Source organism: Streptomyces sp. PSU-S4-23 (genome assembly GCF_055632315.1).
In genome coordinates, this window is record NZ_JBVMUU010000002.1 from 5,860,153 (window position 1) to 6,321,525 (window position 461,373).

At 71.9% G+C, this 461,373-nt stretch carries 388 protein-coding genes, 6 tRNA genes, 8 pseudogenes and 2 riboswitches (2 of these 404 cut by a window edge); of the genes and pseudogenes, 259 read left to right on the forward strand and 143 right to left on the reverse strand.

The features are described from left to right. Positions 1-362, forward strand: the 3' portion of a protein-coding gene (locus ACZ79I_RS26875) for a glycoside hydrolase family 3 protein (protein WP_471500203.1). 1,132 nt of this gene lie to the left of the window's left edge; only the last 362 of its 1,494 coding nucleotides appear in the window; its start codon lies off the left edge, out of view; its stop codon occupies positions 360-362. Positions 363-387: 25 nt separating this feature from the next. Here the strand turns inward: ACZ79I_RS26875 and nagB are convergent, their stop codons facing one another. Further along, entirely contained in the window at positions 388-1,173 is a 786-nt protein-coding gene (gene nagB / locus ACZ79I_RS26880; RefSeq protein ID WP_471500205.1) for a glucosamine-6-phosphate deaminase, read from the reverse strand. 277 nt (positions 1,174-1,450) lie between these two features. Here nagB and ACZ79I_RS26885 point away from each other — a divergent pair. Further along, positions 1,451-2,059, forward strand: a pseudogene (locus tag ACZ79I_RS26885) (TetR/AcrR family transcriptional regulator); the annotation flags it as partial. A gap of 510 nt (positions 2,060-2,569) precedes the next feature. Next, positions 2,570-4,036, forward strand: a complete 1,467-nt coding sequence (locus ACZ79I_RS26890; protein ID WP_471505235.1) for a sensor histidine kinase — start codon at positions 2,570-2,572, stop codon at positions 4,034-4,036. Between the two features lie 192 nt (positions 4,037-4,228). Here the strand turns inward: ACZ79I_RS26890 and ACZ79I_RS26895 are convergent, their stop codons facing one another. Both ACZ79I_RS26895 and ACZ79I_RS26900 read right to left on the reverse strand, forming a co-directional pair. Further along, on the reverse strand, positions 4,229-4,486 hold the full coding sequence (locus ACZ79I_RS26895; protein WP_003992873.1) for a WhiB family transcriptional regulator: 258 nt from the start codon (positions 4,484-4,486) through the stop codon (positions 4,229-4,231). Between the two features lie 319 nt (positions 4,487-4,805). Next, a complete protein-coding gene (locus tag ACZ79I_RS26900; protein WP_471500207.1) occupies positions 4,806-5,774 on the reverse strand; it encodes a diacylglycerol/lipid kinase family protein in 969 nt (322 codons plus the stop codon). Positions 5,775-5,911: 137 nt separating this feature from the next. Here ACZ79I_RS26900 and ACZ79I_RS26905 point away from each other — a divergent pair, with 137 nt between their 5' ends. Further along, positions 5,912-6,361, forward strand: coding sequence for a hypothetical protein (locus ACZ79I_RS26905; protein WP_471500209.1), 450 nt, complete (start codon positions 5,912-5,914; stop codon positions 6,359-6,361). A 65-nt stretch (positions 6,362-6,426) separates the two neighbouring features. On the opposite strand, the gene ACZ79I_RS26910 is transcribed toward ACZ79I_RS26905, so the two are convergent. The 3 genes from ACZ79I_RS26910 to ACZ79I_RS26920 form a co-directional block, all read right to left on the reverse strand. Next, positions 6,427-7,548 carry an RNA polymerase sigma factor SigF gene (locus tag ACZ79I_RS26910; protein WP_471505237.1) on the reverse strand — a complete coding sequence of 374 codons (1,122 nt, stop codon included), beginning with the start codon at positions 7,546-7,548 and terminating at the stop codon, positions 6,427-6,429. A 17-nt stretch (positions 7,549-7,565) separates the two neighbouring features. Next, complete coding sequence (locus ACZ79I_RS26915; protein WP_055492491.1) at positions 7,566-7,979, reverse strand: ATP-binding protein; 414 nt, start codon at positions 7,977-7,979, stop codon at positions 7,566-7,568. 270 nt (positions 7,980-8,249) lie between these two features. Continuing rightward, positions 8,250-8,510, reverse strand: coding sequence for a UBP-type zinc finger domain-containing protein (locus tag ACZ79I_RS26920; RefSeq protein WP_471500211.1), 261 nt, complete (start codon positions 8,508-8,510; stop codon positions 8,250-8,252). A gap of 62 nt (positions 8,511-8,572) precedes the next feature. Here ACZ79I_RS26920 and ACZ79I_RS26925 point away from each other — a divergent pair, with 62 nt between their 5' ends. Further along, complete coding sequence (locus tag ACZ79I_RS26925) at positions 8,573-10,165, forward strand: Na+/H+ antiporter (RefSeq protein WP_471500213.1); 1,593 nt, start codon at positions 8,573-8,575, stop codon at positions 10,163-10,165. 18 nt (positions 10,166-10,183) lie between these two features. Here the strand turns inward: ACZ79I_RS26925 and ACZ79I_RS26930 are convergent, their stop codons facing one another. Next, entirely contained in the window at positions 10,184-11,107 is a 924-nt protein-coding gene (locus ACZ79I_RS26930) for a 1-aminocyclopropane-1-carboxylate deaminase/D-cysteine desulfhydrase (protein WP_471500215.1), read from the reverse strand. A gap of 375 nt (positions 11,108-11,482) precedes the next feature. On the opposite strand from ACZ79I_RS26930, the gene ACZ79I_RS26935 reads away from it, so the two are divergent. The 3 genes from ACZ79I_RS26935 to ACZ79I_RS26945 all read left to right on the forward strand — a co-directional run bounded on the left by ACZ79I_RS26935 (position 11,483) and on the right by ACZ79I_RS26945 (position 14,943). Continuing rightward, complete coding sequence (locus tag ACZ79I_RS26935; protein ID WP_471500217.1) at positions 11,483-12,889, forward strand: family 2B encapsulin nanocompartment shell protein; 1,407 nt, start codon at positions 11,483-11,485, stop codon at positions 12,887-12,889. Positions 12,890-13,015: 126 nt separating this feature from the next. Then, positions 13,016-14,140: a family 2 encapsulin nanocompartment cargo protein polyprenyl transferase gene (locus tag ACZ79I_RS26940; protein WP_471500219.1), complete on the forward strand. Its 1,125-nt coding sequence runs from the start codon at positions 13,016-13,018 to the stop codon at positions 14,138-14,140. A gap of 203 nt (positions 14,141-14,343) precedes the next feature. After that, positions 14,344-14,943: a GNAT family N-acetyltransferase gene (locus tag ACZ79I_RS26945; RefSeq protein ID WP_471500221.1), complete on the forward strand. Its 600-nt coding sequence runs from the start codon at positions 14,344-14,346 to the stop codon at positions 14,941-14,943. Positions 14,944-15,481: 538 nt separating this feature from the next. On the opposite strand, the gene ACZ79I_RS26950 is transcribed toward ACZ79I_RS26945, so the two are convergent. The 4 genes from ACZ79I_RS26950 to sodN all read right to left on the reverse strand — a co-directional run bounded on the left by ACZ79I_RS26950 (position 15,482) and on the right by sodN (position 17,804). Next, entirely contained in the window at positions 15,482-16,231 is a 750-nt protein-coding gene (locus ACZ79I_RS26950; RefSeq protein ID WP_471500223.1) for a VOC family protein, read from the reverse strand. Positions 16,232-16,330: 99 nt separating this feature from the next. Next, positions 16,331-16,747, reverse strand: a complete 417-nt coding sequence (locus tag ACZ79I_RS26955) for a VOC family protein (RefSeq protein ID WP_471500225.1) — start codon at positions 16,745-16,747, stop codon at positions 16,331-16,333. Positions 16,748-16,756: 9 nt separating this feature from the next. Further along, positions 16,757-17,188 carry a helix-turn-helix transcriptional regulator gene (locus ACZ79I_RS26960; RefSeq protein ID WP_471500227.1) on the reverse strand — a complete coding sequence of 144 codons (432 nt, stop codon included), beginning with the start codon at positions 17,186-17,188 and terminating at the stop codon, positions 16,757-16,759. A 220-nt stretch (positions 17,189-17,408) separates the two neighbouring features. Beyond that, complete coding sequence (gene sodN, locus ACZ79I_RS26965; RefSeq protein ID WP_471500229.1) at positions 17,409-17,804, reverse strand: superoxide dismutase, Ni; 396 nt, start codon at positions 17,802-17,804, stop codon at positions 17,409-17,411. Positions 17,805-17,949: 145 nt separating this feature from the next. On the opposite strand from sodN, the gene sodX reads away from it, so the two are divergent. Further along, on the forward strand, positions 17,950-18,384 hold the full coding sequence (gene sodX / locus ACZ79I_RS26970) for a nickel-type superoxide dismutase maturation protease (RefSeq protein ID WP_471505240.1): 435 nt from the start codon (positions 17,950-17,952) through the stop codon (positions 18,382-18,384). Here the strand turns inward: sodX and ACZ79I_RS26975 are convergent. Further along, a complete protein-coding gene (locus tag ACZ79I_RS26975; RefSeq protein WP_471500231.1) occupies positions 18,267-18,917 on the reverse strand; it encodes a CGNR zinc finger domain-containing protein in 651 nt (216 codons plus the stop codon). The two genes, sodX and ACZ79I_RS26975, sit on opposite strands and share 118 nt — an antisense overlap. A gap of 101 nt (positions 18,918-19,018) precedes the next feature. On the opposite strand from ACZ79I_RS26975, the gene ACZ79I_RS26980 reads away from it, so the two are divergent. After that, on the forward strand, positions 19,019-19,786 hold the full coding sequence (locus ACZ79I_RS26980; protein ID WP_471500233.1) for a class I SAM-dependent methyltransferase: 768 nt from the start codon (positions 19,019-19,021) through the stop codon (positions 19,784-19,786). 88 nt (positions 19,787-19,874) lie between these two features. Here ACZ79I_RS26980 and ACZ79I_RS26985 read toward each other — a convergent pair whose 3' ends face one another. Genes ACZ79I_RS26985 through ACZ79I_RS26995 form a run of 3 tightly spaced genes read right to left on the reverse strand, consistent with a single transcriptional unit; the run spans position 19,875 to position 22,608 of the window. Then, positions 19,875-20,627 carry an amino acid ABC transporter ATP-binding protein gene (locus ACZ79I_RS26985; protein WP_471505243.1) on the reverse strand — a complete coding sequence of 251 codons (753 nt, stop codon included), beginning with the start codon at positions 20,625-20,627 and terminating at the stop codon, positions 19,875-19,877. Positions 20,628-20,677: 50 nt separating this feature from the next. Continuing rightward, on the reverse strand, positions 20,678-21,616 hold the full coding sequence (locus ACZ79I_RS26990) for an amino acid ABC transporter permease (protein ID WP_471500235.1): 939 nt from the start codon (positions 21,614-21,616) through the stop codon (positions 20,678-20,680). A 32-nt stretch (positions 21,617-21,648) separates the two neighbouring features. Further along, a complete protein-coding gene (locus ACZ79I_RS26995; RefSeq protein WP_471500237.1) occupies positions 21,649-22,608 on the reverse strand; it encodes an ABC transporter substrate-binding protein in 960 nt (319 codons plus the stop codon). Positions 22,609-23,170: 562 nt separating this feature from the next. Between ACZ79I_RS26995 and ACZ79I_RS27000 the strand changes: the two genes are divergently transcribed. From ACZ79I_RS27000 to ACZ79I_RS27015, 4 genes are all read left to right on the forward strand, one after another. Further along, positions 23,171-24,394: an NAD(P)-dependent malic enzyme gene (locus tag ACZ79I_RS27000; protein ID WP_471500239.1), complete on the forward strand. Its 1,224-nt coding sequence runs from the start codon at positions 23,171-23,173 to the stop codon at positions 24,392-24,394. A 183-nt stretch (positions 24,395-24,577) separates the two neighbouring features. Continuing rightward, positions 24,578-25,543 carry a zinc-binding dehydrogenase gene (locus ACZ79I_RS27005; RefSeq protein ID WP_471500241.1) on the forward strand — a complete coding sequence of 322 codons (966 nt, stop codon included), beginning with the start codon at positions 24,578-24,580 and terminating at the stop codon, positions 25,541-25,543. Positions 25,544-25,686: 143 nt separating this feature from the next. Next, on the forward strand, positions 25,687-25,896 hold the full coding sequence (locus ACZ79I_RS27010) for a helix-turn-helix domain-containing protein (RefSeq protein WP_018571396.1): 210 nt from the start codon (positions 25,687-25,689) through the stop codon (positions 25,894-25,896). Beyond that, positions 25,896-26,459, forward strand: coding sequence for a Clp protease N-terminal domain-containing protein (locus ACZ79I_RS27015; protein ID WP_471500243.1), 564 nt, complete (start codon positions 25,896-25,898; stop codon positions 26,457-26,459). The genes ACZ79I_RS27010 and ACZ79I_RS27015 overlap by 1 nt, the downstream gene beginning before the upstream one ends. A gap of 22 nt (positions 26,460-26,481) precedes the next feature. Here the strand turns inward: ACZ79I_RS27015 and ACZ79I_RS27020 are convergent, their stop codons facing one another. Together ACZ79I_RS27020 and ACZ79I_RS27025 are read right to left on the reverse strand one after the other, a co-directional pair. Beyond that, positions 26,482-27,549 carry a helix-turn-helix transcriptional regulator gene (locus ACZ79I_RS27020; RefSeq protein ID WP_471500245.1) on the reverse strand — a complete coding sequence of 356 codons (1,068 nt, stop codon included), beginning with the start codon at positions 27,547-27,549 and terminating at the stop codon, positions 26,482-26,484. 1 nt (position 27,550) lies between these two features. Further along, the gene (locus tag ACZ79I_RS27025; protein WP_471500247.1) at positions 27,551-28,513 is read right to left on the reverse strand and encodes a DUF4097 family beta strand repeat-containing protein; all 963 of its coding nucleotides are present in this window, start codon (positions 28,511-28,513) and stop codon (positions 27,551-27,553) included. 232 nt (positions 28,514-28,745) lie between these two features. Here ACZ79I_RS27025 and ACZ79I_RS27030 point away from each other — a divergent pair, with 232 nt between their 5' ends. Then, positions 28,746-29,582 carry a hypothetical protein gene (locus ACZ79I_RS27030; RefSeq protein WP_471500249.1) on the forward strand — a complete coding sequence of 279 codons (837 nt, stop codon included), beginning with the start codon at positions 28,746-28,748 and terminating at the stop codon, positions 29,580-29,582. Between the two features lie 47 nt (positions 29,583-29,629). Here the strand turns inward: ACZ79I_RS27030 and ACZ79I_RS27035 are convergent, their stop codons facing one another. Next, the gene (locus ACZ79I_RS27035; RefSeq protein WP_381079421.1) at positions 29,630-29,809 is read right to left on the reverse strand and encodes a DUF6104 family protein; all 180 of its coding nucleotides are present in this window, start codon (positions 29,807-29,809) and stop codon (positions 29,630-29,632) included. A gap of 177 nt (positions 29,810-29,986) precedes the next feature. Between ACZ79I_RS27035 and ACZ79I_RS27040 the strand changes: the two genes are divergently transcribed. The 13 genes from ACZ79I_RS27040 (at position 29,987) to fxsT (ACZ79I_RS27100) (ending at position 52,149) form a co-directional block, all read left to right on the forward strand. Next, the gene (locus ACZ79I_RS27040) at positions 29,987-30,490 is read left to right on the forward strand and encodes a CU044_2847 family protein (protein ID WP_471500251.1); all 504 of its coding nucleotides are present in this window, start codon (positions 29,987-29,989) and stop codon (positions 30,488-30,490) included. Beyond that, positions 30,487-32,751 (forward strand): VMAP-C domain-containing protein, encoded by a 2,265-nt coding sequence (locus ACZ79I_RS27045; RefSeq protein ID WP_471500253.1) that lies wholly within the window; start codon positions 30,487-30,489, stop codon positions 32,749-32,751. The genes ACZ79I_RS27040 and ACZ79I_RS27045 overlap by 4 nt, the downstream gene beginning before the upstream one ends. 303 nt (positions 32,752-33,054) lie before the next feature. Continuing rightward, complete coding sequence (locus tag ACZ79I_RS27050) at positions 33,055-34,080, forward strand: AAA family ATPase (RefSeq protein WP_471500255.1); 1,026 nt, start codon at positions 33,055-33,057, stop codon at positions 34,078-34,080. A 7-nt stretch (positions 34,081-34,087) separates the two neighbouring features. Further along, complete coding sequence (locus ACZ79I_RS27055) at positions 34,088-37,531, forward strand: SAV_2336 N-terminal domain-related protein (protein WP_471500257.1); 3,444 nt, start codon at positions 34,088-34,090, stop codon at positions 37,529-37,531. A gap of 30 nt (positions 37,532-37,561) precedes the next feature. Then, positions 37,562-37,756: an FxSxx-COOH cyclophane-containing RiPP peptide gene (gene fxsA, locus ACZ79I_RS27060; protein ID WP_471500259.1), complete on the forward strand. Its 195-nt coding sequence runs from the start codon at positions 37,562-37,564 to the stop codon at positions 37,754-37,756. 180 nt (positions 37,757-37,936) lie between these two features. Next, positions 37,937-39,133: an FxsB family cyclophane-forming radical SAM/SPASM peptide maturase gene (locus tag ACZ79I_RS27065; protein WP_471500261.1), complete on the forward strand. Its 1,197-nt coding sequence runs from the start codon at positions 37,937-37,939 to the stop codon at positions 39,131-39,133. Next, positions 39,130-40,782 (forward strand): aKG-HExxH-type peptide beta-hydroxylase, encoded by a 1,653-nt coding sequence (locus tag ACZ79I_RS27070; protein WP_471500263.1) that lies wholly within the window; start codon positions 39,130-39,132, stop codon positions 40,780-40,782. Before ACZ79I_RS27065 ends, ACZ79I_RS27070 begins: the two co-directional genes overlap by 4 nt. Before the next feature lie 136 nt (positions 40,783-40,918). Then, positions 40,919-43,930, forward strand: coding sequence for an FxSxx-COOH system tetratricopeptide repeat protein (fxsT, locus tag ACZ79I_RS27075; protein ID WP_471500265.1), 3,012 nt, complete (start codon positions 40,919-40,921; stop codon positions 43,928-43,930). A 105-nt stretch (positions 43,931-44,035) separates the two neighbouring features. Beyond that, the gene (locus tag ACZ79I_RS27080; protein ID WP_471500267.1) at positions 44,036-44,446 is read left to right on the forward strand and encodes a CU044_2847 family protein; all 411 of its coding nucleotides are present in this window, start codon (positions 44,036-44,038) and stop codon (positions 44,444-44,446) included. Next, on the forward strand, positions 44,443-45,387 hold the full coding sequence (locus ACZ79I_RS27085) for an AAA family ATPase (protein WP_471500269.1): 945 nt from the start codon (positions 44,443-44,445) through the stop codon (positions 45,385-45,387). The genes ACZ79I_RS27080 and ACZ79I_RS27085 overlap by 4 nt, the downstream gene beginning before the upstream one ends. An 18-nt stretch (positions 45,388-45,405) precedes the next feature. Next, positions 45,406-47,322: a magnesium chelatase gene (locus tag ACZ79I_RS27090; RefSeq protein WP_471500271.1), complete on the forward strand. Its 1,917-nt coding sequence runs from the start codon at positions 45,406-45,408 to the stop codon at positions 47,320-47,322. Beyond that, complete coding sequence (locus tag ACZ79I_RS27095; protein ID WP_471500273.1) at positions 47,312-48,628, forward strand: CHAT domain-containing protein; 1,317 nt, start codon at positions 47,312-47,314, stop codon at positions 48,626-48,628. The genes ACZ79I_RS27090 and ACZ79I_RS27095 overlap by 11 nt, the downstream gene beginning before the upstream one ends. Positions 48,629-48,648: 20 nt before the next feature. Next, on the forward strand, positions 48,649-52,149 hold the full coding sequence (gene fxsT / locus ACZ79I_RS27100; protein ID WP_471505245.1) for an FxSxx-COOH system tetratricopeptide repeat protein: 3,501 nt from the start codon (positions 48,649-48,651) through the stop codon (positions 52,147-52,149). A gap of 109 nt (positions 52,150-52,258) precedes the next feature. Here the strand turns inward: fxsT (ACZ79I_RS27100) and ACZ79I_RS27105 are convergent, their stop codons facing one another. The 4 genes from ACZ79I_RS27105 to ACZ79I_RS27120 all read right to left on the reverse strand — a co-directional run bounded on the left by ACZ79I_RS27105 (position 52,259) and on the right by ACZ79I_RS27120 (position 59,010). Then, positions 52,259-56,086, reverse strand: coding sequence for a multifunctional oxoglutarate decarboxylase/oxoglutarate dehydrogenase thiamine pyrophosphate-binding subunit/dihydrolipoyllysine-residue succinyltransferase subunit (locus ACZ79I_RS27105; protein WP_471500275.1), 3,828 nt, complete (start codon positions 56,084-56,086; stop codon positions 52,259-52,261). Between the two features lie 291 nt (positions 56,087-56,377). Next, complete coding sequence (locus ACZ79I_RS27110) at positions 56,378-57,478, reverse strand: HAMP domain-containing sensor histidine kinase (protein ID WP_471500277.1); 1,101 nt, start codon at positions 57,476-57,478, stop codon at positions 56,378-56,380. After that, positions 57,475-58,212 carry a response regulator transcription factor gene (locus tag ACZ79I_RS27115; protein ID WP_055492513.1) on the reverse strand — a complete coding sequence of 246 codons (738 nt, stop codon included), beginning with the start codon at positions 58,210-58,212 and terminating at the stop codon, positions 57,475-57,477. The genes ACZ79I_RS27110 and ACZ79I_RS27115 overlap by 4 nt, the downstream gene beginning before the upstream one ends. A gap of 111 nt (positions 58,213-58,323) precedes the next feature. After that, positions 58,324-59,010 carry a spermine/spermidine synthase domain-containing protein gene (locus tag ACZ79I_RS27120; RefSeq protein ID WP_471500280.1) on the reverse strand — a complete coding sequence of 229 codons (687 nt, stop codon included), beginning with the start codon at positions 59,008-59,010 and terminating at the stop codon, positions 58,324-58,326. 699 nt (positions 59,011-59,709) lie between these two features. Here ACZ79I_RS27120 and ACZ79I_RS27125 point away from each other — a divergent pair. After that, on the forward strand, positions 59,710-60,489 hold the full coding sequence (locus ACZ79I_RS27125) for a rhomboid-like protein (protein ID WP_471500282.1): 780 nt from the start codon (positions 59,710-59,712) through the stop codon (positions 60,487-60,489). A gap of 242 nt (positions 60,490-60,731) precedes the next feature. Beyond that, complete coding sequence (lon, locus tag ACZ79I_RS27130) at positions 60,732-63,149, forward strand: endopeptidase La (RefSeq protein ID WP_471500284.1); 2,418 nt, start codon at positions 60,732-60,734, stop codon at positions 63,147-63,149. A 179-nt stretch (positions 63,150-63,328) separates the two neighbouring features. Here the strand turns inward: lon and ACZ79I_RS27135 are convergent, their stop codons facing one another. Beyond that, positions 63,329-64,147 carry a lysozyme gene (locus ACZ79I_RS27135; protein WP_471500286.1) on the reverse strand — a complete coding sequence of 273 codons (819 nt, stop codon included), beginning with the start codon at positions 64,145-64,147 and terminating at the stop codon, positions 63,329-63,331. A gap of 260 nt (positions 64,148-64,407) precedes the next feature. On the opposite strand from ACZ79I_RS27135, the gene ACZ79I_RS27140 reads away from it, so the two are divergent. Beyond that, positions 64,408-64,959 (forward strand): MarR family winged helix-turn-helix transcriptional regulator, encoded by a 552-nt coding sequence (locus ACZ79I_RS27140; RefSeq protein WP_471500288.1) that lies wholly within the window; start codon positions 64,408-64,410, stop codon positions 64,957-64,959. 46 nt (positions 64,960-65,005) lie between these two features. Here the strand turns inward: ACZ79I_RS27140 and ACZ79I_RS27145 are convergent, their stop codons facing one another. Beyond that, positions 65,006-65,794: a protein phosphatase 2C domain-containing protein gene (locus ACZ79I_RS27145; RefSeq protein ID WP_471500290.1), complete on the reverse strand. Its 789-nt coding sequence runs from the start codon at positions 65,792-65,794 to the stop codon at positions 65,006-65,008. A 370-nt stretch (positions 65,795-66,164) separates the two neighbouring features. Here ACZ79I_RS27145 and ACZ79I_RS27150 point away from each other — a divergent pair, with 370 nt between their 5' ends. Genes ACZ79I_RS27150 through ACZ79I_RS27170 form a run of 5 tightly spaced genes read left to right on the forward strand, consistent with a single transcriptional unit; the run spans position 66,165 to position 72,019 of the window. Continuing rightward, positions 66,165-69,209 (forward strand): sensor histidine kinase, encoded by a 3,045-nt coding sequence (locus tag ACZ79I_RS27150; RefSeq protein WP_471500292.1) that lies wholly within the window; start codon positions 66,165-66,167, stop codon positions 69,207-69,209. Continuing rightward, on the forward strand, positions 69,206-69,721 hold the full coding sequence (locus tag ACZ79I_RS27155) for a roadblock/LC7 domain-containing protein (protein WP_471500294.1): 516 nt from the start codon (positions 69,206-69,208) through the stop codon (positions 69,719-69,721). Before ACZ79I_RS27150 ends, ACZ79I_RS27155 begins: the two co-directional genes overlap by 4 nt. Then, positions 69,718-70,152: a DUF742 domain-containing protein gene (locus ACZ79I_RS27160; protein ID WP_471500296.1), complete on the forward strand. Its 435-nt coding sequence runs from the start codon at positions 69,718-69,720 to the stop codon at positions 70,150-70,152. Before ACZ79I_RS27155 ends, ACZ79I_RS27160 begins: the two co-directional genes overlap by 4 nt. Continuing rightward, complete coding sequence (locus ACZ79I_RS27165; protein WP_381091206.1) at positions 70,133-70,771, forward strand: GTP-binding protein; 639 nt, start codon at positions 70,133-70,135, stop codon at positions 70,769-70,771. Before ACZ79I_RS27160 ends, ACZ79I_RS27165 begins: the two co-directional genes overlap by 20 nt. A gap of 12 nt (positions 70,772-70,783) precedes the next feature. After that, positions 70,784-72,019 (forward strand): styrene monooxygenase/indole monooxygenase family protein, encoded by a 1,236-nt coding sequence (locus ACZ79I_RS27170; protein ID WP_471500298.1) that lies wholly within the window; start codon positions 70,784-70,786, stop codon positions 72,017-72,019. A gap of 75 nt (positions 72,020-72,094) precedes the next feature. Here ACZ79I_RS27170 and ACZ79I_RS27175 read toward each other — a convergent pair whose 3' ends face one another. The 5 genes from ACZ79I_RS27175 to ACZ79I_RS27195 all read right to left on the reverse strand — a co-directional run bounded on the left by ACZ79I_RS27175 (position 72,095) and on the right by ACZ79I_RS27195 (position 76,382). Continuing rightward, positions 72,095-72,796 (reverse strand): hypothetical protein, encoded by a 702-nt coding sequence (locus ACZ79I_RS27175; RefSeq protein ID WP_471500300.1) that lies wholly within the window; start codon positions 72,794-72,796, stop codon positions 72,095-72,097. Between the two features lie 202 nt (positions 72,797-72,998). Next, positions 72,999-74,108: a C40 family peptidase gene (locus tag ACZ79I_RS27180; RefSeq protein ID WP_471500302.1), complete on the reverse strand. Its 1,110-nt coding sequence runs from the start codon at positions 74,106-74,108 to the stop codon at positions 72,999-73,001. Between the two features lie 115 nt (positions 74,109-74,223). Then, entirely contained in the window at positions 74,224-74,535 is a 312-nt protein-coding gene (locus ACZ79I_RS27185) for a hypothetical protein (RefSeq protein ID WP_471500304.1), read from the reverse strand. A 49-nt stretch (positions 74,536-74,584) separates the two neighbouring features. After that, positions 74,585-75,310, reverse strand: coding sequence for a TetR/AcrR family transcriptional regulator (locus ACZ79I_RS27190; RefSeq protein WP_471500306.1), 726 nt, complete (start codon positions 75,308-75,310; stop codon positions 74,585-74,587). 142 nt (positions 75,311-75,452) lie between these two features. Then, on the reverse strand, positions 75,453-76,382 hold the full coding sequence (locus ACZ79I_RS27195) for an AurF N-oxygenase family protein (protein WP_471500308.1): 930 nt from the start codon (positions 76,380-76,382) through the stop codon (positions 75,453-75,455). A 131-nt stretch (positions 76,383-76,513) separates the two neighbouring features. Between ACZ79I_RS27195 and ACZ79I_RS27200 the strand changes: the two genes are divergently transcribed. Together ACZ79I_RS27200 and ACZ79I_RS27205 are read left to right on the forward strand one after the other, a co-directional pair. Next, the gene (locus ACZ79I_RS27200; protein WP_471500310.1) at positions 76,514-77,620 is read left to right on the forward strand and encodes a ferritin-like domain-containing protein; all 1,107 of its coding nucleotides are present in this window, start codon (positions 76,514-76,516) and stop codon (positions 77,618-77,620) included. Positions 77,621-77,728: 108 nt separating this feature from the next. Then, complete coding sequence (locus tag ACZ79I_RS27205; protein WP_471500312.1) at positions 77,729-78,367, forward strand: Uma2 family endonuclease; 639 nt, start codon at positions 77,729-77,731, stop codon at positions 78,365-78,367. Here the strand turns inward: ACZ79I_RS27205 and ACZ79I_RS27210 are convergent. The 7 genes and pseudogenes from ACZ79I_RS27210 to ACZ79I_RS27240 all read right to left on the reverse strand — a co-directional run. Further along, positions 78,312-78,479: pseudogene (locus ACZ79I_RS27210) on the reverse strand (DUF3291 domain-containing protein); the annotation flags it as partial. The gene ACZ79I_RS27205 and the pseudogene ACZ79I_RS27210 sit on opposite strands and share 56 nt — an antisense overlap. Before the next feature lie 57 nt (positions 78,480-78,536). After that, the gene (locus ACZ79I_RS27215) at positions 78,537-79,241 is read right to left on the reverse strand and encodes a hypothetical protein (RefSeq protein ID WP_471498353.1); all 705 of its coding nucleotides are present in this window, start codon (positions 79,239-79,241) and stop codon (positions 78,537-78,539) included. A gap of 62 nt (positions 79,242-79,303) precedes the next feature. Continuing rightward, positions 79,304-80,360: pseudogene (locus tag ACZ79I_RS27220) on the reverse strand (IS481 family transposase); the annotation flags it as partial. Between the two features lie 173 nt (positions 80,361-80,533). Next, positions 80,534-80,839 (reverse strand): annotated as a pseudogene (locus ACZ79I_RS27225) (DUF3291 domain-containing protein); the annotation flags it as partial. Positions 80,840-80,900: 61 nt separating this feature from the next. After that, positions 80,901-82,376, reverse strand: coding sequence for a penicillin-binding transpeptidase domain-containing protein (locus ACZ79I_RS27230; protein ID WP_471500314.1), 1,476 nt, complete (start codon positions 82,374-82,376; stop codon positions 80,901-80,903). Then, positions 82,373-83,740 (reverse strand): FtsW/RodA/SpoVE family cell cycle protein, encoded by a 1,368-nt coding sequence (locus ACZ79I_RS27235; protein ID WP_471500316.1) that lies wholly within the window; start codon positions 83,738-83,740, stop codon positions 82,373-82,375. Before ACZ79I_RS27235 ends, ACZ79I_RS27230 begins: the two co-directional genes overlap by 4 nt. A gap of 142 nt (positions 83,741-83,882) precedes the next feature. Then, positions 83,883-84,389 (reverse strand): protein-tyrosine phosphatase family protein, encoded by a 507-nt coding sequence (locus ACZ79I_RS27240; protein WP_471500318.1) that lies wholly within the window; start codon positions 84,387-84,389, stop codon positions 83,883-83,885. Positions 84,390-84,486: 97 nt separating this feature from the next. On the opposite strand from ACZ79I_RS27240, the gene ACZ79I_RS27245 reads away from it, so the two are divergent. Continuing rightward, positions 84,487-85,290 carry a nuclease-related domain-containing protein gene (locus tag ACZ79I_RS27245; protein ID WP_471500319.1) on the forward strand — a complete coding sequence of 268 codons (804 nt, stop codon included), beginning with the start codon at positions 84,487-84,489 and terminating at the stop codon, positions 85,288-85,290. A 78-nt stretch (positions 85,291-85,368) separates the two neighbouring features. On the opposite strand, the gene ligD is transcribed toward ACZ79I_RS27245, so the two are convergent. Then, on the reverse strand, positions 85,369-86,250 hold the full coding sequence (ligD, locus tag ACZ79I_RS27250; RefSeq protein ID WP_471500321.1) for a non-homologous end-joining DNA ligase: 882 nt from the start codon (positions 86,248-86,250) through the stop codon (positions 85,369-85,371). A gap of 72 nt (positions 86,251-86,322) precedes the next feature. On the opposite strand from ligD, the gene ku reads away from it, so the two are divergent. After that, positions 86,323-87,585 (forward strand): non-homologous end joining protein Ku, encoded by a 1,263-nt coding sequence (ku, locus tag ACZ79I_RS27255; RefSeq protein ID WP_471500323.1) that lies wholly within the window; start codon positions 86,323-86,325, stop codon positions 87,583-87,585. 30 nt (positions 87,586-87,615) lie between these two features. Here ku and ACZ79I_RS27260 read toward each other — a convergent pair whose 3' ends face one another. Beyond that, a complete protein-coding gene (locus ACZ79I_RS27260) occupies positions 87,616-89,376 on the reverse strand; it encodes a beta-ketoacyl-[acyl-carrier-protein] synthase family protein (protein WP_471500325.1) in 1,761 nt (586 codons plus the stop codon). A gap of 500 nt (positions 89,377-89,876) precedes the next feature. On the opposite strand from ACZ79I_RS27260, the gene grpE reads away from it, so the two are divergent. From grpE to ACZ79I_RS27290, 6 genes are all read left to right on the forward strand, one after another. Next, complete coding sequence (grpE, locus tag ACZ79I_RS27265; protein ID WP_471500327.1) at positions 89,877-90,371, forward strand: nucleotide exchange factor GrpE; 495 nt, start codon at positions 89,877-89,879, stop codon at positions 90,369-90,371. Between the two features lie 108 nt (positions 90,372-90,479). Further along, positions 90,480-92,054: an Hsp70 family protein gene (locus ACZ79I_RS27270; RefSeq protein ID WP_471500329.1), complete on the forward strand. Its 1,575-nt coding sequence runs from the start codon at positions 90,480-90,482 to the stop codon at positions 92,052-92,054. A 56-nt stretch (positions 92,055-92,110) separates the two neighbouring features. Then, on the forward strand, positions 92,111-94,741 hold the full coding sequence (locus ACZ79I_RS27275) for a fibronectin type III domain-containing protein (protein ID WP_471500331.1): 2,631 nt from the start codon (positions 92,111-92,113) through the stop codon (positions 94,739-94,741). Positions 94,742-94,928: 187 nt separating this feature from the next. Continuing rightward, positions 94,929-96,020, forward strand: coding sequence for a TRAFAC clade GTPase domain-containing protein (locus tag ACZ79I_RS27280; protein WP_471500333.1), 1,092 nt, complete (start codon positions 94,929-94,931; stop codon positions 96,018-96,020). Between the two features lie 5 nt (positions 96,021-96,025). After that, positions 96,026-97,507, forward strand: coding sequence for a GAP1-N2 domain-containing protein (locus tag ACZ79I_RS27285; protein WP_471500335.1), 1,482 nt, complete (start codon positions 96,026-96,028; stop codon positions 97,505-97,507). Positions 97,508-97,510: 3 nt separating this feature from the next. Next, positions 97,511-99,769, forward strand: a complete 2,259-nt coding sequence (locus tag ACZ79I_RS27290; RefSeq protein WP_471500337.1) for a hypothetical protein — start codon at positions 97,511-97,513, stop codon at positions 99,767-99,769. A gap of 9 nt (positions 99,770-99,778) precedes the next feature. Here ACZ79I_RS27290 and ACZ79I_RS27295 read toward each other — a convergent pair whose 3' ends face one another. Continuing rightward, on the reverse strand, positions 99,779-102,397 hold the full coding sequence (locus ACZ79I_RS27295) for an NACHT domain-containing protein (RefSeq protein WP_471500339.1): 2,619 nt from the start codon (positions 102,395-102,397) through the stop codon (positions 99,779-99,781). A 299-nt stretch (positions 102,398-102,696) separates the two neighbouring features. Here ACZ79I_RS27295 and ACZ79I_RS27300 point away from each other — a divergent pair, with 299 nt between their 5' ends. Beyond that, positions 102,697-105,963 carry a SpoIIE family protein phosphatase gene (locus tag ACZ79I_RS27300; RefSeq protein ID WP_471500341.1) on the forward strand — a complete coding sequence of 1,089 codons (3,267 nt, stop codon included), beginning with the start codon at positions 102,697-102,699 and terminating at the stop codon, positions 105,961-105,963. 145 nt (positions 105,964-106,108) lie between these two features. Here ACZ79I_RS27300 and ACZ79I_RS27305 read toward each other — a convergent pair whose 3' ends face one another. Continuing rightward, positions 106,109-109,084 carry a SpoIIE family protein phosphatase gene (locus ACZ79I_RS27305; RefSeq protein ID WP_471500343.1) on the reverse strand — a complete coding sequence of 992 codons (2,976 nt, stop codon included), beginning with the start codon at positions 109,082-109,084 and terminating at the stop codon, positions 106,109-106,111. Positions 109,085-109,250: 166 nt separating this feature from the next. Next, positions 109,251-110,855, reverse strand: coding sequence for a hypothetical protein (locus tag ACZ79I_RS27310; protein ID WP_471500345.1), 1,605 nt, complete (start codon positions 110,853-110,855; stop codon positions 109,251-109,253). Positions 110,856-111,142: 287 nt separating this feature from the next. On the opposite strand from ACZ79I_RS27310, the gene ACZ79I_RS27315 reads away from it, so the two are divergent. Then, entirely contained in the window at positions 111,143-111,787 is a 645-nt protein-coding gene (locus ACZ79I_RS27315) for a dihydrofolate reductase family protein (RefSeq protein WP_471500347.1), read from the forward strand. A 115-nt stretch (positions 111,788-111,902) separates the two neighbouring features. On the opposite strand, the pseudogene ACZ79I_RS27320 reads toward ACZ79I_RS27315, so the two are convergent. The 4 genes and pseudogenes from ACZ79I_RS27320 to ACZ79I_RS27335 all read right to left on the reverse strand — a co-directional run. Next, positions 111,903-112,013: pseudogene (locus ACZ79I_RS27320) on the reverse strand (NAD(P)H-binding protein); the annotation flags it as partial. 145 nt (positions 112,014-112,158) lie between these two features. Further along, positions 112,159-112,701 (reverse strand): annotated as a pseudogene (locus tag ACZ79I_RS27325) (NAD(P)-dependent oxidoreductase); the annotation flags it as partial. A gap of 378 nt (positions 112,702-113,079) precedes the next feature. After that, entirely contained in the window at positions 113,080-114,249 is a 1,170-nt protein-coding gene (locus ACZ79I_RS27330) for an RNA polymerase sigma factor (protein WP_471505248.1), read from the reverse strand. Positions 114,250-114,257: 8 nt separating this feature from the next. Then, positions 114,258-114,665 carry a YciI family protein gene (locus ACZ79I_RS27335; protein ID WP_471500349.1) on the reverse strand — a complete coding sequence of 136 codons (408 nt, stop codon included), beginning with the start codon at positions 114,663-114,665 and terminating at the stop codon, positions 114,258-114,260. 530 nt (positions 114,666-115,195) lie between these two features. On the opposite strand from ACZ79I_RS27335, the gene ACZ79I_RS27340 reads away from it, so the two are divergent. Both ACZ79I_RS27340 and ACZ79I_RS27345 read left to right on the forward strand, forming a co-directional pair. Beyond that, positions 115,196-117,703 (forward strand): DUF4132 domain-containing protein, encoded by a 2,508-nt coding sequence (locus ACZ79I_RS27340; protein WP_471500351.1) that lies wholly within the window; start codon positions 115,196-115,198, stop codon positions 117,701-117,703. After that, entirely contained in the window at positions 117,703-118,095 is a 393-nt protein-coding gene (locus tag ACZ79I_RS27345) for a hypothetical protein (RefSeq protein ID WP_471500353.1), read from the forward strand. Before ACZ79I_RS27340 ends, ACZ79I_RS27345 begins: the two co-directional genes overlap by 1 nt. A 274-nt stretch (positions 118,096-118,369) precedes the next feature. Here ACZ79I_RS27345 and ACZ79I_RS27350 read toward each other — a convergent pair whose 3' ends face one another. From ACZ79I_RS27350 to ACZ79I_RS27365, 4 genes are all read right to left on the reverse strand, one after another. Beyond that, positions 118,370-119,806, reverse strand: coding sequence for a DUF6177 family protein (locus ACZ79I_RS27350; RefSeq protein WP_471500355.1), 1,437 nt, complete (start codon positions 119,804-119,806; stop codon positions 118,370-118,372). 212 nt (positions 119,807-120,018) lie between these two features. After that, on the reverse strand, positions 120,019-120,879 hold the full coding sequence (locus ACZ79I_RS27355; protein ID WP_471500357.1) for an immunity 49 family protein: 861 nt from the start codon (positions 120,877-120,879) through the stop codon (positions 120,019-120,021). Between the two features lie 11 nt (positions 120,880-120,890). Continuing rightward, a complete protein-coding gene (locus ACZ79I_RS27360; RefSeq protein ID WP_471500359.1) occupies positions 120,891-123,353 on the reverse strand; it encodes a hypothetical protein in 2,463 nt (820 codons plus the stop codon). Continuing rightward, positions 123,350-123,760 carry a DUF6507 family protein gene (locus tag ACZ79I_RS27365; RefSeq protein ID WP_471500361.1) on the reverse strand — a complete coding sequence of 137 codons (411 nt, stop codon included), beginning with the start codon at positions 123,758-123,760 and terminating at the stop codon, positions 123,350-123,352. The genes ACZ79I_RS27360 and ACZ79I_RS27365 overlap by 4 nt, the downstream gene beginning before the upstream one ends. Positions 123,761-124,497: 737 nt before the next feature. On the opposite strand from ACZ79I_RS27365, the gene ACZ79I_RS27370 reads away from it, so the two are divergent. The 8 genes from ACZ79I_RS27370 to ACZ79I_RS27405 all read left to right on the forward strand — a co-directional run bounded on the left by ACZ79I_RS27370 (position 124,498) and on the right by ACZ79I_RS27405 (position 132,678). After that, complete coding sequence (locus ACZ79I_RS27370; RefSeq protein WP_471500363.1) at positions 124,498-125,175, forward strand: DUF429 domain-containing protein; 678 nt, start codon at positions 124,498-124,500, stop codon at positions 125,173-125,175. 48 nt (positions 125,176-125,223) lie between these two features. Beyond that, positions 125,224-126,372, forward strand: coding sequence for a PD-(D/E)XK nuclease family protein (locus tag ACZ79I_RS27375; RefSeq protein ID WP_471500365.1), 1,149 nt, complete (start codon positions 125,224-125,226; stop codon positions 126,370-126,372). 209 nt (positions 126,373-126,581) lie between these two features. Then, positions 126,582-128,255, forward strand: coding sequence for a DUF262 domain-containing protein (locus tag ACZ79I_RS27380; RefSeq protein ID WP_471500367.1), 1,674 nt, complete (start codon positions 126,582-126,584; stop codon positions 128,253-128,255). A gap of 219 nt (positions 128,256-128,474) precedes the next feature. Then, positions 128,475-130,898 (forward strand): AAA family ATPase, encoded by a 2,424-nt coding sequence (locus ACZ79I_RS27385; protein WP_471500369.1) that lies wholly within the window; start codon positions 128,475-128,477, stop codon positions 130,896-130,898. Then, positions 130,895-131,344: a hypothetical protein gene (locus ACZ79I_RS27390; RefSeq protein WP_471500371.1), complete on the forward strand. Its 450-nt coding sequence runs from the start codon at positions 130,895-130,897 to the stop codon at positions 131,342-131,344. The genes ACZ79I_RS27385 and ACZ79I_RS27390 overlap by 4 nt, the downstream gene beginning before the upstream one ends. A 205-nt stretch (positions 131,345-131,549) precedes the next feature. Continuing rightward, positions 131,550-131,927 carry a type II toxin-antitoxin system RelE/ParE family toxin gene (locus ACZ79I_RS27395; protein WP_471500373.1) on the forward strand — a complete coding sequence of 126 codons (378 nt, stop codon included), beginning with the start codon at positions 131,550-131,552 and terminating at the stop codon, positions 131,925-131,927. A gap of 3 nt (positions 131,928-131,930) precedes the next feature. Further along, the gene (locus ACZ79I_RS27400; RefSeq protein ID WP_381091279.1) at positions 131,931-132,251 is read left to right on the forward strand and encodes a helix-turn-helix domain-containing protein; all 321 of its coding nucleotides are present in this window, start codon (positions 131,931-131,933) and stop codon (positions 132,249-132,251) included. A gap of 169 nt (positions 132,252-132,420) precedes the next feature. Then, complete coding sequence (locus ACZ79I_RS27405; protein ID WP_471500375.1) at positions 132,421-132,678, forward strand: hypothetical protein; 258 nt, start codon at positions 132,421-132,423, stop codon at positions 132,676-132,678. A 10-nt stretch (positions 132,679-132,688) separates the two neighbouring features. Here ACZ79I_RS27405 and ACZ79I_RS27410 read toward each other — a convergent pair. Continuing rightward, positions 132,689-133,163: pseudogene (locus ACZ79I_RS27410) on the reverse strand (ATP-binding protein). Between the two features lie 167 nt (positions 133,164-133,330). On the opposite strand from ACZ79I_RS27410, the gene ACZ79I_RS27415 reads away from it, so the two are divergent. From ACZ79I_RS27415 to ACZ79I_RS27425, 3 genes are all read left to right on the forward strand, one after another. After that, on the forward strand, positions 133,331-134,203 hold the full coding sequence (locus ACZ79I_RS27415; protein ID WP_471500377.1) for a helix-turn-helix domain-containing protein: 873 nt from the start codon (positions 133,331-133,333) through the stop codon (positions 134,201-134,203). Then, positions 134,200-134,385, forward strand: a complete 186-nt coding sequence (locus ACZ79I_RS27420; protein WP_471500379.1) for a DUF397 domain-containing protein — start codon at positions 134,200-134,202, stop codon at positions 134,383-134,385. Before ACZ79I_RS27415 ends, ACZ79I_RS27420 begins: the two co-directional genes overlap by 4 nt. Before the next feature lie 241 nt (positions 134,386-134,626). Further along, a complete protein-coding gene (locus ACZ79I_RS27425; protein ID WP_471500381.1) occupies positions 134,627-135,751 on the forward strand; it encodes a hypothetical protein in 1,125 nt (374 codons plus the stop codon). A gap of 122 nt (positions 135,752-135,873) precedes the next feature. On the opposite strand, the gene ACZ79I_RS27430 is transcribed toward ACZ79I_RS27425, so the two are convergent. From ACZ79I_RS27430 to ACZ79I_RS27445, 4 genes are all read right to left on the reverse strand, one after another. Beyond that, a complete protein-coding gene (locus ACZ79I_RS27430) occupies positions 135,874-137,235 on the reverse strand; it encodes an AAA family ATPase (RefSeq protein ID WP_471500383.1) in 1,362 nt (453 codons plus the stop codon). After that, positions 137,232-138,743, reverse strand: a complete 1,512-nt coding sequence (locus ACZ79I_RS27435) for a hypothetical protein (RefSeq protein WP_471500385.1) — start codon at positions 138,741-138,743, stop codon at positions 137,232-137,234. Before ACZ79I_RS27435 ends, ACZ79I_RS27430 begins: the two co-directional genes overlap by 4 nt. After that, on the reverse strand, positions 138,740-139,858 hold the full coding sequence (locus tag ACZ79I_RS27440; RefSeq protein ID WP_471500387.1) for a hypothetical protein: 1,119 nt from the start codon (positions 139,856-139,858) through the stop codon (positions 138,740-138,742). The genes ACZ79I_RS27435 and ACZ79I_RS27440 overlap by 4 nt, the downstream gene beginning before the upstream one ends. A gap of 78 nt (positions 139,859-139,936) precedes the next feature. Then, positions 139,937-140,812 (reverse strand): hypothetical protein, encoded by an 876-nt coding sequence (locus ACZ79I_RS27445; RefSeq protein ID WP_471500389.1) that lies wholly within the window; start codon positions 140,810-140,812, stop codon positions 139,937-139,939. A gap of 45 nt (positions 140,813-140,857) precedes the next feature. Here ACZ79I_RS27445 and ACZ79I_RS27450 point away from each other — a divergent pair, with 45 nt between their 5' ends. Continuing rightward, positions 140,858-141,109, forward strand: a complete 252-nt coding sequence (locus ACZ79I_RS27450) for a hypothetical protein (RefSeq protein WP_471500391.1) — start codon at positions 140,858-140,860, stop codon at positions 141,107-141,109. Between the two features lie 162 nt (positions 141,110-141,271). Here ACZ79I_RS27450 and ACZ79I_RS27455 read toward each other — a convergent pair. Then, a tRNA-Arg gene (locus ACZ79I_RS27455) sits at positions 141,272-141,343 on the reverse strand. 57 nt (positions 141,344-141,400) lie between these two features. On the opposite strand from ACZ79I_RS27455, the gene ACZ79I_RS27460 reads away from it, so the two are divergent. The 26 genes from ACZ79I_RS27460 to ACZ79I_RS27585 all read left to right on the forward strand — a co-directional run bounded on the left by ACZ79I_RS27460 (position 141,401) and on the right by ACZ79I_RS27585 (position 168,785). Continuing rightward, positions 141,401-141,985 carry a response regulator gene (locus ACZ79I_RS27460; RefSeq protein ID WP_471500393.1) on the forward strand — a complete coding sequence of 195 codons (585 nt, stop codon included), beginning with the start codon at positions 141,401-141,403 and terminating at the stop codon, positions 141,983-141,985. Positions 141,986-142,270: 285 nt separating this feature from the next. Next, a complete protein-coding gene (gene nrtL / locus ACZ79I_RS27465; RefSeq protein WP_471500395.1) occupies positions 142,271-143,515 on the forward strand; it encodes an ArgS-related anticodon-binding protein NrtL in 1,245 nt (414 codons plus the stop codon). Between the two features lie 25 nt (positions 143,516-143,540). Then, on the forward strand, positions 143,541-144,932 hold the full coding sequence (gene lysA / locus ACZ79I_RS27470) for a diaminopimelate decarboxylase (protein WP_471500397.1): 1,392 nt from the start codon (positions 143,541-143,543) through the stop codon (positions 144,930-144,932). Positions 144,933-145,121: 189 nt separating this feature from the next. Next, a complete protein-coding gene (locus tag ACZ79I_RS27475) occupies positions 145,122-146,411 on the forward strand; it encodes a homoserine dehydrogenase (protein WP_471505252.1) in 1,290 nt (429 codons plus the stop codon). 6 nt (positions 146,412-146,417) lie between these two features. Continuing rightward, complete coding sequence (gene thrC / locus ACZ79I_RS27480) at positions 146,418-147,476, forward strand: threonine synthase (protein WP_471500399.1); 1,059 nt, start codon at positions 146,418-146,420, stop codon at positions 147,474-147,476. Positions 147,477-147,716: 240 nt separating this feature from the next. After that, a complete protein-coding gene (thrB, locus tag ACZ79I_RS27485; RefSeq protein WP_471500401.1) occupies positions 147,717-148,634 on the forward strand; it encodes a homoserine kinase in 918 nt (305 codons plus the stop codon). A 407-nt stretch (positions 148,635-149,041) separates the two neighbouring features. After that, complete coding sequence (gene rho, locus ACZ79I_RS27490; RefSeq protein ID WP_471500403.1) at positions 149,042-151,042, forward strand: transcription termination factor Rho; 2,001 nt, start codon at positions 149,042-149,044, stop codon at positions 151,040-151,042. 71 nt (positions 151,043-151,113) lie between these two features. Then, the gene (locus ACZ79I_RS27495; RefSeq protein ID WP_471500405.1) at positions 151,114-151,875 is read left to right on the forward strand and encodes an FG-GAP repeat domain-containing protein; all 762 of its coding nucleotides are present in this window, start codon (positions 151,114-151,116) and stop codon (positions 151,873-151,875) included. 380 nt (positions 151,876-152,255) lie between these two features. After that, complete coding sequence (locus ACZ79I_RS27500; protein WP_471500407.1) at positions 152,256-153,389, forward strand: LCP family protein; 1,134 nt, start codon at positions 152,256-152,258, stop codon at positions 153,387-153,389. 147 nt (positions 153,390-153,536) lie between these two features. Next, on the forward strand, positions 153,537-153,758 hold the full coding sequence (rpmE, locus tag ACZ79I_RS27505) for a 50S ribosomal protein L31 (protein WP_252422387.1): 222 nt from the start codon (positions 153,537-153,539) through the stop codon (positions 153,756-153,758). Between the two features lie 141 nt (positions 153,759-153,899). Beyond that, the gene (gene prfA / locus ACZ79I_RS27510) at positions 153,900-154,967 is read left to right on the forward strand and encodes a peptide chain release factor 1 (protein WP_471505256.1); all 1,068 of its coding nucleotides are present in this window, start codon (positions 153,900-153,902) and stop codon (positions 154,965-154,967) included. Between the two features lie 79 nt (positions 154,968-155,046). Then, a complete protein-coding gene (prmC, locus tag ACZ79I_RS27515) occupies positions 155,047-155,886 on the forward strand; it encodes a peptide chain release factor N(5)-glutamine methyltransferase (RefSeq protein ID WP_471505259.1) in 840 nt (279 codons plus the stop codon). Between the two features lie 82 nt (positions 155,887-155,968). Then, positions 155,969-156,616 carry an L-threonylcarbamoyladenylate synthase gene (locus ACZ79I_RS27520; RefSeq protein WP_381090428.1) on the forward strand — a complete coding sequence of 216 codons (648 nt, stop codon included), beginning with the start codon at positions 155,969-155,971 and terminating at the stop codon, positions 156,614-156,616. A 43-nt stretch (positions 156,617-156,659) separates the two neighbouring features. After that, the gene (locus ACZ79I_RS27525; protein ID WP_471500409.1) at positions 156,660-157,319 is read left to right on the forward strand and encodes an arsenate reductase/protein-tyrosine-phosphatase family protein; all 660 of its coding nucleotides are present in this window, start codon (positions 156,660-156,662) and stop codon (positions 157,317-157,319) included. 67 nt (positions 157,320-157,386) lie between these two features. After that, positions 157,387-158,628 (forward strand): serine hydroxymethyltransferase, encoded by a 1,242-nt coding sequence (locus tag ACZ79I_RS27530; protein WP_471500411.1) that lies wholly within the window; start codon positions 157,387-157,389, stop codon positions 158,626-158,628. A 127-nt stretch (positions 158,629-158,755) separates the two neighbouring features. Then, on the forward strand, positions 158,756-160,084 hold the full coding sequence (locus tag ACZ79I_RS27535; protein WP_471500413.1) for an MraY family glycosyltransferase: 1,329 nt from the start codon (positions 158,756-158,758) through the stop codon (positions 160,082-160,084). Positions 160,085-160,382: 298 nt separating this feature from the next. Beyond that, positions 160,383-160,820, forward strand: a complete 438-nt coding sequence (locus tag ACZ79I_RS27540) for a hypothetical protein (protein WP_471500415.1) — start codon at positions 160,383-160,385, stop codon at positions 160,818-160,820. 273 nt (positions 160,821-161,093) lie between these two features. After that, the gene (atpB, locus tag ACZ79I_RS27545; protein ID WP_471505262.1) at positions 161,094-161,864 is read left to right on the forward strand and encodes a F0F1 ATP synthase subunit A; all 771 of its coding nucleotides are present in this window, start codon (positions 161,094-161,096) and stop codon (positions 161,862-161,864) included. A 77-nt stretch (positions 161,865-161,941) separates the two neighbouring features. Next, on the forward strand, positions 161,942-162,181 hold the full coding sequence (locus tag ACZ79I_RS27550) for an ATP synthase subunit c family protein (protein ID WP_030928653.1): 240 nt from the start codon (positions 161,942-161,944) through the stop codon (positions 162,179-162,181). Positions 162,182-162,220: 39 nt separating this feature from the next. Further along, the gene (locus ACZ79I_RS27555; RefSeq protein WP_471500417.1) at positions 162,221-162,778 is read left to right on the forward strand and encodes a F0F1 ATP synthase subunit B; all 558 of its coding nucleotides are present in this window, start codon (positions 162,221-162,223) and stop codon (positions 162,776-162,778) included. Continuing rightward, complete coding sequence (locus tag ACZ79I_RS27560) at positions 162,775-163,590, forward strand: F0F1 ATP synthase subunit delta (RefSeq protein ID WP_471500419.1); 816 nt, start codon at positions 162,775-162,777, stop codon at positions 163,588-163,590. Before ACZ79I_RS27555 ends, ACZ79I_RS27560 begins: the two co-directional genes overlap by 4 nt. Positions 163,591-163,705: 115 nt before the next feature. Further along, the gene (gene atpA, locus ACZ79I_RS27565) at positions 163,706-165,298 is read left to right on the forward strand and encodes a F0F1 ATP synthase subunit alpha (protein WP_471500421.1); all 1,593 of its coding nucleotides are present in this window, start codon (positions 163,706-163,708) and stop codon (positions 165,296-165,298) included. Between the two features lie 21 nt (positions 165,299-165,319). Continuing rightward, on the forward strand, positions 165,320-166,237 hold the full coding sequence (locus tag ACZ79I_RS27570; protein WP_471500423.1) for a F0F1 ATP synthase subunit gamma: 918 nt from the start codon (positions 165,320-165,322) through the stop codon (positions 166,235-166,237). Then, complete coding sequence (gene atpD, locus ACZ79I_RS27575; protein ID WP_471500425.1) at positions 166,237-167,673, forward strand: F0F1 ATP synthase subunit beta; 1,437 nt, start codon at positions 166,237-166,239, stop codon at positions 167,671-167,673. The genes ACZ79I_RS27570 and atpD overlap by 1 nt, the downstream gene beginning before the upstream one ends. 131 nt (positions 167,674-167,804) lie before the next feature. Continuing rightward, positions 167,805-168,179 (forward strand): F0F1 ATP synthase subunit epsilon, encoded by a 375-nt coding sequence (locus ACZ79I_RS27580; RefSeq protein WP_471500427.1) that lies wholly within the window; start codon positions 167,805-167,807, stop codon positions 168,177-168,179. 159 nt (positions 168,180-168,338) lie between these two features. Next, positions 168,339-168,785 carry a DUF2550 domain-containing protein gene (locus ACZ79I_RS27585; protein WP_471500429.1) on the forward strand — a complete coding sequence of 149 codons (447 nt, stop codon included), beginning with the start codon at positions 168,339-168,341 and terminating at the stop codon, positions 168,783-168,785. A gap of 37 nt (positions 168,786-168,822) precedes the next feature. On the opposite strand, the gene ACZ79I_RS27590 is transcribed toward ACZ79I_RS27585, so the two are convergent. From ACZ79I_RS27590 to ACZ79I_RS27600, 3 genes are all read right to left on the reverse strand, one after another. Further along, positions 168,823-170,652 (reverse strand): glycosyl hydrolase family 18 protein, encoded by a 1,830-nt coding sequence (locus tag ACZ79I_RS27590; RefSeq protein ID WP_471500431.1) that lies wholly within the window; start codon positions 170,650-170,652, stop codon positions 168,823-168,825. Between the two features lie 116 nt (positions 170,653-170,768). Then, the gene (locus tag ACZ79I_RS27595) at positions 170,769-171,410 is read right to left on the reverse strand and encodes a response regulator (RefSeq protein WP_471500433.1); all 642 of its coding nucleotides are present in this window, start codon (positions 171,408-171,410) and stop codon (positions 170,769-170,771) included. Beyond that, the gene (locus ACZ79I_RS27600) at positions 171,407-172,588 is read right to left on the reverse strand and encodes a sensor histidine kinase (protein ID WP_471500435.1); all 1,182 of its coding nucleotides are present in this window, start codon (positions 172,586-172,588) and stop codon (positions 171,407-171,409) included. The genes ACZ79I_RS27595 and ACZ79I_RS27600 overlap by 4 nt, the downstream gene beginning before the upstream one ends. A gap of 155 nt (positions 172,589-172,743) precedes the next feature. On the opposite strand from ACZ79I_RS27600, the gene ACZ79I_RS27605 reads away from it, so the two are divergent. From ACZ79I_RS27605 to ACZ79I_RS27625, 5 genes are all read left to right on the forward strand, one after another. Further along, a complete protein-coding gene (locus ACZ79I_RS27605; RefSeq protein ID WP_471500437.1) occupies positions 172,744-173,316 on the forward strand; it encodes a hypothetical protein in 573 nt (190 codons plus the stop codon). A gap of 18 nt (positions 173,317-173,334) precedes the next feature. Further along, a complete protein-coding gene (locus ACZ79I_RS27610; protein WP_471500439.1) occupies positions 173,335-174,033 on the forward strand; it encodes a response regulator transcription factor in 699 nt (232 codons plus the stop codon). Between the two features lie 64 nt (positions 174,034-174,097). Then, complete coding sequence (locus tag ACZ79I_RS27615; protein ID WP_471500441.1) at positions 174,098-175,564, forward strand: sensor histidine kinase; 1,467 nt, start codon at positions 174,098-174,100, stop codon at positions 175,562-175,564. Positions 175,565-175,616: 52 nt separating this feature from the next. Beyond that, positions 175,617-176,018 (forward strand): hypothetical protein, encoded by a 402-nt coding sequence (locus ACZ79I_RS27620; protein ID WP_471500443.1) that lies wholly within the window; start codon positions 175,617-175,619, stop codon positions 176,016-176,018. Next, the gene (locus ACZ79I_RS27625) at positions 176,018-176,230 is read left to right on the forward strand and encodes a hypothetical protein (RefSeq protein ID WP_471500445.1); all 213 of its coding nucleotides are present in this window, start codon (positions 176,018-176,020) and stop codon (positions 176,228-176,230) included. The genes ACZ79I_RS27620 and ACZ79I_RS27625 overlap by 1 nt, the downstream gene beginning before the upstream one ends. Before the next feature lie 5 nt (positions 176,231-176,235). Here the strand turns inward: ACZ79I_RS27625 and ACZ79I_RS27630 are convergent, their stop codons facing one another. Further along, positions 176,236-176,823, reverse strand: coding sequence for a cob(I)yrinic acid a,c-diamide adenosyltransferase (locus ACZ79I_RS27630; RefSeq protein WP_471500447.1), 588 nt, complete (start codon positions 176,821-176,823; stop codon positions 176,236-176,238). A gap of 992 nt (positions 176,824-177,815) precedes the next feature. On the opposite strand from ACZ79I_RS27630, the gene ACZ79I_RS27635 reads away from it, so the two are divergent. The 3 genes from ACZ79I_RS27635 (at position 177,816) to ACZ79I_RS27645 (ending at position 181,859) form a co-directional block, all read left to right on the forward strand. Then, positions 177,816-178,664: a 3-hydroxyacyl-CoA dehydrogenase family protein gene (locus ACZ79I_RS27635; protein ID WP_471500449.1), complete on the forward strand. Its 849-nt coding sequence runs from the start codon at positions 177,816-177,818 to the stop codon at positions 178,662-178,664. A gap of 144 nt (positions 178,665-178,808) precedes the next feature. Next, entirely contained in the window at positions 178,809-179,132 is a 324-nt protein-coding gene (locus tag ACZ79I_RS27640) for an STAS domain-containing protein (RefSeq protein WP_471500451.1), read from the forward strand. A gap of 246 nt (positions 179,133-179,378) precedes the next feature. Next, entirely contained in the window at positions 179,379-181,859 is a 2,481-nt protein-coding gene (locus ACZ79I_RS27645; RefSeq protein ID WP_471500453.1) for an ATP-binding protein, read from the forward strand. Between the two features lie 76 nt (positions 181,860-181,935). Here ACZ79I_RS27645 and nucS read toward each other — a convergent pair whose 3' ends face one another. Further along, complete coding sequence (gene nucS, locus ACZ79I_RS27650) at positions 181,936-182,607, reverse strand: endonuclease NucS (protein ID WP_471500455.1); 672 nt, start codon at positions 182,605-182,607, stop codon at positions 181,936-181,938. Positions 182,608-182,911: 304 nt separating this feature from the next. Between nucS and ACZ79I_RS27655 the strand changes: the two genes are divergently transcribed. Further along, complete coding sequence (locus ACZ79I_RS27655) at positions 182,912-183,304, forward strand: SCO5389 family protein (protein WP_471500457.1); 393 nt, start codon at positions 182,912-182,914, stop codon at positions 183,302-183,304. A 77-nt stretch (positions 183,305-183,381) separates the two neighbouring features. Here the strand turns inward: ACZ79I_RS27655 and ACZ79I_RS27660 are convergent, their stop codons facing one another. Beyond that, complete coding sequence (locus tag ACZ79I_RS27660; protein WP_471500459.1) at positions 183,382-184,410, reverse strand: LLM class flavin-dependent oxidoreductase; 1,029 nt, start codon at positions 184,408-184,410, stop codon at positions 183,382-183,384. Positions 184,411-184,629: 219 nt separating this feature from the next. Here ACZ79I_RS27660 and ACZ79I_RS27665 point away from each other — a divergent pair, with 219 nt between their 5' ends. Next, on the forward strand, positions 184,630-184,956 hold the full coding sequence (locus ACZ79I_RS27665) for an ATP/GTP-binding protein (protein WP_471500461.1): 327 nt from the start codon (positions 184,630-184,632) through the stop codon (positions 184,954-184,956). Positions 184,957-184,961: 5 nt separating this feature from the next. On the opposite strand, the gene ACZ79I_RS27670 is transcribed toward ACZ79I_RS27665, so the two are convergent. The 7 genes from ACZ79I_RS27670 to mce form a co-directional block, all read right to left on the reverse strand. After that, complete coding sequence (locus tag ACZ79I_RS27670) at positions 184,962-185,831, reverse strand: ABC transporter permease (protein WP_471500463.1); 870 nt, start codon at positions 185,829-185,831, stop codon at positions 184,962-184,964. Continuing rightward, positions 185,828-187,102 carry an ABC transporter ATP-binding protein gene (locus ACZ79I_RS27675; protein WP_471500465.1) on the reverse strand — a complete coding sequence of 425 codons (1,275 nt, stop codon included), beginning with the start codon at positions 187,100-187,102 and terminating at the stop codon, positions 185,828-185,830. The genes ACZ79I_RS27670 and ACZ79I_RS27675 overlap by 4 nt, the downstream gene beginning before the upstream one ends. A 112-nt stretch (positions 187,103-187,214) precedes the next feature. Beyond that, positions 187,215-187,985, reverse strand: coding sequence for an ABC transporter permease (locus ACZ79I_RS27680; RefSeq protein ID WP_471500467.1), 771 nt, complete (start codon positions 187,983-187,985; stop codon positions 187,215-187,217). A 3-nt stretch (positions 187,986-187,988) separates the two neighbouring features. Continuing rightward, positions 187,989-188,966 (reverse strand): ATP-binding cassette domain-containing protein, encoded by a 978-nt coding sequence (locus tag ACZ79I_RS27685; RefSeq protein ID WP_471500469.1) that lies wholly within the window; start codon positions 188,964-188,966, stop codon positions 187,989-187,991. A 109-nt stretch (positions 188,967-189,075) separates the two neighbouring features. Next, positions 189,076-190,014, reverse strand: coding sequence for a cellulose-binding protein (locus ACZ79I_RS27690; protein WP_471500471.1), 939 nt, complete (start codon positions 190,012-190,014; stop codon positions 189,076-189,078). A gap of 182 nt (positions 190,015-190,196) precedes the next feature. After that, positions 190,197-193,979: a polarized growth protein Scy gene (gene scy, locus ACZ79I_RS27695; protein ID WP_471500473.1), complete on the reverse strand. Its 3,783-nt coding sequence runs from the start codon at positions 193,977-193,979 to the stop codon at positions 190,197-190,199. 232 nt (positions 193,980-194,211) lie between these two features. Beyond that, on the reverse strand, positions 194,212-194,652 hold the full coding sequence (gene mce / locus ACZ79I_RS27700; RefSeq protein ID WP_381090516.1) for a methylmalonyl-CoA epimerase: 441 nt from the start codon (positions 194,650-194,652) through the stop codon (positions 194,212-194,214). 148 nt (positions 194,653-194,800) lie between these two features. Between mce and ACZ79I_RS27705 the strand changes: the two genes are divergently transcribed. From ACZ79I_RS27705 to ACZ79I_RS27715, 3 genes are all read left to right on the forward strand, one after another. Continuing rightward, complete coding sequence (locus ACZ79I_RS27705) at positions 194,801-196,003, forward strand: acetyl-CoA C-acetyltransferase (protein ID WP_471500475.1); 1,203 nt, start codon at positions 194,801-194,803, stop codon at positions 196,001-196,003. Positions 196,004-196,037: 34 nt separating this feature from the next. Continuing rightward, entirely contained in the window at positions 196,038-196,994 is a 957-nt protein-coding gene (meaB, locus tag ACZ79I_RS27710) for a methylmalonyl Co-A mutase-associated GTPase MeaB (RefSeq protein WP_471500477.1), read from the forward strand. Positions 196,995-197,180: 186 nt separating this feature from the next. Then, on the forward strand, positions 197,181-198,389 hold the full coding sequence (locus tag ACZ79I_RS27715; RefSeq protein ID WP_471500479.1) for an MFS transporter: 1,209 nt from the start codon (positions 197,181-197,183) through the stop codon (positions 198,387-198,389). Positions 198,390-198,739: 350 nt separating this feature from the next. Here the strand turns inward: ACZ79I_RS27715 and ACZ79I_RS27720 are convergent, their stop codons facing one another. From ACZ79I_RS27720 to ACZ79I_RS27735, 4 genes are all read right to left on the reverse strand, one after another. Next, positions 198,740-199,216, reverse strand: a complete 477-nt coding sequence (locus tag ACZ79I_RS27720) for a MarR family winged helix-turn-helix transcriptional regulator (RefSeq protein WP_471500481.1) — start codon at positions 199,214-199,216, stop codon at positions 198,740-198,742. Positions 199,217-199,308: 92 nt separating this feature from the next. After that, complete coding sequence (locus ACZ79I_RS27725) at positions 199,309-200,106, reverse strand: AIM24 family protein (RefSeq protein ID WP_471500483.1); 798 nt, start codon at positions 200,104-200,106, stop codon at positions 199,309-199,311. After that, the gene (locus ACZ79I_RS27730) at positions 200,103-200,753 is read right to left on the reverse strand and encodes an AIM24 family protein (RefSeq protein ID WP_471500485.1); all 651 of its coding nucleotides are present in this window, start codon (positions 200,751-200,753) and stop codon (positions 200,103-200,105) included. Before ACZ79I_RS27730 ends, ACZ79I_RS27725 begins: the two co-directional genes overlap by 4 nt. A 1-nt stretch (position 200,754) precedes the next feature. Beyond that, positions 200,755-201,387 (reverse strand): AIM24 family protein, encoded by a 633-nt coding sequence (locus ACZ79I_RS27735; protein WP_471505265.1) that lies wholly within the window; start codon positions 201,385-201,387, stop codon positions 200,755-200,757. A gap of 214 nt (positions 201,388-201,601) precedes the next feature. Between ACZ79I_RS27735 and ACZ79I_RS27740 the strand changes: the two genes are divergently transcribed. The 8 genes from ACZ79I_RS27740 to ACZ79I_RS27775 all read left to right on the forward strand — a co-directional run bounded on the left by ACZ79I_RS27740 (position 201,602) and on the right by ACZ79I_RS27775 (position 207,469). Further along, positions 201,602-201,946 (forward strand): DUF3817 domain-containing protein, encoded by a 345-nt coding sequence (locus ACZ79I_RS27740; protein WP_381090533.1) that lies wholly within the window; start codon positions 201,602-201,604, stop codon positions 201,944-201,946. After that, positions 201,943-202,236, forward strand: coding sequence for an MTH1187 family thiamine-binding protein (locus tag ACZ79I_RS27745; RefSeq protein ID WP_381090536.1), 294 nt, complete (start codon positions 201,943-201,945; stop codon positions 202,234-202,236). Before ACZ79I_RS27740 ends, ACZ79I_RS27745 begins: the two co-directional genes overlap by 4 nt. A gap of 299 nt (positions 202,237-202,535) precedes the next feature. Continuing rightward, positions 202,536-203,291 (forward strand): hypothetical protein, encoded by a 756-nt coding sequence (locus tag ACZ79I_RS27750; RefSeq protein WP_471500487.1) that lies wholly within the window; start codon positions 202,536-202,538, stop codon positions 203,289-203,291. Then, positions 203,288-203,968 (forward strand): DUF4166 domain-containing protein, encoded by a 681-nt coding sequence (locus ACZ79I_RS27755; protein ID WP_471500489.1) that lies wholly within the window; start codon positions 203,288-203,290, stop codon positions 203,966-203,968. The genes ACZ79I_RS27750 and ACZ79I_RS27755 overlap by 4 nt, the downstream gene beginning before the upstream one ends. Next, positions 203,965-204,600, forward strand: a complete 636-nt coding sequence (locus ACZ79I_RS27760) for a TetR/AcrR family transcriptional regulator (RefSeq protein WP_471500491.1) — start codon at positions 203,965-203,967, stop codon at positions 204,598-204,600. Before ACZ79I_RS27755 ends, ACZ79I_RS27760 begins: the two co-directional genes overlap by 4 nt. A gap of 173 nt (positions 204,601-204,773) precedes the next feature. Continuing rightward, the gene (locus tag ACZ79I_RS27765) at positions 204,774-205,283 is read left to right on the forward strand and encodes a MarR family winged helix-turn-helix transcriptional regulator (protein ID WP_471500493.1); all 510 of its coding nucleotides are present in this window, start codon (positions 204,774-204,776) and stop codon (positions 205,281-205,283) included. A gap of 64 nt (positions 205,284-205,347) precedes the next feature. Continuing rightward, a complete protein-coding gene (locus tag ACZ79I_RS27770) occupies positions 205,348-205,686 on the forward strand; it encodes a DUF3817 domain-containing protein (protein WP_471500495.1) in 339 nt (112 codons plus the stop codon). 82 nt (positions 205,687-205,768) lie between these two features. Then, the gene (locus tag ACZ79I_RS27775; protein ID WP_471500497.1) at positions 205,769-207,469 is read left to right on the forward strand and encodes an acyl-CoA mutase large subunit family protein; all 1,701 of its coding nucleotides are present in this window, start codon (positions 205,769-205,771) and stop codon (positions 207,467-207,469) included. A gap of 80 nt (positions 207,470-207,549) precedes the next feature. Here ACZ79I_RS27775 and ACZ79I_RS27780 read toward each other — a convergent pair whose 3' ends face one another. Both ACZ79I_RS27780 and ACZ79I_RS27785 read right to left on the reverse strand, forming a co-directional pair. Continuing rightward, entirely contained in the window at positions 207,550-208,710 is a 1,161-nt protein-coding gene (locus tag ACZ79I_RS27780; RefSeq protein WP_471500499.1) for a DUF3103 family protein, read from the reverse strand. 168 nt (positions 208,711-208,878) lie between these two features. Beyond that, positions 208,879-209,499 carry a TetR/AcrR family transcriptional regulator gene (locus ACZ79I_RS27785; RefSeq protein WP_471500501.1) on the reverse strand — a complete coding sequence of 207 codons (621 nt, stop codon included), beginning with the start codon at positions 209,497-209,499 and terminating at the stop codon, positions 208,879-208,881. Between the two features lie 267 nt (positions 209,500-209,766). Here ACZ79I_RS27785 and ACZ79I_RS27790 point away from each other — a divergent pair, with 267 nt between their 5' ends. From ACZ79I_RS27790 to ACZ79I_RS27805, 4 genes are all read left to right on the forward strand, one after another. After that, on the forward strand, positions 209,767-210,741 hold the full coding sequence (locus ACZ79I_RS27790; RefSeq protein ID WP_471500504.1) for a tetratricopeptide repeat protein: 975 nt from the start codon (positions 209,767-209,769) through the stop codon (positions 210,739-210,741). A 621-nt stretch (positions 210,742-211,362) separates the two neighbouring features. Further along, complete coding sequence (locus ACZ79I_RS27795; protein ID WP_471500506.1) at positions 211,363-211,998, forward strand: DUF6230 family protein; 636 nt, start codon at positions 211,363-211,365, stop codon at positions 211,996-211,998. A gap of 114 nt (positions 211,999-212,112) precedes the next feature. Beyond that, a complete protein-coding gene (locus ACZ79I_RS27800) occupies positions 212,113-212,661 on the forward strand; it encodes a DUF6114 domain-containing protein (RefSeq protein WP_471500508.1) in 549 nt (182 codons plus the stop codon). Beyond that, positions 212,651-213,934, forward strand: coding sequence for a hypothetical protein (locus tag ACZ79I_RS27805; RefSeq protein ID WP_471500510.1), 1,284 nt, complete (start codon positions 212,651-212,653; stop codon positions 213,932-213,934). Before ACZ79I_RS27800 ends, ACZ79I_RS27805 begins: the two co-directional genes overlap by 11 nt. An 80-nt stretch (positions 213,935-214,014) precedes the next feature. On the opposite strand, the gene pyk is transcribed toward ACZ79I_RS27805, so the two are convergent. The 3 genes from pyk to pta form a co-directional block, all read right to left on the reverse strand. Then, complete coding sequence (pyk, locus tag ACZ79I_RS27810; RefSeq protein ID WP_471500512.1) at positions 214,015-215,445, reverse strand: pyruvate kinase; 1,431 nt, start codon at positions 215,443-215,445, stop codon at positions 214,015-214,017. Positions 215,446-215,518: 73 nt separating this feature from the next. Then, positions 215,519-216,730, reverse strand: a complete 1,212-nt coding sequence (locus ACZ79I_RS27815) for an acetate kinase (RefSeq protein ID WP_471500514.1) — start codon at positions 216,728-216,730, stop codon at positions 215,519-215,521. Continuing rightward, positions 216,727-218,817 carry a phosphate acetyltransferase gene (gene pta, locus ACZ79I_RS27820; protein ID WP_471500516.1) on the reverse strand — a complete coding sequence of 697 codons (2,091 nt, stop codon included), beginning with the start codon at positions 218,815-218,817 and terminating at the stop codon, positions 216,727-216,729. Before pta ends, ACZ79I_RS27815 begins: the two co-directional genes overlap by 4 nt. Before the next feature lie 334 nt (positions 218,818-219,151). Between pta and ACZ79I_RS27825 the strand changes: the two genes are divergently transcribed. Further along, positions 219,152-220,177 (forward strand): ATP-dependent 6-phosphofructokinase, encoded by a 1,026-nt coding sequence (locus ACZ79I_RS27825; protein ID WP_471500518.1) that lies wholly within the window; start codon positions 219,152-219,154, stop codon positions 220,175-220,177. 104 nt (positions 220,178-220,281) lie between these two features. Here ACZ79I_RS27825 and ACZ79I_RS27830 read toward each other — a convergent pair whose 3' ends face one another. From ACZ79I_RS27830 to ACZ79I_RS27855, 6 genes are all read right to left on the reverse strand, one after another. Beyond that, on the reverse strand, positions 220,282-220,989 hold the full coding sequence (locus ACZ79I_RS27830; RefSeq protein ID WP_471500520.1) for a helix-turn-helix domain-containing protein: 708 nt from the start codon (positions 220,987-220,989) through the stop codon (positions 220,282-220,284). A 333-nt stretch (positions 220,990-221,322) separates the two neighbouring features. Then, entirely contained in the window at positions 221,323-222,162 is an 840-nt protein-coding gene (locus ACZ79I_RS27835) for a carbohydrate ABC transporter permease (protein WP_471500522.1), read from the reverse strand. 1 nt (position 222,163) lies between these two features. Continuing rightward, a complete protein-coding gene (locus ACZ79I_RS27840; RefSeq protein WP_471505269.1) occupies positions 222,164-223,039 on the reverse strand; it encodes a carbohydrate ABC transporter permease in 876 nt (291 codons plus the stop codon). A gap of 62 nt (positions 223,040-223,101) precedes the next feature. Further along, positions 223,102-224,496, reverse strand: coding sequence for an extracellular solute-binding protein (locus ACZ79I_RS27845; protein ID WP_471500524.1), 1,395 nt, complete (start codon positions 224,494-224,496; stop codon positions 223,102-223,104). A 100-nt stretch (positions 224,497-224,596) separates the two neighbouring features. Beyond that, a complete protein-coding gene (locus ACZ79I_RS27850; RefSeq protein ID WP_471500526.1) occupies positions 224,597-225,301 on the reverse strand; it encodes a response regulator in 705 nt (234 codons plus the stop codon). Then, positions 225,298-226,947, reverse strand: coding sequence for an ATP-binding protein (locus tag ACZ79I_RS27855; RefSeq protein WP_471500528.1), 1,650 nt, complete (start codon positions 226,945-226,947; stop codon positions 225,298-225,300). Before ACZ79I_RS27855 ends, ACZ79I_RS27850 begins: the two co-directional genes overlap by 4 nt. 142 nt (positions 226,948-227,089) lie before the next feature. Here ACZ79I_RS27855 and ACZ79I_RS27860 point away from each other — a divergent pair, with 142 nt between their 5' ends. Together ACZ79I_RS27860 and ACZ79I_RS27865 are read left to right on the forward strand one after the other, a co-directional pair. Beyond that, positions 227,090-228,466, forward strand: a complete 1,377-nt coding sequence (locus ACZ79I_RS27860; RefSeq protein ID WP_471500530.1) for a cation:dicarboxylate symporter family transporter — start codon at positions 227,090-227,092, stop codon at positions 228,464-228,466. A 247-nt stretch (positions 228,467-228,713) separates the two neighbouring features. Continuing rightward, entirely contained in the window at positions 228,714-229,484 is a 771-nt protein-coding gene (locus tag ACZ79I_RS27865; RefSeq protein WP_471500532.1) for a DUF2127 domain-containing protein, read from the forward strand. Positions 229,485-229,524: 40 nt separating this feature from the next. On the opposite strand, the gene ACZ79I_RS27870 is transcribed toward ACZ79I_RS27865, so the two are convergent. Next, positions 229,525-230,676 carry a serine hydrolase domain-containing protein gene (locus ACZ79I_RS27870; protein WP_471500534.1) on the reverse strand — a complete coding sequence of 384 codons (1,152 nt, stop codon included), beginning with the start codon at positions 230,674-230,676 and terminating at the stop codon, positions 229,525-229,527. Positions 230,677-230,866: 190 nt separating this feature from the next. On the opposite strand from ACZ79I_RS27870, the gene ACZ79I_RS27875 reads away from it, so the two are divergent. The 4 genes from ACZ79I_RS27875 to ACZ79I_RS27890 all read left to right on the forward strand — a co-directional run bounded on the left by ACZ79I_RS27875 (position 230,867) and on the right by ACZ79I_RS27890 (position 235,549). Next, positions 230,867-231,307: a MerR family transcriptional regulator gene (locus ACZ79I_RS27875; RefSeq protein WP_471500536.1), complete on the forward strand. Its 441-nt coding sequence runs from the start codon at positions 230,867-230,869 to the stop codon at positions 231,305-231,307. A 14-nt stretch (positions 231,308-231,321) separates the two neighbouring features. After that, positions 231,322-231,636 carry a thioredoxin family protein gene (locus ACZ79I_RS27880; RefSeq protein WP_471500538.1) on the forward strand — a complete coding sequence of 105 codons (315 nt, stop codon included), beginning with the start codon at positions 231,322-231,324 and terminating at the stop codon, positions 231,634-231,636. A gap of 198 nt (positions 231,637-231,834) precedes the next feature. Continuing rightward, positions 231,835-234,072 (forward strand): HelD family protein, encoded by a 2,238-nt coding sequence (locus ACZ79I_RS27885; protein WP_471500540.1) that lies wholly within the window; start codon positions 231,835-231,837, stop codon positions 234,070-234,072. A 79-nt stretch (positions 234,073-234,151) separates the two neighbouring features. After that, positions 234,152-235,549, forward strand: coding sequence for a cytochrome P450 family protein (locus tag ACZ79I_RS27890; RefSeq protein WP_471500542.1), 1,398 nt, complete (start codon positions 234,152-234,154; stop codon positions 235,547-235,549). 50 nt (positions 235,550-235,599) lie between these two features. On the opposite strand, the gene ACZ79I_RS27895 is transcribed toward ACZ79I_RS27890, so the two are convergent. Next, complete coding sequence (locus ACZ79I_RS27895) at positions 235,600-236,289, reverse strand: GntR family transcriptional regulator (RefSeq protein WP_471500544.1); 690 nt, start codon at positions 236,287-236,289, stop codon at positions 235,600-235,602. 435 nt (positions 236,290-236,724) lie between these two features. Here ACZ79I_RS27895 and ACZ79I_RS27900 point away from each other — a divergent pair, with 435 nt between their 5' ends. From ACZ79I_RS27900 to ACZ79I_RS27915, 4 genes are all read left to right on the forward strand, one after another. Continuing rightward, positions 236,725-237,687: an ABC transporter substrate-binding protein gene (locus tag ACZ79I_RS27900; protein WP_471500546.1), complete on the forward strand. Its 963-nt coding sequence runs from the start codon at positions 236,725-236,727 to the stop codon at positions 237,685-237,687. A gap of 149 nt (positions 237,688-237,836) precedes the next feature. Then, the gene (locus ACZ79I_RS27905; RefSeq protein WP_471505273.1) at positions 237,837-238,544 is read left to right on the forward strand and encodes an ABC transporter permease; all 708 of its coding nucleotides are present in this window, start codon (positions 237,837-237,839) and stop codon (positions 238,542-238,544) included. Beyond that, a complete protein-coding gene (locus tag ACZ79I_RS27910) occupies positions 238,541-239,317 on the forward strand; it encodes an ABC transporter permease (RefSeq protein WP_471500548.1) in 777 nt (258 codons plus the stop codon). The genes ACZ79I_RS27905 and ACZ79I_RS27910 overlap by 4 nt, the downstream gene beginning before the upstream one ends. 32 nt (positions 239,318-239,349) lie before the next feature. Next, the gene (locus ACZ79I_RS27915; RefSeq protein ID WP_471500550.1) at positions 239,350-240,189 is read left to right on the forward strand and encodes an ABC transporter ATP-binding protein; all 840 of its coding nucleotides are present in this window, start codon (positions 239,350-239,352) and stop codon (positions 240,187-240,189) included. 77 nt (positions 240,190-240,266) lie between these two features. On the opposite strand, the gene glgB is transcribed toward ACZ79I_RS27915, so the two are convergent. From glgB to ACZ79I_RS27940, 5 genes are all read right to left on the reverse strand, one after another. Beyond that, positions 240,267-243,200: a 1,4-alpha-glucan branching enzyme gene (gene glgB / locus ACZ79I_RS27920; RefSeq protein ID WP_471500552.1), complete on the reverse strand. Its 2,934-nt coding sequence runs from the start codon at positions 243,198-243,200 to the stop codon at positions 240,267-240,269. A 29-nt stretch (positions 243,201-243,229) separates the two neighbouring features. Next, complete coding sequence (locus tag ACZ79I_RS27925; RefSeq protein ID WP_471500554.1) at positions 243,230-244,630, reverse strand: maltokinase N-terminal cap-like domain-containing protein; 1,401 nt, start codon at positions 244,628-244,630, stop codon at positions 243,230-243,232. Between the two features lie 80 nt (positions 244,631-244,710). Further along, a complete protein-coding gene (treS, locus tag ACZ79I_RS27930) occupies positions 244,711-246,411 on the reverse strand; it encodes a maltose alpha-D-glucosyltransferase (RefSeq protein WP_471500556.1) in 1,701 nt (566 codons plus the stop codon). Further along, positions 246,408-248,528 carry an alpha-1,4-glucan--maltose-1-phosphate maltosyltransferase gene (locus ACZ79I_RS27935; protein ID WP_471500558.1) on the reverse strand — a complete coding sequence of 707 codons (2,121 nt, stop codon included), beginning with the start codon at positions 248,526-248,528 and terminating at the stop codon, positions 246,408-246,410. Before ACZ79I_RS27935 ends, treS begins: the two co-directional genes overlap by 4 nt. A 229-nt stretch (positions 248,529-248,757) precedes the next feature. Continuing rightward, entirely contained in the window at positions 248,758-249,960 is a 1,203-nt protein-coding gene (locus ACZ79I_RS27940; protein WP_471500560.1) for a S8 family peptidase, read from the reverse strand. Positions 249,961-250,348: 388 nt separating this feature from the next. On the opposite strand from ACZ79I_RS27940, the gene ACZ79I_RS27945 reads away from it, so the two are divergent. Then, positions 250,349-252,973, forward strand: coding sequence for a glycosyltransferase family 1 protein (locus ACZ79I_RS27945; protein ID WP_471500562.1), 2,625 nt, complete (start codon positions 250,349-250,351; stop codon positions 252,971-252,973). A gap of 42 nt (positions 252,974-253,015) precedes the next feature. Here ACZ79I_RS27945 and ACZ79I_RS27950 read toward each other — a convergent pair whose 3' ends face one another. From ACZ79I_RS27950 to glgX, 8 genes are all read right to left on the reverse strand, one after another. Further along, complete coding sequence (locus ACZ79I_RS27950) at positions 253,016-253,525, reverse strand: DUF1990 family protein (RefSeq protein WP_471500564.1); 510 nt, start codon at positions 253,523-253,525, stop codon at positions 253,016-253,018. A 66-nt stretch (positions 253,526-253,591) separates the two neighbouring features. After that, positions 253,592-255,262, reverse strand: a complete 1,671-nt coding sequence (locus tag ACZ79I_RS27955) for a M4 family metallopeptidase (RefSeq protein ID WP_471500566.1) — start codon at positions 255,260-255,262, stop codon at positions 253,592-253,594. 308 nt (positions 255,263-255,570) lie between these two features. Continuing rightward, complete coding sequence (locus tag ACZ79I_RS27960; RefSeq protein WP_471500568.1) at positions 255,571-257,607, reverse strand: M4 family metallopeptidase; 2,037 nt, start codon at positions 257,605-257,607, stop codon at positions 255,571-255,573. A gap of 323 nt (positions 257,608-257,930) precedes the next feature. Then, positions 257,931-259,697 carry an ABC transporter ATP-binding protein gene (locus ACZ79I_RS27965; protein WP_471500570.1) on the reverse strand — a complete coding sequence of 589 codons (1,767 nt, stop codon included), beginning with the start codon at positions 259,695-259,697 and terminating at the stop codon, positions 257,931-257,933. Then, on the reverse strand, positions 259,694-261,415 hold the full coding sequence (locus ACZ79I_RS27970; RefSeq protein WP_471500572.1) for an ABC transporter ATP-binding protein: 1,722 nt from the start codon (positions 261,413-261,415) through the stop codon (positions 259,694-259,696). Before ACZ79I_RS27970 ends, ACZ79I_RS27965 begins: the two co-directional genes overlap by 4 nt. A gap of 22 nt (positions 261,416-261,437) precedes the next feature. Then, the gene (locus ACZ79I_RS27975) at positions 261,438-263,303 is read right to left on the reverse strand and encodes an ABC transporter ATP-binding protein (protein WP_471500574.1); all 1,866 of its coding nucleotides are present in this window, start codon (positions 263,301-263,303) and stop codon (positions 261,438-261,440) included. Beyond that, positions 263,300-265,084: an ABC transporter ATP-binding protein gene (locus ACZ79I_RS27980; protein ID WP_471500576.1), complete on the reverse strand. Its 1,785-nt coding sequence runs from the start codon at positions 265,082-265,084 to the stop codon at positions 263,300-263,302. The genes ACZ79I_RS27975 and ACZ79I_RS27980 overlap by 4 nt, the downstream gene beginning before the upstream one ends. Before the next feature lie 149 nt (positions 265,085-265,233). Next, positions 265,234-267,495, reverse strand: coding sequence for a glycogen debranching protein GlgX (gene glgX, locus ACZ79I_RS27985; RefSeq protein ID WP_471500578.1), 2,262 nt, complete (start codon positions 267,493-267,495; stop codon positions 265,234-265,236). Between the two features lie 211 nt (positions 267,496-267,706). On the opposite strand from glgX, the gene ACZ79I_RS27990 reads away from it, so the two are divergent. The 6 genes from ACZ79I_RS27990 to ACZ79I_RS28015 all read left to right on the forward strand — a co-directional run bounded on the left by ACZ79I_RS27990 (position 267,707) and on the right by ACZ79I_RS28015 (position 274,338). Then, positions 267,707-268,912, forward strand: coding sequence for a L,D-transpeptidase (locus ACZ79I_RS27990; protein ID WP_471500580.1), 1,206 nt, complete (start codon positions 267,707-267,709; stop codon positions 268,910-268,912). 229 nt (positions 268,913-269,141) lie between these two features. Continuing rightward, complete coding sequence (locus ACZ79I_RS27995) at positions 269,142-270,380, forward strand: L,D-transpeptidase (RefSeq protein ID WP_471500582.1); 1,239 nt, start codon at positions 269,142-269,144, stop codon at positions 270,378-270,380. Positions 270,381-270,462: 82 nt separating this feature from the next. Beyond that, positions 270,463-271,230, forward strand: a complete 768-nt coding sequence (locus ACZ79I_RS28000) for an enoyl-CoA hydratase/isomerase family protein (RefSeq protein ID WP_471500584.1) — start codon at positions 270,463-270,465, stop codon at positions 271,228-271,230. A 298-nt stretch (positions 271,231-271,528) separates the two neighbouring features. Beyond that, entirely contained in the window at positions 271,529-272,032 is a 504-nt protein-coding gene (locus tag ACZ79I_RS28005; RefSeq protein WP_471500586.1) for an ATP-binding protein, read from the forward strand. Positions 272,033-272,323: 291 nt separating this feature from the next. Beyond that, complete coding sequence (locus tag ACZ79I_RS28010) at positions 272,324-273,160, forward strand: polysaccharide deacetylase family protein (protein WP_471500588.1); 837 nt, start codon at positions 272,324-272,326, stop codon at positions 273,158-273,160. Then, positions 273,160-274,338 carry a YncE family protein gene (locus ACZ79I_RS28015; protein WP_471500590.1) on the forward strand — a complete coding sequence of 393 codons (1,179 nt, stop codon included), beginning with the start codon at positions 273,160-273,162 and terminating at the stop codon, positions 274,336-274,338. Before ACZ79I_RS28010 ends, ACZ79I_RS28015 begins: the two co-directional genes overlap by 1 nt. An 80-nt stretch (positions 274,339-274,418) precedes the next feature. On the opposite strand, the gene ACZ79I_RS28020 is transcribed toward ACZ79I_RS28015, so the two are convergent. After that, a complete protein-coding gene (locus tag ACZ79I_RS28020; RefSeq protein ID WP_471500592.1) occupies positions 274,419-275,054 on the reverse strand; it encodes a GNAT family N-acetyltransferase in 636 nt (211 codons plus the stop codon). A gap of 59 nt (positions 275,055-275,113) precedes the next feature. Between ACZ79I_RS28020 and ACZ79I_RS28025 the strand changes: the two genes are divergently transcribed. From ACZ79I_RS28025 to ACZ79I_RS28040, 4 genes are all read left to right on the forward strand, one after another. Further along, entirely contained in the window at positions 275,114-276,025 is a 912-nt protein-coding gene (locus ACZ79I_RS28025; protein ID WP_471500594.1) for a helix-turn-helix domain-containing protein, read from the forward strand. A gap of 59 nt (positions 276,026-276,084) precedes the next feature. Next, entirely contained in the window at positions 276,085-276,297 is a 213-nt protein-coding gene (locus tag ACZ79I_RS28030; RefSeq protein ID WP_471500596.1) for an EF-hand domain-containing protein, read from the forward strand. A gap of 84 nt (positions 276,298-276,381) precedes the next feature. After that, entirely contained in the window at positions 276,382-277,020 is a 639-nt protein-coding gene (locus ACZ79I_RS28035; protein WP_471500598.1) for a TetR/AcrR family transcriptional regulator, read from the forward strand. A gap of 60 nt (positions 277,021-277,080) precedes the next feature. Next, positions 277,081-277,773, forward strand: a complete 693-nt coding sequence (locus ACZ79I_RS28040; protein WP_471505275.1) for an NADPH-dependent F420 reductase — start codon at positions 277,081-277,083, stop codon at positions 277,771-277,773. 95 nt (positions 277,774-277,868) lie between these two features. On the opposite strand, the gene ACZ79I_RS28045 is transcribed toward ACZ79I_RS28040, so the two are convergent. Then, on the reverse strand, positions 277,869-278,453 hold the full coding sequence (locus ACZ79I_RS28045; RefSeq protein WP_471500600.1) for a TetR/AcrR family transcriptional regulator: 585 nt from the start codon (positions 278,451-278,453) through the stop codon (positions 277,869-277,871). A 103-nt stretch (positions 278,454-278,556) separates the two neighbouring features. Between ACZ79I_RS28045 and ACZ79I_RS28050 the strand changes: the two genes are divergently transcribed. Genes ACZ79I_RS28050 through ACZ79I_RS28065 form a run of 4 tightly spaced genes read left to right on the forward strand, consistent with a single transcriptional unit; the run spans position 278,557 to position 281,312 of the window. Beyond that, a complete protein-coding gene (locus ACZ79I_RS28050) occupies positions 278,557-279,735 on the forward strand; it encodes an alkane 1-monooxygenase (RefSeq protein WP_471500602.1) in 1,179 nt (392 codons plus the stop codon). Continuing rightward, positions 279,732-279,896, forward strand: coding sequence for a rubredoxin (locus ACZ79I_RS28055; RefSeq protein WP_471500604.1), 165 nt, complete (start codon positions 279,732-279,734; stop codon positions 279,894-279,896). The genes ACZ79I_RS28050 and ACZ79I_RS28055 overlap by 4 nt, the downstream gene beginning before the upstream one ends. Next, positions 279,893-280,066, forward strand: coding sequence for a rubredoxin (locus ACZ79I_RS28060; RefSeq protein WP_381090344.1), 174 nt, complete (start codon positions 279,893-279,895; stop codon positions 280,064-280,066). The genes ACZ79I_RS28055 and ACZ79I_RS28060 overlap by 4 nt, the downstream gene beginning before the upstream one ends. After that, complete coding sequence (locus ACZ79I_RS28065) at positions 280,059-281,312, forward strand: NAD(P)/FAD-dependent oxidoreductase (protein WP_471500606.1); 1,254 nt, start codon at positions 280,059-280,061, stop codon at positions 281,310-281,312. Before ACZ79I_RS28060 ends, ACZ79I_RS28065 begins: the two co-directional genes overlap by 8 nt. Before the next feature lie 193 nt (positions 281,313-281,505). On the opposite strand, the gene ACZ79I_RS28070 is transcribed toward ACZ79I_RS28065, so the two are convergent. Beyond that, a complete protein-coding gene (locus tag ACZ79I_RS28070; RefSeq protein ID WP_471505278.1) occupies positions 281,506-282,528 on the reverse strand; it encodes a phosphatidylinositol-specific phospholipase C domain-containing protein in 1,023 nt (340 codons plus the stop codon). A gap of 179 nt (positions 282,529-282,707) precedes the next feature. Between ACZ79I_RS28070 and ACZ79I_RS28075 the strand changes: the two genes are divergently transcribed. The 5 genes from ACZ79I_RS28075 (at position 282,708) to ACZ79I_RS28095 (ending at position 291,267) form a co-directional block, all read left to right on the forward strand. After that, positions 282,708-283,961, forward strand: a complete 1,254-nt coding sequence (locus tag ACZ79I_RS28075) for a hypothetical protein (protein ID WP_471500608.1) — start codon at positions 282,708-282,710, stop codon at positions 283,959-283,961. A 70-nt stretch (positions 283,962-284,031) separates the two neighbouring features. After that, entirely contained in the window at positions 284,032-285,297 is a 1,266-nt protein-coding gene (locus ACZ79I_RS28080; RefSeq protein WP_471500610.1) for a toll/interleukin-1 receptor domain-containing protein, read from the forward strand. An 8-nt stretch (positions 285,298-285,305) separates the two neighbouring features. Beyond that, entirely contained in the window at positions 285,306-286,229 is a 924-nt protein-coding gene (locus tag ACZ79I_RS28085) for an AAA family ATPase (protein ID WP_471500612.1), read from the forward strand. Between the two features lie 2 nt (positions 286,230-286,231). After that, positions 286,232-287,239 (forward strand): hypothetical protein, encoded by a 1,008-nt coding sequence (locus tag ACZ79I_RS28090; protein ID WP_471500614.1) that lies wholly within the window; start codon positions 286,232-286,234, stop codon positions 287,237-287,239. After that, entirely contained in the window at positions 287,236-291,267 is a 4,032-nt protein-coding gene (locus ACZ79I_RS28095) for a CHAT domain-containing protein (protein ID WP_471500616.1), read from the forward strand. The genes ACZ79I_RS28090 and ACZ79I_RS28095 overlap by 4 nt, the downstream gene beginning before the upstream one ends. A 76-nt stretch (positions 291,268-291,343) precedes the next feature. On the opposite strand, the gene ACZ79I_RS28100 is transcribed toward ACZ79I_RS28095, so the two are convergent. The 4 genes from ACZ79I_RS28100 to gcvT all read right to left on the reverse strand — a co-directional run bounded on the left by ACZ79I_RS28100 (position 291,344) and on the right by gcvT (position 295,766). Next, positions 291,344-292,711: an L-serine ammonia-lyase gene (locus ACZ79I_RS28100; RefSeq protein WP_471500618.1), complete on the reverse strand. Its 1,368-nt coding sequence runs from the start codon at positions 292,709-292,711 to the stop codon at positions 291,344-291,346. Between the two features lie 174 nt (positions 292,712-292,885). Then, positions 292,886-294,145, reverse strand: a complete 1,260-nt coding sequence (gene glyA / locus ACZ79I_RS28105) for a serine hydroxymethyltransferase (protein ID WP_471500620.1) — start codon at positions 294,143-294,145, stop codon at positions 292,886-292,888. Between the two features lie 15 nt (positions 294,146-294,160). After that, positions 294,161-294,538 carry a glycine cleavage system protein GcvH gene (gene gcvH, locus ACZ79I_RS28110; protein WP_471500622.1) on the reverse strand — a complete coding sequence of 126 codons (378 nt, stop codon included), beginning with the start codon at positions 294,536-294,538 and terminating at the stop codon, positions 294,161-294,163. A 109-nt stretch (positions 294,539-294,647) separates the two neighbouring features. Then, positions 294,648-295,766, reverse strand: coding sequence for a glycine cleavage system aminomethyltransferase GcvT (gene gcvT, locus ACZ79I_RS28115; RefSeq protein WP_471500624.1), 1,119 nt, complete (start codon positions 295,764-295,766; stop codon positions 294,648-294,650). A 67-nt stretch (positions 295,767-295,833) separates the two neighbouring features. Then, positions 295,834-295,946, reverse strand: a riboswitch (glycine riboswitch). After that, positions 295,947-296,046, reverse strand: a riboswitch (glycine riboswitch). A 170-nt stretch (positions 296,047-296,216) separates the two neighbouring features. Between gcvT and ACZ79I_RS28120 the strand changes: the two genes are divergently transcribed. From ACZ79I_RS28120 to ACZ79I_RS28155, 8 genes are all read left to right on the forward strand, one after another. Then, the gene (locus ACZ79I_RS28120) at positions 296,217-296,891 is read left to right on the forward strand and encodes an AAA family ATPase (protein ID WP_471505282.1); all 675 of its coding nucleotides are present in this window, start codon (positions 296,217-296,219) and stop codon (positions 296,889-296,891) included. Between the two features lie 67 nt (positions 296,892-296,958). After that, complete coding sequence (locus ACZ79I_RS28125; RefSeq protein WP_471500626.1) at positions 296,959-297,750, forward strand: enhanced serine sensitivity protein SseB; 792 nt, start codon at positions 296,959-296,961, stop codon at positions 297,748-297,750. A 288-nt stretch (positions 297,751-298,038) separates the two neighbouring features. After that, positions 298,039-298,839: an enhanced serine sensitivity protein SseB C-terminal domain-containing protein gene (locus ACZ79I_RS28130; protein ID WP_471500628.1), complete on the forward strand. Its 801-nt coding sequence runs from the start codon at positions 298,039-298,041 to the stop codon at positions 298,837-298,839. A gap of 320 nt (positions 298,840-299,159) precedes the next feature. Next, on the forward strand, positions 299,160-300,167 hold the full coding sequence (locus ACZ79I_RS28135) for an ABC transporter permease (protein ID WP_471500630.1): 1,008 nt from the start codon (positions 299,160-299,162) through the stop codon (positions 300,165-300,167). A 67-nt stretch (positions 300,168-300,234) separates the two neighbouring features. Next, on the forward strand, positions 300,235-302,028 hold the full coding sequence (locus tag ACZ79I_RS28140; RefSeq protein ID WP_471500632.1) for an ABC transporter substrate-binding protein: 1,794 nt from the start codon (positions 300,235-300,237) through the stop codon (positions 302,026-302,028). Between the two features lie 110 nt (positions 302,029-302,138). After that, positions 302,139-303,137 (forward strand): ABC transporter permease, encoded by a 999-nt coding sequence (locus tag ACZ79I_RS28145; RefSeq protein ID WP_471500634.1) that lies wholly within the window; start codon positions 302,139-302,141, stop codon positions 303,135-303,137. Then, a complete protein-coding gene (locus tag ACZ79I_RS28150; RefSeq protein ID WP_471500636.1) occupies positions 303,134-304,231 on the forward strand; it encodes an ABC transporter ATP-binding protein in 1,098 nt (365 codons plus the stop codon). The genes ACZ79I_RS28145 and ACZ79I_RS28150 overlap by 4 nt, the downstream gene beginning before the upstream one ends. Positions 304,232-304,254: 23 nt before the next feature. Next, complete coding sequence (locus tag ACZ79I_RS28155; protein ID WP_471500638.1) at positions 304,255-305,577, forward strand: ABC transporter ATP-binding protein; 1,323 nt, start codon at positions 304,255-304,257, stop codon at positions 305,575-305,577. Positions 305,578-305,757: 180 nt separating this feature from the next. On the opposite strand, the gene ACZ79I_RS28160 is transcribed toward ACZ79I_RS28155, so the two are convergent. Both ACZ79I_RS28160 and ACZ79I_RS28165 read right to left on the reverse strand, forming a co-directional pair. Continuing rightward, the gene (locus ACZ79I_RS28160; RefSeq protein ID WP_471500640.1) at positions 305,758-307,563 is read right to left on the reverse strand and encodes a serine hydrolase domain-containing protein; all 1,806 of its coding nucleotides are present in this window, start codon (positions 307,561-307,563) and stop codon (positions 305,758-305,760) included. A gap of 128 nt (positions 307,564-307,691) precedes the next feature. Further along, entirely contained in the window at positions 307,692-308,576 is an 885-nt protein-coding gene (locus ACZ79I_RS28165; protein ID WP_471500642.1) for a LysR family transcriptional regulator, read from the reverse strand. Positions 308,577-308,709: 133 nt separating this feature from the next. Between ACZ79I_RS28165 and ACZ79I_RS28170 the strand changes: the two genes are divergently transcribed. From ACZ79I_RS28170 to ACZ79I_RS28200, 7 genes are all read left to right on the forward strand, one after another. Then, positions 308,710-310,314, forward strand: a complete 1,605-nt coding sequence (locus ACZ79I_RS28170; RefSeq protein ID WP_471500644.1) for an ABC transporter substrate-binding protein — start codon at positions 308,710-308,712, stop codon at positions 310,312-310,314. Positions 310,315-310,384: 70 nt separating this feature from the next. Then, positions 310,385-311,401, forward strand: coding sequence for an ABC transporter permease (locus ACZ79I_RS28175; protein WP_471500646.1), 1,017 nt, complete (start codon positions 310,385-310,387; stop codon positions 311,399-311,401). After that, entirely contained in the window at positions 311,398-312,309 is a 912-nt protein-coding gene (locus ACZ79I_RS28180; protein WP_471500648.1) for an ABC transporter permease, read from the forward strand. The genes ACZ79I_RS28175 and ACZ79I_RS28180 overlap by 4 nt, the downstream gene beginning before the upstream one ends. Beyond that, on the forward strand, positions 312,306-313,274 hold the full coding sequence (locus ACZ79I_RS28185) for an ABC transporter ATP-binding protein (RefSeq protein WP_471500650.1): 969 nt from the start codon (positions 312,306-312,308) through the stop codon (positions 313,272-313,274). The genes ACZ79I_RS28180 and ACZ79I_RS28185 overlap by 4 nt, the downstream gene beginning before the upstream one ends. Then, the gene (locus ACZ79I_RS28190; RefSeq protein ID WP_471500652.1) at positions 313,250-314,278 is read left to right on the forward strand and encodes an oligopeptide/dipeptide ABC transporter ATP-binding protein; all 1,029 of its coding nucleotides are present in this window, start codon (positions 313,250-313,252) and stop codon (positions 314,276-314,278) included. Before ACZ79I_RS28185 ends, ACZ79I_RS28190 begins: the two co-directional genes overlap by 25 nt. Then, positions 314,275-315,498, forward strand: coding sequence for a serine hydrolase domain-containing protein (locus ACZ79I_RS28195; RefSeq protein WP_471500654.1), 1,224 nt, complete (start codon positions 314,275-314,277; stop codon positions 315,496-315,498). Before ACZ79I_RS28190 ends, ACZ79I_RS28195 begins: the two co-directional genes overlap by 4 nt. A 91-nt stretch (positions 315,499-315,589) precedes the next feature. Next, complete coding sequence (locus ACZ79I_RS28200; RefSeq protein ID WP_471500656.1) at positions 315,590-316,246, forward strand: trimeric intracellular cation channel family protein; 657 nt, start codon at positions 315,590-315,592, stop codon at positions 316,244-316,246. On the opposite strand, the gene ACZ79I_RS28205 is transcribed toward ACZ79I_RS28200, so the two are convergent. Then, the gene (locus ACZ79I_RS28205) at positions 316,155-317,381 is read right to left on the reverse strand and encodes an alpha/beta hydrolase (RefSeq protein ID WP_471500658.1); all 1,227 of its coding nucleotides are present in this window, start codon (positions 317,379-317,381) and stop codon (positions 316,155-316,157) included. The two genes, ACZ79I_RS28200 and ACZ79I_RS28205, sit on opposite strands and share 92 nt — an antisense overlap. A 221-nt stretch (positions 317,382-317,602) precedes the next feature. Between ACZ79I_RS28205 and ACZ79I_RS28210 the strand changes: the two genes are divergently transcribed. Next, a complete protein-coding gene (locus ACZ79I_RS28210) occupies positions 317,603-318,463 on the forward strand; it encodes a thioesterase family protein (RefSeq protein ID WP_471500660.1) in 861 nt (286 codons plus the stop codon). 131 nt (positions 318,464-318,594) lie between these two features. Here the strand turns inward: ACZ79I_RS28210 and ACZ79I_RS28215 are convergent, their stop codons facing one another. After that, positions 318,595-319,152: a TIGR03086 family metal-binding protein gene (locus ACZ79I_RS28215; RefSeq protein WP_471505284.1), complete on the reverse strand. Its 558-nt coding sequence runs from the start codon at positions 319,150-319,152 to the stop codon at positions 318,595-318,597. Between ACZ79I_RS28215 and ACZ79I_RS28220 the strand changes: the two genes are divergently transcribed. Beyond that, complete coding sequence (locus tag ACZ79I_RS28220) at positions 319,042-319,275, forward strand: WCX domain-containing protein (RefSeq protein ID WP_471505287.1); 234 nt, start codon at positions 319,042-319,044, stop codon at positions 319,273-319,275. The two genes, ACZ79I_RS28215 and ACZ79I_RS28220, sit on opposite strands and share 111 nt — an antisense overlap. Positions 319,276-319,293: 18 nt before the next feature. On the opposite strand, the gene ACZ79I_RS28225 is transcribed toward ACZ79I_RS28220, so the two are convergent. Beyond that, positions 319,294-319,920, reverse strand: coding sequence for a TetR family transcriptional regulator (locus ACZ79I_RS28225; protein ID WP_471500662.1), 627 nt, complete (start codon positions 319,918-319,920; stop codon positions 319,294-319,296). Between the two features lie 145 nt (positions 319,921-320,065). On the opposite strand from ACZ79I_RS28225, the gene ACZ79I_RS28230 reads away from it, so the two are divergent. The 6 genes from ACZ79I_RS28230 (at position 320,066) to ACZ79I_RS28255 (ending at position 324,954) form a co-directional block, all read left to right on the forward strand. Continuing rightward, on the forward strand, positions 320,066-320,233 hold the full coding sequence (locus ACZ79I_RS28230; protein WP_471500664.1) for a hypothetical protein: 168 nt from the start codon (positions 320,066-320,068) through the stop codon (positions 320,231-320,233). A 39-nt stretch (positions 320,234-320,272) separates the two neighbouring features. After that, positions 320,273-320,560 (forward strand): DUF4190 domain-containing protein, encoded by a 288-nt coding sequence (locus ACZ79I_RS28235; RefSeq protein ID WP_471500666.1) that lies wholly within the window; start codon positions 320,273-320,275, stop codon positions 320,558-320,560. Between the two features lie 120 nt (positions 320,561-320,680). Then, positions 320,681-321,844 (forward strand): cysteine desulfurase family protein, encoded by a 1,164-nt coding sequence (locus tag ACZ79I_RS28240; RefSeq protein ID WP_471500668.1) that lies wholly within the window; start codon positions 320,681-320,683, stop codon positions 321,842-321,844. A 90-nt stretch (positions 321,845-321,934) separates the two neighbouring features. Beyond that, positions 321,935-323,062, forward strand: coding sequence for a tRNA 2-thiouridine(34) synthase MnmA (mnmA, locus tag ACZ79I_RS28245; protein WP_471500670.1), 1,128 nt, complete (start codon positions 321,935-321,937; stop codon positions 323,060-323,062). A 240-nt stretch (positions 323,063-323,302) separates the two neighbouring features. Then, on the forward strand, positions 323,303-323,572 hold the full coding sequence (locus ACZ79I_RS28250) for a hypothetical protein (protein WP_471500672.1): 270 nt from the start codon (positions 323,303-323,305) through the stop codon (positions 323,570-323,572). Continuing rightward, positions 323,572-324,954: a globin domain-containing protein gene (locus ACZ79I_RS28255; protein ID WP_471500674.1), complete on the forward strand. Its 1,383-nt coding sequence runs from the start codon at positions 323,572-323,574 to the stop codon at positions 324,952-324,954. Before ACZ79I_RS28250 ends, ACZ79I_RS28255 begins: the two co-directional genes overlap by 1 nt. Before the next feature lie 320 nt (positions 324,955-325,274). Here the strand turns inward: ACZ79I_RS28255 and ACZ79I_RS28260 are convergent, their stop codons facing one another. Together ACZ79I_RS28260 and ACZ79I_RS28265 are read right to left on the reverse strand one after the other, a co-directional pair. Then, entirely contained in the window at positions 325,275-326,054 is a 780-nt protein-coding gene (locus tag ACZ79I_RS28260) for an alpha/beta fold hydrolase (RefSeq protein ID WP_471500676.1), read from the reverse strand. Positions 326,055-326,091: 37 nt separating this feature from the next. Next, entirely contained in the window at positions 326,092-326,415 is a 324-nt protein-coding gene (locus ACZ79I_RS28265) for a DUF427 domain-containing protein (protein WP_471500678.1), read from the reverse strand. A 50-nt stretch (positions 326,416-326,465) separates the two neighbouring features. Between ACZ79I_RS28265 and ACZ79I_RS28270 the strand changes: the two genes are divergently transcribed. The 16 genes from ACZ79I_RS28270 to ACZ79I_RS28345 all read left to right on the forward strand — a co-directional run bounded on the left by ACZ79I_RS28270 (position 326,466) and on the right by ACZ79I_RS28345 (position 345,400). Beyond that, the gene (locus ACZ79I_RS28270) at positions 326,466-327,005 is read left to right on the forward strand and encodes an LOG family protein (RefSeq protein WP_471500680.1); all 540 of its coding nucleotides are present in this window, start codon (positions 326,466-326,468) and stop codon (positions 327,003-327,005) included. 15 nt (positions 327,006-327,020) lie between these two features. Next, entirely contained in the window at positions 327,021-327,719 is a 699-nt protein-coding gene (locus tag ACZ79I_RS28275; RefSeq protein WP_471500682.1) for an SDR family oxidoreductase, read from the forward strand. 31 nt (positions 327,720-327,750) lie between these two features. After that, positions 327,751-328,758 carry a methionine synthase gene (locus ACZ79I_RS28280; RefSeq protein ID WP_471500684.1) on the forward strand — a complete coding sequence of 336 codons (1,008 nt, stop codon included), beginning with the start codon at positions 327,751-327,753 and terminating at the stop codon, positions 328,756-328,758. Positions 328,759-328,773: 15 nt separating this feature from the next. Beyond that, complete coding sequence (gene ligA, locus ACZ79I_RS28285; protein WP_471500686.1) at positions 328,774-330,966, forward strand: NAD-dependent DNA ligase LigA; 2,193 nt, start codon at positions 328,774-328,776, stop codon at positions 330,964-330,966. 227 nt (positions 330,967-331,193) lie between these two features. Next, complete coding sequence (locus tag ACZ79I_RS28290; RefSeq protein WP_471500688.1) at positions 331,194-333,539, forward strand: putative bifunctional diguanylate cyclase/phosphodiesterase; 2,346 nt, start codon at positions 331,194-331,196, stop codon at positions 333,537-333,539. A gap of 161 nt (positions 333,540-333,700) precedes the next feature. Continuing rightward, positions 333,701-334,192, forward strand: a complete 492-nt coding sequence (locus ACZ79I_RS28295) for a cupin domain-containing protein (protein WP_471500690.1) — start codon at positions 333,701-333,703, stop codon at positions 334,190-334,192. Positions 334,193-334,284: 92 nt separating this feature from the next. After that, positions 334,285-334,581, forward strand: a complete 297-nt coding sequence (gene gatC, locus ACZ79I_RS28300) for an Asp-tRNA(Asn)/Glu-tRNA(Gln) amidotransferase subunit GatC (RefSeq protein WP_004925108.1) — start codon at positions 334,285-334,287, stop codon at positions 334,579-334,581. Between the two features lie 6 nt (positions 334,582-334,587). Beyond that, entirely contained in the window at positions 334,588-336,090 is a 1,503-nt protein-coding gene (gene gatA / locus ACZ79I_RS28305; protein ID WP_471500692.1) for an Asp-tRNA(Asn)/Glu-tRNA(Gln) amidotransferase subunit GatA, read from the forward strand. Beyond that, positions 336,087-336,329: a hypothetical protein gene (locus tag ACZ79I_RS28310; RefSeq protein ID WP_471500694.1), complete on the forward strand. Its 243-nt coding sequence runs from the start codon at positions 336,087-336,089 to the stop codon at positions 336,327-336,329. Before gatA ends, ACZ79I_RS28310 begins: the two co-directional genes overlap by 4 nt. Positions 336,330-336,344: 15 nt before the next feature. After that, the gene (gatB, locus tag ACZ79I_RS28315; RefSeq protein WP_471500696.1) at positions 336,345-337,859 is read left to right on the forward strand and encodes an Asp-tRNA(Asn)/Glu-tRNA(Gln) amidotransferase subunit GatB; all 1,515 of its coding nucleotides are present in this window, start codon (positions 336,345-336,347) and stop codon (positions 337,857-337,859) included. Positions 337,860-338,132: 273 nt separating this feature from the next. Next, positions 338,133-340,373, forward strand: a complete 2,241-nt coding sequence (locus tag ACZ79I_RS28320) for an MMPL family transporter (RefSeq protein WP_471500698.1) — start codon at positions 338,133-338,135, stop codon at positions 340,371-340,373. Then, the gene (locus ACZ79I_RS28325) at positions 340,351-340,926 is read left to right on the forward strand and encodes a GNAT family N-acetyltransferase (protein WP_471500700.1); all 576 of its coding nucleotides are present in this window, start codon (positions 340,351-340,353) and stop codon (positions 340,924-340,926) included. The genes ACZ79I_RS28320 and ACZ79I_RS28325 overlap by 23 nt, the downstream gene beginning before the upstream one ends. 35 nt (positions 340,927-340,961) lie before the next feature. After that, positions 340,962-341,522, forward strand: coding sequence for a hypothetical protein (locus ACZ79I_RS28330; RefSeq protein ID WP_471500702.1), 561 nt, complete (start codon positions 340,962-340,964; stop codon positions 341,520-341,522). 195 nt (positions 341,523-341,717) lie between these two features. Next, complete coding sequence (locus tag ACZ79I_RS28335; protein WP_471500704.1) at positions 341,718-341,894, forward strand: hypothetical protein; 177 nt, start codon at positions 341,718-341,720, stop codon at positions 341,892-341,894. 197 nt (positions 341,895-342,091) lie between these two features. Next, positions 342,092-345,169 (forward strand): helix-turn-helix transcriptional regulator, encoded by a 3,078-nt coding sequence (locus ACZ79I_RS28340; RefSeq protein WP_471505290.1) that lies wholly within the window; start codon positions 342,092-342,094, stop codon positions 345,167-345,169. Between the two features lie 36 nt (positions 345,170-345,205). After that, entirely contained in the window at positions 345,206-345,400 is a 195-nt protein-coding gene (locus ACZ79I_RS28345; RefSeq protein WP_471500706.1) for a DUF6191 domain-containing protein, read from the forward strand. 15 nt (positions 345,401-345,415) lie between these two features. Here ACZ79I_RS28345 and ACZ79I_RS28350 read toward each other — a convergent pair whose 3' ends face one another. Continuing rightward, positions 345,416-346,579, reverse strand: a complete 1,164-nt coding sequence (locus tag ACZ79I_RS28350; RefSeq protein ID WP_471500708.1) for a PQQ-dependent sugar dehydrogenase — start codon at positions 346,577-346,579, stop codon at positions 345,416-345,418. Between the two features lie 107 nt (positions 346,580-346,686). Beyond that, positions 346,687-347,685, reverse strand: coding sequence for an aldo/keto reductase (locus ACZ79I_RS28355; protein WP_471500710.1), 999 nt, complete (start codon positions 347,683-347,685; stop codon positions 346,687-346,689). 75 nt (positions 347,686-347,760) lie between these two features. On the opposite strand from ACZ79I_RS28355, the gene ACZ79I_RS28360 reads away from it, so the two are divergent. From ACZ79I_RS28360 to serA, 6 genes are all read left to right on the forward strand, one after another. Then, a complete protein-coding gene (locus ACZ79I_RS28360; RefSeq protein ID WP_471500712.1) occupies positions 347,761-348,702 on the forward strand; it encodes a 2-hydroxyacid dehydrogenase in 942 nt (313 codons plus the stop codon). Positions 348,703-349,046: 344 nt separating this feature from the next. Then, complete coding sequence (locus ACZ79I_RS28365; RefSeq protein WP_471500714.1) at positions 349,047-352,220, forward strand: putative bifunctional diguanylate cyclase/phosphodiesterase; 3,174 nt, start codon at positions 349,047-349,049, stop codon at positions 352,218-352,220. 224 nt (positions 352,221-352,444) lie between these two features. After that, positions 352,445-354,301: an acetolactate synthase large subunit gene (locus ACZ79I_RS28370; protein WP_471500716.1), complete on the forward strand. Its 1,857-nt coding sequence runs from the start codon at positions 352,445-352,447 to the stop codon at positions 354,299-354,301. Between the two features lie 20 nt (positions 354,302-354,321). Continuing rightward, a complete protein-coding gene (ilvN, locus tag ACZ79I_RS28375; RefSeq protein WP_471500718.1) occupies positions 354,322-354,846 on the forward strand; it encodes an acetolactate synthase small subunit in 525 nt (174 codons plus the stop codon). Between the two features lie 144 nt (positions 354,847-354,990). After that, positions 354,991-355,989 carry a ketol-acid reductoisomerase gene (ilvC, locus tag ACZ79I_RS28380; protein ID WP_381087114.1) on the forward strand — a complete coding sequence of 333 codons (999 nt, stop codon included), beginning with the start codon at positions 354,991-354,993 and terminating at the stop codon, positions 355,987-355,989. A gap of 311 nt (positions 355,990-356,300) precedes the next feature. Next, positions 356,301-357,890 carry a phosphoglycerate dehydrogenase gene (serA, locus tag ACZ79I_RS28385; RefSeq protein WP_471500720.1) on the forward strand — a complete coding sequence of 530 codons (1,590 nt, stop codon included), beginning with the start codon at positions 356,301-356,303 and terminating at the stop codon, positions 357,888-357,890. 155 nt (positions 357,891-358,045) lie between these two features. Here serA and ACZ79I_RS28390 read toward each other — a convergent pair whose 3' ends face one another. After that, a complete protein-coding gene (locus ACZ79I_RS28390; RefSeq protein WP_471500722.1) occupies positions 358,046-359,590 on the reverse strand; it encodes an MFS transporter in 1,545 nt (514 codons plus the stop codon). Between the two features lie 108 nt (positions 359,591-359,698). Here ACZ79I_RS28390 and ACZ79I_RS28395 point away from each other — a divergent pair, with 108 nt between their 5' ends. Beyond that, the gene (locus ACZ79I_RS28395) at positions 359,699-360,301 is read left to right on the forward strand and encodes a TetR/AcrR family transcriptional regulator (RefSeq protein WP_471500724.1); all 603 of its coding nucleotides are present in this window, start codon (positions 359,699-359,701) and stop codon (positions 360,299-360,301) included. A 2-nt stretch (positions 360,302-360,303) separates the two neighbouring features. Here the strand turns inward: ACZ79I_RS28395 and ACZ79I_RS28400 are convergent, their stop codons facing one another. Beyond that, positions 360,304-361,557 carry a PucR family transcriptional regulator gene (locus ACZ79I_RS28400; protein ID WP_471500726.1) on the reverse strand — a complete coding sequence of 418 codons (1,254 nt, stop codon included), beginning with the start codon at positions 361,555-361,557 and terminating at the stop codon, positions 360,304-360,306. Between the two features lie 161 nt (positions 361,558-361,718). Here ACZ79I_RS28400 and ACZ79I_RS28405 point away from each other — a divergent pair, with 161 nt between their 5' ends. From ACZ79I_RS28405 to cimA, 7 genes are all read left to right on the forward strand, one after another. Further along, positions 361,719-362,645: a proline dehydrogenase family protein gene (locus ACZ79I_RS28405; protein WP_471500728.1), complete on the forward strand. Its 927-nt coding sequence runs from the start codon at positions 361,719-361,721 to the stop codon at positions 362,643-362,645. A 237-nt stretch (positions 362,646-362,882) separates the two neighbouring features. Further along, positions 362,883-364,514 (forward strand): L-glutamate gamma-semialdehyde dehydrogenase, encoded by a 1,632-nt coding sequence (pruA, locus tag ACZ79I_RS28410; RefSeq protein WP_471500730.1) that lies wholly within the window; start codon positions 362,883-362,885, stop codon positions 364,512-364,514. A gap of 105 nt (positions 364,515-364,619) precedes the next feature. Next, a complete protein-coding gene (locus ACZ79I_RS28415; RefSeq protein WP_471500732.1) occupies positions 364,620-365,159 on the forward strand; it encodes a GNAT family N-acetyltransferase in 540 nt (179 codons plus the stop codon). 259 nt (positions 365,160-365,418) lie between these two features. Beyond that, entirely contained in the window at positions 365,419-365,550 is a 132-nt protein-coding gene (locus tag ACZ79I_RS28420) for a hypothetical protein (RefSeq protein ID WP_267971215.1), read from the forward strand. A gap of 85 nt (positions 365,551-365,635) precedes the next feature. After that, complete coding sequence (locus tag ACZ79I_RS28425) at positions 365,636-366,679, forward strand: 3-isopropylmalate dehydrogenase (protein ID WP_471500734.1); 1,044 nt, start codon at positions 365,636-365,638, stop codon at positions 366,677-366,679. Between the two features lie 264 nt (positions 366,680-366,943). Further along, positions 366,944-368,032 carry a branched-chain amino acid aminotransferase gene (locus ACZ79I_RS28430; RefSeq protein WP_471500736.1) on the forward strand — a complete coding sequence of 363 codons (1,089 nt, stop codon included), beginning with the start codon at positions 366,944-366,946 and terminating at the stop codon, positions 368,030-368,032. A gap of 381 nt (positions 368,033-368,413) precedes the next feature. After that, positions 368,414-370,018 carry a citramalate synthase gene (gene cimA, locus ACZ79I_RS28435; RefSeq protein ID WP_471500738.1) on the forward strand — a complete coding sequence of 535 codons (1,605 nt, stop codon included), beginning with the start codon at positions 368,414-368,416 and terminating at the stop codon, positions 370,016-370,018. A 79-nt stretch (positions 370,019-370,097) separates the two neighbouring features. Here cimA and ACZ79I_RS28440 read toward each other — a convergent pair whose 3' ends face one another. Next, the gene (locus ACZ79I_RS28440) at positions 370,098-371,966 is read right to left on the reverse strand and encodes a lectin (protein ID WP_471500740.1); all 1,869 of its coding nucleotides are present in this window, start codon (positions 371,964-371,966) and stop codon (positions 370,098-370,100) included. Between the two features lie 249 nt (positions 371,967-372,215). Between ACZ79I_RS28440 and ACZ79I_RS28445 the strand changes: the two genes are divergently transcribed. From ACZ79I_RS28445 to ACZ79I_RS28465, 5 genes are all read left to right on the forward strand, one after another. Beyond that, entirely contained in the window at positions 372,216-375,242 is a 3,027-nt protein-coding gene (locus tag ACZ79I_RS28445; protein WP_471500742.1) for a glycoside hydrolase family 3 protein, read from the forward strand. A 125-nt stretch (positions 375,243-375,367) separates the two neighbouring features. Next, the gene (locus ACZ79I_RS28450) at positions 375,368-376,705 is read left to right on the forward strand and encodes a hypothetical protein (protein ID WP_471500744.1); all 1,338 of its coding nucleotides are present in this window, start codon (positions 375,368-375,370) and stop codon (positions 376,703-376,705) included. Between the two features lie 175 nt (positions 376,706-376,880). Continuing rightward, positions 376,881-377,342 (forward strand): amino acid ABC transporter permease, encoded by a 462-nt coding sequence (locus tag ACZ79I_RS28455; RefSeq protein WP_471500746.1) that lies wholly within the window; start codon positions 376,881-376,883, stop codon positions 377,340-377,342. A gap of 7 nt (positions 377,343-377,349) precedes the next feature. Then, a complete protein-coding gene (locus ACZ79I_RS28460; RefSeq protein WP_471500748.1) occupies positions 377,350-379,128 on the forward strand; it encodes an alpha/beta hydrolase in 1,779 nt (592 codons plus the stop codon). Between the two features lies 1 nt (position 379,129). Then, entirely contained in the window at positions 379,130-379,744 is a 615-nt protein-coding gene (locus ACZ79I_RS28465; protein WP_471500750.1) for a hypothetical protein, read from the forward strand. Here the strand turns inward: ACZ79I_RS28465 and ACZ79I_RS28470 are convergent. From ACZ79I_RS28470 to ACZ79I_RS28480, 3 genes and pseudogenes are all read right to left on the reverse strand, one after another. After that, on the reverse strand, positions 379,728-379,979 hold the full coding sequence (locus ACZ79I_RS28470) for a hypothetical protein (protein ID WP_471500751.1): 252 nt from the start codon (positions 379,977-379,979) through the stop codon (positions 379,728-379,730). The genes ACZ79I_RS28465 and ACZ79I_RS28470 overlap by 17 nt on opposite strands. A gap of 103 nt (positions 379,980-380,082) precedes the next feature. Next, positions 380,083-380,289, reverse strand: a complete 207-nt coding sequence (locus ACZ79I_RS28475; RefSeq protein ID WP_471500753.1) for a DUF397 domain-containing protein — start codon at positions 380,287-380,289, stop codon at positions 380,083-380,085. Further along, positions 380,286-380,797: pseudogene (locus tag ACZ79I_RS28480) on the reverse strand (Scr1 family TA system antitoxin-like transcriptional regulator). Before ACZ79I_RS28480 ends, ACZ79I_RS28475 begins: the two are co-directional and overlap by 4 nt. 112 nt (positions 380,798-380,909) lie before the next feature. On the opposite strand from ACZ79I_RS28480, the gene ACZ79I_RS28485 reads away from it, so the two are divergent. Further along, on the forward strand, positions 380,910-381,371 hold the full coding sequence (locus tag ACZ79I_RS28485) for an ATP-binding protein (RefSeq protein WP_471500755.1): 462 nt from the start codon (positions 380,910-380,912) through the stop codon (positions 381,369-381,371). Here ACZ79I_RS28485 and ACZ79I_RS28490 read toward each other — a convergent pair. Beyond that, the gene (locus ACZ79I_RS28490; RefSeq protein ID WP_471500757.1) at positions 381,358-381,960 is read right to left on the reverse strand and encodes a YceI family protein; all 603 of its coding nucleotides are present in this window, start codon (positions 381,958-381,960) and stop codon (positions 381,358-381,360) included. The genes ACZ79I_RS28485 and ACZ79I_RS28490 overlap by 14 nt on opposite strands. A gap of 202 nt (positions 381,961-382,162) precedes the next feature. Here ACZ79I_RS28490 and ACZ79I_RS28495 point away from each other — a divergent pair, with 202 nt between their 5' ends. The 3 genes from ACZ79I_RS28495 (at position 382,163) to ACZ79I_RS28505 (ending at position 386,494) form a co-directional block, all read left to right on the forward strand. Next, positions 382,163-384,493: a polysaccharide lyase 8 family protein gene (locus ACZ79I_RS28495; protein WP_471500759.1), complete on the forward strand. Its 2,331-nt coding sequence runs from the start codon at positions 382,163-382,165 to the stop codon at positions 384,491-384,493. Positions 384,494-384,647: 154 nt separating this feature from the next. After that, positions 384,648-386,240, forward strand: a complete 1,593-nt coding sequence (locus tag ACZ79I_RS28500) for an acyl-CoA carboxylase subunit beta (RefSeq protein WP_471500761.1) — start codon at positions 384,648-384,650, stop codon at positions 386,238-386,240. Positions 386,241-386,296: 56 nt separating this feature from the next. Further along, positions 386,297-386,494, forward strand: coding sequence for an acyl-CoA carboxylase subunit epsilon (locus ACZ79I_RS28505; protein WP_471500763.1), 198 nt, complete (start codon positions 386,297-386,299; stop codon positions 386,492-386,494). A 143-nt stretch (positions 386,495-386,637) separates the two neighbouring features. Here ACZ79I_RS28505 and ACZ79I_RS28510 read toward each other — a convergent pair whose 3' ends face one another. The 8 genes from ACZ79I_RS28510 to ACZ79I_RS28545 form a co-directional block, all read right to left on the reverse strand. Further along, positions 386,638-387,219: a GTP-binding protein gene (locus ACZ79I_RS28510; protein ID WP_471500765.1), complete on the reverse strand. Its 582-nt coding sequence runs from the start codon at positions 387,217-387,219 to the stop codon at positions 386,638-386,640. Further along, entirely contained in the window at positions 387,200-387,763 is a 564-nt protein-coding gene (locus tag ACZ79I_RS28515) for a DUF742 domain-containing protein (protein WP_471500767.1), read from the reverse strand. The genes ACZ79I_RS28510 and ACZ79I_RS28515 overlap by 20 nt, the downstream gene beginning before the upstream one ends. A gap of 94 nt (positions 387,764-387,857) precedes the next feature. Then, complete coding sequence (locus tag ACZ79I_RS28520; protein WP_004983065.1) at positions 387,858-388,271, reverse strand: roadblock/LC7 domain-containing protein; 414 nt, start codon at positions 388,269-388,271, stop codon at positions 387,858-387,860. Between the two features lie 10 nt (positions 388,272-388,281). Beyond that, positions 388,282-391,569 (reverse strand): nitrate- and nitrite sensing domain-containing protein, encoded by a 3,288-nt coding sequence (locus ACZ79I_RS28525; RefSeq protein ID WP_471500769.1) that lies wholly within the window; start codon positions 391,567-391,569, stop codon positions 388,282-388,284. Positions 391,570-391,935: 366 nt separating this feature from the next. Beyond that, positions 391,936-392,511: a GTP-binding protein gene (locus ACZ79I_RS28530; RefSeq protein ID WP_055614002.1), complete on the reverse strand. Its 576-nt coding sequence runs from the start codon at positions 392,509-392,511 to the stop codon at positions 391,936-391,938. Beyond that, a complete protein-coding gene (locus ACZ79I_RS28535; protein WP_381087049.1) occupies positions 392,492-392,890 on the reverse strand; it encodes a DUF742 domain-containing protein in 399 nt (132 codons plus the stop codon). The genes ACZ79I_RS28530 and ACZ79I_RS28535 overlap by 20 nt, the downstream gene beginning before the upstream one ends. 111 nt (positions 392,891-393,001) lie before the next feature. After that, a complete protein-coding gene (locus ACZ79I_RS28540) occupies positions 393,002-393,415 on the reverse strand; it encodes a roadblock/LC7 domain-containing protein (protein WP_121890767.1) in 414 nt (137 codons plus the stop codon). A gap of 9 nt (positions 393,416-393,424) precedes the next feature. Beyond that, the gene (locus ACZ79I_RS28545; RefSeq protein WP_471500771.1) at positions 393,425-397,294 is read right to left on the reverse strand and encodes a sensor histidine kinase; all 3,870 of its coding nucleotides are present in this window, start codon (positions 397,292-397,294) and stop codon (positions 393,425-393,427) included. A gap of 601 nt (positions 397,295-397,895) precedes the next feature. Here ACZ79I_RS28545 and ACZ79I_RS28550 point away from each other — a divergent pair. The 9 genes from ACZ79I_RS28550 (at position 397,896) to ACZ79I_RS28590 (ending at position 401,970) form a co-directional block, all read left to right on the forward strand. Beyond that, the gene (locus ACZ79I_RS28550) at positions 397,896-398,078 is read left to right on the forward strand and encodes a hypothetical protein (protein ID WP_471500773.1); all 183 of its coding nucleotides are present in this window, start codon (positions 397,896-397,898) and stop codon (positions 398,076-398,078) included. A gap of 192 nt (positions 398,079-398,270) precedes the next feature. After that, the gene (locus ACZ79I_RS28555) at positions 398,271-399,047 is read left to right on the forward strand and encodes a fumarylacetoacetate hydrolase family protein (protein ID WP_471500775.1); all 777 of its coding nucleotides are present in this window, start codon (positions 398,271-398,273) and stop codon (positions 399,045-399,047) included. Then, positions 399,040-400,515 (forward strand): glutamate--tRNA ligase, encoded by a 1,476-nt coding sequence (gltX, locus tag ACZ79I_RS28560; protein ID WP_471500777.1) that lies wholly within the window; start codon positions 399,040-399,042, stop codon positions 400,513-400,515. The genes ACZ79I_RS28555 and gltX overlap by 8 nt, the downstream gene beginning before the upstream one ends. Before the next feature lie 71 nt (positions 400,516-400,586). Continuing rightward, complete coding sequence (locus ACZ79I_RS28565) at positions 400,587-401,342, forward strand: HAD family hydrolase (RefSeq protein WP_471500779.1); 756 nt, start codon at positions 400,587-400,589, stop codon at positions 401,340-401,342. 90 nt (positions 401,343-401,432) lie between these two features. Further along, a tRNA-Gln gene (locus ACZ79I_RS28570) sits at positions 401,433-401,504 on the forward strand. Positions 401,505-401,543: 39 nt separating this feature from the next. Next, positions 401,544-401,616, forward strand: a tRNA-Glu gene (locus tag ACZ79I_RS28575). A gap of 87 nt (positions 401,617-401,703) precedes the next feature. Next, positions 401,704-401,776, forward strand: a tRNA-Glu gene (locus ACZ79I_RS28580). 21 nt (positions 401,777-401,797) lie between these two features. After that, positions 401,798-401,869, forward strand: a tRNA-Gln gene (locus ACZ79I_RS28585). 28 nt (positions 401,870-401,897) lie between these two features. Continuing rightward, positions 401,898-401,970 (forward strand) — tRNA-Glu (locus tag ACZ79I_RS28590). Positions 401,971-402,033: 63 nt separating this feature from the next. Here the strand turns inward: ACZ79I_RS28590 and ACZ79I_RS28595 are convergent. Beyond that, positions 402,034-402,678, reverse strand: coding sequence for a MerR family transcriptional regulator (locus tag ACZ79I_RS28595; protein ID WP_471500781.1), 645 nt, complete (start codon positions 402,676-402,678; stop codon positions 402,034-402,036). 86 nt (positions 402,679-402,764) lie between these two features. Here ACZ79I_RS28595 and ACZ79I_RS28600 point away from each other — a divergent pair, with 86 nt between their 5' ends. Next, on the forward strand, positions 402,765-403,283 hold the full coding sequence (locus tag ACZ79I_RS28600; protein WP_471500783.1) for a DUF4188 domain-containing protein: 519 nt from the start codon (positions 402,765-402,767) through the stop codon (positions 403,281-403,283). A 93-nt stretch (positions 403,284-403,376) separates the two neighbouring features. On the opposite strand, the gene ndgR is transcribed toward ACZ79I_RS28600, so the two are convergent. Next, positions 403,377-404,093: an IclR family transcriptional regulator NdgR gene (gene ndgR, locus ACZ79I_RS28605; RefSeq protein WP_023546516.1), complete on the reverse strand. Its 717-nt coding sequence runs from the start codon at positions 404,091-404,093 to the stop codon at positions 403,377-403,379. Between the two features lie 189 nt (positions 404,094-404,282). Between ndgR and leuC the strand changes: the two genes are divergently transcribed. The 4 genes from leuC to ACZ79I_RS28625 all read left to right on the forward strand — a co-directional run bounded on the left by leuC (position 404,283) and on the right by ACZ79I_RS28625 (position 407,559). Continuing rightward, positions 404,283-405,707, forward strand: a complete 1,425-nt coding sequence (gene leuC / locus ACZ79I_RS28610; RefSeq protein WP_471500785.1) for a 3-isopropylmalate dehydratase large subunit — start codon at positions 404,283-404,285, stop codon at positions 405,705-405,707. Positions 405,708-405,712: 5 nt separating this feature from the next. Beyond that, complete coding sequence (gene leuD / locus ACZ79I_RS28615) at positions 405,713-406,306, forward strand: 3-isopropylmalate dehydratase small subunit (RefSeq protein ID WP_471500787.1); 594 nt, start codon at positions 405,713-405,715, stop codon at positions 406,304-406,306. Positions 406,307-406,571: 265 nt separating this feature from the next. Further along, positions 406,572-406,802 (forward strand): SCO5555 family protein, encoded by a 231-nt coding sequence (locus ACZ79I_RS28620; protein WP_471500789.1) that lies wholly within the window; start codon positions 406,572-406,574, stop codon positions 406,800-406,802. Between the two features lie 127 nt (positions 406,803-406,929). Continuing rightward, a complete protein-coding gene (locus ACZ79I_RS28625; protein ID WP_471500791.1) occupies positions 406,930-407,559 on the forward strand; it encodes an HU family DNA-binding protein in 630 nt (209 codons plus the stop codon). A 76-nt stretch (positions 407,560-407,635) separates the two neighbouring features. On the opposite strand, the gene ACZ79I_RS28630 is transcribed toward ACZ79I_RS28625, so the two are convergent. Next, positions 407,636-407,839 (reverse strand): hypothetical protein, encoded by a 204-nt coding sequence (locus ACZ79I_RS28630; protein ID WP_381080367.1) that lies wholly within the window; start codon positions 407,837-407,839, stop codon positions 407,636-407,638. A gap of 144 nt (positions 407,840-407,983) precedes the next feature. Next, the gene (gene cofC, locus ACZ79I_RS28635) at positions 407,984-408,631 is read right to left on the reverse strand and encodes a 2-phospho-L-lactate guanylyltransferase (RefSeq protein WP_471500794.1); all 648 of its coding nucleotides are present in this window, start codon (positions 408,629-408,631) and stop codon (positions 407,984-407,986) included. 235 nt (positions 408,632-408,866) lie between these two features. Here cofC and ACZ79I_RS28640 point away from each other — a divergent pair, with 235 nt between their 5' ends. The 3 genes from ACZ79I_RS28640 to ACZ79I_RS28650 all read left to right on the forward strand — a co-directional run bounded on the left by ACZ79I_RS28640 (position 408,867) and on the right by ACZ79I_RS28650 (position 411,912). After that, entirely contained in the window at positions 408,867-409,637 is a 771-nt protein-coding gene (locus tag ACZ79I_RS28640; protein ID WP_471500796.1) for a lysophospholipid acyltransferase family protein, read from the forward strand. After that, positions 409,634-410,644 (forward strand): NAD(P)H-dependent glycerol-3-phosphate dehydrogenase, encoded by a 1,011-nt coding sequence (locus tag ACZ79I_RS28645; protein ID WP_471500798.1) that lies wholly within the window; start codon positions 409,634-409,636, stop codon positions 410,642-410,644. Before ACZ79I_RS28640 ends, ACZ79I_RS28645 begins: the two co-directional genes overlap by 4 nt. Before the next feature lie 110 nt (positions 410,645-410,754). Continuing rightward, positions 410,755-411,912 carry a D-alanine--D-alanine ligase family protein gene (locus tag ACZ79I_RS28650; RefSeq protein WP_471500800.1) on the forward strand — a complete coding sequence of 386 codons (1,158 nt, stop codon included), beginning with the start codon at positions 410,755-410,757 and terminating at the stop codon, positions 411,910-411,912. A 12-nt stretch (positions 411,913-411,924) separates the two neighbouring features. Here the strand turns inward: ACZ79I_RS28650 and ACZ79I_RS28655 are convergent, their stop codons facing one another. Both ACZ79I_RS28655 and ACZ79I_RS28660 read right to left on the reverse strand, forming a co-directional pair. Then, positions 411,925-412,407 carry a DUF3515 domain-containing protein gene (locus tag ACZ79I_RS28655; RefSeq protein ID WP_471500802.1) on the reverse strand — a complete coding sequence of 161 codons (483 nt, stop codon included), beginning with the start codon at positions 412,405-412,407 and terminating at the stop codon, positions 411,925-411,927. 20 nt (positions 412,408-412,427) lie between these two features. Further along, positions 412,428-412,661 (reverse strand): Lrp/AsnC family transcriptional regulator, encoded by a 234-nt coding sequence (locus ACZ79I_RS28660; protein ID WP_037654619.1) that lies wholly within the window; start codon positions 412,659-412,661, stop codon positions 412,428-412,430. A 206-nt stretch (positions 412,662-412,867) separates the two neighbouring features. Between ACZ79I_RS28660 and ACZ79I_RS28665 the strand changes: the two genes are divergently transcribed. Continuing rightward, entirely contained in the window at positions 412,868-413,833 is a 966-nt protein-coding gene (locus ACZ79I_RS28665; RefSeq protein ID WP_471500804.1) for a thiamine-phosphate kinase, read from the forward strand. Positions 413,834-414,017: 184 nt separating this feature from the next. Here the strand turns inward: ACZ79I_RS28665 and rpmB are convergent, their stop codons facing one another. Then, the gene (gene rpmB, locus ACZ79I_RS28670; protein WP_003993230.1) at positions 414,018-414,203 is read right to left on the reverse strand and encodes a 50S ribosomal protein L28; all 186 of its coding nucleotides are present in this window, start codon (positions 414,201-414,203) and stop codon (positions 414,018-414,020) included. Positions 414,204-414,497: 294 nt separating this feature from the next. Between rpmB and ACZ79I_RS28675 the strand changes: the two genes are divergently transcribed. Further along, positions 414,498-416,183 carry a DAK2 domain-containing protein gene (locus ACZ79I_RS28675; RefSeq protein WP_471500807.1) on the forward strand — a complete coding sequence of 562 codons (1,686 nt, stop codon included), beginning with the start codon at positions 414,498-414,500 and terminating at the stop codon, positions 416,181-416,183. A 152-nt stretch (positions 416,184-416,335) separates the two neighbouring features. On the opposite strand, the gene ACZ79I_RS28680 is transcribed toward ACZ79I_RS28675, so the two are convergent. Both ACZ79I_RS28680 and ACZ79I_RS28685 read right to left on the reverse strand, forming a co-directional pair. Continuing rightward, the gene (locus ACZ79I_RS28680) at positions 416,336-419,266 is read right to left on the reverse strand and encodes a tetratricopeptide repeat protein (RefSeq protein WP_471500809.1); all 2,931 of its coding nucleotides are present in this window, start codon (positions 419,264-419,266) and stop codon (positions 416,336-416,338) included. Next, complete coding sequence (locus tag ACZ79I_RS28685) at positions 419,263-421,119, reverse strand: HSP90 family protein (RefSeq protein ID WP_471505294.1); 1,857 nt, start codon at positions 421,117-421,119, stop codon at positions 419,263-419,265. The genes ACZ79I_RS28680 and ACZ79I_RS28685 overlap by 4 nt, the downstream gene beginning before the upstream one ends. A 167-nt stretch (positions 421,120-421,286) precedes the next feature. Here ACZ79I_RS28685 and recG point away from each other — a divergent pair, with 167 nt between their 5' ends. From recG to mutM, 8 genes are all read left to right on the forward strand, one after another. Continuing rightward, positions 421,287-423,500, forward strand: a complete 2,214-nt coding sequence (gene recG / locus ACZ79I_RS28690; protein ID WP_471500811.1) for an ATP-dependent DNA helicase RecG — start codon at positions 421,287-421,289, stop codon at positions 423,498-423,500. 88 nt (positions 423,501-423,588) lie between these two features. Beyond that, a complete protein-coding gene (gene rsmD / locus ACZ79I_RS28695; protein ID WP_471500813.1) occupies positions 423,589-424,176 on the forward strand; it encodes a 16S rRNA (guanine(966)-N(2))-methyltransferase RsmD in 588 nt (195 codons plus the stop codon). 26 nt (positions 424,177-424,202) lie between these two features. Further along, positions 424,203-424,682 (forward strand): pantetheine-phosphate adenylyltransferase, encoded by a 480-nt coding sequence (coaD, locus tag ACZ79I_RS28700; protein ID WP_471500815.1) that lies wholly within the window; start codon positions 424,203-424,205, stop codon positions 424,680-424,682. Between the two features lie 124 nt (positions 424,683-424,806). Continuing rightward, the gene (locus ACZ79I_RS28705) at positions 424,807-425,916 is read left to right on the forward strand and encodes a cell division initiation protein (protein WP_471500817.1); all 1,110 of its coding nucleotides are present in this window, start codon (positions 424,807-424,809) and stop codon (positions 425,914-425,916) included. A gap of 212 nt (positions 425,917-426,128) precedes the next feature. Next, positions 426,129-426,776, forward strand: a complete 648-nt coding sequence (locus ACZ79I_RS28710) for a YceD family protein (RefSeq protein WP_471505297.1) — start codon at positions 426,129-426,131, stop codon at positions 426,774-426,776. Between the two features lie 2 nt (positions 426,777-426,778). After that, on the forward strand, positions 426,779-426,952 hold the full coding sequence (rpmF, locus tag ACZ79I_RS28715) for a 50S ribosomal protein L32 (RefSeq protein ID WP_007493396.1): 174 nt from the start codon (positions 426,779-426,781) through the stop codon (positions 426,950-426,952). Between the two features lie 19 nt (positions 426,953-426,971). After that, a complete protein-coding gene (gene rnc, locus ACZ79I_RS28720; protein WP_471500820.1) occupies positions 426,972-427,805 on the forward strand; it encodes a ribonuclease III in 834 nt (277 codons plus the stop codon). A gap of 77 nt (positions 427,806-427,882) precedes the next feature. Continuing rightward, entirely contained in the window at positions 427,883-428,743 is an 861-nt protein-coding gene (gene mutM / locus ACZ79I_RS28725; protein WP_471500822.1) for a bifunctional DNA-formamidopyrimidine glycosylase/DNA-(apurinic or apyrimidinic site) lyase, read from the forward strand. Here the strand turns inward: mutM and ACZ79I_RS28730 are convergent. After that, entirely contained in the window at positions 428,733-429,137 is a 405-nt protein-coding gene (locus ACZ79I_RS28730; RefSeq protein WP_471500824.1) for a winged helix-turn-helix transcriptional regulator, read from the reverse strand. The genes mutM and ACZ79I_RS28730 overlap by 11 nt on opposite strands. Before the next feature lie 30 nt (positions 429,138-429,167). Continuing rightward, positions 429,168-430,109 carry a CAP domain-containing protein gene (locus tag ACZ79I_RS28735; RefSeq protein ID WP_471500826.1) on the reverse strand — a complete coding sequence of 314 codons (942 nt, stop codon included), beginning with the start codon at positions 430,107-430,109 and terminating at the stop codon, positions 429,168-429,170. A gap of 141 nt (positions 430,110-430,250) precedes the next feature. Between ACZ79I_RS28735 and ACZ79I_RS28740 the strand changes: the two genes are divergently transcribed. The 4 genes from ACZ79I_RS28740 to ACZ79I_RS28755 all read left to right on the forward strand — a co-directional run bounded on the left by ACZ79I_RS28740 (position 430,251) and on the right by ACZ79I_RS28755 (position 436,530). Continuing rightward, positions 430,251-430,532: an acylphosphatase gene (locus ACZ79I_RS28740; RefSeq protein ID WP_471500828.1), complete on the forward strand. Its 282-nt coding sequence runs from the start codon at positions 430,251-430,253 to the stop codon at positions 430,530-430,532. Positions 430,533-430,910: 378 nt separating this feature from the next. Next, the gene (locus ACZ79I_RS28745; RefSeq protein ID WP_043444185.1) at positions 430,911-431,114 is read left to right on the forward strand and encodes a hypothetical protein; all 204 of its coding nucleotides are present in this window, start codon (positions 430,911-430,913) and stop codon (positions 431,112-431,114) included. A 222-nt stretch (positions 431,115-431,336) separates the two neighbouring features. After that, positions 431,337-434,891, forward strand: coding sequence for a chromosome segregation protein SMC (gene smc / locus ACZ79I_RS28750; RefSeq protein ID WP_471500830.1), 3,555 nt, complete (start codon positions 431,337-431,339; stop codon positions 434,889-434,891). 220 nt (positions 434,892-435,111) lie between these two features. Next, positions 435,112-436,530, forward strand: a complete 1,419-nt coding sequence (locus tag ACZ79I_RS28755) for a sugar porter family MFS transporter (RefSeq protein WP_471500832.1) — start codon at positions 435,112-435,114, stop codon at positions 436,528-436,530. A 180-nt stretch (positions 436,531-436,710) separates the two neighbouring features. Here ACZ79I_RS28755 and ACZ79I_RS28760 read toward each other — a convergent pair whose 3' ends face one another. After that, on the reverse strand, positions 436,711-437,739 hold the full coding sequence (locus tag ACZ79I_RS28760) for an LLM class flavin-dependent oxidoreductase (protein WP_471500834.1): 1,029 nt from the start codon (positions 437,737-437,739) through the stop codon (positions 436,711-436,713). Between the two features lie 135 nt (positions 437,740-437,874). Between ACZ79I_RS28760 and ftsY the strand changes: the two genes are divergently transcribed. Then, positions 437,875-439,077 (forward strand): signal recognition particle-docking protein FtsY, encoded by a 1,203-nt coding sequence (gene ftsY, locus ACZ79I_RS28765; protein ID WP_471500836.1) that lies wholly within the window; start codon positions 437,875-437,877, stop codon positions 439,075-439,077. Positions 439,078-439,176: 99 nt separating this feature from the next. On the opposite strand, the gene ACZ79I_RS28770 is transcribed toward ftsY, so the two are convergent. Continuing rightward, entirely contained in the window at positions 439,177-439,839 is a 663-nt protein-coding gene (locus tag ACZ79I_RS28770; protein WP_471500838.1) for a bifunctional DNA primase/polymerase, read from the reverse strand. Positions 439,840-440,288: 449 nt separating this feature from the next. Here ACZ79I_RS28770 and nsdA point away from each other — a divergent pair, with 449 nt between their 5' ends. The 5 genes from nsdA to ffh all read left to right on the forward strand — a co-directional run bounded on the left by nsdA (position 440,289) and on the right by ffh (position 448,049). Further along, the gene (nsdA, locus tag ACZ79I_RS28775; protein WP_471500840.1) at positions 440,289-441,764 is read left to right on the forward strand and encodes a transcriptional repressor NsdA; all 1,476 of its coding nucleotides are present in this window, start codon (positions 440,289-440,291) and stop codon (positions 441,762-441,764) included. Between the two features lie 426 nt (positions 441,765-442,190). Further along, positions 442,191-443,528, forward strand: a complete 1,338-nt coding sequence (locus tag ACZ79I_RS28780; protein WP_471500842.1) for an ammonium transporter — start codon at positions 442,191-442,193, stop codon at positions 443,526-443,528. Further along, a complete protein-coding gene (locus ACZ79I_RS28785) occupies positions 443,525-443,863 on the forward strand; it encodes a P-II family nitrogen regulator (protein WP_381080415.1) in 339 nt (112 codons plus the stop codon). Before ACZ79I_RS28780 ends, ACZ79I_RS28785 begins: the two co-directional genes overlap by 4 nt. Before the next feature lie 28 nt (positions 443,864-443,891). Beyond that, positions 443,892-446,339, forward strand: coding sequence for a [protein-PII] uridylyltransferase (locus ACZ79I_RS28790; protein ID WP_471500844.1), 2,448 nt, complete (start codon positions 443,892-443,894; stop codon positions 446,337-446,339). Positions 446,340-446,498: 159 nt separating this feature from the next. Beyond that, positions 446,499-448,049, forward strand: coding sequence for a signal recognition particle protein (gene ffh / locus ACZ79I_RS28795; RefSeq protein ID WP_471500846.1), 1,551 nt, complete (start codon positions 446,499-446,501; stop codon positions 448,047-448,049). Positions 448,050-448,144: 95 nt separating this feature from the next. Here the strand turns inward: ffh and ACZ79I_RS28800 are convergent, their stop codons facing one another. Next, the gene (locus tag ACZ79I_RS28800) at positions 448,145-449,011 is read right to left on the reverse strand and encodes an SAM-dependent methyltransferase (RefSeq protein WP_471500848.1); all 867 of its coding nucleotides are present in this window, start codon (positions 449,009-449,011) and stop codon (positions 448,145-448,147) included. 223 nt (positions 449,012-449,234) lie between these two features. Here ACZ79I_RS28800 and proS point away from each other — a divergent pair, with 223 nt between their 5' ends. The 16 genes from proS to dprA form a co-directional block, all read left to right on the forward strand. Then, positions 449,235-450,650, forward strand: a complete 1,416-nt coding sequence (proS, locus tag ACZ79I_RS28805; protein ID WP_471500850.1) for a proline--tRNA ligase — start codon at positions 449,235-449,237, stop codon at positions 450,648-450,650. A 239-nt stretch (positions 450,651-450,889) separates the two neighbouring features. Continuing rightward, complete coding sequence (locus tag ACZ79I_RS28810) at positions 450,890-451,492, forward strand: hypothetical protein (protein ID WP_471500852.1); 603 nt, start codon at positions 450,890-450,892, stop codon at positions 451,490-451,492. Between the two features lie 303 nt (positions 451,493-451,795). Beyond that, positions 451,796-452,215 (forward strand): 30S ribosomal protein S16, encoded by a 420-nt coding sequence (gene rpsP / locus ACZ79I_RS28815; protein ID WP_471500854.1) that lies wholly within the window; start codon positions 451,796-451,798, stop codon positions 452,213-452,215. 2 nt (positions 452,216-452,217) lie between these two features. Beyond that, entirely contained in the window at positions 452,218-452,457 is a 240-nt protein-coding gene (locus ACZ79I_RS28820) for an RNA-binding protein (protein ID WP_381080427.1), read from the forward strand. 110 nt (positions 452,458-452,567) lie between these two features. Beyond that, positions 452,568-453,110: a ribosome maturation factor RimM gene (gene rimM / locus ACZ79I_RS28825; RefSeq protein WP_471500856.1), complete on the forward strand. Its 543-nt coding sequence runs from the start codon at positions 452,568-452,570 to the stop codon at positions 453,108-453,110. After that, complete coding sequence (gene trmD / locus ACZ79I_RS28830) at positions 453,110-453,943, forward strand: tRNA (guanosine(37)-N1)-methyltransferase TrmD (RefSeq protein ID WP_471500858.1); 834 nt, start codon at positions 453,110-453,112, stop codon at positions 453,941-453,943. Before rimM ends, trmD begins: the two co-directional genes overlap by 1 nt. A gap of 136 nt (positions 453,944-454,079) precedes the next feature. Further along, positions 454,080-454,430, forward strand: a complete 351-nt coding sequence (gene rplS / locus ACZ79I_RS28835; protein WP_059252839.1) for a 50S ribosomal protein L19 — start codon at positions 454,080-454,082, stop codon at positions 454,428-454,430. 48 nt (positions 454,431-454,478) lie between these two features. Beyond that, complete coding sequence (lepB, locus tag ACZ79I_RS28840) at positions 454,479-455,195, forward strand: signal peptidase I (protein WP_471500861.1); 717 nt, start codon at positions 454,479-454,481, stop codon at positions 455,193-455,195. Then, the gene (lepB, locus tag ACZ79I_RS28845; protein ID WP_471500863.1) at positions 455,188-456,273 is read left to right on the forward strand and encodes a signal peptidase I; all 1,086 of its coding nucleotides are present in this window, start codon (positions 455,188-455,190) and stop codon (positions 456,271-456,273) included. Before lepB (ACZ79I_RS28840) ends, lepB (ACZ79I_RS28845) begins: the two co-directional genes overlap by 8 nt. Next, entirely contained in the window at positions 456,161-457,111 is a 951-nt protein-coding gene (gene lepB / locus ACZ79I_RS28850; RefSeq protein ID WP_471500865.1) for a signal peptidase I, read from the forward strand. The genes lepB (ACZ79I_RS28845) and lepB (ACZ79I_RS28850) overlap by 113 nt, the downstream gene beginning before the upstream one ends. 77 nt (positions 457,112-457,188) lie before the next feature. Next, entirely contained in the window at positions 457,189-457,941 is a 753-nt protein-coding gene (gene lepB / locus ACZ79I_RS28855) for a signal peptidase I (protein ID WP_471500867.1), read from the forward strand. Beyond that, positions 457,931-458,449, forward strand: a complete 519-nt coding sequence (locus ACZ79I_RS28860) for an NUDIX hydrolase (protein WP_471500869.1) — start codon at positions 457,931-457,933, stop codon at positions 458,447-458,449. The genes lepB (ACZ79I_RS28855) and ACZ79I_RS28860 overlap by 11 nt, the downstream gene beginning before the upstream one ends. 56 nt (positions 458,450-458,505) lie before the next feature. Continuing rightward, on the forward strand, positions 458,506-458,814 hold the full coding sequence (locus ACZ79I_RS28865; RefSeq protein ID WP_008745401.1) for a DUF2469 domain-containing protein: 309 nt from the start codon (positions 458,506-458,508) through the stop codon (positions 458,812-458,814). Positions 458,815-458,890: 76 nt separating this feature from the next. Next, positions 458,891-459,292: a YraN family protein gene (locus ACZ79I_RS28870; protein ID WP_471500871.1), complete on the forward strand. Its 402-nt coding sequence runs from the start codon at positions 458,891-458,893 to the stop codon at positions 459,290-459,292. Next, positions 459,292-460,923, forward strand: a complete 1,632-nt coding sequence (locus ACZ79I_RS28875) for a YifB family Mg chelatase-like AAA ATPase (protein ID WP_471500873.1) — start codon at positions 459,292-459,294, stop codon at positions 460,921-460,923. The genes ACZ79I_RS28870 and ACZ79I_RS28875 overlap by 1 nt, the downstream gene beginning before the upstream one ends. Then, positions 460,920-461,373, forward strand: partial view of a DNA-processing protein DprA gene (dprA, locus tag ACZ79I_RS28880; RefSeq protein ID WP_471500875.1) — the 5' portion only. Its footprint extends 707 nt past the window's final position; 454 of the gene's 1,161 nt are visible here — the first part of the coding sequence; it begins with the start codon at positions 460,920-460,922; its stop codon lies beyond the right edge, outside the window. Before ACZ79I_RS28875 ends, dprA begins: the two co-directional genes overlap by 4 nt.

Consider the following 461,373-nt stretch of genomic DNA (forward strand, 5'->3'; position numbering starts at 1 on the left):
ACGTCGCCGCCCTCACCCCCGTCGCGAACATCGCGGTGGGCGACGAGACCCCCTGGGGCGTCGCCGCGGAACTGCTCCGCCTGCTGCCCGGCACGGAGACGGGCAGCTTCGCGGGGCAGGAGGCCGGACGGGCCGCGCTGGACGCCGCGGGCGGGCGGCGGATCGTCGCGGTGGTCCGGGACGAGCACCGCCACTCCTGGATGGCCTCGGCCCTCGACACGCTCCTCGCGGAACGCCCCGACACGATCGTGGTCGAGATGGGTGTTCCACAGTCCGCACCCCGCGGCGCCCTGCACATCGCCACGCACGGCGCGGCGCGGGTGTGCGGGCGGGCGGCAGCCGAGGTCCTCGCGGGCGGGTAGCCGACCGCGAGGAGCCGGGCGGACCCTAGATGCCCTGCCAGTCGGGCTTGTGGGCGTAGGTGTGCCGGAAGTAGTCGGCGAGCTTCAGCTTGGTGGCGGCGGCCTCGTCGGCGACGACCGTGGCGTGCGGGTGGAGCTGCAGCGCGGAGGCCGGGCACACCGCCGCGACGGGGCCCTCGACCGTCGCGGCGACCGCGTCCGCCTTGCCCTCGCCGGTCGCCAGGAGCACGAGGTGCCGGGCCTCCAGGATGGTTCCGATGCCCTGCGTGATCACATGGTGGGGCACCTGGTCGACGTCGCCGCCGAAGAAGCGCGCATTGTCGATCCGGGTCTGCTCGGTCAGCGTCTTGATCCGCGTCCGCGAGGCGAGCGAGGAGCACGGCTCGTTGAACCCGATATGGCCGTCGGTCCCGATCCCGAGCAGCTGGAGGTCCACGCCGCCGGCCGCGGCCAGCGCCCTGTCGTACGCCTCGCAGGCGGCCGGCACGTCCCGCGCGGTGCCGTCGGGGCCCATGAACGCGTCCATGCCGATGCCGAGCGGCTCCAGCACCTGGCGCCTGAGCACCGAGCGGTACGACTCCGGATGGTCGGCCGGCAGCCCCACGTATTCGTCGAGCTGAGCGATCCGTGCCCGCGAGGTGTCCACGGCACCGGAGCGCGCCTTGGCCGCCAGCGCCTCGTACACGGGCAGCGGGGTCGAGCCGGTGGCCACCCCGAGCAGGGCGTCGGGCGTGCGCCGGAGCAGGTGCGCCATGGCCTCGGCTATGAGCTCGCCACCCGCCGTGGCGTCCGGAACGATGACAACTTCCACGCTGGGCCTGCCGATCTGAAGAGGGGCTCGCCTGGGAACCGAACGAGAACATGTGGTATAGACCAATCTAGCAGAGGCGGCCCTCCCTGTGGAGTACCGGGCAGGTGGGCGAACCGCCCGTCGTGTCCGCCTGCTCGCGTCCGCCCGGTCGCGTCGTCCTGCCCGTGAGCGCACCCATGACGATGTCCCCCTCCGGAATTCTCTATCGATCGATACAGAAAAAGAGCGTAGTGCAGGAGAGGGCGTTTTCTCTAGCAGCCGCTATAAAATCCACCCCATGGTGAACCGCCAGGGGAAGGAGGCCCGGCCACGGGGCCGGCCCCGATCCTTCGACCGTGCGACCGCGCTGGAGAAGGCCGTCCTCGCGTTCTGGGAGCACGGCTACGAGGCCACGTCCGTCTCCGACCTCACCCATGCGATGGGTATCGGCGCCCCCAGCCTGTACGCGGCCTTCGGCGACAAGCGGTCGCTGTTCGAGGAGGCCGTCCGCGTCTACGGCGACCGGTACGGCTCCTTCAGCGACCGTGCCCTCGCCGAGGAGCCCACGGCGCGCGGCGCGGTCGAACGCATACTGCGCGAGGCGGCCGACGTCTACACCGCCCCCGGTCATCCGCACGGCTGCCTCGTCCTCCACGCCGCGACCAACTGCGCGACCCCCGAAGTCGAGGAGTCCCTGCGCGCCCGGCGCAACGCCACCATCGCGGCCTTCGAGGGCCGTATCAGGGCCGGCATCGCTGCGGGAGAGCTGTCCGGGGACGCCGACGCCGGCGCGCTCGCCCGGTGCGTCGGCGCGGTCCTCCAGGGGATGTCCCAGCAGGCGCGCGACGGCGCGAGCCGGGAGGAACTGGAGGCACTCGCGGGCATCGCGATGGCATTCTGGCCACGCGCCGGAGCCGAAGCGGGCTACGCTTCTGCGGGCGGGCCGTCCGTGGCATCCGGTGAAGAGCGGACAACAAACATCCGCCGACACATGGACACATGCGGCCGGACGCTGGAACATGGTCCACGAGGTGTGGTCTAGTCCATCACGCTCGACAGCTCGACAGACAGGTACATCAAGCAAGGCGTCCGTCTCGCGACGACGAGGAGGACGCGACATACGAGCCTCCGCCTTCCCCGCACAGGAGGGCGGACCGAGGAACCGGTGCTCTCTGCCCTGACTGCCCCGGCTCCTCGACCTTCGGCCGACCGGGACCGCACACCCCACGGCCGTTGCTGCTCCGGGCTGCGGTGCCGGGAGGGTTGAGGGTCCCTCCCAGGCGCCGCGGCCCGCGGGTGTTTCCGGGCCCGGTGCGGGGTGCCGGGCGAAGCCGCCCGAGGTCCCGGGCGACGGCCCCGTTCCGGCTGTTTTCGAGCGTTGTCCGAACGCCCGGGTACCCTCGCAGACGTGCCCTCCATGAACGAACTGGTCCACCAGCACACCGCCCTCAGCGACTCCGACCTGGAGTGGCTGCACCTGCTGGTGTCGGAGTGGCAGCTGCTCTCCGACCTCTCCTTCGCCGACCTGGTCCTGTGGGTGCCCACGCGCGACGGCACGCGGTATGTGTCGGTGGCCCAGATGCGCCCCAACACCGGCCCCACCTCGTACCAGGACGACATGGTCGGCCACCTCGTCCCGCGCGGCCGCCGCCCGATGCTGGACGTGGCCCTGGACGAGGGCCGGATCGTGCGGGAGGGAGACCCCGAGTGGCGCGAGGAGGTCCCCGTCCGGGTCGAGTCCATCCCCGTGCGGCGCGAGGGGCGCGTGCTCGGCGTCATCGCGCGCAACACCAACCTGCTGACCGTGCGGACCCCGAGCCGCCTGGAGCTGACCTACCTCCAGAGCGCCTCCGACCTCGCCCAGATGATCGCGGCGGGCGCCTTCCCCTTCCCCGACCAGCAGGTCGACATGGACGCCCTGCCGCGCGTCGGCGACGGGCTGATCCGGCTGGACGCGGACGGCATCGTCCAGTACGCCTCGCCGAACGCGCTGTCGGCCTACCACCGCCTGGGCCTCGCCGCAGACCTCGTCGGTCAGCACCTGGGCAGGACCACCGCGGAACTGGCGCCGTCCCGGGGGCCGGTCGACGAGGCGCTCGCCAAGGTCGCCAGCGGCTGGGCCCCGCGTGAGTTCGAGATCGAGGCCGAGGACGGGGTGATCCAGTTCCGCGCGATCCCGCTCAAGCCCAAGGGCACGCGCATCGGTTCGCTCGTCCTGCTCCGGGACGTCACCGAACTGCGGCGCCGCGAGCGTGAGTTGATGACCAAGGACGCGACCATCCGGGAGATCCACCACCGGGTGAAGAACAACCTCCAGACGGTCGCCGCCCTGCTCAGGCTGCAGGCCCGGCGCATCGGGTCCGAGCGGGGACGGGAGGCGCTCGAAGAGGCGGTGCGGCGGGTCGGCTCGATCGCCATCGTCCATGAGACGCTGTCCCAGAACCTGGACGAACGGGTGGAGTTCGACGAGATCGCCGACCGGGTGCTCGCGATGGTCGCCGAGATCTCGCCCGGCAAGGTCACCGGCCGGCGCAGCGGCCGCTTCGGCATCCTCGACGCCGAGGTGGCGACCCCGCTGTCCATGGTCCTGACCGAGGTCCTGCAGAACGCCCTCGAACACGGCTTCCGCCCGGGGGACACCGGGACGGTCGAGGTCTCGGCGGTCCGCGGCGGCACCACCAAGGAGGCCCGGCTCCTGGTCACCGTCCAAGACGACGGGGTGGGCCTGCCCGAGGGCTTCGACCCGCGCACCTCGGGCAATCTCGGGCTGCAGATCGTGCGGACCCTGGTGGAGGGCGAGTTGGGCGGCACCTTCGACATGGTCCCGGCCGCGGAGGGCGGAACGCGGGTGATCCTGGACATTCCGGTGCAGTCCCACAAGTGAGGCCCGGGGCCCGTGGGAAGGAGCGCGGGCGCACCGCACAGCAATGAGCCCCGGACCACAAGTGGTCCGGGGCTAAAGCTCGTTGCCAGCTGTTGCCAGCGCGGCGGGGGTACTGCGCGCTGCGGCTCGGGGGCGGGAGATGCGTACTCGCTGTACGCGCCGCCAAGCTCAGGCTCGTACGGGGCGGGTGTGTCAGGCGGAGGCCTGACGGGCCCGGTTGCGAGCGGCGCGGCGCTTCATGGCGCGGCGCTCGTCCTCGCTGAGGCCACCCCAGACGCCGGAGTCCTGGCCGGACTCGAGCGCCCACTGCAGGCACTGCTCGATAACGGGGCAGCGACGGCAGACGGCCTTGGCTTCCTCGATCTGCAGCAGCGCAGGACCGGTGTTGCCGATGGGGAAGAAGAGCTCAGGGTCTTCCTCGCGGCAAACGGCGTTGTGACGCCAGTCCATGGCTGCTACCTCTCCTTGATATTACGTGCAGATTGCTTGTGAATGTGAACGCTTTCACGAATCCCCCGACAAGTGAAGGGCCGATCGTCAGGCTCGCCGACGTGGTCCTGTGAATTGAGGAGGGGTTCGGGCTCTCTGCGGGGGCCAGTGGTGCGGGCTGTCCCGAGCGCCACGTAGAGACTCGCAAACCTCAGCGGCGGATACAACCCCTTCAAGAAAGTTTTTTTTGATTCCTTGGTGTCGACTAGGTCACAGCCGTACTTCCAAGGGGTGGATCCTGGCCTAAACGTTCGACTGAAAGGACTTTGGCGCCTTCCACTCACACAATCACACGCAGTGCACGGCGTACGCCTGTGAACGTCACGCTTGTGCGCAGTCCGAGGTGGTCGCCGTCCATCTGCAGGGGCAGTCGCACCTTCGAATGCAAGGTGAACCCGGCCAGGTCATGGAGTGAGACCACATGCTTGCCGTGGGGGCCGCGCTCGGGGGACGAAGTGAGCAACTGTGTGGCATACCGGGCGATCGAGGCCGTCGACATACGGCTCAGCGCCATGACGTCCAGTCCGGTGTCGAACGAGGCCGTGGGCGACGCGTACACCGGACGGTTCCCGAGGAACGTCCATGGGGCCGTGTTGCAGATTATGGACAGCACGAGACCGGTGATCGGCTCCTCGCCGGGCCGGTCCAGGGTGATCGTGCCGTGTCTGCGGTGAGGTTCGTCCAGGAACTGGCGTACCACCTGGCGCAGATACAGCGCATGGGTCGAGCGCTTGCCCTGCTCCCGCTGCTGCTCCACCCGGCCCACGACCCCCGCGTCGAAGCCGAGCCCGGCGGTGAAGGTGAACCAGCGGGAGGGCACCGCCTCGTCCTCCGTGCCCGGGGTGCCGGCGGCGAGACCGAGGCCGACCGTGCGCTCGCGGTTCTCGCGCAGGGCGTCGAGGATCACGCCGGTGGCCTCCACGGCGTCGTTGGGCAGGCCGAGGGCGCGCGCGAAGACGTTGGTGGAGCCGCCGGGGACGACGGCGAGGCGGGGCAGCCGGTCGGGGTCGGGGCCGCGGTGCAGCAGGCCGTTCACGACCTCGTTGACCGTACCGTCGCCGCCGAGGGCCACGACCAGGTCGATGTCCTCGCTGTCCGCGGCCTGGCGGCCGAGGTCCCGGGCGTGTCCGCGGTACTCCGTGGTCACCGCATCTAGCTTCATCTCGCTCGCCAGCGCGTGGGTCAAGACGTCACGGGTACGTGCGCTTGTGGTGGTTGCCGCCGGATTGACCACGAGAAGTCCACGCATGGGGTGCAGCGTACCTACTGAGGGGTACCTGACCCAGACCGAGGTAGGGATCGGGTAAGAGATCGGACGGCGGTGTCGGCCGCGGGGACGGTGCCGGGGTCCGCGGCGGCCGCCGGGGCGGGGGCTACCCTTCAGGGGTGAGCGCTGAGCAGAACCCCCTCCCCGAGACCTCCGACGCCGAGCCCCGTCCCGCGCGGCTGACCGCCGCGGCGGCGCTGGCCGGCCTGGAGGGGCTCGCCCTGGTCGTGGGCGGCGTCTGGATGTGCGCCCTGGGCCTCACGGGATCCCCGGACGACCGCGGCCAGGCCGTCACCGGCGGCATCACCCTGATCGTGCTCGCGCTGCTGCCCCTGCTGGCCGCGCGCGGCCTGCTGCGGAGGCGCGGCTGGAGCCGGGGGCCCGCCGTGATCACCCAGATTCTGGCCCTGCCGGTGGCCTACAACCTGCTGCAGGCCGACAGCCTGGCGATCCCGGGCGGCATCGCGCTGGCGGTCGTCGCGGTGGCGGCCCTGGTGCTCCTGGTGAATCCGGCGACGACGCGGGCGCTCGGCATCCGGGGCCCCGGGGGCGTACAGGACCAGAAGTAGGCGTGCCGCACGCCGGCGGGGCGTCCGGCCGGGGCGACCGGCATCCCGGCCGCCCGTTGCCGCTCCTACTCCTCGACCAGCAGCTTCTCCCGCAACTGCGCCAGCGTCCGGGCCAGCAGACGCGACACGTGCATCTGTGAGATGCCGACCTCCTGCGCGATCTGGGACTGGGTCATGTTGCCGAAGAAGCGCAGGAGCAGAATCCGCTTCTCCCGCGGGGGGAGGTCCTCCAGCAGCGGCTTGAGCGACTCCCGGTACTCCACGCCCTCCAGCGCCTCGTCCTCGGCGCCGAGCGTGTCGGCGACGGCCGGGGACTCGTCGTCCGTGTCGGGGACGTCCAGGGACAGCGTCGAGTACGCGTTGGCGGACTCCAGGCCCTCCAGGACCTCCTCCTCCGAGATCGCCAGTTTCTGGGCCAGCTCGTGGACCGTCGGGGAGCGGCCGTGCTGCTGGGACAGCTCGGCCGTGGCCGTCGTCAGGGCCAGGCGCAGTTCCTGCAGCCGCCGCGGCACCCGTACGGCCCAGCCCTTGTCGCGGAAGTGGCGCTTGATCTCGCCGACGACCGTCGGAGTCGCGTACGTGGAGAACTCGACACCGCGATCGGGGTCGAAGCGGTCGACCGACTTGATCAGCCCGATGGTGGCGACCTGCGTCAGATCGTCCAGCGGCTCACCCCGGTTGCGGAAGCGGCGCGCGAGGTGCTCGACGAGCGGCAGGTGCATACGGACCAGCTGGTTGCGCAGCTCCGCGTACTCCGGGCTGCCCTCCCTCAGCTTGCGCAGCTCGACGAACATGGACCGCGCCCCGCTGCGGTCCTGTGGGTCGTGCTGTGCGCCGGCCGGCACACTCTGCTCAGCGTTTCGCTCGTGCTCGCTCATCGTCCCGCCCGTCACCCTTCCCCGCTCGCTCGGCTCCGCTCGAGCGGGGGAGGCCCCACTTCCTCCGGAGGACGTGCTCCGCGAGGCACCGTCCGCATTCCCTCGTCCCCCGTCCCGGACGCAGACCGTCTCGTCCGTGCCGGGCGGTCCCGCCTGCGCGGACGCCACGATCGCCGAAGCGTCGTCCTCCGGATGCGGACGGGCCTGCTCGGGGATGCCGTCCATGCCGTCGGCCATGCGCCGCGACCCGCCCGGTCCGACGGCGTTCCCGCCGGAAAGTTCCCGTGTGCCGCGCTCTTCGTCCCGCACCGGCCCGTCCCCGTTCGTCACGCCGGCCCGGGTCCCGCGCCGCGCTGTTTGTAGAGACTGATGGACACGGTCTTGTCGTCGGCGACCGCGGAGGAGACCTTGCCGGCCAGGGCCGACAGGACGGTCCAGGCGAAGGTGTCCCGGGAAGGGGCGTGACCGTCCGTGGTCGGCGCCGCGACCGTGACCTCCAGCGAGTCGTCGATGAGCCGGAAGACGCAGCTGAGCACCGAGCCGGGCACGGCCTGCTGCAGCAGGATCGCGCACGCCTCGTCCACCGCGATACGCAGGTCCTCGATCTCGTCGAGGGTGAAGTCCAAACGGGCCGCGAGACCGGCCGTGGCCGTACGCAGCACCGACAGGTAGGCACCCGCTGCCGGCAGCCGGACTTCCACGAAGTCCTGGGTCGCGGGCTCGCCTGCGATCTGGGACACCCTCACCTCCAAGGTGGTACAAGCTCGTTCGGGGCCGGGGGTCGCCCCCGGGGTAACGCCCTACGTGGTTCAGCGGTGACGCTATCGCGCTCCCTCGTGTCCTGTCCCCGGGACCCCGCCCCTTGCTGTCACTCATAGTAAACCTATGGATACGCACAGTGGCTAGAGGTCTGCGGGCCCAATTGGGAAGAGCGCGCGCCGCTTTGACGTACCCAGGCCCCGGACCGTCGAACCGTGCGGATCCAGGGTCACACGCGTACGGGTCCAGGGTCACACGAGTACATGGTCGACGAAGCACCAGCGCCAGTTCTCCCCCGGCTCGAAAGTACGCATCACCGGGTGGCCGCTCTCCTTGTGGTGCGCCGTCGCATGGCGCAGGGGCGAGGAGTCGCAGCAGCCCACGTGCCCGCACTCCAGGCACAGCCGCAGCTGCACCGGGTGCGCGCCGACGGCGAGGCACTCCAGGCACGTCTCGCTCCGGGGCTCGGGCTCCGGGTGCGGGAGCACCTCGACGTGCGTGCACTGTTTCATGATTGCCAGGTTACGACGGGTCCGCGGGAAGCTGCGCGAGGACGAGGGGCGGGCGGAAGAGGATGACCATACTGCCACTGTTGTTGCTGGTCGCGGGCAGCGCCGCGGTCGCCGGTGCCGCGCGGCGCACCCCCGTGCCCGCGCCGCTGCTGCTCGTCGCGGCGGGACTCGCGGTCTCGTACCTGCCCGGGGTGCCCGAGTACGCCCTGGACCCCGAGGTCGTCCTGCCGCTGGTACTGCCCCCGCTGCTGTACACGGCGGCCACCGACAGCTCGTACCTCGACCTGCGGGCGCAGCTGCGCCCCGTGGCCCTGCTGTCCGTCGGGTACGTGCTGTTCGCGACGCTGGCCGTGGGGTGGGCGGTCTACCTGCTCGTGCCGGGGCTGCCGCTGACCGCGGCGCTGGTGCTGGGCGCGGTGGTCGCGCCGCCGGACGCCGTCGCGGCGACGGCGGTCGCCCGGCGGGTGGGGCTGCCGTCGCGGATCACCACGATCCTTCAGGGGGAGTCGCTGGTGAACGACGCGACCGCGATCACCGCCTACAAGGTCGCGCTGGCGGCGGCGGTCGGTGAGGGCGCGACCTGGGTGGGCGGGGTGCGGGAGTTCCTGCTCGCGGCGGTCGGCGGGGTGGTCGTGGGCCTGCTGCTGATGGTGCCGATCCACTGGTTGCGCACCCATCTGAAGGAGGCGCTGCTGCAGAACACCCTCTCCCTGCTGATCCCGTTCGCCGCGTACGGGATCGCGGAGTGGGCGCACGCCACCGGGGTGCTCGCCGTGGTCGTCGTCGCCCTCTACCTCGGCCACCACAACTGGCAGGTGGACTTCGCGACCCGGCTCCAGGAGGAGGCGGTGTGGAAGATGGTGGCGTTCCTGCTGGAGTCCGCGGTGTTCGCCCTCATCGGGCTGCAGCTGCCGGTCGTCCTGAAGGGGCTGGGGGAGTACGAGGGCCCACGCGCGGCCTGGTACGCGATGGCCGTGTTCCTCGTGGTCGTCGCGTCGCGGTTCGTCTGGGTGTACCCGGCGGCCTTCCTGCCGCGCCTGCTGTCGGCACGCATCCGGGAGCGGGAGGAAGCCACCTGGAAGGGGCCGTTCGTCATCGGCTGGGCGGGCATGCGGGGTGTGGTCTCGCTCGCGATCGCCTTCTCGATCCCGCGGACCGTGCACGGCGGCGGTGCCTTCCCGCACCGCAACCTGATCCTCTTCCTGACCTTCACCACGGTGATCGGCACGCTGGTCGTGCAGGGACTGAGCCTGCCCCCGCTGATCCGGCTGCTGCGCCTGCCGGGGCGTGACGCCCAGGCCGAGACCCTCGCGGAGGCGAACGCCCAGGCACAGGCGTCCCGGGCCGCCGAGCGCCGCCTCGACGAGCTCCTCGACGACGAGCGCAACACACTGCCGCCCCCGCTGGCGGACCGTCTGCGCACGGTCCTCGAACGCCGCCGCAACGCGGTCTGGGAACGCCTGGGCGCGGTGAACCCGGTGACCGGCGAGACGGCCGACGACACCTACCGCCGGTTGTCCCGCGAGATGATCGGCGCCGAACGGGAGGTGTTCGTGAGACTGCGCGACCACCGGTACATCGACGACGAGATGCTCCGCACGCTGCTGAGACGGCTGGACCTGGAGGAGGCGGCGGCCTACCGGGAGACTGCGTGAGGCCGAGCGGGGCGGCCGTCAGGGGAACGGCCTCCCGGTGACCACGGCGGCCACTGCCGTTCCCGGAGGGAACGCCCCCTCCTCGGTCAGGGCGACAAGTCCGTACAGCAGCTTGGCGACATAGAGACGTTCCACCGGCAGGCCGTGGCGGGACTCGAAGTCGGACGCGAAGGCGTCGAGCTCGGGCGTCGTACGGGCGTAGCCGCCGAAGTGGAAGCGGGTGTCCAGGCTCCACTCGCCCCGGCGGCCGCCGAAGGCCCGGGCCTGCAGGGCGGCCGTGTCGCGGGCCAGGAAGTCGCCCTTGAGGACCGGGATGCCCAGGGCCCGCTGGTCCGGGGCCAGGCCCGCCGCCAGGCCCGCCAGCGTGCCCCCGGTGCCGCAGGCCACGGCGACCACGTCCGCCCGGCCGCGCAGTTCCTCACCGAGCGCGCGGCAGCCGCGTACGGCGTCGGCGTTGCTGCCGCCCTCCGGCACCACATACGCCTCCTCGGCGTCGGCCGCGCGCCGGACGGCGGCCACGGTCGCCGGATCCGACCTGCGGCGGTACGTCGACCTGTCGACGAAGTGCAGCCGCATCCCGTCGGCGGCGCACCGGGCCAGGGACGGGTTGAGCGGGCGGCCGGCCAGTTCCTGGCCGCGGACCACGCCGATGGTGTCCAGGCCCAGGAGCCGGCCCGCCGCGGCCGTCGCCCGCAGATGGTTGGAGTACGCGCCGCCGAAGGTGAGCAGCGGGCGGCCGGCCGCGGCGCGCAGGTTCGGGACGAGCTTGCGCCACTTGTTGCCGACCAGGTCCGGATGGATCAGGTCGTCGCGCTTGAGCAGCAGCCGTACACCGTGCCGCGCGAAGCGCCCGTCCTCGACGGCCCGCAACGGCGACGGCAGGCGCGGCGCCAGCGCGGCCGGGTCGAACGCTTCGGGGCGCGGCACATCGGGACGGGTCACGCCCTCATTGTCGGACACCGCGGCGGCGCGCACGCCGGCGGCGGGTCACTTCAGGCGGTCCCGGACCCGGCCCACTCGGCCGTCAGCCGCCGGCCCGGGCCACGGCCGCCTCCCCGACGGTTTGCACCGGCGTCCGGTTCGCCCGAACCCCCGTTCGCACGGTGTGCGAGCGGATCCGGCCGAGGGGCGATGGTCCGACGATCGGTGCGGCGGCAGGACGGTGGTGATCCGCTCCGGTCCGGCCGCTCGGCGAGCGCCCCAGTCTGCCCGGACCGGCCTTGATCCATTCCCGCTCTTTTGGGTAATGGCACCGGCACGTTCTGTGATGGAAGGCTTTTCCGTGCAGGTCAACGCATGATCGGGAGGGGAATGCCGATGTCGGTAGGCGAAGACGTCCGCGCGGAGGACAACAGGCCGCAGCAGAGCCTCGGCACCGCGGCCGCGCGGAAGCTGGCCACCACCACCAAGTCCGCGCCCCAGATGCAGGAGATCAGCTCGCGCTGGCTGCTGCGCATGCTGCCGTGGGTGGACGTGCAGGGCGGTACGTACCGCGTGAACCGCCGCCTGACCTACACGGTGGGCGACGGCCGGGTCACCTTCGTGAAGACCGGCGACCAGGTCGCGGTCGTCCCGGCGGAGCTGGCCGAGCTGCCCGCCCTGCGCGCCTACGACGACCACGAGGTGCTGGAGGAGCTCGCCCGGCGGTGCCAGCAGCGCAGGTTCGCGCCCGGGGACGTGCTCGCCGAGTTCGGCAGCCGGGCCGACGAGGTGTTCCTGCTCGCGCACGGCAAGGTCGAGAAGATCGGCACGGGCCCCTACGGGGACGACGCGGTGCTCGGCGTCCTGGCCGACGGCGCCTACTTCGGCGACCGGGCCCTGCTCGACCCGGACGCCATCTGGGAGTACACGGCGCGCGCGGTCACCGCCTGTACGGTGCTCACCCTTCCCCGCCGGGAAGTCGACCAGGTCGCGGCACGGGCCGGGTCCCTGGGCGAACACCTCCACAGCCGGCGCTCCGTCCCGGCACAGCCGGCCAACCGATACGGCGAGAAGGCGATCGAGCTGGCCGCGGGCCACACCGGCGAGCCGGACGTCCCGCACACCTTCGTCGACTACGAGGCCGCGCCCCGCGAGTACGAACTGAGCATCGCCCAGACCGTCCTGCGCATCCACACACGCGTGGCCGACCTCTACAACCAGCCGATGAACCAGACCGAGCACCAGCTCAGGCTCACGACGGAGGCACTGAAGGAACGTCAGGAGCACGAGCTCGTCAACCACCCCGAGTTCGGACTGCTCCACAACTGCGAGTACGACCAGCGGCTCCAGCCGCACGACGGCGTACCGGGCCCGGACGACATGGACGAACTGCTCAGCAGGCGGCGCGGCACCAAGCTGTTCCTCGCGCATCCCCGCGCGATCGCCGCCTTCGGCCGTGAGCTCAACAGGCGCGGACTCGTCCCGGAGACCGTCGACATCGGGGGCAACCGCATCCCCACCTGGCGCGGAGTCCCCATCTTCCCCTGCAACAAGATCCCGGTCAGCGAGGCCCGTACGAGCTCGATCATCGCCATGCGGACCGGAGAGGAGGACCAGGGTGTCGTCGGACTCAGGCAGTCCGGCATCCCGGACGAGATCGAGCCGAGCCTGTCCGTGCGCTTCATGGGCATCAACGAGCAGGCCGTCATCAGCTACCTGGTGACGGCCTACTACTCGGCCGCCGTCCTGGTGCCCGACGCGCTGGGGGTCCTGGAGAACGTCGAGATCGGCCGCTGGAGGTGACCCCGCACAGCGGCACGCCGTGTTCCCGCCCGCCGGCGCGGGTACACCTTGGGGGTACGCGCCCAACGGCAGCGGAAGCGTCACCGTCCGCAGACTCTTCGTCCGCAGACTCTTCGAGGCGGTCCCATGGGTGAGTTCACGGCAGAACCGAAGCAGGGCCCGATCCTGGAGGGGCCCAGACCGGCAGTCCCAGGCAGACGCCGGGGCCGGGTCCCCGGTCGTGCGGCACCGCTCGACGGGCACGAGGCCGCGGCGATCCTGGAGCGCACCCGTGCCGCGGTCGACCCGGAGTTGCGCCGGGCCGTCGACTCGCTGCCCGGCTCGATGCGCCGGATCGCGCGGTACCACTTCGGCTGGGAGCACGCGGACGGCACACCGGCCGTCGGCAACGCGGGCAAGGCGATACGCCCCGCGCTCGTCCTGACCGCGGCCCGAGCGCTCGGCGGACGGGGGGCCGCCGCCGTACGGGCCGCCGTGGCCGTCGAACTCGTCCACAACTTCACCCTGCTGCACGACGACGTGATGGACCGGGACACCACCCGCAGACACCGGCCCACCGCCTGGACCGTGTTCGGCGACACCGACGCGATCCTCGCGGGGGACGCGCTGCAGGCCCTGGCCCAGCGGCTGCTCGCCGAGGACCCGCACCCGGCGTCGGGTGCGGCCGCCGCCCGGCTCGCGGGCTGTGTGGTCGAACTGTGCGCCGGGCAGCACGCGGACACGGCCATGGAGCGGCGCGGCCCGCACGAGGTCACCCTGGACGAGGTGCTCGCCATGGCCGAGGCGAAGACCGGCGCACTGCTCGGCTGCGCCTGCGCCCTCGGCGCGCTGTACGCGGGAGCGGACGAGGCGGACGTCGAGGCACTGGACGCGTTCGGCCGCGAGCTGGGGCTCGCCTTCCAGCTCATCGACGATGTGATCGGGATCTGGGGCGACCCGCGCCGCACCGGCAAGCCGGCCGGGGCGGACCTCATGGCCCGCAAGAAGTCGCTGCCCGTGGTCGCCGCGCTCGCCGCCGGCACTCCGGCGGCCGCCGACCTGGCCGAGCTGTACCGGAGTCCGTACGACGAAGGGGACCTGGAGCGCACGGTCCTCGCCGTGGAGCGGGCGGGCGGCCGGGCCTGGGCGCAGTCCCAGGCAGACGGCCGGATCGGCCGGGCGATGCGGGAGCTGTTCCGTGCGGTCTCCGACCCCGAGGCGGCGGGCGGTCTGCTGGCCCTGGCCCAGTTCGTGACCCGGCGCAGCACCTGACCGGGCGACAGACCCCGGAGCCCCGGGCCCGCGCGGCTCCTGACCCCGCACGGGCCCGGCGGCTCCGGCCGGGCGGGCCCCGCACATCCCCACCATGTGCGGGTCCCGCCCCTTCCGCACCCGTACCGTCCCCGGCAGGGCGCGTTCCGGTTAGGCTGCAACCGGCTTACCCGGCACATCGGTTGACGCGAAGGGGCAGGCGGATGGGCGTGGCGATCCGGGCGGCGGACGAGGGCGACCGCGAGCTGGTCGTGCGGCTGCTGGACGAGGCGTTCCAGGACGACCCGGTCAGCAGCTGGATCTTTCCGGGCGAGGAGCACCGGCGCACGACTCACCACCGGCTGATGGCCGCGTTCACCGACACCGTGCTCGCCGAGGGACGCATCGACGTGACGCGGGACGGCACGGCCTGCGCGCTGTGGCTGTCCGTGCCCGCCGCCGGGCAGTCCCCGGAGGAGGACGGGGACGAGGAGGCGGTGCGGCTGCGCGAGGAGGTCGACCCGGCGAACGAACGCGTGGAGCGGATCGTCCGGCTGCTCGCGGAGTCCCACCCCGTGGACCGCGCCCACGAATACCTCTGGATGATCGGCGTGGCACCGCGCCACCAGGGCGGCGGTCTGGGCACCACGCTCATCCGGCACGTCCTCGACCGCTGCGACCGCGAGCGCCTGCCCGCCTACCTGGACGCGAGCAGCGCCCGCAGCGTCAGGCTCTACGAACGCCTCGGCTTCGCCTCCACGGGCCGCACCCTCGACCTCCCGGACGGCCCCAGGATGTGGCCGATGTGGCGCGAGCCGCGCTGACCCCGCCGCCCGGGGCGCGCCGGACCCCGCACCGCCCTACCCTGAGGGCATGGGCGGCAAGGAGCATCTCTGCCCGTCGTGCGGGAGGCCCGTCGGCACGGTCGTGCGGCGCCACAAGACGCTGGGCGCCTTCGTCCCCGTATGGCGCCCAGGACCCTGCCGGGACCCCCGGTGCCCGAGGTACCGGGAGCAGGCGCGTGAGCAGACGCCCGGGAACGCTCGTGGGCGGGAACGCGCCACGGCGTCCGGTACGGCTTCCCCCGCCGCGGCCGACGCCGCAGCCGACGCCGGGGAGAGGCGTGAAGAGCCCTGACACGGCGGCCGCCGGGACCGTAGGCCGACGGCATGCCCGAACCTCTTCAGGGCCGGGTGTGGCGGCGGAGCCCGCGCCGATTCCGCTGACCGCGGAGGTGCGCGGGACGTCCTGCGTGACGCGCGACCCCGCCGAGGGGCCGGCGGCCGTGTACTGCGCGGACCTGTCCCGGCAGGGTGTCTCGGGAAGCCTGCGGCGGGCCGGGCCGACCGGGGCCCCGGCCGTCTAGCCGGGCAGGCCCCCCGTCCACGGGTCGCGGCCCGTCAGGCAGTACGTGCCGCCCGCCGGGTCGCTCATCACCGTCCAGTGGGCGCCCCGAGCGACGAAGGAGGCACCCAGCCGCTCATGACGGGCCCGGGTCGCCTCGATGTCCGCGCACGCGACGTCGAGGTGCGCGGAGGAGGGGCGGCCGGCGCCGAGGCGTTGCAGCAGGATGCGTACGGGAAGGGCGGTGGGCGGCCTGACCACATGGAACTCCGGGAGGGAGCCGGGGTGCGACTCCCACCCGGTGAGGGCGCTCCAGAAGGCCACTTCGGCGTCGAACACCTCGGGCGCCAGGTCGAGGCACACCTGGTCGAGCCGCCCGGCCGCGCCACCGGGCTCCTCCACCACCGGCGGCCGCACCGACTCGCCGTTCCAGGGCACCGCGCAGAACAACGCGCCGCCCGGGGAACGGAGGACCGCCCACCCGGGGTGGCCGGCGACGAGGCCCGCGCCGAGCCGCCGCGCCACCGCCACGAGCGCGGGCACGTCCTCGACGACGAGATCGAGATGAGCGCCGCCGCCTGCGCGGACGGCCTGCGCCTTCAGGCAGGCGTCCCCCGCCTCCGGTGCGAGCGTCACGAACTCGTTCCGCTCGCCCCTGGGCGGGGACGGACTGGTCCGGGTGACGGCGGCCCAGAAGTCGAGGGCCGGGCCGAACCCCTCGACGGGCCGGTCGATGAAGGCGTACGTCCAGCGGATCGGCTGGCTCATCAGGCACTCCTCGGCAGACGGTGCACGGCGCCCGTACCGTCTCCCGCCCCGGGCGGATCATGCAACGGTGTTTCCGCCCCGGGCGCCCGCGCCCGCCCGTCAGGTGCCGTGGCGCTCCGTGAAGCGCAGCAGGTTGCCCGCGGGGTCGCGGAAGGCGCAGTCCCGCAGTCCGTACGGCTGGTCCATGGGCTCCTGCACGACGTCCGCGCCGGACGCCTGGACGCGGGCGAAGAGGGCGTCGCAGTCCTCGGTCGAGAAGATGACGCCCCTCAGCATGCCCTTGGCGAGCAGCTCCGCCATCGCCCGGCGGTCGGCGGGGGAGGCGTCCGGGTGTGCCGCCGGGGGTTCCAGGACGATCTCCACGTCCGGCTGGAGCGGTGAGCCGACCGTCACCCAGCGCATCCCCTCGAAGCCGACGTCGTTGCGGACCTCCAGGCCCAGGACGTCCCGGTAGAACGCGAGCGCCTTGTCGTGGTCGTCCACGGCGATGAAGCACTGCGAGAGTTTCAGGTCCATGGCGCCACGCTATAGCTGAGCCCGCGGATCCGTCCGGGTATCGCCCGGCCGGCCGCGCCGGGGCCGTGTCAGGCCCTTCGCCACGCACGGCGGTATCGCCGCCCCCTGCTCGTGCGACCGCGCCCGGTACGCGCTCGGCGTCTCGCCCACCAGCTCCGTGAAGCGCGAGCTGAACGACCCGAGCGAGGCGAACCCGACGGCCATGCAGACCTCCGTCACCGTCAGATCGCCGCGCCGCAGCAGCGCCTTGGCGCGCTCGATGCGGCGGGTCATGAGATAGCCGTACGGTGTCTCCCCGTAGGCCGCGCGGAAGCTGCGCTGGAAGTGCCCGGGCGACATCAGCGCGGTGCGCGCCAGCGCCGGCACGTCCAGCGGCTGCGCGTACTCACGGTCCATCCGGTCACGGGCCCGCCGCAGCCGTGCGAGGTCCTCCAGGTCCATGCCCTCAGCATCGCACGGGCAACCGACAACGGACCTGAGCCGGCGCCCGCTGCACCTGCGCCGGAGGATCCGGTGGAGGGAGCCGGTCGGTTCCTCCGGGACATCGAAGAAGACCGCACCCGGACCGTCAGGGACGCCGTTCTCGGCGGCCTGCGGGCCGGGTGCGGCCGGGGAGACACTGCGAGCAAGGCGACTGCAGGTCAAAGGGCATGACGCAAGATCAGGCCTTCTTGGTCTCCCAGAAGATCTTGTCGATCTGGGCGATGTAGTCCAGCGCCTTCTGGCCCGTCGCCGGGTCCTTCGACGCCTTGGCGGCCGACAGCGCCTTGAGGGTGTCGTTGACGAGCTGGTGCAGCTCCGGGTACTTCTCGAAGTGCGGGGCCTTGAAGTAGTCGCTCCACAGCACCGAGACGTGGTGCTTGGCGAGCTCGGCGCGCTGCTCCTTGATGACGGTGGCCCGAGCCTGGTAGTGCGCGTCGTCGTTGGCGGCCATCTTCTCCTGGATGGCCTTCACCGACTCCGCCTCGATGCGAGCCTGGGCAGGGTCGTACACACCGCAGGGAAGGTCGCAGTGCGCGCTGACCTTGACCTTGGGGGCAAACAGGCGGGAGAGCATGAAGCTGTCCTTCCTCGTGATCGTCTTCTCAGGTGGGACATTACTCCGTAGGGGACGGGTTTTCGCGAGTGCCCCCATGGGCTTACGACAAAAGTCCAGGGTGAGACTGGGACTGGTGGAGGATCGGACCGGGGAGGTGCCGGTGATGCCGGAGCTGTCGCAGGAGACCGAGCGCACGAGGGCCCTGCTGCCCTTCGGGGCGGCCGAGGTGACGGGACCGTCCATGGTGCCCACGCTGCAGCACGGGGACCGGCTCCTCGTCCAGTACGGGGCGCGTGTCCGGCCGGGCGACGTGATCGTCCTGCGGCATCCCTTCCAGCAGGATCTGCTCGTCGTCAAGCGCGCCGTGGAGCTGCGCGAGGGCGGCTGGTGGGTGCTCGGCGACAATCCGTACGCGGGCGGGGACAGCACCGACTACGGAACCGTTCCCGAGGAGCTTGTCCTCGGGAAGGTGCGGCTGCGCTACCGGCCGTTGGGGAGCGGCCGGCGCTCCGCGTTCGCGCTGGTGCGCTGGGCGCTGTCCGCCGCCCGGCCGGTGCTGCCCGACCGGTCGGCCTCCAGGCGCTTGCGCGCTCGGTAGGCGGCCACGTTCGCCCGCGTGGCACAGCGGTCCGAGCAGTAGCGCCGGGAGCGGTTGGTCGAGGTGTCGAGGAAGGCGTTGCGGCAGGGAGCGGCCTCGCACAGGCCCAGGCGGTCCACGCCGTATTCGGTGAGGTGGAACGCGAGCCCCATCGCGGCGATCGCCGCGTAGCCCGCGGTCGCGTTCGACGGGTGGTCCGCCAGGTGCATGTGCCACAGCGGGCGGCCGTCGCCGTCCCGGTAGTCGTGCCCGGAGATCTGCGGGCTCACCGGGAACTCCAGGAGCAGCGAGTTCAGCAGGTCCACCGCGAGCGTCTCGTCGCCCTTGTCCGCCGCCTCGAAGACCGCCCGCAGCCGGGCGCGGACCGAGCGGAACCGGGTCACGTCCGCGTCGGTGGCCCGGCGGGCCGCCGACTGGTTGCCCCCGAAGAGGCCGCGGACGGCATCCACCGAGGTGAGCGAGTCCTTGCCCCGGGCCGGTTCCTCGCTGTTCACGAGGCGCACGGCGTAGTCCGAGTAATAGGCCAGTTCCACTTGTAGTCCTTACTGGGGCGCTCTATGGTCGGAGGTGCGGTCGCGTAACGGCTGATCGTGCTTCCAGGGTATTACGTGGCGTACGTGAGGGAGGGGCGGCGATGACGGACACGCGCACCACGAGGGGGACCGACTGGCGGGCCTGGCAGGAGAGCTGGGACCGCCAGCAGGAGTGGTACATGCCCGACCGCGAGGAACGCTTCCGGATCATGCTCGACATGGTGGAGGCGTTCGCGGGCACCGAACCCCGCGTGCTCGACCTCGCCTGCGGCACGGGCAGCATCACCGCCCGGCTGCTCGCCCGCTTCCCGAACGCCACCAGCACCGGCGTCGATCTCGACCCCGCCCTGCTCGCCATCGCGCGCGGCACGTTCGAGGGCGACGACCGCGTCACGTTCGTCGAGGCCGACCTCAAGGACCCCGATTGGCCCGCACGCCTGCCGTACGGCGTGTACGACGCGGTGCTCACCGCCACGGCCCTGCACTGGCTGCGCACCGGCCCCCTCGAGGCCCTCTACGGTCGGGTCGCGGACCTGGTCCGCCACGGCGGCGTCTTCATGAACGCCGACCACATGATCGACGACACCACTCCCCGGATCAACGCGGCCGAGAGCACCCTGCGGCATTCCCGTATGGACCAGGCCATGCGCAAGGGCGCCCTCGACTGGGCCGAGTGGTGGCAGCTGGCCGCCCAGGACCCCGTCCTCGCCGCGCCGACCGCCCGCCGCTTCGAGATCTACGGTGCCCACGCCGACGGCGAGATGCCCTCCGCCGCCTGGCACGCGCGCGTGCTGCGCGCGAAGGGCTTCGCCGAGGCCCGCCCGGTGTGGTGCTCGCCGTCCGACACGCTGCTGCTCGCCCTCAAGTGAGGCCCCGGACACGGGGAGGGGCGGTACGAGGATCCCGTACCGCCCCCTGTCCGTGCCACGGCACCCGTGGCCGGCCGGTGACCTGCCCCTACAGCACCTTGGACAGGAAGGACTGCGTCCGCTCGTGCTGCGGGTTCGTCAGCACGTCCCGCGGGTGGCCGGACTCGACCACCACACCGCCGTCCATGAAGACGAGCGAGTCGCCCACCTCACGGGCGAAGCCCATCTCGTGGGTGACGACGACCATCGTCATGCCGGACTCGGCGAGGTCGCGCATGACGTCGAGGACGTCACCGACCAGCTCCGGGTCGAGGGCCGAGGTCGGCTCGTCGAACAGCATCAGCTTCGGGTCCATCGCCAGGGCCCGGGCGATGGCCACGCGCTGCTGCTGGCCGCCGGAGAGCTGCGAGGGGTAGTGCCCGGCCCGGTCGGCCAGGCCCACGCGCTGAAGGAGCTGCATCGCGCGCTCCCTGGCCTGCGTCTTGCCCGCGCCCTTGACCTGCACCGGCGCCTCGATGACGTTCTCCAGCGCGGTCATGTGCGGGAACAGGTTGAAGCGCTGGAAGACCATGCCGATGTCCCGGCGCTTCATCGCGACCTCGCGGTCGCGCAGCTCGTACAGCTTGTCGCCGTGCTGCCGGTAGCCGACCAGCTCGCCGTCCACGTACAGCCGTCCGGCGTTGATCTTCTCCAGGTGGTTGATGCACCGCAGGAAGGTCGACTTGCCGGAGCCGGAGGGGCCGATGAGACAGAACACCTCGCCGGGCTTCACCTCCAGGTCGATGCCCTTGAGGACCTCGACGGAGCCGAAGGACTTGTGGACGCCCTCCGCCTTGACCATCGCAACGGACGTGTCCTTCGCGACGGCGTCGCCCTTGGTGGTCTTCCCGGTCATGCCGTGCCTCCCTTCGGGCGGCCGAAGGAGAACATGGTGGCCTTCACCTTCTGCCACGGGGTGGGCGGCAGCTGGCGGCTGGAGCCGCGCGCGTAGTACCGCTCGATGTAGTACTGGCCGACGCTGAGGACCGACGTCATGATCAGGTACCAGGCGGCCGCCAGGAAGTACATCTCCACCGGCGCGCCGGAGTTCTGGCCGATGTCCTGGGCGTAGCGGAAGAGTTCGGAGAACTGGACGGCCGCCACGAGTGAGGTCGTCTTCAGCATGTTGATCACTTCATTGCCCGTCGGCGGCACGATCACGCGCATCGCCTGCGGAATGACGATCCGGCGCAGCGTCTTGCCGTGGCTCATGCCCAGCGCGTGGGCCGCCTCGGTCTGCCCCTCGTCGACGGCGAGCAGGCCGGCCCGGCAGATCTCCGCCATGTACGCGGCCTCGTTCAGGCCGAGTCCGAGCAGCGCCGTCAGCAGCGGCGTCATGAAGTCGGACCAGTAGTCCTTGTAGATCGGCCCGAGGTCGATGTACTCGAAGACCAGGCCCAGGTTGAACCAGAGGAAGAGCTGGACCAGGACCGGGGTGCCGCGGAAGAACCAGATGTAGAACCAGGCGATGGACGAGGTCACCGGGTTCTTCGACAGCCGCATCACCGCGAGGACGATGCCGCCGACGATGCCGATCAGCATGGACAGGACCGTCAGCAGGAGGGTCTTGCCCACGCCCGTCATGATGCGGTCGTCGAAGAAGTAGTCCGGCACGGCATGCCAGTTGATCTTGCCCTGGCCGAACGCGTAGACGATCGCGACCAGGACTGCGATCGCGATGACGGCGGACACGTACCGCCCGTAGTGCCGGACCGGAATGGCCCTGATGGCCTCCGATCCGGCCGGGGGAGTGTTCTGCGGGTCCGCCGACTTGTCGATGTCAACAGTCACGGGTGTTGCCTTTCAGCGGCCGCCGGGAACGGTCACTTGCCGCCGTTGACGACGGATTCCTTCACGGCGCCGTCCGCGGCACCCCACTTGGCGAGGATCTTCTGGTACTCACCGCTCTTGATCACGGCGTTCAGCGCGGCCTGCAGCGCGTCCCGCAGCTGGGTGTTCTGCTTGGCGACCGCGATGCCGTACGGCGCGGCCTCGACCTGCTCGCCGACGAGCTGGAAGTCCTTGCCGCCGCCCGACGTCTTCACCGCGTACGCGGCCACCGGGAAGTCGGAGGACGCCGCGTCGGCGCCGCCGGAGCGCAGACGGGTCTGGGCCTGCTGGTCGTCGTCGAACGCCTCGATGGTGAGCTTCTTGCCGCTCGGGCACTTCTTGGCCTCGGCCTTGGCGAGGTCCTCGGAGACCGTGCCGCGCTCGACCGCGATCTTCTTGCCGCACAGGTCCGACCAGGTCGCGATGCCACTGGTGTCACCCTTGCGGGTGTAGATCGAGACACCCGCGGTGAGGTAGTCGACGAAGTCGACGCCCTCGCCGACCTTCTTGCCGGTGTCGGGGTCGACACCGTCCTGGCGGCTCTTGTTGTCGGTCATCGCGGACATGGCGATGTCGTAGCGCTTCGAGCGCAGACCCGTCAGCAGCGCGTCGAACGTGCCGTTCTCGAACTGGAACTTCACGCCGAGCTGCTTGCCCATGGCGTCCGCCAGGTCGGGGTCCAGGCCGACCGTCTTGCCGGAGCTGTCCTTGAACTCGACGGGGGCGTAGGCGATGTCCGAGCCGACCTTGACGACGCCGGCCTTGCGGATCGAGTCGGGGAGCTTGTCCGCCAGCGGGGCGGACGCCGTCGACGCGCCGCCCGAGCCGTTGTCCTTGTCCTTCGTCTGGTCCCCGCAACCGGTGAGCAGCAGGGTGCCTGCGACCGCGATGGCGCCGACCGCAGCTATACGGGACTGCGTGGCGGTCGTACGACGGATGGAGCGTGCGGTCATGGTGGGTTCCTCCGGCAGGATGGGTGGAGTGCCGTACAGGTCGACGAGAACACTCGCCTTCGGGTGTCGCGACCTCGTGTGATTCACGCATCTTGCCATCCGAATTCAAGTATTCAGGGGTGCCCCCATGTCAAAATCGGATAACGGGTGACCCCCGAACCGCCTCCGGTCGGCCGAACAAGGCCGGATCTTGTGCGGTGATCCCTCCTTCCAACCGGAAGATCTTCGACGCGTCTCACGATGTGAGCGATCCCCTCCTGGGATGAGCGGCCCTCCTGGGGCGAGCGATCCCCTAGGTCGTTTCCGGGATTTGTCCACATTTTCGGCCATGAGTCATCTCACCGGCGTGTGACCTTCACGTTATGGACTCGTCCCGGACAGCATCCGTCCGGTATGAAGGTTCCTTACACCCCTCATCCGGGGCTCAGGGCGCGTGTGCGGCGCGCCCGTCGCGTATGCACCCGTACACGCATCAGTCATCTGGGTCATACGCGGTCCCGCCCACGCCTCAACCAGGAGTGGTCACCCTCACACCAAATGAAGACCTAAGGGGTAGAAGACAGTGGCAGCGGAGATCGTCAATCCTCGCAGCGACAGCAGTACGGATCAGGACGGCGGGGCAGAGCCCCTTGATGCCTTCGACCCGGTGTTCGCGCTGCACCGCGGCGGCAAGATGGCCGTGCAGGCCACCGTGCCGGTCCGCGACAAGGACGACCTGTCCCTTGCATACACGCCGGGCGTCGCCCGGGTGTGCACGGCCATCGCCGAACGGCCGGAACTGGTCCACGACTACACGTGGAAGTCGTCCGTGGTCGCCGTCGTGACCGACGGCACCGCGGTGCTCGGCCTCGGGGACATCGGCCCCGAGGCGTCCCTCCCGGTGATGGAGGGCAAGGCGATCCTGTTCAAGCAGTTCGGCGGGGTGGACGCGGTCCCCATCGCCCTGGACTGCACGGGCGTGGACGAGATCGTCGAGACCGTGGTCCGGCTCGCGCCCTCCTTCGGGGGCGTGAACCTGGAGGACATCTCGGCGCCGAGGTGCTTCGAGATCGAGCGCAGACTCCAGGAGCGCCTGGACATCCCGGTCTTCCACGACGACCAGCACGGTACGGCCGTGGTGACGCTGGCGGCCCTGCGCAACGCGGCCAAGCTGACCGGGCGGACCCTGGGTGATCTGCGCGCGGTCGTCTCCGGCGCGGGTGCGGCCGGCGTCGCCATCACGAAGATGCTTGTCGAGGCGGGGATCGGCGACGTGGCGGTCGCCGACCGCAAGGGTGTCGTGTCCCTCGACCGGGACGATCTGACGCAGGTCAAGCGCGAGCTCGCCGGGTTCACGAACAAGGCGGGCCTCACGGGCTCCCTGGAGCAGGCCCTCGCGGGTGCCGACGTCTTCATCGGCGTCTCCGGCGGTACGGTCGCGGAGGAGGCTGTGGCGTCCATGGCCAAGGACGCCTTCGTCTTCGCGATGGCCAACCCGAACCCCGAGGTGCAGCCGGACGTCGCACACAAGTACGCCGCCGTGGTGGCGACGGGGCGGTCCGACTACCCGAACCAGATCAACAACGTGCTGGCCTTCCCCGGGATCTTCGCGGGGGCGCTGCAGGTGCGGGCCTCCCGGATCACCGAGGGGATGAAGCTCGCGGCGGCCGACGCGCTGGCCGCGGTCGTCGGGGACGACCTGGCGGCCGATTATGTGATCCCCTCGCCCTTCGACGAGCGGGTCGCGCCGGCGGTGACGGCCGCGGTGGCCGCCGCGGCGCGGGCCGAGGGCGTCGCACGGCAGTAATCGCGCCACGGGGCGGGCGGGTGGCCTTCACCCGCCCGTCTGTGCCGGTGGCCGTCAGGCGTCGGTCCGGGCTGCGGCGCGCTGGTGCCTCCGGGGCAATGGGGGCCGGGTGCCGCCGAGCGGGACGCGTGTCACAGCGGGCTCCGGTTCCGTCCACCGGGCGCGGAGCCTATCGTCAAGGTCATGTTCGCTGCCTACGCCGCCCGCATCGACCGCGACCAGCCCCTCACCGGCCTCGAGTTGGGGGAGCGCCCGGCCCCCGAGCGGAGGCCCGGCTGGACGACCGTGAACGTCAGGGCCGCCTCCCTCAACCACCATGACCTCTGGTCCCTCCGGGGCGTCGGTCTCTCCGAGGACAAGCTCCCCATGATCCTCGGCTGCGACGCGGCCGGTGTCGACGAGGACGGCAACGAGGTCGTCCTCCACTCCGTCATCGGCCAGACCGGCCATGGCGTCGGCCCGGACGAGCCCCGCTCGATCCTCACCGAGCGCTACCAGGGGACCTTCGCCGAACAGGTCTCCGTGCCCACGTGGAACCTCCTGCCCAAGCCCAAGGAGCTGTCCTTCGAGGAGGCGGCCTGTCTGCCGACCGCCTGGCTGACCGCGTACCGCATGCTCTTCACCAACGCCGGCGTACGCCCCGGCGACTCCGTCCTCGTCCAGGGCGCCGGCGGCGGTGTCGCGACGGCCGCGATCGTGCTCGGCAAGGCGGCCGGCCTGCGGGTCTTCGCCACCAGCCGCGACGAGGCCAAGCGGAAGCGGGCGCTGGAACTGGGCGCCGTGGAGGCCCTGGAGTCCGGGGCGCGGCTGCCGCAGCGGGTGGACGCCGTGATCGAGACCGTCGGGGCCGCCACCTGGTCCCACTCCGTGAAGTCCCTGCGGCCCGGCGGCACGGTCGTGATCTCGGGCGCGACCAGCGGTGACCGTCCCTCCCATGCGGAACTCACCCGCATCTTCTTCCTGGAGCTGAAGGTCGTCGGCTCCACCATGGGCTCCAAGGACGAGCTGGAGGACCTGCTCTCCTTCTGCGCCGCGGCCGGCGTGCGTCCCGTCATCGACGAGGTCCTTCCCCTGGACCGGGCCCGTGAGGGCTTCGAGAGGCTGGAGGCCGGTGACCAGTTCGGCAAGATCGTGCTGACCGCGGGCTGACGTCCCCTCGTACCGGCGTCACCCTCGCCCTGACGGCGGGCTCGGCAACCTCGTCGAGCCCGCCGTTCGCATGTCCGCGGGGATCCGCAACCGGCTTGTCAACCATAGTTGACGTCCGGGTGATGTCAATGTAAGTTGACGGCATGACGGAAGCAACGGATCTCGCCGAACGGGCGGGCGATCGCGATCCACGGGTCGGGCTGCGGGCCGTCGCCGCGCTGCGAAGGCTGCTGGAGCAGCTGGAGGCGGTGCAGGTGCGCAGCGCGCGCAACCAGGGCTGGTCGTGGCAGGAGATCGCCGCGGAACTCGGCGTCAGCAGGCAGGCCGTGCACAAGAAGTACGGGAGGCAGTGATGTTCGAACGGTTCACCAAGGACGCCCGCGCGGTGGTCACCGGCGCGGTCGAGCACTGCAAACGGACGGGCGACGAGCGCGTCGACGAGCCCCATCTGCTGCTCGCCCTCCTCGACCGCGAGGGCAGCCGCGCCGCGTTCGCGCTGGCGTCCCTCGGACTGACGGGGCGGCGCGAGGCGGTCGCACGGGACCTGGCCGAAGTCCGCCGCCGCGGCGGCCTCTCCCACGCAGACGCGGACGCCCTGGCCGGGCTGGGCATCGACCTCACCGAGATCGTCTCCCGGGTCGAGGAGACGCACGGCGAGGGGGCGCTGGCGGGGAGCCGTGGGGGCGGTGCGCGCCGGTACGGGCACCGCCCGTTCACCCGCGGCGCCAAGAACCTCCTCGTCGGGTCCCTGCGCACGGCCGTCGCCCACGGGGACCGGCACATCGGCGACGAACATCTGCTCCTCGCCCTGACCGCCCGCCCCGGTGTCCCCTCCGAGGTCCTCGCCGACCACGGCGTCACCTACACGGCGGTGGAGCGTGTGCTGTGGGGCGGCGGAGAGGCGAGGGCCGGCTGACCCTCACGGCGGGCCGCCGATGTCACTCCTTCCGTGACCGCAGTGTCGCCCCGATGTGCGCCGCCGCCGTGGACAGGTGGCGGCGGGCGTCGCGGAGCTGGTCCTCCGTCACCCCGTGGTCCCGGGCCGCGTCGCGGATGTCGTCGCGGAAGCGGTCCAGAAGCCGGTCGAGGGCGCGGGCCGGGTCGCCCGGGAACTCCTCGTGCGCCCAGGAGGGTTCGTACGTCCCGGGAAAGTCCTCAGGCGTCGAGGCGTACTCGGGCGCCGCCGTCGTCTTCGCGGTCTTCGTCGTGTCCGCCGTGTCCGCCGCCCCCGCGCGCCCGAAGCCGAAGTCCTTCCCGAACTCCTTGCCGAAGTCCCCGAACTCCTTGGCCAGTTCGGTCAGCCCTTCCCGTACGCCCGTCGGCCAGTCGCCGCGCGCGAAGTGGTCCTGCACCTGCTCCTGAACCCGTCGCGCCATGCGCTGCAGCTCCTCCTGCGCCTGGGCGCGGACCCGCTCCTGGGTCTCCCTGGCCTGGCGGCGCGCCCGCTGGGCCTCCTCGCGGGCCCGCCGGCTCTCGTCCTTGGCGCGCCGGGCCTGCTCCTTCCACTCCTGCTTGACGCGGCGCATCTCCTCCTTGGCGACGCGCCATGCCTCCTTCTCGGACTGGTCGCCGTGCTGCGCGTACTCCGCGTGCCCGCCGTCGTGGTCCTTGGCGCCGCGCCGGGCCTCGGAGACCGCGGCCCGCATCTCGCGGCGCAGGTCGCCCGCCGCGCCGCGGACGTCCGCACGGATCTCGGCGGCCAGTTCGGCGACCGATTCACGGATCTCCAGCTCCAGGTCGGCCAGTTCACCGCTGCGGTCGGCCAGTTCGGCGCGGCCGGCGTCGGTGATCGCATAGACCTTCCGGCCGCCTTCGGTGGTGTGCGTGACCAGGCCCTCGGCCTCCAGCTTGGCCAGCCGCGGGTAGACGGTGCCGGCGGACGGTGCGTACAGCCCCTGGAAACGCTCCTCCAGCAGCCTTATCACCTCGTAGCCGTGACGCGGCGCCTCGTCGAGCAGCTTCAGCAGGTAGAGCCGCAGTCGTCCATGGGCGAAGACGGGAGGCATGTCAGAGCCCCTTCTGCTCGGTCGGACCGCCGGTCGTGCCATCGGGGGAACGGTCTGACGGTATTGCGGTGCCGGGTGACGCGTGCGCGGGCGCCGCGTCCTCGACCGTCGGTGGCGCCGCGTCCCGTCGGCCGGCCGCCTCCCACGGCCCGTCCTCCGCGGGCGGGCGGCGGAGCAGGACGATCGAGCCGGACACCGTGGTCGCCTTCACCCGGCCGTTGCCCCCGCCGAGGCGGCCCGTGACCTTCTTGGCGCCCCACTGGCCGGTCACCCGGAGGTCGTCGAAGGCGTTGGACACCGTACCGCTCGCCGTGTTCGCCTCGACCTCGGCGTCCGCCGGCTGGGGGAGGCGGATGGCGATCTCGCCCGAGACGTTCGTCAGACGGGCGTCGGTGGGGCCGCACGCGGGGTCGAGGTCCAGGATGATCGAGCCGCTCACCGAGTCGGCCTTCACGAAGGGGCAGGCGCCCTCGATGACCGTGAGGTCCCCGGAGACGGAGTTGAGCCGCAGCTCTCCGGCGACGCGCTGAGTCTCCACGTTCCCCGACACCGTGGTGACGTGGACCCGGCCGGAGAGGCCGACCAGGGTCGTCTCGCCGGTGACGCCCTTCACCTCGGCGCCGCCGTCGATCCCGGAGACCACGGCGTTCGCGCCGACCACCCCCACCTCCACGCGGGCGGACGACGGCACGGCCAGCGAGACCACCGCGCTGCGGCGCCAGCCCTTGCGGTCGAGCCACTTGAAGAAGCCCTTCCAGGGGAGGTCGTCGTACACCACGGTGAGGGTGCCGTCCTCGTGCGTCACGGTCAGTGGCGGACCCTCGATCTCCGAGATCTCCAGGCGTGCGGAACCCTCGTCGGTGCCCACGACGTTCACCGTCCCGTTGACGGTGCGTACGTGGAGTGCCGTCACGGGGGCGTCGAAGGTGAGCTTCCCCGGTTCTGCGACGGACCACTCGGACATCGTGCTGACCTCCTCGGCCGGTGCGGACGCGGCGTACGCGACGGACGACACCGCAGGCGGACGCGAGGGCGGGCGTGGTGGGTACGACGGTGCCGGCGGGCTCCGAGGGGATCACCGACGCGCCATATCGCGTCTTCTGTCTTTCACGATATATCGCGGCTACGGAAAGTCAAGACACCCATTCTGGGGAGCCCGCGAGGGAAAAGCCGACAAAACCACCTAACGTGGGGCCATGTCGACGGAAGACCGCGTCACCGGACCCGCCCCCGGCGCGCTGCTGTTGTGCCGGTCGGATCCCGCTTCCGTCGCACCCGCCGCCCGGCTGCTCCGCGAACCGATGGTGCTCACCCCGGCGGGCCGCCCGTGGAGCGTGCTGGTACCCGAGGGCCGGCCCTGGCTGGACGGCGGCGAACCCGTCGACCGGGTCCTGACCGGCTGGGCCGCCGCGCTCGCGGTGGGCGCCCCGTGGCCCGTCCTCGCCCTGTGGTGGGACACGGACCGCGCCGGGTACACCCTCGCCGCCGGCTTCCGCCGCCCCGTGGGCTACGTATGGCTCGCCAACGGCACCCCGGCCGGCGAGGACGAGGCCATGCACACGTTCGCCACCCGCCTGGGCCTCGACCCCGTCCTGGACATGCAGGAACTCGAGCGCCTGACCGAACCCGCCGCGGAGGCCGACGCGCGGGCCCGCCTCCACGGACTCCTCGCCGTCCTCACGCGCGCCGGAGTCGCGCTGCCGACGGGCCTGACACCCGGCGAACCGGCGGACCGCCTGTGCGCGGCGGCCCGCACCCGGCCCGACGCCCAGGAGATCGAGTGGCCGGGCCGGCAGCCCGCGCCCCCCACGCGACGCGCCATGGCGGCGGGTGGGCACCACCCCGCCTCCTGGCTCCCGTGGGCCGGCACCGAGAAGGCCCGCATCCTGGCTCTGGCCCAGGTGGCGGCCGGCCTGCCGCTCACGGCGTGGGGCCTGCGCCGCCGCAGCGGCGGCTGGCTGGCGGCCGGGCTGCTGCTTCTCGCGCACGGCACGCTGGGCCTGCTGTACGACCTGGGCCGCCCGCGCGACTGACGGCGGGGCCGCCCCGGTCCGCCCGTCCGACGCCCGCCGCCACGCTGTTACTCCTCGTCCTCGTCGTCCAGCCGTGCCAGCCAGGTGGCCAGCCGCTCCACCGGCACCTCGAAGTCCGGATTGAGGTCGACGAACGTCCGAAGCTGGTCGGCGAGCCACTCGAAGGTGAACTCCTCCTCGCCGCGCCGCTTCTCCAGTTCCTCGATGCCGCGGTCGGTGAAGTACATCGGTGGTGCTCCGTCGGGTTGGTGAACGGGTAGGAGACGACAAGAAGAAGGATAGGCGTGAGCCCGGCGGTCCTGTGGGGCGCGCGGGACCCTCGCGCGGTCACCGCCACGCCCGCTAGCCTGCGCACCGTCGGGCAGGACCACGGGGGTCCGGGGGACGGGGGAACGGGGGATGCCATGACGCACGAGCCGACGCGGATCGCGCGCATCGAGATGCCGGACGGAACGCCGGTGTGGGCCCGGATATCCGGGGCGGAGGAGCTCGCCGTGCCGTCCGGGGAGCTGTCGTACACGGACACGGGATTCGCCGACCGGGTGGAGGCGCGGGTCGAGAGCCTCCACTCCGTGGTGACGAGCGTGGCGCGTTCCCTGGCGGGGCCGCTGCGCGCGGTGCGGCCCGACGAGGTCAGCGTCGAGTTCGGCATCGAGCTGACCGCGAAGGCGGGCAAGGTGGTCGGGCTGCTGGCGGACGGCGAGGCCAAGGCCGGCATCACGGTCACCCTCACCTGGCAGGGCGGCCCCCCGGTCCCCGGCACGCCCGGGGGCACCGCGTCCGACGCGACGGCCGAACCGCCGCGGCGGGCACCGCACGCCCCGGCGGGCGACCCTGGCGCGGGTGCGCCCCCGGGCGCTCGGGTGCACGGTGGCGCGGACGACGCCGACGGCGGGGGCGGGGCATGACGGACGGGCACGCCCGGGGCGCATCGAGTGCCGACGACGCGGCCCACCGTGCGCTGCGTGAACTCGTCATGGCGGCCACCGTGCGCATCCATCGCGCGGGGGTCGGGTATGCCCTCGACGAGCCGGGCACATTCCTCGGCAGCGGATTCTTCATCGCGCCGAACTGGGTCCTGACCTGCGCGCATGTGGCAGAGGGCGGGGAGGGGGGTGAGATTGTCGTGGTCTACGAGACCGGACCGGGGCGCGGGGGGTCCGCCGTGGCCGGGGCCGTCGCGGCCACGGTCCCGGAACACCCGGGCTCGGCCGTGCGCGGCACCTGGCCGGCCCCGGACCTCGCGCTCGTCCAGCTCCGTGAACCCGTCGCGCACGACTGTGTGTACGTCTCCGAGCGGCCCGCCGCCTACTTCGGCGAGGGACGGGTGTTCTACACCGGGTGGACCGTGATGGGCGGCCGGTTGCAGGTCCTCGACGGGCCCCTGTCCGTACAGGGCACCCTGGGCGGATGGTCCTCGGGCGTGCAGATGCGCCTCGGCCACAACGACCTCCCGCCCGGTGTCTCCGGCGGGCCCGTCATCGACCCGGTCCGCGGCGAGGTCATCGGCGTCCTGAAGTCGCGCTCGGACCAGGGCAGCGGCGGCACCTCCACGGGAATCGAGCAGTTACGGGCCCTGTCGGTGCCCCAGGGCGAGGTGCGCAGCGAGCACGGCGACCTGTACCAGGCCGTCTTCCACGCCCACGACCGCTACCACCGCGACCGGCAGCGCCATCCCGACTCCGACCGGCCCACCTGGGCCGATGTGCAGAGCCGGCTCGGGGCGCGGCCCGGCCGCGCGCTCAGCCCCGACGAGCGCATCCAGCTGCTGGGCCGGCTCGCGGACCTGCCGCCCCCGGCGAGCACCCGCAGCCTCCTCGACATCCTGGAGTCCCTGCCAGACCTGCGGGCCGCGCTCCCGCAGCCGGCACCGCGCGGCTGGCGCGACGGTCTGGGCGCGCTGTACGAGGGCGCGCGCCAGGACGGCGCGCTGGAACTCGTCCTCGACTACGCGATGCGGGTCATGTCCGCCGATCGCCCCTTCGACACGCCCGGCACCCGGGACGCGGAGCAGGCCCTGTGGGAGTGGGTGCGGCACAGCGCGGAGGGCCTGGGCCAGCGGTACCGCCGCAGCCTGGCCCAGCAGCGGATCGAGCTGCTGCGGCCACGGCACCGTTCCGGGCCGGGCAGGCCGCCTTCCGGCAGCGGCCGGCACGATCCGGTGGATCTCGTGCCCGGCGCGGCCTCCTGGACGCCCGCGGCGCCGGCCGGATCCGTCCTGACCGGTCCCCCGGACGGCCCTGCGCCCGGATCCGAACCGTCCCTGGTCCACGACCGCGTGCAGGGGGAGCACGCGAGGGCGCACACCACGGACGGTGCGCCCGGTCCGTCCGCGCTGCTCGAACTCGTGCTGCGGGGCTGGGAGCCGGACCGCTGCGACTGGCGGATCTCCGTGGCCCGTCCCGACGGCGAGGTCGTCCGCCTCGACGAGGCCGAGCGTCTGCCGCTGGCCGAGCTGCCCGTGCCGCTGGCCGGTCCGCTCGCGGAGGCGTTCCGCCAGTGCGACCGCCCCGGATGGCCCGCCGTGCTGCAGGTCGCGCTGCCCGGTGCGCTGCTCGGACTCGCCGTGGACGCATGGCAGTTGGTGCCGGACGGCGTTCCGCTCGGCGCGGAACGCCCGGTCGTCGTGCGCTGTGCCGACCGCGACCGGCCGCCCGGCGTGAACGAGTTCGGTTTTCCCGCCCTGGACGAGCTCGCGGCGGACGAGGAGCAGCGGGAGCGGCGGGCCCGCTGGCGCTGGGTCCACGCCCACGACGCGCAGGCCGAAGTCCTCGACTGCGACGACGGATTGCGGATACCCGTACCGCCGATGGACCGGCTGCGGGGCCTGCCGCACGGCGCGGTACCGATCCTGTGCCGCTACGGCGACCAGCGGTTCGAGGACGACGCCGTCGCCCTGGCGCGGATCGTGCACGGCGGCTTCGGCGTCGCGCTGTGGCGCCGCTGGCACGGCCGACGGGACGCCGTGTGCGGGGAGTTCCACCGCGGGGCGGGTGACACGGTCGCGGGGGCGGGCAGCGCCGAGCGGCTGCCGGAGCTGGTGCACGAGCTGCGGGCGGGGCTGCGCGCGGGCCGGGCGGAGACGTACTGGGCCGACGGCATCGCCTTGTTGTACGACGATCCGCACCGGCCCCTGCCGGGGAGCGGCGATCTGCTGGAGGCACCGTGAAGCGACCGGACCGAAGGCCGTTGCGGAGGCCGTTGCGAAGGCCGTTACGAAGGCCGTTGCGAAGGCGGAGTCGAAGGCTGAGCCGACGACCGGCTCAACGGCCGACTCAAGGGCTGGCTCAACGGCCGACTCAAGGGCCGACCCAAGGGCCGGTTCAGCGGCCGGTTCAGCGGCCGGCGCAACGGCCGTGTCGGGGCCCGTGCTCAAGGCCGTACCGCGCCCTTATCAGGCTTCCTGCGGATCGCTACCGTGATGCACGTTCGACGGCTGCCCTGGCGGACGAGTGACGACGAGGACCGGATCATGACCGAATCCAGCGAGTGGCTCATCTACCGAGGCGCCGGCGAACCCCACGACGGGATCGAGCGGCTGCCCGCCCCTCCGCCGTGGCGGGACTTCACGGGCCGTGACGCGGCGCCGGGCGGCGGCGACGGGTCCGAGGACCGCAGGCTGGGCGCGTACCGGCATCTAGCCGAGCTGCACCGGCCCGGTGCCGAGGAACTGGAGATGATCAACGCGGCCCTGTACCTGCGCCGCCCGCTGCTCGTCACCGGCAGCCCCGGTGCGGGCAAGAGCACCCTGGCCCACTCGGTCGCCTACGAACTGGGCCTGGGCAACGTACTGCGCTGGTCCATCGTCAGCCGCTCCACGCTCCAGGACGGTCTGTACCACTACGATGCCATCGCCCGGTTGCAGGACGTCCAGATCGCGGCTCAGGGTGGATACGGCAACGCGGCCGGCGCGCCCGGCGCGGTGGAGAGCATCGGCAGCTACATCCGGCTCGGTCCGCTCGGTACCGCTCTGCTGCCCTCCGGCACGCCCCGGGTGCTGCTCATCGACGAACTCGACAAGAGCGACATCGACCTGCCCAACGATCTGCTCAACGTGCTGGAGGAGGGCGAGTTCCCGATACCCGAGCTCGAACGCATCGCCGACCGGCTGCCGGACGGCGAGGCCGAGGTGCTGACCGCCGACGGCACCAAGGTGCGCGTGCGCGACGGAAGGGTGCGCTGCCGGGCGTTCCCCTTCGTGGTCCTGACGAGCAACGGGGAACGCGACTTCCCCGCCCCGCTGATGCGCCGGTGCATCCACCTCCAGTTGGACCGGCCCGACCACACGAGGCTCGCCACGTTCGTCCGCGCGCATCTGGGCGACGAGGCCGCCCGCGCGGGCGACGATCTGATCACCCGTTTCCTGGAGCGGTCGCGCAGCGAACTCCTCGCGGCCGACCAGTTGCTGAACGCCATCTACCTCACCGACGCGGCCGCTCCGCCGAGCCGCGACCGCCTGGCCGACCTGCTCATCCAGCGACTCGACCGCCCGAGGTGACGCGCTGATGCCCGACGCGACGGCGCGCCACGGTCCCGGCCTCCCCGGCGAGGGTCCCGGCCCTGCCCACCCCGGCGAAGGAACCGGTCCCGGCGGCCCGGTCCCGCCCGGCCCCCTCCCGCCCGGCCGCGACCCGATCGCCGAACTCGTGGTCCGGCTGCGGGAGATCGGGCTCGACCCGGGCGCCGAGGACCTGTGCGACGCCCTGTGGCTGGCCCACTGGACGCGTCCCGCCCCGTCCCGGGGGACCGGGGAGGACGAACCGCGGCAGCAGGTCCCGCCCGCCGTGCCGCCCGAACTCCGGGGCGGGCTGCCTGCGTCCGGCACCCCGGCGGCCGACCCGTCCCCCACCGAGCCGTCCCCTCCGGAGCCCTTGCCGAACGAGGCGGAGGGCGACCGGCGTGTCGCCCTGTACCCCGTGCCGCAGCACGGCGGGGAGGGGCCCGGGGGGCAGGGCAGGGCGGCGGCGCTGCCGGTCGGGGTGCCCGTCGCCCCCGCGCTCCCCGCGCCACTCGAACTCCAGCGCGCATTACGGCCGTTGCAGGGGTACCGGAGCGCCGCGCCCCCGCTCAGGTCGGTGCTCGACGAGACGGCGACGGCGGAGCTGAGCGCCCGGGCCGGGGGACTGGTGCTGCCCGTCTTCGTCGCCGTGACCCGGGCCGACGCACGCCTCCAACTCGTGATGGACGCCTCGTCGTCGATGCGGGTGTGGGACCGGATGTTCGCCGAACTGGAGCAGGTCTTCGCGCAGTTGGGAGCCTTCTGGGACATCCAGGTGAGCCATCTGCACCAGGGCCCCGACGGACGGCCGGCCGTCAGCCGCCGTCCCGAGCCCCACACCGCCCCGCTGCACTCCGCCGACCGGCTGAGCGATCCGACGGGACGCCGCATCACCCTGCTCGTCAGCGACTGCGCGGGCCCCTTGTGGCGCAGCGGCCACGCCCACCGGCTCCTGCACCATCTGTCCCGGCAGGCCCCCGCGGCCGTGCTGCAGCCGCTGCCGCAGCGCATGTGGAGCCGCACCCGGCTTCCGGTCACCTACGGGGAGCTGACCCGTGGCGAGACCCTGGGCGGCGCCGCCGCGCTCCGGGTGCGCACCACGGCCGGTCCGTCCCCCGAGGCCCGGCGCGGTGCCGTCCCGGTACCGGTGCTGCCGCCCGACCCGGTCGCCCTCGGCTCCTGGGCGCGGCTGCTGTCCGGGGCGGGCGCGGGCCCGGTGGCCGGCGCCGTCGGCTGGGTACGCGCCGACCAGCCGCCCGCGCCCGCCGCGCGCCCCGGCCGCCGCCCGTCCGCCCTCGAACTGGTCAGCCGGTTCCGCTCCACGGCATCCCCGGCCGCGGGCAGGCTCGCCGGCTACCTCGCCGCGGCGCCGCTGTGCCTGCCGGTGATGCAGCTGGTGCAGCGGACCATGCTGCCCGACTCCGGGCCCTCCGAACTCGCCGAGGTCCTGCTGAGCGGCCTGGTGTCGCGCGCCAGGGAGGACTACGGGAGCGACGGCCTCCAGTGGTTCGAGTTCGCGCCCGGTGTCCAGGAGTCACTGCTGTCACCGCTGGGCCGGGACGAGGCCATCCTGGTCCTCAAGTACTGCTCGGAGTACATCGAGCAGCGCTTCGGCAAGGGCGGCCCCAACTTCCCGGCCCTCGCCCTGGCGCAACTGGGCGACGGAGGCCAGGGGCACCCCCACGCGCCCGGTGCCGGCTACCCGGGGGACAACGGGGACAACGGGGACAACGGCGGCGCCACCCTCGTCCCGCAGCCCTTCGCCGAGGTCGCCGCGCGCGTCCTGGAGCGCTTCATGCCCCTGCCCCGGCAGTTCGCCCTCTACGGCCGCCGGGACGGCGCGGACCCCGGCACGGAGCAGCGCACGCATGCCGCGGTCGCGCGGGCCCGCTCCCTGGTCGAGCGGTTCGACGAGGAGGGCATGGTGCAGGACCTCATCGACGCCGTGCAGTTGCTGCGGGGTGCCACGGAGCACGAGCAGGCCGCCGGCGCCGATCCGGAACTGTGGGGCGAGTACGCGCACTGCGTGCTCAGGCTGTGGGAGGTGCTGGGCGGCGCGGAACTGCTCCGGGAGGCCGAGGCGGCCGCGGACCGGGCCGTGGCGCACCCCCGTGCGCTGCGCGAGCGGGCCGTGCTCGCACGGGTGCTGCGTGCCGCCGCCACCGACCGCAGGCGCCACGGCGACCAGCGCGGCGCACTGGAACTGCTGAGGCGCGCCGACCGCGAGTACGCCGTGGCCTGTGCGGCTCCCGGCCTGGACGAGAAGGAGGCCCTGAAGCTCACTCTGGAGCGTGTGGGCGCGCTGGAGTCGCAGTGGCGTCTCGGCGGCGACAGCGCGCTGCTGCAGGGGGCGGTCGGCATGCTGGAGGCTTTCGCCGACGTCTGGCCCGACCGGCGGCACCGGCCGCCCGAACTGCCGCTCGCCCACGGCCGGATCCTGCTGCGCCTGTCCGGCGCCACCGTGGACCCCGAGCAGGCCCGCCTGTACGCGGAACAGGGGGCGCAGTCGCTGCGGAACGCACTGGAGACCGCCGGGGAGGCGCACCCCGGGGCATCCGCGGAGAGCGCGCGTGACCGGGTCCGCGTGCTCCTCGACCTGGTCGACGCGCTGCTGCGGTCGGGAGGCGTCCTGGACGACGCCCAGGCGCGCGTGGACGAGGGGCTGGCCCTGACCAGGGAGCAGGGCCTGCGCGCCGCCCTTCTGGTGCGCGCCGGACGCATCAGCGAGGCCCGCTATGCCGAGACGGGCGACCCGCGTGAACTCCAGGCGGCGGCGGACCGGTTCGCGCAGGCGGCCCGGCGCATGTCGCGGGACGCGCCCGCGCACGCCGATGTGCTCGCCGAGTGGGGCGAGGTGCTGCTGCGCAGGGCGGTGCTGGAGACGGGCCCCCGCTCGCAGGAGCCGTTGTTCCGGGCGATCCGGGTGCTGCGGGAGTGCCGCACGGAGACCCCGGCCGGCAGCCCGCACCTGGCGCACCGCCTGCTGCTGCTGGGCCGGGCACTGATGCTGCGCTACCGGGCCCGGGGGGACCGGGTCGACCTGCGCGAGGCCGAACACCTCTTCGGACTCGCCGCGGCGGAGGCGGACGATCCGCTCCTGGCGGCCCGCTGCCGGCTGGAGGCCGGCCAGGTCCGGTTCGAGGCGTACCAGAGCCTGGGGCGCCCCTCGCGCCTGGACGAGGCCGTCGACGCGTTCCGGGCCGCCGCCGAGGCGGCCCGTGAGGCGGAGCAGGAGGCGGAAACGGACCGCCGTCGTCAGGAGGCCGTGGAACTGGGCGCGCAGGCGCACCACTGGCGGGGTATGTCCTACGAGGCGGCGATGCGTCCACGTGCCGCCCGTGAGGCGTACCGGGCCGCCCGGGCGGAGTGGTCGAGGCTGCCGGACGGCAGCGTGACCAGGGGCGAGCCGACGGCACGGCAGACGGCTCAGCGGCTGGCGGAGCTGGAGTAGCGGGGCGGATTCGGGAGAGAGGGATGTGGGATGGGCGTACGGGATGAGGCCGCTTCCGGGGTGGGTCCGGACCGGGCCGGGGAGCCGCTGCCGGACCTGCTGGGGCTGGACCTCGAGGAGCTGAGGACGATGCGGCATCCGGTGCTGCGCGAGGTGCTGGCCGACCTGCGGGAGCGGGCGGCACAGCCGAGCGAGATGCTGTGGGGGTTCAACAACGCCTTCTGAGCCGACAGGACCGTAGGCCAGGGATATCACTTTCGGTCGAATTCATTGCTCAACCGGTCAACTTCGAACGCCGCCCGTTTGTGTTCCCCCTTGGGCAGGCATGTGCTCCCCTACGGGTGGGGGCCGTGCCGCGGTGGTCGTACCACCGGAGCGCGAGCCGTACGGCATGGGGGTGCTGGAGTGTCGCCACAGGCCGCTCCCGGGCGGATCCCCGAAGGGCCCTTCCCCTTCCGGCAGTTCATCGTGAAGGTGCACGGCCGCTGCAACCTCGCCTGCCGGTACTGCTACCTGTACGAAGGCCCCGACCACGGCTGGCGCGACCGGCCCGCCGCCGCCACGGCCGACGTCCTCGACCGCACCGCGCACCGCATCGCCGAACACGCCCGCGGCCACGGCCTGACGGCGGTGTCCCTGGTCCTGCACGGCGGTGAACCGCTCCTGGCGGGCGCGGACACGCTGGGCCGCTTCACCGGCCTCGTACGCGACCGGGTCCCGGCCGGCTGCGCCGTCCACCCGACCGTGCAGACCAACGCCACCCTCCTCACGGGGAGGCGCATGTCCGCGCTCGCCCGGCACGGCATCCGTGTCGGCATCAGTCTCGACGGGGGACTCGCCGCCCACAACGCACGACGCGTGGACCGGTCCGGCCGCCCCTCCTGGCCGGCCGCCTCGCGCGGGGCGCGCCTGGTCGCGGACCGGTTCCCGCAGTCGTACGCCGGAATCCTCACGGTGGTCGACCCGGCACTCGACCCGCTGGAGACCTACGGCTCCCTGCTCGCCCTGCGTCCGCCGGCCCTGGACCTGCTGCTGCCGCACGGGAACTGGTCGGCCCCGCCACCACACCTGGACGGCACCGGCACCCCCTACGGCGACTGGCTGTGCGCCGTCTTCGACCGCTGGTGGGGGGCGGGGCGACGGGAGACCCGGGTCCGGCTCTTCGAGGAATGCCTCGCGCTGCTGCTGGGACTGCCCGCCGCCACGGAGTCACTGGGCCTCGCGCCCTTCGACGCGGTGGTGATCGAGACGGACGGGTCCATCGAACAGGTCGACTCCCTCAAGTCGGCGTACGCGGGGGCCGCGGAGACGGGCCTGGACGTCTTCCGGCACGGCTTCGACGAGGCCCTGCGCCATCCCGGCGTGGCGGCCCGGCAGGCGGGCGCCGCCGCGCTGGCGGCACAATGCCGGGCCTGCCCCTTGCTCACCGTCTGCGGTGGCGGCCACTACGCCCACCGCTACCGTGCCGGACACGGCTTCGTGAATCCCTCCGTGTACTGCGCCGACCTGCAACGACTCATCCGCCATGTGGCGAAGCGGCTCGCCGGCCAGGCAGTGCCGGCACCCCGGGCGCCCGCCCCATGGGAAGGGAGCACCCCGTGATACTTCCGGCGGTCCCCGACCGGGCCCTCGCCGAACTCGGCCGCACCGAAGGCGGCCCCGACACGCTGGCGCTCCTGGTACGCGACCAGGACACCCGGCGGCTGCTGATGCTGCGCGCCGTTCTCGACGCCGTCGACGGGGCGGACACGGCACTGTGCCCGGCCGCGGCTCGGCGGCGGGTGGTGGAGGACTGGGCGCTGCTGGCCGAGGCGGACCGGGCGGGGCCCCGGGAGAGCGACGGGCCGGGGCCGCACGGGAGCACGACCGGGGGCGCGACCCGGAGCACGACCCGGAGCACGACCGGGAGCACGGCCGGGGGCGCGACCCGGAGCACGACCGGGAGCACGACCGGGGGCGCGGGCGAGGGCATGGGCGTGGGCGCCGGGGGCGGGCGGTTTTCCGCGCCCGGCCCCGCGGATCTCCCCGGCGGGCCCGCGGACACCCGCCATCGCTCGCCCGCTCGCGCACGGCTCCTGCATCCGCTGGTCGGCCCCTGGGCCGCACGCTGCCTGCGCGGCCTGGACACGGAGACGGAGCCGCCGACGCGGGAGCGCACACGGGAACTGCGGCGCGACCTCGCCCACCTGAGCGCACTCGCGGCGGCGGCCGCGGCCCGCGCCGGGATCTCCTTCACGGTGCGGCTGACGGCGCGCGGCGGGGTGCTCACCCTGCCGTCCCTGGGGGCGCTGCACACGGTGGAGTCCGGGGACGCCCCGGTCGAGGTCCGCCACCGGCGCGGTCACCTGACGCTGTGCCAGCGGGGCGGCGCCGACGTCGTGGTCCACCTGGAAGGCGGCATCGGCGCCTGGTCGGGGGCCCCCTCCTGGACGCCCGCGTACGCGCTGCCCGGCCTGGTGCCGGGCAGCGCGCCGATGCCCCTGGACGACACCGATCCGTACCGCACCGTGCCCGGCGGGCCGCGCTACCGGGAGATGAGCCCGGCGGCGACACCGGACGACGGGGAACGCAAGCGGTGGGTGCAGGCGTGGACGGGAACCGCCGGGGCCCTGCTGCTGGGCGGAGAACAGCGGGTCATGGAGACCGCCGGCCTGCTTCGGTGCCTGGTGCCGCTGGCCGCGCCGCCCGCCTCGCCCGCGGGCAGCGACGGCGTCGGGTACTGCAGCGCCACCAGGCGTGAAGCGTTCGGCGCCGTGCTCAGCAGTCCCCCTCCGACGCCGCCCGCCTTCGCCGCGACCCTGGTCCACGAGATCCAGCACACCAAACTCGCGGCGCTCGCGGAGATGGTGACCCTGCATTACGCGGGCCCGGAGGAGCGGTATTTCGCTCCATGGCGCCCCGACCCACGCCCCTACGACGGCCTGCTGCAGGGCACGTACTCGCATCTGGCCCTGGCGGACTACTTCCAGCGCTGCGCCCGTTCCGCCCCCGGCCGGACCGAACAGGAGAGCGCATGGGCGCTGTACGCCCGCTACAAGGAGCAAGTGGGTGCCGCGCTGCCCACGCTGGTCGCATCGGCCGACCTGACCGACCGGGGGCGCGCCTTCGTGGACCAGATGGTCGCCACGTACGAGCGGATCGCCGCCTTCCCGGCCCCCCGGGGACACGCGGCGCGTGCGGCCGCCTACGTGAAGGCCGCCCGCACGCTGTGGCTGCAGCGGCACGGGCGGTTGCGCCGGACGCGTGAATGAGGTTGCCGGAACAGGTGATGCCCGCCGCGCCCGCGGGAAAGGATGCCAACCGCGGAGCGCAAGTATGGAGCAGACCAGTCCGTGCCTATGCGGCACCGCGCCCAGGTTCTACTATGACGCACGGGGAGGCCGCTGCATGTCTGGAGCTCGTACGCCGGTCGGATCAGCCGAGAAAGGGGCCGCGAGGCAGACCGTCACGATCAGCTTCGCCGGGTTCAACCGGGCCTGGGCGGCCTGGATCGGTGACCGGCTGGAGCGCCGTGGGCTCCGCGTCGTGTATCTGCGCTGGGACTCCCCGGCCGAGATCCCCCTGGAAGACCTCCTTCGCGACCTCAAACTCTCCGAGGGACGCATCCTCATCATCGTCAGCGAGTGGTACTTCCAGCTCGGGCCGCGCACCCACGACGAGTGGAACGCGGCCCTGCGCACGGTCGTGGCACCCGACCCCGCCCGGTTCGCCGCCGTCTCGGTCACCACGGCGCCGGTGCCCACGGCCGCCGCCGTGCTCGCCCCGACGGACGTGACCAACATGGGTGCCGACGAGGCCGAGCGGCGCCTGCTCGACCGGCTGGACCTGCCGACCGACCCGCTGCCCGAATCCGCGAACGGCGCACGGCGCGGGCCGCGTTTCCCCGCCGCCATGCCGGAGGTCTGGGGCGGCGTCCCGCGCCGCAACACACGCTTCACGGGCAGGGAGTCCCTGCTGAACGACGCCTACCACCTCCTCCAGGGCGCCGAGCCGGGCGCGGGCGTGGTGACGATGCACGGCATGTCGGGCGTGGGCAAGACACAACTCGCCGCCGAGTACGTGTACCGGTTCGGCTCCGAGTACGACGTGGTGTGGTGGGTCAACGCCGAGAACAGGGTCAGCTACCGCCGCCTCCTCGCCGAACTCGCCCCGAAACTGGGACTGGAGACGGGTCAGGAGTACGGCGAACGCCTGCGTGCCGTCCGTGACTCCCTGCGTCGCGGTGTCCCGTTCGCACGCTGGCTGCTGGTCCTGGACGGCGCGGACGAGCCGGACCAGATCTGGGACCTGGTGCCGACGGGCCCCGGCCACGTACTGATCACCTCACGGAACCCGGAGTGGAGCGAGCACAACAGCAGACTGCTGGAAGTGCCCGTCTACGAGCGCTACGAGTCCGTGGCCTTCATCCGCCGTCGCGCACCGCGGCTCACCGAGGCCGAGGCCGACCAGCTCGCGGAGGCCCTGGAGGACCTGCCGCTGCTGCTGGACCAGACGGCCGGCTGGCTCAACGACTCGGACCTCTCGGTCGAGGAGTACATCGGACTGCTGGAGGGCGGCATCGACCAGGATGTGGTCAAGGTATCGGCGGACTTCCCGCTCGCCTTCCAGACGGCGTGGTCGATACTGCTGAACAAGCTGCGTGAGACGGTCCCGGAGTCCGTGGACCTGCTGCGTCTGTGCACGTTCTTCGCGCCCGGCTTCATTCCCGTGCGGCTCCTGAAGGAGATGCCGCACGACGAACTGCCCGAACAGATCGCCGGACTGCTCAACGACCCACTGCTGTGGAACAAGGCGATCAACCAGCTGCGCCAGTACTCCGTGGTCCGCCTGGAGTCCCACGACACGACCTCCGACGACACGGCGGCCTCGGGCGAGTCGCTGTACCTGCACCGCATGGTGCACCAGATCGTCCGCAAGGACATGCCGGACGAGGACCGCGAGGAGTTCATCGAGGTCGTGCGCCGGGCGCTGGCGGCAGCGGACCCGCGCAGGCCGACGGACCCGGAGCTGTGGTCCGCGTACGCGGAGATCGTGCCGCACCTCGAGTACGCGGAGGTGCTCAACAGCACCGACCCGACCGTGCAGCGTCTGGTCTTCAACTGCCTTCGCTACATGTTCTTCTCGGGCGAGTACCAGGCCGGGATCAAGCTCGGTGAACGTGCCCTGGAGACCTGGCGGTCGCTGCTGGGGGAGACGCACCCGCGGATCTGGGAGCTGACCTACCACTACGCCAACCTGCTGCGCGCGGCCGGCGAATACGGTCGCACGGAGGCCATCGAACGCGTCGCGGTCGATCACCTGAGAGAGGAGCGCGGTCCGCAGGACCTGGAGCATCTTCGCGCGGCCGGAGGGCTCGCCGCCGACCTGCGCGGCCTGGGCCGCTACAACGAGGCGTTCGAACTGTCCCAGTGGATCCTGGCGGCGTATCGCGAACTCCTGGGCGAGCAGGATTCACGCACCCTCAACGCCCAGAACAACCTCGGCGCCACACTGGTGCTGCTGGGCCGCTACGAAGAGGCCCTCGACCTGGACAGGCAGACCATGGAAGCGCGGCGTCTTCTGCTGCGGGCACGCCATCCGTGGACCCTCTATTCGGAGTTCGCCTACGCGACCGATCTGCGCCTGCTGGGCCGCTACCCGGCAGCCGAGTCGATCCAGGCGAAGAACGTGAGAGAGTTTCTCAATGTGATGGGGTCCAACAACCCCTACACGCTGAAGGCCCAACACAACCTCGCGTTGTGTCACTACCGCGGTGGCGACCGTGAGAAGGCGGGCCCGCTCCTGGCCCGTGTGCTGGAGCGGGCGGAGCGCGTCTTCGGCGAAACCGATCCGAACACGCTCATCTTCGTCACCAGTCAGAGCTGCTTCGCCCGGGAGAACGGCGACATCGACCAGGCCCGTGAGCTCAGCGAGGCCGTCGTCGCCCGTTACGAGATGATGCTGGGCGATGGGCATCCCTTCGTCGCCGGTGTCCGGGCCAACCACGCTCTGGTCCTGCGCGGTGTGGGCGAACGCGAGCAGGCCCACGCCCTCATGGAGCAGTCCCTGGCCGACATGACCGCGGCCGTGGGCGAGAGCCATCCCTGGACCCTGGGCTGCGCCATCAACGCCTCGGCCCTGCGCAGCCTGGTCGGTGACCCCGAGTCGTCGGCCGAGCTGAGCAGGGCGACGGTCACGCGGGCGACCGAGGTCCTGGGCCGTACGCACCCCATGACGCTCTCCGCGCGCGTCGCCCATGCCGCCGATCTCCGGGCGCTGCGGGACCGGAGGCAGGCCGAGAAGGTCGAACAGGAGGCGCTGTCGGACCTGGCGGCGACGCTGGGCTCGCAGCATGTCCACACGGTCTCGGCCCGCGCCCGCAACCGCCCGTACTGGGACTTCGAACCCCAGACGGTCTGACCGAACCGCAGCCGGGCCCGGTGCGCATAACCCCCGACGCACCGGGGAAGGACCCATGTCTCTCAACATGGCTGCAACGCACGGGAGTTGACTCAAGGGGGACGTGTGGTGATCTTAGTGGGGCCCGTCCCGGCGGGAGCGGACGGGCCCATTCCCATCGAGGTGGCGGCGGACCTCGGGCCGGATTCCCCACCCGACGGCCTCGACCTCGTGTACGGAGACGAGGAGACCAGGGACACGGCCGCCCACCGCGTCGTCCAGGTCGCCCGGGACGCCTACACCGACGGGCTGGACCTCGCCCGGCGCTGCGCGGCCCAGGCGGTACGGCGTTTCGGGGAGCTCCAGGAGGGCGTCCGGCCGGACGAGATCGAGATGCAGCTCTCCATCAAGGTCGACGCCGGTGTGGCGGCCCTGGTCAAGAGCGGGGCGGAGGCACAGCTCCAGATCACCTTCAGGTGGCGGACGGCCGCCGCGCCGGGGGATCCGGCGCCGGGCCCGGAAGGCGCCGTCTCGTGAGCCGCGCCACCGGAGAGGTGCACATCCTGCCGTACAGCCGTGTCGTGGGCCAGGACGAGCTGAAGCTGGCGCTGGAACTCAACCATGTCGTGCCCCGCATCGGAGGCGTGCTCATGGCCGGCCCCCGCGGCACCGCCAAGTCCACCCTCGTACGGGCGTTCGCCCTGATGGCCCATGACGAGCTGCCCGTCACCCTTCCCATCAACGCCACCGACGACCGCGTCCTCGGCGGCTGGGAACTGGACGCCCTCATCCGGGGCGAGCCGCGTCCCCAGCCGGGCCTCCTGGAGGACGCCCACGAGAAGGGTCTGTTGTACATCGACGAGGTGAATCTGCTGGACGACCACCTCGTCAACATCATCCTCGACGTCGTCTCGACCGGAGTGCTGTCCGTGCAGCGTGAAGGTCTCGCCACCGCCAGGCACCTGTCCTTCGGGCTCGTCGGCACCATGAACCCCGAAGAGGGCGGTCTGCGGCCCCAGCTGCTCGACCGCTTCGGGCTGATGGTCACCGCCGGGCAGCTGGACGTCGAGGCGCGCCACCGCATGATCCGCACGGTGCTGGACTTCGAGGAGGAACTGGCCGGGGAGGAGTCCGGCTGGCTCGCCGCGGCCGCTCGGGAGGACCGCCGGACGCGTACGCGTCTGGAGACCGCCCGGGACCGTGTACCGCGGGTCCGTGTGCCCGACGAGGTCGTCCGGTTGTGCGCCGAGGCGGCCGAGCGGGTGGACGCCGTGGGCCAGCGCGGCGAGATCGTGGCCACGCTGGCGGCCCGGGCCCTCGCCGCACTGGAAGGCGCGGACCAGGTAGAGCGCGTCCACCTGCGGCGGGTGCTGCCCATGGCGCTTCGGCACCGGCGGCCGGAGACCGCCCACGGCGGCACCTTCGACTGGGGGCCGGACGAGCAGGCCCGTATCAAGGATCTCTTCGAACCCCTCTGACCCGCCCGGTCACGCATCATGGCATCCGATCTGCCGAAGGGCTTCGCCGTGTCCGAACCCAGCGCGCCCGAGGAACCCGACGACCTCGCCCGGCGGCTGGCCCGCGCCCTGGTCTGCGCAGCGGCCGAACCCGCCCTGTCCGGGGTGCTGCTCCTCGACCTCGATCCCCGGCTCATGGACTCCGTGGCACAGCTGTTCACCCGGATCGTCACCGGCGCGGGGGTCCTGGACCGCTCCGGGCCCGAGCAGGTCCCGCTCATGCTGGGCGCCGCCACCCGTGACGAGGATCTCTGGGTCCGGCCGCGGCTGCGGCGGGAACCCGACGGCATCGCGTTCCGCATCGAGCCGGGCCCGCTCGTCGGGGCGGACGGCCGTCCCGGTCCCCCGCCGGTGGTCGTGGTCCCCGACCTGGCCCGGCTGAGCGTCGCGGGGATGCGCGCGGCGGTCCAGCTCCTCGGCGCGGACGTCGCCGTGGTCGAGCACACCGGTCTGCGCCAGGTGGCCCGCCCCCGGGCCCGCTGGCTGGCGGCCTGCCGTTCGGCCGACGCGGGACGGCTCAGCCCGCACCTGCTGGACAGGTTCGCCGTCCGGCTGCCGGCCGCCGCCCTGCGGCTGCCCCCGGCCGACCACCTGCTGGCGACCCTGCCGGCCGGCTGGCGCACCGCCGCCGCGCGGGGCGTTCCGGCCGCCCGGGTCACCGACGAAGCCCTCACACGCATGCCGGAGTTCCTCGGGCCGGACGCCGGCGTCCGCAGGGAACTCGCGCTGGCGAGGCTGGCCCGCACCCTGGCGGCACTGGACGGCGCACCCGCGGCCCTGGCCCGCCACTGCGACGCCGCCGCCCTGCTCATGGGACTGACCACGGCGGACGCACCGCACCCCGGCGACGGGGACTCCGGTGCGGCGGATCCCTCGCCGTTGGCCCAGCACCCCCGCCCGGCATCCCGCCCCGTGCCACGGCGCGGGGACGGCGCACCGCCCGGCGACCGGCCGCGCCCCGAGGACGGCGAGCCGCTCCTGGAGAGCGAGCCGCCCGAAGGAATCGGCACGGGCGAGGGCCGGACCCCCGTGGTGCCGGCCACCCCGTACCCCGAGGACGAGGCGGAGGTGCTGCGTGACTTCGCCCCCTTGCGCAACCCCTGGCAGCGCAGGCGGGGAGCCGCCTCCGCGCGCGGAGTCGCGGTGGGGACCCGGCGGGCGAGGGACCTGCGCGACCTGGCCCATGTGCGCACCGTGCGGGAGGCCGCCGTACACCAACGCGTCCGGGGAAACCGGCGGTTCACGGTGTCGCCCGTCGACCTGCACAGCTACGTCCGTGTCGGCACCCCCGAACGCATGCTGGTCCTGGTCCTGGACCACACCTGCCGGGCCGACGACTGGGACTGGCAGGACGCGCTCACGCCGTTCCTCCAGTGGGCGTACACCGGGCGGGCCGCGGCCCAGGTCGTCGAGGTCGGCAGCGCTCAGGCCCGGGACGAACTGCGGGCCGAGTCCTTCGCCGTGCGCAGCGTTCTCGACCCCAGGGTGCTCGCCGCGCTCTACCGCCCGGCCGGCCGGGCCACACCGCTCGCGCACGGCATCGAACAGGCAGCCCAGGCGCTGCGCCGTGCCTTCCGGCAGCACGGGAGCGCCCTGGCGGAGGCATGGCTGGTCGTCGTCACGGACGGGCGCGGCAATGTCCCGCTGCGGGCCAGCCACACCGGCCGGCTGAGCGGCCCGGTGGCCGCGACGGGCGTCGAGGACACCTTCGAGGCCGCGGCACGCATCGGCGCCATCGACCGGACCAGGCTGCACGTCGCCGTCGTGGACGCGGCCCGGGAGCCCTACGGGGACCTGCCGTTCACGCTGGCCGAGACCTTGGGCGGGAGCGTCGTCGAGGGACGGCCCGTCCAGCGGACCCGAACCACCGACGAGGGGGCCGCCGGTGAACGGTGACCCGCAGCGCGCCGCCCGCTGGCTGACCGGGGCAGCCACCGTCATGCGTCGCGGTGCCCTGCCCGGCCTGAGGCCCGCCGCCCGCCGCGAACCCGCCTCCCTGGGGCAGCTGCGCCGCTCGCACGAACCGCCCTCCGGTCTCGGGGGCAGCGAGGCCCGCCCGGTGGCCCGCCTCGACGAGGGTTTCGCGGTGCTCCGCGTGGCGAGGGCCGAGTCGGGGGACGGGCAGGAGGCGTACGCGCTCCACGGCTGGTGCGGCGAGCTCGCCCTGACCTGCTCGGCCGGCCCCACCCGTCTCGTCGCACCGGCCGTCAGCCTCGGCAACGTCAGCGGCGACGGCGAGTACCCCTCGGAGATTCTGCGGGGCATCCAGCTCTGGTCCGGCAACCAGCCGGAACTCGCCCGCTGGATCAACCGGATCCGGGCCCGGCACGGTGACACGCTGCGGCTCGTGGTCTGGGACGACACGGGATACGAGCTTCCCTGGGAGCTGTTCTGGGTGCCGGCCGACACCGAACGCGGCCTGGAGGGCGGGCCGCTGGGCGCACGGCTGGTCCTGGTCCGCTGGACCACCGTGCACGACGCCGGCCAGGACCTGCCGCGCGAGAGAGGCGAGTGCCACGGGCGGGTGCTCAGCTACCTCCACAAGGACATGGCCGGCGACGGACGGGTCTTCGCGCGGTACGCCCACCAGTCGCACAAGGAGATGACGCCGTTCCTCGCGGCGCTCGACGCACCCGTCGACCACACCGGTCTCGTCTACATGGGCTGCCACGGCACCTACGGCCCGACCGTCCCGCGCCTGTCGCTCGGCGACCGCACCTGGGCCGAGTTCAACGGCCAGCCCATGGGGGTGCTGGACGTGGACCGCTCCCTCGTCTGCCTCAACGCCTGCCACTCGGGGCGCTTCGTGAGCAACAGGGCCCAGGGGGAGTACGCCCTGCGCGGTTTCGCCGAGCTGTTCCTGCGCAAGGGGGCGGGCGGCTGCATCGTCACCGCGGGGAAGGTCGGAGACCACGAGGCACGCAGGCTGGTGCGCCGCCTGGTGCACGAGGTGGCCACGCACCCCCGGCAGCCCGTCGCCGAGACCCTGCGGTCGTTCCGGGCCCGGGCGGTGGACGACTTCGGCCCCCTGACGGCCATCCCGACCACGCGCAACGACGACGGACAGGTCGACCGGGTGGGCCAGAAACGGGTGCTGCGCCTGCTGTACGCCTTCATGTTCCACTACTACGGGCATCCGCTCACCACGCTGCGCCTGGTGACGCAGGACGGACAGAGCGCCGGGGGAGGGGCCGGACGGTGAACGGAGACCAGCACCCCCTGATGATCGAACCCGAGGTGGCCTGGCCCCGCGAGGCCGAGACGGAGTGCGACTACCTGGTCACCGTCGACCTGCGCGGCCCTCTCCCGGGACCGGACGGCGCACCCGCGAACTGGCCGTACTCCGTCGAGGAGTTCACCTTCACCGTCGCGCTCGACGGGTCTCCCTCCTTCGTCTGCACGGCACTCGACGAACCGAGCGTCGTCCTGCACCGATTCGGCGGCACGTACGGGGCGGCGCGCTTCCGCGTGTCGACGACCGGGGAGACGGGCCCGGCATCCCTGTGGCTGACCATCAGCAACCAGTGGGGCGTGCCCGTGCGCAAGGCGGAACTGCGGTCCGAGATCCGGGGGCGGCAGCCGGGGCGGGCTCCCGCCGCGAAGCTGGTGGACGTCGTGCGGGAGCGGACGACCGCCGAGACGAGGCTGCCGGCACCGCCCGCTGCCCCCGTGCGCCCGCGGCCCCGGCCGCCCGGCGGGCGGAGCGGTCCGGAGCGAAGCGGTCCGGTGCGAAGCGGTCCGCCCGCCCCGCTCCCGGTGCGCCGGCCGCTGCGCACCGGCCCCCAGACGGTCACGATCAGCCACGCCGGATTCAACCGGGCCTGGGCGGCCTGGATCGGGGACCGCCTGAAGCGGCACGGTCATCGCGTCGTCGACCAGCGCTGGGATCCGCCCGGCGGGCCGCCCTTGGCGGACCTCCTCGGAGAACTGCTGCACGCGCCCGGCCCGGTACTGCTGGTGCTGAGTGAGCGGTACTTCGGGGCGGGGGCGAGGTCCCCCGAGGAGTGGAACGCGGCCCTGTACGAGGTGGCCGTCCCGAACCCGGACCGTTTCGCCGCCGTGTCGCTGACGCCTTCCGGGCTGCCGGAGGCCGCGGCGGTCCTGGGCCCGGCCGGTCTGTACGACCTGTCCGAGTCCGAGGCCGAGCAGCGGGTCCTGGAGGTTCTCGGGCTGCCCTTTGGCCCCCCGCGGGAGTCCGGCGACGGCGCCCACCAGGAGGGCCCCCGTTTCCCGGCGGAGGCCCCGCGGGTGTGGGGCGGCACACCGCGCCGCAATCCCGGCTTCATGGGCCGTGACGCGCTCCTGGGGGAGACCCGCCGCCTTCTGGAGCGCGAGCGGGGAACCGTGACCCTTCAGGGCATGCCGGGAGTGGGCAAGACCCAGCTCGCCGCCGAGTACGTGTACCGGTTCGGCTCCGAGTACGACGTGGTGTGGTGGGTGAGCGCGGACGACCGGACCTCCGCGCGGCAGCGGCTCGCCGAACTGGCCCCGGCGCTGGGGCTGTCCACGGGCGCGGAGTACGGGGAGCGGCTGCGGGCCGTGCGGGAGGCACTCGGCCGCGGGGAGCCCTACGCACGCTGGCTGCTGATCCTCGACGGCGCCGACGAGCCGGACGAGATCCAGGACCTGGTGCCGGAGGGAGAGGGCCACGTCCTGATCACGTCCCGCAATCCGGGGTGGCAGGGCCACGGCAGCGCACTGCTCGAAGTGCCGGTCTACGACCGTGCCGAGTCGGTCGCCTTCGTCCGCCGCCGGGCACCGCGGCTGACGGACGCCGAAGCCGGGCGGCTGGCCGAGGCACTGGAGGACCTGCCGCTCCTGCTGGACCAGAACGCGGCCTGGCTGCAGGACTCCGGCATGTCCGTCGACGAGTACCTGGAACTCCTGAGCGCCGGTCCGGGGCTGACGGGCACGACGGTGTCGGCCGACTTCCCGCTCACCTTCCGCACCGCCCTGTCCATCCTGGTGGACAGGCTGGGCGAGAGCTGCCCGGAGTCCGTCGTCCTGCTGCGCCTGTGCACCTTCTTCGCACCTGGCTCCGTGCCCGTGCACCTGCTCCGCGAGATGCCCGCCGACGACCTGCCCGAGTCCGTGTCGGGACTTCTGAGCGATCCCCGCGTGTGGGACAGGGCGATCGGCCAGTTGCGCCAGTACTCCGTGGCCCGCCTGGAATCCCACGAGTCGAGCCCCTCCACGGGGCACCTCTATCTGCACCGGATGGTGCACCAGGCCGTCCGCACCGACATGCCCGACGAGGAGCGAGGGGTGTTCGCGGGCGTGGTGCGCCGCGCTCTCGCCGCAGCCGATCCGCGGCGGCCCGCCGACCCGGACGCCTGGCCCCGCTACGGCGAGATCGTCCCGCACCTGGAGTACGCGGACGTGCTCGGCGGCACCGACCCGGCCGTCTCCACCCTGGTCCTGAACTGCCTGCGCCACCTGTACCTTTCGGGCGAGTACGGCACCGGTGTCCGGTTCGCCGAGCAGGCGCTGACCGCCTGGCAGGAGCGCTTGGGCGCCCACGCCGAACTGCTGTGGGACCTGGGCCACCACTACGCCAACCTCCTCAGGGCGTGCGGTGACTACGAGCACAGCGAAGCCGTCAGCCGTACGGCGGTGGAGCAGTACCTGGCGGTGAGCGGCCGCCGGAACCTCGGGTATCTCCGTGCGGTCGGCGGCCTCGCCGCGGACCTGAGGGCACTGGCCCGTTACGACGAGGCCCTCGCCCTCTCCCAGGAGGTCGTGGAGGGCTACGAGGAACTCCTCGGGGCGGCCGAGCCGCGCACACTGTCGGCCCGGAACAACATGGCGGTGTCGCTGCGGCTGCTCGGCCGGTACGGCGATGCCCTCACCACCGACCGGCGGACGCTGCAGGACCGCCGGCGGATACTGGGAGCCCGGGACGTGTGGGCTCTCTTCTCGGCGATCTACTGCGCCACGGACCTGCGCCTCCTGGGCCGCTACTCCGAGGCCGCACAGCTTCAGGAGCAGAACCTGGCCCTGCACCAGGAGGTGCTGGGCCCCAGCCACCCGCAGACCCTGCGGGCCGAGCACGACTTCGCCCTGTGCCTGTACCGCGGCGGCGACCGGGAACGGGCCGGGCCGCTCTTCGCCCGCGTGCTGCGCCGCGCGGAACGGGTCCTGGGCGACACGGACCCGCTCACCCTGCTCCTCGCCACCAGCCAGAGCTGCTTCGCCCGTGACCACGGCAGCCTCGACGAGGCCCGTCTGATCAGCGAGTCCGTCGGCACACGCTACGAACGGCTGCTGGGGCCGGCACACCCGTACACCGCCGGAGCCCGCGCCAACCACGCCCTCGTCCTGCTCCGGCTCGGCGCGCCGGAGCAGGCCCGCGCCCTTGCCGAACGCTCCCTGGCGGACCTGACGGCCGCGGTGGGGGAGGACCACCCCTGGACCCTCGGCTGCGCCGTCAACGCCTCGGCGCTGCGCACCGCCGTCGGCGACCCCGAATCCGGGGCCGCCCTCAGCCGGCGGACGGCCGCCGGCGCCGGCGGCCGGCTCGGTGGCCGGCATCCTCTGACGTTGTGCGCACGCATCGCGCTCGCCGCCGATCTCGGGGAGCTGCGCCGGCACCGGGAAGCGGAGCAGATCGAGTCGGAGGCCCTGGCCGCGCTGACCGCTGTTCTCGGAGCGCGGCACCCGCAGACCGTCGCGGCGCGGAAACGGCTGCGCCCGTACTGGGACTTCGAGCCGCAGACGACCTGAGACCCGGGCTGCCCCCGGACGCCCCGGGACGCCCCGGGTATGCCGAAGGGCCCGGCCCGGGAAAACCCCGGACCGGGCCCTTTCGGCTCTGCCGATCCTGCCCGGAGGCTTACGCCTCGAACACCTCGCGCACCAGCTGCTCCTGCTCCGCCTGGTGCCGCTTCGCGGAACCGACGGCCGGGGAGGAGCTGTGCGGGCGGGAGATCCGGCGCAGGCGCTCGCCCGCCGGGATGTCCGCGCCGACCGCCAGGTCCAGGTGGTCGATGAGGTTCAGGGCGATGAACGGCCAGGCGCCCTGGTTCGCCGGCTCCTCCTGGGCCCACAGGTACTTCTCGGCGTTCGGGTACTTCTTGATCTCCGCCTGGAGCTCGGCGCCCGCCAGCGGGTACAGGCGCTCGAGGCGGATGATCGCCGTCTCGGCAGCCGCAGCGTCCGTCACACCGCGCTTGCGGCGCTCGGCGTCGAGGTCGTAGTAGACCTTGCCCGCCGTGAAGACGACCTTGCGGACCGCGGCCGGGTCCACCGACGCGTCGCCGATGACCGGGCGGAACCGGCCCGTCGTGAACTCCTCCGCCTTCGACGCGGCGGCCTTCAGGCGCAGCATCGACTTCGGTGTGAAGACCACCAGCGGCTTGTGGTGCGGGTTGTGCACCTGCCACCGCAGGAGGTGGAAGTAGTTCGACGGGAGGGTCGGCATCGCGACCGTCATGTTGTTCTGGGCGCAGAGCTGGAGGAAGCGCTCCGGGCGCGCGGACGAGTGGTCCGGCCCCTGGCCCTCGTAGCCGTGCGGCAGCAGCAGCGTCACACCGCTCGTCTGGCCCCACTTCTGCTCCGCCGACGACACGAACTCGTCCACGACCGTCTGGGCGCCGTTGACGAAGTCGCCGAACTGGGCCTCCCACATCACGAGCGCGTTCGGGCGGGCCAGCGAGTAGCCGTACTCGAAGCCCATCGCCGCGTACTCGGACAGCAGCGAGTCGTAGACGTTGTAGCGGGCCTGCTCGTCGGAGAGGTACTGCAGCGGCGTGTAGTCCTCCCCGGTCTGGCGGTCGATGATGACCGCGTGGCGCTGGCCGAACGTGCCGCGGCGGGAGTCCTGGCCGGACAGCCGGACCGGGACGCCCTCCAGGAGCAGCGAACCGATCGCGAGGGTCTCGCCCATGCCCCAGTCGATCGTGCCGTCCTCGACCATCGCCGCCCGGCGCTGCAGCTGCGGCAGCAGGCGCGGGTGGACGGTGATGTGGTCGGGGACGTTGACCTGGGACTCGGCGATCCGCTTGACGACCTCGGCGGACACGGCGGTGTCGACCTGCACCGGGAAGCCGTCCTGCGGCTCCTGCGCCGCGGACGCGGCCGGCTGCGACGTGGCCTCGCGGACCTCCGTGAAGACCTTCTCCAGCTGGCCCTGGTAGTCCTGCAGCGCCTGCTCGGCCTCCTCCAGGGTGATGTCGCCCCGGCCGATCAGCGATTCGGTGTACAGCTTGCGCACCGAGCGCTTCTTGTCGATCAGGTCGTACATCAGCGGCTGGGTGAAGGCCGGGTTGTCCGACTCGTTGTGGCCGCGGCGGCGGTAGCAGATGAGGTCGATCACCACGTCCTTGTTGAACGCCTGGCGGAACTCGAAGGCCAGGCGCGCGACGCGCACCACCGCCTCCGGGTCGTCGCCGTTCACGTGGAAGATCGGCGCCTCGATCATGCGGGCCACGTCCGTGGCGTACATCGAGGAGCGGGACGACTCCGGGGCCGCCGTGAAACCGACCTGGTTGTTGATGACGATGTGGACCGAGCCGCCCGTGCGGTAGCCGCGCAGCTGCGACATGTTCAGGGTCTCGGCCACCACGCCCTGGCCCGCGAAGGCCGCGTCGCCGTGGATCGCCACCGGCAGCACCGTGAAGTCCGTGCCGCCCTTGTTGATGATGTCCTGCTTGGCGCGCGCCACGCCCTCCAGGACCGGGTCGACGGCCTCCAGGTGGGAGGGGTTCGCGACCAGGCTCACCTTGATCTGCTCGCCGTCCAGGCCCGTGAAGGTGCCCTCGGCGCCCAGGTGGTACTTCACGTCGCCGGAGCCGTGCATCGACTTCGGGTCGAGGTTGCCCTCGAACTCGCGGAAGATCTGCGCGTACGACTTGCCGACGATGTTGGCCAGCACGTTCAGGCGGCCGCGGTGGGCCATGCCGATGACGACCTCGTCCAGGCGGGACTCGGCCGCGCTGTCGATCACCGCGTCCAGCAGCGGGATGACGGACTCGCCGCCCTCCAGGGAGAAGCGCTTCTGGCCGACGTACTTCGTCTGCAGGAAGGTCTCGAACGCCTCCGCCGCGTTCAGCCGGCGCAGGATGCGCAGCTGCTCCTCGCGCTCCGGCTTGGAGTGCGGTCGCTCCACGCGGTCCTGGATCCACTTGCGCTGCTTGGGGTCCTGGATGTGCATGTACTCGATGCCGGTGGTGCGGCAGTACGAGTCGCGCAGCACGCCGAGGATGTCGCGCAGCCTCATCATCGCCTTGCCGGCGAAGCCGCCGACCGCGAACTCGCGCTCCAGGTCCCACAGGGTGAGGCCGTGCTCGACGATGTCCAGGTCGGGGTGCTTGCGCTGGCGGTACTCCAGCGGGTCGGTGTCGGCCATGACGTGGCCGCGGACCCGGTAGGAGTGGATCAGCTCGAAGACGCGGGCGGCCTTGGTGACGTCGTCGTCGTGCGAGGCGTCGATGTCCCTGAGCCAGCGGACCGGCTCGTACGGGATGCGCAGGGCCTCGAAGATGTCGTCGTAGAAGCGGTTCTCACCGAGAAGGAGGTTCGCGACGACGCGCAGGAACTCGCCGGAGGCGGCGCCCTGGATCACCCGGTGGTCGTAGGTCGACGTGAGCGTCATGACCTTCGAGACGCCGAGCTTGTTCAGCGTGTCCTGGGACGTGCCCTGGAACTCCGCCGGGTAGTCCATCGAGCCCACGCCCATGATCACCGACTGGCCGGGCATCAGGCGGGGGACCGAGTGGACCGTGCCGAGACCGCCGGGGTTGGTGAGGGAGACCGTCACCCCGGAGAAGTCGTCCATCGTCAGCTTGCCGTCGCGGGCGCGGCGGACGATGTCCTCGTAGGCCTGCCAGAACTCGAAGAAGTTGAGCGTCTCGGCCTTCTTGATCGCCGCGACGACGAGCTGGCGGTCGCCGTTCGGCTTCACCAGGTCGATCGCCAGGCCGAGGTTGACGTGCTCCGGCTTGACGAGGGTCGGCTTGCCGTCCTTCTCCGCGAACGACCAGTTCATCGACGGCATGGCCTTGATGGCCTGGACCATCGCGTAGCCGATCAGGTGCGTGAAGGAGATCTTCCCGCCCCGGGCGCGCTTGAGGTGGTTGTTGATGACGATGCGGTTGTCGAACAGCAGCTTCACCGGGACCGCGCGCACGGACGTGGCCGTGGGGATCTCCAGGGAGGCGTTCATGTTCTTCGCGACGGCGGCGGCGGGACCACGCAGCGTCACGGCCTCGGGACCCTTGGGGGCCTCGGCGGCGGGCTCGTCCTTCTTGGGCGCGGCGGGCGCCGCGGCGGGCTTCGCGGCGGCAGGTGCGACCGGGGCGGCCGCGGCGGCGGGCTGCGGGGCGGCGGGTGCCGGGGCGGCCGGTGCCTGCGGCGCTGCGGGAGCCGCAGGAGCGACGGCCGGCGCGGCGGGCGCCGCCGCGGGTGCGGCCGGGGCCGCCGTGGTGGCGCCTGCGGCCCCCGCGGCCGCAGTACCCGCCGGAGCCGGGGTGGCAGCGGCCCCCGGCTTGTAGTCGGCGAAGAAGTCCCACCAGGCGCGGTCTACCGAATTCGGGTCCTGGAGGTACTGCTGATAGATCTCGTCGACGAGCCACTCGTTGGCACCGAACGCGGCGGCGGGATTCTTCCCGGCCTGGGCGTCGGTCGTGGTGGAACTCGAGTTACTGGGGGACTGTGGCGACACGGCGGTAACCGCCCTCTTCCGCTTCACAAGGTGATTGGACAGCGGGAATAAAGGCTACGCCTCCGGGGCCGTGAAGGTCAGGTCAGGCCGGTTCATCGTCGTGTAAGTCACATCGGAAACTGTGTTTCGGGGCTGGAAATGGCGGGAAACAAGCGAGGTTCTGGTGTGGAAGGGATGCGGCGATCCCGGCCCGGCGCGCAGAGGGCGCGGGCCTGTGCCTGATCACACGTGTCCGTCTGCAGGAACACACGTTGATCTTGTGGCTCAGGTTCGAACTTTACGTCAACCCGGCTAGGACGGTTCTCCGGGAAGGGTGACCAGGATCCGGCAGCCGCGAGGGGATTCGGCCACGCCGATCCGGCCGCCGTGCAGATCCACCGCCCAGCGGGCGATCGCCAGGCCGAGGCCCGTGCCGCCGTCACTGCCGGGCCCGTGCGGGGCGCTCACGGCGCCGCGGTTGAAACGCTCGAAGACCCGGTGCCACTCCGACTGGGGGATACCGGGGCCCTCGTCCAGCACCTCCAGCTCCAGGGAGTCCGGAGCGGCACCGCCGCGGGCCTTGACCGTCACACGGCCGTGCGGAGGACTGTGCTTGACCGCGTTGTCGATCAGGTTGGCCACGACCTGGTGGATGCGCTCCGGGTCCGCGTGCGCGGTCAGCTCCGGCGGGGAGACGTCGAGGTGCAGATGGACGTCCGTACGGGTGTGACTGCCTGAGCCCGAGGCGATGCCCCCGCGCGTGGAGGACACCATCTGCGCCTCCTTGAGGACGCCCGAGAGGTACGGCCAGACCTCGAAGCGGCGCTTTCTCAGCGGGACGACGCCGTTGTCCAGGCGCGAGAGGTCCAGCAGGGTCTCCACCAGGCGGCCGAGCCGCTCCGTCTGCTTCAGGGCCGTGCGCATCGTCTCCGGGTCGGCGGCCGAGATGCCGTCGACGATGTTCTCCAGCACGGCGCGCAGGCCGGCGATCGGTGTGCGCAGCTCGTGCGAGACGTTCGCCACCAGCTCCTTGCGCTGGCGGTCCTGGGCCTCCAGCTCGTCGGCCATCAGGTTGATCGTGCCCGCCAGGTCGCCCAGCTCGTCCCGCCGGTTGGCGCGGACCCTGCGGGTGTAGTCGCCGTGCGAGATGGAGCGGGCCACCGTGTTCATCTCGTCCAGCGGCGCGGTGAGCGAGTGCGCCACGAACTGGGTGATCAGAAGCGTGGCGATCATCGAGAACACGGTGATGAACCGCAGCTCCGTCTTGGTGTGCACCGCGATCATCGACAGACCGGTGGTGATCAGGACCGAGACGACGACGAGGATGCCCAGCTTCGTCTTGATCGAGAACGGGCGCAGTCCGCCCCAGGACGACCCCGGGTCTCTCTGCGGTGCCGCCGGCCCGCCGCTCATGGCGTCGGCGTCTCCAGGGCGTAGCCGACGCCGTGCACGGTGCGGATCCGCTCCGCGCCGATCTTGCGCCGCAGCGCCTTGATGTGGCTGTCCACGGTGCGGGTGCCGGAGGCGTCCGCCCAGTCCCACACCTCCGCGAGCAGCTGCTCGCGGGAGAGCACGGCGCGGGGCGTGTTCGCCAGGCACACGAGCAGGTCGAACTCGGTGGGCGTCAGATGGACGTCCTCGCTGCGCACGCGGACCCGGCGCTGCGCGTGGTCGATCTCCAGTTCACCGAGGCGCAGGATGCCGCTGCGCGGCGTCGCGGCGGCCAGCGCGGCCCGCTCCACCCGGCGCAGCAGCACATGCACCCGCGCCGCCAGCTCACGCATCGAGAACGGCTTGGTCATGTAGTCGTCGGCGCCGACGCCGAGCCCGACCAGCATGTCCGTCTCGTCGTCGCGCGCGGTGAGCATCAGCACCGGCACCGGGCGCTGTGCCTGCACCCGACGGCAGACCTCCAGACCGTCGAAGCCGGGCAGCATGATGTCGAGGATCAGCAGGTCGGGCTGCCATGCCTCGGCCGTGTCGACCGCCGCCGGACCGTCGCCTGCCGTTTGCACGAGGAATCCCTCGGCGCGCAAGCGGGCGGCGATGGCGTCGACGATCGTCGGGTCGTCCTCGACCACCAGAACCCGCCGCTGTGCGCCGGGGGTCGCCGTCGTGCCGTTGTGGGAGGTGTGTGTCTGCTCCATCGCCCGCCCCTGGGTTGCTTTCCGGAATCCGTGGGGTGATCCCATGACTGCGCTTGACGCTTGAATGATCCGCGTCAGGGAAGCAGCGTACGGGGAGTTACCGCGAGTCGGCTATCCAGGTCGGACAGCGAGGTGCACGACGTCGGGTACGCCCCGGGCAACCGGGACCTCTTCGGTACGCACCTGCTGGAACCCGGCATTCCAGAGGGTTCCTTCAAATTCCGGAGAGGGCTGCGCCGACCACACCGCGAGCACTCCGCCGGGCCTCAACACCCTTGCGCAGCTTGCCAGTCCGGGCTTCGAGTACAGGCTGTCGTTGTCCTTTGTGACGGTCCAGCCGGGGCCGTTGTCGATGTCGAGGCACAGTGCGTCGTACGTGTCCGATGTCTCATTGACGTAGGCGACGAGATCCGCTGCCAGCACGCGGGTGCGCGGGTCGGCGAGGGCGTCCGCGGAGAGCGCGGACAGCGGGCCGTCCAGGTGCCAGTCGATGACGGCGCGCTCGCGCTCCACGACCGTGATGCCTCCCCAGCGGGGGTCCGCGGCGGCGTGTGCGAGCGAGAAGCCGACGCCGAGTCCGCCGATCAGCAGGCCCGGGCCGGGCCGGTCGTCCAGGGCGTCGCGGGCGGCGTCGACGAGCAGCCGTTCCGAGCGCCCGTCGGAGGTGTCCATCAGGAAGCAGCCGTTCGCGATGATCTGGAGTAACCCGCCGTGGCGCCGCAGCACGACCTCGCCGTGGGGGCCCTGGCGCCGGTCCAGGACCTGGGGTGCGTCGTGGATGTCGTACCGATGAGGCATGGGCTTCATTCTGGTGACGGGGAGGCGTCGGGACGAGGGGTTTTCCCGATGGGGCACCCCGCCGAACGCCTGTGGCCCCGCCGCACGCGTGCCGCGCACGGGCTGAGACCTCGGCGCGGGCCGCCGGCGACGGCCTCACCGACGCGACCGGCACCGACGCGACCGGCGTCGATGCCGGGTGGCGCGGCGGCGTGTCCGGCGGTGGTGACGCGACGGTCGGCGTCGGCCACGGTCTCGGCGGCGCGCACGCCGTCTTGCCGCCCGGGCGGCCGCCGACGCGGCCGGCACCGATGCGACCGGCGTCGATGCGACCGGCGTCGATGCCGGGGGGCGCGGCGGCGTGTCCGGCGGTGGTGACGCGACGGTCGGCGTCGGCCACGGTCTCGGCGGCGCGCACGCCGTCTTGCCGCCCGGGCGGCCGCCGGCCACGGGCGGGCGGCCCGCACTCTTCCGGACCCCGTCGGCGCGGGAGTGCCGCGACGGCACGTCGCGGGCGCGCGGGCCGGGTCCGTGGGCGACGTGGGCCCGCGCCGCACGCCCGACCGGGCGTCGCAGGCATGAACAGCCGTTCGAGCGCAGGCCCGCCGGACGCCCAGCTCAGGTGGGAAGTCGCTGTGAATCGCGTCTGGCGTGGCGTCGGTCATGGACAGTGACCCGTGGGGCGCCAAGGGTGGGGCGTGACGGAAGGAGCGACGCGCTGTGGAACGTACGGTCTCGGCGGCTGATGCCACGCTCACGCCCCCCGGAGCGGGGGCTCGGCTGCTGGACGGCATGCCGCGCCAGCGCGTGGCGCCACCCGCCCCGGCACCCGCCGTGGCGAAGGCCCCGCGCCCCGGGACGCTCCCACGCCCCTGGCGGCTCCTGCCGACGCCCACCGGCACGCCGTTCACCTTCGGATACGCCGTCGTGCTCGTCACGACGTCCCTGTTCGCCGAGTTCGCCGACCCGTCGCTCGTGCACACCCTGTACCAGGAGTCCAGCACCGACGTGGCCCATCTGACGCACAGCCCGTTGCGGGTGCTGATCGCCAGCGCGCTGTGGATCGCCGGCGGGATGACCTCGGCGTACGCGCTCGCCTTCCCGTTCGTCCTGACGGCGCTGGAACGGCGTACGGGAGGTGCGCGCACGGCCCTCGTCTTCCTGCTCGGCCATGTGCTGGCGACCCTGGCCACCGAGGTCCCGGTGGGTCTCGCGGTGCTGGCGGGCCACCTCCCCGACAGCTCGCTGCACCGCCTCGACTACGGCATCAGTTTCGGCGTCGCGGCCTGCCTCGGCGCTCTGACGGGTCTTCTGCGGCCCGGGCTGCGCTGGACGGTGCTCGTCGGGTACGGCGGGCTGCTGCTGGAGGACCTGGTCGTGTGCACGGATCCGCTGACCGACTGGGGCCATCTGCTGTCCCTGGCGATCGGGATCGCGACCTGGCCGCTGGTACGGCAGTGGCGGCGGACGGGCCCTCGGGCCGCCGCCGCGGCCGGCTGACCCCGGCCGGCGTACGAGCGGGCAACGGCTGCCTCCCCGGCGGCCGTTCGCCCGGCCGGGCGGCCCGGCCCCCGCGGCGGTGGGCCGGGACGGTCTCGATCCGGACGGGACCCGGGCCCGCAGGGCGGCCGCTCACGCGACTCGACGGAGCGATCGCTCCTGGCGAACACCTCTTGGGGAACAATCGAATCGCGTGCTGCATTGAGTCGGCATAGCTCAACTTGACTGCCGAAGGGGAGATCATGGCTTCGACGTCCACACCGCTCACCCTGCCCGTGCTGCCGCTCGACGGCGAGGTCGTACTGCCCGGGATGGTGGTTCCGCTGGACCTGAGCGACTCCGAGGTGCGCGCGGCGGTGGAGGCGGCGCAGGCCGCCGCTCGGTCCGAGCCCGGAAAGCCCAGGGTTCTCCTGGTCCCACGCATCGACGGGACGTACGCGAGCACCGGTGTGCTCGGCACCGTCGAGCAGGTCGGCCGGCTCGCCGACGGCGACCCGGGCGCCCTCGTCCGCGGCCGCGGACGGGTGAAGATCGGTGCGGGAACCACGGGGCCGGGTGCCGCGCTGTGGGTCGAGGGGACCCGGGCCGACGAGACCGTGCCCGAGCCCCTGCCGGGACACGTGGGCGAACTGGTCAAGGAGTACAAGGCCCTGGCCACCAGCTGGCTGAGGAAGCGCGGGGCCTGGCAGGTCGTGGACCGCGTCCAGGCGATCGACGACGTCTCCGCGCTCGCCGACAACTCGGGCTACTCGCCGTTCCTGACGACCGAGCAGAAGGTGGAGCTGCTGGAGACCGCCGACCCGGTCGCCCGGCTGAAGCTCGCCACCCAGCAGCTGCGCGACCACCTCGCCGAGCAGGACGTCGCCGAGTCCATCGCCAAGGACGTCCAGGAGGGCGTCGACAAGCAGCAGCGCGAGTTCCTGCTGCGCCGCCAGCTGGAAGCCGTCCGCAAGGAGCTGCGCGAGCTGAACGGCGACACCGAGGAGGGCGAGGAGTCCGACGACTACCGCGCGCGCGTCGAGGCCGCCGATCTCCCCGAGAAGGTCCGCGAGGCCGCTCTCAAGGAGGTCGACAAGCTGGAGCGGGCGAGCGAGCAGTCCCCGGAGGGATCGTGGATCCGCACATGGCTCGACACCGTGCTCGAACTGCCCTGGAACGAGCGCACCGAGGACAGCTACGACATCCGCGGGGCCAAGGCCGTCCTGGACGCCGAGCACGCGGGCCTGGAGGACGTCAAGGAGCGGATCACCGAGTACCTCGCGGTGCGCAAGCGGCGCGCCGACCGGGGCCTCGGGGTGATCGGCGGGCGGCGCGGAGGCGCCGTGCTCGCGCTCGTCGGCCCGCCCGGCGTGGGCAAGACGAGCCTCGGGGAGTCCGTCGCGCACGCCATGGGGCGGAAGTTCGTCCGGGTCGCGCTCGGCGGCGTGCGCGACGAGGCCGAGATCCGCGGCCACCGGCGCACCTACGTGGGCGCGCTGCCCGGCCGGATCGTCCGTGCCGTCAAGGAGGCCGGGTCCATGAACCCGGTGGTCCTGCTGGACGAGATCGACAAGGTGGGCTCCGACTTCCGCGGCGACCCGGCGGCCGCCCTGCTGGAGGTGCTGGACCCGGCCCAGAACCACACCTTCCGGGACCACTACCTGGAGGTCGAACTCGACCTGTCCGACGTCGTGTTCCTGGCGACCGCGAACGTCCTCGAAGCCATTCCGGAGGCACTCCTCGACCGTATGGAGCTGGTCCGCCTCGACGGCTACACGGAGGACGAGAAGATCGTCATCGCCCGCGACCACCTGCTGCCGCGCCAGCTGGAGCGGGCGGGGCTGGACAAGGACGAGATCACGATCGACGAGGGCGCGCTGCGCAAGCTCGCCGGTGAGTACACCCGCGAGGCGGGTGTGCGGAACCTGGAGCGCTCGATCGCGCGCCTGCTCCGCAAGGTCGCGGCCCAGCACGAACTGGGGGAGCGGGAGCTGCCGTTCACGGTCCGGGACGAGGATCTGCGCGGGCTGATCGGGCGTCCGCACCATGTGCCCGAGTCCGCCCAGGACCCGGCGGAGCGGCGTACGGCCGTCCCCGGAGTGGCCACCGGTCTCGCGGTCACCGGCGCGGGCGGTGACGTCCTCTACGTGGAGGCGTCGCTGGCCGACCCGGAGACGGGCGCGGCGGGGCTGACCCTCACCGGTCAGCTCGGCGACGTGATGAAGGAGTCGGCCCAGATCGCGCTGAGCTTCCTGCGCTCCCACGGTGCCGAACTGGAGCTGCCGGTCGGCGACCTGAAGGACCGGGGCGTGCACATCCACTTCCCGGCGGGCGCGGTCCCCAAGGACGGTCCGAGCGCGGGCATCACCATGACGACCGCGCTTGCCTCGCTCCTGTCGGGCCGTCTGGTCCGTACGGACGTGGCGATGACCGGCGAGGTCTCGCTGACCGGCCGGGTGCTGCCCATCGGCGGGGTGAAGCAGAAGCTGCTCGCCGCGCAGCGGGCGGGCGTCACGACCGTCATCATCCCGAAGCGCAACGAGCCGGACCTGGACGACGTCCCGGCCGAGGTGCTGGACCGGCTCGACGTCCACGCCGTCACGGACGTCCGCCAGGTCCTGGAGCTGGCGCTCGCGCCGGCCGCCGGTGAGGCGGCGCCGGAGGTTCCGGTGGCGGCGTGACGCCGTCCGTCCCCCACGGGCCCGGACCGCGGGCACCGGACGGGGAAGGCCCGGGTTCCGTGAGGGAGACCCGGGTCTTCCCGCGTGCCGGCCGTCGGCCCGTCAGCTGTCGGTCCGTGTCGGTCCGTCAGCTGTTGGCCCGTCGGCCGCCCGCGGTCGGCCGCCCGCCGTCGGTACCGTCAGCCGTTGGCCAGTGCCTGCACCCTGTCGTAGGCGCCGTTGAACTTGTCGTGGTCGCCGACCGTGGGGCCGGTGGACGTGTACTGCCACATCGTCTGGTACGACCAGCCGGCCGGCAGCGTGCCCGGGTCGGAGGCGTAGCGTGCGATCCACAGCGGGTTGGCCGAGGCGAAGCCGCCGTAGTTGCCGGTGCACTGGGTCCACCAGCTGGTGGCGGTGTAGATCACGGCGTCCCGGCCGGTGCGCGCCTTGTACCGGTTGAGGAAGTCGCCGATCCAGCCGACCATCGCGCTCTGCGACTTGCCGTAGCAGGCCGCCCCGTAAGGGTTCCACTCGATGTCCAGCGTGCCCGGCAGTGTCTTGCCGTCGCGGGACCAGCCGCCGCCGTGGTCCACGAAGTAGTCGGCCTGGGCGGCGCCGCTCGTGGTGTCGGGGGTCGCGAAGTGGTACGCGCCGCGGATCATGCCGACGTTGTACGCGCCGTCGTACTGCTGGGTGAAATAGGGGTTCGTGTAGTACGTCCCCTCGGTGGCCTTCGTGTAGGCCCACTTGACGCCGCTGTTCCACAGGGTCGACCAGGCGACGTTGCCCTGGTAGCTGGCGACGTCGACGCCCTCGGTCTGTGTGACGGCGGCGATGCCGGGCGTGCCGTCACGGCCGTCGTGCGCGAGGACGCCCATGCCCATGTGCGCGCTGCCGCGGGCGGGTGTGCCTGCGGCGTGGGCCGGGAGGGTGAACAGGAGGGAGAACGCGGCGAGCAGGATTCCGGCCGCGAACAGGCGCGGGCGCCGGACCGTGCCGGGTCTGTGCACGGGCATACGTGCCTCCGAAGGGCTCGGTGGAGCTCGGTGGGGGAATGGTCCGCCATGCCCGCGCCGGGGCGTGGGAAGTGCGCCCGTGTCGTTGGCGTGGGCATGCCATTACTTGCCTGACAAGGAAGCTACGCACGTAGACCGCGGGCTGGGAAGGGGGCCGGGGGCCGCCGTTGGTCTATGCCTGCGAAATACTGACGGAGCTGCGGCAACGGCCGTGCGTGGCGGAAACTTTCAGAATCGGGAAACCGGGTTGGGGTGCTGACGTGCACAACGGCGGAAAGCGCGAGGGCCGTCCGGTCGGATCCGGCACGCCGGGAAGCGGTGCGGACCGGACCGGAGCAGCCCCGGACGGCGCCGGGAGGACCGGCGCCGCGGCCGGCGACGCGGACCGGGACTTCCTGTCGCTGGAGCGCGAGCTGACGGTGTTCCTGCGGCGGGCCCGCGCCAGCCAGGGCGAGATGGCCCGCGAGGTGCACCCGGACCTGGAGTCGGCCGCGTACGGACTGCTCGCACGGCTCGACGAGGGCGGCCGCCAGCGCGCCACGGAACTCGCGGCCTACATCGGCGTCGGCAAGGCCACCATGTCCCGCCAGCTGCGGGCGCTGGAGGACCTCGGACTGGTCGCCCGGGAACCGGACCCCGCCGACGGCCGCGCCTGGCTCGTCCACCTCACCGACGAGGGCCGCGGCCGCGTCGGCCGGGTCCGCGAGGCCCGCCGGGCCCGCTATGTGCGTCAGCTCGCCCACTGGGATCGGCGCGAGGTGGCCGAGCTGGCGCGGCTGCTGCACCACTTGAACCTGAGCATGGAGAAGTAGCCCCGGGGGCTCGGGGTCCGGAGCCAGGGCCCGGCGTCCGGGCCCCTCACAGCTCCACGTAGACCGCCGTCGCGTCGTCGTGCGCCTTGCCGCGGACCGGGCGGCCCCCCTGCTCGCGGTCGGCGGTCTCCAGCTCCCGTACGCGCTCCACGAGCGCCGCCGCCCCCTCCTTGCGGACGAACGTGAACAGGTCCGCCCAGTCGCCCTCGTGGAACCTCTCCGTCCAGCGGGTGGCGCCGTCCGTCAGCGCGGTGAGGGCGCGCACGGCCGCCCGGGGCAGCTCGCCGGCCACCGCGCGCTCCGCCACCGACGGGTCCGCGGCCGCCGTGAAGAAGCCGCCCTCCTTGTTGCGGACCGTGGCGTCCACGATCGCGTCCGTGGCCAGACGGGCGCGCGGGAGGCGGGCCAGGCGGTCGTCCAGGAGGGCGGTGACCGTGCCGTCGTGGGCCTCGGCCAGGAGAGCCGAGTCCGAGAGGATCAGGTACTCCACCGCGCCCCGCGCCCAGCGGGCCAGGACCACGGTCGCCTGGGGTGTGCGCGGGTGAGAAAGGTCACAGGTCGTCGCGTGGGCCTCGGCGGTGCGAAGAATGGCGCGCGAAAGGACCTCCGGCAGCGTCATATCCTGGCGGGAAACGGACAGTTCGGTCAGTGCCCCGCCGAGCCGCGTGCAGAACCAGGGGACGGAGTGAAGACATCCGTATCCGTCCGGCGGGGGAGTCACCCCGTCCAGGACGACCAGCGTTCCGCCCTGTCCTGAGGCCGGAATCGCGAGTGCCGCGAAGTCCTCGTTGGGGCGGTCCGGGTCGCCGGGCTCGGAAATCAGTTCAGTCCGCATCCGGCCAGTCTGCACGAGCCCTTCACAAGGTCCACCAAAGGCCGACATCGGTCGCCGGATCGGTGGGACCCTCCGGATCAGGCGCCTGTTTTGGGATGGAATGATGGACTCCGGTGAACCGTGGTGGCGAATACTGCCAAAGCGCGCGGCCCACGTCCAACCAGGATGCCGCGCGGCCCGCCCGCACGCGCCGGAGGAACTTGCCCGCCAACTCCCTGCCGGGGTTCACTCCTTCGGGTGGCGGGTCAGGCGAAGCGGGACCTCAGCCCACCGGCACTGGGAGGGTCGGGAGGCGTCGTACCGGACGACACCCCAGTTGACGGAACGTCACCCGGGCCCATGGGTACACGAGTCAGGAATGTGAGCACCGGTGCAGAAGACGCGGCCTCGGCGCACAGGCAGGCAGACGGCGGCCCCCGACGGGGGCGCCTCGTCCGGGTCCACGGGCAGCGGCCGTCCCGCCCATGTGCGCAACCGGCTGATCGTCGCGGTGGCCGTGGTCGCCGCCGCGATCGCGGGCGCCGGGGCGCCGGGCGTCGTCGCCGCCTCGGGTGAGCTGAACGACTCCCAGAGCCTGGTGACGCTGGCCGAGCAGACCCAGGACGCCCTGGCTCTCGCCCACTCGCTGGCCGACGAGCGCGACGACGTCACCTCCTACGTGGCCGCCGGGCGGCCCAAGTCGAAGGCGCCGGCCGAGCGGCACAGCGCCCGCGTCGACCGGCAGATCGAGGACCTGCGCGCCACCCCGGACATCTCCGCCGCGCTCCGCAAGGACCTCGGCGACGTGGCCGCCGTGCGCAGAGCGGCGCTCACCGGCAAGAGCACCGCTCTCGAAGCGCACCAGGCGTACTCCGCCGCCATCACCGAGCTGCACGCCCTCGCCGAGCAGCTGGCGGACAAGATGCCGCCGCGCGCGGGCTCCGGCGCCCACTCCCTCGCCGAGCTCGACAGCGCCGTACAGCAGGCCGCCGCCGCCCGCGGGCTGTTCCTCGCGGCCCTGAACGTTCCGACCACCACCCGGACCACGTTCGACCCGGTCACCGGCCTGCCGACCACCACGACGAACTCCTCGGACGCCGACACCGAGCAGCGCGACGCGCTCAGCGCCGCCGCCCAGCAGGCCGCCGTCCGCTCCGACGCCGCCGTCGCCGACTTCCGCGACACCGCGCCCCCGGCGGCCAAGGACTCCTACGACTCCACGGTCACCGGCCCCGAGGTCACCTCCGCCGAGAAGTACCTCAAGGCCTTCGCCGACCGGCCCACCCTCTCCGACGAGGAACTCGGCTACAGCGCCCGCAAGGTCGACGCGGCGCTGTCCGCCCGCGTCGACCTGATGCGCGGCGTCGAGTCCTCCCTCTACGAGAGCCGCAGCAAGGACCTCGCGCAGCTGCGTGACGACGATGTCACCGCGCTGGAGATCCGTATCGCCGTCCTCGGGGCGCTGATGCTGCTGGCCGTCGGCATCGCCATGGCCATGGCCCGCAGCCTCACCCGCCCACTCGCCGTCCTCCGCCTCGGCTCGGCCCGGGTGGCCGCCGACCCGGCCGCCGAGGAACCGGTGAAGTTCACCGGGCGCAACGACGAGTTCGCCCAGGTCGTCCGCTCCGTCAACGCCCTGCACGCGCACGCCGTCGCCCTCCAGGAGCGCCTGTCCACCCTGGAGACCGACCGCAAGCACCTCGTCGGCCAGCGGCAGACCATGGCCGACGAGCGCGCCCAGCTGCGCACCGACCTCACCGAGGCGGCCTCCCACCTGGAGCAGGTCCGCCACAGCATCCACTCCACCTTCGTCAACCTCGCCCTGCGCACCCTCGGCCTGGTCGAGCGCCAGCTCACCGTCATCGAGGGCCTGGAGGAGCGGGAGCAGGACCCGGAGCGGCTGTCCACGCTCTTCAAGCTCGACCACCTCGCCACGGTCATGCGCCGCCACAGCGAGAACCTCCTCGTCCTGGCCGGCGCCGAGCACGTCCAGCAGCACGCCGGGCCCGTGCCGTTCGTCGACGTGGTGCGGGCCGCGGTCAGCGAGATCGAGCGCTACGAACGCGTCCGGATCGCCGCCCTGCCGCCGCACACCCACATCGCGGGCTTCGCCGCCGACGACCTGTCGCACCTGGTGGCCGAGCTCCTGGAGAACGCCACCTCGTCCTCGCCGCCGGACGTCCCCGTCGAGGTCTCGGGCTGGCTCCTGGAGAACGGCGAGGTGATGCTCTCCGTCCAGGACGAGGGCATCGGCATGTCGACGGAGCGGATGAGCCGGCTCAACACGCGGCTGGCCGAGTTCGACCCGGACGTCCCCTACGACCAGGAGGGCGGCGAGGGACTCGGGCTCGGCCTGTATGTGGTGTCCCGGCTCGCCCACCGGCACGGCGTGCGCGTCCAGATGCGCGAACAGAAGCAGGGCGGTGTCGCGGCGGTCGTCGTCCTGCCCGGCACCCTGCTCGCCGAGAGCCCGGCGGCCGCCGCACCCGCCGCACCCGCCGCGGCCCCGGTCCACGGCGGCGCGCCCTCCCCGTCCCTGCCCGGCGCCGACGCGGAGGTGAACGCGAACGTCCTGAGCGCTCGTGCGCGGATCACCGTCCCGGAGCCGACGGGTGACGAGGACCCGCTGATCGCGGCGGCGGAACAGGCCGTGCGCGAGCGCGACGGCGGCGACGACGGCGTTCACGGCGTCCACGGGGACGACGGCGTCCAGGGGGACGGGCCGGTACAGGCGACCGGGCCGGTACAGGCGACCGGGCCGGCGGGGGAGAGCGAGCCCGCCGGTGCCCAGGGCCTCGTACGCGGCGACACCGTACGGGGCGAGGGTCTCCTGCACACGGACGGGCGGACGGGGGACGCCGGCGTCCCGGCACACGAGGAGCCTTCCGGCCGGGCCACGCACCCGGCGCCGTCCACCGCCGAGCCCGAGCCCGAACCGGTGCCCGGCCCCGAGACCACGATGGAACTGCTGCTGCCGTCACCGCGGCCGGAGGAACCCGCTCCCGCTCCCGCCGTCGACATTCCCGCCCAGTCCACGGCCGACCCGTACGCCATCGGCCCCGACGTCCACGAACGCGCCCCCGACGAGGGCCGGCCGCGGTCGGCCCCTGACGGCGCGCACGCCGCCGAGGAGCCGGACGCCCCCCGGCTCACCGCCAAGGGCCTTCCCAAACGCACCCCCAGGATCACCGCGTCGGCCGAGGCCCCGCGGCCGCGTGCCCGCGGCGTGGACGCCGAGGCGCTGCGCCGCAGGCTCGGCGGGTTCCACCGCGGCGCCACGGAGGGCTACCGCCACGCCGAGGCGGAGACCGCCGAGCGGACGGGCGAGACGAGGGCGGGCGCGCACCGGTCCACGGCGGCGCCGGACACCGCACCACCCGGCACCGCACCGGACGTAGAAGCATCGGGGGGCACAGTCGAGGAGGCAAGCAGTTGACCGCGCCCAGCACCTTCGGACTGAGCAGTGAGGCTCGCAACCTGCACTGGCTGCTGACGAACCTCGTCGAGGAGGTGCCGGGGCTGCTGTCGGTCGCGGTGGTCTCCTCCGACGGTCTGCTCCTGCTCTCGTCGGACCCCGGCCTCCACCACGCCAGAACCGGCTCGGGCGGTGACACCGCCGCCGACAGGCCCAGCGGCCCCCGGGGGTCCTCCGCCGACCTCGCCACCATCGTCTCCGGCGTGGGCAGCCTCACCATCGGGGCCGCGAAGCTGATGGACTTCGGCGGGGTCAAGCACACGATGGTCGCGATGGAGGAGGGCAGCCTGTTCGTCATGTCGATCAGCGACGGCTCGCTGCTCGGCGTGCACGGCTCCGCGGACTGCGACATGAGCGTGGTGGCGTACCACATGGCGCTCTTCGTCGGCCGCGCCGGACACGTCCTGACGCCCGAACTCCGCAGCGAGCTACGCAGGTCCCTGGAGGCCGAGTCGGTGGGGAGCGCCCGATGAACGGCACACCGGGGAAGCTCCCCGTCCGCGGCGGCGACCGCAAGCCCGCCCGGGTGCGCCCCTACTCGCTCACCGGCGGCCGCACCCGCTTCGGCCACGTCCTGCTCGTCGAGACGTTCGTGGCGGCGCTGGAGGCCCCCGAGGAACGCCGCGAGCTGACGGGGGGCAACCCCCAGACGCTGAGTACCGGGGGAGGTTCGCTGGCCGCCCGGGTGATGCCGGAGATGCGGGCCATCGTCGAACTCTGCCGCCGCATGCGCACGGTGGCGGAGATCGCGGCACTGCTGAAGATGCCGCTCGGGGTGGTCCGCGTGCTCCTCAGCGATCTCGCGGACCAGGGAAAGATCCGTGTGTACGGAACCGGTCACGGCCCTGGACAGCCGGACCGCGCTCTGCTGGAAAGGGTGCTGAGTGGACTCCGTCGTCTCTGACGCCTCCCCGGGCGTCTCCCCGCTCCTCGACGAAGAGGAGCATCTGCAGGCCTGGCAGACGGACCGCACGCGCGCTCCGATCGCCACGAAGATCGTGGTGGCGGGCGGCTTCGGCGTCGGCAAGACCACCCTGGTGACCGCCGTTTCGGAGATCACGCCCCTCCAGACGGAGGCGCTGATGACCGAGGCCAGCCAGGAGACCGACGACCTCACCGGGACGCCGGAGAAGCTCACCACCACCGTGGCCATGGACTTCGGGCGCATCACGCTCGACGACGACCTGGTGCTCTACCTCTTCGGCACGCCGGGCCAGCAGCGGTTCTGGTTCATGTGGGACGACCTGGTGCGCGGCGCGATCGGCGCGGTCGTCCTGGCCGACACCCGGCGGCTCGCGGACTGCTTCCCGGCGCTCGACTACTTCGAGAGCAGCGGTCTGCCGTATGTGGTCGCGGTCAACCACTTCGACGACAGCGAGCGGTTCGAACCCGAGGACGTGCGCGAGGCCCTCACCATACCCGCACACATACCTGTCATGATCATGGACGCGCGCCGCCGGATCTCGGTGGTAGAGACCCTCCTGGCCCTCGTCGGCCACGCGCTGGACGTCACCCCCGAGTAGGAGAACCCCCGCATGCGGAAGATACTCGTCGTCGGAGCCGGCCAGTCCGGACTCCAGCTCGCCCTCGGCCTCCAGGCGAACGGGTACGAGGTCACCCTGATGTCCAACCGGACCGCGGACGAGATCCGCTCCGGCCGCGTCATGTCGACGCAGTGCATGTTCCACACGGCGCTGCAGCACGAGCGCGACCTGCAGCTCAACTTCTGGGAGTCCCAGGCCCCGGACATCGAGGGGCTCGGCGTCTCGGTGGCGGGTCCCGAGTCGCAGCGCGTGATCGACTGGGTGGGCAGCCTCGACGGATACGCGCAGTCCGTGGACCAGCGGCTGAAGATGGCCGGCTGGATGGAGACGTTCGCCCAGCGCGGCGGCCAGCTGGTGATCCACGGGGCGGCGGTCTCCGACCTCGACTACTTCTCCCGCGCCTACGACCTGGTGCTGGTGTCGGCGGGCAAGGGCGAGTTGGTGTCGATGTTCGGCCGCGACGCCTCGCGCTCCCCGTTCAGCGAGCCGCAGCGGGCCCTCGCGGTCGCCTACGTCCACGGCCTCGGCCCGCGCCCGGAACACCCGGAGTTCGACGCGGTCCGCTGCAACCTGGTCCCGGGTGTGGGTGAGCTGTTCGTGATGCCGACCCTCACCCTGTCCGGGCGCGCGGACATCCTCTTCTGGGAGGGCGTCCCCGGCGGCCCGATCGACGTCTTCAACGGGGTCAAGGACCCGGGCGAGCACCTGTCCCTGACCCTGGAGCTCATGGAGCGGTTCACGCCCTGGGAGTACGCGCGGGCCACCAAGGTGGAACTGACCGACGCGAACGGCACGCTGTCCGGGCGCTACGCCCCCACCGTGCGCAACCCCGTGGGCCGCCTTCCCGGCGGCGGCCTGGTGCTGGGCGTCGCGGACGTGGTGGTGGCGAACGACCCGGTCACCGGCCAGGGCGCCAACTCGGCCGCCAAGTGCGCCGCCGCGTACCTCGCCTCGATCCTGGAACACGGCGACAAGGAGTTCGACGAGGTCTGGATGCGGCAGACGTTCGACCGCTACTGGGACACGGCCCAGCATGTGACCAAGTGGACGAACGCGATGCTGGGCGTGCCGCCGGAGCACGTCCTGAACCTGATCGGCGCGGCGGGCGCCCTCCAGCCGGTCGCGGACCGTTTCGCCAACGGCTTCAACAACCCGGCCGACTTCGAGGACTACTTCTACGAGCCCGAGAAGGCGGAGGCGTACCTGGCGTCGGTCTCGGGGGCCTGACGGTCCCTCGCCGCGCACCGGAGCCACCGGCCCGATTCCGGCGGGCCGGGGTTCCGGACACTCCGGGCGGCACGGTCACCAGTCGTCGTGGTCGATCACCCGGAAGCTTCCCACGACGCCGTCGTCGCCGAAGATGCCGTTGTGGACGGTACGGGTCACGACGCCGTATCCCGTGCCGTGGGGGCCGACCGTGGCGACGGGAGCGCCGTTGTCGCAGGTGAAGCCGCGGAAGATCTCGATGACCATGCGGCTGTCGTTGTAGACGCTGAAGCTGCTGGAGCCCAGGCCGCTGGCCGCGGTGACGCAGCCGTCCGTGCGGGCGGAGTACGTCCGGTCGTTGAAGTAGATCCTTCCCCCGTCCTCGTGGCCGTGGCCGCCGCCGTATCCGCGCCCGCCGTCACGGTCGCCGTCACGGCCGTCTCCGTCGCGGCCCTCCCGGTCGCGGCCGTCCTGGCCGCCGTTCTCCTGGCCGCGGCCCTGCTGCGGGCGGCTTTCCTGGCTGTGGCCCTGCTGGCCCTGCTGGCCCTGACCCTGCTGGCTGTGGCCCTGCTGGCGGTGGTCGTCCCGTTGCCCGTGGGCGGTGCCGTCACCGCGGGGTGGGGAGGTGGGGGCCGGTCGCTGTGCCGACGGCGCCGACGGCTGGACCGACGCGGTCGACCGGTGGCCGGACGTGGCGCTCTCGCTGGGATCGGCGATCGAGGCGTAGGTGATGCCGGTGGTGGCTAGGGCCGCGGCGCCCACTACGGCGGCGGCCACAACGAAGGTACGCGTGGGCATGTCACTTCTCTCGGTCTTGAAGACGTCGGCCGGACAGCCGACCTTCGATGAACGTACTGAAGGCCACTTTTACTGTCATATCGGGCATGGCCGAGGAGTGATACGGCGGGGCCGGTCGGGTGCACTCGCGCGCGTGTCGCATGACGGGGGGATCTGATGCGGACTCAATCCGCCTGGTCCGCCTCGCCTTCGGGCGGCGGGCTCACAGCGGGAGCGGCGGCGGGGTGTAGTGCCGCAGGGGCTCCCCGCCGGGGTCCGGACGTACCGCTCCGAGCACGGGGTACGACGCGATCGGGGACACCTTGATCGTGGTTCCCGGCCGCGGCGCCTGGACGACCATGCCGTCCCCGAGGTACAGGGCGACGTGCGTGGCCTCGGGGAAGTAGACCACCAGGTCCCCGGGCCTCAGGTCCTTCAGCGGCACGTGCCGCAGCCGGGCCCACTGCTCCTGGCTGGTCCGCGGCACGGTCCGGCCCGCGTGCTCCCAGGCCCGCGAGGTCAGCCCCGAGCAGTCGTACGACCTCGGCCCCTCGGCGCCCCACTCGTACGGCTTGCCGATCTGCCCGACGGCGTACCGCAGCGCCCTGTGGCCCGCCTCCGTGGGCGCCCGCTCCCCGCTGAGCGCGCCGGAGGCCAGGAACCTCCGCTGTGCCGCCGCGGCTCCGCCGCGCTCGAAGTCGGCCAGCTCGGCGAGCCGTCCGGCGCTGAGCGAGGCGATCAGCTTCTCGATGTCCTTCAGCTGCCTGCGGACGGCGTCCCGCTCCGTCTTCTGCCGCTTGGCGAGGGCGAGCTGCTTGTCGAGTGCCGCGCGCGCCGTGCGGGCCAGCTCGCCGGCCTGCTTCTCGGCGCCCGCAAGCCGGCGCAGGGTCCCGGCCCGCCCCCGCGCCAACTGCCCGATCACATGCCCCTCGTCGAGCGCGTGCTGCGGATCGCGGGAGAGCAGCACGCGGACGTACCGGGAGATCTCCGTGCTGGTGCGGTACTGCTGCCGGGCGAGCCGGCCGATCTCGCCGCGGCCGCTCTGCACGGCGAGCCGGGCCCGGGTGAGCTGCCCGTCGAGCCGCGCGACCTCGGCCCGCTGCTTCTTCAGTTTCTCGGTGGTGGCGTTGTACGCCTCGGTGGCCCGCTCGGCCCGCCGGTACCTCTGCTGGAGGTCCGTCAGAAGCTCGGAGACCGAGCGGGTCTCCGGTCGCCGGCCGGAGTCGGAGCCGGTGCCCGGACCCGCGGCGGCCGTCGCGGGGACGGGGGCGAGCAGGGCCGCCGCGGCGGTCACCGCCGCCGTGCAGGCCGGGCGGAGCAGCCGTCCTGACATGACATCACCTCCGGTGCGCGGGGTGGGGGGTCCACCTCGCACCGGCAGGATCCGTCGTGTGCGTCCCGGGCGCCCGCCGCGTGGTCGGTTCGGCCCAGGGAGGTCACCCGGGAGGTCACTCGTCGGCGGCTTCCGCGGCGCCGCCCGGCGTGGCGCCTGGCTTCCGGCGCGGGTTCGGCCACCGCAGACGGGGGCGGCGGCCGCCGCCCCCGGGGTCGAACTCGTATCTCCAGCCCGGGTGGAGACGGAGGGTGCCGCCCCGGCCCGCCTCGACACGCCGGTAGACGAGCACGGTCGGCGGGCCGCCGTCCGGGTCCGGGACCGGGACGCGGTACGTCTTCGGCGGGTGGCCGGTCGGGCCGAGCAGGACCGGAAGGACGCGCCCGTCCAGCGGACCGCCCACGAAGGGGGTGTCTTGGCTCTTCACGGCACCAGTCTCCTCCGCGCGGGGGAGGGGTCCCCGGCGTGCCGCCGGGTCACAGCAGATGGCCGGCGTCGCCCACCACGGGCAGTACGCCCCGCACCAGCGCGCCGGCCGGTCCCTCCGCGCTCTCCAGGGCCAGGGCGTCCCGCACCACGGCGGCGGTCTGGGCGTCGCGCCCCGCCGTGGCCACCAGGCAGGCGACGAACTGCTCCACCAGCCAGTCCCGCAACTCGCCGACCGGGAGCTGTTTGTCCTCGTCGAGCCAGATGAGGGAGGCGGCCTCCACCGCCGTGATCCACATGCGCACGGTCATCCGCAGCCGCGCCCCGGGCTCCTCGACGCCGAGGTGGCCGAGGATGTGCTCGGCGGCGGCGCGCCGGACCCCGTCCACGATGGCGGTGGTGCGGGACGTCTCGGCCACGCTGCCGCCCTGCAGCAGGGCGCTGAAGCCGGCGTCGTGCTGGTCGACGAAGGCGAGGTAGCGGTCGAGGGCCCGGCTCAGCCGGGGCAGGAGGGGGCCGTCCCGCGGCTCGTCGAAGCACTTCTGCAGCTCCTCCGCCGCGGATCTCAGGGCGGCCTCGTACAGCTGCTGCTTGCCGCCCGGGAAGTAGCGGTAGACGAGCGGGCGCGAGACGCCGGCCGCCTCGGCCACGTCGTCCAGCGAGACCTCCTCGGGGGCGCGGTGCGCGAACAGGGACAGCGCGGCGCCGAGCAGCTGGCTGCGCCGCTCCTCGACGCTGAGCCGACGGTACGCGCGGGTGGGGGCCTCGGAGGTCATGTCCGCAGCGTAATCGCGCGGTCGCGGCGAGGGGGACCCGACAGGAGCCGCGACCGGCGCGGGAGCGCACGCTCCGGCCCCTTTCCGGCCCCTTTCCAGTCCCTTTCCGGCCGCGCCGGTGCGGCGCCGGACGGGCCCGCCGTCAGGCCAGCAGGCCCGAGGACCTCCACAGGCGCCGCCCCACGCCCCGCAGCACCCCGATGTCGTCCAGGAAGTCCGTCAGCCGCTTCGCGCCCGTCTGCATGACCTCCCGGCGATGCCCGCTCGCCTTCACCTGGGCCATGGCCTCCTGCTTGTCCAGGCCCACGTTGGTGTAGACCTCGGGGTTGACGAAGGCGACCGAGAAGACGCGGGCGAACTCTCCGGAGGAGACGCGCGTGAACTCCTGCGACCACCGCGGCGCCGTCAGCATCTGGCGGCGCAGCTCCTCGCGCGCGTAGCGGACGTGGCGGGCCTCCTCGACCACGTGGATGCGCGTGACCCCGCGGATCAGCGGCTGCACCCGCTCGTCGGGGAAGGTGAGCCGCTGCATCCAGTCCAGGACCTCCTCGCCGAGGAGGGTGGCGGTGAAGGACCCCGGCGTCGTCGAGATCGTCTTGAAGAGGCGGCCGAGGTTCCGGTGCACCCGGCTGACCGGGTACCAGGGCGTCCCGCCGTGCGCGATCAGCCGGGCGAACATCTTGGAGTGCCGGCACTCGTCCTCGATCTCGGTGAGCGCGTACCGCACGTGCGCGCTCGTCGCCGACTTGTCGTAGATGTGCCGGACCAGCAGCTGCATCAGGATGATCTCGAACCAGATGCCGAGCGAGGCGAGCGCCGCGGCCTCGTGCTGCGACAGCAGGATCCGCTGCTCCTCGCCCATCCGCTTCCACAGCGGCGTGTCGTACAGCGACACCAGTTCCGGCGGCCAGAACCACTTGCCGTCCTCGTAGGGAGCGTCCCAGTCCAGTTCCCTGTCCGGGTCGAAGGAGTGCTTGGCGGAGGAGTCGAGCAGCCGCTCGGCCACCTGCTCCCGGTCCTTGAGCAGGCCGAGAGCGTCGCGCAGCACATCGGCTTCCGTCACCGTCGTCATCGCTGTCCCACCTCGTCGTACGGGCCGCTGTTACCCGCGGTCACGACTTATAAGACTGCTTGTCAGCAAGGACGTCAATCCCTTGTGCGCGACTTGTTGACGCTGCGTCTACCGCGTGTGAGCGTGGCCTTATGCCGACGTATGAGATGTACACCAACGACCCGGGGGACCGCCTCTGGCAAGTGCCCGCGAGCGGTGAGGCGCGGTTCAGCTGGGAGTACGACGACGGCCGCGACCGGCTGCTCGCCCTGTACCAGAAGGGCAAGGACAAGCAGTGGGACGGCCAGAAGCGGATCGACTGGGACCTGGAGGTCGACCCGCACGACCCGCTCGGCACCCCCGATGAGGCGTTGGCGCTCTACGGGACGCCGTACTGGGCGAAGATGACCGACGACGACAAGGGCGAGCTGCGCAAGCACTTCGCCTCCTGGCAGTTCAGCCAGTTCCTGCACGGCGAGCAGGGCGCGATGGTGTGCGCGGCGCGGATCGTGGAGTCGGTCCCCGATCTGGACGCGAAGTTCTACTCCGCGACACAGACGATGGACGAGGCCCGGCACGCGGAGATCTACGCCCGGTTCCTGCACGAGAAGATCGGGATGCTGTACCCGATCAACGACAACCTGCAGTCGCTGCTCGGCGACACCCTCCGGGACAGCCGCTGGGACATGCCCTACCTCGGCATGCAGGTGCTGATCGAGGGCCTGGCGCTGGCGGCCTTCGGCCTGATCCGGGACACCACGGACAAGCCGCTGCCCAAGCAGATCCTGGCGTACGTCATGCAGGACGAGGCGCGGCACGTGGCGTTCGGCCGCATGGCCCTGCGCGACTACTACAAGCAGCTCACGGACGCGGAACTGCGCGAGCGCGAGGAGTTCGTCATCGAGGGCTGCTACCTGATGCGCGACCGCCTGCGCGGGGTGGAGGTGCTGGAGAACTTCGGCATCCCCAAGGCGGAGGCCGAGGAGCTCAGCGAGAGGTCCGAGTTCCTCCACCTCTTCCGCCGGCTGCTCTTCAGCAGGATCGTCCCGTGCGTGAAGGACATCGGCCTGTGGGGCAAGCGCCTCCAGCAGGCGTACGTCGACATGGGCGTCTTCGAACTGGGCGACTCGAACCTCGACCTGCTGATGGCCCAGGACGAGGAGATCGCCGAGAGGCTCGACGCGGAGCGCTTCGCCATGGAGGAGAAGGCCCGCGTCGCGGAGGTGGAGGAGGCGATCGAGGCGGGGGCGGAAGGCTGAAAGGGCAAGTCAACGGCATGTTCGATGATCACTCGAACGGCGGATGAATCGACATTCGCCCCGGGTACGCTGGTCGTACCAGGCAGACTCCGTCGCATGGGAGTGATCATGAGTGCCGCACGCGAGTACGGGCTGGACGAGGACTACGAGTGGCCCCGCCCGCCGGTCGGCGGGTGGACGGCGGACGACCTGGACCGGCTCCCGAATCTTCCTCCGCATACGGAGCTGATCGACGGGAGTCTGGTTTTCGTGAGTCCGCAGACCTCGTTCCACATGCGCACGATTCGACTGCTGGACATCGCTCTGCTTGACCAGGCGCCGGACGGGTTCGACGTCTACCGCGAGTTCACCGTCACGCTCGACCGCCACAACCGTCCGGAGCCCGACGTCCTGGTGGTCCGTGCCGGCGCTGACACCGGGCCCAGAGACACGCGGCTCCTCCCCGAGGACGTCATCCTCGCCGTCGAGGTCGTGTCGGAGGACTTCGTGCAGTGTGACCGAGAGGCGAAGCCCCACAAGTACGCGGCCGCGGGCATTCCGCACTTCTGGAGGGTCGAGGAGAACAACGGCCTTCCCGTTGTCTATGCCTACGAACTCGATCCCTCGGCCAAGGTGTATGTGCCCACCGGTATCCACCACGACAAGCTCAGCCTGACCGTTCCGTTTCCCCTCGACATCGACCTCACCGCGATCAACCGCCGGCCAACGGTAGCGCCTCCCCCGGAGGGAACGACGTCCGCAACGTGAACGCGTACTCCGTGGGCCCGTGGGCGCGCAGATGCAGCAGCCGCTGCTCGGCCTCCGCCACCGTCGGGCGGTGGCCGGCGGGTACCCACCACAGGGTCGTGACCGCCTCCTGTGTCTAGTCCCAGGTGATGTTTGACGTTCTGGTCCCAGCTGTTGCTTGACGGTGGGCCTAGACAACATCGGAAACCTTGTGGGGCTTGTTCGCCTTCACGTGGCGTACGGGTATGTCGGTCGTGCGCCGGATGACGCGGATCTGACCGTCCAGCTCGACGCTGATCGTCGCGTCCGACACGTGGACGGTCACGGTCTGGCCTGCGTAGGGGCGGCCGAGGGAGACGACCTGGCGGCAGACCATGACAGTGCCTACCGCGCTGACCCGCCGCTGGACCCGCACGGGCTCGACGCTCGGCCGCGGCGGCGGTCCGGCCGGACGCAGGCCCCGCAGCCTTCGGACTTCCTCGCTGGTCAGCGGGTTGGGCCGCACCCGCAGCAGTTCCCGCGAGGACAGGTCGAAGAACGACAGTGTCTCGTCGTCGATACGGACGCCCACCTGGCGGCCGCCCAGGATCTCCGCCGCCAGGACCTGGTGCCCGCCCAGACCGACCAGGCCGCTGTTGTTCACCACCCGGTCCACCTCGAACGCCGCCCCGTCACCGCCCGGCAGCGGGGCCGGCCCCGCCAGACGTCCGCCCCGGGCAGCCAGCCGTCCCAGATCCGCCACCGACAGGTGTGACCGCACGGTCTTGATCCGCGCCCCGGCGATCAGCAGATGGATCACCTGCGTGTCGGCCCAGAACGTCACCGTCAGCCCCGAGCGAGCCGGACCCAGCCAGAACTGCTTGCCCGCGACCTGCAGATTCCCACTCGCAGGCACCACCCGCTCGAACTCCACAGGCCCGCCCTGCTCGACTGGCACCACTGCAGGCACCTCAGGCAGGGCGGCAGGAACCTCGGAGGCTTCGGTCGAAGCCGGCTCCGGGTCTGCTGGGGGTGTCCGCTGCTGCGGCACCAGCGCCAGCACTCCAGGGATCTTCAGGCCCAGGACGTCCCGCTCCTCCTCGGCAACCGGGCCGAACCGGTCTCCCGGAGACTGCATCTCCAGCGCCTGATGCGGCCGCGAGGAGTTGTACTCCTCCACCCACGCATCCAGTGCCGCCTGAGCCGCCTCGATGCTCTCGAAAGCCCCGCAGTCGTCGAGGAGTTCGCGCCGCAGCGTCTGATGGAACCGCTCGACCTTGCCCGTGGTGGTCGGCGAGGCCGGCTGGGTAAGGCGGTGCGCGATCCCGTTCTCCCGGCAGATCCGGTCGAACAGCACCTCACCGCCCTGCCCGAACCGGTCGGTGAACTGCTTGCCGTTGTCGGTCAGCACCTCCTCCACCACCCCGAACCTCTGCAAGGCACGGACGAACGCCGTGCAGACCGCCCGCCCCGTCGCCCGCTCGACCACCGACGCGATCACGCAGTACCGGGAATGGTCGTCCACCCCGGTCACGACCTTCGCCTCGGTCAGCTCGCCCGTCACCGGGTCGACCAGCATCACGCCGCCGACGATGTCCATCTGCCACAACTGCATCGGACGGTCCCGCTGCCAGCGCTTGTAATCCGACCGCTTCCGGCGCCGCACCCCCGGCTCCACCAGCCCGTGACGGACCAGGATCCGATACACGGTCATCCGCGACGGCACCGGGCTCACCGCCCCGGACCGCTCCAGCACATGGGCGATCCGCCGCGGACCCCACCTCGGGTGCTTGCGCCGCAGCTCACACACGGCCGCTTCGACCTCCGCCGAGGCCTGATGCGGACACGACGCCGGCCTGCGCGAACGGTCCGCCAACCCCGCCAGGCCGGCAGCCTCATACCGTGACTTCCAGCCGCTGACCGTCTGCCGCGACACCCCAAGCGACGCGGCGACCTCCGTCACCGTCGCACCCGCCAGCACCGCAAGGACAGCCCGGTATCTCTGCTCGACAACCGACAACTCCACCAGCGCCAATCCCGGCCTCCCGCCACACGCCGCAACGACGCGCACAGAAAAGCCGAACACGGCCACTGTCAACCATCAGCTGGGACCGAAGTGTCAAGCATCTCCCGGGATCGGACACGTGACCGCCTCCTGAAGGTGCTCGAACCTCCCCCACTGCCTCAAGGGCGTGGGGGGACCCCCACGCGACGGCGCGCCAGCATCTCCCGGTGCTGCCCCTGGTACATGAACGCCGTCAGGGCGTTCGCGTCCCGCCACGTCGACATGTTGACGATCAGCCACTCGTCCCCGAAGACCGGCACGTCCGTCGCGTTCCCCGAGTCGCTCTGCAGACGCCAGACGAAACCGTCCGACACGTCGGCCACGGCGTTCACGGGGTCGAGCGCCTCCACGAAGTCCTTCAACTGGGGGGAGTCCAGAGGGGCCTTGAGGCGGGCGATGTTGACCTGGGCGAGTTCGTACGCGGCTGCGGGCCGGGTGGGTTCCGTCATGACCGAACGGTAGGTCGGCGGCCCGCCCGGGCGACAGACCCCGTCTCGGCAGGCGGACCCGTCACCGTCCCCTGCGCGGATGCGAGGCCAGCACCGCCTCCATCACCGCCTTCGCGATCGGCGCCGCGTTGCCGCCCCCGCTGATCTCACCGCGCTCGGCCGCCGCGTCCTCCACCACCACCGCCACCGCCACCGCCGGTTCCAGCGCGCCGTCCGCCTGCGCCCAGGAGATGAACCACGCATACGGCTTGCCGGAATTGCGGACACCGTGCTGCGCCGTGCCCGTCTTGCCGCCCACGGTGGCACCGGGGATCGCCGCGTTCCTGCCCGTCCCCTCCTCCACCGCGTCCGTCATCATCTCCCGCAGCTGCTCCGCCGTCGCCGGGGTCATCGCCCGGTGCAGGGTGCGCGGAGCGGTCCTCGAGACCGTCTTCCCGCTCCTCGTCGTCGTCCGCTCCACCAGGTACGGCGCCCGTACCCAGCCCCCGCCCGCCACCGCCGCCGCGACCATCGCCATCTGCAGGGGCGTCGCCCGGGTGTCGAACTGCCCGATCGAGGACATCGCCAGCTGTGCCCGGTCCAGCTTCCGGTCGAAGGTGCTCGGGGCCACCGCGAACGGGATGCCCAGCCTTCGGTCGTTGAAGCCGAAGTCCGCCGCGGTTCCGAGCATGTTCCGCAGCCCCACCTCGACGCCGAGCCCGGCGAACACCGTGTTGCACGACCATGCGAAGGCGTACCGCAGGGAGGCGTCCGCGCAGCCCTCCGACTCGTTCGTTAGCCGGGTCGTCGTGCCGGGCAGCCGGTAGGGGTCCGGGGACCGCGTCGGCGCGTCGAGGTCCGTGACCACCCCCGCCTCCAGCGCCGCCGCGGCCGTGACCACCTTGAACGTCGACCCGGGCGGATAGGTCTGCCGGACCGCGCGGTTGAGCATCGGCTGCGCCGCGTCGCCGTTCAGCCGCGTCCAGGCGCGGGCGGCCGCCTCCCCCGACCCCGACAGCTCCCCGGGGTCGTACGACGGCGTCGAGACCAGCGCCAGGACCCGCCCGGTGGACGGTTCGATCGCGGCGACCGCGCCGGTGCGCCCGGCCAGTCGCCGGTACGCCGCCCGCTGCGCCGCCCCGTTGAGGGTGGTGACGACCGTGCCACCCGGGTTGCGGGCCCGGACGACGTCGTTCCACAGGGGGAGCGGCGCGAGCAGCGGGTCCGTACCCGACAGCAGCGCGTCCTGCGCGTCCTCCAGCTGCGTCGTCCCGTACAGCTGCGAGGCGAAGCCGGTGACCGCCGCGTACAGCCGGCCGTCCCCGTACGTGCGCTCGTAGCGGAACATCCCGTCCGTGCTCCGGGAGCCGGTCACCGGACGGCCGTCTACCACGATGTCGCCGCGCGGCTGGGCGTACCGGGCGATCAGCTGCCGCCGGTTGGCGGGGTTGCCGTCGTAGCGCGAGGACTCGACGATCTGCACCCGGGTCGCGTTCACCAGCAGGGCGATCAGAAGCACCCCGCACAGGGCGGCCGCCCGGCGGATGTACCGGCTCACGGCGCCGGCGTCCCGTCGTACTGGCTGCGCGCCGAGTCGCTGATCCGGATCAGCAGCGCCACGATGATCCAGTTGGTGACGACCGAGGAGCCGCCCTGCGCCAGGAAGGGCATCGCCATGCCGGTGAGCGGGATCAGGCCCATGACCCCGCCCGCGATCACGAAGACCTGGAGGGCGACGATCGACGCGAGGCCGATCGCGAGCAGGCGCCCGAACGGGTCGCGCAGCGCCAGGCCCGCTCGGTAGCCGCGCTCCACCAGCAGGGCGTAGACCAGGAACAGCGCGGTCAGGCCCGCCAGCCCCAGCTCCTCACCCGCCGTCGCCAGGATGAAGTCCGACTTGACGGCGAAGCCGATCAGGATCGAGTGGCCGAGGCCGAGCCCCGTGCCGGACGCCCCGCCGGCCCCGAACGCGAAGAGCGACTGGGCCAGTTGACCGGCGCCCCGGCCCGCCTCGATCGACGCGAAGGGGTGCAGCCAGTCGTTCACCCGGGCGTGCACATGCGGCTCCAGCCGGCCGACCGGGAACGCGCCGAGGACCGTGAGCAGCAGACCGACGGCGATCCAGCCGGTGCGCCCCGTGGCCACGTACAGCAGCACCACGAACAGGCCGAAGAACAGCAGCGAGGTCCCGAGGTCGCGCTCCAGGACCAGCACCCCGACGCTCAGCAGCCAGACCGCCACCATCGGGCCGAGGACACGCCCGGTGGGCAGTTGCAGCCGCCACACGCGCCGGCCCGTGAACGCCAGCGCGTTGCGGTTGGCGGCCAGGTACCCGGCGAAGAAGACCGCGAGCAGCACCTTCGCGAACTCGCCCGGCTGGATGGAGAAACCGGCGATCCGCAGCCAGATCCGGGCACCGTTCACCGCCGGGAAGAAGATCGGCAGGGTGAGCAGCACCAGGGCGGCGGCCACGCAGACGTAGGTGTAGCGCTGGAGCACGCGGTGGTGGCGCAGCAGCGCCACGACCGCGATGAACAGCGCCACGCCCACCGTCGACCAGTACAGCTGGGCGGGTGCCGCGCGGTCGCCCGGGGTCTCCAGGTCGAGGCGGTAGATCAGCACCAGACCCACGCCGTTGAGCAGCACGGCGATGGGCAGCAGCAGCGGATCGGCGTACGGGGCCCGCAGCCGCACCACGGTGTGCGCGAGCAGCGCGAGCACGCCGAGCCCGGCGCCGTAGCGGGCGGCGCCGGGCGGCAGGGCGCCGTGCCGGGCCAGGCCGACGGCGCAGTAGCCGTACACGGAGACCAGGACGGCGAGGGCGATGAGGGCCGCCTCCGTACCGCGGCGCCGGGGCAGGCGCACGGCGGGAACGGGGGTGTCCGCCGTGGGCGTCGTTCCGGTCGTTCCGGGCTGGATCATGTGCGGAACGTAGCAAACGGGCGACCCCTATGTCCCGCTATATGGGTCAATCGGCCCGTTCCGGTGTACCTCGGCCCACACCGCACCGCACCCGCGCCCGCACCCCGCGGGCGTGTCCGTCACTTCGCCGGGCGCCGGCCGGTCACTCCGCGAGTTCCTCCAGGAGCCGGGCGGTGCCCAGTCCGGCCCGCAGGTACTCCACGAACAGTTCGTTGTGCAGCGCCCAGGGCCCGCGGCGGGAGCGGATCAGCCCGATCGCCTCGTCGGCGGTGTGACCGGCCCGGACCAGCGCGTGCGCGACGACCAGCCCGGAGCGGTTGTAGCCGTGGTAGCAGCGGACCAGGACCCGGCGGCCCTCCTCCATGGCGTCGTCGGCGGCCTGCGCGAGCCGCATCACGCCCGCGATCTGCGTCCCGTCGAGCGGTCCGTCCGGGATCGGCCACACATGGTGCTCGATTCCCTCGTCCGGGCCGTGCCCCGGCAGCCGCAGCAGGGTCAGTACGAGATCGAACTCATGGTGTACGACGGCGAACTCCCGCTCTCCGGAGCGCCCCCTGAACTCGTGCCCGCCCATCCACAGGCCGGGGACGATCTCGCTCCACGGGCTGTCCGGAGCGGGAACATCGGGTTGTTTTCCGCGGGTCCGCAACGGCGCCTCCCACCGACTCCCCAACTGCTCACAAAGGTAGCCGGGTTCTTGCCCCTGGAGCACCCCGCCTGTTCCCATGGTGCAGGGGTGATGGCGCATGAGCGCACTGCGCGTCATACCGGCCTGGCAGCAGGGCCGGGAACGGCTGTACGTGTGCCGCGCCGACGGCGGGCAGGTCGCCTGGTACGACCGCGAGACGGGCCGGGTCAACCTGCTCAGCGACGACCGGCGGAAGGACGTGCTCGACGCGCTCGGCCCGTATCTGGCCGGCCCGGTGACGGTGGGACCGCCGCCCGTTCCCACCCCCGCGGAACTGGCGCGGCTGACCCTCCACCCGGACGACGACCTGGCGCCGAACCGGCCCGGCGAGGCGCTGGTGATCGCCCTGGACCGCGATCCGGGGCCCGCGCACCGGCTGCGCCCGGACCCGCGGCGCCGCGCGCTCGCCGCCGAGCAGGCGGTCGGCGAGGCGCTGGACCGGATGGAGGGCGCGGGCTGGCACACCCTGCACTCGGTGCCGCTGCCGGGCGGCGACCGCATCCACCACCTGGTGATCGGCCCCGGCGGCCTCTTCGCCGTGCGCTCGCTGCCCGCCCGCAGACAGCGGGTCCTCGTCGCCGACCCGATGGTGACGGTGGGCAGGCACGAGCCGCTGCCGCTGCTGCGCCGGGTGCGGGCGGACGCGGACCGGGCGTCGTACGCCCTGACGGCGGAGGTCCGCCCGGTGCTGGCCCTGGCCGAGCCCGCCCGCCTGGAGATCACGGTCCCGCTCCGGGACGTCCGCGTCCTGAAGGACACGGACCTCTTCGGCCTCGCCCGCCGGGGCGGCGTGCTCAAGCCGGCGGACGTGGAGGCGCTGCACGCGATGGCACGGGACCGGCACACCTGGTCGAGGGTGTGACGGCCATGACCGCCTGAGCTTGCCCGGCGAGGTCCGGTGCGTCCGGCGGCGCTCCGAAGCGGCGCGGGGAACCAGTGCTCATGGCAGCGGCGCGGCCCGGGCGGGTTCGAGGAGCGGGGCCAGGAGGTCGCCGTGCGCCCTCAGGCGGGGACCGATGTCCGGTGCGCAGAACACGAGATCGCCGGGGGACGCGCAGTCCGCCACCTCCTGCCAGGTCACCGGCGCGGAGACGGTCGGCGTGGCCCGGGCGCGCAGCGTGTAGGGCGCCGCGGTCGTCTTGCGCGCCGCGTTCTGGCTCCAGTCCACGAAGACCTTCCCGGGCCGCAGGCTGCGGGTCATGCGGTGGACGACGAGGCGGGGCAGCGCCTTCTCCGCCGCCACGGCGAGCCGCCTGGCGTACTCGGTCGTCCGCCGCGACGGCGTCGGCTCCACCGCCGCGAGCAGATGCAGCCCCTTGGCGCCGGACGTCTTCGCGTACGCCTCGATCCCGTCCGCGGCGAGCCGCTCCCGCAGCCACCGGGCGACCTCGCAGCACTGGACGACGGTGGCCGGCGGCCCCGGGTCGAGGTCGAAGACCAGCCGGTCGGCCACGTCGGGCGCGCCGATGCGCCACTGGGGGGTGTGGAACTCGGTGACGAGGTTGGCCGCCCAGATGAGACTGGCCAGATCCTGGATCAGCACCATGCGGGCCGCGCCCTCGGAGCGCGGCACCTCGGCGGTGGTTACCCAGTCGGGCGTACCCGGCGGCACGTTCTTGGCGAAGAAGACCTGTCCGTCCGGGCCGTCCGGATAGCGCAGGAAGGACAGCGGCCGGTCGTGCAGATGGGGCAGCAGCGCGTCCGCGGTCGTCGCGTAGTAGTGCAGCATCTCGCCCTTGGTGAAGCCGGTCGCGGGATGGAGGACCTTCTCCAGGTTGCTGAGCGCGAGCCGTCGCCCCTCCACCTCTGTGATCGGCGTCATACGATGAGAATCCCACGAGAATCACATGAAATCGCCTGATTCGGAATGTTCAGGGCGGAAAGGTGGGGTCACGTGCGATCCATCTGGAACGGCGCCATCTCGTTCGGCCTGGTCAGCATCCCCGTCAAGCTGATGAACGCCACCGAGAGCCGTTCGATCTCCTTCCGCCAGGTCCATCTGGAGGACGGCGGCCGCATCCGCTACCGCAAGTTCTGCGAACTGGAGGACCGCGAGGTCACGCAGGCGGAGATCGGCAAGGGGTACGAGGACGCCGACGGCGCGGTCATCCCGGTCACGGACGAGGACCTGGCGCAGCTGCCCCTCCCGACCACCAGGACGATCGAGATCGTGGCCTTCGTGCCGGCGGACCGGATCGATCCGCTGCAGATGGACACGGCGTACTACCTCTCGGCGAACGGGGCCCCGGCCGCCAGGCCGTACACGCTGCTGCGGGAGGCGCTCAGGCGCAGCGGGAAGGTGGCCGTCGCCAAGTACGCGCTGCGCGGCCGGGAGCGCCTCGGGATGCTCCGTGTGTTCGACGACGTGATCGCCATGCACGGGCTGCTGTGGCCGGACGAGATCCGGGCCCCCGAAGGGGTGGTGCCGGACACCGGCGTCACCGTGCGGGACCGGGAGCTGGACCTGGCGGACACGCTGATGGACACGCTGGGGGAGGTGGACCTGGAGGAGCTGCACGACGAGTACCGCGAGGCGGTGGAGGAGTTGATCGCCGCGAAGGCGGAGGGCAGGGAGCTGCCGGCCGCCCCCGAGCCCGAGGGCGGCAAGGTCCTGGACCTGACGGCGGCCCTGGAGAGGAGCGTCCGTGCGGCGAAGGAGTCGCGGGGCGCGGCGGCGGGCACGACGGCCGCGGTCAGCCGCCTGCCGGCCCGGGCGCCGGGGCGCGCGGTACCGAAGGAGACCGGGGGCAAGAAGTCGGCGGCGGCCGGGAAGACGACGGAGGCGAAGGCCAGGGCGAGGAAGACGACCGCGGGGAAGACGACGGAGGCGAAGACCGCGGCGGGGAAGACGACGGCGAGGAAGACGACGGAGGCGAAGACCGCGGCGGGGAAGACCGCGGCGGGGAAGACGACGGCGAGGAAGACGACGGAGGCGAAGACCGCGGCGGGGAAGACCGCGGCGGGGAAGACCGCGGCGGGGAAGACGACGGCGAGGAAGACGACGGAGGCGAAGACCGCGGCGACGAAGTCCACGGCGACGAAGTCCACGACGAGGGCCGCTGCGAAGAAGACGGCGGCCGAGAAGGGGACGGCCAAGAAGACGGCGGCCGAGAAGGGGACGGCCAAGAAGACGGCGGCCCGCAGGCACACGGCGTGAGCCCGGGGCCGCCGTTCCCGCCCCGGCCCGTTACGCCACCCGGCGCAGCGCCAGCACCGCGTTGTGACCCCCGAACCCGAACGAGTTGCTCAGGGCCAGGTCGCCCACCGGGGCGAGCGGGCGGGGAGCGGCCCGGACCACGTCGAGGCCGATCTCCGGGTCCTCTTCCGTGCCGCCGATCGTCGGGGGGATCACCCCGCGGTGCAGGGTCAGCACCGTGGCCACCGCCTCCACGCCGCCCGCGGCTCCCTGCAGATGGCCCAGATGCCCCTTGAGGGCCGTCACGGGCACCCCGCCGCCCAGGACCGCCCGCACGGCGGCCGCCTCCGCGAGGTCCCCCTCGGCGGTGGCGGTGGCGTGGGCGTTGACGTGGACGACGTCCACGGCATGGGCGTCCGCGTCCTCCAGGGCGCGCCGCAGGGCCAGCGCGACCCCGTTGCCCGAGGGGTCGGGCGCCGCCATGTGGTGGGCGTCGGCGGACAGGCCCCAGCCCGCGGCCTCGCAGTAGACGCGCGCCCCACGGGCCCGCGCGTGCTCCTCCGCCTCCAGTACCAGGAACCCGGCGCCCTCGCCGTTCACGAAGCCGTCGCGGTCCCTGCCGAAGGGGCGGGACGGGGAGAGCTCGCCGACGCCATGGTTCGACAGGGCGCGCATCGAGGCGAACGCCGCCATGATCGCCGGGGTGACGACCGCCTCCGCGCCGCCCGCCAGGGCCACGTCCACGCGTCCGTACCGGATCCGGTCGATGGCCTGGCCGATGGCCTCCGTCCCCGACGCGCAGGCGCTCGTCACCGTGCGCGCCTCGCCCGTGATCCGCAGGTCGAGCGAGATCTGGGAGGCGGCCTGGGAGGGCACCGTCATGGGCGTCGTGAGGGGGGAGACGGTACGCGGGCCCTTGTCGCGCAGCGCCCGGTCGCCGCCGACCAGGACGGACGCGTCACCGAGGATCGCGCCCACCGAGACGCCGACGCGCTCTGGGGCGAGGCCGCTCCCGGTCGTTCCCGCCGCGTCGAACCCGGCGTCCTGCCAGGCCTCCCGCGCCGCGAGCACCCCGAACTGGGCCGCCCGGTTCATCCGGCGCGCCTGCGGCCGGGGCAGCAGCCCGACGGGATCCACGGGTACCGTGCCGGCCACCCGTACGGGCAGGTCGGCGAACTCCTCGCCCTCCAGCTCCCGTATCCCGCACCGACCCTCGACGAGTCCCTGCCACAGCTCGGTCACGCCGACACCCAGCGGGGTGATGGCCCCGAGCCCGGTGACCACGACCCGCCGCGGGGCCGCGGCCCGGGCCGGCTGCTGCGGCCGTGGGTGGTGCCGGACCAGGTGGTCCCGCGCCGCGGCCCGTTCGGCCAGCTCGCGCAACCCGGCGTCGGTCAGGGGTTGTTCCGCCGGGTTGTCCAGGTCGCGGTACCACCGGCCCCAGCGCCGGACGTACGTCTCCTCGACGGCGCGGGGGTCCACGGCGCGCAGGGCGGTGACCCGGTCCCCGTCGCGGAGGTCGGCCGCGCCGAGGTCGCTCGATGTGACGAGCGGCACAGCGGCCACGTCCATCCGGTGGCCGGCGACCGTCACCTCCTGGGAGCGGGCGAGGAACTCGTCGTGGTCGCCGCCGCCCAGGGGCGGGCGCACGATCATCCGGATGGTTTCCGGGTTCTCCGGCACGGTGTGCATCACGACGTACCAGGTGTTCTCCGCGGCGTCCTGCTCCGACAGGGCGAGCAGATCTCCCGGAATGACCTCGGCGGCGGTGACGGTGTGGGGCTGGAGCGAGATGTCGAAGGAGTGGCGCATTGTTCTTCTACTGCTTTCTGTGGCTGATCGAGTCCATGGCAGGAGGCACAACGGCGGAATTGAAGTGTGCCCGGTCGGCGATGTGACTCAGTTCGCAACCATGGAGCGGTAAAACTCAACTGCTCTTTTTCCAGGGCTGGTTAAGTCCCCAATGAGCCAACTCGTGTGCGGAACATCACGGGTCCGGGGGTAATGGATCAAGAATTCCGGCGCGACGGATCTTGAAAATGCGCCAACCTTGCCGAATTCTTACGAGGTAATTCGGTATTGATCGCGCCGGTGTGTTCCGGGCGGCCGCGGGCGGGTCGCGCGGTGCGCCCGGACACCCCGCCAAATTAGGACATATAGCTCATATCGATCCGTCACTCGCGCGGTCCGCCGAACCGCACGCGGCCCGCCGTGGTGCGCCGCCGAAGGGATCCGGCGAGCGGATAGCCCGAGCGAGTGATCACCGAACACCCTGCTGACGCCCCCGGCGCCTCTGGTCTACGGTGACCGGTGTGACGGAAAGTGCCGAACCCTGCACGCTCGCAAGCGAGTTCACCGCAGCGCTGGCGCGCCAGCAGGAACTCGCCCAGCGCCGCGAGGAGATCGTCACGCGGCTGCACGACGAGATAGAGCGGCTGCGCCGCGGTGAACTCGACACGGCGCTCGACCTCGTGCGCCACTCCCTGATCCGGCTGCACGACCAGATCCTGCGCCAGGCCGAGCACATCACCGAGCCGCTCGGCGTCGACGAACTGCGCGCCCTGCTGACCGCCCTCGCCGACGAGGCGGCGGACGCGGTGGCCGGGACCGGTGCCGAACGGTATGTGCCGCGGCCCGGCGAGGCGTTCGACCGCGCGCTGCAGCGCCCGGTGGGACGCGCCCCCGCCGCGGGGCCGGAGAAGGACCACACGGTGGCGCGTGTCGTCGCCGCCGGGTTCGTGCAGGGGGAGCGGGTGGTACGGAAGGCCGATGTCGTGGTGTCCCGCTGGGAACCGGACCCGGCCTGACCGGCTTCCTTCCTCACGGGCAACACCGGGCAACATCGGGCGACACCGGGCGACAACACATCGAGCGGGGGCACCCGGGCAGGTGCCGTCCCGACGGCGGGAGACCGTATGGCTGTGTACGGAATCGATCTCGGCACCACGTACTCGTGCGTCGCACGCATCGACGACGTGGGCAGACCGACCGTGCTGCGCAACCTCGAAGGGGCGGACACCACGCCGTCCGTCGTCTACTTCGAGAGCGCCGACAGCGTGGTCGTGGGACAGAGCGCGAAGGACGCCACGGTCCTCGACCCCGAGAACGTGGTGCAGCTCATCAAGCGGGACATGGGCGATGTGGTCCCGCGCACGTTCCACGGCACCGGCTACACACCCGAGGAGATCTCCGCCCGCATCCTGCGCAAGCTCGCCGACGACGCGCGGGTCAGCGGCGGCGCCGAGGTGCGCGACGTGGTGATCACCGTGCCCGCCTACTTCGGGCTCGCAGAGCGGGACGCCACCCGCAAGGCCGGGGAGATCGCCGGCCTCCGCGTCCTCGACGTGGTCGCCGAACCCGTCGCGGCCGCCCTGGACTACGGCGCCCTGGACGGCGAGGACGAGGAGCGCGAGCGGGCGATCCTCGTCTACGACCTGGGCGGCGGCACCTTCGACACCACCGTCCTCACCCTGCGCGGCCCCCGGCTGACCGTGCTGTGCACGGACGGCGCGAAGGAACTCGGCGGCAGCGACTTCGACGACCGCATCGTGATGCACCTGGTGGAGCGGTTCCGCGAGCGCTTCCCGGACGCCGGCGACCCCCTGTCCGACCCGCAGTCGGAGACCCAGCTGCGCAAGGACGCCGAGGACGCCAAGAAGGCGCTCTCCTTCCGCGAGCGCTACACCGTGCGCGTGATGCACCAGGGCCTGGTCGAGCCGGTGGAGCTGACCCGCGGGATGCTCCAGGAACTGACCGGCGACCTGCTCGACCGCACCGTCGACATCACCCGCCGCACCGTCGAACTGGCCGCCGAACGCGGCGTGTCGCACTTCGACGAGGTCCTCCTGGTCGGCGGCGCCACCAAGATGCCCGCCGTGGCGGCCGCGCTGCGCGACCAGTTCGGCTTCGAGCCCCGGCTGCACAACCCCGACCTCGCGGTGGCCCGCGGCGCCGCGATCTACGCCCTGGACCGGGCCGCGTACATCGTCTCCACCGGTGAACTCCCCGCGGATCAGGCGCCGGTCGTGCCGGAGACGGGGATCGCCCACCGTTCGTACGAGATCACCACGGTCGCCTCGCGCGGCTACGGCATCAAGGTCACGGACGTCGAGACGGGCCGGGAGTACGTCACCCACCTCGTGCACGCCAACGACGTGCTGCCAGCCTCCGTGACCGACGACTTCGCCACGCTCCGCGCCTACCAGCGGTCCGTGCTGATCGAGGTGATGGAACAGGCGGGCGCGGTCGAGTCGGACGAACTCGCGCACAACACCGTCGTCGCCGGGGGCACCCTGAAGATCCCCCCGGGCAAACCGGCGGGCTGGCCCTTCCAGTGCGTCTTCACCCTCGACACCTCGGGACTGCTCACCGTCGTCGCCACCGAGAAGGAGACCGGCGAACGGATCGAGATCACCGTACAGATCGGCGGGCTGTCCCAGCAGGACGTCGATGACGCACGTATCGCGCTGAGCCGCCAGCGGTTCACCTGACACGACGTCAAGAACCGGACGGCCGGCGAGGAGCGGGAAGGAGCGGGAAGCGGACCGTGGCGTTCGACGAGGCGCGCTACCGCCGCGAGGTGCTCGACGCCGGGCTGCCGGTCACCGAGGACCTGCGTACGCGCTATCAGCTGCCGCGGCGCCTGGACGGGCCCGCGGTCACCGAGGCGGTCACCGCGGTCCGCGCCTGCTGGCGCCGCAACCGCGCCCGCCTCAAGTACCGGGAGGTCATCGAGGAACTGGAGGCCGGGCACCTCGTCCACCGGCCGCTCTTCGACGCGGCGGCCGGCGGCGACCTCGGCCCGCTGCGCGCCGCCCTCGACGAGCACGGCCGGCGCGCCGAGTCCGGGCAGGCGGCGCTGCGGGCGGCCCTGGAGGAGGCGGCGGCCGGGCTCGGCATGCTCGCCGAGGGCACGGTGGCCGAGGCCGCCGCGGCCCACCGGGTCGGCGAGGCGCGGGTACGGGACCTGCTGCCGTCCCTCGGGCTGCGCGTCGCCGAACCGGACCCGCTGCCGCGGGAGGTACCCCACCCCGCGTACGCCCGCTGCCCCCGCCGGCTGGAGGTGCTGCGGCTGCGCCACCTCGACGACTTCCTCGCCGCCGACGCCCCCGGCGGACGCACCCCACGGCCGGTGCGCGTCTTCGACGCCCCGCCCGTGGAGGCGGAGGCCGTGGAGGAGGCGGCCCGGCGCTGGGGCAGGCTGCCGCACAGCGCCGCGCACACGGCCGCCCAGGCCGTGGTCGCCGCCGTCCGCCGGGTGCTGGCCGACCAGGGCCCCGGGGGCCTCGCCCGGGTGCGGCTCCACGAACTGGCGGTGCCGCTGCGCGCGCGCCTCGCCGCGCGCGCCACCCCCGCCACCCTGCTCGCCCACGCCACCGACGCGCTGTCGCTCGACGAACAGGACGCTCGGCGGCTGGTGTTCGCGGTGCTGCACGAGGAGGCCGGGGATCCGCTGACGGGGCGGCTGCGGAGGCTGGTCGCGGACGGACGGCTGGCGGGGGCGGCGGCCGTCGCCGACCGCGTGCCCCCCGCCGCGCTGCCCGAGGACGTCCGCGACCTGGCCGCCCATGTGCGCGCGAAGCTCGCCGAGGCCCGCCGCCTGGTCGAGCGGGCCCGCCGGCTGCCGCCGGGGGAGTCCGACCGGGCCTGGGAACTGCTGGAGGACGCGGAGGCGATCGCCCGCGACCTGCCGGGCGTCGACACCGTGCGCCGCCGCCTCACCGTCGAGCCGGCCTCCGGCCTGACCGCCACGCCCGACGGCACGGGCGTCGCCCTCGCCTGGCGGCCCACGCCGTCGACGGCGGGCGAGCCCGAGTACGCGGTGCTGCGCGCCGAGCACCGCCCGCCCCGCGACCCGGCGGACGGCACCGTGCTGCCCGCGGCATCCCCGCGCGCCACCTCGTGCGTGGACCGGGCGCCCCCGGCCTGCGTACCGCTGTACTACGCGGTCGCCGTGCGCCGGGCCGCGGAGCCCGACGGCCCGACCTCGCCGCTCGTGGTGTGCGGGCCCGTCGTGCACCGGCCGGAGGTCACCGATGTGCGACTGCGCCCCGGGGACCGCGAGATCACCGCCTCCTGGACATGCCCGCCGCAGGCCCGCTCGGTCGAGGCCGTACGCGTCTCGCCGGGCGGCGAGGAGGTACGGATCGCCGCCCGCCGCGACGGCTTCACCGACGGCGGCCTCGCCAACGACGTGACGTACCAGTACCGCGTCCGCGTCCGCTACGGCACGGACGGCGGCGGACCGCCCGTGCGCACCCGCGGCGTCCGGCTGACCGCCACACCGCTCGCGCCGCCCGAACCGGTCACGGACCTGGAGATCCGGCCCGCGCCGGACGGCCTCCTGGCGTGCTTCGCGCCGCCGCCGGGCGGCGAGGTGCGCCTGTACGGCCTCGACGGCCGGCCCCCCTGGCCCCCGGGCACCCGGCTGGGCGCGGACGAGCTGCCCGGACGGCCGCTCGCGGCCCGGCCCGCCCCGGAGGGACTGCGGTTCGCGCCGCCCGCCCGGCCGACCGTCGTGCTCGCGGTCACCGTCGCCGGCGAGCGTGCCGTCACCGGGGCGCACGCGGCCGCCGCCGTGCGCGCGCTCGGCACCCCGGCCCTGTCCCGGCACGGCGGCGCGGGCGTCACCGTCGTCTTCGACTGGCCCGCGGACGGCGGCGACGAGGCCGAGGTCCGCTGGCGGATCCCCGGAGAGCCGGACGGGCAGCGGCGTGCCGTCACCCGGGCCGCCTACCGGCACGAGGCGGGCGTACGGCTGCCGGTCGCGGACGGCGCCGCGGTGGAGGTCGAGGTGCGGCTGGTCACCCTGCTCGGCGGGCTGCGCGCCTACGGTCCGCCGAGCACGGCGGTGTTGCCCGCCCGCGCCGATGTCGCCTATCGGCTGGAGCGGCACGGCCTGCCCGGCCGTCGCGGGGTCACCGCCGTGTTCACCGCGTCCGCCGAGGTACGGGCGCGACGACTGCTGCTGGTGCGGTCGCACGGCCCCGTCTGGCCGCTGGAACCCGCCGACGGGGACGTCCTCGCGGAGGCCGCCGAGGTGGCGCTCGGCCCGGGCCGGGAGGTACGGCTGTCGGCGCGGCTGCCGCGCGGCCCGGGCGGCTGGCTGCGCTGCTTCGCCGTCGGGGAGGCGCTCGTGCTGCGCGACCCGCCGCACCACACGCTCAAGGCCCCATGAGACCCGGGGTCGCACAGGGCCCGGGGTCGCACAGGGCCCGGGGTCGCACAGGGCCCGGGATCGCACAGGCTCCGGGTCGCACAGGCTCCGGGTCGCACAGGGCCCGGGTCGCACAGGGCCCGGAGCGACGCAGGGCCCGGAGTGAGGCAGGACCCGAGGTCGCCGAGGTCGCACAGGGGGAGAGCACATGAGACTGCCGTGGCGCCGCACCTGGGTGTGCCCGCACTGCTTCCGGACCGTCACCGGCGCGCAGATCGCCTACGTCTGCGTCAGCGGCGACCCCGCCTGCGCGGACGGCCGGGGCCTCGCGCACGCCGCACCCCGGGCCGGCCGGGCGGTGTGCCGCACCTGCCGCCGCACCACCACCCGGCTGCGCTGCACCGCCTGCGGGAGCCGGCTGCCCGAGGGCTATCTGCGCACCCCCGGGCGGCTGGTGGCCCTCGCCGGGCCGGTCAGCTCCGGCAAGAGCACCTACATCGGCGTCCTCGTGCACGAGTTGCTGCACCGCCTCGGCGCCGAACTCGACGCGGCCCTGCTGCCCTGCGACGACGACACCATGGCCGACTACCACGAGCGCTACGAACGCCACCTGTACGAGGAGCGGCACACCGTGCCCAAGACCGCCGAACACGACGGCGGCCGGCCCCTGGTGCACCGCCTCAGCCGCACCCGGCGCGGCCGCTTCGGACGCGCCGGCGAGCGGGTGCTGACGCTGGTGTTCCTCGACACCGCGGGCGAGCACTTCACCTCGCAGGACCGCATGGAGACCCAGCTGCGCTACCTCACCGCGGCCGACGCGGTCGTCGTCCTCGTCGACCCGCAGGACCTGCCCGGCGCGCCGCTCGTCGGCGGGGACGGGGTGCCGGGCAGGTCGGGCGAGGTGCTCGCCCGGGTCCTGGGCCACCTGGGCGGCGGACGGAAGGTGACCGTGCCGGTCGCGGTCGCCCTCACCAAGGCCGACCTGCTGTGGCCGCACCTCCCGGACAACTCCGCGCTGCACCGCGCCCGCCGCCCCGGCCCCGTCTTCGACGCGGACGACCGCGCCGCCGTCCACACCGAACTGCAGGCCCTGCTGCACCGCTGGCAGGAACACCAACTGGAGGCGCGGCTGCGCAGGTTCTGCGCCGACCACCAGCTGTTCGCCCTCTCCACGCTCGGCACCGCGCCCCGGCGCGACGGCGGACTCGGCCACGGCGGCGTGGTACGGCCGCACCGCGTGGAGGACCCCCTGATGTGGCTGCTGCACCGCTTCGGCGCCCTCGACCGGGGCCGGGGGTGAACGGCGTGGTGGGACAGGCGCACTACACCTCCGCCCCGCCCTCCGCGGGCGGACGCCACGGCGGCTTCCGGTTCACCGCGCTCTCCCCGGCGGCCCGCCCCGCGCTCGACCTCCTGCGCCCGCTGACCGGGTACGCGCCACCGCCGGGCGCCGCACGGCCTGCCGACTGCCCCGTGGCGTTCGCCTATGACCGGCCGGGCCCCGCCGTGTTCACCCTCACCCGCTGCACCGGCCGGGACTACACCGGCCGCTGGGGCAACCACTTCTGCCACGCCCTGTGCGCCGGCCCCGACGACCTCGCGGGCCTGCGCCCGGTCGAGCTGTGGGACAGCCCCCAGTGGGCCGTGTCGGCCGCGCCGGACGACGGCCGCGCCCTGCCCGACCTGCCCGAACTCGTGCCCGGCAGCGCCGTGGGCCCCGGCCGTGTGCGCCGGCTGCTGGACGGCACCGGCGAGCGCGGCGTCCGCGTCCTGGAGCGGCTGCTCACGTTCGCCCTGCGGGCACTCGCCGAAGAGGCCCCGGGCGCGACCCTGGTCTGCGCCGACCCGGAACGCGTGGTCGACTGGATCGCCGCCGTCTCCTACGCCCTGCCCGCGGGCCTGGCCGCCCATCTGACGTTCACGACGTACACGGGGCGGCCGGAGCACGACCACCGGCATCTGACCGGGACACCGCCGTGGGCGGCGGAGCGGGCACGGGGCCCGGTGCTCCGTCTCGACCGGCCGGCCGGGGACGGGGGCCCGGGGTCCTGCGCGACGGCGCGGTTCCTCGCGGGCGCGTGGGGGAGCGGGCGCCTGGAGACGGTGGACGCCGTGGCCGAGCTGTGGGACGCCGTTCCCGGCGGGAGCGCGGCGGCGGGCGTGGAGCGGCTGCGGGCGGCGTGTGCGCTGCTCGCCCCGGACGGCGTGCTGCCGGAGCCGGCCGGGGCGGCGGGCGGGTCGCGGCTCGCGGGTTTTGCGCGCGCGGTGGCGCAACTGCGGCCGCAGGCGGCGGACATCGCGCCCGAACGCGTCCGGGACGCCGCCGCACGCCATCTCGCCGGGGAGCCGGCGCCCCTCGGCGACGTACGGGCCGCCCTCGCGCCGCTGCCCGAGCCGTACCGGGGCTCCGTCCTGGCGGGGCTGCTCGCCGCGCTCGAAGCCTCGGCCGAGCTGCGCGCCGCCGTCCTGGACCCCCAGGCGTGCGCCCAGCTTGCCGACCAGCCGCCGGACGTGCTCGCCACGGCGCCGCGCACCGCGCTGCACGTGCTGCGCGGAGCACCGGGGCCGCCGAGGCGGGCCGCGCTGCGGATCCTGCGGCTGTACCGGCGGGGGCTGTGGGAGGAGACGGAGACCTACGAGGCCGTACGGGACCTCGTCCGGGCACGGGAACCGGAGCGGACGACGGAGCGGACCACGGAACGGACCACGGAGCGGACGACGGAACGGACCACGGAGCGGACGACGCGGCCGCGGTGGCGGCGCGGGCCGGCCCGGGAGAAGGAGTGAGCCATGGCCAATCCCGTCGTCCTGCTCCTGCTGACCGCCGGACTGGTCGTGCTGACCGTCGGCTACTGCCTCGCGGTGACCCTGCCGCGGCTCGTGGTGACCCAACTGCGCCTCGTGTGGCGGACGTTCGGCCGGGACCCGGCCACCGCGCCGCCCGGCCCGCACGACGAGCCGGCCGTCCCCGTGTACGTCCGCGTCACGGCGCCGCGCGATCTGCGCGCGGCCTGGTGGGACGGGCTCGTCGAACACGCACGGCTGATGGGCGACGCCGAACGGTTCGTGATCGGCCGGGCCGCCGGCCCCCGCCGTCCGGACCCGGGGACCGGCGGGCGCGGCTGCCTGATGGTCTTCCTGCGCCCGGCGTTTCTGCTGGCGGCCGCCGCCGTCGTGCTGACCGCGACCGCGCTGTGCCTGCTTCCGCTGCTGTTCGCCCTGCTGGTCTGGGCGGTGTGCGGTGCGCTGTGGACCCTGTGGTGGGCGGTGTGGGCCACGGTCGCCCGGGCACGGCGCATCCCGCGCCGCCGGCCCGCGCCGTGCCCGTACACACGCTGTGGACGCGCCGTAGACCGCCCCGTGCGCCTGTGCCCGTCCTGCCACGCCCGCCACCGGCTGCTGGCGCCCAACCGCTACGGCGCGCTGTACCACCGCTGCCGCTGCGGCGCCCGCCTGCCCGCCGTCCTCGGCGTCCGCCGTCTTCAGGCGTGCTGCCCGCACTGCGGGAACCCGCTGCCCGCCGGATACGAGCGGGCGAGGGTCGTGGTGCTGGTCGGCGGCTCGGACACGCAGCGCGCGGGCGTGCACCGGCAGGGCCTGGCCGAGCTGGGTGCCGCGCCCGGCGGCGAACCGCCCCTGGTGCGCGGGGCAGGGCGGCCCGTCCTCTTCCATGACCCGGTGGGCGACGCGTACGGCAGCCAGGAGTCCACCGCCCGGCTGGACCTGCTGCGCCTCGCCGACGGACTGCTGCTGGCGGTCGACGACCCCGCCCCGCACAGCGCCGCCGTGCACGCCGTCACCCGGGTCCTGCACGTCGTGACCGCCCTGCCCGAGCGCCGTCGCCCCCGCCGTCTCGCGCTGCTGTACACCGGGGCCGCGCGTGGTGACGACGGCGCCGTGCGCGCCGGGCTGGAGGCGGCCGGCGGCGGCCATCTGCTGCGCGCCCTCGACTCCACCGGCATTCGCGTGCGCTGCGTGCCGGCCTCGGCCGACGCCTCCGCCCTCGCCGGGACTCTGCTGTGGCTGGCCGGCACGGGCGGCACCCCGGGCGCGGGGGAGAGCATCACACCCCCGCCCGCGCACCGCCCCGGGAACGTCTCCGCGCACGTCCCCCGCCACCGCCTCGCCCGCCGCGGCCTCCTGCTGAGCCACCTCGCCGGATACCTGGTGCTGCCGCTCGCCCTCGTCCTCCTGGAGACGGGAGTGCTGCCGCCGGGCGCCCTCTTCGGCGTGCCCGGCGCCTACGACAGGTGGCGCCACCCGCTCACCGGCACGGTCCACCAGGTCGACCTCGCCGCAGCCGCCACCCCCGACTGGCCGAGACTCAGCGCCAGTTACTCGGCTCCCGGCCACCCTCCCGCCGCCGTGCTGCCGGGCCACCCGGGCTACTGGTCCGTCAAGGGCGCCCCGGCCGACGGCAACTGGCTGCGCTTCGACTTCGGCATGCCGCTGCCCCTGAGCGAGGTCTCGGTGGACTTCGACCCGGCGACCATCGACGGCCCCTTCTCACTGAGTGTCGACCTGGAGGGGCAGCTCGGGGCCCGCACCCTCTGGGACGGCATCAGCGGCCGGCGCGCCCACCTGGAGGGAAAGGGCTTCCTCGGCAAGGTGTACGGCTACGACTACTCCTACCCCCACACCGTCGACTCCCTCCGCTTCGGCCTCGGCTCGCTGCTCGACAAGGGCCAGGAGAAGAAGCTCCGCCTGCGCGAGGTCGACATCCGCTGGACCAGCTCAAACGCCCTGCGCCTGCGCCCGGCGGACGGCGGCCGGCTCGGCATCGAGAACGCCACCGCCAGGGACCTCGCCATCGCCGTACGGCCGCCGCTGCTGCCCGCGGGCTGGCACGCCACCCTCGCCGAACGCCCGCCCCGGATGCTCGGGGCCCGTACGACGTACGTGGCGCACTGGCGCATCACGGCCCCGAAGGGCGCCACGGGCCGCGCCCCCGTCGCCTACGCCGTCGACGTCACCGAGCGGGGACACACGGTGACGTCACGCTGCCTGGGCCTGCTCACCGCCGTCGGGGACGTCGAGTCGCTGTGCTGACGGCCCGGGTCAGCGGGTGCCGGGGGGCGTGAAGCTCCGGCCGCCGAACTCGGCCAGCGCGGCGGCGAGCCCGGCGTCGATGTGCGCCGTGGTGCCGAGCGGCAGTACGAAGTACCAGCCCTCGCCCATGCGGGAGCGGCGCGGCGGGCGCGGGGTGCCGGCGTCGGACCGCAGCCGGACCTGGAGCGCGTAGAAGCGCGCGTCCCGGCCCCGGACGATCGCGCGGCGCACGGCGATCTCCTCGATGTGCCGCCACCGGTAGGAGCGGCGTCTGCGCCCGGTCACCGAGGTGACCCCGTCCCGGGTCAGCTCCAGCTCGATCCGTCTGCGGGGCATCAGATAGCCGGTCACGGTGATCAGGACGCCGAGGACGGGCCAGAAGAGCAGCACCAGCCAGCCGGTGGGGTCGCGCCACTGACCGCTCACGGTGAAGCGCACGAGGAAGACGCCCATGAGCGGCCCGAGGGCCGCCCAGTGGCCCAGCGGCAGCCTCCGGGACCGGCCGTGGAGCCGGTAGTGGTCCGCGCCGCGGTCCACGGTGAAGTCGCGGGAGTCCGCGAGGGAGGGAACGCGGGGCGGCTCCCGGGTGGCCGGTTCCCCTCCCCGGCGCCCCGCCAGATGCTCCTGGAGCCGGCGGTTGCGGAACCGGTAGGTGCCGCCCGACGGCTGCAGCAGGCCCGCCCTGCGCGCGTCCTTGAGGAACGTCATCAGCGGCCACGGCACCCGGCCGGTCGCCGCGAGGGAGCACTTGGCGAGGATCCAGCGGCTCCAGGGGCTGAGCAGCACGAACGCCGCCGAGGCGCCCGCCCAGGCCCCGACCGCCGGCCACCAGCTGCCCGCCCCGCGGTCGTCGAGCCAGAAGAACGACCCCGCGCCGATCCCGATGAGCGGTGCCACCAGCGTCAGGGTCGTGACGAGCGCCGACTGCTCGCCGCGCAGGAGTTCGTCGGGTGTGGCGGCGTCGACCGTGTCGGCGGGAGCCGCGTACACGATCATGAGCAGGACGGGCAGGACGCCGCCGACCGCGAGCGCGACCAGCGCGGGATCCGGCGACACGAAGACGTACAGGGCGAGGAGGAGGACGGCGAGGGCGGGGCCTCCCGCGAGCGCCGCGAGGCGGACCTGGGGCCCGACCCGCGCATGCCGGTCCACCAGGCGCAGGGCGTGCAGGAACAGCAGCGGGTTCGCGGCGCGCCGCGGCTCGGCGAGCCGCTGGCCGAACCACCCGGCGGTGACGGAGCGCGCGGTGCCCGCCAGGATGACCCCGGACATCACGTCGGTCGTCACGCTCAGGTAGCCCAGCGGGCTGCTGTGCGCGTATCCCGACATCCCCGCCCTGATCACGAAGGAGAGCAGGATGCCGGCCGTGAGGAGCGCCGGCAGCGCGAGCAGCCGGGGCAGCGGTGCCGCGTACAGCCGCCACCAGGCCAGCTCGGACTCCTCGCGGCGGCTCAGCAGCAGCGCGAGGTACGACAGCCAGGCGCGGGCCCGCTCGGGATCCCAGGCGCGGGGCGGGTGCAGCCGGGCGGGGTCCGGCGGACGCCCCGGAAAGGCGGCGGGCACGATCCGGTCGAGCAGGTGCGTCTCGACGGCCTCCCGGGTGGGGAAGCGCTCCCGGTCCGTCAGTTCGCCGGGATCGGCCGGGTGGCCCTCGTAGGAGCGGCGTACGAGCCACACCATCAACGGGCTGGTCAGGGCCCATGACAGCGGCGCCGAGGGCTGCCTCCTGAGGGTCTTCAGCACGGGTGCCCAGACGGCGGCGCGGGCGGGCGCAGGGGCCAGCCGGAGGTAGTCGGCCACCTCGCCGGGGCGCAGCGGCAGCGACTCGATCACCGTGGCGTGTCTGAGGCCCTTGCCCTGCCGGTCGAGGCGGGCGTACTCGGTCGTGCGGGAGACGAGCACGGCGTCCCCCTCGCCGCCCAGGCCCGCGTTGAGGGCGTCGAGCACCTCGGCGCGGCGGTGCTCGGGCAGTTCGTCGAGGCCGTCGAGGACGGGAAGCACCCCGCCGCGGCCGTTCACCCGTCGCTCCAGGACGAGCCGGCGGGCCGGGTGCTCGCCGTCCACGGGCGGCAGACCGGGATGGTCCTGGCGCAGCCGGTCCGTCAGCCACTCGTCGAGCGACTGACGGCGGGTGTCCCAGGACTCCAGGGACAGCACGAGCGGGATCGGCACGTCGGCCTCGCCCTGGGTGAGCCGGCGGCCGAGCAGTTCGAGGGCGAGCAGCACGGACAGCACGGTCTTGCCGGAGCCGGCGGTGCCCAGTACGACCAGCCGCCGGCGCGGGCGGAGGCTGAGGAAGGTCCCGGCGATGGTGTCGGTCCCGGAGCCGGCCGGCAGGTACTCGCCGGCGGACGCCACCCGCCTGCTGGGTGTCCAGCGCACCGGCAGCGGCTGGGGATCGGTCATGTCCCAGGCGTCGGCCTCGGCCCGCCACCGGTACAGGAGGCTGCGGGCGAGGGCCCGCTCGGCGGCGGCCGGTGGGGCGTCGTCACCCGGCGGGGGGTCGACGCGCAGGGTCAGATTCAGATCGCCTTCGAGGATCCCGATCTGGATCAGGTACTCGGCCGTGCAGTCGACCGCGGTGTTGGTGATCTGCGGCCCGCCGTCGGGCCCCGTCTGCTGTGCCATGCACCTCCGCCCCCGGGCGTCGCCGCTTCCACTGTACTTCGCGTCAACCGGCCCCACAGCCAAGGGAATTCGTCCGGGCGTACGAGTCGTCGACCGCGGGCGGCGGGACCGGACCGCGGGCGCGGCGCGGCCGCCGGGACACGGGCGGAGACAGGCGACCCATGCGGCGATATATCCACACGAGATCCTCGAACGTTATGATGTGCGGCATATCGGGTCTACTGTGAAAAACGCTTGGAGGTGTCCCCGCGGCGGGCCGGGCGGCGGTGCGTGCGACGAGGTACCTCCGGGCGTAGGGAGTGATCTCGTTGTCCGTCGCCTGGGACGACATCGGCGGACTTGTCGATGCCCATGAGCGTTTTCTGACCGGCGCCCTCGTCGACGCCGACGTCAGGGACGCCGTGCTCGACTCCTGGAAGCGGTGCAGATCCGTGGGGCTCGAGCCGGACCGGCTGCTGATCCCGCACGCGGAGCCCATGCTCGACGACCGGTTCCTGCGCGCGGCCGAACCCGTCCTCAAGGACCTGGTCGACTCCATCGCCCAGATGAGCATGACCGTCGTGCTCTGCGACGGCCAGGGCCGCATCGTCCAGCGCTTCGGCGGCAGCCGCCGGCTGCGCGAACGCCTCGACGCGGTCCGCTTCGCCCCCGGCTGCGACGCCTCGGAACAGTTCGCGGGCACCAACGGCGTGGGCACCGCGCTGGCCGGGCGGAGCCCCTTCTACGTCGTCGGCCGCGAGCACTTCGCCGACTGCCTGCAACCGTTCGCCTGCGCCGGCGCACCCGTCCGCAACCCCCTCAGCGGGCGCATCGAGGCCGTCCTCGACCTGACCACCCTGCGCTGCGACGGCGACCCCGCCATGCTGCACCTGGTCCGCGGGGTCGTGCGCGACATTGAGACGCGGCTGCTGGAACAGGCCACGGAACGGGAGCAGGCGCTCCTGGCCGCCTACCGCAGGGCCGGCGGCGGGACGACCGGCCCCGACGGCTGGCCCCACCAGCCCGACCACGACTCCCCGGCGGCCCCCGGGAGCACCGCCGACGGCGGCGAGCTCACCAGGATCGACCTGGCGGTGCTGCGGGAGAAGGCCGAGGAACTCATCGCCGCACCGCACCGCACCATGGACCAGGTGTCCCTGTCCGGCGGCCGGACCGCCACCCTCCTGCGCCGCCTGGTCACCGGAGCGGCCGGCGAGACGGGCGTGGCCGTGGAGGCACGCATACTCGGCGGCCCGCGTCTGCGTCCCCTGGACTTCGACACCGGCGCCGTGACGCTCGGCCCGGCGCCTTCGACCGGCGCGACCGTGCCACCGGCCACGGCCCCGCCCGGGCCGGCCGAGGCCGTGCCGCCGGCTCCCGTTCCCCCGGGGCCGGCCGAGGGCGTGCCACCGGCGCCGGCTCCCTCGGGCACCGTCGCGGGCGCGCCGCCGGCTCAGGCGCCGTGCGGCGAGGGCGCGCCGCCGGTCCCAGCGCCGTGCGGCGAGGGCGCGCCGCCGGTTCCGGCCGTGTTCGGCCCCGCGGAGCGCGGACTGCCCGCCCCGGCGCCGACCGGGCCGCCTCCCGCGGGGGCCGTCGCCCCGGCACCGCCGTCCCCCGGAGTGGCCGCCCCCACGCCTGCCCCCGCAGGAACGGCCGTGCCCACGGCCCCGGCCCCGATCCCGTCCCCGGCCCCGCCCACCGCCGGCCGGCCGTACACCCCACCCCCACCCCCACCCTCGCCGCAGCCCCAGGCGCAGCCCCCGCCCGGACCGGACGAGACCGGCAGCGCCCCCGGCTCCGCCGCGGCCCCCGTCCCGGAGCCCGCGGCCGACGACGACGGCTGGCTGCTGCTCGTCGGGGAGCCCGGCGTGGGCCGGCTGGCCGTCCTGGCCCGCAGACGCCTGGAGTTGCTGCACGACGCCGGCGTCCGCATCGGCAGCACCCTGGACGTCACCCGCACCGCCGAGGAACTGGCCGAGGTGACCGTGCCCCGGTTCGCGGACTTCACCGCCGTCGACCTGCCCGACTCCGTGCTGCGCGGCGAGGAGCCGGGCCCCCTGGCCCCCAACACCCCGCTGCGCCGCGTCGCGCTGGGGGCCGTACACGACGGGTCCCATCTGTACGGCGTCGGCGACACCGTCCGCTACGTCCCCTCCGCGCCCCAGGCCCGCAGCCTGGAGGGCCACCAGTCCGTGCTCGAACCCGTCCTCGCCGAGGCCGGCGGCTGGATGGCCCAGGACCCCGCACGGGTCGCACGGATACTCTCCGCCGGCATGCACTCCCTGATCACCGTGCCGCTGCGGGCCCGTGGCACCACCCTCGGAGTCGTGAGCTTCTACCGCTCCGAGAAGCCCGCCCCCTTCGAGGACGACGATCTGTCCCTGGCCCAGGAACTGGTCGGACGCGCCGCGATCTCCATCGACAACGCCCGCCGCTACACCCGCGAGCACAACACCGCTCTCGCCCTGCAGCGCAGCCTCCTGCCCCGGGGCAGGCCCGAGCAGAGCGCCGTCGAGGTCGCCTACCGCTACCTGCCCGCGCAGGCCGGCGTGGGCGGCGACTGGTTCGACGTCATCCCGCTGTCCGGGGCCCGGGTGGCGCTGGTGGTCGGAGACGTCGTCGGTCACGGCCTGCACGCGGCCGCCACCATGGGCCGGCTGCGCACCGCCGTGCACAACTTCTGCGCCCTGGACCTGCCGCCCGACGAACTCCTCACCCACCTCGACGACCTGGTCGCGCAGCTCGACCGGGCCGAGGGCTGGGCGGAGGAGGACACCGACTCCGAGATCGCCGGGGCCACCTGCCTGTACGCCGTCTACGACCCGGTGTCGCGGCACTGCACCCTCACCCGCGCCGGGCACCCCCTGCCCGCGGTGGTCGGGCCCGACGGCACGGTGGACTTCGTCGACCTCCCGTCCGGACCGCCGCTCGGCCTCGGCGGCACGCCCTTCGAGACCGTCGAGCTGGACCTGCCCGAGGGCAGCCAACTGGTGCTGTACACCAACGGTCTGATCGAGGACCGGCTCCGCGACCCCGACACCCGCCTGGAGAGCTTCCGCACCGTTCTGGCCTGCCCCGACCGCACGCCGGACGACACCTGCGAGGCGGTCCTCGACGCACTGCTCCCCGACCGGCCGCGCGACGACGTGGTCCTGCTGGTCGCCCGTACCCGCGCCCTGGGGCCGGAACAGGTCGCCCAGTGGGAGCTGCCCAGCGACCCGGCGGTCGTCCCCCGCATCCGCGCGGCCGTCACGGAGCAGCTGGCCGCCTGGCGCCTGGACGAACTGTCCTACACCAGCGAGCTGGTCGCCAGCGAACTGGTCACCAACGCCATCCGCCACGCGACCGGCCCGGTGCGGCTGCGGCTGCTCCGCGACCGCGCGCTGATCTGCGAGGTGTCCGACGGCAGCAGCACCTCGCCCAGGCTGCGCAGGGCCAGAAGCGAGGACGAGGGCGGCCGCGGGCTCTTCCTCGTCGCCCAGTTCACCGAACGCTGGGGCACCCGCTACACCTCCGACGGCAAGGTCATCTGGACGGAACAGCCACTGCCACCGGCACCCCCGCCGAACCGGCCCCCTCGTCCGTGAGCGCCCGCCGGCCGCCGCCGGGCAGCCGTGGGGTCGTCATGGTACGAGGCTGGGCTCGTCGTGGTACGAGGCTGCTCGTCGCGGTGCGAGGCTGGGCTCGTCGCGGTGCGAGGCTGGGCTCGTCGTGGTACGAGGCTGAACTGAATCAGACCGGGGCGGTGGGGAGGGGCTGTTCGGTCCAGATGGACTTGCCGGTGCGGGTGTGGCGGGTGCCCCAGCGCTGGGAGAGCGCGGAGATGAGCTGCAGTCCGCGGCCGCCCTCGTCGGTGGCGGAGGTGTGGCGGACGTGCGGCGTGGTCAGGCTGGCGTCGGAGACCTCGCAGATCAGTGCGCGACTGCGGAGCATGCGCAGCCGGATGGGGCCGCAGGCATGCCGGATCACATTCCCGACCAGCTCGCTGACCAGGAGCTCGGTGGTCGTGATCAGTTCCTCGTCGGCCAGCTCCCAGTCGGCGAGCTGGGCGCGGACCAGGTCCCGGGCCTGGCCGGCCGCCACCGGGTCTTCCGGCAACGGCCACTCGGCGACGTTCTTCGCCTCCAGCGGGTGGGTGCGGGCCAGCAGCAGGGCAGCGTCGTCGACCAGCGCGCCGTGGGCGGGCAGGAGGGCGGAGGTGATGGTGGCGCAGAGGGTGTCCAGCTCGGCCGCGTCCGCCGGTGAGGCCGGCACGGCGTTCACGGACTCTACGAGGAGCTCGGCGAGGCGGCTCATGCCGGTGGTGACATCCCTGTCCTTGCTCTCGACCAGGCCGTCGCTGTAGAGGGCGAGCAGGCTGTCGGCGGGCAGCAGGATCTCAAGGGTCTCGAAGGGTGGCGTGGCCACCCCCAGCGGCGGGTCCGGGGCCATGGGCAGGAAGGTGACGGTGCCGTCGGGGTGGGCCACCGCGGGCGGCGGCTGACCGGCGCTGGCGTACGACAGAAGACGGGTCACCGGGTCGTAGACGCCGTACAGACAGGTTGCGAGGGCATCGAAGCCCGGCTCGGCGACGATGTCGTTGAGGTGGTCGAGGATTTCGTCGGGCGGCAGCTCCAGCTCCGAGAGGGTGCGGACGGCCGTGCGGAGCCTGCCCATGGTGGCGGCCTCGGCCATGCCGTGGCCCATGACGTCGCCGATCACGAGCGCCACCCGGGCCGCGGAGAGCGGGATCACGTCGTACCAGTCGCCGCCGACGTCGGCTCCCTGCTTGGCCGGCTGGTAGCGTGCCGCCGCCGTCACCTCGGGCAGCTCGGGCAGTGCCTGCGGCAGCAGGCTGCGCTGAAGGGTACGGGCCCGGGTCTTCGCCTCGTCGTAGAGCCCGGCCCGCTCCAGGGCCTGCGCGATCAGTCCGCTGACCGCGGTCAGCAGTGTTCGCTCGTCATCGTCCAGCACCCGCGGCCGGCTGAAGCAGATCACCGCCGCGCCGATCCCGCGCCCCGATACCGCCAGCGGCAGAATCGCCCACGCCTGCTTGCCGCCCTCCCGGCTCAGGATCTCGGTGCCCGGGTAACGCCTCTGCATCTCCTCCGGGGAGGAGATGCAGAGGGGGGTGCGGGTGCGCAGGGCGTCCTCCACCGGGTTCGTGGTGTCCCTCACCGTCCACTGCCTGTCCAGCAGTCGGGTGAAGGGCTCCGAATACCCCCGCGAGCCGATCACCGTCAGCCGGTCGCCGACCACGCCGACCATGACGAGTGCGGTGGCCCCGAGGGGCGTCATCACGCCGTCGGCCACCGCCGCCATCACATCCTGGGCCGTGACGGCCTCGGCCAGCTCCCGGGTGATCCGCTGCACCAGGGCCGCCCGCTCCGCTGCCGCCCGTTCCGCGGCGGCCCGCTCGACCTCCCGCAGATGCCGCTCGGTGGTGTCGGTGATGTAGAGCGTGAGGCCCTCCGGCACCGGCACCAGCCGCAGGTGGTACCAGGACGTCCCGTCCGGCCACGGTACGTCGAATCCGGCCGGCTGGCCCTCGGCCGCCGTGGCCCGGCACTGCTGCTCCAGCCCCGGTACGGCACGCACCGCGGGGACGTTCCAGAACAGGGCTCCGGCCACATCTCCCGCGGCGCCGAAGAGCCGCTCGGCGGCATGATTGAGAAACCCGATGCGCCAGTCCCTGTCCAGGGAGACGAAGCCGTCGCTCATGTGCCGCAGCGCCCGCCCCACCGACTCGGCGGCGGTGTGCGTTTCGCTGCTGTCCCGGAGGGTGCCGATCACCTTCACCGGGGTGCCCTCTTCGTCCGTGATCGTCCGGGCACTGGCCTCGATCCAGAGGTATGTGCCGTCCCGGCGCCGGATCCGGTACTCGTCCTGGAAGCCGCCGCGCAGCAGGATGCCCGTGTCGAAGCCCGTCACCGCCCCGGGCAGGTCGTCCGGGTGGATCAGCGCCGCCCACGCCTCGATTCCGCCGCTCATCACCGCCGGATCGATGCCGTCCAGCACCTTCTCGACGGGCCGGTCGGCGGACAGCTCGCCGGTGCGCAGGTCCCAGGTGTACGTGAGGGACGGTCCCTCTTCCACGTCCCACGGGGAGACCCCCTCGCGCGGTCCCGGCCCGTTCTCCAGGGCGCGCAGCAGGGTGGGGGACGGATTGAGGATCCCGGACGACCTGAGCCTCCCGGACATCCAGGCCGCCACCTCGTTCAGGAACGCGCGCTCCGCCGCGCCCGGTTCGTCGCCCGGGGCGAAGAGGACGGAGAGCGCGCCGCGTCGCCGGCCACCGCCCGGAATGGGAACGGCCAGATGACCGATGCCGGCGGAGAGCCGGGAGGGCCACAGGGCGGCGGGGTCCCGGCCCGGCACCGGATCGGGCGGGGCCAGGAGAGGCTGCCAGGTGATGGTGTCGTTGCGGGCGGCCCTGCTGGGCGGCGCCGCGCCCCGGGCCGGGATGATCAGCCAGGGCCGGGTCATCGGTTCCGGCAGACCGCTGTCGGCGACCAGATAGAGGATGCCGCTCATGCCGCCGCCCGGAAGATGCACCATGCCGCCCAGGCCGTCCACCTCGGCCACCGCTTGCTGGAGCGCGGTCAGCAGCACCTCGACATCGCGCCGGTCCTCGTCCACGGCGTCGAGCAGCCGCATCCGGATGCGGTGTCGCTCCAAGGGCCCCGCCGGGCCGGTGTTGTCCGCATCGCCGCCTCTGGCATTCACCACGGCCGATCGTCGCCTCCGCTCACCGCGTGGGTATCAGCTGGGCCGTGTGCGATCGGGTGTGGACCTGCTGTGATCTACATCCGTCGCACCCACTCCAATGCGAACAATTTAGGCGATTTCATCTGTCCTGGGGAGTCGGTGTCCGCCCGATCAACGGCATGTAGCACTATCTCACTTTCCGTGACTGTTGTGACCGGGGCTGCCGCGCTCCCGGCGACGAGGAGGACGGGGAGGACGAGGAGGACGGGGACGACGGGGAGACGGGGGCGCCGGTGGGCGGCGAGGCGGCCGTGGTGGACGGGGCGGCCGTGGTGGACGGGGCGACCGGAGCGTCGCTCGTGCCGGCTGCCGGGGTGCTCGACGACGCGGACGGGGACGTACCGGTCGTGGGGGCGGCCGAGGGCGGCGTGTGGCCCAGCGGTGCCAGCACCGCGTCGGTCACCAGGCCGTCCGCGGTCGTCGTGAGGACCACGGGGTCGGCGGCGCCGAGGAGCCGATCGCAGCCGAGGTTGGTGAAGGTCTGGTTGGCCCGTGCGGCGAGGAAGGCGAAGAGGTTCGGCGCCGTGGCGGGATCCGGCGAGGGCGCCTTCTCGAAGAGCGCCCTGTCCCTGAAGGCACGCCGGACGCCGGCCGGGTCGCGGAAGAGGGTGGTGCAGAAGGCCGCTCCGTCACCTTCGGCGCCGGCACCGATCGCGGGCATGTCGACGCCCGCGCGGTACGCGTCGGTCTTCGCGACGCTGCCGTGGCCGTCGACGAGCGTCATCGGGTCGTTCTGCGGAACCAGCGCGATCGGAGCCTTCTGGCCGGCCGCGGCGGACAGTTCGTCCAGCGCAAGGGCGGACGTGGCGTGGCCGTCGCCGGACTGGTCGGGCGCGGTGAACGGCTTGCAGCCCAGAGCCGGGTCCATGAACTGGGTCAGCAGCAGGTTGTCGCTGCCGTTGGCCAGGTCCGCGGGGGTGCCGGCGGCCGCCGACCGGGCCTTGCCGTTGTGACGGTGGTGGCGGTCTCCGCGGTTGGCCAGCCGCGCCGCCCTCTTGAGGGCCGCCCTGCTCGCGGCGTTGTTCTGGGCGATGCGGCCGTGCGCGTCGGCGAGGTAGTGGGTCACCACGTTGTCGCTTCCGTCCTGGTCCACGACGGAGAAGTCCCTCGTGGTCGGACAGGGCAAGCCGTCCGCGGCGGTCCCGAGCGCCGGAACCCTGAGGTGCCCCTTGGCGATCTGGGCGTTGGCGGCCCTGAAGAAAGCCGGCGCGTTGCAGTACGCGAACTGGCCGAAGACCGATCTCCGCAGGCCGTTGACGCAGTTTCCCTGGGCGAGGCTGTCGGAGCGACCGCTCGTCCGCAAGACGAGATTCGCGTTGTTGAAACCGAACCAGATACCGACGGTCGAGCCCTTCGGCACCGAGGGGCGGGCGGTCCGCGCGGCCGGTCTCGTACCTTTGTCGATCACCAACGGGTCGTAGAGGGTCAGTTTGCCGTCCCGGGTGAGGATCGCCGCTTCCACGAACGCCGACTGATCGGGATTGGCCTCATGGCACGGTCCCTGCGCAGGATCGGTTGCGACGAGTCGGTACGGCGTGGCCAGGCCGCGGGCGGTGAGGGGTCTGTCGGGGACCAGCAGGGTGCAGTCCGGATCGGGTCTGCCCGCCGGCGCGGGCTGCGCCGAGGTCTGCCGGCCTTCCTGCCCGTTCCGCTGATCACGGCTTTCCGCGGCGAACACGGAACCCGCGACGACTGCCAGAAGCACCGGCCCGCCGATCAGAGCAAGCGACACCTTGGACCGCTTCCAGCGTCGGGCACGCTCCCGCCGCGAACTGCGTGACGCCTGCGCCAAGTCCTCACGGGGCACTGGGCCGCTCCTCACTGTCCTTTCCTCCGTCGGGAGGAACCCACCCGCCGTACGAGCCGGGCCCGCGGAATGTTCAACGGCCGCACCAGCCATTGCCGAGCCTTGAACGGGCCGTCGACGCCTGCGAAGCCGGCCGCCGTCGCAGCGATGAGTCCGCCGGCGCCGACAGGTCTACCTCCCGACGGGGACAACCGACTCATCGGGAGCAAGCCATGGGCCTCATCCACATCGAACTGTTCGCAACCCTCGACCTCGTCGGGCAGGCGCCCGGCGGCCCCGACGAGGACCCGGTGGGGTTCCCGTTCGGCGGCTGGCAGGCCCCGCTGCTGGACGAGGTCGCCGGGGCACAGGTCGGTGCCGCGTACGAGGGCACGGACGCCCTCCTGCTCGGCAGGCGGACGTATGACATCTTCGCCGCCTACTGGCCGCACCAGGAGGGCGGCGAGGACAAGGAGATCGCCACGCTCTTCAACAGCGTCCCGAAGTACGTGGCCTCCCGCGGCAGGCCCGACCTCTCGTGGGCCGGGTCCACGCAGCTCGGCCCGGATCTGGCCGGCGCGGTGCGGGAGATCCGTGACCGGCACGAGCACGTGAAGGTCGTCGGGAGCCTGAACCTGGTGCAGACCCTCCTGCGCGAGAAGCTCTTCGACCGTCTCGACCTCTGGGTGCACCCGATCGTGCTCGGCGTGGGGAAGAAGGTGTTCGACGGCGGCGCGGTGCCCACGAACGTCACCCTCCTCGAACCGCCGGCGGCCGGTCCGAAGGGCATCGTGTACCTGCGCTACGGGCTCGCCGACGGCACGCCCGGGACGGGGGACATGAGCGCCCCCGATCGCGGTGCCGGACGCCACGACTGAAGGCGCCTCCCGGGCGCCGGACCGCTACTCGTCTGCCGCTCCACCGCCGGTCCCCGGCCTGCGCCAGGAGGCAGGCGGCGAGGTCGGCCCGGCTGGTGAAGACGCCGTCCGCGTGGTCCTCCTGGAGGCGGTAGTCGCTCACCGTCTCGGCGTCGAAGAGTCCCGAGGGGCGCAGGACCGTCCAGTCGAGGCCGCTGTCCGCGAGGAGGGTCTCCATCGCGGTCATGTCGGTGTACGCCGTCCTGCCGATCGTCCGGGTGATCAGCGGCTGCAGCACCGGGTTGAGCACGATGCCGCCGTCCGCGTGCGGACGTGGGTTTACTGGAGCTGACGGCGACGATCCGGGTGACACCGTGTCGGCGCATCGCCGTGACGATGTTCGCGACGCCTGCGCTGTAGATGCCGATCGGGCCCCGGCTGAAGGGCACGCCGAGCGTCGAGAGCACTGCGTCGGCACCGTGGACGGCCTTCACGACGTCGTCCTCGTCGCAGACGTCGGCCCGGACCACGTCGAGACGCTCGTGGGCGAGCGGGAAGCCCTCGGGATGACGGGTGACGGCAGTCACCCGGTGCCCGGCTTCCAGGGCCTGGCGGGTGAGGTGAAGTCGGATCGGCCGCCGTCGATGTGACCGCGCCGGGCACGGCGCCTGCGGCCGCCCGGGCCGCGCCCGTGGAGATGGACGTGGGTGAGCACGACGAGCGGTTCTCCGCCGGACAGTCGCGGGACGTGCGCCTTGCAGTCCGGCCACGCCGGCCATGCCCAGGCCCGCGTCGACGACGACATCGCGGTCCGCTCCGCGCGGCTGCCGGAGGATCCGCTCCGGGCGGCTGCCGGAGGATCCGCTCCGGGCGGCTGCCGGAGGATCCGCTCCGGGCGGCTGCCGGAGGATCCGCTCCGGGCGGCAGAGCGACATCGACCGTCGGCTCGGTGATCCGGGCGACGCCGTCGTCCCGTTGCCCACGCCTGTACCGGCGGTTTGTCACGGCGGGTCGCCCGCCCGCACCACCGCTCGGGGGCGCTGCCGGTGGTTGCCGGTGGTCCTCAGATCGTCAGGCTGGAGAGCTTGGCCGCGTCCAGGACCAGGTTGATTTCGGCGATGCGGTCGGAGACGACGGTCAGCCCGACGACCGCGACCACGCCCGGCCGGGGTCCTGGCGATGATTCCGGCCGCGCCGTTGACCAGGCCCGGCAGCGCAACCGGTCCCGGCGGGCCTCCTCACGGTGAGGCGACCGCTCCGGCCGCGTGGCCGCACCGGGTGCCGCGGGAAACTACGAGCGCGACCCGCCGGCGTCACCGGCGGGAGTTGAGCCGGGCGGCCTGGCGGGTCAGGTGCTCGCGCTCGGCGAGGTTGGGTGCCATGTGGGCCGCCTCGGCGTACAGCCGTGCCGCCGTCGCCCGGTCGCCGTTGCGCTCGTGGAGGTACGCGGCCACCGCGGCGTGGCGGGGCATGGGGTATCCCCCGCTCGAAGGGCTTGGGGAGGAGTCGTCCAGCGCCGCGAGCGCCGCCAGCCCGGCGCGCGGTCCGTCGGCCTCGCCGACGGCCACCGCGCGGTTGAGCCGGACGACGGGGCTGTCGGTCAGGCGCAGCAGCTCGTCGTACCACTCGACGATCTGCACCCAGTCGGTCTCCTCGGCGGTGGGCGCGTCGGCGTGGAGGGCGGCGATGGCGGCCTGGGCCTGGAACTCGCCCAGGCGGTCGCGGGCGAGGGCCGCCTGCAGGATCTCCACGCCCTCGGCGATCAACCCGGTGTCCCACCGGCCGCGGTCCTGCTCGGCGAGCGGCACCAGGCTGCCGTCGGGCGCGGTCCGGGAGGCGCGCCGGGCGTGGTGGAGCAGCATGAGGGCGAGCAGCCCGGACACCTCGGGGTGGGCGGCCTGAGCCGCGAGCTGCCGGGTGAGCCGGATGGCCTCGGCGGCGAGGTCGACATCGCCGGAGTAGCCCTCGTTGAAGACCAGGTAGAGGACGCGCAGTACCGTGGCGACGTCGCCGGGCTGGTCGAACCGGACGCTGGAGACGGTGCGCTTGGCCCGGCTGATGCGCTGGGCCATGGTCGCCTCGGGCACCAGGTAGGCCTGGGCGATCTGGCGGGTGGTGAGCCCGCCGACGGCGCGCAGCGTGAGCGCGACCGCGGAGGCCGGCGTCAGCGACGGATGGGCGCACAGGAAGTAGAGCAGGAGCGTGTCGTCCACCGCGGACGCGGGCCCGGGCGCAGGCTCCTCCTCGACGAGATCCTCCCGCCGGCGGCGGGAGGCGTCCGCCCGGGCCGCGTCGAGGAACCGGCGCCAGGCCACGGTGACCAGCCAGCCCTTCGCGTCCCGCGGAGGATCGGCCGGCCAGACGCGGACCGCCTCGACCAGCGCGTCCTGCACGGCGTCCTCGGCCGCCGCGAAGTCGGCTCCGCGGCGGACGAGGATGGCGAGCACGCTCGGCGTGAGGCTGCGGAGCAGGGCCTCGTTCATCTGGGAGGTCACTCCGTGATGGTGGGCGGCGCGGTCAGGAACGGGCGCACCTCCAGCCATTCGTGGATCGGTTTCCCGCCGGCCCCGGGGGCGGCCGACAGTTCCCCGGCCAGCTCGACGGCGCGCTCGTGGCTGTCGACGTCGATCACCATCCAGCCGGCGATGAGGTCCTTGGTCTCGGCGAACGGGCCGTCGGTCACCGGCGGCCGCCCCTCACCGTCGTACCGGACCCACGTTCCCTCCGGGGCGAGCGCCTGAGCGTCGACGAATTCGCCGGTCCCCTCAAGCCGGGCCGCGAAGTCGCGCATGTACTGCATGTGCGCCGAGATCTCCTCCGGCGTCCACTGGTCCATGCACACGTCGTTGACCGGAGCAGGAGCGCCCCGGTAGTGCTTGAGCAGCAAGTACTTGGCCATCGTGTCTCTCCTCGGTGCTCGTGCGACCCATTGTGGTCGCCTTCACCGCGGGGACGGAGCCGGCCGCGGCTTCTCGACATCGCCGTCCGATTGTTTTTCGGGCTCTCGTGGCCGAGCCCGGTCGAGCCGCCTCGGGGTGTCCGGGTCCACGGCGGCGGCGCCGGCGGTGGGCAGGCGGTGATGCCGGATGTCGAATCCGACGCGCCGGCGATGAGTGCCCCTGGGCCCCGGTGGACAGCCACCGCAGGTTCCGCGTTGTCTGCGGCCCGGGCGAGCGCCGGCCCACGCCGTGTCCGCCCGAAGCACCCCGAGGGCTTCCGACTCGTCGATGCGGGAGAGGCGGGAGAGGCGGGAGAGGCGGGAGAGGCGGGCGAGGCCCTGCCAGAGAAAGACGCCCACACGGTGACCGACGCGTATGCACACGGGCTACGGGCCTCAGGAGCGGTGGACCTGGCGGTCCCGAAGCGTCAACAGACGCGACGGTCCTTCGAGCCGATGGCGTTGTCAGTCCCCCCTGCCATCATCCCGCCATGCTCTACGACGCCTTGGTGGCCGAATCCCGCAGGAACGACCCGCTCGACGACGTGAGGTCCGCCGCGCTCGCCCGCACCCGCTGGCTCGTCGACCTGCTGGAACGTCAGCGGACCGAGTTCCGGCGGTCCATGGGGCCCGGATACCGGCGATTCGAGGCGGCCGGCGCGGCGACCCGGGGCGAGATCGAGGAGCGGCTCGCGGCCTGCGCGGACGAGGAGGGCAGGGCCGCGGTCCTGTGCCTCATGCTGGCCTCCTGCCTCGACGACGCGAGCCTGTGGCAGTACCACACGGAGATCGGCTCCCTCGTCTCACGAGTGCGGGGCTGGACGGCCGACGAGGTCGCGGTGATGCTGCTCCGCGCCACCGAACACCACATGGGCCACTGGTTCGCCGGCTCGCTGGAACTCGTGCTCAACGCCGCCGACCAGCTCGACACCGACGGCCGCCGCGCGGTCATGCCCTGGCTGGGGCACGCCCACGCGGAGGTCATGGACACCACGGTCGACGCGCGCTCGCGGACGTTGCTCACCCAGCGCCTGCGCGCGCTGCTCGCGAGCGTGGACGAGGCGCACATCCCCGAGGGGCTGATCCCCGCCGACGCTCCCTGGGCCTCCCCGCTGAGGGACCGTGCGAAGACCTCGCCGACGCCGGAACTCGCGTCCTTCGTCAGGCACTTGGCGAGCCTGTCCAGCCCGCGCCCCTCGCAGAAGTGGCGGCGGACCTGCCTCGAACTCGCGGACGCGGCATCGGCGCGGGACCTCGTGGCCGACGTCCTTCGGGCGCTGGCCGAGGACGATCCGCTCTGCAGCAGGGGAAGCGGCGCGCACACCGGCTGGCTCCACGGCGATCACCACTACCACTACCTCGTCCACCAGAACGACGGGGACCTGACGCGCGGCGTCGTCTGGGCCGCGACGCTGACCGGCGGACCGGCAGCGGTGCGGCACCTCGACGCGCTCGCTCTGCGGACCGGCGGTCCGGGAACCGGCATGATGGAGGACCTCAAACTCGCGGGCGCGGCGATCAACGCGCTGGCCGAGTCCGGTGACCCGGCGTCTCTGGAATCACTGTGGCGGTTGCGGTCCCGGATCAAGCACCGGGCTCTGCGCAAGCAGCTCGACACCGCACTGGTGACGGCTGCCGGGAAGCAGGGCATCACGGCGGAGCAGCTCATCGAGCGCAGTGTGCCGGACCATGGCCTGGCGCCGGACGGCTCGCTGGAACGGGAGTTGGGCGGACATCGGGTACGAGTGGCGATCGAGGCCGCGACGACCGTACGGCTCACCTTCACCCACCCCGACGGGACGACGTCCCGCACGGCTCCGGCGGCAGTGAAGGACGGCTTCCCGGACGAGCTCCAGCAGTTGAAGGCCCTGGCCAAGGAGGTGCGGGCGACGCTGTCGGGTGAGCGGGCCCGGGTCGAGGCGCTGATGTCGGCCGGGCGCGAGTGGCCGTACGACGAGTGGTGCCGCTTCTACCGCGACCACCCGGTGACCGGGGTTCTCGTCCGCGGCCTGATCTGGGAGTTCCAGAACGCCGAGGACGCCGACGCCGAGTGGCGTGCGGTGGCACCCACGGCCGAGCCGCCAGGCCGGCCCGAGCGCGTCCGGCTGTGGCACCCGATCCGGGCGTCGACCCACGACATCAGGGCGTGGCGGGAGCGGCTCGTCGCCGGGCGGCTGCGGCAGCCGTTCAAACAGGCGTTCCGGGAGATCTACCTGCTCACCCCGGCGGAGGAGGAGACCGGCGTCTACTCCAACCGATTCGCCGCCCACATCGTCCACTACCCGCAGCTCTACGCGCTGTTCAAGGAACGCGGCTGGCAGGCCAACTTCCTCGGCCGGTACGACGGCGGCTACGACGGGAACGCCCGGGCCGAGTTCGGCGACGGCGCATGGCGAGCCTGCTTCCACCACGAGCCCGCCGCGGACGACGACGGCGGCGGCTACGCGCCGGATCACGCCGCGACGGACCAGGTCCGCTTCGAGCGGCGGGACGGCCGGCGCTGGCGGGAGGTTGCACTGGCGGAGGTGCCCCCGCTGGTGTTCAGCGAGGCGATGCGCGACGTGGACCTCTTCGTGGGCGTGACCTCGATCGCCGCCGATCCCGACTGGACCGACCGGGGAGAGGACCGCTATGCCGCGTACTGGCGGACGGCCACATTCGGTGCGCTGACGGCGAGCGCCGAGGTCCGCCGCGAGGCGCTGGAGCGGATCCTGCCGCGCCTGAAGATCGCCGACCGGTGCAGGCTCGACGGCCGCTTCCTGCTGGTCCACGGCGATCTGCGCACATACAAGATCCACCTGGGGTCGGCCAACATCCTGATGGAACCGGACGACAGCTACCTGTGCATCGTCCCGTCACGGCGCCCGGGCGACGCCAAGGTCTTCCTGCCGTTCGAGGACGACCGCCTCTCCCTGATCCTCAGCAAGGCATTCCTGCTCGCCGCCGACACCGAGATCACCGACGAGTCCATTCTCACGCAGATCAAGCGAGGTGCCTGATGGCCACCGTGACGTTCCGGGACGAGACCGCGACGGGCAAGCCGGTCACCGAGTGGGAAGTCGCCGGGCTGCCGGCCCGGATGACGGTACGGGAGCTGATCAGGCTCCGCGTCCGCGAGGAGGTCGCCCGGCACAACGCCCGCCCGAGCATCCGCTTCAACGGCCTCGTCCGCCCCCACGACGCCGAGACGGAGCTGAACGGCCACCGACTCCGCGAACCCCGCAGCATCGACTGGGAACGCCAGGCCGAGATCGCCGAGCGCGCCTTCCTGGCCAACGGCTTCTTCGTGCTGGCCGGCGATCGCCAGGTCGAGGAGCTCGACGAAGTCGTGGATCTCACCGCCGATTCCAGCCTGGTCTTCATCAAGCTCGTCGCCCTCGTCGGCGGCTGAGAGCCAGGCCTTGCAGAGCCACTGCCCCATCACCGGGCACGAGCGCATGAATTGGCCACTACGACCGGCGACGACGACAGCGGTCTCATGCCCTGGGTGGCCCGGGCGGGGGACACGGAGCACGGGCAGAGGGACGACCGCTGGTCGGGGGCGGGCAGCTGGTGGTCCAGACCGTGGTCCGGCTGAACCGATAGATCGTTGGCACACGGTCGTGGGTTGGCAGGACTCGGACGTGTACGCGGAATGCTGGGGCGGGGCGTCCATCGCCGCCGTGTTACCCGCGGCCGCGCGGCGGGGTGGCATTGACGTCCGCTGCCTGCTTCAGATGCCGGGCGAGTTGCTGGAAGGTGGACCATGCCTCGGGGTCGGTTCCGTCTCCCAGGAGGTAGTGGAGAGCGGGGCGGGCCGGGGGACCGAGGCGTCTGGGAGTGGGGCCGGCGGGCGGGTGCTCGGCGTGGGTGAGCCCCACGGTCTCGGTCTCGTCGGGGCCGAGGGTGAACGCTGTGGGGATGGGCAGGGGTTCGAGGCTCGGGGGGATGGTCAGGTCGCGGCGGGCGGCGCGGAGTGAGGTGAGCAGGGAGACGAGGCCGTGTTCGGCGGCGAGGGCTGCGGCGAGGGGTTCGATCGCGTCCAGGGGTGGCTCTTCGTCGCGGCCGTAGCCAAGGGCGAGGGTGATGTCCTCTTCGACGCCCGCCGGGGTGCGCAGGATGCCGACGGTGGCCAGGGCGGGGCGGTCGGGGTGGCCGACGGCGGTCAGCCAGGTGGGCTGGGGTGCGCGGGTGCGGGCGAACTCGGTAAGCCGGCGGGTGGACCAGGGCAGGCTGACCGGTTCGGCGGTGCTCCAGCCGGCGGGCGGGGCGCCGGTGAGGTGCTGGAAGGCGGTTTCGAGGGCGTTGCCGAGGACGAGTTGCTCATGGGCCGGGTGGCGGGTGTGCAGCGCAAGGAGGAGCTGCCGCTGGTGAGTCGGAGTGTCGGCTGTGAAGGTGGCGGCGACCGTGGGGGTGCCGTTCTCGTCGCGGACGGGGGCGAACGTGCCGTTCTTCCAGTGGAGTACGGCGCCGGACAGGCCGTCGTAGTAGCCGTGTTCGGGGTGTTGGACGACCCAGCGGTTGGGCAGGGCGCGCAGGGCGGCGCGGGTCGGCAGCGTGAGGCGGGCGGTCGGCGGGGTGACGATGTGCAGCGCGCGCTCGTCTTCCGCCGCCGCGCGGAGGGCGTCGGCGAGCCAGCTGGTCATGGTGACCAGGGGGCGGTCCTGGATGACGACGGCGGTGCTGGGGGTGAGGACGTCGACGGCGGGGACGGCGGTGGCGGGGACCGGGACGGCGGAGATGTCGGTGGTCAGGGGCACCACGTCGGTGGTGGCGGCTTCCGGCGGCCAGACGGTGCCGCCGAGCACGGTGGCCAGGCGGCCGGCGAAGGAGCCCGCGAGCCGACCGGCCTCGGCGACGGCGGTGGAGGCCCGTGCCTCGGTCCACCAAACGGGCCCGTCGGGGACGGGGCAGTCCAGCAGGCGGGCCACCTCGCCCGGGACGTGCACGGGTATCGGTGCCTCCACGGAGACGAGGGGGCGGCCGTCGGGGGCGCAGAGCTGGACGACGGCGCCGTCGGCCATGGTGCCGACGGCGAGGTCGGGGCCGCCGGCGTACAGACCTGCGAGGAGGGTGCGCAGGTCCGGCATCGTGGGGGTGAGGGCGATGACGTCCTTGGTCACGAAGTGTCTTCCGCTGTGAGGGCAGCATGGATGGGCTGGTGTCGGCGGCCGCTGCGGCCCACGATGCTGCGGCCGGGAGGCTGCGGGGAGGGCACAGGCTGGGAGAGAGCCGGCCTTCGACGCGTTCGCCGGTCATGACGAGGCTGCGGTGCCGTCTGGGCTGTCACGGCCTTCGGCCACCTGCCAAACCGGGAGGGCCTGCCGGGTCTGCGTCAGGGCCGCCCTTCGCCGAGCCTCGAGCCCAGGAGGAGGTGACGAGGGAGATACTCGGATTCGACCTCGATCGGGAAACCGGCGTCGTAGGCGAAGCAGGCCATGGCCAGCGGGCCCAGTGCGACGTAACCATCGGGGTTCGACAGCCGCTCCTCGTCGGCCGTCCAGTACTCCCGGTGAGCCCGGAGCGCATCGGTCAGCGCCGTGTTGAACTGCGCGTGGTCCTGCTGGATGTACCGGAAGAACAGGTTGAGCGGGGGGTAGAGGATCTTCAACATGAGGTCCGGGTCCGCTGCCCGAGCAGCCTCCGGCGCGGTGCCCTGAAACGCGGCGACCAGTCTGTCCCCGACGCCTGGCCGGCCCTGCCAGTACGACTGAAGTACATTGATCCAGTCGTAGATGTAGTCGTCGTAGTCCGCGCCGGCCTGCCTCAGCAGCGGGATCGGCACCTGGCACAGGGCGGACAGCCGATCCTTGTCGCGGCAGACGACGGCCAGAAAGAAAGTGGTCACCCAGCTGCCCGCGTCTGCGTAGTACACAGGGCCGCTCGCCGGAATGTTCCTGACCTTGTGCTCGACGCTGCACTCCACGGTGCCCTCCGTGGCCAGGGCCGCGGCGAACACCGCCGAACCGGACTGCATGGCAGTCACCCATGCGTCCCAGGTAGCGAGTTCACCGGCCGCGGGGTCCAGAGCGCAGGACGACTCCGCCAGCGTCAGGGAGACACTGAACGCGTCCTGGATCGCTCGGGGCACCTCTTCGAGATCCTCCACAGCCCAGGCCAGACTCTCCCTGAGCACCCCCAGCCCTTCCGCCACGTCGTCGGTGGGGAAGTCATGGCGCGGGACGGTCACGACCACTCGATCTCTCCTCAGAAAATCTTGAAGTGCTTGAGCACGGCACCAGCATACGTGCCATCGTTTTCGTTGGCCTTGACCAGGACGTACTCCAGTTTCTTGCGGCGCATAGCCCGGCGGATTTCAGCTGCGAGCCGTTTGTCTCGGGGGCCCCTTTTTTCCATTTCGGTGACGATGGTCTCGACATAGGGCAAAGTTCCCTGCTTGACTCTGAAGCCCTTTGCTGGTCCGGTTCCCTTTCGGCGTTCCAAATCCGCGTTAGGTGCCTTCTCTTCGACGATGATGATGTTGCCGTTCTTGCGACGGTACACATCGTCGAATTCATTCGCGCCGTTTCCGGTGCGCGGCAGGTCCTCGATCCTCGTGGCGTCAGGAAACTCATGGGGCATGACGTGAAGCCGAGCGGCACCCTCGCCGAGTTTCTCGCCGACCTTGCTGTTGTTCGCGCGGTCGACACCGAATGCTTCCTGCGCCTCCTGCAGTGCACGGGCGTGCTCAGGGCTTGGATCGTGTGTGAAGTCCTTCTCTGCCGCCGTCAAGTGCATGGAGTTCTTTCGGTCGGCAGCAAGTCTGTTCAGTTCGTCGAGGTTGTTGGGACGTACGGTGTCTTCTCCAAGACGCACCGGACCCAGTCGGTACTTCTCGCCCGGAGCCCACGGTAGATCGTCCGCAGGAACCAACTTGCCATCTTTTCCTTCGGTGAGCTTGACCAGTGGGTGGCCGTTCTCGTCAACGCCGTCGGCTTGGAGCCGTCGCCCAATGGCGTCGTAGTGTTTCTTGCGCCACGCTTCGTCGTGGTTGGCCTTCCACGCCTGTTCGAGGTCGATCTTGCGGCGTTCGGCGGGCGTCAGCTCGCCTCCACTGCCGCCCCCATGTGCGCCGCCCGTGCCACCGGAACCATGATCGCTGCCAGCCGGATGGCCGTCCCCGGTGGCATCCGTTCCAGAGTGGTGCAAGTCGGGGCTGCCCGGGGTGTCGTGGCTCGCAAGGGGGCCGTTGGTTTGACCATGGCCGTTGTTACGCGGCGAGTCGTGGTCGACTACCGAGCTGTGGCCACCTACGCCACCACTATGACTGCTGCCGGATTCGCTTGCATGTGCGGACACCTGTGAGGGCTGCGGCCCGCTGCCCACACCTGCAAGCTCCCGCTCATGCGCCGGCACCTGGTCCGTCCCGGCACTCGCAGTGACGGATCGTTCCTGCTTCGGCGTGTCGGAGATGACGTGGCCCTGCTTGTCGTAGGCGATGAACTCGCCGTCGCGGACGACGACCTTGGAGCCGTCGTCGAGTTCGATCACGCTGTGGAGGCGCCCGGCACCGGTCGACGCATCGACGCCGGTGAAGATCTTGGAGGTGACGTCGGAGAGCTTCGGCAGGGTGTTGATCGCCTTGCCGGTCGCCTTGAGGCCGGCGGAGACCGGGTCGATGAACTCGCCGACCCTGGCTGCGACCGACGCGCCCTTGGCCAGGGCGCCGGCCTCGCTGCCCTTCGCGGCGACGGCCAGGGGGCCGGCGCCGAGGGTGAGGACGTTGAAGACGACGGTGGCCGAGGCGCGCGCCGGGTTCTCGTCCCACTTGTCCCACGCGACGAGACTCTTGGCGAACTCCTTGGCCGCCTTCTTGGAGCGGATCTCGTCGGCGCTCTCCTTGTCGGGGCCGAAGGCCCAGTCCATGAAGGCGTCGTAGGGCGTGATGGTGTACAGGCCGATACCGGTGACGACGTCCTTCAAGCCGCTCCAGGCCTGCCCCGCCGCCTGGGAGCCATGCCCGCCGAACAGGGTGTACAGGCCGTCGAGACCGCCCTCGATGTTGTCCTTGACCAGGCCGTCCCAGACGAAGCTCTTGGCCCCGTGCCCGAACCAGTCGAGGCTCCACGCCTCGTAGGTCTGTTGCTCCGGCGTGCCCCAGGGCAGTTCCTTGGCGTGTCGGAGTGCGTCGAGGCCGTAGCCGTACATCACCGTCTTCTTGTCGACGGTGTGGCTGCCGTCGTCGGTGACGAACTTCGGCCCGCCCACGATCGAGGAGATCTTGGATGCGGCGCGGCGTTCCGCGTCCTGGAAGGCGGACTGCGCGGAGGTGACGCCGTTGAGGAGCTCCTGGTGCCGGTGCACCTTGTTCTCGTCCTGGGTCCAGTCGTCGTGGCCTTCGACGCCGGCCACGAAGTCGAGGGCGTCCGCCTTGAGCTGGGCCAGCCGCTTGGCGAGCGGGCGGGCCTCGGCGGAGTACGTGTCGAGCGCGTCGGCCACCGTCTCCAGTTTGGTGGCGAAGCCGTCGGCGTTGTCCATGACCGGCTGTGTGGTGGCGAAGAGTTTGTCCGCTTCGGGCGCGGTGTAGTAGGCCTCAAGCATCTGGAAGCGGGAGTGGACGTCCATGCCGCGGTTGCGGATGCCGATGGCGTCTGTGCGCAGCGCGGAGACGTCCTTGTCGAGCTGGCTGAGGTCGCCGGTGAACTGGGGTATGCCGGAGGGGTCGATCACCTTTCCCCGGCCCCCTTGCCCTTGCTCTCGGCCGTGTTGCCGCCCTGGCCGGGCAGGTCGATCTTCGGCGTGGCGAGCGCCTTGTGTTCGGCGGTGGCGGCCATGTGCAGATCCCCGGCGACGTAGTAGGCCGTGGCCTCGCGCGCGCCGTTGACCGATTTCGCGGCCCGGGCACCGAGGAACAGCACGTCCGGGGCGGTCTGGTCCACGAACAGCGCCAGTGCCGCGCCGACGGGTCCGGTCGGGGCGGGCCCGCAGTACGGTCCGCTGATCGTGCCGGCCGAACCGGCCGCGCTCTCCACGTTCTTGCCGTACGCCTTGACGTCCTTGGCCAGGTCGTCCATCGCGTCCTCGACGAGCGAGGTCACGAACTGCACGCCGGACGATGAGATGTCCCACTTCGTCATGCCGAACCCCCGTGGAAACGTTGCATACTTGCCGTGCAGGCCCCGGCGTCTCGCGCATCTCGCCCAGCCGACGGTGCTCTTGTCGAGCTCCGGACGGGCGGTGGCCCCATGCCAACTTCCTTCCCCCGTGCGCGCGTCTGCGCGGCTACTCGATCGCCTCTGAGCCACCGCGTCAGGCAGACCTCACACAGTTCGAACATCCTCTCGTAGCGAGCGTTGCAGGCGCAACGCGACAAGCGGCGAGGTGGCGTGATCTAGTTCATGCGCAGCCTGGAAGAATGCCGCCTCGCACACGCTCGCGTCTCGTACGAGAGCAGGCCGGCCATTCGACCGGTCAGTACAGAGGCGTCCTTGAGGGACAGCGCGCGACTCGAGTCAAGCGGGCCCCTCGGCCCCGCACCGGCTGCTGGAAGCATCAAGACGAGTGCCTGCCGCGTATACAACGCGGGAAAGCAGTCCTGCACCGCCAGGACCTATGAAACAACGCGGTTGTTGGGGCCAGGTTCGATTGCTGGGCGGGGGACTCGGGACATGGGCACAGGGAGGACCGCTGGGCGGGGGCGGGCAGCTGGTGATCGAGACTGTCGTCCGGCTGAACCGGTAGAACGTTGGCAGAGGCCGTAGGTGCGAGTCCCCGGCAGGGCACAGACAGATGAAGACGGCGGCTGGCGGTGGTTTCTGGGACTGCGGGTGCTGCTACGTTGCGGCTCGGGCTTGTGCGCGAGGGGTGGGGTGGGATGGACGTCCTTGGGGTCGACGCCTGTGGTAAGCAGGGGTGGGTGGGGATCAGGCTCACGGACGGCGCGTACGCGGGCAGCCTGGTGGATCCCCGGCTCGAGAGGCTGATCGAGCGCGCCGCCGAGGTGGATGCGATCGCGGTGGACATGCCGTTGGGCCTGGTCGAGAAGGGCTGGCGTGCCGCAGATCTCGCGGCCAGGGCGCTGCTCGGGATGCGGCGCAGCAGCGTTTTCCCCATAGCGCCGAGGATGGCGTGGCAGGAGCAGGACTACAGGGCGGCCGCCGACCGATGTCAGGAGCTCACCGGCAATCGGCTGAGCCGGCAGGCGTGGGCGCTGAGACCGAAGCTGCTTGAGGCGCGGGCGTGCTGGCTCGCCGATGAGCGGATCCACGAGGTCCACCCTGAGGTGTCCTTCTACGCCTTGGCCGGCGGAGTGCCGCCGGCTTACGCCAAGAAGACCTGGCGCGGCCAGAACCTGCGCCGCTCCCTGCTTGCCGAGGCCGGGTTCGTGCTCCCGGACGAGATTGGCGAGGCGGACCGCATTCCCGTGGACGACGTGCTCGACGCTGCTGTCGCGGCCTGGTCGGCGCACCGGATCGCGCTCGGGACAGCGGGCCGGGTTCCTGAAGTGCCCGAGCCGGACGCAGAAGGGCGCCTCGTCGAGATTCGATACTGATCAATTCATCAAGTATCGAATGTGTCCGCGGGGTACTGAGGAGGCAAGGTGTTGGACGACTCGTTCGCCCGGCTCGCGACGTTGGTGGAGTCGCTGACCGGCGATGTGGTGTTCGCGATGTCCAGAGGCAGCAAGGAACTGTTCCACAGCGACACCCTCGCCTGGTACCTCGACCGATGTCCAGTCGTCGGCGAGGCATTGCTGGACGCCTGGCAGGTACCCCGCACCGGCCATGCACGCGAGGCGCGGGTACGCCGGGAGTGGCGCAACCTCGATCTGGTCGTGGAGCATCCCGGGCACAGCCCGCTGGTGATCGAGAACAAGGTGTTCTCGCTCCCGGACACCGACCAGTTGAACGCGTACGCGGCGGGCAAGCTCCACGGCCTGGACCATCCCGTCCTGATACTGCTCAGCCTGGCCGCTCCCGGCTGGCAGGACGGCTCATGGAGGACCCCGAACGGTCTGACCTGGCGTTACCGCGGCTACGAGGACCTGTGTGCTGCGCTGCGGCCCTGTCTGCCCGATCTCCGGCGAACGGATGGGTTCGGCGCCGACGTGTTCGAGCGTTGGCTCGACTTGATCGACAAGCTCGTGCGACTGGCCGCCGAGGTCGGCACCCCCGCGGGGGCGGAGCCGTTGCTGCTGCCAGAGGAAGCGGTCGCGATCCTCAAGCGCGCCCGACTGGACGCGACCGTGCAGAAGATGCGTTGCCTGCACGTCTCGAGCCTCGTCCGGGCAGAGCTGGCGCGGGAGATCGAGCAGGACGGGGTCATCGTGCGGACGGCGATGAGCCGGGGCCAGGGCATCGTGGAGATGTTCACCGCGGAGACGGCCCCCTGCTTCGGGTGGCAGATCCAGGAAGGCCAGTTCCGGCTGGTCTGCCTGACCGGCCCGGGCCCCGGCCACGGGCCCGGCCCGACGCGGCGGGCGGCCCGCGAACAGGAGGCCCGCGCCTACGCCGACTACTTCTGCTTCGACCGGGCGCGCACCCTGCTGGGCGACACCGGTCCCGAGCGACCTGTAACCGCCCCGAATGCTCCGTTGGCCTTCAACGGGTTCGCGCCCGACTTCGTCTACCGGAGCATCCCCGCACCAGACCTGGCGATCGAGCAGGTCGTCCGGCTCGGTGTCACCTATGCGCGGCGGGCGTTGAGGTGGCACGCAGACGCGTGGGGCAAGGGAGACGGGCGCGGCTGAGCGCTGGCTGAGAGGGATGACGGACTTCCGGTCCCTGTTGAACCTTATGCCGGACGCGGCGGGTGCTCACGCTGTCGTCGATACAGCAGTGGACGGTGAAGCCCTCGTCCAGGCGTGGGATGGCCCTGCTGCCATGGAATCGCCGCTGGTGCAGAGTAGTTGCGTCGGATTAGGGCCGCGGAGCTCCATATTTCCGACATCATCGGGGCATGCAGAAGCTCGAGGCGCACGAGATGCCCTTGCACAAGGTGTTCAGCAGTGACTACGACTTCCAGATACCTGACTACCAGCGCCCCTATGCCTGGCAGGAGGAGCAGGCGGCTCAACTGCTGATGGACCTGCAGGAAGCCCTGGACCGTGGGACGGGTGAGCCGTACTTCCTCGGATCCGTTGTGCTCGTCAAGAACAGCGCGGTCCCCAAGGCGGATGTCATCGACGGCCAGCAGCGCCTCACGACCCTGACCATCCTCCTGTCGGTTCTACGCGACCTGACCGACGATCCGGAACTACGCGGCGACCTCGACCGGCTGGTAATGGAGCCCGGGGCCAAGATCCGTGGGCTCGCCCCGAGGCCGCGGCTCACTCTGCGAAGCCGTGACGCGGAGTTCTTCGAGAAGTACGTGCAGACGAAGGGCGCGGTGGGCACTCTGCTGACGCTCAAGGAGGAAGCCCTGCGGACCGACGCGCAGAAGGCCGTTCTCCGCAACGCGACAGTCCTTCACACCACCCTCACCGCGTTGACCGAGGAACGCCGGCTGGAACTGGCTCAGATGCTCGCCGAGCGGACGTTCCTGGTCGTCGTCAGCACTCCTGACCTCGATAGCGCACACCGGATCTTCAGCGTCATGAACTCCCGCGGCCTGGACCTGTCCCCCACCGACATCTTCAAGTCGCAGATCATCGGGGATCTCGGGGCGGAGGCGTCCGAGGCGTGCGCCACCACCTGGGAGGACGCCGAGGAGATGCTGGGGCGCGACGACTTCGCGGAACTCTTCCTCCACCTGCGGATGATCTTCGCCAAGAAGCGGGCGGAACAGGAGCTGCTCAAGGAGTTCCCGGAGCAGGTGCTCAGCCGCTACCTCCCCGGCAGAGCCGAGGCCTTCGTCCATGACGTCGTCCGGCCGTATGCCGAGGCCTATGCCCAGATCCGTGAAGCACGTTATGAGTCCGCTTCGGGTGCGGAGGCGGTCAACGCCTGGTTCAGGAGGCTCCAGCAGGTCGACAACTACGACTGGCGGCCCGCCGCCCTCTGGGCACTGCGCCACCACGAGGACGACCCGGCATGGCTCGACACGTTCATGCGGGCCTTGGAGCGGCTGTCGGCCAGCATGTTCGTCCGCCGCGTCTACACGACCCCTCGCGTCACACGCTACGCCGAGCTGCTTCGGCAGCTCGACGAAGGACAGGGCCTCGACTCCCCGGCCCTCGAACTGAGGGACGACGAGAAGGCCGAGACCCGGTCCAGGCTCGACGGCGATCTCTATCTGGTCGGCAAGATCCGCAAGTACGTGCTGCTGCGGCTCGACGAGGTGCTGGCCCGCGGGCAGGGAGTGACGTACGACCACCCGCTCATCACCGTGGAGCACGTGCTGCCGCAGACCCCGAAGGCCGATTCGCAGTGGGTCGGGCTGTTCGAAGAGGAGCAGCGTGCCCAGTGGACGCACCGTCTGGGAAACCTGGTGCTGCTGAACCGCGCCAAGAACTCGGCGGCCCAGAACTACGACTTCACCGCCAAGAAGGCCAAGTACTTCACCGGCCGCGGGGGAGTGGTCCCCTTCGCGCTGACCAGCCAGGTGCTCCAGCACGCCGAGTGGACCCCTGAGGTGCTGAAGGCCAGGCAGGAGGAGCTACTGGGGGTGCTCTTCGAGGAGTGGCGTCTGTGAGTACGGGTGCCGTGGTGTCACGCCCCGGCCCCGGGCCCAATGATCTCCATGAAGTTCCAAAGAGTTCCATTATTGGGTCTGTGTGGGCTATGGTCGTCCACAACTCACGGCACACGACCCCGCGTTGCACCGCTGCTTCCGTGCGCCCCCTGTCGTCCAGTTGCCGCCGGCCAGTCCGGCCCCTCGCTCCGCAGCCATCGCCTCCACGGGAGTCCCGTCATGCCCGTACCCGCCGATCCCGCCCCGGACCCGTCTCCCGCAGGGCCGCCCGCCCAGGAGCCGGCGGCCGGCACCCTCGCCCGTCTCATCACCGGGCGGCTCGCCGGCTCGGACCTCGACGAGGGCACCCGGGCCGTCCTGCTCACCGCCTTCCAGGACGACGGCCCGGTGCGCGGCCGGATGCCGGGCGCCTACCTGCAGTCCGTCACGGTCAGCGGCTTCCGCGGCATCGGCCGTACCGCGCGCCTCCCCCTCACCCCCGGCCCGGGGCTCACCCTGGTCACCGGCCGCAACGGCTCCGGCAAGTCGAGCTTCGCGGAAGCCGTCGAGATAACGCTGACCGGCGACAACGCCCGCTGGCGCGGCCGCAGCGACATCTGGCGCAAGAGCTGGCGCAACCTCCACCACGGCCAGGAACCCCAGGTCGCCGTGGAGTTGCGCATCGACGGCGATCCGGAACCGGCCACCGTGCTGCGCACCTGGCACGGGGACGACGTCGCCGACTCCACCGCCGAACTCGACCGGCCCGGCCACGCCCCCGTCCCCCTCCCCGACCTCGGCTGGCAGGAGGACCTGGCGACCTACCGCCCCTTCCTGTCGTACTCCGAACTCGGCCAGGTGATCGGAGGCAAGCCCAGCGAGATGTACGACGCCGTCGCCTCCATCCTCGGGCTGGAGCAACTCGCCGCCGCCGATAAGTGGTTGCGCGAGCCGGCCCGCGCGTACGAGGCGCCAGCCAAGGAAGCCAAGGCCGAACTGCCCGCCCTGCTCACCCTCCTGGACGGCACCGACGACCCCCGCGCCCGGGCCGCCCGCACCGCACTGAGCGGGCGGCGCCCGGACCTCGAACGAGCCGCCGAGCTGGCCGCCGGGACCGGCCCGGCGGACGAGTCGCTCCTGTTCGACCTGCGCCGCCGCTCCACCCTGACCGGACCCGACACCGAGGCGGTTGCCACGGCCGTGACCCGGCTGCGCGAAGCCATCGCCTCCACCGAGGACCTGCGGGGCACGTCCGCCGAGGACGCGCTGCGCCGCGCCGAGCTCCTCGCCCGCGCGCTCGCCCACCACCGCGCCCACCCCGCCCTCGACACCTGCCCGGTGTGCGGCGGCACGGCCCGCCTCGACGAGGAATGGGCACGGGACGCCGCCGAGCAGGAACGCCGGCTGCGCGCCGAGGCCGAGCAGGTCCTCACCGCCCGCAGGGAACTCGACGCGGCCGCGCAGGCCGTCCGCGACCTGGCCGCGGTGCCCCCCGACTGGCTGCCGCCCGAGATCGCCGCCGCCTGGGACCACTGGCTGCGGTGCCGTACCGTCTCCGACCCGGCCGCGCTGGCGTCCGCCGCCGAGAACGCCGCACGGATCGCCGCCGACGCCGCACGGGTCACCCGCCTGGAGGCCGCGGGACGCCTCGCCGACCAGGACGACACCTGGCGCGATGCCGCGCGGGCGCTCGCCGCCTGGCTGGACAAGGCCCACGCGGCCGAGCAGGCGGCCCCGCACCTGGCCCGCGTCAAGGCCGCCCAGAAGTGGCTCAAGGCCACCCATGACGAGATCCGAGCCGACCGGATGCGGCCCATCGCCGAGGACGCCCAGCGCATCTGGTCCAACCTGCGCCAGCAGAGCAACGTCGCCCTCGGCCCGGTCCGCCTGGGTGGCTCCGGAACCCAGCGCAAGGTCGCCCTCGACGTGACCGTCGACGACATCGACGCCCCCGCGCTCGGCGTCATGAGCCAGGGGGAACTCCACTCCCTCGCCCTGTCCCTCTTCCTCCCGCGCACCTTCCTCCCGGAGAATCCCTTCCGGTTCCTGGTCATCGACGACCCGGTGCAATCCATGGACCCCGCCAAGGTGGACGGCCTCGCCCGCGTCCTCGCCCTCCTCGCCGAACACCGCCAGGTCATCGTCTTCACCCACGACACCCGCCTGCCGCAGGCCCTGAAGTACCTGCGGCTGCCCGCCACCGTCCTCACCATCGACCGCCGCGAGCGCTCCGCCGTACGCGTCCGCTCCGGCGACGACCCCGTCAAACAGGCCCTCAACGACGCGAAGGCCCTCGCCAGGACCCGCGACCTGCCCGGCGACGTCGTAGCCCGCGTCCTGCCCGGCCTGTGCCGCACCGCCCTGGAGGCCGCCCTCCTCGAACCGGCCCGGCGCCGACTCCTCGGCACGGGCCTGCCGCACGCCGAGATCGAGCAGCGCATCGCCAAGGCCCACAAGCTCACCGAACTGGCCTCCCTCGCCCTCTACGGGGAGACCGACCGGGTGGCCGAGACCATGACCGACCTCACCCGGGCCTACGACCAGCAGGCCGCCGACCACATCCGGTGGTGCAACAAGGGCTCCCACGAAGCCGTGCCCGTCGACGACGTGGACGAGATCATCCGCCGCACCGCGGACCTCGCGAAGGCGGTGCGAATCCTGTGACCACGATCCGCCCGGCCACGCCCGTCCCGTCCGCGCGCCCGCCCCGGCTCCCCGCGACCCTCCCGCCTCCGCCGCCGTCCACCTCGACCCCGGAGGAACTGCTCGCGGGCGCGGACCGGTTGCTCGGCACGGCCACCGCCTCCACCACGGGCGTCTGGCCGCGCGCCGTGGCACTGCTGCTGCGCCACGCCCTCGAAGAGGCCCTGCGCCGCTACTGGCAGGCCCGCAAACCGCAGCTGTCCCGCTGCCCGCCGCACGCCCAGGCCCTGTGCCTGGAGTCCTACGCCGACCCCGACACGGCCCGCCGCTGGTCGGCGACCTGGGCCGGCCTCAGCCGGGCCTGCCATTACCACGGGTACGAGCTGGCTCCCACGCAGGGGGAGCTGCTTGCCTGGCGGGACGACGTCCAGCGGGTGCTGGACTCCCTGGGGAGGGGAACGGCGTAGCCGGCCGCCGGGCGTCCACGGCGGTCGTCGTGCCATGATCCGACGATGGTCACCGGTCGCGGGGCCGGGATCCACGCGACCGGTATCCCGTCCCTGAGGTACCGCACACCACTCTTTCGACGTACACCCCGGCATTCACCCGCGAAGCCTCGAACAGTATGCCAGCGTACTAGTATGGGTAGGTACTACGCGATGGTGTGGTGGCATGGCTTGGCATCTTGAGATGGCCGGGGAGGTACGTGATTGGCTGCACGAACTGAGGAAGGCTGACCGGGCCACCGCGCGGTTGGTGGGACAGGCAGTCCAAGCGCTGGTCGATGAGGGGCCCGATCTGGGAAGGCCGCTGGTGGACCGCGTCAAGGGATCGACTCTGCACAACCTCAAGGAACTACGCCCGGGCTCCAACGGAACCAGTGAGATCCGGATCCTGTTCGTCTTCGACCCCGAACGCAGCGCCGTTCTGCTGGTGGCCGGCGACAAGGCGGGGCAATGGTCGGAGTGGTACCGCCGGTCGATTCCTCTGGCCGAGGTGCGCTACAGGCAGTGGCTGGCTTACCTGGAACAACGGCGCGAAGGAGAGTGAGCAATGGACACGTTCCACCCCTGGGACGAGGTAAGGGACGAGATCTTCGACGAGGACGATCTCGACGAGATCAGGGCGGGCGCCCAACGGCTGGTTGCGCAGGCGCGCGCCCACCGGCTGGCCGAGGTGCGCCAGGAGCTCGGTCTCACCCAGAGCGAGGTTGCGGCGCGTATGCATGTCCGGCAGGAGCGGGTGTCCGCCATCGAACGCGGTAAGGCCGTCTCGACGGAGGTCGGCACCGTGGCGGCATACGTCGCCGCGCTCGGCGGCAAGCTGGAGATCGTCGCGAACTTCGGTGGCACCCGCGTCGTCATCGCCCGGTGACCCAGCCCGTGGCTCTCCGCGAGGGACTGCGCACGGTCCCGCACCGTGCGCTGGTGCTCCGCCCCGGTCCCTCGCCCAGGTGTGGTGCCCCCAGCCGGCGCTGGTGTACGCCCTGTCCGGCGTCCTGAAGGACTGCAACGTCCCTCAGGCCTGTACGTCCGAGCCGCCCATGCGTGAGGTGAAGGCGGGCCGTCCGGAGTGTCTGGCCTGTGCGACGGGCCCGGACCTCGCGGACTGGCGGCGCATCGGCACCGCTCTGGGGCGGGTGGCCCTGCTGGCGAAGAAGCGGCCGGACGCGGTGGACGCCTGGGTGGCCCTGGCAGCGGCCCGGCACAGCAGTGCGGTGGTCTTCACCACCGACCCGGGGGACATCCATGTCTACCTGACGGTCCTCGCGCCGTCAGATGTGCACGTGGTCGCCGTCTGACGGTCGACTGTCACGCGGGTGCGTTTGTCGCGCACGTCCGGGCCGAGGTCTCGCAGGCGCACTCGGCCCAGACCGTCTTGCCGCCGGGCGGGTACGGCTCGACGCCCCAGCGGTCGGCGAGGGCGGTTACCAGGAGCAGGCCGCGGCCGGACTCGGCGTCGAAGGGGCGTTCCGCATTCCGCCGGCGGCGACGGGAGGCGCTCGCCCCGGGCGTCGGTGACGGCGATGCGGAGCAGGCCGGCCGTGGCGTCGAGGCTGAGGGTGAGCCGGAAGTCGCGGCTTCGAACGCGACCGTGCAAGTAGGCGTTGGTGGCGAGTTCGGCCACGATCTGCTCGGCGCGCTCGGTGACCCTGGGTGACATGGGCCACGCGCGGAGCTGCTCGGCGGCGAGGAGACGGGCGAGCCGGGCTCCGCGGCGGGTGGACGACAGAAGCTGGGAGAACGTGTGTACGGGGGCGTTGAGTTGGGGTGTCGTTGCGCGCATGGGGCCACGGTGACGGGTGCGCGGGGCGCGTTCCAGAGGTGCGGTCCGTACGCTGTGTCAGCGTACGGGCACATTCCGTGGACGGTACGACGGTTCGTGCGTCACGCTGGGTGCGGTCGGGTGGGGGACGGCGAACTGCGCGGGTATGGAACCGGAGGTGGCCGCGGATGACCGGCGGCGGTGTGGTGGACGACGAGGACATGCCGGGCGGCGAGGCGGACCGGGAGCCCGATCCCTCGGACAGCCTGCGGACGTTCGGGGCCTTCCTGCAGGCACTGCGCGAGCACGCGGGGTACAGCAGGACCGAGTTCGCGAACCTGGTGAGCTTCTCCAAGCACACGGTGGAGTCGGTGGAGTTGGGACGACGGATGCCCGATGTGGCGTTGGTGGAGCGCTCCGAGGAGGCGCTGGGGAACACGGGGGCGCTGCGGAAGGCGTCGCAGTACGTGACACGGGGGCGCGGGGATGCCGGGCTCGCGGCGTGGTTCCGGCAGTGGGCCCGCCTGGAGCGGGTGGCGGTGAGCCTGTGCACGTACGAGTGTCGACTGGTGCCGGGGTTGTTGCAGTCGGAGGGATATGCGCGGGCCCTATTCGAGAACCGCATTCCGCTACTGACCGACGAGCAGTTGGAGGCTCAGGTGGCGGCGAGGCTGGATCGGCAGAGGATGCTGCCGGAGCGGCCAACTGTTCCCTTCCACTTCATTGTGGAGGAGGCGGTATTCCGGCGCAGGTTGGGCGGTCGTGACGTGCAGCGTCGCCAGCTGGACTACGTGCTGGACCGTACTGCGCCTCGCAATGTGACGCTGCAGGTCATGCCGTCAGATGCGGAGCTCCATGCCTGCATGGACGGTCCTGTACGCCTCTTGGAGACACCCAACGGGCGACGGCTGGCGTACTCCGAAGGGCAGGAGAACGGCCGGTTGATCTCTGACCCGAAAGAGGTGAGCCTCCTCTGTCAGCGCTATGACACACTGCGCTCGCAGGCCCTGAACCCCAAAGACTCCCGGGGTCTGCTGGAGCGACTCCGAGGAGAGCTATGAGCACGTCGGAACTGGCCTGGTTCAAGTCCAGCTACAGCGGCAGCTCGGGCGACGACTGCGTCGAGGTCGCCGTCACCGAACAGTCCGTGCGGGTAAGGGACTCCAAGGACTTGACGCGCCCTCACTTCGCCGTCGGCCACCAGGAGTGGTCGTGGTTCGTGGGGTACGTGACGGACGTGTAGCGGTGGTGCGGCAGCCCGGGCCCGCAGTGGTCGGAGGAGTTCTCGGAGCCGGCCAGCGTGCGGACGGGCGTCATTGGCGACGTTCCGCTCGTCCAGTGGCACCCCGAGCGGCCCGAAGTGCCTCTGGTGCAAGGGTCATGGACAACTCGCCTACGTGCACGGGGGATTGCCCGAGTAGGGAGTGCGGCTGGAAGAATGCGATAACTAGTATGATTAGCTGATCTACGGTTATGATCGCTGTGTGCATGCGGTTGACCTCACCCAGGGCGCGGCGGGCTCCGTGTCGGACGTCGACTTCGAAGCGCGAGTGCTCGTGTGTCCGGCATACGGGAGCAAGGAGTCGCGTAGACATTGGCGCGACACGCTTGAGCGGGAAGTGCCCTTCATCGGCGAGGCCTTGACGAGGCATCTGTCGTCTCGGCAACTTGAGCAGCTCAGCCGCTTCCATCCCACGGGCGTGGCCCGCTTCTGGGGTGCCACATCGACTCATGACAAGGCTATGTCCAGCGTTCGTATAGGCGACGTAGCTCTGTTCACCGGGGCGAAAAAGGTGCTGGCTGTAGGAGAAGTCGGCGTCATCTTCGTCAACCGTGAGGTCGCCGACATGCTGTGGCCGCCATCGCCCGGAGGCAAGAGCTGGCATACCGTATACAGCCTACGGGACTTCGTCCCAGCTGAGGTTCCATACGAGGAACTGGCTGAACTGATCGGATATTCCAAGAACTATGGCTTTCCTGGTCAGTTGGTGCTCGAAGGTGATAAAGCCCGCGCTGTCATCGAGGGTTTGCGCATAACCACCAGGACGGTGTTGGAGCAACTCGGGGTCGAGAGGCCGCCTGCCCGCGATCCGCTCCCGGTTCAGCGGGCTTCATTGGAACAGCAGCACACGCCGGTCGTCAGCTTCGAGCGCGCGGCGGCGACGACTCTCTACCGGCGTCAGGAACAGCCGTTGGTCATGGAGTTCTGCGCCACACTCGCCATCGCTGCTGAGCGCTTCCGCTCTCCGGCCGGACTTTGTGACATTTATATACCGGGGCCTGACAGTGTGGAGGTGATCGAAGCGAAGAGCCGAACCGGGCACGCGTACGTGCGTGAAGCCCTCTCCCAGTTGTTGGACTACGCCCCGCACAGTCCGCGTCCTGTGGACCGGCTTGCCGTGCTGCTCCCTGATTCGCCCGACGAGCGGGCACTTCAGTTGCTGCACCGGTATGGCGTCGATTGCATTCACCGGGTGTCTCCCGGCGTCTTTCGGAGAGTTCCGGCACCGGACGACAGGCGGCTTCTGATGAAGAAACTCTGGATGGAGAGCGAGTCCATCAGCCGCACTGAACCCGGCCACGAGCGCGGTGAGAGCCACACCGGCTGAGACGATGTGACGAGGAGCCGAACAACCGGCAGGAATACCGCCGTTCATCGGCAGCACCGACGATGGCAGAGGGCTGTCGTACATTCTCGGTGAAACCTGTGTCACGACGGAGCGCGTGCCGATCAGCCACGTGTTCTGTGCTCCCCCCGCTCCAGCCACCCCATAACCACCTGATGTGCCCGCCAGCCATCCGGAAACTTGGGCGGCACATCCAGGTACACCGGACTGCTCCGCGGATGTCGGTCCAGCAGGTCGCGGATGCCGGCGCGGGCCACCACGATGCAGGCGAAGCGGTGGCGGGAGAGCAGGACGCACAGACGGCCCGTCTCCAGGTGGAAGGCGGAGGCGTCCTGGCGGCCGGACAGCGGGTGCCAGACCAGGGTGACGTCGAACTCGCGGCCCTGGAGGCGGTTGGCGGTGTCCACGGTGATGCCGGTCAGGCCGCGGGTGGCGAGGCGGGAGCGGACCGCGTCCGCCTGGACGGTGCGTGCCGTGCCGATCGCGATGCGGTCCGCGGTCAGGGGCTCCCCGTTGACCAGCGCGCCGCGCTGAAGCAGCCGAGCCGCCGTCGCCGCGAGGGCCTCGGCCACCTCCGGGTCCTGGTCCAGGGTGTGGCGGGCAGGGAGTTCGAGGTGGCCCCAGCCGGAGGCGGCGGCCCGGGCGAGGACGTCGTCCAACGGGTCGGAGCCGTGGGGCATGGTGGCGTACGACAGCACGCGCTCCGGTGCCGTCGTGCCGGGGACGAACCGGTAGAAGGGGTAGAAGGCCTGCTCGACCAGGGGTGCCGCCGTCTCCGGGAGGCGCCAGGAGACGGGGAGCTGGTGGCGGACGAGGTCGGGGTTGTGGGCGAGGGTGACGTCGATCGCGTTGCGCAGGGGATCCCAGGTCAGGCCGTGCCAGCGGTCGGTCTCCACGGTGGCGAAGGGGTCGAGCTGGCCGGGGTCGCCGACGAAGAGGACCTGCGAGTCGTCCTGGGCGAACAGCGGGGCCGTCGCCAGGAGCCCGTCCGAGCGCATCTGGTACGCCTCGTCGACGATGACCCACCGCCATGGCGCGCACGTGGCCGGGGTGACGAACGACCACTTCTTCGCGGTGGACACCACGACGGGCAGGTCGCGCAGGTCCGTCACCTGGCTGCTCCCGGTGACGTTGGGGTGCCGGGTGACGCGGGGCGGGAGGACGTGGCCGCCGGCGTGGAGGCGGCCGAGCGCCAGGCCGGGATGCTCCCGCGCGATGCGGTTCACCAGGTCGTCGACCTGTTCGTTGGTCTGCGCGACGATCATGAGCTGGTGGCCCGCGGACGTCAGGTGCCCGGTGGCCTTCACCACCAGCGTGGACTTCCCGGCTCCGGGAGGCGAGTCCACCACGACGCCCCGGCCGGGCGCGGTGTCGAGACTGGTCAGGATCCCCGCGACCGCCCGGTCCGCGCGTTCGCCGGGGGTGAGGGCTTCGGGCTCCCCGGTGTCGGGAAGGAGGGCGGTCACTCCCAGGTCTCCTCTGCGTCCTCGTCGGTGGGTTCGTACGGTTGGGGCGGACCGCCGTGGGTCCAGGGGGTGTTCTCCTCGTCGGGCAGGGCGGACGGCATGGCGGTGGGGTTGAGCGTGGTGTACGTCAGCTCCTCGCCGGTCTCCGCGAGGGTGCCGGCCGGTGCCGGGGGTTTGCGCTTTCTCTCGAAGCCGCCCTCGAGCTGGAGCAGCACGGTGTGGCCGCCGTCGTCCTCCTGCCGTACCTCGAGGATCCGGGCTCCTTGGCCGGGCCGGGCGGGGGACTTCACCTCCGTGCCGACCGCGAGGCCGACGCGGGTGTCGGTGCGGAGGGTGATCGTCGGGCGCCACACCGGGGAGCCGGGACGGGCGCCGGGGATGAAGCGGTTCTCATCCCTGGCCGTCACCGTGCCCGTGAACGCCTCGCCGGTCAGCTCGTACTCCGCCATCACCAGCGGGTCGTCGTACGCGCGCTGCGCCTCGTAGCGGGCGAGGGCGTCCTCCAGCCGGGCCAGGCGGCGGGCGGCTCTGACGGCCTGGTCGCGGCGGGCCTGCGGGTGGCCGTCGGCGTCCAGGTACTCGGCGTACTCGGAGAACCAGCGCCGGTCGAGGGTCCAGCGGCCGGGGACGTGGGTGCCCTCCGGCAGCTCGCGGATCAGCTCCACGCCGCGCCACATCAGCCGCCAGGTGGGCAGCATCTGGCCGCTCAGCTCACGGTCGATCTGGCGGCCGACGGCCTCGCGTCCGCGGTCGTCGGACGCCTCGTCGTAGCGCGTCATCAACTCGTGCAGGGTTCGGTCGAAGACCGGGTCCGTGGACGGACCGGCCGGCGGCCACACGGCGGGGTCCTCCGCCTCCCGCGCCGCCCGCGCGCCGTCGCTGCCCTCCGGCGGATCGATCCACGCGAGCAGGGACGCGAGGTGGGAGTCCTCGGAAGGGCTCTGGCCCGTGGCCCAGTGCGCGGCAAGCAGCCGGGTCATCGCGAGCAGCACGCTGGAGTCCGGGAACTCGGCCAGGTCCGCGAACCAGGTCAGCCACTTGCCGAGGGCCGGCACGGACGGGTCGACCGCGTACGGCCCCTCGGTGGCGCGCAGTCTGGTCAGCCGGCCGAGTAGGCGCACGTACGCGATGCCCTCGCCGTTCGGCACGAGGAGTTGCGGAGCCCGCTGGAAGCGCAGGCGTTCCTCCTTCTCCTTGCCGCGGCGGACGGTGTAGGGCTCTGTCTCCGTCCGGCATCCGTCGACGTACGCGAGGAGGAGCGCGGCGAGGCGCTCGGCGAACCGGAAGCGTTCGGCGCGGTTGCGCGGCTGGCGGACGGTGAGGAGGGTCGGGTGCTCGGGGTCCGTACCCGCCAGCGCGGCCAGGGGCGCGCACGCCTCGCCGGCGAGGGTGAGCGGCACCAGGACGAACGGCTTGTCGTCCAGGTGCTGGTGGCGGACGGTCGTCAGCGGTTCGGCACGGCCGGTACGGGACGCCGTGAGCGCCGCGACGGTGGACAGGACGCTCATGCGGCCCCCCGGCGGAGCCGGCGCAGCCGGGCGGCGTCGCGCAGCCGGGCGGCGGCTTCCGCCTCTGCCTCACCCGGGGCGGCAACGCCGTCCAGGTAGTCGAGCGCAGTGCGGGTGGAGTCGATGCCCGGCAGGTCGTTGCGTACGCCATTGCCCAGGCGGGCCGGGGAGGCGCATCCGTCGGCCTCGTCGCGGCAGTAGCGAGCCATCTCGCAGAAGGACAGGCAGGAGGGCGTGTACGACGCGTCCAACGCCTCCAGAGAGGAGGAGAGTTCGTCCATGTCTCGGGTCGTGTCCAGGGTCGCCGTCTCCGGGAGTGCGGCCGCGAGGTCCTCCGCGCGCCGCAGCCGCGAGAGCTGGAACTGGAGGGCGTCGAGTTCCTGCCGGAGGTCGATCAGGCGGCCGTAGGGGCGGTTGGAGAAGTCCTTGGGGCAGACGAGCAGGAACTCGTGGGAGATCTGCTCGGTGGGCAGGCCGGCGGTGCCGAAGGCGCGGCGCAGGGCGAGGACGTACACCGCGGCCTGCTTGGCCGCCTCGGCGACGGCGGTCGGGTTGGCCTGGCCGTCGATCGCCGCGAACGAGCGGATGACGACGACGTGGAACTTCCCCCCGATGCGGTGGGTGAGCGCGTCCGGCTCCAAGTACGCCGTCTGACCGGCGACTTCGAGGGTGAGCACGGGGCGGTCGAGGATCAGCCGTACGTCCTGACCGGAGGCCACGTGCGCGAGGAGACGCCGGGTCTCCCCCTCGCGCATGTGCAGGGCCGTGTTGCCCCCCACCTCGTTGAGGTCGGTGACATGGGCCTCCTCGACGCGGACCGAGAGCTGCTCGCGCAGCAGCCGGACGAGTTCAGCGTAGCTGCCCCACTTTACGAGGTCGTGGAACGCCTGTTCGCGGGCGAGGGCGAAGGGTGACTGGCCGAAGCGCGGCTCGTATCCGACCCGCTGGGCGAGCAGTGCCTTGTCCACTCCGGCGGCGTCGAGGACGGCGCGTCGGGCGCAGGCGGGATTGGCGGTCAGGGCGGTGATCTTGCGGGCGGTGTACGGCTGAGGGGGCTGCGGTCCGCGTAGTCGCGTGAGTCGGTCGTCGGGAGGGTCGGACTGCTGCGAGGGCATCGTCTCTACTTCGGGAACGTCTTCGGGAGCTCACCGGCGTGCGAGGCGTCTGACGTCATCGCCGTCGGGAAGGGGGCGTCAGGACAGGGTCCCACCCGCGTCGCGCAGGGCGTCACGCATCGGCGCCGCACCGAACAACTGCTGTGTGTCGACGAGTTGGGTGCGGGCGCGCTGCGCGGCCGCTTGTCGCTGCTGGTCGTCCTCCTGCTGGTGGACGGCCGCTTCGGCGCGGGCGGCCGCGATCACGCGGGCGGGGTCGGGTTCCGGGGCCGCGGCGTCGTAGGCACCGGGGATCGTGAGGGCGAACCGGCGCAGCAGCCGCCAGGCGGCGTCCGGGGCCGGATGCCCGGCGGTGGTGAGTCGCTGGATCTGCTCGGCGGTTCCCACCGCGTGGGTGAGGAAGTCGGCGCGCGGGCTGAGCGGGCCGATGATCCGCCGTTCCACGGGCCAGGTGGACAGGGCCAGGAGTCCGCGTGCGGGGACGAGACGGTCGTGGGTCAGCGCCGCGCAGATGTAGTACGGGCGGGCATAGCCCTGTGCCGTGAAGGAGCGCTCCTCGTCGCGGCGGAGGGACGCGAGTTTGGTGGCGACCAGCGGCTCGGTGAAGAACGCCTCGTACGTGGACGAGATGACCTTCGGGGAGGCGGGGGCGCCCAGCAGGGTGAGTGCCTGGTGAACCTGTTCGCGGATCGGGATGGAGCCGTGCGTCGGGCGCTCCTTGCGGCGTGGTTCGCCTGTGGTTGCCGATGCCTCCGGGGTCGGGGATTCGGTCAGGAGTGCCTCGCCGTCCGGTCCCGCCTCGGACTCGAGGGCGTGCTCCCATGCGACCTCGGCCTCGCGCAACGCGCGACGGATGCGTGCGGTTTCGGCCTTGTCCCGTGCGCGCACGGCACCGCGCAGCTCGGTGCGCAGGTGGGACAGGCGCTGCTCGAGCTCCTCCAGTGATGCCGCCATGCGGGGCAGCTTAGCGCAGAAACCAACGTGTGCCAAGAATTTCCAATGAGTTCCAAGATTCCTGCTGCGGGCGTTGCTGTAGCTGCTGGTGCCACCGCCTTCGTTGTCGCGCTGCTGCCGGTCAGTTTCACAAGCGAGGTGGACGGAGGGACGTATTCATGCGGAGCGGCGGTCTCCGCGGCTTTCCACGAGTGGCCGGGGTGCCGGGACGCTGCTCCTCCATACCTGATCATTGCAGTCTTGATCGCTGCTGCGGGTGCGGTGGCTGCCATCGTCATGGCCAGCAAAGACGAGTGATTTGGGGTGCTGACCTGCTAGTTGACTCCCCAAGATCATTACGTCGTCATTACGTGATCACTGGCAAACGCCTGCTTCCGGCGGCGTCTGCCTGCACATGCAACAAGACCCCGGCCTCAGCGTTTCCGCTGGTGACGGGGTCTTTGGGCACCTCATGCTGGGTGCCCCCGGCAGGATTCGAACCTGCGCACACGGCTCCGGAGGCCGTTGCTCTATCCCCTGAGCTACGGGGGCGTGTCTCGCGGTGTTCGCGGCGACGGGTAGAACCCTACCAGCTCTGTCGGCCTCGTCATGAACGGTTTCCTGGGGGTCCCGCCGGGTGCGGCTCCCCCGGACGGGGTGGAAGTGGGGAAAACCCGGACGCGACCCCCGGTGCCCACCTACTCTCGAGTTGTGTCAGGCGCGTCCGGCCGGGTTCTTGTTGTGGACGACAACAAGGTCATCCGGCAGCTGATCAGGGTCAACCTCGAACTGGAGGGTCTCGAGGTCGTGACCGCGGCTGACGGTGCCGAGTGTCTGGACGTCGTGCATCAGGTGCGGCCCGATCTGATCACCCTGGACGTGGTCATGCCGCGGCTCGACGGGCTGCGGACCGCCGCGCGGCTTCGCGCCGACCCCCGTACGCGTGATCTGCCCCTCGCCATCATCAGCGCCTGCACGCAGCACGAGGTCGAGAGCGGTCTCGGTGTCGGCGTCGACGCGTTTCTCGCCAAGCCCTTCGAGCCGACTGAACTCGTACGGCTTGTGAGGGAACTGATGGAGCGTCGAGGGCCGGGCGATGTGGGTCCGTCCGCCGTCGGGGGCGCCTTCGAGGTGGAACCGGGCGCGTCCGGGCGCGCCGGGCGGGCAGGCCACGCCGGGTGTGCCGGCGGCTGAGGTCGGTCATCGGTCATCGGCCATCGGTTTCCGGGCAGCCCGTGGTCCCCGCTCCTCCGCGGCCTGCGGCCCCCGCCGTCCGCCCCCATGGCTCCGCAGCCGCCCTACGCAAGCCACCGCACCCCCATCCCAGTGCGCCCGTGCCACTGCCTTGTCCCGCATCCGCAGTGCCACACCGGCTCCCCGTCCCACATCCGCAGTCCCACGTCAGCCCCCCGTCCCACATCCCGGACCCAAGCCAAACCTGCTCGCATACCCACCCCCCTCCTCCCATACCCTTGTCCCGTGACTCCCGTCGAGCTCTCCCGTACCGTGCTGCGCGCGGTGCGTACTGCTGTGGACGGCGGGGAACTGAGCGTGCCCGTGCCCGCACGTGCCGTGGTCACTCCGCCCGGGCCCGGTGGCCGTGGCGACTACGCCACCAACATCGCCCTTCAGCTCTCCCGCCCGGCCGGACGGGCCCCTCTCGACGTCGCCGAGATTCTGCGGCCCCACATCCGAGGCACGGCCGGTATCGCCGACGTCGAGATCACCGGGCCCGGCTTCCTCAACATCCACCTCGAACGGGCCACCGCCACCAGCGCCCTCGTCCGCGAGATCCTCGACCGCCGCAGCGGGGGAGGCGGCCGTCCCGGCGGCAGCCCCGGCGGCCGGCACGGCCGTCCCGGCGGCGGAACCGGCGACCGCACCGCCGGCCCGCACGGCCACACCCCGACCCCGTACGGTCACACCCCCACCCTCACCCACCAGGTGATCCGACTCCGCATCCCCTACGACATCCGCGCCGAAGTGGTGGCCGACACCCTCGTCCGCGTCATCGCCACCCAGGGCGGCCGCGCCGAGGTCCACCACGCGCGCCCCGGAGAGCCCGTCGACCTCCGCCCCGTCCCCGCCCCGGAGGATCCCGCCCCGCTCGGCGCCGACGCCGCCCGCTGGGCCCTGCTCCACCCCGCCCTGCACGACCGGCCCCGGATCACCGCCGACCATCTGCTGCAGCGCGAGAGCAACCCCCTCTTCCGCGTCCGTTACGCCCATGCCCGCGCCCGTGCGCTCGCCCGCAACGCCGCCCGGCTGGGCTTCGACGCCGTCCCCGGCGATGTCTGCGACGGGACACTCGGACCCCACACGGCCGATGGGACACGCGGACCCCACACCACCGATGGGACACACGGACCCCACACCACCGATGGGACACACGGACCCCACACCACCGATGGGACACGCGGACCCCACCCGGCCGAAGGGACACGCGGACCACACCCGGCCGACGCCACGCCCCTACTCCAGACCCTCGCCGCCTACCCCCCCACCCTCACCCAGGCGGCCGCCCACCGCGCGCCCGATCGGCTCGCCCGGTATCTCGTCGGTGTCGCCGACGCCCTGCTCGCCTTCCAGCACACCGTGCTCCCGCTCGGCGACGAGAAACCCTCGGCCGCCCACCGGGCCCGGCTCGCCCTTGCCGAAGCCGCCGGGACGGTGCTGGCCGGCGGTCTGTCCCTGCTCGGCATCAGTGCCCCCGACTACCTTTGAGACCCGCGAGAAAGCACCGACCGTCATGAGCCGTTCAGCACACCCCGCCGGGCCCCGCCACGCCGATGTCCTGCCCGAGGGCCACTACTCCGCCCCGCCCGCCGACCTCAACGCCCTGGACGCCAAGGTGTGGGCCCAGACCGTCGGCCGCGGCGACGACGGCGTCGTGACCGTCGGGGGTCTCGACGTGAAGACGCTCGCCGAGCGGTTCGGGACTCCCGCCTACTTCGTCGACGAGGCCGACTTCCGGGCCCGGGCCCGGGCCTGGCGCTCCGCCTTCGGGGCCGACGCCGATGTCTTCTACGCCGGCAAGGCGTTCCTCTCCCGAGCCGTCGTGCGCTGGCTGTACGAGGAAGGGCTCAACCTCGACGTGTGCTCCGGCGGTGAGCTCGCCACCGCGCTCGCCGGCGGCATGCCCGCCGAGCGCATCGCGTTCCACGGCAACAACAAGTCCACCGAGGAGATCACCCGGGCGATCGAGAGCGGTGTCGGGCGCATCGTCCTCGACTCCTTCCAGGAGATCGTGCGCGTCGCCCACATCGCCGAGTCGCTCGGCAGGCGGCAGCGGGTGCAGATCAGGGTCACCGTCGGGGTGGAGGCCCATACGCACGAGTTCATCGCCACCGCCCACGAGGACCAGAAGTTCGGGATCCCGCTCGCCGGCGGGCAGGCCGCCGAGGCCGTGCGGCGTGCGCTGCGGCTCGACGGGCTCGAACTCGTCGGGATCCACAGCCACATCGGGTCGCAGATCTTCGACATGTCCGGGTTCGAGGTCGCCGCCCACCGCGTGGTGGGGCTCCTCAAGGACATCCGGGACGAGCACGGCGTCGAACTCCCCGAGATCGACCTCGGCGGCGGGCTCGGGATCGCGTACACCAGCGACGACGATCCCCGTGAGCCGCACGAGATCGCCAAGGCCCTCGGTGAGATCGTCTCCCGGGAGTGCGAGGCCGCGCGGCTGCGCACCCCGCGTATCTCCGTCGAGCCCGGGCGCGCCATCGTCGGGCCGACCGCCTTCACGCTGTACGAGGTCGGCACCATCAAGCCCCTCGACGGGCTGCGCACATACGTCTCCGTGGACGGCGGCATGTCCGACAACATCCGCACCGCGCTGTACGACGCCGAGTACAGCGTCGCCCTCGCCTCCCGCGCCTCCGACGCCGAGCCCATGCTGAGCCGCGTCGTCGGCAAGCACTGCGAGAGCGGGGACATCGTCGTACGCGACGCCTTCCTGCCCGCGGACCTGGCGCCCGGTGATCTCATCGCCGTGCCGGCCACGGGTGCGTACTGCCGGTCCATGGCCAGCAACTACAACCATGTGCTGCGTCCGCCCGTCGTCGCCGTGAGCGACGGCGAGGCCCGCGTGATCGTCCGTCGCGAGACGGAGGAGGACCTCCTGCGCCTCGACGTCGGGTGACGGCAGGAGCAGGAGCAGGAGCAGGAGCAGGAGCCGGGAGCAGGGGCCGGGGGCGGCGGAAGATCTTCCTGTTCACCGCCGCTGACAAAATGAAATAAACGTCTCACGATCCGGACGAAGGGCAGAAACTCCCGTCCGGTGAGTGAGACTGGTCAAACCGTAGACCGCATGAGGAAACGAGGTCGGATGATGCGTACGCGTCCGCTGAAGGTGGCGCTGCTGGGCTGTGGGGTTGTCGGCTCAGAGGTGGCGCGCATCATGACGACGCACGCCGACGACCTCGCGGCGCGGATCGGGGCGCCCGTGGAGCTGGCGGGGGTCGCGGTCCGCAGGCCCTCCAAGGTGCGTGAGGGCATCGACCCCGAGCTGATCACCACCGATGCCACCGCCCTCGTCAAACGCGGCGACATCGACGTCGTGGTCGAGGTCATCGGGGGGATCGAGCCCGCCCGTACGCTCATCACCACCGCCTTCGAGCACGGCGCGTCGGTCGTGTCCGCCAACAAGGCCCTCCTCGCCCAGGACGGGGCCGCGCTCCACGCGGTGGCCGAGGAGAACGGCAGGGACCTGTACTACGAGGCCGCCGTCGCCGGGGCCATCCCGCTGATCCGGCCGCTGCGCGAGTCCCTCGCCGGCGACAAGGTCAACCGGGTGCTCGGTATCGTCAACGGGACGACCAACTTCATTCTCGACAAGATGGACACCACGGGGGCCGGGTACCAGGAGGCCCTCGACGAGGCCACCGCCCTGGGATACGCGGAAGCCGACCCGACCGCCGACGTCGAGGGGTTCGACGCGGCCGCCAAGGCCGCCATCCTCGCCGGGATCGCCTTCCACACCCGTGTGCGCCTCGACGACGTCTACCGCGAGGGCATGACCGAGGTCACCGCGGCCGACTTCGCCTCGGCGAAGGAGATGGGCTGCACCATCAAGCTGCTCGCGATCTGCGAGCGCGCCGCCGACGGGGGCTCGGTCACCGCGCGCGTGCACCCCGCCATGATTCCGCTGACCCACCCGCTCGCCTCCGTGCGCGGTGCGTACAACGCCGTCTTCGTGGAGTCCGACGCCGCCGGTCAGCTCATGTTCTACGGGCCCGGCGCGGGGGGTGCGCCCACCGCGTCCGCCGTTCTGGGCGATCTCGTCGCCGTGTGCCGCAACCGGCTCAGCGGTGCCACCGGGCCCGGTGAGTCGGCGTACGCCGCCCTGCCCGTCTCGCCGATGGGGGACGTCGTCACGCGGTACCACATCAGCCTCGACGTCGCGGACAAACCGGGTGTTCTCGCCCAGGTCGCGACCGTGTTCGCCGAGCACGACGTCTCGATCGATACGGTTCGCCAGCAGGGCAAGGACGGGGAGGCATCCCTCGTCGTCGTCACCCACCGTGCGTCCGACGCGTCCCTGGACGGGACCGTCGAGGCGCTGCGCAGCCTCGACACCGTGCGGGGTGTCGCCAGCATCATGCGGGTTGAAGGAGAGTAACCAGCAATGACCCACCAGTGGCGCGGAATCATCGAGGAGTACCGGGACCGGCTGCCGGTGTCGGACGGTACGCCGGTCGTCACCCTCCGCGAGGGCGGTACGCCGCTCGTGCCCGCGCAGGTGCTCTCCGAGCGCACCGGCTGTGACGTCCATCTCAAGGTGGAGGGTGCCAACCCCACCGGGTCCTTCAAGGACCGCGGCATGACCATGGCCATCTCCAAGGCCAAGGAGGAGGGTGCGAAGGCCGTCATCTGCGCCTCCACCGGCAACACCTCCGCGAGCGCCGCCGCCTACGCGGTGCGCGCGGGCATGGTGTCCGCCGTCCTCGTGCCGCAGGGCAAGATCGCGCTCGGCAAGATGGGCCAGGCCCTCGTGCACGGCGCGAAGATCCTCCAGGTGGACGGCAACTTCGACGACTGCCTCACGCTCGCCCGGGCGCTGTCCGACAACTACCCGGTCGCGCTGGTCAATTCGGTCAACCCGGTGCGCATCGAGGGCCAGAAGACCGCGTCCTTCGAGATCGTGGACATGCTCGGCGAGGCGCCCGACATCCATGTCCTGCCGGTGGGCAACGCGGGCAACATCACCGCGTACTGGAGAGGCTACAAGGAGTACGCGGCCGACGGCATCGCCGGGCGGACCCCGCGGATGTGGGGCTACCAGGCGTCCGGTTCGGCACCCATCGTGCGCGGCGAGGTCGTCAAGGACCCGTCGACCATCGCCACCGCCATCCGCATCGGCAACCCGGCGTCCTGGAAGTACGCCCTGGCGGCGCGGGACGAGTCGGGCGGCCTCATCGACGAGGTGACGGACCGTGAGATCCTGCGCGCCTACCGGCTGTTGGCCGCGCAGGAGGGCGTCTTCGTGGAGCCCGCCTCCGCGGCGTCCGTGGCCGGTCTGCTGAAGGCCGCCGAGCAGGGCAAGGTCGACCCGGGCCAGACCATCGTCTGCACGGTCACCGGCAACGGCCTCAAGGACCCCGACTGGGCCGTCGCAGGCGCCCCGCGGCCGGTCACGGTCCCGGTGGACGCGGCGACCGCGGCCGAGCGGCTCGGACTCGCGTAACCGGGCCGTTTGCGGGGGATAACCCTGTTGGCACCCGACAGAGGGGGCACAGGGGGCTTACGACACGCATCGTGCGCCTCCTGTGCGCCCTATGTCGCCACAGAACCTTCCTTCGATAGGCTGTACTGAACCCGCCCGCCGCATATGCCGCGGTGCCGCGCCGTCCTTGCGGCCTTCGGGTCTTCCGCACGTATCGAATGTCATTCGACCATCACGCAGCTCAAGGAGAGTCATCGAGCGATGGCCGGTCCAGCCTTCCGCGCCGCCGCCGTCCGGGTGCGCGTCCCCGCCACCAGCGCCAACCTCGGCCCGGGCTTCGACGCCCTCGGCCTCGCGCTGGGGCTCTACGACGACGTGGTCGTCCGGGTTGCCGACTCCGGGCTGCACATCGACATCGCAGGTGAGGGCAGCGAGACGCTCCCGCGTGACGAGAGTCACCTCCTCGTGCGGTCCCTGCGTGCCGCCTTCGACGTCCTGGGCGGGCAGCCGCGCGGCCTGGAGATCGTCTGCGCCAACCGCATCCCGCACGGCCGTGGCCTCGGCTCCTCCTCCGCCGCCATCTGCGCCGGCATCGTCGCCGCCCGCGCGGTGACGATAGGCGGCGACAGCCGGCTCGACGACGCCGCGCTCCTGGAGCTCGCCACCGAGATCGAGGGCCATCCGGACAACGTCGCCGCCTGCCTGCTCGGCGGCTTCACCATCTCCTGGATGGAGCGCGGCGCCGCGCGGGCGATCCGCCTGGACCCCGCCGATTCCATCGTTCCGGTGGTTTTCGTACCCGGAAAGCCGGTCCTGACCGAAACGGCCCGCGGACTGCTCCCGCGCGCCGTGCCGCACGTCGACGCCGCCGCCAACGCCGGCCGCGCCGCCCTGCTGGTCGAGGCCCTCACCCGGCGCCCCGAGCTGCTGCTGTCCGCCACCGAGGACCGCCTCCACCAGGAGTACCGCGCCCCGGCCATGCCCGAGAGCGCGGCGCTCGTGGAGCGGCTGCGGGCGGACGGGATTCCCGCGGTGATCTCCGGCGCGGGCCCCACGGTCCTGGCGCTGGCCGACGGCGACAGCGCCGACAAGGTGGCCGACCTGGCGGGCGAGGGCTGGGCCGCCAACCGGCTGGAGCTGGACAGCCAGGGAGCGAGCGTGCTGCCGCTTGCGCCCTGACACACGGTTGCCGGATTTCGAGAGGGGGAATGTTTGTTGGATCCGGTAGTGTTAACCTCAAGTCTGCACCCGACCCCGCCATGGCGAGGTGCTTCGTGTCCCCGTCCGGGACAACCATTCTTCCGGGAGCCTCCCAAGTCGCCCTGTGTTCCGTATCTCGTACGCGCGCGGTACGTCGTACGCGGATGCTGAGCGGGTTGCCGAGCACGCTCCGGAATCGGCGTGACCGAGCCGCGTGACACAAAACCGGGTGCCACGGCTTCGGGAAGCGCCATCACCAGATATTTCCTCCGCCGCTTTGGCGGACCACCGCCCCGGCACGGTCCACCCAGACGGGACCGAAGCCGGACAGCACAACCGGTCGCCGAGCCAGACAGGCCGACGTCCGCTCCAGGGAAGGACCCTTCGTGAGCGACACCACCGATCTGATGGGCGCACGTGTCGAGGAGACCGCTGCCGCGCCCGCCACGGACGCCTCCGCGCCTGCCACCGGTGCCGGCTCCCGGCGGCGCCGCGGTACCGGCCTCGAGGGCATGGTGCTGGCCGAGCTGCAGCAGGTCGCATCGGGCCTCGGTATCAGGGGCACGGCGCGCATGCGCAAGAGCCAGCTGATCGAGGTCATCAAGGAGGCGCAGGCCGGGGGTGCCTCCCAGGCCGCTTCGGGCGCCGGGGGAGGAGGCGCGGCCAAGGCCGCGGACGCCACCGAGGCCAAGCCGAAGCGCCGGGCCACCTCCCGGACCCGTACCGGCGACGAGGCCGCCGCGGCGGCCGAGCCCAAGGCCGAGCAGGCCGTGGCCACGGCCACGCAGCAGATCGAGATCCCCGGCCAGGGAGCCGGCGACGACACAGGCGCGGAGCGCCGCCGTCGCCGCGCCACGGCCGAGGCCGGCAGCCCCGAGACCGTCACCGCCGAGGCGAAGGGCGAGCCGAAGGCCGAGACCCCGGCCCAGCCCCAGCAGGCGCAGCCGCAGGGCGACGCCGGTGAGGGCGGCGAGGGCCGTCGCCGCGACCGCCGCGAGCGCGGCCGTGACCGTGACCGCCGGGGCAAGGGCGACGACCAGCAGCCGGGCCAGGGCGGCCAGCCGGGCCGGCAGCAGGGCCAGCAGCAGGGCGGCGGCAGGCAGGACCGTCAGGACCGCCAGGACCGTCAGGACCGTCAGGACGACGACGACTTCGAGGGCGGCCGCCGGGGCCGCCGCGGCCGCTACCGCGACCGCCGGGGCCGCCGCGGCCGCGACGAGATCGCCGAGCCGCAGCTCGCCGAGGACGACGTCCTGATCCCCGTCGCGGGCATCCTGGACATCCTCGACAACTACGCCTTCATCCGCACGTCGGGCTATCTGCCGGGTCCCAACGACGTGTACGTCTCCCTCGCCCAGGTCCGCAAGAACGGCCTGCGCAAGGGCGACCACGTCACCGGCGCGGTCCGCCAGCCGAAGGAGGGCGAGCGCCGCGAGAAGTTCAACGCGCTGGTCCGCCTCGACTCCGTCAACGGCATGGCGCCCGAACACGGCCGCGGCCGCCCGGAGTTCAACAAGCTGACCCCGCTGTACCCGCAGGACCGGCTGCGCCTGGAGACCGACCCGGGCGTGCTGACCACCCGGATCATCGACCTGGTGTCGCCGATCGGCAAGGGCCAGCGCGGTCTGATCGTGGCCCCGCCGAAGACCGGCAAGACCATGATCATGCAGGCGGTCGCCAACGCGATCACCCACAACAACCCCGAGTGCCACCTGATGGTCGTCCTCGTCGACGAGCGTCCGGAAGAGGTCACCGACATGCAGCGGTCGGTCAAGGGCGAGGTCATCTCCTCGACCTTCGACCGCCCGGCCGAGGACCACACCACGGTCGCCGAGCTCGCCATCGAGCGCGCCAAGCGGCTGGTCGAGCTGGGCCACGACGTCGTCGTGCTGCTCGACTCGATCACGCGTCTGGGCCGTGCGTACAACCTTGCCGCCCCGGCGTCCGGCCGCATCCTGTCCGGTGGTGTCGACTCGACCGCGCTGTACCCGCCGAAGCGCTTCTTCGGCGCGGCCCGCAACATCGAGGACGGCGGCTCGCTGACCATCCTCGCCACCGCCCTGGTGGACACCGGGTCCCGCATGGACGAGGTGATCTTCGAGGAGTTCAAGGGCACCGGCAACATGGAGCTCAAGCTCGACCGGAAGCTCGCCGACAAGCGCATCTTCCCGGCGGTGGACGTGGACGCGTCCGGCACCCGTAAGGAAGAGATCCTGCTCGGCGCCGAGGAACTCGGCATCGTCTGGAAGCTGCGCCGGGTGCTGCACGCGCTCGACCAGCAGCAGGCGATCGAGTTGCTCCTCGACAAGATGAAGCAGACGAAGTCGAACGTCGAGTTCCTGATGCAGATTCAGAAGACGACGCCGGCTCCGGGCAACGGCGACTGAGCCGAGGCCGGCCGTCCGCGGTGCTGTGAAGTCCCGCTCTGTCACCTGGGTGACGGGGCGGGACTTCTGGCTTGTGCGATCAGCACATCTACTTCCCGAAGACCGCACCTGGCTCTTCCCGCGGCTGCCGCCGCACTCGCTCCGGGCAGAACGGTCCTCGCGGCCGCACCCGCCCAGGCGTCCGGCACGACCCCGCTCCCGCCCCGGCCGGCCGCCACCGAGAAGCCCAGCGCCTCTCAGGCCGACCTGCTGAAGCGGATCCGGCGGCCCGCACGCCCGCCGGTCAGGCCCACGAGTACTACTCGCTCGGCGACAAGGTGCCCTACCTGGGCAACCGCGTCTCGCTGGGCGACTGGAGCGGACTGAGCCTGGTGCGCCAGGCCGACCTGAACCGCGACTTCTACCAGGACTACCTGTACCGCACCTCGGACGGTGTCCTGTACGACTTCGCGTTCAACGGCAGCGACCGCTACGAGTCGATCCGCATCGGCGGCGGCTGGTCGAGCTACGCCATCACCGGCAAGGGCGACTACAACAACGACGGCAAGCCCGACCTGCTGGCGCGGGACGGCTACGGCGTCCTGTGGCTGTACCCGGGCACGGGCACCGCCTCGCGGGCGCTCGGTACGCGGATCAAGATCGGCAGCGGCTGGAACACGTACAACACCTTCGCCACCGCCGGTGACATCACCGGCGACGGCAGGCCCGGCCTGCTGGCGCGGGACGGTTCCGGTGTGCTGTGGCTGTACAAGGGCACCGGCACGGCCCCGGCCGTGTTCAAGAGCCGGGTCAAGGTCGGCAGCGGCTGGGGAGCCTTCAACCTCTTCGGCTGATCCCGCCGGCACCGCCGCAACAGTGCTCAGGGCCGCTCCCGCGACGGGGGCGGCCCTGAGCCGTACGAGCGCGGACCCGGGGACCCGGGCCGGCCGCGGGCGGGCCCAGGCGCGCTCCGGGGAGTGTCCAGGGTGCGTTCGGGGGCCCAGGTGCGCTCCGGGGAGCGTCCAGGCGCGTTCCGGGGCGGGTTCGGGCGCGTTCCGGGGAGGGTTCGGGCGCGCTCCGGGGAGGGTCGAGACCTCCGCGCGGGGCGCCGTGGCGGCGTGTGCCGGGGCATTGTGCAACCCTTCTCCCGGTTTCTCCGTCTGACCGGTCGGAGTGACCATGGAGCGATGGGGTCACTCGCCAGGTGACCGACCGGACCAGGACCGAGGAGCACATGCCCGCCGAGAGCACGCCGGACTCCGGCATACCCGAGGACGCCGCGAGCGGCCGGCCCCACCGGACCGGGGGCCGCCGAGGGGAGCGCGGCACACGGCGCAGGCCCCTCCTCGTCGCCGCCTGGATCGCGGCGGGGATCCTCGTGCTCGGCGGCACCGGCGTCGGCTACCTGTACGTCAAGCTCAGCGGCAACATCAAGAGCGTCGACATCGACCAGGCCCTGGGCAACGACCGGCCCGCGAAGATCGACAACGGCTCCGAGAACATCCTGGTCCTCGGCTCGGACAGCCGCTCCGGCGGCAACAGGGCGCTGGGCGGCGGCACCGACGACGGCAGCGCCCGCTCCGACACGGCGATGATCGTGCACGTCTACAAGGGACACAAGCGGGCCGGTGTGGTGTCCATCCCGCGCGACACCCTCGTGAACCGCCCCGAGTGCACCGACACCAAGGGCGTCACCCACGCTGCCGCCCCCGGCTCCATGTTCAACGAGGCGTACTCCGTCGGAGGCGCCGCCTGTGTCGTGAAGACCGTGGAGTCGATCAGCGGCATCCGCATGGACCACTACATCGAGGTCGACTTCACCGGCTTCCGGAAGCTGATCGACGACCTCGGCGGCGTCCGCGTGACCACCACCGAGGACATCGACGACAAGAGCAGCCACCTCGACCTCAAGGCCGGCACCCACACCCTCGACGGACGGCAGGCGCTCGGCCTGGTCCGCACCCGGCACGGCGTGGGCGACGGCTCCGACCTCGGCCGCATCCAGCTCCAGCAGGCATTCGTCAAGGCCCTCGTCGACCGGGTCGGGCACCTCGGCGCCCTGTCCGACCCGGCCAGGCTGGTGGAGCTCGCCGACACCGCGACCAAGGCCGTCACCACCGACTCCGGCCTGGCCTCCGTCAGGGATCTGGCGTCCTTCGCGGGCGGGCTGAAGGACATCGGCTCCTCGCACATGACCATGGTGACGATGCCGGTCCGGTACGACCCGGCGAACCCCAACCGCGTCATCATGGCGACGGCCGGGGCCGGGCTGGTGTGGGACGCCCTGAGGAACGACGCGCCGATCCCGGCGAGCGCGACGAGGGGAACGGCCACGGGCGAGGCCAAGGGCGTCGTGACCTCCTCGTGAGCGGTCGCGGGCGAGCGGGAATAGATCGCCTGTGCCCCCGGTTTTGGGGGATACGGCCAGTCCTGGCAGACTGGTGCGTCGGTTCCGGTTCACGCGTCCGCACCCCGCGGCCGCGACCCGGCGCCCTCCCGGAATCTAGGAGACACCTTGAAGCGCGACATCCACCCCGCGTACGTCGAGACGCAGGTCAGCTGCACCTGCGGCGCGTCGTTCACCACCCGCAGCACGATCGATTCCGGCACGATCCGGGCCGAGGTCTGCTCCGAGTGCCACCCGTTCTACACGGGCAAGCAGAAGATCCTCGACACCGGTGGCCGTGTGGCCCGCTTCGAGGCCCGCTTCGGCAAGGCTGCCGCTGCCAAGAAGTAGCGAGCCCACAGCGCCGGTCTCCGGTGCCCCCGCAGGATCCAGCGGGGGCGCCGGGACCGGCGCTTTGCGGTGCAGCCACTGTTCGTCGTACACACGTCCCAGACGCTCGCCCGGGCGGGGGACATCGCATGGGAGCCGGAGATGTTCGAGGCGGTCGAGGAACTGGTCGGAGAGCACGCCGACCTGGAGAAGAAGCTCGCCGATCCGTCGGTCCACGCCGACCAGGCCAACGCGCGCAGGCTCAACAAGCGCTACGCCGAGCTCACCCCGATCGTCGCCGCGTACCGCTCCTGGAGGCAGACCGGCGACGACATCGAGACCGCGCGTGAACTGGCCGCCGACGACCCGGAGTTCGCCGCCGAGGTCAAGGAGCTGGAGAAGCAGCGCGAGGAGCTGACGGAGAAGCTGCGCTTTCTGCTGGTCCCGCGCGACCCCAGCGACGACAAGGACGTCATCCTCGAGATCAAGGCGGGCGCGGGCGGTGACGAGTCCGCCCTGTTCGCCGGCGACCTGCTGCGCATGTACCTGCGGTACGCCGAGCGCGTCGGCTGGAAGACCGAGATCATCGACTCCACCGAGTCCGAGCTCGGCGGCTACAAGGACGTCCAGGTCTCCGTGAAGTCCCGCGGTCACACCGAGCCCGGCCAGGGCGTGTGGGCCCGCCTGAAGTACGAGGGCGGGGTGCACCGTGTGCAGCGTGTGCCCGCGACGGAGTCGCAGGGCCGTATCCACACCTCGGCGGCCGGTGTGCTCGTCACACCGGAGGCGGAGGAGGTCGACATCGAGATCAACCCCAGCGACCTGCGCATCGACGTCTACCGCTCCTCCGGCCCCGGCGGCCAGTCCGTCAACACGACCGACTCCGCCGTGCGCATCACCCACATCCCGACCGGGGTCGTCGCCTCCTGCCAGAACGAGAAGAGCCAGCTGCAGAACAAGCAGCAGGCGCTGCGCATCCTGCGTTCCAGGCTGCTCGCCATGGCGCAGGAGGAGGCCGAGAGGGAGGCCGCCGACGCCCGCCGCAGCCAGGTCCGCACCGTGGACCGCTCCGAGAAGATCCGCACCTACAACTTCCCGGAGAACCGCATCTCGGACCACCGCGTCGGCTTCAAGGCGTACAACCTGGACCAGGTCCTGGACGGCGACCTCGACGCCGTGATCCAGGCATGCGTCGACGCGGACTCGGCCGCCAAGCTCGCAGCCGCGTAAGGACCCGTACGTAAGGACCAAGCACCGGAGGACCAGCGTGCAGCAGAATCTTGGGGGGCGGCCCCCGGTCTCCCGCAGCGTGCTGCTCGCGGAGGTGGCCCAGGCCACCCAGCGGCTGGCCGACGCGGGCGTGCCCTCGCCGCGCAACGACGCGGAGGAGCTCGCCGCGTTCGTGCACGGCGTCAAGCGGGGCGAGCTGCACTCCGTGAAGGACGCGGACTTCGACGCCCGCTACTGGGAGGTCATCGCCCGCCGCGAGGCGCGCGAGCCGCTCCAGCACATCACGGGGCGCGCCTACTTCCGCTACCTGGAACTCCAGGTCGGGCCCGGGGTGTTCGTACCGCGCCCGGAGACCGAGTCGGTCGTCGGCTGGGCGATAGACGCCGTGCGCGCGATGGACGTCGTCGAGCCGCTGATCGTCGATCTGTGCACCGGCTCGGGCGCGATCGCGCTCGCCCTCGCCCAGGAGGTGCCGCGCTCGCGCGTGCACGCCGTGGAACTGTCCGAGGACGCCCTGGAGTGGACCCGCAGGAACATGGCGGGCTCCAGGGTCGACCTGCGCCAGGGCGACGCCCGGGACGCCTTCCACGACCTCGACGGGCAGGTCGACCTGGTCATCTCCAACCCGCCTTACATCCCGCTCACCGAGTGGGAGTACGTCGCGCCCGAGGCCCGTGACCACGACCCGGAGCTGGCCCTGTTCTCCGGCGAGGACGGACTGGACCTCATCCGCGGGCTGGAGCGCACCGCGCACCGGCTGCTGCGGCCCGGTGGCGTCGTCGTCATCGAGCACGCCGACACGCAGGGCGGCCAGGTGCCGTGGATCTTCACCGAGGAGCGGGGCTGGGCCGACGCGGCCGACCACCCCGACCTCAACAACCGACCCCGCTTCGCGACCGCCCGCAAGGCGCTGCCGTGAGCACGGCGCGCGGCATTGCGTGGGGCACGTCCGCTCCGAAGACTTCCATCCAGCAGTACGCGTACGAGGAGGCCCGCTAGACATGGCACGGCGATACGACACCAACGACGCGACCGACCGCGTGACCGGTCTGCGTGAGGCCGCGTCCGCCGTCCGCCGTGGCGAACTCGTGGTGCTGCCCACCGACACCGTGTACGGCGTGGGCGCCGACGCGTTCTCCTCGGAGGCCGTGGCCGACCTGCTGGACGCCAAGGGGCGGGGTCGCAACATGCCCACGCCCGTGCTCATCGGGTCCCCCAACACCCTGCACGGCCTCGTCACGGACTTCTCCGAGATGGCCTGGGAACTGGTCGACGCGTTCTGGCCGGGGGCCCTCACGCTCGTCGCCAGGCACCAGCCGTCCCTGCAGTGGGACCTGGGGGACACCCGGGGCACCGTGGCCGTGCGCATGCCGCTGCATCCGGTCGCCATCGAACTGCTGACGGAGGTCGGCCCGATGGCCGTCTCCTCCGCGAACCTGACCGGCCACCCGGCACCGGAGAACTGCGACGCCGCGCAGGACATGCTCGGCGACTCCGTCTCCGTCTACCTGGACGGCGGCCCGACTCCCGGCAACGTCCCCTCGTCGATCGTGGACGTCACGGGCAAGGTGCCGGTCCTGCTGCGCCAGGGCGCGCTGTCCCCCGAGGAGCTGCGCAAGGTCGTACCCGACCTCGAGGTGGCGAATTGACCGCCCCCGACCGGGAGCACCCCCATGAGCAGGGGGGACCCCCATGCGCGGCATAGGCCACGGGGGCGAGACGGGGAACGCGGTACCACCGGGACCTCCCCGCGACGCTTTCCGCATCCTCCACGTCAGCACCGGCAACGTGTGCCGCTCGCCGATCACCGAGCGGCTGACCCGGCACGCCCTTGCGGACCGGCTGGGGGACCCGCTGTGGGGAGGGCTGATCGTGGAGAGCGCGGGCACCTGGGGCCACGAGGGCGCGCCCATGGAGGCGAACGCCGAGGCGGTCCTCGCGGACTTCGGGGCGGACGCCTCCGGGTTCGTCGGCCGCGAGCTCCTGGACGAGCACGTCATCCGCGCCGACCTGGTCCTCACCGCGACCCGCGACCACCGTGCCCAGGTCATCTCCATGGGCCACTCCGCGGGGCTGCGCACCTTCACACTGAAGGAGTTCACCCGACTGGTGCGGGCGATAGACCCCGCGACGCTGCCTCCCCTGGAGGACGGCGTGGTGGCGCGGGCCCGCGCCCTGGTCCGCGCGGCGGCGGCGCTGCGCGGCTGGCTGCTGGCGCCCACGGCGGACGCGGACGAGGTGTACGACCCCTACGGGGCGCCGCTGCCGTTCTTCCGCTCGATCGGGGACGAGATCCAGCAGGCACTCGATCCGGTGGTGACGGCGCTGACCGGAGTACGCGCGCGGACCTGACGGCCGGGCGGCGCACGGACCACGGGCCTACAGTGGACCCACGTCCCCCCGACGTCCGGAGCCCACCATGGCCGTCACCCTCACCCCGGAGGCCGGCGCGCTGCGCCGGCAGGACCCCGAGATGGCCGACATCCTCCTCGGGGAGCTCGCCCGGCAGTCGACGACGCTGCAGCTCATCGCCGCCGAGAACTTCACCTCACCGGCGGTGCTCGCCGCCCTCGGCTCCCCGCTGGCCAACAAGTACGCCGAGGGCTATCCCGGCGCCAGGTACCACGGCGGGTGCGAGATCGTCGACGTCGCCGAGCGCCTGGCCGTGGAGCGGGCCAGGGCGCTGTTCGGGGCGGAGCACGCCAATGTGCAGTCGCACTCGGGGTCGTCCGCGGTGCTCGCCGCGTACGCCGCCCTGCTCAGGCCCGGCGACACCGTGCTGGCCCTCGGGCTGTCGCACGGCGGCCACCTCACGCACGGCTCGCCGGCCAACTTCTCCGGCCGCTGGTTCGACTTCGTCGGCTACGGGGTCGAGGCGGAGTCCGGGCTCATCGACCACCAGCAGGTGCGCGCCCTGGCCCGCAGCCACCGCCCGAAGGCCATCGTCTGCGGGTCCATCGCCTATCCGCGCCACATCGACTACGCCTTCTTCCGGGAGGTCGCCGACGAGGTGGGCGCGTACCTCATCGCGGACGCCGCCCATCCGATCGGGCTCGTCGCGGGGAAGGCGGCGCCCAGCCCGGTGCCCCACGCCGACATCGTCTGCGCCACCACCCACAAGGTGCTGCGCGGACCGCGCGGCGGCATGATCCTGTGCGGAAGCGAACTCGCCGAGCGGGTGGACCGGGCCGTCTTCCCCTTCACCCAGGGCGGGGCCCAGATGCACACCATCGCCGCGAAGGCCGTCGCGTTCGGGGAGGCGGCGACGGAGGGCTTCGCCGCGTACGCCCGCCAGGTGGTCGCCAACGCCCGGGCGCTCGCCGCCGGGCTGGCCGCCGAGGGGCTGGCGGTCACCACCGGCGGGACGGACACCCATCTGGTGACCGCCGATCCCTCCCCGCTCGGTGTCGACGGCCGCACCGCGCGGGGGCTGCTCGCGGCGGCCGGCATGATCCTGGACACCTGTGTACTGCCCCACGGGGACGCCCGGGGCCTGCGGCTGGGCAGCGCAGCCGTGACCACGCAGGGCATGGGCGAGGACGAGATGGCGCGCATCGCCGTACTCTTCGCGTCCGTGCTGCGCGACGCGGCGAACGTCAGGAAGGCGCGTGAAGAAGTGCGGGAGCTGACCGGTGGATTTCCGCCGTATCCCGGCCGGTGAGGGGCAGACGCGGCGGTGCGCACAGCCACACGTGCAACCATCGTCGCTACCCGTTAGTCCTCAACCATATGCACGCGAAGCTACGCTGTGGGGCTGAGGATGCCCAGCGAGACCTGTGGGGAAGCCCGTGCGTGAATACCTGCTGACGCTCTGCGTCACGGCGGCGGTGACGTATCTGCTGACAGGGCCGGTACGCAAGTTCGCGATCGTGGCCGGAGCGATGCCGGAGATCCGGGCCCGTGACGTGCACAGGGAACCCACCCCCCGGCTCGGCGGTATCGCCATGTTCTTCGGTCTGTGCGCGGGTCTGCTGGTCGCCGACCACCTCAAGAGCCTCAACGAGGTCTTCGCCAAGTCGAACGAGCCGCGGGCGCTGCTGTCCGGGGCCGCCCTGATCTGGCTGATCGGTGTTCTGGACGACAAGTTCGAGATCGACGCCCTGATCAAGCTGGGCGGTCAGATGATCGCCGCGGGCGTCATGGTCATGCAGGGTCTGACGATCCTGTGGCTGCCGGTCCCGGGCGTCGGCACGGTCTCGCTCACCCAGTGGCAGGGAACGCTGCTGACCGTGGCGCTGGTCGTCGTCACGATCAACGCGGTCAACTTCGCCGACGGCCTCGACGGCCTCGCCGCCGGCATGGTGTGCATCGCGGCGGCCGCGTTCTTCATGTACGCCTACCGCATCTGGTACGGCTACGGGCTGGAGGCGGCGGCCCCCGCGACCCTGTTCGCGGCCGTGCTGATCGGCATGTGCCTGGGCTTCCTGGCGCACAACATGCACCCCGCGCGGATCTTCATGGGCGACTCCGGGTCGATGCTGATCGGTCTCGTGCTGGCCGCCGCCGCCATCTCGGTCACCGGCCAGGTGGACCCGGACGCGATGAACCTGTTCTCCGGCTCCGAGCGCGCGACGGTCCACCAGACCGTCCCCGTCTACATCCCGCTGCTGCTGCCGGTGACGATCATCGCCGTCCCCGTCGTCGACTTCTTCCTCGCGATCGTGCGCCGCACCTGGCGCGGCCAGTCGCCGTTCGCCGCGGACCGCGGGCATCTGCACCACCGGCTCCTGGACATCGGCCACTCGCACAGCCGGGCCGTGCTGATCATGTACTTCTGGTCGGCACTGATCTCCTTCGGCGCCCTGGCGTACTCGGTCAACTCGGCGTCGATGTGGATCGTGCTCGGCATCATGGCCCTCAGCGCGGTCGGCCTGGTGCTGCTCCTGCTGCCGCGGTTCACGCCGCGGGCCCCGCGCTGGGCCGAGGCCTTCGTGCCCCCGCGCTACCGCCGCCGGCGCCGGGCCGAGGGCGCGCAGCCGATGCCGGCCGTCGTCCACGAGGGCGGGCCGAGCGGGCACCGCACCCCGGTGGGGGCGGGCGCCGCGGGCGTCAACGGGGCGACCGCCCTGGGCCCCGGTCCCCGTCTGGAAGGGCGCAAGGCCGAGTCGTCACGCTGACGCGCAAGGTAAGAATCCGACTAACGCGTTGCCCGTTCTTGACGGTTCAAAGCACCTCAATACCAGACAAGGCGGCGTCCGATTCGCGCAGACGCGCAGGTTCACTCTCATGTGTGACAGCAGGCACACCGGCAAGGTAAAGACCGCATCAAATAGTTTGTGATACCGTTCACGAGAACCCCGGGATAGAGCCGAAGGGCCGACTGTGACGGTCCCTCGGCGTGAGGCTTGTGCTCGGCCCGGGACTACGCTCGTCCATGACGACACCCTGCCCCCCTCAGTAAGCGGAGTTGCCGCCATGCCGTCCAATGACGCCCGGAACCTTCTGCGGACCGCTGCGCCCACAGCGGCTGTCGGCGCGCTCGTCATCGCCGTCAGCGGTGTGGTCGCCGGCGGCAAGGGGGCGCTGGGCGCGACCGTCGGGACGGTGCTCGCCCTCCTCTTCATGGGGATCGGGCTGTACGTCCTGCAGTGGACGGCAAAAACGCTCCCGCAGCTGTTCCAGGCCATGGGGCTGATGCTCTACGTCGCCCAGCTCCTGCTGCTTCTGATCTTCGTGGCCCTCTTCAAGGGCACGTCCCTCTTCAACCCGAAGACGTTCGCGGTCGCCCTCGTCGTCGCGACGGTCGTGTGGATGGCGGCGCAGGCGCGCGCCCACATGAAGGCCAAGATCTTCTACGTCGACCCCGACTCCCGGACGAGCCAGAAGCCCGAGAAGACGGGTTCCACGTCGTGAGGGGTAGGGCCGGGATAAAGAGGGCTGAGAGATCCTGCTATCGTCCGGTGCCAACTGCGGCATCGCGGGCGAGGGCATCTGAGCTGACGCCCGCTCAATCGCGAGGCGTGATGCCCGAGAGCCGCCCCCACATCCGTAACACCAGTCCGGTGCCGAACCGCGGCTGCGCGCCGCGCCGACACAACGAGGTTGCCGAACCCATGCGTCACGCCGAAGGAGCCCGCGGTGAGTGCTGACCAGACCCAGCTCGCCTTTGACTGGAGCTGCCGCATCCTGTCCGACAACGGTTGTGGATTCCCGGCCCCGGGCCTGCACTCCTTCCTCTTCGAGCCCCTGTTCACCGTGAGCGGCTACGAGTTCAACAAGGCGATGCTGCTCGCACTCGTCACCACCGGACTCGTGGTCAGCTTCTTCTGGGCCGCCTTCGGCAACGCGAAGGTGATCCCGGGCAAGCTCCAGATGGTGGCCGAGGCGGGCTACGACTTCGTGCGCCGGGGGATCGTCTACGAGACGCTCGGCAAGCGCGAGGGCGAGAAGTACGTCCCCTTCATGGTCTCGCTGTTCTTCTTCATCTGGATCATGAACATCTGGTCCGTGATCCCGCTGGCCCAGTTCCCGGTCTCGTCGGTCATCGCCTTCCCGATGGTCCTCGCCGCGATCGTCTGGCTCATGTGGGTCTCGCTGACCTTCAAGCGCCACGGCTTCGTCGGCTTCTTCAAGAACATCACGGGCTACGACAAGTCGCTCGGCGCGGTGCTGCCGCTCGTCATGGTCATCGAGTTCTTCTCGAACCTGTTCGTCCGCCCGTTCACGCACGCCGTGCGACTCTTCGCCAACATGTTCGCCGGTCACCTGATGCTGGTGATGTTCACCGTCGCCTCCTGGTACCTGCTGAACAGCTACATGATCCCGGCCGCGGGCGTCTCGTTCGTGATGACCATGGCCATGATCCTCTTCGAGCTCTTCGTGCAGGCCGTCCAGGCGTACGTCTTCGTGCTCCTCGCCTGCTCGTACCTTCAGGGCGCTCTCGCCGAGCACCACTGACCCCCGAACCGCACCCCAACCCCTGGTCGTCCGGTGGCCAACCCCCACCGGTCCGTAAAAGAGAAGGAAGTAACGGCATGTCCGCGACCCTCGAACTCGCCGCTGGCGTCTCCGGCTCCCTCGGTTCCATCGGCTACGGTCTCGCTGCCATCGGTCCCGGCGTCGGCGTCGGCATCATCTTCGGCAACGGCACCCAGGCCCTGGCCCGTCAGCCCGAGGCCGCCGGTCTGATCCGTGCCAACCAGATCCTCGGCTTCGCCTTCTGCGAGGCGCTCGCCCTCATCGGCATCGTCATGCCGTTCGTGTTCGGTCAGTAATCCACCCCTGACCGGCACGTATCGACGAAAGGCACTGATGTGATCGCCAACCTGGTACAGCTGGCGGCCGAGGAGAAGCAGAACCCGCTGCTCCCGGCCGGTCCGGAGCTGCTCGTCGGCACCATCGCCTTCGCCATCGTGTTCTTCTTCTTCTGGAAGAAGCTGCTTCCGAACATCAACAAGGTTCTGGAAGAGCGTCGCGCGGCGATCGAAGGCGGTATCGAAGAGGCCGAGGCCATGAAGGTCGAGGCCCAGAGCGTCCTGGAGCAGTACAAGGCCCAGCTCGCCGAGGCCCGGCACGAGGCCGCGCGTCTGCGCCAGGAGGCGCAGGAGCAGGGTGCCGTGCTGATCGCCGAGATGCGCGCGGAGGGTCAGCGGCAGCGCGAGGAGATCATCGCCGCCGGCCACGCGCAGATCGAGGCCGACCGCAAGGCCGCGGCACAGGCCCTGCGGCAGGACGTCGGCGCGCTCGCCACCGAGCTGGCCGGCAAGCTCGTCGGCGAGTCCCTCGAGGACCACGCCCGGCAGAGCCGCGTCATCGACCGCTTCCTCGACGGGCTCGACGAGGCCGCTTCGAAGGCCGAGGCGGCGCGATGAACGGAGCGAGCCGCGAGGCCCTGGCCGCCGCACGGGAGCGTCTCGACGCGCTGACGGACGCCACGTCCGTGGACGCGACGCAGCTCGCCGACGAGCTGGCCGCCGTCACCGCGCTGCTCGACCGCGAGGCCGGCCTGCGCCGGGTCCTCACCGACCCGGCGCAGCACGGCGAGGCCAAGGCCCAACTGGCCCGGCGGCTGCTCGGCGGCCAGGTCGGCGAACCGGTCGTGGACCTGCTGGCCGGCATGGTGCGCTCCCGCTGGTCGCAGCCCCGCGACCTGGTGGACGCGCTGGAGGAGCTGGCGAACCTCGCCGACCTCACCGCCGCCGAGAAGGCCGGCACGCTCGACGACGTCGAGGACGAGCTGTTCCGGTTCGGCCGGATCGTCTCCTCCAGCACCGAGCTGCGTGCCGCGCTGACCGACCGCGCGGCGAGCGCCTCGGCCAAGGTCGAGCTGCTGCACCGGCTGCTCGGCGGCCGGGCCGCCGTCGCGACCGAGCGTCTGGTGACGCGCCTTGTGACCGCGCCGCGTGGACGTAGCCTGGAAGCGGGAATCGAGTCCCTGTCCAGGCTCGCCGCCGCGCGCCGTGACCGCATGGTCGCCGTCGTCACCTCGGCGGTACCGCTGAGCGAGGGGCAGAGGCAGCGCCTCGGCGCCGCACTGGCCCGGCTCTACGGCCGCCAGATGCATCTGAACCTCGACGTGGACCCCGAGGTCCTCGGCGGGATCAGGGTGCAGGTCGGTGACGAGGTCATCAACGGTTCGATCGCGGACCGACTCGAGGACGCCGGCCGCCGCATGGCGAGCTAGCAGCAACTCCATACGCAGTACTACGGCCCGCGTTGGGCCGTGCAGAGGATTCCTGGGGGTCGCCCCCAGACCCCCACAGAAACTTCGGGCCCAACAAGGAGAGCAGGGAACCCAGATGGCGGAGCTCACGATCCGGCCGGAGGAGATCCGGGACGCGCTGGAGAACTTCGTCCAGTCGTACAAGCCGGACGCGGCCTCGCGCGAGGAGGTCGGTACGGTCACCCTTGCCGGCGACGGCATCGCGAAGGTCGAGGGTCTTCCCTCGGCCATGGCCAACGAACTGCTGAAGTTCGAGGACGGCACCCTCGGCCTCGCCCTCAACCTCGAGGAGCGTGAGATCGGTGCCATCGTCCTCGGTGAGTTCAGCGGCATCGAGGAGGGCCAGCCGGTGCAGCGCACCGGTGAGGTGCTCTCCGTGGCCGTCGGCGAGGGCTACCTCGGCCGCGTCGTCGACCCGCTCGGCAACCCGATCGACGGCCTCGGCGAGATCGAGACCGAGGCGCGCCGCGCCCTCGAGCTGCAGGCCCCCACGGTCATGCAGCGCAAGTCGGTGCACGAGCCGATGGAGACGGGCTACAAGGCCGTCGACGCGATGACCCCGATCGGCCGTGGTCAGCGTCAGCTGATCATCGGTGACCGCCAGACCGGCAAGACCGCGCTGGCCGTCGACACGATCATCAACCAGCGCGACAACTGGCGCACCGGCGACCCGAACAAGCAGGTCCGCTGCATCTACGTCGCCATCGGCCAGAAGGGCTCCACCATCGCGTCCGTGCGCGGCGCCCTGGAGGAGGCCGGCGCGCTCGAGTACACGACGATCGTCGCCGCCCCGGCGTCCGACCCGGCCGGCTTCAAGTTCCTGGCGCCGTACACCGGCTCGGCCATCGGCCAGCACTGGATGTACCAGGGCAAGCACGTCCTGATCGTCTTCGACGACCTCTCGAAGCAGGCCGACGCCTACCGCGCCGTGTCCCTGCTGCTGCGCCGCCCGCCGGGCCGCGAGGCCTACCCGGGTGACGTCTTCTACCTGCACTCCCGCATGCTGGAGCGCTGCGCCAAGCTCTCCGACGACATGGGTGCCGGGTCGATGACCGGTCTGCCGATCGTCGAGACGAAGGCCAACGACGTCTCGGCGTTCATCCCGACCAACGTCATCTCCATCACCGACGGCCAGTGCTTCCTGGAGTCCGACCTGTTCAACGCCGGTCAGCGTCCGGCCCTGAACGTCGGTATCTCGGTCTCCCGCGTCGGTGGCTCCGCCCAGCACAAGGCGATGCGCCAGGTCTCCGGCCGGCTGCGCGTCGACCTGGCCCAGTTCCGCGAGCTGGAGGCGTTCGCCGCCTTCGGTTCCGACCTGGACGCCGCGTCGAAGGCGCAGCTGGAGCGCGGCCAGCGCATGGTCGAGCTGCTGAAGCAGCCGCAGTACCAGCCGATGGCCACCGAGGACCAGGTCGTCTCCATCTGGGCCGGCACCAACGGCCGCATGGACGACGTCCCGGTCGCCGACATCCGCCGCTTCGAGAAGGAGCTGCTTGAGTACCTGCACCGCCAGGAGCAGGGCCTCATGACCTCCATCAAGGAGGGCGGCAAGATGTCGGACGACACGATCCAGGCGATCGACGACGCCGTGGCGGCCTTCAAGAAGCAGTTCGAGACCTCGGACGGCAAGCTGCTCGGCGAGGACACTCCGGCCGCTGCCGCCAAGTGACGTAAGGAAGGGACCTGACTCATGGGAGCCCAGCTCCGGGTCTACAAGCGTCGCATCCGATCCGTCACCGCGACCAAGAAGATCACGAAGGCGATGGAGATGATCGCCGCCTCGCGCGTCGTCAAGGCGCACCGCAGGGTGGCGGCCTCCACGCCGTACGCGACCGAGCTCACCCGGGCGGTCGCGGCGGTCGGCACCGGTTCGAACACCAAGCACCCGCTGACCACCCAGGCCGAGACGGTCACCCGGTCCGCGGTGCTGCTCCTGACCAGCGACCGCGGTCTGGCCGGCGCCTTCAACTCCAACGCGATCAAGGCGGCGGAGCAGCTGACGGCGCGGCTGGAGCGGGAGGGCAAGCAGGTCGACACGTACATCGTCGGCCGGCGCGGCGTCGCCCACTACAACTTCCGTGAGCGCAAGATCGCGGAGTCGTGGACGGGCTTCACCGACGAGCCCTCGTACGCGGACGCCAAGAAGGTCGCGGCTCCGCTGATCGAGGCCATCGAGAAGGAGACGGCGGCCGGCGGCGTGGACGAGCTCCACATCGTCTACACCGAGTTCGTCTCGATGCTGACGCAGACGGCGGTCGACGCCCGCCTGCTGCCGCTCAGCCTCGACGAGGTGGCGAAGGACGCTCCCGTCAAGGGCGAGATCCTGCCGCTGTACGAGTTCGAGCCGTCGGCGGAGGACGTCCTGGACGCCCTGCTGCCGCGCTATGTGGAAAGCCGCGTCTACAACGCGCTGCTCCAGTCGGCCGCTTCGAAGCATGCCGCCACGCGCCGTGCGATGAAGTCGGCCACCGACAACGCCGGTGAGCTCATCGAGACGCTCACCCGGCTTGCCAACCAGGCCCGCCAGGCCGAAATCACCCAGGAAATCAGCGAGATCGTCGGTGGCGCGAGCGCCCTGGCCGACGCGACCGCGGGGAGTGACTACTAATGACCACCACTGTTGAGACCGCGACGGCTACGGGCCGCGTCGCCCGGGTCATCGGCCCGGTCGTCGACGTGGAGTTCCCCGTCGACGCGATGCCCGAGATCTATAACGCCCTGCACGTCGAGGTCGCCGACCCGGCGAAGGCGGGCGAGAAGAAGACGCTGACCCTGGAGGTCGCCCAGCACCTGGGCGAGGGCCTGGTCCGCGCCATCTCCATGCAGCCGACCGACGGTCTGGTCCGCCAGGCCCCGGTGACCGACACCGGCGCCTCCATCTCCGTCCCGGTCGGCGACTTCACCAAGGGCAAGGTGTTCAACACCCTCGGTGAGGTGCTGAACGTCGACGAGTCGTACGACGGCGAGCGCTGGCCGATCCACCGCAAGGCGCCGAACTTCGACCAGCTCGAGTCCAAGACCGAGATGTTCGAGACGGGCCTGAAGGTCGTCGACCTCCTCACCCCGTACGTCAAGGGCGGCAAGATCGGTCTGTTCGGTGGCGCCGGTGTGGGCAAGACCGTGCTGATCCAGGAAATGATCATGCGTGTCGCCAACCTCCACGAGGGCGTGTCCGTCTTCGCGGGCGTCGGCGAGCGCACCCGTGAGGGCAACGACCTCATCGCGGAGATGGAGGAGTCCGGCGTCCTCGACAAGACCGCGCTGGTCTTCGGCCAGATGGACGAGCCCCCGGGCACCCGTCTGCGCGTCGCCCTGGCGGGTCTGACCATGGCGGAGTACTTCCGCGATGTGCAGAAGCAGGACGTGCTGTTCTTCATCGACAACATCTTCCGCTTCACCCAGGCCGGTTCCGAGGTGTCCACCCTGCTCGGCCGTATGCCGTCCGCGGTGGGCTACCAGCCGAACCTGGCTGACGAGATGGGCCAGCTGCAGGAGCGCATCACCTCGACGCGTGGTCACTCGATCACCTCGATGCAGGCGATCTACGTTCCCGCGGACGACCTGACCGACCCGGCGCCGGCCACCACCTTCGCCCACCTCGACGCGACGACGGTGCTCTCCCGTCCGATCTCCGAGAAGGGCATCTACCCGGCCGTGGACCCGCTGGACTCCACGTCCCGGATCCTGGACCCGCGTTACATCTCGGGGGACCACTACGAGGCCGCCATGCGCGTCAAGACGATCCTGCAGAAGTACAAGGACCTCCAGGACATCATCGCGATCCTCGGTATCGACGAACTCGGCGAGGAGGACAAGCTCGTCGTCCACCGCGCCCGTCGCGTGGAGCGCTTCCTGTCCCAGAACACCCACGCCGCCAAGCAGTTCACCGGTGTGGACGGTTCGGACGTGCCGCTGGACGAGTCGATCGCCGCGTTCAACGCGATCTGCGACGGCGAGTACGACCACTTCCCGGAGCAGGCGTTCTTCATGTGCGGTGGTCTCGAGGACCTGAAGAACAAGGCGAAGGAGCTGGGGGTCTCCTGACCCCGTGCTCGTGGTGGAGGGGGACGAGACCGCGCCCGAACGTGGGCCGCGTCCCGTCCCCCTCCGCACGGCTACTAGAATTGATCCCAACACCCGGCCCTTCCGCCGGGTGGTGACCCGAGGAGCCACCCTTGGCTGCTGAGCTGCATGTCGAGATGGTCGCCGCCGACCGTCAGGTCTGGTCCGGCGAGGCCACCCTGGTCGTCGCGCGCACCACGTCCGGCGACATCGGCGTCATGCCCGGTCACCAGCCGCTGCTCGGTGTGCTGGAGTCGGGCCCGGTGACCATCCGTACGAGTGATGGTGGAACGGTCGTCGCCGCGGTGCACGGCGGTTTCATCTCGTTCGCGGACAACAAGCTGTCGCTGCTGGCCGAGATCGCCGAGCTGTCGGACGAGATCGACGTCCAGCGTGCGGAGCGGGCGCTCGAGCGCGCCAGGGCTGAGGCCGACGCCTTGGCCGAGCGCCGCGCGGACGTCCGACTGCGTGCGGTGGCGGCGCGCTGACTTGGGGGCACCTCCCGTGCCGGCAGGGCGCGGGGGAGCGCCCTGTGATGATGTGACTCAGCCGCGGCCGGCCCGGAGCAATCCGGTGCCGGCCGCGGCTGAGGTGAATGCGGGTGTTTTTTCCTTTCCGTTACCTAGGAGACGAGGAGGTCGGTGCCGATGGTCCTCGCTCTGACTGTGTGCGGATTGGTCGTGGTACTCGCGGCGGCGGGGCTCTTCGTCTTCGGCCTCAGGCGCCGGCTCATCCAGCGCTCCGGCGGCACCTTCGACTGCAGTCTCCGGTGGAACGTCCCGGAGCAGCGCGACACCAGCGGCAAGGGCTGGGGCTATGGCGTCGCCCGCTACAGCGGCGACCGCGTCGAATGGTTCCGGGTCTTCTCCTACGCCCCGCGCCCGCGCCGTGTGCTGGAGCGTTCGTCCATCGAGGTGGCCGGCCGGCGCAATCCCGAGGGCGAGGAGGAACTGGCGCTGCTCTCCGACGCGGTGATCCTCGCCTGCCATCACCGCGGTACGCGCCTGGAACTGGCGATGAGCGAGGACGCGCTGACCGGGTTCCTCGCATGGCTGGAAGCGGCCCCGCCCGGTCAGCGGGTGAACGTGGCCTGACGGCTCACCTCCACCCGCCTCGCCGGGGGCCGCCGGGTTACGACAGGCCGTTGCTCAGGGCACTCACCAGCTCGCCGCCCGCGGTGTCACCGCTGAACTCCCAGAAGAAGGCACCGCCCAGGCCCTGGTTCTTGGCCCAGGCCATCTTGGTGCCGATGGTGGCCGGGGTGTCGTAGGACCACCAGTTGCTGCCGCAGTGCGCGTACGCGGTGCCGGCGACGGTGCCGGTGGCCGGGCAGGACGTCTTGAGGACCTTGTAGTCCTCGATGCCCTGCTCATAGGTGCCGGCCGCCGGGCCCGTGGCCGTGCCGCCCGGGGCGTCCTGGGTGACGCCGGTCCAGCCGCGGCCGTAGAAGCCGATGCCGACCAGCAGCTTGCCGGCGGGCACTCCGATCGCCTTGTACTTGGCTATCGCGTCGGCCGTGGTGAAGCCGGCCTTCGGGATGCCGCTGTAGGAGGTGAGGGGGGAGTGCGGGGCGGTGGGGCCCTGCGCGTCCCAGGCACCGAAGAAGTCGTACGTCATCACGTTGTACCAGTTGACGTACTGCGCCGCGCCCGCGTAGTCGGCGGCCTCGATCTTGCCGCCGGCCGAGCCGTCGGCGGTGACGGCCGCGGTGACCAGGGCGGAGGAGCCGAACCTGGCGCGCAGGGCGGCCATCACGTTCTTGAAGGCCGCGGCCCCGCTGGTGTCGCAGGACAGGCCGCACGCGTTCGGGTACTCCCAGTCGATGTCGATGCCGTCGAAGACGTCGGCCCAGCGCGGGTCCTCGACCAGGTCGTAGCAGGACTGCGCGAAGGCCGCCGGGTTCTTGGCCGCGTCCCCGAAGCCCCCGGACCAGGTCCAGCCGCCGAAGGACCACAGCACCTTGATGTCCGGGTACTTCGCCTTGAGCTGGCGCAGCTGGTTGAAGTTGCCCCGCAGCGGCTGGTCCCAGGTGTCGGCGACGCCGCTGACGGACTGGTCGGCGGTGAACGCCTTGTCGTAGTCGGCGTAGGAGTCGCCGATCGCGCACTTGCCGCCGGTGACGTTGCCGAAGGCGTAGTTGATGTGCGTGATCTTCGACGCGGAACCCGACGTCACCAGGTTCTTGACGTTGTAGTTGCGGCCGTAGATGCCCCACTCGGTGAAGTAGCCGAGCTTGACGGCGGAGCCGGAGGCCGGGGGCGGGTTCGTGGTGCCGCCCGTGGTGTGCACGGCGACGGAGCCGCTGACCGGGCCGGTCTGGTCGGCGGTGTCACGGGCCTGGACGGTGTACGAGTAGTCGGTGCCGGCGCTCAGGCCGGTGTCCGCGTACGACGTCGTGGTCACCGTGGCGACCTTGGCGCCGTCGCGCAGGACGTCGTAGTTCTTGACCCCCTTGTCGTCGGTGGCCGCCGGCCAGGACAGCTGCACCGAGGTGTCCGTGATGCCGGAGGCCGTCGGGGTGCCCGGCGCGGAGGGCGGGTTGTCTCCGGGGACGGGGCTGCCGCCGTCGCAGCCGGCCCCGTTCAGTGTGCAGTTGGAGGGGGAGCCGGAGCCGGCGCCGTTGAAGCCGAAGGAGACGGAGGCGCCGGGGGCGAGGGTGCCGTTGTAGGACTTGTTCCTGGCCGTCCAGTGGGTGCCGGAGTTCGTCACGTCCGCGTCCCACGCCGAGGTGACGGACGTCCCCGAGGGGAAGTCCCACTCGATGGTCCAGGAACTGATGGTGGTGGTACCGGAGTTGGTGACCGTCCACTTGCCCTCGAAGCCGGTTCCCCAGTCCTGGGTCTTGGCGTACGTGGCGGTGGCCGATGTCGCGGCGTGGGCGGGGTCCGCGAGGCCGACCAGGCCGGCCAGTGGCAGCAACAGGGTCGCGATCCCTGCCGCGGCGCGGTGTCTGAAGCGCATCTGCGCCTCCTCGATTGTCGGGGGCATGACTGAGCGCAGTGCGGCGAGAATAGAAAGGTCTGGACCAAGGGTCAAGAGGTCTGGACCAGTGGTCCGTGCATCGGTGCGGCCGCCGACTAGATCCCCAACTCCTGGGCCAGTACCGCCGCTTGGACCCTGCTGCGCAGCTCCAGCTTGCCCAGGAGACGGCTGACATGCGTCTTCACCGTGGCCTCCGCCATGGCCAGGCGGGTGGCGATCTCGGCGTTGGAGAGCCCCTCGCCGAGACAGGACAGCACCTCGCGCTCGCGCCGGGTGAGCGCGTCCAGCACCGACGGGTCGGCCGCCGGCCGCCGCACGGGCCGGGCGGCGAACTCCGCGATCAGCCGCCGGGTCACGGCCGGCGCGATCAGCCCCTCGCCGCGCGCCACCGTCCGCACCGCCGCGATGAGGTCCTTCGCCTCCGTGTCCTTCAGCAGGAAACCGGACGCGCCCGCCCGCAGCGCCCCGAACACATACGCGTCGAGGTCGAACGTGGTCAGCACCAGCACGTCGGCGAGCCGCTCGCCGACGACCTGCCGGGTGGCCGACACACCGTCCAGGCACGGCATCTGCACGTCCATCAGGACGAGGTCGGGACGCAGCTCCCTGGCGAGCGCCACCGCCTGCTCCCCGTCCGCGGCCTCCCCGACCACCTCGATGCCGTCCGCGCTGCGCAGGATGAGCACCAGCCCCGCGCGGACGGCCGACTGGTCCTCGGCGACGAGCACGCGGATCACGCGGTCCCCCCGTGCGGGGAGCCGGAGAGGGGAAGCACGGCACGCACGGTCCACGACGCCCCGTCCGGCCCGGCCTCGAACGTACCGCCGAGCAGGGCGGCCCGCTCCCGCATGCCCACCAGACCCGCGCCGGAGCCGGGCGCACGCGGTCTGTCCCGGTCGCCGTACGGGCTGGTCACCCGCACCTCCAGGGCTCCGTCGCGCTCGGTGAGCGCCACCGTGACCCGGCCGGGGCAGGCATGCTTGAGCGCGTTGGTCAGGGATTCCTGCACGATCCGGTACGCGGCCAGCTCCACCGGCGCGGGAACCCTCCCGTACTCCGCGCCGAGCGTGACGTCGAGCCCGCCCGCGCGGGCGCCGTCCACCAGCGCTCCGAGACCGTCGAGGGTCGGGGTCGCGGCGGGCTCGTGCCCGGCGCCGCCGTCCCGCAGGATCCCGATCAGCCGCCGCATCTCGGCGAGCCCCGCCACGCTGTTCTCCCGGATGACGGTGAGGACCTCCCGGGAGGTCCCCGGGTCGTCGAGGGACAGCGCGGCCGTGGACTGGACGGCGATCGCGGACAGATGGCCCGCGACCATGTCGTGCAGCTCCCTTGCCACACGGGCCCGTTCGGCGGTGACGGCCTGGACGCGGTCCATCTCGGCGAGCAGGGCGGTCTGCTCGGCGCGCAGCCGGGCGGCCTCGGCCGCGTCGCGGTGGTCGCGGACGACCCACCCGGTGGCGGCGGGCGCGAGCGCCACCACCCCGACCCCCACACCGATCAGCAGCGCGTCGGGATCGCGCCAGATCGCCAGGGGCGCCACCGCGCCGATGACCGTGAGCAGTCCGGCGATCCAGGGCAGGCGCCGGGCGGAGGCGGGGGTGCCGTACAGGACGGCCGCGTACATGAGGTCCGTGAACATCACGACGGTGGCCAGGCTGCCGAGGGTCACCGTGTCGGCGGCCAGCGCGGCGGTGCCGGTCAGCAGGGCCGCCTTCGGCCGGGTGCGGCGCAGCAGCTCGCAGCCGGCCGTCACGGCGAGCGGCACCAGCAGCGCCCAGCGCTCGGGCCACACGACGAGCGCGTCGCCGGGCCGCCGGGAACCGAGGCCGATGCCGTACAGCAGGAGCCCGCCGAGCAGTCCGCTCGCGGCGATCAGCACGTCGTCGCGGTGCAGTCGGGGGAGACGTACGGCCATGACCCCATCCAACACGGCGGCGGCGCCGGTCGCGTGCTGCTGAGGGACGGTTCGCGCGTACATCGAAGGATGCAGCGCGACGTCGTCATCGCCGACGACGCGGCGGTGCCGGTCCGCCGCAAGGCTGGAAGGGCGGAGGACGAGAGGAGCGAGGCGTGATCGTCGGGTTGGTCGTCGCGTGCGAGGTCGGCTTCTGGGTGCTGCTGGCCGCGGGCCTGGCCGTCCGCTATCTGCTGCGGATGCGCCGCACCGGCGTGGCGCTGCTGCTGTGCGAGCCGTTGCTGGAGGTGGTGCTGTTCGTGGCGACGGCCGTCGACCTGAGGAACGGCGCCGATCCGAGCTGGGAGCACGGCCTGGCCGCCGTGTACATCGGCTTCACCGTCGGCTACGGGCACTACACGATCCGCCGGCTCGACGGCCACGCCGCCCACCGCCTCGGCGGCGGCCCGCCCCCTGCCCGGCCGCCCCGCCACGGCCTGGCGCGCGCCGGGCACGAGGGCCGCCTGTGGCTGCGTACGCTGCTGGCCACCGCCGTGGCCTGCGCGCTGCTGCAGGGCGCGATCTGGTACGTCGGCGCGCCCGGCGCGCTGCGCGCGTGGCAGTACACCGCCCTGCGCGTCCTCGCGATCCACGGGCTGATCGCCCTGAGCTACCTGCTGTGGCCCAAGAAGGCCCCGGCCTCCGCTGCCCGCCGTCCGGAGGAGGACCGTACCCTGACCGAGCGGTGAGCGGCTCGGGGAGGGCGGATGGATGATCGGCCGGGGTGTCCTGGTGCGGTGCTCGTTGTGGACGACGACGCGGCCATCCGCCGTTCGCTGGAGCGCGGACTGAGGCTCAGCGGCTTCCGGGTCCGTACCGCCGACAGCGGTCCCGAGGCGCTGGCCGCGATCCGGGAGGCACCGCCGGACGTGCTCGTCCTCGATGTGTCGATGCCCGGCATGAGCGGTATCGAGGTGTGCGCACGGCTCCGCGACCACGGGCAGGACCTTCCCGTCCTCATGCTCTCCGCGCTCGACGAGACCGCCGACCGCATCGCCGGGCTCCAGGCGGGCGGCGACGACTACCTGGTCAAACCGTTCGCCCTGCAGGAACTGGTGCTGCGGCTGCGCGCCCTGCTGCGCCGGCGGCCGCCCACGGACCGGGACGCCCTGCGGGTGGCGGACCTGGTGATCGACCCGGCCGCCCGCACCGCCCACCGGGCGGGCCGGCGCCTGGAGCTCACACGGCGCGAGTTCGAACTCCTGGAGGTGCTCGCCCGCAACGCGGGACTCGTCCTCACCCGCGACCAGCTCCTCGACCGGGTGTGGGGCTACGACTTCGACGTGCGCACCGACGCCGTCGACACCTTCGTCAGCTATCTGCGGCGCAAGCTGGAGGCGGACGGCGGGACGCGGCTCGTGCACACCGTGCGCGGGGTGGGTTTCGTGCTGCGGGAGGAGCGGTGACGGGGGCGGCGGTGACGGGGACGCTGCCGGCGGGGGCGGCGGCCCGGTGGGCGGTGAGGCGGCCATGAGACTGTCGACACGCATCGGACTCGCCGTGGGACTCACCGTCCCGCTGCTCGTCCTCGCCTCCGGCTGGCTGCTGGTGCACCTGGTCGCGCGGGACCTGCGCCAGGAGGAGGACGACCACCTGCGCCGGCGGGCCGCCGCCGTGCTCCCGGACGCCCGCGCCCTGCTGCGCGCCGCGGCCGCCGACCGGCCCCGGGTGGCCGACACCAGGGAGCGGCGGCTCTACAGCGCGGCGCTCGACGTCGGTGTGCGCGTCGTCGGGGCCCAGGAGACCTTCCGGGGCGGGCCGCAGCCCGCCCCCTCGCTCGCGCTGCCCTCCGCACGGACCGGACGGCCGGTCACCGTCCGGGACGCCGGTCACAGCTGGCGGGCCCTGTCCCTGCCCATCCAGGGTCCCCGTGCCGCGGGCACCCTGTGGGTCTTCCGGCCCGACACCGCCGACCGCACCCAGGTCCGGCTCGTACGGCGCCGCGTCCTGATGACCGCGCTGCTCGCCGCACCCCTGTCCGGCCTGCTCGCCTGGGGCGTCGCCACCGGAGCCACCGTTCCGCTGCGCCGCCTCGGCCGCCGCGCCGCGGGCCTCGACCCGCGCACCAGCGCGGCCCGGCTGCACCACGAACCGACCGGTGTGAGCGAGGTCGACGATCTCGCGGCCACCCTGCGGACGGTCCTCGCCCGCTACGACGAACAGGCCGCCCGCACCGCCCAGGCCCTTGAGACGGCCCGCTCCTTCTCCGCCGCCGCCTCGCACGAACTGCGCACCCCGTTGATGAGCATGGGCACCAACCTCGACATCCTCACGGACCACCCCGGACTGCCCGAACCGGACCGCACCGAGGTCCTCACCGATCTGCGCCGCGAGCACGCCCGCCTCCTCGGCCTGCTGGTGATGCTGCGGGAACTGGGGCGCGGCGATCTGGTGGAGGCGGAGGCGTTCCGCACCGTGGACGTCCCGGAGGCCGCGGACGCGGCGGTCGCCGAGGCCCGCCGTCGCGCCCCGGACGCCCGGATCACCCTGCGCGCCGAGCCGGGGCTCACCGCGCACGGCTGGGAGCCGGGGCTGCGGCTGCTCCTGGACAATCTGCTGGCCAACGCGCTGGCCCACGGGCGGGACCCGGAGGGACGGGCGATCGTGGCGGTCGGTGTGCAGGGGGCCGGCGCCGAGATCGTGATCACGGTGGACGACCGGGGGCCGGGCGTCCCGCCCGACGACCGCGGCAGGATCTTCGAACGGTTCCGGCGGGGTCCGGACAGCGCGGGCTCGGGTCTCGGCCTGACCCTGGTCGCGCAGCAGGCGGCGCTGCACCGGGGGAGCGTCACGGTGGCCGGGGGTCCCGGCGGCGTCGGGGCGCGCTTCGCGGTACGGCTGCCGCGGGCCGGCGGGGACCTGCCGGAGCGACGCGACTGGCTGATCGGTACGGCAGGGACGAACCGGTCACAGAGTTCCCACAAAGACGGCCCCTAGCCTCCGCGGCGTCGGACGGACGACGGGGCCGTCCGGGAAACGGAGGCGGAAGATGGTGGACGGACGACGCGGGCGCACCCTGCTCGTGGGGCTGGCCGCGGCGGCGCTGCTGGCGGGCGGGACCGGGGCGGCCGCGGCCGACGGCTCACCCGCCCCGGCGCCCACGGGCGACGGGGCGCAGGCGCTGTGCAAGCGGGTGCCGAAGATCGACCGGCGGATCGACCGGGCGCTGAAGCGGCTCGACGGGGGAGCGGGCGTGCGGGGCTCCGTGGCCCGGCTGCAGCGGCGCGTGGACAACGCGAAGGATGCGGGTCATGACCAGATCGCCACGCTGCTCCAGGACCGGCTCGACTTCCGCAGGTCGCTGGTGACGACGCTTCAGCAGCGGCGGAAGGACCTCGACGGCGTCAGGACGTGGTGTGCGGACCACGAGGGCGGGAAGGCGGGGAGCTGATGCGGAGGCTGCGCGGGCTGCGGGCGGCGCTGCCCGCGGTGGCCCTCCTCGTGGGACTCACCGCCGGCTGCGCGCGCGATCACGGAGGGGCCGCCACGGCCTCCCCGTCCGCCACGCCGTCCGGGCCGGCGGACCTGCAGAAGAAGGTGGCCGCCGCGGAGTCCGCGCTCGCCGCGGCGGACCGGGACGCCGCGCGGGACGACGACCGCTGAACGCCTCAGCGCTCTCCGCCGGGGACCCACAGGACGTCCCCGGTCTCCTTGTTCGCGTAGCGGGCGAGGATGAACAGCAGGTCGGACAGCCGGTTGAGGTAGGTCGCGGTCAGCGGGTTCATCACCTCGCCGTGGGCGTCCAGCGCGGCCCAGGTGGAGCGCTCGGCGCGCCGTACGACCGTGCACGCCTGGTGCAGCAGGGCCGCGCCGGGCGTGCCGCCGGGCAGGATGAACGAGCGCAGCTTCTCCAGTTCGGCGAGGAAGCGGTCGCAGTCCGCCTCCAGCCGGTCGACGTAGAACTGCTCCACCCGCAGCGGCGGGACTGTGTTTTTCAAGAGCGCCGGGTCCTCGGCCACCGGCGTCGACAGGTCCGCGCCCACGTCGAACAGGTCGTTCTGCACGCGGGTGAGGACCGTGACGACCTCCTCGTCGAGCGCGCCCAGCGCGATCGCGGTGCCGATCACCGCGTTCGCCTCGTTGGCGTCGGCGTACGCGGCGATGCGCAGGTCCGTCTTGGGCACCCTGCTCATGTCGCCGAGGTGCGTCGTGCCCTTGTCGCCGGTCCGCGTGTAGATGCGCGTCAGATTGACCATACGGCCAAATCTAGACGGTCTTCTCCGCGGCGCCGAGGCAGGGCCGGAAGAGCGTCGGACAGCTCTGTCCTGCTCACGACCGACTTCGAGCGTGCGTTCCTGTTCCGCGCCCGTGTCCTGGAGCGGGGCGGTGCCGTCAGCGGGGTGTGAGCGGGGAGGAAGGGGAATCGTGCTGATCGGCAGGAGGTACCGACTCGTGCTCACGCCGGAGCAGAGTGCGCCGGCGGAGGAGTACGGCAGCATCTGCCGGGCCGTAGGGAACATCGGGCTCGAACAGCGTGCACCCATGGATGGCGGTTGCGCCGTCCCACGGGGTGCCGAAGCTCGGGTGGATGACTTTCCGCTGGTCGCGCCCGCTCGACGGCACAGCGAAGTCCGCCACTGTGTCCCGTGACGGCAAGCACTGGAACATCAGCTTCATTGTGGAGACCGGAACGGAAGGGCCCACTTCCATGCTCAGACGGCACGTCAGATCCTCGATGACAATGCCCTCGTGGTCCTCGAAGATCTCAGCACGGCAAACATGACGGCCACCGCCAGAGGATCCATGGCCGCCCCCGGAACCGACATCCGCCAAAAGGCCGGACTGAATCGTGCCATCCTTGACAAGGGTTGGCACTCCTTCGAACTGGCCGTCCGCAACAGGGCACGCCACACGGGTACCACCGTACGCACCGTAAACCCCGCGTATAGGCGCGAAGAACACACTGGCCCGCGGGCATGCGGGTCACAGGGCGTGGAGACCTCGGTGCAAGCCGGTCCGTGAAACGCCAACCAGCGTGAACCCGCAAGGAATTAGCGCTCCGACCGCTGAGGTCGGAATCCCTGCGGCTTCAACTGCAGGAAGGATCGCCAAGTCCGTCATCTGGGACGTGACGCGTATCTCACGTTGTGAGACGTGACACGGGTTACTAAGCGGTCACAACAACCCTCACGAGCGCTAGGGTCCGCCCGAGAGGCATATACGAGCAGCGCGTCAGGGGAGTCGCACAGTGGCACGGAAGCTTGCCGTCATCGGAGCCGGACTGATGGGTTCCGGCATTGCCCAGGTATCGGCCCAGGCCGGCTGGGACGTCGTCCTGCGTGACGTCACGGACGAGGCGCTGACCCGTGGTACGGACGCCATCAAGTCCTCGTATGACAAGTTCGTGAGCAAGGGCCGGATGGAGGCGCGTGACGCCGAGGAGGCGCTCGCCCGCATCACCACGACCACCGACCTCGACGCCGCCGCCGACGCGGATGTCGTCGTCGAGGCCGTCTTCGAGAAGCTGGAGGTCAAGCACGAGATCTTCCGGACGCTCGACAAGCTCGTCCGCGAGGACACCGTGCTCGCGTCGAACACCTCCGCCATCCCGATCACCAAGATCGCGGCGGTCACCGAGCGCCCGGAGCGGGTGGTCGGCGTGCACTTCTTCTCGCCGGTGCCGATGATGCAGCTCGTCGAGCTGGTCCGCGGGTACAAGACGAGTGACGAAACCCTGGCCACGGCCCGTGAGTTCGCCGAGTCCGTCGGCAAGACCTGTATCGTCGTCAACCGCGACGTCGCCGGGTTTGTGACGACCCGTCTCATCTCGGCGCTCGTCGTCGAGGCGACCAAGCTGTACGAGTCCGGTGTGGCCACCGCCGAGGACATCGACCTCGCCTGCAAGCTGGGCTTCGGCCACGCCATGGGGCCGCTCGCCACGGCCGACCTCACCGGCGTCGACATCCTGCTGCACGCCACCGGCAACATCTACACCGAGACCCAGGACGAGAAGTTCGCTCCGCCGGAACTGATGCGCCGGATGGTTGACGCCGGTGACTTCGGGCGCAAGAGCGGGCAGGGTTTTTACACGTACTGAAACCGCACACGCCTCTGGGGTTTCACCTCATCGGGTGAATTCGGTATCGGTTCGCTTACAGATGGCAACCTGATCGGCCACCAGGCAGTCAGACGTTGCAAACCACAACGCGGAGTACGACGACGCACTCTCGGGGAGCGGATTATGCACATCAGGGGCGACCACGCCGGGCTGGTCGTCGGGGGCCGCCTCGACGTCCGCAGCGCGGCGGACGCCCGTACGGTCCTGCACTCGGCCGTCGACGACGGAGTCGGCGACCTGGTGCTGGACCTGTCCGAACTGGACTCCTGGGACGCCACCGGACTCGGGGTGATCATGGGGGTCCACCGGCGGGCCGGGCGGTGCGGCCGGCGGCTTGTGCTGCGCGATGTGCCGCCGCAGATGCAGCGCCTGCTGGTGGCCACCCGGCTGCACCGGATCCTGGCCATCGAGGGCGGCATCGGGGTGGAGTCACTGCCCCGCGTGTGACCGGGCGGTACGCGGTGCCACGGGAGTGAACGCCGGCGAACCGCACGTCGGGCGCAATCCTCACGAGACTGTGACCTCTCGGACGGGGTGGCACCCCGGCTTGTCGGTAATACTGTGCGAAGGTTTAGGGTTCGGCTGCCCGCCGCCCGACACCCTTGAGCGGGTACCGGACCAGAAAGCGACAGCGCGGTGTGCGACACGGCCGGGAGGGGCTCAGGCACACGACGCTTTGGGGGGCTTGGACCTATGGACCCGAACAACCCGGGACCCGTGGAGTACGGCCATGAAGGTGACGGCGGCACGCCGCGCCCGCGCCCGCCACGGGACCCCTTGACGCCGGACTTCGGCCAGTCGGCACCGGCGCTCGCCCGTACCGTCCGGCTCGTGTCGGGCGACCTCCTGCTCACCGTCAACCCCGTCGACGGCAGCGAGGTGGAGCCGTGCCCGCCGGGGCAGCGGTCCGAACGCCCCGTGAAGCGGACCGCCGCCGAGCGGGCCGAACGCGCCCGCGCCGTCCGGCCGCCCGTCCCGGCCGGTCCGGCGCAGCCGCGGCTGCCGCTGCTGGAGCGCCAGGAGGAGCGCGAACGGCTCGTACGCCTCCTCGCACGAGGCCGATCCGTCCGTCTCACCGGCCCCTCCGGCTCCGGCCGTACGGCCCTCCTGGACGTCGTCGCGGAGGACTGCTCGGACCTCGCGCCCGACGGCGTCATCCGTCTCTCCGGCTACCGGCGCACCACGGACGAACTGCTGTACGACCTCTTCGCCGCCGTCTACGACGCGCCCCGGTACCGCCCCGAGCGGGACGAACTGCTGCAGCTCGTACGGGAGATCGGCGCCGTCGTCGTCCTCGACGACCTGGAGTCCGGCGGCAGCGCGCTTGACGAACTGCTCGACGCGACGCCGGAGTGCGCGTTCCTGCTCTCCGCCACCCCCGAGGTGCCCGCGCCCTCCGCGGGCTCCCACGTCGAGGAGGTCTTCCTCGGCGGGCTCGACCGATCGGGTGGGCTGGACATCCTGGAGCGCTCCGTCGGCCGCGACCTCACCGAGGAGGAGGCCAACTGGGCGGGCGACCTCTGGTTCGAGTCCGAGGGACTGCCGCTGCGCTTCGTGCAGGCCGGGGCGCTGCTGCGGCAGCGCGACCGGCTGCGTGCCGACGCGGACACCTTCGACGAGTTCGGCGTCTTCCAGGAAGCGCCGGTGGACGCCCCCTTCGACACCGCGGACGGGCAGGACGCCCCGCTGCCGTCGCTCGCGGAGGCCGCCGCCGCCGCGCCGCTGCTCGCCTCCCGGCTGAGCGCGCCGGCGCGCGAGACGCTCAAGTTCGCGGTCGCGCTGGGCGGCGAGGTGCCCGACCAGACGCATCTGCCGGCCCTCGCGGACGACACCCACGCGGACGCGGCGCTCGGTGAACTCGTCGGCTGCGCGCTGGTCACCCCGGTCGGCTCCCGCTACCGGCTGGCGACCGGGGTGCAGGCCCAGCTGGAGGCCGCGGGGTACGCGACCGGCGCCGGGGAGTACGCCGTCAAGGCCGCCCGGCACTACGCCTGGTGGGCCGGGCATCCTTCGGTCACCCCGGACCGCGTGTCGGCGGAGGCCGACGCCGTGCTGGCAGCGCTCACCGCGGCCACGGCGGTCCCGCCGCCCGCCGAGGACGAGGGCGAGGACGCGGACGAGGGGAGCGTCGCCGTACGACTGGCCCGGCAGGCCGTGCCCGCGTTCGCCGCGGGACTGCGCTGGGGCGCCTGGGAGCGGGCGCTGCGCTCCGGCGCCGAGGCGTCCAGGCTCGCCGGAGAGGTCGGGGAACAGGCTTACTTCCACCACGAGTTGGGCATCCTCGCGCTCTGCGGCGGGCAACTGGAGCGGGCCCGCACCGAACTGGAGGCATCCATCGGGCTGCGCGGTGCCCTCGCCGACAAGCGCGGCACGGTCGCCGGGCGGCGCGCGCTCGCCCTGGTGGCGGACCGCTCCGGCACGACGCCGCCCGGCGGGTACACCGCGGCGGGCGAGGAGGCGGCGGACGCGCGCCCAGAGGAGCGCCCGAAGCCGGACGGCATGCCGCTCGCCACTGCGGCAGGGGACACGGCGACGCTGGTCACCCACCAGGCCGCGGCCGACCCGGCGCCCGGCGCCGGCGGTGTCCGGACCATGGTCAGGGGCACCCGGCGCAACCTGGTGGCCGCGGGCGCCGGAGCGGCCCTCGCGGTCGTGCTCGGCACCGTCGTGACGCTCGGCATGACCTCCAACGGCGACACCGGCACCCCCTCCGACAGCGTCCGCGTGGGCCCCTCGGCGAGCCAGGGCACGAACGACGACGGCCTCGGCGCGGACAAGGCCGACGACGGCGCCGGAGGCGGCTCGGGCGCGACCACCTCCCCGACGCCCACGAACCCCGGACCGGACGGGACCTACGGCACCCTGGACGACCCCACGCCGCGCGTCACCCTCCGCCCGTCGGGCAACCCGACGGGCACCAGGGGGACGACCCCGTCGACGTCGCCGTCCAAGCCGTCGTCGAAGCCGCCCACGCCGAAGCCGTCGGCCTCGTCGTCCGGCTCGCCGAGTTCGAGTGTGTCGCCGACCGGGACGGCCACACCCACGCCGACGGCCACGCCGACGGCGACGCCCCCGTCTTCCAACTCGGTCAGCGCCCCGGCGCCCGGGTCGCCGACCACCATGAGCGGTTCGGCGAGCGTGCCCGCGAGCAGCGGGTCGGAACCGGTGGTCTGACGCGGTTGCGCGCGGCGGGGCACGGCCGGAGGCACGCCCGGGCGTGCCCCGGTCCTCCCCGCCGCGCCGTCCGCCGTCAGAACAGGCGCAGCTTGTCGTCCTCGATGCCCCTGAGCGCGTCGTAGTCCAGGACCGCGCAGCCGATTCCGCGGTCCGTGGCCAGCACGCGGGCCTGCGGCTTGATCTCCTGGGCGGCGAAGATGCCGCGCACCGGGGCGAGATGCGGGTCGCGGTTCAGGAGTTCCAGGTACCGCGTGAGCTGTTCCACGCCGTCGATCTCGCCACGCCGTTTGATCTCCACGGCCACGGTCCGGCCCTCGGCGTCCCGGCACAGGATGTCCACCGGGCCGATCGCCGTCATGTACTCGCGGCGGATGAGGGTGTAGCCCTCGCCGAGCGTCTCGATGCGGTCGGCGAGCAGCTCCTGCAGATGCGCCTCCACGCCGTCCTTGATCAGGCCGGGGTCCACGCCCAGCTCGTGCGTGGAGTCATGGAGGATCTCCTCCATCGTGATGATCAGTTTCTCGCCTGCTTTGTTGATGACGGTCCAGACGCCCTCCTCGTCCTCCGCACCCTCCTTCAGGGTGCAGGGCGGCGACATCCAGTTGAGGGGCTTGTAGGCCCGGTCGTCCGCGTGGACCGAGACGCTGCCGTCCGCCTTCACCAGGATCAGACGGGGAGCGGAGGGAAGGTGGGCGGTGAGACGGCCCGCGTAGTCGACGGAGCACCGGGCGATGACGAGACGCATGGTCGGCAACGCTACTGGACGCCCCCGCGCCCGCGCGATTCGCCCCTGTGGGCCGACCGCTCCGGGCTCCGCCCGCGGATGCCGCCACGCCCGCTCTGTTGTCCAGAGTTGCCCCCGTTTGTCGTTGGCTTGTTGTGTGCCTCACGGGAGTTGGCGGTGTGGGCATTCTCCTGGTGCCGTCACCGGCCGTTGCCTACGGTAGTAAACGGGAGGTCGTGCGGTGTGTACGCAGCGTGTCCGATTCCGCGGAACTCCCTTCCCTGTCCGTGAACCCCTGTTGTCCTGGGGTGCGAGAGGAGAACCCATGTCGCTCGACGTCTCACCGGCCCTACTTGAACAGGCCGAGCGAGGCGAGGTCGACGAAGCCGAATTCGTCGACTGCGTCCGGACCTCCCTGCCCTATGCATGGGAGATGATCAGCTCCCTGGTGGCCCAGCTGAAGGTGGACGGCGGTGACTTCGCCGACAACCAGACGCCCCCGCCGGACGAGCAGGCACGTGGCCAGCTGCTGCGTGCGCTCGCGAGTGACGCCATACGCGGCGCCCTGCAGCGGCACTTCGGAGTGCGCCTGGCTTTCCAGAACTGCCACCGAGTGGCGGTGTTCCCGCTGGACTCCTCGGTGGACGACACACTGGCCCGCTTCACCTCGGTCCGCAGCCAGATCCTCAACCAGTCGCCGGAACTGCGCGACTGCTGAGGCACACCGAGCCGCACTGCTTGCCGCTCCGTACGGGGGGAGGTGCAACTGTACGGAGCGGCAGGCTCCCGGTGGACTCAGCGGAGGCGGGGAAGGACCTCCGCACCCAGCCTCCGTACGTTGTCCTCCGTCGCCGCGAGGTCGCCCGAGCCCTCGACGAGCAGCGCGAAGCGCGCGATGCCGGTCCGCTCCGAGGTCGCCATGAGCCGGTCGGCGCACAGGCGCGGGGTGCCCACCGGGTGCAGCCCGCACAGCAACTCCGTGTACGCCAGGGGATCCCGCATCGTGCGGGCCCTGCCGTCGACCGTCATATGCGCGTCGAGCCCCTGTTTCAGCCAGCCCGGCATCGCCTTGGTCAGCGCCTCGACCGCGTCGCCGTGGCGGTCGGCGATCTGGCAGACACCGGCCGAGACATGACCGGCGCCGGCCACCACGTCGCCGTCGACGCCCGCCGCGCGCGCGTACGTCCGCCACTGCGCCACCATGTCCGCCTTCTCCTCGTCCCCGACATGCATGCCGAGCAGCATCGGCAGGCCCCGCTCGGCCGCCATCCGTACGGTCGCCGGTGAGGTGCAGGCGACGAGGACCTCGGGGCCCTCGCTGTCGGTGAGCGACTCCGCCGGCCGCGGGACGACCGGGACCTCGCGGAAGCTGAATCGTTCCCCCGTGGCGGCGACGGAGGGGTCGCGCAGCCAGCGCACCAGCAGATCGAGTGATTCCGGGAACCCCGTCTCGTACGCCCGCAGTCCGGAGCCGAAGACCTCCAGGTCCACCCAGGGCCCGCCGCGCCCCACCCCGAGCGACAGCCGCCCGCCCGAGGCGATGTGCAGCAGCGCGGCCTGCTCGCCGAGCGCCACCGGGTGGACGGTGGGCAGGACGCTGACCGCCGTGCCGACCCGGATCCGGCGGGTGCGGCCCAGCAGCAGCGCCGCCAGGGTGATCGCCGACGGGCACGTCCCGTACGGCACGAAGTGGTGCTCGGCCAGCCACACCGTGTCCAGGCCCGCCTCCTCGGCGACCTCGGCCGACCGCACCGCGCGGTGCAGCGCCTCCCCCTGGCCCTGTCCCGGAAACTGGGCGGCCAGTACAAAACTTCCTACGCGCATCGCACTTCCTGCTTTCCTGGCTCCGACGCGGAGCTCCCCCACCCGGCATAACCGTCTGACATGTGCCCAAGTAACGGCTTGACGGAGAGATTTGCGGATTGTCTGGAGAATGAGCCGGTGGGATGGGGGTTTGTCGGGGTTGGGATGTACGCGTACCCCCCTGCGCGGCGCGTACGCTGGAGACGACTCCTGCTTTCCCTACAGCCCGTGAGGTGTTCCGTGTCCCCGCGTCGCAACCGACCCAAGGGCCCCGGCTCCGGCCGGAGCGCGGACGACGACAACTCCCGTTACGGCGGTTGGCAGTCGACCGAGAGCTGGCGGGGCGAGGAGTGGAGCGTGCGCCATGTCGCGGGCGCCGGCGCCGTGGGCAAGACCTACCGGTGCCCCGGCTGCGACCAGGTGATCCCGTCCGCCGTCCCGCATGTGGTGGCCTGGCCCGAGCACGCGGGCGTGGACGACCGCAGGCACTGGCACAAGGCGTGCTGGAACGCCAAGGACCGCCGCACCACGCGGGTGCAGCGGTCCCGTAACGCGCCGAGGTACTGAGGCGCCTACACGTCGCGCTTCTCCAGCAGCAGGCAGGCGCCGCCGAAGGCGACGGCCGTCACGCCGAGGACGATCCACAGCGGGTCCCAGCCGGAGGGGCCGGACCTGCTCAGGGAGTTGGCGTAGAAGACGCTGAGCTGGTTCGGGATCGAGTACTCGAACAGGGCCTGGCGCAGGTCCGCGAGCGACTCCGAGAACATGAACAGCGCGATCACCAGCGGCGCGAGCACCGTTCCGATCATGATGGTGATGGCGCCTGCCGAGTGCCGGATGATCGACCCGATGACGAGCGAGAGCAGCCCGAGCAGGGCGATGTACAGGGAGACGCCGACGGTGCCCTTCAGCCAGTCGGTGCCGGAGGGGTCCTTGGCGCCGTGACCCTCCAGCAGCGCCACATCCACGAGGGCGACGAGGGAGGCGGCCACCAGCGTGACCACGAAGGCGACGAGGAAGAACACGATCGCCTTCGCCGTGAGCACCCGCACACGGCTCGGGCACGCGGTCATCGTGGTGCGGATCATGCCGGTGCCGTACTCCGAGGCGGTGGTCAGCACGCCGAGCGTGATGATGCACATGCTGCCGAGGAGCAGCCCGAAGAATCCGAGCGAGAGGGGGTTCTCGCCCTGGAAGTCCGCCGACGAGTTGGAGACCAGCGCGGCGGCGGCGAGGCCGATGCCGATCACCAGCACGGCGAACACCCCGAGCGTCCACATCGTGGAGCGCACCGACCTGATCTTCGTCCACTCGGAGGCGACGGCGTGCCCGAGGTGGGTGCGCACCACCGGGATCGGCGAGGTGTAGGTGGGGTGGGCGGGACCGGGCGCCGTCTGCCAGACGGGCGCGGCCTGAGGCATCGGCGGCTGGGGCGTGCTCATCGGGCGTCCTCGGACTTGGTCGTGTCGACGGGGGAGGCGGGGGCGGGAGCGGGCTGCGCGGGCGGCTGCTGGGGCGTGGAAGCGGGAGCGGGAGCGGCGGCCGGAGCGGCCGGGGCCACGGGCACGCCCTGGGAGGCCGGCTGCGCGTACGGGTTCGGCCCTCCGGCACCCGGCGCGGCGGGTGCGCCGTACGGGCCCGCGGGCGGCTGCCCCGGCTGCCCGGGCATCGCGAAGGGCTGCCCGCCCTGCTGGGGCGGTGGCGGGGCGTACCAGCCCGGCTGGCCCTGGCCCGGTACCGGCATCGGAGGCTGGAAGCCGGGCGGCAGCGGCTGCATCAGCCCTTCCTTCTGGTCGATGGTCGAGCGGTAGTCGACCGCGCCCTGGGTCATCCGCATGTACGCCTCCTCCAGCGACGCCTGGTGCGGGGACAGCTCCCACAGGCGTACGCCGGTGTCGTGCGCGATGTCGCTGATGCGCGGCAGCGGCAGCCCGGTGATGCGCAGCGCGCCGTCCTGCTCGGGCAGGACGTGCCCGCCCGCCTCGGTGAGCGCGGAGGTCAGCTTCTCCCGCTGCTGCGGCTCGGTGTCGGGGGTGCGGACGCGTGCGAAGTCCGCCGAGTTGGCGGAGATGAAGTCCTTGACGCTCATGTCGGCGAGCAGCTGCCCCCGCCCGATCACGATCAGGTGGTCGGCGGTGAGCGCCATCTCGCTCATCAGATGGGAGGAGACGAAGACCGTACGGCCCTCCGCGGCGAGGGACTTCATCAGGTTGCGCACCCAGAGGATGCCCTCGGGGTCCAGCCCGTTGACCGGCTCGTCGAAGAGCAGCACCTGGGGGTCGCCGAGGAGCGCGGCGGCGATGCCGAGTCGCTGGCCCATGCCGAGCGAGAACCCCTTGGACCGCTTCCGGGCCACGTCCTGGAGGCCCACGACGCCGAGCACCTCGTCGACGCGGCGCGCCGGGATGCCGGAGAGCTGGGCGAGGCACAGCAGATGGTTGCGGGCGGCCCGGCCGCCGTGCACGGCCTTGGCGTCGAGCAGGGCGCCCACCTGGCGGGGGGCGTTCGGCAGCTTCCGGTACGGGTAGCCGCCGATCGTCACCTGCCCCGCGGTGGGGTTGTCCAGGCCGAGGATCATTCGCATGGTCGTCGACTTGCCCGAGCCGTTCGGCCCGAGGAAACCGGTGACGGCGCCCGGCCGCACCTGGAAGGAAAGGTTGTACACGGCCGTCTTGTCGCCATAGCGCTTCGTCAGGCCGACTGCCTCGATCATGCTCCGCACCCATCGAAAGGTTCAGGACGTCGGGGCGCATGCTGCCCCCGTAAGGGTTAGGAGGATATCCGGGCGCTGACGGTTCCGGCCAAGAGAATGCAAAGCCCGGGATTCAGGCGTCCCGTCGCTTCAGCACGGCGTATCCGCCGGCCACGGCCGCGATCACCCACAGCACCATGATGCCCAGGCCGCCCCAGGGACCGTACGGGGTGTCGTCGCCGGGCCCCGGCACGACCTGCATGATCCTGCTGCCCGCCTGGTCGGGCAGGAACCGGCCGAGCTTCTTCGTCGCGGAGACGTTGCCCAGGACGCTGGAGATCAGGAAGAAGAACGGCATCAGGATGCCGAGCGACAGCAGCGGCGAGCGCAGCATCGCGGCGACCCCCATCGAGAACACCGCGATCAGCGTCATGTACAGCCCGCCGCCGATGACCGCGCGCAACACACCGGGGTCGCCGATCGCCGCCCGGTGCGGACCGAGCATCGCCTGCCCGAGGAAGAAGGCGCCGAACGCGGTGACCATGCCGACGACGAGGGCGAGCGCGGCCGCCACCGCGATCTTGCAGAACAGGAACGTGCCGCGCTGGGGGACCGCGGCCAGCGAGGTGCGGATCATTCCGGAGCTGTACTCGCCCGACACGACGAGCACCCCGAACACGATCATCGCCAGCTGCCCCAGTCCCATCCCGGCGAAGCTGATGAAGGTCGGGTCGAGGGAGAGCCGGGCCCTGAGGCCCATCCGGTCGAACTCGCTCCTGGTCAGGGCGGAGATCAGCATGCCCAGGGCGACGGTGACGACCAGGGCGGCCGAGAGCGTCCACGCCGTGGACGCGACCGACCGGATCTTGGTCCACTCCGATCTGATGACCTCCGGCGCCGCCATGGTTCAGGCTCCCTTCCGCCGGCCGCCACCCCACTCCCGGCGCGGCGCCCGCCGCGTCCAGGTGTCCAGGGGAGCGCCGCTGTGCGCGTGGTACTCGACCGACCCGGCCGTGAGCCGCATGAACGCCTCCTCCAGGGAGGCATGCCGGGTACTCAGTTCGTGCAGCACGACCTGGTGCCGGGCGGCCAGCTCGCCGATCAGCTCGGCCTTGCCGCCGTCCGCCTCCAGCACCCCGCCGCCCGACTCGACGACCGTGACGCCCGCCTCGTGGAGCAGGTCGAGCATCCGCTCCCGCTGCGGGGAGCGGATGCGGACGTACGAGCGCGCGTTTTGCTCGATGAAGTCGGCCATGGAGGTGTCGGCGAGCAGCCGGCCCTGGCCGATGACCACGAGACGGTCGGCGGTGAGCGCCATCTCGCTCATGAGATGGCTCGACACGAACACGGTCCGCCCCTGCGCCGCGAGCGATTTCATCAGCGTGCGGATCCAGTGGATGCCCTCCGGGTCGAGGCCGTTGGCCGGCTCGTCGAACATCAGGATCCGCGGCTCGCCGAGCAGTGCGCCCGCGATCCCCAGACGCTGGGCCATGCCGAGCGAGAAGCCCTTGGCCTTCTTGCGGGCGACGGCGGTCAGGCCCACGGTGTCGAGGACCTCGTGGACACGGGCGGCGGGGATGCCGTTGCTCTGCGCGAGACAGAGCAGATGGTGGAAGGCGCTGCGGCCGCCGTGCACGGCCTTGGCGTCGAGGAGCGCGCCGATGGAGGAGAGCGGGTTCCGCAGCCGGTCGTAGTGCCTGCCGTCGATGCGGACGTCGCCGGAGGTCGGGTGGTCGAGCCCGAGCACCAACCGCATGGTGGTGGACTTCCCGGCACCGTTCGGGCCGAGGAAGCCCGTGACGACACCCGGCTCCACGGTGAAGGTGAGGTTGTTGACCGCAAGCGTCTCGCCGTACCGCTTCGTCAGCCCCTCCAGCTCGATCATGCGGCCACGCTAAGACCGGGGATCGCGGCCTGCCACCTGACGACGAGGGCCCGCACCCCCGAAAGGGTGCGGGCCCAGGACTTCGTCAACCGGTGGGGCGGTCAGGCACTCACCGGGACTGCTGCGCCGGAACCCCGCGGGAGATCGGCTCGTCGTCCGTCGACGGCGTGCCGGCCGCGGCCACCGCCGCGCCCGTGAGCGTCGCGAGCATCTCGCGGACGTTGGTGAGCTGGGCGTTGATGGAGTCGCGACGGTTCGTCAGCGCCGCCAGCTCGCGCTCGGATTCCGAGCGGATGCGGTCGGCCTTGGCATTCGCGTCGGCCACGATGTCCTCGGCCTGGCGCTGGGCCGTCTCCACCGTCTGGCGGGCGCGGCGCTCGGCGTCCGTGCGGAGCTTCTCGGCCTCCAGGCGCAGCTGCTCGGCACGGTGCTCGATCTCGGCGAGGCGCTTCTCGGCCTTGGCCTGACGGGAGGCCAGGTCGCGCTCGGACTGCTCACGCCGCTTGGCGAGGTTCGTCTCGAAGTCGGCGGCGGCCTGCGCGGCCTTGGCGCGGGTCTCCTCGAAGAGGGCGTCGGCCTCCTCGCGCTTGGACTGCGCGTCCTTCTGCGCGTCGGCACGCAGCTGGGAGGCGTCGCTCTTGGCCTTCTCGACGATGCGGATGCCCTCGTCCTCGGCCTTGGCCTTGCGGTCCGCGGCGAACGACTCCGCGTCGTTGCGCACCTGCTGGGCCGCCGACTCGGCGAGTTCGCGGTGCTGCTCGGCGGCGCGGCGGGCCTCCTCGCGCAGGTCCTTGGCCTCTTCCTCGGCGAGGCGGAGGATCTTCTCGACGCGGGCGCCGAGACCCGCGTACGACGGCTCCGCGTCGCTGACGGCGGCCTGGGCGTTCTGCGTCTCGAGGTGGAGTTCCTCGATGCGCTTTTCCAGAGCGGTGATGCGGGCGAGAGCACTGTCACGGTCGGAGACGAGCTTGGAGATCCGTTCGTCCACCTGAGCGCGGTCGTACCCACGCCGCACAAGCTCGAAGCCGTAGGGGGAAGTGTCGCTCATGGGGTTCCTGTCGAATGAGACCGGTGAGGTGATAGAGGGAATCCTAGGGGCCAATGCGGCGTGTCATCGAGCGGATACGTGTTTGATCTGGAGAATGACACTCCTTTTGGGTGGCTGACTGTCCCAGGTCTTGCCAGAGGACCTGCGAATCGTCCCGGCAAGCACAGAATCGGCGGTTATGGCTACCCTTCTGACCCCTTGCCACCCGAACGGGTCGCACCCGCGGCGGCGCCCGCCTTGACGCCCCCGTCCTTGCCGACGGACGGGGCCTCAAAGGACTCCAACGCCTCCAGCACGTCCTGGACACGGGAGATCTCCGCGTTGATGTCCTCGCGCCGGCGCACCAGGATCTCCAGCTCCCGCTTGCCCTCCTCGACCGCCTTGCGGGCCTCGCGGATCGCCTCGGCCTTGATCTGCTCGGCCTCGGAGACGAGCGTGGCCTTCTTCTGCTCGGCCTCCTTCAGCAGCCCCTCCGCCTTCTTGACGGCGGCGATACGGACCTTGCCCGCCTCGGAGTTCGCCTCCGAGACGATCTCCTTGGCCTGCGCCTTGGCCTTCGCCAGCTGTTCCTCGGCGGCCTTGACCAGCGCGTCGCACCGCTCGCCCGCCGACTTCATCGCCTCGGCCGACTCGTGCCGCGCCCGCTCGTGCAGTTCCTCGATCTCCGTCGTGAGGCGGTCGCGCAGCTCCTCGGCGCGCTCCCGGATCGCGGTGGCGTCCCGGCGCGCGCCGATCAGCAGCTCGTCCGCGTCCGTACGGGCACGCTCCACCCGCGCGTTGCCCTCGACCGTCGCCTCGGCGACCAGCCGGTCGGCCTCCTTGCGGGCCGCGCCCACCATCGTGTCGGCCTGCGCCTCGGCGTCCGCCGTCGTCTTGCGCGCGGTCTGCTGCGCCTCCGAGAGCAGCTTGTCGGCCTCGGACGCGGTCTCCGTGATGAGCGTGTCGACCTGCTCGGCCGCCTCCGAGCGCCGCCTGTTGGCGTCCTGGCGTGCCTCGTCCAGGGTGCGCTCGGCCTCCTCGCGCGCGGCGGCGGTGACCCGCTCGGCCTCCGCCTCGGCCTCGGCCCTGATCCGCCGCGACTCGGCGCGGATCCGCTCGGCGTGCTGCCGCGCGGCCCCGACCGTCTCGGCGGCCTCGGCGCGCAGCCGCTCCGCCTCGGCGGCGGTCTCCATCGTGAGCCGTTCGGCCTCCGACCGCGCCTGAGTGATGAGGGTGTCCGCCTGTGTGGCCGCGTCCGACCGGATCCGGTTGGCGTCCTCGCGGGCCTCCGCGCGCGTGCGCGCCGCGTCCTGGTCGGCGGAGGCGATGGTGTCCGACGCCTCCGTCCGCATGCGCTGGGCATGCTCGGCGGCGTCCGAACGGAGCCGCTCGGACTCGGCGATCGCCTCCGAGACCGTCCGCTCCGCGAGCGACTTGGCGGCCTCCGCCTCCTCGGCGGCCTCCCGCCGGACGCGGCCGGCGTCCTCGGCGGCCCGCTCGCGCTCCGCGTAGGCGTCGGCGCGGACCCGGTCGGCCTCCTCCTGCGCCTCCCTGCGCGTCCGCTCCGCCGCGTGCTCGGCGGCGGAGCGCAGGCCGACGATCTCCTCCTGCGCCTGCTCGTGCAGCCCCACCACGGAGTCCCGCACCTGCTGGGCGTGCTGCTCGGCCGCCGACACCATCTCGGTCGCACGCCGGTCGGCCTCCTCGACCAGCCGTACGGCCTCGGCCTGGGCCTCCTCGACCCGGGCGCGCGCCACCGCGAGCAGCTCCTCGCTCTGCTCGCGGGCCCGCTCACGCTCCTGGTCGGCCTCCTGACGCGCGGCGCCGAGCAGTTCCTCGGCCTCGCGGCGGCGCCGGACGGCCTCCTCCTGGGCTGCGGCGAGCGTCTCCGTGGCCTCGGTGCCCAGCCGCTCGGCCGCCGCCTGCGCCTCGGCCCGTACCCGGTCGGCGGTGTCCTGCGCCTCCGACTTGAGCCGCTCGGCCTCGGCCGCCGCCTCCGACCGCAGGCGCACGGCGATAGCCTCGCCCTCCGCGCGGGAGGCGGACGCGTCGGAGGCGGCCTCGGTGCGCAGCCGGTCGGCCTCGGCCTCGGCCTGCGCCTGGAGCGCACGGATGCGCTCGGCGGCCTCGGTGCGCAGCCGGTCGGTCTCCTCCACGGCCTCGCGGCGGATCCGCTCGGCCTCCGCGCGGGCGTCGCCCAGCGCCTGCTCGGCGGAGGCGAGCCGCTGCTCGGCCTCGGACTGCAGCCGGGTCAGCTCCTCGGCGGCGTCCTCGCGGCGGGCCTCGACGGCGCGCTCGGTCTCCTCGCGCAGGGCGCGGGCGGCCCGTTCGGCCTCCTCCTTGATCGCCTCGGACTGCTCGACGGACTCGGCGCGCAGCCGCTCGGCCTCCTTGCGGGCGCGCTCCAGGGCGTCCTCGGCCTGGCGGCGCAGCATCGAGGCGCGCTCGATGGCCTCGGTGCGCACCTTCTCGCTGTCGGAGGTGGCCGCCTGGCGCAGCTCGTCGGCGTCGGCCTTCGCCTTGGCGAGCAGTTCCTCGGCGGTCTCGGCCGCCTCCTCGATCTGCTGGACGGCCTCACGCCGGGCCTCGGAGCGGATCCGCTCGCCTTCGGCGACCGCCTCGGAGCGCAGCTGCTCGGCCTCGCCGCGCAGCCGGCGCGCCTCCTCCTGCAGCTCGACCGTCTTGGCGCGGTACTCCTTGGTGTCGTCCTTCGCCGCGCCCTTGAGCTGCTCGGCGATGTCGTGCGCCTCGGCGCGCAGCCGGTCCGCCTCGGCCTCGGCCTCCCTGCGGATCCGCTCGGCCTCCTCGGCGGCGGCCTTCGTGGTCGTCTTGGCGTCCTCCGACGCCTTGTTGAGGACGTCCTCGGCCGTGCGGGCCGTCTTGGCCAGCTGGGAGGCGGTCTCCTCGGCCGTGATGCTGCGGGCCTTCTCCGCGGCCTCCGCGACGATCTTCTCGGCCTCGGTGCGCGCGTCGGCGACCACCTGCTCGGCCTCGGCCTTGGTGGCCTCCGCCTCCTTGGTGGCCTCGCTGACCAGCCGGGCGACCTGCTCCTTGGCGGTGCGGGTGCGCTGCTCGTTGGCCGACTCGGCGTTGGCGAGCGCCTTGGCGGCGGCCTCCTTCGCCTCGGCGACGACCTTGTCCGCCTCCGCACGCGCCTCGCGCAGCGCGGCATCCGCCTCGGTCATCCGCTGCTCGGCCGCCCGGCTCAGCTCGGTCGCCTGCCGGCGGGCGGTGTCCGACTCGGTCGCGGAGCTGGAGCGCAGCTGCTCGGCGTGGTCGGTGGCCTCCTGGGCCTGGACGGAGGCGGCGTTCAGCAGCCGTTCGGCGTCCGTCCGGGCCCGGCGCAGGAGCTGCTCGGCCTCCGCGCGGGCGGCCTCCGCGTCGTTCTGCAGCCGCTGCCGGGCCTCCGCGGTGAGCCGCTCGGCCTCCGCGCGGGCGGCGGCGAGCGCCTGCTCGGCCTCGGCGCGCGACTCCTCGACGAGACGGCGGGCCTGGGCCTCGGAGCGGGCGCGCAGCTGCTCGGCCCAGGCCACGTTCTCGTTGACGTGCGACTCGACGGTCTGCCGGCGCTCCGCCAGTTCCTGGTCGAGCTGCTGGCGGCGGGCGACCGCCTCCGCGTGCAGCTCCGCCTGGAGGCGGGCGGCCTGCTCCGCGTGCTCCTGGAGGATGCGCTGCGTCTGCGCGCGGGCCTGGCTCAGCTCGCGTTCGGCGTCCGCCCGCAGCTGGTCCGCCTGCATCTGCGCGGTGCGGAGCATCTGCTCGGCCTGATAACCGATGTCTGCCCCGTCGTACGCGGGGCGGGACATGAGCGTGCGGCGCGCCTCGTGAAGCTTGGCGCGCAGTACCTCGACCTGGTAGCCGAGGTCCTCGGCGTGCTGGATCGCCTTTTCCCGCTCGGTCTTCAGCCGCTCCATCTCGGCCTCGAACCGAGAGAGGTGGTCGACGTCAGCCGCCGGCTCTCGCTCCTGGCGTTCGTAGCCCCGCACTGCGCGGTCCCATCCGTCCCCTGGTCGCAACCTTCTCCGAACGAGCTCCGTCCATCCGCCGAACGGGGCCCCCGGGGAATGGTGTCAGATCAACGGCGGAGCATGGGCTGCTGCCCCGACGCTCGTCCCCCGAAACCCGGACCCCGGACACAGGTCCCACCGGTCAGGCGGGACCCGGTCGCCCTGGTGGAGCGGCGACCGCCCCAACCCTACCGGCCCCTATGTACGGGAGTCAGTGCTCAGGTGACTCAACAGCCGCCGAAGTGACCAGTTCCGTCAGAACTCCGTGGCAGTCCTTCGGGTGCAGGAAGGTGATCCGCGACCCCATGGAGCCGCGCCGTGGCTCCTTGTACAGGACCCGGACGCCCTTGTCCTTGACGGCCGCGGCGTCCGCGTCCACGTCGGCCGTGCCGAAGGCGATGTGGTGGACACCTTCGCCGTTCTTGGCGAGCCACTTCGCGACGGTGGAGTCCTCGCGGATGGGCTCGAGCAGCTGGAGGTAGGAGGCGCCGCCGTCGTCCGTGTTGTTGATCTTGAGCATGGCCTCGCGCACGCCCTGCTCCTCGTTGACCTCGGTGTGGAAGACGGAGAAGCCGTAGGTGGAGGTGTAGAACTCAACGGTCTTCTCGAGATCGAAACAGGCGATCCCGATGTGGTCGATTCGCGTCAGCATGAACTCAGTGCAGCGTCCCGCGCCTGGTTACGCAACGTGCGCGCGATCACACCGACAGCCCGATGACGGGGTGGACCGCGCATCAGTACATTCGAGGTAAACCCTCGTTCACTCCTCAGCTGTGCAAGCTGGAAGGGGATCGCACCTCATGTCTGCAACGAACAGCACGACATCCGTCATCGTCGCGGGTGCCCGCACTCCGATGGGGCGGTTGCTCGGCTCGCTGAAATCCTTCTCCGGAGCCGACCTCGGCGGCTTCGCGATCAAGGCCGCCCTCGACCGTGCGGGGATCGGTGGCGACCAGGTGCAGTACGTCATCATGGGCCAGGTGCTGCAGGCCGGGGCGGGGCAGATCCCGGCGCGGCAGGCCGCCGTCAAGGCGGGCATCCCGATGAACGTCCCGGCCCTGAACGTCAACAAGGTCTGCCTGTCCGGCCTCGACGCCATCGCGCTCGCCGACCAGCTGATCCGCGCGGGTGAATTCGACGTGATCGTCGCGGGCGGCATGGAGTCCATGACCAACGCCCCCCACCTGCTGCCGAAGTCCCGCGAGGGCTTCAAGTACGGCGCGGTCGAGATGATCGACTCGATGGCGTACGACGGTCTGACCGACTCCTTCGACGGCATCGCCATGGGCGAGTCCACCGAGAAGCACAACGCGCGCCTCGGCATCGGCCGCCCGGAGCAGGACGAGATCGCGGCCCTGTCCCACCAGCGGGCCGCGGCGGCCCAGAAGAACGGCGTCTTCGAGGCGGAGATCACCCCGGTCGAGGTGCCCCAGCGCAGGGGCGAGCCGGTCGTCTTCAGCCAGGACGAGGGCATCCGCGGTGAGACGACGGTCGAGTCGCTGGGCAAGCTGCGCCCGGCGTTCGGCAAGGAGGGCACGATCACCGCCGGCACCTCCTCGCAGATCTCGGACGGTGCGGCGGCCGTGGTCGTGATGAGCAGGGCCAAGGCGGAGGAGCTGGGCCTGGAGTGGATCGCGGAGATCGGCGCCCACGGCAACGTGGCCGGTCCGGACAGCTCCCTGCAGTCGCAGCCGTCGAACGCGATCCTGCACGCCCTCAAGAAGGAGGGCCTGGAGGTCTCGGACCTCGACCTGATCGAGATCAACGAGGCGTTCGCGGCCGTTGCCGTGCAGTCAATGAAGGACCTGGGCGTTTCCACCGAAAAGGTGAACGTCAACGGCGGTGCGATCGCCCTCGGGCACCCGCTCGGCATGTCCGGCGCCCGGGTCGTCCTGCACCTGGCCCTGGAGCTCAAGCGGCGTGGCGGCGGCGTCGGCGCGGCCGCGCTGTGCGGCGGCGGCGGTCAGGGTGACGCACTGATCGTGCGGGTACCCAAGGCCTGAGCATTCTGTACGTCTCTACCCGAACGGAGCTGTGATGCAGGACGTCTCCTCGCTGGTTGCCCAGGCCAGGGAAGGCCGGCCACGAGCCGTGGCCCGGCTGATCTCCCTGGTCGAGGGGGCGTCCCCGCAGCTCAGGGAGGTCATGGCGGCGCTCGCGCCGCTGACCGGCGGAGCCTATGTGGTGGGCCTGACCGGCTCACCGGGCGTCGGCAAGTCGACGTCCACGTCGGCCCTCGTCACGGCCTACCGCAAGCAGGGCAAGCGGGTCGGCGTCCTGGCCGTCGACCCGTCCTCGCCCTTCTCCGGCGGCGCACTGCTCGGCGACCGCGTGCGCATGTCGGAGCACGCGTCGGACCCCGGCGTGTACATCCGCTCGATGGCGACGCGCGGGCACCTGGGCGGCCTCGCCTGGGCCGCACCGCAGGCGATCCGGGTGCTGGACGCCGCGGGCTGCGACGTGATCCTGGTGGAGACGGTGGGCGTCGGCCAGTCGGAGGTCGAGATCGCCTCCCAGGCGGACACCTCGGTCGTCCTGCTGGCCCCCGGGATGGGCGACGGCATCCAGGCGGCGAAGGCGGGCATCCTGGAGATCGGCGACGTGTACGTCGTCAACAAGGCCGACCGCGACGGCGCGGACGCGACCGCGCGCGAGCTCAACCACATGCTGGGCCTGGGGGAGTCACGCGCCCCGGGCGACTGGCGCCCGCCGATCGTGAAGACGGTCGCGGCGCGCGGCGAGGGCGTCGACGAGGTCGTCGAGGCGCTGGAGAAGCACCGGGCGTGGATGGAGGAGCGCGGGGTGCTGGCGGAGCGCCGGCTGGCCCGCGCCGCCCGCGAGGTCGAGACGATCGCGGTGACTGCCCTGCGGGAGCGGATCGGCGACCTGCACGGCGACCGCCGGCTGGGCGCGCTGGCGGAGCGGATCGTGGCGGGACGGCTGGATCCGTACCAGGCCGCCGACGAACTCGTGGCGGGGCTCACGCAGGGCTGACGCACGGGCCGGCCGAGGACTGACGGAAAAGTCTGTGGTCGACGGCCGCCCGGCGTTGATAGCTTGATCCGCATGTTCCTCCTCTTGGCATAGGACCCGCCCAGGTCCGCGACGGTGAGCAGCGTCCGGCTGCGGTCGTCGCGGCGCTCGGGTGTCCCGTCCATGCCTTCCCTGAGGAACCTCCGCGTGTCCACGCCGTCTTCCGTGCGGCCCTCGTATGCCGCCGTTCTCCGTGTCCCGTACGCCGGCCGCACGTTCGCCGCAGCCCTCGTCGGCCGGCTGTCGTACGGGACGGTCTCCCTGTCCGTGCTGCTGTCCGTCACCCGGGCGACCGGGTCCTACGCCGTCGCGGGGACCACGCTGGCCCTGTTCGGGGCCGCCAGCGCGTTTCTGTCGCCCCCCAGGGCGGCGCTCATCGACCGGTTCGGGGCGCGCCGGGTGCTCGTCCCCATGGCCGGTCTGTACACGGCCCTCCTCGTCCTGCTGGCCGCCGTCACCTGGCGCCCCGGGGCACCGTCCGCGGCGGTGGCCGCGGTCGCCGCCGCGGCGGGAGCCTTTACGCCCCCTCTGGGGCCCACGATGCGTGCCGTGTGGAGCGAACTCCTCCAGGACGGCGAGCGGTTGCAGCGGGCCTACAGCCTGGACGCGGTCGCCGAGGAGATCCTCCTCGTCTCCGGACCGCTGATCGTCGGCGCCGTGGTCCAGGTGGCGCCGGCCGCCGCCGGGGTGGTGCTGAGCGCGCTCCTCATCGGGGCGGGCACCGCCGCCTTCGCCGCCTCCCCGGCGGTCGCCCGCGCGCGGCCCGCGGCCGCCCGGGACCGCCGTGCGGTGAGGTCGCGCGGCGCGTGGACCGCCCTGGCCCAGCCCGTGGCCGTGGCCGCCGGGGCCGGGCTGTCGCTCGGTGCCCTGGACGTCCTGGTGCTGGCCTTCGCGGGGGGCCGGCACTACGGCGACGACGCGGTGGCCTGGGTGCTGGCGGCCCTGTCGGCGGGCAGCGCGGTGGGCGGCCTGCTCAACGGCGCCGTCAGCTGGCGCACGCCCGCACGGGTCCGGCTGTCCCTGCTGGCCTCGGCCCTGGGACTCACGCTGGCCCCGGCGGGCCTCGCACCCGGCCTCACCACGCTCACCGCGGCCGTGGTGTGTGCGGGAGTGTTCGTCGCCCCGATCCTGACGACCGCGTACCTGATCGCGGACGAGTCCGCTCCGCCGGGTACGCGGACGCAGGCCGGTGCCTGGGTCAACACGGCCGTCAACGCCGGCGCCTCCGGCGGCTCGGCGGCGGCGGGCGTCCTGCTGGGGCACCTTCCGCTCGCCGTGTGTTTCGCGGTGTCGGGAGGCGCCGTCCTCGCGGCGGGAGTCGTGTCGCGGGTCTTCGACGGGGCGCGGGAAACGTGAGATCGGCAGATCCGTGCCGCTCACGCGTGCAGCCACCGTGGCGCGGGTACGCGGACGCCTCGGGTGCGCGGGTGCGCGGGTGCGCGGTGGCGCGGTGGTGCGGAGTCGCAGGGGCGCGGACGCTTTGGGCCCGGTGGCCCGGTGGCCCGGTGGCCCGGTGGCCCGGTGGCCCGGTGGGCCGGTGGCGCGGTGGCCCGGTGGTGCGGTGGCGCGGAGCAGCAGGGGCGCGGACGCTTTGGGGCCCGGTGGCCCGGTGGCTTCGGGGCGCGGAGCCGCGCGCGGTGGCGCGGGGACGCCGGGCACGGGCGGGCAACCGCCGCCGGCCCTCGCGTCCCCGCGGCTGCGGGACGCTACGGTTTGCCCCGCTGGCCCCGCAGATGCTCCGCGATCGGGCGCAGCGACTTGTGCAGCTGCTCCAGGTCGTCCGGGCACAGCAGGTCGATGAAGTGGCGCCGCACGGACGCCACATGGTGGGGCGCGACCTTCCGCATCGTCTCCATGCCGTGTTCCGTCAGGACCGCGTACAGGCCCCGGCGGTCGGACTCGCAGTTCTCGCGGCGTACCAGGTCCGCGTTCTCCATGCGCGTGATCTGGTGCGACAGCCGGCTCTTGGACTGGAGCGTGGCGGCCGCGAGGTCGCTCATGCGCATCCGTACGCCCTCCGACTCCGAGAGGTTCACCAGGATCTCGTAGTCGTTCATTGTCAGGCCGAACGGCTGCAGGTCCCTTTCGAGCTGGTACGTCAACAGCCTGTTGACCTCCAGGTGGGTGCGCCAGGCGCACTGCTCCGCATCGGTCAGCCAGCGCGTGGCCGTCTCGGTCTCCATGAATGAAGTCTACCTAAAAGGTTGAATGGCGAACTAGTACGGGTGGTGTGACTGCGCGCACGCGTTCGATGTCACACTCCGCAGACTACCGCTCACAGACCGAAGCGACGCTGGAGGTCCCCCAGCTGTCCGGGAAGGCGCGGTGTCCCCGGCTGCGCTCCCTGGTGGCCGGGCACCCCGCCGCCGCCCGGTACGCCGGGCTCCTGCGGCACCGCTCCCGTGGCCTGCTCCGCCATGAGCGTCTCCGAGGACTGGAGCAGCACCGTGCCCGCCCCGACGAACTCGAACTGGTGCTCCTCCCCGGAGGCCCCTCCGAGGCCCGTCATCGCACGTAGACCGCCCCATACGCCCGTCAGGTAGCCATGGTCGTAGTGGTGGCACGGGGAGGGGCAGTCGGCCCAGCCGACCAGGGCCTGCGGGTCCACCCGGATCGGGGGTTCCATGAACACCACCGGACCGTTGGACGCGGCCACGAACTTGCCGGTTCCGATCAGCGTCAGAAAGCCGGGAATGATCGACTGCTTGAGCGAGAGACTTGGCTGAAAAGCGAGGAGGTTGCCCGAGCGAATGGTCAGGTTGCCGTCGTCCAGGTCGTAGGAATTCACATCGAAGGCCCGGTCGGCGAGGAGCATCTTGCCGGAGCCCTCCGCCACCACCCAGTCGCTCGCGTGCAGTGGCGAATGGAAGGAGGTGCGGACGAGGCGGTCGAGACGGCCGTGCCCGATGCCGTTGAACTCGATCGAGCCGTAGTAGGCGATCATCTTGCCCTTCTGCAGGAACCACTGGCTCCCCTTCAGCTCCACGCAGAAGGTGTACTTGTTCACGTTGTCGTCGGCCGGCAGGGTCATCGGGTCGTGGATGACGGGACCGGCGCCCGGGTAGGTGGTCAAAGCTTCTCCTCCGACGCCTGGACGTACACCACACCACTGCCGCTCAGCTCCAGCTGGAAGGCCTCGCCGGAGCCCCGGCCCACCATGTCGCGCCAGCCGAGCGCCGTGGACAGCTTGTTGCGTACGTCGCCGTGGTGCGCGACGTACGCCTGCGGGTCCACATGGACCGGGCGCTGCGGGGTGATCGGCACCTCGAAGACACCGCCGTGCGCCATGACGGCGACCGCGCCGTGCCCCTTGAGGGTGGTTGTGAACAGGCCCTGGCCGGTGACCTGGCCGCGCACCATGCCCATGACGCCGCCCTGCGAGCCCATGAACATCGTTCCCTGCTGCAGGGTGCCCTCGAAGGCGAGCAGACGGTCCGCCTCCACGTACAGCGTGTCACCGGTGAGCCCGATCACCTGGATGTGGTGGCCGCCGTGCCCGAACAGCACCGTGCCGTTGCCCTCGACCGTCATCAGGGGCGTCGCCTCGCCCGCGACACGGCGGCCGATCATCGACATGATCCCGCCCTGGCCGCCCTGGACGTTGGGGGTGAAGGAGACCTCGCCCTTGTAGGCGAGCATCGCGCCCCGCTGGCTGTACAGCCGCTGTCCAGGGACCACCGTCGCCTCGATCACCTTCGAGTTCACTTCGCGGAAGCCCATGTCAGAGATCCCCCGCGATCGTGTTGCGCTCGCTGGGCTGGACGTAGACCAGTCCGTCCCCCTCGAAGCGGATCTGGAACGCCTCGCCGCCGCCCTCGCCGAGCAACGTGCGGAACGTCACACCGGACTGGAACGACTGGCGCAGGTTGCCCTGGTGCGCGATGTACGCGCCCGGGTCGACGGTCAGCGGGTACTGCGCGCTCACCCGCAGCACCACCGCGGGGCCGTCCGACATGATCGCCGCCTGGCCGTGCCCCTCGACCGTCGTCGTGAACAGGCCGTTGCCCTGCGAGGCGCCGCGCAGACCGGTGAACGTCGTGCCCGTGCGCAGGCCGGCGTCCGTCACGAGCAGGTTGCTCGACTCGACGTACAGCTTGTCCCCCTGGAGGTTCACGAGGTTGATCTCGGAGGCCCGGTCGGCGAACCAGCAGGTTCCCTGACCTTTCACCTCCATCACGGTCATCTGCTCGCCGGTGAGCCGCCGGGTCACCATTCCCCGGATCCCCTCGCCGCCGCCGCTGAGTTTCTTGAAGGCCATCTGCCCGTCGTACGCGACCATGGAGCCGTTCTTCGCCTTCACGGCGTCCCCGGTCATGTCGACGGCCAGCACCTTGCTGCCTTGGAGTCGGAACATCGCCACGGGGTGACGGTAACCGCCGGGCGGGCGGAGCGGACAGATCCCGGGCGGATCCCCGCCCCGACGGGACCCGGAGGGCCGCCGGGGCGGTCCTCGCGGGGCACGCCGCGCCGCACCCCCTGCCCGGTCCCGCGGGCGCCGGATGTCACAATGGGCGGGCCCTTGTGCCTGTGTTCACAAGGCGTCGACGATCCCCCACCGAAGGTGACCCGTGGACATAAAGACCGCCACCGCCCTCCGCCGCCTCCGCCTGGTCTCGGCCCCCGAGGCCGTCTCCTTCCTGCTGCTGCTCGTCTGCTCGGTGCTCAAGCGCACGACGGACTTCGACGCGGTCCCCGTCATGGGGTCGATCCACGGGGTCCTGTTCATCCTGTATGTGATCTTCTGGGCGGACGCCTGGAACCGCGCCAAGTGGTCCGTGCGGACCGGGCTGGTCTACTTCGTCCTCTCCGTGCTGCCGACGGGCGGCTTCTTCGCCGAGCGCAGGCTGCGCCGCGAGGCCGAGGACGCCGTCATCGCCGCCCGCGCCCGCAAGGAAGGGATCGTGAACGCGTGATCGTCGCGTTTTCGGTGACACCGCTGGGCGTCGGCGAGGACGTGGGGGAGTACGTCGCCGACGCCGTGCGGGTCGTACGGGAGTCGGGTCTGCCGCACCGTACCGACGCGATGTTCACCTCGGTCGAGGGCGAGTGGGACGAGGTGATGGCCGTCGTGAAGCGGGCCGTCGCGGCGGTCGAGGCGCGCGCGCCCCGGGTCTCGCTCGTCCTGAAGGCGGACATCCGTCCCGGTGTGACGGACGGCCTCACCTCGAAGGTGGCGACGGTGGAGCGGTATCTGTCGGAGTGACACCCTTCCGGCGGCGGAACGCCGCGGCACCCGGCCCCGGTCCTCAGGACCGGGGTTCTCTTATGCCCGGCCACTGCCCGGGCCTCCCGTGCCCCGGGCCTCCCGTGCCCCGGGCCTCCCGTGCCCCGGGCCTCCCGTGCCCCGGGCTTCCCGCGCCCCCGGGCCTCCCGTGCCCCGGGCCTCCCGTGTCCCAGTTCCTCGCGTGCCAGGGGTTTGAGCGACCGCTCAACTCTCCTGTAAGGTCAGGGCACTTGCTTGAGCGATCGCTCAAACAGGGCCATTGACATGGGGGATTCGCAATGGGGCTCTACATAGAGGCGCACATACGCGGCGACCTCGACGAACTGTGGGCACGGACCCAGGACCCCGCGCAGCACCGGCGCTGGGACCTCCGCTTCACCGAGATCGACCTCCTTCCGCGCTCGGAGGGGCAACCGCAGCGGTTCCGCTACGCCACGCGCGTCCTGCCCTTCCTGACGGTCTCCGGCACCGGGGTGTCGGCCGGGGAGAGGACACGGCCGGACGGGACACGCACCTCCGCGCTGCGGTTCTCCTCGCCGCACCCGCTGTCCCCGCTCGCCGAGGGGAGCGGCTACTGGCGCTACGTCCCCGACGGCGACGGCGTCCGCTTCCTCACCGGATACGACTACCGGCCGCGCTGGGGCCGTGCGGGCGCCCTCGCGGACCGGTTCGTCTTCCGCCCGCTGATGGGCTGGGCGACCGCCTGGTCCTTCGACCGCCTGCGGCTGTGGCTGGAGCGGGGGATCACACCCGAGCGGGCACGGCGGAACTGGCTGGCCGAGCTGGTGGTGCGGGCGCTCGTCCTCGCCGTCGGCTGCACGGGCCTCGGCATGGTGGACTCCGCCGTCCGGGTGTTCGGCCCCCTGACACCGGCCCTGGCCTACCTGTGTCCGCTGCTGCTGACCGTCGCCGTCTCGCTGGCCCTGTTCGCCGCGCCCTCGCCGCACACCCCGGCCGCGCGCCGCTGTCTGCGCACCCCGCCCACGCGCGCGTGTGCGCCGCGGCTCCTCGCCACCCTGGAGGGGCAGTCATGACCTCGATCTTCCGGCGGGCGATGGGCGCCGACTTCGAGCGGCTGCACCCGCAGCTGCGGCGCCGGTTCTCCGTGGGCCTGGCGAGCGGCGAGGCATGCACCGGGCGCGGGGTGATGGACCGCATCTGGCACGGCGGACGCTGGGTGAAACCGTTCCTGGCGCTCGGCGGCACCCGCCACATCCTCGTCCCCGAGGAGGGACGCGACGTTCCCTTCACCATCGAGAACGTGCCGTACACCGACACCTACGGCCGGGAGACCGTGACCTTCGTGCGCACCTTCCACCTGCCCGGCCGCGCACGCCGCTTCGACGCCCAGATGGTGCTGAGCCCGAAGGGCGACCGGGTCCTGGACTACCTGGGCACACATCAGCACCTCGCGAGCGACCTGCACTTACGGGCGGAGCGGGACGGGTCGCTGCTGATCCGTTCCGGCGAACACCGCTTCCGGGAGGGGCCGGTGGACGTGCGGGTGCCCGGCCTGATCGGCGGGGAGGCGGAGGTGCGGGAGTCGTTCGACGAGTCCACGGGGCGCTTCCGGATCCGGGTGCGGGTGGTGAACCGGTACGCCGGGCCGCTGTTCGGCTACGAGGGTTCCTTCACCGTGTCGTACGCGGACGTCGGCGTGTGCGGGGTGCGTCCCGGGCTGCGGCCGGTGCGGGAGGAGGCCAGGGCGTGAGCGGGGCGACCAAGGTGAAGCTGGTGGAGGGGGCGTTGCGGACGCTCACCGAGCAGGGGATCGCCGGAACCTCGGCCCGTACGATCGCGGCGGCCGCCGGGGTCAACCAGGCGCTGGTGTTCTACCACTTCGGCTCGGTGGACGAACTGCTGGCGGCGGCGTGCCGGTACGGGACGGAGCAGCGGGTGGCGCGCTACCGGGACCGGCTCGACCGGATCGGCTCGCTCGCCGAGCTTCTCGCGTTCGGGCGGCAGATGCACGAGGAGGAGAAGGCGGCGGGGCAGGTGGCGGTCCTCGGGCAGCTGCTGGCCGGCGCCCAGACCCATCCCCGTCTGGCGTCGGCGACGGCGGCGGGTCTCGACCTGTGGATCGCTGAGATCGAGCAGGTGCTGGTGCGGGTGCTGGAGCCGACGCCGCTGGCCGGATTCGCCGACGCGGGAGGGCTCGCACGCGCGGTGTCGGCGTCCTTCGTCGGGATCGAGCTCTACGAGGGGGTCGACGCGCGGGGGGCGCGCTCGGCGCTGGGCGCCCTGGACCAGCTCGCGTCCCTGGTGGCGGCGCTGGACGACCTGGGCCCGGTGGCCGGGCGGGCGGTCCGGCACGCGCTGCGGCGGGCGTCGCGCCCCCAGTGACCGCGGCTGTGCCCCGGCTGCGGCGCCGCGGGCGGGGCGCATGTGGTGCCGTGGTCCCCCCGGCCGCCGAGGCGCGGCGCACGGCGGCGGGGGGACGACCGGAGCGCAGACAGGGCCGACCGAAACGCGAGACAGGGCTGACCACCATGTGACCGGCCGGTAAGGTCGATTCCGTGCCGAAGCCCCTCAGCCTGTCCTTCGACCCCATCGCCCGCGCCGACGAGCACTGGAAGCAGCGGTGGGGAAACGTGCCGTCCATGGCCGCGATCACCTCGATCATGCGGGCCCAGCAGATCCTGCTCGCCGAGCTGGACGCGGTCGTGAAACCGTACGGGCTGACCTTCGCGCGGTACGAGGCGCTGGTGCTGCTCACCTTCTCCAAGGCGGGCGAGCTGCCGATGTCCAAGATCGGTGAGCGGCTCATGGTGCACCCCACGTCCGTGACGAACACGGTCGACCGGCTCGTGCGGTCGGGCCTCGTCGCCAAGCGACCCAACCCCAATGACGGCCGCGGCACCCTCGCCTCCATCACCGGCAAGGGCCGCGAGGTCTGCGACGCGGCCACCCGGGACCTGATGGCGATGGACTTCGGGCTCGGCGTGTACGACGCGGAGGAATGCGCCGAGATCTTCGCGATGCTGCGCCCGCTGCGTGTCGCCGCGGGTGACTTCGAGCCGGAGTAGGCGCGGCGCGCGCCGGGCCGGGGTGCCCGAAGATCCCCCCAAAACGGCGGTTACGCTCGTAGCCATGAAAAAGAGCGTGCTGATCCGCTACCGCGTGATGGCCTACGTCACCGGTGTGCTGCTGGTCCTGCTGACCCTCGGTGTGATCGCCAAGTATGTGCTGGACGTGAACGGCGCCGCGGACTTCACCCGCGTCGTCGGTATCGCGCACGGCTGGCTCTACGTCGTCTACCTGGTCTTCGCCTTCGACCTCGGCTCCAAGGCGAAGTGGCCGGTCGGCAAGCAGCTGTGGGTGCTGCTGGCGGGGACGATCCCCACGGCGGCCTTCTTCGTGGAGCGCAGGGTCAGCCACGAGCTGGAGGCCAGGACCGCGGACGGTTCGCCCGCGGTCGCCGAGGCCTGAGGCCGGCCCGAACCGCCGTACGACGACGCGTACGGCGGTCTGCCGTCGACATTTACTTGGACGTCCTAGTAAATTCGAGGGTATGGACGCTGAAGCCATCGAGGAGGGCCGCCGACGCTGGCAGGCCCGCTATGACGCCTCCCGCAAGCGCGAGGCAGACTTCACCACGCTCTCGGGCGACCCCGTGGAGCCGGTGTACGGACCGCGGCCCGGGGATGCCTACGAGGGCTTCGACCGAATCGGCTGGCCGGGTGAGTACCCGTTCACCCGCGGTCTGTATCCGACCGGTTACCGAGGGCGGACCTGGACGATCCGCCAGTTCGCCGGCTTCGGCAACGCCGAGCAGACGAACGAGCGCTACAAGATGATCCTGGAGGCCGGAGGCGGCGGCCTGAGCGTCGCCTTCGACATGCCGACCCTCATGGGCCGCGACTCCGACGATCCGCGCTCCCTCGGCGAGGTCGGGCACTGCGGTGTCGCGATCGACTCGGCGGCGGACATGGAGGTGCTGTTCAAGGACATCCCGCTGGGTGACGTCACGACCTCCATGACGATCAGCGGTCCGGCGGTCCCCGTCTTCTGCATGTACCTGGTCGCCGCCGAGCGGCAGGGCGTCGACCCGGCCGTGCTGAACGGCACGCTGCAGACCGACATCTTCAAGGAGTACATCGCCCAGAAGGAGTGGCTCTTCCAGCCCGAGCCGCACCTGCGGCTGATAGGCGACCTGATGGAGCACTGCGCGGCCCGCATCCCCGCCTACAAGCCGCTGTCCGTCTCCGGCTACCACATCCGGGAGGCAGGCGCGACGGCCGCCCAGGAGCTGGCGTACACCCTGGCGGACGGGTTCGGGTACGTGGAGCTGGGGCTCAGCCGCGGCCTCGACGTGGACGTCTTCGCCCCCGGCCTGTCCTTCTTCTTCGACGCGCACGTCGATTTCTTCGAGGAGATCGCCAAGTTCCGGGCGGCCCGCCGCATCTGGGCGCGCTGGATGCGCGACGTGTACGGGGCCAGGAGCGAGAAGGCCCAGTGGCTGCGCTTCCACACGCAGACGGCCGGTGTCTCACTGACCGCGCAGCAGCCCTACAACAACGTGGTGCGCACGGCGGTGGAGGCGCTGGCGGCGGTGCTGGGCGGGACGAACTCCCTGCACACCAACGCGCTGGACGAGACGCTGGCACTGCCCAGCGAGCAGGCGGCGGAGATCGCGCTGCGGACCCAGCAGGTGCTCATGGAGGAGACCGGGGTCGCCAACGTCGCGGACCCGCTGGGCGGTTCGTGGTACGTGGAGCAGCTCACGGACCGGATCGAGGCGGACGCGGAGAAGATCTTCGACCAGATCAAGGAGCGCGGCCTGCGGGCGCATCCCGACGGGCAGCACCCGATCGGGCCGATCACCTCCGGGATCCTGCGGGGCATCGAGGACGGCTGGTTCACGGGCGAGATCGCCGAGTCCGCGTTCCGCTACCAGCAGGCGCTGGAGAAGGGCGACAAGAACGTGGTGGGCGTGAACGTCCACACCGGGTCGGTCACCGGGGACCTGGAGATCCTGCGGGTCAGCCACGAGGTGGAGCGGGAGCAGGTGCGGGTGCTGGGCGAGCGGAAGGCGGCCCGCGACGACGCGGCCGTGCGCTCGGCGCTGGACGCGATGCTCGTCGCCGCGCGCGACGGATCGAACATGATCGGGCCGATGCTGGACGCCGTCAGGGCCGAGGCGACGCTCGGGGAGATCTGCGGGGCGCTGCGGGACGAGTGGGGCGGCTACATCGAGCCCGCGCAGTTCTGACGGCCGGACACGAAGGGGCCGGCGGGAACCCCGTCCGGCCGGCCCGTTCCGTGGTGGTGCCGTGCGCGCTCCGGTGCGCCTCAGAACTGCTGCACGAAGTAGGGCTCGACGGTCATCCAGCCGTTGCCGCGGGCGCCGTTCAGGGTGCCGTTGTCGTTCTGGGCCAGGGTGTACCAGGAGTCGACGTAGTCCGGGTCGTCCGTCCACCAGTCGTTCGGCATGGCGTCCAGGACCGCGTTCACCAGCGGGACGTAGGCGCCCTGGTCGGCGATGGTGAGCAGCGCCGTCGCGATCGCCTTGGCGAGGTCGCGGTAGTTGGTGCTGCCGTCCTCCTCCATCATCACGGCGTCGGCCAGGTCGTACTTGTAGTTCGACCAGTTGACCAGGATCTGGCCCGGCCGGTAGACCGTGTGGTCGTTGTCGAGGTAGGGCATGTCGACGGGGTCGACGCGGACCTTGCCGTCCTGGCCGAAGCCGGTGACCAGGGTGTAGATCTCGGCGTCGCCCTTGATCCAGGGCTCCTCGTCGTCCTGGAGCTCGACCGCGGTGATACGGGTGGTCCAGAAGCCGGCGGCGGCCGTCCGCGCCTGCGAGCGGCCGGCGGGGGCCGTCCGCCGTCCGGCGGCCGGCGCGGCGGAGGCCACGCCGTAGCGGGCGAACTCCCGGTGCAGGACGTCGAGACCGGCCGCCAGCGCCCTGGAGCCGTCGAGGTCGACGACGTACACCGGGTGGGAGGGCGCCGTACGGGCGTCGAGCGTGTGCGCCCGGCCGCGGCTGTCGTAGGCGGTGACCGCGGTGGCGTCGTCGTCCGAGGTGGCCGCGGCGACCCACGGAGCGGTCCCGGCGGACAGCGCGGCGCGCATGGAGGGGGCCCCGAGCCGCAGCCGCAGCAGCGACCCGACGCCGGCGTCCAGGCCCTTGGCCGCGGCGATCCGGCGGTCGGCCCGGGCCAGGGTGGCCTTCAGGGCGGGGCCGGCCCGCCCGGCCAGCGCGGTGACGGGCACCTCGCCGGAGGTGAGGGCGGCGGTCCGCAGGCGGGCCTGCCAGACGGAGTCGGAGAGCGAGCCGGCTATCGCGCGTGCGGCCTGGTCCTCCGCCGCGGCGACCGGGGACGAGGGCGCCGGGGCGGAGGCGGCGGCCGTGGCCGGCGGGGCGCCGAGGGCCTGGCCGGCGCACAGGGCCAGCAGGGATGCGGCGACGGCGGCGACGGCGCGGTGCCGTCGGGTGTGGCGGGGTCTCACGTGGATCGATCCTCCCGGGAGCGAGTGGTCGAGGACGCACTGTCGGTGGGGTGGTGCCGGGATGAACCTGCGACGGACATGACCTGGTCCGTACGGGATCTATGCGAGTAGATTCCTGTCATCATGACGGTGACATGTCACTCAAGCAAGGGTCCGGCGCCGGTGCCGTCAGGCGCCGGCCGACGCGAGCCCGCCCAGCAGCACCGTGGTGAACCGCCGGGCCCAGTCCTCGTCGACGGGTTCGGCGCTCACCAGCGTGCGGTGGACCACCGCGCCCGCCACCATGTCGAAGATCAGGCCGACGGTGCGGTCCGCGTCCTCCGGGCCGGTCTCGGCCGGCAGTTCGCCGCGCGCCGTCGCGCGTGCCCGGCCCTCCAGGACCAGACGCTTCTGCCGGTCGACGATCGAGGCGCGGATGCGTTCGCGCAGCGCCTCGTCCCGGGTCGACTCCGCCACGACCGCCATCAGCCCGCTCCTGGCCTCCGGGCGGTCGAGGATGGCCGCGAACTGCAGCACCACGCCCTCGATGTCCGCGGCCAGGCTGCCCCGGTCGGGAAGTTCCAGTTCGTCGAAGAGGGCCGCCACCGCGTCCACGACGAGTTCGCTCTTGCCCGCCCAGCGCCGGTAGAGCGTCGTCTTGGCGACGCGCGCCCGCGTCGCCACGTCCTGCAGAGTGAGCTTCGACCAGCCCAGCTCGACCAGCGCCTCCCGCGTCGCCGCCAGGATCGCTGCGTCCGCGGCGGCGCTGCGCGGGCGCCCCGGGCGGGGGGCGGGAGTGCTGCCATGCATGTCAGTGACCATAACCGGCCGCGCCGGTGGCCATATCCATGCATCCTGTGAAGTCGTGAGGGAGATCACCGGGGTACCGGTCGCGGCGATCCTCGCGGGGCATTACGCTACGACTCGTAGCGAAAGTGCCGACGCCGCCCCGGGGCGGCGCGTGCGCGGGCGACGACCACGGGCGCCGGGTGGGGACCCGGCGTGGAACGCGACCCGAGGGGCGCGGCTTTCACAGCGCTTTTCACAGTGGCGTACGGAAGGGGGGAGGATGTACTCATGCAGCCACGGAACATGTCCATGAGCGGAGTCGTCGACCTCGCCGCGGTGAAGGCAGCCCAGGAGGCGAAGGCGAAGGCGGAGCAGGCGCGCGCCGACGCGGCCCGGCGGGGCGGGGGAGGGGCGGTCTCCCCGGCCGACCTCGTCATCGACGTCGACGAGGCGGGGTTCGAGCGCGACGTCCTCCAGCGGTCCACGGAGGTGCCGGTCGTCATCGACTTCTGGGCCGAGTGGTGCCAGCCCTGCAGGCAGCTGAGCCCCGTCCTGGAGCGGCTGGCCCGTGAGTACAATGGCCGGTTCGTGCTCGCCAAGATCGACGTCGACGCCAACCAGATGCTGATGCAGCAGTTCGGGGTCCAGGGGATCCCGGCGGTCTTCGCCGTCGTCGCCGGGCAGGCGCTGCCCCTCTTCCAGGGCGCCGCCCCCGAGCAGCAGATCCGCGGGACCCTCGACCAGCTCGTCCAGGTCGCCGAGGAGCGCTTCGGGCTGACCGGTGTGGCGGTCGACCCCGACGCCGAGCCGGGCGCCGCCCCGGCGGCCCCGCGGGTCCCGGCGGGGCCCCACGACGCGGCCCTGGAGGCCGCCGTGCAGGCCCTGGACGCGGGCGACTTGGGCGGTGCCGTCCAGGCGTACAAGAACGTGCTGAGCGACGACCCGGGCAACACGGAGGCCAAGCTGGGCCTCGCCCAGGCCGAGTTGCTGCAGCGGGCGCGCGACCTGGACCCGCAGCGGGTGCGCAAGGACGCCGCCGACAGGCCCGGTGACGTACAGGCGCAGATCGCCGCGGCGGACCTGGATCTGGTGGGCGGACACGTGGAGGACGCGTTCGGGCGGCTCATCGAGACGGTGCAGCGCACGGCCGGGGAGGACCGGGACGCCGCACGGCTGCGGCTGCTGGAACTCTTCGAGGTCGTGGGCGCCGACGATCCGCGGGTGACCGCGGCGCGCCGGGCGCTCGCGCGGGCCCTGTTCTGACCAGTCGCTAAACGTCCGGGCTTGTGATGCCCGCGTGAAAGATTCGCTCGCAAGGGCTCACCGCGGCCGCGCTTTACCAAATCTTGGTAATCGCGGCCGCTGTTACTTGGAGTAAGTCCAGGACTTCCGCCTGGGAGGTTCTGTCCGGGCTTCAACCGTTTTGCCATCTCCTTTTGCGCCACGAAGAGTTGCCGGTCGAGACCGATGGGTCGTCCATCGGTTATCCGGCCGTTACTAGCGAGTAACGAACCCCCTTGCGGGGGCGGCGAGAATGCACCACGATCGGCCACGCTCGGTCCAACGCCGTACCCGACAGCCAGCCGGGGCAACGGATGTTCGTGGGTCCCCACCGAGCAGGAGTCGGCGGCAGTGGCGCCGGTTCCTGGACAGGGGGGTCTCCGCTGCCGCGGAGCCTGTCCGGCAGGTTGTGCGTGATGCGTGTCAGGCGCGACCAGTGGTTGTCGCTCGGGGGTGATCGCCGGTGATTGGGGCGCGGTTCGCGCCTCCGAGCGCAGGCGCTCTCCTTCCCGAGGACGTAGCACTTCTCCCATCCCTGCCCGGCCAAGCCGCCGACCGGTGGCGAGCCGGGGCCAGGCGATGTACGTCCGAGAAGGAGGAAATATGGAGTCCCAGGTGCGTGGCGGGACCAGATGGAAGCGGTTCGCTGTGGTCATGGTGCCCAGCGTCGCCGCGACGGCAGCGATAGGTGTCGCCCTCGCGCAGGGCGCGCTCGCCGCCTCGTTCAGCGTGTCGGGGCAGTCGTTCAAGGTGACGGCGGACCGGCTCGACGGCACGGGCTTCTCGCAGTACGGGGCCCTTGACCAGGGGTACACCCTCGACGGTCAGAAGACGGTCCACCCTGTCGCGGTGTCGGCCTTCAAGTCCGCGACCATCAAGGGCATGTGCCAGTCGGTGGTCACCCCGAACATCCCGCTGCTCGGCTCCGTCAGCCTGAAGCTGACGGCGGGCACGGGCGACACGCCGGTGGAGGCCGACAACCTCTACATCGACGTCGCCGACCTCGGGGCCGACGCCACGTTCAAGAACATCGACATCGGCGTGGCCGCCAAGGACGCCAGCAAGGGTCCCGGCATGAAGGGCGGCGGCGAGCAGGCCAACCCGTTCGGGTTCGCCCAGCAGGCCGACTCGGCGACCCTGACCGACGTGAAGCAGACGGCGTGGGCGACCACCGCCGGCACCTTCAAGCTCAGCGGTCTCCACATGTCGCTGTCCACCGGTGTCAAGGAGTGCTACTAGGCACTCCCGGGGCGGGCGAAACCAGCCCTGCGGCCGGCTCGTCCGCCCCACCCCCTTTCCGCACGCACCACCAGTACGTCCCCACAGCAACACCGTTCCAGGGAGCTGTTTTCCATGAGCGCCGAGTCGCCCGGACAGAACGAGCACTACCTGACAGTCTTCCGGCGGAACTTCCGTGACTGGAGGGGCACCCGCCCCTTCTGGGCCGGTCTCTTCGTTCTGCTGAGCGGCTTCCCGATCATGTACTTCCCGTATGCGCACCTGCAACTCGGGCATCTCACGCTGGCCATGGCCACCACCGCGGGGGCGGGGTCTCTCATCATCGGCGTGCTGCTGGTCGTGCTGGGCATCAGCCTCTGGTTCCAGCGGCACGTACGGACCTTCGCGGGAGTCGCCTCGATCCTCCTGGGGCTGGTGTCCCTCCCGGTCTCCAACTTCGGTGGCTTCGTGATCGGCTTCCTGCTCGCCCTGATCGGCGGCGCGATGGCGGTCGCCTGGGCGCCGGGCGAGCCCGGGGCGGCGTCGGCGAAGCAGGCGGCCGCGGGGCAGGACGACGCCCCCGAGGGCGTGTCGACGGAACCCGGGGACGCGGTGGACGCGCCGAACGATCTGTCAGGAACGAGCCCGGCCAACGGGGCGAACGGGAGGCACAGTGCCGGCTGACGAAGTGGCCCACGGGGCTGACGCGGACGCGTCCCGGGAGAGAACCGGGCCACGCCACGCGGCTCCCAGGAAGCCGCTGTTCACCAGGTTCCATGTGCCGGCCGGCAAGGCGATCGCGCTGGCGGCGATGCCGACGGCGGTCCTCATGGGCATGGGGTTCACACCGACGCTCGCCCGGGCCGACGACACCACGTCGTCGAAGAGCCTGACGGCGGACGAGTACCAGAAGTGCGTCGAGGCGCTCGACGGTTCCACGGCCACGCCCACGCCGTCCGCCTCGGCGAGCACGTCCCAGTCCACCGACACGGCGACGCCGACACCGTCGGCCTCGGCGGACACGGCCCCGGCCAAGACCTCTTCGTCGGATTCAGGTTCCGGCGACAAGGCCCTGCCCGCGCCGTCCGCGTCCTCGTCCTCCACGGGTTCCTCGGGAACGTCGTCGAGCGGCGGTACGTCCACGCCGAGCCCGTCGGCCTCCGCGAGCGGCGGCAATCTGCTGACCGACCTCGGCAACGCGATCAAGGACGTCTTCACGCCCGGCGGCAGCTCGTCGCCGAGCGCGTCGGCCACGCCGTCGCCGTCCCCCTCGGCGTCCGCGACCAAGGACACGACGGACACGTCCTCCACCGTCACGGACACGACCAAGAAGGTCACCGACACGGTCAAGAGCACCGTGAAGGACACGACGGACACCGCGACGAAGACCGTGACCGACGCCACCACCGCGGCGGGCGACGCCGTCAAGGCGGCCGCGTCCGCGAGCCCCTCGCCGGGTTCCACCACGTCCACGGCCAACTGCCCCACGGCCACCACCGACCAGGGCGGCGTCGAGAACACCGTGGCGCTGCCCGATGCCCCCTGGCATCTGCAGGCCAGCTCGCTGCTGCTCAAGGGCGCCGACTACCAGGGCATCGTCAAGGTGCGCACCGCCAACGGCACCGTCAAGAAGGTCCTGAAGTACGTGGTGTCCGACGGCACCGACATCGGGGACCTGCACCAGCTCGTCGACGGCCAGAAGGGCGAGACGTACCACGTCCAGGCCGCCAAGGGCTCGACGTCCACCATCCGCGACGGCGACACCGTGATGTACACGGAGAGCATCTCCGGCAACCTGTTCGGTCTGATCCCGGTGACGTTCAGCCCGGACAACCCGCCGCCGCTGAACATCCCGCTGATCTACTTCACGAAGGTGAACGTCACCCAGGCCGGCCAGTTCGGCGGGACGTTGCATGTGCCGGGCATGCACCTGTTCACCACCGGCGGGAGCAGCTGAACACCCGCAAGACCTCTTCGGGAGCCGCACACACGAGGGCGCCCCCTGCACGCAGGGGGCGCCCTCGTCGTCGTACCGCGTCAGTTGCGCTCGCCCTCGCCCAGGTGGTGGACGCGGACCATGTTGGTGGTGCCGGGAACGCCGGGCGGGGAGCCCGCGGTGATGATCACGATGTCGCCGTCGTTGAACCGCTTGAGCCTGACCAGCTCCTGGTCGACCAGTTCGACCATCTCGTCGGTGCCCCCGACGAACGGCACGATGTACGGCTCCACGCCCCAGCTCAGCGTGAGCTGGTTGCGGGTGGACTCGTCCGTGGTGAACGCCAGGACGGGCTGACACGCCCGGTAGCGGCACAGCCGGCGGGCGGTGTCGCCGGACTGGGTGAAGGCCACCAGGCCCTTGCCGCCCAGGAAGTCCGCGATCTCACAGGCGGCACGGGCCACCGAACCGCCCTGGGTCCGCGGCTTCTTGCCCGGCACGAGCGGCTGCAGCCCCTTGGAGAGCAGCTCCTCCTCGGCCGCGACCACGATCTTCGACATCGTCTTGACCGTCTCGATCGGGAACGCGCCGACGCTGGACTCGGCCGACAGCATGACCGCGTCGGCGCCGTCGAGGATCGCGTTGGCCACATCGGACGCCTCGGCGCGCGTGGGCCGGGAGTTGGTGATCATCGACTCCATCATCTGGGTCGCCACGATCACCGGCTTGGCGTTGCGGCGGCACAGCTCGATCAGCCGCTTCTGCACCATCGGGACCTTCTCGAGCGGGTACTCGACGGCCAGGTCGCCCCGGGCGACCATGACGCCGTCGAACGCCATCACGACGTCCCCCATGTTCTCCACCGCCTGCGGCTTCTCCACCTTGGCGATGACCGGGACGCGGCGGCCCTCCTCGTCCATGACGTGATGGACGTCCTTGACGTCGTTGGCGTCCCGCACGAAGGACAGCGCGACCATGTCGCAGCCCATGCGCAGCGCGAAGCGCAGGTCCTCCACGTCCTTCTCGGACAGCGCCGGCACGTTCACCGCGGCGCCGGGCAGGTTGATGCCCTTGTGGTCGGAGACGACGCCGCCCTCGATGACGATCGTCCTGACCCGGGGACCCTCGACGTCCACGACCTTCAGCTCGACGTTGCCGTCGTTGATGAGGATCTGGTCGCCCTTGGAGACATCGCCCGGCAGGCCCTTGTACGTCGTGCCGCAGATCGACTTGTCGCCCGGCACGTCCTCGACGGTGATGGTGAACTCGTCACCGCGTACCAACTCGACCGGGCCCTCCGCGAAGGTCTCCAGACGGATCTTGGGGCCCTGGAGGTCGGCGAGGACGCCGACGGCCCTGCCGGCCTCGGCGGCCGCGGCCCGGACACGGTCGTACCGCCCCTGGTGCTCTGCGTGCGTGCCGTGGCTGAAGTTGAAGCGGGCCACGTTCATGCCGGCCTCGATCAGCGCGACGAGCATGTCATGGGAGTCGACCGCTGGGCCGAGAGTGCAGACGATTTTCGAACGGCGCATGGGGCGATCCTATCGGTTTGTTTCGCTGCGGAATATTCCGTCGGGCGGAAGGCACGGAGGGGCGGGCCCGCGCTCAGGCGTCGCCCCCTCCCACCAGGGCGTAGGTCTGCGTGGCGATCTCCATCTCCTCGTCGGTCGGCACCACGGCGATCGCCACCCGCGCGTCCGGCGGCGAGATCAGCCGCGCCTCGGTGCCGTGGACCGCGTTCAGGCCGCCGTCGACCACGAGGCCCAGCTCCTCCAGGCCCGCGACGGCGGCCGCCCGGACAGGCGCCGCGTTCTCGCCCACACCGGCCGTGAAGGCGATCGCGTCCACCCGGCCGAGTACCGCGTAGTAGGCGCCGATGTACTTCCTCAGCCGGTGGATGTAGATGTCGAAGGCGAGCCGCGCCTGCCGGTCGCCCTCGTCGATCCGGCGGCAGATCTCCCGCATGTCGTTGTCTCCGCACAGGCCGATCAGGCCGCTTCTCTTGTTGAGAAGAGTGTCGATCTCGTCGATGGACATCCCGCCAACGCGCACCAAATGGAAGATGACGGCGGGGTCCAGGTCGCCCGAGCGCGTCCCCATCACGAGTCCCTCCAGGGGGGTGAGCCCCATGGAGGTGTCCACGCACCGGCCGCCCCGTACCGCCGACGCGGAGGCGCCGTTGCCGAGGTGCAGCACGATCAGGTTGACCTCCTCGGGCGCTCTGCCGAGCAGCTTCGCGGTGGCCCGCGACACATACGCGTGGGAGGTCCCGTGGAACCCGTACCGCCGGACCCGGTGCCGGTCCGCGGTCCGCACGTCGATGGCGTACCGGGCGGCGGACTCCGGCATGGTCGTGTGGAACGCGGTGTCGAAGACGGCGACCTGCGGCAGGTCCGGGCGCAACGCCATGGCCGTGCGGATCCCGGTGAGGTTGGCCGGGTTGTGCAGCGGCGCGACCGGGATCAGCCGCTCGATCTCGGCGAGCACCCTCTCGTCGATGACGGTGGGCCGGGTGAAGTGCCTGCCGCCGTGCACCACGCGGTGGCCGATCGCGGCCAGCTCCGGCGAGTCCAGGCCCAGCCCGTCCTTGGCCAGTTCCTCCGCTACGGCCTTGAGGGCGGCGTCGTGGTCGGCGACGGGCCCGCTCAGCTCGCGGGCCGCGCCCGTGGCGAGCACCGTGTGCCGCAACCGTGAGGTCTGCTCGCCGATGCGCTCGACGATGCCCACGGCCAGCCGGCTGCTGTCCCGCATGTCCAGCAGCTGGTACTTCACCGACGACGAGCCGGAGTTGAGGACGAGGACGCGGGAGGGGCTCACTGGGCGGCTGCCTTCTCGTGGGAGGTCTGGGCCTGGATCGCCGTGATGGCGACGGTGTTGACGATGTCCTGGACGAGGGCGCCCCGGGACAGGTCGTTGACGGGCTTGCGCAGGCCCTGCAGGACCGGGCCGACGGCGATCGCCCCGGCCGAGCGCTGCACGGCCTTGTAGGTGTTGTTGCCGGTGTTGAGGTCCGGGAAGATCAGTACGGTCGCCTGCCCGGCCACGTCCGAGTCCGGCAGCTTGGTCGCGGCGACGGTGGGTTCGACGGCGGCGTCGTACTGGATCGGCCCCTCGATCATGAGATCACCGCGGCGCAGCCGTACCAGCTCGGTGGCCTCGCGCACCTTGTCGACGTCGGCGCCCGTGCCGGAGGTGCCGGTGGAGTACGACAGCATGGCGATCCGCGGTTCCACGCCGAACTGCCGGGCGGTGGTGGCCGACTGGATGGCGATGTCGGCCAGCTGCTCGGCGTCGGGGTCGGGGTTGACCGCGCAGTCGCCGTAGACGAGCACCTTGTCGGCGAGGCACATGAAGAAGACCGAGCTGACGATCTTCGCGTCCGGCTTGGTCTTGATGATCTCGAAGGCGGGCCGGATGGTGGCGGCCGTCGAGTGCACGGCTCCGGACACCATGCCGTCGGCGAAACCCTCCTCGACCATGAGGGTGCCGAAGTAGGTGGCGTCACCGACCACGTCGTACGCCAGCTCGGCCGTGACGCCCTTGTGGGCGCGCAGCCGCGCGTACTTCGCGGCGAAGGCGTCGCGCAGTTCGGAGGCGACCGGATCGATCAGCTGCGAGCCGCCGAGGTCGATGCCGAGGTCGGCGGCCTTCTTGCGTATCTGGTCGACCGGCCCGAGGAGGGTCAGGTCGCAGACCCCCCGGCGCAGCAGCACCTCCGCGGCGTGCAGCACGCGCTCCTCGGTGCCCTCCGGGAGCACGACCCGGCGCTTGTCGGCGCGGGCCTGTTCGAGCAGCTGGTGCTCGAACATCATCGGTGTGACCCGGTCACTGCTCGGGGCGGACACCCGCTTGAGCAGATCGGTCGTGTCGACGTACCGCTCGAAGAGCCCGAGCGCCCGCTCCGCCTTGCGCGGCGTGGCCGCGGTCATCTTGCCCTCCAGGGAGAAGAGCTGTTCGGCGGTGGGGAAGCTGTTGGCGGGCACCGAGATCACCGGGGTGCCGGGGGCGAGGCGGGCGGCGAGGGTGAGGATCCCGTCGCCGGGCACCTCGTCCAGGGTCAGCAGGACGCCGGCGATCGGCGGGGTGCCCGCGCTGTGCGCGGCGAGCGAGCCGATGACGAGATCGGCGCGGTCACCCGGCGTCACCACCAGGCAGCCCGGGGTCAGCGCGTGCAGGAGGTTGGGCAGCATGGCGCCGCCGAAGACGAAGTCGAGGGCGTCGCGCGCCATTCCCGCGTCGTCGCCGAGGACGACCTTGGCGCCGAGGACCTGCGTGATCTGGGCGATCGTGGGCGCCGAGAGCGCGGGGTCGTCGGGCAGCACGTAACAGGGCACCGGGAGCCGGAAGTCGAGCCGCTCGGCGATCGTGTCCCGGTCCTCGGCGGCGACCCGGTTGACGACCATGGCGAGCACGTCGCAGCCGAGTCCGTCGTAGGCGCGGTAGGCGTTGCGGGTCTCGGCGCGCACGGCCTCGGAGCTCTGCTTCCTCCCGCCGACGACCGGGATGACGGACGCCCCGAACTCGTTGGCGAGCCGGGCGTTGAGGGACAGCTCGTCCGGGAGCTGGGTCTCGGCGAAGTCGGTGCCCATGACCAGGACGACGTCGTAGTCCCGGGTCACGGCGTGGAAGCGGTCGACGAGGGCCGACACCAGTTCGTCCGTCCCGTGCTCGGACAGGAGCGTGGACGCCTGGTCGTAGGTCAGGCCGTACACGGTCGCGGGATCCTGGGAGAGCCGGTAGCGGGCGCGGAGCAGTTCGAAGAGGCGGTCGGTTCCGTCATGGACGAGGGGGCGGAAGACGCCCACCCGGTCGACCTGGCGGGTCAACAGCTCCATCACTCCCAGCTCGACGACCTGGCGGCCGTCGCCCCGGTCGATCCCGGTCACGTACACGCTGCGCGTCACGCGGTGCTCTCCGTTCGTCTCTCGGTGGAGGGCCGCCGACGGGAAAACGGGCAGCCCCTGGGGTGCGTATGCCCTGTTCACGGCCTGAGGGTGAGACTCGGGCGCCGCAGACCGACTCCGGGTGCGATGGAGAGATCTGACGCCCGAGGAGATCATCCGCGAGGGTGAGCCAGAACCCTCTTGACAATACCTCTCGGGCTGGATAAGGCGCCCGTCAGGACGCGGTCTGCGGGGACGGATCGGGGCGGATGGTGCGCAAGCGGCACCGGGCTGTGAGCCGTGAAACAATCGGACTGGCTCACCGGTAACAACAGCGGGCAGGAGACACGGCACGATGCGCATCGGAGTACTCACCGCAGGCGGCGACTGCCCGGGCCTGAACGCAGTGATCCGGTCGGTCGTGCATCGGGCGGTCGTGCAGTACGGCGACGAGGTGATCGGCTTCGAGGACGGCTACCGCGGCCTGCTCGACGGCCACTACCGCACCCTCGACCTGGACGCCGTCAGCGGCATCCTGGCCCGCGGCGGCACCATCCTCGGCTCCTCCCGCCTGGAGCGCGACCGCCTGCGCGAGGCGTGCGAGAGCGGGGCCGACATGTTCCGCTCCTTCGGTATCGACGTGCTGATCCCGATCGGCGGCGAGGGCACGCTGACCGCGGCGCGGATGCTGTCGGACGCGGGCCTGCCCGTCGTCGGCGTCCCGAAGACGATCGACAACGACATCTCCTCCACCGACCGCACCTTCGGCTTCGACACCGCCGTCATGGTCGCCACCGAGGCGATGGACCGCCTGAAGACGACCGCCGAGTCGCACCAGCGGGTCATGGTGGTCGAGGTCATGGGCCGGCACGCGGGCTGGATCGCGCTGGAGTCCGGAATGGCGGCCGGCGCCCACGGCATCTGCCTGCCGGAGCGCCCCTTCGACCCGGCCGACCTGGTCAAGATGGTCGAGGAGCGCTTCGCCCGCGGCAAGAAGTTCGCGGTCGTCTGCGTCGCCGAGGGCGCGCACCCCGCCGAGGGCACCATGGACTACGGCAAGGGCGAGATCGACCAGTACGGCCACGAGCGCTTCCGGGGCATCGGCACGGCACTGGCGTTCGAGCTGGAGAGGCGGCTCGGCAAGGAGGCCAGGCCGGTCATCCTCGGCCACGTCCAGCGCGGCGGCACACCGACGGCGTACGACAGGGTGCTCGCGACCCGCTTCGGCTGGCATGCGATCGAGGCGGCGCACCGCGGGGAGTTCGGCAGGATGACCGCGCTGCGCGGCACCGAGGTGCTGATGGTGCCGCTGGCGGAGGCGGTGACCGAGCTCAAGACGGTACCGAAGGACCGCATGGACGAGGCCGAGTCGGTCTTCTAGGCGCGCCGGTCCCGCCTCCGGCGGAGCGTCCCTCGTGGCACGCGTCGCCCGGCGGGCGTTCTCCAGGAGACGTACTTCGGGTGGCGTTCGTCAGTAGGCGTTCGTCAGTAGGCGTTCCTCTCGACCGTCGACCAGAAGTTCTCGATGATGCGGTCGAGGTAGTCCCGGACGGCCTCGCTGGAGCCGGGCCCGGTGGACACGGTGCCCCAGCTGAGCGTGGTGACCGTCCGCCCCTGGTACTCGGCGTGCATCTCCTCCAGGACGTCCTCGAGGAGCGACCGCTCCAGCGGCAGAATCCTGCCGACGGGGCGGACGTACGCGTGCCATCGGGTGGTGACCGCGCCGCGCAGCAGCTCGGCGAGCTTGACGTCCCGGCCGGTCACGGTGACGAAGTCGGGCAGGGACAGGCCGAGCACCTCGGCGAGGGTGGTGGACTGGCGGTCGTTGCCGCGCCAGGTGCCGGTCTCCTCCATCCCGACATAGGTGAGCAGTTCGAGTCCCACGGCGCGGGCGACGTCCTCCGGTGTGAGCCCGCGTGCGAGGCGATGCTCCCGAAGGGTGCGCGGCCTGCCGCTGAGTTCGCCGGGGGAGCACCACAACACGCCTGCGAGCGCGGTGAGTTCGGGTGCGCTGGGAGCGACGATCGCCTGCTCCCAGGCCATCACGAGGTCGGGGGTCACGTAGGGCAGCCCGTACGAGGAGCGCATGCCGTACGCGACGTGCTCGGGCCCCATGCCGAGCGCTGTCCGCAGTCTGCGGGCGGCCGGGGCGTTGAACGGGGGGGTGGGCTTTTGGGCCTGCGGTCGGTGCACGCGCACAAGCTATGGGCGGGTCACGGTCGTGACTACGTTCTGTTCGGCCACACTCACGGATTGTGGGAATGTACGGTTTGAGCTGGGACGCGGTGGTCGCCGGAGCGGCTTCGGACTCCCTCGGGACCGTCCCGGAAGGAGTCGGCGGCCGCGCTCCGGATCGCCGACGTGGGAGTGACCGGGGAATATGCACGCGTATGTGCGCAAGCATCTGCACATGCCCGGCGCCTGCGGCAGGACCGGACACCGAGTGCCGGCACCGCATGGCCGGCGCGCCGGAAGACCGTGACGCGAGTAACTCGCGGCGCAATCCGAGCGCTCCGCGGCCCGGCCTCACCCCTTGACGGCCCCGCCCAGTGCGAAGCCCCCGCCGAGCCGCCGTGCCACGAGCACATACAGCAGGATCGCCGGTGTCGAGTAGATCACCGAGAAGGCGGCGAGCTGCCCGTACGCCACCATCCCCCGGTTCCCGAAGAACTCGTTGATGCTCACGGACGCGGGCATCTGATCCGGCGTCAGCAGCAGCATGAACGGGACGAAGAAGTTCCCCCACATCATCACGAACGAGAACACCGTCACCACGGCCACACCCGGGCCCATCAGGGGCAGCACGATCCGGACCAGTGACTGCAGTGACGAGGCCCCGTCGGTCCACGCCGCCTCCTCCAGCTCCTTCGGCACGCCGTCCATGAAGTTCTTCATCAGCCAGATGGCGAAGGGAAGTTGCGAGGCGGCGAAGAAGAAGACCGTGCCCTGCACCGTGTCGATCAGGTTCACCTGGACGAAGAGCGCGTACACCGGCACCATGATCGCCGTGATGGGCAGACTCGTCGCGAACAGGATCGTCAGCAGGAACGGCCGGTTCAGACGGGACCCGAAGCGGGACAGCGGATAGGCCGCGAGGGCCGCGCACACGACCGTCAGCAGCGTCCCCCCGCCGCACAGGACCAGGCTGTTCAGCAGCGGCGTGAAGGTGATGTCCGGCTTGAGGACCGCGTCGAAGTTGCCCGCTGTGATGCCGTCCGGTGCCTTCACCCGCAGGTCGGCGTGGGCGTCCACCGACGACAGCACCACCCACACCAGCGGAAGGGCGAAGCCGGCCGCCGCCACCAGCAGTCCGGCGTCCGCGGCCAGCCTCCGGCCGGTACGGCGCGATGGGAGCGTGGAGGCCATCTCAGACCTCCGTCCGTAGCAGCCGCATGTACACGACCGAGAACAGGGAGCCGACCAGCAGGAGCAGCAGGGCCACCGCCGTCCCGTATCCGATCATGGAGTTCTGGAACGCCTGCTCGTACATGAAGAGGGGGAGCGTCTGGCTGCGATGTCCCGGACCGCCCCTCGTCATCACCCAGATCAGTCCGAACACCGAGAGCGTCTGCAGGGTGTTGAGCATCAGGTTCGTGCCGATGGAACGGCGGATCATCGGCAGCGTGATGTGCCACAGCCGCCGCCATCCGCCCGCACCGTCCACCTCCGCCGCCTCCGTGATCTCCTGCGGGATCTCGGCCAGGGCCGCCGAGTACACCAGCATCGAGAACGCCGTCCCCCGCCACACGTTCGCGAACGACACCGCCAGGATCGGGAGGGTGAACAGCCAGTTCTGCCGCGGGAGATGGAGCCAGCCCAGCAGGGCGTTCAAGGTGCCCTCCCGGCGGAAGAAGGCGTAGAGCAGAAAGCCCGCGACCACCTCGGGCAGCACCCAGGCCGTGATCACGATTCCGCCCGTCAGGGTGCGGACGGGCCTCGACGCCCGCCGCATCAGCGAGGCCAGCGCCAGCCCCAGCGTGTTCTGGCCGACGAGCGACGACAGCACCGTGAACACCAGGGTCAGCCAGACGGCGTTGAGGAACTCCGCGTCTCCGAACGCCGTACGGAAGTTCGCCAGCCCCACGAACGAGGCATGAGCCTGGCCCGTGAGCTGCAGGTCCGTGAAGGCGATGTAGGCGCAGTACGCGATCGGGCCCGCCAGGAACAGCAGCAGAAGGGCCAGGGCGGGGGTGACGGGCAGCGCGCGGACCAGGGACCGGCGCAGGCCGCCCGGGCGCGGCACGGCCGGCCCCGCGCCGGGCGGGCGGGGCGGCGCCGGCTGCCGGGCCGCTGCCGTTCCGACGCTCACCTCTCGGTCACCTGGTTGCCGGTGGCCGCCTTGAGGGCGTCGTCGTACCCGCTCGCCGCCTCCTCCACGGACGCGTCACCCGTCGTCACGCTCTCCATGGCCTCCTGGATGGCCGTGGAGACCTTGGGGTACGCGGGGAACGCCGGCCGGTAGTGCGTGCTGCCGACCAGGTCCGTGAAGAACGCGATCCCGGGCTGCGCCTTCACGTACGACGGGTCCGACGCCACGTCCTTGCGCACCGCGATACCGGAGTTGGCGATGTACCACGTCCGGGCGTTCGCCTTGGTCTGCATGGCCCGGATGAACGTGAAGGCGAGGTCGGGGTGGGCCGCCTTCGCCGGGATGGACCAGGTCCAGCCGCCCGACATGCTCACCTTCCCCGGGGCCTGGCCGTGCTGGGTCGGCATGTACGCCAGGCCCAGTGCCTTCGACCACTGCGGCCATGCGTGGCCGCTGCCCGGCAGCCAGTCCTGGGGGAGCCAGGACCCGTCGAGGTCGATGGCCAGCTTGCCCTTGGGGAGCATCTCGCCGCGCACGATCGTCTGGATGTTGGGGTCGAGGGCCTGGGAGACGTCCGTGCCCAGCTTCTCCCGGTACACGGTGTGGAGGAAGCCGAGCGCGTCCTTGAAGCCCTGGCTCCTGGCGATCCACTTCTTCGACGACGCGTCGTACAGGGGGTCGGAGGTCCCGTCGCCCGTGCCGTAGAGGAGCATCTCGAAGCCCTGCATGGTGGCGGCCTCGCCGGCCGGCTTGCCCGTGTAGATGTTCAGGGGCGTGACGCCGGGAACCCTCCGTTTGACGGTGCGGGCGGCGGTGAGGATGTCGTCCCAGGTCCTGGGCTGCCAGTCGGCGGGAAGACCGGCCTTCGCGAAGATTCCCCTGTCGAACCAGAGCCCCCGGGTGTCGGTGCCGTCGGGGACACCGTACGTCCTGCCGTCCTCGGCCCTCGCGGCCGCCTTCGCGGTGTCGATGAACTGGTCCCAGTCCTTCCACCCGGCGAGGTACGGGTCCAGGGGCCGGAGATAGCCGCTGGTGATGTCCGAGTTGATGAGGAAGGTGTCCTCGTAGACCAGGTCGGGGGCGGTCTTGGGGGAGCGGAGCATCTGCTGGAGCTTGGTGTAGTACTCCGAGTCCGGGGCCTTGATGGGGACGAGCTCGACCTTCTTGCCGGGATTCTCCTTCTCGAACTGCTTCTTGATGCCGGCGAGGTAGTCGTCCATGACGTGGATCGAGTTGTCCGTCGACTGTTTGAAGGAGACCCGGACGGTGTTCGGGCCGCTGCCGGAACCGCTGCCGCAGGCGCTGAGCGCGGGAGCGGCCAGGGAGACGGCGACGAGGGCGGTGAGTACGGCAGTGGGGCGGAAGCGGGCGGCGGTGGGGCGCACGGGCACGACCTCCTACTGGCCTACGTCGTTGTGGCCGAGACGTCTGCCCCGTGAACGTAAGAGCAGTGGTCTAGTCAGGTCAATGCGTGTGCAGCACCGCGTTCGGTCATCGCGAAGGCGAAGCGCCCCCGGCCGGCCCCCGCACCCACCGGTACACCAACTCGGGCCGCCCCACCTGCCCGTAGAGCGGGCTCCGCGCGGCCCGCCCCGCCTCGACCAGGTGCTCCAGATAGCGGCGGGCCGTGATCCGGGAGATCCCCACCGCCTCGGCGACCCCGGCGGCCGTGAGCCCCTCCGCCGAGTCCCGCACCGCGCGGGTCACCCGCTCCAGCGTGGGCGCGCTCAGGCCCTTGGGCAGCGCCGCGGGGCCCGGCGCCCGCAACGCCGCGAGCGCCCGGTCCACCTCGTCCTGGCCGCTCGCCTCGCCCGCCGCCGCGCGGAACTCCGCGTACCGCACCAGCCGGTCCCGCAACGTCGCGAACGTGAACGGCTTGAGCACGTACTGCACCACACCCAGCGAGACGCCCTCCCGGACCACCGCCAGATCCCGCGCCGACGTCACCGCGATGACGTCGGCGTGATATCCGGCCGCCCGCAGTGACCGCGCCAGCTGCAGGCCGTGCACGTCCGGCAGATGCAGGTCCAGCAGGAGCAGGTCCACCGGGGCGCGGTCCAGCATCCGCCGCGCCTCCGCACCCGTGTGCGCCTTGCCGACCGCCGTGAAGCCCTGGACACGGCCGACGTACATCAGGTGCGCGTCCGCGGCGACCGGGTCGTCCTCCACCACGAGGACGCGGATGGGGCCGCTCATACGTCACCTCCGGACAGGGCCGCCCGGGCCCCCGGCGAGGCCGGCTCCACCGCGGGCAACGGCACCCGTGCCTCGAACCGCGCCCCGCCCCCGGCGGCCTCCGACACCGTCAGCGTGCCACGGTGGCGGCGCACCGTCTGCCGGACCAGGGCGAGGCCCAGACCGCGGCCGCCGGGGCCGGCCGCCGCCTTCGTCGACCAGCCGCGCTCGAACACCGCCTCCGCGTGCGCCGGGTCCACTCCGCCGCCCGTGTCGGACACCCGCAGGACCAGGTCCGCCCCCTCCGTGTACGCCGTCACGGTCACCCGGGCGCCCACCGAGCCCCGCGCCGCGTCCACCGCGTTGTCGATCAGGTTGCCGAGGATCGTCACCAGGTCCCGGGCCGGGAGCGAGGCGGGCAGCAGACCGTCGTCGATGCGGCTCTCCGGCGACACCACCAGCTCCACCCCCTGCTCGTGCGCCTGCGCCGCCTTGCCGAGCAGCAGGGCCGCCAGCACCGGCTCGTTGACCGCCGCGACCACCTGGTCCGTCAGGGCCTGCGCCAGCTCCAGTTCGGCCGTGGCGAAGCCGGCGGCCTCCTCCGCCCGGCCCAGTTCGATCAGGGAGACCACGGTGTGCAGCCGGTTCGCCGCCTCGTGCGCCTGCGAGCGCAGCGCCTGGGTGAAGCCGCGCTCCGAGTCCAACTCACCCATCACCGACTGCAGCTCGGTCACGTCCCGGAGAGTGACCACGGTGCCCCGGCGCTCGCCGCCGGAGACGGGGGAGGTGTTGACCACCAGGACGCGGGTCGCCGTGAGGTGCACCTCGTCCACCCGGGGCTCGGAGGCCAGCAGTGTGCCCGTCAGCGGTGCCGGCAGTCCCAGGTCCGCCACCGAGCGGCCCACCACCTCGCCGGTCACGCCCAGCAGTTCCCTGCCACCGTCGTTGATCAGTGCCACCCGGTAGTGGCCGTCGAGCATGAGCAGGCCCTCGCGCACGGCGTGCAGCGCGGCCTGGTGGTAGTCGTGCATGCGGCTGAGCTCCGTCGCGTTCATGCCGTGCGTGGAGCGGCGCAGTCTGGCGTTGATCACATAGGTGCCGATGCCGCCCAGGACCAGCGCGCCGCCCGCGACGCCGGCCATGGCCGTCACCTGGTCCTGGAGCCGGGCCGAGACCGTCCGGACCTTGATGCCCGCGCTCACGAGGCCGACGATCCGGCCGCCGTCCCGGATGGGCGTGACCGCGCGGACGGAGGGCCCCAGCGTGCCGGTGTACGTCTCGGTGAACGACTCGCCCCTGAGCGCCTGGGCGGTGTGGCCGAGGAAGTGCTCGCCGATCCGTTCGGGATGGGGGTGGGTCCAGCGGATGCCCCGCGGGTCCATGATCGTGACGAAGTCCACGCCCGTGTGCCGCTGCACCGCGGTGGCGTACGGCTGGAGCGTCCGCGTCGGGTCCGGGGTGCGGATGGCCTCACGGACCGACGGGGCGTCCGCGACCGAGCGGGCCACCGCCATCGTCTGGCGGACGGCCGCGTCCTCGGCCTGACGGCGGTCGCTGAGATACGAGAAGAGGGCGTACCCGGCGACGAGCACCGCGATCAGCACGGCCTGCATCGCGAAGAGCTGGCCGGCGAGACTGCGGGGTCTCGGGAGACGGGGTGCGCGCATGCGTTCAGTCTGCCTCGGCGTATAAGCGTGAACTAAATGAACGGAAGGGTGACCGCCCTCACAGGGCGGGAGATAGTCACCGCATCCCCCGGACGTGAGCCGCACGCCGGACGATCCGACGACGTCGTCGAGGAGGGCAGCCGTGGCCAGCACATCCCGAACGGCACCTGCCGCGCCCGCAGCCAAGCGGGACCGCACCCACTATCTCTACATCGCGGTCATCGTCGCGGTGGCCTGCGGCATCGCCGTGGGCCTGATCGCGCCCGACGTCGCGGTCGAACTCAAGCCCCTGGGCACGGGCTTTGTGAACCTGATCAAGATGATGATCTCGCCGATCATCTTCTGCACGATCGTGCTGGGCATCGGCTCGGTGCGCAAGGCCGCCAAGGTCGGTGCCGTCGGCGGCATAGCGCTCGGCTACTTCCTGGCGATGTCCCTGGTCGCGCTGAGCATCGGCCTGGTCGTCGGGAACGTCCTGCACCCCGGTGAGGGCCTCCATCTGACGAACGCGATCAAGCAGGCGGGGCACGACCAGGTGTCGCCCGACGCGCTGCCGCCGGTCGACTTCGTGCTCTCGATCATCCCGACGACCTTCGTCTCCGCCTTCACCGAGGGCCAGGTCCTGCAGACCCTGCTCGTCGCGCTCCTCGCGGGCTTCGCGCTGCAGGCGATGGGCTCGGCGGGCACGCCGGTGCTGCGCGGCATCGAGCACATCCAGCGCCTTGTGTTCCGTGTCCTCGCCATGGTGATGTGGGCCGCGCCGATCGGTGCCTTCGGCGCGATCGCCGCCGTCGTCGGCTCGGCCGGCGTGGACGCGCTCAAGAGTCTCGCCGTGCTGATGTTCGGCTTCTACGTGACGTGCTTCCTGTTCGTCTTCGTCGTGCTCGGGGTGCTGCTGCGCATGGTCGCGGGCGTCAACGTCCTGACGCTGCTGAGGTATCTGGGCCGTGAGTTCCTGCTGATCCTGTCCACCTCTTCCTCCGAGTCCGCCCTGCCGCGGCTGATCGCGAAGATGGAGCACCTGGGTGTCAGCAAGCCGGTGGTCGGCATCACCGTCCCGACCGGCTACTCCTTCAACCTGGACGGCACCATGATCTACATGACCATGGCGTCGCTCTACATCGCCGACGCGCTGGGCACCCCGATGTCCGTCGGCGAGCAGATCCCGCTGCTGCTCTTCCTGCTCGTCGCCTCCAAGGGCGCGGCGGGCGTCAGCGGCGCCGGCCTCGCCACGCTGGCCGGCGGCCTGCAGTCGCACAAGCCCGCGCTGGTCGACGGCGTCGGCCTGATCGTCGGCATCGACCGCTTCATGAGCGAGGCGCGTGCCCTGACCAACTTCGCGGGCAACGCGGTGGCCACCGTCCTGGTCGGCACCTGGACGAAGGAGATCGACCAGGAGCGGGTGCGGCAGGTACTCGCCGGGCAGCTGCCCTTCGACGAGACCACCCTGCTGGACGAGGACACCGCTCCGGCCGGGGTGCCGGGGCAGGGCGGCGAGAAGGAACTGGCCACGGCCTGACCCCACGCCCCCCGCGTCCCCCGGGCGGCCGGGCCCCTCCCCCGTGGGCCCGGCCGCCCGGGTCCCGCCGCCTCCCCGGCTGCGGGGTACTGTGCACCGCGGACCGGGGGTACGGGGACGCGGCGCCGGCGGAACGGTCCGGGCTCCGGTGCAACCCGCGCCCCCCGCACCCACGTCTCGTAGGACATCGCACACTCCGCCGTGCCGAGCGACCGGCACGGCACCCGCAGCAGGAGGCACGGGGGCTATGACGATCGACTGGGACCGGCGCACCTGTGCGCGCCGCGGGCATGTGACCTACGCGCCGGACGACCCCCGGCTGCGGGTGCGGCTGCACGCCGAGACGGCGCTCGGGGAGGTGTGGCGCTGCCTGCGCTGCGGCGACTTCGTGCTCGGTGAGCCGCACGGCTCAGGACCGGCCGCCGAGGCGCCGCTCGTGCCGCGCGGCAAGGTGCTGCGCGACCTGTTCGTCCTGCGCTTCCTGGCGATCGAGCGGGCCGTGCGCGGTGTGTTCATCGTGCTGGTCGCGGTGGCCGTGTGGAGGTTCAGCAACAGCCAGGACGCGGTGCGGCGGCTGTTCAACGAGTACCTGGACGTGTTCCGGCCGGTCTTCCGGCACTTCCACTACGACCTCGATCACTCGCCCGTGGTCGGCACCCTCCAGAAGTCCTTCGGCTACCGGCACTCCACGCTCGTCCTGGTCGCCTCCCTGCTGCTGGCGTACGCGCTGGTCGAGCTGGTCGAGGCCGGCGGGCTGTGGTACGCCAAGCGCTGGGCGGAGTACCTCACGGTCGTCGCCACCGCGGCCTTCCTCCCCCTGGAGGTGTACGAGCTGACGGACCACGTCAGCCCGGTGAAGATCGCCACCCTGGTCCTCAACATCCTCGCCGTCCTCTACATCGCCCTCACCAAGCGGCTGTTCGGGCTGCGCGGCGGGCGGAAGGCGTTCGACGCGGAGCGGCGCAGCGCGTCACTGCTGGAGGTGGAGGAGTCGGCGGGCGTCCTGGTCGCCTCCTGAGCCGTACGCCTCCCGGAGGAACGGCGGGCCGAGGGCACGCCTAGGACGACTCGGCCGCGTACCGCCAGAAGTCCCGCATCAGGGCGGTCGGCGTCGGGTTCTCCATCGCGCGCTGGGTGAGCAGTACCGCGATCGTGCGGGTGGCCGCGACGACGTGCGCGGTGGTGCCGGTGCCGCCGACCCAGCCGTAGCGGCCGGGGACGATGCCGGGGGTGGTGGCGACGACGTCGACGGATCCTCCGTACCCCCAGCCCTGCCCTTCCAGGAACAGGGCGCCGATCTCGCGCTGTGCCGGGGTGAGGTGGTCGGTGGTCATCCGGCGCACCGACTGCTCGGACAGCACCCGGCGGCCGTCGGACGCCGTTCCGCCGGCCACCAGCATCCGGCCGAACGCCAGCCAGTCGCCGGCGGTGGCGACGAGACCGCCACCGCCGGACGGGAACGCGGGGATGCTGCTCCAGGCGCCGTCCGGGGTGTCGGTGACCTCCAGCCCGCCGTTGCCGTCGGGGCGGTAGGCGGTGGTGAACCGGTGGCGCCGGGCGGCCGGCACCTCGAAGGCCGTGTCGGCCATGCCGAGGGGTTCGAGGATCCGCTCGGCCAGGACCTCGGGGAGCGGACGGCCGGTCGCGCGGGAGATCAGGACGCCCTGGAGGTCGGAGCAGGTGCCGTAGAGCCATGCCTCGCCGGGCTGGTACAGCAGCGGGAGGCGGGCCAGCTCGGCCACCCAGGTGTCGGGGTCGGGGAGATCACGGGGGGCGCGTCCGTCCTTCTGCACGGTGAACAGCGCCTGGACCTGGGGGAGGGAGAAGTCGGAGGGGAAGCCGTATCCGGCGCGGGAGGTCAGCAGGTCCTGCACGACGATGGGCCGGGCGGCGGGCACCACGTCGTCGAGGGGACTGGAGGGGGTGCGGACCACGGCCGGCTCGGCCAGCTCGGGCAGCCAGGAGGCGATGGGGGAGCCGAGGGCGAGCGTGCCGTCCTCGACGAGGGTCATGACGGCGGCGGCCACGATGGGCTTGGTGATCGAGGCGATGCGGAAGATGGCGTCCGGGGACATCGGGGCGGTACCGGCGGTGTCGAGGAAGCCGACCGCCGCGGTCTCGGTGCGGCCGTGGTGGTCGACCAGGCCCACGGCGCCCGGGGCCCAGCCCTGGGCGATGTGTTTCTGGAGGAGGTGGTGGAGGGTGGTCATGAGTCCGTCCGTCCTCGGCGAGTGCTGTCGAAGACGAGACTGCCGGGCAGGGGCTGGTTCATCGGTGAGGCACGAGCGTGCGCGGCGGGGATCCGCCGGCCGGCCGCCGGTGCCGTCCGCCCCGGGCGCGGCGGACGCCGCCGCAGCCGCCGTTGCCTTGACGCCGGGGTCAAGGATTACGGTCGTGGTCATGCGAATCGGCGAGCTGGCGGCGCGGGCCGGGACCACCACGCGGACCCTGCGGTACTACGAGTCGCGGGGGCTGCTGCCCGCGCGGCGCACCGGCAACGGGTACCGCACGTACGACGAGTGCGATCTGAAGCTGCTGCGGCAGATCCGGACGCTGCAGGACTTCGGGTTCGGCCTGGAGGAGACGCGCCCCTTCGTGGAGTGTCTGCAGGCCGGGCACCCGGAGGGTGACTCATGCCCGGCGTCGCTCGCGGTCTACCGGCGCAAGCTGGACGAACTCGACGCGCTGATCGGGGAGTTGCGGGCCGTGCGGGCGAAGATCGGCGCACAGCTGGTGAAGGCGCTGGAAGCGCCCCCGGCCGGGGGGCGGACGCCGGCGGCCGAGACGGGGGTTCCGGGCGGTCCGGAACCGATGTGCGAGCTGGGAGGGCGGCAGTGGTGATCAAGGTGGCGGGCGTGACGGCGGTGACCGACGCGGACTTCGAGAGGGAGGTGCTCGCGGCCGAGGGGCCCGTGCTGGTGGAGTTCACCGCGGACTGGTGCCCGCCGTGCCGGCAGATGGGGCCGGTGCTCGCCGGCCTCGCCGCGCAGGAGGCGGGCCGGCTGAAGGTGGTCCAGCTGGACGTGGACACGAACCCGGTCACGACGAACGCGTACAAGGTGCTGTCGATGCCCACGTTCATGGTCTTCTGCGGCGGTGAGCCCGTGAAGGCGATGGTGGGGGCGCGGCCGGGGCGGCGGCTGCGTGAGGAACTGTCCGACGTCCTCTGACACCTGACGCCACCGGTGAACGAAGAAATCCCCCGAGCAATTGCGCTCGGGGGATTTTCCTGCGTATATTCAATGGTTCGCGATTTCAATGGAATTGAGTCGCAGTCAAGTCAGTGAGCACAGTGTATCCGGGCAGGAGCGGAATTGTCAAACAGGGGCTCAGACACAGAGAGCACCACGGGATGTGCCGACGATGAATTGCGGCATGAACAGGAATTCATCGACGGGCTGTACGCGCGCGTCGACGCACTGCGCGGTGACACCGAGACCTCCGTCGCGGACGCGCTGGCGCAGGGCCACACGCCCCTGCAGGCCCGGCTGGAACGGGACGTCCTCGTCGCCGAACGCTCGGGGCTGCTGGCGGCGCTGAACGCGGTGGACGGTTCGCTCTGCTTCGGCCGTATCGACCTCGCCTCCGGGCACGGCCACCACATCGGCCGCATCGGACTGCGCGCCGACGACACGGACCGCACCCCGATCCTGATCGACTGGCGCGCCGCGGTCGCCCGCCCCTTCTACCTGGCCACCGGCCACACCCCGATGGGGCTCAGGAGGCGCCGGCACATCTCCACCGACGGGCGCCGGGTCACGGCCCTGCACGACGAGATCCTCGACCTGGGCGACCGCGAACGCACCGGCCATGAGGACCCGTCCGGTGACGCCGTGCTGCTCGCCGCGCTGAACTCGGCCCGCACCGGCCGGATGGGCGACATCGTGCGGACCATCCAGGCCGACCAGGACCGCATCATCCGCGCGCCCCACCGGGGAGTGCTGGTGGTGGAGGGCGGCCCGGGCACCGGGAAGACGGCGGTCGCGCTGCACCGCGCGGCCTACCTCCTGTACGAACACCGGGAGCTGCTGGCCCGCCGCGCCGTACTGATCGTCGGGCCTAACCCGGCGTTCCTCGGCTACATCGGCGAGGTGCTGCCCTCGCTCGGCGAGACGGGGGTGCTGCTGGCCACCGTCGGCGAACTGTTCCCCGGCGTGCGGGCCACCGCGGCCGACACACCCGAGGCGGCCGCGGTGAAGGGCCGCGCCGGGATGGCGGACGTGCTCGCCCGTGTCGTGCGCGACCGGCAGGCCCTGCCCGACCCCGTGATCGCCATCGAGCACGACCGGGACGTCCTGCTGCTCGACGACGGCCTGGTGAACGTCGCCCGCGAGCGCACCCGCGCGGCGAAGCTGCCGCACAACGAGGCCCGCGAGCACTTCGAGGGCCACATCCTCAACACGCTGACGGACATGGTCGCGGAGCGGATCGGAACCGACCCGTACGACGGCTCGAACCTCCTCGACGCGAGCGACCTGACCCAGATCCGCGACGAGCTGGCCGAGAACCCCGGCGTCTGGTCGGCGATCGACCTGCTGTGGCCGCGGCTGACGCCGCAGCGGCTGGTCGCGGACTTCCTCGCCCACCCGGAGGGCTATGTGTCCGACGAGGACGCGGCCGCCGTCCGCCGCCCGGTCACGCGCGCCTGGACCACGGCCGACGTGCCGCTGCTCGACGAGGCGGCGGAACTGCTCGGGGAGGACGACCGGGCGGCGCGCGCCCACGCCGCACGCGAGCGCGAGGCGCGGGTGTCGTACGCGCAGGGCGTGCTGGACGTGTCGTACGCCTCGCGCACCTACGAGTTCGAGGACAAGGAGGACGGCGATCCCGACGCCTCCGAGGTGCTGTCCGCGCACGACATCATCGACGCGGAGCGGTTCGCCGAGCGGCAGGAGGAGGCGGACCACCGCAGCACCGCCGAGCGCGCCGCGGCCGACCGCACCTGGGCGTTCGGGCACATCATCGTCGACGAGGCGCAGGAGTTGTCGCCCATGGCGTGGCGGCTGCTGATGCGGCGCAGCCCGACCCGCTCGATGACCCTGGTGGGGGACCCGGCGCAGACGGCCGAGGCCGGCGGCGTCGGCTCGTGGTCCGAGATCCTCCAGCCGTACGTCGGGGACCGCTGGGAGCACACCCGCCTCGGCGTCAACTACCGCACCCCGTCCGAGATCATGGACGTGGCCGCGGCCGTGGTCCGCGCGGTGGACCCCGGTTTCGACCCCCCGCGTTCCGTGCGGTCCACGGGTGTGCGGCCCTGGGGGCGTGCCACCGGCGACCTGCCCGGCGCGGTGGCCGAGGCGGTCCGGGAGATGACCCCCGCCGAGGGACGGCTCGCGGTGATCGCCCCGCGCGCTCTGCACCGCTCCCTGGCCGCGCGGCTGGAGGGGGTGACGGCGGGCGCGGAGCCGGACCTGACCCGGAGTGTCGTCCTGCTCGACCCGCGCCAGTCCAAGGGCCTGGAGTTCGACTCCGTTCTGGTGGTGGAGCCCGGGCGCTACGGGACGAGCGATCTCTACGTGGCACTGACGCGGGCCACCCAGCGGCTGGGCGTGGTGTACGCCGGAAAACCGCCGAAGGCCCTGGCGGAGGCGCTGTCGCCGTCCTGAGGTGCGCGGACATCACCGAGCCGTAACGTTCGCCCCGTGGTCACCGCCTGTGCACGGCCGGTGCGGTATGCGTGTCGGTATGGAAGCCCAACCGTACGCGACCGCGCCGGCCGGCAGCGCGACGCTCGCCTCGCTGCCGGTGCAGCCGCTGCTGACCTCGGAGTTCGACGTCGACCCCGGCGGCGTCTACGCGCGGCTGCGGCGCATGTACGGTCCGGTGGCCCCGGTCGCGCTGATGGGTGTTCCCGTGTGGCTGGTGCTCGACTACCGCGAGGTGGTGGAGGTCCTGCGCAACGACGACCAGTGGCGGCGGGACGTCCGGTACTGGCGGGCACGGGCGGAGGGGCTGCTGCCGGCGGACTGGCCGCTGCTGGCGGGCTACGAGGTCCGCCAGACCATGTTCATGGACGGCGACGAGCACCAGGCCGCCCGCCGGACCCACCATTCGGCGCTGCGCCCCTTCCAGGACGGCCACACGCCCCAGGGGTGGGAGCTGCGGGCGGCGGTCGCCCGGTACGCGGACGAGCTGATCGCCCTGCTGGGCGCCGAATCGGGGACCGCGGGGTTCGCGGACCTGGGGGCGCAGTACACGAGGCCGCTGCTGCTGATGGTGACGACCCGGCTGTTCGGATGCCCCGAGGAACTGGGCGATGAACTTGTCATGGACCTGTGGCGGATGCTGGACGGCGGGCCGGACGCCGGGGCGGCCACCGCGCGCGCGGCGGCGGTCATGACCCGGCTGGCCGCGCACCGCAGGGCGCGGCCCGGCGACGACCTGACCTCGTACATGCTGCTCGCCGACCCCGGCCTGTCCGACGAGCAGCTGGGCCGGGAGCTGTTCATGAACGCGGTGTACCTGAACGACATCACCGGCAACATGGTGCTCAACACCCTGCTGGAGGTGTTGCGGGGCAACGCCACGGTCCGGCGCAGCCTGTCGGCAGGGCAGCTCGGTGAGGCCGTGAACCGGGCGGCGCTGATCAATCCGCCGGTGGCCAACATGTGCTTCCGGTTCGCGGCGCGGGACGTGCGGCTGGGCGACTTCTGGATCCGGGCGGGCGACGCCGTCTCGCCGTCGGCCGCGGCCGCCCACCGGGACCTGATGGCGCTCGACTCCTCCCACCTCGTCGAGTCGACGATCAGCACGCGGGCGCATCTGGGCTGGGGCGCGGGGCAGCACCAGTGCCCGAGCGCGGCACGCGAACTGGGCGGCATGATCGTGTCGACGGCGGTGGGCCGTGTCTTCGAGCACTTCGCCCGGGCGGAACCGACCCTGCCGCCGGACCAGTTGCCGTGGCGGGCGGGGCCGGTGGTGCGCGGGCTGCGGCTGCTGCCGGTGCGGTACGAACTGAAGGCGAAGCCACCCGGCCCCTGGGGTGAGGGCACCCCTCGGTCGCCGGACGCGCCACACGGCGCCGGCCGCCCGGTCAGGGGGCTGCTCGCGGCCCTGCGCAGGCTGATGTCCGGTGGCCGGTGAGGCGTGCGGGCCGGTGACGCGCCGCGCCGGCGCGGGGGACACCCCGCGGATCACCGGGTGCCGCCGTCCGTGCCGAGACGCTGGGGCTGGGCCCCGTCCACCTGCGGCAGCGCGTCGATCACACTGCGCAGATGCCTCCGGACGGCGGCCTCGGCGGCTTCGGGGTCCCCTTCGCAGAGCGCCTCGATGATCTCCAGGTGCTGCGGCAGGGACACGGTGGGCCGACCCGGGTGCATGGCCAGCCGGAACTGATGGCGGACGTTCTGGCCGCGTAGCCGCTCCAGCACGGTGCGGGCGGTGTTCTGGCCGCTGATGGTGAGGATCAGCGTGTGGAGCCGCCTGTTGAGGTCGGAGTACCCGAGCACGTCCCCGCCCGCCACCGCCTCCCGCATCCCGGCGCCGATCTCCCGGAGGGTGCGGCGGTCGTCCTCGGTGGCGTGCTCGGCGGCCTTCGCCGCGCACAGTCCTTCCAGGGCCATGCGGACCTCGGTGATCTCGACGGCTTCCGGGAGGGACACGGCGCGGACGCGCGCACCGCGGTTCTGGATGCGCTCGACCAGGCCCTCGCTGGCCAGTTGCACCAGCGCGTTGCGGACCCCGGCGCGGCTGGCGCCGAACTGCTCCGACAGTTCCGACTCCACGAGCCGCTGGTTGGGCGCGAACTCGCCACCCGTGATGGCGTCGCGGATCGCGTCGACGACCGGCGGCCGGTCGGCGGTACCTGCGCTCACTGCTGCCACTGCTCACACCTCACCGGGCGGCCGGGGTGCCGCCGTCCGGCACGACCTGCTCACTGACCCCGCTCCCGGGACGTCCCGGGCGACGGCCGTGGTCGGCACCGGCGGGGTCATCGGATGGCTCTCCATGTCATGGCGAGGACCCTAGGGAGCGCCGCAAGGATCGTCAACAATTTCTTCAGCAACTATGTTGCGCACTTATTGCGACAATCTTGCGGGCAACCTATGCTCCGGCAGGCGACCTGCCCGACGGGCGGGGCGGGCGCGTCCGCCTCCGGCTCGCACGGGCCGCCGGGGCGGCCGGGTCCCGCTGCGGGAAGGGCGGGAGAAGGCGCCCATGACAACTGCGGTCTCGGCGTTGACCCGTCCCGGGAGCGCCCGTACGTTCACGCAACGAATAAAAGTTCATTCCGCGCACACTGTGAAGAGGTAACGCCCATGCGTCGACTGCTAGCCGGGATTGCCGCCTCCGTGGTGTTGGCTTCCGCCACCACGGGCTGCGGCTCCTCCACCACGGACGACACCGCGAAGAGCGGCGGCAGAACCAGCGTCAAGGTCGGGGTCATCCCGATCATCGACGTGGCACCGATCTATCTCGGCAAGGAGAAGGGCTTCTTCAGCAAGCAGGGAATCGACCTGACCCTGGAGAGCGGCCAGGGCGGCGCCGCCATCGTGCCGGGCGTGGTCAGCGGCCAGTTCCAGTTCGGCTTCAGCAATGTGACGTCGCTGATGCTGGCGCAGAGCAAGGGCGTGCCGCTCAAGGGCGTGGCCAACGGCGTCAACTCCACCGACAAGCAGGGCGCCGACTTCGGCGCCCTCGTCGTCAAGAAGGACAGCCCGATCAAGTCGGCCAAGGACCTCGCCGGCAAGAAGGTCTCGGTCAACACCCTGAAGAACATCGGTGACACGACCACCCGGGAGTCGGTCCGCAAGGCCGGCGGCGACCCGGGCTCCGTCAAGTTCGTCGAGCTCGCCTTCCCCCAGATGCCCGCAGCCCTGGAGGCCGGCCAGATCGACGCGGCCTGGGTCGTCGAACCCACGCTCTCCCTGATCAAGAGCAAGGGCGGCCGGGTCATCGCCTCCCCCTTCGTCGACACCTCACCGGTCCTCACGGTGGCGCTCTACTTCACCTCCACGAAGCTCGCACAGCAGAACCCCGGCCTGGTCAAGAAGTTCCAGACCGCGATGAACGAGTCCCTGGAGTACGCCGACACCCACCCCGACGAGGTCCGGCAGATCCTCACCACCTACACGAAGATCGACGCGGCGACGGCGAAGTCGCTGATCCTTCCCACCTGGCCGCAGAAGCCCAACCGCGCCTCGCTGGCCATCCTGGCCAAACTCGCCGAGAAGGACGGGCTCTTCGACACCGCTCCGGACCTGGACAGGCTGCTGCCGTGACGTCGGACCGTGACACTGCCAGCGGAGCCGGCCTCGCGGCCGTCTCCGCGCCGGCGGCGGAAGAACCCACCCGCCCCGGGAACCCGCGGGGCACCCATGCGGTGCTCGGCCTGGCCGGCCTGGCCGGCCTGCTGACAGTGGTGGAGGCGATGCCGAGGCTGGGTGCGGTCTCCTCGGACTACCTGCCGCCGACGAGCCGGATCGCCCGGGCCCTCGTCGACGAACTGGCGGACGGCGCCTTCTGGACGGCGCTCGGCGACACCCTCCTCAGCTGGGCCGTCGGCCTGACGATCGCCGTGGTCGGCGGCGTCGTCGCGGGGTTCGTCATCGCGACGGTGCCGTTCCTGCGCGCCGCCACGGCATCCACCATCGAGTTCCTCCGGCCGATCCCCTCGGTCGCGCTGATCCCGCTCGCCGTGCTCCTGTACGGCACCGACATCCGCTCGGCGCTGCTCCTCGTGGTCTACGCCTCGTTCTGGCAGGTCCTCGTCCAGGTGCTCTACGGGGCGGGGGACGTCGACCCGGTCGCCGAGGAGACGGCCCGCAGCTACGGGCTGGGCACCTGGGCACGGCTGCGGTACGTCCTGTGGCCGACCTCCCTGCCCTACGTGATGACCGGCGTGCGACTGGCGGCGGCGGTCGCCCTGGTACTCGCCATCAGCGCCGAACTCATCATCGGCGCCCCCGGCCTGGGCGCCCGTATCGCCATCGCGCAGGCATCCAACGCCGTGCCCGCCATGTACGCGCTGGTCGCCGTGACCGGCCTGCTCGGGGTCCTGATCAATCTGGCGGCCCGGGCGGTCGAACGGCACACGCTCGCCTGGCACCAGTCGGTCCGCGGGGAGGAGGCGGTATGAGCCGGATCATCCGTCAACTGCTGCTGATCGTGGCGCTGCCCGCCGTGCTGGTGGCCGTGTGGTGGTACAGCACCGAGGACAGCCAGAGCTTCTACGTGCCGCCGCTGCGCACCATCCTGACCACCTTCGGCACGCTGTGGACGGGCGACCGGCTGGCGACCGACGTGCTGCCCAGCGTGCTGCGGCTGGCCGGCGGATACCTCTCGGCCGTCGTCGTCGGTGTGGCGCTGGGCGTGGTCATCGGCTCCTACCGGCGGGTGCGCGCCGTGCTCGAACCCGTCCTGGAGTTCCTGAGGGCCGTCCCGCCCCCGGTCCTGGTACCGGTGATCATGCTCTTCGCCGGCATAGGCAACGGCATGAAGGTCGTCGTCATCCTCTCCGGCTGCGTCTGGCCGATCCTGCTCAACGCGGTGGAAGGCGTGCGAGCGGTGGACGGCGTCCTGTCGGAGAGCGCCCGCTCGTACGGCATCACCGGAGCCGCCCGACTGCGCCACCTGGTCCTGCCGTCGGCGGGACCGCAGATCTTCGCCGGTCTGAGGCAGGCCCTGTCGATCGGCATCATCCTGATGGTGATCAGCGAGATGTTCGCGGCCAGCAACGGCCTCGGGTTCGACGTGGTGCAGTTCCAGCGCAGCTTCGCGATCCCGGAGATGTGGAGCGGCATCCTCCTGCTGGGCCTGCTCGGCTTCCTGCTGTCCATGCTGTTCCAGCTGGTCGAGAGCCGGGCCCTGGCCTGGTACCGCGGCCTGCGCCGCAGCCGGCGCTCCTCGTGACACACAACGCCTGCCGGAAAGGAATCCCGCAGATGCTCGACGTTCGAGGCCTGAAGAAGGTGTACGAGGGACGGGAGCGGCGCATCGAAGCGGTCCGCGACCTGACGTTCTCGCTGGACTCCGGCGACCTCGTCTGCCTCGTCGGCCCGTCCGGCTGCGGCAAGACGACCCTGCTCAAGTGCATCGCCGGCCTGCTCGCACCCACATCGGGCGAGGTGCTCCTGCACGGCAGGCCCGTCACCGGGCCACCGCCGGGCATGGCCGTGGTCTTCCAGGAGTACGGCCGCAGCCTGTTCCCCTGGATGAGCGTGCGCGACAACGTGGAACTGCCGCTCAAGCAGAAGAAGCTGCCGAAGGACCGCCGCCGTGCGCTCGTCGGCCGCGCGCTGGAGGCGGTGGGGCTCGCGGACGCCCACGACGCCTACCCGTGGCAGCTGTCCGGCGGCATGCAGCAACGGGTGGCGATAGCCCGGGCGGTGGCCTACGAGCCCGAGGTCCTGCTCATGGACGAGCCGTTCGCCGCGGTCGACGCACAGACCCGCGCCGACCTGGAGGACCTGATCCGTGACCTGTGGCACAAGCTCGGTGTGACGATCCTGTTCATCACCCACGACATCGACGAGGCCGTCTACCTGGGCCAGCGGGTCGTTGTCCTGTCGTCGTCGCCGACGGTCGTGCAGGAGCAACTGGACATCGACCTGCCCGACGAGCGCGATCAGCTGCACACCCGGGCCGACCCCCGTTTCACCGAGCTGCGCACCCATGTGTGGGAGCAGATCCAGGCCGCGAAACGAGGCGCGGCCGCAGCGTCGGCGGGGCCGTCGCCGCGGCAGGCCGCCCAGGACGCGGAAGTGGGCGCGGAGGCGGGCTGAGGCCGCACCCGGCCTTCCGGAGGCCGGACGAACGCCCGGCAGGCAGAAGCCCCACCGCCCCAAGTCCGCCGCTCGGTTCAGGCCGGGCGGAGCCAGAGGGTGGCGAGTGGGGGCAGGGTGAGGCGGATGCTTGCCGGGTGGCCGTGCCAGGGGGTGGGTTCGGGTTTGAGGGGGTCGGGGTTGTGGACGTCGCTGCCGCCGTAGGCGGCGCTGTCGGTGTTGAGGACCTCGTGCCAGGCGGGGACGTCGTCGGGGACGCCGAGGCGGTAGTCGTCGCGGACGACCGGGGAGAAGTGGCAGACGGCCAGCAGGGGGGTGCCGTGGGCGTCGAGGCGCAGGAAGGCGAGGACGTTGTCGTCGGCGGCGTCGGTGACCACCCAGTGGAAGCCGGAGGGGTGGGTGTCGCGTTGCCACAGGGCGGGGGTGTGGCGGTAGACGGTGTTCAGGTCGCGGACGAGGTCGCGCACGCGGCAGTGGTCGGGTGCGGCGGGGTAGGCGGGGTCCAGCAGCCACCAGTCGGGGCCGTGGGCTTCGGACCATTCGGCTCCCTGGGCGAACTCCTGGCCCATGAAAAGGAGTTGTTTGCCGGGGTGGGCCCACATGTAGCCGAGGTAGGCGCGGTGGTTGGCGCGTTGCTGCCACCAGTCGCCGGGCATCTTGGAGACGAGGGAGCGTTTGCCGTGGACGACCTCGTCGTGGGAGACGGGCAGGACGTAGTTCTCGCTGTAGGCGTACACCATCGAGAACGTCATCTCGTCGTGGTGGTACCTGCGGTGCACCGGCTCGTGGCTCATGTAGCGCAGCGAGTCGTGCATCCAGCCCATGTTCCACTTCAGGCCGAAGCCGAGCCCGCCGAAGCCGCTCGGGCCCCGGTGGTGCGTGGCGCGGGTGACGCCGTCCCAGGCCGTGGACTCCTCGGCGATGGTCACGACGCCCGGCGCCCGGCGGTACACGGTGGCGTTCATCTCCTGCAGGAAGGCGACCGCGTCCAGGTTCTCCCGGCCACCGCGGTCGTTGGGGCGCCACTGGCCCGGCTCGCGTGAGTAGTCGAGGTAGAGCATGGAGGCCACCGCGTCCACCCGCAGACCGTCGATGTGGAACTCCTCGCACCAGTACACGGCGTTGGCGACGAGGAAGTTGCGCACCTCGCGCCGCCCGAAGTCGAACTCCAGCGTTCCCCAGTCGGGGTGCGCGGCGCGCTGCGGGTCCGCGTGCTCGTACAGGGGGCGGCCGTCGAACTCCGCCAGCGCCCACGCGTCGCGCGGGAAGTGGGCCGGCACCCAGTCCATCAGCACGCCGATGCCGGCCCGGTGCAGGGCGTCGACGAGGTACCTGAAGTCATCGGGGGTGCCCAGGCGGGCGGTGGGCGCGTAGAAGCCGGTGACCTGGTAGCCCCAGGAGCCGCCGAAGGGGTGCTCGGCGACCGGCATCAGCTCCACGTGGGTGAAGCCCAGGTCGCGGACGTAGGCGGGCAGCTGCTCGGCCAGCCGGCGGTAGGTCAGTCCCGGTCGCCAGGAGGGCAGGTGCACCTCGTACACCGAGAACGGCGCCTCGTGCGCGGGGGTGTCCCCGCGGTGCGCGAGCCACTCCTCGTCGTGCCACTCGTACGACGACTCGGTCACGATCGACGCGGTCGCCGGCGGGACCTCGGTACGGCGGGCCATCGGATCCGCGCGGACGGTGTGCGTGCCGTCGGGACGGGTGATCTCGAACTTGTACAGCTCGCCCTCGCCGACGCCGGGCACGAACAGCTCCCACACGCCGGTCGCGCCGAGCGACCGCATCGGATGACCGGTGCCGTCCCAGTGGTTGAAGCCACCGGCCACGCGCACGCCCCGGGCGTGGGGCGCCCACACCGAGAAGCGGGTGCCGCTCACGCCCTGGTGCGTCATGGGGTGCGCGCCGAGCACCCGCCACAGCTCTTCGTGCCGCCCCTCGCCGATCAGGTGCAGGTCGAGCTCACCGAGCGTGGGCAGGAAACGGTACGGGTCCTCGGTCTCCGTCACGGCGCCCTCGTACGCGACCAGCAGCCGGTACTCCGGGACGTCGCGCAGCGGCAGCAGGCCCGAGAAGAAACCGTCCCCGTCGTCGTGCAGCTCTGCCCGCAGGTTCCCGGCCACGACGGTGACGGAGAGCGCGTACGGCCGGAAGGCCCGGAAGACGACGCCACCGGGTGCCGGGTGCGCGCCGAGCACCGTGTGCGGGTCGTGGTGGGTGCCGGTGAGCAGCCGCTCGCGGTCACCGCCATCGACGGCGGGGGAGCCGGTCGCCTGGCCGGCGGCTTTCGGGTGGGCCTTCCCGGCGGCCGCCCGAACCGGTCCCGCCTCGGCCGCCGCCGCCTTCCCGGCCGGCTTCTTCTTGCCGGTGGCCGTTGTCCTCCCGGCGGTGGCCGCGGCCGCCTTCCCGGCTGCCGCCGTCTTCCCGGCTGCCGCCGTCTTCCCGGCTGCCGCCGTCTTCCCGGCTGCCGCCGTCTTCCCGGCTGCCGCCGTCTTCCCGGCTGCCGCCGTCTTCCCGGCTGCCGCCGTCTTCCCGGCTGCCGCCGTCTTCCCGGCTGCCGCCGTCTTCCCGGCTGCCGCCGTCTTCCCGGCTGCCGCCGTCTTCCCGGCCGGCTTCTTCTTGCCGGCGGCCGTGGTTGCCTTCCCGGCTGTCGCCGTCTTGCCGGCTGTTGCCGCTTTGCCGGCCGCGGTCGTCTCTCCGGCTGTGGCCGTCTTCCCGGCCGCTGCCTTCTTCTTGCCGGCCGCCGTTGTCTTCCCGGCTGTCGCCGCTTTGCCGGCTGTCGCCGCTTTGCCGGCTGTCGCCGTCTTGCCGGCCGCGGTCGTCTCTCCGGCTGTGGCCGTCTTCTCGGCCGCTGCCTTCTTCTTGCCGGCCGCCGTTGTCTTCCCGGCCTTGGCTGCCGCTTTCGCGGTCGGGGCCGTTTGCCCGTCCGTCGTCTTCTTCCTTCCGGCGGCCGCCCTCTCGCGGCCGTCGTCGTTCTTCTTCGTGCTGTCGTCGGACGGGGGACGGGGCGTCACGGGCGGGGCCTCCTCGGCAGGGGTGTGGATCAGGGCAGGGCGCCGGCGGACAGCCGGCGGATCGCCGCCATCGGCACCGGCAGCCAGTCGGGCCGGTGCCGGGCCTCGTACAGGACCTCGTAGACGGCCTTGTCCGTCTCGTAGGCGCGCAGCAGCACCGGCTCGGCGCGCGGATCGCGTCCGGCGGCCTCCGCGTACCCGGCGCAGTACGCCGCCCGGCACGCCGTGGCCCACTCCGGCGCGGGCGGTACGGCCGAGTGGGCCGCGTAGTCGAAGGAACGGAGCATCCCCGCGATGTCCCGCACCGTCGGCTGCGGCATCCGGCGCTCGGCCAGCGACTTCGACGGCTCGCCCTCGAAGTCGATCAGCGACCACGTCCCGGACGGCGAGCGCAGGCACTGGCCCAGGTGCAGATCGCCGTGGATGCGCTGGGCGGTCCAGGTGCGCCCGTCGGCGGCGAGGGCGGCCAGCGCCTCGAACGCCTGGTGCAGCCCGGGCGCGTACGGCCGCAGCGCGGGCACCGCCTGCGCCGCCGCCTCCAGCCGCTGCGCCATGCCGTCGGCGAGCAGCCCTGCCCGGGCGTGCCCGAGCGTGGCCGTGGGCAGCGCGCGGGCCAGGGCCGTGTGCACCTCGGCCGTCGCCCGCCCGAGCGCCCGCGCCTCCACCGTGAAGTCCTCGCCCTTGGCCAGCTCGCGCAGCGCCAGCTCCCAGCCGTCCGTGGCGCCGCGCACATAGGGCTGCAGCACGGCCAGGACGTACGGATCGTCGGGGCCGTCGAGGTCGGCGATCAGCCAGCCGGCCGGCGCCGGCACCCGGGGGCAGCCCTCGCGCGACAGCACCAGAGGCAGTTCCAGGTCGGGGTTGGTGCCGGGAACGATGCGCCGCAGCACCTTCAGGATGAACGTATCTCCGTAGACGATCGAGGAGTTGGACTGCTCGGAGGTCATCAGCCGGGGGACGAGCCCCTCCCGTATCCGTGGACGTCCTTCCCTCTCGAAGCGCAGCCGGCCGATGCGGGCCCGGGTGCGGATCGCCTCCAGGAGCACGGCGGCGGCCCGGGGGTCGTACAGCGCCTCGTACACGCTCCGCCCCGCCAGCGAGCCCTCGGACACATGCCCGATGAGGGCCGGCGCCAGCCGCGGCGGCAGCGCCTCGCGCACCCCCACCAGCACCTGGTAGCAGTCCGCGGGGTGCGGCACGGCGCCCTGTGCCGGGACGTCCGGCTGATGGGCCCGCAGGAGCACATGGAGCAGGCCCGGCGAGCTTTCGGGCGGCAGCAGATCGGTGGCCGCCACCAGCGAGAACCCGGTGACGGGCCGCCCTTTGCCGGCGAACCAGCGCTGTCGTGGCAGCCACTCTCTCAGCAGCGGGTCGAGGGACGCGAGCAGACCGGGGTGGGTCGCGGTGGCACGGGTGACGGCTTCCGACATGGCGTGCGTCCTTTCCCCGGAGTCGGGGTGTTACTGATGCGTGCCCAGGGCGGGGCGGTGAAAACCGCCCCGCCGGGGTTCTACGCGGCGTTCCTGCGGAGCCGGAACCAGTAGAAGCCGTGGCCTGCGAGGGTGAGCAGATAGGGCAGTTCGCCGATGGCGGGGAAGCGGACCTGGCCGATGAGTTCCACCGGGTGGCGGCCGGTGAAGGGGCGCAGGTCCAGTTCGGTGGGCTGGGCGAACCGGGAGAAGTTGTGCACGCACATCACCAGGTCGTCCTTGTGTTCGCGCACGAAGGCGAGCACGGCCGGGTTGGAGGAGGGCAGTTCGGTGTAGGAGCCCAGGCCGAAGGCCGGGTTCTGCTTGCGGATCTCGATCATCCGCCGGGTCCAGTGCAGCAGCGAGGACGGGGAGGCCATCGACGCCTCCACGTTGGTGACCTGGTAGCCGTAGACCGGGTCCATGATCGTGGGCAGGTAGAGGCGGCCGGGGTCGCAGGAGGAGAAGCCCGCGTTGCGGTCCGGTGTCCACTGCATCGGGGTGCGTACCGCGTCGCGGTCGCCGAGCCAGATGTTGTCGCCCATGCCGATCTCGTCGCCGTAGTAGAGGATCGGCGAGCCGGGCAGGGACAGCAGCAGCGCGGTGAACAGCTCGATCTGGTTGCGGTCGTTGTCCAGCAGCGGGGCCAGCCGGCGGCGGATGCCGATGTTGGCGCGCATGCGGGGGTCCTTGGCGTACTCGGCCCACATGTAGTCGCGTTCCTCGTCGGTGACCATCTCCAGGGTCAGCTCGTCGTGGTTGCGCAGGAAGATGCCCCACTGGCAGCCGGAGGGGATGGCGGGGGTCTTGGCGAGGATCTCGGAGACCGGGTAGCGCGACTCGCGGCGCACGGCCATGAAGATGCGGGGCATGACGGGGAAGTGGAAGGCCATGTGGCACTCGTCGCCGCCGCGGTGGTAGTCGCCGAAGTAGTCGACCACGTCCTCGGGCCACTGGTTGGCCTCCGCCAGCAGCACGGTGTCCGGGTAGTGCGCGTCGATCTCCTTGCGCACCCGCCTGAGGAACTCGTGCGTCGCCGGCAGGTTCTCGCAGTTCGTCCCCTCCTCCTGGTAGAGGTAGGGCACCGCGTCGAGGCGGAATCCGTCGATGCCCAGGTCCAGCCAGAACCTGAGTGCGGAGATCATCTCCTCCTGGACGGCCGGGTTCTCGTAGTTGAGGTCCGGCTGGTGGGAGAAGAACCGGTGCCAGTAGTACTGCTTGCGCACCGGGTCGAAGGTCCAGTTGGACGCCTCCGTGTCGACGAAGATGATCCGCGCGTCCTGGAACTGCTTGTCGTCGTCGGCCCAGACGTAGTAGTCCCCGTACGGGCCGTCGGGATGGGCGCGCGACTGCTGGAACCACGGGTGCTGGTCGCTGGTGTGGTTCATCACGAAGTCGATGATCACGCGCATGCCGCGCTGGTGCGCGGCGTCCACGAACTCCACGAAGTCCGCCAGGTCCCCGAACTCCGGCAGCACCGCCGTGTAGTCGGACACGTCGTAACCACCGTCACGCAGCGGCGACTTGAAGAACGGCGGCAGCCACAGGCAGTCCACGCCCAGCCACTGCAGATAGTCCAGCTTCGCCGTCAGCCCCTTCAGGTCGCCCACGCCGTCGCCGTTGCTGTCCTGGAAGGACCTGACCAGGACCTCGTAGAAGACGGCACGCTTGAACCACTCCGGATCGCGGTCCGCGGCGGGAGTGTCCTCGAAGGTGTCCGGGACGGGCTCGTTGACGATCATCGTGTGGGTGACCCTCCGATCTGCGGTGAGGACGGTCGCAGGACGGTCAGCACGTGTGCGGGGCTATCGCCCGGCGAAAGACGCACATAGTTGGCCCTGCCCCAGTGGTAGGTGACACCGGTGAGCTCGTCGCGCACCGGCACCGACTCGTGCCACTCCAGGCCGAGCCGCGGCATGTCCAACGAGACCGTCGCCTCCTGGGTGTGGTGGGGATCCAGGTTCACGACCACCACAACCGTGTTCGAACCCGAGTGTTTCGAGTAGACGATCACCTCTTCCTTGTCGGCGTGGTGGAAGTGCAGGTTCCGCAGCTGCCGCAGTGCGGGGCTGGACCGCCGGATCGCGTTGAGCTTCGTGATCAGGGGTGCGATGCTGCGCCCCTCCCGCTCCGCGGCCTCCCAGTCCCGGGGCCGCAACTGGTACTTCTCCGAGTCCAGATACTCCTCACCGCCCTCCCGCAACGGCACGTTCTCACACAGCTCATACCCGGAATACACCCCCCACGACGGCGACAGCGTCGCCGCCAGCACCGCCCGCACCTCGAACGCCGGCCGCCCCCCACGCTGCAGATACGCATGCAGGATGTCCGGCGTGTTCACAAAGAAGTTCGGCCGCATGTACGCAGCCGTCTCCCCCGACAACTCCGTCAGATACTCCGTCAGCTCCCGCTTCGAATTCCGCCACGTGAAATACGTGTACGACTGCTGGAACCCCACCGCCGCCAGCGCCCGCATCATCGCCGGCCGCGTGAACGCCTCCGCCAGGAACACCACATCCGGATCCGACCGCCCGATCTCCCCGATCACCCGCTCCCAGAACACCACCGGCTTCGTATGCGGATTGTCCACCCGGAAAATCCGCACCCCATGCCCCATCCAGAACCGCAGAATCCGCAGCGACTCCGCCACCAGACCCTCCATGTCCGCATCGAAATACAGCGGATAGATGTCCTGGTACTTCTTCGGCGGGTTCTCCGCATACGCCACCGACCCGTCCACCCGATGCCGGAACCACTCCGGATGCTTCGCCACCCACGGATGGTCCGGCGAACACTGCAACGCGAAGTCCAGCGCCACCTCAAGACCCAGCTCCCCAGCCCGCCCCACGAACCAGTCGAAATCCCCGATCGTCCCCAACTGCGGATGCACCGCGTCATGACCACCCTCAGGCGACCCCACCGCCCACGGCACCCCCACATCCCCCGCACCCGCCGACAGACCGTTGTTCGGCCCCTTGCGAAACGTCGTCCCGATCGGATGCACCGGCGGCAGATACACCACGTCGAACCCCATCGACGCGATCACCGGCAACCGCCGCGCCGCCGACCGGAACGTCCCATGCGCACACTCCGCCGTCCCCTCCGACCGCGGAAAGAACTCGTACCACGACCCGAACAACGCCCGCTCCCGCTCCACCAGCAACGCGAACGGCCCCACCGGCGACACCGACTCCCGCAACGGACACGACGCCAGCACCGCATCCACCTCCGGCGTCAACGCCCCCGCCAACCGCGCCACCGGCGGCCGCGACTCATCACGCAGGGCACCGGCCGCGGCGAGAAGCACCCCCCGGCGGCCCTTGCCCTTCGGGGCGCCGGCGGCGGCCCGCTCGTACAGCCGCGCGCCCTCCTCCAGGACCAGCTCGGTGTCGATCCCCGCCGGGATCTTGATCGTGGCCTGCCGCCGCCAGGTGGTGACCGGATCGCTCCACCCCTCCACGGTGTAGGTCCAGTGGCCCTCGGCCGGCACGGAGACGGTGGCGCCCCAGCGGTCGGTGCCGGGCGCCAGTTCGCGCATCGGCGTCCACGGGCCGGGGCGGCCCTCGGGGTCCGTGAGGACGACGTCGGCGGCGACGGCGTCGTGGCCCTCGCCGAAGACCGTGGCGGAGATCTCGAACTCCTCGCCCACCACCGCCTTGGCCGGCCGGCGGCCCCCGTGGACGAGGGGACGCACGTCCAGGACGGGGATGCGCCCGAGGGATGGTCCGGCGTCCCGTGCGGCCGGCGTGCGGCTCGGGCCCGCGGGCGGGGTCCGCGGGGCGGGGGGATCGGGCTTCCGCAGGGGGGAAGTGGCGGTGCCGGGGGCCGTAGGTGCAGGCGAGTGGTGCGTCGGGGGCATGACCGCTCCTGTCCGCGTCAACGATGGTGGACGGTTGAGGGTGTCGGAAGGCGGGCCAGCGGGGTTACCGGAGGAGCCTTCCCACCAGGTGCGGGTGGGCATTCCGGCACTTTGTTAACTACTCGCGCGTATGTCTACGTTCACGTCCGGCCGTATCCGGACAGACGAAAGGGGCCGGCTCCGCCCGGGGGCGAGGCCGGCAAGCCTACGCGTGCTCGGTGAACCACGGTCAACGGCGGATGACCCGCAGCAGTCTGTCCGGTGAGCCGGGCCCCGCGCCCGTGATCCTGCCGGAGACCGCCTGCCGGACGAGCGCCCGGCTCACCTGCGCCGGAGTGGCCCGGGGATGGCCCGCCAGATAGAGCGCGGCCGCGCCGGTGGCGTGCGGGGCCGCCATCGACGTGCCGGAGAGGGTGGCCGTGCCGGTGTCGCTCGTATACGCGTCGGAGGTGATCGACACGCCGGGCGCGAACAGGTCCAGATCCGGGCCCCAGTTGGAGAACCCCGCCCGGGCATCCTTCCGGTCGCTGGCGCCGACCGTGACGGCCTGTGCGACGTGGGCCGGGGAGTACGCACCGGCCGGGCGCCCGTCGTTGCCGGCGGCGACCACGTAGGTCACGCCGGAGGCGATGGAGGCGCGCACGGCCGCGTCCAACCGGGCGTTCGCCGGGCCGTTCAGGCTCAGGTTCGCCACCGCGGGTCTCCTGGCGTGCCTCGTCACCCAGTCGATGCCCGCGATGACCTGTGCGGTCGTGCCGGCGCCGGTCTTGTCGAGGACGCGTACGGCGACGACCTTCGCCTTCTTGGCGACCCCGTACCCGCTGCCCGCGACGGTCCCGGCCACGTGCGTGCCGTGCCCGTTGGCGTCGGCGGCCGTGCGGTCGCCGTCGACGAAGTCCCATCCGTAGCTCGCCCGGCCGCCGAAGTCCTTGTGCGAGACGCGGATGCCGGTGTCGATGACGTACACCGTCACGCCGGCGCCCGCCGGATCGGGCCAGGTGTAGCCCCCGTCGAGCGGCGGCTCGGCCTGGTCGATGCGGTCCAGGCCCCACGAGGGCGGGTTCTTCTGGACGCGGTCGAGCGAGACCCGGGTGTCCTGGACGACCGAGGCCACCCGGGGGTCCGCCGCGAGGCGCCGCGCCTGCCGTCCGCCGGCCGTCACCGCGTATCCGTGGAGCGCCGTTTCGTAGGTGCGGCTGATGGTGATCCCGTACCGCTCGGCGATGTCCTCGCGGACGGCCGACGGCGCCCCGGCTCCCGCCCTGAGCGTCACGATGTAGCTCCCGCCGACGGCGCCGGGGGCCCCGGCGCCGAGGACCGTTCCTTCCGGGGCCGCCCGCGCGGGCGGGGCGACGGCCGACAGCACCGCGACGGCGGCGGCCGCGGTGAGGGCGGCCCTCCGGCGCGGGCGCGTGTTCTTCCTCCGTGCCATGACTCGGGTTCCCCTCCTCGACGCGGTGTGCGACGGCCCGGCCCCCCGGTGCGCGCGGCCGTCCACCGATGGCCCCGGTCGGTAGCCTGTCGTGCGGTGCGAAACGGCACAAGGCCGCCCAGGGCTGTGGAATCGGCCATATCGGCCAGGGGTGGAGTGGTCAGGGGCTGCGCTGCTTTCCGGACGGTTCGCGGCGAAGCCGGCCGCCCCTTCCGGTGGTGGCGCACGAGGCCGTCGGGCCCGAGCGAGGGCCGAGCGGGGGCCGAGTGGGGTCCGGGGGCGGCAGTCCGGGGGTGCGGCCGCCCCAACGCGCCGTCGCCCTGCGGCGGCCCGCGCCGCTACCGTCGGGGATGACATGCCGCGTACGTCCCCCGTGAAGGTGGAATTCGTGAAGGCAATCCGCAGGTTCACCGTACGTCCCGTCCTCCCCGAAGCCCTTCACCCGCTGAGCGATCTGGCGCGCAATCTGCGCTGGTCGTGGCATGCGGAGACCCGTGATCTCTTCCAGTCCGTGGACCCCGAGCGATGGGCCGCGTCCGGAGGCGACCCGGTACGGCTGCTCGGGGGCGTCGCGCCCGCCCGGCTCGCGGAGCTGGCCGGGGACCGCCGCTTCCTGCGCCGTCTCGCCGCGGCCGCCGGCGATCTGGGCGACTACCTGAACGGCGACCGCTGGTACCAGTCCCACTCGCCCCGCTCGGATCTTCCCGCCGCCATCGCCTACTTCTCGCCCGAGTTCGGCATCACGGCCGCACTGCCCCAGTACTCCGGCGGCCTCGGCATCCTCGCCGGCGACCATCTGAAGGCGGCCAGCGACTTGGGCGTCCCGCTGATCGGCGTGGGACTGCTGTACCGGCACGGCTACTTCCGGCAGACCCTCTCACGGGACGGCTGGCAGCAGGAGCACTATCCGGTGCTCGACCCGCACGAACTGCCCCTGGTGCTCCTGCGCGAGCCCGACGGCACCGCCGCCCGGGTCTTCCTGGCGCTGCCCGGCGGACGCCGGCTCCGGGCCCGCATCTGGCTCGCCCAGGTGGGCCGGGTGCCGCTGCTGCTGCTCGACTCGGACGTGGAGGAGAACGACCTCGGCGAGCGGGGCGTCACCGACCGGCTGTACGGAGGCGGCAGCGAGCACCGGCTGCTGCAGGAGATGCTGCTCGGCATCGGCGGGGTGCGCGCGGTACGCGCCTATTGCCGGCTGACCGGGCACGCCGAGCCCGAGGTGTTCCACACCAACGAGGGACACGCGGGCTTTCTCGGCCTGGAGCGCATCGCCGAACTGCACGACGCCGGACTGGACTTCGACTCGGCCCTGGAGGCGGTGCGGGCCGGCACGGTCTTCACCACGCACACGCCCGTCCCGGCGGGCATCGACCGCTTCGACCGGGAGCTGGTGGCCCGCCACTTCGGCCCGGACGGGGAGCTCCCCCGGATCGAGGTGGAGCAGATCCTGCGGCTCGGGATGGAGACGTACCCGGGCGGCGAACCGAACCTCTTCAACATGGCGGTGATGGGTCTCCGGCTCGGCCGGCACGCCAACGGGGTGTCCCTGCTGCACGGCCATGTCAGCCGGGAGATGTTCGCGGGCCTGTGGCCGGGCTTCGACCCCGACGAGGTGCCGATCACGTCCGTGACGAACGGGGTGCACGCGCCGACCTGGGTGGCGCCGGAGGTGTTCCGGCTGGGCGCGCGGCAGATCGGCGCGGAGCGCACCGAGGACGCCATGACGGTCGGCGGGCCGGAACGCTGGGACGCGATCGCGGAGATCGCCGACCAGGAGATCTGGGACCTGCGCCGGGTGCTGCGCGAGCAGCTGGTGCTGGAGGTGCGGGAGCGGCTGTACGCGTCCTGGCGGCAGCGCGGCGCGGGGACGGCCGAACTCGGCTGGATCGACGGGGTGCTGGATCCCGACGTGCTGACGATCGGCTTCGCCCGCCGGGTGCCGTCGTACAAGCGGCTGACGCTGATGCTGCGGGACCGGGACCGGCTGATGGAGCTGCTGCTGCACCCGCAGCGCCCGGTGCAGATCGTGGTGGCGGGCAAGGCGCACCCGGCGGACGACAGCGGGAAGCGGCTGATCCAGGAGCTGGTCCGGTTCGCCGACGACCCGCGCGTGCGTCACCGGATCGTGTTCCTTCCGGACTACGGCATGGCGATGGCGCAGAAGCTCTACCCGGGCTGCGACGTGTGGCTGAACAACCCGCTGCGCCCGCTGGAGGCGTGCGGGACCAGCGGCATGAAGGCGGCGCTCAACGGCGGGCTCAACCTGTCGGTGCTGGACGGCTGGTGGGACGAATGGTTCCAGCCGGACTTCGGCTGGGCGATCCCCACCGCCGACGGCACGGGGACCGACGAGGACCGGCGCGACGACCTGGAGGCGGCGGCCCTCTACGACCTGCTGGAGCAGCGGGTGGCGCCGCGCTTCTACGAGCGGGGCCAGGGCGGGCTGCCGGACCGCTGGATCGAGATGGTCCGGGGGACCCTCATGCACCTCGGCCCCAAGGTGCTGGCGGGGCGGATGGTGCGCGAGTACGTGGAGCGTCTGTACACCCCGGCGGCGCACGCCCACCGTGCGATGACGCCGGACGCGGCGCGTGAGCTGGCGGCCTGGAAGACACGGGTGCGGGCGGCCTGGCCGGCCGTCACGGTCGACCACGTCGAGACGTCGACGGCGGCGGTCACGGCGGAACTGGGCACGACGCTCTCGCTGCGGGTCCGTGTCGGCCTGGGCGACCTGGCCCCCGACGACGTGGAGGTCCAGGCGGTGTCGGGGCGCGTCGACACGGAGGACCGCATCGCGGACGCCACGGCGACCGCGCTGAAGCCGGCGGGCGGCCCGGATCCGGAGGGCCGCTGGGCCTACGAGGGGCCGCTGTCCCTGGACCGCACCGGCCCGTTCGGCTGCACCGTCCGGATCCTGCCCGCGCACCGGCTGCTGGCGGGCGGTGCGGAGCTGGGGCTTGTGACGCTGCCGGCGGAGGAGATCGCGGAGGCGGCCGGCGTGCTGATGCGCTGACGGGTCCGGCGCAGCGGCGCACGCGGTGGCGGGGCGCTCGGGTCAGTCCTCGGACAGGCCCGCGCACAGCCGCCGCAACACCGCCCCGCAGCGCCGCGCGTACGCGTGCTGCAATCCGCGCGCCGCCGGGCCGCCCGCCTTCGTGTACCACTTGGCCGGGCGGCTGAAGGCCGTGATGGTCAGCCAGACCGTGCCGTCGCCGGTGCGATGGACCACGAACGCCTCCTCGCCGCTCTCGGGGTGTCCGGGCAGCGTGCCGTAGGCCCAGCCCGCGCGGCGGGGCTCGTCGACCGTCCAGACGACACGGCAAGGGGCCTTGATGACGCCGCCGAGGGTGATGGTGACGTCGACCCCGGGGGCCGCCCTGTCCTGGGCGGTCAGGACGCCGACCCCCATCGCGCGGTGCACCTCCCAGGTCAGGAGGGCCTCGGAGGCCCTGCGGAACACCTCCTCGCCCTCGCCGATCCGCGTGCGCAGGTGCAGCGGACGGAAGCCCTCGGGGCAGTGGCCGGCCGTGCGGGTCGCGCCGACTTCCTCGTACGTGAAGGACATGGGCCCCAAGCGTAGGGCGGCCCCCGGCGTGGTCTTCCCGCCGGGGGCCGCCGCGTCCGTCACGCGCTAGTTGACGTTGACCGCGGACCAGGCCGCCGCCACCGCGTTGTACTCGGCGCTGCCGGAGCCGTACAGCGCCGACGCCGCGCTCAGGGTCGCCGTGCGGGCGCCCGAGTAGTTCGTCGTCGACGTCATGTACGTGGTCAGCGCCTTGTACCAGATCTGCAGCGCCTTGGCGCGGCCGATGCCGGTGACCGTGGAGCCGTTGTACGTCGGGGAGTTGTAGGTGACCCCGTTGATGGTCTTGGAACCGCTGCCCTCCGACAGGAGGTAGAAGAAGTGGTTCGCCACACCCGACGAGTAGTGCACGTCGAGGCCGCCCACGCTGGAGGACCAGTAGTCGGCGGAGGAGCCGTCCTTGCTGGGCTTGTCCATGTAGCGCAGCGGGCTGCCGTCACCGAAGATGTTGATCTTCTCGCCGATGAGGTAGTCGCCGGGGTCGGAGGCGTTGTTGGCGGAGAACTCGACGCCGGTGCCGAAGATGTCCGAGGTGGCCTCGTTGAGGCCGCCGGACTCGCCGCTGTAGTTGAGGCCGGCGGTGTTGGAGGTGACGCCGTGGCTCATCTCGTGGCCGGCCACGTCCAGCGAGGTCAGCGGGTGGGTGTTGCCGGAGCCGTCGCCGTAGGTCATGCAGAAGCAGCTGTCGGACCAGAACGCGTTCACGTACGCGTTGCCGTAGTGGACCCGCGAGTAGGCCGCGACGCCGTTGTTCTTGATGCCGCTGCGGCCGAAGGTGTTCTTGTAGAAGTCCCAGGTCACCTGCGCGCCGTAGGCGGCGTCGGCGGCCGCGGTCTGGTCGGTGGTGGAGCTGGAGGCCGTGCCGGTGCCCCAGACGTCGTCCGCGTCGGTGAAGAGGGTGCCGGTGCCCGTGCTGCTGGTGTGCTTCAGGTTGTACGTCTTGTGGCCGCCGCGCGTGGTGTCGTACAGCTGGTAGGTCGAGCCCGACAGCGTGGTGTTGAGGGTGACCGTGCCCGAGTACAGGGTCTTGCCGGTGCCGGTCTCGACGCCCTGGTACTCGTACAGCTTCTTGCCGGTGGCGGCGTCGGTGATGACGTGCAGCTCGTTCGGGGTGCCGTCGTCCTGCAGCCCGCCGACGACCGTCTCGTAGGCGAGGACCGGGGTGCCGCTGCCCGCCCAGATCACCTTGCGGGCCGCGCTGCTGGCCGCCGTCTTCGCCGAGCCCGCCGACTGCGCGGCCTTCACGGCCTGCTTCTCGGCCTTCGCGGCGGTGATCTGCGGCTTGAGGGAGGCCACCTTGATGGTCGCCTTCGTCGCCCTGGTCACGCCCTGGGTCTTGCCGGACTTCGACTCGTGGACGACCAGGTCGCCGCCGAGGACCGGGAGCCCCGCGTAGGTGCGCTCGTAGCGGGTGTGGACGGTGCCGTCGGCGTCCTTGACGACGTCGCGGACCACCAGCTTCTCCTGGGCGCCGAGGCCTATGGTGCGGGCCGTCTCGGGCGCGGCCGCCTGGGCCTCCTTGATGAGGGAGGTGCGCGCGGTCGCGGACAGCGCGAGGGGGGCGGCGGCGAGCGGCTTCGCGGTGCGGCCGGTCGAGGAGGCCGGTGTCTGGGCGGAGGCGATGCCGGTGGTCAGACCGGTGGTGAGCAGTGCTCCGGCCGCGACGGCGGTGGCGATGGCCAGAGTGGTGCGCTTGTGGCGCGCGTAGAGGGGAGTCAACGCAAGCTCCTTCTGCGGGGGTATCCGTGCGACGTGGGGTGGCCGGACGGAAGGGTGTGAAGTTGCGGTGCGGGTGAGTCGTGCGGTGGAAGAGTGGCATCCAGGACGCGTACATGTCAGGAGGGCAAAACGACCTTGGCTGAAAATCGTCCATCCGGTGAACGGCGGCTGCGCACGACGCCCATTGGCCAGGCCGGGCGCCGGCGGAGCCCTGCGCGGAGCGCGGCGAAAAGGGGCCGCTCCGGGGGAGTCCGACCCCCGGAGCGAACCCCCGTCGCCGACGCGCCGTGACGCGCCTCAGCCACGTTCTACGGGAACGTCAGCGTCCAGCCGTTGATGGTGCCCGTGTCGTACGTCGCCTGGTCCTGGACCCTCAACTGCCAAGTGCCGTTGGCGGTTTCGGAGGAGGCGTTGACCGTGTAGGTGTCGGTCACATCGTCCGCGGAGTCGGACGAGCTGAAGTTCTTCAGCCGGTACGCGGTGCCCGACGGGCCGATCAGGTCGATCACCAGGTCCCCGCGCCAGGTGTGGCTGATGTTCGGGGTGACCTGGAGGTTGCTCGGCGCGTTGCCGGTGCGGCCGCTCACGGTGATCGACGAGGTGACCGCCGGCCCGTTGTCCGGAATCGACACCGCGGTCGTGCTCTCGTACGACGTGCCGGTGCCCGAGCCGGGGCGCGAACCGACGCCGACGCCCGCCCACGCGTTCTGCACGGCCGTGTACTCGGCGCTCGACGTGCCGTACAGCTCGCCCGCCGCCGCGAGCGTGCCGGTGCGCGCCCCCGCGTAGTTGGTGGTCGAGGTGAACTTGGTGGTGAGCGCCCGGTACCAGATCTGCAGCGCCTTGTCGCGGCCGATGCCGGTGACCGGAAGGCCGTCCGCCGTCGGCGAGTTGTAGCTGACGCCGCCGATGACCTTGGCGCCGCTGCCCTCGCTCAGCAGGTAGAAGAAGTGGTTCGCGGGACCCGACGAGTAGTGGACGTCGATCGACCCGATCCCCGAGTACCAGCTGTCCTTGGACGCACCGTCCTTGCTGGGCTGGTCCATGTAGCGCAGCGGGGTGCCGTCGCCGTTGATGTTGATCTTCTCGCCGATGAGGTAGTCGCCGGGGTCGGAGGCGTTGTTGGCGGAGAACTCGACGCCGGTGCCGAAGATGTCCGAGGTGGCCTCGTTGAGGCCGCCGGACTCGCCGCTGTAGTTGAGGCCGGCGGTGTTGGAGGTGACGCCGTGGCTCATCTCGTGGCCGGCCACGTCCAGCGAGGTCAGCGGGTCGGCGTTGCCGGAGCCGTCGCCGTAGGTCATGCAGAAGCAGCTGTCGTCCCAGAACGCGTTCACGTACGCGTTGCCGTAGTGGACCCGCGAGTAGGCCGCGACGCCGTCGTTCTTGATGCCGCTGCGGCCGAAGGTGTTCTTGTAGAAGTCCCAGGTCACGGCGGCGCCGTAGTGGGCGTCGGCCCCCGCGGTCGCGGCGTTCGAGGTGGTGCCGTCGCCCCAGGTGTCGCTCGACTGGGAGAACAGCGTGCCGGTGCCGGACGTGCCGTGGTTGAGGTTGTAGGTCTTGTGGCCGCCGCGCGCGCCGTCGTTCAGCGTGTACGTCGAGCCCGACTGCGTGGTGGTCAGCGTGACCTGGCCGCTGTACTGGGTGTTGCCGACGCCGGTCTCGATGCCCTGGTACTCGTACAGCTTCTTGCCGGTGGCGGCGTCGGTGATGACGTGCAGCTCGTTCGGGGTGCCGTCGTCCTGCAGCCCGCCGACGACCGTCTCGTAGGCGAGGACCGGCTTGCCGCTCGCCGCCCAGATCACCTTGCGGGGCGCGCGGTCCGCGCCGGCCTTCTTCGAGCCCGCCGACTGCGCGGCCTTCACGGCCTGCTTCTCGGCGTTCGCGGCGGTGATCTGCGGCTTGAGCGAGGCCACCTTGACGGCGGCCCGGGTGGCCTTCACGACCCGCTCGGTCTTCCCGGACTTGGATGTGTCGACCACCAGGTCGCCGCCGAGGACCGGGAGCCCTGCGTAGGTGCGCTCGTAGCGGGTGTGGAGGGTGCCGTCGGCGTCCTTGACGACGTCGCGGACCACCAGCTTCTCCTGGGCGCCGAGGCCGATCGACCGGGCGGTGCCCGCCTTCGCCGTGTCGGCGTCGCGCATCAGTTCGGCGCGCTGCGAGGGGGAGAGCTTCAGGGCCGCGTGGGCGGGGTTGATCTTCCCGGCGGCGGGGCGGGCCGGGGCGGCGCTCGCGGCGCCCGCCTGGACGGCGGCGGCCAGCAGGGCGGAGACGCCGACGAGGGCGACGGCCGCGGCACGGCGGGAAGGGGTGTGGGGGGTGCGTCTGCGAGAGGAACTGCTTCTCAACACTGACTCCTTCTGCGTGGCCGCGGGTCACGCGGCCAGGGGAGACCGGACGGAGGGTGGGCCGTCCGGGCAGAACAGGCGGAACGCGGAACCAGGTGCATCAAGGTCACGGGCCGTACGGCGCGGCGGTGGTGCTGTGGGGTTGCCGCGACGGGGCCGTGGGAAGCGTCGCAGAGGGCGCCTGCATTGTCAGGAGCGCATCAATAACTTGGCCGGAAATCGTTCGTTGCCCGGATGGTCATGTTCGCTATACGGACCATTCAGAAAGGCGTCACCGGAGGCGGTGCCGGAGCACACCCCGCGACGCCGGGGCCCGGGGCCGCTCAACCCGCCGACGGTCGTGCGCCGTGCCACGAGCGCCACAGCGCCGCGTACGCCCCGTCCGCCGCCACCAGGCTGTCGTGGGAACCGAGTTCGGTGAGCCGGCCGTCCTCCATCACCGCCACCCGGTCCGCGTCGTGCGCGGTGTGCAGACGGTGGGCGATGGCGATGACCGTCCGGCCTTCGAGGACGGCGGCCAGCGCGCGCTCGGTGCGGCGGGCGGTCGTCGGATCGAGCAGCGCCGTCGCCTCGTCGAGGATCAGGGTGTGCGGGTCCGCCAGCACGACCCGGGCCAGGGCGAGCTGCTGGGCCTGCGAGCCGTCGGTACGGGTGCCTTCCGTGCCCAGCGGGGTGTCCAGCCCCTCCGGCAGCTCGCGCACCCAGCCGGCGGCGCCCACAGCGGTGAGGGCCGCCCACAGCTCCTCGTCCCCGGCCGACGGCTCGGCGATCCGCAGGTTGTCGCGCACCGTGCCCAGGAACACATGGTGCTCCTGGGTGACCAGGACGACCTGGCGGCGCAGCCGCTCCGGGCCCAGGCCGGCGATCGGCACCCCGCCCACGGTCACCGATCCCGCGCTCGGCGCGTCGATCCCGGCCAGCAGCCGGCTCAGGGTGGTCTTCCCGGCTCCGGAGGGGCCGACCACCGCCAGCCGCTCCCCGGGCCGCACGGTCAGGTCGACCCCGCGCAGCACCTCGCCCCCGCGGTCGTAGGCGTAGCGCACCCCGCTCACGTCGATCCGGTCGTCCGCCGGCGCCCGGGATCCGCCGTCCGGTGCGGTGCGCGGGGCCCGGGCCAGGCCCTCCACCCGGGCGAAGGACGCGCCGCTGCTCTGCAACTGCTCGACGCGCACCAGGATTTCGTCCAGCGGCTCGGTGAACTGCCGCAGATACAGCGCACCCGCCACCACCGCGCCCAGGCTCATCGCCCCCCGCGCGTGCAGCACCCCGCCGACCAGCAGCACCCCCGCCACCGGGAGGAGGTAGGAGACCTCCACCACCGGGAAGAACACCGTGCGCAGCCAGAGCGTGTACAGCCGGGTGCGTCGCGACGTGTCCAGTGCCTCCCTGCTCGCCGCGATCCGCCGCTCCTCCAGCCGGAACGCCTCGACGGTACGGGCACCGGAGGCGGTCGACGCGAGGATCTCGGCGACCTCGGAGGTCGCCGCGCCCTCGGCGAGATAGCCGTCCCGCGCCCGGCGCAGATACCAGCGCAGCGCGCACCAGACGGGGGTCAGGCCGAGCACCCCCACGGCACCGAGCACCGGGTTCAGCGCGAACACGGCGCCGAGCAGGAACAGCCCCTGCACCGCGCTGATGAGCAGCTCGGGGCCGGCGTCGCGCAGCGTGGTGCCGACGGTGGCCACATCGGCGGTGCCGCGCGCCGTCAGATCGCCCGCCCCGGCCCGCTCCGCCACGGACGCGGGCAGCGTGAGGGCCCGGTCGACGAACTGCTCGCGCACCCGCGCCAGCGTCCGCTCCCCGAAGCGGTGCCCCACGTACCGGGCCCAGCGCGCCAGCAGCAACTGGGCCAGCGAGCACAGCAGGATGCCGAGCGCCAGCCGGTCCACGGCGTCCACGCCGCGTCCGGCCCGGGCCTCGTCGACGATCCGCCCCACCAGCCAGGGCCCGGCCAGCCCCGCGCCCGCGGCCGCCGCGTTCAGGGCCAGGACCACGCCGAAGGCACGCCCGTCGGCCCGCACCAACCGCACGGCGGCCCGCCGTACGTCGGCGCGCCCGGCGATGGGCAGGTGGTCCCCGGACCGCGTCATCCCACGACCTCCTCGGCGGCGGACGTCTCGCTGTCCCGCGTCACCAGCGCCCGGTATCCCGGCTCGCGGCCGAGGAGTTCGCGATGGCCGCCGGTGGCCGTCACCTTGCCGTCGACGAGGTAGTGCACGGTGTCCGCGCGGTCGAGCACGAGGGGCGAGGTGGTGGTGACGAGGGTCGTACGGCCCTCGCGGGCCGCGCGCAGCCGGCCGGCCACCGTCGCCTCGGTGTGCGCGTCGAGCGCCGAGGTGGGCTCGACGGCCAGCAGCACCTCGGGGCCGGCCAGCAGCGCCCGCGCCAGCCGTACCCGCTGCCGCTGGCCCCCGGACAGACTGCGGCCCTGCGCCGCGACCGGCGAGTCGAGGCCGTCGGGCAGGCCGAGGACGATGTCGTCGGCGGCGGCCGCGTGCACCGCCCGCCCGACGGCCGCGTCGTCGTGGTCCCGGCGTCCGCACACCAGCTCGCGCAGCGTACCCGCGAACAGATCGGCCTCGTGGTCGGCGACCAGGATGCGTGCGCGGACCTGCGGCAGGGGGATCTCGTCCAGACGCACGCCGCCCCAGGTCGCCGCCGAGGGCGTGTAGCGGCCCAGGCGGTCCACGACGGCTGCGGCGTCACCGGGGCGGGCGGCCGCCAGGGCGGTCAGCCGCCCCGGCTCCACCCGCACCCCGGACTCCGGGTCGTGCAGCACCGACGGCGCCCCGGGCGCGTCGGCGGTGCCGTCGTCCGGCGCCGGCTCCAGTCGCAGCAGCCCCACGACGCGCCGGGCCGCCACCACGCCCCGGCTGATCTGGTAGCAGGACTCGACGAAGAACGCCACGGGAGCCACCAGGACGGCGACATAGCCGTACACCGACACCAACTCGCCCACGGTGATGTCCCCCCGGGCGGTCAACCGGGCCGCCAGCCAGGTCACCACGGCCAGGAACAGGGTCGGCAGCCCCACCCCGAGTGCCTGGATCCAGCTGGTCACCGCCCCCACCCGGTACCCCTGCTCCCGCAGCCGCTGCGAGTCCCGGCGGAAGGCGCCGGCGAACAGCTCCTTGCCGCCGAGGCCGTTGAGGACGCGCAGACCGCCCGCGAGGTCGCCGATCCGCGCGGTCAGCGCGCCCTGCCGTTCGCGGTACTCCGACTCCGTCCCCTGCAGCCGTCCCATCAGCGGCCCGACGAGCAGCGCGATCAGCGGCAGCCCGAGCAGCACCACCGCGGCGAGCTGCCCGGAGACCGACAGCAGCAGCCCGGCGACCACCAGGTAGGCGACGACCGCGCCGATGCCGGGGCCGACGACGGTCAGGGACTGGCTGATCGTCTGGACGTCGCCCACCCCGATGGTGACCACCTCTCCGGCCCCGGCCCGGCCGGGCAGCGCCGCGCCCAGCCGGACCGCCTGCCCGACGACGACCTTGACCGTGCGGAAGTTGGCGTCCATCCGCACCCGGGTCATCGTGCGGTGCCGCATGATGCTCAGCCAGGCGTTGAACGAGCCGACCGCGAACAAGGCGGTGGTCCACCCGGCCAGCGCGCCCATGTCGCCCGGCTCCAGTCCCTCGTCGACCGCGCGGGACATCAGGTACGGCGTCGCCGCCAGCAGCACCATCCACATGCTGCCGAGCAGCGCACCGGCCGCGCACCGGCCCGGCTGCCGGGCCACCAGCCACCACAGGTACCGGACACCGCCGCGGCGGTCGGGCGTCCCGGGATCCTCGTACGCGTCGATCATCCGTCTCCGTTCCCCCGTTCCCTCAAGCCAGGCTGTCCCGCCAGGCCCGGTGCAGGTCCGCGAACCGCCCGGTCCCCGCGATCAGTTCGGCCGGGCTGCCGTCCTCGACGACGCGGCCGTCCTCCATGACCAGGACGCGGTCGGCGATCTCCACCGTCGACAGCCGGTGCGCGATCACCACCGCCGTACGGCCCCGCAGCACCGTCGCCATCGCCCGCTGCACCGCCCGTTCGCCGGGGACGTCCAGGGAACTGGTCGCCTCGTCGAGGATCAGCACCGCCGGGTCGGCCAGCAACGCCCGCGCGAACGCCACGAGCTGGCGCTGCCCGGCGGAGATCCGGCCGCCGCGCTTGCGGACGTCCGTGTCGTAGCCGTCCGGCAGTGCGCTGACGAAGTCGTGGGCGCCGATCGCCTTGGCGGCCCGCTCGATCTCCTCGCGGGTCGCGTCCGGGCGGCCGATGGAGATGTTCTCGGCGACCGTGCCGGAGAACAGGAACGCCTCCTGCGTCACCATCACCACCCCGCGCCGCAGTTCGGGCAGGGCGAGGTCGCGCAGGTCCACGCCGTCCAGCAGGACCCGGCCCCCGGAAGGGTCGTAGAAGCGGGCGAGCAGCTTCGCGAGCGTCGACTTGCCGGCGCCCGTCGCGCCGACCACGGCCACCGTCTGCCCGGCCGGGAGCGTCAGCGAGAAGCGGGGCAGCACCTCGCCGCCCGTGCGGTAGGCGAACCGGACGTCCTCGAACACGACCTCGCGGCCCGGCTGCTCACTTTGGAGCGCCGGAAGGGGCCGGGGCACGGACGGCTCGGGCACGGAGGGCGTCTGGGCCAGCAGCCCCGCGATCTTCTCCAGCGACGCCGACGCCGACTGGTAGGAGTTCAGGAACATGCCGAGCCGGTCGATCGGGTCGTACAGGCGCCGCAGGTACAGCACCGCGGCCGCCAGCACCCCGAGGGCCAGCGAGCCGGCCGCCACCCGGTAGGCGCCCCACAGCACGATTCCGGCCACCGCCGTGTTGGCCACCAGCCGGGAGGCGGTGACATAGCGGGCCATCTCCAGCAGCGCGTCCCCGTTGGTCCGTTCGTGCCGCCTGTTGAGGACGCGGAAGCCGGCGTCGTTGGCCTCCTCGCGGCGGAAGGCGCGCACCGGACGGATGCCGTTCATCGTCTCCACGAACTTCACGATGACCGCGGCGATCGCCGTGGACCGCAGCCGGTACACCCGCCCGGCACGCCGCCGGTAGTCCCGCACGAGCAGGTACAGCGGCACGAAGGAGGCCACCGCGACGGCACCCAGCCCCACATCCAGCCAGAGCAGCATCGCCGCGATGTAGACGAACGACAGGATGACCGTCACCAGCTCCTGCAGTCCCTCGCTCAGCAGCTCGCGCAGCGACTCGACGTCCGTCGTGGAGCGGGAGATCAGGCGGCCCGAGGTGTAGCGCTCGTGGAAGTCGACGCTCAGCGCCTGGGCATGGCGGAAGATCCGGCCGCGCAGGTCAAGCAGCACGTCCTGGTTGACGCGGGCGGAGGCCACGATGAACGCGTACTGGAGTCCGCCGGAGGCCAGCGCGCACAGCAGATAGCCCGCCGCCACCGCGATCAGCGGGCCGTGGTCGTGGCCGCGGAAGGCGGGCACGGCGTCGTCGATGGCGTACGCCACCAGCATCGGGCCCGCCTGGACGGCGGCCTGCTGGAGCAGCAGCAGAAGGGTCGTGACGGCGACACGCGCCTTCATCGGGGCGAGCAGGGAGCGCAGCAGCGCGGCCGTCGCACCGGGCGGGGTGGGCAGCACATCACGGTCGAAGGCGTCGTCGCCCTGGGGGCGGGGGGCCTCCGGGTCGTCGTCGGCGGTCTGCGCGGTGGTCGAAGGCGTCGTCGGCGCCGTCATCGCTCGTCCTCCCCTTCCCCGGACCCGGACATCAGGTGGGCGTACTCGGCGTTCGTGCGCAGCAGTTCATGGTGGGTGCCCACGGCGGCGATGCGGCCGCCCGACAGGAGGGCTACCCGGTCGGCCAGCAGCACCGTGGACGGGCGGTGCGCCACGATCAGGGCCGTGGTGTCGGCGAGCACCTGCCGCAGGGCGGCCTCGACGGCGGCCTCCGTGTGGACGTCCAGGGCGGACAGCGGGTCGTCCAGCACCAGGAAACCGGGCCGTCCGACGACGGCCCGGGCCAGCGCCAGCCGCTGCCGCTGCCCGCCGGAGAGACTGAGGCCCTGCTCACCGACCTTGGTGTCCGTGCCCTCGGGGAGGGTGTGCACGAAGTCGGCCTGCGCGACGGCGAGGGCGCGCTCCAGCTCGGCCGCGCCCGCGGTGTCCGGGGCCCCCATGAGAACGTTGTCGCCGACACCGGCGGAGAAGAGGGTGGGCTCCTCGAAGGCGACGGCCACCTTGGCGCGCAGCTCCGCGCGGGTCATCGCCGTGATGTCCGCGCCGTCCAGCGTGATGCGGCCGGACGTCACCTCGTGCAGCCGGGGGATGAGGGCGGTCAGGGTGGTCTTGCCGCTCCCGGTCGCCCCGACGAGCGCCATGGACTCACCGGGGCGGACGTGCAGGTCGATGTGGTCGAGGACGGGCGGGGAGCCGGGGGGAGCGTCGGGGTAGCGGAACCGCACACCGTGGAAGCGGAGCCCCCGGTCGGCGGAGGCGGCCGGCCGGACGGCGGGAGCGGTCTCCGCCTCCGGCTCCTCGTCCATCACCTCGAAGTACCGCTCCGTCGCCGTGGCCGCCTCCTGGCTCATCGCCAGCAGGAAGCCGATCGAGTCGACGGGCCACCGCAGCGCCAGCGCCGTGGACAGGAACGCCACCAGCGTCCCCGCGGACAGGCCGCCGTCCGCCACGCGCACCGTCCCCAGCACCAGCGCCGCACCGATGGCCAGTTCCGGCAGCGTGATGATGACGGCCCAGATCGCCGCCAGCAGCCGGGCCTTGCGTAGTTCCGTCCCGCGCAACGTCCCCGACAGCTCCCGGAAGGCGAGTGCCTGGCTCCGGTGCCGCCCGAAGCCCTTGATGATGCGGATGCCGAGCACGCTCTCCTCGACGACCGTCGTCAGGTCGCCGACCTGGTCCTGTGCGAGCCGGGCGACCCCGGCGTAGCGCTTTTCGAAGATCGCGCAGGTGACCATCACCGGGACGGCCGGCCCCAGGATCACCAGCCCCAGCGTCCAGTCCTGCGCCAGCAGGATCAGCACGCCGACGAGGATCGTCACCCCGTTGACCAGCAGGAAGGTCAGCGGGAAGGCGAGGAACATCCGCAGCAGCATCAGGTCGGTGGTGCCGCGGGAGAGCAACTGGCCGGACGCCCACCGGTCGTGGAAGGCGACCGGAAGACGCTGCAGGTGCCGGTACAGATCCGCCCGCATGTCCGCCTCGACCCGCGACAGCGGCCGCGCCACCAGCCAGCGCCGTATCCCGAACAGCACCGCCTCGGCGACGCCGAGCAGCAGCAGGTACAGCGCGCCGAGCCACACGCCGGCCGGATCCCGGTCGGCCACCGGCCCGTCCACCATCCACTTCAGGACGAGCGGGATCACCAGACCGGTGCACGACGCCACGATCGCGACGAACGCGGCGGTCAGCAGCCGCACCCGCACCGGCCGCACATACGGCCACAGACGCAGCAGGGTACGGACGGCGGAGCGGTCCTCGGCGGGTGCAGGTGTCATCGGCATCAGCAGCGAGCCTACGGATCGGCACTGACAGTGCCCACCGAGTTTTGGCCGGACCTGGATCCGCCGCGAGTCCTGCGACCTGCGCGTCCGCGGCGGCCCGGCCACCCGCGGCCGGCGGGAGCGGCACCGCACCGTCAGCCGGCCGGCCGTCAGTCCGCCACCCGCAGCAGCAGTACCGACCGCGCCGGCACCGTCACCGCGGTCCCCGCCCGGTGCGGCGTGCCCGGCGGCTGCGCCTGTTCCTCGCGGGAGGTGTCCACGACCAGCTCGTACCGCCGCGCCCAGGGCGGCCCGGGCAGCACGAAGTCCACCGGGCGGTCCCCGGCGTGCAGGACCGTGAGGAAGCTGTCGTCCACCACCGCCGCGCCCCGGGAGTCCCGGCCCGGTATGTCGCGGCCGGACAGGTACATGCCCAGGCTCGCCGCCGGCGCGTACCAGTCGCCTTCCGTCATCTCCGTTCCGCGGGCCGTGAACCACGCCAGGTCCCGCAGGCCGTCCGCGGAGTGGGCCCGCCCGGAGAAGAACGCCCGGCGGCGCAGCACCGGGTGGCGGTGGCGCAGCCCGACCAGACGGGAGGTGAGGTCGAACAGCGCCCGCCAGCCCGGGTCCTGGAGCAGGCTCCAGTCCAGCCAGCCCGTCTCGTTGTCCTGGCAGTAGGCGTTGTTGTTGCCGCGCTGGGTACGGCCCATCTCGTCGCCCGCCACCAGCATCGGCACGCCCGTCGACAGCAGCAGGGTGGTCAGCAGGTTCCGCATCTGGCGGCGGCGCAGCGCCCGTACCCGCTCGTCGTCCGTCTCGCCCTCCGCCCCGCAGTTCCAGGAGCGGTTGTCGTCGGACCCGTCGCGGTTGCCCTCCCCGTTGGCCTCGTTGTGCTTGCGCTCGTACGACACCAGGTCGCGCAGCGTGAAACCGTCGTGCGCCGTCACGAAGTTGACGGAGGCGTACGGGCGCCGGCCGCCCCATGCGTACAGGTCGCTCGAACCGGACAGGCGGTATCCCAGGTCCCGCACGTCCGGCAGCGCCCCGCGCCAGAAGTCCCGCACGGCGCCCCGGTAGCGGTCGTTCCACTCCGTCCACAGCGGTGGGAAGGCGCCCACCTGGTAACCGCCCGAGCCCACGTCCCACGGCTCCGCGATCAGCTTCACCCGGCGCAGCACCGGGTCCTGGGCGATCACCGCGAGGAACGGGGACAGCATGTCGACGTCGTGCATCGACCGCGCCAGTGCCGCCGCCAGGTCGAAGCGGAAGCCGTCCACGCCCATCTCCGTCACCCAGTAGCGGAGGGAGTCGGTGATCAGCCGCAGCACCTGCGGCTGCACCACGTGCAGTGTGTTGCCGCAGCCCGTGTAGTCCGCGTACCGGCGCGCGTCCGACTGCAGGCGGTAGTAGCCGCGGTTGTCGATCCCCTTCAGCGACAACGTGGGGCCCAGCTCGCCCGCCTCCGCGGTGTGGTTGTAGACGACGTCCAGGATCACCTCGATCCCGGCCGCGTGCAGCGCCCGGACCATCCGCTTGAACTCGCCGACCTGCTGGCCGGTGGTGCCGCTGGACGCGTAGGCCGCGTGCGGCGCGAAGTAGCCGATCGAGTTGTAGCCCCAGTGGTTGCGCAGGCCCCGCGCGAGCAGATGGTCCTCGTGCGCGAACTGGTGCACCGGCAGCAGCTCCACGGCCGTCACGCCCAGCGTCACCAGGTGCTCGATCGCCGCCGGGTGCGCGAGGCCCGCGTACGTGCCGCGCAGTTCCTCGGGGACGCCCGGGTGGCGACGGGTGAAGCCGCGCACGTGCAGCTCGTAGATCACCGAGTCCGCCCAGGGCGTCTTGGGGCGGTGGTCGTCGGCCCAGTCGTCGTCATCGTGCACGACCACGCCCTTGGGGACGAACGGCGCCGAGTCCCTCTCGTCCCGCACCGTGTCCGCCACCCGCTGGTCGGGCCAGTCCCGCACGTGCCCGTACACCTCCGGCGGCAGGGTGAAGTCCCCGTCCACGGCGCGCGCGTACGGGTCGAGGAGGAGCTTCGCCGGGTTCCAGCGGGCGCCGGTCCACGGGTCCCAGCGGCCGTGCACCCGGTAGCCGTACCGCTGCCCCGGCAGCACGCCCGGCACGAAGCCGTGCCAGATCTCGTGCGTCAGTTCCGTCAGCCGCACCCGCGTCTCGCGGCTCCCGGCGCCGCGCCCGTCGAACAGGCACAGCTCGACCGCCTCCGCGCCGCCCGCCCACAGCGCGAAGTTGGTGCCCACGGCACCGTCCGGGCCCGCGTGGAAGCGCGCCCCGAGCGGAGTGGGCGCGCCCGGCCACACGGGCACGGCCGGCACCGGGTGTCGGCTGCCGTTCAGCACGGCGGCCGGGCGCGCGGACCGTACCCCGTCCGCCCGCCCCTGCTGCACTGCCTCCTGCTCGGCTGCGCTCGACACCTGTCGGCCTCCCGCGGCTCGGTGGGACGGCACGGAAAAGGGCGCGCGGTGCCCCGCCCCTTCGTGGCCCGTTCGCCCCGGGGGTGCCCGAGCGCGCCCCTGCGCCCGGGCGGCGCGGCTCCCCGTCGTGTCGTCCTCCCCACTGTTCTGCCCAGAGCGTGGCTCGCACTCACGTTTCCCCAGCGGGGGCCGGGTCGTTGGGATGGTCGTGATGCACGTACAGATGCGCGCGCGGCGCGCAGCAGCCGCACTTGCCGCCGCACTGACCTGGGCCGGCCTCCTGGTCGGCTGCACCTCCCACGGACTCGACGACGTGCTCGGCAAGGCGCCCGCGCCCGAGGAGTTCATCAGCGTCACCCCGGACGACGGCAGCACGGCCGTGCCCGCCGGCCGCCGGCTGCGGGTGCGGGTGCCGAGCGGCCGCCTGGAGTCGGTGGCCGTCGTCAGGTCCCTGGACGCGCAGGACTCCCCGGTGCCCGGGCACCTCTCCGCCGACGGCCTGCTCTGGGAGCCCGACGACCCCCGCCTCGTCCTCGCCGCCAAGTACACGGTCGACGTGGTGGCCCTCGACGTCCAGGGCCGCCGCTCGGCCCGTCACGCCGTCTTCACCACGTTCGTGCCCGACCGGCGGTTCATCGGGTACCTCACCCCGGAGGACCGCTCGACCGTGGGCACCGGCATGATCGTGTCCCTGCAGTTCAACCGGGCGATCGAGAACCGGGCCGCGGTCGAGCGGGCGGTCCGGGTCACCGCGCGGCCGGCCGTCGAGATCCGCCCGCACTGGTTCGGCAACGACCGTCTCGACTTCCGGCCCGAGGAGTACTGGAAGCCGGGCACCACGGTCACCGTCGCGCTGCGGCTGCGCGACGTGGAGGGCGCCCCCGGTGTGTACGGACTGCAGTACAAGACGGTCTCGTTCGCCGTCGGCCGCAGCCAGGTCTCGCTCGTCGACGCGACCGCCCACACCATGAAGGTCCGTCGCGACGGCGAGCTGATCGCCACCGTGCCGATCACGGCGGGCGCCCCGGGGACCACCACCTACAACGGGAAGATGGTGGTGATGGAGATGCTGAAGGTCACCCGCATGGACAGCCGTACGGTCGGCTTCGGCGGGGAGTACGACATCCCCGACGTCCCGCACGCCCTGCGCCTGACCGGCTCCGGCACCTTCCTGCACGGCAACTACTGGGCCCCGGACGCCCCCGGACACGTCAACGTCAGCCACGGCTGCGTGGGCCTCAGGGACGTCAGGGGCGGCGGCTCGGACACCCCGGCGGGCTGGTTCTACGACCGCAGCCTCGTCGGCGACGTGGTCGAGGTCGTCGGGAGCGACGACAAGAAGGTCGCTCCCGACAACGGGCTGGGAGGCTGGAACATGACCTGGAGCCGGTGGAAGGCGGGCGGCGCGGCCGCCTAGCGTCCCGGCGCACACGGCACGCGTGGCACGCGCTGCACGCGCTGCACGTTGGGTACGCCGGGTGCGCGCCTGCACCCGCCCGATGCTTCTCCGCGCGGTCCGCTTTGGGACTGAACGGTGACAATCGCGGGGAGTCATCGGGCCGGGGGGTGTGATTAATTGGCGCAATGCGCGCGTGGGTCGCGCTGAAGTGCGGGCCTCATCAGGCCGTGCGAGGGGAGACGGGAACGTGAACGGGCGACCGATATCGGGGGCGTCGGTTGGTGCGCGGAAGCGGGGACGCAGGGGACTGCCGGCACTGATACTCGGTGCCCTCCTGTTCACCGTCACCGCGTGCGGCGGGGGAGGGGGCTCCGGCACGGCCGGCTCCGGCAAGGGCGGGGAATCCGGCAGGACCGGCACCAAGCAGTCGCAGGCCGTGGTCACCATAGCCCCGAAGGACGGCGCCAAGGCCGTGGAGACCAGCGGCGCCCTGAAGGTGAGCGCCGCCAAGGGCAAGCTGACCGAGGTCACGGTCAAGGACCCCAAGGGCCACGAGATCCCCGGGACGATATCCGGCTCGGGCGCCACCTGGACGCCCTCGACCCATCTGGCCGCGGCCACCACGTACAAGGTCCACGCGGTCGCCAAGGACCCGGCGGGTCTCACCTCCGCCGAGGAGTCCTCCTTCACCACGCTCACCCCGAAGAACACCTTCGTCGGCCTCTACACACCCGAGAACGGCTCCACGGTCGGGGTCGGCATGCCGTTCTCGATCCGTTTCACCCGGGGCATCACCCACCCCGAGGCGGTGGAGAAGGCCATCACCTTCAAGACCGAGCCGGCCGTCGAGGTACGCGGCCACTGGTTCGGCAACGACCGTCTCGACTTCCGGCCCGAGGCGTACTGGAAGGCCGGCACCAAGGTCACCGTGAACCTCAACCTCGACGGTGTCGAGGGCAGGCCCGGCGTCTACGGCAAGCAGGCCAGGACGGTGACCTTCACCATCGGCCGCAGCCAGGTCTCCACCGTCGACGCCAAGACCCACAAGATGGTCGTCAGGCGCGACGGCAAGGTCGTCAAGACCCTTCCGATCACCACCGGCAAGCCGGGCTACGACACCTGGAACGGCCAGATGGTCATCAGCGAGCGCCTCGTGGTGACCCGGATGAACGGCGACACCGTCGGCTACGGCGGCGAGTACGACATCAAGGACGTGCCGCACGCCCAGCGCCTGACCGACTCCGGCACCTTCATCCACGGCAACTACTGGGGTGGCGGCGCCTTCGGCAACTACAACGCCAGCCACGGCTGCGTGGGCCTGCGCGATGTCCGCGGCGGCTACGACAAGTCGGTGCCGGCCGCCTGGTTCTTCGACCACTCGATGATCGGTGACGTCGTCGTCGTGAAGAACTCCCACGACCGGACGGTCGCGCCCGACAACGGGCTGAACGGCTGGAACATGTCCTGGGACGAGTGGATCAAGTAGTCACCCGCGCCTTGGGGCCCGGTGTGCCGCTGTGAGCGAGCACACCGGGCCCGTTGCCGTTAGTGCCCGTTAACCTTCCTGCATGACTGTGCATCTCGAAGTCGCCGAGGGTGTGGGCACCCTCCGCCTGGACCGCCCGCCCATGAACGCGCTGGACGTCGCCACGCAGGACCGGCTCAAGGAACTCGCCGAGGAGATCACGCGCCGCGATGACGTGCGCGCCGTGGTGATCCACGGCGGGGAGAAGGTGTTCGCGGCGGGCGCGGACATCAAGGAGATGCAGGGCATGGACCACACCGCGATGGTCCTGCGCTCGCGCGCCCTGCAGGACTCCTTCACCGCCGTCGCCCGCATCCCCAAGCCGGTCGTCGCCGCCATCACCGGCTACGCCCTGGGCGGCGGCTGCGAGCTGGCGCTGTGCGCGGACTACCGCATCGCCGCCGAGAACGCGAAGCTGGGGCAGCCGGAGATCCTGCTGGGCCTGATCCCGGGCGCCGGAGGCACCCAGCGGCTGGCGCGTCTGATCGGCCCGTCCAAGGCCAAGGACCTGATCTTCACCGGGCGGATGGTGAAGGCGGACGAGGCGCTGACGCTGGGCCTGGTCGACCGGGTGGTGCCGGCCGGGGAGGTGTACGCCGAGGCGCACACCTGGGCCGCGCGGCTCGCGCAGGGCCCCGCGATCGCGCTGCGCGCCGCCAAGGAATCCATCGACACGGGCCTGGAGACGGACATCGAGACGGGTCTGACCGTGGAGCGGAACTGGTTCGCGGGCCTGTTCGCGACGGAGGACCGCGAGCGCGGGATGCGCAGCTTCGTGGAGGAGGGGCCGGGCAAGGCCAAGTTCGTCTGACCCCGCCGCGGTCCGTCACCCTCTTCAGGCCGGCGCGCTTGCCGTTGACGAGACGTCTTGCCCGGCGTCCCCCGAAGGGGCGGTTTATCGGAGCCTTAAGACACCCTTAAGCCGGCCGTGTTCGAGCGCACCCGGTTATTGCCTCCAACTGGCCTGTTTTCGCAGGCCAGTTGGGGTGTGACGGATTCCGGATTGCATATGTCATATGCCGATCGCAAGAATCGGAAGGTATGTTTCCGGGATGGCTACTCCCTGGTAACGCCTCCGGGTGACCCTGTGGACGGCCATGATGGGGGGCATGGCGGGGCTGGAGGGTGTCGAACAGCCGCGGCGGCGCGGGAGTGCCACTGCGGCACGCTGGTCACCGGCGGTCGAGGACGAACGAGCGCTCAGAGCACTGGAGCTGTTCGGCAATCCGGCCGAGGCGGAGGTACCCCTGCCGTCCCTCCCCGAGTCGGCGGCCACCGCCCGCCGCCTCGCCCAGGTCGTGATCCTGCGCCACTGGGGACTCTCCCCGAAGGTGGCCGAGGACGCGGTCCTGCTCGTCTCCGAACTCGTCGGCAACGCCGTGCGGCACACCGGCGCGCGGGTCTTCGGGCTGCGCATGCGGCGGCGCCGGGGCTGGGCCCGCGTCGAGGTGCGCGACCCCTCCCGCGGGCTGCCCTGTCTGATGCCGGTACAGGAGCTGGACGAGAGCGGCCGCGGCCTCTTCCTCGTCGACGGACTCGCCGACCGCTGGGGCGTCGACCTGCTCCCGCGCGGCAAGACGACCTGGTTCGAGATGCGGGTCGCCGACCGCTGACCCCCCGGCGCAGAAGCCCCGACCGCCATGCGGCCGGGGCCTCCTCGGGCGCCGCGGGCGGAGTTGGGGTGTACGCCGCGGCATCTGCGACGAACCGGTGCCCGGGTCAATGGGTGGCTGCCGCACGATCGACTATCGCAGACGAGTGCGGCCGACCGGAAACCGGTTTCGATCCGGGCGGCGCACCGCACCGGTCCGGGGCCCGTGCGTAGTACGGGGAACCGGCGCCGTCGCGACCCGCCCCTGACGTCCACGACCCAATCGACGGATTTCACACCGCTTCGCCCTTAAATGGGAAGCGTGACCACGCCCGCCCCCTCCACCTCGCCGGGCCGTGCGACGGGCACCGCGCCGACGGTGCCCGACCGCCGCTCGGCACTGCGCGCGGGCGCCGGGCTCGCCGGTGTCCTCGCCACCGGCTGTTCCCCCGGCGACGCCGCCGTACGCCCCTCGCGCCGGGCCCCCTCCCGGGCCCCGAACACCTCCGCCGGCTCGCACCCGGCGGCCGCGCCCCGCGCCTTCCCGCGGCAGCCCGCCCAGATCGCCCACGGCCCGCGCGACCGTCCCCGGGTGGCCCTCACCTTCCACGGCCAGGGCGACCCCGCCCTCGCCACGTCGATCCTGGACACGGCCGAGAGGGCGGGCGCGAAGATCACCGTGCTCGCGGTCGGCACCTGGCTGGACGAGCACCCGGGCGTCGCCCGCCGCGTCCTCGACGGCGGTCACGAGCTCGGCAACCACACCCTGCGCCACCTCGGCATCAACACCATGCCCGAGGCCGAGGCCCGCGCGGAGATCCAGGGATGCGCCCACCGGCTGCGGCGGCTGACCGGGTCGATCGGCACCTGGTTCCGGCCCTCCCGCGCCCCGCGCGCCACGCGGCTCGTCGAACGGTTGGCCCGCGACGCGGGCTACCCGCACGTCCTGTCGTACGACGTCGACTCGCTCGACTACACCTCGCCGGGGGCCGCGGCCGTCACCCGCAAGGTCATCGGCGAGGTCCGCAACGGATCGGTGGTGAGCCTGCACTTCGGGTACGCGGACACGCGCACCGCCTTCCCCGCCCTTCTCCACGAACTCGACCGCCGCGGCCTGGCCGTGGTGACCACCACGGAGCTGCTGAGCTGATGAACCCCACCACCATCGCGCGCGTACTCGTCGCCGGCGCCGCCCTCGCCGTGCTCGCCGGCTGCACCGGCGGTTCTCCGCACAAGGACCGGGCGCTCGCCTCCAGATCGCCCATGGGCCGCGCCGAGCCGCAGCAGCGGGCCGTCCAGGCCCTGCCGGGCATGCCGCCCGTGCTCGACCCGAAGGACGTCTACGCGGCCGACCGGCCCGGTCGGCTCTCCCCGGCGGTCAAGGACGTCCCGTCGCGCGTGTACGTCCCCAACACCAACTCCGGCACCGTCTCGGTCATCGACCCGGAGACCTACGAGGTCATCGACACCATCACGGTCGGCCGCCAGCCCCAGCACGTCGTCCCCTCCTGGGACCTCAAGACGCTCTGGGTCAACAACGACCTGGGCAACTCCCTCACCCCCATCGACCCGAGGACCGGCGAGGCGGGCACCCCGGTCGCCGTGCACGACCCGTACAACCTCTACTTCACGCCGGACGGCAGACACGCGGTCGTGATGGCGTCCAAGGACCGGGAACTGGTCTTCCGCGACGCGCACACGATGAAGGTGGTGAAGGCCGTTCCCGTGAGCTGCTACGGCGTCAACCACGCGGACTTCTCGCTCGACGGCCGCTACTTCGTCGTCTCCTGCGAGTTCAGCGGCGAACTGCTCAAGGTCGACACCGAGAGGATGAAGGTGATCGGCCGGCAGCGGCTGCCGTTCCACGACGCCATGCCGCAGGACGTGAAGGTCTCCCCGGACGGCAGGCGGTTCTATGTCGCCGACATGATGGCGAACGGCTTGTGGGTGCTGGACGGCGCCCGGTTCGCCCCGCCGTCCTTCATCCCCACCGGCAGGGGCGCCCACGGCCTCTACGTCAGCCGCGACTCCCGCGAGATGTACATCTCCAACCGGGGCGAGGGAACCATCTCCGTCTTCGACTTCGCACACAACCGGCTGACCAGGAAGTGGCGCCTGCCGGACGGCGGAAGCCCCGACATGGGGGGCGTCTCGGCCGACGGCAGGGTCCTGTGGCTGTCCGGCCGCTACCACTCCGAGGTGTACGCGATCGACACACGGACCGGTGAGCAGCTCGCCCGCATCAAGGTGGGCAGCGGGCCGCACGGCCTCGCCGTCTTCCCGCAGCCGGGCCGCTACTCGCTGGGACACACCGGCGTCTTCCGCTGACCGGACCGTGCCGCCCCACGACCGCGGACCCCGGGAGCCGCCGCGCGGCACCGGCCGCGGACGGCACCGTCCGCCGGGGCCTACGGGGCGAGGAGCAGCGCCTCCGAACCCACCGGAAGGTAACCCGCCGCCAGGAACGCCCGCAGGCTGCGGGCGTTGCCCGGGGACACCTGGGCCCAGACCGGCTCGCCGGCCAGGTGCCGCGCCGCCGCTGCGAGCGCCCGGCCCAGTCCCCGGTGCCGTACCGCCTCGTCCACCTCCACGGCGACCTCCAGCCGCCCGGCGACGCCACGCCCCAGCACCAGCACACCGCCGTCCGCGGCCCACACGCGCACGGCGTCCCGGCGCCGGCGCGCCCGGGCGACCCGGTCGTGGCCGGGATCGTCGATCGCGCTCAGCGCCAGCGGGGGCTCCCCCGGCAGCGGCGCTGCGACGGTGAGCAGGTCGATGGTGTCGTGCGACCGGCCGGTCCGCCGCATGAACGCCTCCAGGAACCGCGGATTCATCGTGGCGGCGAGCGTGTCACAGCCGACGGAGCCCAGCGTCTCGCGCACCCACCGCGGGTCCTCGTCCGTGAACACCACGGAGTGCGCGGTGAGGGCGATCACCCCGGCGTCGCGCGGCGAGTGCTGGCGTACCACGGTGGTGCCGCCGTCCGCCGGGGGGAAGACCCCGCGGGCCGCCGCGTCCAGGATGTCCCGCAGGCTGTCGGACATGAGTCGGTCGTCTCCTCCGGCTTGAGTCTCCACCCACTGGAAGGCCCACACTCGCAGACATGATCGACGACGGCACCGGCCTTTTCACCATCGGCGAACTGGCCCGCGCCACCGGACTCGCGGTGCGCACCATCCGGTACTGGTCGGACGAGGGCGCCCTGCCCCCGGTGGCCCGCTCCCCGGGCGGCTACCGCCTGTACGACACGGAGTGCGTGGCGCGCCTCGACCTGATCCGCACCCTGCGCGAACTGGGCCTCGGCCTGGACGACGTCCGCAGGGTGCTGGCCGGCGAGACGACGGCGGCGGAGGTGGCCGCGCGGCATGTGGCCGCCCTGGACGCGCAGATCCGTTCCTTGAGGGTGACCCGGGCGGTGCTGTCGACCGTGGCGCGACGTGGTTCGACCGCAGAGGAGATGACCCTGATGAACAGGCTGGCGCGGCTGTCGGCGGCCGAGCGGCAGCGGATCGTGGACGAGTTCGTGGAGGAGACGCTGCACGAGCTCGACACCGTGGACCCGGACATCCGCGAGCGGATGCGGCGCACCTCGGTGGACCTGCCGGAGGATCCGACACCCGAGCAGGTCGACGCCTGGGTGGAGTTGGCGGAGATGATCCAGGACCCGGAGTTCCGGGCCCTGATGCGGAAGGCGGCCGAGTTCAACGCGGCCGACCGGGGCCCCGGCGTACCGGCCGGCGCGTCCCTGTGGTTCGTCAGGCGCCTCGTCGGGCTGGTGGGGGCGGCACGGGAGCGCGGGATCGCGCCCGGGGCGCCCGAGGCGGACGGGGTGCTGCGCGAACTGCTCGGCGACGCCGACCCGTCCGCGGTGCTGGACCGCATGGAGACGGCCTTCAACGGGCGGGTCGCCCGCTACCGCGAGCTGCTGTCCGTCGTCAACGGCCGGTCCGAGCCCGTCCACCGGGAGGACTTCGCCTGGGTGGTCGCCGCACTGAGGGCTCGCACGGGCCGTTAGTCTGACCTGCGTCGGTACGACAGTAGGACAGATAAATCGCGACACAAAGGGGCGGATCGGTGGCGGACATCGAGGAAGCACGCAAGCAGTTCCAGCGGATCGATGCGGACGGTGACGGGTTCATCACCGCCGCCGAGTTCAAGGCCGCACTGGCCCAGGAGGGCGACTGGAACGTCACCGAGACGGTGGCCGAGGCCGTCATCAGGACGAGGGACCTCAACGGCGACAAGGTGCTGTCCTTCGACGAGTTCTGGACCTACCTGAACAAGTGACCCCGGCGCCGCGGGGACGCCCGCGCCGGCAACGGCCGGGTGTCCCCGGGCACGCGGCGGGCACCGCGTCGTAGAATCTCAACCATGATGAAATCCGCGGCGCGGGGGAGAAGGTCCGGGAAGCCCGACACACGCGCCCAGATCCTCGACATCGCCCGCCGGCGCTTCCTCCTCGACGGGTACCAGGCCGTCACGCTGCGTGCCGTCGCCGCCGAGGCGGATGTGGACGTCGCCCTGGTCAGCTACTACTTCGGCTCCAAGAAGGGCCTCTTCGGGGCGGCTCTCGCCCTGGCCGGCAACCCCGCCGAGACCCTGGCCCGCACGGTGGCGGGTGATCCGGCCACGTTTCCCCAGCGCGCCCTGCGCGACCTGCTCGCCCTGTGGGAGAACCCCGAGTCGGGCGCGCCCCTGCGCGCCCTGATCGCCGCGGCCACCCAGGACCAGGCCATCACCGATCTGGTCAAGGAGATGATGGAACGGGAGATGATCGACACGATCGCTGCCCGGATCGGCGGGGCGGACGCCCGCACGCGCGCCGGCGCGTTCTGCGCGCACATCGCCGGCCTCGTGGTGACGCGCTACATCCTCCGCCTGGAACCGGTGGCCTCCATGGCGCCCGATGACATAGTCCGGATCTACGGCCCGCCCCTGCGCCTGGCGCTGCGCGAGCCCCCGCGGCGCCCCGCGGGCCGCCGTCACCCGTACGGCGCAGACGCGGAATAGCCCGCACCGCCCGGAGGTTGGTGCTGCCCAGCGACGGGGCCATCGGGCTCCGCCGGACACATCCCCGGAAAGGGCGAGGCGAGTCAGGACATGAAGATCGGCATCATCGGAGCGGGCAACATCGGCGGCAACCTCACCCGGCGGCTCACCGCCCTCGGCCACGACGTCTCCGTCGCCAACTCCCGCGGCCCGCACACGCTGACCGCACTGGCCGAGGAGACGGGCGCGACCCCCGTCACCGTGGGGGAGGCGGCCCGCGGCGCCGAGGTCGTCGTGGTCACGATCCCCGTCAGGGCGGTCCCGGACCTGCCGTCCGGGCTGCTCGACGGCGCGGCCGACGACGTCGCGGTGATCGACACCGGCAACTACTACCCGCGGCAGCGGGACGGGCGGATCGCGGCGATCGAGGACGAGGGCCTGACCGAGAGCCGCTGGACCGAACGGCAGATCGGCCATCCCGTGGTCAAGGCGTTCAACGGCACCTACGCCCAGGACATCCTGGAGCGTCCCCGTCCGGCCGGCGATCCCGAGCGCATGGCGCTCCCGGTCGCGGGCGACGACGAGGCGGCCAAGCGGCGGGTGCGGGACCTGATCGACGAACTCGGCTTCGACACGGTCGACGCCGGCGGCATCGACGACTCCTGGCGCCAGCAGCCCGGCACCCCGGTGTACGGGCTGCGGGCAGGTGCCGGCGCCGTCACCAAGGCGCTGGCGGAGGCGTCACCCGAGCGCACCGCGGACTTCCGCGCCTAGGGGACGACGCGGCGGGACACGCGGGGCTTCGCGCGGCCGGGGCGCGGAGTCCCGATGTGGTTTCCGGGGCCCGGTGTCCCGGGCTACCGGGGCGCTCAGTGTCCGGTGACCCGCATGGTGATCTCGGCGATGCGCTCCGCGGTGAGATCCGGCGGCAGGACCGGCTGGACCAGGTGGCTGACCGTCAGGCGCACGACGGCCTCGATGGCCAGGTCCCGTGAGCGGGCGTCGATGTCGGACCAGACCTCCGCCGCGTAGGCGGTGAGCATGGTGGTGGCCGTCTCCAGGAGGGGCTCGGAGCGGGTGGTGAGGTGGGCGAGCAGATCCCCCTCACCGCCGCGGGGGCTGGTCAGGATGGCCTTGAGGAGCGGGTTGTCGGCCGCGGTGCGCAGGGTGTATCCGATGGCGGCGGTCACCGCCGCCTTCATGTCGTCGGGGTGGGCGAGGAGTTGGTCCTGGATGCCGGTGAGGAAGCGCTCCACCTCGCGCATCACCAGGGCTTGCCCGATGGCTCCCTTGGACCCGTACTCGGTGTAGACGGTCTGCCTGCTCACGCCGGCGGCGGTGGCGATATGGGTCATCTTCAGCCGGTCCCAGCCCTCGGCCGCGACCCGCTCGTAGGCGGCGTCCAGGATCCGCTCCTTGAGCAGGGAACGGACCGACTCTCGATAGCGCGTCATCTCGGGCCCATCCTAACGAGCCTCGTCCGCTCTCTTGACGGTCACTGAAGTTACTGTCTAGTTTCTGGACACTCAAAGGCGAAAGTGTCCAGGAGGTGGTGTCATGGCGGGGACCGCGTACCCGCTCGGGCCGTCGGTGTCGCAGGTGACCTGGCGGGACGGCAAGCGGTATCTGTGGCTGCTCGGGCTCGTGCTGCCCGCCTTTCCGTTCGCCGCCTGGGGCCTGGCGTCGGCCACCGGGCAGGGCTTCTTCTGGTGGGTGCTGCTGCTGGTCGTCTTCGGCGTGATACCGCTGGTGGACCTGCTGGTCGGCAAGGACTCCGCCAACCCTCCGGACAGCGTCCTCGTCTGGCTGGAGTCGGACCGCTACTACCGCTGGTGCACCTACCTGTTCCTCCCACTGCAGTACGCGGGGCTGGTCCTGGCCTGCTGGCTGTGGTCGCGTCCCGGCCTGTCGGCCGTGGACAAGGCGGGGCTGACCGTCACCCTCGGCATCGTCGCCGGTTTCGGCATCAACACCGCGCACGAGCTGGGTCACAAGAAGGATGCGCTGGAGCGCTGGCTCGCGCGGATCGCCCTCGCCCAGACCTGCTACGGCCACTTCTACATCGAGCACAACCGCGGTCACCATGTGCGGGTCGCCACCCCCGAGGACCCGGCCAGCTCCCGCGTGGGCCAGTCCTTCTGGGCCTTCCTCCCCCGGTCCGTGTACGGCAGCGCCCGCTCGGGCTGGCGCCTGGAGAAGGAACGGCTCGCCCGGCTCGGAAAGGGCCCGTGGACCCTGCACAACGACGTGCTCGGCGCCTGGGCCATGTCGGCGGTCCTCTTCGCCGCCCTGACCGCCGTGTTCGGTCCCGGTGTGCTGCCGTACCTGGGGGTGCAGGCCGTCATCGGCTTCTGCCTGCTGGAGGTCGTCAACTACCTGGAGCACTACGGCCTGCTGCGGCAGAAGACCCCCTCGGGCCGTTACGAGCGCTGCACCCCCCAGCACAGCTGGAACAGCGACGACATCGCCTCCAACGTCTTCCTCTACCACCTCCAGCGGCACAGCGACCACCACGCCAACCCCACCCGCCGCTACCAGGCGCTGCGCCACTTCGAGGACTCCCCGCAACTGCCCACCGGATACGCCGGCATGATCCTTCTCGCCGTCGTCCCCCCGCTGTGGCGGCGCGTGATGGACCCGAGGCTGCTCGCCCACTACGACGGCGATGTCACCCGGGCCAACATCCACCCCCGTACCAGGAACAGGGTCCTGACCCGCCACGGGGTGCGTCGATGAGCCGTTACCGGTGCCCCGTGTGCGACTACGTCTACGACGAGGACACCGGCGCGCCCCGCGAGGGATTCCCCGCGGGCACGTCCTGGGCCGGCGTGCCCGACGACTGGTGCTGCCCCGACTGCGGGGTGCGCGAGAAGATCGACTTCAAGGAGCTGCCGTGAAGGTCTGGGAGTGCCTGGTGTGCGGTTTCGTCTACGACGAGACCAAGGGCTGGCCCGAGGAGGGCATCGCTCCCGGCACCCGCTGGGAGGACGTCCCGGACGACTGGTGCTGCCCCGACTGCGGCGCCGCCAAGGCCGACTTCCGGATGGCCGAGGCGTCCCGTGCCTGAGACCACGCCCCGCACCATCGCCGTCGTCGGCACGGGAATCGCCGGGACGACCGCCGCGCTCACGCTGCGCGAGGAGGGCTTCGACGGCCGCGTCCTGCTGATCGGCGACGAACCCCACGCGCCCTACCGGCGCCCGCCGTTGTCCAAGGACTTCCTCAAGCGGGCCGTACCGGCCGAGCGGATCCGTCTGAAGGCGCCGGCGGTCTGGCAGGAGCTGGACATCGAACTGCGCACCGGCACCGAGGTCACCGGCATCGGCGACGGCGCCCTGGAACTGGCCGACGGCAGCAGGCAGCCGTACGACAGGCTGCTGCTGGCCACCGGCGGACGCGCCCGCACCCTGCCGTACGCCGCCGGGCACGACCATGTGCACACGCTGCGCCACCTCGGGGACGTGCCCGCCCTCCGCGCCGACCTGGAGTCTGGTGGACCCCTGCTGGTCATCGGCGCCGGACTGGTCGGACTCGAGGTCGCCGCGAGCGCCCGCTCGATGGGACTGGACGTCACCGTCGTGGAGGCCGCGCCCGAGCCCCTGCGCCGGGTGCTGCCGGCACATCTGCGCAGGGCCGTCCTGGAACTGCACCGGGCGCACGGGACCCGGCTGCACACCGGTGTCACGATCAAGCACCTGGTCCGGCGCGGCGGCACCCTGGTGGCCACCGCCCATGACGGACGGAGCTGGCAGGCGCACACGGTCCTGATCGCCGTGGGCATCCTGCCCCGTACGGAACTGGCCGCCCGGGCCGGTCTGGAGGTGGACGACGGAATCCTCGTCGACGCCTACGGCGCCACCAGCCGTCCGCACGTCTTCGCGGCCGGAGACGTGGCCCGCTGCCCCGACCCCCTCCTGGGGCGGCGGGTGCGCAACGAGCAGTGGAACCACGCCCAGCAGCACGCCGCCGCCGTGGCGAGGAACATGCTCGGCGCCGCCACACCGTTCACCGCGGTGCCCTGGTCATGGACCGACCAGTACGGCGTCCTGCTGCAGATCGCCGGGCATCCCGCCGACGCCGATGCCCTGACCGTGCAGGGCGACGTCGACGGGTTCGACTTCGCCGCCCTGGCGACCGCGAACGGACGTCCCGTCGGGGCCGTGGCATCCGGCAGACCCCTCGACTTCCGCGCCCTGCGCACCGTACTCGACCGCCACCTCGCCGACGGCGACCGCCCGGGGCCGCCCGCCGAGGAGTCCGGCGGGCGGGGTCGGGCACACGACCGGCGACCACACCGCACAGCGACGACATGACCGTGCCGTCCGGCGCGCCGGACTGTCTCGGGGCGCGGGGTGGCCCGCCGGTGCGGCGGGCCACCCCGCCCCGCCCTCCCCGCGCGCTGACGTCTACGCCTCGCAGCATGGGGGGCTCCCTGGCGTGCTGGTGGGGGAATCAGGGCCCGCCTGAATCATCTGGCACGGGTGATATGCCCCATCAGCGCGGGAGTCAGCCCCTTTCGGCGACCGAACTGAGGACCGAGGCCGACTTCGCGGACCAGTCGGAGGTGATGACGCTCGCGTGGTCCCGGGCCAGCAGCGACAACCGCGCGGCCACCTCCGCGTCGGTCGGGTTCGTGGACGAGATGGCCGGCGACACGTCGGCGGCGGCCGTCATGATCAGGATGTAGTGACCGCTGTCGTACCAGGACGTGTCGTAGCCGCCGTTGACGTACGCCGCCGCGTCCCCGTCGAAGAACACGAACCACGGGCGGATCGAGGCGTCGTAGCGGCCGGTGCGGGGATCACCGGTGGCCGCGCCCAGGACGGCCGGGAACGCCTGGGCGCTGGAGATGTTCCCCGCGGCGTACAGGTCGCGCAGATGGTCGCCGTACTCCTCGTCCGTCCAGTAGGAGTCGAACGGGTTGTTCATCTCGACCGTGCCGGGGATGAGTTCGAACAAGACCTTGCCCCGGAGATCGTCGCGGGAGGGCCAGGCACCGGCCCTGGTGGCCGCGTCGAGCGTCGGGTACGTGGAGCCCAGCAGGTCCGACGGCTTGTAGACGATGTCGCCGAGCTTCGAGGACACCAGCGCGTCGAACTCGTCCGGGCCGAGCCCGCCCTTGTCGTAGAAGCCGGCCTTCATCTCCACCTTGAAGATGATCGGCCGGTGGTCGGGGTGGAGCTGGTGCCAGGCGGCGATGTTGTCGAGGCAGCTGCCGAGATCCTGGTTGCGGCTCTTGCTGTAGAGCTCGGCCGGGGTCTTCGCCGCCTCGCAGTTGTTGTCGTTGCCGAGCGGATTGCTGTGGCTGACCCGCCAGCGCTTGCTGAGGATGTCGGTGTAGACGTCCAGCTCCAGCAGCGAGGCGCCGGAGTCGAGGGCCTGCGCGAAGTACGTGTACTTGTCCTTCTCGTACGCGTTGTGCGTCCCGATCGTGGTCGTGCCGGAGAACGAGGGCGCCGCCGCGTGGGCGTTGCCTCCTGCCGACATCAGCATCGCGGCGGCACCCAGCAGTGCCGCCAGCCGTCTCATCGCCCACACGTGTCAACTCCCTTTTGCTGCCGATAAGTTGACGGCAGCTTAGGAGGGAGCGGTTACCGATCGGTAGCCCCAGGGGGAACATCGGCCCCGGTCGTGGCGTCGCCCTCGTCGTGGCAGGCGCGATCTCGGCTAACGTCAACTCCGCGTTGTTCAGGGAGGGGAGACGGAGCATGTCGGCTGCCGGGCGGGTCGGAGCTGTCGTCGGCACCACCGGTGTCCTTGCAGGCTGGACCGTGGTCGCGATGTTCACCCGGGCGCCGGTGCTGCTCGTCGGAGCCCCGATGGCCGGTGCGCTGTGGCTGCTGGTGCTGCTGGACAGCGGTTATCTGCTCGGCCGTGAGTGGGCCCACCGTCGGCGGCGTCGCGCCAGCGAGCCGAAGCGTGCTGCCTGGACCCCCGCGCCCGAGGTGCTTGGGCCCCTTGACTACCCGGGCGTCATACGGCGTCCCGGGACGGGAGGCCCCGGCGCTGCCGATGACGCCGTCGACCGGCAGGGACGGTTTCGGGCGACCGGCATCCGGCTCGCCGTGCTGCCCGCGCTCGCGGTGCTTTTCCTCACCGTCCAGACCGTCTTCCTGCGGCCCGGGGGCGAGCTGGCCCTCGGATTCGTCTTCGCGGAGTGCCTGCTGCTGCTCGCCATGATCTGGACGGTGTGGACCGAGCAGGAGCCCTCCCGACCCTGGGTCGTCAACCGGACCAGAGCCGAACTCTTCCGACGGGAGATGTTCCTCATCCTCGCGCAGACTGGTCCGTACCTGGGCCTGGCACCGGACGAGGTCCCGCCGGTCCGGGACGCCCGGCTGAACCTCCTCGCTCATGCCGGTCCCGCCCAACTCGACGACTTACTCTGTCTGCGGGACCGGGGCGCCGACGGCGTGGACAGGCACTGGCGCGACGAGGTGTGGCGTCATACCGGCTCCGCCCGCCCCGACACCGCGGAGCGCATGCGCACCTACCTCGACCACCGGATCCGGCGGCAGGCCCTGTTCTTCGAACTCGCCGCCGTGAAGTGCGAACGCACCGAGAAGCTGCTCGGCAGGGTCGCCAAGGGGGCCATTCTCGCGGGTATCGCCGTCGCGCTCGGCTATGCGGTACTTCTGGCCGCGGGGCCCCGTGCAGCCCAGCCGTCCGCCGTGTCCCTGGTGATCGCGCTGCTCGCGGCGGGGCTGCCACCCCTGTGCAACAGCGTGCTGGCGGTGCAGAACCTCCTCGCCTCCCAGCGGTTGGCCGCGTCGTACCGGGAGGTCCGCCAGGAACTGCTCGGCCACGAGAACACGTTGCGCAGGCTCATCGGCGAGCACACGGCCGACGACTCCGGCGCCGCATTCCGCGCGCTCGCCGTCGGGGTCGAGTCGGCCTTGACCGAGGAACTACGCCGCTGGCGGATCACCGTGGCCAAGCCCGAGTTTGACGCGGGCCTGTGAAATCCCCTTTACGCGGACGCATTTGGGAGACCACGTCCCGTGGCGACGGACGATGGATCACAATCGGGGCGTGAGGGATGTCTTCATCAGCCACAGTGCGCGCGGTGACGCCTTCGCCACGGCCGTGCTGGAGAGGCTCGTCGACGGGCTCGCGACGAAGAATCTGCGGCCGCTGGTGGACCAGGACGACATCCCGCCCGGCAACGAGTGGCGCCCACACGTCGTCGACTGGCTCGCGCGCTGCGATGCGGCCGTCGTCCTGCTCAACGACAAGGCGCTGTCTTCTGACTGGGTGCGGCGTGAGGTCAACATCCTCATGTGGCGCCGCGCTCTCGGCGCACCCGTGTTCGTGGTGCCGGTACTGCTCGGCGTCCCCTCGACCGGCGTGGTGAAACAGGCCGGGCTGGAGGAGCTGAGGCCCATTCAGTTCGCGCGCACACGGGCCGGGGCCGCGCAGGACGCCGAGGGCCTCGCCGGGGCGGTGCTCGCCCGGTTCGCGGACCTGCCCGACGCCGGCCCCGACGGCAGTGCCATGAGCGAGTGGCTCGACCGCCTCGACACCTATCTGTCCGAGGCCCGGCGGGGCGACCCTTTGGTCAAGGCGGCGACCGCCTTGGGGCTGCCGCAGAAGTATCTCCCCAAGGTGACCACCCAGCAGGGCGGTTGCCTCTTCCTGGCCCACCAGTTCCTGGTGGCGCCGCCCGACCGGGTGGAGAAGGCGCTGAACAGCCTGGCTCCGACGCTGTCGGAGACCACCTTGCGCCGGCTGATCCGGGACCTCGTCGCCACCTGGGTTGACGCGGAGGCCGCCCGCAAGGTGCTGCCTCCATCGGGCGCACTACCGCAGGAGATGACCGTTCTGCTCAATGCCTCCCGCCGCGGCACGGCACAGCAGTACATCCTGCGGGCCACCTGCGGAAGCACATGGGGCTACGAAGTCCAGTCGGTCGGAGACCTGCCGACCGGCGAAGACCGGGTGGGCGAGCGGGTCCGCGACTGGGAGCAGGCCGTGTGGGTCCAGTTCTTCGACGCCGTCACCGAAGAGGACCGCATCCTGCCGGACGATCTCTACGAGCGTACCCACTACCTGGTGATCGACAAGTTCGGCCGACCCGACTCCGAGTTCGCCGAGGCCGTCGCACGCCTGCACGGCATCTTCTCCTGGCTGATAGTCCTGGTGACGACCGGCAAGGCCGCTCCCGAGGACGACGTGCGGGCAGCCTTCAAGAACTCCGTCCTGCTGGAGCCGCTCCTCACGGAGTCCGATGAGGCGACCGCGCAGCTGCGCAACCGGCGCCTGAAGAAACTGCCCGAGCAACTCACCCGCGTCGATTAGGAGTTTCGGTGACCGCACACGTTCCTCACGGCCCGGACCCCAGGGACGGCCGGGTCTACGACATGCCGGAGGACCTCCGTCTGGCCATCGACGTCGCGCTGGCCACCGACCGCCCGCTGCTGCTGAGCGGCGAACCCGGATCGGGCAAGTCGTCCCTGGCACCGTACATCGCTCGTGAGAGGGACCTGCGGTACTACGAGCATGTGGTGACCTCCCGCACCCAGGCGACCGATCTGCTGTGGACCTTCGACAGCGTGCGCCGGCTAGCGGATGCGCAGGCGCATCGCATGCAGTGGAACGACGCCCACTACATCCAGCCCGGCGTCCTGTGGTGGTCGCTCGCCCCCGTGTCGGCATGCACCCGCGGCGGCCTGCTGAAGCCGCTCGACCACCACGATCCCCTGGAGCGGTTGTACCGGCAGCACGGCACCAAGGGCGCCGTCGTCCTCATCGACGAGATCGACAAGGCGGACCCGGACGTGCCCAACAGCCTCCTGGTGCCCCTGGGCTCCCAGGAGTTCACGGTCGCCGAGACCGGCACGACGGTGTGCCGGGAACCCGGTGTCGGCACGCATCTGGTCGTCATCACCACCAACGGTGAGCGTGAACTCCCACAGGCGTTCCTGCGCCGGTGCATCACCTTCGAACTGCCCGCACCCACCGAGGACAGCCTGGCGCGGATCGCCGAGCTCCATCTCAAGTACGAGAACGTGGAACTGGACGAGGCGACCATGGAACTCGTCATCATGCTGGCCGAGGAACTCATGAAGGCCCGTCACGACAAGGACGCCCGCCGCGACCGGCTGCCCAGCACGGCCGAGTACCTGGACGCGCTGCGAGCCTGCCGCACCATGAACCTCCACCCGGGTGACCCTCACTGGCAACTCGTCCGGAACCTGACCCTGCTCAAGCCGCAGCACCGAGAAGGCTGACCGTGCGCTCGCGGATCTGGATCGGCGACGTCGTCCGTGCCCTCGCCGTGGCCCGGGACGAGAGGGAGCAGGCAAAAGTCCTGCACCTGCTCGGCTACGAGGGATCCGTCGCACCGCCGTCCGACACCCCGCGGACCGCAGGCGCCTCGATGTCCCCGTCAGGGGCTCATTCCAAGGCCCCGCACGCCCAAGCGGCCCCCCGGCACGCAGCCGAGCCGCCGCCACCGGCTCCCGACGCGGATCCGCCCAAGCCGCACGCCGACGAGGCGCATCGGCCGGAACCGAATGCCGCAGTGGACGGACTGCCCCTGCTGCAACCGATACGCACCGAACCGGCCGACGCGCCCGCGCAACCGGGCGAACCCCTCGCCGGTCCGGCTCCCGGGCGGGTGTCGCTGCCGCACCTGACTCTCCTGGAACCCCGGTGGACCGCCTCCATCCTGAGGGCGGCCCTCTCCCGCCAGGTCGACGAGGGCCCCGTCGACATCCCGGCACTGATCGATACGCTGGCGCACGGCCGCCCCGTCACCCGGCTGCCGCGCCGCCCCGTGCCGACCCTGCGCTTCGGCGTGCAGGTCCTGGTCGACCGGAGCATCGGCATGCAGCCGTTCCGGCGTGACCAGGACGACCTCGTCGCCCGGATCCGCGCGGTCGTCGGCGCCGGCCTTGTCGACGTCGGCTACTTCTCCGGCGTTCCGCAACGAGGAACGGGACCCGGCGCACGCTGGACGCGCACCCCGTACGAGCCCCCGGCCCGCGACACCCGCGTCCTGCTCCTGTCCGACCTCGGCCTGGGGGGCCCGGCACACGACCGCACCGGCGGCACACGCCGGGACTGGGAGGAGTTCGTCACCTGCGTCACGCGAGCCGGCTGCCCCGTCGTGGCGCTGTCCCCGTATCCGCCGGAACGCCGGCCCACCTGGATGTCGCGGCTCCTGCCCGTGGTGACGTGGGACCGCGTCACCACCGCGGGCCGGACCGGTGTGACCGTGAGACGGAGGACGCCATGAGCGAACCGCTCCGGAAGCTGCCGCCCCCGCCGCCGCCGGGCGCTCTCGAACTCGCCATGGCCCTGAGCTTCGCCACCCGCATCGAACCCGAGCTGATCCGGGCGGTGCGACTTCGCATCCTGCCGCATCTCGACGCCGGTGCCGAGGCCGACCTGTGGTTCTGCGCCTGGGTGGGCGCCCGTACTCCCGAGGCGATCGCCCTGCTGCCGGAATGCCTGCCGTACCTGCGGGCGGGCCTGGTGCGGAACCTGCGGGACAATCCCCGCCTGGGGCGCGTCACGGAGGTGGTCTCCGCGTTCCACCGCGATCTGTCTCCCGCGCTGTTCCTCGAGGAACAGATCACCTGGTTCGGCATCAACGGCGACACCGACGCCGCCTCACGCCACCTCGGCCGGGCCCTGCACGCGCTCGTACGGGAGAACCGCACGGGCCTGGCCGGCTGGTTCGCGGAGTCGTGGCAGCGGCTGCCCGCGGAGACCCGCTCGACCGCGGCCGCGTGGAGCCTGGCCAACGCGGCCCGTGCTCATGCCCCGTCCCTCGACCCCGGCACCGTGCCGGATCTGGCTCTCGACGCGGTCGCATCGATCGTGCCGGCCGTCGCACAGACGCGGCTCGGGGTGCTCCGCGAGGCGGACGGCGGTCTGCTGCTCGGAGACGTCGAGGGGCCCGGTGCCATGGCGATCCTCGTTCCCGACACGCATCCGCGCATCGTCGAGGTGGTTACCGACGCCGGGAGCCATGCCGTCCAGGTCGCGGGCGGGACCGTTGCCCGCATCGAGGCGGGTGGCGGCGCGGTCGAGCTGCGTACCGGCGCCGGGCACGTCTACGCGATCGAACGGCGCGTCCGGGACCCGGCTGCGGGCACGCCGCAGAGGGCACCCGAGCGGGAGGTGCTGCCCGAGCGGGGGGAGATCAGGGCGCAGGCGGCTCTCGGCATGGTGCAGGAGCTCCGGAACCTCATCCGCCGGTTCTGTGCCCAGGACGACTACGAGGCGCTGACCAGGGCGGTCCGGCTGTCCGAGAACGCCCTGCGCGACGGATACCCCCCGCGGCGCTTTCCCGAACTCGGCGTCCTGGCGGCCGAGGCGCAGTACCTGAGTGGTCTCCACCTCGGCAGGCCGCAGGCCCTCAACCGTGCCGTCCGGATCAGCAACGAGGTGCGGACGCTCGCCGACGCCGATGGCGGCGCGATCCTTCGGGCCGACACCACGTACGGGGCCGCGCACCGCGAACTCTTCGCGTACAGCGAGGACATCTCCGAACTGAACGAGGCCCTGAAGGCCCTCGAACGCCATGCGCGGCGGCACCTGACGCACACGGCGCGCCGTGCACGGCCGCCGGTGACCGACGGGGACACCGACCGCCTCGCCGCCGAACTGCTGCGTACCCATCTGGCGCTGCACGAGGCGGGTGCCCACGGCAACCATCTGCGGCGCGCCCTGGACGTCGCCGAGTGGGCGGACCGCGGCGCAGAGGTGGCCACGGCCGTGGCGTTGCCGCTGGCCCGCATCCATCTTGCGCGGTACGAGACGACGTGGACGGCGGCCGACCTCGAACGGGCCGAGATGTTGGCCTACTTCAGCCGCGAGCCCGAGCGGTGCGAGTCGGAGCGGGCAGAGGCACGAGCGGTTCTCGCCGCCGTGTCCCTGGCCCGGTTCCGCACGGACGGCGACCGCGTCGGACTCGACACGGCCGCGGAATGGCTGCAGACCGCGCTCCACATGGTGCCGTCGAAGGCACGGCTGCAGAGCGCCCGGTTGCAGGTCGACCTCGCCGAGGTACTGCGGCTGCGGTTCCGGCTGCTGAGCGAGCGTGCGGACCTGGACCGGGCACGGGAACTCGTCTTGAAGGCCGTGGACTTGCTGCCGAAGGCGTCCGTGTGGCGGCGCGCCGCCCTCAGCTGCCTGAACCGCTGCCTGGTCGCAGCCCATCACGAGTACGGGGAGCAGGCCGATCTCGATCGCGCCGTCGTGGCCGCCCGGGAGGCCACGCGCGGCCTCAGCGCCGGACCGGGGTCGGCGCAGTGGCACACGGCACGGGCCCGGCTCGCCGACTCGCTGCAACGGCAGTACAAGGCGACCGGTACCCAGGCGTTCCTCGACGAGGCCATCAGCGTCCTCGACCGCGCCCCGAAGGATTTCCGGCTCGTGTCACCCTCCGTTCGGGCGGATCATGCCATCGCCCTCGGCTCGGTCCTGCTGGAGCGGGCGGCGCTGTGGTCTTCGGAGGTGGATGCCGGCCGGGCGCTGGACGTGCTGGGCTCGGGATGGCGGGACGCGCTGGAGGCCGGGCTCCGCGCCGACGAGGTGCTGCTGGTGCGCGCAGCGGCCATCGCCGTGCGCGCCGAGGCGGGGTATCGCGTCCCGGGGTCGGAACTGCGCACCACGGCGGACCAGGTGGAAGAGGTCGCGCGAAGCCCGGAAGCCTCCCCTGTGCTGCGGCTGAGGGCCGCGCTGCTGTGGGGCAGGCTGGCCCTGCGGCTCGGAGCTCTCGGCGACTTCATCCGCAGTCACGAGGAGGCCACCCAAGGAATCCCGGCGCTCGTGCTGCTGTCCGGCGACGCCCATGGGGACGTCGTGCAGGAGTGGGCCGAACGCTGTGGGGAGGCCGCCGCCTGCGCGCTCGAGACGGGAGAACCCGAACGCGCGCTGGCGTTCCTCGAACAGCGCGGCTCGCTGCTCTCCGCCCGGACCGCGTTGTCCCGCGCCGAGGTGGACCGGCCGGCCGGGATGGCACCGAGCCTCGCGGCGGAGCTGCGGTGGCTGTGGGCGCTGCTCAACCTGGAGACCGGAGCGGCCGAACCGCCGGCGCTGCTCCACAGGCGCCGGGTGGCGGCCCAGGCGGACCGGTTGGTCGCGGCGATCCGGGCCACTCCTGGCTTCGAGCACCTCTTCACCTCGATGCCCGCTGGCGAGATGATCGCAGCCGCGGTGGAGGGTCCCCTCGTCGTTCTGAACGCGGCCGCCCGCCGCTGTGACGCACTGATCGTCACGCGCCAGGGGATCTCGTCGGTGCCGTTGCCCGACCTGGCCGACGTCACCGAACAGGCGGAGCGCTACCGCGGCCTGGCGCTCGACCGCAGCCGGGCGCCGCGGGCCGCCGAAGCGTCGAGTCTGCTCGAACGGCTGTGGTTCACGGTGGTGCGACCGGTGCTGACAGCCGCGGGACTGACAACCGCGTACCGACCCGCCCGGCCCCTGAGGGCCCCTGACCACCGCCGGCCACCGGAGAGCGCGGAGGACACCGAACCGCTCCACCGGTCGGCGCAGCCGCCCGAGGCGGTTCTATCCAGGATCTGGTGGTGCCCCACCGGCCCGTTCGCCTTGCTGCCCCTGCATGCGGCGGGTCCGGGCAACGCGGCCATGGACTACGCGGTGCACTCCTACACGCCGGGCATCCGGGCACTCGTGGAGGCCCGGTCGTGGGACGTGCGGCAGAGGTACACGTCCGTCGGCACCACCGGGCCGTTGCTCGTCGTGATCGAACCCGGGACGTCCTACGGGTCCGGGGAACTGGACCAGATCCGCCGTACCGTCCCCGGCGTCACGCTCCTCAGCGGCGGCGACGCCACGGCCGCGAGGGTCAGGGCGGAACTCGCCGTCCATCCGCTCGTCCACTACATCGGGCCCGGCGACCTCGCCGACGGTGCGCCCCGACCGGATGCCGGCGACGGGGCGTTCGGCCGGAGCCCCCTTCCCGAGGGCCTGGTCGAGGATGGGGCCCTGGCCTATCTGTCGGCCGACAACACGGCCGGTCCCGGCGCCGCGATCGCGGGCGGCGGCCCCTCACTCGCCGCGTGCTTTCACGCCGCGGGCTATCGCCATGTGATCGCCGTGCTGGGCAGGATCGAAGACGACACCGCCACCCGCATCGCGGGCCATGTGTACGAAGCGCTCTCGGACTCCGGCGGGGGACTGCATCCGGACCTCGCGGCGCGGGCGCTGCACTACGCCCTGCGGCGCGCGGATGAGGCCGGCTCCGGCCGTGCGCTGCTCGCCCGCGCCGCCATGGTGCACATGGGGCCGTAGCCAGACCGGGCGTGCGGGGGACCGTCCGGATGGCTCGCGACCGCCGCCAGGGCCGTACCGTTCGGGCCCTCTGCACTCAGCACTCGATGATGTTCACCGCCAGCCCGCCCCGGGCCGTCTCCTTGTACTTCACGCTCATGTCCGCCCCGGTCTCCTTCATGGTCTTGATGACCTTGTCCAGCGAGACCTTGTGCGAGCCGTCGCCGCGCATCGCCATCCGTGCCGCCGTGACCGCCTTCACCGCGGCCATACCGTTGCGCTCGATGCACGGGATCTGGACCAGGCCGCCGACCGGGTCGCAGGTCAGGCCGAGGTTGTGCTCCATGCCGATCTCGGCCGCGTTCTCGACCTGCTCCGGCGTGCCGCCCAGCACCTCCGCCAGGGCGCCTGCCGCCATCGAGCAGGCCGAGCCCACCTCGCCCTGGCAGCCGACCTCGGCGCCGGAGATGGAGGCGTTCTCCTTGAAGAGCATGCCGATGGCGCCCGCGGCGAGCAGGAAGCGGACCACCCCGTCCTCGTCCGCGCCGGGCACGAAGTCGATGTAGTAGTGGAGGACGGCCGGGATGATGCCCGCGGCGCCGTTGGTGGGTGCGGTCACGACCCGTCCGCCGGCCGCGTTCTCCTCGTTGACCGCCATCGCGAAGAGCGTGATCCACTCCATCGCGCGGGCGGTGGGGTCGCCCTCGGCGCGCAGCTGCCGGGCGGTGACCGCGGCCCGGCGGCGCACCTTCAGGCCGCCCGGCAGGATGCCCTCGCGGGACATGCCGCGCGCCACGCACGCCCGCATCACCCGCCAGATCTCCAGCAGCCCGGTGCGGACCTCCTCCTCGGTGCGCCAGGCCCGCTCGTTCTCCAGCATCAGCGAGGAGATGGACAGGCCCGTGTCGCGGGCCAGCGTCAGCAGCTCGTCGCCGGTGCGGAAGGGGTACTTCAGGACCGTGTCGTCCAGCCTGATGCGGTCCGCGCCGACCGCGTCCTCGTCCACGACGAACCCGCCGCCCACCGAGTAGTACGTCTTCGACAGCAGTTCGGCCCCCGAGGCGCCGTACGCCCACAGGGTCATGCCGTTCGCGTGGTAGGGGAGGGCCTTGCGGCGGTGCAGGACCAGGTCGTCGTCGAAGGAGAAGGCGATCTCGTGCTCGCCGAGCAGCCGGATCCGGCCCGACTCCTTGATCGCCTCCACCCGGTCGTCGGCCGTCTCCACGTCCACCGTGCGCGGTGAGGCGCCCTCCAGGCCGAGCAGCACCGCCTTGGGCGTGCCGTGGCCGTGGCCGGTGGCGCCCAGGGAGCCGTACAGCTCCGCGCGCAGCGACACGACGGAGTCCAGCAGCCCCTCGTTGCGCAGCCGGCGGGCGAACATGCGCGCCGCCCGCATGGGGCCGACCGTGTGGGAGCTGGACGGGCCGATGCCGATCGAGAACAGGTCGAAGACCGAGATGGCCACGGAGGTCTCCTAGGGTCTCGACGGACGCCGTTGTCCGTCGTGGGAGCTGGGATCCGGGGGCGCGAGGCGCCCGGAGGGGGAGGGATGGACGAGTGGTTCATGAGGCGGGGCACCGCGCTCACCCACCAGTGTGCGCGGTGCCCCGGACGTATGTGCGACAGAAAGCGTGCGAAATTACTTCAGACCGGGGTACAGCGGATGCCTGTCGGTCAGGGCCTTCACCCGGGCCCTGAGCGCCTGCGCGTCGTAGGACGGCTTCAGCGCCTCCGTGATGACGTCCGCGACCTCGGTGAAGTCCTCGGCCGAGAAGCCGCGGGTGGCCAGGGCGGGCGTGCCGATCCGCAGGCCGGAGGTCACCATGGGCGGGCGCGGGTCGTTCGGGATCGCGTTCCGGTTGACCGTGATGCCGACCTCGTGGAGGCGGTCCTCGGCCTGGCGGCCGTCCAGCTCGGAGTTGCGCAGGTCGACCAGGACGAGGTGCACATCGGTGCCGCCGGACAGCACGTCGACACCCACGGCCCTGACGTCGTCCCGGACCAGGCGCCCGGCGAGGATCTTCGCCCCCTCCAGCGTCCGCCGCTGCCGCTCCCCGAACTCCTCCGAGGCCGCGACCTTGAACGCGACCGCCTTGGCGGCGATCACGTGCTCCAGGGGACCGCCCTGCTGACCCGGGAAGACCGCGGAGTTGATCTTCTTGGCCAGCTCGGACGTCGAGAGGATCACACCGCCGCGCGGACCGCCCAGCGTCTTGTGGGTCGTCGTGGTGACGACATGGGCGTGCGGCACCGGGTTCGGGTGCAGGCCCGCCGCCACCAGGCCGGCGAAGTGCGCCATGTCGACCATGAGGTAGGCGCCGACCTCGTCCGCGATCCGGCGGAAGGCGGCGAAGTCCAGTTGGCGCGGATAGGCGGACCAGCCCGCCACGATCAGCTTCGGCCGGGACTCCTTGGCCAGGCGCTCGACCTCGTCCATGTCGACGACGCCGTCGTCGCCGACGTGGTAGGCCACCACGTTGTAGAGCCTGCCGGAAAAGTTGATCTTCATTCCGTGGGTCAGGTGCCCGCCGTGCGCGAGGTTCAGACCCATGATCGTGTCACCGGGCTGCAGCAGCGCGAACATCGCCGCCGCGTTGGCCTGGGCGCCCGAGTGCGGCTGCACATTGGCGTGCTCCGCGCCGAAGAGCTCCTTGACCCGGTCGATGGCGATCTGCTCGACCACGTCGACGTGCTCGCAGCCGCCGTAGTAGCGGCGGCCGGGGTAGCCCTCGGCGTACTTGTTGGTCAGCACCGAGCCCTGTGCCTCCATGACCGCGACCGGGGCGAAGTTCTCCGAGGCGATCATCTCGAGGGTGGACTGCTGACGGTGCAGCTCGGCGTCGACCGCGGCGGCCACCTCGGGGTCGAGCTCATGCAGGGGCGTGTTGAGAACGGACATGTGTGCCACGGCTCCTCAGCCGGCGGTGTGGGCGTCGTACTCGTCGGCGGAGAGCAGGTCGGCCGGCTCCTCCGTGACACGCACCTTGAACAGCCAGCCGCCCTCGAACGGGGCCGAGTTCACCAGCGACGGGTCGTTGACGACGTCCTCGTTGATCTCGGTGACCTCGCCGGTGACCGGGGCGTAGAGGTCGCTCACGGACTTGGTGGACTCCAGTTCACCGCAGGTCTCGCCCGCGGTCACGGTGTCACCGACCTCCGGGAGCTGGACGTACACGACATCGCCGAGCGCGTTGGACGCGAACTCCGTGATGCCGACCGTCGCGACGCCGTCCTCGGCGGCCGACAGCCACTCGTGCTCCTTGCTGTAACGCAGCTGCTGGGGGTTGCTCATGGCCTGGATTCTCCTGTACGCGCGGGAGGGGTGGTGAGTGGGGGACTGCTGGAGGTGCTCGTGAGCAGGGCGGACGGGCGCGGTGGCACGTCCGGCCCGCGCCCAGTGTCTACTTGCGGCGCTTGTAGAACGGCAGCGCCACGACCTCGTACGGCTCGTGGCTGCCCCGGATGTCCACCGCGACCCCGGTGGTGCCGGGCGCGGAGTGCGCCGCGTCGACGTACGCCATGGCGATCGGCCGGCCCAGCGTGGGGGAGGGGGCACCGGAGGTGACCTCGCCGACCACCTCGCCACCGGCGACGACCGGGTACCCGGCCCGCGGGACCCGCCGGCCCTGCGCGACCAGGCCGACCAGCACGCGCGGCGGGTTCTGCGCGGCCCGCTCGGCGGCCTCGCGCAGCGCCGCGCGCCCCACGAAGTCGCCCTCCTTCTCGAACTTCACGACCCGGCCGAGCCCGGCGTCGAAAGGAGTCAGGGACGTGCTGAGCTCGTGCCCGTACAGGGGCATGCCCGCCTCCAGGCGCAGCGTGTCCCGGCAGGACAGCCCGCACGGGACGAGGCCGACGGGCGCGCCCGCCTCGGTCAGCGCCTGCCACAGCTTCTCGGCGTGCTCGGGGGCGACGAACAGTTCGAAGCCGTCCTCGCCGGTGTACCCGGTGCGCGCGATGAGCGCCGGGACGCCGGCGACCGTGCCGGGCAGGCCCGCGTAGTACTTGAGGCCGTCCAGGTCGGCATCGGACAGGGACTTCAGGATGCCGGGGGACTCGGGGCCCTGGACGGCGACGAGGGCGTAGGCGTCCCGGTCGTCGCGGACCCGGGCGTCGAAGCCGGAGGAGCGCTCCACCAGCGCGTCCAGCACCACCTGGGCGTTGGAGGCGTTGGCGACGACCATGTACTCCTGTTCCGCCAGCCGGTACACGATCAGGTCGTCGAGGATGCCGCCGTCCTCCCGGCAGATCATCGTGTAGCGGGCGCGGCCGACGCCGATGGAGGACATGCTGCCCACCAGGGCGTGGTCCAGGAACCGGTCCGCCCCGGGTCCGGTGACCGTGATCTCGCCCATGTGCGAGAGGTCGAAGAGACCCGCCTTCGTCCGGACGGCGACGTGCTCCTCGCGCTCGGAGCCGTACCGCAGGGGCATGTCCCAGCCGGCGAAGTCGGTCATCGTCGCGCCGAGCGAACGATGCAGGGCATCGAGCGCGGTACGGCGCGGGGGGCTGCTGCTCATCGGTTGTGCTCCCAGGGCGATGGAGTCCCCCGCGCGGCGGAGCCGGGCGTGGGGAGGACGGGGTCGTTCCTCCCCATCTGTCATCGGAACCTGAGAGGTTCGCCATGACTCCCGCGGCGGGTCGTCACGGCTTGCACCTTGGGTGGAGCCACTGGTCAGCGGCCCGCTTTTCAGATGTGCCTCGCCCGCGCGGTACGGGGCCTGAGAGATTCAAGGGAGGGACTTGCTCCTTCGGCGCCCGGGCACATGTCGGTACCCGGAACTCTCCCGCGCGGATTCAAGCGGCCGGTATGCAGTTGGCGCGCTCATCATCGCATGCCGCGCCCGCTCGTGGCAGGCCGCATCTGTAACCGGCTTGTGGCGCTACGGGCACGAAAACGCGAGACACCGTGCATTACCTTCTCTTTACGCTCGACGGGGACAGGTACGTCCCGGCCCCAAGGGAGGACGATCACGGTGAACAGGACCACGGCATACGCCACGACCTCGGGCGTCGCGGTGCACAAGCAGCCCGGAGCCACGGCCCTGGAGAACCGCGGCCCGCTGCCTGCGGCCGTGGTCCGCGATCTGCGCGACCGCACGGGCCGCAGCCCGCGCGGGCTCACCTTCGGCGCGGCCGACCTCGTCGTGGTCACCGGGCTGCCCGGCAGCGGCAAGTCCACGCTCATGCGGCGCGCCGTGCGGGGCACCCGCATCGACTCCCAGGACACCCGCGACCGCTGGGACACCCGCCTGGCCGGTGTCCTGCCCTACGCGGTCTACCGCCCCCTCGTCCGCCTCGCCCACTACGCGGGCCTGCGCCGCGCACTGCGCGCGGGCACGGCGGTGGTCGTGCACGACTGCGGTACGCAGGCGTGGGTGCGCGGCTGGCTGGCCCGGGAGGCCCGCCGCCGCGGCGGCACGCTGCACCTGCTCGTGCTCGACGTCGGCGCGGACACGGCCCTGGCGGGCCAGCGCAGCCGCGGCCGCGGTGTCTCGCGCTACGCGTTCCTCAGGCACCGCCGGGCGACGCGGCGGCTGCTGCGCTCCGTCGAGCGGGGCCGTCTGCCGCGGGGCTGCGGCTCGGCGGTCCTGCTCGACCGGGACGCGACCGACACCCTGCGCCGGATCGGTTTCGCCGGCTGACCGGCCCCGGGCGCGCAGGCGTTAGCCTTTCCAGCCACAGCAGTGGTTCTGAGCAGGCGGTAGGCAGATGGACTTCCCGGCGGATCTTCCCGCGGACTTCCCCGCACAGGCGCACCCCCATCCGCACGGCGGATGGCCGGGCAACGAGTTGGAGGAGGTGCTCTCCGCCTCGCTCGGCGTCCCCTCGGCCGCCGGCCGGATCCTCGAGGTCCTCGGCCGCAGCTTCCTCTGGGTGCCGCTGCCGGACGGCGGCGGCCCGCACAGCGGCCCCCTCGACCTGCCCACCCTGGACATCGAGGGCCAGGCGTACGTGCCGGTGTTCAGCTCGGAGGAGCAGTTCCGGCAGGCCGTCGGCCACCACATGTCGTACACGATCGCGCCCGCCGCCGAGTTCGCCCGCGGGCTGCCCCCGCAGGCCGGCATCGCGGTCAACCCGGGCGGCGTGGTCGGGGTGCCGCTGCCGCCGGACGCGGTGGCCGAGCTGTGCCGGGCCGGGCGCACCCCGCTCGACGGCCCGGCGAGCGGCGGCCGCGTCCGCCTGTTCGAACCCGACTGGCAGGACGACCCGGTGGACTTCCTCGCCGCCGCGTCGGCCGAGTTCGACGGGACCGGTGTGGTGGTCACCGCGCGCCGCTGCCTGGCCGTGATCGAGACGGCCGACCCGGTCATGTTCATCGGAGTCGAACTCGCCTCCACGGAGGCCGACCCGCACGCGCTTCCGCTGGAGGCACTCGGCCGGGCGCTCGGCAAGGTGCCGGTCAAGACGCCGGTGAACATGGTGTTCCTGGACATGGTCCAGGACCCGGTGGGCGACTGGCTGCGGGAGCGGGTGCGGCCGTTCTACCAGCGCGGTCACTGAACGGCCCGCCGGCGGTGGACGGCACGCGGCCGGCGGCGGGGGGGGCGGCGCGCCCCCAGGGCGGGGCGCGGCGCGGCCCACGGCGGCGCGTCGCGCGTCGCGTTGCTGTCGCAGGCGCGCCGTAACCTGGTTTCATGACCGGAGCGGGAGGCGCTCCCGGCCGGGGGCCGGGTCGGCTCCCGGACAGTGGAGAATGGCCCGGTCGGGGTGGTGCGGCTGACATCCGCGCGCAACGCGCGGGAGACATCCGTGGGGACTGTCGGGTTTGTCGTGAAGGGGCGGTAGAGGGTGAGCGCGTCGGGCACGGCCGCGGCCGGGCAGGTCGAGCACATGCTGCGCCAGGTGACGCCCGGGCGCTACGACGCCTACGAGGCGCTCCTTCACGTGCTGGCGACCCCGTCGTCCGGCCAGGTCTGGATGCTGCTGTGGCACGGCCAGGCCGGCTCGCCCGACGCCCAGTACGGGACCATGGAGGTGGGCGGCCACGGCTACGCCCCCTGTGTCACCTCCGCTCAGGAACTGTCGGCCAGCGGCTGGAACCGCTCGTACGAGGTGGTCGACGGCCTCGACGTGGCCCGCACCCTCTACCCGGACCACTACGGCCTCTGGCTGAACCCGCACGCGCCCGGCGGCGGCGTCGGCATCCCCTGGCTGGATCTGCGCCGCATCGCCACCGGCCTGGAGCGCCAGCCCGCGGGGCCCCTCAGACTGTCGGAACCGGCCATCGAGATCCCGCAGTTCTACGCCCTGCTCGCGCAGAACGCGCACCGGACGCCCGCCGTGCGCTCACTGCGCCGCGCCTGGGTGCAGCCCGCGCTGGGGGCGCCGTACCTGGCGATCGGCCTGGACGTGTACGACACCTCGCCGCCCGCCGTCGACTCGGTGCGCGCGATGATGCAGCAGTCCGTCGTCGCCGTTCCCGAGGGACTGCCGGTGTCGACCGTCGTGATGTCCGACGAGTACGACCCGGTCGCGATGTGGCTCCGCGCCCGCGCCCGCCCCTTCTACGACCGCGAGGCCCACGCGGCACCGGCCCAGGCCCCCGCGGTCGGCGGCTACGGCTATCCGCCCGTCCCTGGCGCATACTGACCCGGACGGTTCCCGGTCCTCGGACGTGTCCGGCGGTGGCAGCGTCTCTTCGCGCGTAGATGAGGGTGGATGGGGCGGATTTCGCCCTGTGTGTCCCTTTCGCTCTCGTCCGCCCCGCGTTACCCACTGTCCGGATAACGGAACCCTCCTGCTCGCATCACGTTTACGCATCCATTCACCGCCAAGTCTGGCAACAGATCGCAGAACCGTTGAAGACTCCCGCTCCAGGGGTGCTTCACCCCTTCGTACGACGGACTGAAGACGCCGCTACCGCGGCGAGTGCGGGCCGGCCACCGCCGGTTGAGAGGGGTCCCTGCCACATGACGGCACCATTGCACGAGCCGACCGCGGAAGCGGCCCCGAGCGCTGCCGAGGAGGCTGCGGTTGCCAGCGCCGGGGTGAAGGCCGTACAGGGGCGTTCCCTGGGCCGGATCGCCTGGGAGCGCCTCAAGCGGGACAAGCTCGCCCTCACGGGCGGCGTCGTCGTGCTCGTGCTCATCGCGCTCGCCCTGCTCGCCCCGGTGATCACACACCTGGTCGGCCAGGATCCGGACGCCTACCACGAGAACCTGATCGACCCGCTGTTCGGCACCCCGAGGGGCTCGCTGGGCGGCATCAGCGGCGATCACCTGCTGGGCGTCGAGCCGGTCAACGGCCGCGACATCTTCGCCCGCATCCTCTACGGCGCCCGTGTCTCGCTCCTGGTGGGCTTCCTGTCCGCCATGGTCGCCGTCGTCCTGGGCACCGTGCTGGGCATCCTGGCCGGCTTCTTCGGCGGCTGGGTCGACTCGCTCATCAGCCGCGTGATGGACGGCCTGCTGGCCTTCCCGCAGCTGCTGTTCACGATCGCCCTGGTCTCCGTCATGCCGAACAACATGCTGGGCCTGACCGGGTCCAGCGTGCGCGTGTTCGTGATGATCCTGGTCATCGGCTTCTTCGGCTGGCCCTACATCGGACGCGTGGTGCGCGGCCAGACGCTCTCGATGCGCGAGCGCGAGTACGTCGAGGCCGCCCGATCGCTGGGCGCGGGGCGGTTCTACATCCTGTTCAAGGAGCTGCTGCCCAACCTCGTCGCGCCGATCATCGTCTACACGACGATGATGATCCCCACCAACATCCTCACCGAGGCGGCACTCAGCTTCCTGGGCGTGGGCGTCAAGCCGCCCACCTCCTCCTGGGGGCAGATGCTTTCGAGCGCGATCGACTACTACGAGTCGGACCCCATGTACATGGTGGTCCCGGGTGTGGCGATCTTCATCACCGTTCTTGCCTTCAACCTCTTCGGCGACGGCGTGCGGGACGCGCTGGACCCGAAGGGCTCCCGCTGACTGCCGTACACCAAGCGTCCCGTGGCACTTGCACGGGGTCTCTCATCAATCCGGAGGATCCGAGATCGTGACTACCCAACGCACCTCAGGGCGGCGTAAGCAGGCGTTGGCCGCTGCTGCCGCGGTCGCCGCGCTGCTGACCACGGCGGCGTGCGGCGGCGGCAATGACAACGGCGGCGGGTCGAAGACCGGCGCGGCCGGCTTCGACGCCGCCAACAACAAGGTCGCCCAGGCCTCCGCGGCCAAGAAGGGTGGCACGCTGAAGTTCGGCGGCGCCCAGGACGCCGACTCGTGGGACACCACGCGCGGCTACTACGGCTTCATGTGGAACTTCGCCCGCTACTACAGCCGCCAGCTCGTCACGAACCAGACGCAGCCGGGCAAGGCCGGTGCCGAGCTGACCCCGGACCTCGCCACCGGGCTCGCCAAGGTCACCGACGGCGGCAAGACCTACACGTACACCCTGCGTGACGGCGTCACGTGGGAGGACGGCAAGCCGGTCACGTCCAAGGACATCAAGTACGGCATCGAGCGCGTGTGGGCGCAGGACGTGCTGTCCGGCGGCCCGGTGTACCTGAAGGACGTCCTCGACCCCAAGGGCGAGTACAAGGGCCCCTACAAGGACACCAGCAAGGACAAGCTGGGCCTGAAGGCCATCGACACGCCGGACGACAAGACCATCGTCTTCCACATCCCGCAGGCCAACTCGGACTTCGAGGAGATGCTGGCCCTGGTCTCGGCCTCCCCGGTCCGCCAGGACATGGACACCAAGTCCAAGTACGGTCTGCACCCCTTCTCCTCCGGTCCGTACAAGTTCCAGTCGTACAGCCCGGGCAAGAACCTGACGCTGGTCCGCAACACCCAGTGGAAGCAGTCCTCGGACCCGATCCGCAAGGCGTACCCGGACAAGATCACCGTCCAGTTCTTCTCGGACGCCAACCAGCTGGACCAGCGCCTGCTCAACGGCGACCTGGACCTGGACATCAACCAGACCGGCATGTCGCCGCAGGGCCGCACCACCGCCCTGAAGGAGCACAAGGGCAACCTGGACAACCCGGTCTCCGGCTACATCCGCTACGCGGTCTTCCCGCAGAGCGTGAAGCCGTTCGACAACGAGCACTGCCGCAAGGCCGTGATCTACGGCGCCGACCACGTGTCGCTGCAGACCGCCCGCGGCGGCCCGGTCGCCGGTGGTGACATCGGCACCAACATGCTGCCCCCGTCCGTCGCGGGTGCCGAGGGCCAGAAGTACGACCCGTACGAGCTCGCCGGCGCCAACAAGAACGGCAACGTCGCCAAGGCCAAGGAAGAGCTGAAGGCCTGCGGCAAGCCCAGCGGCTTCTCGACCACCATCGCGGTCCGCAACAACAAGCCGGTCGAGGTGGCCACCGCCCAGTCCCTGCAGGCGTCGCTGAAGAAGGTCGGCATCACCGCGCAGATCGACCAGTACGACGGCTCGCAGACCACCGGCATCATCGGCAGCCCCGCGAACGTCGCGAAGAAGGGCTACGGCATCATCATCATGGGCTGGGGTCCGGACTTCCCGTCCGTCCAGGGCTTCGGTCTGCCGCTGTGGGACAGCAAGTACATCCTGCCGAGCGGTAACTCCAACTACGCGCTGATCAAGGACAAGGCGATCGACGGCCTGTTCGACCAGTACGTCAACACCCTGGACGACGCCGCCAAGACCAAGATCTCCACGGAGATCAACCACAAGGTCATGGAGGGCGGCTACTACCTGCCCTTCGTCTTCGAGAAGTTCATCAACTGGCGCTCGGACAACCTGGCGAACGTCTACACGACCGACGGCTACAGCGGCATGTACGACTTCGTCAACCTCGGTCTGAAGTCCGCGAAGTAAACCCGGCACACCCGCCGTACGGCACGAAAGGCAGGTGAAGGCCGGCGCGGCGTGAGCGCGGGCCATCGGACGACCTCCGATGGCCCGCGGTCCGCGGCGGGCCGTTAGCTGTGCTCGCTTACCTCATCAGGCGGCTGTTCGCCGCCGCAGTGATGCTCGTGGTCATCGTCATGGTGGTCTTCGGCATCTTCTTCCTCGTCCCCAAGTGGGCGGGCGTGGACATCGCCTCGAGCTTCGTGGGCAAGCAGGCCGACCCCGCCGCCGTCGAGGCGGTGCGGCAGAAGCTCGGACTCGGCGACCCGATCTACTCCCAGGTCTGGGAGTTCTTCAAGGGCATCTTCGTCGGCCGCACCTACTCGGGCGGCGGGGACGTGACCCAGTGCGCCGCCCCGTGCTTCGGCTACTCCTTCCGCAGCGAGCAGGCCGTCTGGCCGGTGCTGACCGACCGCTTCCCGGTGACCCTGGGCCTCGCGCTCGGTGCCGCCGTGCTGTGGCTGGTCTTCGGTGTCGCGGCGGGTGTGCTCTCCGCGCTCAAGCGGGGCAGCATCTGGGACCGCGGTGCGATGGTCGTCGCCCTCGCGGGTGTCTCCCTCCCCATCTACTTCACCGGTCTGCTCAGCCTGGCGATCTTCGCCTTCGGCCTGAAGTGGATCGACGCGCAGTACGTGCCCCTCGACCAGAGCTTCGGCGGCTGGTTCGGCGGCATGATCCTGCCCTGGATCACCCTCGCGTTCCTGTACGCGGCGATGTACGCCCGGATCACCCGCGCCACCATGCTGGAGATCCTCGGTGAGGACTACATCCGCACGGCGCGCGCGAAGGGCCTCAAGGAGCAGGTCGTCATCGGCAAGCACGCCATGCGCTCCACGATGACGCCCATCCTGACCATGCTCGGCATGGACCTCGGCGCGCTCATCGGCGGCGCCATCCTGACGGAGTCCACGTTCAACCTGCCCGGTCTCGGCCGGGCCGTGCTGGACGCCATCAGGAACCAGGACCTGCCCATCATCCTGGGCGTCACCCTGATCACTTCTCTCGCGGTGCTGATCGCCAACCTCGTGGTGGACGTCCTGTACGCCGTGATCGACCCCCGAGTGAGGCTCGCATGACCGAACTCAGCAAGAGCGGATCGGCCGTGGGCGAGCCCACGAGCGGTGCGCCCGCGCCGAGCGCCTTCCTCGAAGTGCGCGACCTGAAGGTGCACTTCCCGACCGACGACGGTCTGGTCAAGTCCGTCGACGGGCTCAGCTTCCAGCTGGAGAAGGGCAAGACCCTCGGCATCGTGGGCGAGTCGGGTTCCGGCAAGTCGGTGACCTCGCTCGGCATCATGGGCCTGCACACCGCCGGCCAGTACGGCAAGCGCAAGGCGCAGATCTCCGGCGAGATCTGGCTGGACGGCACGGAGCTGCTGTCCGCCGACCCGGACCACGTGCGCAAGCTGCGCGGCCGCGAGATGGCGATGATCTTCCAGGACCCGCTGTCCGCGCTGCACCCGTACTACACGATCGGCCAGCAGATCGTGGAGGCGTACCGCATCCACCACGACGTCGACAAGAAGACCGCCCGCAGGCGGGCGATCGAGATGCTCGACCGGGTGGGCATCCCCCAGCCGGACAAGCGGGTCGACAGCTACCCGCACGAGTTCTCCGGCGGTATGCGCCAGCGCGCGATGATCGCGATGGCGCTGGTCAACAACCCCGAGCTGCTCATCGCGGACGAGCCGACCACCGCGCTCGACGTGACCGTGCAGGCGCAGATCCTCGACCTGATCCGCGACCTGCAGAAGGAGTTCGGCTCCGCGGTCATCATCATCACCCACGACCTGGGCGTCGTCGCCGAACTGGCGGACGACATCCTGGTGATGTACGGCGGACGCTGTGTCGAGCGGGGCCCGGCCGACAAGGTGTTCTACGAGCCGCGGCACCCCTACACCTGGGGCCTGCTCGGCTCGATGCCGCGCCTCGACCGCGAGCAGCAGGACCGCCTCATCCCGGTCAAGGGCTCCCCGCCCTCCCTCATCAACATCCCGTCCGGCTGCGCCTTCAACCCGCGCTGCCCGTACGCCGACATCCCGAAGGACAACGTCACCCGCACGGTCCGGCCCGAGCTGACCGAGGTCGGCAGCCGGCACTGGGCCGCCTGCCACCTGACGCAGGAGCAGCGGGAGCGTATCTGGACCGAAGAGATTGCGCCGAAGCTGTGAGCGAGAACCCCAAAGACGCGGCAGTGACGATTCCTGCGCAGAGCGGCGGTGCGACCCTCACCAAGGACGCCGCCCCCGGTGAGACCCTGCTGAAGGTCACCGGGCTTCAGAAGCACTTCCCGATCCGCAAGGGCCTGCTCCAGCGGCAGGTCGGTGCGGTGCGTGCGGTCGACGGTCTGGACTTCGAGGTCAAGGCCGGTGAGACGCTCGGCGTCGTGGGCGAGTCCGGCTGCGGCAAGTCGACGATGGGCCGGCTGATCACCCGGCTGCTCGAACCGACCGCCGGCACGATCGAGTTCGAGGGCCGGGACATCACGCACCTGGGTGTCGGCGGGATGCGACCGCTGCGCCGCGATGTGCAGATGATCTTCCAGGACCCCTACTCGTCGCTGAACCCGCGGCACACGATCGGCACGATCGTCGGCGCCCCCTTCCGGCTGCAGGGCGTCACGCCCGAGGGCGGCATCAAGAAGGAAGTGCAGCGGCTGCTGTCGGTCGTGGGTCTCAACCCCGAGCACTACAACCGCTATCCGCACGAGTTCTCCGGCGGCCAGCGCCAGCGCATCGGCATCGCCCGCGCGCTCGCGCTCAACCCGAAGCTGGTCGTGGCCGACGAGCCGGTCTCCGCGCTGGACGTGTCGATCCAGGCGCAGGTGGTGAACCTGCTGGACGACCTCCAGGAGGAACTGGGCCTGACGTACGTGATCATCGCGCACGACCTCTCGGTCGTCCGGCATGTCTCGGACCGGATCGCGGTGATGTACCTCGGCAAGATCGTCGAGCTCGCCGACCGCGAGTCGCTGTACCGGGCGCCGATGCACCCGTACACCAAGGCGCTGATGTCGGCGGTGCCGATCCCGGACCCGAGGCGCAAGACGGCGAAGAGCGAGCGCATCCTGCTCCAGGGCGACGTCCCCTCGCCGATCGCGCCGCCGAGCGGCTGCCGCTTCCACACGCGGTGCTGGAAGGCGACGGAGATCTGCCGGACGACCGAGCCGCAACTGCTGGAGCTGAAGCCGGGGCAGCGGGTGGCCTGCCACCACCCGGAGAACTTCGAGGACCAGGCGCCGCAGGACACGGTGCTGCTGTCCGACGCCAAGGAGGCGGCGAAGCTGGTGGCCGACGAGGTCCTCGCGGAGTCGGCGGAGACGTCGGCGGCGGTGGCCGCGGAGGTGGAGGCCGAGGCGGAGGCTTCCGCGGAGGAGCCGGACGAGGCGGAGGCTTCCGCGGAGGAGCCGGCCGAGGCGTCCTCCGAGCGGTCCGCGACCGCTGGGGGAGCCGCCGAGGAGCCGGCGGCCGCCGAGGAGGAGGCCGCGGCCGACGGCCAGGAGCCGACCGGCAAATAGCGCATGACCGGTGACGAAGACCTGTGCATGCCCGAACGGGAGAGTGCCGAGTCCGGTGCGTCCGTCCGATCGACCCGATCGGCAGGAACGCCCGAAGGACGACTCGCGCACTCTCCCGTTCGGCGTGCCCGGCCCGGATCCGTGCCGGGTGCCCGGCCGGTCTCATGACCGGGACCGGGGTCAGCACATGGGGTTGATCTTGTCGGTCTCGTTCACGGCGCCGGACCAGGAGTACTCGTCGTTGTCGCTGAAGTAGTAGTAGGTGGCGCCGTTGGGCGCCATGGCCACGGTGATGCCGCCGAAGCCGGACATGAACGGTACGTAGAAGGAACAGCTGTACTGCGGGTAGGCGGCCGGGGTGAACTGCTTGGCCCACACGCCGTTGTTGTACTGGAAGGGCGTGGTGCCCGTGGTGACCAGCCCGCGGTCGGCCGGGTCGCGCTGCATGGTGGCGGCCAGCGCCGTGGGACTGATCACCTGGGCCCCGGCGATCCGGCCGGAGTCGTTGTTGAGGAACTTGGCGACCTTGGCGATCGAGTCCCGGGTCCAGAACATTCCGTAGCCGCCGAAGGGGGCGCCGGTGGCGGAGTTGCCGGTGCGCTCACTGACCAGCGAGTCGGGAGCGACGTGCAGCGGGGTGAGTACGTCGTCGCGGAGGAGGTTGAAGATGTCGGCTCCGCCGCCGGCCCTGGACTGCAGGTAGTTGTTCTCGGCGCGGGCGGCCAGGAACGTGTCCGAGCTGTGGTAGACCCACTGGGTGCCCGGGGCCGCTTTATGGGGGAAGGCCAGGGCGTCGGCCATCTTGGACGTGTACGCCTCGGCGGTGAAGAAGCTGGACATCAGGCTTCCGCCCTCGTCGACCTCGTAGCCGGACGAGTTGTAGTTGCCGGTCGCCATGTCCAGCGCGTTGTTCAGGGTGACGCTCGACCAGTCACCTGAACCGGAGGCCGTCTCGGGCACCCACGTCCTGATGAGCTCCTGGGTGACGCCGTCGCCGTAGAGCTGCTGCAGTCGCATGGCGGCCACGCCGGCGAAGGCGGTCTTCGCGGTGGAGTACGACGGCAGCAGCATCTCGGAGCAGAAGGCGTAGGTGCCGTAGCGGGTGGTGCAGCCGGAGGTGTAGTTGACGCCGTTGACGAACAGCCCGTAGGAGGTCATGTCGGCGGGGGTGACCCCTGCCCCGAACTGGGTGAGGTCGATGCCGGCGCCGGGGTAGTCGGTGGCCAGCGCGCTGATCGGTTTCGTGGGCAGCCGGTCGGCGACCTCGGCCGCGTAGGCGTTCTCGACGGCGGGGCCGTCGGGGACCGTCGCACGGGTGTAGCCGGCGGACAGCTGGCCCCACATGTTGAACTTCTGGTACTCGCAGGTCTCCTGGGTGACCTGGTAGCGCACCTTGCTGATGGTGCTGGAGTCGAACAGGAAGGTCATCTCGCCGTTGTGGACGCAGTTGGCGTTCCGCTCGACGAGAGCGAAGGGGAGGGACGCGCGGGTCATCCCGTTGTCCGCGTTCTCGTCCCAGACCCTGCCGGGGCCCACGGCCAGGTTCCAGACCGTCGATCCCGTATAGGTCAGGCCGCGGACCGTGGGGATCAGATGGCTGCCGTTCTGGACCAAGGTGACCGACACGGGCGGCAGGTGCTTCCACACCGAGTCCTTGAACGAGGTCCTGTTGTAGGTGTCGACCAGCTCGCTGAAGCCGCCGCCGGTCGCGGTCCCGTTCAGTGTGAGGGTGCCCTCGAAGGTGTGGCTCGGCGGCGCCGCGCCGGCCGGCAGGGCGAAGGCGGAGTCGTCGACCGGTGCCGTGCTGCTTCCGGTGGTCAGGTCCGTACGGGTCAGCAGCGTGCGGCTGACCGATCCGCTGCCGGTGAGGGGATCACCCGGGACAGGGGTGATCGTGGTGGCCGACGCCGTGCCGGCGCCGGTGACGGGCAGGCACACCACCACGACCAGGGCCGCAAGGGCCTTGCTGATTCTGCTGTTTCTCATGCTGCTCCACCGTTCTTGTGCGGCGCGGGCATCTGTGATGCAGAACCGTGCTCCGGCCCGGTGAAGTTTGTCGAATGCCTGTCATGGCGGTGCCTCATGCCGCTGGTGCATGGAGATGTGACGGCCAGTCACCCGCCGGAGCCGAACAGCCCCCGGCAGAACCCGGCGAGATCGTCCAGGCAGGCCCGGATCTGCGAGGCCGCGTAGTGGGTCGGGTCCCAGGCGCCGAACAACGTGACATGCAGGGGCCCGTCGGCGAGTTCGATCGGCAGTGACCGCAACCCGAAGCGGGGGTCGTCGGAGAGGATGCAGGCCCCCTTGCCGGCCGCCGCCAGGGCCTGTGCCACGGCCGGCGCCCTGGCGACATAGGCGGCGTCGTAACCGAGGCCGGCCTTGGCTGCCGCCTCGTCCAGCACCCGGCGCACTCCGTGGAGTTCGTCCATGACGATCACCCGGCTTGCGCTGATGTCGGTGAGGTCCACCCGGTCGCGGCCGGCCCACGGGTGGTCGGGCGCGACCTGGGCCCAGACCGGGGCCTGGGCGAGGACGATGTACGCCAGGTCCGACCCGGGTGGCCGGGTGCCGATGGCGAAGTCGGCCTGGCCGACGGTGAGCGCCGCATAGACACCGTGCGGGGACGCCTCGACGACGTCGACGATCTGCCCCTGCGGACCGCCGGCGACGATGAACGGGGCGACCACGTCGGTGACGGTGGTGGCCGGGGCGATGACGGTGAGCGGGATGCCCGCGCCGGACGCCATGGAACGCGCGGTGTCCCGGGCCAGTCTGGCCCGGGCGGTCAGGTCCCGGGCGACGGGAAGGAAGGCCCGGCCGGCCGGGCTGAGCCGCAGGGCTCCCTCACCGCGACGGAACAGCGTCAGCCCCAGCTCGTGCTCCAGCTGCCGTATCTGCCGGGACAGCGACGGCTGCGTGACATGCACCTCCTGGGAGGCGGCGGTGACCGAACCCAGGTCCACGATCGACAGGAAGTACTCAAGGACGCGGAGCTCCACTATGCCTCCAGGGCATGGGAAGTGCGGAAGACAGGTATTTGCAAGTTATACCGCCCAGGTCAACACTGTCCGAAACGCCGCCCTCGGCGGCCGGATCCCATCCCTCACCTGCTGTGATCCCTGGAGGTGCCCCGTGCATCCGAGACGTCTTCCCCCGCGCCGACTCGGCCTGTCGGCCGTGGCGGCGGTCACCGCCGGCGGCCTCACCCTGACCGCCTGCGCCGGCTCGGACTCGACCGGGCGAGGGGCCACCGTGCTGACCGTGGCGTCGTCGGCCGCCGTCACCACCCTGGACCCGGTGAAGTCCTTCTCCACCGAGGCCATGTACCTCGGCAACATCTACGAGCCGCTGCTGTGGAAGAACCCGGTGGGATCGGTCGAGGAGTACACCCCCGCGATCGCCGAGTCCTGGACCAAGTCGGAGGACGCCAAGACCTGGACCTTCAAGATCCGCCAGGGGCTCACCTTCCACAACGGTGAGAAGGTGGACGCCGCGGCGGTCAAGGCGAGCATCCTGGCCGCGCAGAAGGACAGCGGCGCATCCTTCATCTGGGCACCGCTCGCCTCCATCGACACCCCCGACCGCCACACGGTCGTGATGCACCTCAAGTACGCCGCTCCGATGGAGCTCATAGCCTCCTCCACCTACGGCTCCTGGATCGTCGCACCCAAGGCGCTGGCAGCGGCCGCGAAGAACAAGTCGTACTACGAGAGCAAGGGCGTCGACGGCGGTACCGGCCCCTACCGGCTCGCCTCCTACACTCCCGGCAAGGAGGTCGTGCTCGACCGCTACGACGGGTACTGGAACAAGGCGCACGCGCCCACCTACCGCACGGTGGACGTGCGCATCACGCCGGACGCCGTCACCGCGCAGCAGATGCTCACCGCGAAGGAGGCCGACTTCACCACCTCCTTCCCGCTGCAGAACGTGAAGGACTTCAAGGGCAAGCCCGACTACACCGTCCGGGACTACGCCTCGCCGTTCAACTTCGTCGCCTTCTTCAACACCACCCGAGGACCGCTGAAGGACCCCAGGGTCCGCCGCGCCCTGTCCTACGCCACCCCGTACAAGGACATCATCACGGTCGGCGCCCAGGGCTACGGAACGCAGGCGCACGGTCCGGTGCCCCAGGGCATCTTCCCCTCCGACGCCACCGTCCCCGCCTACACCCAGGACCTGGACAAGGCCAGGGCGCTGCTCGCCGAGGCGGGCCATCCCAAGGGCGGCTTCACCCTCAACCTCACCTACGCCGCGGAGAACCAGGCCGAGGCCCGGTTCGTTCCGCTGATCAAGGACGCCTACGCCAAGGTCGGCGTGACCGTGAACGTCACGTCCAAGCTCTTCAACCAGCAGTGGGAGGCCGCCAAGGCCGGCCCCGCCACCGCCCAGGACATGTTCGTCCTCTACTACTGGCCCACCTACAGCGACGCCGGGTCGGACAACCTGTTCTCGCTCTACCACAGCAGCGCCAAGCCCTCCTTCAACCTGAGCTACTGGAAGAACGCCCGGTACGACGGCCTCGTCGACAAGGCGGGCACGCTGACCGGAACCGACCCGGCCCAGGCCAAGGAGCTGTACGGCCAGGCCATGAAGGTCCTCTACGACGAGGCGCCCGGACTCTCCCTCTACGACTCGCGGGCCGTCTATGTCGTCCCCAAGAGGATTGAAGGATTCCGGTTCAACGAGAACTATCCCTTCACGGTGTTCTTCGCCTCGATGAAGCCCGCCGGGGCGTGACCGCGGACCCTGTTCCGGCGTCCCGGCGCCGGAACACCCTCGCAGACCGAACACTGGAGAACCGAAGGACATGTTCCGACATCTCGCACGGCTGGTGGCCTCGTCGGCGGCTGTCCTGCTGACCCTGACCATGGTCACCTTCGTTCTGGCAAGGGTCCTGCCCAGCGATCCCGCCGTGGCGTACATCGGGCCCAAGGCGACCCCCGCCCAGACCGCCCGGCTGCGCGCCGATCTCGGCCTCGACCAGCCGCTGACCGTCCAGTACGGGAAGTACCTGGCCGCGCTGGTGCGCGGTGACTGGGGCTATTCCCTGACCACGAAACGCTCCGTGCTCGGCGAGATCGGGAGCAGGCTGCCCGCCACTCTGGAGCTGATCGGCGCCGCCATGCTGCTCGCCGCCCTGCTCGGCATAGCCCTCGGAGTGGTGGCGGCCACCCGCCCCGGCGGCAGGCTCGACGCGGTGATCCGCCTGCTGTCGATCGGCGGGGTGTCGATGCCGGCCTTCTGGCTGGGGCTGCTGCTCCAGGTGCTCTTCGTGGACCGGCTGCACCTCTTCCCCGCCACCGGAGAGTTCAGCAGCACCTTGAAGTTCACCGATCCCGTCAGCCATGTCACCGGCTTCCCGCTGCTCGACAGCGTGCTCACCGGCAACTGGACGGCCTTCAGCGACGGTTTCGGCCATCTGATCCTGCCGGCGGTCACCCTGGCCGCCTACCCGCTGGGGCTGGTCGCCCGGATGACGCGCGCCTCCATGATCGAGGTGCTGTCGCAGGGCCACATCACCGCGGCCCGCGCCTACGGCCTGCGGGAACCGGTCATCGTCTGGTCGCTCGCCCTGCGCAACGCGCTCTCGCCCGCGCTGACCGTCCTCGGCATGGCCGTCGCCTACTCGCTCACCGGAACCTTCTTCGTCGAGACGGTCTTCAACTGGCCCGGCATCGGGCAGTTCGCGACCGAGACGATGCTGGCCGTGGACTATCCGTCCATCATGGCCATCACCCTTCTCGGTGCGGCCGGCTACCTCATCGCCAATGCCGCCGTGGACCTCCTCCAGGCGAAGATCGACCCACGAGTGAGGACGTCATGACCTCCAGCCCCGCCAAGGCGGCCACCGCCGAAGCCCCCGGTGCTCCCCCGTCCCCGCCCGGCACCGTCCGGCGACTGCTGCGCGTCATGCGCCGGGACCGCTTCGGGACCGCGGGCGTGCTGATCGTGGCGGGCCTGGTCGTGCTCTCCCTCTGCGCACCGTTGCTCGCCCCCTATCCCGAACAGGGCCGCGGCAGCGCGGACGTCGCGGCCCGCGACCTCGCCCCCAGCGCGGCCCACTGGTTCGGCACCGACGAAGTCGGCCGGGACGTACTGTCCCGTATCGTCTTCGGTGCCCAGCCGGCGCTGCTGGTCTCGCTGGCCGTCGTGGCGTTCGCCGCATTGATCGGAGTGCCCCTCGGCGCCCTCGCCGGCTACCGCGGAGGCTGGGCCGACCAGGTGATCTCCCGCGTCACCGAGCTGTTCCAGTCCTTCCCGCCGCTGCTGCTGGCCATGGTCACCGTCGCCCTCCTCGGCCCCGGACTGTTCAACGCCGGTATCGCCCTCGCGGTGAGCTGGTGGCCGTGGTACGCGCGCCTGGTGCGCGCCGAGGCGCGCTCGCTGCGCGACCGGCCTTTCGTGGAGGCGGCCCGCTCCATGGGCGTGCCGGTGTGGATCATCCTGTACCGCCACATCGTGCGCAACTGCGTCGGCCCGGTCCTGGTGCAGGCCACCGTCGACCTGGGCTCCGTGATCCTGGCCGCCGGCTCCCTCGCGTTCCTCGGCCTGGGTGCCCAGGCCCCCTCCCCGGACTGGGGCCTGATGGTTGCCGAGGGCCGCGCCTCCCTGTTCGACGCCTGGTGGATCTCCACCTTCCCGGGCCTGGCCATCTTCGTGACGGTGCTCGGCTTCAATCTGCTCGGAGACTCCCTGCGAGACCTCCTCGACCCCAGGTCGGTACGTTCATGAGCACCTTGCTGGAAGTGACGGACCTCGCCGTGGCCTTCCCCCGCCCGGACCTGCCGCCCAGCCGGCCGGTGCGCGGCGTCGACCTGGCCGTGCCGTCCGGACAGGTCCTGGGGATCGTCGGCGAGAGCGGGTGCGGCAAGTCCCTGACCGGAATGGCGATCCTGGGCCTGCTGCCCGCACAGGCCCGGGTGACGGGGAGCATCCGCCTGGACGGAACGGAGTTGACCACGCTGCCGCCGGCCCGGCGTGCGGCGCTGCGCGGCGGCTCGATCTCGCTGGTCTTCCAGGACCCCGGCGCCGCCTTCAACCCCGTGCTGAGCATCGGCCGGCAACTGCGGCAGGTCGCCCGGCGACACCTGGAGGTGGACCGCAAGGGCGCCGACGCCGTCGCCCTGGACTACCTCGGCCGGGTCGGACTGCCCGACCCCGCCCGGGTGGCCGCGTCGTTCCCCCATGAGCTCTCCGGCGGCATGCTGCAACGCGCGATGATCGCGATGGCTCTGATCAGCGGCCCCCGCCTGCTCATCCTCGATGAGCCGACCACCGCTCTCGATGTCACCGTGGCCCAGCAGATCATGCGGCTCGTCCTGGAACTCCAGGCCGAGATGGGCTTCACCGTCCTGCTGATCACCCACAACCTCGGTGTGGTCGCCGATGTCTGCGACTCCACCGCCGTGATGTACGCGGGCCGGGTCGTCGAGCACGGGCGGACCGGCGAGGTGCTGCACCACCCCCGGCACCCCTACACCCGGGGCCTGCTGGGTGCCGTACCCGGACAGGGCACACCGGGACGGCCCCTCACGGCGATCCCCGGTTCCGTGCCGAGCGATCCGGGGGGCCTGCGCGGCTGCGCCTTCGCGGAGCGCTGTCCGGCGGTGCGGGACATCTGCACAGACTCCGATCCGCGGCTGACCGCCGTGGGGACCACCCAGGAGGTCGCATGTTTCGCGGAGACGACGCCGTGAGCCGGGCAGTCCTCGAGGTGCACAGCCTCGTCGTCGAGTTCAGGTCGCGTGCCGCCCGCACCCAGGGGATCACCCGGGCGGTGGCAGACGTCAGCCTCTCCGTGGCCGAGGGCACCACCTTCGGGCTGGTCGGAGAGTCCGGTTCGGGCAAGAGCACCCTGGCCAGGGCCGCTTTGGGGCTGATCCGTCCGACGGGCGGCCGCTCCACCGTGAACGGGACGGATGTCGGCGGCGCGCGCGGCAGCACGCTGCGCCGGCTGCGCCGGGACGCGGCCATGGTCTTCCAGAACCCGGTCGCCGCACTCAACCCGCGGCGCACCGCGGCGGCCAGTATCGCCGAGCCCCTGCGGCTGCAGGGGCTGCCGCGCCACGAGGTCGAGCGGCGTGTCGCCGTCCTGCTGGACCAGGTGGGCCTGACCGGCGGCCACGGCGAGCGGATGCCGCACGAACTGTCCGGCGGCCAGTGCCAGCGGGTGGGGATCGGGCGCGCCCTGGCGACCCGACCGCATCTCCTGGTCCTCGACGAGCCCACCTCGGCCCTCGATGTGTCGGTCCAGGCGCAGATCCTCAACCTGCTGCTCGACCTCAAGCGGGAGCACGGTCTGACCTATCTGCTGATCTCCCACGACCTCGATGTCATTCGCCATATGAGCGACACGGTCGGGGTGATGTACCGCGGGCGCCTGGTCGAACAGGGACCGGCGGACAGCGTCCTCGCGGCGCCCTCCCACCCGTACACCCGCAACCTGCTGGACGCCATTCCCGGGCAGGGGCGCCAGCGCCTGCTCGACGCGGGAGCCCCGGCCGCGGATCCCGTCGACACCGGCGGAGCCGAGGTCCCCTCCACCGGATGCGGTTTCCGGCCGCGATGCCCGGTGGCGCGGGCCGCGCCCGCCGGCTCCTGCACCACCGCCATTCCGCTGTTGCGGCCCGTCAACGGCCACGACGTCGCCTGCCACCTGGCCGATGAGGCCAGTCCCGCCACGAAGAGGAGTTCCGCGTGACCCGCACCAAGGACACCGAGCCGGTCATGGGCCGGCCGGTCGGCAGCGGTCGTGTCCAGGTGGACATCGGAGGGCACCCCTGGCCCATCACGTTGGACAACTGGCAGGACGCGCCCTTGAGCCAGTGGGGCTTCGCCCACGTGGAGGAGATCGTTCCCGCCGCGACGATCCGTGGCGCCGCCTGGCCGGAGGAAGGGCCGGCGGCCTCCGAGGACCGGGACATCGCCCGGCTCCCGGTCCCTCTGGAGGGATCGCAGGTCACACTCGAGCGGTTCCTGGCCGTCTCGGCCACGGACGCTCTGGTGATCAGCGACCGCTCCGGTGTCCGGTACGAGATGTACGGCGGCTTCATGGACCGCCGCCGCCGCCATCTGCTGATGTCCGTCTCCAAGTCGCTGTGCGCGCTGCTGGTCGGGCAACTGGTCGGCGAGGGGGCTGTGGAGCCCACCGAGCCCGCGCACCGGTATGTGCCGGAACTGGCCGGTTCGGCGTTCGGAACGGCCACCGTCCAGCAGATCCTCGACATGACCGCGGCGGTCGAGTACAGCGAGGACTACCACGACCCGGCTTCGCATGTGCAGATGCAGGACCGGCTGGCGGGCTGGCGGCCGCGCCTCGACGGCGACCCCGGCAACACGTTCGAGTTCCTTGCCTCGCTCCGGGCGGCGGGTGAGCACGGCGGCCGCTTCCAGTACTGCTCGGCGGCGACCGATGTGCTCGCCTGGGTGGCGGAGCGGGTGACCGGCGTCCGCTACCCGGATCTGCTCTCGGCACGGCTCTGGCGGCGCCTTCCGACCCACGAGGACGCCCAGATCACGGTCGACCCGGCCGGCTTCGCCTTCGCCAACGGGGGCATGTCCACCACGGCGCGTGACCTCAGCCTGGTCGGCCGCCTGATCCTGGACGAGGGAGCCGTCGGCGACCGCCAGGTGATCCCGGCCGACTGGATAGCGGCGACCCTGAGCGGTGGTGACCCGGCCGCCGCGGACGGCACCGTCTTCCGGACCGTGCACCCCCGAGGCTCCTACCGCAACCACTGGTGGGTGACCGGTGACGACCACGGCAGCGTCTACGCGACCGGGATCTACGGGCAGTACCTGTGGATAGATCCCACGGCCGAGGTGGTCATCGTGAAGTTCTCCTGCCTGCCGACGGCGACCAGCGGTTACTGGTCCGAGGCACACGCCCGGGTCTTCCGCAGCATCTGCGATGCCCTGTAGGGACTGCCCGTTGCCCTTGTATTCTTAGCCTTGCAGGTTGAGGCCCTTGCCTTTGTAAGGCGCACACCCTTCGATGGGTGAGAATGTAAGGGTGCTCCAGCAATTGTTCAGCCCCTCCGTCCAGCACACGCTGGACGTCGTCGGCATCTTCGTCTTCGCGATCTCCGGTGCGCTGCTGGCCGTCCGCAAGAACTTCGACGTCTTCGGCATCGCGGTGCTCGCCGAGGTCACCGCGCTGGGCGGAGGGCTGTTCCGCGACCTGGTCATCGGCGCCGTGCCACCGGCCGCCTTCACGGACCTGGGGTACTTCCTGACCCCGCTGCTCGCCGCGCTCCTGGTCTTCTTCCTCCACCCGCAGGTGGAGCGGATCCAGGTCGCCGTCAACGTCTTCGACGCGGCCGGCCTCGGCCTGTTCTGCGTCGCCGGGACGACGACGGCGTACGACCACGGGCTCGGCCTGACGCCGTCCGCGGCCCTCGGCCTCGCCACGGCCGTGGGCGGTGGCGTCCTGCGCGACGTCCTCGCCAACGACGTGCCCTCGCTGCTGCGCTGGGACCGCGACCTGTACGCGGTGCCGGCGATCGTGGGCGCCACGATGGTCGCGCTGTGCATCCGCTGGGACGCGCTGACCCCGTTCACCTCGGGCCTCGCGGTCGTCACCGCTTTCGCACTACGCCTGCTGGCGATGAGGTTCCACTGGCGAGCGCCGCGCGCCTGGAACCGTCGCTCAACCGTTGCGGAGGAGTAGCCGCGGTGCCCGGCCGGCCCGACATCTGCCGGGTCAGCCAGGTGAACACCGTCGGGATCTGGGGCCGCCACAGGGCCATGCTGTGCCCGCCGGCGCTGCGCGGGATCAGCACCGCGCGCACCACCGTCGGCCGTTTGGCGATCGCCTCCAGCGCCGCGGCCGCCTGGTAGCCGTCGCCGTACTGGCCGGACAGGTACAGCGAGATGCGCGGCGGGGTGCGGCGGCCCTTGAGCAGGAAGTAGGGGTTGTTCTCCCGGCGCAGCCGCAGGCTCTGGGTGGCGAGCGAGTGACGTTCGCCGATGGGGTCGTTGTAGCCGGAGAGGCTGATCGCGGCCCGGTAGCGGTCGGGGTGCGCGACGGTGAGTTTCGTCGCGCAGTGCGCTCCCGCTGAGTAGCCGGCCGTGGCCCAGCCGTTGGGCGCGGCCTGGGCGCGGAAGTTGTCCGTCACCATCTTGGGCACGTCGATGCTGAGCCAGGTGTCGGCGTTCACGGCGCCGGGGATGTTGGCGCAGCCGGTGTCGACCTTGGCGATCAGGTTGGTGCGCGGCGACACCAGGATGAACGGCGCCACCTGCCCGCTGCGCATCAGCGGCAGCAGCTGCTCGTGCACCTTCAGCGACCCGAACCACGCCTTGGCCGAGCCCGGGTAGCCCGACAGCAGCTCCACGACCGGGAACTTGCGGTTTCTGTAGGCGGGTTTGTTGTACTGCGGCGGCAGCCACACGTAGACCTCGGCGTCCACGCCCGACACCCGCCCCTTGAGCTGGGTGACGCGCACACCGCCGGCCGCGTGCATGCCCGGCCCGTCGGCCTGCTTGAACGTCTGGTGGACCTTCGGCAGGGTGCTGACCTGGATCCCGCCGGTACCGTCCGGGCCGAGGTCGGCGGCCTGGGCCACGTGGTTGCCGGTGCCGAGCAGGTCGGACCAGTTGTCGTACAGGTTGTTGCTGTTGTTCACCATGACGAAGACCAGGGTGATCGCCGTCGCCTGCGCGAACAGCAGCATGACCATCCGGGCGGCGTGGCGGAGGATCAGCGGGCCGCGGATCCGGGACCACAGGAACAGCGGCAGGATGAGGGCGACCGCCACGAGGGCGATCGAGGTGAGGAGGAACGGCGTCCCGGTCAGGCTCATCGGCGTGTGCGGCTCTTCCTGTGAACGGGCAGGGCTGGTCGTGCGTCTTGTGAGAGGGAGAACCAGGCCCGTTGGTGACGGACGAGTGCGGACACTTACCGAGAAATTGCCAAAATCTCACCCATCGGTGGCCGGAAGCAGGCGGGTGGCCGGGCGGAACGTCATGAAGCCGAAACCCTTGAAAGCTACTGCTTAGTAATTTCTTCTTGTACGGTTCAGGCATGTCAGAAGCAGCTACCGCACGGGCCGCCCGGGCCACGATCGGCAACAGTGAGTTCGACCGCGACACCGCGGTCACCCGCCGAGAACCCGGCGTCTACGACATCGACCTCTCCGGCGGCTGGGCGATCGTCAACGCCGTCAACGGAGGGTATCTGCTGGCGGTTCTGGGTCGTGCCCTGGGGGACGCCCTGCCGCACTCCGACCCGTTCACGATCTCCGCGCACTACCTCACCGCGTCCCAGCCGGGCCCCGCGGTGGTCCGCACGGACGTCGTCCGCACCGGCCGCACCCTCTCCACCGGCCAGGCGTCGCTCCTCCAGTACGACGACGAGGGGCGCGAGGTCGAGCGGATCCGCGTGCTCGCCTCCTTCGGCGACCTGGACTCCCTGCCCGACGACGTCCGTACGAGCGCGACACCCCCCGCCCTCCCGCCGATCGACCGCTGCTTCGGCGCCGGCGACGGTCCGGCGCCGGTCTCCGGCAGCTCGGCCATCGCCGACCGGCTGATGCTCAAGCTCGACCCCGCCACGCTGGGCTGGGCGCTCGGCTCGCCGTCCGGAAAGGGTGAGATGCGGGGCTGGTTCGGGCTCGCCGACGGCCGCGACGCGGACCCGCTCTCGCTGCTCCTCGCGGTGGACGCGCTGCCGCCCACCGCCTTCGAACTCGGGCTCTCCGGCTGGGTGCCGACCGTCGAGCTGACGGTGCACGTCCGGTCCCGCCCGGCCCCGGGACCGCTGCGGGTGTCCATCACGACGCGCAACCTCGCCGGCGGCTTCCTGGAGGAGGACGCCGAGGTGTGGGACAGCGCGGACCGTCTGGTCGCACAGTCCCGCCAGCTGGCCCGGGTCAGGCTCGGCTGACGGAGGGGCCCCCGGCCCGGCACGGCTCGGCCGGGCCGGGGGCCGCGGCCGGTACACGCGGGGCCGGTCCCCTCACCGGTGCCGGGTTCACCGGGGCGGATGCGCGGTGCGGCCGGGTGTCTTCCGGGCCGTCACAGGGTGGCCATGGGCCTGCGGCCCAGCAACGCCGCCAGCCAGCCGTAGACGTCGGCTTCTTCGGGGGCCGGCCGGGCCGGGTGGAAGGGCACGTCGTCGCCGCGTCGCTCCTCCGGCAGCACGACGTGGGCGACGGCCAGCGCGAACTCGGCCGGCTCGGGGTCGAGTCCGATGGGGCGGCCGAGGGCCTCCCAGAGGTCCCAGGTGTGGGTCACCGTCTCCATCACATGGCCGGAGAGCGCGTTGCGGCCCGGCGTCTCGCCCCAGGGCACGCGTACCGGCGCGTCCAGCCGGGCGTCGTCCGCCCAGGCCCGCCGGACCTCGGCCGCGGCCTCCTGGTACGCGGCCGCCAAGGCGTCGTCCGCGACACCGTCGGCGAAGGGCCGCAGCGCGAGCCCGTCGCCGCCCGCGCCGATCGTCGCGCTGCCGGAGGGCGACGCGCCCTGCCGCAGGACGACGGCGGGAGCGGCTGGGCGACCGCCCGGCTGTCGTACGGCTCCCTCCGCGAGGTGCGCCGGCTCCTCATGTTCGGCGACTGGGTGGAGGTCCTCCAGCCGCCCGGGGCGCGCGGGGAACTGGCCGGGGCGGCGGCCTCCGTCACGGAGCTGTGCCGGCGCGGGGGGCGTCGCCGCGGTGGGCCGCGGGGGCAGCCGGAAGGGGTGCCGCGGCCGTCGTGAGCGGGGCGGCCGCGGCCACTACTCCTTCCAGTGGCGGCGGCCGATGTCGATCAGCCGCAGCCGCTGGATCGCCACCCGGGTCACGCGGTCCCGCTCGTCGGCGGGCCCCTCCAGCGACTCCAGGAACTGGGAGGCCGTCATCAGCATCTGGTCGACGTACAGGCCGGCCAGCATCAGCAGGTCCTCGTCGCTCCACCCCGCGGACTCGGGGCGGTCGGCCAGTGCGGCCTTCACCTCCTCGGCGAACCGGGCGAGCTGACGCCGGATCGCCTCCCGCACCGGCTGCACACCGCCGTGCCGCTCGCGTGCGATGAACCGCACGTGCGCGGGGTACGCGTCCACGTGGCGGGCGATCAGGGCGACGGCGCGGGTGATGCGTTCGTCGCTGTCGCCGGCCGCGGAGACCGTGGCCCCGATCATCGGGTGGAGGCTGCCGAGGGCCTCCTCGACCAGTTCCACGCCCAGGTCCGCGGTCGAGCGGAAGTGCCGGTAGAAGGCGGTCGGGGCGACGCCGACCGCGCGGGTGACCTCGCGCAGACCCAGGCTGCTCAGGCTCTGCTCCTCCAGCAGGGTCAGCGCGGCGTCCAGGAGCGCCTGCCGGGTCTTCTGCTTCTGGGCCTGCCGGATGCCGAGGGTGTGACTCATGCCATGCAGTTAACAACTGTTCTCTGGAATTGGGAACCCGTTCGACGCGCTAGACTGTGAAGTCAGTGAACAACTGTAACCACAGTTGTTCACTCAACTGTTCGTCCAACGTCGACCGAGGCATCTCGGAGGGGGATCTCATCCCATGCTGTTCCTCGTCGCCGCACTTCTGCTGCTGGGCACCGTCCTGGGGACCGTGGCCCACGCCCCGCTCTCCTTCACCCTCGCCGCCGCGTCCGTCATCGCCGTGTGGCTCGTGGTCTTCGCGGTCCGTGAGCGGCACGGCCGACGGCGGCACACCTCGGCCCGCTGACCCGCCCCGCACCGACCGATCGTTGGAGCTGACCGCACCATGCATCTCATCGCCGCACGCACCGAGCACACCACCGCCCCCGCCCGCCGGGACGGCGCACGCGACGCGGACGGCATGGCCGTCGCGTCCTTCATCCTGGGCCTGCTCGGCCTCCTCGTGCTGAACGTCTTCCTGGGGCCGGTCGCCATCACCCTGGCGGTCGTCTCCCTGTGGCGCGGCACCCGGCGCCGGGGCCGTGCCTTCCTCGGCCTCGGCCTCGGCCTCGCGGACCTGGTGGTCCTGGTGACCATGATGCAGCTGGACCACACGGTGTCCTGGAGCCTGTAGTCCCCGGGGGCCTCCGGCGCACCGGGCCGCGCGCCCGGCGCGGAGCCGGGCTGTGCGCCCTGCGCGGGAGCCGGGCTGCGCCCCGGGCGGAAAACGGCCGGTCATAGAATTGACCGCACCATGGCATACCTCGACCACGCCGCGACGACCCCGATGCTCCCCGAGGCAGCAGAGGCGCTGACCGCGCAGCTCGGCATCACCGGCAACGCCTCCTCGCTGCACGCATCCGGCCGCCGTGCCAGGCGAACCGTCGAAGAGGCCCGCGAGACCCTCGCCGAAGCGCTGGGCGCCCGCCCCAGCGAGGTCGTCTTCACCTCCGGCGGCACCGAGGCGGACAACCTCGCCGTGAAGGGCCTGTACTGGTCCCGCCGCGACGCCGACCCCGCCCGTACCCGCATCCTCGTCAGCCCCGTCGAGCATCACGCGGTCCTCGACGCCGTCGACTGGCTCGGGGAGCACCAGGGGGCCACGGTCGAGTACCTGCCGGTCGACGCGCAGGGCCGCGTCCACCCGGAGGCACTGCGCGAGGCCATCGCCCGCAACCCCCACGACGTCGCCCTGGCCACCGTGATGTGGGCGAACAACGAGATCGGCACGGTCCTGCCGGTCCGCCGACTCGCCGAAGTCGCGCGGGAGTTCGGCGTCCCGCTGCACGCCGACGCGGTCCAGGCGGTCGGCCAGGTCCCGGTCGACTTCGGCGCGTCCGGCCTCGCCGCGATGACGGTCTCCGGCCACAAGATCGGCGGCCCCTACGGCATCGGCGCGCTGCTCCTCGGCCGCGAGCACAGCCCCGTACCGGTCCTGCACGGCGGTGGCCAGGAGCGCCATGTGCGGTCCGGCACCCTCGACGTGCCGGCCATCGCCTCCTTCGCGGTCGCCGGGCGGCTCGCCGTCGCGCACCGCGAGTGGTTCGCCCGGGAGATCGGCGCCCTTCGCGACGACCTGATCGCCGCGGTCCGTGCGGCCGTCCCGGACGTCATCCTGGGCGGGGACCCGGTGGAGCGGCTCCCGGCCAACGCCCACTTCATCTTCCCCGGCTGCGAGGGCGACTCCCTGCTCCTGCTGCTGGACGCCCAGGGCATCGAGTGCTCCACGGGCTCCGCCTGCACGGCGGGCGTGGCCCAGCCGAGCCATGTCCTGCTCGCCGTCGGTGCCGATCCGCGCCTCGCCCGCAGCACCCTCCGCTTCTCCCTGGGACACACGTCGACGAAGGCCGACGTGGAGGCGGTCGCGAAGGCGATCGGGCCCGCGGTGGAACGCGCCCGCGCCGCGGGGCTGTCCTGACGGCGGGACCCCGTGGCCCCGCGATCCCCGGTGATCGTCGGCGGATATGCGCGGGCCCCGCCTCCCGCGGCCCCGTACCCTTGAAGGGCTATGACTGACACCCCGCAGCGCCCCCTCCGCGTCCTCGCCGCCATGTCCGGCGGAGTCGACTCCGCCGTCGCCGCCGCTCGCGCCGCCGAAGCGGGCCACGAGGTGACCGGAGTCCATCTCGCGCTGTCCGCGAACCCGCAGTCGTTCCGCACCGGTGCGCGCGGCTGCTGCACCATCGAGGACTCGCGCGACGCCCGTCGTGCCGCCGACGTCATCGGCATCCCGTTCTACGTCTGGGACCTCGCCGAGCGGTTCCGGGAGGACGTGGTCGAGGACTTCGTCGCCGAGTACGAGGCGGGGCGCACGCCCAACCCCTGCCTGCGCTGCAACGAGAAGATCAAGTTCGCGGCGCTGCTCGACAAGGCCCTCGCCCTCGGCTTCGACGCGGTCTGCACCGGCCACTACGCCAGGATCCTCACCCGCGACGACGGCACCCGCGAGCTGCACCGCGCCTCCGACATGGCGAAGGACCAGTCGTACGTCCTCGGAGTGCTCGACGAGAAGCAGCTGGCGCACGCCCTGTTCCCGCTCGGCGACACCGTCACCACCAAGGACGAGATCCGCGCGGAGGCCGAGCGCAGGGGCCTCGCGGTCGCCAAGAAGCCCGACTCGCACGACATCTGCTTCATCGCCGACGGCGACACCCAGGGCTTCCTCGCCCGGCGGCTCGGCAGGGCCGAGGGTGACATCGTGGACGAGTCGGGCACCAGGCTGGGCACGCACGACGGCGCGTACGGCTTCACCATCGGCCAGCGCAAGGGCCTGCGGATCGGCACCCCGGCGCCCGACGGCAAGCCGCGCTACGTCCTCGACGTCTCGCCCGTCACCAACACCGTGACGGTGGGCCCGGCGTCCTCCCTCGACGTGGCGGCACTGACCGCCGTCAAGCCCCGTTGGTGCGGCGCCGCCCCGGCCGGCCCCGGTGCGTACACGGCCCAGCTCCGCGCCCACGGTGGCGAGACGGAGGTGACGGCGGAGGCGGTCGACGGCGAACTGCGGGTGCGCTTCACCGAGTCGGTGCGCGGCGTGGCACCTGGCCAGGCGATCGTCCTGTACGACGGCACGCGCGTGGTGGGTTCGGCTACCATCGCGTCGACCACACGCGCCACGGCGCCCTCCGTAGCCTGACACCCGCTGTGTGAACAGGGGCCTGTCGGCCCTGTTGACCAGGTCCTTCGGAGCGGTGGAGGGGCCCTTCGGCCACGTCCCCCCGGGCCTTGCCGGCGATGTAATACGAACGCGCTGTCCGGCCGTCGGCCGGAGGGCGCCGCCGACGCGCCCACGTGTGCCATCGGCCCGTGCCGCCGCGAGAGGCGGTCCGGCGTGGGTACGGGCGGCGCCCCGTACCACCCCACAGAAAGCCGTTCCATGTCCCGCCCCGCCGTCCTCGCCCTCGCCGTCTGCGTCCTGGCCACGGCCGCCGCCGTGGTGTCCTTCGCCCGAGGCGCCTGGGTGGGGATCGTCTGGGTGCTGCTGGCCGGGCTCACGTCCAACATGGCCTGGTACCAGGTCCGTCGAGCCAGGCGCGGATCCATGATCGCGGCCCGGTCCGCGGCCCGGTCCGCGGCCCCGGTCGAGGCATGCCGAGAGCGCACCGCCTGTGACGCGTGCGGTCTGTGCGAGATGAAGACCCGCTGATGATCACCCCGAACCCTGCGCCGGGGCGACGCGCCCACGAGGAGAGCACCATCGACATCAACTGCGACTCCAGCACGAGGGGCGGCGTCAAGGGCGACGACTACCACGCACTGCTCGCGCGCCAGGACGCCATGCGCCTGCGCGAACGGCTGCTCGCCCCGGCCCGGCCCACGAGCACGGCGCGTCCCCCGCGCCGCGCCTACGACGGGGCCGCCGACCAGCAGGTGATCGTCCGCAACCTGGCGCTCGTCACCCCGTTCGGCGACCTGATCGCCCACCTCTACGAGGCCCTGTTCGAGCAGCACCCGTATCTGCGGCAGCTGTTCCCCGACTCGATGGAGTTCCAGCGGGGCCACCTGGAGCGTGCCTTCTGGTATCTGATCGAGCACCTGCACGAGCCCGAGGAACTGACCGCGTTCTGTGCCCGGCTGGGCCGCGACCACCGCAAGCTCGGGGTGCGGCCCGTGCACTACGAGGTGTTCGCGTCCGCGCTCGCCGAGGCGCTGCGCCGGTCCGCCCGCGGGGCGCTCGACCCCGAGGTGGAGCAGGCGTGGCTGCGCATGGTGCGGTTCGCCGCCGCGGGCATGGTGGCGGGCTCGGACGACGCGCTGGCCGAACCGGCCGCGTGGACCGGCACGGTGACGTCCCATCAGCTGCGCCGTCCGGACCTGGCGGTGCTCCGCGTGCGTACGGCCGAGCCCTACCCGTACCGCCCCGGCCAGTACGCGAGCCTGGAGTCCCCGCTGCTGCCGCACACCTGGCGGCCCTACTCGATCGCCTCCGCCTGGGCACCGGAGGGCGAACTGGAGTTCCATGTCCGCCGCACCGGTTCCGGCGGGGTGAGCGACGCCCTCACCCTGCGCACCCGCGTCGGCGACACGCTGCGCCTCGGCCCCGCCCAGGGCGCGATGGCCCTGGACGACGAGCTGAGCCGCGACGTGCTCATCGTGGCCGGCGGCACCGGATGGGCCACCGCCCGGCCGCTGCTGGAGGAACTGGCCGCGCGGCGCGCGCCGGGCCGCAGGGCGCACCTCTTCCTCGGCGCCCGCACCGCCGAGGACCTGTACGACGCACCGGCCCTGGCCCGGCTGGAGAAGCGCTGCCCGTGGCTGCGGGTCGTCCCGGTGATCGGCGAGGGCCCCGGCGCGTCCATGGAGGGCTCACTGGTCGAGACGGTGGCCCGGCAGGGGAACTGGGCGGATCACGTCGCCTATGTCAGCGGCCCGCCGGCCATGGTCACCGCCGTCGTATGGCGGCTGGCCGGTCTGGGGCTGCCGGCCGACCGCATCCGCCACGACCCGGTCGCCGGCACGGTGCCCCTGCCCTCCCGCGCCCACGCCGCCCGGCCGGCGGGGCACGCCCCCGAAGGAGCCCAGGTCTGACCCGGCGGCGCGGCACGCGGGTGTGCCGCGCCACGACGGGGCACACCCGCACGGCACCTCGCCGTGCGGCCTGCCGCGTCCCTCGCCGAGCGGCCCGCCATGTGCCCCGGCGCGGGGCCCGGTGTGGCTGCCTGCCGAGCGTCTCGTCGTGCGGCCTGCCGCGTGCCTCGCCGAGCGGCCCGCCATGTGCCCCGGCGTCGGGCCCGGTGTGGCTGCCTGCCGAGCGCCCTGCCATGTGCCTCGCCGTGCGCCCCGCCATGTGCCCCGGCGTGGGGCCCGGCGTCGGGCTCGGCATGCGGCCCGGCACGCGGACGGGCGCGTCAGGCGCTGAAGAACTCCGCCAGCACCGGAGCGAGCACCTGCGGCTCCACCATGTGGTTCTGGTCCTCCAGGACGCGGTACACACCCTGGGGGGCCGACTCCGCGATCGCCTCGGCGGCCCTGCGCAGCCATTCGGGGCTCGCGCCGCCCGCGACGGCCAGCACGGGGACGCCGATCGAGGCGAGCCGGTCGCGCGGCACCAGCCCGTCGCCCATCACGGCGTCGTCGTACGCGAGGGTCGGCGCGATCGCCTCCATGCCGGCCCACATGGGGGACCGGCGGGCGTTCGCGATCATCTCCGGCGCCAGACCGGTGAGCCGGAGGAACAGCTCGACCGCGTCCCCGCGCCGCCCCTGGGCCAGGGCCTCGCCGAGATTCCGGGTGTACTCCGCGCGTTCCTGCGCGCCGCCCCCGTAGTCGGCGAACGGCGCCTCGTAGACGGCGGCCCGACGGACCGCCAGACCGCTCGCGGCCGCCTCCAGCACCAGCGCGCCGCCCGACGAGACGCCGTACAGCGCCGCCTCACCGCCCGCCGCCTCGATGAGCGCCGCGAGGTCCTCCACCTCGCGGGCCACCGCGTACGGGGCCGTGTCACCGCTGGCGCCGCGGCCCCGGCGGTCGTACACGATGACGCCGAAGCGGTCCGAGAGGTGCGCGGCCAGGTGCGCCACCGTGGCGCCCGTGGACATCGCACCGCTCACGAGGACGACCGCCGGGCCCTGTCCGGTGCGTCGGTACGCGAGGGGGGTGCCGTCGCGGGAGATGATCTGCTTGTCCATGCCAGTGAAGACTGCCGCAGAGCCCGGCGTTCATCGGTCACGACACTTCTGCTTCGTAGAAGCAGAAGTGGTCCTTGATCCGGGCGACGTCCGGCTCGGGCTCGGGATACGCCCAGACGAGGTCGGGCGTATCCGGCAGGGACCAGTACGAGGCGGTCCCCTTGAAGGGGCAGTGCGTGTGGGTGTCCGACGGGGTCAGAAGGTCCAGGCGCACGTCCTCGGCGGGGATGTAGTACCGCTCGGGACAGCCGGTCTCGCGCAGCACGAGCGGCCGGTCGCTCTCCGCCAGGACCTGTCCGCCGTGCACCACGCGCACGTGCCGGTCGCTCTGCTCGATGGTGATGGTGTGTCCTTGGGTCATACCGGAAAAGCACTCGCGGCGCCCCGGTTCTTCCCGCGTACGGTGGCGGCATGAACATCTGCGTCTTCCTCTCCGCCGCCGACCTCGCCCCCCACTACACCCGGCCCGCCCGGGAGTTCGGGGAACTGCTGGGCAAGGGCGGTCACACCCTGGTCTGGGGCGGCTCCGACGTCGGACTGATGAAGGTGGTGGCCGACGGGGTGGAGGAGTCGGGCGGCAGGCTCGTGGGCGTCTCCGTCGGCTTCCTCGCCCACAAGGCGCGGGCCGGCGCGCACGAGATGGTGATCGCGCGGGACCTCGCCGAGCGGAAGGCGCTGCTGCTGGAGAAGGCCGACGGGGTGCTCGTCATGGTCGGCGGCACCGGGACGCTGGACGAGGCCACGGAGATCCTGGAGCTCAAGAAGCACGGCAGGGCGGACAAGCCGGTGGTGCTCCTGAACACGGCGGGCTTCTACGACGGCCTGCGGGAGCAGTTCCGCCGTATGGAGGACGAGGGCTTCCTGCCGAGGCCGCTCGCGGACCTGGTGTTCTTCGCGCAGGAGCCGGTGGGCGCCCTGGCGTACCTGGAGGAGGCGCTCGGAATCCGCTAGCGCGGTGGTGCGAGCATGGCGCACATGGCTACTCATGTGATCACCGGGGCGGGCTCCGGAATCGGCGCGGCCGTCGCCCGCCGCCTGCACGCCCGCGGGGACGACCTCGTGCTGCACGCGCGTGACGCGGGGCGGGCGAAGGAACTGGCGGCCGAGTTCCCCGGGGCGCACACCCTGGTGGGCGATCTCGCGGATCCGGACAAGCTGTCCTGGGCGTTCTCCCTCCAGACCCTGCCCGACCGGGTGGACTCCCTCCTGCACATCGCGGGCGTGGTCGACCTGGGCCGGGTGGGCGAGCTGACCCCGAAGTCCTGGCGCCACCAGCTCAACGTCAATCTGATCGCCCCCGCCGAGCTGACCCGCCACTTCCTGCCGCAGCTCCGTACCGCGCGCGGCCACGTCGTGTTCGTGAACTCGGGCGCGGGCCTGAACGCGCACGCGGAGTGGTCGGCGTACGCGGCCTCCAAGCACGGTCTGAAGGCCCTCGCGGACTCCCTGCGCCACGAGGAGCATCCGAACGGCGTCCGCGTCACCTCGGTCTACCCCGGCCGCACGGCGAGCCCGATGCAGGCCAGGGTCCACCGCCAGGAGGGCAAGGAGTACGACCCGTCCCGCTGGATCGACCCGGAGTCGGTGGCGACGGCGATCCTGATGTGCCTGGACCTGCCGGGGGACGCCGAGGTCAACGACCTGACGGTACGGCCGGGGCACTGACCCCCGCCGGGCCGTTCCGTAGGCTGCCCAGGTGAGTGAAAACAGCGAGTTCACCTTCGGCGCCGCCACCGGCGTCGGGTCCCTGCCCGGCGGCGACGCGCGGGAGGCGGCCAAGACCGCCACCGGGAGCTTCGAGGACTTCCCGTTCCTCGCCGAACTGCCCGCCCGGGGGCCCGGCGCGGACATGATCGGGCGCACGGCCGGCCTGCTCGTCGACCTGTACGCGCGCGTGGAGCCCAGCGGCTGGCGGTTCGGGGACCGGCCGGGGCGGGACACCAAGCGGGCCCGCTCCTGGCTCGGCGAGGACCTCGACGCGCTGGAGGAGTTCACCCAGGGGTACGAGGGGCCGCTGAAGGTGCAGGCGGTGGGGCCGTGGACGCTGGCCGCCGGCCTGGAGCTGAGGAACGGTGAGGCGGCGCTGTCGGACCCGGGTGCCTGCCGCGACCTCGCCGGGTCGCTCGCCGAGGGCCTGCGGCTCCATCTCGACGAGGTGCGGCGGCGCGTGCCCGGAGCCCGGCTCGTGCTGCAGCTCGACGAGCCGTCGCTCACGGCGGTGCTGCGCGGGCAGGTGAGGTCCGCGAGCGGTTACCGGACCCACCGGGCCGTCGACCGGCAGGTCGTGGAGGCCACGCTGCGGGACCTCGTCGGGGTGCACTCCGGCGGCCCGGTCGTGATCCACTCCTGCGCGCCGGACGTCCCGTTCGCGCTCCTGCGCAGGGCGGGCGCGGCCGCGGTCTCCTTCGACCTCTCGATCGTCACCGAGCGTGACGAGGAGGCGATCGGGGAGGCCGTGGAAGGGGGTACCCGGCTCTTCGCCGGAGTGGTGCCGAGCACGGACGCCCCGTTGTCAGACCCGGCCGGTAGCGTCATGGGTGTCAGGACGCTGTGGCGCAGGCTGGGCCTGCGTCCGGGGCTTCTCGCGGACGCGGTCACCATCACGCCGACGTGCGGGCTCGCGGGCGCTTCCCCGGACTACGCGCGCAGGGCGCTCGCCCACTGCGTCCGGGCGGCGAGATCCCTCGCGGACAACCCAGAGTGACGGGAGGACGACACGGTGGCCGGCGACAAGCAAGCGGAGACGACGGTGCCCGCCGAGGCACGGGAGCAGCACGCGCAGCTCGCTGAGCAGATCGAGGAGCACCGCTTCCGGTACTACGTGAAGGACGCTCCCGTCATCAGCGACGCGGAGTTCGACCGGCTCCTGCGCTCCCTGGAAGCTCTCGAGGAGCGGTATCCCGGGCTGCGCACCCCCGATTCGCCGACCCAGAAGGTCGCCAGGGCCTACGCGACGGACTTCACCGCCGTCGAGCACCGGCAGCGCATGCTCTCCCTGGACAACGCGTTCGACGACGAGGAGCTGGCCGCCTGGGCGGACCGGGTCGCCAAGGAGACCGGCACCTCCGCGTACCACTTCCTGTGCGAGCTGAAGGTCGACGGCCTCGCGGTCAACCTCACCTACGAGCACGGCCGCCTCACCCGCGCGGCGACCCGCGGCGACGGCCGCACCGGCGAGGACATCACCCCCAACGTCCGTACGATCGCGGAGATCCCGGACCGCCTGCGCGGCCACCGCGTCCCCGATCTGGTCGAGATCAGGGGCGAGGTGTACTTCCCGATGGAGGAGTTCGACAAGCTCAACGCCCGCCTGGTGGCGGGCGGCGACAAGCCCTTCGCCAACCCGCGCAACGCGGCGGCGGGTTCCCTGCGCCAGAAGGATCCGCGCGTCACGGCCACCCGGCCGCTGCACATGGTGGTGCACGGCATCGGCGCCCTGGCGGGCCTCGACGGCGCCGCCCGCCTCTCCGAGGTGTACGAACTGCTGCACTCCTGGGGCCTGCCCACCGCCCGGCACAACAGGGTGGTCGACGACCTCGCCGGCGTACGGGAGTTCATCGCGTACTACGGCGAGCACCGCCACTCCGTGGAGCACGAGATCGACGGGGTGGTGGTGAAGCTCGACGAGATCCCGCTCCAGGGCCGCCTCGGCTCCACCTCACGCGCCCCGCGCTGGGCGATCGCGTACAAGTACGCGCCGGAAGAGGTGAACACGAAGCTCGTCAACATCCGCGTGGGCGTGGGCCGCACGGGCCGGGTCACACCGTACGCGCAGGTCGAGCCGGTCACGGTCGCGGGCTCGGAGGTCGAGTTCGCCACCCTGCACAACCAGGACGTCGTCAAGGCCAAGGGCGTGCTCATCGGCGACACGGTGGTGCTGCGCAAGGCCGGTGACGTCATTCCGGAGATCCTCGGCCCGGTCGTCGATCTGCGCGACGGCACGGAGCGCGAGTTCGTGATGCCGTCCGAGTGCCCCGAGTGCGGCACGCCGCTGCGGCCCATGAAGGAGGGCGACGTCGACCTCCGCTGCCCGAACGCGCGCACGTGCCCCGCCCAGTTGCGTGAGCGGCTGTTCTACCTGGCGGGCCGCAAGGCACTGGACATCGAGCACTTCGGGTACGTGGCCGCGGCGGCCCTCACCAGGCCCCTGGAGCCCGCCGAGCCGCCGCTGAAGGACGAGGGCGACCTGTTCGACCTCACCGTCGACCGGCTGCTGCCCATCAAGGCGTACGTCCTGGACCAGGACAGCGGCCTGCCCAAGCGCGACCCGAAGACCGGCGAGGAGAAGATCGCCACGGTCTTCGCCAACCAGCAGGGCGAGCCCAGGAAGAACGCGATCGCGATGCTGGAGAACATCGCGGCCGCCAAGGAGTGCCCCCTCGCGCGCGTCCTGACCGGACTGTCGATCCGTCATGTCGGCCCGGTCGCTGCGGAGGCGCTGGCCCGCGCCTTCCGCTCGATCGACCGCATCGATCAGGCCACCCAGGAGGAGCTGAGGAACACGGACGGCGTGGGGGAGATCGTCGCACGCTCCGTCAAGGAGTGGTTCGCCGAGGACTGGCACCGCGACATCATCCGCAAGTGGAGGGCCGCGGGCGTCCGCATGGAGGAGGAGGGCTCCGGCGAGGACGAGGGGCCGCGCCCGCTGGAGGGCCTCACGGTCGTCGTCACCGGAACGCTCGCGCAGTACACGCGCGACGGCGCCAAGGAGGCGCTGCAGAGCCGCGGGGCGAAGGTCACCGGTTCGGTGTCCAAGAAGACGTCGTTCGTCGTGGTCGGCGAGAACCCGGGGTCGAAGCACGACAAGGCGGTCCAGTTGAAGGTCCCGGTGCTCGACGAGGACGGTTTCGCCGTGCTGCTGGAGCGAGGACCGCAAGCGGCGGCGGACGTCGCGCTTCGGGCCGGGGAGTAGGGGGCGAAGATCACCCGTTCGGCGCATATCGGATGCATAGGGGTGACCGGGGCGCATTCGGGCAACCGTCGACGACCGCTGCCCGTGGACGCGTTCCGCGGCCTACTGTTGAGATGTGCGCCTGCCGTGCCCGGTCGCGTGGTGGGTTTTCAGACGCGGTGCCGTTGACGGTTCGTCGGGCAGCGGGCCGTGTGGCGTGGGCACCGCCGGCTGTGAGAGGGACGGGAATGGAACCGACCGAGAGCGTCGCCTCGGACTCACGGCTGCGCCTGCGCCGGATGACCGGCGTCTGGCGGGCGGGCCGCCGGGCGGTGCGGCTGCCGGCGCGTGTGGCCGCGGGCGGCCGCGGCGCCGTGCCGGGCACCGTCTCCGGGGTCACTCCCGCACCCCGTGCCGCCCCCGGCACCGCTGCGGCGCTCGGAAGCGCCCCAATCGGCGGGCCCCTGCAGGGCGTCGCCCTGTGCCCCGGGGACATCGTCACCGGCCGCGCGCCGGCCCTGCCCGGTCACGACGGCGAGCGGCACATGTCGTGGCCCGCGCTGCCCGCGGCGGTCGTCGCGTCCGCCGGGTTCGTCCTCGGCGCCGGCTTCTATCGCGCGTTCGGCGGACAGCACGCGCTCTTCCCGTGCGGCACCGTCGGCTGGTCCCTGGCCGTCCTCACCGGCATCATCGTCGGCCACCTCGTCGCGCTCGGCCGCGCCCGCTGGTGGGGCGGCACCGGTTCCGGCGCCGCCCTGACCCTCGCCGTCCTGCTGCTGTACGGCTGGGTGCCCGCCGGCATGGTCAGCCTCACCGTCGTCGTCCTGGTCGGCATCGCCCGGCTGGGCCGCTGGCGGCAGGGCATCCTGCACGGCGCGGTCGACATCCTCGGCATCGGGGCCGGGGCCCTCGTCCTGGCCGCCTTCGGGAACGTCCCGACCGTCGAGACGCCCTGGAATCCGCAGAGCTGGACCGTCTACGCCGCCCCCGAGGTGGTCCTCGTCGCCACCGCCTACCTCGCGGTCACCCGGGTGCTGCTGTGGTACCTGCACGCGCCCCGCTCCGGCGGGCTGCCCACCGTCGCCCGCACCGCGCTGGTCCGGCAGGGGCTCGTGGCCGTCGCGCTGCTCGGCATCGCGCCGCTGATCTGCGTCGTCGCGGTGGCGCTCCCCGTCCTGCTGCCGCTGTTCGCGATCCCCCTCATCGCCCTCGACTCCACCCTGTGGATCGCCCGCGCCCGGGCCGAGGAGCAGCTGCGCGACCCGCTGACCGGGCTGCCCAACCGGCAGTGGCTGCTGGAGCGCACCTGGACGGCCCTGGACGACGCGGAGCGGGTCGGGGCCCGTGCCGCCCTGATGCTGATCGACCTCGACCGCTTCCGGTCGGTGAACGACACCCTCGGCCACCTCGCCGGCGACCGGCTGCTCCTGCAGATCGCCGACCGGCTGCGGCTGGCGCTGCCCCGCGGCGCGGAGGCGGCGCGCCTGGGAGGGGACGAGTTCGCGGTGTTACTGCCGGTCGCGGACTCCACCACGTCCGCGTCCCGGGCGGCCCGCAACCTGGTCGCGGCGCTCGGTTCGCCGCTCGACCTCGACGGGCTCACGCTCGTCCTCGAGGCCAGCGCCGGCGTCGCGGTCTTCCCCGACCACGCGCTCGACGCGGAGGGGCTGCTGCAGCGGGCGGACGTCGCGATGTACCAGGCGAAGCGGGACCGCACGGGCGTGGAGGTGTACGAGTCCAAGCGGGACTCCAACACACCGGACCGGCTCGGTCTGCTCGGGGATCTGCGGCGCGCCCTGGACGCGCACGAGGTCCAGCTGCACTACCAGCCGAAGGTCCGCTTCGACGGGAAGGTCGCCGGCCTCGAAGCACTCGTACGGTGGGTGCACCCCGAGCGGGGCAAGGTGCCGCCGGACGAGTTCATCGCGATCGCCGAGTCCTCCGGGCTGATGCCGCATCTGACGGAGTACGTGCTGGAGACGGCGCTCGGCCAGGTGGCGCGGTGGCGGGCACAGGGCCTGGAGGTGCCGGTGGCCGTGAACGTCTCACCGCGGGATGTGCACACGCCGGGCTTCGCGGGCTCGGTGGCCGCGCGGCTGGCCCGGCACGGGGTGCCCGCGGGAGCGCTGCAGCTGGAGATCACCGAGCATGTGCTCCTGGAGGACCCCCAGCGGGCGGCCGACACGCTCGCCGGGCTGGCCGGGCACGGCGTGAAGATGTCCCTGGACGACTTCGGCACGGGGTATTCGTCGCTGGTGCATCTGCGGCGGCTGCCCGTGAGCGAGCTGAAGATCGACCGCTCGTTCGTGGCACGGCTCGCGGTGGACGCGGAGGACGCGGAGATCGTGCGCTGCACCGTGGACCTCGCGCACTCGCTGGGCCTGCTCGTCGTCGCGGAGGGAGTCGAGGACGACGAGACCTGGGAGCACCTGCGCGACCTGGGCTGCGACGCCGTGCAGGGGTGGCTGGTCGCCGCCGCGATGCCGGCCGAGGAGACCACGGCATGGCTGCTGGCCCGTGGCTCCCGCGGATGGCAGCGCCCCAGGGCCGCACTGCCTGCGGCCGCCGCGGACGACCAGGGGCGGCTCGGCTAGCACGCCCGGAGGGCGCGCCCGCGCGTGATCGGCTCCCCCCCGGCGAGGTGCCCGGCCGGCAGGGCGAGCCGGCGCTCACGGGCCTGGGCCGGGAGGCGTCCGCCGCGCATGCGGGACGACCGCCCGGAAGGAACGCCCGGAACCAGACAGGGAGCCGTGCCATGTCGCTGATCGTCCCGCAGTTCGACTCGACCGTGATCGTCCGTGACGCCGAGGCCGAGGTGGTCGGCCGCGCCCCCGTCACCATCCGGCTGCTGGCCGACAGCAGCCGGACCGGCGGGGCGCTGTCCACCCAGCGCATCACGCTCACAGGGGGCGCGGACGGCGCCCGACCGCACTGGCACGACAACTCCGCCGAGATGTTCTTCATGCTCGACGGGGCCGCCGAACTCCTCTCCGGCGAGGAGATCGTCACCGCCGGGCCCGGCGACCTCGTCGTCGTCCCGCCCGGCATGCCGCACGCCTTCGCCGCCGTGCCCGGGGCCGACGCCGACATCCTCGTCGTGATCACTCCGGGCGTCGAGCGCTTCGAGTACTTCCGCCATCTGCAGCGCGTGGCCCTCGGCGAGGTGACCCCGGAGAGCCTGCTGGAGGTGCAGGAGCTGTACGACAACCACTTCCTGCGCAGCGCCGCCTGGGAGGGGCGCCGCTGAGGGGCGGAGCGGGGGAAACCGTTTCACGGGCACGGGGCCCGGACCCATAGGATTGGGCCAAACCACACACACTCACCCCAGAGGATCGCTGCATGCCTGGCATCACGCGCGAGGAGGTCGCCCACCTCGCCCGGCTGGCGCGTCTGGAGCTGAAGCCCGAAGAGCTCGACCACTTCGCCGGCCAGCTCGACGACATCATCGGCGCGGTCGCCCGCGTCAGCGAGGTCGCCGACCAAGACGTACCGCCGACCTCCCACCCGCTGCCGCTGACCAATGTCATGCGCCCGGACGAGGTCCGTCCCTCGCTCACCCCCGAGCAGGCGCTGTCCGGCGCCCCGGCCCAGGAGCAGCAGCGTTTCAAGGTGCCGCAGATCCTGGGGGAGGAGTAACCCGCCATGACGGACAAGAACAGCATCATCCGGCTCACCGCCGCCGAGACGGCCGCGAAGATCGCGTCCGGCGAGCTCACCGCCGTCGAGGTCGCCGAGGCACACCTCGCCCGGATCGAGGCCGTCGACGAGAAGGTGCGCGCCTTCCTGCACGTCGACCGCGAGGGTGCCCTCGCACAGGCCCGCGCCGTCGACGACAAGCGCGAGCGCGGTGAGGAACTGGGCCCGCTCGCCGGTGTGCCCCTCGCGCTGAAGGACATCTTCACCACCGAGGGCGTGCCCACCACCGCCGGGTCCAGGATCCTGGAGGGCTGGATCCCGCCGTACGACGCCACCGTCACCCAGCGGCTGAAGGCCGCCGACGTCGTCATCCTCGGCAAGACCAACATGGACGAGTTCGCCATGGGGTCCTCCACCGAGAACAGCGCCTTCGGCCCGACCGGCAACCCCTGGGACCTCACCCGCATCCCCGGCGGCTCCGGGGGCGGTTCGAGCGCCGCGCTCGCCTCCTTCCAGGCCCCCCTGGCCATCGGCACCGACACCGGCGGTTCCATCCGGCAGCCCGCCGCCGTCACCGGCACGGTGGGCGTCAAGCCGACGTACGGCGGCGTCTCCCGCTACGGCATGGTCGCCTTCAGCAGCAGCCTCGACCAGGGCGGCCCCTGTGCCCGCACGGTCCTGGACGCCGCCCTGCTGCACGAGGTCATCGCCGGGCACGACCCGCTCGACTCCACCTCCATCGACGCTCCCGTCCCGCCGGTCGTCGAGGCGGCGCGCAACGGCAGCGTGGCCGGCATGCGCGTCGGCGTCGTCAAGCAGTTCCGCGGCGAGGGCTACCAGGCCGGTGTGCTGCAGCGCTTCGACGAGACGGTCGCCCTCCTCAGGGAACTGGGCGCCGAGATCGTCGAGCTGGACTGCCCCTCGTTCGACCTGGCGCTCGCCGCGTACTACCTGATCGCCCCGAGCGAGTGCTCCAGCAACCTGGCGCGCTTCGACGGACTGCGCTACGGCCTGCGCGTCGGCGACGACGGCACGCACTCCGCGGAGGAGGTCACCTCCGTCACCCGCGAGGCGGGCTTCGGCCCCGAGGTCAAGCGCCGCATCATGCTCGGCACGTACGCCCTCAGCTCCGGCTACTACGACGCGTACTACGGCTCCGCGCAGAAGGTCCGCACGCTCATCACCCGCGACTTCGAGAAGTCGTTCGAGCAGGTCGATGTGATCGTGTCGCCCACGACGCCCACCACCGCCTTCCCGATCGGCGAGCGCGCCGACGACCCGATGGCGATGTACCTGGCGGACCTGTGCACCATCCCGGTCAACCTGGCGGGCAACGCCGCGATGTCGCTGCCCTGCGGCCTCGCTCCGGAGGACAACCTCCCGGTCGGGCTGCAGATCATCGCCCCGGCGATGAAGGACGACCGGCTGTACAAGGTCGGCGCCGCCGTCGAGGCCGCCTACGTGGAACAGTGGGGGCACCCGTTGCTCGAGGAGGCTCCGTCGCTGTGAGTAAGGCACTGTCCAAGGCCAAGGGCTTCAAGAAGTCCAAGTCCGGTACGTACCTGTCCATGGCCACCACCGCGTTCGGCGCGATCAGTGTCGCGAAGCAGGTCAAGAAGGCCCGCCTCGAACACGACACGCTGCGCCTGATCGACGCCGCCGTGTCCGCCGCCGCCATCGTCACCGGCCTCGCCATCCTCTACCGCGAGCTGAAGCGCCTGGGCGACGACGACGTCCTGCTGGGCTGAGAGGGAAGTTTCACCGTGACCACCATGACCGACCTGGTGTCGTACGAGGACGCGCTGGCGTCGTACGACCCCGTCATGGGCCTTGAGGTCCATGTCGAACTCGGCACCAGGACCAAGATGTTCTGCGGCTGCTCCACGGCGCTGGGCGCCGAGCCGAACTCGCAGACCTGTCCCACCTGCCTCGGCCTGCCCGGCTCGCTCCCGGTCGTCAACGCGACCGGCGTGGAGTCCGCGATCCGCATCGGCCTCGCGCTGAACTGCGAGATCGCCGAGTGGTGCCGCTTCGCCCGGAAGAACTACTTCTATCCGGACATGCCGAAGAACTTCCAGACCTCCCAGTACGACGAGCCGATCGCGTTCAACGGCTACCTCGACGTGCAGCTGGAGGACGGCGAGACCTTCCGCGTGGAGATCGAGCGTGCCCACATGGAGGAGGACACCGGGAAGTCGACGCACGTCGGCGGCGCCACCGGCCGTATCCACGGCGCCCAGCACTCGCTGCTCGACTACAACCGCGCCGGCATCCCGCTGATCGAGATCGTCACCAAGCCGATCGCCGGCGCCGGCGACCGCGCTCCCGAGGTGGCGAAGGCGTACGTCCGCGAGCTGCGCGAGCTGATCCGGGCGCTCGGCGTGTCCGAGGCCCGGATGGAGATGGGCCAGATGCGCTGCGACGTGAACCTGTCGCTGATGCCCAAGGGCTCCGCCACGTTCGGCACCCGCAGCGAGACGAAGAACGTCAACTCGCTGCGTTCCGTGGAGCGCGCCTGCCGCTACGAGATCCAGCGCCACGCCGCCGTGCTCGGCGGCGGTGGCACCGTGATCCAGGAGACCCGCCACTTCCACGAGGACACCGGCACGACCACCTCGGGCCGTGTCAAGGAGGAGGCCGAGGACTACCGCTACTTCCCCGAGCCGGACCTGGTGCCGGTCGCCCCCTCCCGTGAGTGGGTCGAGGAGCTGCGCGCCGCGCTGCCGGAGCTGCCCCTGGTGCGGCGCAGCCGGCTGCGCCAGGAGTGGGGCGTCTCGGCCACCGACATGCAGGCGATCCTCAACGCCGGCGCCCTGGACCCGATCGTCGCCACCATCGAGGCGGGTGCCGACGCGGCCTCCGCGCGCAAGTGGTGGATGGGCGAGCTCGCCCGCAACGCCAACGAGTCGGGCAAGGCCCTGGACGAGCTGGCCATCACGCCTCAGCAGGTGGCCCGGGTCGCCCAGCTCGTGGCCTCCGGCGACCTGAACGACAAGCTGGCGCGCCAGGTCATCGAGGGCGTCCTCGCGGGCGAGGGCACACCGGACGAGGTCGTCGACCGGCGCGGGCTGAAGGTGGTCTCCGACGAGGGCGCGCTGACCGCCGCCGTCGACGAGGCCATCGCCGGCAACCCGGCCGTCGCGGACAAGATCCGCGGCGGCAAGGTCGCCGCGGCCGGCGCCCTGGTCGGCGCGGTCATGAAGGCCACCCGCGGCCAGGCCGACGCGGCCCGCGTCAAGGAGCTGATCCTTCAGAAGCTGGGCGTCGACGAGGGCTGAGAGAGCACGGCGCAGGGCCTCGGGGGCGGTACACCGGATCCGGTGCACCGCCCCCGAGGCGTGTCCGGGGGACGCCGCACGGGACGACACGGTTGTGCCGGGGCTCCTGTGATTTGGATCCCACTCACGTGAGCGGGCCCACGAACCCGACAAACGATCGCTTCCGGATGTAACAGTGGAAGTGCATTACTCACGCGTTCTTTGCGGGCTGTTCAGTTCCACTTGCGGCTGTTCCCGGTCAAGGATGCTCAATTCGGCTCAGGGAGCACGTTCGTGGCAGCCCTTGCACGCTGGTGTGTCCGCCACCGCCTCGTCACCGTCCTGCTCTGGCTGATCGCCTTCACCGGGATCACCGTCGGCGCGTCCGTCGCGGGGTCCGCGTACTCGAACGACTACTCCGTCCCCGGCACCGAGGCCGGCCGCGCCACCCAGCTGCTCCAGGAGGGCTTCCCCGGTCTCGGCGGCGACAGCGACACCGTGGTCTGGCACACCCCTGGCGGCAGCGTGCGCGCCCCCGACGTCGAGCAGACGATGACCCGCACCCTGGACCGCATCGCGGACCTGCCGGGCGTCACCTCCGTCACCAGCCCCTACGAGGGCGGCCACAGCGGCCTGATCAGCCGGGACGGCCACACCGCCTACGCCACGGTCACCTTCCGTGAGGAGGCCCAGAACATCGGCAAGGGCGAGGCCGCGGCCGTCGTCGACACCGCCAAGGCCGCCGAGACCCACGGGCTCCAGGTCGAGCTCGGCGGCAGCGCGGTCAGCCTCACCCAGTCACAGGGCGGCCACCTCGCCGAGGCCGTCGGCGTGGCCGTCGCCGCCGTGGTCCTCTTCCTCGCCTTCGGCTCGCTCGCCGCCTCCCTGCTGCCCATCGCGACCGCCCTGATCGGGGTCGGCACCGCGTACGGCGGCATCGGACTGCTCGGGCACGCGATGACCGTCGCCGACTTCGCTCCGATGCTCGGCCTGCTGATCGGGCTCGGCGTCGGCATCGACTACGCCCTGTTCATCGTGACCCGGCACCGCCGCAACCTGAAGCGCGGCACCCCGGTCACCGAGGCGGCCGTGGGCGCCGTCGCCACCACCGGACGCGCCGTGGTCTTCGCGGGTGCCACCGTGTGCATCGCGCTGCTCGGCATGCTGATCCTGCGGCTCGGCTTCCTCAACGGTGTCGCGATCGCCGCCTGTCTGACCGTCCTGCTCACCGTCGCGGCCTCCGTGACCCTGCTGCCCGCCCTGCTGTCCTTCATCGGTCCCCGCGCCCTCAGCCGGCGCGAGCGGCGCAGGCTGGCCCTGCACGGACCCGAGCCGGAGGTGCCGGCCGGGCTGTCCGCCCGGTGGTCCGCCTTCGTCGAACGCCACCCCAAGAAGCTGGGCGCCGTCGCCGTCGCCGTCATGGCGCTGCTCGCGCTGCCCACGCTCTCCCTGCACCTGGGCACCTCCGACCAGGGCAACGACCCGAGGACGACGACCACACGGCAGGCGTACGACCTCGTCGCCGACGGCTTCGGGCCCGGCGTCAACGGCCCGCTCACCCTGGTCACCCACGTCGACGGCGCCCAGGACAAACTCGCCCTCGACAACCTCGGCGGCACGCTCACGGCCACCGAGGGCGTCGCCTCGGTCTCCCCGGCGACGTACAACAGCGGCGGCACCACGGCCTACCTCACCGTCGTACCCGACTCCGCCCCCCAGTCGCAGCAGACCAGCGACCTCGTCCAGCGCCTGCGCTCCGAGGTGCTGCCCCGCGCCGAGCAGGGCACCACGCTCGACCTGCACGTCGGCGGGATCACGGCCGGTTACGACGACTTCGCGCACGTGATCGTCGGCAAGCTGCCGCTGTTCATGGGCGTGGTGATCGGCCTGGGCTGCGTGCTGCTCCTGCTCGCCTTCCGCTCCCTCGGCATACCCCTCAAGGCCGCCGCGATGAACGTCGCCGCCGTCGCCTCCGCGTTCGGCGTCGTCGTCGCCGTCTTCCAGTGGGGGTGGGGGAGCGAGCTGCTGGGCCTCGGCCGCGCCGGGCCGATCGAGCCCTTCCTCCCCGTGATCATGGTCTCGGTGCTCTTCGGTCTCTCCATGGACTACCAGGTGTTCCTGGTCAGCCGGATGTACGAGGAATGGCTGGAGACCCGCGACAACCGGCGGGCCGTCCGCGTCGGCCTCGCCGAGACCGGCCGGGTGATCAACTCGGCGGCCGTCATCATGATCTCCGTCTTCCTCGCCTTCGTGCTCAGCGGCGACCGCGTGATCGCCATGTTCGGCATCGCCCTCGCCTCGGCCGTCGCCCTCGACGCCTTCGTGCTGCGCACGCTCCTCGTCCCCGCCCTGATGCACATGCTCGGCAGCGCGAACTGGTGGCTGCCGTCCTGGCTGGAGCGCCGGCTGCCGCGTATCAGCATCGAGCCGCCCGAGTGCCGTGCGACGATTCCGGGACGGCGCGTGGCCGAACACGTGCCGGTGGACGTACCGGTGAAGGAGCGGCAGCAGGATGTACGCGATATCCCTGGGTGACGACGGAGCGGAACTGCGCCCCCTGGAGCCCTGGCACGCCGAGGAGTTCCTGGCGCACCTCGACCGCGGGCGGGAGTTCATCAACCGGCACATCCCCTTCGGGGCGCAGGCCACGGACGCCGACTCGGCCCGGGCCGTCCTGCAGTCCTACGCCGACAAGCGTGCCGCCGACACCGGCAGCCTGCACGGCCTGTGGCTGGACGGAAAGCTGGTCGGCGGCCTCCTGTTCCGCGTGTTCGACGCGGCGGGCGGCAACTGCGAGGTCGGCTGCTGGCTGGAGCCCGCCGCGACCGGCCGGGGACTGGTGACGCGCGGCATGCGGGTGCTCATCGACTGGGCGGTTGACGAGCGCGGCATCCACCGTGTGGAGTGGTACGCGTCGTCCGCGAACGTACCGAGCGTCAACGCGGCGCGGCGGCTGGGCATGAGCCGCGACGGCGTGCTGCGGGAGAGCTATCTGTACCGCGGCGTACGCCAGGACACCGAGGTGTGGTCGGTGCTCGCGCCCGAATGGCGGGCGGCACGCGCGCGTGACGCCCGCGACGATCGTTAAGAGACCTCTCAGACAGCGTCCGTACGGTGCGAGGCATGGGAACCACAACAGTTGACGAGGCCGGGGCCGCAGACGGCGCCGCGGCGAAGAAGAACGAGAAGCCGGAGGCCGCCATGGCCGGGGAAGCGGCAGGGGCGACGGAGCCGGAGGCCGAGGGCGGCTCCGGCGGGGCCGCCGCGGAGGAGACCGCGCCGAAGGGCCCCTCCGGCGTCGGCCAGGGGGCTGGGGCGGTCGTCTCCGCCGGGCTCGGCATCGTCTCCCTGAGCGGCAGCTGGGTCGGCACGGTGGCCTCCGCGCGCGAGACCCTCGTCGGCCAGCTCCAGACGTCGTCGTCGGCGAGCGTCGCCCGGCAGGTCAAGGAGGTGTACGGCGACGCCTGGCACGCCACGGCGGTGTGGGGCGGCCTGTTCGCGCTGGCCGCGCTGATCGTGGGCGTCGTGGTGCTGGCCCGCCCGGCCTTCGGGGTGCCCGGAAAGCCGCAGCAGCCCTGGATCAAGTCGGTCGCCTGGGGCGGCGTGGCGCTCGGCCTCGTCGGCCTGTTCCTGGCCGTCCTCAAGTACACCGACGTCCTGCTCGGACTGCCGTCCGCCGGCTGAACGGTGCGGCCCCCGAGGGGGTCCTAGGCCCTCCGCCCGATGCTTAGGGAGGACCCGGGACCCACGGCGGGCGTCTAAGGCCCCGGCCGCCGCGGAAGATGCGGAAACCTCCCGATGCGGCGCACCCCCCTGGGAGACGAGGGTCGAGGCATCGCAGAACTGCGAAGCCCCGAACCTCTCCCGGAGGGACACACCATGTTGCAGTACGAGCTCCACCGGATCCGTTCCGCCGAGCTGATCCGCCAGGCGGACGCCTACCGGCTGCGCCGCGAAGCGCTCCGCCGCCGGCGCGCCGCCCGCACGACCGGGGAAGACCCCGAACCGGAGGGCCGGGCTCGGCACGGCCGCCCCCGCCTCGCCCGCGCCGCATGAACGCGCGGCCACGGGAGGACGGCGGCGCGGCCGCCGAGCCCGGCACCCTCGGCGTGGAAGCCGCCCCGGCACCGTCCGGGGCGGCCGCCGTGCCGCGCTCGGCGCCCGGGAGCAGGGCGGGACCGATCACGCCCCGGCGGGGCGGCCCGGGCACCCTGCCGGTGATATTCGGTGCCGCGTTGTCGGACCCCCGTGTCATCCTCGGGGGCGTGGAGACCAGGTCCGTCAGTCCCGTGTTCGTCGGCCGCGCCGACGAGCTCGGGGTGTTGCACGATGCGCTCGCCCGCGCCGCCGGCGGGGGCGCCGCCCGGGCGTCCGGCACGGGGGGAGAGCCGCAGGCGCTGCTCGTCGGCGGTGAGGCGGGGGTCGGCAAGACCCGGCTGATCGAGGAGTTCGCCGCCGCCGCGGCCCGCGCGGGCGCGGTCGTCGCGCTCGGCGGCTGCGTCGAGATCGGCGCCGACGGGCTGCCCTTCGCCCCGTTCTCCGCCGCCCTGCGCGCCCTGCGCCGGCAGCTCCCCGGGGAGCTCGCCGCGGCCGCCGCCGGGCAGGAGGAGGAGCTGGCCCGGCTGCTGCCCGAACTGGGCGAGGCGCGCCGCGGCCCCCGCGACGACGAGGAGGGCATGGCCCGCCTCTTCGAGCTCACCGTCCGGCTGCTCGAAAAGGTCGCCGCCCGCCGCACCGTCGTCCTCGCCCTGGAGGACCTGCACTGGGCCGACGCCTCCACCCGCAACCTCCTCGCCTATCTGGTGCGCACCCTGCGCAGCGGCCGCCTGGTCGTCGTCGCCACCTACCGCTCCGACGACATCCACCGCCGCCACCCGCTGCGCCCCCTCCTCGCCGAACTCGACCGCCTCCGCACGGTCCGCCGCATGGAACTGGCCCGGTTCACCCGCGCCGAGGTCGAACGCCAGATCGCCGGCATCCTCGCCGCCGAACCGGACGCGGCCCAGGTCGACGACATCTTCGCCCGCTCCGACGGCAACGCCTTCTTCGTGGAGGAACTGGCGGTGGCCGCCCACGAGGGCTGCTGCACGGGACTGACCGACTCCCTGCGCGACCTTCTGCTCGTCCGCGTCGAGAAGCTGCCCGAGACCGCGCAGCGCGTCGCCCGGATCGTGGCCGAGGGCGGCTCCACCGTCGAGTACCGCCTGCTCGCGGCCGTCGCCGGGCTCGCCGAGGACGACCTCATCGAGGCCCTGCGCGCGGCCGTCGGAGCCAACATCCTGCTCGCCACGCCCGACGGCGACGGCTACCGCTTCCGCCACTCCCTGGTCCGCGAGGCCGTCAGCGACGACCTGCTGCCCGGCGAACGCTCCCGCCTCAACCGGCGGTACGCCGAGGTGCTGGAGGCCGGCCCCACCCTCGTGCCGGCCGACCAGCGCGCCACCCGCCTGGCCAGCTACTGGTACCACGCGCACGACGCCGCCAAGGCCCTGCCCGCCGTCCTCCACGCCGCCGTGGAGGCCCGCCGCCGGCACGCCCACTCCGAGCAACTGCGGCTGCTGGAGCGGGCGATGGAGCTGTGGGACGTCGCCCCCGACGCCGTGCGGGCCGACCTGCGCCCCCTCGACTACGCCGAGGCGTATCCGGCCTGCGGCTGCGGCCCGGCGACCACACCCCTGAGCTATCTCGACCTGATGGCCGAGGCCGCCGTCGCCGGCCGGCTGAGCGGGCAGCGGGAACGCGCCCTGAAGATCACCAAGCGGGCCCTGCGCCTCCTGGAGGAGGAGAAGGACCCCCTGCGCGCCGCCTGGTTCTGGGTGCAGCGCTCCCGGCTGGTCCAGCACACGGCCCGCGGCGACGGCCGGCACGAGCTCACCACCGCCCAGGAACTGGTGCGCGGACTGCCGCCCTCCGAGGTGCACGCCGAGGTGCTCGCCGCGGTCGCCAACTGGTCGATGGTGCATGTCCCGGGTCCCGAGGCGGTCACGGCCGCCGAGCGCGCCGTGGAGTACGCGCGCATGGTGGACGCCCGCGACATCGAGCTGAACGCACGGCTCACCCTGGGCGGCCTGATGATCGAGTCGGGCGACATCGACACCGGGCTCGCGGAGGTGTACGAGGTCAAGGAGCAGGCGGCGGCCGCCGGCAACGCCTCCGTCACGGGGCGCGTCCATGTGAACCTGCCGTCGCACCTGGACGGCATCGGCCGCTCCCGGGAGGCACTCGAGGTGCTCCGCCAGGGGGTCGAGGTCACCCGGAACCTGGGGCTGAGGGAGTCCGAGGCATGGGTGTGGGGCAATATCGGCGAATCCCTCTTCACCCTCGGCCGGTGGGACGAGGCCGCCGAGGCGGGCGTCAACGCCGAGCGCGTCAGCAACAGCGCCGGACCCCGTGGCTTCCGGGCCGCTATCCACGCCCATCTCGCGCTCGCCCGGGGCGACCTGGCCGAGGCGGGGCGGCAACTGGTCGCCGCTCGCGGGTACTTCGGTACGCACGACGTGACGCCGCAGCACGAGCTGCCGCTGGTCCGCATCGAGATCGCCATCGCCGCGGGCGAGGGGCGCCTCGCCGACGCCCGCACCGCCCTCCGCCGTGTGCTGGCGGCCGGTTTCCCGCCGGGCACCCAGCGCTACGGCTGGCCGCTGCTGCTCACCGGAGCGGCCGCCGAGGCCGATGCCCGGGGCCTGCCCGGCGCGGAGCCGGGCCGCGCCGAGGCCCTGGAGCGGATCCGGGACACCGCCAGGACGCTCGTCGCGAACGTGCCGGTGTGGCAGGCGTACGCACGGTGGGTGCGCGCCGAGCTGATGCGCGCGGAGGGACGCGCGGACCCCGGTGCCTGGTCGGACGCCGTGACCGCGTTCGAACCCCTGGACCGCCCGTACGACCTCGCCCGTGTCCGCCACCGTCTCGCCGAGTCCCTGCTGACCGCCGGGGCCGACGAGGACGCGAGGGACCGTGCCGCGGAACTGCTGCGGCTGGCAGGCGCGGTGGCCGACCATCTGGGTGCGCGGCCGCTCGCCGAGGCGGTGGCCCTGCTGGCCCGGCGGGCCCGTCTCACGCTGACGTGTGCCGCCGGGCGGGCAGCCGTCGTCGACCCGGCCGAGTCCCTGGGGCTCACCAGCCGCGAACGGGACGTGCTGCGCCTGGTCGCGGCCGGCCACAGCAACCGCAAGATAGCCGAGGAGCTGTTCATCTCCCCGAAGACGGCCAGCGTCCATGTGTCGAACATCCTGGCGAAGCTGGGCGTCTCCGGCCGGGGCGAGGCGGCGGCACTGGCCCACCGGCTGCGGCTGTTCCCGCCCGAGACGGCCGCTGTCCAGGCGGCGGGGTAAGGCATAGGCTGTCCGGATCCGGGCCGAGGAGGCGCCGTGTTCAACATGTTCGAGGAACTGTTCGCACCGGGCCGCAAGCACACCCACGACGAGAAGCGGCGCCTGGAACTGACCCGCGTGGACACGACCGACGGCGACCCGGGCCGCGGCCCCATAGACCTGGCGTCGGGGAAGGTGGTCATCCGCCTGCCCGGCCCGGCTCCCGCCGAGCCCGAGGCCGACGCGACCTGAACGGCGCCGCCCGCCCTACGACACCTCCAGCTCCAGGATCCGGTCGTCGCTCTTCGACGGCCTGCCCCGCCCGTCCGTGTTGCTGGTCATCAGCCACAGCTTGTCGCCGCCGGCCGCGACCACCGTGCGGAGCCGCCCGTACGCACCGGTCAGGAACGCCTGCGGCGGCGCGGAAGCCCGGGTCCCCTTCAAGGGGATGCGCCACAGCCGCCGGCCGCGCAGGCCCGCCATCCAGATGGACCCCTCGGCGTAGGCGATGCCGCTGGGGGACGCCTCGTCGGTGTGCCACTGGGCGATCGGGTCCTGGTACGCGGAATTGCCGGACCGGCCCTCGGCCTCCGGCCAGCCGTAGTTGCCGCCCGGCCTGATCGCGTTCAGCTCGTCCCAGGTGTCCTGGCCGAACTCCGAGGCGAACAGCCGCTGCCTGCCGTCCCAGGCCAGCCCCTGGACGTTGCGGTGGCCATAGGAGTAGACGGGCGAGCCGACGAACGGATTGCCGGGGGCCGGCCGTCCGTCCGGGGTCATGCGCAGGATCTTGCCGCCCAGCGAGTTCCTGTCCTGGGCCAGACCCCGATCGCCCGTTTCCCCCGTGCCCGCGTACAGCATGCCGTCCGGACCGAACGCGATCCGGCCGCCGTTGTGGATGAGGCCCTTGGGGATGCCCTTGAAGACCGTGTCCGGCGCGCCCAGTTGCTGTCCGGCCGGCTTCTTCGCGTCGTACAGCATGCGCACGATGCGGTTGTCCGAGTCCGTCGTCAGGTACGCGTAGACCAGATGGTCCGAGGCGTAGCCGGGGGAGAGGGCGATGCCCAGCAGACCGCCCTCGCCGGCGGCCGCGACCCCGGGCACCGAACCCAGCTCCGTCGTCCTGCCGGTCCGCTCGTCGATCCGCGTGATCGTCCCGTCGTCGCGGGAGGAGACCAGCAGCCCGCCGCCGGGCAGCGGGGCGAGGCCCCAGGGTGTCCTGAGGTTCCCGGCGACCGTACGCACCACCCGGACCGCCCCTCTCGCCGGCGGGGTCGACTCGGCCGGCGACCCTGAGGACGGCGACGCCGGTCCCGTGCCCGTCGGCGGGACACTCCTGCCGCCGCCCGGCGTGCCGCCTCCGCCGGACGAGCAGCCGGCCGTCAGCAGGAGCGCGGTCGCGGCCGACACGGCCCACACAGCTCGATGGTGCACGTTCCAGGTCCCTTCGACGCGGGGCTTGTTCCCTTCCTACACCGCTCGCGCCCGCAGCGTTCCCCATGACGGCCGGAACCCGCCGCATCCACCGTTCTCCGGCCCGGTCAGTCCCACGACCCCTGCGCCGGCGGCAGCCCGGCCAGCTCCGCCAGGTCCCGCGGCGTCAGCCGCAGCCCGGCCGCGCCCGCGTTCTCCTCGACCCACCGCCCCCGCTTGGCGCCCGGCAGCGGGACCACGTGCCGCCCCTGCGCCAGGACCCAGGCCAGTGCCACCTGGGCGGGCGTGACGTCCTCGCCGTGGCGGTGCGCCACCCGGCGCAGCCCCGCCACGATCGGCTGGTTGGCCGCCATCATCTCGGCCGTGAAGCGGGGGTGCCGGGCGCGCAGGTCGTCCGCCTCGAAGCCCTCGCCCGGCGTGAGCGTGCCGGTCAGGAAGCCGTTCCCGAGCGGCATCGCCGCCAGGAAGCCGATCCCGCGCGCCGCGCACCAGGGCACGAGTGCGTCCAGTGCCTCCGCCGACCACACCGACAGCTCGGCCTCCACCGCGCTCACGGGGAACACCTGCTGCACCCGCTCCAGCTGGCGGATCGTGCCGTCGTACAGCCGAGTCCCGGTCCGCCGCCCGCCCCGTGCGCCCACCGCGCACAGCCCCAGCGACCGCACCTTGCCCGCCCGCACCAGCTCCGCCATGGCCCCCCACGTCTCCTCGACGGGGACCTCGGGATCCGCGCGGTGCAGTTGGTACAGGTCGATGACGTCCGTCTGCAGCCGGCGCAGCGACGCGTCGCAGGCGCGCTTCACATAGGCGGGGCGGCCGTTGGCCACGATGTGCTGCTCGCCCACCAGCAGTCCCACCTTGGTCGACACGAACGCCTCGGCGCGCCGCTCCCTCAGCACCCGGCCGACCAGCAGCTCGTTGGTGAACGGCCCGTACATGTCGGCCGTGTCGAGCAGTGTCGTCCCCAGATCGAGTGCCCGGTGCACCGTCCGCAGCGATTCGTCGCCCCGCTGCCGCGAACCGGAGTACGCCCAGCTCATCGGCATGCATACGAGTCCGACGGCCCCCACTTCGAGCGTTGCCGCGCCGATCGTCCTGCGCTCCACCTGGCCGTGTCCTCCCTCGTCCCGCGTCCCAAACTAACCAATGGGGTGCGGGGTCCTTCGCATAGCCTCCCGACCATGACCGATGATGTGTGGCTCCCGTTCCGCGCCGACGAGATAGAGGGGCTCCCGGAGGGCCTCGGCTACCGTTTCTGGGACGGTGACGAGGACTTTCCCGCCGACCCCGCCGACTGCGCGTTCTACGTCGTGCCCTATATGAAGGGCGGCGAGGTCGCGCTGCGTCCCCTGTCCGCGATGACATCCGTCCGTGTCGTGCAGACCCTCTCCGCGGGCATCGACCACGTCGAGCCGGGCCTCGGCCTGCTGCCCGGAGGGGTGCGGCTGTGCAACGCGGCGGGGGTGCACGACGCCAGCACCGCCGAGCTGGCGCTGGCGCTGATCCTCGCCTCGCTGCGCGGCATCCCCGACTTCGTCCGCGGGCAGGATCGCGAGGAGTGGCGGGCCGGGTTCCGCCCGGCGCTCGCCGACAAGTCCGTCCTCATCGTCGGATACGGGTCCGTGGGCGCCGCGATCGAGGACCGGCTCGCGCCGTTCGAACTCGCGCGGGTGGCGCGCGTCGCGCGCCGCGAGCGGGAGACGGCGCGCGGCCTTGTGCATCCCGTCTCCCGATTGTCCGAACTTCTTCCCGGTGCCGATGTCGTGGTGCTCGTCACGCCGCTCACGGATGCGACGCGGGGCCTGGTCGACGCGGAGTTCCTGGCCCGTATGAAGGACGGTGCGCTGCTGGTCAACGTGGCCCGCGGCGGTGTCGTCGACACCAAGGCGCTGCTGGCCGAGCTGCAGACCGGCCGGATCACGGCCGCCCTGGACGTCACCGACCCCGAACCGCTGCCGGCGGGCCATCCCCTGTGGCATGCGCCGGGCGTTCTGATCAGCCCTCATGTGGGCGGTCCCACCTCGGCGTTCTGGCCCCGGGCCAAGCGCCTCCTGAGCGCCCAGCTGAACCGTTTCGCACGGGGAGAACCGCTGGCGAACGTGGTGCGGACGACCGGCACGTGACGGCGGGTGGGCGCGGGCGGCGCGCAAAGAAGCGGCAGGCGTGCGAAGAACTGTGCGGCGCACGTTTCCAGCCATGCCCGCGCCCCCTGCCTCGGCTGCCCTCCGGTCGCACCACCGGCGCGCGCGTCGAATCCCGCTCGCTACGTGCGCGCTTCGGGCACACTCCGCAGTCCCTCGTACGCGGTATGTGTACGCAACTCCCCTGTTCGTCACGGAGCGTAGAGAGAGTATGTCCCTGAGTGACGAGACTGGTGTATCGTCCCGACAGGGGTGGCGCCGCGACGGTTCGGCGCCGGGGATGGAATTTTGAGACACGCGAGGGGGGCGACGGCGATGCACGGCCCATGGACCAACCATCCGACGCGGCGAGGCCGCGGGCGGCGACTCTGGCGAGCGGCGACGCGCAGACGCGGCCACGGCGGCCACGGCGGTCATCACCATCACCACCGCCGGCCCGGCGGCCGCAAGAGGCCTGCCCACCCAGCGCGCCGCGACCGGCGGGAGGCGGCGGTGCCCCGGACCGGGAGGGCCCGGTGAGTTCCCCGGGAGCGCTGCTGGCCCGGCGTCCGGTGCGGAGAGACCGGACGAGCCTGGTACCGCCGCTCGCCGTGGCCCTGGTGTGCGCGGCCTACGCCGTCGGTTCCGCGCTCGGCTGGGGCTCCCGGGAGCTGGCGCTCTTCATGGGTGACTTCGGGCTGAGCGCCGCTGCGGGTGTCGCGTCGGTCTCGTGCCTCTTCCACGCCCGCAGCCGTCAGGGCCGTTTTCGCCCCGCCTGGCTGCTGTTCTCGCTCTCCTCCGCCATGACGGCGCTCGGCAACGGCGTCTGGGGCTGGTACGAGGTCGTCCTCGACCGTCCCGTCCCCTCGCCCAGCTGCGCCGACCTGTTCTTCCTCTGTTTCGCTCCGCCCGCCATCATAGGACTGCTCGTGCTCGCCAAAAGGCCCGTCACCAAGGCGGGTTGGGTATGTCTCGTGCTTGACGCCTGGCTCATCGGCGGCTCGCTGCTCACCCTCTCGTGGAGCCTCGCGCTCGCCCAGGCGGCCACGTTCGAGGGCCCCAGCGTGGCACACACCGCGCTCTCGCTCGCGTACCCGCTGCTGGACATCGCCCTGATCAGCATGGTGGTCGCCCTGCACTTCCGGCGCTCGGCGGTGAACCGCTCCGCGGTGAACACCGCCATCGGCGCGCTCGCCCTGACCGTGCTGTGCGACGCCCTCTTCACCTCGCCGCTGCTGCACAGCAACTACCACTCGGGTCAGCTGCTGGACGCGGGCTGGTTCTCCGGCTCGCTCCTCCTCGCCTATGCCCCCTGGGTCGGCCCCCGGCCGGGGCAGCCGGACGGCGGAGGGCACACGCGCGTGGTGCACGAGCACGTACCGGGCCGGTGGCACACGGCACCGCGCGGAGAGGACCACCAGGGAGGGCGCCCGCATCCGCCCGCCCCGGACCCGGCCCCCGACCGCGGACTGCCGCAGGACCCCGACCGCGACCGGTATCCGGCCACGCGCCCCATCTCCGGATCGCTGGCCGCGCTCACGCCCTACCTGGCGGCCGCGGTCTGCACCCTGGGGATCCTCTACAACGTCCTCAACGGCCACCGGGTCGACCGCGTGGTGCTCATCACCGCGGGCGCCGTGGTGCTCGCGCTCGTCGTGCGCCAGGGCATCATGCTGCTCGACAACATCACACTCACCCAGGAACTCGCGCAGAAGGAGAACCACTTCCGCTCCCTGGTGCAGGGCTCCAGCGACGTCATCATGATCGCCGCGCCCAACGGCATCCTCCGGTACGTCTCGCCGGCCGCCGCCGGCGTCTACGGACGGCCCGCCGAGGAACTCGTGGGCACCGAGCTCGCCGCGCTCATCCACCCGGAGGACCTCGGCTGCGTGGTGCACGAAGTGCGCCGCTTCCTCACCGCCGGCCACGCGGAGGAGCCCACCACCCGCATCGAGTGCCGCTTCAGGTCGGGCGACGGCGGCTGGCTCAACGTGGAGTCCACCGTCAACCGCCACCAGGGCGGCCTGATCTTCAACAGCCGGGACGTGACGGAGCGGGTGCGGCTGCAGGCACAGCTGCAGCACAACGCCGAGCACGACCCGCTCACCGACCTGCCCAACCGCGCCCTGTTCACCAGGCGCGTCCGGCAGGCGCTGTCCGGCCGCCGCGCCTCCGACCGCGGCACCGCCGTCCTCTTCATCGACCTCGACGGCTTCAAGGCCGTCAACGACACGATCGGGCACCAGGCCGGGGACGAGCTGCTCGTCCAGGCCGCCCGCAGACTCCAGGACGCGGTGCGGCACGGCGACACCGCCGCCCGTCTCGGCGGGGACGAGTTCGCCGCCCTGATCGTCGGCGACGGCACCCGCGACCGCTCGGCGCGCGAACGCCACATCCTCGAACTCGCCGACCGGCTCCGGGTCACCCTCTCCCAGCCCTACGACATCGACGGCAACGATGTCCGGGTCGCCGCGTCCATCGGCGTGGCCTTCTCCGAGCCCGGCCTGGACGCGGGCGAGCTGCTGCGCAACGCCGACCTCGCCATGTACCGGGCCAAGGCCGCGGGCAAGGGCCGCGTCGAGCTCTACGGGCCCCAGATGCAGCAGGACGCCGTACGGAGGACGGAGCTGGCCACCCGGCTGCGGTCCGCCCTGCAGGACGGCGAGTTCACTCTGCTGCACCAGCCCGTGGTGTCTCTCGCGGACGGCCGGATCGCGTCGGTCAGCGCCCAGGCGCGCTGGCGCTCCTCCCAGGGGGTGCTCTTCACGCCCGAGGAGTTCCTGCGCGTCTCCGAGGACGGTGACAGGACCGCCGAGCTGGGGCGCTGGATGCTGGAGAAGGCCGTCGAGCAGGCCGCCGAGCGCACGGCCACCGGGCTCGCCGTGCCCGTCGCCGTCCGGATGAGCGCCCGCCGCCTCCTCGACCGGTCCCTGCCGCTGGGCTCGGTGGAGGCCCTGCTCACTCGGCACGGCCTGGCCTCGGGCGCCCTCCTGATCGAGCTGTCGGGCGTCGAGCCGAGGATCTCCCTGGAGGATCTGGAGCGCAGGCTCGGCGCCCTGCGCAGGATCGGGGTGCGGGTCGCCCTGGACGGCCTCGGCAGCGGCTGTGCGGCCATCACGGCGCTGCGCCGGCTGCCCGTCGACGTCCTGAAGCTGGACCGCGGTCTCGTCGAGGGGGTCGTCGAGTCGGCACGGCTGCACAAGATCACCAGTGGGCTGCTGCGCATCGCCACCGACCTCGGGCTGCAGTCGCTCGCCGACGGCGTGGACCTGCCCGAGCAGGTCGTGGCGCTGCGCGCGATGGGCTGCACCCATGGCCAGGGCATGGCGTTCTCCGGTCCGCTGGACGAGTACCGGCTGCGCCGGGCGCTCACGTCCGGCCACTATCCCGTGCCGTACGGCCCGGCGGAGCCGGCGTTTGCCGGCGGTGGCGCAGGGGTGTACACCAGCGGTGTGGCCGCCGTCTTCGGAGGCGGAGCGGCTTTACGCTCACATAATGAGACTCCTGTCCCACCAACTTGACATCGGCGGCGTGCGGGGGGAGGGTCAGTGCCATGCGCACCCGAATTCTCGTACTTGGACAGCGCGTCGGCTGAGCTGGACCGACCGGACATGCACCGGAACACCCAGCGACCACACCCGGCGCGCTCCCCTCGCTTGCCTCATGGCACGAGGGGTTTTTTGTTGCACAGGCACCAGCCGTACAACGCCCGAACTTCGCAAAAACCCTCAGCATCGAGAAGAGAATGCCGATGACCGAGCAGGCCACCGGGGCCCACCATCCGCAGCCGCGGCCCCGATCCGGAGGACAGCACTCCGCCCCCGAGCACGTCACGGGTGCGCAGTCCCTCATCCGCTCTCTCGAGGAGGTCGGCGCCGAGACGGTATTCGGTATTCCCGGCGGCGCGATCCTTCCGGCGTACGACCCGCTGATGGACTCCCGGCGGGTGCGCCACGTGCTGGTGCGGCACGAGCAGGGCGCGGGCCACGCGGCCACCGGGTATGCGCAGGCCACCGGCAAGGTCGGCGTCTGCATGGCGACGTCGGGCCCCGGCGCCACCAACCTGGTGACCCCGATCGCCGACGCCCACATGGACTCGGTGCCGGTGGTCGCGATCACCGGCCAGGTCGCCTCCAAGGCGATCGGCACAGATGCCTTCCAGGAGGCGGACATCGTCGGCATCACGATGCCGATCACCAAGCACAACTTCCTGGTGACGCGCGCCGAGGACATCCCCCGGACGATCGCGGAGGCGTTCCACATCGCCTCCACCGGCCGCCCGGGCCCCGTCCTCGTCGACATCGCCAAGGACGCCCTCCAGGCGCAGACCACCTTCAGCTGGCCGCCCGTCACGGACCTGCCCGGCTACCGTCCGGTGACCAAGCCGCACGCCAAGCAGATCCGTGAGGCCGCCAAGCTGATCACCTCCGCCCGGCGGCCGGTCCTCTACGTCGGCGGCGGCGTCCTGAAGGCGCACGCCACCGCCGAGCTGAAGGTCCTCGCGGAACTCACCGGAGCGCCCGTCACCACCACCCTGATGGCGCTCGGCGCATTCCCCGACAGCCACCCGCTGCACGTGGGGATGCCGGGCATGCACGGTGCGGTCACCGCCGTCACGGCGCTGCAGAAGGCCGACCTGATCGTCGCCCTCGGAGCCCGCTTCGACGACCGCGTCACCGGCAAGCTGGACAGCTTCGCCCCGTACGCCAAGGTCGTCCACGCCGACATCGACCCCGCCGAGATCGGCAAGAACCGCATCGCCGACGTGCCGATCGTCGGCGATGCCCGCGAGGTGATCGCCGACCTGATCCAGGCCGTCCAGAAGGAGCACAGCGAGGGTCACAAGGGCGACTACACCGCCTGGTGGAACGACCTGAACCGCTGGCGCGAGACGTACCCGCTCGGCTACGACCTGCCCGAGGACGGCACGCTCTCCCCGCAGCAGGTCATCGAGCGCATCGGCCGGCTCGCGCCCGAGGGCACGATCTTCGCGGCGGGCGTCGGGCAGCACCAGATGTGGGCCGCGCACTTCATCCAGTACGACAGGCCCGCCACCTGGCTCAACTCGGGCGGCGCCGGGACGATGGGGTACGCGGTCCCGGCCGCGATGGGCGCGAAGGCCGGCGCCCCGGACCGCACGGTCTGGGCGATCGACGGCGACGGCTGCTTCCAGATGACCAACCAGGAGCTGACCACCTGCGCCCTGAACAACATCCCGATCAAGGTCGCCATCATCAACAACGGTGCCCTCGGGATGGTCCGCCAGTGGCAGACCCTCTTCTACAACCAGCGGTACTCCAACACGGTGCTGCACTCCGGTCCCGAGGCGGACGGCACCCAGCCGAGCGCCGGCACCCGCGTGCCCGACTTCGTGAAGCTCTCGGAGGCCATGGGCTGCCACGCGATCCGCTGCGAGTCCCCGGACGACCTGGACAAGGTCATCCAGGAGGCGAACGCCGTCAACGACCGGCCCGTCGTCGTCGACTTCATCGTCCACGAGGACGCGATGGTGTGGCCGATGGTCGCCGCCGGCACCTCCAACGACGAGATCATGGCCGCGCGGGACGTCCGCCCCGACTTCGGCGACAACGAAGACGACTGAGTGAGAGCTGAGTGAGAACCATGTCCAAGCACACCCTCTCGGTCCTCGTCGAGAACACGCCCGGCATCCTCGCCCGGATCGCCGCCCTGTTCTCCCGCCGCGGCTTCAACATCGACTCGCTGGCGGTCGGTGTCACCGAGCACCCCGACATCTCCCGCATCACCATCGTGGTGAACGTCGAGGACCTGCCGCTCGAACAGGTCACCAAGCAGCTCAACAAGCTCGTCAACGTGCTGAAGATCGTCGAGCTGGAGCCGTCGTCGGCCGTTCAGCGGGAACTCGTTCTGGTGAAGGTGCGCGCCGACAACGAGACGCGCTCCCAGATCGTGGAGATCGTCCAGCTGTTCCGCGCCAAGACCGTCGACGTCTCCCCGGAGGCCGTCACCATCGAGGCCACCGGCTCCAGCGACAAGCTGGAGGCGATGCTGAAGATGCTGGAGCCGTTCGGCATCAAGGAGCTGGTCCAGTCCGGCACGATTGCGATCGGCCGCGGCGCCCGTTCGATCACCGACCGCTCGCTGCGCGCCCTCGACCGCTCGGCGTAGGACCCGGCGAAGATCTCCCGTACGGCCGGAAACGGGCGGCCGCCCCAGTGGCCGGCCGCCCGTATTCCGAGACCCCGAGACGTCCCTTCCCCCCACCGTCATACGGTGGGACGCAACATCTGCACTCCAAGGAGAGAACCCAAAGTGGCCGAGCTGTTCTACGACGCTGACGCCGACCTGTCCATCATCCAGGGCCGCAAGGTCGCGGTCATCGGCTACGGCAGCCAGGGCCACGCCCACGCGCTGTCGCTGCGCGACTCGGGCGTCGACGTCCGGGTGGGTCTGCCCGAGGGCTCCAAGTCGAAGGCGAAGGCGGAGGAGCAGGGGCTGCGCGTGGTGACCCCGGCGGAGGCCGCCGCCGAGGCAGACGTGATCATGATCCTGGTGCCGGACCCGGTGCAGGCCCAGGTCTACGAGGAGTCCATCGCGCCGAACCTGAAGGACGGCGACGCCCTGTTCTTCGGCCACGGCTTCAACATCCGCTTCGGCTTCATCAAGCCCCCGGCCGGCGTGGACGTCTGCATGGTCGCCCCGAAGGGCCCGGGCCACCTGGTGCGCCGCCAGTACGAGGAGGGCCGCGGCGTCCCCTGCATCGTGGCCGTCGAGCAGGACGCCTCCGGCAACGGGTTCGCGCTGGCGCTGTCGTACGCCAAGGGCATCGGCGGCACCCGGGCCGGTGTCATCAAGACGACCTTCACCGAGGAGACCGAGACCGACCTGTTCGGCGAGCAGGCCGTTCTGTGCGGTGGCACCTCGGCGCTGGTCAAGGCCGGCTTCGAGACCCTGGTCGAGGCGGGCTACCAGCCGGAGATCGCCTACTTCGAGTGCCTGCACGAGCTGAAGCTGATCGTGGACCTCATGTACGAGGGCGGCCTGGAGAAGATGCGCTGGTCGATCTCCGAGACCGCCGAGTGGGGCGACTACGTCACCGGCCCGCGCATCATCACGGACGCCACCAAGGCCGAGATGAAGAAGGTCCTCGCGGAGATCCAGGACGGCTCGTTCGCCCAGAACTGGATGGACGAGTACCACGGCGGTCTGAAGAAGTACAACGAGTACAAGAAGCAGGACTCCGAGCACCTGCTGGAGACCACCGGCAAGGAGCTGCGCAAGCTCATGAGCTGGGTCAACGAGGAGGCGTAAGCCGTGCGCCCGAGGGGCCGGAGCCGAACGCTCCGGCCCCTTCGGCGAACTGTGGGTAACGCCTGGAGACGGGCGTTGTCCAGCCCGTCCATCACGGACGGGTGATCCTTCCGCAGCGGCGTAATACGACGCGTGCGACGCCACTACACTGCTGCACTAAGAACGCGTCAGGCCCACAGCGTCGTGCGTCTTCCACGCGGCTAAGCGACACCGAGGAAGTGCAGGCACGCCCCGCGCCGCCCCGGTGCCACTCCCCTCCACCGCCTGCGGCCGTCGGGACGGCCGTCCGCACTGGACATGTGAGGACTCACGTGAGCTCGAAACCCGTCGTACTCATCGCTGAAGAGCTGTCGCCGGCGACGGTCGACGCCCTCGGCCCCGACTTCGAGGTCCGGCACTGCAACGGCGCGGACCGCGCGGAGCTGCTGCCGGCGATCGCCGATGTCGACGCCATTCTGATCCGCTCCGCCACGAAGGTGGACGCCGAGGCCATCGCGGCCGCGGGCAAGCTGAAGGTCGTCGCACGAGCCGGCGTCGGCCTGGACAACGTGGACGTCTCCGCCGCCACCAAGGCCGGCGTGATGGTCGTCAACGCCCCCACCTCGAACATCGTGACCGCCGCCGAGCTGGCCTGCGGTCTGCTCGTCGCCACCGCCCGCCACATCCCGCAGGCCAACGCCGCGCTGAAGAACGGCGAGTGGAAGCGCAGCAAGTACACGGGTGTGGAGCTCGCCGAGAAGACCCTCGGCGTGGTCGGCCTCGGCCGCATCGGCGCGCTGGTCGCGCAGCGCATGTCCGCCTTCGGCATGAAGGTCGTCGCCTACGACCCCTACGTGCAGCCCGCGCGGGCCGCGCAGATGGGCGTCAAGATGCTGTCGCTGGACGAGCTGCTGGACGTCTCCGACTTCATCACCGTCCACCTCCCGAAGACCCCCGAAACGGTCAACCTGATCGGTACCGAGGCGCTGCACAAGGTCAAGCCGGGCGTCCGCATCGTCAACGCCGCGCGCGGCGGGGTCATCGACGAGGAGGCGCTGTACTCGGCCCTCAAGGAGGGCCGGGTGGCCGGCGCGGGCCTGGACGTGTACGCGAAGGAGCCCTGCACGGACTCCCCGCTGTTCGAGCTGGACCAGGTCGTGTGCACCCCCCACCTGGGCGCGTCGACCGACGAGGCGCAGGAGAAGGCCGGCATCGCCGTCGCCAGGTCCGTGCGCCTCGCCCTCGCCGGTGAGCTGGTGCCGGACGCGGTGAACGTCCAGGGCGGTGTGATCGCCGAGGACGTCAAGCCGGGCCTGCCGCTCGCCGAGAAGCTCGGCCGGATCTTCACCGCGCTCGCGGGCGAGGTCGCGGTCCGGCTCGATGTCGAGGTGTACGGCGAGATCACCCAGCACGATGTGAAGGTGCTGGAGCTGTCCGCGCTCAAGGGCGTCTTCGAGGACGTCGTGGACGAGACGGTCTCGTACGTCAACGCCCCGCTCTTCGCCCAGGAGCGCGGCGTCGAGGTGCGCCTGACCACCAGCTCGGAGTCCACCGACCACCGCAACGTCGTCACCGTGCGCGGCACGCTGGCGGGCGGCGAGGAGGTCTCGGTGTCCGGCACGCTGGCCGGCCCGAAGCACCACCAGAAGATCGTGGCCGTCGGTGAGTACGACGTGGACCTGGCGCTGGCCGACCACATGGTCGTGCTGCGCTACACCGACCGCCCGGGCGTGGTCGGCACGCTGGGCCGCATCCTCGGCGAGGCGGGCATCAACATCGCGGGCATGCAGGTGTCCCGCGCGATCGCCGGCGGTGAGGCCCTCGCGGTCCTCACGGTCGACGACACGGTGTCGCAGAGCGTCCTGACGGAGGTGGCCGAGGAGATCGGCGCCACCTCGGCACGCTCGGTGAACCTCGCCTGAGTCCGGCTCGTCCGAGTCCGGCAACACGGCAACACGGCAACACGGCAACACGGCAACACGGCAACACGGCAACACGGCAACACGGCAACACGGCAACACGGCAGTCGGGGCCCGGCCACCTGGGGTGGCCGGGCCCCGCTCGTTCGTCCGTCGTCCTACTCCCGGGTCTCCCGCACCCGTACGGCCCGCAGACTCGCCCCGGCCAGTGCCGCCGAGGCCAGCAGCAGGACCGCTCCGGTCACGGCCGCCGCCTGCATGCCGTGGGTGAACGCCTCGCGGGCCGTGGCCAGCAGCTCGGCCGCCGCCCTCCCGGGCATCCCGTGGGCGACCGCGAGCGCTCCGCCCAGTGTCTCGTGCGCCGGGGCCGGGGCCGGGGCGGGGATGCCGTGGCGGTAGACCGCCGTGCCGATGGAGCCGAGGACCGCCATGCCGAGTGCACCGCCGAACTCACCGCCGGTCTCCATGAGGGAGGACGCGGCGCCCGCCTTCTCCACCGGCGCGGCACCCATCGCGAGGTCCGTCGTCTGCGAGATCACGGTGACGATGCCGGAGGCCAGCACGCCGGCTCCGGCCAGCACCAGCCACATCGAGTCCGTTCCGGCGAGCGCCAGCATGCCGTAGCCGCAGGCCGCGACCACGAAGCCGGCCATGACCACGTAGGCCCTGTTCACGCCCTTCTGCACCAGCTGGGTCGTCACCGGTGCGGCGAAGCCGATCAGGACCGACGGCAGCAGCGCCCACAGGGCGGCCTCCAGTGCGCTCTTGCCCAGGACCGACTGCAGGTACTGCGTGGTGAAGTACGCCGAGCCGAGCATGGCGAAGGACGAGATGAGGTTGAGGACGAGCGCGGGCGTGAAGCCCCGGGCGCGGAACAGGGCCGGTGAGATCAGCGGGGAGGCCGCCGTGCGCTGCCGGTGCACGAACAGCGCCGCGAACAGCAGGCCCACCGTCACCGCCATCACATAGCGGATGTTCCAGCCCTGCGACGGGATCTCCTTCAGGCCGTAGATCACCGGCAGCACCCCCGCCATCGACAGCGGCACGCTGATCAGGTCGAAGCGGCCGGGCCGGGGGTTTTTCGACTCCGGGAGCAGGAAGGGGCCGAGCACCAGGAGCAGGACCATCGCGGGCAGGTTGACCAGGAACACCGAGCCCCACCAGAAGTACTCGACGAGGACCCCGCTCATCACCGAGCCGAGCGCGATCCCGGCCGTCATGACGCCGGACCACAGCCCGATCGCCTTCGCCCGCTGGCCCGGGTCCGTGAACATGGTGCGGATCAGCGCCATCGTCGACGGCATGAGGGTCGCGCCGCCGATGCCGAGGACGGCGCGCGCCGCGATCAGGGTCCCGGCGCTGGCGGCGTACGCCGCCACCAGCGAGGCCGTCCCGAAGGCCGCCGCCCCGATCAGGAGCAGCCTGCGGCGGCCGATGCGGTCGCCGAGCGAGCCCATGGTCATCAGCAGTCCGGCGAGGACGAAGGCGTAGATGTCGAAGATCCACAGCTGCTGGGTGCTGCTCGGCTCCAGGTCCGCGGTGATCGCGGGGATCGCGAAGTAGAGGACCGAGACGTCCATCGAGACCAGCAGCAGCGGAAGCATCAGAACGCCCAGGGCGGTCCATTCGCGGCGGCCGGCGCGAGCCGGGGCGGGGGCGCGGTGCGCGCCCCGCTGATCGTTCGTGCTCGTCGGGTTCGTCATGACAGGGACTGTACGCACGTCTTAAACGCTTGTCTAGAACGCTTGTCTATGACGCCCGTGTAAATCATTTGTATGGGACGCCTGTCTGAATCCGGGTAGGGTGACGTCATGGGACACCGTGAGGATCTGCTCCAGGGCGCCAAGCGCTGCCTGCTGGAGAAGGGCTTCCTGCGCACGACGGCGCGCGACATCGTCAAGGAGTCGGGGACCAACCTGGCGTCGATCGGCTACCACTACGGTTCGAAGGACGCCCTGCTGGTGCAGGCGTACGTCTCGCTGATCGAGGGGATGGGCGACCGTTTCGCCCCCGGCTGGGGTGCCGGTGACGGGACACGGTCGCCGGCGGGCTCGCTGGAGCGCTTCCAGGAGGTGTGGGCGAACATCATCCGTTCGCTGCCCGAGTCCCGGGCGATCTGGCTGCTGAGCTTCGAGCTGGTCCTCCAGGGCGACCGTCTCCCGGAGGTGCGCCGCATGCTCAGCGAGGCCGAGGAGCAGGGCCGCTCGGGGCTCCTGCCCCTGTTCAACGACATCCCGGAAGAGGCGCAGACCAAGGAGGCCATCGACACCGAGGGCCGCTTCTACCAGACCCTTCTGCAGGGACTGATGGTCCAGTGGGTCTTCGACGCCGACGCGGCGACCGACGCGGCGCAACTCACCGAGGGGCTGCGCCGGGTGATCGCGGGCGCCACGGAGAGCACCGGGGCCCCCTAGTCTCAGGCCCCGTGCAGCCGTGCCGCCTTGAGGGCCATGTGCAGCAGCAGGCGGTCCTCCCCGTCGTCCAGGTCCAGCCCCGTGAGCTGCTCGACCCGGGACAGGCGGTAGTACAGCGTCTGGCGGTGGATGCCCAGCTCGGACGCCGTCCGCCCGGCCTGGCCCGCGCAGTCGAGGAACACCTCGGCCGTGTGGGCCAGTTCGTGGTGGGCGGGGGACAGGAGGGCGCGCACGGCCGGATCGTGGGCCGCCCGCGGCGACAGCGACGTCAGCAGGCGGTACGGCCCGATGGCCGACCACTGTGCGACCGGGCCGAGCCGGGCCTCCGCCAGGGCCGCGCGGGCCGCCGCGGACGCCTCCTGCCAGGCGGTGCCCAGTTCGGCCAGACCGTGGCGCGCGCCCGCCACCCCGGCCGCCGCCCGCCCGCGCCCTCCGCGCCCCTCCGCCTCCCGCAGCAGCCGCGTGGCCGCCGTCAGCGCCGGGGCCAGGACGTCCGTCGAGCGCAGCCGCACCAGCAGGGCCAGGCTCTGGCCCCGCTCCGCCACCGCCTCGGGGGCGGGGGAGGCGCCCCCGTCCCACGGCACGGTGCACAGCGCGGTGGCCGCCGGCAGCGTGCGGACCGAGGGGGCGTCGTCCGGATCGGCCGAGGGCCAGGGGGCGACGCAGACCACCGTGTGGAGGCCGTCGCCCCTCGGCCCCAGCGCCATGCGCAGCTCGGCCAGCGCCATGTCCCGCTGCCAGCCGCTGCGGGCGACGAGGACCGCCCGCAGTTCGCGCGTCAGGTCCGCGCCCGCCTGCGCCTCGTCCGCGAGCAGCGCCCCGATACGGGTGGTGACCTCCATCGCGGCCGAGAGCTGCCCCTCGGTCGGGCCCGGCTCGTCGGCCAGCAACCACACATACCCGAGGACGACACCCCGATGGCGTACCGGCAGACAGATCCTTCCCCGGTAGACGCCCGCCTCCGGAGTGGCCGGAATACGCACGGGGCCGGTGGCGCGCGCGATGCCGAAGCCCTCGAACCACGCGCGCACCGCGGCCGTGGAGCGACGCGTGAGGATCGAGCGGGTGCGGACGGGGTCGAGGGACGCCTCGTCGAACTCGCCGTCGCTGTCGTACGCGGCGAAGGCGATCAGCTCGAAGTCCCGGTTCTCCAGGGTCGCCGGGGCGCCGAGCAGGGCCGAGATCTCGTCGACGAGCTCCTGGTAGTCGCCCCGCCCTGCCGTGAAAACGTCCGCCACACGGCCATTCTCCCGCACGATCCCCGCCCGTTCATACAGATGTCTGAGATCCGGGGGACGGATGCGTGACAGCTGTCGATGGCCGACGATCGGAGGGATCCCTAGGTTTCACGGTGGTTCTCCGTGCCGTACCCGCGTGGTCGGGATTCGGCCTCCCGTCGCCCTTGTGGAGGTGCCCCGTGCTGGGTCCCGTGATTCTCGCCGCGTCGCGCAGTGACCGGATGCGCCGCCTGATCTCGGCGGCCCCGGTGACCAGGCAGGTCGTCGACCGCTTCGTCCCCGGCGAGACGGTGGACGACATCGTCCCCGTGATCGAGGACCTCACCGGCAAGGGACTGGAGCTGACCATGGACGTGGTCGGCGAGGACATCACCACCCCCGGCCAGGCCACCATCGCCCGCGACGCGTACCTGGAGCTGATCGACCGCCTCAAGGACCTCGAACTCGGCCCGAGGGTCGAGATGTCCGTGAAGCTGTCGATGTTCGGCCAGGCGCTGGAGCACGGACACGAGCTGGCCCTCGCCCATGTGCGCCCGGTCGTCGAGGCCGCGGCCGCGATCGGCACCACGGTCACGCTGGACGCCGAGGACCACACCACCCTCGACTCGATGTTCGCCGTCCACGAGGAGCTGCGGAAGGACTTCCCGCGGACCGGCTGTGTGATCCAGGCGTATCTCTTCCGCACCGAGGCCGACGCCCGGCGGCTGGCCGCCGGCGGCAGCCGGGTGCGTATCGTGAAGGGGGCGTACAAGGAACCCGCGTCGGTCGCGTACCAGACCAAGCACGAGATCGACAGGGCGTACGTCCGCATCCTGAAGACCCTCATGGAGGGCGAGGGATACCCGATGATCGGTTCCCACGACCCGCGGATCGTCTCCATCGCGCAGGAGCTCGCCCGGCGTGCCGGGCGCAAGCCCGACGAGTACGAGTTCCAGATGCTGTACGGCATCCGCAGCGAGGAGCACCTGCGGCTGGCCGCCGAGGGCCATCGCATGCGCGTCTACACGGCGTACGGCACCGACTGGTACGGCTACTTCATGCGGCGCCTCGCGGAGAAGCCGGCCAACCTTCGTTTCTTCGCCCGCTCGATGGTCAGCAAAGGGTGAGCGGCAGCTGTCGGCATCCGAGCGCATCCTGGGTGTCGGCAGCTACCGCCCCTCGGCCGGCTGAGCCGACCCGGCTCCGGAAGGAGTTACGGAACCCGTGACTCCGCCCCCGTGGGGGCTTCTCGCTCGCTCGCGTGGCGAGCTGGTGACGGTCAAGCCCTGACCGCCGCCCAACATACGCACACGGCTTCGGCTCTCCCGGGCTGAAGCCAGGGATTCACTCGGAAGAGGTAGCTGATGGACGCTGTGACCCAGGTCCCCACCCCCGTCAACGAGCCGGTGCACGGCTATGCCCCCGGCTCGCCCGAACGCGCCCGTCTGGAGGCCCGGCTCAAGGAGCTGGCCGACAATCCGGTCGACCTGCCGTGCACCATCGGCGGGGAGAAGCGCATGGGCGGCGGTGAGCCCTTCCAGGTCGTGCAGCCGCACCACCACTCGGCGGTCCTCGGCACGTACCGCAACGCCACCCAGCAGGACGCGCGGGACGCCATCGACGCGGCCCTGGCCGCCGCGCCCGCCTGGCGCGCGATGTCGTTCGACGACCGCGCCGCCATCTTCCTGCGCGCCGCCGAGCTGCTGGCCGGACCGTGGCGTGAGACCATCGCCGCCTCCACCATGCTCGGCCAGTCCAAGACGGCCCAGCAGGCGGAGATCGACAGCCCCTGCGAGCTGGTCGACTTCTGGCGCTTCAACGTCCACTACGCCCGCCAGATCCTGGCCGAGCAGCCCCCGGCCAACTCCCCGGGTGTGTGGAACCGCCTCGACCACCGTCCGCTTGAGGGCTTCGTCTACGCGATCACCCCGTTCAACTTCACGGCGATCGCGGGCAACCTGCCCACCGCCCCCGCCCTCATGGGCAACGTGGTGGTCTGGAAGCCGTCCCCGACCCAGACCCACGCCGCCGTGCTGCTGATGAGGCTGCTGGAGGAGGCGGGCCTGCCGAAGGGCGTCGTCAACCTGCTGACCGGTGACGGCATCGAGGTCTCCAAGGTCGCCCTGGTCCACCGCGACCTCGCGGGCATCCACTTCACCGGTTCGACGAAGACCTTCCAGTACCTGTGGAAGACGGTCGGCCAGAACATCGAGAAGTACCGTTCGTACCCGCGCCTGGTCGGCGAGACCGGCGGCAAGGACTTCCTCGTCGCGCACCCGAGCGCGGACCGGGCGGTCCTCAAGACGGCGCTGACCCGCGGTGCCTTCGAGTACCAGGGCCAGAAGTGCTCGGCCACCTCCCGGGCGTACATCCCGGCGTCCCTCTGGAACTCCGGTTTCAAGGAGGAGTTCGCGGCCGAGGTCGACTACCTGACCATGGGCGACGTGACCGACCTGTCGAACTTCATCGGCGCGGTCATCGACGAGCGCGCCTTCGCGAAGAACAAGGCGGCGATCGACCGCGCCAAGGAGGACCCGGCCTGCACGATCGTCGCGGGCGGCACCTACGACGACTCGGCCGGCTACTTCGTGCGCCCGACCGTCATCGAGTGCGCCGACCCGGAGAACGACGTCTTCCGGACCGAGTACTTCGGCCCGATCCTCGCGGTGCACGTCTACGAGGACGAGCGCTACGACGAGATGCTGACCCAGATGGAGTCGGTGTCCGACTACGCGCTGACCGGCTCGGTCATCGCCAACGACCGCGCCGCGGCGGCGTACACGGCTCAGAAGCTGCGCTACGCGGCGGGCAACTTCTACATCAACGACAAGTCGACCGGTGCCGTGGTCGGCCAGCAGCCCTTCGGCGGCGGCCGCGCCTCCGGCACCAACGACAAGGCGGGCGCCCCGCAGAACCTGCTGCGCTGGACCCTGACCCGCGCCATCAAGGAGACGCTGGTCCCGCCGACGGACTACACGTACCCGCACATGGGCTGACAGCCGGCGGACCGTGAAGCCCCGCCCCCGTCCCGGACTCCCCTCCGGGCCGGGGGCGGCGCCGAGCCGGCGACGGGGGGCATTCCGGTGCGGAACACTGGGCCGATGACCTTCCGGGTCCGTACCGTCCACACCGCCGACCTCGACCGCGCCGAACTCCGGGCCGCCCGTGACCTTCTCGACGCTGTGTTCGAGGGGGACTTCGGCGACCAGGACTGGGAGCACGCGCTGGGCGGGCTGCATGTGCTCGTGCACGACGAGCGGGGGCTCGCCGCCCATGGCTCGGTGGTCCAGCGGCGTGCCTGCCACCGGGGGCGGTGGCTGCGCGTCGGATACGTCGAGGCCGTGGGCGTCCGCGCCGACGTGCGGCGCCGGGGACTCGGCGGACGCGTCATGGCCGAGCTGGAGCGCATCACCGAGCGCGCCTACGACCTCGGCGCGCTCTCCGCCGGCGACGACGGCGCCGCCCTGTACCACGCCCGCGGCTGGCGGCTGTGGCGCGGCCGCGTCTGCGCTCTCGGCCCCGGCGGTGTGGTGCGCCTCCCCGACGAGGAGGACTGCACCTTCGTACGCACCACGCCCGCGCGTTCCCTCGACCCGGCGCACGAGCTGGTCTTCGACTGGAGGGACGGGGACGTTCTCTGACGGTCCCGAAGTTTCCGCAGGTCACGGCGGTGTGACCGGATCGGCCGTCTCAGATAGTAGGAAGTCCGAGTAATTGTGGAGACACAGGCGCGGTCCTCGCTTAACTTTGTAGGAGCCGAACGTCTCGCTCGACCAAGCGAATGGCGGTCGTGAGCCGGGCCCTGCGCAGGCCACCCCTGCGGCACCGCTCCCCGCCCCTCCGGCGTCTCGTACCCCCCCTTTCTCCGCACTCCAGGATTGTCGAAGGAGTCGATCCCCCATGGCCGAGACGACCGCCCGCCGCCGAGTCCGTCATGTCTCCCGGACGAGTGAGTCCGACCGCAAGAACGCCGCCGCCGCCCTCCAGCGCGCCCTCGACCGCCGGGACAACGGCGGCGAGACGGGCCACTGAGCCGTACCGTCTTCCGGATGACCGGGGCATGTCCGTATCCCGGACGCCTCGTGTCATCCCATGGGACAAGGAGTACGGTGCCGTCATGTCTCGCAGCATCAATCTCGCAGTGATTCCCGGTGACGGCATCGGCCAGGAGGTCGTGACCCAGGGGCTCAAGGTCCTCTCCGCCGTTCTCCCGCAGGATGTGAAGCTGGAGACCAAGGAGTACGACTTCGGAGCCCGGCGCTACCACGCCACCGGCGAGACCCTCACCGACGCCGACCTGGAGCAGCTCAAGCAGCACGACGCCATCCTCCTCGGCGCGATCGGCGATCCGTCGGTCCCGTCCGGTGTCCTGGAGCGCGGTTTCCTGCTCAAGCTCCGCTTCGCCTTCGACCATCACGTCAACCTGCGGCCCTCCAAGCTGCTCCCGGGTGTCGAGACCCCGCTCGCGGGCCAGCCCGAGATCGATTTCGTCGTGGTCCGCGAGGGCACCGAGGGCCCGTACACCGGCAACGGCGGCACCATCCGCACCGGCACCCCGCACGCGGTCGCCACCGAGGTCTCCCTGAACACCGCCTTCGGCATCGAGCGCGTCGTGCGCGACGCCTACGCCCGCGCGCAGGCCCGCCCCCGCAAGAAGCTGGCCCTCGTCCACAAGAACAACGTGCTGGTGCACGCCGGTCACCTGTGGACGGACATCTTCAACAAGGTCGGTGAGGAGTTCCCCGAGGTCACCACCGAGTACATGCACGTGGACGCGGCGACCATCTACCTCGTCACGCAGCCCGGGCGCTTCGACGTGATCGTCACCGACAACCTCTTCGGCGACATCATCACCGACCTGGCCGCCGCCATCTCCGGCGGCATCGGCGTGGCGGCCTCGGGCAACATCAACCCCTCCGGCGCGTTCCCGTCGATGTTCGAGCCCGTGCACGGCTCGGCGCCCGACATCGCGGGCCAGGGCAAGGCCGACCCGTCGGCCACCGTCCTGTCCGTCGCCCTGCTGCTGCGCCACCTCGGCCATGAGGCCGAGGCGGCGCGCATCGAGGACGCCGTCTCCGCGGACCTCGCGGAGCGCGTGGGCAGGCCCGCCCGCACCACCGACGAGATCGGCGACGCCCTCGCCGTACGAGTAGCCGGCTGACCCCGCGCCGCTCACCCCTCCTGAGAAGGCCGCCGGGTCGCCATCCGCACCCGGCGGCTTTCCCATGCCCTCGCCGGGTGCCACCATCAACCCACCCCTGCGCAACCAAGGGCCGCATTCACACTGTTTCTCCCGCCCTCCCCGCTTGCGATAATCGAGCGCGGAGCCGCGGAATGAGGGAATGCTCGGACGTCCTAGCACTGGCCACTGACAGTACGGGCGTGAGCGCGGCCCGTCACAACAACCGGTGAAGGACAACCATTCATGACGACGCCCACGATCGAGCTGAAGCCCTCCGCCCACCCGCTCTCCGACGCCGAGCGGGAGGCGATCCTGGCCAACCCCGGGTTCGGCCGCCACTTCACCGACCACATGGTGACGATCAAGTGGACCGAGGGCCGGGGCTGGCACGACGGCCAGCTCGTCCCGTACGGCCCGCTCTCCCTGGATCCCGCCAACATGACCCTGCACTACGCGCAGGAGATCTTCGAGGGACTCAAGGCGTACCGGCAGCCCGACGGCTCGGTCGCCACGTTCCGCCCGGAGATGAACGCCCGGCGCTTCCAGCGCTCCGCCCGCCGCCTGGCCATGCCGGAGCTGCCGGTCGAGACGTTCGTCGAGGCGTGCGACGTGCTCGTCCAGCAGGACAAGGCGTGGGTCCCGGCGCACGGGGGCGAGGAGTCGCTCTACCTGCGCCCGTTCATGATCGCCACCGAGGTCGGCCTCGGGGTGAAGCCGGCCAACGAGTACCTCTTCCTGGTGATCGCCTCCCCGGCCGGCGCCTACTTCGCGGGCGGCGTCAAGCCGGTCTCCATCTGGCTCTCCGAGGACCGCGTCCGTGCCGTCCCCGGCGGCATGGGCGACGCCAAGACGGGCGGCAACTACGCGGCCTCCCTGCTCGCCCAGGCCGAGGCCGCGGCCAAGGGCTGCGACCAGGTCTGCTACCTCGACGCCGTGGAGCACAAGTGGGTCGAGGAACTCGGCGGCATGAACCTGTACTTCGTGTACGGGAACAGGATCGTCACCCCGTCGCTGACGGGCTCCATCCTGGAGGGCGTCACCCGTGACTCCCTGCTGACGGTCGCCCGCGACCTGGGCTACGAGGCGGAGGAGGGCCGCGTCTCCGTCGACCAGTGGCAGGCCGACTCCGAGAACGGCTCCCTCACCGAGGTCTTCGCCTGCGGCACGGCGGCGGTCATCACCCCGGTCGGCACCGTCAAGCGCACGGGCGCCGAGTGGAAGCAGGCGGACGGCGGGCCGGGCAAGGTCACCCTCAGGCTCCGTGAGGCCCTCCTGGACCTCCAGCGCGGCACCCGCGAGGACACGCACGGCTGGATGCACCGGCTGGGCTAGACCCCGGACACCGCCGGGGCCGCCCCGGATCCCGCGCCCGGGGTGGCCGGACACCCCGGGCGGCACGGCGGAACACGTGGTCGACGACCGCATCCTGAGACGGCTGTGAGCGCGGGGGCGGATTGTGCCAGACTGTCCCCGTGCTCTCGTTCGTCATGATTATTGGCAGCAGGCGCGCCGGTCCGCAGTGACCGCCACGTACGACCAGGTACGGGCGGCCACCGTCGTCCTCGACCCGCGCGCAGACCTCTCGCACCCGCGAGAGGTTTTTCGTTTTCCTGGACCACCCCACGCCAGGAGGGAAGCGCGAGGGACCATTGGGGGGACGGTGGAGCCGGTCATTCCGGTAAGACCGAGATTCAACACAGGAGCCTTGAGACCATGACCGCATCCAGCGAGCTCGACGATTCGTTCCACGTCTTCGACACCACGCTCCGTGACGGCGCGCAGCGCGAGGGCATCAACCTCACCGTTGCGGACAAGCTGACCATCGCGCGGCACCTGGACGACTTCGGCGTGGGCTTCATCGAGGGCGGCTGGCCCGGCGCCAACCCGCGGGACACCGAGTTCTTCGCCCGCGCGCAACAGGAGATCGAGTTCAAGCACGCCCAGCTGGTCGCCTTCGGCGCCACCCGCCGGGCGGGCGGCAACGCGGCTCAGGACCCGCAGGTCAAGGCACTGCTCGACTCGGGCGCGCCGGTGATCACCCTGGTCGCCAAGTCCCACGACCGCCATGTCGAGCTGGCCCTGCGCACCACCCTCGACGAGAACCTGGAGATGATCCGCGACACGGTGTCCCACCTGCGGGCACAGGGCCGCCGGGTCTTCGTCGACTGCGAGCACTTCTTCGACGGCTACCGGGCGAACCCCCAGTACGCGAAGTCGGTGGTCCGCACGGCGGCGCAGGCGGGCGCGGACGTGGTCGTCCTCTGCGACACGAACGGCGGCATGCTCCCCGCGCAGGTGCAGGCGGTCGTCTCCACGGTGCTGGCGGACACGGGCGCCCGCCTCGGCATCCACGCACAGGACGACACGGGCTGCGCGGTCGCGAACACCCTCGCCGCGGTCGACGCCGGCGCGACGCATGTGCAGTGCACCGCCAACGGCTATGGCGAGCGGGTGGGCAATGCGAACCTGTTCCCGGTGGTGGCGGCCCTGGAACTGAAGTACGGCAAGAAGGTGCTGCCCGAGGGCAGGCTCCGCGAGATGACGCGCATCTCCCACGCGATCGCGGAGGTGGTCAACCTCACCCCCTCCACGCACCAGCCGTACGTGGGCGTGTCCGCCTTCGCCCACAAGGCGGGCCTGCACGCGTCCGCGATCAAGGTGGACCCCGACCTGTACCAGCACATCGACCCCGAGCTGGTGGGCAACACCATGCGGATGCTGGTCTCCGACATGGCGGGCCGCGCCTCCGTGGAGCTCAAGGGCAAGGAGCTGGGCGTCGACCTGGGCGGCGACCGCGAGCTGGTCGGCAGGGTGGTCGAACGCGTCAAGGAACGCGAACTCAGGGGCTACACCTACGAGGCGGCGGACGCGTCCTTCGAACTGCTGCTGCGCGAGGAGGCGGCGGGCCGGCCGCTGCGCTACTTCCGCACGGAGTCCTGGCGGGCGATCGTGGAGGACCGCCCCGACGGCACCCACGCCAACGAGGCGACGGTCAAGCTGTGGGCGAAGAGCGAACGCATCGTCGCGACGGCGGAGGGCAACGGCCCGGTGAACGCCCTGGACCGCGCCCTGCGCGTCGCCCTGGAGAAGATCTACCCGCAGCTCGCCGCCCTCGACCTGGTCGACTACAAGGTCCGCATCCTGGAGGGCAGGCACGGCACGCAGTCCACGACCCGCGTCCTGATCTCCACGTCGGACGGCAAGGCCGAGTGGTCCACGGTCGGCGTGGCGGAGAACGTGATCGCGGCGTCGTGGCAGGCGCTGGAGGACGCGTACACCTACGGGCTGCTGCGCGCGGGCGTGGAACCGGCGGAGTAGCCACCCGTGCGGCCAGGGTCGCCGGGGGCCGGTTCACCGGACGGGACACCGCCCCCGCGACCCGGCCCCCGCGGACGGACTACTGCAACCGCCACTTCTGGTTGGCCGCCCCCGTGCACGACCAGATCTGCGCCCGCGCCCCGTTCGCCGACGAACCGTCCGTCACATCGAGGCACTTGTCCGCCGCGAGATTGACCACGTCACCGGTCGAAGAGTTGTACGACCACCGCTGTGCCCCCGTCCCGTTGCAGTCGTACAGCTGCACCCTCGCCCCGTCCGCCGTCGAACCCCCCGAAACGTCCAGGCACTTCCCGAGCGCCTGGACCGACCCGTCGGCCTTCACCGTCCACCGCTGGGCGTCCGTGCCGTTGCAGTCGTACAGCTGCACCGCCGTCCCGTTCGCGCTCGACGCCCCGGCCACGTCCAGGCACTTGTCCGCGAGACCAACGAACACCCCCGACCGGTCGCCGCCGCCCGACTGCGTGCCCGACCATGTGAACGTCGCCGACGTCTTCCCGGGCAGCGTGTACGTCGCGTGCTGCCCGCCCCAGCCGATCGTCACCGTCCTCGCCGATGACGCGTCGTTGTAGGCGATCAGGGCCTTCGAACCGTCGGGATTGCGCCATGCCACGTTCGGCACCGCCGAACTCGCGGTCGACGCGATGCGCTGCGCGCCCGGCCGGACGAACTTCGTCAGATGGCCCATCGTGTAGTACTCGATCGTGTAGTCGACGGTCCCGCCGGCCCCGTCCCCGTTGTGGACGGTGATCAGTCCGGTGCAGGTGCCGCACCCGCCGTTGTGCGGGCCCATGTCCTGGTCCACCGCCAGCGACCACTTCGTCACCGACTTCGCCCAGTTCCGCGTGTAGTCGACGATGTCGAGCATGTCCTCGCGCTGCTGGTTCGCGATCCAGGTGCCGCCCGAGTGCTCCGTGCCGAACGCGTCCAGCACGGGGTACCGGTCGTGCACGGCCGACTGCTTCGTCACGTCGCCGCCGTAGCCGTGCCAGGCGACCCCGCCGAAGTTCGGGTGCGAACGGATCGCCGCGTCGTCCACCGTCTGCGCCGCGTAGGAGTCGTAGGCGTCCCAGTTCCAGTCGTGCGCCAGCACCTTCGTCGCCAGGCCCGCCGCCTGCAGCTTCGGCAGCAGTTCGTTCCCGGTGAAGTACGCGAGCCCGGAGGCGTTCCAGCTCATGGACGGATAGCCCGAGCAGCACGTCGGCTCGTTCTGGGCCGTGACGTAGGCAACCGGGATGCCCTGGTCCCGGTACGCCTGGAGGTACTTCACGAAGTACGACGCGTAGGCCCCGTAGTCCTCTGCCTTCAGCCAGCCCCCGTTCAGCTGCCCGCTGTCCTTCATCCAGGCCGGCGCCGTCCAGGGCGTGGCCATCACCGTGAGCGAGGGGTTGAGCCGGAGCGCCTGCCGCGTCAGCGGCACCACGTCCGCCAGATCGTGCGCGATCGAGAACCGCGTCAGGCCCGGGTCGCTCTGCCCGGCCGGCACGTCGTCGTACGTGTAGCCGTACCGCGCCAGGTCGGAGGCGCCCATCGGGTTGCGCAGGAACGACAGCCCGATCCCGTCCGCCGGCGAGAACAGCTTCCGCATGGTCGCGTCCCGGGTCGCCTGCGAGAGCGCCCCGCTGCCGTTCATCAGCCAGGCCGCGGTGTCCGTGAAGGACGCCCCGCCGCCGGTGAACGTCTGGTACCGGGTGTTCTCGTCGACCGTGATGTTCTCACCGTCGCCGCCGGTTCCCGGCTGGAAGGCGAACGGGGCCTGCGCCTGGAGACCCCGCACGACATGGCGCCCGCCGGCGTCGTCGGTCGTGGTCAGCCAGGCGGTGATCTGCTCGCCGGCGGCGTGCGCGGGCAGGCCGCCCGCGGCGGTGAGCCCGGCGGTGGTCAGCAGTCCGGCGAGGAGCACACGGACCGCACGGAGGGGCCTTCTCATGGTGCGCCGCCCTTCTGGGGAGTGGGGGTCGGGAGGCGTGCGATGCGTGAGTAAATGACGGCACCGACACGGCGTCAAGAGGGTGCGCGTTCAGCTTCCGAAGGAACAACGGCCGTGTTCCTGCCAGAACTTGACTCTGTATCGGTTCTGACGTGAAGTCTTGACGGCTTCGAGGGGTCCCAGTTAACTCACGCCGTGATCTAAGTCGTAAGTCAAGCATGTGGACCACGACAGCCAAAGGGAAGGCCCATGCGAAGAACCGCCCTGCTCGCCTCCGCCACCCTGCTCACCGCCCTGCTCCCGCTCACCACCGCCGCCACCGCGTCCGGTGCCGACGACCCGCCCCCCGTCCCGGTCGACCGCTTCGAGGGCGAGGTGCCCTTCGCCGGCCAGCCCGCCGAGGGCATCTTCACCTGGGGCGGAGACGCCGACGACCCGCCCGCGCTGCAGCTCGCCGACCGCGCGGACGCCCCCGAGGGCGCCAAGGTCCTCAGCGGCAGCTACGACATCAGCGGCTACGGCGGCTTCACCCACGACTTCGCGGCCGACCGGCCCGCCCACGACTGGTCCGCCCACAAGGGCATCCGCTTCTGGTGGGACGGCCAGGACAACGGCAAGAAGATCGCCTTCGAGATCAAGGACGGCGGCGCGAACGGCGAGGCGTCGGAGCTGTGGACGACCTCCTTCACCGACGACTTCACCGGCTGGAAACAGATCGAGATCCCCTTTACCGACTTCACGTACCGCACGGACTACCAGCCCGTCGGCGGCATCGACCACGTCCTCGGCCTCACGGAGATGTGGGGCTATGCCGTCACCCTGCCCGTCGGCGTCAAGGGCCGCTTCGCCATGGACGACGTCGAGCTGTACGGGAAGGCCGACCAGTCCCTGCGCGCCTCGGTCACCACGGACTCCGCCGTCTACCCGGTGCAGGAGGGCGGCACGGCGCAGGTGAAGGTCACCGTCGCCACCACCGGCAGCGTCCCCCTCGACGAGCCGGTCACCGTCACCTACGCCACGGCCGGCGGCACCGCGGAGCCGGGCACGGACTACACCCCCGTCGGCGGAACCCTCACCTTCCCGGCCGGTACGGCCTCCGGGACCACCCGCACCGTCGAGGTCCCCACCCTGCGGGACAAGGCCGCCGAACCCGCCGAGACGGTCCCGCTGAAGCTGACCGTCACCGGCGCCAAGCCCCCCGCCGAGATCCCGCAGGCCGTCATCGACGCCCACGGACTGCCGTACCTCGACAGCAGGCTTCCGGTGCGCAAGCGCGTCGCCGACCTCCTGTCCCGCATGTCCCTGGAGGAGAAGGCCGGCCAGATGACCCAGGCCGAGCGCGCCGCCCTCACCTCACAGGGCGACATCGCGGCCTACGGCCTCGGCTCGCTCCTGTCCGGCGGCGGTTCGACCCCGACGCCCAACACCCCCGAGGCATGGGCGAAGATGATCGACTCGTTCCAGCTGAGGACGCGGGCGACCCGCTTCCAGATCCCGCTGATCTACGGCGTCGACGCGGTCCACGGCCACAACAACCTCGCCGGCGCCACGATCATGCCGCACAACATCGGCATCGGGGCCACGAGGGATCCCCGGCTCGCCGAGCAGACCGGAGAGGTGACGGCCAGTGAGGTCCGCGCCACCGGCGTCCCCTGGGACTTCGCACCCTGCCTGTGCGTCTCGCGGGACGAGCGCTGGGGCCGCAGCTACGAGTCCTTCGGCGAGGACCCGGCCCTCGTGGAGTCGATGGAGACGATCATCCAGGGCCTCCAGGGGCGCGCGAACGGCAAGGACCTGAGCCGCGACGACAAGGTCCTCGCCACCGCCAAGCACTTCGTCGGCGACGGCGGAACGGAGTACGGCTCCTCCACCACCGGCTCGTACACCATCGACCAGGGCGTCACCAAGGTGACCCGGCAGCAGCTGGAGGCCGTCCACCTGGCGCCCTACCGGACGGCCGTCGACCGCGGCATCGGCTCGGTCATGCCGTCGTACTCGTCCCTCGACATCCTCGGCGACGGCCGGGGCCCGGTGAAGATGCACGCCCGCGCCGACATGATCGACGGCGTGCTCAAGGGCCGGATGGGCTTCGACGGCTTCGTCGTCAGCGACTGGGCGGCCATCGACCAGCTCCCGGGCGACTACGCGAGCGACGTCCGCACGTCCGTCGGCGCGGGCCTCGACATGATCATGGTCCCGTACGCGTACAAGGACTTCCTGACGACCCTGACCGACGAGGCGAAGGCGGGCCGCGTCAGCGAGCGGCGGATCGACGACGCCGTCTCCCGCATCCTCACGCAGAAGTTCCGGCTGGGACTCTTCGAGCACCCCTACGCCGACACGAGCGGGGCCGCGCGGATCGGCTCCCCGGCGCACCGGGCCGTGGCCCGCCGGGCGGCCGCCGAGTCCCAGGTACTGCTGAAGAACGCGCACGGCGTGCTGCCGCTGAAGAAGGACCAGAAGGTGTACGTCGCCGGGTCCAACGCCGACGACCTCGGCAACCAGACCGGCGGCTGGACCATCACCTGGCAGGGCGCCTCCGGCACCCACACCCAGGGCACGACCGTCCTCCAGGGCATGCGCAGGGCGGCCCCGGACGCGACGATCACCTACTCCAAGGACGCCTCGGCGCCGCTGGACGGCTACGACGTCGGGGTGGTCGTCGTCGGGGAGACCCCGTACGCCGAGGGCGTCGGCGACGTCGGCAACGGCAACGACCTGGAGCTGTCCGCCGCCGACAAGGCCGCCGTGGACAGGGTGTGCGGCGCCATGCGGTGCGCCGTGCTGATCGTCTCCGGGCGCCCGCAGCTCATCGGCGACCGGCTCGGCGGCATCGACGCGCTCGTGGCCTCCTGGCTGCCGGGCACCGAGGGCGACGGCGTGGCGGACGTCCTGTACGGCAGGCGTCCCTTCACCGGTCAGCTCCCCGTCACCTGGCCCAGGTCGCAGGACCAGCTGCCGATCAACGTCGGCGACGCCTCCTACGACCCCCAGTTCCCGTACGGCTGGGGCCTCACCACGCTCACCGGGGTCCCGCAGGGCGGCACGGCGACGCTCAAGGCGCTCGCGCGCGCGGCCGCCGCGGCCGAGCGGACGGGATCGGCACACGCGGGGCGGGCGATCGTGACCCGGGCCCGGCTGATCGTCCAGCGGAAGGCGGGCTCCGTCATGACGGAGGCGTTCGCGGGACCGTTCGCGGACGCGGACCATCTGCTGCTGACGGGGAAGTACGCGGCGGCGGTGGCGAAGCTGACGGAGGCATACCGGGCGGCGTGACGCTCCGGGAGCCGCTTGCGGCGGGTGGTGCGTGCGCACGGCACGCACCACCCGCCGTATATGCCTGTATCAGGTGTGATGGCTTTATGCGCCCGGATTCACCCGGATTCGGGTAGCTTCGACGTATGAAGGCCGTGCTGGTCCGAGGAATCGCCGTTCCGCTGATCGCCCTGGTCACGGCGGTCCTGACGGTGCTGTTCGCAGGTGCGCCCCGCGCCCACGCGGTCACGGACGTCTCGGTGATCGCCGAGGCGCTGCGCAAGGATCCCGTGTACGTCGATCCGGCCGCCTCCGGGCAGGTGTCCGCGCGGGACGCCGACGTCCTCGCGAAGAAGATCAAGGACGCCGGGAAGCCGGTCTTCATCACGGTCCTGCCCGCCGGCTACCCGACCCGGAACCTCTTCTCCGACCTGCGCACGGCCACCGGCATCACCGGCCTGTACGCGATCCGCCTCGGCGACCGCTTCGACGCCAGGGCCGACTCCTCGGTCATGCCCCGCACCGCCGTCCGGAACCTGGTCTCCAGCGTCCGGGGGGAGAGCGCCACGGCCCAGTTGAACGACTTCACCGACCGCGCCGTGGCGGACATCGGCGGCCACGCCCCGTCCAGCTGGGGCACCTCGGGCGGCGTCTCGTACACCGGGCTGATCACGGCCGGCGCGGTGCTGCTGGCCGCGGGCGTGGGCACCTTCGCGCTCATGCGACGGGGCCGGCGCCGGCGGGAGGAGGAGCAGCGGGCCGCGCTGGAGAAGCTGCGGGTCGTGGTCGACGAGGACATCACCGCCTTCGGCGAGGAACTGGACCGCCTCGACTTCCACCCCGCGGAACCGGGCGCGGACGACGCGATGCGCGCGGACTACGAGCGGGCGCTGGACGCGTACGAACAGGCGAAGTCGTCCATCGCGGCCGCCCGGCGCCCCGAGGACGTCAAGGCGGTGACCCAGGCCCTGGAGGACGGACGCTTCTCGCTGGTGCTGCTCGCCGCCCGCCGCGAGCACCGGCCGCTGCCCGAGCGCAGGCCGCCCTGCTTCTTCGACCCGCGCCACGGCCCGTCCGTCGCCGACGCGACCTGGACGCCCGCGGGCGGCGCCCCGCGCGAGGTCCCGGTGTGCGCGGCCGACCGGGCCCGGCTGGCCGACGGCCGCGACCCGCTGGTCCGCGAGGTGGACACGGACCACGGCCGCCGCCCGTACTGGGAGGCGGGCCCCGCCTACGGCCCCTGGGCGGGCGGCTACTTCGGCGGCGGCATCCTGCCCGGCCTGCTGGTCGGCACGCTGCTCGGCAGCATGATGGCCACCCCGTCGTACGCGGCCGGCTACGGCGCGGGCTACGGCGACTTCGGCGGCCACGAGGGCGGGGACGTGTCGGGCGCCGACTTCGACCCCGGGGACTTCGGCGGCGGCTTCGGGGACGGCGGGGGAGGGGACTTCGGCGGCGGCGGGGACTTCGGCGGCGGGTTCTGACCCCGCGGCGCGACTCCAGCCCCAGTGCACCGGCCGACGCGGGCACCAGGGGCGGGAGTTGAGTACCCGCACTCATGTGCTCCCTGAGCCGCACCCATAGGGTGGCCTTCGCGGCGACACGGTTGGACACGGCACACGCCGCATCGCCGCCACAGGCAGGGGGAGGAAAGCGCTGATGGTGTGGGACGAGTGGGAGCAGCTCAAGGCGGGTGCGGCCCAGCAGCACTCCGAGCGGATGCAGATCGACCACTGGGCCGACCCGGGGGGCGGGGGAGGCGGCGCGGGTCCGGGCGGATCCGCCGGAGGGCCGGGTCCTGACCTGAAGGCGTCGAGCGGGCCGTGGACGAAAGCCTCCGGGGTGGCTCACGAACTGCGCACCGCCACGCATTCGGGGCTCACCGACCTCAAGACCGCCCATGAGGGCGTCAAGGGCGGGACCGACGGCTTCACCAGCACCGCCGCGCTCGACGAGATCCTGCCCACCTGGGAGAAGCGGCTGACGTCGGTGCGCGACGAGTGCGACAGGCTGAACGGCGCGCTCGCCAGGACCGGCCGGGACTTCGGCGAGATCGACCCCGCCGTCGCCGGCAAGGTCAACGGGGTGCACGTCGGCGACAAGCCCGAATGGGCCCGGTGAGGCGGACATGCCCACGTGGCAGCAGTTGCGTGATGCCAGGTTCTCCGAGTACGAGGAGGCGGCCGACGGCTGGGGCAAGGTCAGCAACCGGGCCGACGCCGCGCGCGTCCGGGTCGACCAGGAGATGGCCGCCCCGATCCACACCACTCAGAAGGGTGAGGCGCAGACCGCCGCCGAGCGCGACCTGACCCGGCTGAGCCGCAACTACCAGTACCTGCACGGTGAATGCGGCCTCATCCGCACGACCCTGAACGCCCTGGCGTCGGAACTGGCCGATGCCCAGAAGAGGTTGAAGCAGGCTCTCCAAGAAGCGGCGGACCTGAAGTTCACGGTCAACGAGGACGGCTCGGTCGAGTACCCGAGAGCGGCCGTCGTGCCCCTGGCCCCCGGCGACGGCGTCGCGGAGCCGGGCGCCCCGGTCCCCTTCCTGCCCGGCGCGGGCGAGGCGAACGGAGATCCCAACAAGGGCAAGGCCGAGGACATCGCCGAGCGCATCGCACAGGCGGTGCGCAGCGCCCACGAGATCGACACCCGGTATGCCGCGGTCCTGCGCGAGCTCAAGGCCCCCGACGGCCTGGCCGTGACCGACGACATGCTCATCGACGAGGCCCGCGACATGGGCGACGTCCGGAAGGCGGTGGGCACTTACCTCGGCGAGGGCGGCATTCCGCACGGCAAGTCCCCCGCCGACAACAAGAAGTGGTGGGCTGGTCTCACGCAGGAGCAGCGCGAGGAGTACCAGACGCTCTACCCCGCCGAGATCGGCGCGCTCGACGGGCTGCCGACGGTGGTCCGTGACTCGTCCAACCGGATCGTGCTGGACGAGGCCCACGCCCAGGTCCAGCACGACCTCACCGCACTGGGTCCGGAGCCGCCCAAGACGGTTGTCACCGCGGCCGGAGTGATCCGCAACCCGGAATGGACCGCCTGGGACGCCATGGGCGGCACCCGCTTCAAGGACGAGCTCAAGGGCATGGACGCCATCCGGTCCCGCTTCGACAGCACCGGCGTCGACCACCTGCCCGAGGCATACCTGCTGGGCTTCGACCTCAAGGGCAACGGCCACGTGATCCTCGCCAACGGCAACCCGGACACGGCCGACAACACGGCGGTGTATGTGCCGGGGACGACATCGAGACTGGCGGGGGCCGGAGGCGACATCAAGCGCATGCAGGAGATCTGGGACGCCAGCGATCAGCTGTCGCCCGGCAAGTCCACCTCCACCATCACCTGGATCGGGTACGACGCCCCGCAGAGCATCGTGCCCGAGGCCATGGAGAAGCATTGGGCCTACGAGGGCGCGCCGAAACTCAACAACTTCCTGGACGGCCTCCAGACGGTCCAGGGCGGCCCGGACGCCAGCCACACCACCGTCATCGGCCACAGCTACGGATCCACTACGGTGGGCGCCGCGTCCAAGGCCCCCGGGCACTTGGCCGCGGACGAGATCGTGGTGGCAGGCAGCCCCGGCATGCTGGTCGGCGATGCGGGCGACCTGGACGTCGGCAAGAACCACGTGTGGGCCGAGGGCGCACACGACGACCCGGTCCCGCTCGGAGGCAAGGTCGCCGGACTCGGCGGGTACAAGTGGGGCGTCGAGACATGGCACGGACTCCCGTACAACGCGGGCTACATCCAGACCGTCCCGACCGACGAAGCGTTCGGCGCGCATCGCATGGCCGTGGACACGGGCGGCCACAGTGGCTACTGGGACCACGATTCGACCAGTCTCTGGAATCAGGCGGCCGTGGTAACGGGCCGGTACGACCGAGTAGTGGAGCCGTAGGATGACGCACACCCCAGCCAGGAACCGGTACCGAGCGGCTTCCATCGGCCTGACCGCCGCCGCACTCGCAGTTTCCCTCCTCACGGCAGGATGTTCGAAGACCGTGGACGACAACGGACAGCCCCCCTCGACGCAGCAGACATCCGGCTCGGAGTCGGCTTCCGGGTATCCCACGCTGGACGTGGACAAGGCCCGCGACAAGGCGAAGGCCGCCTCCAGCGCGATCTACGAGATGATCGGCATCCGCAAGGGCAAGGTCACCGAGCGCGGTCCCGCCGTCTCGACCTGCGACGAGGACCCCGAGCACCTCTACAAGACCCGCCATCCCTGGTCGGTCTACAACGTCTCCGAGGACGACCTGAAGGCGGGCTTCCAGCGACTTCGGGAGGAGCTGCCCAAGAAGGGCTGGAAGATCGTCGCCTACGGTCCCGACAACAGCAAGGCCAAGTCGCTCTCCCTCACAGCGGACTCGGAGAAGGACCGCTTCTCGGTGAACGCCGTGCTCATCGTGTCCACCCCGACGCATCCGCACGAGCAGGAGCCGCTCCTCGCGGTCACCGTCGTCTCCGGCTGCTGGCGGGCACCCAAGGGCACGGACCTCAACACCGAGTACTGACCGCGGAGCCCTGCCGGCCGCCTGGCGCACTCATCGCCGCGTAGCGCTCGCCGGCGGCATGCCACCACCCCGGCGGCGACGGTCCGTCGACGACCGCGGTCGGCTGACGGGGATGCAGCCCGAGCCGCCACAGGGCCCGCGCGTCGACGAAGACGGTGATCCACCCGTGCCACCGCCCGTCGGACCCGGGCCCGCAGGCGAGGTCCCAGCGTAGTTCGCCGTCCACGAACGGCATCCAGTCGATGCCGCGTTCACGCAGTCAAGCGCGCAGGGCGGCCGGGGGCACGGGACGCCCCGGCGCGTTCTCGTACGTGGCGACGGCGATCCACTCCGTGCGATCAGCGGGTGAGCTGCTCAAGGAACTCGCTCCAGGTGGCGGGGGAGACGGTGAGGACGGGGCCGTGGGGGGCCTTGGAGTCACGGATGTGCACGGAGGAGGAGTGGGTGGCGACTTCGGCACAATCGCCGCCCTGACTGCCGCTGTAACTGGACTTGAACCATGTCAGGCCGTACGGGCGGTTCTGCCGCCGTGCTGCGGTGTTCATGACTCTCCTAGAAGTCCGTTCAGGAGGCGCAGGCTCTCGTCGGGAGAGAGGGCCTGTGACCGCAGCATCCCATACTGGAGGTGATAGTCGCTGACCTCGTCGGGGCCATCAACGAGGAAACTGGCGCGCTGCACCAAACGGCACGGCAGTACTCCCGCGTCTGGAGCAGTCCCGGTACGACCTGGGTCTGGTACGAGAGGATGCTCAACGCCTCCTGCTCGTGATCCACCAGCCCCTGCGCGAACTGGACGATCCGCTCCCGTACCGGCAACTTGGCCACCAGCACCGCCAACGCCCCGCCCGTGCCGAGCAGTTCGTCGAACTGCTCCGCCCGGTCGGGCTGGAGCGCGAGTCTGCCCTGTTCGATGGAGCCCACCGTGTCCACGTGCAGGCTCGCCACCTCGGCGAACCGCTCCTGGGTGAGCCGCGCCTGCCGCCGGTAGTGCGCGACCAGCGCGCCGATCGCCTGCCAGGAACCGACCTTCTTGGACTTCCTCGCCGAGTGCATGGCCGTCCCCTTCCCCCGTTCACGTGCGACGTCCTCGTAGTGGGCCCGTAGCAATGAGTGCTACGGACTCACTCACTGCTCCACTCTAGTGACACCCTGTGACAGTCGCCTCGTGAACGCACAACCCCAACACCCCCACACCCGCGAGGCGTTCTACCGCCGGGACCGCAGGTCGATCCGTCTCGCCCGCGGGTTCACGCGCAACGCCCTCGCCGACTGGGCCGTCGGCCCCCGCACGGAGGACGTACTGCTCTGTGTGAGCGAACTGGCCACCAACGCGCTGGTCCACGGCGTCCCGCCGGGCCGAAGCTTCGCCCTGTACCTGCGCCTGTACGGCGACGGGGTCCTGCGCGTGGAGGTGCACGACGGCGGGCCCGGTGAGGTCCGCGCGCCGGACTGCGCGTCACCGGAGTCGGAAGGTGGCCGCGGTCTGCTGCTCGTCGCCGCGCTCGCGGACGAGTGGGGGGTGGGGGAGCGGGACCCCGGGAAGGTGGTGTGGTGCGAGTTCGACGTGCGGGGGAGCCGGTGGCTCCCGGCGCACCGGCTCCCCCCGGGCCGGGTCACGCCTTCTTGATCGCCGAGATGTCGAACACCAGCTTGATCTTGTCGGAGACCAGCACGCCGCCCGTCTCCAGTGCCGCGTTCCAGGTCAGGCCCCAGTCGGAGCGCAGGATCTCCGCCTTGCCCTCGAAGCCGACGCGCTCGTTGCCGAAGGGGTCCTTCGCGGCGCCGTTGAACTCCAGGTCGATGGTGAGCGGCTTGGTGACGCCGAGGATGCTCAGGTCGCCGGTGATGCGGTAGTCGTCGCCGCCCAGGGCCTCGGCCTTGGTCGAGCGGAAGGTCATGGCGGGGAACTCGTCCGTCTTGAAGAAGTCCGCGCTCTTGAGGTGCCCGTCGCGGTCGGAGTTCCCGGTGTCGATGCTGTCCATCGTGACGTCGATCGAGGCGGTGGACTTCGAGGGGTCAAAGCCGTCCAGGTGCAGTGTGCCCTCGAAGGTCTGGAAGCTGCCCTTGACGTTGGTGACCATCGCGTGGCGGGCCACGAAGCCGATGGTGGTGTGCGCGGGGTCCAGCGTGTAGTCGCCGGTCAGCTCGGCGAGGTCGGGGCTCACGCCGGTGGCCGCGGCGGTGTCGGTGTCGGTCTTGCGGCCGAAGATGCCCATGGGGTGCTCCTTGGAATGACGGGTGCGCGGACTGCGGCGGGAGCCGGAGGCCGCCAACTGTTTAACGTTCAACGAGATGAACAGGAGTGACCGTAGTCCTATTCCATTCAAGTTTCAACATCATCCGCAAGGTGTCGGTTCCGTCGCGGTGCGTAGCCGTGTAGCCTCGGCGCGGCCGTCTCACGGAAAGCGGGGCCCGCCCATGGCGTCCGACCGCCGTACGTTCCTCGCCGCGACCCTCTCGGCGACCGCTGCCGGAGCCGTCCCCGTCCCCGTCCTCGCCCCGGCCGGCGAAGTCCCGTCCGCCACCGACGAGTTCGACGCCCTGCGCCGCCGCTGGCTCACCCTGGCCCTGGGCGCCGGCTACGACCCGGCCGCCGAGCCCTACGCCTCCCGCCTCGCGCGTACCGGCGACCTCGCCCGCGGCTTGCGCGCGGCCATGGCCCCGGCGCCCGGCTCGCTGTGGCCGCAGTACCCCTTCGACCCGCCCGCCGGCATCACCCAGAGCCTCGACCGGCTGTGGACCATGACCCGCGCCTACGTCCAGGACGGCACCGGCTCGACCGGCGACGAGGGCATGCTCGCCGGGGTGACGCGCGGCCTCGGCCATGTCCTCACCACCGTCTTCAACCCGTCCACCACTCCGTACGGCAACTGGTGGCACTGGCGGATCGGCGGCCCCCGACCGCTCATGGACATCACGGCGGCGCTGTACGAGCACCTGGGCGACGCCCCGAGGGAGGCCGCCCTCGCCGCCGTCGACCACTTCATCCCCGACTCCGCGCTGCACGACTACTCGGGCACCTCCACCGGAGCCAACCGCGTCGACCTGTGCCGCTCGGTCGCCCTGCGCGGCATCCTGGGCCGAGCGCCCGACCGGATCGCCCTCGCCCGCGACGCCCTCTCGCCGGTCTTCCCGTACGTCACCCGGGGCGACGGGCTCTACGCCGACGGCTCGTTCGTGCAGCACACCCAGGTCGCCTACTCCGGCACGTACGGCCAGGTCCTGCTCGACGGCCTCGGACGGCTGTTCACCCTCCTCGCCGGGTCCGCCTGGGACGTCACCGATCCCGGCCGGCAGATCATCCTGGACAGCGTCGAGCACGCGTACGCGCCCCTCATCCACGACGGACTCGTCATGGACAGCGTCAACGGACGTGCCATCAGCCGCGGTTGCCTCACGAGCGACGACCTGCACGTGATGCGCGGCGACCACTTCCACGGCGGGCAGCTGATCGCCGCGATCGCCCTCCTCGCGGACGCGGCGAGCCAGGCCGAGCGCGAGCGCTGGCACGGAATGATCAAGGGGTGGATCGCCCGCGACACGGTGACCCCGATCCTCGCAGCACCCCAGTTCGATGTCGCGGACCTGGCCCGTCTGCACAGGGCGGCCCGCTCCCCGGCTGCCGCCGTGCCCGAACCTCCGGGCCACCGCCTCTTCCCGGCCATGGACCGTGCCGTCCACCGCGGCCGCGGCTTCGCCGCGAACCTCTCGATGTCCTCGAACCGCATCGCGCACTACGAGTGCGGCAACGGCGAGAACCCGCGCGGCTGGCACACCGGCTCCGGCATGCTGCTGTGGTGGGCCGGGCGCCCGGACCAGTACACGGACTGGTACTGGCCCACGGTCGACTGGTACCGGCTGCCCGGCACCACCGTCTCCACCAAGCGGCTCGCCGACCGGGCGGGCGGCGAGTGGGGCGAGCCGAAGCCGGACGTGCGGTGGGTGGGCGGCACCACCGACGGCACGTACGCGGCCGTCGGCCGGCATCTGAAGGGCCTGGAGTCCACGCTGGAGGCCCGCACGTCGTGGTTCTTCCTCGACGACGCGGTGCTCTGCCTGGGTGCCGCGATCACCTGCGCGGACGGCGTCCCCGTCGAGACGGTCGTCGACAACCGCAACCTGGGCGGGGGCGGCACGCCGTCCTTCACGCACCAAGACGGGTGGGCCCACCTGGAGGGCCACGGCGGCTGGGTGCTCCGCGCCGGGGGCGAACTGCGCACCCTCCGGGAGGACCGCACCGGCGCCTGGTCCGACATCAACACGAGCGGTACCACCGAACGGCGCACCCGGCGCTGGCAGACGCTCTGGCTCGACCACGGCACCGACCCGGTGGACGCCCGCTACGTGTACCTCGTGATGCCGGGTGCGACGCGCTGGCAGGTCGCCGCCCGTGCCGCCGACCGTCGGTGGTGCACGGTGCCGGCCAACGACGCCCGGCGCCAGGCGGTCCGCGTGCCCTCCCTGGGCCTGACGGCGGTCAACTTCTGGGCGGCCGGTACGGTTGACGGGCTGACGGCATCGGCGGGGGCGAGCGTGCTCGTGCGCCGCCGGCGGCGCACGGCGACGATCTGCGTGAGCGAGCCGCCCCGAACGGGGGAGTCCCTGGAGATCGTCTGGGACCGTCCGGTGGGGGCCGTCGTCCACGCCGACCCGACCGTCGACGTCGTGTCGTGGGGCGGCCGTTCGAGGTTCCGTGTCACCCCGGGGATGGCATGTGCGACCCATCAATGTGAGGTGGCTCTCACCTGACGACTTTGTCAGGCACCTACAACGTCCGGCCCCCTTGAGCAGTCAGATGGGCTGCTGTGGGACAGGATTCTGTTCAGTGGCACCAGGAAAACGGCCTGGAGACTGTACGGAGTCGACGGCCCGCTTTCCTCGTTGGACTTCGTAAGGTCGCTACATGACCGTTTTGGACGAGGCTGTAGATTCCGGGAGTGAGCCCACGGACGCGCGCGGACGGGTCGCCGAACTGCACGAGATCCGTGCGCGGGCGTTGGCGGGTCCGGGCGAGAAGGCGACCGAGGCGCAGCACGCCAAGGGGAAGCTGACCGCCCGGGAACGCATCGAGCTGCTGCTGGATGCGGGGTCGTTCCAGGAGGTCGAGCAGCTGCGCCGGCACCGGGCGACGGGGTTCGGCCTGGAGGCCAAGAAGCCGTACACCGACGGTGTGATCACCGGATGGGGCACGGTGGAGGGCCGTACGGTCTTCGTCTACGCCCATGACTTCCGGATCTTCGGCGGCGCGCTGGGCGAGGCCCACGCCACGAAGATCCACAAGATCATGGACATGGCCATCGCGGCCGGAGCGCCGCTGGTGTCGCTCAACGACGGCGCGGGGGCCCGCATCCAGGAGGGCGTGTGCGCGCTGGCCGGATACGGGGGCATCTTCCAGCGCAACACCAGGGCCTCGGGCGTCATCCCGCAGATCAGCGTCATGCTCGGTCCGTGCGCGGGGGGAGCGGCCTACAGCCCGGCGCTGACGGACTTCGTGTTCATGGTCCGTCAGACGTCGCAGATGTTCATCACCGGGCCGGACGTGGTCAAGGCGGTCACCGGTGAGGAGATCACGCAGAACGGCCTGGGCGGCGCGGACGTCCACGCGGAGACCAGCGGCGTGTGCCACTTCGCGTACGACGACGAGGAGACGTGCATCGCCGAGGTGCGCTACCTGCTGTCGCTGCTGCCGCAGAACAACCGGGAGAACCCGCCGCGGGTGGAGTGCACGGACCCGGTGGACCGCCGCGGTGAGGCCCTGCTGGACCTGGTTCCGGCCGACGGCAACCGGCCCTACGACATGGCCAAGGTCATCGAGGAGATCGTCGACGACGGCGAGTACCTGGAGGTCCACGAACGCTGGGCCCGCAACATCATCTGCGCCCTGGGCCGTCTGGACGGGCAGGTGGTGGGCATCATCGCCAACCAGCCGCAGACCCTCGCCGGGGTCCTGGACATCGAGGCGTCGGAAAAAGCTGCGCGCTTTGTCCAGATGTGTGACGCTTTTAATATCCCGCTGGTGACCTTCCTGGACGTGCCGGGGTTCCTTCCCGGCGTCGACCAGGAGCACGGCGGGATCATCCGGCACGGCGCGAAGCTGCTGTACGCCTACTGCAACGCGACGGTGCCGCGGATCTCCCTGATCCTGCGCAAGGCGTACGGCGGCGCGTACATCGTGATGGACAGCCAGTCCATCGGGGCCGACCTCACCTACGCCTGGCCGACCAACGAGATCGCCGTGATGGGCGCGGAGGGCGCCGCCAACGTCATCTTCCGCCGTCAGATCGCCCAGGCCGAGGACCCCGAGGCCATGCGGCAGAACATGGTCAAGGAATACAAGTCCGAGCTGATGCACCCCTACTACGCGGCCGAGCGCGGCCTGGTCGACGACGTCATCGATCCCGCGGAGACCCGCGAGGTCCTGATCAAGTCACTTGCGATGCTGCAGTCCAAGCACGCGGACCTGCCCTCCCGCAAGCACGGCAACCCCCCGCAGTAACCGAGCGGACCCGCCGCGGCAACCCCGCGGACCCCTCTCTCACGGAGACTGATCCCATGAGCACCCCTGACATCCGCGTCGAGAAGGGCCACGCCGAGCCCGAGGAAGTGGCCGCCATCACGGCCATCCTCCTGGCCCGCGCGGCGGCCCAGTCGCCGGCCACCACCCACCCCCACCGGGGCCGCCCGAAGGCCGGCTGGCGCCGCCTGGAGCGCGAACCCGGCTTCCGGGCACCGCACAGCTGGCACGGCTAGACCGAGCCGCACCCCGTTCGCCGAAGGGCCCCTCTGCCGAAGAGGGGCCCTTCGTGGTGCGCACGCACGGGGAGGGCGGCGGCCCGGCGAAAGAAGAACCCCGCGCCCCGGGACGGGGACGCGGGGTACCGGGCGACCGGCGCCTAACGGAGCCGGGCCATCAGCGCGTGCTCCACCAGAGTGATGAGCGCACTCTTGGCGTCGGCGCGGTGGCGGGCGTCGGTGGTGATGATCGGGGTGTCCGGGCCGATCTGGAGTGCCTCGCGTACCTCGTCGGGGCCGTACGGCTGGTTGCCGTCGAAGCCGTTGAGGGCGATGACGAAGGGCAGGCCGCTGTTCTCGAAGTAGTCGACCGCGGGGAAGCAGTCGGCCAGGCGCCGGGTGTCCACGAGCACCACCGCGCCGATCGCGCCGCGGACCAGGTCGTCCCACATGAACCAGAAGCGGTCCTGGCCGGGCGTGCCGAACAGGTACAGGATCAGGTCCTGGTCCAGGGTGATGCGGCCGAAGTCCATGGCCACGGTCGTGGTGGTCTTGTCCCCGGTGTGGGTGAGGTCGTCGATGCCTGCCGAAGCAGACGTCATGACGGCCTCCGTGCGCAGCGGGTTGATCTCCGAGACGGCGCCGACGAACGTGGTCTTGCCCACGCCGAAGCCGCCCGCCACCACGATCTTCGCGGAGGTGGTGGAGCGGGAAGGACCGCCGCTAGAGCTTGCGAAGTCCACTGAGCACCCTTTCGAGCAGTGTCACGTCTGGCTGGCCGCCGGCGTTCTCGTCGCCGCCGGGCTGATGGATGGCGACCAGGCCCGCCTCCGCCAAGTCGGCGACGAGGATCCTGGCCACGCCGAGAGGGATCGTCAGGAGCGCCGAGATCTCGGCCACCGACTTGATTTCCCGGCACAGATGGCAGATCCGCTGATGCTCGGGCAACTGGCCCTGCATCTGGTGCGGCTGCGCGGTGGTGTGCACCAGCGCCTCGATGGCGAGCTGGTAGCGCGGCCTGGTGCGGCCGCCCGTCATGGCGTACGGACGCACCAGAGGGTTGTTCGACGACCCCGCGGGCGCCGGCTCGGGAGTACGGCGCTGCGGCTGCACGGGCTGGATGCGCGGCGCCGGCGGCTGGTCGTAGGGGGACGGACCAGGACCCTGGGGCGGGTAGGGCTGACGCCGGTGGCCTGGTGCGGAGGGGAAGTTGTACCGGTTCTGCTCACCCTGGTCAGGGCCATAGGACCAGTTACCGGCGGACGAACCGCCTGGGGGTGTTGCCACGTTCTCTCCTCCTCCGACTGTGCCGGGCACCATCGCTGGACGCCGCGTCCCGAAACCTTACGACCCCGGAACGCGGGCCTGCACCGTCCGTCTTCTAGTTGAGAAGGCTCCCCTGGAGTTCCGCCCGGAGGTCGGGGGTCAGGACCGTACCGGCACGGTCCACCAGGAGGGCCATCTCGTACCCAATGAGGCCGATGTCCGCCTCGGGGTGTGCGAGAACCGCGAGCGATGAACCGTCGGAGATGGACATGATGAAGAGGAATCCCCGCTCCATCTCCACAACCGTCTGATTCACACTGCCGCCCTCGAAGATGCGGGACGCACCCGCTGTCAGCGAGGTCAGACCGGACGCGACGGCCGCCAGCTGGTCGGCGCGGTCGCGCGGAAAGCCTTCGGACATCGCCAGAAGGAGTCCGTCGGCGGAGACCACCACCGTGTGGGACACCCCCGGGGTGTTGTCCACGAAGTTGGTGATCAACCAGTTCAGGTTCTGTGCCGCCTGGCTCATCGGGCTCACACTAACGCTCCTGGTTGTAGGTGCTGTCAGGACCGAAGCCCTGGCCGTTCGTTTCACTGCCTGCGTTGCGTCCGCGTTGGACGCCTCGACGCAGGTTGCTCAGCCGGCCCCGGACGTCCTCCGGGGCACGGGAGACCTGTGGGCCTCCCTGCGGGGTGGTCTCCGCGGCGCCCTCCATCAGGTTCGCCTTGGGGACCCGCCGAGGCAGACCGGAGGAGGTGACCCCGCCCGCCTTGGGTTTCCGGAGCTGCGACGCCTGCTGCCAACGCTGGTCGTTGGCGGAGCGCCAGTCGTCGCCCGTCTCCGTGGCCGCCGGCGCGTCCGGGGCCATGGCCTGCGGCCGGCCGGTGGCGCCCTTCGCGGAGGTGCCGCGGCGGGGCAGTCCGGCGTCCGTCAGCTCGTGGACGGCGGACGGGGCCGGTCCCGGACGGTCGAAGCCTACGCGGTCCCCCTTGTCCACGTCAGCGGCCTGCACGGATTCCGCTTCGGGAGCGTACTCGGAGCGGTAGGGGCTCTGATAGCTGTCCTGCTGGGGCCAGTCGCCCTGGTAGGGCTGTTCGTCGAAGGCCGGGAACGTCTCCGAGGTGGTGGCCTGGGCCGCGGCGCGGTTGTCCTGCGCGGGCTCCGCATAGGCGGACTCCGGGTAGCCACCGGACGGGAAGCCGTCGCCCTGCGGCAGACCGCCGCCCGACGGGAAGTACGTCTCCTCGTACGCCGGCTGCTGCGGTTCCCCGTACGCCGTCTGCTGGTCGTACGACGCCTGCTGCTCCTCGTACGGGCTCTGCCCGTTGTCGTACGCGACCTGTCCGTTGTCGTAGACGGGCTGTCCGCCGTCGTAGGCACCCTGACCGTTGTCGAAGGCGGGCTGCTGCGCCTGGAACTCGTCCTGGTACGACGCGGCGGCGGGCTCCTGGGCCGCCTCCTCCGGCCGGCTGTGGTCCTGGCCCTGGGCCTGGGCCTCCAGGGCCGCACGGCGGCCCTCACGCATCAGCGAACGGCCTACGGGGTCCAACTCCCGTATGTCGTCCGGGACGTCGGCATAGCGGCTGTCGTCGAAGCCGAAGTCCGCCGCCGTCAGAGCCGACGGTTCCTCGAAGCTCTCGCCCTGGAACGGCTGCTGTTCCGGGATGATCTGCGAGACGGTGAACTCGTCGCGCTCCGGCGACTGCTCGCCGCCACCGCCGTGGGTGATGGCGTCGGGCAGCATGACCAGCGAGGTGGTGCCGGCCTGCTCGCCGGAGGGGCGCAGCTGGACCCGGATGCCGTGCCGGTCGGCCAGCCGGCCGACCACGAACAGGCCCATGCGCTGCGAGATCGCGACGTCGACGGTCGGCGGATTGGCCAGCTTGTGGTTGATGTCCGCGAAGTCCTCGGCCGTCAGGCCGATGCCCTTGTCGTGGATCTCGATCATGATCCGGCCGTCCGGCAGCCGGGTGGCGGTCACACGGACCTTGGTCTGCGGGGAGGAGAACGTGGTGGCGTTCTCCAGCAGCTCGGCGAGCAGGTGCACGAGGTCGGTCACGGCGCGGCCGTGGATGTCGGCCTCCGGGACGCCCGACAGCTCGATGCGCTCGTACTGCTCCACCTCGGAGGAGGCGGCGCGCAGCACGTCGACCAGCGGGACCGGCTGGTCCCAGCGGCGGCCGGGCTCCTCGCCGGCGAGGACCAGGAGGTTCTCGCCGTTGCGGCGCATACGGGTCGCGAGGTGGTCCAGCCTGAAGAGGTTCTCCAGCTGGTCCGGGTCGGCCTCGTTGTTCTCCAGGTCGGTGATCAGGGTCAGCTGGCCCTCGATCAGCGACTGGTTGCGGCGCGAGAGGTTGGTGAAGATCGCGTTGATGTTGCCCCGCAGCAGGGCCTGCTCGGCGGCGAGCCGGACGGCCTCGCGGTGAACCTGGTCGAAGGCGCGGGCGACCTCGCCGATCTCGTCGGTGGAGGAGATCGGGATGGGTGCCACACGGGTGTCGACGCGGCCGGGGTCGGTACGCGAGAGCTGGTCGACCAGCATCGGCAGGCGCTGCTCGGCGATACCGAAGGCGGCGTTGCGCAGCCGGCGCATCGAGCGGCTCATCTGGCGGGCCATGAGGCCGGCCAGGACGAACGCGGCGAGCAGGGCGACGAGGACGGCGGCACCGGTGACGAACGCGGACTGCTTGGCGTCGTCGGCGATCTTCGACGCCTCCGCCACGGCCTTGTCCGCCATGTCCGACTCGATCGCGCGGTAGGCGTCGTACTTGAGGGTGTTCACCGCCCACCAGTTCTGCGGGGTGACGCCCTGCTGGGCGATCTCGGCGCGGGCGGCGTCGCCGGTGGACTGCAGCGTGGCCACGGCCGCGACCATCTTGGTGGGGTCGGACGGCGGCGGCACGTACGTCTTGCCCTGGGCCTTCGCCCGCGCGGCGGCCTTCTCCGCCGCGGCGGCGCCGTCGGTCTTGAGCTTCTTCTTGGCCGCCTCCAGCTTGGCGGCGTCCTCCGAGGTGCCACCGCCCAGGTACTCCTCGACGGCGATGCCCTCCAGATAGGCGTACGAGGAGAGGGCGACGCGCTGCTTGGCGAGGCTCGTGTCGTCGGGGCCGGGCTTGATCAGCATGTGCATGCCGATCGAGCGCTCCAGGGAGAGCGCGGCCTTGGTGAGCGAGATGGCGTAGACGGTGCGGCCGTAGCTGGTGATGTTGCTGGTACCGAGTCCGAGCTCGTTGGCGAACTCCATCAGCGGGTGGGCGACCTCGACGTAGCCCTCCTCGGTCTGCACACCGGTCAGCCGGGAGGTGTACGCGCCCTGGCGCAGCGCCTGCAGCTTGGTCTCGGCCTTGCGGAAGATGGCGAGGCGGCGCTGCAGGCTCGCGGTGTCCGGCATGTTCTGCGCGGCCTGGTCGAAGGCGTCGGCGGCCTCGTCGGTGGCGGCGCGGACCTGGACGACCATGGAGTTCTTGTCGCCCTCGCCGGACAGCAGCGGGGCGGCGGAGGCGTCGCGCTCCTGGTAGAGCCGGTCGGCGTAGGTCAGGGACGCCTGCACGAGACGCGCGGTGTTCTCCGCGTCCCGTGCCTGCTTCCAGGTGTCGATGGAGCTCTTCACCTGGAATCCGCCCATGACCAGGCCGACCAGCACGGGTATGAGCAGGATGGCGTTCAGTCTGGTCGGCACGCGCCAGTTGCGCGGGGAGAAGCGGCTGCCGCCCGGCGGGAGAGCCGTTGCCTCCGGGCCGGGCACGTGCGCGGGTGCCGCTCCGCGCGGCGGCGGGGTGAAGTTGCCCCGTGCCGACGGCTCGGGACCGTTCTTGCTTCGCCTCACTCGACCAACAACCTCTCGGCGACGGCACCTACGTCGTGCCGCGGTGTCTCCAGGGCCTTGTCCCCGACCAGTACGTCTCTGACGATTGGGCAGTTCAGGCATTCCAGCACGTCAGCCTGACGATTCCAAACACTCGGAAGCGGTGGTTCCCGACGATGTAAGCCCCAGATAAATCGGTCATAAAGAGCGAGCCCCGCCAAAAGGCGGGGCTTTTGTGAGCGCAGCGGCACCGGCCGACCGCGACGCGTGGCGGTACCATCCGATATCTCTGTCGAAACGTTATGAACACCGGGGCCGACCGTGTCAAACGCCACAGCCGGCTCCCCGGGATCTACGACAACTTCCGTATGGCTCCGCCGACTTGCCCTACCGCAGGCGTGCCATGAGGGCGTGCTCCACCAGCGTGATCAGCGCACTCTTGGCGTCGGCGCGGTGGCGGGCGTCGGTGGTGATGATTGGCGCGTCGGGGCCGATCTGGAGTGCCTCGCGCACCTCGTCGGGCGTGTAGGGCTGGTGCCCGTCGAAGCCGTTGAGGGCGATGACGAAGGGCAGGCCGCTGTTCTCGAAGTAGTCGACCGCGGGGAAGCAGTCGGCCAGGCGCCGGGTGTCCACGAGCACCACCGCGCCGATCGCGCCGCGGACCAGGTCGTCCCACATGAACCAGAAGCGGTCCTGGCCGGGCGTGCCGAACAGGTACAGGATCAGGTCCTGGTCCAGGGTGATGCGGCCGAAGTCCATGGCCACGGTCGTGGTGGTCTTGTCCCCGGTGTGGGTGAGGTCGTCGATGCCCGCGGACGCGGACGTCATGACGGCCTCCGTGCGCAGCGGGTTGATCTCCGAGACGGCGCCGACGAACGTGGTCTTGCCCACGCCGAAGCCGCCCGCCACCACGATCTTCGCGGAGGTGGTCGCCCGACCTCCGTCAGAGCTTGCGAAGTCCACTGAGCACCCTTTCGAGCAGTGTCACGTCCGGCGCGCCGCCGTTGTTCTCGTCGCCACCCGGCTGGTGGATCGCGACAAGTCCGGCCTCGGCGAGGTCCGCGACGAGGATCCGTGCCACGCCGAGCGGCATGCCCAGCAGTGCCGACACCTCCGCCACCGACTTCACCTCGCGGCACAGGTGGCAGATCCGCTGGTGCTCCGGGAGCAGTCCCATCAGCTGGGCCGGATCGGCCGTCGTGCTGATCAGCGCCTCTATCGCGAGCTGGTAGCGCGGCCGGGTCCGGCCGCCCGTCATCGCGTACGGACGTACGAGCGGCTGGTCGCCCTCGTCCCCGTACGGCTCTGCGTACGGATCGTGAGAGGCGGTGGGCGGGGTCATGAATCCTCCGGGCGGGACAGCAAGTCGGTCAGTCGTGCCGTCGGACGAGGCCGGTGGGGGGATTGTGGCGGCCGGACGGTGATTTGGTGAGGTGGGTAGTACCGGAGCCGATCAGTGGAGGAGACTGCCCTGGAGTTCGGCGCGCAGGTCGGGCGTGAGCACCGCTCCCGCGCGGTCGACCAGAAGGGCCATCTCGTAGCCGACGAGGCCGATGTCGCACTCGGGATGGGCGAGCACGGCGAGCGAGGATCCGTCGGAGATGGACATCAGGAAGAGGAAGCCACGCTCCATCTCGACGACCGTCTGTGCCACGTCGCCCCCCTCGAAGATCCGGGAGGCGCCGGCCGTCAGCGAGGTGAGCCCGGAGGCCACCGCCGCGAGCTGGTCGGCGCGGTCGCGTGGAAAGCCTTCCGACATGGCCAGAAGGAGACCGTCGGCGGACACGACGACGGTGTGGGACACCCCAGGGGTGTTGTCCACGAAGTTGGTGATCAACCAGTTGAGATTCTGTGCCGCCTGGCTCATCTGGCTCAACTAACGCTCCTGCTGGTGAGAGGGGCTGGGGAAGCTGCCGGTCTGGGGGCCACCGGCCTGGCGACCCTGTGCGATGCCCCGTCGGAGATTGGTCAGCCGGCCGCGCACGTCGTCGGGCGCACGCGAGACCTGCGGACCACTGTGGTGCTGTTGCTGCTGGGCCGTGCCCGGTACGAGATTCGCGCGCGGGACCCGGCGCGGCAGGCCGGAGGTGGTCACGCCTCCGGCGGCGGGCTGCCGCACGCGCTCGGCCTGGCGGACGAGCTCGTCGTTCGGTGAGCTGCGCCAGGCCGGGGGAGGTGGGGAGGCCGGGCGCGGGGGTGCCCCGGAGGGCTGCTGCTGGGCCGGCGGCGCGGCGGAGCCGTTGCTCTGCCGCTGGTCACCGCGGAACCAGTTGGTCTCCAGCGTGTCGTACAGCGGGGTACGCCCGTCGCCGGGGCCCGTCGCCGGCGGCAGGGCCTCGGGCTCCTGGCGGCGTGGGGGCTGCTGCTGGGCCGGCGGCCGGTAGCCGCCGTAGCCGTCCGGCTGCGGGCGCTCGAACCGGCCCGTGGAAGCGGGGTCCTGGCCGCCTCCGTACCCCTGCGAGGCGAACTGTCCCGTGGAGGAGTTGTCGTAGCCGGGGGCGGCGAACTGGCCGGTCGAGGAGTTGTCGTAGCCGGGGGCGGCGAACTGTCCCGTCGAGGAGTTGTCGTAGCCCTGCGAGGCGAACTGTCCCGTCGAGGAGCTGTCGTAGCCCTGCGAGGCGAACTGTCCCGTGGAGGACGGGTCCTGGGCACGGCCGGGCGCGGGGAAGCCACCCGTGTCCTGACCGCGGCCGGGCGGGAACTGGCCCGTTCCGCCGCCCGCACCGCCGAAGACGTCCGAGCGGACGAACGGCCCTCCGTCGTTCGGCGCCGTCGCGCCGGGGCGCTGGGCGCTGAAGTCCGGTCGCCGGAACCCGCCGGTGGAGCCGGGCCCCTGGCGGTCGTCGACGCGCGGGATCTCCGCGGTCGAGCCGGGTCCCTGGCGGTCGTCGACGCGGGGCATCGGCGAGGTCGCGGACAGTGCGTCCGGCTCCTCGTGGCCGCGCGGAGCGTCCAGCGAGGCGCGCGGCACCGGCGGCTGCGCGTTCTCGTCGCTCCAGCTCGGCGTGCGCTGCTGCTGCGGGCCGGCACCGGGAAGCTCGGCACGCGGACCGCCGCGCCCGGGCAGCTGCGGCCGACGACGGCCGATGCGCCCCTTGGGCTGCTGCTGCGGTGCCTGCTGCTGGGTCCCCTGCTGCTGGGTCCCCTGCTGCGGTGCCGCCGCGGGCGCGTCATCACCGAAGCCGGCCGGGCGCATGCCCGAGCCGCCGTCGCCGAAGCCGCCCTGGCGGGAGCCCGGCCCCTGGAAGGCCTGGGCCGACTGCAGTCCCTGCGGCGCGCCGGGCGCGCCCTGGCCGAAGGCGCCGGCACCCGCGCCCGCGCCCGCCGGGGCCGGCCGGCCCTGCTGCGGAGCGGGACCCTGCGGGCCGCCGGGACGGCCGCCCGCGCTGCCGGGCAGCGCGGCACGCGGCCCCTGGCCGCCACCCACCTGCCCGCGCTGCGGGGGGCCGCCGAGTGCGGGACCTCCCGCGGACGCGCCGGCACCGACGGACGGACCGCCCTGCTGGGCCTGGCGACGGGCCGCGGCCACACCGGCGGCGGCCTGCGCGGCGGCCGGGCCGCCGGACTGCGGGGCGCCCTGGCCCGGCTTGCCCGCACCGGGCTTCTTGCCGCCCTGGGCGACGTCGACCGGGAGCATGACCAGCGCGGTCGTACCACCGGAGTCGGACGGGCGCAGCTGGATGCGGATGCCGTGGCGCTGCGACAGCCGGCCGACCACGAACAGGCCCATGCGGCGGGAGACGGAGACGTCCACCGTGGGCGGCGAGGCGAGCCGCTCGTTGATCGCGGCGAGGTCCTCCGGGGACAGACCGATACCGGTGTCGTGGATCTCGATCAGCACGCGGCCGTCGGGCAGCGCGTGACCGGTGACCTTGACCTTGGTCTGCGGGGAGGAGAACGACGTGGCGTTCTCGAGCAGCTCGGCGAGCAGGTGCACGAGGTCGTTGACGACCCGGCCGGCGACCTCGGTGGCCGGGACGGCGGCCAGCTCGATGCGCTCGTACTGCTCCACCTCGGACGCGGCGGCGCGGAGCACGTCGACCAGCGGGACCGGGCGGGTCCAGCGGCGGCCCGGCTCCTCACCGGCGAGGACGAGGAGGTTCTCACCGTTACGGCGCATACGCGTCGCGAGGTGGTCGAGCTTGAACAGCGAGGAGAGCTGGTCCGGGTCGGCCTCGCGGGACTCCAGTTCGGAGATCAGCGACAGCTGGCGCTGGATCAGGCCCTGGGAGCGGCGCGAGAGGTTGGTGAACATCGCGTTGACGTTGCCCCGCAGCAGGGCCTGCTCGGCGGCGAGGCGGACCGCCTCGCGGTGGACGTCGTCGAAGGCCGCGGCCACCTGGCCGATCTCGTCACGGGAGTGCACACCGACCGACTCGACGGACGTGTCGACGTCCTGCGGGTCGGCCTCGGACAGCTGCTTGACCAGCTCGGGCAGGCGCTCCTGGGCGACCTTGGTCGCGGTCTCCTGCAGCCGGCGCAGCGAGCGGATCATGGAGCGGGCCACGACGAAGGCGCCGACCAGGGAGACACCGAGGACGAGGAGGATCAGCGCACCGGAGATGAGGGCCTCGCGCTCCGAGGCGCTGCGCAGCTCGCGGGCCTTCTGCTCCATCTCCTCCAGGAGCGTGCCCTCGATCTTCTTCATCTGCTCGATCTTGGACGTGTCGGCGTCGACCCAGTCCCGGTACGAGCGCTTGTTCTGCGACCGCAGGCCGGTCGAGCTCTTCAGCACACGGCTGGCGTAGTTGTCGGCGTCCACGATCGTGGGACTGCCCTGGTCGATCGGCTTGGTCAGCTCCTCGGCACCGGTGCCGTAGATGCTCTTGAAGCTGTCCAGCTCGGACCCCTGGCTGTCCAGGGCCGACAGGGCGTACTGACGGTCGTTCTCGGACAGCTTGCCGAACGTGAGGTTGTTGTCGGGCAGGGCCGCCGCGATCACGGCGCGCTGCTCGGACGCGTACTCCTTGGCCGTCGAGAAGGCCGACAGGGCGCGGGTGCGCTGGATCATCTCGGGGTTGCTGGTGGCCTGCGCCATGTCCTGGGACAGGCTCAGCAGCTGTGCGATCAGGCGGTGGTACGCCTCGACCGTCTGGGTGGAGTTCTTCGGGTCCTTGTAGGCGTTGGCCCGGATGGCGCTGAGGTTGCTCAGCTCGCTCGCGATGCCCACGACGTTGTCGCGCACACCGGACAGCTGGCCCTTGTCGGAGGCGTCGCTGAGCGCCTGGGTGCCCTCCAGGAAAGAGGAGCGGGCCCTGTCCGTCTTGTCGCGGACCCCCTTGACCCCCAGGTCGGTCCCCGGCGCGCCGTTGGCGAGGGGGCCGGCCGACTGGTCCCGCTCCTCCTGGAGCGCCTCGGCCAGCTGGGTCGCCTGCCTGGTCATGTCGGTCAGCAGCTTCATGTTGTCGAGCTGCTGGATCTCGTCCATCGAGTCGCTGATGCGCAGGGCGCCGAGCGAGGTGGCGGCGACCACGGGGAGCGCGAGCAGCGAGACCAGACGGGTCGAGATACGCCAGTTGCGCAGGGCTATTCGTGTGCCCGGTGTGACCGGGGGAGCGGTCTTGGGCGGTGGGGGCGGCGGTGGGGAGTCCGCGGACGCACCGGAGCGCCCGGGCCGCTCGGGGCCACCGCCGGCCGGTGCCGATCCCGGGTTCTGGGCGTGCTGGGGCGAGGAACCACGGTCGGTCCCGCCGTGCGGCTCCGGCTCCGCCGAAGCGCTGCCATCCCTCTTGAAACGTCCCTGCACTAGCGTCGCAACCTCTGGACCAGGCGCCCCTCCGCGCGAACGGCGGGGCGGTGTCGGCGTCGTGAGGGGCGCTCTGAGCACGCCCCTCTGTTGGTCGTGAGTGACCGGCGCAGGCTCCCCCTTCCCGCCGCTCCTCGGCGCTGCGTTGCGCCCCTGCGCGCCGGTTGGATCCCGCGGCGGTCCGTGGAATTCCAGCACAGTGCCGGATCTCCAACAAGGCCAATGGGCGAGCCCGTGACCACCGTGACACGTTGTGAGGGCGGCGTCACGAAGAGTGGAGATTTATCTCGTACATAACGGACTTATCTCCGCGAGCCGCTGGAGCGTATCCAGTGCCCCAGTCGCCATGATCAGGAGCGGAATGCGGGCTTCAATAGAGCAATGTCCGTTTCGAAGGGGCCGGTCGACGGTCTGAATTGACCGTTTTGTTCGCAAGGCAGTGAGCAAACTCACACGCCGATCGGCCCCTCCCCGGGGCCTCGCGCGGGAATTGCATGTTTAGCCTGACGCTTTACAGGGATGGCGAATCCGACAACCTGCGCTTCGGCGGCGGCCCTTGAGGCCCACCGGGTGCCCTTCAACGACGAGGTCAACGAGAACAGTGAAGACCACGATGATGTTCCGCACGATAGCCAACCCGCGGCGCACGACGCTGGCGCACCTCGCCGACGCCGACGAGCTGCAGGCCCCGGCGGTGCCGGAACCCTCGGTCGACCTTCCCGCGCAGACCGCCAACCCCAAGCGCACCGTCCTCATGGAGGTCCCGGCCTCCGTCGCGGAGTAGCGCGCGAGCGGAGGAGCGGGCTCAGCGGCCCGCGCCGGGCGCTCGCGGCTCCGCGCCGGCCGCGCACCGCTTCGCCTGCGCCCGTCGGCACGCGGCGGCCGCAGGCCCCGTAATGCGCGAGGCGCCCGCCCCCTGCCGCGTTAGCCTGGAGCGTCAGACTCCAGCCAGCTCAGTGAGGGGCGCAAGGATCCCGTGCGCATCGCCAGGTTCTCCATCGACGGGAACGTCGCCTTCGGCGCGGTCGAGGGCGACAAGCCGGACGAACTCGTCCTCGACATCATCAAGGGCATCCCGTTCGCGGACTTCGAGCTCTCCGGCACGAAGGTGCCGCTGAGCCAGGTCAGGCTGCTGCCGCCGGTGCTCCCCAACAAGGTCGTGGCCTTCGGGCGCAACTACGCGGAGCACGCCAGGGAACTGGGCAACGAGGTGCCCGAGGCCCCGTTCGCCTTCTTCAAGCCCTCCACCTCGGTGATCGGCCCCGGCGATGCGATCGCGTACCCGTCCTTCTCCCAGGAACTGCACCACGAGGCCGAGCTGGCTGTGGTGATCGGCCGTATGTGCCGCGAGGTCCCGCGCGAGCGGGTCAAGGACGTGATCCTGGGCTACACCTGCGCCAACGACGTCACCGCGCGCGACGTGCAGCGGCGCGAGAAGCAGTGGGCGCGGGCCAAGGGCTTCGACACCTCCTGCCCGCTCGGCCCCTGGGTGGAGACCGACCTCGACCCGGCCGACCTCACCATCCAGCTCACGGTCAACGGCGAGCAGCGCCAGCTCGGCCGGACGAGCGAGATGATCCACCCGGTCGAGGACCTGATCGTGAACATCTCCGAGGCCATGACGCTGCTCCCCGGCGACGTGATCCTCACGGGCACCCCCTCGGGGGTCGGCCCCCTCCATGTCGGCGACGAGGTCGCCGTCACCATCGAAGGCATCGGCACTCTCACCAACAAGGTGATCAAGCGTGGCTAACGCGAACGTCCGCGTACGTTTCTGTCCGTCCCCGACCGGCAACCCCCACGTGGGCCTGGTCCGCACCGCCCTGTTCAACTGGGCGTTCGCCCGCCACACCGGCGGTACGTTCGTCTTCCGCATCGAGGACACGGACGTGGCCCGCGACTCGGAGGAGTCGTACGTCCAGCTCCTGGACTCGCTGCGCTGGCTGGGCTTCGACTGGGACGAGGGACCCGAGGTCGGCGGCCCCCACGCGCCGTACCGCCAGTCCCAGCGGATGGACGTCTACCAGGACGTGGCGCGCAGGCTCCTGGACGGCGGGTACGCCTACCACTGCTACTGCACGACGCAGGAGCTGGACTCCCGCCGCGAGGCCGCCCGGGCCGCCGGCAGGCCCTCCGGTTACGACGGCCACTGCCGCGAGCTGACCGCCGAGCAGGTCGCGGCGTACGAGGCCGAGGGCCGCGCCCCCATCGTCCGCTTCCGCATGCCCGACGAGACGATCACCTTCACCGACCTGGTCCGCGGCGAACTGACCTTCACGCCGGAGAACGTGCCGGACTACGGGATCGTACGGGCGAACGGGGCACCCCTGTACACGCTCGTGAACCCGGTCGACGACGCCCTGATGGAGATCACCCACGTCCTGCGCGGCGAGGACCTGCTCTCCTCCACCCCGCGCCAGATCGCCCTCTACAAGGCGCTGATCGAGCTGGGCATCGCGAAGGCCGTGCCCGCGTTCGGGCACCTGCCGTACGTGATGGGCGAGGGCAACAAGAAGCTGTCGAAGCGCGACCCGCAGTCCTCGCTGAACCTCTACCGCGAGCGCGGCTTCCTGCCGGAGGGCCTGCTCAACTACCTCTCCCTGCTGGGCTGGTCGCTCGCCGCCGACCGCGACATCTTCACGATCGACGAGATGGTCGCCGCCTTCGACATCGCGGACGTGAACCCCAACCCCGCCCGGTTCGACCTGAAGAAGGCCGAGTCGATCAACGCCGACCACATCCGGCTGCTCGACGTGAAGGACTTCACGGAGCGCTGCGCGCCCTGGCTGAAGGCCCCGTTCGCGCCGTGGGCGCCCGAGGACTTCGACGAGGCGAAGTGGCTGGCGATCGCCCCGCACGCACAGACCCGCGTCAAGGTCCTGTCCGAGATCACCGACAACGTCGACTTCCTGTTCCTGCCGGAGCCGGTGTCCGACGAGGCGTCCTGGACCAAGGCCATGAAGGAGGGCAGCGACGCACTGCTGCGCACGGCCCGCGGGAACCTCGACGCGGCCGACTGGGGCTCCGCCGAGTCGCTGAAGGAGGCCGTCCTGGCCGCCGGCGAGGCCCACGGCCTCAAGCTCGGCAAGGCCCAGGCCCCGGTCCGCGTCGCCGTCACCGGCCGCACGGTCGGCCTGCCGCTGTTCGAGTCCCTGGAGGTCCTGGGCAAGGAGCGGACCCTGGCCCGCCTCGATGCGGCGCTGGCGAAGCTGACGGCCTGACCCGTCCGGATGCAGGGGCGGCACCCGATCGGGTGCCGCCCCTCGTCGTCCGCGGCGGTACCGTCAAAGGCATGGCGATCACAGCTGTCGTGTGGGACGTCGACGACACCCTCTTCGACTACACCACCGCCGACCGGGCCGGCATGCGCGGGCACCTGGCCGCCGAGGGCCTGCTCGACGCGTACGAGACCGTGGAGCAGGCCCTCGCGCGCTGGCGGGAGATCACCGACCGGCAGTGGGCGCGGTACGCGGCCGGGGAGATCTCGTTCGAGGGGCAGCGCCGGGACCGCGTGCGGGTCTTCCTGGGGGAGGAGCTGACCGACGACGAGGCCGACTCCTGGTTCCGGCGCTACCTGGACCACTACGAGACGGCCTGGGCCCTCTTCCCCGACGTCCTGCCCGCTCTGGACGCCCTCGCCGCCAGCCACCGGCACGCCGTGCTGTCCAACTCCAGCCTCCACGTCCAGGACCCCAAGCTGCGCGCCCTCGGCGTCCGCGACCGCTTCGAGGCCGTCCTGTGCGCCGCCGAACTGGGCTTCTCCAAGCCGGACGCCCGGGCCTTCCGCGCGGCCTGCGACGCCCTGGAACTCGCCCCGCACCGGGTGGCGTACGTCGGCGACCATCCGGAGATCGACGGCCGGGGCGCCGCCGAGGCCGGGCTGCTGTCCGTGTGGATCGACCGTTCGGGCGTGAGCACCGTCACGGACACGCCGATGGCGTCGCGGCCCGAAGTACCCGCGGGCCTGCGCCGGATCGCCTCCCTCGCCGAACTCCCCGCGGTCCTCGGCGCGGATACCCGTTTTGGAGCGCCGTCCACCTTCGGGTAATGTTCTTCCTGCGCCGCCGGGGTCGGGCCGAAGGGCCGGTCACCGGAAGCGCGAGCTAGAACAAGAACCCCTCCGGGGCTTGCGTTCCAGTGGCCTATGGTGTAATTGGCAGCACGACTGATTCTGGTTCAGTTAGTCTTGGTTCGAGTCCAGGTAGGCCAGCTCGCAGAGCTTTTCTGCACCCGCGGATCTCATCCGCAAGCCCCCGTTGTGTAGCGGCCTAGCACGCTGCCCTCTCAAGGCAGTAGCGCCGGTTCGAATCCGGTCGGGGGTACAGATCCTTCCCGCGAGGACAGCTCGGGTCGCTCCCGTTGTCCCCGTGTGGACAAAACCCGGCTGTCGCCGGGTGGGGATCGCCAAGGCCCCCGTTGTGTAGCGGCCTAGCACGCCGCCCTCTCAAGGCGGTAGCGCCGGTTCGAATCCGGTCGGGGGTACTGAAAGGTCTAAACCACCTTTGGTCTATGGTGTAATTGGCAGCACGACTGATTCTGGTTCAGTTAGTCTTGGTTCGAGTCCAGGTAGACCAGCTCGGGCCTGCGGAGACGCAGGATCCTCGCCCCCGTTGTGTAGCGGCCTAGCACGCCGCCCTCTCAAGGCGGTAGCGCCGGTTCGAATCCGGTCGGGGGTACGTACGACGATCGATGGGCCTCCGGTTCCGGCCGGGGGCCCATCGGCGTTCCCGTGGCAGGGCCTATTTGAACCCGTACCGCCGCGCCGCCTCCTCCTCCTGTGCCAGCCGGTGCAGGGCCTGCAGGATCGGCTCCGCGAGGACCACCCCCAGAACCGCGGTCTCGGCCTTCTCTGCCTCCGACGGATGTGTCTCCACGAAGTCCAGGTCGAGCATGGCCACCTGGTGCATCAACCGTGCGTACGACGCGAGCAGTTCGGGGCCCCAGTCGTAGCCGAGCCGTCTGAACGCGGCCACCGCCACCACCAGCGAACGGTAGGCCGGGGAGATGGTGATCAGCGCCTTGGCGTGCGGCCAGCCCAGGGTGTCCAGCAGGTCGTCCACCTCGCGGTGCGCGGCCCGGATGTGATCGTCCTCCTCGTCGGGCTCGGCCACCTGCGGCAACGCCCACAGCGCCGCGCCCAGCCGGATCGTGCGCCCCAGGGAGTCGTCGTCGACGTGCCCGAGCACCTCCCGCACCGTCGCCACCGGGACCCGGCCGATCTGGATCATCGCCCGCACCAGCCGCAGCCGGCGCAGATGGCTCTCGTCGTACTCGGCCGTCGTCGCGTTGATCTGGTGGCCCGGCGCCAACAGCCCCTCGCGCAGGTAGTACTTGATCGTCGCGGTGGACACGCCACTGCGTTCGCTCAGCTGGGCCAGCCGCATCTCTTGCGCCCTTCCTTGGTAAGTGCCACTATCCAAGCATCGCCACAGAAGATAGTGCCGCTATCCGATCGAGTCGGGGGTCGTTCATGTTCGTGAAACCGATTCCGGGACGCACCACCGCGGCCGTCGAAGGCGACGCCGTGGTGCTGCTGATCGGTATGCGCGTCAACCACTTCTGGGCGGTGCACCAGTGGCTCCCGGTCATGCTGTCGATGTTCCGCATGCTGGGGGAGCTTGCCCGCGACAGGGACCGGGGGCTGCTGGGACGTGTCCTGCTGACGGCGTCGCCGCGGACCTACTACGTGGTCCAGTACTGGGAGTCCAAGGAGAAGCTCTACGCCTACGCCGCCTCGCCCGACATGTTCCACCACCGGGTGTGGGGGATCGTGAACCGCAAGGAGCGCGCGGGCAAGGTGCGCGGACACGTCGGCCTGTGGCACGAGGCGTACGTCGTGCCCGAGGGCTCGTACGAGTCGATCTACTTCGACATGCCGCCCTTCGGACTCGCGGCGGCCACGGGGGTGCTGCCGGTCGAGAGCCGGGGACGGCGGGCCGCGGACAGGTTCGCGCACCGCTCGTCCGGGAAGGCCGGGGAGGCCGCCTGACAGGAAAGACAGGAAAGACGGGGGAGACGGGGGATCGGGGAGGGGCCCGCCGCGGCGTTGAGGCGGGCCCCTCCCCGATGACGGCGGGACGGGTCAGCCGGAGCGGCGCAGCGCCTCGGAGAGGCGGGCGGCCGCGTCGATGACCGCCTGGGCGTGCATACGGCCGGGGTGCCGGGTCAGCCGCTCGATGGGGCCGGAGACGGAGACCGCGGCCACCACGCGGTTGGAGGGGCCGCGCACGGGTGCGGAGACGGAGGCGACACCCGGCTCGCGCTCCCCGATGGACTGTGCCCAGCCGCGGCGCCGCACCCCCGACAGGGCCGTGGCCGTGAAGCGGGCGCCCTGAAGACCTCGGTGCAGCCGCTCGGGCTCCTCCCAGGCCAGCAGGATCTGCGCTGAGGAGCCCGCCTTCATCGTGAGTGTCGAGCCCACCGGAACCGTGTCCCTGAGGCCCGAGAGGCGCTCCGCGGCGGCGACGCAGATGCGCATGTCCCCCTGGCGGCGATAGAGCTGCGCGCTCTCGCCCGTGACGTCGCGGAGGTGGGTCAGCACCGGGCCCGCCGTCGCCAGCAGCCGGTCCTCACCCGCCGCCGCGGCCAGCTCGGCCAGCCTGGGGCCGAGGATGAAACGGCCCTGCATGTCGCGCGCCACCATGCGGTGGTGTTCCAGTGCCACGGCGAGGCGGTGTGCCGTGGGTCGTGCCAGTCCGGTGGCGCCGACCAGACCCGCGAGGGTGGCCGGACCGGACTCCAGGGCGCTCAGGACCAGGGCCGCCTTGTCCAGAACGCCGACGCCGCTACTGTTGTCCATGCAACGATACTCACGTCTCACTCTGTGAAACGCAAGTTCAATTTTCCGTGGAACGCGCCACCCTTGGAGTCACAGCGGCCCGCGGACCGACGGGTCCGGCGGCGGACGCCCGGAATCAGGGGGTGCGGGCGCCGCTTCCACACGATCTCTAGTTGGGCCGGCGCGCTCGTGCCGGCCGGAGGGAAAGCGATGGGTAGGACACTCGCGGAGAAGGTCTGGGACGACCACGTCGTCCGGCGCGCCGAGGGCGAGCCCGACCTCCTCTACATCGATCTGCACCTGCTGCACGAGGTGACCAGCCCCCAGGCGTTCGACGGCCTGCGCAAGAGCGGCCGCCGGGTGCGCCGGCTCGACCTCACCATCGCGACCGAGGATCACAACACCCCCACCCTCGACATCGACAAGCCCATCGCGGACCCCGTCTCGCGCGCCCAGCTGGAGACGCTGCGCAAGAACTGCGCCGAGTTCGGCGTCCGGCTGCACCCGCTGGGCGACGTGGAGCAGGGCGTCGTGCACGTCGTCGGCCCGCAGCTGGGCCTGACCCAGCCGGGCACGACCGTCGTCTGCGGCGACTCCCACACCTCCACGCACGGCGCCTTCGGCGCGCTCGCCTTCGGCATCGGCACCTCCCAGGTCGAGCACGTGCTGGCGACCCAGACGCTGCCGATGGCCCGCCCGAAGACCATGGCCATCACGGTCGACGGCGAGCTGCCCGAGGGCGTCACCGCCAAGGACCTGATCCTGGCGATCATCGCGAAGATCGGCACCGGCGGCGGCCAGGGCTACGTCCTGGAGTACCGCGGCCCGGCCATCGAGAAGCTCTCGATGGAGGCCCGGATGACCATCTGCAACATGTCGATCGAGGCCGGCGCCCGGGCCGGCATGATCGCCCCGGACGAGACCACGTTCGCCTACCTCAAGGGCCGGCCGCACGCCCCCGAGGGCGCCGACTGGGACGCCGCGGTGGAGTACTGGAGCACGCTGCGGACCGACGACGACGCGGAATTCGACGCCGAGGTCCGCATCGACGCCGCCGAGCTGTCCCCGTTCGTCACCTGGGGCACCAACCCGGGGCAGGGCGCGCCGCTGTCGACCACCGTCCCCGACCCCGCTTCGTACGAGGACGCCTCGGAGCGCCTCGCCGCCGAAAAGGCCCTGGAGTACATGGGGTTGGAGGCGGGCAGGCCGCTGCGCTCCATCACGGTGGACACCGTCTTCGTAGGCTCCTGCACCAACGGCCGCATCGAGGACCTGCGCGCCGCCGCCTCGGTCCTCAAGAACCGCAAAGTCGCCGAGGGCGTACGGATGCTGGTCGTCCCGGGTTCCGCGCGGGTGGGCCTGCAGGCCGTCTCCGAGGGACTGGACGTGGTCTTCAAGGAGGCCGGCGCCGAGTGGCGGCACGCGGGCTGCTCGATGTGCCTCGGGATGAACCCGGACCAGCTGGCCCCGGGCGAGCGCTCCGCGTCCACCTCCAACCGCAACTTCGAGGGCAGGCAGGGCAAGGGCGGGCGTACGCACCTGGTCTCGCCGCAGGTCGCCGCCGCCACCGCGGTCCTCGGCCACCTGGCCTCCCCGGCCGATCTGTCCGACGCCCCTGCGCCCGCTGGAGTCTGAGAACCATGGAAGCATTCACCACGCACACCGGCCGGGCCGTCCCGCTGCGCCGCAGCAACGTCGACACCGACCAGATCATCCCCGCCCACTGGCTCAAGAAGGTGACCCGGGACGGGTTCGAGGACGGGCTGTTCGAGGCATGGCGCAAGGACCCCGCCTTCGTGCTCAACCGCCCCGAGCGGCAGGGCGCCACCGTGCTGGTCGCCGGCCCGGACTTCGGCACCGGCTCCTCCCGTGAGCACGCCGTCTGGGCGCTGCAGAACTACGGCTTCAAGGCGGTCCTCTCCTCCCGGTTCGCCGACATCTTCCGCGGCAACTCGCTGAAGAACGGTCTGCTCACGGTCGTCCTGGAGCAGAAGACCGTGGACGCCCTGTGGGAGCTCACCGAGCACAACCCCGAGGCGGAGATCACGGTCGACCTGGAGAACCGCGAGGTGCGCGCCGAGGGCATCACCGCCGCCTTCGAGCTGGACGAGAACTCCCGCTGGCGGCTGCTGAACGGCCTCGACGACATCTCCATCACCCTCCGGAACGAGGACGACATCGCCGCGTACGAGGCGGGCCGCCCGGCGTACAAGCCGCGGACCCTCCCGGTCTGACACCCGGCTCCGCAAGGGCTGCTTTCGGCCATCACGACACCTCTCTGTACCCCCAATCGTGGACGGTTGGGGGTACAGCCGTTCCTGCGGGCAACCGGCTCGGCGTGCTGCCGCGAACGGCCTCAACTTCCCTGGTTACAAGGGTCATTGCCTGGGTACGCGCGTCTCGGCGCCGCGCTGCCCCAAGGCACCCCAAGGGCCCCTGGGAGACGGCAGTTGCCCCCCAGCGGGGGCGACAACTCGCCCCAGATGGCACAATCTGTGCATGGACAACGACGGCCAACTCGAGCTCTATACGGCGGTCGCGGCCCAACTCAAGGAAGCGCACGCAAGGGTGCGCGCACTGCAAGTCCCGGAGGGCGTACGGATGGCGCTGACCCGGAAGCTGCTGGTCCTTACGGCCGCGGCCAAGCACGATCCCGCCGAAGCGGCCAGGCGTCTCGAGCGGTTCATGAGCGACCTCGACGAGGAGCGAATCCCCGAAGAGGAAGTCTGAAACGGCCGAGTCCGTTGCGGCACGAGGGTGATAAGCCCGTTTCGTGTTTGATTTGCGGTATATATCTGCCTAACGTGCGAAAAAGCTTGAACACTTTCGTTCTGGCGATGTCTCCGAAGGGGAAGACGTGAACAAGGCGCAGCTCGTAGAAGCGATTGCCGACAAGATGGGCGGCCGCCAGCAGGCCGCCGATGCTGTCGACGCGGTCCTGGACGCCATCGTCCGCGCGGTCGTCGGAGGCGACCGGGTCTCGGTCACCGGCTTCGGTTCGTTCGAGAAGGTCGAGCGTCCGGCCCGTTACGCCCGCAACCCTCAGACGGGCGAGCGGGTACGGGTCAAGAAGACCTCTGTGCCGCGCTTCCGTGCGGGTCAGGGCTTCAAGGACCTGGTGAGCGGGTCCAAGAAGCTCCCGCGCGGTGGTGAGGTCGCCGTCAAGAAGGCACCCAAGGGCAGCCTCACCGGGGGCGCCGCGGCCACGGTCAAGAAGGCGGCGGCCAAGAAGGTCACCGCCAAGAGGGCGGCGCCCGCGAAGAAGGTCACCGCGAAGAAGGTCACCGCCAAGAAGGCGGCACCCGCGAAGAAGGTCACCGCGAAGAAGACGACGGCCAAGAAGACCACCGCGGCCGCGAAGAAGGCCACCGCGAAGAAGACGACGGCCAAGAAGGCGGCGGCCAAGAAGGCCCCCGCGAAGAAGGCCCCGGCCAAGAAGTCCACCGCCCGGAAGACCACCGCCAAGAAGACCACCGCCCGCAGGTAGACGGGGCGCACGGGCACTCACGCGCCGGGCCGGGCTCCCATGGGGAGGCCGGCCCGCGGTGTGTCCGGCAGCGGGATCAGAAGGTGTGCAGGGTCACCAGCGTGATGCGCCGGGCGTCACCCTCGCCCTCGGTCTCGATCCGCACCCGCTGCCCAGGACGAAGCAGCCTGAGCCCGCCCGCGTCGAAGGCCGGTGCGTCGAAGGGGACGGGCGTGCCGTCGTCGAGCAGCACCTGGCCGGTGCGGGTCTCGGGATCGTAGGTGTACGCGGTCGCCTGCATGACGCAAGCCTATCGACCGCCACGGGAGCCTCTCGGCCGCCGGATCGCCCTCACGCCCGCCGCGGCGGGGAGCGGCGGACCCCTCTTCTCCGGCCTCCGTCCCGGACGCCCGGTGCACCGCGGTCCGGCCGCGGGCCTTTCCCCTCAGCCGGCGGGCCCGTCCGGGATGAGCAGCCGTGCCGCCATCGCCGCCGTGCGGGGCCCCACGCCCAGTGCCAGCGCCGCGCGCAGGTCGTCGCCGGTGTCCACGTCCTGGCGAACCGAGTCCACCGCGTCGAGCGCGAGCTGCCGCGCACCCGAGGCGCGGTGCCGCATCCGTGAATCCGGGCCGAACGCCGGCCGCAGTGCCCGGCCCGGAGCGGCGGCCAGCAGCGTCGTGCCGATTCCCGCGGCATCGGGCAGAAAAGCGCGCGGAAATGCGGCGGCCGCGTCCAGGACCCGCGCCAATTCCCCGGGGCGCAGCGCCGGAAGATCCGCGTTGAGCGCCGCCAGGGCGCAGCCGGGCCGGGCTCGCCGCACCCCCGCCTCCGCGTGTGTGAGGGCGGCGTTCAGGCCGTCCCCGGGCTCGTCCGCGACGATCCGCGCGCCCAGCGCCGCCAGCTCGCGCGCGGCGAGCGGGTCGTCCGTGACGACCGCCACATCGCGCACCGCCGCGCAGGCCAGCACCGCGGCCACCGTGTCCTGCGCGAAGGCGAGGGCGAGCCCCGGGCGCAGTCCGTCGGCCGCGGTGTCCGAGAGTCTGCTCTTCGCCCGCGCCAGGGCTTTCAGGGGTACGACCACAGTCCACTGCACGAGCGCTCCGTCCCTGTCTTGTCGCGTCCATTGTCACCCGGCCGCACCGGTGGCCCCCGGCGGCCCGCAGGGCGGGCGGCACGGCGGGAAGGCGGCCCGAGCCCCGTACAAGGGCGGTGGCGGGAGACGGGCGGGCGTACGGTGTTCTCGACAGACAGGCGGCCTGGGGCGACACTTGTGCGTCCCACAGCCAGTGCCAGGCCCCCGTGCCGGGTCCCTAGAGGAAGGTGTCCGCGTGCCCCGCCGCAGAATCGGCTTCTGGTACCGCTTCGCAGCGGTCCTCTGCAAACCGCCGTTGGTGGTTCTGCTCAAGAGGGACTGGCGCGGAATGGAGAACATTCCGGCCGACGGCGGATTTATCACGGCGGTGAACCACAATTCCCATGTGGACCCGTTCGGCTACGCGCACTATCAGTACAACACCGGGCGCGTTCCGCGATTCCTCGCCAAGGCCGGGCTTTTCAAGAAGGGGTTGGTCGGCGCCGTGATGCGCGGCACCGGGCAGATCCCCGTCTACCGGGAGAGCACGGACGCGCTCAGTGCCTTCCGCGCCGCGATCGACGCCGTGGAGCGCGGCGAGTGTGTCGCCTTCTACCCCGAGGGCACCCTCACCCGTGATCCGGCCGGCTGGCCGATGACCGGCAAGACCGGCGCCGCCCGCGTCGCCCTGCAGACCAGGTGCCCCGTGATCCCCGTCGCCCAGTGGGGCGCCAACGAACTGCTGCCTCCGTACGCCAAGAAGCCCCACCTCCTTCCGCGCAAGACGCACCACGTGCTCGCGGGCCCGCCCGTGGACCTCACGCGCTTCTACGACAAGGAGATGACTCCCGAGCTGCTGAAGGAGGTGACGGAGGCCATCATGGCCGCCATCACCCGCCAGCTGGAGGAGATCCGCGGCGAGAAGGCGCCCGAGAAGCCGTACGATCCGCGCGAGGTGCGCATCGAACAGCGCCGCAGGGCCGCCGAGCGGCACAGGCCGCGGCGCAAAGAGGGGGAGAACAAGTGAGCAAGCCGGTCAAGGCGGCCGTCTTCGGAACGGGATCCTGGGGAACGGCCTTCGGCATGGTGCTCGCCGACGCGGGGTGCGAGGTCGTCCTGTGGGCGCGCCGCGCGGAACTCGTCGAGGCCGTCAACTCCACCCGCACCAACCCGGACTACCTGCCGGGCGTCGAACTCCCCGAGAACCTGCGGGCCACCACGGACCCCGCCGAGGCCGCCCGCGACGCCGACTTCACGATACTCGCGATCCCCTCGCAGACCCTGCGCGGGAACCTCGCGGAATGGGCGCCGCTGCTCGCGCCCGACACCGTCCTCGTCTCCCTGATGAAGGGCATCGAACTCGGCTCCGCCATGCGGATGAGCGAGGTCGTCGAGGACGTCGCCAAGGTCGGCCCCGAACGCATCGCCGTCGTCACCGGGCCCAACCTGGCGCGGGAGATCGCCGCCCGCATGCCGGCGGCCGCCGTGGTCGCCTGCACCGACGAGGCCGTGGCCCGGCGGCTCCAGGCCGTCTGCCACACGCCGTACTTCCGGCCGTACACCAACACCGACGTGGTCGGCTGCGAACTCGGCGGCGCGGTCAAGAACGTCATCGGCCTGGCCGTCGGCATCGCGGACGGCATGGGCCTCGGGGACAACGCCAAGGGCTCGCTCATCACCCGCGGCCTCGCCGAGACCACCCGGCTCGGGCTCGCCATGGGCGCCGACCCGCTGACCTTCTCCGGGCTCGCGGGCCTGGGCGACCTGGTGGCCACCTGCTCCTCGCCCCTGTCGCGCAACCACACCTTCGGCACCAACCTCGGCAGGGGCATGACCCTGGAGGAGACCATCGCGGTCACCAAGCAGACCGCCGAGGGCGTCAAGTCCTGTGAGTCCGTGCTGGATCTGGCCCGCCGGCACGGGGTCGACATGCCCATCACGGAGACGGTCGTCGGCATCGTCCATGAGGGAAAGCCGCCGGTGGTCGCGCTCAAGGAGCTCATGTCGCGCAGCGCGAAACCCGAACGACGCTGAGCCACGCCGGGCCCCGTTCCCGGCTCGTTCGCCTCCGGGGCGTCCCTTCGGCCCACTCACGGAGACGGACGCTGTCTCAGGGCTCTGCCACCGGGTACGCTCAACGCGATATGAGCAGCGAGAACCTCCCCAAGAGCCCCGAGCAGCCGCCTCGCAGGCCCCGCGTTGCCGTTGTCTTCGGCGGCCGCAGCTCCGAACACGGGATCTCCGTGGTCACCGCCGGCGCGGTGCTGCGCGCCATCGACCGGACGAAGTACGACGTCCTGCCGATCGGGATCACCCAGGACGGCCGTTGGGCGCTCACCGCCGACGAACCGGACCGCATGGCGATCACCGAGCGCCGTACGCCCAGCGTCGAGGACCTGGCCGAGTCGCAGGAGGGCGGAGTGGTCCTGCCGGTCGACCCGTCGAGCCGCGAAGTCGTCTACGGCGAGCCCGGTTCGGTGCCCAAGGCGCTGGGTGAGGTCGACGTCGTCTTCCCGATGCTGCACGGCCCGTACGGCGAGGACGGCACCCTGCAGGGGCTCCTGGAGCTGTCCGGCGTCCCGTACGTGGGTTCGGGTGTGCTCGCCTCGGCCGTGGGCCAGGACAAGGAGTACATGAAGCACGTGTTCACCTCGTTCGGGCTCAGGGTCGGGCCCTACGTGGTGATCCGGCCGCGCGAGTGGCAGCGCGACGAGTCCGCCGCCCGCAAGAAGATCGTCGACTTCGCGGGCGAGCACGGCTGGCCGCTGTTCGTGAAGCCCGCCCGCGCCGGGTCGTCGATCGGCATCACCAAGGTCGACGGTCTGGCGGATCTGGACGAGGCGATCGCGGAGGCCCAGCGGCACGACCCGAAGATCCTGGTGGAGGCCGCGGTGCGCGGCCGCGAGATCGAGTGCGGCGTCCTGGAGTTCGAGGACGGGCCGCGCGCCTCGGTGCCCGCCGAGATCCCGCCGCCGGACGCGCACGCGTACTACGACTTCGAGGCCAAGTACATCGACTCCACCCCCGGCATCGTGCCCGCCCCGCTGACCGAGGAGCAGACCGCCGAGGTCCAGCGGCTCGCGGTGGGGGCGTTCGAGGCCGCCTCCTGCGAGGGACTGGTGCGCGCGGACTTCTTCCTCACCGAGGACGGCGAGTTCGTGATCAACGAGATCAACACGATGCCCGGGTTCACCCCGATCTCGATGTACCCGCAGATGTGGCAGGCGAGCGGGATCGGCTACCAGGAACTGGTGGACCGCCTGATCCAGGCGGCGCTGAACCGCTCGACGGGCCTGCGCTGAAGCGCGTCCCCCTCAGAAGGCGATCCCCTCGGGGATCGCCTTCTTGACGGGACCGGCGAGGTCGGTCAGCGGGGCCAGCCCGTCGCCGGTGCGTTCCTCGGGGAGGGTCACCTCGACATAGGCCCTGCGCAGGGTCGTGGTGAAGCGGAACGAGCCGTCGTCCCGCTTCTGCAGCAGCCAGCCGACGCCGTTCACCTCCACGCCGTCCGCCTCCGGGTCTCTCATCTCCGGGGGTCTCGCCACTCCGCAACGCAGTATGATCGCCGGGCTTCCCCAGCCCGCAGTGAGCGCGGACCGGGGCTCGGGATCGTTCCGCTTGAGGCCGTCCACCTTCCGCGGCAGCACCTTGTCCAGGTTCCGGCACAGCTTCGTGACCTTCGCGTCCGGGGTGGGAACCGCGGCCGAGGGGCTGTCGTCGCTTGAGGAGCAGCCCGCCGCCGCGATCAGCAGAGCGAGGGCGGGCAGTCCATGGAGCCGGCGGCGGAAAGAAGTCACCGGCCAAGGGTAGACGGGGGCTACAGGTGCACCACCGGGCAGGTCAGGGTGCGGGTGATGCCGTCCACTTGCTGGACTTTCGCCACCACCATCCGGCCGAGTTCGTCGACGGTCTCGGACTGGGCGCGCACGATGACGTCGTACGGACCCGTCACGTCCTCGGCCTGGATGACCCCAGGGATCTTGCTGATCGTCTCGGCGACGGTCGACGCCTTGCCGACCTCCGTCTGGATCAGGATGTACGCCTGTACCACGGAACCTCCAGGGCGGCCACGAGGATCATGGGGGGAGAAGGGACGCCACGGTATCGCGCCGCCGCTCGCCAGGGGGAGACCCGCGGGGGCTGTGGCGTGATCGCCGGGGAACACCGGCGACACAAGTTGACGGTCGACTCGACCGTATCCACCACGATGACGGCTCGCGACCGGGCCCGGCAGGCAAGAGAAGGGGACCTACGACGATGAAGGGCACCGTGGGCGAGCTCGGCGAGTTCGGGCTCATCAGGGAGCTCACCTCCCGGCTCACCACCACCCCGGCGGTCCGGGTCGGGCCCGGCGACGACGCCGCGGTGGTGGCCGCGCCCGACCGCAGGGTGGTGGCGAGCACCGACATCCTTCTGGAGGGCCGGCACTTCCGCCGCGACTGGTCCACGGCGTACGACGTCGGGCGCAAGGCGGCCGCGCAGAACCTCGCGGACATCGCGGCGATGGGCGCCGTGCCGACCGCGCTGCTGCTCGGTCTCGTCGTTCCCGCCGAACTGCCCGCCACCTGGCCCACCGAGCTGATGGACGGCCTGCGCGACGAGTGCCAGGTCGCGGGCGCGGCGGTGGTCGGCGGCGACGTGGTGCGCGGCGACACCATCATGATCTCGATCACCGCGCTCGGGGATCTGCGCAACCACGAGCCGGTCACCCGCGCCGGAGCCCAGCCCGGCGACGTCGTCGCGGTGACCGGCTGGCTGGGCTGGTCCGCGGCCGGGCACGCGGTGCTCTCCCGGGGCTTCCGCTCGCCGCGCGCCTTCGTCGAGGCGCACCGGCGCCCCGAGCCGCCCTACCACGCGGGTCCGGCCGCCGCCGGCCTCGGCGCGACCGCGATGTGCGACGTCAGCGACGGCCTCATCGCCGACCTCGGGCACATCGCGGAGGCGAGCAAGGTACGGATCGACATCCGCTCCGGCGCCATCGACATCCCGTCCCAGATGAACGACATCGGGCAGGCCGTGGGTGTCGACCCCATCCAGTGGGTGCTGACGGGCGGCGAGGACCATGCGATCGTGGCGACCTTCCCGCCGGACGTGAAGCTGCCCGCCCGCTGGAAGGTGATCGGCGAGGTGCTCAACCCGTCGGCGCTGCCCCAGGTGACGGTCGACGGGGCGCCGTGGACCAGCAGGGGCGGCTGGGACCACTTCGCGGACATCGAGTCGTAGGGGCCCGTGGCGCGGCCGCGGGCGGGGGTGCCTCCCGGCGGGAGCAGGGAGGCACCCACCACCGTTCCGGGGCGCGGCCGGGCGGGGCGCGGTCGGGCGGCGCCGCGCGGGCACAGCAAAAAGCCGGCCCACGTCCGTGGACCGGCTCAGTGCGGCGAACCAGCGGGCCGCGCGCCGCCTTGCGTCAGCGCGAGACCTTGCCGGCCTTGATGCACGAGGTGCAGGCGTTCACGCGCTTCGGCGTCCCGCCCACCACGGTACGCACACGCTGGATGTTCGGGTTCCAGCGGCGGGACGTACGGCGGTGCGAGTGCGAGATGTTGTTGCCGAAGCCCGGCCCCTTGCCGCAGACGTCGCAGTTGGCAGCCACGGGTCACTCCAAAGACTTCAGATGCACTTACGGTTGATCCCGGCACGCCGGGATCGAGATCGTGGGATCTGAGTGGCGCTGCCGGGGGGAAGGCCCGATCTGGATCGGGCAACCGGAGCAGCATACAACGGCTGCGCCCGTGGAACGAAACTACCACGGTCGACCGGGCCCCCGCTCCGGCCCTCGGGGGCGGCCCGCCCCGTCACATCGTGCCGGGCCCCGTCAGGCCCTCTTCCGGTACGGAGCCCTTCTGGGTCTACGCTGCTCCACGTCCAGCAGCTCGAGGAGGCGCAGGTGGCGCAGGTGCCGCAGCCATTGGATGCTCTCGCGGTGCGCACCTGGTGCGGTCTCGCGCTCCAGGCGCTGGGGCGGGCCCGGGAGGAGATCGACGCGATCAACGTCTATCCCGTGGCCGACGGGGACACCGGCACGAACCTCTATCTGACCGTGGAGTCGGCCGCCGCGGCCGTCGAGGCGGTCTTCGCCGGGTACGAGACGGGCGCCGCGGGTGCGGTGCGGCGCCCGACGCTGGCCGACGCCGTGCGGGCCATGGCGCACGGCGCGCTCATCGGGGCCCGCGGAAACTCCGGGACGATCCTCGCGCAGCTGCTGCGCGGCATGGCACAGGTGCTCTCCGCCGACGGCGAGAGCGCACCCGGCGGCGCACAGGGCCTGCGGCTCGCCCTCCGGCGGGCCGCCGACTCCGCGCGGGAGGCCGTCGCGCACCCCGTGGAGGGCACCGTGCTGAGCGTCGCCTCCGCCGCAGCCGACGCGGTCACCGGCGCCGAGGGCGACTGTGGGTCGGTCGCGAGGGCGGCCTACGAGGGGGCGCGCGCGGCCCTCGCGGCGACCCCCGGGCAGCTGCCGGTCCTCAAGCGCGCCGGTGTGGTCGACGCGGGCGGCCAGGGGCTGGTGGCCGTGCTGGCGGCCCTGGTGGAGACGCTCACGGGGGAGGCGCCGCACGCCCGCGAGGGGTCGATGCGGCACGTCCACGCGCGCGTGGTCGCCTCGATCGCGGCCCAGGAGTGCGCGGACCTCCCCGGGGACGGGGGCGGCGGGCCCGCGTACGAGGTCGTCTATCTCCTGGAGGCCGACGACGCGGCCGTGGTGCGGCTGCGGGAGCGGCTCGACGCGCTCGGGGACTCGCTGGTCGTGGTCGGCGGTGACGGGCTGTGGAACGTCCATGTGCACGTCGACGACGCGGGCGCCGCCGTCGAGACGGGGGTGGAGGCCGGGCGGCCGTACCGGATCCGGATCACGCACTTCGCCGCCGGGGACGTGCACACCTCAGGCGCCGTGCGGCCGCCGCGGGAGCGGGTCCGGCGGGCGGTGGTGGCCGTGGTGCCGGGGGAGGGACTGGCCGGGCTGTACCAGGAGGCCGGGGCGACGACCGTGCTCGCCCGGCCCGGGGAGCCGCCGGCGAGCGGGGAACTGGTGGAGGCGGTGCGGCGGGCGCACGCGCGCGAGGTGGTGCTGCTGCCGAACCACGCGGACCTGCATCACACCGCGGCCGCCGCGGCCGAGCAGGCGCGCGCCGAGGGCGTCCGGATGGCACTGATCCCGACGCGGGCCGCGGTGCAGGGGATCGCGGCGCTGGCCGTGCACGAGCCGGAGCGGCGCTTCGACGAGGACGTCGTGGCGATGACGTCGGCGGCGGGGGCCACGCGGTACGCCGAGGTGGCCGTCGCGGAGCGCCAGTCCTGGACGACGGCCGGCATCTGCCAGGCCGGCGACGTGCTCGGCCTGATCGACGGCGACGTCGCGGTCATCGGCTCCGACGTCACGGCGACGGCCGAGGCGGTCCTGGACCGCATGCTGGCGGCGGGCGGCGAGATGGTCACCCTCGTCCTGGGCGACGGCGCCCCGGAGTCGGCCGCGGCGCGGCTGGAGGCCCGGGTGCGCGAGGCGTACCTGGCGGTCGACACGGTGGTGTACCGGGGCGGCCGCCAGGGGGCGCTGCTGCTGATCGGCGTCGAGTGAGGCCCGCCGGAGGCCGGTGAAGCGGGGCCGGAGGGAAGCGGAAGCCGGGTGGCGGCGAGGGGGGCCGGAGGGAAGCGGAAGCCGGGTGGCGGCGAGGGGAGCCGGAGGACGCGGCACCGTCCGCTCGCCGCCGAGGGCACCCGGCCCGGACCTCACTCCTCCCGGTGGGCCGCCATCAGCTCCAGCATCCGCTCCGCCTCCGCCCGCCGCGCCCGCGCCGTCTCCGCGTCGCCGTCGGCCTCCGCGTCGCCGTCGGCCTCCGCGTCCTCGTAGGCGGACAGCACCGCACGCGCGCGTGCCGACGCCGCGTCCGGGCGCCGAAGGTCGGCCTCCAGCCAGCCCGCCGCCAGTTCCGCGCCCGTACGGGCGTCACGCGCGCCCGGGCCGGCGGACTCGAAGGCCGCGATCGCCTCCGTGAGATGCCTCAGTGCCTCGTCGAAGGCCGTCCGCATCGTCTCCTCGTCCGCGTCCTCACCGGCCGAGCGGGCGATCAGGTCGCCGAACTGGCGGTGGGTGTGCCCGAGTTCCGTGAGCAGGCCGTCGCGGGCGCCGTCGTCCGCCGCGGACGCCGCCGCCGAGACGCACTCCTGTGCGGCCTGCGCCATCAGCTCCCGCGCCGCCTCCAGACCCGCCTCCCCGCGCGCCGCGAGCCACGCACGGGCGCGCAGGGCGCGTACCAGGCCGTGGGTGTTGCCCAGCTCCCGCCACAGGTCGCCGGCGCGCGCGTACGCCCGCTCCGCCTCCGCGGGCAGCTCCGCGCGGCCCAGCGCCTCGGCGGCCAGGTGGGCGAGCATCGCGTGATCGCGCTGCTCCGGCCAGTGCCGGGCGATCTCCGCGGCCCTGAGCCACCGCTCGGCCGCCGCCCGGTGTTCGCCCAGCTCCGTGTGGCAGTCGCCGAGCCACCACTGCGTCTGCACGACGGCCCCGTCACCGTGCGTCTCGGCCGTCAGATCGGGCAGCGCCGACTCCAGTACCTCGGCCGCCTCCGCGAAGCAGCCCTGCCGGAGCAGGAATCCGCCCAGCTGATACCGCGCCCACGCGCCCAGCGTCGGACCCTCGCCCGCCTCGTCGGCCCAGTGCGCGGCCTCCAGGGCGTGCTCGGCGGCCTCCGGGAACTCCCCCGAAGCCCCCAGCACCTCCGCCAGCTGGAGGTGCAGCTGCGCCTGTCCGAGCGGCTCCAGATGCTCCCGGCCGTGCTCCAGCGCCGCGCGGGCCGCCCGCTCGGCCCCCTCCGCGTCGCCGAGCTGCCGCGCGAGCCCGGCCAGCCGCGCCTCGTGCTCCACCGCGAACCACGGCAGGCCCGCCGCCACGTACTCCTCGGCCGCCCGCGCCAGCAGCTCCGCGCCCGCCTCGGCGTCCCCGGCGCGCCCCGCGAGCTCCCCGAGCATGGCCTTCGCCTCGGCGGCCCGGGACGCGAGGCGCACATCGCAGGTGTGCGGCTCGGCGAACGCCAGCAGCTCCCGCACGGCCTCCTCGGCGGCCTGAGCGACGCTCTCGTCCTCCCGCAGCCGGTGCATCAGGATGCGGGCCCGCCCGACGAGCACGGACGCCGTCGGCCGTACCTCCGTCGCGCCCTCCTCGAAGAGCGCGAGCACCCGCTCGCGCAGCCCGGCGACGGTCTCCGGCCCATCGTCGGCCTCACCCGTCAGGGCGCGGACGAACGTGGCACGCGCGCGTGCCGCGAGCGCCTCGCCGGGGTCGCCCGCCGCCTCGTACAACCCGGCCGCGCGGTCGAAGAGCGCGGCGCCCTCGGGGCCGCGGCTCAGCGCCTCGTGGTCGGCCAGGTCCGCCTGGTCGCGGGGGGCCAGCTCCGTGCCCTCCGCGGCCGCGGCCCGCGCCACCGCGGCCCACGCGTCCATGGACGCCGGGTGCAGGGCGTCCGACAGGCGCCGGGCCTCGGCGAGCAGTTCCACGAGGCCGCGCTCCGGGGCGGGCGCGGCCGGCGCCGGCGCCGCCACGGGCGCCGCCCGCACCACGCGCACGCCCAGCGGCAGCCGGTCCACCAGCGGGCGGCGGTCCATCCGCTCCCGGGTGCGCTCACTGACGTACGAGGTGCCGTTGCGCGCGTCGAAGCGGGCGGCGAGCGACAGCGCCTCACCGCGCGCGTGGGCGGCCAGCTCCCGGGCGGTCCACTCCCGGCCCGCCGGCCCCGGCACCGTGCGCTCCCCGAGCCCCCGCTCGACCAGCCGCCCCATCAGCAGCGCCACCACGGCCAGGAAGTCCAGCTTGCTGCGCGGCTCCCCGGAGTCCGTGAAGTACGCCGGACGCTCGGCCAGCAGTTCGAGCCCGCGCGCCTCGTTGCCGGTCAGCGCGCAGAACTCCACATGGTCGGCGTACGAGCCGCGCATGCTCTCCATGGCCCGCACGAGCCGGAAGCCGCGCAGGTGGTGTGCCCGCGCCTCGTCCGGGCGGTCCAGGCGCAGCAGCGGCAGCAGGGAGGAGGCCAGCACGGCGTGCGGTTCGTGCGCGCAGACGTACTCGCCCTCCAGAACGGGCCGCCACAGCTCCAGCGCCCGCTCGTCCTCGCCCCTGCGCGTCTGCCACCAGCCCTGGTCGTGCAGCTCGCACGCGTGGCAGTCGGCCATCTCGTCACGGTCGGCGGCCAGCCACGCCGCATAGGCCCGTTCCGCGCGCTCCAGGTCCCCGATGTGCGCGGCGACGCTGAACTCCGCGCTGCGCACGGCGCGTTCGGAGTGCCCGGCGAGCCGGTAGCGGTGCTCCATCTCGCCGAGCCACTTCTCGATGGAGGCGAGCGGGATGTGCGGCTGGCCCAGCATGCCCGCCGACATCCATTTGAAGACCCAGTGCAGCGAGTGCACCTCGTACTCGTCGAAGTCCTCCGGGCGCTCGTCCCACATGCGCAGCAGCCGCGCGAAGGGGACGAACATCTTGTCCTTCTCGGAGCTGTAGTTGTAGACCTTCAGCTGGTGTCCGAGCGCCTCGATCACGGCCAGCGGGATGTCCAGCTTCTCGGCCTCCACCAGCAGCTGCTCCGCACGCGCGTTGCGCGCCGGGCCCTCCGGCTGGTCGTAGTTGTCCGCCATCGCCCGGCGCAGCGACTCGAAGTCCATGACCTCGCTCATCGGGAACCGCCCTCCGGTGAGTTGGTGTGGGTGGCCCACTCGAGGAGGCCGATGAACGCCCGGTTCAGCAGCGCGGAGTCGGCGGGACGCAGCGGGCGCTGGGCCATCAGCAGCGCCTGCCCGTAGAGGGACTCCGTGGCGGTGCCGATCAGCTCCGGGTCCCCCAGCGCGCCGATCCTCCTGATCAGCGGATTGAGATGGTTGAGGACCAGGCGCGCACGGGGTGCGCTGCCCCGCAGGGAGCCCAGGATGCCGGCCCACAGGTCGTCGGCCTGCTCCTCCGCCTCGGCGCGGGCCTGCTCGTGGCGGGCCGCCCGGTCGTCCAGGTGCAGCGCCGGCACGGACAGGGGGTGGAAGGCGCGCAGGACCACATCGCAGCCCAGGGGGTCGAGCCGGGCGCGCGCGGCCCCGAGGAAGGCGGACAGGGCCAGTTCCTCGGCCGGGTCGACGGCGTCCAGATGCGCGGTCACGGTGTCCGCGTCCAGCTCCGCGACCACCGTCCCCGGGCGCACCGACGGCAGCGCCTCCACCAGCTCGCTGTCGTACGTGTAGCCGCCGTTGATGACGCCGACGCCCTGCGCGGACGCGATCGGGGCCACCTGCCGGTACTCCTCCACGGTCCGCGTGAAGTGCACGAGCGGGTGCCGCTGTGCGAACTCCTCCAGGGACAGCCGGCCGTCCGTCGTCTCGAAGGGGAGCCACGGCAGCATCGTGCGCAGCATCTCCTTGTCGTGCCGCGCGAGCGACTTCACCCCCAGGTGGTGCACGGACAGGAAGGCGGCGAGGCGCTCGGGGTCGCCGGCCGCGAGCCCGGTCAGCCACGACCGGATGCGCTCGCCGAGGGCCTCCCGCACGGCCGTCAGGGTCTCGTCCTCGTACAGCGACTCGCGGGAGGCCGTGGGCCGCAGGCTGTCCGTGTCGAGCACACAGCGTACGAAGAACGCCCAGTCGGGCAGCAGCTGTTCGGCCCGCTCGGTCAGCAGCATGCCCTTCAGGTGCACGCGGTGGCTGGCCCGCTGTGCCGGGCTGACCGCGCTGGGCAGCACATGGGCCACGCCCCGGATCCCGGCGAGCGGTACGTCCAGGTCGATGGTGTCCAGCGGGGTGAAGCCGAACAGGTCGTGGCAGTGACGGGCCAGGGCCACCCTGCGGGTGGCGGGGGAGGGGTACGCGCGGTCCCAGGGTGCCGGCAGGTCCGTGACCGGCTCGTCGCCGACCCGGACGTCGTACGGCAGCAGCGACCCGAAGTCCCGTGCCAGGGACCGCACCCGGTCCGCGGAGAGCCAGTCGGCGGCGCCCGGACGCGCCGCCAGGTGCACGGTGGTCCCGGGTTCGGGCCGGGCGTCGTGCGGCAGGGTCCGCACGACGTACGACCCGTCGTCGGAGGCCGTCCACTCCACGGGCGCCGCGTCGGGCGTGCGGGCGCTGCGGCTGACGACCCGGATGCGCTCGGCGACGACGAAACACGCCAGCAGACCGATGCCGAACTGCCCCAGGAAGTCGGAGCGGACCTCCTGCAGCCCGTCCGCCCGCTTGGAACTGCGCCCGATGGTGGCGAGGAGGCTGTGCACGTCCGACTCGGTGAGCCCGATGCCGGAGTCCTCGACACGGAGGGTGCCGCCCTCGGCGTACAGCCGGACCGTGGCGGGCGCGTCCGGCTGCCGGGCCCGGCGGGCGGTGATCGCGTCCACGGCGTTCTGCAGCAGCTCGCGCAGATAGACCTTGGGACTGGAGTAGAGGTGATGGGACAGCAGGTCCACCAGACCGCGCAGGTCGACCTGAAACGTATGAGGTGAGTGAGGTGACTGAGGTGACTGAGGTGCCTGTGATGACTGTGAGGTCTGGGAGTCCATCGTCACGGCGCCGCGGATGGGGGAGGTCGACGGCGCGGGGTCGGGCGGTCCCGGTGGGGCGGTGACCGCGGGGCGAGCCGGGAAGTGGGTCATCCTAGGCCGCGAGCCATCCCGCTGACCAGCGGATTCGCAAGACGTATACGGCATTGTCGGTGGCGTGGTGTGCAATGGATCTCGTGCCCGCACTGGAAGAACCGCTGAAGAAGGTGCTCGGCCCCGCCACCGCGAAGGTGATGGCCGAGCATCTCGGCCTGCACACCGTCTCGGACCTGCTCCACCACTACCCGCGCCGGTACGAGGAGCGCGGCCAGCTCACCCACCTCGCCGACCTCCCCATGGACGAGCACGTCACGGTGGTCGCCCAGGTCGCCGACGCCCGTCTGCACACCTTCGCCTCGGCCAAGGCGCCGCGCGGCAAGGGGCAGCGACTGGAGGTCACCATCACCGACGGCAGCGGCCGCCTCCAGCTGGTCTTCTTCGGCAACGGCGTGCACAAACCGCACAAGGAGCTCCTGCCGGGCACCCGCGCCCTGTTCGCGGGCAAGGTCTCCGTCTTCAACCGCAGGCTCCAGCTCGCCCACCCGGCGTACGAGCTGCTGCGCGGCGACGACGTCGCCGAGACGGTGGACAGCTGGGCCGGCGCCCTGATCCCCCTCTACCCGGCCACCGCCAAGCTGGAGTCCTGGAAGATCGCCAAGGCCGTGCAGACGGTGCTGCCGAGCGCCCGGGAGGCGATCGACCCGCTGCCGGACTCCCTCCGCGACGGCCGGGGCCTGGTCTCCCTCCCCGAGGCCCTCCTCAAGATCCACCGCCCCCACACGAAGGCGGACATCGCCGACGCCCGCGCCCGCCTGAAGTGGGACGAGGCATTCGTCCTCCAGGTCGCCCTCGCCCGCCGCCGCCACGCCGACGCCCAGCTCCCGGCCGTCGCCCGCGTCCCCGCCCGGGACGGCCTGCTCGCGGCCTTCGACGCGAAGCTCCCCTTCACGCTCACGGAGGGCCAGCGGAAGGTCTCGAAGGAGATCTTCGACGACCTGGCGACCCAGCACCCCATGCACCGGCTGCTCCAGGGGGAGGTCGGCTCGGGCAAGACCCTGGTGGCCCTGCGCGCCATGCTCGCCGTCGTCGACGCGGGCGGGCAGGCCGCGATGCTCGCGCCCACCGAGGTGCTCGCCCAGCAGCACCACCGCTCGATCGTCGAGATGATGGGGGAGCTCGCCGAGGGTGGCCTGCTCGGCGGGGCCGAGCAGGCCACCAGGGTCGTGCTGCTCACGGGCTCCATGGGGGCGGCCGCGCGACGGCAGGCACTGCTCGACCTCGTCACCGCGGAGGCCGGGATCGTGATCGGCACGCACGCGCTGATCGAGGACAAGGTGCAGTTCCACGACCTCGGCCTCGTCGTGGTGGACGAGCAGCACCGGTTCGGGGTGGAGCAGCGGGACGCGCTGCGCGGCAAGGGGAAGCAGCCGCCCCATCTGCTGGTGATGACCGCCACGCCCATTCCGCGGACCGTCGCCATGACCGTCTTCGGCGACCTGGAGACCTCCGTCCTCGACCAGCTCCCGGCCGGGCGCTCGCCGATCGCCAGCCATGTGGTGCCGGCGGCCGACAAGCCGCACTTCCTGGCACGCGCGTGGGAGCGGGTGCGCGAGGAGGTCGCCGGCGGCCACCAGGCGTATGTCGTCTGCCCCCGCATCGGCGACGACATCGACGAACCCGGCGCCCCCGGGCAGGCCGGGAAGCAGCCCGAGGACGAGGCGGAGAAGCGGCCCCCGCTCGCCGTGCTCGACGTGGCCGACCAGCTCGCCACGGGCCCCCTGCGGGGGCTGCGGGTCGAGGTGCTGCACGGGCGCATGCCGCCCGACGACAAGGACGCGGTGATGCGCCGCTTCGCCGCCGGTGACACGGACGTCCTGGTCGCTACGACGGTCATCGAGGTCGGCGTGAACGTCCCGAACGCCACGGTCATGGTCATCATGGACGCCGACCGCTTCGGCGTCTCGCAGCTGCACCAGCTGCGCGGCCGCGTCGGCCGGGGCTCGGCACCCGGGCTGTGCCTCCTGGTCACCGAGATGCCCGGGGCGAGCGCGGCCCGCCGGCGGCTGGACGCCGTGGCCTCCACCCTCGACGGCTTCGAGCTCTCCCGTCTCGACCTGGAGGAGCGCCGCGAGGGCGACGTGCTCGGGCAGGCGCAGTCCGGCGCCCGCTCCTCACTGCGCATGCTCGCCGTCATCGACGACGAGGAGATCATCGCCGAGGCACGCCGGGAGGCCACCGCGGTGGTCGACGGCGACCCGGACCTGCGGCGGCTGCCCGGCCTGCGCACGGCCCTGGAGGCACTCCTGGACGAGGAGCGGGAGCGCTACCTGGACAAGGGCTGATCCCGGCCCGTCCGGGCGGGCGGGCTGCCGTGCACGGCTGAGACACTGGAGAAGTCACCGCCCACGCACACCGACAAGGACCGCAGAGATGACCCGCGTGATCGCCGGCCGGGCCGGCGGACGCCGCCTGGCCGTACCGCCGGGGAACGGCACCCGTCCCACCTCCGACCGGGCGCGCGAGGGCCTCTTCTCCACCTGGCAGTCCCTCCTCGGCGGCCCCCTGGACGGCGAGCGCGTGCTCGACCTGTACGCCGGCTCGGGCGCGGTCGGCCTGGAGGCGCTCTCCCGCGGCGCCGGCCACACCCTCCTCGTCGAGGCCGACGCCCGGGCCGCCCGCACCGTCCGCGAGAACGTCAGGGCACTGGGCCTGCCCGGGGCCGAGGTGAGAGCGGGCAGGGCGGAACAGATCATCCGCACGCCGGCGCCGCAGCGGCCGTACGACCTCGTCTTCCTGGACCCGCCGTACGCCGTCTCCGACGACGATCTTCGCGAGATTCTGCTCACACTCCGCACGGGAGGCTGGCTCGCGGCCGATGCCCTCGTCACCGTGGAGCGCAGCACCAGAGGCGGAGAATTCCGGTGGCCGGACGGCTTCGACGCGATCCGGGCCCGTCGCTACGGCGAAGGAACCTTTTGGTACGGTCGCGCCGCCTCTACGTGCGAAGACGCACGATGACCGGACCGGAGAGCGAGGGATCACAAGTGCGCCGCGCCGTATGCCCCGGGTCGTTCGACCCGATCACCAATGGACACCTCGACATCATCGCCCGTGCTTCGAAGCTGTACGACGAGGTGTACGTGGCGGTGATGATCAACAAGTCCAAGAAGGGCCTGCTGGAGATCGACGAGCGGCTCGATCTCATCCGCCAGGTCACCGCCGAGTTCGGGAACGTCCAGGTGGAGGCGTTCCACGGTCTCCTGGTCGACTTCTGCAAGCAGCGCGACATCCCCGCCATCGTCAAGGGGCTGCGCGCCGTCAGCGACTTCGACTACGAGCTGCAGATGGCCCAGATGAACAACGGTCTCTCCGGTGTGGAGACCCTCTTCGTCCCCACCAACCCCACCTACAGCTTCCTGTCCTCCTCGCTCGTCAAGGAGGTCGCGGCCTGGGGCGGGGACGTCTCCCATCTGGTGCCGCCGGTCGTCCTGGAGGCGCTCACCAGGCGGCTCAGGCAGGACTGAGCTCTTCCGCGGGGGCACCCCCCCCGGATCTGACAGGCCGTCATCCGGTGTCGGGTGGGGCGGGAGTGGTCGTACAGTCGATCCGTCCGTCTCCAACACAGCTGTAGAGAGTGGCGAGCACACGGTGGACGTGCAGAAGAAGCTCGACGAGATCGTCGCGATGGTCTCCAGCGCCCGGTCCATGCCCATGTCGGCCTCGTGCGTGGTCAACCGCGCCGAGCTGCTCTCGATGCTCGAAGAGGTGCGCGCGGCGCTGCCCGACTCCCTGGCCCAGGCCCAGGAGCTGATCGGCGACCGCGAGCAGATGGTCGAGCGGGCCCGCCAGGAGGCCGAGCGGATCATCGAGCACGCGCACGCCGAGCGCGGCTCCCTGATCTCCGACACGGAGGTCGCCCGCCGCTCCCAGAACGAGGCCGACCGCATCCTCGCCGAGGCCCGCCAGGAGGCGGAGGAGGTCCGCGCGGAGGCCGACGACTACGTCGACTCCAAGCTCGCCAACTTCGAGGTCGTCCTCACCAAGACCCTCGGCTCGGTCGGCCGGGGCCGGGAGAAGCTCCTCGGCACCGGTCCCGGCCTCGACGAGCACGGCTACGAGGACGAGGACGCCCCCGAGCGCAGCCACGACCCCGAGACGCTGCGCCGCGACGCCGACGCGTACGTGGACGCCAAGCTCGGTGCCTTCGAGGCCGTCCTCGCCAAGACGCTGGAGGCCGTCGGCAAGGGCCGCCAGAAGCTGCACGGCCGGATCGCCACCGACGACCTGGGTGCCCTCGCCGACGACACCTCGACCGTGCGGCACTCCAGCGACGCCGACTACCTCGCCGATCTCGCGGCGCTCTCCGACACCCCGGACCGGACCCCGGCGCCGCCGGCCCAGGCCCCCGTGATCCCGGCCCAGCAGAGCCAGCCCGCCTACGCCCAGCAGCAGGACCCGTACGGCTACCAGCAGCAGGCCGACCCGTACGGCTACCAGCAGACGTACGCCCAGCAGGACGCGTACGGCTACCAGCAGGCCGATCCCTACGCCGCCGCCTACCCGCAGGCGCAGGGGTACGACCAGCAGGACGCGTACGACCAGCAGGACGCGTACGACCGGCAGGACGCCTACGGCCAGTCCCAGGGCCGCCAGGGCTACGACCAGGGCAACGCCCTCGACGAGACCAGCCTCTTCGACACCAGCATGATCAGCGCCGAGCAGTTGCGGGCGTACGAACAGGGACGCGGCGGTCACTGAGCGTCCCGGATCCTCCGCCCGGGACGTCCCGGCGCACCGGATTGGGCCCACAGCGAAAGGTCCAGTATCCTGGCTCTTCGGTCGCGCATGCCCCGACGCCGGTTTCGTCGGCATCCGCGATCGACGCTGCCCGTACCCCACGGGTGCACCGGGATCCCCGGTGCCGGGCCGCACCTCCCCATGAGCCCCGAAGACCGAAAGCAGGAACGGCCCTGAACGCCCGCCTCGACCACCGCAACCCCCTCGTGTTCGACACGCACGAGCTGGGTCGGCGTCCTGGTGCGCTGCAGCGCCTGACCCGCACGGTCGACGCCCCGAAGGACTTCGGGATCCACGGGGTGGTCGGAGTGCCGGAAGGCGCCCCGGTCGAGCTGGAGCTCCGGCTCGAGTCGGTCATGGAAGGGGTGCTCGTCACGGGCACCGCCCGTGCCACGGCCGAGGGGGAGTGCGTAAGGTGTCTGGAGCCGCTGGAGCTGGAGCTCGACGCGGACTTCCAGGAGATGTTCTCGTACCCTGACGCCGACGACCGGGGCCGTGATATCACGGGCCCCGACAAGAACGCCGTCGACGCCGAGGACGACGAGGACAGGCTCTTCCTCGAGGACGGCCTGTTCGACCTCGAACCCGTGCTGCGCGATGCGGTGGTGCTCGCACTGCCGATGCAGCCGGTGTGCCGGGAGGACTGCCCGGGCCTGTGCTCCGAGTGCGGAGCGCGGCTCGCGGACGACCCGGACCACCACCACGACGCCGTCGACATCCGTTGGGCGGCACTGCAGGGACTCGCCGCTTCACTCGAAGCCGGCGATAAGGACGAGATGAGCGGCGCCGAAGCGGGCGTCGACGAGAAGCAGGAGAAGTAGCCGTGGCTGTTCCGAAGCGGAAGATGTCGCGCAGCAACACGCGCCACCGCCGGTCGCAGTGGAAGGCTGCGGTCCCCACCCTGGTTGCGTGCGAGCGCTGCCACGAGCCCAAGCTGCAGCACATCGCGTGCCCCTCGTGCGGCACCTACAACAAGCGCCAGGTCCTCGAGGTCTGAACGGCTGGTGAGAGGTCTGATGTCTGACGCCAAGAACGGTCCCCGCCGCAGCGGGGGTGGTCCGGCGGACAACTCGGCCTCGTCCCACACGCTTCTGGAAGGGCGGCTCGGCTACAAGGTCGAGTCCGCCCTTCTGGTGCGTGCGCTGACCCACCGTTCGTACGCGTACGAGAACGGCGGTCTGCCGACGAACGAGCGACTGGAGTTCCTCGGGGACTCCGTGCTGGGCCTCGTCGTCACCGACACGCTGTACCGCACCCACCCCGACCTGCCCGAGGGCCAGCTGGCCAAGCTGCGGGCCGCGGTGGTCAACTCTCGTGCGCTGGCGGAGGTGGGCCGGGGGCTCGACCTCGGCTCCTTCATCCGGCTCGGCCGGGGCGAGGAGGGCACGGGCGGCCGGGACAAGGCGTCCATCCTCGCCGACACCCTCGAAGCGGTGATCGGCGCGGTCTATCTCGACCAGGGTCTGGACTCGGCGGCGGAGCTGGTGCACCGCCTGTTCGACCCGCTGATCGAGAAGTCCTCGAATCTCGGGGCCGGCCTGGACTGGAAGACCAGTCTCCAGGAGCTGACCGCGACCGAGGGGCTCGGCGTGCCCGAGTACCTGGTCACGGAGGCCGGCCCGGACCACGAGAAGACCTTTACTGCTGCCGCCCGCGTCGGAGGCGTCTCGTACGGCACCGGCACCGGCCGCAGCAAGAAGGAGGCGGAGCAGCAGGCCGCGGAGGCCGCCTGGCGCTCCATCCGCGCCGCCGCGGACGAGCGTGTGAAGGCGGCGGCCGCGGCAGACGGTTCCCCCGGCGAGGGCAGCGGCACGACCGTGGCCCCGGCGAGCGGCACCGCCACGGCCTGACCCTCCTCACGGACCCCGCCCGGCGAACGCGCCGCGGCGGGGTACGTCGTCCCCGGATCACCCCGCGAAGGAGCCCTGTGCCCGAGCTGCCCGAGGTCGAAGTCGTGCGGCGTGGCCTGGAGCGCTGGGTCGCCCACCGGACCGTGGCCCACGTCGAGGTGCTGCACGCGCGCGCCGTGCGCCGGCACCTCGCGGGCGGCGAGGATTTCGCACACCGGCTGACGGGGCAGCGCCTCGGCACCCCGAGCCGCCGCGGGAAGTACCTCTGGATCCCGGCCGAGACCTCCGGCACGGCGATCGTGGCCCATCTCGGCATGAGCGGCCAGTTCCTGGTCCGGCCGCACGACGCCCCCGACGAGAAGCACCTGCGCGTCCGCATCCGGTTCCAGGACGGCCCGGGAACCGAACTCCGCTTCGTCGACCAGCGCACCTTCGGCGGTCTCTCGCTGCACGAGACCACCGCCGACGGGCTGCCCGACGTCATCGCGCACATCGCCCGCGACCCCCTCGACCCGCTCTTCGACGACGAGGCGTTCCACCAGGCGCTGCGCCGCAAGCGCACGACCATCAAACGCGCCCTGCTCGACCAGTCGTTGATCAGCGGCGTCGGCAACATCTACGCGGACGAGGCGCTGTGGCGTGCCCGGATCCACTACGAGCGCCCGACCGCTCACTTCACCCGTCCGCGCACGGCCGAACTCCTCGGCCGCATACGGGAGGTGATGAGCGACGCGCTCGCCGTCGGCGGCACCAGCTTCGACAGCCTCTACGTCAACGTCAACGGGGAGTCGGGCTACTTCGACCGGTCGCTGAACGCCTACGGCCGTGAGGGACTGCCCTGCCGGCGCTGTGCCGCGCCCATCCGCCGCCGCTCCTGGATGAACCGCTCCAGCTATTTCTGCCCCAGGTGCCAGCGGGCGCCGCGCGTCAGCCCGTGAGGGGCGCCCGGGCCGCGCGTGCCTCGTCGTAGCCGCGGCGCGCCGAGAGGATGTCGTCCATGCGCCCCTCCACACAGTGGATGAGGGCCAGCAGCCGCTCGGCGACCTCGCGGCCCAGCGGAGTGAGTTCGTAGTCCACGCGCGGAGGGTTCGTCGGCTGTGCCTCGCGGTGCACGAGACCGTCGCGCTCCAGCGCGTGCAGGGTCTGGGACAGCATCTTCTCGCTCACGCCGTCGACGCGGCGGCGCAGCTCGTTGAACCGGAACGAGCCCTCGTGCAGCGCCCCGAGGGTGAGGGCCCCCCAGCGGCCCGTGACGTGTTCCAGCGTTCCGCGCGACGGACACGCCTTGGAGAACACGTCGTACGGGAGGTCCTGCTCCTGCGTGGTGGTCATGACACAAGCGTATGCGAGCGCCCGCATGCCTCAGTAGCCGAAGTCCTGCGTCCACCAGGGCCCGCCGGCCCCGAAGTGCACCCCCACGCCCAGCGTCTTGAAGTCGCAGTTCAGTATGTTCGCCCGGTGCCCGGGGCTGTTCATCCAGGCATCCATCACGTCCTGGGCGGTCGCCTGGCCGCGGGCTATGTTCTCGCCGCCCAGGCTGGTGATGCCGAACGCGGCCGCGCGGTCCCAGGGGTCCTGGCCACTGGGATCGGTGTGGTCGAAGAAGTTCCGCACGGCCATGTCCAGGCTGAACGCCTCCGCCAGCTTCCTCAGATCACCGTTCTGGGTCACCGGGCTGCAGCCCACCTTGGCCCGCTCCTGGTTGACGAGCTTGATCACCTCGGCCTCGGTCGCGGCCTCGGCGGACACCTTCGCCGGCGGGGTGACGGGCTTCGGCTTCTTGGTGGGCTTGGCGGCCGGCGGTGCGGTCGTCGCCGGTTTCGTCGCCGTCGCGGACGGTTCCGCGCTCGGCGTCGTCGGGGACGCCGGCGTCGAGGGCGTCGTGACCGGGGCGGTCGAGCGGTGGGCGTCGCGGCTCGTGGACGTGGAGTCGCGGTCGTCCGCGGAGCCGCTCGTGCCGCCCTGCTGGGTCGCGAACCCCGACGGGGCGCTCCCGCCGGCCTCCGCGTCGCCGGGGCTGCCGCTCACCGTGAACTGCTTGCCGCCGGGCAGCACTCCGGTGGCCACGGCCACGGTGCCGAGCGCGACGGCCGCGGAGACGCCCAGCAGGCCCGTGCGTACCGGCGTCGCGGCCTTCTTCCTGCGGTGCGTGCGGGTCGCGCGCCGCTCGGCCTCCAGTACCGCGGCGAAGCCGTAGAGGTTCTCCGGGCCGTAACCCTCCGGAGGGATCTCGTGCTTCTGGGTGACCCTGGCGGGGCGGCCGGTGGCGGCGTGTCCGGCGGCGGAGCGTCGGTGGCGTCCCAATCTCCTGGCCTTCCTGGTCTTGCGGTCAGCGCGACTCACTCGATCGAGTGAGTTTCACATGAGATTTATGGGTCGGGACGGTACCGCATGGCGCCCGGGGAGGAAGTGCCCGGTGCGACATTGTCCGGTTAGCGTGCAGCCATGAATGACGATGCACGGCTCGTCGCATGGGTGCGCGGGCGTGTCCAAGGTGTGGGTTTCCGCTGGTTCACGCGGGCCAAGGCACTGCAGATCGGCGGCCTGAGCGGCTTCGCCGTCAATCTGGACGACGGACGCGTCCAAGTGGTCGCGGAGGGCCCCCGTCGGGGGTGCGAGGGCCTGCTGGAGTGGTTGCGGAGCGACGACACACCCGGACGCGTGGACGGGGTCACTGAGATTTGGGACACGCCCCGCGGCGGCTACGAGGGCTTCGCGGTGCGGTGAGCGCCGGGCCGCCGGGCGCGGCGCGGAATCGGACCGGTGTGCCAGAAGTGCCCGCCCGAAGCGAAAACGGCCTGGTGGTTGCCAAGAACGGCTTGTCGTGGCAGGCTCCGCGGGACAGGATGATCTCCACGCCCTCCGGGGTCCGCAGGAGCCGCGGTGTCGCCCGCAGAGGGCCGCCCGCCCCGGGCCACCCGCCGGCGCAGGGTGTGATCGTGTTGACCGTCAAACTTTTTGGTGAGACGCTGAAAGCCCCGCGCACCTTAGCTGTTTGGCATGGCAGAACGGCAGCACAACTCAAGAGTGCCAAGCACCGCGGGTGCGAATCCCTCACGACCCACACCGCATCGGTCGGTCACTCAGTGTGGAGGACCATCCATCATGGCAAAGGCGCTTCTCGGTTACGTCGGCGGCTCCGACCCTCGACTCCTCGCCGAGATGCGACGGCTCCAGCAGCGCGTCCAGGAGCTCGAGTCCGAGCTCGTACGAATCCAGGCGGAGAACGACGCGCTGACGGCTGCCGCTTCTCACGACAGGATCATGGAGAGCATCGACGCACACCAGGCGGAGCCTGCGCTCACCTGATCACTGCATCGCTCCACGACAGCACAGGCAGTGGACGGGCCGCCCGTATCAACCGCTCAGTTGTCAGATATGCAAGGGACGCCTCGGCGTCCCTTCTTTCTTGCCCCCGCGCACCCTTCCAGTCTCCTTAACGGATGGTGTGCCCTGCATGTTCATACGTGAAACCGCGGGGTTGCCGGGGTTCATAGTGTGAGATACGGGCGGAAGGTAGAGTCCAGCGGCGTGCACCTCAAGGCCCTGACCCTCCGCGGGTTCAAGTCGTTCGCCTCGGCGACCACGCTCCGGTTCGAACCGGGGATCACGTGCGTCGTGGGGCCGAACGGCTCGGGCAAGTCCAACGTGGTGGACGCGCTCAGCTGGGTCATGGGCGAGCAGGGGGCCAAGTCGCTGCGCGGCGGCAAGATGGAGGACGTCATCTTCGCCGGCACCACCGGGCGCCCGCCGCTCGGCCGCGCCGAGGTGTCCCTGACCATCGACAACGGCGACGGGGCCCTCCCGATCGAGTACGCCGAGGTCACCATCACGCGGATCATGTTCCGCAACGGCGGCAGCGAGTACCAGATCAACGGCGACACCTGCCGCCTGCTGGACATCCAGGAGCTGCTCTCCGACTCCGGCATCGGCCGCGAGATGCACGTGATCGTCGGCCAGGGCCAGCTCGACTCCGTCCTGCACGCCGACCCCACGGGCCGCCGCGCCTTCATCGAAGAGGCCGCGGGCGTGCTCAAGCACCGCAAGCGCAAGGAGAAGGCGCTGCGGAAGCTGGACGCCATGCAGGCGAACCTCGCCCGCGTCCAGGACCTGACCGACGAGCTGCGCCGCCAGCTGAAGCCGCTGGGCCGGCAGGCGGCGGTCGCGCGCCGGGCGGCCGTGATCCAGGCCGACCTCAGGGACGCCCGGCTGCGGCTGCTCGCCGACGACCTCGTACGCCTGCGGGAGGCACTCCGGGCCGAGATCGCGGACGAGGCCGCACTCAAGGAGCGCAAGGAGGCGGCCGAGGCCGAGCTGAAGAAGGCACTGCAGCGCGAGGCCCTCCTGGAGGACGAGGTACGGCGGCTGACGCCGCGTCTGCAGCGGGCCCAGCAGACCTGGTACGAGCTGTCGCAGCTCGCGGAGCGGGTGCGCGGCACGATCTCGCTGGCCGACGCGCGCGTGAAGAGCGCCACCTCCGCACCCCCGGAGGAGCGGCGCGGACGCGACCCCGAGGACATGGAACGCGAGGCCGCGCGCATCCGCGAGCAGGAGGCCGAGCTGGAGGCCGCCCTGGAGGCCGCGGAGCGCGCCCTGGAGGACACCGTCGCGCACCGGGCCGAGCTGGAGCGCGAACTGGCCGTCGAGGAGCGGCGCCTGAAGGACGCGGCCCGCGCCCTCGCCGACCGCCGTGAGGGGCTGGCCCGGCTGAACGGACAGGTGGGCGCGGCCCGTTCCCGCGCCGCCTCCGCCCAGGCCGAGATCGACCGTCTGGCCGCCGCCCGCGACGAGGCGCAGCAGCGCGCCGTCGCCGCCCAGGAGGAGTACGAGGCGCTCAAGGCGGAGGTCGACGGCCTGGACGCGGGTGATGCCGACCTGGCCGAGCAGCACGAGACCGCGAAGCAGGCGCTGGCCGCGGCGGAGGCGGGCCTGTCGGCCGCACGCGAGACGCTCACCGCCGCCGAGCGCAAGCGCGCGGCGCTCGCGGCCCGCCACGAGGCCCTCGCCCTGGGACTGCGCCGCAAGGACGGCACGGGCGCCCTCCTGGAGGCGACGGACCGCCTCTCCGGGCTCCTGGGCCCGGCGGCCGAGCTGCTGTCCGTGACCCCGGGCTACGAGGTCCCCCTCGCGGCGGCCCTCGGCGCGGCGGCGGACGCCGTCGCGGTCGCCACCCCGGCCGCGGCGGCCGAGGCCATCCGCCTGCTGCGCAAGCAGGACGCGGGGCGGGCCGCACTGCTGCTGGGCGGCGCCCCCGACGACGCGGCGGAGCAGCCGCCCGCGGCGGGTGGCCCGTACGCCGCCGACCTCGTCCGCGCTCCCGCCGAGCTGATGCCCGCCCTGCGGCGGCTGCTGCGGGGCATCGTCGTGGTCGGCACCCTGGAGGACGCCGAGGAACTCGTCTACGCGCGACCCGGTCTCACGGCCGTCACCGCCGAGGGCGACCTCCTGGGGGCACACCTCGCCCACGGCGGGTCGGCCGGGGCGCCGAGCCTGCTCGAAGTGCAGGCGTCCGTCGACGAGGCAGCCGCCGAGCTGGACGAACTGGCCGTGCGGTGCGAGGAGCTGGCCGAGACGCAACAGGGGGCGGCCGAGCGCCGCACCGAGTGCGCCGCGCTCGTCGAGGACCTGGGGGAACGACGGCGGGCGGCCGAACGCGAGAAGTCCGCGGTCGCGCAGCAGCTGGGCCGGCTGGCCGGGCAGGCCCGGGGCGCCGCCGGGGAGGCCGAGCGCTCCGCCGCGGCCGCGGCCCGCGCACAGGAGGCTCTGGAGAAGGCCCGGCAGGAGGTCGAGGAACTCGTCGAGCGGCTGGCCGTCGCCGAGGAGATGCCGGTCGAGGAGGAGCCCGACACCTCCGTGCGCGACCGGCTGGCGGCGGACGGGGCCAACGCACGGCAGACCGAGATGGAGGCCCGGCTCCAGGTCCGTACGCACGAGGAGCGGGTCAAGGGCCTGGCCGGCCGCGCCGACTCCCTCGACCGGGCCGCCCGTGCCGAACGGGAGGCACGCGCGCGTGCCGAGCGGCTGCGGGCCCGGCTGCGGCACGAGGCCGCCGTGGCTCAGGCCGTCTCCTCCGGTGCCCGGCAGCTCCTGGCCCATGTCGAGGCGTCGCTGAGCAGGGCGGAGGCGGAGCGCGTCGCCGCCGAGGGCGCCAAGGCCCGCCGCGAGGAGGAACTCGCCGCGGCCCGCACCGAGGGCCGCGACCTCAAGGCCGAACTCGACAAGCTCACCGACTCCGTCCACCGCGGCGAGGTGCTCGGCGCCGAGAAGCGGCTGCGCATCGAGCAGCTGGAGACCAGGGCGCTGGAGGAACTCGGCGTCGAGCCGGCGGGCCTGATCGCCGAATACGGCCCCGACCAGCTCGTGCCGCCCTCGCCGCCGGCCGAGGGCGAGGAAGCGCCCGAGGACCCGCAGCATCCGCGCAACCGGCCCCGGCCGTTCGTGCGCGCCGAGCAGGAGAAGCGGCTCAAGGCCGCCGAGCGGGCCTACCAGCAGCTCGGCAAGGTCAACCCGCTCGCCCTGGAGGAGTTCGCGGCGCTGGAGGAACGCCACAAGTTCCTCAGCGAGCAGCTGGAGGACCTGAAGAAGACCCGGGCCGACCTGCTTCAGGTGGTGAAGGAGGTCGACGAGCGCGTCGAGCAGGTCTTCACCGAGGCGTACCGGGACACGGCCCGGGAGTTCGAGGGTGTCTTCAGCCGGTTGTTCCCCGGGGGCGAGGGGCGGCTCGTGCTGACCGACCCGGACAACATGCTCACCACGGGCGTCGACGTCGAGGCGCGTCCGCCGGGCAAGAAGGTCAAGCGGCTCTCCCTGCTGTCCGGCGGGGAACGGTCGCTGACCGCCGTCGCGTTGCTCGTGTCGATCTTCAAGGCGCGGCCCAGCCCGTTCTACGTCATGGACGAGGTGGAGGCGGCCCTCGACGACACCAACCTGCAGCGGCTGATCCGCATCATGCAGGAGCTGCAGGAGTCCTCGCAGCTGATCGTGATCACGCACCAGAAGCGCACGATGGAGGTCGCCGACGCGCTCTACGGCGTCTCCATGCAGGGCGACGGGGTGTCGAAGGTGATCTCCCAGCGGCTGCGCTGACGCCGTTCCGGAGCCAGGGCGAGCCCCGGGTCGAGTTCAAGCAATGAATGCAAACTCCCTCGCTGGGTCTTAAAGGTCACATCACTTGCCCTATTGACTTCGAGACTTGAAGCCTTAGTCTCTGCAACGTTGCTTTCGCCTTCAGGTGCCGCCGTCCGGCCGCCACTTCGAGGGCCCACCCCACCCCGGCGGCGTTGCCAGGGGCCCGAGGAGTACACACGTGACCAGCACAGCGCAGGCGGCCCGGCCAGGAGCCAGGACGGATCGGCCCGACCATCTCGGGCGAGTCGTCTTCATCGCGGCGGCGGCCGCGATGGGCGGTTTCCTCTTCGGCTACGACAGCTCCGTGATCAACGGCGCGGTCGAGGCCGTCCGTGACCGCTACGGCATCGGCTCCGCGACGCTGGCCCAGGTCATAGCCATCGCCCTGATCGGCTGCGCCGTCGGCGCGGCCACCGCCGGCCGCATAGCCGACCGCATCGGCCGCATCCGGTGCATGCAGATCGCCGCGGTCCTCTTCACCGCCAGCGCCGTCGGCTCCGCGCTGCCCTTCGCCCTGTGGGACTTCGCCCTGTGGCGCGTCATCGGCGGCTTCGCCATCGGCATGGCCTCCGTGATCGGGCCCGCCTACATCGCCGAGGTCGCGCCGCCCGCCTACCGCGGCCGGCTGGGCTCCTTCCAGCAGGCCGCGATCGTCGCCGGCATCGCCGTCTCACAGCTGGTCAACTGGGGCCTGCTGAACGCCGCGGGCGGCGACCAGCGCGGCCGGCTGCTGGGCCTGGAGGCATGGCAGGTCATGCTCGGCGTCATGGTCGTCCCTGCGGTCCTGTACGGCCTGCTCTCCCTGGCCATCCCCGAGTCCCCCCGCTTCCTGCTCTCCGTCGGCAGGCGCCAGCGGGCCCGGGAGATCCTCGCCGAGGTAGAGGGCCAGGACGGCGACCTGGACGCCCGTGTCGCGGAGATCGAACGCGCGATGAGCAGCGAGCGCAAGCCCGCCTTCAAGGACCTGCTCGGCGGCGGCTTCTTCTTCAGGCCGATCGTCTGGACCGGCATCGGCCTGTCGGTCTTCCAGCAGTTCGTGGGCATCAACGTCGCGTTCTACTACTCCTCGACGCTGTGGCAGTCGGTCGGCGTCGACCCGGCCGACTCCTTCCTCTACTCCTTCACGACGTCGGTCATCAACATCGCCGGCACCGTGATCGCGATGGTCTTCGTGGACCGCGTCGGCCGCAGGCCGCTCGCGGTCATCGGCTCGGTCGGCATGGTGATCGGCCTCGCGCTGGAGGCGTGGGCGTTCTCCTCCCACCTGGTCGACGGCAGGCTGCCCGGCACACAGGGCTGGATCGCCCTGATCGCCGCGCATCTGTTCGTCCTCTTCTTCGCCCTGTCCTGGGGCGTGGTCGTCTGGGTCATGCTCGGCGAGATGTTCCCGAACACGATCCGCGCCGCCGCCCTGGGTGTGGCCGCCTTCGCCCAGTGGATCGCCAACTGGGTCATCACCGCGACCTTCCCGTCCCTGTCGGACTGGAACCTCTCCGCGACCTACGTGATTTACACGGTCTCCGCCGCGCTGTCCGTTCCGTTCGTCCTGAAGTTCGTGAAGGAGACGAAGGGCAAGACGCTGGAGGAGATGGGCTGAGCCTCGCCAGGAGGCCGTCGAACTCGAGGAGAGGGGCCACCCGTCCCCGCCGCCCTTCTCCTCGTGCCCTGCCGCCGTCCGGTCCGGTCACTGCCCGGGCCGGACGGCGGCGCCGTGCGTGCCGCGGTCGGCGAGCGGTCGCGGCCGCCCGGGACGCCCGCGCCCCGGGGCGCGGGGGGATCAGCCGTCGAGCCGGGGCAGCACCCGCTCGGCGAACAGGTGCAGGCTGCGCCAGCCCTCGTCGAGCGGCATCCCGCCGGCCAGCGGGTGCAGCACGTAGTTGTCCAGGCCCAGAGCCGCGCAGTCGTCGGGCGTCAGGATCCGGTAGACGCCCTCCGCGCGCAGTTCGTCCACCGTCGTGGCCGCCGACCTCACCGCCGACCGGATGCCGTCCGACTGCCAGGACGCGTAGGTGCGCGCCTCGTGCAGGAAGTGCTCGCCGTAGTGCGCCCACGCCCGGTCCGGGTCCTCGGCGATGTGCAGCAGCGGGGTCTCGGCCGTGGGCATCATCGTCCAGCCCTCGGTGCCGTACTCGGCCAGCCGTTCCTTGTAGTACGCCTCCAGTTCCGGCAGGTGCGCACTCGGGAAGAAGGGCAGGCCGAGGCGGGCGGCCCGGCGGGCCGCCGCCTTCGAGGAGCCACCGACCAGCAGCAGCGGGTGCGGCCGGGTGCAGGGGCGCGGGGTGACGCGCACGGTACGGCCGCGGTAGCGGAACTCCTCGCCGGTCCACGCCATGAGCAGGGTCTCCAGGAGCTCGTCCTGGAGCCTGCCGCGCCGGCTCCAGTCGACGCCGAAGTGCGCGTACTCCTCGGGCCGGTAGCCGATGCCCGCGACCGTGACCAGCCGGCCGCCGCTGAGCAGATCCAGCACGGCGATGTCCTCGGCCAGCCGCAGCGGGTCGTGCAGCGGGCCGATCATCGCCGAGACGGTCACCACGATCCGCCCACCCGTCTCCCGGCCACCACCCCTCGACGGGGCGCCGCGCGCCGCGGAACGTCCCTGCGTCGCGCCGAAGACCGCCCCGGCGAAGGCGAACGGCGACGGCAGCCAGTTGTTCGCCACCCCGTGGTGCTCCTCCGTCTGCACGGTGGTGATCCCGCGGTCGTCGGCGTAGGCCGCCATCTCCACCGCGGTCCGGTAGCGGGCGCCGAGCGAGGCGGGTGTGGCGCCGGGCTCGACGAGGTTGAAACGTACGACCGTCACGGGCATGGGGAGCCCCTTTCACCGTCGCCGGGCGGGTCTGCAGGGCGACGTTAGCTGACGGGGCGTCAGACAACCAGGGGTTGCGCGCCCCGGAGCCGCCGCCGAACGACCCGGTGCCCGGTCGCGCATACTGGACCCGTTATGGAAACCGTCATCCTTGCTGTAGTCATCGCCGTGGTCGTGCTCGGCGTGCTCGGCGGGCTCCTGGTCGGCAGCCGCCGGAAGAAGCCGCTGCCCCCGGCACCCCCCACGCCGCCCGACATCACCGCCCCTCCCGCCGAGCCGCACGTCGGCGAGGAGGCCGAGGCGCCGCGCGACGAGGAGCGCCGGACGATCGAGGAGGTGGGCCTGCCGGAGGGCTCCGCTCCCGTCGCCGTCGAGGAGCCGCCCGTCGTCGAAGCGCCCCCGATCGAGATCCCCGAGCCCACTGCCGGCCGGCTGGTCCGCCTGCGCGCCCGGTTGTCGCGCTCGCAGAACGCACTCGGCAAGGGACTGCTCACGCTCCTGTCCCGCGAGCACCTCGACGACGAGACCTGGGAGGAGGTCGAGGACACGCTGCTCACCGCCGATGTCGGTGTGCAGCCCACCCAGGAACTGGTGGAGCGGCTGCGTGGGCGCGTGAAGGTGCTCGGCACCCGGACGCCCACCGAGCTGCGCCGGCTGCTGCGCGAGGAACTGCTCACCCTGGTCGGCACCGGCATGGACCGCACCCTGCGCACGGAGCCCGAGGCCCGCAAGCCCGGCATCGTGATGGTCGTCGGCGTGAACGGCACCGGCAAGACCACCACCACCGGCAAGCTCGCCCGGGTCCTGGTGGCCGACGGCCGCACCGTCGTGCTGGGCGCCGCCGACACCTTCCGTGCCGCCGCCGCCGACCAGCTGCAGACCTGGGGCGAGCGGGTCGGCGCCTACACCGTGCGGGGGCCGGAGGGCGGCGACCCCGCCTCCGTCGCCTTCGACGCGGTCAAGGAAGGCAAGGAGATGGGCTACGACGTCGTGCTCATCGACACCGCGGGCCGTCTGCACACCAAGACCGGTCTCATGGACGAGCTGGGCAAGGTCAAGCGCGTCGTGGAGAAGCACGCCCCGCTGGACGAGGTACTGCTCGTGCTCGACGCCACGACCGGGCAGAACGGTCTCGTCCAGGCCCGTGTCTTCGCCGAGGTCGTGGACATCACCGGCATCGTGCTGACGAAGCTGGACGGCACCGCCAAGGGCGGCATCGTCGTGGCGGTCCAGCGCGAGCTGGGCGTGCCCGTGAAGCTGGTGGGTCTCGGCGAGGGCGCCGACGACCTGGCTCCCTTCGAGCCGGAAGCGTTCGTGGATGCGCTTATCGGAGACTGACGGCACGCCCGGGGCGCACGGCGCCGCGGGCGGCGTACCCGCAGAAGGGCCCCGCCATCCGGTTCAGCGGATGGGAGGGGCCCTTCGCCGTCGCCGCCCTCACACCCGTGAGCGGTGGGCCACGTACGCCAGCGTGCCGATCAGCAGACGGGCGGCCGGCGGGTTCGTCGCCGAGTCGAGGTCGGGGGAGCGCAGCCAGCGGACCGGGCCGAGGCCGCCGCGGTCCGAGGGCGGGGCCGTGATGCAGGCACCGGGGCCCAGGGCGTGCAGGTCGAGGGCCGCGTCGTCCCACGCCATGCGGTACAGCAGCTCGGGGAGCTGCGCCGCGGACCCCGGGGCGACGAAGAAGTGGGCGCGGCGGTCCGGGGTCGCCGTCACCGGGCCGAGGGGGACGCCCATGCGCTCCAGCCGGACCAGTGCGCGCCGTCCCGCCGCCTCGGCGACCTCGATCACGTCGAAGCCGCGGCCGACCGGCAGCATCACCGCGGCGCCCGGCACCTCCGCCCAGGTCTCGGCCGCCTCGTCGAGGGTGGCTCCGGCGCGCACGACGGGAGCGAAGTCCAGCGGATGAGCGCCGGGTGCGGCGCAGTCCGCCCTGCCGCACGAGCACGCTCCCGCGGCCGCCCGTGCGCCGGGCACCACGTCCCAGCCCCACAGGCCCGTGTACTCGGCCACGGCGGTGCACTCCGGCGAGCGGCCCCGGCGTCGAGCGCCGGGCCGGATCTCGCGGATCCCCCGCGTGCCGCCGATCGTGAAGCCCATGCCCCCTCCAACGGTTCCAGCGAGCCGGTGGTTACGGGGCGAAAGCAGGGCGTGACTCTGTGTTTCCTTCCCGTCGGTCGTCCCGCGGGGTTCGGGCAGCGCCCCGTTGCGCCCGGGGTGGTGCGGTCGGCGGCGCGCGCCGGTGAGTGCACCGCTCCACCCGCTTCCGTCCGGCATGTGTCAAGTGAATCGTGCGGAGGCGTGTGTGGGTTCATTCGAAGGGGTGGCGAATGGTGGCGATTCTTGAACCGCCATGGCTGGACGGGTGATCGTGAGACTACTTTGAGTGCACGGTTCCTAGGAACGCGTGCACGCGTGGGTATGCCGGAGGCAAGTCGGGTCCCGTCCGGCGGGTGAGAAGTGCCGGACGCGGGACCGTATCCACCGGCATGCTGGTAGGGCTTGGCGCACGCAAGCGCACAAGTGGTTTCAGGGATGGGGGCGTTCCAGTGGGCGGCAACGGCGAGAGTGGTGCGAACGCTGACAAGCGCCCCAATGAGCTGCTCGGCTCGTGGTTCGTGCGCAGCGGCTGGTCGAAGGGTGAGCTGGCGCGTCAAGTGAACCGCAGGGCACGCCAGTTGGGGGCCAACCACATCTCCACGGACACCTCCCGCGTGCGCCGCTGGCTCGACGGGGAGAACCCGCGCGAGCCGATCCCGCGGATCCTGTCGGAGCTGTTCTCGGAGCGCTTCGGGTGTGTGGTGGCGGTCGAGGACCTCGGGCTGCGCACCGCCCACCAGTCACCCTCCGTGTCAGGCATCGACCTGCCCTGGACGGGCCCGCAGACGGTGGCGCTGATCAGCGAGTTCTCGCGCAGCGACCTGATGCTGGCGCGGCGCGGCTTCCTCGGGACCTCGCTGGTCCTGTCCGCGGGCCCGTCCCTCATCGAGCCCCTGCAGCGCTGGCTGGTGCCGGGCCCCGCGGCCCCCGGTGACGAAGCGCGGCCCGTGTCGTCCGGGCGTGTCCGCGGCCGGCTCTCCAAGCCCGAGCTGGACCTCCTCGAGACCACCATCGTGATGTTCCGGCAGTGGGACGCGCAGTGCGGCGGCGGACTGCGCCGCAAGGCGGTCGTCGGCCAGCTGCACGAGGTCACCGACCTCCTCCAGGAGTCCCAGCCCGAGGCCACCGCCAGGCGCCTCTTCAAGGTCGCCGCCGAGCTCGCCGAGCTGGCCGGCTGGATGAGCTACGACGTCGGGCTGCAGCCCACCGCGCAGAAGTACTTCGTCCTCGCGCTGCACGCCGCCAAGGAAGCGGGGGACAAGCAGCTGGGGTCGTACATCCTCTCCAGCATGAGCCGCCAGATGATCCACCTCGGCCGGCCCGAGGACGCCCTGGAACTCATCCACCTCGCCCAGTACGGCAGCCGGGACTGCGCGGGCCCGCGCACCCAGGCGATGCTGTATGCGATGGAGGCGCGCGCCTACGCCAACATGGGCCAGCCCGGCAAGTGCAAGCGTGCCGTCCGGATGGCCGAGGACACCTTCGCCGACGCGCTGGAGTTCGACGAGCCCGAGCCCGACTGGATCCGTTTCTTCTCCGAGGCCGAGCTGTACGCGGAGAACTCCCACTCCTTCCGCGACCTCGCCTATGTGGCGGGCCGCAGCCCCACCTACGCCTGCCTGGCCGAGCCCCTGATGCAGAAGGCCGTCGACCTCTTCGAGGCGGACGCCGAGCACCAGCGGTCGTACGCCCTCAACCTCATCGGCATGGCCACCGTGCACCTTCTCCAGCGCGAACCCGAGCAGAGCGCGGTGGTGGCCAAGAAGGCCATGGACATCGCCGGAAAAGTGCGCTCCGAGCGCGTCAACACTCGTATTCGAAAAACCGTCGACACGGCTGTACGCGATTTCGGTGATCTTTCCCAGATCGTCGAATTGAGCGATCACCTCGCCGCCCGGCTGCCGGAGACCGCCGAGGCGGTCTGACCCTCCCACGCCCGCCGGACCCCAAGGGCCCCAACGACCCCGGCCGCGGCGGCCGTCCCGAACTGCCCGACTCGGCTCCCCCATGCCAGGTCATCGGATGGCCGCCGCGGCCGGATCCGTCTGCCACGCCCCGCGGAGCGACGGCGCCGGGAGACGCGGCCGGACATCACGGGTGATCCGTCGGGGGCATTTGGCCATGCCATTCACAGAAGGTTGCGTCACGATAACGATCGACGCGGCCGCCATCCGGCAGTTCATCAATGCGTAACACGCCCGGCGCCTTCGTCACTGCGGCGAAACATCGAGGGCAGTCGACCGAAACCGCGCTGCGCCAATCTCATGGCGCATAACCGGCCCACCCCTCATGACACCGGACCGCTCAGGCTTCGCCCGCACGGGGCCGTACCAACCGACGAGGAGACGCCGATGGCACCAGCCATCATGCTTGCGGCGGACGCACCCAAGTTGTCGTCCGCCAACACAGGCTTCATGCTGATCTGTTCCGCCCTGGTGATGCTCATGACCCCGGGCCTGGCCTTCTTCTACGGAGGCATGGTCCGCGTCAAGAGCACCCTGAACATGCTGATGATGAGCTTCATCAGCCTGGGCATCGTCACCATCCTGTGGGTGCTCTACGGCTTCTCCATGGCCTTCGGCACCGACAAGGGCTCGATCGTCGGGTGGACCTCCGACTTCGTGGGCTTCGGCGGCATCGGGAAGGCGGACCTCTGGGACGGCTACACCATCCCGGTCTTCGTCTTCGCCGTCTTCCAGCTGATGTTCGCCATCATCACGCCCGCCCTGATAAGCGGCGCGCTGGCCGACCGGGTGAAGTTCACGGCCTGGTCGCTCTTCCTGGTGCTGTGGGCCACCCTCGTGTACTTCCCGGTCGCCCACTGGGTCTGGGGCACCGGCGGCTGGGCCTTCGAGCTGGGCGTGATCGACTTCGCCGGCGGTACGGCGGTCCACATCAACGCGGGTGCCGCGGCGCTCGGCGTGATCCTCGTCATCGGCAAGCGCGTCGGCTTCAAGAAGGACCCGATGCGTCCGCACAGCCTCCCGCTGGTCATGCTCGGCGCCGGTCTCCTGTGGTTCGGCTGGTTCGGCTTCAACGCCGGCTCGTGGCTCGGCAACGACGACGGCGTCGGCCCGCTGATGTTCGTCAACACACAGGTCGCCACCGCGGCCGCCATGCTCGCCTGGCTGGCCTACGAGAAGATCCGCCACGGCGCGTTCACCACGCTGGGCGCCGCTTCCGGTGCCGTCGCCGGCCTGGTCGCGATCACCCCGTCCGGCGGCGCGGTCTCCCCGCTCGGCGCGATCGCCGTCGGCGCCATCGCCGGTGTCCTGTGCGCCATGGCCGTCGGCCTGAAGTACAGGTTCGGCTACGACGACTCCCTCGACGTCGTCGGCGTCCACATGGTCGGCGGTGTCGTCGGCTCGCTGCTGATCGGCTTCTTCGCCAGCGGCAAGGGCCAGTCCGACGTCAAGGGCCTCTTCTACGGCGGCGGCATGGACCAGTTCTGGAAGCAGTGCGCGGGTGTCTTCGCGGTCCTCGCCTACTCGCTGGTCGCCTCCGCGGTCCTCGCCTTCGTCCTCGACAAGACGATCGGGATGCGGGTCTCCGAGGACGAGGAGGTCTCCGGTATCGACCAGGCCGAGCACGCCGAGACCGCATACGACTTCAGCGGCGCGGGCGGCGGGGTCGTCGGAAGCGCCGCGTCGGCCCTGGCCGCCACGGAGACCAAGAAGGTGGACGCATGAAGCTCATCACCGCCGTCGTGAAGCCCCACCGGCTCGACGAGATCAAGGAGGCCCTCCAGGCCTTCGGGGTGCACGGACTGACGGTCACCGAGGCGAGCGGTTACGGTCGGCAGCGGGGACACACCGAGGTCTACCGCGGCGCCGAGTACACCGTGGACCTCGTCCCCAAGATCCGCATCGAGGTGCTGGCCGAGGACGACGACGCCGAACAGCTCATCGACGTCATCGTCAAGGCGGCCCGTACCGGCAAGATCGGAGACGGCAAGGTCTGGTCCCTCCCGGTCGAGACGGTCGTCCGGGTCCGGACCGGTGAGCGCGGCCCCGACGCGCTGTAGGGCACCACAAGGAACAAGGAGTCGCCGGGTGACGAGTACGCACGCACGTACGGAAGCAGAGGACTCGGGACCCGGCGGCTACGCGGCGGCCCGGCTGCGCCTCCTCCAGGAGGGGGCGCGGTCCGGGCCGCCGCGCCGCGCGGCCCTCGCGGAACTGACGGACGGCTGGCTCGCGGACCTGTTCACCACGGGTGCCGGGCAACTGCCCGGCGTCTGTCTGGTCGCGGTCGGCGGATACGGCCGCGGCGAGCTGTCCCCGCGCAGCGATCTCGATCTGCTCCTGCTGCACGACGGCAGCGACCCCAAGGCGGTCGCCGCCCTCGCCGACCGCCTCTGGTACCCCGTCTGGGACCTCGGTCTCGCCCTCGACCACTCCGTCCGCACCCCGGCGGAGGCCCGCAAGACGGCCGGCGAGGACCTGAAGGTGCAGCTCGGCCTGCTGGACGCCCGGCATCTGGCCGGTGACCTCGGGATGACCGCGGCCCTCCGCACGACCGTCCTGGCCGACTGGCGCAACCAGGCGCCGAAACGTCTCCCCGAACTGCGGGACCTGTGCGCCGAACGGGCCGAGCGGCAGGGCGAACTGCAGTACCTGCTGGAACCGGACCTCAAGGAGGCGCGGGGCGGGCTGCGCGACGCCACGGCCCTGCGCGCGGTCGCCGCCTCCTGGCTCGCCGACGCCCCGCGCGAAGGACTGGCGGACGCCCGGCGCAGGCTCCTGGACGTACGGGACGCGCTGCACCTGACCACCGGGCGCGCCACCGACCGGCTGGCCCTGCAGGAGCAGGACCAGGTCGCCGCCGAGCTCGGACTGCTGGACGCCGACACACTGCTGCGCGAGGTGTACGAGGCCGCGCGTGTGATCGCGTACGCGTGCGATGTGACCTGGCGCGAAGTGGGGCGCGTGCTGCGGTCGCGCGCCGCGCGGCCGCGGCTGCGCACCATCCTGGGCGGCGGCAAGGCGGTCGCGGAGCGGTCCCCGCTGGCGGAGGGCGTGGTGGAACAGGACGGCGAGGTGGTGCTCGCCCGCGCCGCGCGCCCGGAGCGCGACCCCGTGCTCCCCCTGCGCGCCGCCGCGGCCGCCGCCCAGGCCGGCCTTCCGCTCTCCCTGCACGCCGTACGGCGCATGGCGGCCGGGGTGCGCCCCCTGCCCACGCCCTGGCCCGCCGAGGCACGCGAACAGCTCGTGACCCTGCTGGGCTCCGGCCGCCCGACCGTGGAGGTGTGGGAGGCCCTGGAGGCCGAGGGACTGATCACCCGCCTGCTGCCCGACTGGGAGCGCGTACGCTGCCGCCCGCAGCGCAACGCGGTGCACATCTGGACCGTCGACCGGCATCTGATCGAGACCGCCGTACGCGCCTCGGAACTGACCCGCCGCGTCGGCCGCCCCGACCTCCTCCTGGTCGCCGCGCTCCTGCACGACATCGGCAAGGGCTGGCCCGGCGACCACTCCGTCGCGGGCGAGATCATCGCGCGGGACGTGGCGGGCCGCATCGGCTTCGACCGCGACGAGGCCGCCGTGCTCGCCACCCTCGTACGCCACCACCTCCTGCTCGTCGAGACGGCGACCCGGCGCGACCTGGAGGACCCGGCCACCGTGCGCTCGGTCGCCGAGACGGTCGGCTCGCAGAGCACGCTGGAGCTGCTGCACGCCCTGACCGAGGCGGACGCGCTGGCCACCGGGCCCGCGGCCTGGTCGTCCTGGCGGGGCTCGCTGGTGACGGACCTGGTCAAGCGGGTCTCGGCGGTGTTCGCCGGCGACGAGCCCGCCGAGCCGGAGGCCGCCTCCCCCACCGCCGAGCAGGAACGGCTCGCCATCGAGGCCATCCGCACGGGCGGCCCGGTCCTGGCGCTGCGCGCCCAGACCGAGCCGCCGTCCGAGGAGCCCTCCGGCGAACCGGAACCCCTCGGCGTGGAACTGCTCATCGCCGTACCGGACCAGCCCGGCGTGCTGCCCGCGGTCGCCGGCGTCCTGGCCACGCACCGCCTCACCGTCCGCACGGCAGAACTGCGGACCCTCGACCTCCCGGACGGTGTCCACGACGGCTCGGTGCTGCTGCTCGACTGGCGGGTGGCGGCGGAGTACGGCTCCCTGCCGCAGGCCGCGCGGCTGCGCGCCGACCTCGTACGGGCCCTGGACGGCTCCCTGGACATCGCGGGGCGCCTGGCGGAGCGCGACGCGGCCTACCCCCGGCGCCGGGGCGTGGTGCCGCCCCCGCCGCGTGTGACGGTCGCGCCGGCCGCCTCGCGGCACGCCACGGTGATCGAGGTGCGGGCCCAGGACGCGCCGGGGCTGCTGTTCCGGATCGGGCGGGCGCTGGAGAAGTCGGGCGTACGGGTGCGCAGCGCTCACGTCAGCACCTTGGGCGCGAACGCCGTCGATGCGTTCTATGTCACGACGGGCACGGGCGCGCCGCTGCCGGGGGAGGAGGCGGTCTCGGTGGCGCGGATGCTGGAGGAGACGCTGCGGGCGTGACCTTGCCGACACGCGGTGGGTCCACCCGGTGCGGTCCCCGCCGGCACGCTGTCGCGTTCCCGCCCGCCGGAAGACGGCGGGCGGGGACGATTCGCTTGCCGGGCCCGATACTCTGGAGGGCAGCCCAAGACGACTCCGACCCCGAGGACCGACGCCGCCGTGTTCGATACCCTCTCCGACCGACTTAGCCTGACTTTCAAGAACCTCCGCGGGAAGGGCCGGCTGAGCGAAGCGGACATCGACGCCACGGCGCGCGAGATCCGCATCGCGCTCCTCGAAGCCGATGTGGCCCTGCCCGTGGTCCGCTCCTTCATCAAGAACGTGAAGGAGAGGTGCCTCGGCACCGAAGTCTCGAAGGCTCTCAACCCCAGCCAGCAGGTCCTCAAGATCGTCAACGACGAGCTTGTCACCATCCTCGGCGGTGAGACCCGCCGTCTCCGCTTCGCCAAGCAGCCCCCGACCGTGATCATGCTCGCGGGTCTCCAGGGCGCCGGTAAGACCACCCTCGCGGGCAAGCTCGGAAAGTGGCTCAAGGAACAGGGCCACTCGCCGCTGCTGGTCGCCGCCGACCTCCAGCGCCCCAACGCGGTCAACCAGCTGAGCGTCGTCGCCGAGCGCGCCGGCGTGGCGGTCTACGCTCCGGAGCCGGGCAACGGCGTGGGCGACCCGGTCAAGGTCGCCAAGGACTCCATTGACTTCGCGCGGACCAAGGTCCACGACATCGTGATCGTGGACACCGCCGGCCGTCTGGGCATCGACCAGGAGATGATGCAGCAGGCCGCGGACATCCGGGACGCGATCGGCCCCGACGAGATCCTGTTCGTCGTCGACGCCATGATCGGTCAGGACGCCGTCAACACGGCGGAGGCGTTCCGCGACGGCGTCGGCTTCGACGGTGTGGTCCTCTCCAAGCTCGACGGTGACGCCCGCGGTGGCGCCGCCCTGTCGATCCGCCAGATCACGGGCAAGCCGATCATGTTCGCGTCGAACGGCGAGAAGCTCGACGACTTCGACGCCTTCCACCCGGACCGGATGGCCTCCCGCATCCTCGACATGGGTGACCTGCTCACCCTGATCGAGCAGGCGGAGAAGACCTTCAGCCAGGCCGAGGCCGAGAAGATGGCCTCCAAGCTGGCCTCCAAGAAGGGCCAGGACTTCACCCTCGATGACTTCCTGGCCCAGATGGAGCAGGTCAGGAAGATGGGCTCGATCTCCAAGCTGCTCGGCATGCTCCCGGGCATGGGGCAGATCAAGGACCAGATCAACAACCTCGACGAGCGGGACGTCGACCGCACGGCCGCGATCATCAAGTCGATGACCCCGACCGAACGCCAGGACCCGACGATCATCAACGGCTCACGCCGTGCCCGTATCGCCAAGGGGTCCGGCGTCGAGGTCAGCGCGGTCAAGAACCTGGTGGAGCGGTTCTTCGAGGCGCGCAAGATGATGTCCCGCATGGCCCAGGGCGGCGGCATGCCCGGCATGCCGGGGATCCCGGGCATGGGCGGCGGTCCCGGCCGCGCCAAGAAGCAGCCCAAGAAGTCCAAGGGCAAGCAGCGCTCCGGCAACCCGATGAAGCGCAAGCAGCAGGAGCAGGAGGCCGCCGCGCGCCGCGCCGCCGCGGCCCAGAGCGGGGGCGCCTTCGGGCTGCCCCAGCAGGCTGGGCAGGAGTTCGAGCTGCCGGACGAGTTCAAGAAGTTCATGGGCTGACGCCCACGACGGTCCGTCGGCCACGCGTGGGGCGCCTCTCTCCGCAGAGGCGCCCCACGCCTGCCTCCCCGCCCGCGACCGGACCGTCCGGCGGACTAGGGGACCCGCGCGATCAGGTACCGGAAGACATTGGGCATCCACACCGTTCCATCGGCCCGCCGGTGCGGGTGCAGCGCCTCCGTCAGTTCCTTGCCGACCTGCTCCCGGTCCGTCGCGGCGGTCGCCGCGTCGAACAGTCCCGTCGACAGCATCCCCCGCACCGCGCTGTCCATGTCCGCGTACCCGAAGGGGCAGGCGACCCGCCCCGACCCGTCCGGGCTGAGCCCGCAGCGCTGCGCTGCCTCCTCCAGGTCGTCGCGCCGGGCCGGACGCCAACCGCCCCGGCCGTGCTCGGGGTCGGCCAGCCGGCTGACGGCGCGGAGCACGGACGAGGCGCTGCACCGTTCCGGCGGACCCCATGCGGCGAGCACCACGGGCGCCCCGTGCTCGGCCAGAGGCGTGGCCTCGGCCAGCAGGGCCCGCAGACCCTCGTGGTCGCCGACCGCGCACCCGATCGGCTCGAAGGAGGTCAGCAGGGTGTAGGCCGGCTCCCCGGCGGCCGGTGCCGCGTCCCGGGGACCGCCGTGGACGATCCGGGCGCCGGCACGCGCGGGTGCCCGCGGCGCCGGCGCCGCGGGCAGCAGCCGCTCGCGGGCGAGGGCCAGCCGCTCGGGGGCGCCGCCATCGACTCCGGTGACCGCGGCACCGCGCAAGGCGGCCAGGAACAGGGCGAGTCCGGTACCGCAGCCGAGCCCGAGCAGCCGCGTCCCGGACCCCACCTCCAGCCGCTCGTAGACCGCCTCGTAGAGCGGTACGAGCATCCGCTCCTGGATCTCGGCCCAGTCACGCGCGCGTGCGCACCGGTCCGTGCCGGGAGCGGGTTCCGCAGGGGGGAGGCGGTGCCCCGCGAGCGTAGGTGTCATCGAAAGCGCCCCCATCCTCAAAGGCGTGCCGCCGTGTCCGATCCCATGGCCCCGTGACGTCCGCTCGCGCTCCCTCCCGTGACGCCCGTATGCCAGGAAACTGCGCGCCCGCCGTGGCGTCCAGGGGGTGCGGAGCACTCCATGTGAGCCGTCCGTGCGCCCCCTGCCACCCCGGGTGACAATTGGCGCACGCCGTGGGCAGGCGTCCCCGTACGATCGCGCCATGGCCAAGGCACCCGTTCTCACACCCCGGGCGGACGACTTCCCGCGCTGGTACCAGGACCTGATCAACAAGGCCGAACTGGCCGACAACGGGCCGGTGCGCGGCACCATGGTCATCCGACCGTACGGGTACGGGCTGTGGGAGCGGATGCAGCAGGAGATGGACGCCCGCATCAAGGAGGCGGGCGCCTCCAACGCGTACTTCCCGCTGTTCATCCCGCAGTCGTACCTGGCCAAGGAGGCCGAGCACGTCGAGGGCTTCGCCCCCGAGCTCGCGGTCGTCACCCACGGCGGCGGCAAGGCCCTGGAGGAGCCGGTCGTCGTCCGCCCCACCTCCGAGACGATCATCAACGAGTACTTCTCCAAGTGGGTGCAGAGCTACCGCGACCTGCCGCTGCTGATCAACCAGTGGGCGAACGTGGTGCGCTGGGAGATGCGCCCCCGCGTGTTCCTGCGGACCACCGAGTTCCTGTGGCAGGAGGGGCACACCGCCCACGCCACCTACGAGGAGGCCAGGGACTACGCCGCGTACATCCATCAGAAGGTGTACGCCGGCTTCATGGCCGACGTCCTCGGCATCGATGTCGTCCTCGGCCGCAAGACGGCGAGCGAGCGCTTCGCCGGTGCCGTCAACACCCTCACCCTGGAGGGGATGATGGGCGACGGCAAGGCGCTCCAGATGGGCACCAGCCATGAACTCGGCCAGAACTTCGCCAAGGCGTTCCACACGCAGTACCTGTCGAAGGACGGAAGACAGGAGTTCGTCTGGCAGACCTCCTGGGGCTCGTCCACGCGCATGGTGGGTGGCCTGATCATGTCCCACGGCGATGACAACGGGTTGCGGGTCCCGCCGCGGCTCGCGCCGGTCCAGGCCGTGGTCCTCGCGATCAAGGGCGACGAAGCGGTTCTGGCCACGGTCCGCGAACTCGGGGACCGGCTGACGGCGGCCGGGATCCGCGTCCACGTCGACGACCGCACCGACATCCCGTTCGGCCGCCGCGCGGTCGACTGGGAGCTCAAGGGCGTGCCCGTCCGCATCGAGATCGGCCCCCGTGACCTGGCAAGCGGCACGGCGATGCTGGCCCGCCGCATCCCGGGCGGCAAGGAGCCGGTGGCGCTGGAATCGCTCGACCGGCTGATTCCCGGGATCCTCGAGGAGGACCAGGCGCTGCTCCTGGCGCAGTCGCGTGAGCGCCGGGAGTCCCGTACGGCGGACGTGTCGACGATCGAGGAGGCCGTCGAGGCGGCCGGGTCCGGCGGCTGGGCGCGTATCCCGTGGGCCCTGCTGGGGGCGGACGGCGAGGCCGGACTGGCCGAGCACGGGGTGACCGTACGATGTCTGGTCGCCGAGGACGGGTCGGTCCCCGACGCCGATGACGCACCCGGTAACGTCGCTGTCGTGGCGCGCGCTTACTGAGGTACGAGGAGTGCGGCCGAAACGTCTCTTGCGTACCAGCGGAAGACAGGCGCCCGTGTGGGAGAGCCGGTGGGCGTACGCATCGCTACGCACCACCTTGGGACGAGCTGCACGGCTTCTCCACAGATCGGCGCACGCGCCCTCCTCGGGATGCATCAGGGGCAACTGACGGGTACGTGCAAATTATTTGGGATGGCCCGGAATAGGAACACACGGGCCCCCAGGCTCGTTGTCATTACGTGAGCACGACACCACCTGTTCTCGCCGCAGAGCTGGCGCAGGCGTGGGCCGACATTCAGCGGTACCACCCCGAGCTGCCGGATCTTGCCGCGCCCGAGTCCCTGATCGGAGAGTCGTCGTCCGCCTGCGGACACGAACTCTCCTTCGAGCGACTGCTCCATGAGGCAGTCCATGGCATCGCGGCCGCCCGAGGGGTGCGCGACACCTCCCGTGCCGGCCGCTATCACAACCGCAGATTCCTCGCGATCGCCGAGGAGCTGGGCCTGGACCATCCCGAGGAGCCGCATCCGAGCAGCGGCTTCTCCCTGGTCACGCTCAGCCCCGAGGCGAAGCGGCGCTATCGCCCGACGATGGAGCGGCTCCAGCGCGCGCTGAAGGCCCATTCGGCGGCGACCGCCGACGACACGGCCCGCACGTTCCGGGGCCCGGCCGCCCGTCACGGCTCCTCCGGCGGCGGCGTCCGCGTCAAGGCGGTCTGTGACTGCGGCCGCAACGTCCGCGTCGTCCCGTCGGTCCTGGCCCAGGCCCCGATTGTGTGCGGCGGATGCGGAAAGCCCTTCCGCATCCCCGAGCCGGAGCCCGTGGGGGCGGCGGCGGGCTGAGGAGCGGCTGTTCGTGGCAGCCGCACTCGGTCCGCCGCACCGCGGGCCGCAGGCACCCTGCGAGCGCCGGGCGGCGTGACCCACGCCCGGGGAGCCCGGCGCCGGGTGTCTCTCAGGCGTGCCCGCGTGCGCTCGCGGCTCAGGGCGACCCCCGGGGTATGGCACAATGGCTAGCTGTACTCGACAGCCGCACAGGACCCCTCTCTCCTCCGGCTGACGCGTCCATCGGGCACTCGGGTACCGCAACCCCACGCGGCCGCTCCGCCGTGCCCAACCACGTCAAATCCAGGAGAACCCACTCCCGTGGCAGTCAAGATCAAGCTGAAGCGTCTGGGCAAGATCCGTTCGCCTCACTACCGCATCGTCGTCGCCGACTCCCGCACGCGCCGTGACGGCCGGGCGATCGAGGAGATCGGCAAGTACCACCCGACGTACCACCCGTCGGTCATCGAGGTCGACGCCGAGCGCGTGGCGTACTGGCTCTCCGTCGGCGCCCAGCCGACCGAGCCGGTTCTCGCCATCCTGAAGAAGACCGGCGACTGGCAGAAGTTCAAGGGCGAGCCCGCCCCGGCGCCGCTGCTGCAGCCCGAGGCCAAGGGTGCGCGGCCGTCGTTCGAGGCCCTCGGCGGTGACGACGAGGGCAAGGGTGAGGCGATCACCCAGAAGAAGAAGGCTGAGAAGAAGGACGAGGCCGCAGCCGAGTCCTCCGCGTCCGAGGCCTGAGCATGCTCGAGGAGGCTCTCGAGCACCTCGTGAAGGGCATCGTCGACAACCCTGACGATGTGCAGGTGTCCTCGCGCACCCTGCGCCGCGGGCGTGTGCTCGAGGTCCGGGTGCACCCCGACGACCTCGGCAAGGTGATCGGCCGCAACGGCCGCACCGCACGCGCCCTGCGCACCGTCGTAGGTGCCATCGGCGGCCGCGGTGTCCGCGTCGACCTCGTCGACGTGGACCACGTCCGCTGAACGCAACGCAGCACCGGCTCGGGCCGGGGAGGGCCACTGGGCCGTCCCCGGCCCGTCGTCGTCACCGGGCCGCATGACGCAGGACCCGGCAGGACAGGAGAGCAAGCACAGTGCAGCTGGTAGTCGCACGGATCGGCCGCGCCCACGGCGTCAAGGGCGAGGTCACCGTCGAAGTACGCACCGACGAGCCGGAGCTGAGGCTCGCGCCCGGCGCGGTCCTGGCCACCGACCCGGCCTCGACCGGACCGCTGACCATCGAGACGGGCCGGGTGCACAGCGGCCGCCTCCTGCTGCGGTTCGAGGGGGTGGGCGACCGCAACGCCGCCGAGGCGCTGCGCAACACCCTGCTGATCGCCGAGGTCGACCCGGACGAACTGCCCGAGGGCGAGGACGAGTACTACGACCACCAGCTCATCGACCTGGACGTCGTCACCAAGGACGGCACCCAGGTCGGCCGGATCACCGAGATCTCCCACCTGCCCTCGCAGGACCTGTTCGTGGTGGAGCGCCCCGACGGCAGTGAGGTCCTCGTCCCGTTCGTCGAGGAGATCGTCACCGACGTCGATCTGCGGGAGCAGCGCGCGGTGATCGACCCGCCGCCCGGGCTGATCGACGACCGCGCCGAGATCGCCTCCTCCCGGGACGAGGCGTGATGCGGCTCGACGTCGTCACGATCTTCCCCGAGTACCTGGAACCGCTGAACGTCTCCCTGGTCGGCAAGGCACGCGCGCGTGGACGGCTGAACGTGCACGTGCACGATCTGCGCCGCTGGACGCACGACCGCCACCACACGGTCGACGACACCCCGTACGGCGGCGGCCCCGGCATGGTCATGAAGACGGAGCCCTGGGGCGAGGCACTGGACGACATCCTGGCCGACGGCTACGAGACCGGTTCCTCGGCGCCCGCCCTGGTCGTCCCCACGCCCAGCGGCCGCCCCTTCACCCAGAAGCTCGCCGTCGAACTGTCCGAGCGCCCCTGGCTGGTCTTCACACCCGCCCGCTACGAGGGCATCGACCGCCGCGTCATCGACGAGTACGCGACGCGGATACCCGTGTACGAGGTCTCCATCGGCGACTACGTCCTCGCCGGCGGAGAGGCGGCCGTCCTCGTCGTCACCGAGGCGGTGGCCCGGCTGCTGCCCGGGGTCCTCGGCAACGTCGAGTCCCACCGCGACGACTCCTTCGCGCCCGGCGCGATGGCGAACCTCCTGGAGGGGCCCGTCTACACCAAGCCGCCGGCCTGGCGCGGCCGGGACATCCCGGAGGTGCTCCTCAGCGGCCACCACGGCAGGATCGCCCGCTGGCGCCGGGACGAGGCCCTCAAGCGCACGACGGCCCACCGGCCCGACCTGATCGAGCGCTGCGAGCCCACGGCCTTCGACCGGAAGGACCGCGAAACGCTCTCCGTCCTCGGCTGGGCCCCCGACCCGGACGGCGAGCCGTACGGCCGATTTTGGCGCAGGACCACCGACGTGGAAGAATAGGCCGCTGTTGTCCGCGCTCCGGTGCACGCCCCTGCCACAGGGGGAGACGACGTCCACTCCGACGCGGCCGGCGAACTCTTACCGAAAAACTACGTACCGCCGATGACCTGTGGCATCGGTGAAGAAAGCAGACGACATGTCTCACCTGCTCGACTCCGTCGACGCCGCCTCGCTGCGCAGCGACATCCCGGCCTTCCGCCCGGGTGACACCGTCAACGTGCACGTCCGCGTCATCGAGGGCAACCGCTCCCGTGTGCAGCAGTTCAAGGGTGTGGTGATCCGCCGCCAGGGCTCCGGCGTGCGCGAGACCTTCACGGTCCGCAAGGTCTCCTTCTCCGTCGGCGTCGAGCGCACCTTCCCGGTGCACACCCCGATCGTGGAGAAGATCGAGCTCGTCACCAGGGGTGACGTGCGCCGCGCCAAGCTGTACTACCTGCGCGAGCTGCGCGGCAAGGCGGCGAAGATCAAGGAGAAGCGCGAGAGCTGAGTTCTCCCGCGCGGCGTCCACAGCCGGGCCGGATAGCATCTGCCCCCGATGGACACCGAAGCACAGCACGTGGAGCGCGACCGCTCCTCCGGCCCCGCTGGACCCGAGAAGACCTCGGAGGCGGCGGACCCGGAGGGACGGTCGCGCTTCGCGTTGGTGTCCCGGGCCGTCGACCGGCTGCCCGGCGGGCGCATCACCCTGACCGCGCTGGCCGGTCTGCTGTCCTTCCTCGCTCTGACCACCTTCGTGGTGCAGCCGTTCGACATCCCCAGCGGTTCGATGGAGCCCGGATTGAGGGTTGGGGACCGCCTGCTCGTAAATAAGTTGGCGTACCGTTTCGGATCGAAGCCGCGGCGGGGAGACACCATCGTGTTCGACGGCACGGGGTACTTCGGTGACGCGGACTACGTCAAGCGCGTGGTCGGTGTGGGCGGAGACCACGTGGTCTGCTGCGACAAGGAGGGGAAGCTCGAGGTGAACGGCCGGTCGGTCGACGAGTCGTCGTTCCTGTATCCCGGGGACAGCCCGTCCGACGCCCCCTTCGACGTCGTCGTGCCCGACGGCAGGCTCTTCGTGCTGGGCGACCACCGCGGGGCCTCCAGCGACTCCCGCGACCACCTGGGCTCACCGGGCGGTGGCATGATCCCCGTCGGTGCCGTGATCGGCAGGGCCGACTGGATCGCCTGGCCCTCCTCCCGCTGGGCGCGCCTCACCCGCCCCGGCGCCTACGCGCGCGTACCCCCCGCGGACGGTGTCCATGGGTAACCGCGGCAAACGGCGTGGCGACCCGGCCGACACCGCCCTGCAGAACCTCCTGCCCACCGGCTCGCGGCGTGCCACCGGCTCCGGCCCCACCGGGCGCAGCCGTGCCGAGCGGCGCAAGCTCCAGCGCAAGGTCAAGCGCAGGCGGAGGCGCTCCGCGGTCAAGGAGATACCGCTCCTCGTCGGCGTCGCCGTTCTCATAGCGCTGGTCCTGAAGACCTTCCTCGTACAGGCGTTCGTCATCCCGTCGGGCTCCATGGAGAACACCATCCAGATCGGCGACCGCGTCCTCGTCGACAAGCTGACCCCCTGGTTCGGCTCCAAGCCGCAGCGCGGTGACGTCGTCGTCTTCCGGGACCCCGGCAACTGGCTGGCGGGCGAGAAGACGACGAAGAACAACGACCCGGTCGTCGTCAAGCAGATCAAGGAAGGGCTCACCTGGATCGGTCTGCTGCCGTCCGACAACGACAAGGACCTCATCAAGCGGGTCGTCGCGGTCGGCGGCGACACCGTCAAGTGCTGCGACACGCAGGGCCGCGTCACCGTCAACGGCATCCCACTGAACGAGCCGTACATTCACCCGGGGAACAAACCTTCGGACTTCGCGTTCTCCGTGACCGTTCCGCCGGGCCGGCTGTGGGTCATGGGAGACCACCGGGCCAACTCGGCCGACTCGCGTTACCACCGCACAGAGAAGTTCAGCGGCACCGTCTCCGAGGGCTCGGTCGTCGGCCGCGCCATGGTCATCGCCTGGCCCTTGGGGCACTGGGCGCGCCTGAAGGAGCCTGACACTTACGCGTCGGTGCCGAGCGGGTCGACCACTGCACTCGGCCCGTCGCATAGGGTGGCCTCAGCGGATCGATACGGATTGGTCCCCCTCCCGAGCCCTGCGGAACTCCCGCTCGTTATGGGAGTGGTGAGCCTGCGTCGACTGGGGCGCCGGCGGCGGTACGGAGTGAGGAGTGGATGTGGGGGATTTGGCGGTCGGCGCACGATCCGGACACGATGGCCCCGAAGAGCCGGAGCGGCCCGACGAGACGGCTGCCCCGGCCGCGCGGGAACACGTCGGCGCCGGGAGTGACTCCCCCGACGACGGCACGCCGGAGAGCGGCGACCAGGGCGGCACGCCCAAGAAGCAGCGCTCCTTCTGGAAGGAACTGCCCCTCCTCGTCGGTATCGCGCTGGTGCTCGCGCTGCTGATCAAGACGTTCCTGGTCCAGGCGTTCTCCATCCCCTCCGACTCGATGCAGAACACCCTCCAGGTGGGTGACCGTGTCCTCGTCGACAAGCTGACCCCCTGGTTCGGCTCCCAGCCCTCGCGCGGCGAGGTCGTCGTCTTCCACGACCCGGACAACTGGCTGGCGGGCGAGCCCACCAGTAATCCCAACGCCCTCCAGACGGCGCTGAGCTGGATCGGCCTGATGCCGTCCGCCGAGGAGAAGGACCTGATCAAGCGGGTCATCGGCGTCGCCGGCGACACCATCGAGTGCAAGGGCACGGGCCCGCTGACGGTCAACGGCAGGGCGCTGAACGAGCCGTATGTCTACCCCGGCAACACGCCGTGCAGCGTGGACGAGCAGGGCGGCCAGTTCAAGGTCACCGTTCCCGCGGGCAAAATCTGGGTCATGGGCGACCACCGGCAGAACTCGCTGGACTCCCGCTACCACCAGCAGGACAGCAACCAGGGCTTCGTCCCCGTGGGCAACGTCGTGGGCCGCGCGATCGTCATCGCCTGGCCGCCCACCCGCTGGGACACGCTGCCGATCCCGGACACCTTCGACCAGGGCCTCGGCGCGATGGCCCCCGGGGCGCTCGGTGTGACCGGCGCGGTGCCGCTGGTGCTGTGGCGCAGGCGCCGCCTCACCGCGCCGCTCACCGCCGGAAACCCGAGGGTTTCTGGCAGCCGTACCGCCGGGTAGGGTGCCGTCCCAGATCGCCGATCTTCCGCGACCCGGCAGCGGGCCGCGGGGTCGATCCTCCGACCTGGGAGCACGGGATGAGCGGGACTGGTCGTACGCAAGAGGGCCGCGGACGGCTCGGCAGCGCGCTGTCGGGGCTCGCCGTGGCCCTCGGCTGTGTGCTCTTCCTCGGCGGGTTCGCCTGGGGCGCGGTCGTCTACAAGCCGTACACCGTGCCGACCGACTCGATGTCGCCCACCATCGTCGCCGGTGACCGGGTGCTGGCCCAGCGCGTCGACGGCGCCGACATCAAGCGCGGCGACGTCGTCGTCTTCCGGCAGAAGAGCTGGGGCAACCTGCCGATGGTCAAGCGGGTCGTCGCGGTCGGGGGCGACACCGTCGGGTGCTGCACCGACGGCAGGCTGACCGTGAACGGCAAGCAGATCAAGGAGTCGTACCTGGCCAAGGGGCAGGTCGCGGAGTCCAAGAAGATCCCCACGGTCACGGTTCCCGAGGGGCGCCTGTTCCTGCTCGGCGACGAGCGCAGCGGCTCCCTCGACTCCACCGCGCACCTCACGGAGGCGTTCAGCGGAACGGTGCCGCGCAGCGCGGTGGACGCCCGTGTGGATGCCGTGGTCTGGCCCATGAACGGCATGCTGGCCCGTCCGACCGGCTTCGAGACGCTGGGCCCGATCTCGTCGCCGGGCCCCCTTCGGCTGGTCGTCGGCGCGATCGTGGCGGGCGCGGTGCTGGTGATGGCGGGCGCGGCGTACGGCCCGGTCGCGAAGCGCGTGAGCCGCGGGCGCGGCGGGCGCAGCGGGGCGCGGATGGAGCCGGCCGGTGCCCGCTGACGTCCCGGCGCCCTCCGTCCCGGAGAGCGGGCTGCGCAGGGTGGCGCGGGTGGTGCTGCTCGACCCGCAGGACCGCATCCTGCTGCTGCACGGGCACGAGCCGGACGATCCGGCCGACGACTGGTGGTTCACGCCCGGTGGCGGTGTGGAGGGCGACGAGACACGCGCGCAGGCCGCGCTGCGGGAACTGGCCGAGGAGACCGGCATCACCGAGATCGAACTGGGCCCGGTGCTGTGGCAGCGCGTGTGCTCGTTTCCGTTCGCGGGACGCCGCTGGGACCAGGACGAGTGGTACTACCTGGCCCGAACGGCCCAGACGGCCACGGCCGCGCTGGGCCTGACCGACCTGGAAAAACGCAGTGTCGTCGGAGCACGGTGGTGGACGTGGCGGGAACTCGTGGAGGCGCATGAGACGGTGTACCCGACGAGACTCGCCGAGCTGCTGCGCACGCTGCTCGACGATGGTCCCCCGGCCAGGCCCGAGGTCCTCGACACCGAAATCGTCTAGAGGCTCACGGGACTGGCGCACAATGGTGGGATCGCACGGCTGAAGGGGAACATGCCATGAGCGCCGAGGACCTCGAGAAGTACGAGACCGAGATGGAGCTGAAGCTCTACCGGGAGTACCGCGATGTCGTCGGTCTGTTCAAATATGTGATCGAGACCGAACGGCGCTTCTACCTCACCAACGACTACGAGATGCAGGTGCACTCCGTCCAGGGCGAGGTGTTCTTCGAGGTGTCGATGGCCGACGCCTGGGTGTGGGACATGTACCGGCCCGCTCGTTTCGTGAAGCAGGTCCGGGTGCTCACGTTCAAGGACGTGAACATCGAGGAGCTGAACAAGACCGATCTGGAGCTGCCGGGCGGGTGAGGGTCACCGACCGGGTGACGGAGTTGTCCACAACCGCTGAGTTGTCCACCAAGATCTACTTCTTGGGGCAGGATGCGTGACGGTTGGCGCCGGAGGTGGTGCCGACATGACCACACACCTGGCACGCAGTGCACTCGGCAGGTACGGGGAGGAACTGGCCGCCCGGCGGCTGATCGGCGCGGGGATGACGCTCCTGGAGCGCAACTGGCGCTGCGGCAGAAGCGGCGAGATCGACATCGTGGCCAGGGACGGTGACGTCCTGGTCGTCTGTGAGGTGAAGACCCGCAGGCGCGGCTGCTTCGAGCACCCGATGGCCGCCGTCACCCCGGGCAAGGCCCGGCGGCTGCGCGATCTCGCCGAGCGCTGGATCCAGGCGCACGGCGGGGCGCCACCGGGCGGGGTGCGCATCGACGTGGTCGGGGTCGTCCTGCCCGAGCGCGGCGCCGCCGTGGTCGAGCATGTGCGGGGGGTGGCCTGATGGGCTTCGCGCGTACGTGCTCCGTGACCCTGGTCGGCGTCGAGGGCGTGGTGGTCGAGGTCCAGGCCGACCTCGAACCGGGCGTGGCGGCGTTCACCCTGGTCGGCCTGCCCGACAAGAGCCTGACGGAGAGCCGGGACCGAGTGCGGGCGGCGGTCGTCAACTCGGGCGGCGAATGGCCGCAGAAGAAGCTCACGGTCGGGCTCAGCCCGGCCTCCGTACCGAAGGCCGGCAGCGGGTTCGACCTCGCCGTGGCGTGCGCGGTGCTCGGCGCCTCGGAGCGGATCGACCCCCGGGTGCTCGCCGACATCGTGATGATCGGCGAGCTGGGCCTGGACGGCCGGGTGCGGCCCGTCCGGGGCATTCTGCCGGCGGTCCTGGCGGCGGCGGACGCGGGGTACGAGCAGGTGGTCGTGCCGGAGTGCGCCGCCGCCGAGGCATCGCTGGTGCCCGGCGTGTCCGTGCTGGGCGTCCGCAGCCTGCGCCAGCTGATCGCGGTCCTCGCGGACGAGCCCGTGCCCGAGGAGGCCCCGGACGAGCAGGGCCGCCCCGATCCGCTCCTGGCCGGCCTGCGCGTGCCCGGCACCGGCGCCGCCACGGGCATGCACTGCGCGGGCGCCGCACTGCACGACCACGACCACGGCCACGACCTCGCCGACGTCGTGGGCCAGATCCCGGCCCGTACGGCGGTGGAGGTGGCCGCGGCGGGCGGCCACCACCTCTTCCTGGAAGGGCCGCCCGGCGCGGGCAAGACGATGCTCGCGGAGCGGCTCCCCGCCATCCTGCCCCGGCTCGGCAGAACGGAATCGCTGGAGGTCACAGCGGTGCACTCGGTGGCGGGCCTGCTGCCCCCGGGCAAGCCCCTGATCGACGTCGCCCCCTACTGCGCCCCGCATCACTCCGCCACCATGCAGGCCCTCGTCGGCGGCGGCCCCGGTATCGCCCGGCCCGGCGCCGTGTCGCTGTCCCACCGGGGGGTGCTCTTCCTGGACGAGACGCCCGAGTTCAGCAGCCGGGCCCTCGACGCGCTGCGGCAGCCCCTGGAGGCCGGGCACGTCGTGATCGCCCGCAGCGCGGGCGTCGTGCGGTTCCCGGCGAGGTTCCTGATGGTGCTCGCGGCCAACCCCTGTCCCTGCGGGCGCTTCTCGCGGCGCGACACGGTGTGCGAGTGCCCGCCCGCGGCGATCCGCCGCTACCAGGCCCGGCTGTCCGGCCCGCTCCTGGACCGGGTCGACCTGCGCGTCGAGGTGGACCCGGTCACCCGCGCCGAACTCACCGGGAGCGGCGCCGGGGGCGAGTCCACCCGGACGGTCGCCGACCGGGTCCGAGCAGCCAGGGAGAGGGCGGCGGCACGCCTCGCGGGCACGCCGTGGCGGACCAACAGCGACGTGCCCGGACGGGAGCTGCGCAGCCGCTGGTGTGCCGCGAGCGGCGCCATGGACGAGGCCGAGCGCCATCTGGAGCGGGGCGTGCTGACGGCCCGGGGACTGGATCGCGTGCTGCGCGTGGCCTGGACCGTCGCGGATCTCGTGGGCCACGACCGGCCGGACGCGACGGATGTCGCCCGCGCGCTGCATCTGCGCACCGGGGTGCCGCGGGGCGTACCGATGGCCCTCGGGGCGCCGGCATGAGCGGGGACGGCGCCCCGGACGGCGCGCACCGCGCCCGCGCCCTCCTCACCCGGGTCATCGAGCCCGGGGACGAGGTGGCGGGACGCTGGCTGCGCGAGCACGGAGCCGAGGAGGTGGCGCTGCGGCTGCGGGAGGGTGGGCCGCGGCTGCCGGGGGTGTCGGACGAGCGGTGGGCGGGGCTGCGGGCGCGGGCCGTCCGGGCCGAGCCGGAGCGTGACCTGGCCGCGGCCCGGGAGGCGGGGGCGAGATTCGTGTGCCCCGGCGGCTCCGAGTGGCCAGCCCAGCTCGACGACCTCGGGGACGCCCGGCCCGTCGGGCTCTGGGTGCGCGGGCGGCCGAGCCTGCGCCTGTGGGCCCTGCGGTCGGTCGCGGTCGTGGGCGCACGGGCCTGCACCGAGTACGGCGCGCACGCGGCGGCGACCCTGGCGGCGGGGCTCGCGGAGCGCGGCT

Coding starts and splice junctions, on each gene's coding strand:
- ACZ79I_RS26890 (WP_471505235.1), top strand. CDS start 2,570: ATGAACGAACTGGTCCACCAGCACACCGCCCTCAGCGACTCCGACCTG.
- ACZ79I_RS26895 (WP_003992873.1), bottom strand. CDS start 4,486: ATGGACTGGCGTCACAACGCCGTTTGCCGCGAGGAAGACCCTGAGCTC.
- ACZ79I_RS26900 (WP_471500207.1), bottom strand. CDS start 5,774: ATGCGTGGACTTCTCGTGGTCAATCCGGCGGCAACCACCACAAGCGCA.
- ACZ79I_RS26920 (WP_471500211.1), bottom strand. CDS start 8,510: ATGAAACAGTGCACGCACGTCGAGGTGCTCCCGCACCCGGAGCCCGAG.
- ACZ79I_RS26925 (WP_471500213.1), top strand. CDS start 8,573: ATGACCATACTGCCACTGTTGTTGCTGGTCGCGGGCAGCGCCGCGGTC.
- ACZ79I_RS26935 (WP_471500217.1), top strand. CDS start 11,483: ATGTCGGTAGGCGAAGACGTCCGCGCGGAGGACAACAGGCCGCAGCAG.
- ACZ79I_RS26940 (WP_471500219.1), top strand. CDS start 13,016: ATGGGTGAGTTCACGGCAGAACCGAAGCAGGGCCCGATCCTGGAGGGG.
- ACZ79I_RS26945 (WP_471500221.1), top strand. CDS start 14,344: ATGGGCGTGGCGATCCGGGCGGCGGACGAGGGCGACCGCGAGCTGGTC.
- ACZ79I_RS26950 (WP_471500223.1), bottom strand. CDS start 16,231: ATGAGCCAGCCGATCCGCTGGACGTACGCCTTCATCGACCGGCCCGTC.
- ACZ79I_RS26955 (WP_471500225.1), bottom strand. CDS start 16,747: ATGGACCTGAAACTCTCGCAGTGCTTCATCGCCGTGGACGACCACGAC.
- ACZ79I_RS26960 (WP_471500227.1), bottom strand. CDS start 17,188: ATGGACCTGGAGGACCTCGCACGGCTGCGGCGGGCCCGTGACCGGATG.
- sodN (WP_471500229.1), bottom strand. CDS start 17,804: ATGCTCTCCCGCCTGTTTGCCCCCAAGGTCAAGGTCAGCGCGCACTGC.
- sodX (WP_471505240.1), top strand. CDS start 17,950: ATGCCGGAGCTGTCGCAGGAGACCGAGCGCACGAGGGCCCTGCTGCCC.
- ACZ79I_RS26980 (WP_471500233.1), top strand. CDS start 19,019: ATGACGGACACGCGCACCACGAGGGGGACCGACTGGCGGGCCTGGCAG.
- ACZ79I_RS26985 (WP_471505243.1), bottom strand. CDS start 20,627: ATGGTCAAGGCGGAGGGCGTCCACAAGTCCTTCGGCTCCGTCGAGGTC.
- ACZ79I_RS26995 (WP_471500237.1), bottom strand. CDS start 22,608: ATGACCGCACGCTCCATCCGTCGTACGACCGCCACGCAGTCCCGTATA.
- ACZ79I_RS27005 (WP_471500241.1), top strand. CDS start 24,578: ATGTTCGCTGCCTACGCCGCCCGCATCGACCGCGACCAGCCCCTCACC.
- ACZ79I_RS27010 (WP_018571396.1), top strand. CDS start 25,687: ATGACGGAAGCAACGGATCTCGCCGAACGGGCGGGCGATCGCGATCCA.
- ACZ79I_RS27015 (WP_471500243.1), top strand. CDS start 25,896: ATGTTCGAACGGTTCACCAAGGACGCCCGCGCGGTGGTCACCGGCGCG.
- ACZ79I_RS27020 (WP_471500245.1), bottom strand. CDS start 27,549: ATGCCTCCCGTCTTCGCCCATGGACGACTGCGGCTCTACCTGCTGAAG.
- ACZ79I_RS27025 (WP_471500247.1), bottom strand. CDS start 28,513: ATGTCCGAGTGGTCCGTCGCAGAACCGGGGAAGCTCACCTTCGACGCC.
- ACZ79I_RS27030 (WP_471500249.1), top strand. CDS start 28,746: ATGTCGACGGAAGACCGCGTCACCGGACCCGCCCCCGGCGCGCTGCTG.
- ACZ79I_RS27035 (WP_381079421.1), bottom strand. CDS start 29,809: ATGTACTTCACCGACCGCGGCATCGAGGAACTGGAGAAGCGGCGCGGC.
- ACZ79I_RS27040 (WP_471500251.1), top strand. CDS start 29,987: ATGACGCACGAGCCGACGCGGATCGCGCGCATCGAGATGCCGGACGGA.
- ACZ79I_RS27045 (WP_471500253.1), top strand. CDS start 30,487: ATGACGGACGGGCACGCCCGGGGCGCATCGAGTGCCGACGACGCGGCC.
- ACZ79I_RS27050 (WP_471500255.1), top strand. CDS start 33,055: ATGACCGAATCCAGCGAGTGGCTCATCTACCGAGGCGCCGGCGAACCC.
- ACZ79I_RS27055 (WP_471500257.1), top strand. CDS start 34,088: ATGCCCGACGCGACGGCGCGCCACGGTCCCGGCCTCCCCGGCGAGGGT.
- fxsA (WP_471500259.1), top strand. CDS start 37,562: ATGGGCGTACGGGATGAGGCCGCTTCCGGGGTGGGTCCGGACCGGGCC.
- fxsT (WP_471500265.1), top strand. CDS start 40,919: ATGTCTGGAGCTCGTACGCCGGTCGGATCAGCCGAGAAAGGGGCCGCG.
- ACZ79I_RS27090 (WP_471500271.1), top strand. CDS start 45,406: ATGGCATCCGATCTGCCGAAGGGCTTCGCCGTGTCCGAACCCAGCGCG.
- fxsT (WP_471505245.1), top strand. CDS start 48,649: ATGATCGAACCCGAGGTGGCCTGGCCCCGCGAGGCCGAGACGGAGTGC.
- ACZ79I_RS27110 (WP_471500277.1), bottom strand. CDS start 57,478: ATGAGCGGCGGGCCGGCGGCACCGCAGAGAGACCCGGGGTCGTCCTGG.
- ACZ79I_RS27115 (WP_055492513.1), bottom strand. CDS start 58,212: ATGGAGCAGACACACACCTCCCACAACGGCACGACGGCGACCCCCGGC.
- ACZ79I_RS27120 (WP_471500280.1), bottom strand. CDS start 59,010: ATGCCTCATCGGTACGACATCCACGACGCACCCCAGGTCCTGGACCGG.
- lon (WP_471500284.1), top strand. CDS start 60,732: ATGGCTTCGACGTCCACACCGCTCACCCTGCCCGTGCTGCCGCTCGAC.
- ACZ79I_RS27135 (WP_471500286.1), bottom strand. CDS start 64,147: ATGCCCGTGCACAGACCCGGCACGGTCCGGCGCCCGCGCCTGTTCGCG.
- ACZ79I_RS27145 (WP_471500290.1), bottom strand. CDS start 65,794: ATGCGGACTGAACTGATTTCCGAGCCCGGCGACCCGGACCGCCCCAAC.
- ACZ79I_RS27160 (WP_471500296.1), top strand. CDS start 69,718: ATGAACGGCACACCGGGGAAGCTCCCCGTCCGCGGCGGCGACCGCAAG.
- ACZ79I_RS27170 (WP_471500298.1), top strand. CDS start 70,784: ATGCGGAAGATACTCGTCGTCGGAGCCGGCCAGTCCGGACTCCAGCTC.
- ACZ79I_RS27175 (WP_471500300.1), bottom strand. CDS start 72,796: ATGCCCACGCGTACCTTCGTTGTGGCCGCCGCCGTAGTGGGCGCCGCG.
- ACZ79I_RS27180 (WP_471500302.1), bottom strand. CDS start 74,108: ATGTCAGGACGGCTGCTCCGCCCGGCCTGCACGGCGGCGGTGACCGCC.
- ACZ79I_RS27190 (WP_471500306.1), bottom strand. CDS start 75,310: ATGACCTCCGAGGCCCCCACCCGCGCGTACCGTCGGCTCAGCGTCGAG.
- ACZ79I_RS27195 (WP_471500308.1), bottom strand. CDS start 76,382: ATGACGACGGTGACGGAAGCCGATGTGCTGCGCGACGCTCTCGGCCTG.
- ACZ79I_RS27200 (WP_471500310.1), top strand. CDS start 76,514: ATGCCGACGTATGAGATGTACACCAACGACCCGGGGGACCGCCTCTGG.
- ACZ79I_RS27205 (WP_471500312.1), top strand. CDS start 77,729: ATGAGTGCCGCACGCGAGTACGGGCTGGACGAGGACTACGAGTGGCCC.
- ACZ79I_RS27235 (WP_471500316.1), bottom strand. CDS start 83,740: ATGATCCAGCCCGGAACGACCGGAACGACGCCCACGGCGGACACCCCC.
- ACZ79I_RS27245 (WP_471500319.1), top strand. CDS start 84,487: ATGAGCGCACTGCGCGTCATACCGGCCTGGCAGCAGGGCCGGGAACGG.
- ligD (WP_471500321.1), bottom strand. CDS start 86,250: ATGACGCCGATCACAGAGGTGGAGGGGCGACGGCTCGCGCTCAGCAAC.
- ACZ79I_RS27260 (WP_471500325.1), bottom strand. CDS start 89,376: ATGCGCCACTCCTTCGACATCTCGCTCCAGCCCCACACCGTCACCGCC.
- ACZ79I_RS27270 (WP_471500329.1), top strand. CDS start 90,480: ATGGCTGTGTACGGAATCGATCTCGGCACCACGTACTCGTGCGTCGCA.
- ACZ79I_RS27280 (WP_471500333.1), top strand. CDS start 94,929: ATGAGACTGCCGTGGCGCCGCACCTGGGTGTGCCCGCACTGCTTCCGG.
- ACZ79I_RS27290 (WP_471500337.1), top strand. CDS start 97,511: ATGGCCAATCCCGTCGTCCTGCTCCTGCTGACCGCCGGACTGGTCGTG.
- ACZ79I_RS27295 (WP_471500339.1), bottom strand. CDS start 102,397: ATGGCACAGCAGACGGGGCCCGACGGCGGGCCGCAGATCACCAACACC.
- ACZ79I_RS27315 (WP_471500347.1), top strand. CDS start 111,143: ATGGGCCTCATCCACATCGAACTGTTCGCAACCCTCGACCTCGTCGGG.
- ACZ79I_RS27330 (WP_471505248.1), bottom strand. CDS start 114,249: ATGAACGAGGCCCTGCTCCGCAGCCTCACGCCGAGCGTGCTCGCCATC.
- ACZ79I_RS27335 (WP_471500349.1), bottom strand. CDS start 114,665: ATGGCCAAGTACTTGCTGCTCAAGCACTACCGGGGCGCTCCTGCTCCG.
- ACZ79I_RS27340 (WP_471500351.1), top strand. CDS start 115,196: ATGCTCTACGACGCCTTGGTGGCCGAATCCCGCAGGAACGACCCGCTC.
- ACZ79I_RS27345 (WP_471500353.1), top strand. CDS start 117,703: ATGGCCACCGTGACGTTCCGGGACGAGACCGCGACGGGCAAGCCGGTC.
- ACZ79I_RS27365 (WP_471500361.1), bottom strand. CDS start 123,760: ATGACGAAGTGGGACATCTCATCGTCCGGCGTGCAGTTCGTGACCTCG.
- ACZ79I_RS27370 (WP_471500363.1), top strand. CDS start 124,498: ATGGACGTCCTTGGGGTCGACGCCTGTGGTAAGCAGGGGTGGGTGGGG.
- ACZ79I_RS27380 (WP_471500367.1), top strand. CDS start 126,582: ATGCAGAAGCTCGAGGCGCACGAGATGCCCTTGCACAAGGTGTTCAGC.
- ACZ79I_RS27385 (WP_471500369.1), top strand. CDS start 128,475: ATGCCCGTACCCGCCGATCCCGCCCCGGACCCGTCTCCCGCAGGGCCG.
- ACZ79I_RS27395 (WP_471500373.1), top strand. CDS start 131,550: ATGGCTTGGCATCTTGAGATGGCCGGGGAGGTACGTGATTGGCTGCAC.
- ACZ79I_RS27400 (WP_381091279.1), top strand. CDS start 131,931: ATGGACACGTTCCACCCCTGGGACGAGGTAAGGGACGAGATCTTCGAC.
- ACZ79I_RS27405 (WP_471500375.1), top strand. CDS start 132,421: ATGCGTGAGGTGAAGGCGGGCCGTCCGGAGTGTCTGGCCTGTGCGACG.
- ACZ79I_RS27415 (WP_471500377.1), top strand. CDS start 133,331: ATGACCGGCGGCGGTGTGGTGGACGACGAGGACATGCCGGGCGGCGAG.
- ACZ79I_RS27420 (WP_471500379.1), top strand. CDS start 134,200: ATGAGCACGTCGGAACTGGCCTGGTTCAAGTCCAGCTACAGCGGCAGC.
- ACZ79I_RS27435 (WP_471500385.1), bottom strand. CDS start 138,743: ATGAGCGTCCTGTCCACCGTCGCGGCGCTCACGGCGTCCCGTACCGGC.
- ACZ79I_RS27440 (WP_471500387.1), bottom strand. CDS start 139,858: ATGCCCTCGCAGCAGTCCGACCCTCCCGACGACCGACTCACGCGACTA.
- ACZ79I_RS27445 (WP_471500389.1), bottom strand. CDS start 140,812: ATGGCGGCATCACTGGAGGAGCTCGAGCAGCGCCTGTCCCACCTGCGC.
- ACZ79I_RS27450 (WP_471500391.1), top strand. CDS start 140,858: ATGAGTTCCAAGATTCCTGCTGCGGGCGTTGCTGTAGCTGCTGGTGCC.
- ACZ79I_RS27460 (WP_471500393.1), top strand. CDS start 141,401: ATGAACGGTTTCCTGGGGGTCCCGCCGGGTGCGGCTCCCCCGGACGGG.
- lysA (WP_471500397.1), top strand. CDS start 143,541: ATGAGCCGTTCAGCACACCCCGCCGGGCCCCGCCACGCCGATGTCCTG.
- ACZ79I_RS27475 (WP_471505252.1), top strand. CDS start 145,122: ATGCGTACGCGTCCGCTGAAGGTGGCGCTGCTGGGCTGTGGGGTTGTC.
- thrC (WP_471500399.1), top strand. CDS start 146,418: ATGACCCACCAGTGGCGCGGAATCATCGAGGAGTACCGGGACCGGCTG.
- thrB (WP_471500401.1), top strand. CDS start 147,717: ATGGCCGGTCCAGCCTTCCGCGCCGCCGCCGTCCGGGTGCGCGTCCCC.
- ACZ79I_RS27500 (WP_471500407.1), top strand. CDS start 152,256: ATGCCCGCCGAGAGCACGCCGGACTCCGGCATACCCGAGGACGCCGCG.
- prfA (WP_471505256.1), top strand. CDS start 153,900: ATGTTCGAGGCGGTCGAGGAACTGGTCGGAGAGCACGCCGACCTGGAG.
- ACZ79I_RS27520 (WP_381090428.1), top strand. CDS start 155,969: ATGGCACGGCGATACGACACCAACGACGCGACCGACCGCGTGACCGGT.
- ACZ79I_RS27525 (WP_471500409.1), top strand. CDS start 156,660: ATGCGCGGCATAGGCCACGGGGGCGAGACGGGGAACGCGGTACCACCG.
- ACZ79I_RS27530 (WP_471500411.1), top strand. CDS start 157,387: ATGGCCGTCACCCTCACCCCGGAGGCCGGCGCGCTGCGCCGGCAGGAC.
- ACZ79I_RS27540 (WP_471500415.1), top strand. CDS start 160,383: ATGCCGTCCAATGACGCCCGGAACCTTCTGCGGACCGCTGCGCCCACA.
- ACZ79I_RS27550 (WP_030928653.1), top strand. CDS start 161,942: ATGTCCGCGACCCTCGAACTCGCCGCTGGCGTCTCCGGCTCCCTCGGT.
- ACZ79I_RS27560 (WP_471500419.1), top strand. CDS start 162,775: ATGAACGGAGCGAGCCGCGAGGCCCTGGCCGCCGCACGGGAGCGTCTC.
- atpA (WP_471500421.1), top strand. CDS start 163,706: ATGGCGGAGCTCACGATCCGGCCGGAGGAGATCCGGGACGCGCTGGAG.
- ACZ79I_RS27570 (WP_471500423.1), top strand. CDS start 165,320: ATGGGAGCCCAGCTCCGGGTCTACAAGCGTCGCATCCGATCCGTCACC.
- atpD (WP_471500425.1), top strand. CDS start 166,237: ATGACCACCACTGTTGAGACCGCGACGGCTACGGGCCGCGTCGCCCGG.
- ACZ79I_RS27585 (WP_471500429.1), top strand. CDS start 168,339: ATGGTCCTCGCTCTGACTGTGTGCGGATTGGTCGTGGTACTCGCGGCG.
- ACZ79I_RS27590 (WP_471500431.1), bottom strand. CDS start 170,652: ATGCGCTTCAGACACCGCGCCGCGGCAGGGATCGCGACCCTGTTGCTG.
- ACZ79I_RS27600 (WP_471500435.1), bottom strand. CDS start 172,588: ATGGCCGTACGTCTCCCCCGACTGCACCGCGACGACGTGCTGATCGCC.
- ACZ79I_RS27610 (WP_471500439.1), top strand. CDS start 173,335: ATGGATGATCGGCCGGGGTGTCCTGGTGCGGTGCTCGTTGTGGACGAC.
- ACZ79I_RS27615 (WP_471500441.1), top strand. CDS start 174,098: ATGAGACTGTCGACACGCATCGGACTCGCCGTGGGACTCACCGTCCCG.
- ACZ79I_RS27620 (WP_471500443.1), top strand. CDS start 175,617: ATGGTGGACGGACGACGCGGGCGCACCCTGCTCGTGGGGCTGGCCGCG.
- ACZ79I_RS27625 (WP_471500445.1), top strand. CDS start 176,018: ATGCGGAGGCTGCGCGGGCTGCGGGCGGCGCTGCCCGCGGTGGCCCTC.
- ACZ79I_RS27630 (WP_471500447.1), bottom strand. CDS start 176,823: ATGGTCAATCTGACGCGCATCTACACGCGGACCGGCGACAAGGGCACG.
- ACZ79I_RS27640 (WP_471500451.1), top strand. CDS start 178,809: ATGCACATCAGGGGCGACCACGCCGGGCTGGTCGTCGGGGGCCGCCTC.
- ACZ79I_RS27645 (WP_471500453.1), top strand. CDS start 179,379: ATGGACCCGAACAACCCGGGACCCGTGGAGTACGGCCATGAAGGTGAC.
- nucS (WP_471500455.1), bottom strand. CDS start 182,607: ATGCGTCTCGTCATCGCCCGGTGCTCCGTCGACTACGCGGGCCGTCTC.
- ACZ79I_RS27655 (WP_471500457.1), top strand. CDS start 182,912: ATGTCGCTCGACGTCTCACCGGCCCTACTTGAACAGGCCGAGCGAGGC.
- ACZ79I_RS27660 (WP_471500459.1), bottom strand. CDS start 184,410: ATGCGCGTAGGAAGTTTTGTACTGGCCGCCCAGTTTCCGGGACAGGGC.
- ACZ79I_RS27670 (WP_471500463.1), bottom strand. CDS start 185,831: ATGAGCACGCCCCAGCCGCCGATGCCTCAGGCCGCGCCCGTCTGGCAG.
- ACZ79I_RS27675 (WP_471500465.1), bottom strand. CDS start 187,102: ATGATCGAGGCAGTCGGCCTGACGAAGCGCTATGGCGACAAGACGGCC.
- ACZ79I_RS27680 (WP_471500467.1), bottom strand. CDS start 187,985: ATGGCGGCGCCGGAGGTCATCAGATCGGAGTGGACCAAGATCCGGTCG.
- ACZ79I_RS27685 (WP_471500469.1), bottom strand. CDS start 188,966: ATGATCGAGCTGGAGGGGCTGACGAAGCGGTACGGCGAGACGCTTGCG.
- ACZ79I_RS27690 (WP_471500471.1), bottom strand. CDS start 190,014: ATGAGCGACACTTCCCCCTACGGCTTCGAGCTTGTGCGGCGTGGGTAC.
- mce (WP_381090516.1), bottom strand. CDS start 194,652: ATGCTGACGCGAATCGACCACATCGGGATCGCCTGTTTCGATCTCGAG.
- ACZ79I_RS27705 (WP_471500475.1), top strand. CDS start 194,801: ATGTCTGCAACGAACAGCACGACATCCGTCATCGTCGCGGGTGCCCGC.
- meaB (WP_471500477.1), top strand. CDS start 196,038: ATGCAGGACGTCTCCTCGCTGGTTGCCCAGGCCAGGGAAGGCCGGCCA.
- ACZ79I_RS27720 (WP_471500481.1), bottom strand. CDS start 199,216: ATGGAGACCGAGACGGCCACGCGCTGGCTGACCGATGCGGAGCAGTGC.
- ACZ79I_RS27730 (WP_471500485.1), bottom strand. CDS start 200,753: ATGGGCTTCCGCGAAGTGAACTCGAAGGTGATCGAGGCGACGGTGGTC.
- ACZ79I_RS27735 (WP_471505265.1), bottom strand. CDS start 201,387: ATGTTCCGACTCCAAGGCAGCAAGGTGCTGGCCGTCGACATGACCGGG.
- ACZ79I_RS27750 (WP_471500487.1), top strand. CDS start 202,536: ATGGGGCTCTACATAGAGGCGCACATACGCGGCGACCTCGACGAACTG.
- ACZ79I_RS27755 (WP_471500489.1), top strand. CDS start 203,288: ATGACCTCGATCTTCCGGCGGGCGATGGGCGCCGACTTCGAGCGGCTG.
- ACZ79I_RS27770 (WP_471500495.1), top strand. CDS start 205,348: ATGAAAAAGAGCGTGCTGATCCGCTACCGCGTGATGGCCTACGTCACC.
- ACZ79I_RS27775 (WP_471500497.1), top strand. CDS start 205,769: ATGGACGCTGAAGCCATCGAGGAGGGCCGCCGACGCTGGCAGGCCCGC.
- ACZ79I_RS27785 (WP_471500501.1), bottom strand. CDS start 209,499: ATGCATGGCAGCACTCCCGCCCCCCGCCCGGGGCGCCCGCGCAGCGCC.
- ACZ79I_RS27790 (WP_471500504.1), top strand. CDS start 209,767: ATGCAGCCACGGAACATGTCCATGAGCGGAGTCGTCGACCTCGCCGCG.
- ACZ79I_RS27795 (WP_471500506.1), top strand. CDS start 211,363: ATGGAGTCCCAGGTGCGTGGCGGGACCAGATGGAAGCGGTTCGCTGTG.
- ACZ79I_RS27800 (WP_471500508.1), top strand. CDS start 212,113: ATGAGCGCCGAGTCGCCCGGACAGAACGAGCACTACCTGACAGTCTTC.
- pyk (WP_471500512.1), bottom strand. CDS start 215,445: ATGCGCCGTTCGAAAATCGTCTGCACTCTCGGCCCAGCGGTCGACTCC.
- ACZ79I_RS27825 (WP_471500518.1), top strand. CDS start 219,152: ATGCGCATCGGAGTACTCACCGCAGGCGGCGACTGCCCGGGCCTGAAC.
- ACZ79I_RS27835 (WP_471500522.1), bottom strand. CDS start 222,162: ATGGCCTCCACGCTCCCATCGCGCCGTACCGGCCGGAGGCTGGCCGCG.
- ACZ79I_RS27850 (WP_471500526.1), bottom strand. CDS start 225,301: ATGAGCGGCCCCATCCGCGTCCTCGTGGTGGAGGACGACCCGGTCGCC.
- ACZ79I_RS27855 (WP_471500528.1), bottom strand. CDS start 226,947: ATGCGCGCACCCCGTCTCCCGAGACCCCGCAGTCTCGCCGGCCAGCTC.
- ACZ79I_RS27865 (WP_471500532.1), top strand. CDS start 228,714: ATGACGATCGACTGGGACCGGCGCACCTGTGCGCGCCGCGGGCATGTG.
- ACZ79I_RS27870 (WP_471500534.1), bottom strand. CDS start 230,676: ATGACCACCCTCCACCACCTCCTCCAGAAACACATCGCCCAGGGCTGG.
- ACZ79I_RS27875 (WP_471500536.1), top strand. CDS start 230,867: ATGCGAATCGGCGAGCTGGCGGCGCGGGCCGGGACCACCACGCGGACC.
- ACZ79I_RS27890 (WP_471500542.1), top strand. CDS start 234,152: ATGGAAGCCCAACCGTACGCGACCGCGCCGGCCGGCAGCGCGACGCTC.
- ACZ79I_RS27900 (WP_471500546.1), top strand. CDS start 236,725: ATGCGTCGACTGCTAGCCGGGATTGCCGCCTCCGTGGTGTTGGCTTCC.
- ACZ79I_RS27905 (WP_471505273.1), top strand. CDS start 237,837: ATGCCGAGGCTGGGTGCGGTCTCCTCGGACTACCTGCCGCCGACGAGC.
- ACZ79I_RS27910 (WP_471500548.1), top strand. CDS start 238,541: ATGAGCCGGATCATCCGTCAACTGCTGCTGATCGTGGCGCTGCCCGCC.
- ACZ79I_RS27915 (WP_471500550.1), top strand. CDS start 239,350: ATGCTCGACGTTCGAGGCCTGAAGAAGGTGTACGAGGGACGGGAGCGG.
- ACZ79I_RS27925 (WP_471500554.1), bottom strand. CDS start 244,630: ATGTCGGAAGCCGTCACCCGTGCCACCGCGACCCACCCCGGTCTGCTC.
- treS (WP_471500556.1), bottom strand. CDS start 246,411: ATGATCGTCAACGAGCCCGTCCCGGACACCTTCGAGGACACTCCCGCC.
- ACZ79I_RS27935 (WP_471500558.1), bottom strand. CDS start 248,528: ATGCCCCCGACGCACCACTCGCCTGCACCTACGGCCCCCGGCACCGCC.
- ACZ79I_RS27940 (WP_471500560.1), bottom strand. CDS start 249,960: ATGGCACGGAGGAAGAACACGCGCCCGCGCCGGAGGGCCGCCCTCACC.
- ACZ79I_RS27950 (WP_471500564.1), bottom strand. CDS start 253,525: ATGTCCTTCACGTACGAGGAAGTCGGCGCGACCCGCACGGCCGGCCAC.
- ACZ79I_RS27965 (WP_471500570.1), bottom strand. CDS start 259,697: ATGACGCGGTCCGGGGACCACCTGCCCATCGCCGGGCGCGCCGACGTA.
- ACZ79I_RS27970 (WP_471500572.1), bottom strand. CDS start 261,415: ATGATCGACGCGTACGAGGATCCCGGGACGCCCGACCGCCGCGGCGGT.
- ACZ79I_RS27975 (WP_471500574.1), bottom strand. CDS start 263,303: ATGACGGCGCCGACGACGCCTTCGACCACCGCGCAGACCGCCGACGAC.
- ACZ79I_RS27980 (WP_471500576.1), bottom strand. CDS start 265,084: ATGCCGATGACACCTGCACCCGCCGAGGACCGCTCCGCCGTCCGTACC.
- ACZ79I_RS27990 (WP_471500580.1), top strand. CDS start 267,707: ATGCACGTACAGATGCGCGCGCGGCGCGCAGCAGCCGCACTTGCCGCC.
- ACZ79I_RS28000 (WP_471500584.1), top strand. CDS start 270,463: ATGACTGTGCATCTCGAAGTCGCCGAGGGTGTGGGCACCCTCCGCCTG.
- ACZ79I_RS28005 (WP_471500586.1), top strand. CDS start 271,529: ATGGCGGGGCTGGAGGGTGTCGAACAGCCGCGGCGGCGCGGGAGTGCC.
- ACZ79I_RS28010 (WP_471500588.1), top strand. CDS start 272,324: ATGGGAAGCGTGACCACGCCCGCCCCCTCCACCTCGCCGGGCCGTGCG.
- ACZ79I_RS28015 (WP_471500590.1), top strand. CDS start 273,160: ATGAACCCCACCACCATCGCGCGCGTACTCGTCGCCGGCGCCGCCCTC.
- ACZ79I_RS28020 (WP_471500592.1), bottom strand. CDS start 275,054: ATGTCCGACAGCCTGCGGGACATCCTGGACGCGGCGGCCCGCGGGGTC.
- ACZ79I_RS28025 (WP_471500594.1), top strand. CDS start 275,114: ATGATCGACGACGGCACCGGCCTTTTCACCATCGGCGAACTGGCCCGC.
- ACZ79I_RS28035 (WP_471500598.1), top strand. CDS start 276,382: ATGATGAAATCCGCGGCGCGGGGGAGAAGGTCCGGGAAGCCCGACACA.
- ACZ79I_RS28045 (WP_471500600.1), bottom strand. CDS start 278,453: ATGACGCGCTATCGAGAGTCGGTCCGTTCCCTGCTCAAGGAGCGGATC.
- ACZ79I_RS28050 (WP_471500602.1), top strand. CDS start 278,557: ATGGCGGGGACCGCGTACCCGCTCGGGCCGTCGGTGTCGCAGGTGACC.
- ACZ79I_RS28055 (WP_471500604.1), top strand. CDS start 279,732: ATGAGCCGTTACCGGTGCCCCGTGTGCGACTACGTCTACGACGAGGAC.
- ACZ79I_RS28070 (WP_471505278.1), bottom strand. CDS start 282,528: ATGAGACGGCTGGCGGCACTGCTGGGTGCCGCCGCGATGCTGATGTCG.
- ACZ79I_RS28075 (WP_471500608.1), top strand. CDS start 282,708: ATGTCGGCTGCCGGGCGGGTCGGAGCTGTCGTCGGCACCACCGGTGTC.
- ACZ79I_RS28095 (WP_471500616.1), top strand. CDS start 287,236: ATGAGCGAACCGCTCCGGAAGCTGCCGCCCCCGCCGCCGCCGGGCGCT.
- glyA (WP_471500620.1), bottom strand. CDS start 294,145: ATGTCCGTTCTCAACACGCCCCTGCATGAGCTCGACCCCGAGGTGGCC.
- gcvH (WP_471500622.1), bottom strand. CDS start 294,538: ATGAGCAACCCCCAGCAGCTGCGTTACAGCAAGGAGCACGAGTGGCTG.
- gcvT (WP_471500624.1), bottom strand. CDS start 295,766: ATGAGCAGCAGCCCCCCGCGCCGTACCGCGCTCGATGCCCTGCATCGT.
- ACZ79I_RS28125 (WP_471500626.1), top strand. CDS start 296,959: ATGGACTTCCCGGCGGATCTTCCCGCGGACTTCCCCGCACAGGCGCAC.
- ACZ79I_RS28135 (WP_471500630.1), top strand. CDS start 299,160: ATGACGGCACCATTGCACGAGCCGACCGCGGAAGCGGCCCCGAGCGCT.
- ACZ79I_RS28150 (WP_471500636.1), top strand. CDS start 303,134: ATGACCGAACTCAGCAAGAGCGGATCGGCCGTGGGCGAGCCCACGAGC.
- ACZ79I_RS28160 (WP_471500640.1), bottom strand. CDS start 307,563: ATGAGAAACAGCAGAATCAGCAAGGCCCTTGCGGCCCTGGTCGTGGTG.
- ACZ79I_RS28175 (WP_471500646.1), top strand. CDS start 310,385: ATGTTCCGACATCTCGCACGGCTGGTGGCCTCGTCGGCGGCTGTCCTG.
- ACZ79I_RS28180 (WP_471500648.1), top strand. CDS start 311,398: ATGACCTCCAGCCCCGCCAAGGCGGCCACCGCCGAAGCCCCCGGTGCT.
- ACZ79I_RS28185 (WP_471500650.1), top strand. CDS start 312,306: ATGAGCACCTTGCTGGAAGTGACGGACCTCGCCGTGGCCTTCCCCCGC.
- ACZ79I_RS28190 (WP_471500652.1), top strand. CDS start 313,250: ATGTTTCGCGGAGACGACGCCGTGAGCCGGGCAGTCCTCGAGGTGCAC.
- ACZ79I_RS28205 (WP_471500658.1), bottom strand. CDS start 317,381: ATGAGCCTGACCGGGACGCCGTTCCTCCTCACCTCGATCGCCCTCGTG.
- ACZ79I_RS28210 (WP_471500660.1), top strand. CDS start 317,603: ATGTCAGAAGCAGCTACCGCACGGGCCGCCCGGGCCACGATCGGCAAC.
- ACZ79I_RS28225 (WP_471500662.1), bottom strand. CDS start 319,920: ATGAGTCACACCCTCGGCATCCGGCAGGCCCAGAAGCAGAAGACCCGG.
- ACZ79I_RS28230 (WP_471500664.1), top strand. CDS start 320,066: ATGCTGTTCCTCGTCGCCGCACTTCTGCTGCTGGGCACCGTCCTGGGG.
- ACZ79I_RS28235 (WP_471500666.1), top strand. CDS start 320,273: ATGCATCTCATCGCCGCACGCACCGAGCACACCACCGCCCCCGCCCGC.
- ACZ79I_RS28240 (WP_471500668.1), top strand. CDS start 320,681: ATGGCATACCTCGACCACGCCGCGACGACCCCGATGCTCCCCGAGGCA.
- mnmA (WP_471500670.1), top strand. CDS start 321,935: ATGACTGACACCCCGCAGCGCCCCCTCCGCGTCCTCGCCGCCATGTCC.
- ACZ79I_RS28250 (WP_471500672.1), top strand. CDS start 323,303: ATGTCCCGCCCCGCCGTCCTCGCCCTCGCCGTCTGCGTCCTGGCCACG.
- ACZ79I_RS28255 (WP_471500674.1), top strand. CDS start 323,572: ATGATCACCCCGAACCCTGCGCCGGGGCGACGCGCCCACGAGGAGAGC.
- ACZ79I_RS28260 (WP_471500676.1), bottom strand. CDS start 326,054: ATGGACAAGCAGATCATCTCCCGCGACGGCACCCCCCTCGCGTACCGA.
- ACZ79I_RS28265 (WP_471500678.1), bottom strand. CDS start 326,415: ATGACCCAAGGACACACCATCACCATCGAGCAGAGCGACCGGCACGTG.
- ACZ79I_RS28270 (WP_471500680.1), top strand. CDS start 326,466: ATGAACATCTGCGTCTTCCTCTCCGCCGCCGACCTCGCCCCCCACTAC.
- ACZ79I_RS28275 (WP_471500682.1), top strand. CDS start 327,021: ATGGCGCACATGGCTACTCATGTGATCACCGGGGCGGGCTCCGGAATC.
- ACZ79I_RS28290 (WP_471500688.1), top strand. CDS start 331,194: ATGGAACCGACCGAGAGCGTCGCCTCGGACTCACGGCTGCGCCTGCGC.
- ACZ79I_RS28295 (WP_471500690.1), top strand. CDS start 333,701: ATGTCGCTGATCGTCCCGCAGTTCGACTCGACCGTGATCGTCCGTGAC.
- gatC (WP_004925108.1), top strand. CDS start 334,285: ATGCCTGGCATCACGCGCGAGGAGGTCGCCCACCTCGCCCGGCTGGCG.
- gatA (WP_471500692.1), top strand. CDS start 334,588: ATGACGGACAAGAACAGCATCATCCGGCTCACCGCCGCCGAGACGGCC.
- ACZ79I_RS28325 (WP_471500700.1), top strand. CDS start 340,351: ATGTACGCGATATCCCTGGGTGACGACGGAGCGGAACTGCGCCCCCTG.
- ACZ79I_RS28330 (WP_471500702.1), top strand. CDS start 340,962: ATGGGAACCACAACAGTTGACGAGGCCGGGGCCGCAGACGGCGCCGCG.
- ACZ79I_RS28335 (WP_471500704.1), top strand. CDS start 341,718: ATGTTGCAGTACGAGCTCCACCGGATCCGTTCCGCCGAGCTGATCCGC.
- ACZ79I_RS28360 (WP_471500712.1), top strand. CDS start 347,761: ATGACCGATGATGTGTGGCTCCCGTTCCGCGCCGACGAGATAGAGGGG.
- ACZ79I_RS28365 (WP_471500714.1), top strand. CDS start 349,047: ATGGACCAACCATCCGACGCGGCGAGGCCGCGGGCGGCGACTCTGGCG.
- ACZ79I_RS28370 (WP_471500716.1), top strand. CDS start 352,445: ATGCCGATGACCGAGCAGGCCACCGGGGCCCACCATCCGCAGCCGCGG.
- ilvN (WP_471500718.1), top strand. CDS start 354,322: ATGTCCAAGCACACCCTCTCGGTCCTCGTCGAGAACACGCCCGGCATC.
- ACZ79I_RS28390 (WP_471500722.1), bottom strand. CDS start 359,590: ATGACGAACCCGACGAGCACGAACGATCAGCGGGGCGCGCACCGCGCC.
- ACZ79I_RS28395 (WP_471500724.1), top strand. CDS start 359,699: ATGGGACACCGTGAGGATCTGCTCCAGGGCGCCAAGCGCTGCCTGCTG.
- pruA (WP_471500730.1), top strand. CDS start 362,883: ATGGACGCTGTGACCCAGGTCCCCACCCCCGTCAACGAGCCGGTGCAC.
- ACZ79I_RS28415 (WP_471500732.1), top strand. CDS start 364,620: ATGACCTTCCGGGTCCGTACCGTCCACACCGCCGACCTCGACCGCGCC.
- ACZ79I_RS28420 (WP_267971215.1), top strand. CDS start 365,419: ATGGCCGAGACGACCGCCCGCCGCCGAGTCCGTCATGTCTCCCGGACG.
- ACZ79I_RS28425 (WP_471500734.1), top strand. CDS start 365,636: ATGTCTCGCAGCATCAATCTCGCAGTGATTCCCGGTGACGGCATCGGC.
- ACZ79I_RS28430 (WP_471500736.1), top strand. CDS start 366,944: ATGACGACGCCCACGATCGAGCTGAAGCCCTCCGCCCACCCGCTCTCC.
- cimA (WP_471500738.1), top strand. CDS start 368,414: ATGACCGCATCCAGCGAGCTCGACGATTCGTTCCACGTCTTCGACACC.
- ACZ79I_RS28440 (WP_471500740.1), bottom strand. CDS start 371,966: ATGAGAAGGCCCCTCCGTGCGGTCCGTGTGCTCCTCGCCGGACTGCTG.
- ACZ79I_RS28445 (WP_471500742.1), top strand. CDS start 372,216: ATGCGAAGAACCGCCCTGCTCGCCTCCGCCACCCTGCTCACCGCCCTG.
- ACZ79I_RS28450 (WP_471500744.1), top strand. CDS start 375,368: ATGAAGGCCGTGCTGGTCCGAGGAATCGCCGTTCCGCTGATCGCCCTG.
- ACZ79I_RS28455 (WP_471500746.1), top strand. CDS start 376,881: ATGGTGTGGGACGAGTGGGAGCAGCTCAAGGCGGGTGCGGCCCAGCAG.
- ACZ79I_RS28460 (WP_471500748.1), top strand. CDS start 377,350: ATGCCCACGTGGCAGCAGTTGCGTGATGCCAGGTTCTCCGAGTACGAG.
- ACZ79I_RS28465 (WP_471500750.1), top strand. CDS start 379,130: ATGACGCACACCCCAGCCAGGAACCGGTACCGAGCGGCTTCCATCGGC.
- ACZ79I_RS28470 (WP_471500751.1), bottom strand. CDS start 379,979: ATGCCGTTCGTGGACGGCGAACTACGCTGGGACCTCGCCTGCGGGCCC.
- ACZ79I_RS28475 (WP_471500753.1), bottom strand. CDS start 380,289: ATGAACACCGCAGCACGGCGGCAGAACCGCCCGTACGGCCTGACATGG.
- ACZ79I_RS28490 (WP_471500757.1), bottom strand. CDS start 381,960: ATGGGCATCTTCGGCCGCAAGACCGACACCGACACCGCCGCGGCCACC.
- ACZ79I_RS28495 (WP_471500759.1), top strand. CDS start 382,163: ATGGCGTCCGACCGCCGTACGTTCCTCGCCGCGACCCTCTCGGCGACC.
- ACZ79I_RS28500 (WP_471500761.1), top strand. CDS start 384,648: ATGACCGTTTTGGACGAGGCTGTAGATTCCGGGAGTGAGCCCACGGAC.
- ACZ79I_RS28505 (WP_471500763.1), top strand. CDS start 386,297: ATGAGCACCCCTGACATCCGCGTCGAGAAGGGCCACGCCGAGCCCGAG.
- ACZ79I_RS28520 (WP_004983065.1), bottom strand. CDS start 388,271: ATGAGCCAGGCGGCACAGAACCTGAACTGGTTGATCACCAACTTCGTG.
- ACZ79I_RS28535 (WP_381087049.1), bottom strand. CDS start 392,890: ATGACCCCGCCCACCGCCTCTCACGATCCGTACGCAGAGCCGTACGGG.
- ACZ79I_RS28540 (WP_121890767.1), bottom strand. CDS start 393,415: ATGAGCCAGGCGGCACAGAATCTCAACTGGTTGATCACCAACTTCGTG.
- ACZ79I_RS28565 (WP_471500779.1), top strand. CDS start 400,587: ATGGCGATCACAGCTGTCGTGTGGGACGTCGACGACACCCTCTTCGAC.
- ACZ79I_RS28595 (WP_471500781.1), bottom strand. CDS start 402,678: ATGCGGCTGGCCCAGCTGAGCGAACGCAGTGGCGTGTCCACCGCGACG.
- ACZ79I_RS28600 (WP_471500783.1), top strand. CDS start 402,765: ATGTTCGTGAAACCGATTCCGGGACGCACCACCGCGGCCGTCGAAGGC.
- ndgR (WP_023546516.1), bottom strand. CDS start 404,093: ATGGACAACAGTAGCGGCGTCGGCGTTCTGGACAAGGCGGCCCTGGTC.
- leuC (WP_471500785.1), top strand. CDS start 404,283: ATGGGTAGGACACTCGCGGAGAAGGTCTGGGACGACCACGTCGTCCGG.
- leuD (WP_471500787.1), top strand. CDS start 405,713: ATGGAAGCATTCACCACGCACACCGGCCGGGCCGTCCCGCTGCGCCGC.
- ACZ79I_RS28620 (WP_471500789.1), top strand. CDS start 406,572: ATGGACAACGACGGCCAACTCGAGCTCTATACGGCGGTCGCGGCCCAA.
- ACZ79I_RS28630 (WP_381080367.1), bottom strand. CDS start 407,839: ATGCAGGCGACCGCGTACACCTACGATCCCGAGACCCGCACCGGCCAG.
- ACZ79I_RS28650 (WP_471500800.1), top strand. CDS start 410,755: ATGAGCAGCGAGAACCTCCCCAAGAGCCCCGAGCAGCCGCCTCGCAGG.
- ACZ79I_RS28665 (WP_471500804.1), top strand. CDS start 412,868: ATGAAGGGCACCGTGGGCGAGCTCGGCGAGTTCGGGCTCATCAGGGAG.
- ACZ79I_RS28680 (WP_471500809.1), bottom strand. CDS start 419,266: ATGAGCGAGGTCATGGACTTCGAGTCGCTGCGCCGGGCGATGGCGGAC.
- ACZ79I_RS28685 (WP_471505294.1), bottom strand. CDS start 421,119: ATGGACTCCCAGACCTCACAGTCATCACAGGCACCTCAGTCACCTCAG.
- recG (WP_471500811.1), top strand. CDS start 421,287: ATGGATCTCGTGCCCGCACTGGAAGAACCGCTGAAGAAGGTGCTCGGC.
- rsmD (WP_471500813.1), top strand. CDS start 423,589: ATGACCCGCGTGATCGCCGGCCGGGCCGGCGGACGCCGCCTGGCCGTA.
- rnc (WP_471500820.1), top strand. CDS start 426,972: ATGTCTGACGCCAAGAACGGTCCCCGCCGCAGCGGGGGTGGTCCGGCG.
- ACZ79I_RS28730 (WP_471500824.1), bottom strand. CDS start 429,137: ATGACCACCACGCAGGAGCAGGACCTCCCGTACGACGTGTTCTCCAAG.
- ACZ79I_RS28740 (WP_471500828.1), top strand. CDS start 430,251: ATGAATGACGATGCACGGCTCGTCGCATGGGTGCGCGGGCGTGTCCAA.
- ACZ79I_RS28745 (WP_043444185.1), top strand. CDS start 430,911: ATGGCAAAGGCGCTTCTCGGTTACGTCGGCGGCTCCGACCCTCGACTC.
- ACZ79I_RS28760 (WP_471500834.1), bottom strand. CDS start 437,739: ATGCCCGTGACGGTCGTACGTTTCAACCTCGTCGAGCCCGGCGCCACA.
- ftsY (WP_471500836.1), top strand. CDS start 437,875: ATGGAAACCGTCATCCTTGCTGTAGTCATCGCCGTGGTCGTGCTCGGC.
- ACZ79I_RS28770 (WP_471500838.1), bottom strand. CDS start 439,839: ATGGGCTTCACGATCGGCGGCACGCGGGGGATCCGCGAGATCCGGCCC.
- ACZ79I_RS28780 (WP_471500842.1), top strand. CDS start 442,191: ATGGCACCAGCCATCATGCTTGCGGCGGACGCACCCAAGTTGTCGTCC.
- ACZ79I_RS28785 (WP_381080415.1), top strand. CDS start 443,525: ATGAAGCTCATCACCGCCGTCGTGAAGCCCCACCGGCTCGACGAGATC.
- ACZ79I_RS28800 (WP_471500848.1), bottom strand. CDS start 449,011: ATGACACCTACGCTCGCGGGGCACCGCCTCCCCCCTGCGGAACCCGCT.
- proS (WP_471500850.1), top strand. CDS start 449,235: ATGGCCAAGGCACCCGTTCTCACACCCCGGGCGGACGACTTCCCGCGC.
- ACZ79I_RS28820 (WP_381080427.1), top strand. CDS start 452,218: ATGCTCGAGGAGGCTCTCGAGCACCTCGTGAAGGGCATCGTCGACAAC.
- trmD (WP_471500858.1), top strand. CDS start 453,110: ATGCGGCTCGACGTCGTCACGATCTTCCCCGAGTACCTGGAACCGCTG.
- rplS (WP_059252839.1), top strand. CDS start 454,080: ATGTCTCACCTGCTCGACTCCGTCGACGCCGCCTCGCTGCGCAGCGAC.
- lepB (WP_471500861.1), top strand. CDS start 454,479: ATGGACACCGAAGCACAGCACGTGGAGCGCGACCGCTCCTCCGGCCCC.
- lepB (WP_471500863.1), top strand. CDS start 455,188: ATGGGTAACCGCGGCAAACGGCGTGGCGACCCGGCCGACACCGCCCTG.
- lepB (WP_471500867.1), top strand. CDS start 457,189: ATGAGCGGGACTGGTCGTACGCAAGAGGGCCGCGGACGGCTCGGCAGC.
- ACZ79I_RS28865 (WP_008745401.1), top strand. CDS start 458,506: ATGAGCGCCGAGGACCTCGAGAAGTACGAGACCGAGATGGAGCTGAAG.
- ACZ79I_RS28875 (WP_471500873.1), top strand. CDS start 459,292: ATGGGCTTCGCGCGTACGTGCTCCGTGACCCTGGTCGGCGTCGAGGGC.